The following is a 458,268-nucleotide window of genomic DNA, read 5'->3' as shown; positions in this document are numbered from 1 at the left end:
CGGGCGACCATGTCGGCAAGGTGGTGCTGACGCTCGGCTAGAACGCCGCCTGGTAGCGGAGCGCCACGCCGGTATCGTCGTGCGCGGCGGCGATGTTGCCGGGCTGATTGCGCCAGAACAGGTTGCCGTCGACCCAGCCGCTGCCCAGCCGGAAGCCCATGTTCGCCTCGACGTCGCGTTCGTGACCGCTCGGGGCGAGGTTCAGGCGGGTGAGCGCATAGCCGACCGCGCCGGTGTCGTAATCGTAGCTGTCGGGCACCGAGAGCGCGAAGCCGCCCGAGGTGACGCGCGTCGGCTCGGCATAGCGCAGGCCGAAGCGGACGCCGCCGCGGTCACGGCCCAGCTCGAACGACGATGCCGCGGTCTGCAGCCGGCCGTTGCTGAGCGCACCGCCGGCCGCCGCGACCGTCCAGCCGTGGCGATACTGGCCGTGCGCGAGCCAGCCGCCGCCGAAATCGAACGTCGCGCCGGCATCGGCCATCTGGGTCGAGGCGCCGCGGCCGCTAAGCGCCGCGCCGAAGCGCGCGCCGAGGACGCTCTCGGCCTCGTCCAGCACCGCGCCGCCGAAGGTCAGCGACAGCGGCCCGAACGCCTGCTTGGCGCGGAGCGACATCATCGTATAGGCCGCCGGCCGATCGGTCTTGCCGAGCATCGCCGGCAGCGTGCCGCGTTCGGCGCTGCCTTCGATCGAGAGCGTGCCGAGGCGGTGGCGCATCGCCATGGCCATGCCGGTCAGGCCCTGGAAGCCGGGGCCGTCGTCGGGCGCACGCGCGACGAGGAACGATCCAGCGGCGCGCGGCGCGTCGAGCAGGTCGCCGATCCGCCGCCCGCTCTGCGCAAAGCCGAAGCCGCTGCTGGTATGCGCGTCGATCGCATAGGTGACGGTGCCGGAGACGGCGCGGCTGGTGATCTGGCCGTTGGGGGTGAGGCCCTGCTGGGCGAGGCCGACCCACGGCGCATTGGCGGTATCGCGCGCGATCGTGAACGAGACGTGCGCCGCGCCGAAGCTCTGGTCGCGCACGAACAGGTTGCCGGAGAGCGCGTTGGCGAGCGGCCGCTGCTGGCTGACATGCGCGACCGTGCCGCTGAGATCCATCAGATAGGCGCGGCCATAGCTGTCGAGGATCAATGTCTTGGCGAGGCCCGCGCCGGTGGCGGTGGCGTCGCCCATCGCGGTCGAAAGGACGGCGTTGACCCCGGTCGACACCGCCTGCTTGCTGCCGGCAAGGCTGAGCGTGCCCGACGGCTGGAACGCCTTCACCAGGTTGAGCAGGCCGTGGCCGTAGACCGAGTCGACGCCGGTATCGCCGGCGTCGGTCGCGGTCGAGAAGAGCAGGCTTACCACCTGCGCCGCGGTCAGCTTCGGGAAGGCCTGCTCCAGCACCGCCACCGCCGCCGCGATCGCGGGCGCGGAGAAGGAGGTGCCGCTATAATAATAATCGACGCCCTTGTTATCGAACGAGCGCACCGACGTGCCGAGCGCGGTGAGATAATATTGGCCGAAGCTGCCGGCCTTGTCCGAGAAGGTCGAGATCACGCCCGAGGCGTCGTGCGATCCGGCGATGATGACGAGGCCGTTCGCCGACGCATCGGACGCGACCTGCGCAAGCGCGTCGGGCGAGGTGTCGCCGTCATTGCCCGCGGCGATCACGACGATGATGCCGGCCGCCGTCGCGCGGCCGATCGCCGCCTTCAGCTGGGTGGTCGCGCTGCTGCCGCCGAGCGACATGTTGATGACCTTGGCGCCGTGCTGGGTCGCATAGTCGATCGCGGTCGCCAGCGTGCCGGTGTTGAACTTGCAGCCGTCGGTGGTGCCGCACGAGCCGGTCGAATCGGCGCGCACCGCCAGGACGGTCGCGCCGAAGGCGATGCCCTCGATGTCGCTGCCATTGTGCGCTGCCGCCGCGACCGCGGCGACCGCGGTGCCGTGGCCGTCCTGATCGGCATAGCCCGCGCTGTCGCTGACGGCGGTGCTGGCCGAGGCGATGCGTCCGGCGAATTCGGTGCCGGTGGCGTCGGTCAGCCCGGTGTCGAGGATGGCGATGGTCGTGCCCGCGCCGGTCGCGCCGGCATTCCACGCGGTCGCCGCCCCGGCATAGCTGGCCGAGTTCGAGCGCTGATATTCGGCGTCGTTATAATTGATCGAGTTGGGCGTCGTCGCCGGCGTGGTCGTGCCCGAGCCGTTCGAGCCGGTGCCGCTCGACCCGGTCGTCGTGGTCGTGGTCGACGTGACCGGCGTCGGGGTGGATTGGACGCTTCCGCCGCCGCCCCCGCAGCCAGACAGCAGCAGCACGGCGGCACTCGCCAGCCAGTGTTCCTTGCCCAAGCGCATTGTTCCCAGATCCTTGCGTGTCGCGACGCCCCCACCCGCAACCAGCACTATCGGGACATGGTTAATGTTGCCCTAATCCGGGCCGTCGTCTAGCGCGGCGGCCGATGGTGCCGGCGCTCGCCCATATCGATGCCTGGATCTTCGATCTGGACAACACGCTCTATCCGGCCTCGTGCGACCTGTTCGGGCTGATCGACCAGCGCATGACCGCGTATGTGGCGCAGGTGACCGGGCTGCCGCGCCACGAGGCCTATGCGCTGCAGAAGCGCTTCTTCCGCGAGCATGGCACGACGCTCGCGGGCCTCTCGATCGAATATGACGTCGATCCGCACGAATTCCTCGCCGACGTCCACGCGATCGAGCTCGACGCGCTGAGCGAGGACCGGCGGCTGATCGACGCGCTCGCGCGGCTGCCGGGGCGCAAGCTGGTCTTCACCAATGGCGACGCGCCTTATGCCCGGCGCGTGCTCGACCGGCTGGGCCTGTCGCGCACGTTCGAGGCGATCCACGACATCCACGCCTGCGGGCTCCGGCCCAAGCCCGATCCGCACGCTTATGCCTCGATGCTCGCCTCGTTCCGGATCGAGCCGACGCGCGCCTTGTTCGCCGAGGACATGGCACGCAACTTGAAGCCGGCCAAGGCGCTCGGCATGACGACCTTGTGGGTCGATAACGGATCGGAACAAGCGGGCGATGGCGCGCGCGATCATATCGACTATGTCACCGCCGATCTTGGCGCGTGGCTGCACGCCCTAACGGAGACGACAGGCGAATGAGCGACGGACTGGAAGCGACGATCGATGCCGCATGGGATGCGCGCGACGGCCTCAACCCGCAGACCACGGGCGACGTGCGCGACGCGGTCGCGGCGGCGCTTGCCGGGCTCGACGCCGGCACGCTGCGCGTGGCCGAGAAGGGCGCCGACGGCGGCTGGACGGTCAACCAGTGGCTGAAGAAGGCGGTGCTGCTTTCCTTCCGGCTGAACGACAATCGCGTGATGGACGGGCCGGGCGATGCACCGTGGTTCGACAAGGTGCCGTCGAAGTTCGCTGGTTGGGACGAGGCACGCTTCCGCGCCGCCGGCTTCCGCGCGGTGCCGGGCTCGATCGTGCGCACCGGCGCCTTCATCGGCAAGGGTGCGGTGCTGATGCCGAGCTTCGTCAACATCGGCGCCTATGTCGGCGAGGGGACGATGGTCGATACGTGGGCGACGGTGGGAAGCTGCGCGCAGATCGGGCGCAACGTCCACCTGTCGGGCGGCACCGGCATCGGCGGCGTGCTGGAGCCGCTGCAGGCCGGCCCGGTGGTGATCGAGGACGATTGCTTCATCGGCGCGCGCTCCGAAGTGGCCGAGGGCGTGGTGGTTGAGCAGGGCGCGGTGCTGTCGATGGGCGTGTATCTCGGCGCCTCGACCCGCATCGTCGATCGCGCGACCGGCGAGATCTTCGTCGGCCGCGTGCCGGCTTATTCGGTGGTGGTGCCGGGCAGCATGCCGGGCGCGAGCGGCGGCCCGAACCTGTATTGCGCGGTGATCGTCAAGCGCGTCGACGCGCAGACTCGCGCCAAGACCGGCATCAACGAGCTGCTGCGAGACTGATCCAGGCCCCCCGTTCGTCCTGAGGAGCCACTGAGCGCAGCCGAAGTGGCGTCTCGAAGGATAAAGTCGCCGATGGTTCGAGACGAGGCTTCGACTGCGCTCTGCCTCTCTTCACCACGAACGGTGGGCGGTGACGGTCGGTCCCTGGCACGCGCGCACTTCATCCCCCGGCAAGCTCGCGCTACGTAGGTCCATCATGATGACTTACGGAGTGGCTCGGATGGGTTTCGGCAAGAGGCTGGCGGCGCTGGCGGCAGGCACGGCATTGTGCGTCACGTCGTTGGCGGCGACCCCGCGCTACGGCAGCTGGGGCGTGGACATGGCGGGCTTCGATCGCTCGGTGAAGCCCGGCGACGATTTCTGGGCCTATGCCAATGGCGCGTGGGATCGCATGACCCAGATCGCGCCCGACCGCAGCAGCGCTGGGATCTCGACCGTGCTGCGCGACCAGGCCGAGATCGACGTGCGCAAGATCGTCGAGGATCTCGCCGCCGATCCGAACGCGACCGGGACCGATCGCAAGATCGGCGACGATTATGCCGCGTGGATGGACGAGGCCGGTATCGAGGCGCGCGGCCTCGCCCCGCTCAAGCCGTGGCTGGCCCGGATCGATGCGGTGAAGACGCGGCAGGATCTGCTGCGGCTGTTCGCGGCGCAGGGCTATGCCTCGCCGGTGGAGCTCGGCATCGACGCCGATTTCGCCGATCCCACGCGCTATGCGGGCTATGCGGGGCAGGCCAGCCTCGGCCTGCCCGATCGCGATTACTACCTGCTGCCGGGCGCGAAATATGATGCCTTCCGCGCCGCTTATCGTGCCTATGTGCTGCAGATCCAGACGCTCGCCGGCTTCCCCGACGCGGCGGCGCGCACCGATCGGATCATCGCGCTGGAGACGATGCTGGCGAAGGACCAGTGGGCGCGCGCGCAAAAGCGCGACATGAAGGCGATCTACAATCCGATGAGCCGCCAGCAATTGATGGCGCTGGCGCCGCAATTCGACTGGCCGACGCTGCTCGACCAATCGGGCATGGGCAAGCTGGATACGATCATCACGATGGAGCCGAGCGCGGTCGCCGCCGCCGGCAAGGCGCTCGACACCGTGCCGCTCGCGACGTGGAAGGAGTATCTTGCCTTCCGCTTCGTCAGCGATCACGCCTCGTTCCTGCCCAAGGCGTTCGACGACGCGCATTTCGGCTTCTTCAGCAAGACGCTGAACGACGTGCCGCAGCAGCGCGCGCGCTGGAAGCGCGGCGTCCAGAACGTCAGCGACGCGCTGGGCGAGGCGATCGGCCAGGTCTATGTCGCGCGCCATTATCCGCCCGAAAGCGAGAAGCAGATGGCGGAGCTGATCGAGAATCTGCGCGCGGCCTATGCCGACAATATCCGCGCGGCGACGTGGATGGACGACGCGACCCGCCAGCAGGCGCTGGCCAAGCTCGCCGCCTTCGATCCGCGCATCGGCCATCCGCAGAAATATATCGATTATTCCAACCTGCAGGTCAGCCGCACCGATCCGCTCGCGAACGACGTCGCCAGCAGCGATTTCGAGTGGAAGCTGCAGCTGTCGCGCCTCGGCAAGCCGGTCGACCGCACCTTGTGGGATATGACCCCGCAGACGGTGAATGCTTATTACAGCCCGCTGATGAACCAGATCACGTTCCCGGCCGCGATCCTGCAGCCACCTTATTTCGATCCGGCGGCGGACCCGGCGGTCAATTACGGCGCGATCGGCGCGATCATCGGCCATGAAATGGGCCATGGCTTCGACGATCAGGGGCGGCAGTTCGACGCGACCGGCAAGTTCCGCGATTGGTGGACGCCCGCCACCTCCGACAAGTACAAGGCGAACGTCGCCCGGCTCGGCGCGCAATATGATCAGTATGAGCCGGTCGCGGGCACGCACATCAACGGCAAGCTGACGATGGGCGAGAATCTGGGCGATCTCGGCGGGATCGAGGCCGCCTATCGCGCCTATCACCGCTACATCGCGCAGCATGGTGCGCCCAAGGTGATCGACGGGCTGACCGGCGATCAGCGCTTCTTCATCGCCTACGCCGTGGCGTGGCGCGGCAAGCGCCGCGAGGGCGCGCTGCGCCAGCAATTGCTGACCGATCCGCACAGCCCCGACAAGAACCGCACCGACGGCATCGTCCGCAACGTCGACGCCTGGTACAAGGCGTTCGACGTCAAGCCGGGCGAGAAGCTGTATCTGCCGCCCGCCGAGCGCGTGCACGTGTGGTGATGGCGCCGCCGTGGTTCCGGATCATGCCGGGACCGCGGCGTTGCACCGCAAGGCCAACGGTCGCTTCGGCCACCCTATCCGACGGTGGGTGATCGGAGCGTGAGGCCCGGTCGTTGCGATCGCGTATCGCCCGGAAGCCAGCGCGGCGACCAGCGTCGCCGTCTCGCGATCAACAGGCGCAGGGCATGGTCAGGACGAAGCGCGTTTCGCCGTCGGCGCAGATTGCCTCGATCGTACCCCCATGTGCTTTCGCGATCTCGCTTGCGATGAAGAGGCCGAGCCCCAGCCCATTGCGCGAAGATCCCTCGGCGGAGCGCGTGAACGGCTGGAAAAGCGTCGGCATGATGTCCGGAGGGATCGTCGGGCCGCCGTTGACGACCATGAGACGGAACACCCCCTCCTTGCTTTCGGCGCTGACTTTTACGGGCTCATCGGGCGCGCCGTGTGTGAGCGCGTTCCCGACGAGGTTGGACAGGAGCTGGCCGATCCGCGCCACGTCACACGTAACCGGCTCGTCCAGTGCAATGTGCACGTCGATCGGACGATCGGGATGCACCAGCTGCAGTTCGGCAACGACCTGCTCGATGGGCGTTGCGAGCGTCAGCATGGGCGCTGTGTCGAGCGTCAGTCCGCTGCCGAGGCGTCCGCGTGCAAAATCCAGCAAATCCTCGATCAGCGCGCCGATGCGCCGCGTACTCTGCTTCATTTGCGCGAGGATCGAGGCACCCTTCGCATCCTGCACGATTCTGCCGAGCATGGTCGTGCCGGCATCGATCGCCGCGACCGGATTGCGGAGATCGTGCCCCAGGATCGCAATGAACCGCTCCCGGATTTCCGTGGACCGATCGGCATCCGCCAACAACGTATCCTTGCGCGCCATGTCGTCCTGAAGGTCGAGCTGGAGCCCGATCAGTCGCGCAAAATTCTCGAACGTGCCGACGATATCCGGGGCGGAAAGCTTGGCGGGAAGCGGATCCAGCGCGCACAAGGTTCCGAAGAAGCTGCCGTCGCGCCTAAGGATCGGGATCGAGATATAGCTTTCGAAGCCATAGCGGCGCGGGGTATGATGATCGCGGAAAACGGGGTCTTCCGAGACATGGTCGATGATCACGCCTCTGCGCGAGTCCCGGATCTCGTCGCAGATCGTCGTCTTGAGATCGAGCGAGCCGCCGACCTCGAGCCCGAAGTCGATCTCGTCCCGCACCGCGCAGGCGATCCAACTCGTATCGGTGACACGCGCTACGGCGGCGAAGCGAAGGCCGGTGATCCGACAGGCAATTTCGAGGATGGATGGCACGGCGTCGATGCGGGCCACCGCCGCAATATCGCTCGCAACCAAGTCTGCCATCTACGTGTCCCGTTGCTCCCGGGCGCATCGTTAGCCAGTAATCTGCGCGGCGGCCAGCGCCATACCCTGTCCGGCTGCTGAAGCTGTTTGGCGCAGCAGCGATACAGGTCGCTTTCGCTAACGCAGACTTCGATTCAGTCGTCACCCCGGACTTGATCCGGGGTCCAGCTTCTTTTTTCTTCATCGGCGAAGGCAATCGGACCCCCCGGTATCAGGCCCGGGATGACGAGAGCATGGCTGCTTTCGTCCCGGTTGCAAACATTGGCAGTTCGAGCGATCACCTCTTCATGCAGCAGCGATGCATTTCCCCCATCGCTAACCCGGGCTCGGTCGATCTGCCGGCCCTGACGCGGGCGCTGGAAGCCTCTTGGGACCATCTGACCTCGTATCAGGGCGTGACCCGCCCCGGTAATCCAGCTTTCGGCCAGTGCTACCCGACCTCTCGCGTCGTACAGTGGTTCTATCCCGAGTATGAGATCGCCAAGGGCGAAGTCTGGACCGGGAGCAGTGTCGAACAGCATTTCTGGAACGTCCGCGGTATGGCCGGGGAAGCCAAATGGCTCGATCTGAGCTGGGAGCAATTTCCTGCCGGGTCGGTGGTGCGAAACTTCTTAATACTCGACCGCAATTCGCTGGGAGACAGCGAGCGAGCCAGGGAAAGGTGCGCGCTGCTGCTCCAGCGTGTGCTGGGCCATCTCGCTGGAAATCAGGATTAGCCGCTTCGCAAGTGACGCTTCCGACCACATTCAGACGTCGATTTCCCGCGTCACCCCGGACTTGATTCGGGGTCCGGCTTACCTTTGCCGGTGAAGAAAGAAGAAGCTGGATCCCGGATCACGTCCGGGATGACGTTATTAAGCAGGGTGGCGCCCGCCGTGCGTTTGCGGCGGGTCGTAATCAGACCCCGGCTTGCGCCAGCAATTCCTTCGCCTTGGCGCCGGTCCAGTCGAGGTCGCCGCGCAGGCGCCACACTTCCTTGCCGTCGGCGCCGTAGAGGATCGTGACCGGCAGGCCTTCCTCCTTCAGCGCCAGCATCAGCGCGTTCGAGGTGTCGAGATAGGGCTTCAGCGTCTTGAAGCCGCGCTTCGCCACGAACGGCGCCACCACGCGCGCGCCCTCCAGATCCTGGCTGACCGCGACCACCTGCAGCTTGCCCGCCTGCTGCGCCGCCAGCGCGTCGAGCGTCGGCAATTCCTTCACGCACGGCACGCACCACGTCGCCCACAGGTTGACGAGCAATGGCTTGCCCTTGAGGTCGGCCAGCTTGACCGCAGTGCCGTCGAGCGTCTTGATCTCGGCCGCGGGCAAAGCCTTGCCCTTGTCGTCGGTGACCACCGCCAGCGCGGGGGCGGCGGGCTCGGGGGTCGGGGCGGCCTGCTGCTGCGCTTGCGGGGCCGGGGCCTCCTGCTTATGGCAGCCGCCCATCAGGGCCAGGGTCGTCAGAGAAAGCAGGGCAAATCGCGCCATGTCGGGTTCCAATGCGATGTGGGGCGGGCGGTTCGCCGAAGGGCCTAGCGCGATCATGCGCGAAATCAACGCTTCCATTCCGTTCGACAAAAGGTTGTGGCGGCAGGATATCGCCGGCAGCCGCGCACATGCCGCGATGCTGGCGGCGCAGGGCATCGTCGATGCGGACGCGGTGAGCGCGATCGACGGCGGCCTCGCCGAGATCGCCGCGCTGTACGAGGCGGAGGGCCCGCCCGAGGATCTGGCGCTCGAAGACATCCACATGACGGTGGAGAGCAAGCTCTCCGCGCTGATCGGCCCCGACGCCGGGCGGCTGCACACCGCGCGCTCGCGCAACGATCAGGTCGCGACCGATTTCCGCCTGTGGGTGCGCGACGCGATCGACGCGGTGCTGGCGGGGCTGGAGGCGTTCCAGCGCGCGCTGCTGGTGCGTGCGGAGGAGCATGCCGCGACGATCATGCCCGGCTTCACCCACCTGCAGGTGGCGCAGCCGGTGACGCTCGGCCACCATCTGATGGCGTGGTACGAGATGGCGGGGCGCGACCGGTCGCGCTTCGCCGATGCGCGCGTGCGGATGAATCGCAGCCCGCTGGGCAGCGCGGCGCTCGCCGGCACCGGCTTTCCGGTCGATCGCCACGCGACGGCGCAGGCGCTCGGCTTCGACGGGCCGACCGACAACAGCCTCGACAGCGTGTCCGATCGCGATTTCGCGCTCGATTACCTGATGTCCGCGACGCAATGCGCGCTGCACCTCAGCCGCATGGCGGAGGAGTTCGTGATCTGGGCGAGCCAGCCGTTCGGCTTCGTCAGCCTGCCCGACGCTTATTCGACCGGCAGCTCGATCATGCCGCAGAAGCGCAACCCCGACGCGGCCGAACTGGTGCGCGGTCATTCGGGGCGGATTGCCGGCTGCATGGTGGCGCTGACGATGACGATGAAGGGCCTGCCTTTGGCCTATTCGAAGGACATGCAGGACGACAAGCCGCCGGTGTTCGAGGCGCACGATCTGCTCGCATTGTCGATCGCGGCGATGACCGGCATGGTCGAGACGACGCGTTTCGTGCCCGAGCGGATGCGCGCGGCGGCGGAGGCGGGCTTCTCGACCGCGACCGACCTCGCCGACTGGCTGGTGCGCGAGGGCGGCATCCCGTTCCGCGAGGCGCACCACATCACCGGTCATGCGGTGAAGCTGGCGGAGCGCGAAGGCGTGGCGCTGGCGGCGCTGCCCCTCGACGCGCTTCGGCAGATCGATCCCCGCATCGACGAACGCGTTTATTCGGTGCTGACGGTCGATGCCTCGGTTGCCAGCCGCACCAGCCATGGCGGCACCGCGCCCGATCAGGTGCGCGCGCGCATCGCCGCGGCGAAGGCTGCATTGGGGGTTGCGGCGTGAGGACAGTCGCCCTGACGGTGAGCGGTCTGGCCGCATTGTTGCTCCTCGCCGGGTGCGGTGACGAGCAGGCGTTGACGCCGCGTCCCGGCCGGCATCTGCCGGTCAAGGCCGCGACCGCGCCCGGCGTGCTGAACGCTGACGAGCTGCTGCTTCCGTCGGCGCACGAGCGGCCCGGGCGAAGCGACGAGCTGCTCATCAAGTCGCAGCCGCGCCCCGACGATCGCTTCGATCTGCCGCCGCGCTGACATGGACCATTTCGATCTCAAGGACGGCGTGCTCCACGCCGAGGACGTGCCGCTGGCGGCGATCGCCGATGCGGTCGGCACGCCTGCCTACGTCTATTCGACCGCGACGATCGAGCGCCACGTTCGCGTCTTCCGCGACGCGCTGGCGGCGCTCGCCGATCCGTGGATCGCGTTCGCGGTCAAGGCCAACCCCAATGCCGCGGTGCTGGCGACGCTCGCGCGGGCGGGCCTGGGCGCCGACGTCGTGTCGGGCGGCGAGTTGCGCCGCGCGCTGGCGGCGGGCGTTCCGGCCGCGAAGATCGTCTTCTCCGGCGTCGGCAAGACCGCCGAGGAGATGGCGCTCGCGCTCGATGCGGGCATCGGCCAGTTCAACGTCGAATCGCTGGAGGAGCTGCGCACCCTTTCGGCCGTCGCTGCGGCGCGCGGCGGCAAGGCGCCGATCGCCTTCCGCATCAACCCCAATGTCGATGCGGGCACGCACAGCAAGATCTCGACCGGCCGCGCCGACGACAAGTTCGGCATCGCCTATGATCGCGCGAGCGCGGCCTATGCCGAGGCGGCGGCCTTGCCCGGCCTCGCGATCCGCGGCGTCGCGGTCCATATCGGCAGCCAGCTGACCGATCTCGCCCCCAGCCGCGCCGCGTTCGAGCGGATCGGGCGGCTGATCCAGCGGCTGCGCGCCGAAGGGCATGCGATCGCCACCGCCGATCTCGGCGGCGGCCTCGGCGTTCCCTACAATCCGGCGGTGCCGGTGCCGCCCGATCCCGCCAGCTACGGCGCGATGGTGGCGGAGGTGACGGCGGGCTGGGACGTGCGGCTGATCTTCGAGCCCGGCCGCGTCATCGTCGGCAATGCCGGCGTGCTGATCGCACGCGTGGTGCGGGTGAAGGAAGGGGTGGAATATCCCTTCGTCGTGGTCGATGCCGGCATGAACGATCTGATGCGCCCCAGCCTTTACGATGCATGGCATACCGTGCGCGCGGCGGCGCCGTCGGGCGCGCGCTTCACCGCCAACATCGTCGGCCCGATCTGCGAGACCGGCGACACCTTCGCCCGCGGTCGCGAGATGGAGCGCGTGGCGGAGGGCGATCTGGTCGCCTTCATGACCGCCGGTGCCTATGGCGCGACGATGGCCGGCACCTACAATAGCCGTGGACTGGTGCCGGAGATTATGGTCTCCGGTAACAATTGGGCGGTAGTGCGCGATCGCCAGCCGATCGAGGCATTGCTCGCCGCCGATCGATTGCCCCCCTGGATGGAGGACGAACCAGCATGACGACCAAGCCCGTGCGGAAGGCCGTGTTCCCGGTTGCCGGTTTCGGCACCCGCTTCCTGCCCGCCACCAAGGCGGTGCCGAAGGAATTGCTGCCGGTGGTCGACCAGCCCCTGATCCAATATGCGGTCGACGAGGCGCTGGCGGCGGGGATCGACCAGCTGATCTTCGTCACCGGTCGCGGCAAGGGCACGATCGAGGATTATTTCGACCGGCAGTTCGAGATCGAGACCGATCTGGAAGCCAAGGGCAAGACCGAGATCCTGAACGCGCTCGGCAAGACCCGCCTCAAGCCCGGCCAGGCCGCCTTCGTGCGCCAGCAGGAGATGGCGGGGCTCGGCCACGCCGTTTGGTGCGCGCGCCACCTGATCGGCGACGAGCCATTCGCGGTGCTGCTGCCCGACGAATTGCTGTGGAACCCGGCCGACCCGTGCCTCGCGCAAATGAACCGCACCTACGAAGCGAAGGGCGGCAACGTCATCTCGGTGCTCGAAGTGCCCGAGGAGCATGTCCACCGTTACGGCGTGATCGATCCCGGCGCGGCCGAGGGCGCGGTGACCGAGGTGAAGGGCATGGTCGAGAAGCCGAAGCGCGAGGTCGCGCCGTCGCGCCTCGCGGTCGTCGGCCGTTACATTCTCCAGCCCGAGGTGCTGAAGGTGCTCGATGCGGGCAAGAAGGGCGCGGGCGGCGAGATCCAGCTGACCGATGCGATGGCCGAGCTGATCGGCGTCCAGCCGTTCCACGCCCAGACGTTCGACGGCGCCCGGCATGATTGCGGCGAGAAGGCCGGCTTCATCATCGCCAACCTCGCGCTGGCGCTGGAGCGGCCCGACATCGCCGACACGATCCGGGCTTACGCGCGGACGATCTGACCCGCGGTCGCCCCGGCACCGACGGAGGGGACATGGCCGATCTGCCGATCTTCGTCCGCCTCGCCGGGCGCCCGGTCATCCTGATCGGGCAGGGCCCGGCGGCCGAAGCCAAGCGTCGATTGATCGAGCGCGCGGGCGGGGTGGCTGTCGGCGAAGACGCGCAGGCCGCGCTCGCGATCGTCGTCGACGACGATGCCGCAGTCGCCCGGCTGAAGGCGCGCGGCATCCTCGTCAACGCGGTCGACCGCGTCGCGCTGTGCGACTTCACCCTGCCGGCGATCGTCGATCGCGCGCCGGTGCTGGTCGCGATCGGCACCGGCGGCGTCTCTGCCGGGCTTGCGGCGGCGTTGCGCCAGCGGCTCGAGACGATCCTGCCACCCGGTCTTGGTCGGCTCGCCGAGGCGCTGCACGCTGCGCGGGCGGCGCTGCGCGCGCGCTATCCCGATGCCGGCGCGCGGCGACAGGCAATCGGCGCGCTGCTGGGGGAGGGCGGCGCGCTCGATGCGCTGGCGGAGCATGCCACGCCCGCCGTCGCGCTCGACTTCGCGCCGGTCGATCGCATCGAGCGGATCGCGATCGCGTCGCCCGATCCCGACGACCTCACGCTTCGCGCTGCGCGCCTGCTCGGCCAGGCTGACCGTATCTTCCACGATCCGCTGATATCGTCACGCATCCTCGATCGCGCTCGGGCCGATGCGGAACGGATCGCCGGCCCGGCGCCCGCGTTGGCCCCGCCGGGTCTGAACCTCGACCTGTTGTGGAAGCCGCGATGAATCACTGGGCATTGGCATTGTGCGCGGACGGTCAGGTCAGGTCGGTCGATCCGGGTGCGGCCTGCGCCCAGCCTCCGGCCGAGGCGGCATTCGTGTGGATCCATCTCGACGGCAACGCCCCCGAGACGCTGCAATGGCTGCAGGCGCACGGCGGCATGCCGCAGACGGTGGTCTACGCATTGACCGCGGTCGAGACCCGCCCGCGTTCCGAGGGCATCGCCCATGGCGCGCTCATCAATCTGCGCGGGCCCGCCGTCGAGGGCGACGACGGCGACGACCGCTTCGTTTCGATCCGCGTCTGGGTGGAACAGGGGCGGGCGGTCTCGGTCAGCCTCCATCGCATCGATGGGCTCGACGTGCTGCGCGAGCAGATGGAGCATGGCGAGATCCGCGATCCGGGCGACCTGATCTCGCACCTCGCACTGATCATCACCAAGCGGGTCGACCCGGTCATCGCCGAGCTCGGCGATCTGGTCGACGATTGCGAGGTGGTGCTCGAACCCAAGCGGGCGTTCGAGACGCGCCGGCGGATCGCGGAGGCGCGCGCCGACGCGATCGGCTATCGCCGGTTCGTCGCGCCGCAGCGCGAGGCGCTGGTCAATCTGGCCGCGCTGGGCGTGCCCTGGCTGGACGACGACGATCGCGTCCACCTGCGCGAGGCGGCCGACCGGTTCGCGCGCATGGCCGAGGAACTGGAAGCGGTGCGCGAGCGCGCGGCGCTGATTCACGAGCAATTGACCGATCTCAGGTCCGAGCAGATCGAAAATCGCGCGCTGCTGCTTTCGATCGTCGCGCTGATCTTCCTGCCGCTGACCTTCATCACCGGGCTGCTCGGCATGAACGTCGAGGGCATTCCCGGTTCGCATGCGCCATGGGCGTTCGATGCGGTCTGCGCGCTGTGCCTGATCCTGGCGCTGGCGATCGCCGCATGGTTCGCCGCTGCACGCTGGTTCAAGGGCTAGCGTGGCGGCGTGCGCGGTTCGCCGCATTAGGATGTTGCCGCGCCACCCTTCGCCCCGCTAGAGCGAACCACCAATGGCCGAACCGAGCCCCCCCATCCTGCTGCTCCCCCTCATCGTGGTCGGGCGGTTCGTCGTGAATGCGCTCGCTGCCGTCGGGCGCGTGGCGAAGTTCACCGCGCACACGCTCGTGCGCGCGGCGACGCCCCCTTATTATCCGCTGCGGCTGGCGGAGCAGCTGGCGCATATCGGCTGGTTCTCGCTGCCCGTGGTCGGGCTCACCGCGATCTTCACCGGCGCGGCGCTGGCGCAGCAGATCTTCACGGCAGGATCGCGCTTCTCGGCGCAGTCGACCGTGCCCGCGGTCGTCGTGATCGGCATGGTGCGCGAGCTCGGGCCGGTGCTGGTCGGGCTGATGGTGGCCGGGCGCGTCTCGTCCGCGATGGCGGCCGAGCTCGGCACGATGCGCGTGACCGAGCAGCTCGACGCGCTCGCGACCTTGCGCACCGACAGCTATCGCTACCTGATCGCGCCGCGCCTGTTCGCCGCCGTGATCGCGCTGCCGCTGATGGTGCTGGTCGCCAATGCGATCGGCATCATGGGCGGCTGGCTGCTGGCGGTGGAGAAATTGCACTTCAATTCGGTCAGCTATCTCGACATCACGCGCAAATATATGAGCGTCGACGATTTCGAGATGGCGATGATGAAGGCGGGCGTGTTCGGCTTCTTCATGGCGCTGATGGGTTGCTATCACGGCTATCGCGCCGAGGGCGGGGCCGCCGGCGTCGGCAATGCGACGCGCAGCGCGGTCGTCTCCGCCTTCGTGCTGATCCTCGCGTCCAATTTCCTCATCACCGCGACGGCCTTCGGCTGATGGCGGAGTGCAAGATCGTGCTGGACGACGTCGCCAAGGCGTTCGGCTCGCGGACCGTGCTCGATGGCGTCAACCTGTCGATCGAGGCGGGCGAGAGCGTCGCGATCATCGGCCAGTCGGGCAGCGGCAAGTCGGTGACGCTCAAGTGCATCCTCGGGCTGGTCCACCCGGATCGCGGTTCGATCCGCGTGGATGGCGAGGAGGTGGTGGGTCTGCGGGGTAATGCGCTCGACCGGGTGCGCGCCAAGTTCGGCATGCTGTTCCAGGGCTCGGCATTGTTCGATTCGATGCCGATCTGGCGCAACGTCACGTTCGGGCTCACCCGCGGCCAGCGCACCAGCCCCTCGCGCATGCGCGCCATCGCCGAGGAGAATCTCGAGCGGGTTGGGCTCGACAAGCGCATCCTCAACCTGCGCCCCAACGAATTGTCGGGCGGTATGCAGAAGCGCGTCGCGCTGGCCCGCGCGATCGCGCCACGGCCCGAGATCATCTTCTTCGACGAGCCGACCACCGGGCTCGATCCGATCCGCGCCGACGTCATCAACGATCTGATCGTCAGCCTGGTGGACGATCTGGGGGTCACCGCGCTCACCATCACCCACGACATGGCGTCGGCGCGCAAGATCGCGCATCGCGTCGCCATGCTGTATCAGGGCAAGATCGTGTGGAAGGGGCCGCGCGACCGCCTCTACGACAGTGGCAACCCGTATGTGGACCAGTTCGTTCAGGGACGCGCGGAAGGGCCGATCCAATAATCGGCGCAGGGCAAGCCGAGGAGAATTGATCGATGCTGGGCCGCGAAGTTCCGAACGTCACGCTCAAGACGCGCGTCCGCGACGAGAGCATCGGTGGCGACAATCCGTTCCGCTGGCAGGATGTCGAAACCGGGCCGCTGTTCGCATCCGGCCGCTCCGTGGTCTTCTCGTTGCCCGGCGCGTTCACGCCGACCTGCACGACCGAGCAATGCCCCGCTTATGAGCGCGATTATGACGCGCTGCTCGGGCACGGCGTTGGCCAGGTCTATTGCATCGCGGTCAACGACGCGTTCGTGATGTACCAATGGGGGCGCAAGCTGGGTGTGTCCAAGCTGCGGCTGCTGCCCGATGGCTCGGGCGACTTCACCCGCCGCATGGGCATGCTCATCAACAAGGACCATCTCGGCTTCGGCGTGCGATCGTGGCGCTATGCGATGGTGGTGGACGACGGCCGCATCGTCGCGTGGTTCGAGGAACCGGGCATCAACGACGACGGCGCCGACGACGACCCCTATGGCGAAAGCGCGCCCGACAAGGTGCTCGCCTGGCTGGCGGCGAACCCGCGCTGACATGCGTGGCGGGCGGATCGCGAGCGGGCTGATCGCAGCGGCGGTGCTGGTGGCGCCGGCGCATGCGCAGGAGCGCAAGCCGCCTTACTGGGCGTCGATCGCCGCGACCGAGGCGATCCTGCGCGCGGGCCCCGACCGCTCCTATCCGGCCCTGTGGGTCTATAAGCGGCGCGACCTGCCGGTGCGCGTGCTGCAGATGGTCGGGCCGTGGCGGCGCGTTCAGGAGCAGGACGGCACCAGCGGCTGGATGCTGGCGATGCTGCTGAGCGCGCGGCGCACCGCGACCGTGACGGGTGTCTATCGCCCGATCCGCGACGCGGCCAGCGATGGCGCGCGGCTGCTTTGGCAGGCCGAGCCCGGCGTCGTCGGCCGCATCACGCATTGCGACGGCCAATGGTGCCGCATCCGCATCGACGCGCGCGAGGGCTATATCGCGCAGAGCGGTATCTGGGGCACCGACACGGGCGAAACCGTCAAGTAATCCGCCCGGCCGGCACTCCGCATTCGCCGGGCGCCGGCGCAATCCGACAATAAAAACCCCGCCGCATCGCTGCGGCGGGGTTCTTCATTCAGACTGATCCGAGGATCAGAAGGCGACGTTCAGCGTGCCGCTGATCGCGCGCGGCGGGCTGATATAGGCCGTCGAGACCGAGGTCGTGTTGTTCGTGCCGCTGAACCCGGCGACGTAGAACTTGTCGAAGATGTTGGTGACGTTCAGCTGGAAGAAGGTCTTGTCGTTGAGACCCAGCCACGCCATCGAGAAACGCGCGTCCAGATCGAACACCGTGTAGCCCTTGGCGAAGGCGCCGTAGACCTGGCTCTGCGTGCCCGTGCACTGGTTGCTGTTCACGAACGCAACCGAGCACTGCACGACCGGCAGGTTCTGGTCGTTGATGTAGCGGCGGCCAGTGCGCTTGCCCTGGAAGCCGACGACCAGCGGACCGTAATTGCCCTCGATGCGGCCGCCGAGCAGGTAGACCGGGGCGCCCGATTCACGCTTACCGGCGGTCGCTGCGTAGACATAGTTCGTGGTCGACGTGCAGGGGCCGATGTTGGTCACGGTCGTGCAGCGGCCGAGCTGCGTATCTGCGTCGATCTTCGACTTCAGGTACGAGCCGAACGCCGACAGCGTGACGTACTGGATCGGCTTGTAGGCGAGGCTGCCGTCGACGCCATACTTCTCCACGGTGCCGAGGTTGCGGTAGACGCTCACGTCCAGGAACGGATCGTAGGCCGAAGCAAGCCGGTTGTGGAACTTGGTATACCAGCCCGACACGTCCGCCTGGAACTTGCTGGACCGATAGCGCGTGCCGACGACGAAGTTGTCGGTGGTTTCCGCCTTCGGCTGCGCCTGATCGGCGGTGTAGCCGAGCGACTGATACAGGTTGTCGGTGCCCGGAACCTGGACGTTCTTGTTATAGTTCGCATAGGCGCTGATCTGCGGCGTGAACTGGAAGGTCAGGCCGGCCGAAGGCAGCCACTTGTTGAAGTGGACCGTCTTGCTCGTCGGGCCGACATAGCCCGGGCTCGCCGCGAGGAACGCCGCCTGGCTCGCCGCATCGGTGAAGCAGTCGACGAAGCTGCCGCCCGTCTCAGTGACGCAGAAGTTGTTCAGCTTGCGCGTGAACGCCTTGTAGGTGACGCCGGCGTCGATCGTCAGCTTGTCTTCCAGGAAGTGACCGACATACTCGCCGAAGCCCTGGTTGAGGACGGCGTAGGACAGGCGGTTGCGCTTCTGGATCGCGAGGCCGTTATTGTCGAGCAGCGGGTTGTCGATCGGGAAGTACTGGCTGGTCGCGCCGCTCTGCTGCAGCGGAGCGATCATGCCGGTCTGGCGATGGCGTCCGTGATCGTAGGTATAGCCGACGCGGAACGTCTGCGTTTCCGTCAGATCATAGCGCAGCGACGTATTGATGATGTAGCGGTTCGTGCCGGTGTGGCTCGACGAATAGACCTCGACGCCCTGCGTGGTGTTGGTCAGCGCGCCACTCGCCGCGCGGCCCGGCGTGTCGAGGATGTCGCCGTCGCCGTTCAGATCCTTGCCGCCGAAATAGGCCTGGCCACCGATATAGCCGTAGATCGGCGCGGTGATCGCGGCCAGCCCCGACGTCGCATTGGCTGCGCGGGTGTAGAAGCCCTCATTGGCCTTCACCGCGCCGGTGCCGCCATTCGCCTTGGTGTACGAATAAGCCGGATCGATGTTCAGCGTCAGCTTGTCGGTCAGCGTGAAGCGCGAATTGGCGCGGATCGTGGCCGTGTTCGACGGGTTGAAGCTCTGGTCATAGAGCGTACCGCAGCTGTTCGGCACGTCGGCGACGCCCGCCTGCGGCGTGTCGATGCCGCCACGATTGCTGTTCGACGCGCTGGGCGCGCAGCTCGCCCGGACGGTCGAGGTGTAGTTCACCTCGTCGAAGCCGTTCGGGAAGCGGTTGCTCGAGCTCGATCCCACCGTGCGGTTCGAGTCGGAACGAAGGTACAGCGACGAGAAGTTGTTGTTGCGATTCTCGTTGTAGTTGCCCGCGACCCAGATGAAGTCGCCGTTCGAGCCGATCGGCTGATAGACCATCGCATTGGCCTGCGTCTTGCGCGCCTGGGCGAGGTCGTTGAACGGGTTGCGATACTGCGAGTTGCTGGCCGACACCCACGCCTTGGTGCCGAACGGGGTGAACTCGCCGGTATCGACCACGCCGAACACGCGGAAATAGCCATATTCGCCGGTCGAGCCCGCGAGGCGCGCGCCGAACTTATCGGTCGGGATGCGGGTGCGGTAATTGACCGTGCTGCCCGTCGCCGAAGCGGTCGGCGAGTCGATGTCGTTCGTGCCCAGGTTCACGCTGATCTGCTCGATCAGTTCGGGATCGAGCTGCTGGTTCGAATAGAGCGCGTAATTGCCGGTGTCGTTCAGCGGGAAGCCGTCGATCAGAAGGCCGATGCGGCTGGCGTCGAAACCGTGGATGTTCAGCGTGCCGCCCGACGAGCCGTACGGATCGTTGTTCTGGAAGCTGACGCCCGGGAGCTGGTTGATCGTGTCGAGAATCGACTGGCCGGGGGTCTGATGCTGGATGAACTCGCTGGTCAGTTCCGCCTTGGCCTTGGTGGTGTTCGGCGTGATCTTGCCGTCGATGCCCTTGGCGCTGGTGCCGGTGACGACGATTTCCTTGGCCTCGAGGTCCGCCGTGCCCGACGTCTGCGCATAGGCGCTCCCCGCTGCCAGCGCGCCCATCGCGCAGCCGATCAGATACTTCTTCATGTCGAAAAATGTCCCCTTGGTAATCTTGTTGGCCGGCCCTTGGCAGCGGCACATGACAAATTTGTGATGTAAGGCGCCGTCCCCGCGCCGAATGACACGGGATTATCCGAGCTGTTGCCGCGCTGCAATAATGTCGCCGCCGCATTGCACAACGCCGCCACGCTGTTGCGTCGCTGCCGCACTCGCCGCATTCGCGGGTGGGAACAGGGTGAAAAGGCATGGGTTGGAACGCGCCATGGTGCTGATCGCGAGCTACAACATCCGCAAGGCGATCGCCGCCGACCGCCGCCGGCGGCCCGAACGCATCCTCGATGTGCTCGCGGAAATTGGCGCCGATGTGGTGCTGATGCAGGAGGCCGATCGCCGCTTCGGCGAACGGCACAGCGCGATTCCCTTCCACATGCTGGCGGAGCAGGGGCGTTACCGCGCGGTGCCCTACGACATCCGGCACGGCAGCATCGGCTGGCACGGCAACGCCGTGCTGGTGAGCCACGCGGTGGAGATCGTTCGCCACCAGCCGTTCCACCTGCCCGCGCTGGAGCCGCGCGGTGCGGTGCTGGCCGATCTGCGTGTCGGCGGACGCGATCTACGCGTCGTCGGCATGCATCTCGACCTGTCAGGGCTGGTGCGCCGCCGTCAGGCCCGCGCGATCCTCGCGCAGCTCGACGAGCAGACTGAGGCGCTGCCGACCTTGCTCGCCGGCGATCTCAACGAGTGGACGTCAGGGGGATGCCTGCGCGATTTCGGTGGCCACCACGTGCCGGTTCCGCTCGGCCCCAGCTTCCACGCGCGGCGGCCGGTGGGGCGACTCGACCGCATGTTCGTCAGCCGCGGCGTCCGGGTCGAGGCGAGCGGGGTCCATTCGTCGATGCTGACGCGCACCGCATCCGATCATCTGCCGGTCTGGGCGCGGATCGCGATCGGCTGAACGATCGCGCTGGCTTTCCGCGCGCCGCCGTCCCATCCTCGGCGACGACTCACGTGGCGCGAAAGGATCGAATGAGCCGCAAGCCCGTCCCCGCCCAGGCCGGCGATCGTGCCCGCCTGGAGATTATGTTCGATCGGCCGCAACTGCTCGGCCGCCTGTTCGGAGAATATGATCAGAACCTCGTCGCGATCGAGAATCGGCTCGGCGTCTATATCGCGGCGCGCGGCAACAAGGTGCAGATCGAGGGTGAGGCCGAGAGCGCGGCGCGCGCCCGCGAGGTGCTGACCGGCCTCTACAACCGCATCGTCAAGGGTGAGGATATCGACGCGGGCAGCCTGGAGGCGGTGATCGCGATGTCGGCCGAGCCGACGCTGGCGGGCATCATCCGCACCGACGTCAGCCAGCCGCCCTCGGTGATGATTCGGACGCGCAAGAAGACGATCGTTCCGCGCTCCGCCACCCAGACGCGCTACATGCATGCGCTGGCCTCGGCCGACGTGATTTTCGCGCTCGGGCCGGCAGGCACCGGCAAGACCTATGTCGCGGTCGCGCAGGCGGTGCAGATGCTGATCCAGGGGCAGGTGCAGCGGCTGATCCTGTCGCGCCCCGCGGTCGAGGCGGGCGAGCGGCTGGGCTTCCTGCCCGGTGACATGAAGGAGAAGGTCGATCCCTATCTCCGTCCGCTGTACGACGCCCTCTACGACATGCTGCCGGCCGAGCAGGTCGAGCGGCGCATCGCGTCGGGCGAGATCGAGATCGCGCCGATCGCCTTCATGCGCGGCCGCACCCTGTCGGATGCCTTCATCATCCTCGACGAGGCGCAGAACACCACGCCCGCGCAGATGAAGATGTTTCTCACCCGCTTCGGCCAGAACAGCCGGATGGTGGTGTGCGGCGATCCGCGCCAGATCGATCTGCCCGACATCGGCAAGTCGGGCCTCGCCGACGCGGTCAACCGGCTGGAGGGCGTTGAAGGCCTCGCGACCATCCGCTTCAGCGCGGCCGACGTGGTGCGTCACCCGATCGTCGGGCGGATCGTCGAAGCCTATGAGGGCCCGGACGCGGCCTAGAGGTGAAGAAGATCTAGGCGTCGGCGCGCTGCTCGACGCCGAGCGCCGCGAGCAAGGCCGCGTTGAAGGCCGGGAGATCCTCGGGCTGGCGGCTGGTGATGAGGTTGCCGTCGACCGCCACCTCCTTGTCGATCACCGTCGCCCCGGCGTGGCGCAGGTCGGTGCGGATCGACGGCCATGCCGTGACGGTCCGCCCGTCGACCACCTCGGCCTCGGCGAGCAGCCACGGGCCGTGGCAGATCGCGGCGACCGGCTTGCCGGCGGCCATGAAGTCGCGCACCAGCCGGACGGTGGCCGCGTCGGTGCGCAGCTTGTCCGGATTGGCGACCCCGCCCGGCAGGACCAGCATGTCGAAATCGTCGACGCGCATGTCGGCGATCAGAGCGTCGGGCGTGATCGTATCGGCCTTCTCGTCGAGGATCGTCCCCTGGATGGGATCGAGCGCGAGACTGGCGAGCCTGACGTCGACGCCGGCATCGAGCAGCGCGCGGCGCGGCTCGAACAGTTCGGATTGCTCGAAGCCGTGGGTGGCGACGATCAGGGCTTTCGGCGTGGTCGGCATCGCGATTCTCTCGATTGGATGAGACGGCAGAACATAAGGCGGCGCGTGCCCGTTCCTGCGATCGGGCGCATGAAAGCGACTTCGCGCCCACGCGTGTCATTGTCGAGACATGTCGGAACCGTAATAAGGGTGCATGCGTCCGAATCGCGGTTATCCGAAGCCAGCAGGTGGCGTCGTGCCGGCGCGCCGGAATGCTATCGCCCGTATGGCGGGGCTGGCGGCCTTTGCGCTGACCGTCGGCGCGATCGGGTGTCGCCCGGCACCCTCGGTCGCGCCCGAAGGGGAAGCGCGGGCGGCGGCGCCGGCCAAGGGCCACATCCTGCTGCTGCCCGACAGCGCGATCGTGGTCGATCCCGGTTCGATCGAGGAACAGCTCGCGCAGTTCCTCGCCTCCAAGGAGCCGGCGCCACGCACCTTCCGCTTCGTCGGACGCGAGTTCGAGCCGTGGGCGAGCGAGCCGACACCGGAAACGCTGCAGACCATGTATGCGCTGGTGCAGATCCTGCGCGCCTATCCGCACGTCACGGTCACGATCACCGGCTATACCGACAATGTCGGTCCGGACGAGCGCAACCGCGCACTCGCCACCGCGCGCGCGAAGAAGCTGGCCGGGCTCCTCGAGCAAGGCGGCGTCCGCCCGGTGCGGATTTCCACGGTTGGTGCCGGGCCGATCGACTTCATCGGCGACAATGCGACCGAGGCCGGGCGCCAACTCAACCGCCGCATCGAACTGACCGTCACGCGCAAGTAGGTGAGTCGCCGCCGGGCTGCCGCGGCGGGATGATCGCCCTGCCGAAATAAGCGGCACCAACGCCTTAATCTGCATCGTTTCCGGGCAGACGGTGCATGGTTTCGGCAGGGCGCAGGCTGGCCGCTTGCGCGCCCCGTTCTGGCACGTTTATTGAACCTTTCAGACGACCGGAGGGCCGGGCGTCCGCTCGGATGGGGCAGGCCGCATGAAAAAGATCGAGGCCATCATCAAGCCGTTCAAGCTGGATGAGGTGAAGGAGGCGCTGCACGAGGTGGGGGTCTCGGGCATTACTGTCACCGAGGCGCGCGGTTTCGGCCGACAGAAGGGCCATACCGAACTCTATCGCGGCGCCGAATATGTCGTCGATTTCCTGCCGAAGGTGAAGCTGGAGGTCGTCGTCGAAGACGCCCTGGCCGAGCGCGTGGTGGAGGCGATACAGCAGGCCGCGCAAACCGGCCGCATCGGCGACGGCAAGATCTTCGTCACGACCATCGATACGGTCGTGCGCATCAGAACCGGAGAGAGGGATGCCGACGCGGTCTGACCGCGACGGACAAGGCAGCAGGCGGCCAGCGTGCCGCATTTTCAAGGCTTAGCGGGAAGGGCAAATCTATGGCGAACACGGCGTCCGACGTTCTCAAGATGATCAAGGACAAGGAGATCGAGTGGGTCGATCTCCGCTTCACCGATCCCAAGGGCAAGTGGCAGCACCTGACCATGGTCGCGGGTGTCGTCGGCGAGGACGAGCTCAACGACGGCTTCATGTTCGACGGCTCCTCGATCGAGGGCTGGAAGGCGATCAACGAGAGCGACATGATCCTGAAGCCGGATCTGGACGCGGTGTGGATCGATCCCTTCTCGGCGACGCCGATGCTGATCCTGGTGTGCGACATCGTCGAGCCCTCGACGGGCGAGCTTTACAGCCGCGATCCGCGCTCGACCGCCAAGCGCGCCGAAGCCTACGTCAAGACGCTGGGCATCGGCGACACGGTCTATGTCGGGCCGGAAGCCGAATTCTTCATGTTCGACAACGTGCAGTTCGATAACACGTATAACGAGAGCTACTACAAGATCGACGATGTCGAGCTGCCGACCAATACCGGCAAGGAATATGAGGCGGGCAACCTTGCCCACCGTCCGCGCGCCAAGGGCGGCTACTTCCCGGTCGCGCCGGTCGACAGCGCCGTCGACATCCGCGGCGAGATGGTCTCGACCATGCTCGAAATGGGCCTGCCCTGCGACAAGCATCACCACGAGGTCGCGGCCGCGCAGCACGAGCTGGGCCTGACCTTCGGCACGCTTGTGACGACCGCCGATCGCATGCAGATCTACAAGTATGTCGTGTGGCAGGTGGCGCAGGCCTACGGCAAGACCGTCACCTTCATGCCGAAGCCGATCGCCAAGGACAACGGATCGGGCATGCACACCCACATGTCGATCTGGGACGGCGGCACGCCTTTGTTCGCCGGCAACGGCTATGCGGGCCTGAGCGACACCTGCCTCTACTTCATCGGCGGCGTCATTAAGCATGCCAAGGCGCTCAACGCCTTTACCAACCCGACCACCAACAGCTACAAGCGGCTGGTGCCGGGCTATGAGGCGCCGGTGCTGCTGGCCTATTCGGCGCGCAACCGCTCGGCCTCGTGCCGCATCCCGTACGGCGCGGGCGCCAAGGCGAAGCGCGTCGAGTTCCGCTTCCCCGACGCGATGGCGAACCCCTATTATTGCTACGCGGCGATCCTGATGGCGGGCCTCGACGGGATCGAGAACAAGATCCATCCGGGCGAGGCGATGGACAAGAATCTGTACGACCTGCCGCCGGAGGAGCTGAAGGAAATCCCGACGGTGTGCGGCAGCCTGCGCGAGGCGCTCGACAGCCTCGCCGCGGATCACGCCTTCCTCACCAAGGGTGGCGTGTTCACCGAAGACCAGATCGAGAGCTACATGGAGCTCAAGTGGCCGGAGGTCGCCCGCTGGGAGATGACGCCGAGCCCGGTCGAGTTCGACATGTATTATTCGGCCTGATTTCGGGCATCACCGGAGCGAGACGACGCCCGGGAGGAAACTCCCGGGCGTTTTTCGTTGGCGAACCGTCGCCCCTGGCCTGATCTGGAGCCCCGCTGCATTCGTTCGATGTGAGAGGCGGGATGCCGGATCAAGTCCGGCATGACGGTTGAGTTTAAGGCTGTTGGGCCGGCCCCGCCGCGAGTTGCGCGCGCAGGCTGCGGAGCGTCTCCTCCGGCACCGGCGGCAGCGCCTGCGCCGGCCGGCCGCGCTGGAGCCGGCGGCGATCCGCCTCGCTCGGCTCGATCCGGCGGACACGGACCGCCGCCATCCCCTTGGCCCGCACGCCAAGCTGCTCCGCCGCGCCGCGCGACAGATCGAGGATGCGCGGGCCGCGCACGAACGGGCCGCGATCGTTGATGCGCACGATGATGCGCCGCCCGGTGTCGAGCGCCGTCACCTCGACATAGGTCGGCAGCGGCAACGTGGTGTGCGCGGCGGTGATCCAGTCGGGGCGGAAGCGCTCGCCATTCGCGGTGCGATTGCCCGATTCGCCGCCATACCAGCTCGCAAAACCGAGCATGTCGTAGCTCGGATCGGCGGCGGGCACGTAGGTCTTGCCGCGCACCGCATAGGGCCGGCCGATCCGGATCGGCGCGTCGCTCACCGGCCGGAACCCGCCGGCGCACGCGCACAGCGCCAGCAGAAGCGGCAGGGTCGCGATGTGCCGGCAGGAAATCCGCATCGCCCGGCGCTCTAGCGGGGGCGGGGCGGATGGGTAAGCGCCTGCGAATTGCCGTGGGGTGTGTCACGGCGGACCTTCTCGCAGGGCGGCGGCGCTGGCATGTGGAGCGACGATGATATCGGGGGCATGTTCATGATCGATCGGCGGCAATTGCTTGCGGGGAGCGCTGCATCGTTGGTCGGCGCGGCAGTCGCGGCGCGGGGCAGGGCGGCCTCGCCGGCAATCGTGGTGCCGCCCGCGCCGGTCGCGAAGCTGACGCCGACGCGCGACACCTATTTCGGCGAGACCCTGGTCGATCGCTATCGCTGGATGGAGAATGACAAGGATCCGGACTGGCTGCCTTATCTGAAGGCGCAGAACGATCGCACCCGTGCGGTGCTCGATCGATTGCCCGGCCGCGATGCGCTGCTCGCCCGCATCCAGCAGCTGTCGGGCGATATCGTGCTGACCAGCAAGGTGCAGCGCGCCGGCGGCCGCATCTTCTTCCAGCAGCGCCCGCTCGGCGCCGACAATTTCAAGCTGTTCGTGCGCGAGAACGGCGCGGATCGCGTGCTGGTCGATCCGACGGCGATGAGCGCGGCGGGCGTCGGACATTATTCGCTCGACTGGTGGCATGCGTCGCCGGCCGGCGACAAGGTCGTCTACGGCGTGTCGAAGGACGGCAGCGAGGATTCGGTGCTGCACATCCTGACCGTCGCCGACGGCCACGATCTGCCCGAGCGCATCGCCAACACGCAGATGGCCGATCCGCGCTGGCTGGATGATGGCACCGGCTTTTTCTACAACCAGCTCACCGGCGCGGTCGACACGCCCGAGCGCTTCCTCGACAGCCAGGCGCGCTTCCACCGCATCGGCACCGATCCGTCGACCGATCCGATCGTGATGAAGCGCGGGCTCGACCCCGCGATCGTCTTCGAGAAGATCCAGGCGCCTTATGTGCTGACCTTCCCGGGGTCGCGCTACGCGATCCTGGGTCTCGGCGATGTTCGGCCGGAGGCGCGCATGTTCGTGGCGCCGGTCGCCGACGCGCTCGCGGGCAAGGCGCGCTGGGTGCCGGTCACCGATTTTCCCGACGAGGTGACGTCGGCCGAGATCGACGGTGACGATCTCTATCTGCTCGTCAACAAGGGCAGCCCGCGCGGCCGCATCGTCCGCATGCACGCTTCGGCCCCGAGCCTCGCCACCGCCACCGTGGTCGTACCGCAGGGCGCGCAGGTGATCGAGGACATCGCCCGCGCGAAGGATGGGCTGTATCTCAAGATCATGGATGGCGGGATCAGCCGCCTGCGCCGACTCGGGCGCGACGGGCGGGTGGCCGAGGTGGCGCTGCCGTTCGACGGGACGATCGGCGCGGTCTTCGCCGAGCCCGATCTGCCGGGCGTGCTGATGCCGCTGTCGGGCTGGCTGACGCCGACCGGCATCTGGTCGGTGGATGCGGCGGGTCGGGTGGCGGATACCGGGATCACGCCGCGCCCGGCGATCGATACCTCTCCCTATGAAGCGAAACGCTTCTTCGCGACCGTGCGCGACGGCACGAAGGTGCCGTACACATTGATCTACCGGAAGGGGATGAAGCTCGACGGCAGCGCGCCGTGCTGGATATCGGCTTACGGCTCCTATGGCGCCGCCGCCTACACGCCGAGCTTCCAGCAACGGCAGCTGGCGCTGATCGATCAGGGCGCGGTGGTCGGCTATGCCAATGTGCGCGGCGGCGGCGAATATGGGCGCGAGTGGCACAAGGCCGGCCAGCTCGCCAACAAGCCGAATACGTGGCGCGACCTGATCGACGTCTGCCAGGACATCTGCGTCAAGCGCTACACGTCACCCGCGCATCTTGCGATCGGCGGTCGCTCGGCGGGCGGCATCACCGTGGGCCGCGCGCTGACCGAGCGGCCCGATCTGTTCGCGGCGGTGATCGACGGCGTCGGCTGGTCGAATCCGCTGCGCTACGTGGTCGAGCAGAACGGCTATGGCGAGGAGCCCGAATGGGGTGCGATCGCCGATCCGGACGGCTATCGCTACCTGAAGGCGATCGACAGCTATCATGCGGTCAAGGACGGCACGGCCTATCCCGCGGTCTTGCTCACGACCGGCGTCACCGATCCGCGGGTCGCGCCGTTCCACGTCGCCAAGATGACCGCACGGCTGCAGGCGGCGTCGACCTCGGGCAAGCCGATCCTGCTGCGGGTGGATTACGATGCCGGCCACGGCATCGGTTCGACCCGCGCGCAGCAGGATCGCGAGGCGGCCGATACCTACGCCTTCCTCCTCTGGCAGACGAAGCCGGGCGGTTCGCCGCACGCCTGAGCGACTTTCCGATCCGTTCATGGAGCCGAAACGAGCGCTGCTCCAAAAAAGAGTACCACACGGTACGGAAAGCGGTTGACGCACTGCGGCGCGCTTTATATACCGCTTGGTATTGAAGACCCGGGCGAGGACCCGGCAGGAGGCGGCGATGGGCTATCTGGATTTGAGCACTGCAGGTCTGACGGGCGGAGCGGCCATGCTGATGACCAGCGAGGCGGCAGCCGCAACCGGCTTTTCCGCGCTGGAATGGCTGGTGATCGCGCTGGCTGAGCGTGATCGCCCCTCCAGCCTCGGCAATCCGGGCCGGATCGCCGCCGCGCTGCATCGACTGTTCGGCAGCAACGGCGCCAAGTCGCGGCTCGCCAACCCCCGGCTGGAGGCGCTGCGTCGTTTCGCGGTCCTCGCCTGGCATCATGGCGGCGTCGTCGCGCGCTCGGATCGCAGCGCGTTCGTCGAGGCCGGCTTCTCGCTCGAGCAGGCCGAGGTCTTGCTGGAGAACATCATCCGTCGGCGCGGCGGGCGTCGGGTCGGCGCGTCGGCCTGATGCGCGTTGATCGATCCAGTCGATCAACTCAGCCGGATTAAACTGTTTTCTTTTGCTGCACCTGCTTACTAGATAGGGGACCTCCCCGATCAACGAAGCCAAGGAGCAGCGCAGTGGCCCTCATCAACACCACCATCAAGCCGTTTGAGGCGCAGGCCTTCAAGGAAGGCAAGTTCGTCACCGTCACCGACGCCGACGTGAAGGGCAAGTGGGCGATCTTCTTCTTCTACCCGGCCGACTTCACGTTCGTCTGCCCGACCGAGCTCGAAGATCTCGCCGATCATTACGAGACGCTCAAGGGCATGGACGTCGAGGTCTATTCGGTCTCGACTGACACGCACTTCAGCCACAAGGCGTGGCACGACACCTCGCCCGCGATCGGCAAGATCAACTATTACATGCTGGGCGACCAGAACCACGTCCTCGCGACCAACTTCGAGGTTCTGCGTGCCGGTCAGGGTCTGGCCGATCGCGGCACCTTCCTGGTCGATCCGGACGGCGTGATCCAGTTCATGGAAGTCACCGCCGAGGGCGTCGGCCGCAACGCGACCGAGCTGCTGCGCAAGGTTAAGGCCGCGCAGTATGTCGCCGCCCATCCGGGCGAAGTCTGCCCCGCCAAGTGGGAGCAGGGCGAAGAGACGCTCGCACCGTCGCTCGACCTCGTCGGCAAGATCTGAGCCCGACGACACGATGACGATATCCGGGGCGGCAGGCGCCGTCCCGGATATCGCCCGACCGTAACGGAGATCCAACATGCTGGACGCAAATCTCAAGGGCCAGCTGAAGGCCTATCTCGTCAACATCCGCCAGCCGATCGAGCTGGTCGCCTCGCTGGACGACAGCGCCAAGTCGCTGGAACTGGCCAAGCTGCTGGAAGACATCGCGGTCCTCGCGCCGGAGAAGATCTCCGTGCTGCGCGAAGGCGATGCCCGCACCCCGAGCTTCATGATCCGCCGCGTCGGCACCGATATCGGCGTCCGCTTCGCCGGCCTGCCGATGGGCCACGAATTCACCAGCCTCGTGCTGGCGCTGCTGCAGGTCGGCGGCCATCCGTCGAAGGAGGCGCAGGAGGTGGTCGAGCAGGTGAAGGCGCTCGATGGCGATTTCCACTTCGAAACCTATTTCTCGCTCTCGTGCCAGAACTGCCCCGACGTGGTGCAGGCGCTGAACCTAATGAGCGTGCTCAATCCGCGCGTCAGCCACGTCGCGATCGACGGCGCGTTGTTCCAGGACGAGGTGACCGACCGCAAGGTGATGGCGGTGCCGACCGTGTTCCTGAACGGCGAGCCGTTCGGCCAGGGCCGCATGGAGCTGGAGCAGATCGTCGCCAAGCTCGATACCGGTGCGCAGGCGCGCGCCGCCGAGAAGATCAAGGCGAAGGATGCGTTCGACGTGCTGGTGATCGGCGGCGGCCCCGCCGGGGCGGCGGCGGCGATCTATACCGCGCGCAAGGGCATCCGCACCGGCATCGCCGCCGAACGCTTCGGCGGGCAGGTGCTCGACACGATGGCGATCGAGAACTTCGTCTCGGTATCGCACACCGAAGGCCCGAAGCTCGCCGCGCATCTGGAGAGCCATGTCCGCGACTATGAGGTGGACATCATGAACCTCCAGCGCGCCGAGACCCTCATCCCGGCGCCGCATGTCGGCGGCCTGCACGAGGTGGTGCTGGAGAATGGCGCCGCGCTGAAGGCCAAGACCATCATCCTCTCCACCGGCGCGCGCTGGCGGCAGATGGGCGTCCCCGGCGAGGAGGAATATCGCAACAAGGGCGTGGCCTATTGCCCGCACTGCGACGGCCCGCTGTTCAAGGGCAAGCGCGTCGCGGTGATCGGTGGCGGCAATTCGGGCGTCGAGGCGGCGATCGACCTTGCCGGCATCGTCGCGCACGTCACGCTGATCGAGTTCGGCGAGGAATTGCGCGCCGACGCGGTGCTGCAGCGCAAGCTCCACAGCCTGCCGAACGTCGTCGTCATCACCTCGGCGCTGACGACCGAGGTGCATGGCGATGGCGAGAAGGTCGTCGCGCTGACCTATCGCGACCGCACCACCGACGCGACCCACCGCGTCGAGCTGGCGGGCATCTTCGTCCAGATCGGCCTCGTGCCGAACACCGAGTGGTTGCACGGCACGGTCGCGCTCAGCCCGCGCGGCGAGATCGAGGTCGATGCCCGCGGCGCCACCTCGGTGCCCGGCATCTTCGCGGCGGGCGACGCGACGACGGTGCCCTACAAGCAGATCGTGATCGCGATGGGCGAGGGCTCGAAGGCGGCGCTGTCGGCGTTCGACTATCTCATCCGGCTCACGCCCGAGCAGGAAGCCGAGATCGAGCGCGAGGCGGTCGCCGCCTGAACGGGGGCGGGGGAGCGGGCGTTCGGCCTGCTCCTCGCGTCACTCCGGCTTTAACACCGTCATGCCAGCGCAGGCTGGCATCTCGCGCTTATGGCCAGCGCCGTGCGCACCTCGCGAGATCCCAGCCTGCGCTGGGATGACGGAATGCGGATGACGGCGCGGGGGGCCGTCTATTCGTCGGCGGGCAGCGAGAAGCCGTAGTTCAGGAAGGACGGCACCGGGCCGTTCCAGCCATCGTCGGGCCCATCCTCGCGCTGCGACTCGCGCCGCCGCGGCTCGGGCTTCGGCCGGGCCTCTTCCTTGGCCGGACGCCGCTCTTCGCGCGGGGCACGTTCCTCACGGGGGGCGCGTTCCTCACGGGGTGCGCGCTCTTCGCGCGGCGCGCGTTCCTCGCGGGGTGCGCCGCGTTCCTTGTCGACCCGCGGGCCGCGCTCCTTGCCGCCACGGCTGCCGCGACGCGGTTCGCGCCGTTCGGGCAGGGGTGCCTCCTCGGCGGTTTCGGCCGGCCCGGCGGGTGCCGCCGCCTTGCCGATGCGCGGAATCTTGGTGCCGGTCAGCTTCTCGATATTCTCGATCGCCTCGGCGTCCTCGGGCGTCACCAGCGTGATCGCCTTGCCGGTCGCGCCGCCGCGTCCCGTGCGGCCGATGCGGTGGACATAATCGTCCGGATGCCATGGCACGTCGAAGTTGAAGACGTGGCTGACGCCCTTGATGTCCAGCCCGCGTGCCGCGACGTCGGATGCCACCAGGATGTTGATCTCGCCCGCTTTGAAGCGGTCGAGCTCGCGCAGGCGCTCGGGCTGCTCCATGTCGCCATGGATCTGTCCGGCGGCAAAGCCGTCGCGACGCAGCGCGTCGGTCAAATCGCGCACCATCGTCTTGCGATTGGAGAAGATGATCGCAGTGGTGACGTCGTCGGCGCGCAGCAGGCCGCGCAGCGTGTCGCGCTTGCCGCGCGTGCTGGTCTCGACCACCGCCTGCTCGATCGCGGCGTTGGCGCTGGCGGCGCGCGTCACCTCGACCTGCTTGGGATTGGACAGGAAGCGATCGGCCAGTTTCTTGATCGGCGCCGGCATCGTCGCGGAGAACAGCAAGGTCTGCCGCGTCGCCGGGAGCTTGGTGCAAATCTCCTCGATGTCGGGGATGAAGCCCATGTCGAGCATCCGATCCGCCTCGTCGATCACCAGGATCGAGCAGCCCGACAGCAGGATCTTGCCGCGCGCGAACAGGTCCATCAGCCGGCCCGGCGTCGCGATCAGGACGTCGACGCCCTTTTCGAGCGCCTTCAACTGGTCGCCCATCGAGACGCCGCCGATCAGCAGCGCCATCGAGAGCTTGTGATACTTGCCGTATTTCTCGAAATTCTCGGCGACCTGCGCGGCCAGTTCGCGCGTCGGCTCGAGGATCAGCGAGCGCGGCATCATCGCGCGGGTGCGCCCGTGCGCGAGCACGTCGATCATCGGCAGCACGAAGCTCGCCGTCTTGCCAGTGCCGGTCTGGGCGATCCCGATCAGATCGCGGTTCATCAGTACCGGCGGAATCGCGGCGGCCTGAATGGCGGTGGGTGTCACATAGCCCGCGTCGCCGAGCGAGCGGAGCAATTCGTCGGAAAGGCCGAGGTCGGCGAAGGTCATGGGCGTCCGGGCTAAAGGCCGCGAACGCACGGGACTGGGCGCCGCAAACCGCGCGGCGCTTCGCCCGAAACAGGCATGTCTGTCAAGGAAAAGCGCTTATTTGCGCAGCGTGAGCGCCCGAAAGCGATCGATCGCGCATTCGCCGCCGGCGCGATCACGCACCACGTCGCGATCCGAGCAGATCAGCGCGTCGGGCGGGGGGGCGATGTAGAAGCCGCTATAATAATCCAGGGTCGGGCATGATGCGGCGAAGCGGGCGCGAACGCGCTGGCCCCCGCGCAGCACCAGATCGACGCTGTTGGGCACCAGCACGGCCGCGCCCGCGATGTCCGCCATCGGCACGCAATGCGGCCCCTTCTTCTCGCGCCAGGCGTCGGGCGCGGGCGTGGGCGGCGGCGCGGTGCGCACGCGGATGACGACGCGCGAATGGAAGATCACCTGGGCATATTCGATGCGCGTTGCGCCTCCGGCCGGCGCGGCCGAATTGCCTGCGGCCGACACGGGGGCGGCCGCGAGGGCGAGCAGCCCGGCGATCAGCAGGAAGATCACGATTCTTGGTCCATGCGCAGGCCACGTCGTTCGTGGCCGGGGCTTTAATGGCGGATGAACTGGCGCCGTGGGGGCGTGCGGGACTATGGCGTCGCGCATGACCTGTGCCCCGGATGCAACGCTCCTCGCGCGCCTCGCGCGCCTGCTCGGCCCGAAAGGCTTCACCGTCGACCCGCAGGCGCTGGCGCCGTGGCTGACCGACTGGCGCGGCCGGGCCACCGGGGCCGCCGCCGCCTTGCTGTCGCCCGCCTCGACCGAAGAGGTCGCCGCGATTGTTCGCCTTGCCGCCGCGCACCGCGTCGCTTTGGTGCCGCAGGGGGGCAACAGCTCGATGGTGGCGGGCGCGACCCCGCCGCCCGACGGGGTGGCGCTGCTGCTGTCCTTGCGGCGGATGAACGCGATCCGCAGCGTCTCGGCGGACGACAATGTCGCGGTGGCCGAGGCGGGGGTGGTGCTGGCGGACCTGCACGCGGCGGCGGCGGGGATCGGCCGGCGCTTCCCGCTCAGCCTCGCGGCGAAGGGCTCCGCGACGATCGGCGGGCTGGTCTCGACCAATGCCGGCGGCACGCAGGTGCTGCGCTTCGGCACGATGCGGTCGCTGGTGCTGGGGATCGAGGCGGTGCTGCCTTCGGGCGACGTGTTCGACGGGCTGTCGGCACTGCGCAAGGACAATCGCGGCTACGATCTGCGCCAGCTGCTGGTGGGGGCGGAGGGTACGCTCGGCATCGTCACCGCCGCCAGCCTTCGCCTTTATCCTGCCGTCGGCGCGCGCGCGGTGGCGTGGGTCGGGCTCGCCACCCCGTCCGACGCGCTGACATTGTTGCGCCGGCTGGAGGCGACGACGGGCGAGGCGGTCGAGAGCTTCGAGATCCTGCCCGCCGAGGGGCTCGCGCTGGTGCTGCGCCATATCCCCGGCACGCGCGCGCCGCTGGCCGGCGACCACTTATGGCATGTGCTGATCGAGGCGACCGCACCCGCCGGCGCGGCCGATCCGGCGCTCGCGCTGACCGACGCGCTCGGCGCGGCGGCCGGCGACGGGCTGATCGAGGATGCGGTGATCGCCGCGAACGAGACGCAGGCCGAGGCGCTGTGGCGGCTGCGCGAGTCGATGTCGGAGGCTGAGCGGATCGACGGCATGGCCGCCAAGCACGACGTGTCGGTCACCGTATCGCAGATGCCGCGCTTCCTGGAGGAGGGGAAGGCCGCCGTCGAGGCGCGTTTCCCCGGCACGCGCGTTCTCGCCTTCGGCCATCTCGGCGACGGCAATGTCCATTTCAACGTCCGCGCGCCGGCCGGCGCCGACGATCGCGCATGGTTCGCGGCCGAGGGCAAGGCGGTCAGCAGCTTCGTCCACGACGACGTCACCGCGCGCGGCGGCTCGCTCTCGGCCGAACACGGCATCGGCCAGTTCAAGCTCGCCGACTTTGCGCGCACCGCCGCGCCCGCACGGCTGGCGGCGCTGCGCGCGATCAAGGGGGCGCTCGATCCGCTCGGCATCATGAACCCCGGCAAGCTGGTTCCCCCCGTTGCGCCCGGCGAGGCGAGCCAATAGACCGTGCCCACCCGCGGTCGGCGCATGCGCGTCGGCCGCTTTCGCATCAGGAGAGTTTTCGATCATGGCGAGCGCCGCCCCGCAGGGCCTGCCCCTTCTTTACAACGATCTCGTGCCGCTCTCGAAGAACGAGCATGCCGGCTACAGCCTGAAGCCGATGGAATCGCTCGCGTTCATCCAGAACGTGCACGCGCTGCCGGTCACGGTCGACGAGTTCCTGATGGCGCAGCGGACGATGCCGATCGTCTTCTCCTCGGGGCCCGATCCGGTGCCACTGGCGCTGATGGGCCTGAACGAGGGCATCAACACCTTCGTCGGCGAAGACGGCAAGCTGGCGGACGGTGCCTATCTGCCCGCGTTCGTGCGCCGCTATCCCTTCATGCTCGCCCGGCTGCAGCCGAACAGCGACGACATGACTTTGTGCTTCGATCCGACCGCCGGGCTGGTGGTTCCGGACGATACCGGGCTGCCGCTGTTCGCCGACGGCGAGCCCACCGAGCACGTCACTAACGCGCTGAACTTCTGCCAGGAATTCGAGATGTCGGCGCAGCGCACCGGCCAGTTCGTGCGCGACCTGCAGGAAATGGGCCTGCTCGAGGATGGCGAGATCACCATCCAGAACGAGCAATTCCCGCAGCCGTTCGTCTATCGCGGCTTCCAGATGGTGAGCGAGGCGAAGCTGCGCGAGCTGCGCGGCGACCAGCTGCGCAAGATGAACCAGAACAACATGCTGCCGCTGATTTTCGCGCACCTCTTCTCGCTCAGCCTGATGTCCGACGTGTTCGGCCGCCAGATGGTGCAGGGCAAGGTGCCGGCGCAGATCCCATCGATGACGATGTGACGCCAGCGCAACGGTCGCCGCTCAAAATCATATCGCGAGGGCCTTGCAACCTTCTGGCCTCTTGACTATTTAGATTGTGGTGCCGGCCGTGTTCCCCTTTCGCGGCTCGGCACTAACGCGCTCCGGCGCGTTTCCTCCCTGAACCTTGGCCACTCCGCGCATCGCGCGGGGTGGCTTTCTTTTATGGTTTACTCCGCCGCGAGCGCCGGCGGCACGATTGCGGAGAGCGCGCACGACGCGAGCGCCCCGATCAGCACGCGCACGCGCCCCAGCCCGGCGCCGGCCGTCCGCAGATCCGATTGAAGGTAGAGCGTCCGGTCGATCTCGATCTGGACGGCGTGGATATTCGCGGCCGGCCGGCCGTGGCGCGCAAGGCTGTACGCCCCGGCATATGGTGTGTTCAGCGCGGCGGCGGTCCCGGCCGCCTCTGCGGTGGCGGCGAGGAGGCGCGCGAGCGGGGCGGCGGCGCTGCGGCCATGAAGGTCGCCGATCACGACCCTGGCGGCGCGCGCGCCACGCAGCGGCGGCATCGAATGGCAGTCGAGCAGGATCGCGAACCCGAAACGGTCATGCGCGTCCGCCAGCGCGCGCGCGATCGCGGCATGATAGGGCGCGTGGACCGTGGCGATCCGGGTGTCGGCATCCGCCGCGCGTGGGGGCGTATGCCACAATTCGTGGCGCCCGATCCGCGTCGGGATCAGGCCAAGTCCGGATCGTGCCCGCGCGCTGGCTACGCCCCCGCCGCCGCGCGGGTCGCGCATTTCGGGGGCGATGTCGGCCTCGCCGCGATTGAGGTCGATCCACGCCCGCGCCACGCGCGCAACGATCGCGACCGCGCCGTGCGCGACGGCGTCCGTGACCAGCAGGTCGGCATGACGGTCTTCGAGCTCCTCCAGAACGCCGAGCGGGCAGGCTGCATTCTCCAGCAGCGCAGGCGGATAGTATCGGCCGGCGTGCGGCACCGCGCACACGATCGGCGAGATCGCGGCAGCAGGGCCGAGCCGCTCGAAGACAGGAACCGGAAGTGTGCCGGGCATGTCCATGCGCTAACGCGATCGGCCACTGGAAAGAAGCTTTCTGTCGTTTCGGATGAGTCGGTGCCCAGAAATGCGGCAGCCGGCTATGATTTGTTAACGGATCGGCTACTATGCCTGATCTTTGCAAGGCGGCTGGCTGCTTCGGAGAGCTTGATGATTCGCATCCTTTTGGCCGAGGACGACGCGTCCATGCGCGAATATCTCGCGCGGGCGCTGGAGCGTACCGGCTATGGTGTGACCGCGGTTGATTGCGGCACCGCGGCGTTGCGGTTGCTGGAACGCGGCACTTACGATCTGCTGTTGACCGATATCGTCATGCCCGAACTCGACGGGATCGAGCTGGCGCAGCGCGCATCGGCTCTGCACCCGTCGATGCGCGTGATGTTCATCACCGGCTTCGCCGCGGTGACGTTGCAGAACGGCTCGATGCCGCCCGATGCCAAGGTGCTGTCGAAGCCCTTCCATCTGCGCGACCTGGTGCTCGAGGTGGACCGCATGTTCGAGATCGGCACCGCCGCCGACCTGTGACGCTTGCGCGGCGCGATACCCTTCGCTAGGAGCCGCGGACCGGTTCGAGGGTCCGAACCAAGCCGCGCTTCAAAGCACGCGGCGATGATCGGATCCCGCGTGGGCGTGTAGCTCAGTGGTAGAGCACTGTGTTGACATCGCAGGGGTCGCAAGTTCAATCCTTGCCACGCCCACCAGATAAAAGCCCATCAGGTCAGCGACTTGATGGGCTTTTTCGTGTTTCGAATAAAAGCTGACGCGGATCGCGCGAGGATGGCGCTTCGATCGGCCCGAAATTAGCGACTGGAAATGATCCTGTATCCCGGCACGGCGGCGCCTATGATGGCCGCAGCAGATGGAGCGCATATGGCCAGCGAATTGAAGGCGCTTGAATCGGAGCGCAACCGGCTGTGGGCGGCGGCACGGCTCAGAGGCTTGCCGGTCGGTACGCCTGAGCGTGACCGAATCGCCGAGCTGGATAGCCTCATCCGCGAGCTCAGGGCGGCAAAAGCGCAGTAGGGGTCAGGCACGTGGCTGCGGCTCGCGCGCCGCAGCCGATGCCTACCGCTCAATCCGCCCAGTAGAGGCGCATCGGATTGTCGACGAGCAGCTTGCGCTGCAGTTCGGCGGTCGGCGCGATGCGTCGGATGATGTCGACCAGCCCGCCATCGTCGGGGATGCGGCTTTCCATATTGGGGTGGGGCCAGTCGGTGCCCCACAGGGCGCGATCGGGATAATCCTCCACCAGCGGGCGCACCGCGGCGACGAAGGCGTCATAGGGTTCGCCGGCCGGATCGAGGCGGTCGGGACAGGTCGCCTTGAACCAGATGTCGTCGCGGCTGTCGAGCAGGCGGCGGAAGGCAATCATGTCCGCGCCGTCGGGCCCCTGCGTCACGTCGGGTCGGCCCATATGGTCGATTACGAGCGGCACCGGGATCGCGGCGAGGAAGGGGCGCAACTCCTCGAGCGTGTCGGCCTCGAAATAGACGACGACGTGCCAGCCGAGCCGCGCGATGCGGCGCGCGACGTCGAGAAATTCGTCCTTGGGCGCGTCGTCGACCAGCCGCTTGAGGAAGTTGAAGCGGATGCCGCGCACGCCGCCCGCATGGAGCGTGTCCAGCTCGGCGTCGCCGATCGCCGGATCGACCACGGCGACGCCGCGCGCCATGCCGTTCGCGCGCGCGATCGCGTCGAGCGTCGCGGCATTGTCGGTGCCGTGGCAACTCGCCTGGACGACCACGTTGCGCGCGAAGCCCAGCCGGTCGCGCAGCGCGAACAGCATGTCCGGCCCGGCATCCTGCGGCAGATATTTGGCCTTGGGGCTGAACGGGAAGCGCGCCATCGGCCCGAAGACGTGGCAATGCGCGTCGACCGCGCCCACAGGCGGCACAAAGGCGGGTGTCGACGGAGCGAGCGTCCAGCTCCGGATGCGGCCGGTTTCGTCCTTGCTCATCCGAAGATCACTCCATCCATCAGCTTGCGCGCGGTGCGCAGCATCCCGGCCTCGATCGGCTGTCCCGCCGCATCGACGGTGACGACGCATTCGGTGACACCGCTCGGATGCTCGACGCCCAGCGTCTTGGTCGTGCCGTCCGGAACCCGCGCCACGACAGCGGCGGGCGATCCCTCGACCAGGCAGGCGGTGGCGACGCTGACCGCGCCGAGCACGCCGATCGAGGCGTGGACGCGGTGGGGAATCAGCGATCGCACCGCGATCGCGCCGCCGTCGCGCGGGGGCGCCACCAGCATCATCTTGGGCACCGATTTGGCGGCGACGTCGCCGAGGTTCATCAACGGCCCGGCCTTCAGCCGGATCGCCTCGACCTTGGCCTTCAGCGCCGCATCGGCGTCGAGCGTCTCGCGATCCTCATAGCCGGTGATGCCGACGTCCGCCGCGGCGAGGACGACGCACGGCATGCCATTGTCGATCAGCGTAACCCTGGTGCCGTCGATCTCGTCCACGCCATTGCCGGTCGGCAGCAACGCGCCGCACGACGATCCGGCGGTGTCGCGGAACGCGAGCGGGATCGGCGCGGCGGTGCCGGGCACGCCGCTGATCGCGGCATCGCCATCGTAGCGGACACGGCCGCCCGGCGTCTGCACCGTCGCCACTGCGACCTGGCCGGTATTCTCCATGAAGATGGCGACGCGGGTGGTGCCGTCGGCAGCGGCGACCAGCCCGCGCTCGATCGCGAACGGGCCGATCCCGGCGAGGATGTTGCCGCAATTCTGCGCGTCGGTGACGATCGCCTGATCGACGAAGACCTGCAGGAACAGATAGTCGATATCGACGCCGTCGCGCGCCGATTTGGCGACGACCGCGACCTTCGAGGTGAGCGGATCGGCGCCGCCCATGCCGTCGATCTGGCGCGGATCGGGCGAGCCCATCGCGCGCAGCAGGAAGGCGTCGCGCGCGGCCGGATCGGCGGGCAATTCCTCCTTCAGGAAATAGCCGCCTTTGGAGGTGCCGCCGCGCATCCACATCGCGCGGATGCCCTGCGCCTCAGACATAAATCAGGCCCATCCGCTCGAGCGTGCCGCGCATGTCGTAAATGTCGAGGCCGAGTTCACCGGCGGCCAGCCGCTTGCGCTTGACCTCCTCTCGCGCCTCGCGTGCGCGCGCTTCCTCCAGCACCGCAGGGGCGTCGGCGCGCTTCACCACGCACACGCCGTCATCATCGGCGACGATCACGTCGCCCGCCGCGATCGCCGCGCCGGCGCACACCACGGGCACGTTGACCGAGCCGAGCGTCGCCTTGATCGTGCCCTGCGCGAACACCGCCTTCGACCAGACGGGAAAGCCCATCTGCGTCAGGTCGCGTATGTCGCGCACGCCCGCGTCGATCACCAGCCCGCGGCAGCCGCGCGCCATCGCCGAGGTCGCGAGCAGATCGCCGAAATAGCCGTCGACGCACGGGCTGGTCGGCGCGAGGACGAGGATGTCGCCGGCCTTCAATTGCTCGATCGCGACGTGCCCCATCCAATTGTCGCCGGGCGGCGCCGAGATCGTGACCGCCGAGCCGGCGATGCGCGCACCCGGATAGATCGGGCGCATATGATGGCCGAGCAGGCCGATGCGGCCCTGCGCCTCGTGCACGGTGGCGACCCCGGCATGCGCGAGGCCGTCGATGACCTCCGGCGCGGCGCGTTCGATGTTCTGGACGACGACGGGCATGGCTTCTCCTCAGGCGAGCTCCTCATCGGGCAGAAGCTCGGTATCGATCTGCGCCTGCGCCGCCGGCGAATAGCGGGCGCCGTCGAGCGCATTGGGCGGAAACAAGGCGTCGGCGGCGGCGATCGTCGCGAGATCGAAGGCGATCGTCGCCGCCTTCAGATCCTCGTCGAGATGCGCGATGCTGCGCGTGCCGGGGATGGGGATCAGGTCGTCGCCCTGCGCCAGCAGCCAGCCGAGCGCGAGCTGCGCCGGGGTCACGCCCGCACCCTGCGCCAGCGCCGCGAAGCGGCCCGCAAGATCGAGGTTGCGCGTCAGCCGGTCGCCGACGAAGCGCGGCATCGAATAACGCAGGTCGCCCGCCTCGTAGGCGCCGTCGGTGACGCCGCCGGCCAGCAATCCGCGCGCGACCGGCGAGAAGGGGACGAAGGCGATGCCGAGCCGCCGGCACGTCGCCAGCACCGCCACCTCGGGATTGCGCACCGCCAGCGAATATTCGCTCTGCACCGCCGCAATCGGGTGGACGGCGTGCGCGCGTTCGATCGTCGCCGCCGACATCTCCGACAGGCCGATCGTGCGCACCTTGCCTGCCGCGACCAGCTCGGCCAGCGCGCCGACCGAGTCCTCGATCGGCACGTCCTTGTCGAGCCGGTGGAGGTAATAGAGGTCGATCACATCGGTGCCGAGCCGCGCCAGCGCCGCTTCGCACGTCGCCTTGATCCGCTCCGGCCGCCCGTCGAGCACGCGCTTGCCGTCGGCATAATCGAGCACGCACTTGCTCGCGAGCGTGAACTCCGCCCGGCGATGCATCACCGCACGGCCGAGCAGCCGCTCATTCTCGTTGTCGCCATATAATGCGGCGGTGTCGAGGAAGGTCACGCCCGCATCCAGCGCATGGTTGAGCAACCGCGTCGCCGCCGCTTCGTCGGGGAAGGGCGGGTAGCAATGGTTGAGGTTCATGCAGCCGAGCCCGATCGCGGAAACGGCGAACGGTCCGATCTGGCGGGTCGGCAGGGAGGCGGCGTCGGTCATGGCGGAGGATCAGCCCTTCAGTTGTTCCTCCAGCGCGCCTAGCACACGATAGCAGGGCATCACCTGCGCGACTGAACTGTTCGGCTCGCGTCCCTCACGGATGGCGGCGACGAATTCACGATCCTGCAGCTCAATGCCGTTCATCGATACCGCGACCTGCGAGACGTCGACCGGCTCCTCGCGGCCGGTTACCAGATCGTCGTAGCGCGCGATCCACGTGCCGTTGTCGCAGATGTAGCGGAAGAAGGTGCCGAGCGGCCCATCATTGTTGAACGACAGCGAGAGCGTGCAGATCGCACCGCTCTCCGCCTTCAGCTGGATCGACATGTCCATCGCGATGCCGAGCTCGGGATGGATCGGCCCCTCGATCGCATTGGCCTTGACGATCGGCCCGGCCTGATAGGCGAACAGGTCGACCGTATGCGCGGCATGGTGCCACAGCAGATGATCGGTCCACGAGCGCGGTTCGCCCTTGGCGTTGATGTTCTGCCGCCGGAAGAAATAGGTCTGCACGTCCATCTGCTGGATCGCGATCTCGCCCGCCACGATCCGGTCGTGGACAAATTGGTGGCTGGGATTGAAGCGGCGGGTGTGGCCGACCATGCAGACGAGCCCGGTCTCCCGCTGCTTGGCCAGCACCGCTTCGGCATCGGCGAGGCTGTCGGCGAGCGGGATCTCGACCTGGACATGCTTGCCCGCCGCCATGCAGGCGATCGCCTGTTCGGCGTGGATCTGCGTCGGCGTGCAGAGGATGACCGCGTCGACCTCGGGCAGCGCGAGCGCGTCGCCAAGCTCGGTCGAGACGTGGCCGATGCCATATTTGTCGGCGACCTTCAGCGTGTTCTCCAGCGTGCGGCCGATCAGGCTGACGACCTCGACGCCGTCGATATTCCTGAGGCCATCGAGATGTTTCTCGCCGAATGCGCCGGCGCCTGCGAGTGCGATCTTCATTCGTCAAACTCCTCGATCGTTGCCCGGCCGAAGCCGGGCTCTGTGCCGTATGAAGCCCCGGCTTCGGCAGGGGCGACGGCTACGAAATCAGGTCCTGCGCGGCGGGCGAATTGGCCTCGATCGTGTCGCTCGCGGGCACGTCGGGCGCGTCCCCGACAGGCTCGAGCACGACATGGCCGACCGCGGTGTTCGACGCGGGCACATGATAATGGCGGTGCAGCAGCCGCGTCTCGCGCCCCAGCGCGCCGCGCATGATGAGCCACATCACCATCTCGATGCCCTCGGAACCGGTCTCGCGCAGATATTCGATGTGCGGGATGGAGCGCAGCGCGTCGCTCGACCCGACGAGCCCGTCGATGAAGCGATTGTCCCATTCCTGATTGATGAGGCCGGCGCGCGGCCCCTGGAGCTGGTGGCTCATCCCGCCGGTGCCCCAGATCTGGACGTTCAGATCCTCCTCGAAGCTCGCCACCGCGCGCGCGATCGCCTCGCCCAGCGCCCAGCAGCGATTGCCCGAGGGCGGCGGATAGGTGACGACGTTCACCGCCAGCGGGATGACCCGGCACGGCCATTCGGCCGGCTTGCCGAACATCATCGTCAGCGGGACGGTGAGGCCGTGATCGACGTCCATCTCGTTGATGATGGTCATGTCGAATTCGTCGAGGATGCAGCTCTGCGCGATATGCCAGGCGAGGTCGGGATGGCCCTTCACCACCGGCACGGGGCGCGGGCCCCAGCCCTCGTCGGCGGGTTGGAATGCCTCTGCGCAGCCGATCGCGAAGGTCGGGATGATGCGCATGTCGAACGCGCTGGCATGGTCGTTATAGACCAGCACCACCACGTCGGGCCGCTGCTCCGCCTCCCATCTTTTGGTCCATTCGTAGCCGGCGAAGGCGGGGCGCCAATAATCCTCCTGCGTCTTGTCGAGGTCGGACGCCGCGCCCAGTGCGGGGATGTGGCTGGAGGCCACGCCGGCGGTGATGCGCGCCATCAGCGGCCCTCCTTGATCGAGCGCATGCCTTCGGGCGAGCGGCCGCCGGCGATCATCATCGCCTGATAATCCTCCAGGCTCATGCCGCTCATCGTGCTGACCGCCAGCAGGAAGCTCTTGCCGTCGGTCGAGAAGATTTTCGACAGGAAATAGATATTGCCGCCGAGATCGAGCAGCCGGTTATAGTCGCGGTCGAGCACCGCCTGCTTCTGATCGTCGGAGAGCGGCCATTGATCGAGATAGGCGCGCTCGTCAGCCCTCCAGCGTTCGCGATTGTCCGGCTTCATCAGGCTCATCGCGAACTGGTTGAGCTGATAGCCCTGGCGCGCGCGCTTGGCGGTGAAGACGCGCGTGCCGGGAATGTCGTCGAACGCGCCGAGATAGGCGTGGATGTCCCGCGGAACCGTCATAAGCCGCGCCGCCTGAGGTCCGCGTCGAGCCGGGGGAAGACGCGGCGGGCATTGCCGGCGAAGATCGCGGCGCGCGCGCTTTCCGGAATGTCGAGCGCGTCGACATAGCGCTTGGTGTCGTCGAAGTAGAAACCGGTGGTGGGATCGATCCCGCGCACCGCGCCGACCATCTCGGACCCGAACAGGATGTTCTTGGTCTCGATCACGTCGGCGAGCAGGTCGACGCCCGGCTGGTGGTAGACGCAGGTATCGAAGAAGACGTTGTCCATCAGATGCGTGGCGAGCGCGGGTTTCTTCAGCATGTCGGCCAGCCCGCGATAACGCCCCCAATGATAGGGCACCGCGCCGCCGCCGTGCGGGATGATGAAGCGCAAATTCGGGAAATCGGCGAACAGATCGCCTTCCAGCAACTGCATGAAGGCCAGCGTATCGGCGGCGATGTAATAGCCGCCGGTCGCGTGCATCGCCGGATTGCAGCTGCCCGAGACGTGGATCATCGCCGGCACGTCCAGCCGCACCATCGCCTCGTAAAATGGATACCAGTAACGATCGGTCAGCGGCGGCGCGGTGAAGTGGCCGCCGCCCGGATCGGGGTTCAGATTGCAGCCGATGAAGCCCATGCCGACGCAACGCTCCAGCTCGGCGATCGAATTGGCCATGTCGGTGCCGGGCGACTGCGGCAGCATGCATACGCCGGCGAAGGTCTCGGGATAGAGGCCGACGACGCGCGCGATCAGATCATTGCAGCGCGTCGCCCACTCCTTCGCCACCGCCGCGTCGCCGACATGCGGCGCCATCGCCGAAGCGCGCGGCGAGAAGATCGTCATGTCGGCGCCACGCTCACGGATCAGGCGCAGCTGATTGGCCTCGATCGTCGCGCGAATCTCGTCGTCGGAGATTTCGGGGTAGGGGGGCGCGGGTGTGCCGGCCTCGAACGCCGCAATCTGCGCCGCGCGCCACGCATCGTGGGCCTTGGGCAGGACGGTATAATGGCCGTGGCAGTCGATGATCATGCGGCCTGCGCCTCTCCCGTGCGCGACGCCAGCAGCGCCAGTTTCTCGTCGAGCCCGGCCGGCGGACGCACGAATCCGCCTTCGCCGATCGCGCGCTGGCGCCCGACCGTCGCGCGCGTCATCGCGCTGCCGGTGCCGAGCGCGTCGAGCGTCTTCACGACTTCTTCCATCTCGGCGGCGCGCCGCAGCCCGTGCACCATCATCCGATCGAGATTGTAATCGGAACGCGCGGCCCAGGAGGGCGGGGGTGGACTCGCGTCGAGTGAAACGAGCACCTCGTCCAGTACGCCCGCTGCATCGGCGGCGAGCACGCATTCGGCGGTCAGCGCCTCGATCCCCTTGACCATCACCGAGCGGATCATCTTGATCGAAGACGCGCGCCCGACCGGCCCCGGTACGACGCTCGCCCGCGTGAAACCGATCGCGCCGAGCATCGCCGCGCCCGCCTCGGCGTGCGGGCCGGACAGCAAGAGCGGCGCCGCGATGCGCGCGGGCAGCACGGGCGACATCACCGCCACATCGACATAGCGGCCGCCGGCCGCCTCGATCGCCTGCGCGGCAGCGCGCTTGGTATCGGGGCCGACGCTGTTCATGTCGAACCACAAGGCATCGGGCGCGATGGCCGGGGCTGCCGCACTGGCGGCGGCGACCGCCTGATCGGCGGTGACGAGCGAGAGGACGGCTCGTCCGGCGTGCAGGGCCTCGGCCATGCTGGCCGCGCCCGCAATGCCGGCGGCGCCATAGTCGGCCCACTTCGCGCCGGCGGTGGCGGGATCGTCGGTCTTGCGATCATAGGCCGAGACGGTCGCCGCCGCCGCGATCAGGCCGGCGGCGAACGCCGCGCCGGCCTCGCCGAAGCCGATCAGGACGACAGTCTCTCCCATATCGCCCGATGTGCACCCGCATGATGGCGCCGCGCCAATCACAATCGCGGTCCGCCATAAGCAGAAGCTAATCGAGTCTCGTCGCAACCTCGCTCAGTGCCCCCAGCAGCGCGGCCTGCGCCGGCACCGGCCGCCAGTGCGCGCGCGTCGTCACGCCGATCGTGCGCACGCAGGCGGCGAGCGGGCCGCCGACATGCGCCAATATGCCGGCCGCGACCTCGACGGCGACCTGCGCGGGCGAGAGCAGGGTCAGATAGTCGCCGCCGCGCAGCAGTTCGCGGATGGTCATCACCGATCCGCATTCGATCGGCGCGGGCGGCAGCGGCCGTCCGGCGAACAATTGCTCCCAATGCTGGCGGAGCGGCGCGCCGGCCGGCCCGACGATCCAGCGATGTCGCGCCAGATCCTCGAGCGGCGGCAAGGCTGCGCCGGCAAGCGCGTGATGCGCGCCGGCGACGATGACGAGACGATCCTCGAACAACGGTGTCTGCGCCAGATCCGCCACCGCCGGGCCGTCGCGCAGCGCGCCGACCATGAGGTCGATCGTCCCGTCGCGCAGCGGCTCGACCAGTTCGCGCCACGATCCCTCGATCACCGCGACATGCGCGTCGGCGATCGTCGCCAGCAGCCGCTCGATCGCGCGTGGCAGCAATTGCGCACGCGAAAGCGGCATCGCACCCACCGCCAGCGCGACGCGTTCGGGCTGCTCATGCGCGGTCTCGGTGATGGCAGCAGCCATTTCCGCCGCGACCAGCCGGGCGATACGTGCCAGCGATCGGCCGCGTTCGGTGAGCATGATGCCGCGCCCGCGACGCTCGACCAAAGGAACTGCGAGAATCTGTTCCAGATCGCGCACGCCGCGATGGATCGCCGCCTGCGACAGGCCGACGGCACGTGCGGCGGCGTGGTAGCTGCCGGCGTCCGCCACCGCACGGAAGGCGCGCAACTGCGCCGAAGTGACGAGGCGTTCCGGGGAGGCGAAGCCGCGCGCCGCGGGCAGCGCGCGCAGGTGCCATAGCGCGCGGGTGGCGCGGTCTACGGCCAGCGCGCCCGCGTCGGTCGCGCGCATCCCGTCGGCGCGGCGCGCGAACAGCGGTTGGCCGAGCTGCGCCTCCAGCCGGGCGAGGCCCTGGGTCAGCGCCGGTTGCGTCATGCTCTCCGCCTCGGCCGCCGCACCCAGCCGGCCGCGCTCGGCGATGGTGCGCAATGCAAGGAAATGGCGGAGGTTGAGGTCGAACGGGTCGCGCACCCGCCACTTATAAGCGCAGGTTGTTCGTGCTGCCAGCGCCGCGCGAGGGATTAGCGGAACGGCGGCTCGTTGAACGCGCGCAGCTTGCGGCTGTGGAGCTGTTCGCCGGCCAGCTTCAGCTCGTCGATCGCGGCGATGCCGATCTGCAGATGCTCGGCGATGGCGCGCTCGTAGAAGCGGTTGGCCTGCCCCGGCAGCTTGATCTCGCCATGGATCGGCTTGTCGGAGACGCACAGCAACGTGCCGTAGGGCACGCGGAAGCGATAGCCCTGCGCCGCCAGCGTCGCGCTCTCCATGTCGATCGCGACCGCGCGGCTCTGGCTAAAGCGCAGCGCCGAGCGGGTGTAGCGCAGTTCCCAGTTGCGATCGTCGCTGGTGACGACGGTGCCGGTGCGCAGCCGGCGCTTGAGCTGCTCGCCGCTCTCGCCCGAGACGCGCTCGGCGGCGCGGCCGAGCGCGACCTGCACCTCGGCGATCGCCGGGATCGGGATTTCGGGCGGCAGCACGTCGTCCAGCACGTGATCGTCGCGCAGATAAGCGTGCGCCAGTACATAGTCGCCGATGCGCTGGCTCGGGCGCAGCCCGCCGCAATGGCCGATCATCAGCCACGCCTCGGGCCGGGTGACGGCGAGGTGATCGGTGATCGTCTTGGCGTTCGACGGGCCGACGCCGATATTGACCAAAGTGATGCCGCCGCCGTCGGGTGCGACGAGGTGATAGGCCGGCATCTGGTGGCGCCGCCACGCACTGTCAGCGATCGCCGCCTCGACATCGGTATCGCCCGGCCGGATCTCCACCCCGCCTGCGCCGCTGAGCAGGGTGTAGCCCTTGTCGCCGTTCAGCTCGGCGCACGCCCAGCGCACGAATTCGTCGACGTAGCGGTGATAGTTGGTGAACAGGATATATTTCTGAACATGCGCCGGCGGTGTGCCGGTATAATGACGCAGCCGCGCGAGGCTGAAATCGACCCGCGCCGCATCGAACAATGCCAGCGGGCGCGGTCGGCCGGGGACTAACGGCGCGATGCCGTCGGCAATCTCGTCGCCGATATGGGCGAGGTCGGTCGATGGAAAGATCCGCGCCAGCTCCACCGCGGCGGCGCCGGTCAGATCGATCTCGGCGTCGAGCACGTAAGGGTAGGGGATTTCCTCGGCGCTGCGTCCGATCGTTACGACCGCGCCGAAATCCTCGACGAGGAAATCGAGCTGCTCGGCGATATAGGTCCGGAACAGGCCGGGCTGGGTGACGCTGACGGCATAGTCGCCGGGCTCGTTCAGGCGGGCGAAGGCCCGGCCATAGCCGACCACCGGCCGCGCGCCGTCATAGCGGACGCGCAGTTCCGGATAGCAGAAGGCGCCGCCCGCGCGCATCGCCGGATCGGGGCGCGTGCCGGTCGCGATATAGGCGGACAGGGCCGTGCGCAGGTTCGCGACCGACTCGCGATACAGCGCGTCCAGCGCATCGACATGGGCCAGGCTGGCGGCGCTCGGCATCGGCGTCAGAGCCGCGCCAGCACATATTCGGCGGCGCTCACCTCGAACTCGCCCGGCGCCTCGACGAACAATTGCTCGACGGTGCCGTCGCCGACGATCATCGCGAAGCGACGCCCGCGCATGCCGAGGCCGAAGCCGGTGCAGTCCATGTCCAACCCCAGCGCGCGTACGAATTCGCCATTGCCGTCGGCGAGCAGCGTCACGCGATCGTCGACCGCGCTGGCCTTGGCCCACGCCGCCATCACGAACGGATCGTTGACGGCGGTGCAGACGATCTCGTCCACACCTTTGTCCTTGAAGGCTTCCGCCTCGGTGATGAAGCCCGGCAGATGCTTGGCCGAACAGGTCGGCGTGAAGGCACCCGGCACGGAGAAAAGGACGATGCGGCGGCCTTTGAAATAGGCGCCGGTGGCGATCTTGTCCGGTCCGTTGGTGCAGACACGCACCAGGGTAATGTCGGGCACCTTGTCGCCGGGCTGGATCGTCATCGGGGTCTCCTCGAAGTCGGCGGCCCGGTCCGTAACAGCCGTACCACCAGATCGGAAGGGGCTGTGGCTGGACCCCCGTCGCCCCCCGTGCGTATAGACCAAGGTATGACGGACAGCGGCTCTCTTTCGCTTGCCGGCCAGCTGCTGCTGGCGCTGCCGGGCATCGGCGATCCGCGGTTCGCGCAAGCGGTGATCGCGCTGTGTATCCACTCGCCCGACGGCGCGATGGGCATCGGCATCGGCCGGATCGTGCCGCAGCTCGGTCTCCATACATTGCTGGGACAGCTCGACATCGAGATCGGCGAAGCGCCCGACGCGCCCATCTATCACGGCGGCCCGGTCGAGCCGCAGCGCGGCTTCGTCCTCCATTCGGTCGAGTGGCAGGGCGAAGATACGTTGGTGGTCTCGTCCGATCTCGCGGTGACGACCACGCTCGATGTCCTGCGCGCCATCGCCGATGGCGTCGGGCCGGATCGATGGCTGGTCGCGCTCGGCTATGCCGGTTGGGGCGACGGCCAGCTCGACGAAGAGCTTGGCCGCCACGGCTGGTTCACCGTCGCCGCGCGCGACGAACTTCTATTCGAGACACCGGTGTACGAGCGCTGGCCGCGCTCTTTCGCCGCCGCCGGCATCGACGTGCGCCTGCTCGCCCCGACGAGCGGCCACGCCTGATCCCCGATATGATGACCGACCCACGCCCCACCATCCTCATCCTCGCGCCCGTCAGCCCCCGTGTCAGGGAGGGCTGTGCCGCCTTCGCCGACGTGGTGGCGATCGATGGCCCCGATCAGCTCGATCGACCCGAGGCGCGCGACGCGCGCGCCATCGCGACCAACTGGCATTGGCGGATCGACGATGCGTTGCTCGATCGGCTGCCGAAGCTGGCGATGATCTCGAGCTTCGGCGTGGGCTACGACACGATCGACCTCGCCGCGCTCAAGGCACGCGAAATCACGTTGTCGAACACACCCGATGCGGCGATGGACGAAACCGCCGATCTCGCGCTTGGACTGCTGCTGATGACGGTGCGCCGGCTGGGCGTGGCCGAGCGCTACCTTCGCGACGGTCGCTGGGCGGAGGCGCAATTCCCGCTGTCGGCGACGACATTGCGCGACCGCACCTTCGGCATCCTCGGCATGGGGCGGATCGGCCAGGCGATCGCGCGCCGGCTGGCGGGCTTCGGTCGGCCGATCCTGTATCATCAGCGTCGCCGGAACCCCGACCTGGCCTTTGACTATGTCGACAGCGCGCAGGCGCTGGCCGAGCGGGTCGACACGTTGATCTCGGTGCTGCCGGGCGGCGATTCGACCTATCACATGGTCGATGCAGCGCTGCTCGCCGCGCTCGGCCCGCGCGGTGTGCTGATCAATGTCGGGCGCGGCAATGCGGTGGACGAAGCCGCCTTGCTCGCCGCGCTGGATGCGAAGCAGATCGCGGCCGCCGGGCTCGACGTGTTCGAGCATGAGCCGCACCCGCTGGCGGGGCTCGTTGGCCGCGACGACGTCGTGTTGCTGCCGCATGTCGGCACCGCGACGCAGTTCACCCGCGACGCGATGAGTGACATGGTGGTCGACAATCTCCGGCACTGGTTTGCGACGGGCGAGGCACTGACGCCCGTCACCTGACATCCGTCGCGCCGACGATCAGGGGGCGAGCCGGCCGTCCTTGATCGCTGCCGATTCGAACCGAAACAGGATCTTGTCGTCGGGCGCCTCGACCGTGTCCGCGATCTCCGGCGGCGCGATCGAGCGCAGCAGATGGCGGATCACCGCCAGCCGGGCCGGCTTCTTGGAATTGGCGCGCACGCAGAACCACGGTGCGATCGGCGTATCGGTGCGCTCCAGCATAGTGTTGCGCGCCGCCGAATAATCGTCCCACTTCTTCTGGGCGACCTTGTCCAGATCCGACACCTTGAGCACCTTCAGCGGATCGGCACGCCGCGCGTCGAGCCGATCCTTCTGCTCGGCGCGGTCGATGTCGAGCCACAGCTTGACCAGCGTTATGCCGCTTTCGATCAGCATCCGCTCGAACTGCGGCGCATCGTTGAGGAATTCGGCCTGCTGGTTGGGCGTCGAAAAGCCCATCACCACCTCGACCCCGGCGCGGTTATACCATGATCGGTTGAAGATCACGATCTCGCCGGCCGCCGGCAGGTGGGTGGCATAGCGTTGCAGATACCATTGCGATTGCTCGCGATCCGACGGCTTGGGCAACGCCACGACGCGTGTGGCGCGGGGGGACAGATGCTCGGTGATGCGCTTGATGTTGCCGTCCTTGCCGGCGCCGTCGCGGCCTTCGAGTACGACCACGGCGCGCGCGCCGCTCGCCATCATCGCCTGCTGCATGCGGACGAGCGCACCCTGCAGATAATCGAGCTCGTGATGATATTTGCCCATCGGCGCCTCTTTGTTGATCTGACCTGATTAGGCGGACGAGCGGCCGGTTTGTTCCGTGGGGGGCTTCAGATGAGCCCGTTCACCACTTCCATGAACCGCGCGACCGGGACGGGTTTCGACACATAGGCTTCGGCGCCGGCCTGGCGGATGCGTTCCTCGTCGCCCTTGGCGGCGTAGGCGGTCACCGCCATCACCGGGATCGCGCCGAGGGCCGGATCGGCCTTGATCGCCTCGATCAGCTCGAGACCCGTGACGTGCGGCATCTGGATATCCATCACGATCAGATCGGGGCTCACCGCGTGCGCCCGGTCGATCGCCTCGCGGCCGTCGGTCACCGGCTCCGCCCGATAGCCATGGGCGCGCAGCAGATCGCAAAACAATTTGAGGTTCAGCTCATTGTCCTCGACAACCAGCACGGTCTTGGTCACGGGGGCGGGCTCCGGCTCTTTCATCAGGTCTTAGGCCCCCTCACTCAAACTACCATGAGAAATCTTGAACACCGCCTTAGCGATCCAGTTGCGCTGGCGCTTCAAGCGCTTGCATGGATCATGTCCGATACGGACCGTGCTGAACGCATGCTGGCCGTGACCGGCATCGCGCCCGACGATCTGCGTGCGCGGGCTGCCGAACCGGCGGTGCTGGCGGCCGTGCTCGCCTTCCTGGAGGCGTACGAACCCGATCTGATCGCTTGCGCCGACGCGCTCGCCACGACGCCGACGGCGCTGGTCGCGGCCCACGAGGCGCTGGAGGCATGAGCCGCCCCTTGCTCATCACCGACTGCGACGAGGTGCTGCTGCATATGGTGCGGCATTTCGGCGCGTGGCTCGACGAGGCGCACGATATCGATTTCAATCCGGTCGGCGGCGCGTTCGGCGATGCGCTCACCCGGCGGGGCAGCGGCGGCATCGTGCCGACGCACGAAGTGTGGCCGCTGCTCGACGGCTTCTTCCGCACCGAAATGTCGCGCCAGACCTTGGTGCCGGGGGCCGCGGCCGCGCTCGAGCGGATCGGTGCGGTCGCCGACATCGTGATCCTCACCAATCTGCAGGACTGGTGCCATGCCGGCCGCGCGGCGCAGCTCGACGCCTTCGGCATCGCGCATCGCGTCGTGTGCAACCAGGGCGGCAAGGGGCCGGCGGTCGCGCGCCTGCTCGACGAGATCGGCCCCAGCGCGGCTGCGTTCGTCGATGATCTCGCGGTGCATCACCAATCGGTCGCAGCGGATGCGCCCGGCGTGTGGCGGCTGCACATGGTGGCGGAGCCGAGCATAGCCGCGACGATCCCGCCCGCGCCCGACGCCCACGTCCGCATCGACGATTGGGATGCGGCTGCGGACTGGCTGCTCGGCCGGCTCGCATTGCCGATCAGCGCTTGACGCGTCGCGGCGCAGCAACGACATCGGCAGCCATGAGCATCGACGCCCGCCTCGCCGAACTGAACATCGAACTTCCGGAAGCTGCCGCGCCCGTCGCCGCCTATGTGCCGGCGGTGGAGGTGGGTGGCCTGCTCCACATTTCGGGCCAGCTGCCGTTCAAGGACGGGCAGCTGATGCTCGGGCGGTGCGGCGAGGATGCCGAGGAGGCGTTCGCGAACGAGGCGGCGGAGCGCTGCGCGGTGATGCTGCTTGCGCAGATCAAGGCGGCGCTCGGCTCGCTCGATCGGGTCGCGCGCATCGTCAAGCTCGGCGTGTTCGTGTCCTCCACGCCCGCCTTCATCGCCCAGCCCAAGGTCGCCAACGGCGCGTCGGAATTGATGGTCAAGGTGTTCGGCGACGCCGGCAAGCATGCGCGCAGCGCGGTCGGCGTGGCGGTGCTGCCGCTCGGCGCGGTGGTCGAGGTGGACGCGATCGTCGCGATCGCCGGCTGATCCGCGCATGACGGGGGTCGTCGCGCGCCTCGCCGATGGCATCGCCGCGATTCCAGCCGACCAGTGGGACGCCTGCGCCGGCACCGCCAACCCCTTCGTCAGCCACGCCTTCCTCTCGGCGCTCGAGGATTCGGGCAGCGCGATCGCGCAGGCCGGGTGGCAGCCGATCCCGATCATCGTCGATGGCGCGGATGGCGCCCCCGCCGCGGTCATGCCGGCTTATGCCAAGAGCCACAGCCAGGGCGAATATGTGTTCGACCATGGCTGGGCGGATGCGTGGACGCAGGCCGGCGGCTCTTATTACCCCAAGCTCCAGATCGCGGTGCCCTTCTCGCCGGTGCCGGGCCCGCGTCTGCTGCTGCGCGATCCCGCGCTCGCGCCCGCGTTGATCGCCGCGGCCGAGGCGGTGGTCAAGCGGCACGATCTGTCGTCCGCCCACGCCACCTTCGTCGCTGTCGATCAGGTGCCGTTGTTCGAGGCGGCAGGCTGGCTGATCCGCGCGGATCGCCAGTTCCACTGGCATAATCGCGATTATGCGACGTTCGACGATTTCCTCGGTGCGCTCTCGTCACGCAAACGCAAGAGCATCCGCAAGGAGCGCGCCACCGCGCGCGAGGGGCTGGAATTCGTCCACCTCTCGGGCGACGAGATCCGGCGCGAGCATTGGGATGCCTTCTGGCGCTTCTATCAGGATACCGGCAGCCGCAAATGGGGCCGCCCCTACCTGACGCGTCAATTCTTCACCCTGCTGGGCGAGCGGATGGGCGATCGCATCATCCTGATGCTGGCGCTGCGCGACGGGCGGCCGATCGCGGGCGCGCTCAACCTGCTCGGCGACGACACGCTCTACGGCCGCTATTGGGGCTGCACCGAGGAGGTGCCCTGCCTCCATTTCGAGCTATGCTATTATCAGGCGATCGACGCCGCGATCGCGCGCGGCCTGTCGACGGTGGAGGCGGGCGCGCAGGGCGAGCACAAGCTGGCGCGCGGCTATCAACCGACCGAGACCTATTCGGCGCACTACATTCCGCATCCGGGCTTTCGCCGCGCGGTGGCCGATTATCTGGAACATGAGCGCCGCGCGATCGAGGCGGATATCGAGGCGCTCGACGAAGTGGGACCGTACCGCAAAGACGAATAGCGGCCGGCAGCGAGGAGGAGGGGATAATGCGCGCGGATGAACTGACCGCATCGGCTGGCGCCGGTGCGCCCGACGCGACCGCCACGGGCAAGCAGCATTTCGAGGTGCTCGACGGGCTGCGCGGCACGGCGGCTTTGCTGGTCGTATTGTTTCATATCCAGGGCATCACCGTCGGCTTCCTCGGCGACAAGGTGGTGCTGCATCATGCGCCGCTGGCGGTGGACTTCTTCTTCGCGCTGTCGGGCTTCGTCATCGGCTATGCCTATGACGATCGCTGGCCGCGCATGACGGTGCGCCACTTCCTCGCACTGCGGCTGATCCGGCTGCACCCGCTGGCGGTATTGGGCGTGACGCTGGGGCTGGCGAGCTACCTGCTCGATCCCTTCGCGGGCGGGGCGCAGGCTGCGCCGCTCAAGGCCGTGATGACGGCGTTCGCGCTCGGGCTGCTGCTACTGCCAAGCCGGCCCTTGCCCAACCGCTGGGAGGATACGCATCCGCTCGATGGACCGTGCTGGACGCTGCTGCAGGAATATATCGGCAATATCGCCTATGCGCTGGCGCTGCGGCGGCTTTCGGCGCGCGCGCTGGGGCTGGTGGCGGTGCTGGCTGCCGTGGCACTGGTGGCGAGCGGGCTGGCGCTGGGCACGCTCGATCGCGGCTGGGGCTGGGACAAGCTCTGGATGGCGCCGGTGCGGCTCGCCTATCCGTTCGTCATTGGCCTCTGGCTGTATCGCGTGCGTCATCGGCTGCCGCGCGTGCGGCTGGGCCTGTTGCCGCTCAGCCTGGTGCTGATCGTGGCCTTCGCCATGCCGACCTTGCCGGATGCGCACGGCATTCGCTGGAACGGGCTGTACGAGGCTGCCTGCGTCGTGCTGCTCTTCCCTGCGATCGTGCTGCTGGGCGCGCATTCGGATGCGGGCGCCGGTATGATCGGCCTGTGCAAGGCGAGCGGGCGGATTTCCTATCCGCTCTACATCACCCACTTTCCGTTCGCTTATGCGTGGATGAACTATGTCGCGACCGCGCACCCGTCGACCGGGGCGTCGTGGGTGATCGGAACCGCTCTGCTCGCCTTCGTGCTGCTCGTCGCGTGGGTGGCGTTCACCTTCTACGACGTGCCGATCCGCGCCCGCCTGCGCCGTCGCATCGGCGCCTGACGCGAACTACAGGAAGGAGCGGGCCCGCAGGCCCGCTCCCCGCGATCGTCAGATTGCCCGGACCGTCAGCCGGCGGCGCTGACGCAGCGCGGTGCCGGCCATGCCGAACCCACCGACCATCATCGCCCAGGTCGACGGTTCGGGCACCCCCCCCGGGTCGATCAACGTATAGGTGATCGTGCCGCTCGCGGAGATCGCGCCGACCTCGGCGCCTTCGCCCCTGAGGAACGCCATGCTGTCCGCCGCGACGCGAATAGGAGACGTTCCGGTGCCCGTCAAAACACTGATTTGAGACGAGGTCAGATCATAATGATACGATGCGGACAACGACAGGTCGCAATATATCTCGCTGACCACGCACGTAACCTTGCCGGAGATGGGATTCAGCAGGTCGAAGAAGCCTGTGCCCCCCACTTCGATCCCGAGCCAGCCAGTATAATCAAACTGACCCGTATATGGCACGGAATCGTGGAATCCGTCTTCGAGCGTACTTGTGAAGTCGATCGAAATAGCGGCGATCGGTCCGCTCACACGCGGCAAAAACGCCGCGCCGACCATCGTTCCGTGCGACTGGAACTCTGAATAGAAGCTTTGGGTTTAAATCGTTGCGTCGACTGGTGTGTAGATGCACGCAGCGCAAGCTGCCAGAGGCCATATCTTCATGACAGTCTTCCCCCATAGACGACTCAGCGTAGTATAGGGGAATTGTTAACCACGATCTACTTCAAATCGACCGGCCATGAAAAGTATCGGCCGATCAATCGGCCTCGTATGACTTCTTAAGGCGCCGATCGGCAGGCTTCACGCCGCGCGCTTCATCCCGGCCGACAGCGTCGCGCGGGCGAGCTTCTGCGCATCGGACACCTGCCGCGCGGTCATCTCGCTCGCGATTTCGCTGCGCCATGCCGCTGCCGGCTCATAGCCGCGCGCCGCCGCCACATTGAACCAGCAATGCGCCTTGACCAGGTCGACCGCCAGCCCGCCGCTGCCGCTGGCATGGCCCATCGCCAGCTCGAACGCGGCGACTTCGTCGCCCCATGAGGCACTTTCGTACAGTTCGTCCCACTGCGCCATCCGTGACATACGCCTTGACCTTTCGCTTCGTCTCTCCCTGTTAACGACGCTTGGTCACCATCCTTGAGGGCCGGCGTTGCGCCACTCGTGCGGGTTCGACTAAACGCCGGACAGCAATCCTCGACGGAAAGAATCATGGCCGCGCACCGCATCGTCTTCGCCAATGAAAAAGGGGGTTCGGGCAAGTCGACCAGCGCCGTGCATACCGCCGTGGCGCTCGCCGCGCGGGGTGCGCGCGTCGCGACGCTCGATCTCGATACGCGCCAGCGCACGCTCGGCCGCTATCTCGACAATCGCGCCGTGTTGATGAAGCGCGACGGGCTCGATCTGCCGATGCCGATCTACGCCACGTTCGATCCGGCCAAGGACAATGACATCCGTGCGCAACTCGACGCGCTCGCCGCCGATGCCGATATGCTGATCGTCGATACGCCGGGCCGTGACGACGATTATGTCCGCGCCGCGATCTCGACCGCCGACACGCTCGTCACCCCGATCAACGACAGCTTCGTCGATCTCGACCTGATCGGTCAGGTCGATTCCGACAGCTACAAGGTCAAGCGGCCGAGCTTCTATGCCGAATTGGTGTGGGATGCGCGCAAGGCCCGCGCCAAGACCGATGGCGGCACGGTCGACTGGGTGGTGCTGCGCAACCGCCTCCAGCATCTGGAGGCGCGCAACATGAAGCGCGTGGCGCTGGCGCTGGCCGAACTGTCCAAGCGGGTCGGCTTCCGCGTCATCCCCGGTTTGTCCGAGCGCGTGATCTATCGCGAGCTGTTTCCCAAGGGGCTGACGCTGCTCGATCTCGCAGCGATCGGCCAGGATGCCGGGCTGGCGCATGTCGCCGCGCGTGGCGAGCTGCGCGAACTGATCGCCGGGCTCCAGCTGCCCGAAGCGACGCCCGCGCGGCAGCCCGAGGCGGCGTGACCGGCCTGATCCTTCTGGCCGCGATGGCGGTCGGCTGGTGGGCGTGGAAGACGCGCGACGCGCAGGCGATGCGCATCGGCGACGTCGCGGCGGTGGCCGCCGCACTTGTCGGCCTGCGGCTGCTGTCGCGCGGCGAGGAACTGACGGGCCTGATCGGGCTCGGCGGCGCGGGCTGGTGGCTGTGGTTCCGGCGTGCGGGCCCGCCGCGCAGCGCCCCACAAATGACGCTCGATCGCGCGCGGCGGGTGCTCGACGTTCCCGCGGATGCGTCGCCCGAGACGATCCGCGCCGCGCATCGCCGGCTGGTCGGACGGGTCCACCCCGATCACGGCGGCTCGGCCGATCTCGCCGCCGAGGTGAATGCCGCGCGTGACGCGCTGCTGCGGGGTCGTCGCTGAACCGTAACGGTGGTCGGGCGTATAGGGGATCACCGAACAGGAGTGATCATGGCCCACCGTTTCGACCCCACCTCGCTTCGCGAGTATGACATACGCGGCATCGTCGGGAAGACGCTGGGGCCTGACGACGCTTATGCGATCGGGCGCGGCTTCGCGACGCACGTGCGCCGTGCCGGTGGTACGCGCGTCGCGGTGGGCCGCGACGGTCGCGTCTCGTCGCCGGTGCTGGAGGAAGCATTGGTGCGTGGTTTGACCGGCAGCGGTGTCGACGTGGTGCGCATCGGCCTCGGCCCGACGCCGATGCTCTATTTCGCCGAAGCCGTGATCGAGGTGGATGGCGCGATCCAGATCACCGGCAGCCACAACCCGGCCGAATATAACGGCTTCAAGATGGTGCTGCAGCACGGGCCCTTCTTCGGCGAGCAGATCCAGTCGATCGGCGCGATGGCCGAGGCGGGCGACTGGGAGGAGGGGACCGGCGAGGTTTCCGACTATGATATCGAGGATATGTACGTCGAACGGCTGCTCGCCGGCTATTCGGGCGGCGCCTTCCGCATCGGCTGGGACAATGGCAACGGTGCCGGCGGGCGTGTGCTGGAGAAACTGGTCGCACGGCTGCCTGGCGAGCATCACCTGCTCTACACCGAGATAGACGGCAGCTTCCCCAACCATCATCCCGACCCGACCGAGGAGAAGAACCTCGCCGACCTCAAGGTGCTGGTCGCCGAGAAGGGGCTCGATTTCGGCATCGCGTTCGATGGCGATGCCGACCGGATCGGCGCGATCGACGGCGCGGGCCGGGTGGTGTGGGGCGACCAGATCCTCTCGATCCTCGCCGAGCCGGTGCTCCGCGCCGAGCCGGGCGCCACGATCATCGCCGACGTGAAGGCGAGCCAGGCGCTTTACGACCGGATCGCCGAGCTGGGCGGCACGCCGCTGATGTGGAAGACCGGCCACAGCCTCATCAAGGTCAAGATGAAGGAGACCGACAGCCCGCTCGCGGGCGAGATGTCGGGCCATATCTTCTTCCGCCACGAATATTACGGCTTCGACGATGCGCTGTATGCGGCGGTTCGTCTGATGGGCGCGGTGCGCGTGCTGGGCGGCTCGCTGACCGATCTGAAGAGCGCGATGCCTGCCTTGGTCAACACGCCCGAAATGCGCTTCCAGGTCGACGAGAGCCGCAAGTTCGCAGTGGTCGACGAGGTGCTGGACCGGCTTGAGGCCAGCGGCGCCGACGTGAACCGCACCGATGGCGCGCGGGTCGATACGGTGGATGGCTGGTGGCTGCTGCGCGCATCGAACACGCAGGACGTGCTGGTCGCGCGGGCGGAGGCGAAGGACGAGGCGGGGCTCGCGCGGCTGTTGGCGCAGATCGACGAGCAGCTCGCCTTGTCAGGGCTGGAGCGCGGCCCGCAGGCGGGGCACTGACGCGGTAAGGTTATGCTCCTGCGGAAGCGGGGGTCCAGGGCCAGGTGCGCCATTTTGGCCGCCGGGCCCCCGCCTGCGCAGGAGCATGCCGATCTCGATGATCGGGGAGAGTATCCCCTCCCGCCTCGAAAGGCGGAAGGGGGCCGTTCCGTCGCCTGTCGGGGGGGTCAGGCGTTGAGCGGAACGGGCTTACGTCGGCGGGCAAGCCCGCCCAGCAGGCCGAAGCCCACCACCATCATTGCCCAGCTCGATGCCTCGGGCACCGCGCCGGTGATCGATGCCTCGGAATGGCCGAGGATGATGTCGCCCGAGAGCAGCTGGCCGTCGAACGCATAATCATTGAGCGCCAGGTGGAGTGCATTGGTGCTCATCGACAGGCCGTTGGTCAGTGTCGAGGTGATCTGCTCGTTGAGCGTCAGCGTCAGGCCCGGCAGCGTCGCCAGCACGGTACTGGCGCTGGGGTTCGAGATCAGCGACGTGTTGATGCCGAGCGCACCGAGTACCGAGCCCGACAGCGCCAGGCCGGCGATGCTCGAGCTGCCCGTGCCGTAATAGCCGTTGGCACCCAGGCCGACGGTCGTCATCGAGCTGATCGCGTTGAGCGAGATGCCGATCGACGTGAGCGGGATGGCGCTCAGCAGCTGGGTATAGAGCGCGATGTTCGCGCCGGCGACGTTGGCGGTGCCGGTGGCCGACCAGGGCGCCGAGGAAAAGGCCTCGGTCGAGACGACGCCGGTCGTGACCTTGCTGCCGGCGCTGACGATGCCGCTGACCAACGGCGTGGTCAGGTTGACGCTGGCGACGTTACCCGTGTTGTCGTAAGCCGTGCCGGCCGTGCCCGAGACGCCGGCGATGGTGGTGTTTACTTTCACGACGCCAGCCACGTTGAGGCTGGTCGAAACCGCGGAAGCGGCGCTGGTGAGAGTGGTGGTGGCCTGGGCTCCGGTGCCGCACAGCAGAAGTGCGACCGGGGCAAGATGGATAGCAAGTGAACGCTTCATTGCGGCCTCCCTGGAAGGTGAGACCGGGTTACCTCGCACCGGAGCAGGGAAGAACAACGCCGATCGGGCGTTAAGGACTAAAGCATCAACCACCCGTATTTTACGTCATCCGGTGGAGTTCGAATTGCGAACTTTGCGCGGTTGGAGCCACTTTTCGGGCGTCGTTTACAAGGCTTGACCGAGTCTTAACCCCTGCCGGGTTCCGGAATCGGCCGTCAGCCGTTAGCTCGCGCACACTTTCAACCCGAAAAGAGGTGATGACGATGATGAGTCCGATGATGATCCAGCGATGTCTTGTCCTGCTGCGTGAAGCCGACGGTATGCTGATGACCCAGCGCGAATATGCGCTGGCTGCCCACCTGTCCTTGGTGATCGAGCTGCTCGCGGCCCGCCAGGAACAGCCCGACTGCGGTGCCGCCGCGGCCTGCTGAGTCGCGCCCGGCGCTCGCCGTTTCAGGCGGCGCCGAACACCCGTTCGAAGATCGTGTCCACCTGCTTGAAATGATAGCCGAGGTCGAACCTCTCTTCGAGTTCGGCGTCGGACAGCGTGACCTCCGGATCGGCCTTCAGCAGGTCGAGCAATGACAGGGCGCCGTCCGACTCCCACACCTTCATCGCGTTACGCTGGACGAGTCGGTAGGCATCCTCCCGGCTGACGCCCGCCTGCGTCAGCGCCAGCAGCACGCGCTGCGAGTGAACGAGGCCGCCCATGCGATCGAGGTTCTTCTGCATGCGCGCCGGATAGATCAGCAGCTTGTCGACCACGCCGGTCAGCCGCGCCAGCGCGAAATCCAGCGTGATCGTCGCGTCGGGGCCGATATAGCGCTCGACCGAGGAATGGCTGATGTCGCGCTCGTGCCACAGCGCGACATTCTCCAGCGCGGGCGTGACATAGCCGCGCACCATGCGGGCGAGGCCGGTCAGATTCTCGGTCAGCACCGGGTTGCGCTTGTGCGGCATCGCCGACGAGCCCTTCTGGCCGGGCGAGAAATATTCCTCCGCCTCCAGCACCTCGGTGCGCTGCAGGTGGCGGATCTCGACCGCCAGCCGCTCGATCGACGAGGCGATCACGCCGAGCGTCGCGAAGAACATGGCGTGGCGATCGCGCGGGATCACCTGGGTCGAGACCGGCTCGACCGCGAGGCCGAGCTTCGCGGCGACATACTCCTCCACGCGCGGGTCGATATTGGCGAAGGTGCCGACCGCGCCGGAAATGGCGCAGGTGGCGATGTCGGCACGCGCCGCTTCCAGCCGCTTCCGGTTGCGCGCGAATTCGGCATAGGCCTCGGCCAGCTTGAGGCCGAAGGTGACGGGCTCGGCGTGGATGCCGTGGCTGCGGCCGATCGTGGGCGTCAGCTTATGCTCGAACGCGCGCCGTTTGAGCACGTCGAGCAGCTTGTCGATGTCGGCGAGCAATATGTCCGACGCGCGCGCGAGCTGAACCGCGAGACAGGTGTCGAGCACGTCGGACGAGGTCATGCCCTGATGGAGGAAGCGCGCCTCGGGCCCGGTCCGCTCGGAGACGTGGGTCAGGAAGGCGATGACGTCGTGCTTGGTCTCGGCCTCGATCGCGTCGATCCGGGCGATGTCGAAATCGCCGGCCGCCTTGTCCGCCTCCCAGATGCGCGCGGCGGCCTCCTTCGGCACCACGCCCAGCTCGGCCAGCGCGTCGGTGGCATAGGCCTCGATCTCGAACCAGATGCGGAATCGGGTCTGCGGCTCCCACAGGGCGACCATCTCGGGGCGGGAATAACGCGGGATCATGTCGGCGGCTTTCGACGATTAAGGGAATGCGGCGCGCCTACCAGCGGCGCGCGCAGGCATCAATGACGGGCGCCGTTCATATCAGCCCCTGCGCGCGCAGGCTCGTCTGTCCCTGCGTGCCGACGATGACGTGATCGTGGACCTGGATGCCGAGCGGCCGCAGCGCCGCCACCACTTCGCGGGTGAGGCTGATATCCTGCCGCGACGGGGTGGGATCGCCGCTGGGGTGGTTGTGGACGAGGATGATCGCGGCCGAGCCCAGCTCCAGCGCGCGGCGCGCCACCTCGCGCACATAGATCGCCGCCTGGTCGATCGAGCCTTCCGACACCAGTTCGTCGCGGATCAGGACGTTCTTGGTGTTGAGGTGGAGCACGCGGGCGCTCTCGGTCATGCGGTGCGCCATCAGTGCGCGCAGATAATCGGCCAGCGCCTGCCAGCTCGCCAGCACCGGGCGCTGCGCGACCTCGCCGCGCAGCAGCCGGATCGCGGAGGCGTGCGCGATCTTGAGCGCGGCGACGCTCGTCTCGCCCAGTCCGGCGCGGGCGAGCGATTCGGGATCGGCGGCGATCACTGCGCCATAGCTGCCGAACTCCGCCAGCAGCCGTCGCGCGATCCCTTTGGTGTCCTGCCGCCGGATCGACAGGCTGAGGAGATATTCGATCAGCTCGTGATCGAGCAGCGCATCCTCGCCGCCGTCGAGCAGCCGCCGGCGCAGCCGCTCGCGATGGCCGCTGGCGTCGGTGGCGGGATCGGCGTCGCTCATGGACACCGAGCCTAGCCATGATCGCGGAAGGCACCAAGTGGCGTCCCGAACCCGCTTTATTGACTCGGGCTTACCCCCTACTTAAAGGGACCGGGCCTGACGGGCTCGCCCGCCGGCGCGATCGCCGGCCGGCCCGATACGGGTTGGATGGAGAGAGCGTGGCGGCAAACGAGCCCGGGCAGGGTCCGATCGGTGACCGACATTCCTTTGGCGACGCCCGGCTCTCCACGCTGGATGCGCAGTTGAAGGCTGCCACGGACACCGAGCAGGCACGGACGGGCACGGCCCAGCGCAAGCCCGAGCCGGGCTATCGCCAGGGAAGCCGGGTTCTGACCGAGCTTGTCGCGGGCCCGGCCGGCGGCGCGCTGATCGGCTGGTTGCTGGACCGCTGGTTCGGCACGACGCCATGGTTCCTGTTGGCGCTGCTGGCCCTTGGGGTTGTGGTCGCTTTCAGGAACATCATACGGATTTCTAGCGAGCGTCCGGAGTGATCCGGGCGCTTTGGGCATATCAAGACGTTGATTTTGGGGGTTGAAGCGAGTGGCGGCTGAGGGGTCCGGTATCGATCCGATGCACCAGTTCCAGGTCGAGCCCGTGCTGGGCCGGCACCTGATGCTTGGCGGCTACGATATCAGCTTCACCAATTCGGCACTGTTCATGGTGCTGACGATGGCGGTGCTGTGGGTGTTCATGCTGGGCGGCATGAAGCGCTCGCTCGTGCCCGGTCGCTGGCAGGCTGCGGTCGAGGGCGTTACCTCGTTCGTCGACAATATGATGACGAGCAGCATCGGGCCGAAGGGGCGGCATTTCACGCCCTACGTCTTCTCGCTGTTCATGTTCATCCTGTTCGCGAACTTCATCGGACTGTTCCCGCTCGGCATCGTGCCCGGCTGGCACCCCTTCACCGTGACGAGCCACATCACCGTCACGGCGGTTCTGGCCTTCTTCAGCTTCTCGATCGTGCTGATCGTCGGCTTCCTGAAGCATGGCTTCCACTTCTTCTCGCTGTTCATCCCGCACGGCACGCCGAAGCTGATGATTCCGCTGATCTTCGTGATCGAGCTGGCGAGCTTCCTGGTGCGGCCATTCAGCCTCGGCCTGCGACTGTTTGTGGCGATGACTGCCGGGCACATCCTGCTCGACGTGTTCGCCAGCTTCATCGTGCAGGGCATCCACGCCGGCGGCCCGCTCGGCCCGGTCGTCGCGATCCTCAGCTTCGTGATGATCGTCGGCATTTCGGCGCTGGAGCTGCTGGTCGCCGCGATCCAGGCCTATGTGTTCGCGCTCCTGACGTCGCTCTACCTGAACGACGCCATCAACCTTCACTGATCTCAACCGAAACCAACAAGGGAAGACACATCATGGATCTCGCATCTGCCAAGGTGATCGGCGCCGGTCTCGCCGCAATCGGCGTGGGCATGGCCGCGCTGGGCGTGGGCAACGTGTTCGGCTCGTTCCTCGAGGGCGCGCTGCGCAACCCGGGTGCCGCCGACGGCCAGCAGGGCCGCCTGTTCATCGGCTTCGCCGCCGCCGAGCTGCTGGGCCTGATCGCGTTCGTCATCGCGATCCTCATCCTGTTCGTCGTCAAGTAAGCGCCGTTCGGGGACAACGGGGGGTGCATCCGCATCCCTCGACGTTCCCGATTTGTTACGGCCACAGCGCGGAAACCCGATGCCCCAGATAGACCAGATCGCCACCATCTACGCCTCCCAGCTCTTCTGGCTGGTGGTGGTGTTCGCGCTGATCTATTTCGGCATCGGCCGCGCCATGTTGCCGCGCATCGAGAAGACGATCGCCGATCGCGATGCGCGCATCAGCGGCGATCTCGCCGCCGCCAAGCAGGCACGTGCCGCGGCTGACGAGGCCGATGTCACCTACCAGACCAAGCTTTCGGAGGCGCGCGCCACGGCGCACGCCGCCGCTCTCGCCGCGAAAGCGCATGCGGGAACGGTGATCGAGTTGCGGCTCAAGTCGGCCGACGTCGATATCGCGCAGCGCATCGCTCACGCCGAGCGCGCGCTGCGTGCCGCTGAGGTCGAGGCGATCAGCCATATCGAAGCGGTCGCGATCGACGCCGCCCAGGATATCGTCACGCGGGTCGCCGGCCTTTCGGCCGATCGGGCACGCGTCGCGGCGGCGGTCGCCGACGCGATGGCGCAGGGCTGAGGAACGGTCCCATGAACAATAATCTGACCGCAAGCACCGTCGCCAATCCCGGCCAGCTGGAGCATGAGGACAGCGCGCTGGGCCTCTCGCCCGGCGGTTGGGTCGCGCTGTCGATGATCGTCGTGGTGGTCATCATGCTCGTCAAGGGCGTGCCCGGCCTGATCGCGCGCGGCCTCGACAAGAAGATCGCGACGATCCGCCAGCAGCTCGATGAGGCGACGCGGCTGCGCGCCGAAGCCGAAGCGCTGCGCGCCGAATATCAGGCCAAGGCCGCGGCGGCGGACGGCGAAGCGGCTGCGATCGTCGGTCGCGCGACCGACGAAGCCAACAGCCTGCTCGCCAAGGCCAAAGCCGACAGCGAATTGCTGGTCGAGCGCCGCACGCGCCTCGCCGAAGAAAAGATCACCGCGGCCGAACGCACCGCCGTGGCCGAGGTGCGCGCCCGCGCCGCCGCTGCCGCGACCGCCGCCGCGGCGGCCGTGATCGCCGAGCAGCTCGACGCCGGCAACGACAAGACCTTGGTCGATCGCACCATCGCCGGCCTCGGCCAGCGGCTGAACTGAGCCGCTGCTCTCACACTGCCGTCAAAAAGGGCTGAACCTTACCGGCCCTTCGTCACCCCGGACTTGTTCCGGGGTCCACCGGCAGACATGCGCTGCGGCTCAATCATTCACATTGTCGCCCGCCGCGCGGTGGATGCCGGAACAAGTCCGGCATGACATTCGCAATAAGGTAAGCGGACCCTTCAGGCCGCCGCGCGATCCTGCGCCGGCTCTTCCAACAGCACCGTCGCCGCACCGAGCAGGCCCGGCTCGGGATGCTTGATCGCGCCGATCGGCATGCGGCCCATCATCGCCTCGAACCGGCCCTTGGCCTGGAAGCGCGAGACCATCGGGGTCAGGTCGATCTTGCCCTCGAAGCGCGGCAGGATGCCGCCTGCCAGCACCACCGCCACCGCGCCGTGCGCCAGCGCCATGTCGCCGGCGAAGGCGCCGAGCAGCATCAGCCAGCGCTCGACCGCGGCGCAGGCATGCGGCTCGCCATCTTCCAACGCTGCGCGCCACAGCGGCACCGCATGCGGCGGCACGATCGCCCGGCCATCGAGCTCGGCGAGCGCGATGTAGACGTGGACCAGCCCCGGCCCGGAGATCAGTCGCTCGGCCGAGACGCGCGGATAGCGGCCCTGCACGAAGCGCAGGATGTGCTGCTCGATCTCGTCGGCGGGGGCAAAGCCGACATGGCCGCCCTCGCAGGCGATGATGTTGCTCGTGCCGCCACGGCGCAGCAGCAACCCTACGCCGAGGCCCGAGCCCGGGCCGACCACGCTGACGACGCCGTCCTGCGGCAGTGCGAACGGCGACTGCGTGATCGAATCGAACTCGTCGGGCTGGAGGCAGCCGATGCTGCGCGCGATCGCTTCGAAATCGTTGACCAGCCGCACCCGCTCCAGCCCGAGCCGCCCGGCGAGCGACGAGGGGCGCAGCACCCACGGATTGTTGGTCAGCTTGATCTCGTCGCTGTTGATCGGCGAGGCGAGCGCGAACACGCCCTCCGACGGCGGCGTCGCCAGCCCGGCGGCATAATTCTGGAAGGCGCTCTCGAAGCTCGGAAAGTCGGCGGTGCGCAGCGTCACGCGGTTTTCCAGCGTGATCTTGCCCGACGCATCCTTGGTCGCGGTGGCGAAGCGGGCATTCGTGCCGCCGATATCGGCGACCACTCCGGGCGATCCGGCCGCATCGTCGTCCCGGCCCCGCCAATTCGCCATGCTTCGTCACTCCTGTTCGCTAGGCCGCAGCCCTCGCCGGGGCGATTAGCGCGCCCGCGGTCGCGGCGCCAGCCGACGTAACCGGCCCTTAGCGGTAATTGTCGTGCGGCGAACCGAGTTTCGGCAGTTCCTGCCGGGTGATCGCGCCGTCGCCATTGGCGTCGAGCATCTTGAACCGGATCTCGATCGCCTTGGCGAATTCCAGCTTGGTCACGCCGCGATCGAAATTGGTGTCGGCATAGGTGATCGGTTCGGGCATCGGCAGATAGCTGAAACGGCCGGCGCCGAGCCGCGTCGGATAAGGCGGCTCGGTGATGTTGCCGTCCGAATCCTGCTTCGCCTTGGTGACGTCGCCATAGCTGGAGACCACCGTCACCTCGGGTGCGATATCGACCTCGTAATGCGAGATTTCCGCCGGCCCGATCACATCGTCATGATCGGTGTCGAGCGTGGTGAAGAAGCGCATCCCTTCGGTCCGGAACTCGGCGAGCGTCAGGCGGCCATTGCCGTCGGCATCGGCGTGGCGGAACCAATGTTCGGCGCCCGACAATTTGTCGTCGGAACGAAAGGGTTCGCCCATCGGGCTGATGAAATCGGTCGGGCCGGAGATCGGCACCGTGCTTGCGGGCTCGGTCTGGCCCTGCACCGTGATGTCCGGGCCGGTCGAGTGCGCGAGCGGCGGCGATGTCGGCGGGGCGGGGGCGGCCGGCGGCTGCTGGGCAGGCGCGGCGGCGGCCGCGAGCGCGAGGATGAGCGGGGCGAGCGGACGGGCCTGACGAAGCATATCGCCCGCAATAGCGCCGGCTTTGCCCCCGCGCACCCCCGCTCGGCGCGGCCGAACGGGTTTGAGACGAACCGTTGGCCTCGACAGCGACGATGCGGACGGGCATCGGCCTCGCCATGACGGATCGTCCCCGCTTCGACTTCTCGATCGCCGCGCGCGATGGCCGCGCCCGCACCGGCACGATCGCCATGCGGCGCGGCGATATCCGCACGCCCGCCTTCATGCCGGTCGGCACCGCCGGCACGGTGAAGGCGATGCGCCCGGCTGAGGTGCGTGCGCTCGGCGCGGACATCATCCTCGGCAACACCTATCACCTGATGCTCCGCCCCGGCGCGGAACGGGTGGCGCGGCTGGGCGGGCTGCACGCCTTCATGGGCTGGGACCGGCCGATCCTGACCGACAGCGGCGGCTATCAGGTGATGAGCCTGTCCGCGCTGACCAAGCAGAGCGAGGAGGGCGTGGCGTTCAAGAGCCATCTCGACGGATCGCGCCACATGATCTCGCCCGAACGCTCGATGGAGATCCAGCGGCTGCTGGGCTCGGACATCGTCATGGCGTTCGACGAATGCACCGGCTACCCGGCTACGCCCGAGCGCGCCGAGGCGTCGATGGAGCGCTCGATGCGCTGGGCGCAGCGCTCGCGCGACGGGTTCGACAGCGGGGTCGAGCATGCGGCGCGGTCGGCGTTGTTCGGTATCCAGCAGGGATCGATGGACGAGGCCTTGCGCCGCCGCTCGGCCGAGGCGCTGACCGCGATCGGTTTCGACGGCTATGCGGTCGGCGGGCTTGCGGTGGGCGAGGGGCAGGCGGAGATGTTCCGCGTGCTGGACTTCGCGGTGGACATGCTGCCGGCGGACAGGCCGCGCTACCTGATGGGCGTCGGCAAGCCCGACGATATCGTCGGCGCGGTCGAGCGCGGCATCGACATGTTCGATTGCGTGCTGCCGACGCGATCGGGCCGCAACGGACAGGCCTTCACCTGGGATGGGCCGGTCAACATCCGCAACGCGCAATGGGCGGAGAATCTGGCGCCGATCGATCCGGCCTCGCCGATCGCCGGCTGGAGCCGCGCCTATCTGCATCATCTGGTGAAGGCGGGCGAAATGCTCGGAGCGATGCTGCTGACCCAGCACAATCTGTGGTTCTACCAGCAACTGATGGCCGCGTTGCGCGACGCGATCGCGGCGGGGCGGCTGGCCGATTTCGCCGATTCATTCCGCACCCGCTATCATCGGACCGGGTAAAGCCCGCGCCCGCGCGGTGATGGCAAAATGTCCTTAACCGTAACGGCCTAGAATCGCCTGATGCAGCGAATCGACTTTGAGATGGGTGCCGTGGCCTCGCTCCGGAAACGGGTGGCCGAGATCGAGGAGATCAACGAGGATTTAGTCGCGTTCGCGCGCGGCCATGCCGGTGCCGTCTCCGCGATCCACGAAGCGGTCCTTGCCGCGCTCGCCGCCGACACCCCCGAGACGCTGATGCAGGTCGTCACCGGCGAATGGCCTTTGCTGCTGCGCGTCGATGCGGTGGCGATGGCGTGGGCCAATGCGTCGGGCGGCTTCCGCGCCGACCGCCGCGGCCTCAAGGATGTCGAACCGCGCCTGATCGAGCGGATGGCCTCCACGCTGTCGCCGGTCACGTTGCGGCTGGTCGATCGCGGCCATCCCCTGTTCGGCGCGGGGGGCGAAGTCGTCCGCAACGAAGCCCTGATCCGCCTCGACGGGCCGACCGTCACCGGACTGATCGTGCTCGGCCAGCGCGAGGGCGCCCCGGCCGAGGGACGGCACGGGGCGCGGCTGCTGCGCTTTCTCGGATCGGCCATGTCGCATATATTGGAGCGGTGCCCGCCGCGCTGACCCTCGACACGCATCCTGCCTTCGTGAATGCGGCGGCGTGGGAGGCGCATCTGCGGCAGGATCGTCGCCGCTCCGAACATACCATCCGCGCTTATGCCGCCACCGCACGGCGCCTGATCCATTTTCTCGGGCAGCATCGCGCGGCCGCTGTCGATGCGCCGTCGCTCACCGCGACCGACGCGGCCGAACTGCGCGCTTTCCTCGCGGCGCGACGCGGCGAGGGGCTCGGCAATGCCTCGGCGGCGCGCGAACTGTCGGCGCTGCGCGGCTTCCTCGCTTTCGTCGCAAAGGGTGAAGGCGCTGCGGCTCCGCCGCGTCTGCGGGGGCCGCGCGTGAAGCGCGGTGCGCCGCGTCCGGTCAGCCCCACCGACGCCATCGCCATCGCCGACGATGCGGAGGAGGAAGCGCGCGACGGCTGGATCGGCCTGCGCGACAAAGCGGTGCTGCTGCTGCTCTATGGCGGCGGCCTGCGCATCGGCGAGGCGATGGCGCTGACCGGCGCCGCGCTGCCGCTGGGCGATCGGCTGATTGTCACCGGAAAGCGCGCCAAGACGCGCGTGGTGCCGCTGCTGGCGCCGGTGCGCGCGGCGATCGAGGCCTATCTCGAGGCCTGCCCCTATGCGACGGGGCGCAACCAGCCGCTGTTCCGCGGGGCGAAGGGCGGGCCGCTCTCGGCCGACATCATCCGCCGCGCGGTGCGGGCCGCGCGCGCCCGGCTGGGCCTCGGCGAGCGCACGACCCCGCACGCGCTGCGCCACAGCTTCGCGACCCATCTGCTGGGGCGCGGCGCCGATCTGCGTTCGCTGCAGGAACTGCTCGGCCATGCCAGCCTGTCGTCGACCCAGGTCTATACCGGCGTCGATGCGGCGCATCTGCTCGACGTCTATCGCGCCGCGCACCCGCGCGCGGGCTGACTCATTCGTTGCTGAACAGACCGCCGAGCAGGCCACCGATCGTCGCGCCGGCGACGCCCGTGCCGACCGCCGCGCCAAGCCCGCCGCGCGGCCGATCGCCATCGGACGGCAGGTGACGGGCGATCTCCTCGGCGAGGTTGAGGATCGGCATCGATTGCAGCCACACCTTGCCGGGGCCGGTAAGCGTCGCGAGGAACAGGCCCTCGCCGCCGAACAGCACGTTGCGGAAGCCGCGCACCATCTGGATGTCGGTCGCGACCGTCGGCTCCTGGATACCGATATGACCGGCATGGACCAGCAGGCGCTCGCCCGGCGCGAGATTCTTCTCGACCAGCTCGCCCGACAGATCGAGGAAGACCGTGCCGGGCCCGGTCACGCGCTGGAGGATGAAGCCCTCGCCCGAGAACAGGCCGGCGCCGAGCCGCTGCTGCAGCGCGATCTCCAGCGACACCGAAAACTCGGCGCACAGGAACGTCTCCTTGCGGCAGATGAGCGATTCGCCCGCCCGCAATGTACGCGCGAGGATGGTGCCGGGGAAACGCGGCGCGAAGGCGATGTGCGCGGGCCGATCGGCGCGATATTCGGTGATGAAGAGGCTGCCCCCGCTCATCGCGCGGCGCAGGCCCGCGAACAGCCCGCCGCCGGTATGCGTGTCCATGCTGATGCCGTCCGACATCCACGCCATCGCATGCGTCTGGCTGACGAGGCTCTCGCCGGGCTGGAGGTCGATCGAGACGGTCTGCATGACCGTGCCGGAGATGTCATAGCGCATCGGCGAAGCCCTCTACAGGTGAGTTATTCGACTATAGCACTGGCCGTCGGCGCTTCCTAGCTGCGCCAGCTTAAGCACCGTCATCCCGGCGCAGGCCGGGATCCAGTCCCACGGCCCGGGCCTGGACTCCGGCCTGCGCCGGGGTGACGGGCCGTGGGAAACTAACCCGCCTTTCTCGCCGTCACGATCACGTCGATCTCGTCGGGGCGCGGGTTGAGGAAGTCGAGGCGGACGCGGTTGTCGGGCGTGCGGCTGACGGTCGCCGGGATCGAGCTGTTGGTCAGCTCCCATCCCGCCGGCAGCACGATCGCATTGTCGGCACGGCCGAAGGCGCGGTGCCAGACGAGTTCGTCGCCCACCAATGTGTAGCGCACCGGATCGGTATAGGTCTCGGCGAAGCGCAGTCGCCGGCTGCCACCCTGCGGGATCGGCGGATAATGGAACACGACCGCGGTGGTGGTCGCGTCGATATCCTTCGCGTCGGGCTCGGCACGTTTGACCGCATCGCCCTTCACGAGTTCGTAGCTGAGCGTCGCGCCGGTATCGAGATCGCGCGCCGACGGCTCGGATACGGTGCTGCCGGCGCGCACGATGTTGACGTAGGTCGCGGTGCCGGCCTTCGTCTCGGTATAATCGTGGGTCAGCGCGAAGGCGTGCGTCTCCGGCGGCTTCAGATAATAAACGATGTTGCGGTTCTGGTGCGCGCGTTCCTCGACATGCTGCGCGGATGCGGCGGTGCCGATCATCGCCTTGCGTGCGGTCAGCACGAGCGGCGCCTGCGCCGGCGTGACGTTCCAGAAGGCGATGGCGATGCGGCCGTCGGCCTGGCGGATTACCTGCGACGGATAGTTGCAGGATACGAGCACATAGCCCGCCGGCAGCACCACCGCATTCTTCTTGACGCCGAGCGGACGATCGAAGGTGATCGTGTCGCCGTCGCCATGATAGCTGGGGGCGTCCTCGTAGGTCTTGTCGATCTCGATCCGGCCGCCGCCGCCGTCGGGCGGCACGGGGCGTGCGAGCGTGACCTTGATGAAGCGCTCGTCGCTCTTGGCGCCGCGCACGCCGCCCGCCCGCGCGGTGTCGCCGTCGACCTCCTCGAAGCGGAGCGGTTTGCCGGTGGCACGGTCGAACACCGCCTCGTCGCTCGCGGCGCTGCCGGGGCGGATCGGGTTGTAATAAGCGGTCGCGCCGGGCGTGGCGGCGGTGATCTCGTAGGTGATGCGGAACTTGTGGCTTTCCGGCGCGAGCAGCTCATAGCGTGTGTAGCCGTCCGCCTCATGCTGCGGCGGCGTCTCCGCCAATGCGGGGCCGGCGAGCAGCGCGATCGTGAGCAAAGCCGTCCGCATATGTCCTCCCTTATCGGCTGCGATAGAGCGGCAGCCCCAACCCCTTGACGATCGCCGCCGCACGCAGCGCGAACCCTGCAGCGGTCGCGATCAGCGCGGCGGTGAAGGAGGGAAGGTTCCACGTCTCGAGCGTCACGTAAAGCACGGCGGCGACCGCGGCGGCGGTGACGTAGAGTTCGGGTCGCAGCAGGATCGACGGCACGCCGGCAACCACGTCGCGGATGATGCCGCCCATGCAGGCCGAGACGACGCCCATGCCCACCGCCGGCAGCGGCGGAATGTCCCACGCCAGCGCCTTGGCCGAGCCGTAGACGGTGTAGGCTGCCAGCCCGAACGCGTCGAACCAGTCGAGCGCGCGGCGTGGCCACAGCCGTTCGGGCAGCGCCCACACCAGCACGGTCATCACCAGGCAGACGAGCAGCGGCATCGATGCATGCATCCAGAAGACCGGCGCGCCGATCAGCACGTCCCGCACCGTGCCGCCGCCAAGCCCGGTGATCGCGGCGAAGAAGCCGAACGTGACGATCGTCTGCCGGTCGCGCGCCGCCGCCAGCGCACCCGATGCCGCGAACACCGCGATGCCGACGATGTCGAGCCACGGTAGCGTCGAGGCCGAGAAGGCGGCGACGTGATGCGCGAACGGGGTGAGGGCGGGGACGATTGGAGACATGATGCACCCCCATGCCCGGTCCGCCGACCCGGCGAAAGACGTCGCGACGAGCCGCGGGCAAGGTACGTTGATCCCCGCTCGCTGCCGCACCATATTGCGGTCAACGCCGCGTGTTAGTGGCCCGGAGTTTTCATGACCGATACGATTCCTGTCCTGCCGCTGCGTGACATCGTCGTGTTCCCGCAGATGATCGTCCCCCTCTTTGTTGGTCGCGATAAGTCGGTCGCCGCGCTCGAAAGCGCGATGGCGGGCGACAAGACGATCTTTCTGGTGGCGCAGCTCGATCCGGCGGAGAATGATCCCGACGCGAGCCAGCTTTACGATATCGGCGTGACCGCGTCGGTGCTGCAGCTGCTCAAGCTCCCCGACGGCACGGTGCGCGTGCTGGTCGAAGGGCGCCAGCGCGCGCGGCTGAGCGACCTCATCACGACGGGTACGCATCTCGAAGGCACAGTGGAATTGCTGGCCGAGACCGAGGGCGAGGAACTCGACACGCAGGTCAAGGCGCTGATGCGCTCGGTGGCCGAGCAGTTCGAGCGTTACGCCAAACTCAACAAGAAGCTGCCCGACGAATTGCCCGGCCAGATCGCCGAGATCGACGAGCCGGCGCGGCTGGCCGATGCCGTCGCTGCCAACGTGTCGGTCAAGGTCGCCGACAAGCAGGCGATGCTGATCGAGGACGATCCGGCCAAGCGGCTGGAGATGGCCTTTGCCTTCATGGAAGGCGAGTTGGGCGTGCTGCAGGTCGAGAAGAAGATCCGCAGCCGGGTCAAGCGCCAGATGGAGAAGACCCAGCGCGAATATTATCTGAACGAGCAATTGAAGGCGATCCAGCGCGAGCTGGGCACCGGCGAGAGCGACGAGGGCGGCGACGAGATCGCCGAGCTGACGCAGAAGATCGCGAACCTGAAGCTGTCGAAGGAAGCGCGCGCCAAGGCGACCGGCGAGGTCAAGAAGCTGCGCACCATGGCGCCGATGAGCGCCGAAGCGACGGTGGTGCGCAATTATCTCGACGTGCTGCTGGGCCTCCCGTGGGGGCGCAAGAGCAAGGTCAAGAAGGACATTCCGGCGGCCGAGGCGATCCTCAACGCCGATCATCACGGCCTCGAGAAGGTCAAGGATCGGATCATCGAATATCTGGCGGTGCAGGCGCGCACCAACAAGCTGAAGGGGCCGATCCTGTGCCTCGTCGGGCCGCCGGGCGTCGGCAAGACCAGCCTCGGCAAGTCGATCGCCAAGGCGACGGGCCGCGAATTCGTGCGCCAGTCGCTCGGCGGCGTGCGCGACGAAGCCGAGATTCGCGGCCATCGCCGCACCTATATCGGCTCGCTGCCCGGCAAGATCGTGTCGAACCTGAAGAAGGCCGGGACGTCCAATCCGCTGTTCCTGCTCGACGAGATCGACAAGCTCGGCCAGGATTTCCGCGGGGACCCCGCCTCCGCGCTGCTGGAGGTGCTGGATCCGGAACAGAACGCCAAGTTCCAGGATCATTATCTCGAGATCGACTATGATCTGTCGGACGTGATGTTCGTCTGCACGGCCAATTCGCTCAACCTGCCGCAGCCTTTGCTCGACCGGATGGAGATCATCCGGCTCGAAGGCTATACCGAGGACGAGAAGGTCGAGATCGCCAAGGCGCACCTGCTATCCAAGCAGATCGAGGCGCACGGCCTGAAGCCCGACGAATTCGTGCTGACCGACGAGGCGCTGCGCGACCTGATCCGCTATTATACCCGCGAGGCCGGCGTGCGCACGCTGGAGCGCGAGATCGCCAAGGTGGCGCGCAAGGCGCTGCGGCGTATCCTCGAGGGCAAGGACAGCCGCATCGTCGTCACGTCCGAGACGCTGGGCGAGTTTGCGGGCGTCCGCCGCCATCGCTTCGGCGTGTCGGAGGAGGAGGACCAGATCGGCGCCGTCACCGGCCTCGCCTGGACCGAGGTTGGCGGCGAGTTGCTGACGATCGAGGCGGTCACCGTCCCCGGCAAGGGCCAGGTCAAGACGACCGGCAAGCTGGGCGAGGTGATGCAGGAAAGCGTGCAGGCGGCATGGTCGTTCATGCGCGCGCGCGCACCGATCTACGGGGTCAAGCCGAGCCTGTTCGCGCGCAAGGACGTGCACATCCATCTGCCCGAAGGCGCGGTGCCGAAGGATGGCCCATCCGCCGGCATCGGCATGGTCACCGCGCTCGTCTCGACGCTGACCGGCATCGCGGTGCGCCGCGATGTCGCCATGACCGGCGAAGTGACGCTGCGCGGCCGCGTGCTGCCGATCGGCGGGCTCAAGGAGAAACTGCTCGCGGCGCTGCGCGGCGGCATCACCACCGTGCTGATCCCGAGCGAGAACGAAAAGGATCTCGCTGAGATTCCCCAGAATATTCGCGAGGGGCTGGAGATCGTGCCGGTGGCGCACATCGATCAGGTGCTGGCGCGGGCGCTGGTGCATCCGGTGGTGCCGATCGAATGGACCGATGCCGACGAGCTCGCCACCGAGCCGCCGCGCGTGGGCGCCGCGACCCAGCCGGGCGCACCTGTGCATCACTGACGAGACGGGCTCGATCTGCGACGATCGGGCCTGATTCTTATCAACCTTTCGTTTGACTCGGCCTTGTCGCCTGGGGTTACAAGGTCGTTTCAGCGCGCCTGTGCGCGCCTACCCATCAGAGGAACGAAATGAACAAGCAGGAGCTGATCGGAGTCGTGTCGGAAACGATCGGGCTTCCGCGGAGCGATACGTCACGGGCGGTGGAAGCCATGCTGGAGACGATCGGCCGTGAGCTGGAGCGTGGACATGAAGTGCGCCTGGTCGGCTTCGGCAGCTTCTCGGTCACCAAGCGCAAGGCGTCGACCGGCCGCAACCCGCGGACCGGTGAGCCGATGAGCATCAAGGCGACCGCCCAGCCCAAATTCCGCCCCGGCAAGACGCTGAAGGATCGCGTCGGCTAAGGCGATCGAATGATGGCCTTTCCGCTGGACAGGCCCGCCGGGGCGTTCTAATCGCCCGGCCTTGCGTGGGGCGCATAGCTCAGCGGTAGAGCACACCCTTCACACGGGTGGGGTCGTAGGTTCAATCCCTACTGCGCCCACCACGCATCCCCCTTCCGAACAGTCGAGGCAGAGCCGGCGCCGCGTAACGCGCGTCGGCTCGGCCTGTTCCATATTGCGCTGCAAAATATCCCGGTTGACGGACCGTTCACCGCTTTGTCACAAAGGTGAACGCCAAGTTAACCACAATGCCGTGGTGCGACGCTCGGAGGACCCCCCATGACCTTCCGTCCCTTAATGATCGTTGCCGGTTTGCTAGCAGGTGGCGCGATCGCCACTACGGCGCCGGCGTTGACCATCAATTTGATCGATGCCGGCGGTGTGACCGGCTCGCCGGCGGAGCAGGGCTTCCGCATCGCAGCAAGCTATTGGGAAAGCGTCATCTCGACCAACGCGACGATCAATTTCGACGTCGGCTATGCCCCGCTCGCGCCGCGCGTGCTCGGCCAGACGGGCAGTTCGCTCGAGCAGTTCGTGTCGATTGCGGGCTATGAAAATGCGCTGAAGGCCACCGGCACGAGCGCGCTGGACAAGGCCGCCGACGCCTATCTGCCGAAAGTCACGCCGTCGCAGGGCGTCACCGCGATCGTGTCCGAATATCTCGATCGCTCGGCACGGACCGGCATTGACACGTCGGGCACGCGCGTCAGCTCGGGCAACAACGCGATCAACGAGACGATGGCGATCAACTCGACCATCTACAAGGCACTCACCGGCACGGTCGACAACAGCATCGATGCATCGATCACCTTCTCGAGCAACTTCAATTTCGACTTCAACCCGTCCGACGGCATCACCACCGGCGCCTACGACTTCATCGGCGTGGCGATCCACGAGATGGGCCATGCGCTGGGCTTTATCAGCGCGGCCGACGATTTCGATTATTCGAACGGCTATTCGGGCGACGTGAACGGCGCGTGGTGGGCCTATGCCCTCGACCTGTTCCGCTACAGCGGGACGGATACGCTGAACTGGGCGCCGGGGCAGGACAGCTATTTCTCGATCGACGGCGGTGCGACGCAATTGTTCGGCAAGAGCGCCTTCGCGCAGGGCGAGGATTTCGGCACCGGCTATCAGGCGTCGCACTGGCTCGACAACGGCACGTGCAGCAATTTCGAGGGGATCATGAACCCCTATCTGTGCAGCGCCACCAACGCGAAGGTCTCCGCGCTCGATCTGGCGGCGATGGACGCGATCGGCTGGAACCTCAACGTCGATGTGCTGGCGGATCCGGGCTACAGCTTCTCCACCGCGCAGGCGTTCAGCCTGTTCGGCGTGCCGGAGCCGGCGACGTGGGCGATGATGCTGGGCGGCTTCGGGCTGGTCGGCGGCGCAATGCGGCGGCGCCAGCGGACGACGGTGCGCTTCGCCTGATCTTTGGAGGGCGAGGGGCGCCTTGGCGGCGCCCCTCGCTTCGTTCACGTGGCGATCAGCGGCGATGCTCGCTGAAGATGCGGCGTACCGTGCCTGAGCTTGCGCGCATGACGATGCTCTCGGTAGTGAGCGCGCCCTTCCGCTGCTTCACGCCCTGCAGCAGCGAGCCGTCGGTGACGCCGGTCGCGGCGAAGATCGCGTCGCCCTTCACCAGATCCTCGATCTGGTAGACGCGGTCGAGATCGGTGACGCCCCACTTCGCGGCGCGTGCGCGCTCGTCGTCGTTGCGGAATAGCAGCCGCCCCTGGAACTGGCCGCCGACGCAGGCCAATGCGGCCGCGGCGAGGACGCCCTCCGGCGCGCCGCCCGAACCCATGTAGATATCGATCGTAGTCTCCGGATCGGTCACGGAGATCACGCCGGCAACGTCGCCATCGGGGATCAGCACCACGCCGCAGCCGGTCGCGCGCAGTTCTGCGATCATCTTCTCGTGGCGCGGCCGATCGAGCACCAGTGCCATGATCTCATGCGGCGGAACACCCTTCGCCTTGGCGAGTGCGATAATGTTCTCGGTCGGCGTGCGGTCGAGGCTGACGAGCCCGGTCTCGTAGCCCGGCCCGATCGCCAGCTTGTCCATATAGACGTCGGGCGCGTTCAGCAGGCAGCCCTGCTCGGCGATCGCCAGAACCGCCAGCGCGTTGGGGCTGGCCTTGGCGGTCAGCGTCGTGCCCTCGAGCGGGTCGAGCGCGATATCGATCTTTGGCGCGCCGGGGCTGCACTTGCCGACCTTCTCGCCGATGTAGAGCATCGGCGCCTCGTCGCGCTCACCCTCGCCGATCACCACCGTGCCGTCGAAATCGAGCTCGTTGAACGCCTGGCGCATCGCCTCGACGGCGGCGGCATCGGCGGCCTTCTCGTCGCCGCGGCCGACCATCGAGGAGCAGGCGATCGCCGCCGCCTCGGTGACGCGCACCATCTCCAGCACGAGCACCCGGTCGAGCGCCTTTGAAGCCTTCACCGTCATGCCTTTACCTCTCGCCGATTGCTGCGGGCGGGATAGGGCGGCGCGGTGACATTGTCGAGAAAGGCTCAGCTTTCCAGGATGTGCATCAGCATCGGCCGGCCGACGACGCTCGCCGAGCCTTCCAGTTTCTCCAGCGCGTGCGCGACCGAGCGTTCGGGTCCTTCGTGCGTCACCATCACGATCAGCACGCTGCCGTCGGCGGCGGCGCCGCGCTGGATCAGGCTCTCGATCGAGACGCCGGCGTCGCGCATCGCGGCGGTCAGTTCCGCCAGCACGCCCGGCCGGTCGGCGACGGTGAAGCGCAGGTAGGACCGGCCGCGCCGCTCGCCCGCCGGCGCAGGCTCGGGCACGGCGAGGCTCGCGACCGGCATGGCGAAGGCCGGCCCGGTTTCGCCGCGCGCGACGTCGATCAGGTCGGCGACGATCGCGCTCGCGGTCGGGCCTTCGCCTGCGCCGCGCCCCTGGAACAGCAGGCGGCCGACATAATTGCCCTCCGCCATCACCGCGTTGAGCGATCCGGTGACGTGCGCCAGCGGATGGCCGAGCGGCACGAGGCAGGGATGGACGCGCTGGAACAGCCCCTTGGTGCCCGCCTCGCTCTGCCCGACCAGCCGGATGCGGAAGCCGAGCGCCGCGGCTTCGGCGATGTCGGCGGCGATGACATGGCGGATGCCGGTGATCGCCACATTATCGAAGTCGATCGCGGTGCCGAAGGCGAGGCTGGAAAGGATCGCCAGTTTGTGCGCGGCATCGACGCCGTCGATGTCGAAGCTGGGGTCGGCTTCGGCATAGCCCAGCGCCTGCGCCTCGGCGAGCACCTCGGCAAAGTCGCGCCCGGCGCTTTCCATCACCGTCAGGATGTAATTGCAGGTGCCGTTGAGGATCCCGTAGACATGGTGGATCGCATTGGCGGCCGCGCCCTCGCGCAGCCCCTTGATGACGGGAATGCCGCCCGCCACCGCCGCTTCATATTTCAGCGCGGCGCCGGTGGCCTCGGCAGCGGCGGCAAGTTCCAGCCCGTGATGCGCCAGCATCGCCTTGTTGGCGGTGACGAACGCCTTGCCGCTCGACAATGTGGCGCGCGCGAGCGTCAGGGCGGGGCCGTCCGATCCGCCGATCACCTCGACCACCGCATCGAGATCGTCGCGCTGGGCGAGCGTCGTCGCATCGTCGACCCACTCGATGCCGTCGAGCGCGATGCCGCGATCGCGCGTGCGGTCGCGGGCCGAGACCGCGACCACGCGGATGCCACGCCCCGCGCGGCGCTCGATCAGCGCGGCATTCTCCACCAGCAGCTTGACGACGCCGCCGCCGACCGTGCCGAGCCCGGCAAGCGCGATGCGCAACGGCTGGACCACCTGTTTCTCCCTCGATCCGATCGAGCGCCGCTCCTAGCCGCACCGTGCGTCGTTGCAACCCTGCGCTCTGCCGCGCCATTCGGAACGGCGCCGCCGCGCGGTCGTTCTAGGCCTGTATCCACGCGAAGGAGATGGACAATGGCCGACACTGGCACCACGATCGATCCTGTCGAGGAAAACGAGATTCGGCAGATGACCCGCGAACAGGCCGAGGAATATCTGAAGCGCCAGCAGCTTGGCCATCGGGGCGATATGATCGACTCGACGCTCGGCGGCATGGGTGGCGCGGGCGCGTCGGGCTCGGGCCCGGACATCGCCAAGATCAGCGATCCCCAGGCCGGCAATTCGAGCGACCTGCCGAAGCGCCCATGATCAAGCCTGAGGAAACCGCTCCCGACGCTGACAATCGCGGTGCTCCTGCCACCATCGCGCCTTCGGGCGCGGTGCATGGCAGCGGGGCCTCGGCCGGGGGCGGCGGCGATGCCGAGGATATCGACCCCGATTCCGCTAGCGGCGGGGGCGGCGACGAGGAGCCGCACGCCGATATGCCTGAGGGGCATGGCGGCGACGGCCCCAAGCATGGCAGTCGCTAGCCACCGATGAGCCAGGCCGACGACAAGCGCGCTGCTGCCCTTGCCGCAGCCGACGAGGTCCGCTCTGGCATGCGGATCGGGCTCGGCACGGGCAGCACCGCATTCTTCCTGATCGAGGAACTCGGGCGCAGGCGCGCGGCGGGGCTCGATTTCACCGCTGTCGCCACGTCGCGCGCCAGTGAGGAACAGGCGCGGGCGGCGGGTATCCTATTGCTCGATCCGTCGCAGACCGACGCGCTCGATCTGGCGATCGACGGCGCCGACGAGATCGATCCTCAACTTCGCGCCATCAAGGGCGCGGGCGGCGCGATGCTCCGCGAAAAAGTGGTGGGCGCTGCCGCCGCGCGCATGATCGTCATCGTCGATGGGTCCAAGCGGGTCGATCGGCTGGGCGCGGCGCCGGTGCCGATCGAGGTGCTTCCCTTCGCCGAAGCGTTCGTCGCTGCGCAGGTGCGCGCGCTCGGCGGAAGGCCGGATCTGCGTCGCGCCGCAGACGGGCCTTACCGGACTGATCAGGGCAATGCCGTGCTCGATTGCCACTTCGATATGATCGGCGATCCGGCCGCGCTGGCGGTCGCGCTCGCGACCATTCCCGGCGCGCTTGGCCACGGCCTTTTCGTTGAGGAGGTCGACGCGATCTATGTCGCTGTCGATGGCGTGGTCGAGAAAATCGAGCGCTCTGCCGCCCTTCGACCTTAAACCGCAAAATATCGCTGGAACAACCAACTGCGTCGGGCCGTTGCGCCGCCGTTCCTGAACGCGCTATCGCCTCGCGACTCGTTCCACGACCGGAAGGACCTTCATGTCGACCCAGACCGCTCCCGCTTCGTCCCTCCATGAGGACGGGTCGCCCGACCGGCTCGCCATCGACACCATCCGAACTTTAGCAATGGACGCCGTCCTGAAGGCGCATTCGGGCCATATCGGCACGCCGATGGGCATGGCGCCGGTGGGCTACACGCTCTGGTCCCAGTTTCTTCGCACCGATCCGGACAAGCCCGACTGGCCCAATCGCGACCGCTTCGTCCTGTCGGTCGGCCACGCCTCGATGCTGCTCTACGCGCTGATCCACCTGTCGGGCATTCGCGAGATCGATCGCGACGGGAAGCAGACCGGCAACCCGGCGGTCAGCCTCGACGACATCAAGAATTTCCGCCAGCTGAGTTCCAAGACGCCGGGCCACCCTGAATATCGCCACACGACCGGCGTCGAGACGACCACCGGACCGCTGGGGCAGGGTTGCGGCAATTCGGTGGGCATGGCGATCGCCGAGCGCTGGCTCGCGGCGCGCTACAATCGCGATGGCTTCCCCATCTTCGATCACGACGTCTACTGCCTGGCCGGCGACGGCTGCATGATGGAAGGCGTCGCCAGCGAGGCGGCGAGCCTTGCCGGGCATCTCCGGCTGTCCAACCTGTGCTGGATCTACGATTCGAACAGCGTGTCGATCGAGGGCGGCACCGATCTCGCGTTCGACGAGGACGTGGGCAAGCGGTTCGAGGCGTATCACTGGAACGTCATCCACGTCGATGACGCCAACGACACCGGCGCCTTCGCGAAAGCGGTCGAGGCGTTCAAGGCGACCACCGACCGGCCGACGATGATCGTCGTGCGCAGCATCATCGGCTATGGCAGTTCGATCGCCGGCACCGCCAAGGCGCATGGCGAGGCGATGACCCCCGACGACGTGCGCGGCACCAAGGAGCGTTACGGCTGGCCCGCCGACGCGCAGTTCCGCATTCCCGAGGGCGTGCCCGAGCGGCTGAACGGCGCGATCGCCGGTCGCGGCCGGCCGCTGCGCGAGGAATGGGAGCAGATGCTCGCGCGCTACAAGGAAGCCGAGCCCGAGCTGGGCAAGGAGCTCGACGCCTTGTTCGCCGATCGCCTGCCCGAGGGCTGGGATGCCGACGTGCCGAGCTTCGATGCCGACCCCAAGGGCGTCGCCTCGCGCGATGCCGGCGGCAAGGTGATGAACGCGATCGGCCCCAAGCTGCCTTGGCTGGTCGGCGGATCGGCCGACCTCGCACCCTCGACCAAGACGCTGATCAACGACGGTGGCTCGTTCCAGGCGGCGAGCTACGGCGGACGCAACCTCCACTTCGGCGTGCGCGAGCATGGCATGGGCGCCGTCGCCAACGGCATGGCGCTGTCGCATCTGCGTTCCTACACCGCCACCTTCATGGTCTTCTCCGACTATATGCGGCCTCCGATCCGGCTGGCGGCGATCATGGAGCTGGGCGTCACCTTCGTCTTCACGCACGATTCGATCGGCGTCGGCGAGGACGGCCCGACGCACCAGCCGATCGAGCAGCTGGCGGCGCTGCGCGCCATCCCCGGTCTCAACACGATCCGGCCGGGCGACGCGAACGAGGTGGCGTGGGCGTGGAAGAGCGCGCTTCGCACCGGCGACAAGCCGACCGCGCTCATCCTTTCGCGTCAGGCGCTGCCGACGCTCGACCGGGGCAAATATGCCAACGCCGAAGGCGTGATGCGCGGCGCTTACGTGCTGGCGAGCGCCGAGGATCCCGAGGTCATCCTGATCGGCACCGGCTCCGAGGTCAGCCTCGTCGTCGATGCGCATGAGAAACTGACGGCGGAGGGCGTGCGATCGCGCGTCGTGTCGATGCCGAGCTGGTACCTCTTCGAGCTGCAGGACGACGCCTACAAGGACAGCGTGCTGACCCCCGGCGTCGAGGCGCGGCTCGCGGTCGAGATGGGCGGCGAGATCGGCTGGGATCGGTATGTCGGCTCCAAGGGGCGGACGATCACGATGTCGACCTTCGGCGCGTCGGCGCCGCTCGCGAAGCTGCAGGAGAAGTTCGGCTTCACCGTCGACAATGCGGTGAAGGTGGCGAAGGACATGTTGGGCAAGGGGGCGTAAGCGATGACCAGTCTGCTGAAGCAGCTTCAGGAATCCGGCCAGGCACCCTGGCTCGATTTTGTCGACCGCTCCTTCCTCAAGGAAGGCGGCCTCAAGAAACTGGTGGAAGAGGATGGCGTCACCGGCGTCACCTCCAACCCGTCGATCTTCGAGAAGGCGATGGGCCATGGCGAGGCCTATGACGAACAGTTCCAGTCGTTCGTCCAGGCCAATGCCGGCGCCAGCATCACCGACACCTACGAAGCGCTGGCGGTGAAGGACATCCAGGATGCGGCCGACACGCTGCGCCCGGTCTACGACCGGCTGGATGCCAAGGACGGCTATGTCAGCCTTGAAGTCTCGCCCTATCTCGCCAACGGCACCGAGCCGACGATCGTCGAGGCACGGCGGCTGCATGCGATGGTCGATCGCCCGAACCTGATGATCAAGGTGCCGGGCACCAAGGCCGGCGTGCCCGCGATCCGCCAGCTGATCGAGGACGGTCTGTCGATCAACGTGACGCTGCTGTTCTCGCTCGATGCCTACAAGGCGGTGGCCGAGGCCTATGTCGCGGGGCTCGAAGCGCGCGTCGCGAAGGGCGAGCCGATCGACCGGATCGCCAGCGTCGCCAGCTTCTTCGTCAGCCGTATCGACGCGCAGATCGACAAGAAGATCGACACGCGCCTGAAGAATGGCGACGGCGAGGCCGAGGCGCTCAAGGCGGTGCGCGGCAAGGTCGCCATCGCCAACGCGAAGCTGGCCTATCAGTGGTTCCTCGAATTCGTCGCGTCCGATCGCTGGCAGGCCCTGCTCGCCAAGGGCGCGCAGCCGCAGCGGCTGCTGTGGGCGTCGACCGGCACCAAGGATCCGGCCTATCCCGACACGCTCTACGTCGACAATCTGATCGGCCCGGACACGGTCGACACGCTGCCGCCCAAGACGATGGATGCGTTCCGCGATCACGGCACGCTCGCGCAGACGCTGGCCGATGGCGTGGATGAAGCCAAGCACGTGCTGGCCGAGGCCGACCGGCTCGGTCTCGATCTGGCCGGCGTGACCGAGGCGTTGGTCGAGGATGGCGTGAAACTGTTCGCCGACGCGGCAGATTCTTTGCTTGGCGCGATCGCCGCCAAGCGTGCCAAGGCGGCCGGCGCCAAGCTCAACACGATGATCGCGCAATTGCCCGACGGTCTGCAGAAGGCGGTCGATGCGCGGTTGGAGACGGCGCGCGCGGATGCGTGGACGCGCCGGCTGTGGCACGGCGACGCGACGTTGTGGACCGGCAAGGACGAGGCCAAGTGGCTCGGCTGGCTCGCCGCAGGGCAGGGCAAGCAGGTCGATTTCGCGGCGCTGAAGGCGCTCGGCGAGGAAGCCAAGGGCTACAAGGCGTCGGTGCTGCTCGGCATGGGCGGATCGAGCCTCGGGCCGGAGGTGATCGCCGAGATCATCGGGCCGAAGGACGGCAGCCCCTATGTCCACGCGCTCGATTCGACCGATCCGGGGCAGATCGCGACGACGCTGGCCGCGGTCGATCCCGCCGACACCTTGTTCCTCGTCTCGTCCAAGTCGGGCTCGACGATGGAGCCGGAGCTGCTGCGCGCGTTCTTCTTCGACAAGGCGGGCAAGCAGGGCAGCCACTTCGTCGCGGTGACCGATCCGGGCTCGAAGCTGGAGGCGCTCGCCAAGGCGGACGGCTTCGCGCACATCTTCCCCGGCGATCCGGCGATCGGCGGGCGCTATTCGGTACTGTCGGTGTTCGGCATGGTGCCGGCCGCGATCATGGGCATCGACGTCGAGGCATTCTTCGCCACGGCGGCGCCGATGGCGCAGGCGTGCGGGCCCGATGCGCCTCCTGGCGAGAATCCGGGTGCGATCCTCGGCGCGATCCTCGGCGAGGCGGCGGTCGCCGGCCGCGACAAGGTGACGTTGCTCACCTCGCCGACGCTGAAGCCGTTCGGATCGTGGCTGGAGCAGTTGCTGGCGGAATCGACCGGCAAGCTCGGCAAGGGCATCGTCCCCGTCGATCTCGAGCCGCTGTCGCCGGTCGAGGATTACGGCACCGACCGTATCTTCGCGCTGCTGACGCTGGATGGCGATGACGCATCGGAGGTGAATGCGTTCGCCGACGCGCTGGTCGCCGCCGGCCAGCCGGTCGTGCGGATCGGCCTCGCGGGCAAGGATCTGATCGGGCAGGAATTCTTCCGCTGGGAGATCGCGACCGCGATCGCCGGGGCGGTGATCGGCATCGATCCGTTCGATCAGCCCGACGTCGAGGATGCGAAGGTCAAGACGCGCGAGCTGGTCGACGCCTATGAGCAATCGGGCAGTCTCGCGCCCGAGACGCCGTTCCACGAGGACGCCGATCTCGCCTTCTTCGCGCCCGGCGATCACAGCTTCGCCGCGACCGATCCGGCGGCGATCCTTCAGGCACATTTCGCCAGCGCCAATCCGGGCGATTATGTCGGCATCCTCGCCTACATCGAGCGCAACGAGGAGCATGCGGCGGCCGTCGCGCGCATCCGCGAGGCGGTGGTGAAGGCGCACGACGTGGCGACGGTCGCGGGCTTCGGCCCGCGCTTCCTCCACTCGACCGGCCAGGCCTATAAGGGCGGGCCCAAGTCGGGCGTGTTCCTCGAAATCACGCGGCATGCCGATCCCGATCTCGCCATCCCCGGCAAGAAGGCCAGCTTCGGCACGGTGCAGGTGGCGCAGGCGCGCGGCGACCTCGACGTGCTGGCGGAGCGTGGCCAGCGCGTGCTGCGCGTCCACCTGAAGCACGACAATCTCGCCCTGCTCGAAGAGCTGGTGACCACCGCTCTCAATTCCTGATCGGAGACCAATAATGCGGATTGCGATGATCGGCCTCGGCCGAATGGGCGGCAATATCGCCCGCCGCCTGATGCGCGCCGGGCACGAGATCGTCGCCTTCGACCGCAGCGAGGAAGCGGTTGCGGCGCTGGTGAAGGACGGGGCGGTCGCGGCCGCCTCACTCGACGAGGTCAAGGGCAAGCTGGAGAAGCCGGCGGTGTTCTGGGTGATGCTGCCCGCCGGCGGCCCGACCGAGGACACGATCGCCGAGCTCGCCGCGCATGCGGAGCCGGGCGATATCATCATCGACGGCGGCAACAGCTTCTACAAGGACGACATCCGCCGCTCCAAGGAACTGGCCGAGAAGCAGGTCGACTATGTCGATGTCGGCACGTCAGGCGGCGTCTGGGGTCTCGAGCGCGGTTATTGCATGATGATCGGCGGCCCCAAGCCGGTGGTCGACCATCTCGATCCGATCTTCGACGCGCTCGCGCCGGGGCTCGGCACGATCCCGCGCACGCAGCGCGGCGACGATGCCGATCCGCGCGCCGAGAAGGGCTATATCCATGCCGGGCCGGCCGGCGCGGGCCACTTCGTCAAGATGGTCCATAACGGCATCGAATATGGCCTGATGCAGGCCTATGCCGAGGGCTTCGACATCCTGAAGGGCAAGTCGACCGACAAATTGCCCGAGGATCAGCGCTTCGATCTCAACCTGACCGATATCGCCGAGGTCTGGCGCCGCGGCAGCGTGGTCTCGTCGTGGCTGCTCGACCTGACCGCGAGCGCGCTCGCCAAGGATCCGCAGCTCGAGGGCTTCTCCGGTGTCGTCGCCGATTCCGGCGAGGGCCACTGGACGATAGAGGCGGCGATGGAGGAGGCGGTGCCCGTCACCGTGCTGAGCCACGCCTTGTTCGCCCGCTATCGCAGCCGGGTCGAGCATGTGTTCGGCGACAAGATCCTTTCGGCCATGCGGTTCGGCTTCGGCGGGCACGTCGAGATCCCGCAATGAGCGCGCAACCGCCGCAGGCGCCCGCGGCGACGCTCGTCATCCTCGGCGGCACCGGCGATCTCACCCGCCGACTGCTGATGCCGGCGCTCGTCAACCTGTGCGGCGACGGGCTGATCGGCGATGATCTCAAGATCATCGGCGTCGGCTCGCGCGAGGGCGACGACGAGATGCTGCGCGGCCTGCTCGACGAATTCGTCGCCAAGGGGCCGTGCTGGGACAAGTTGCGCGGCTGCATCTCGTATCTGCCGGGCGATTTCACCACCGACGAGCTGTTCGAGGCGCTGAAGGGCAAGGTCGGCGACGGCAACGCCGCTTTCTACCTCGCCACGCCGGGCCAGTTCTTCGGGCCGATCGTGCAGAAGCTCGCCAAGGCCGGGTTGATGGAGGAAAGCGACGGGCGCTTCCGCCGCGTGCTGGTCGAGAAGCCATACGGCCACGATCTCGCCTCGGCGCACGAGCTCAACGAGCAGATTCTGACCTGTGTCGCCGAGAGCCAAGTCTATCGCATCGACCATTTTCTGGGCAAGGAAACCGTCCAGAACATCATGGTGATGCGCTTCGCCAACGCCTTCCTCGAGGCGGCGTGGAACAATCGCTACATCGATCATGTCCAGATCACAGCGGCGGAAACCGTCGACGTGGGCTCGCGCGGGTCGTTCTACGACGCAACCGGCGCGATGCGCGACATGGTCCCGAACCATCTGTTCCAGCTGTTGGCGATGGTCGGGATGGAAGCGCCGAACGACTTCACCGCCGACGCGATCCGCACCGAGAAGGCCAAGGTGCTGAAGGCGATCCGCACGCCGACCGCCGAGGAAGCCAAGACCGAGGCGGTGCGCGGCCAATATGGCGCGGGCCGGATCGGCGACCGCGACGTCACGGCCTATACCGCGACCGCCGACGTCGCGTCCGACAGCAAGACCGAGACCTATGTCGCGCTCAAATTGTGGGTCGACAGCTGGCGCTGGGTGGGCGTGCCCTTCTACCTGCGCACCGGCAAGGCGCTGGCGGCGCGCGATACCGAGATCGTCATCACCTTCAAGCGGGTGCCGTTGGCGCTGTTCCAGGAGACGCAGGTCGATACCCTGCCGCCCAACCGCCTGATCCTGCAGATCCAGCCCGATGAGGGCATCCATCTCTGCTTCGAGGTGAAGAAGCCGGGCGCCAAGATCGACACCGCATCGGTCAGCATGGATTTCGCCTATGCCGATTGCTTCAAGATCGGCGGGCGCACCGGCTACGAGACCTTGCTCTACGACATGTTCATGGGTGACCAGACCTTGTTCCAGCGTGCAGACCAGATCGAAGCCGGATGGGCGGCGGTACAGCCGTTCCTCGACGCATGGGCGAAAGGCGAGGGCGTGATGGAAGATTATGCTCCGGGCAGCGCCGGGCCGGCGGCGGCCGACGCGCTGATCGCGCGCGACGGCATCCAGTGGCACGCGCTCGGCGCATGAGCCTGCGTCTCGTCATCTCCGACGTCGACGGCACGCTGGTCGACAAGCAGAAGCGCGTGACCGAGGGCACGATCGCCGCGGTCGGGCGGCTGCGCGACGCCGGCATCCCGTTCACGCTGATCAGCGCGCGCCCGCAATCGGGGCTGCTGCCGCTGGCGAAGCAGCTCGGCCTCACCGTGCCGATCGCGGCGTTCAACGGCGGCACGCTCATCAGCGCCGACGGCACGGTCACCGAGCGCCACGTGGTGCCCGAAGATGTGGTGCGCGAGCTGTTCGCATTGTGCGACGGCTCGGGCGCCGATCCGTGGATCTTCGCCGACGGCCGCTGGTATGCGCGCAACATGAACGGAACGCACCTCGACAGCGAGCGCCGCGCCTCGATGCAGGAGCCGGTCGCGATCGACGACATGTCGCCTTTGTTCGCCCGCGCCGACAAGGTGACGTGGGTCAGCGACGATCATGCGATGCTGAGCCCGCTCAACGATCGCGCGCAGGCGGCGTTCGGCGCGCGCGCGACGGTCGGCATGTCGCAGACCTATTATCTCGACGTGACGCACCTCTCCGCCAACAAGGGTGACGGTATCGCCACTTTGGCGCGATCTCTCGGCGTCGGTCTGGACGAGGTGGCGGTGATCGGCGACATGCCCAACGACCTGCCGATGTTCGCGCGGGCCGGCCTCGCCATCGCGATGGGGCAGGCGCCCGACGCGGTGAAGGCGAAGGCGGCGCATGTCACCACCTCGAACGAGGAGGATGGCGTCGCCCACGCGATCGACACGATTTTGCTGCCCATGGTTGGAGACACAAACGCATGAAGAAGCTGGTCGCCTTCGATCTCGACGGAACGCTGGCGCTGAGCAAGCAGCCGCTCGATGACGAGATGGCGTCGCTGCTGGCGCAGTTGCTCGATGTCGCGATGGTCGACATCATTTCGGGCGGCGATTGGCCGCAGTTCGAGAAGCAGGTCATCAGCCGCATGCCGGCCGACGCGAAGCTGGCCAACTTCATCATCCAGCCGACCACCGGCACCAAGCTTTACCGCTTCCAGGGCGGCGCCTGGACGAGCATCTATGCCGAGCTGTTCAGCGCCGAAGAGAGCCAGCACATCCGCGACTCGCTGTTCAAGGCGGTGAAGGATGGCGGCTTCGCGCAGGACCAGACGTGGGGCGAGCAGGTCGAGGATCGCGGAAGCCAGATCACATTCTCCGCGCTCGGCCAGCAGGCACCGCTGGAGGCGAAGGACAAGTGGGATCCGGATCACGCCAAGCGCCGCAAGCTGCAGTCGCTGCTGCAGGGGATGCTGCCCGATCTGTCGATCAACATGGGCGGATCGACCTCGATCGACATCACCCGCAAGGGCGTCGACAAGGCGTACGGCCTGAAGAAGCTGGCCGAGACGGTCGGCATCGCGCTCGACGACATCATGTTCCTCGGTGACGCGATCTTCCCCGGCGGCAACGATTATCCGGCAAAGCAGCTCGGCCTCGACACGGTGCGCGTGCGCGACGTGGCCGAGACCAAGGCGGTCATCACCGGCATCGTCAGCTGGATGAAATAAGGCAGCATTGGCCGGCGGGGCGGCGCTAAGGTCGCTCCACCGGCCGCGCAAGAACGAGATCGTCATAGTCGCGGCCGCCGACGCGGAAGCGGCGCTCGGCGATCGGCTCGAAGCCCGCCTTTTCGTAGAAGGCGATAGCGCGCGCATTGCACTTGTAGACGCCGAGCAGCAGCCGTTTTGCGCCACGGCGCGCCGCTTCCTCCATCGCGCAGGCCATCAACGCGGCGCCGAGGCCCTGACCGTGGAAGCGCGACAGGCTGTAGATGCGCTTGAGCTCGATATCGCCCGTCGGGTTCATGCCCGGAATGTCGGCTGCGGCGAGAAGCGCGAAACCGATCGGTGCCCCTCCGGCCGTCGTCTCAGCCAGCCACGCGCTCGCTCCGGCGGCGAGATAGGCGGAATAGGCCGCTTCGGCATGCGCATCGCGGCAATGTGCGACGATGGCGTCGCCGTCGAGGATGTCCGCGAAGGTCTCGAGGAAGGTTGCCGCACCGATCAGCGCCAGCCGGCCGCTGTCCCCGGCACTCGCCTGCCGGATCGCCCAGTCCATCGCGCCCGGCGTCAGACGACCGGCGCGCGCGTGGCCGGCCGCATTTCGCCGGCCTGCCAGATCAGCATCGTCGGCACGCCCAGCGCCACGTCGCGCGCGCGTCGCAGCAGCGACAACGCCAGCGCCGCCGCCGGATCGATCCCGACCAGAGGCGCCAGCAGTGCATAGCCCGCCTCCTGTACGCCGAGCGCACCGGGGACGAGGAAGGCGGCGCTGCGCAATGCGAAGATCGCGCTTTCCAGTGCGGCGGCGTGGGCGAGGCTGGCATGCGCCCCGATCAGCCGCAGACCGAGCCACGCCCAGAAAGCGGTCGCGCCCCACGCCGCTAGGTTGAGCAGGAATGCGGCAAGCACACGCTGCGGCTGGCGGTAGACGTCCGCCAGACGGCTGTTCACGGCCTGCGCCATCAGCCCCGCATCGGGCAGCATGCGCGCACCCAGGAATGCGGCGAAGCGCAACGCCGGGCGCTGGCACACGAAGAATAGCAGCATCAGCCCGGTCGCGATGCCGATGCCGGTCCACAGCAGCGGCAGCAGACGCGGATCGGCGCTGCCCTCGGCAAAGGCGCTGCCGAACGCCCAGATGGCGAACAGGGTGAAGATCAATTGCGCGCCCATCTCGGTCGTCAGGTCGACGATCATCGCGGCATAGATGCGCGTCGGGGCGATGCCGGCGGTCGCGAGCGTGCGCACGCCGACGACGAGGCCGCCAAGCTGCGAGAAGGGCAGCAGATCGTTGGCGGCCTCGCGCGCCATCCGCGCCCACGTGAAGCGGGGCAGACGGCTCGCGGGCTCGCCCGGCGCCGCCGCCAGCCATGCCGCACCGAGGATGACGAAGGTCACGCCACTGATCGCGCACAGCAACGCAAAGCCGGGAAGACCGACGCGCAAGGCGCTGCCCAGCACCTCATGCCAGCCCTCGCGGCCGAGCGCCCACAAAGCCGCGGCAAGGCCGAAAACCATGGCCGCGAGCAAAGGCCAGCGAAGCTTGGCGGTCATGACGTCACAGGCTTGGGGTTACCCAGAAAGCGCAGCACGAGCCGGATCGCACCGGGCACGAAGCGCGGTCGGATCAGCCGTTGGTCATAAACCGCCAGCCGGCGGTCATTCTCGGCGAGGCAGATGCGCGCCAGCTCACCGAACGATATCTCGACGCCCAGTTCCTTCGAGCCATTGAGCGTGAAATTGTTCTCTTGCGCCTTGCTGTTGTCGCCCATGCCCTTGGCCATATCGATCCGTTCCCAGATCAGGAACAGCCACACGACGATGACCTTGGCCTCGAAATAAGGCCGGCGCCACCACGGCATGTTACGGCGCCACCACGCCACCCAGTTGACGAAGAACAGGATGTGGCGGCCTTCCTCGCGCATCACCGGCTCGAACGTGTCGATCAATTCGTCGGGGAAGAAGCCGGTATCCTTGGCGACCTTGAACAGGCCGAAGCCGAAGAAGCTGTCGATGCACTCCGAATAGCCGGATCGCATGAACGCCCATTCGGGATCCTTGGGGCGCACGTAAGGCGGTTCCTCCTCCAGCTTGATGCCGTAGGAGGTCACCATGTCGTGCAGCACGATCTTGTGACGCTGCTCCTCGAACGCATCCATCTCGACGGCGCGCTTGAGCAGGGGATCGCTGAGGGATTCGCCGAACGTCTTCACGAACAGGCCGGTACGCCCCTCGGTCTGCACCGCCATATCCCAGATTGGTAACGAGGCGATCCGCGCCTGCGTCTCGGGCTCCAGCGGAGGCCAGTCGATCAGCGCGGGCTTGTAGGCGTCGTGCGTGTCGAGCAGCATGTGGCAGAAGAGCATCTTGTGCTCCGGGCTGCCCAGCTTGATCGGGCGCGGCGCGCCATCGGGATCGGGTGCGATCCGCCTCATGTCATTCATGCGGCCCTCCGTACGTCAACGAAATCGGCGAAGCGCCCGAGGCGGACGCCCCGGTTGGCGACCTCGGCCCGCACACCCGCATCGGTGAGGGCGGCGAACTCGTCGCGATAGCGGTAGCCCGCGGCATGGCCGATGAACTGGTCGGCGGTGGCAGGATGGACGTAGAGCTCGCTCAGGCCCTCGGGCAGGCGCGCAATCAGCGCACGGACCCGCCCGGCGGTCATCGCGCCGCTCCACGCGAGGCCGAACACCTGATCGGGGACGACCAGGCCGGATCGCGCCATGCGCGCGCGCGTCGCCTTGGCCCATGGCGTCGCGACCCGCTCGGCCAGCCCGTGCGGGGTCGGCTCGATCGCGTCGATGATCGCGCGCGGCTCGACCGGCGCGCGCACCGCGGCCAGCCCGTAGCGGCGGCCGGTCTCGACGATCAGCGCCCCGATCGTGGGGTGGAGGTGGAAATGCTTGTGGGCGTTGACGTGATCGAGCGGCAGCCCGGTCGCGGCGAAGGCGGCGAACTGCGCCTCGATCTCGGCACGCAACTGCTTGCGGACGCAGGGGCTGAAGAAGAAGCGCATCCCCGCGGTCGCCATATTGTCGCGGAAGCGGCCGGCCTGGTCGACCAGATCGGGCACCTGAGCAGCCGGCAGCACCGGCGTGCCGTCGACCAGCACGAGATGCAGCCCGACGCCGAGCGACGGCAGGCGCTTCGCCCGCGCGACCGCGTCGCCGCATGCCGCGCCCGATACCATCAGGCTGGCGGCGGTCAGGATGCCGTGGCGATGCGCCTGCTCGACCGCCTCGTTGACGGCAAGGTCGGCACCGAAATCGTCGGCGGTGACGATGAGGTTACGCACTTATTCCTCCCCGGCACGGGGAGGGGAACCGCCGGCGCAGCCGGTGGTGGAGGGGTTTCGAGGGCAGTCCCCTCCACCATGCTGCGCATGGTCCCCCTCCCCGTATCGGGGAGGAGCGGGACACCTATGCCGCCTCTTTGCGGTTGCGCAGGAAGTTGAAGAACTCGACGCCCTCGCGCAGGCGGCGCTTCATCATGTCGAAGTCGCGCACCATCTCGCCGACGATCGAGCCGATCTTGCGCGGGCGGAAGTAGAAGCGCTTGTACATCTCCTCGACCTTGTCGAAGATTACGCTCGCCGGCAGATGCGGGTAGGACAATTGAGCGATCTGAGTGCCGCCGTCGGTCAGCAGATGGTCGCTGCCGTCGAACCAGTTATTCTCGATCGCCTGCTTGTAGAGGAACGTGCCGGGATAGGGCGCCGCCAGCGACACCTGGATGGTGTAGGGGTTGATCTCCTTGGCGAATTCGATCGTCTCCTCGATCGTCTCCAGCGTCTCGCCCGGCAGGCCGAGGATGAAGGTGCCGTGGATCACGATGCCGAGCTCGTGGCAGTCCTTGGTGAACTGCCGCGCGACGTCGACAAGAAGGCCCTTCTTGATGTTGTGCAGGATCTTCTGGTTGCCGCTCTCATAGCCGACAAGCAGCAGGCGCAGGCCGTTGGCCTTCAGCACCTCCAGCGTCTTCCTCGGTACGTTGGCCTTGGCGTTGCAGCTCCACGACACCTTGAAGCCCGGCTTGCCGAAGCCGAGTTCGCCCAGCGCGCGCGCCAGATCCTCGACGCGATCGTGCACGTCGGTCAGCGTGTCGTCGTCGAAGAAGATTTCCTTCACCTGCGGCATCTCGCGCAGGATGTACTGCACCTCCTCGATCACCTTGGGGATCGAGCGGAAGCGGTAATTGTGCCCGCCGATCGTCTGCGGCCACAGGCAGAAGGTGCAGCGGCTCTTGCAGCCGCGACCGGTGTAGAAGCTGACATAAGGGTGGCGCAGATAGCCGCCGAAATATTTCTCGATCGTCAGGTCGCGCTTGTAGACCGGCGAGACCATCGGGAGGACGTCCATGTCCTCGATCATCGCGCGGTTCTTGTTGGTGACGAAATTGCCGTCGGGCGCGCGCCACGTGATGCCGTCCACCTCGGCGAGCGGCTTGCCCTGCGCCACCTCGAGGATGGTGAAATCATATTCCTCGCGCGCGACGAAATCGATGTCGGGGCTGGCGGCAAGGCTCTTGTCCGGCTCGACCGCGACCTTGGCGCCGACGAAACCGACCAACGCCTTGGGATTGCGCTGCTTGATGAGCGCGGCGGTGCGGATGTCCTGCCCGAAGCTGGGCGTGGAGGTGTGGAGGACGACGAGTTCCTTGCCGTCCACCTCGTGCGCGATGTCATCCCAGCCCTGGTCGTGCGCGGGCGCGTCGATCAGGCGCGAGCCTTCCACCATCGCTGCGGGCTGGGCGAGCCAGGTCGGATACCAGAACGACTTCACCTCGCGCTTCATCTGGTAGCGCGCGCCGGCGCCGCCGTCATAGCCGTCGAACGAAGGAGCCTGGAGGAAGAGGGTACGCAGCATGGACGGTCAATTCTCCGGTTCGGGCGCGATGCGCCCTTCATTCCCTATTCTAAGCCTTAGCCCACGCCATTCAACCGATCGCGCGAAGAAGGATGCGACGAACAGGGCGAAGGAGAGGCAATCGCGCAACAAAATCAGACGTCGCGGGGCGCTGGACGTGCCGACGAGCCGATCGACGCGGGTGACGAGGGCCAGCCGCGCGGCCAGCCCGGCGATCAATGCGATCGCCCCGCCAAGCGGCGCAAACGGCAGGGCCAGCAGCGCGAACGCCAGCGGGTGAGTCGCGATCTGGCCGATATGGCCGATCGGGTCGATGCCGCGGATCGTGGCGGTCCAGCGCAATTCGTGGGCAGCCAGCGCGCGCAGGCTCGGTTCGTCGCAGCTGTGCGTCACCACCATCGGCGGCACCGCGACCCGCAGCCCGAGCGCGCGCACGCCGACGCCGATCTGGTAATCGTCGGCCAGCACGTCGCGCAGGCTCTCGAATCCACCGATCCGCGCCAACGTGTCGCGGCGCAGCGCGATGGTCGATCCCATGCACGGATCGGCGAGGCCGAAGCGCAGCCCGACCAGCACCGAGGGCAGAAACTGGTAGCTCACCGCCGCGGCACTCAGCACCGACCAGAAGCCCGCATCGCCGCGCCCGCGATAGACGCAGGTGACGGCGCCCACGCCCGGCTGCGCCAGCGTCGCGGCGAGGGTGGCGAGGTAATCGGGGCCGACGCTCATGTCGCTGTCGCTCAGCACCAGCAGGTCGGTGGTCGTGAACGGCATCATGTTGACGAGGTTCGAGACTTTGGCGTTGGCACCGTGGGCGGTGTCGTCGATCACGATCCGGACGTCGCCGTCGAGCCGACGCGCGACGGCGACCGCCGGATCGTCGAGGCGCTGGACGCCTGCCACCATCTCGACCGGCGCCGTCCAGCGCTGGCGCAGGAAGGTCGCGAGATTGTCCGCCAGCCGCGGCTCGGCGCCATAAAGCGGCTTCAGCAGCGTCACCGGCTCCGGCGCGGCAGGCGCTGCCGCGGGCAGGCGGCCGAAGCGCGCCACCGTGGCGGCAGCGACGATCGTGTAGACCGTGCCGATCGCGGACAGCAAAAGGAAGGGGAGCGCGATGAGGCTCATCGGCCACGCCCTTAGGCCGCTTTGGGCGCGCGCGAAACCGGCGGGTTCCATGGCCGCTCGCTTGGGGCTAACGCGCCCTCCGCTGGAGGGCTGATGGTCGAATCAAAGGGATTGGTGCTGGTGACCGGCGTGTCCGGCTTCGTCGGGTCGGCGGTGGCGCGCGCCTTCGTCGATGCGGGTTACGCCGTGCGCGGGATGGCGCGTGGCGGCAGCGATCGCACGAATCTGGCGGATTTCCCCGGCGAAGTCGTGACCGGGGACATGATGGACAAAGCCAGCGTCGTCGCGGCGCTGCGCGGCACCGATTATCTTGCGCACGTCGCCGCCGACTATCGCCTGTGGGCGCGCGATCCCGAGGAGATCGTGCGCCACAACCGCTTCGGCACCAAGACGGTGATGGACGCGGCGCTGACCGCCGGCACCAGGCGCATCGTCTACACCAGCAGCGTCGCCACGATAAAGCCGATGAAGGTCGCGCCGGCCGACGAGGAAAGGCCGCTGCCCGAGGATCAGGCGATCGGCGCCTACAAGCGCAGCAAGGTGGTCGCCGAGCGGCTGGTGGAGCGGATGGTCGGCGAGCAGGGGCTGCCGGCGATCATCGTCAACCCCTCGACCCCGATCGGCCCGCGCGACGTGAAGCCGACGCCGACCGGACGGATGCTGATCGAGGCGGCAAAGGGCAAGCTGCCCGCATTCGTCGATACCGGGCTCAACTTCGTCCATGTCGACGATGTCGCGCGTGGGCACGTGCTGGCGCTGGAGCGCGGGCTGGCGGGGCGACGCTACATCCTGGGCGGCGACGACGTGACGCTGGGCGCGTTCCTGGCCGAAGTGGCGCGGCAGGTCGGGCGCAAGCCGCCGCGCGTGAAGCTGCCGATCCTGCCGCTGATCCCGCTCGCCTTCGGTGCCGAGCGGGTCGCGCGGATCACCGGGCGCGAGCCGATGCTGACGCGCGACGCGCTGAAGATGGCGCGCCGCCATATGTTCTTCAGCTCCGCCCGCGCGAAGGCCGAGCTCGGCTATGCGTCGCGGCCGTGGAGCGAGGGCGTGACCGATGCGCTCGCCTGGTTCCGTTCGGCCGGGATGCTGGGATGACGATCGCGGCGGGCCTGTCGCTCGCAATCTGGCTGTATCTCGTGCTCGGCCACGCGCGTTTCTGGCGCGCCGACCAGACCGACACGGCGCCGATCGTCGCTCCGGCCGCATGGCCGGCGGTGCTCGCGGTCGTGCCGGCGCGCGACGAGGCGCCGGTGATCGGCCGCGCAGTCGCCTCGCTGCTGGCGCAGGATTATCCCGGCGCGCTGACGGTAGTGCTGGTCGATGACGGCAGCCGCGACGGCACCGCCGATTTCGCGCGCGAGGCGGCGGCGGGCGACCCGCGGCTGCAGATCGTCGCCGGCTCCGCGCCGCCCGCCGGCTGGACCGGCAAATTGTGGGCACTCGAAAACGGCCTGCGCCAGTCGAGCAAGGGTGCGCCGTGGCTGTGGTTCAGCGACGCCGATATCGCGCATGCCCCCGATACGCTGCGCATGCTGGTGGCGCGCGGCGAGAATGAGGGGCTCGCGCTTCACTCGTCGATGGCGCTGCTGGAGACGGGCGGGTTCGCCGAGCGCGCGCTGATCCCGGCCTTCGTCTTCTTCTTCCAGATGCTCTACCCGTTCGCGCGGGTGAACGATCCGGCCGACCGCATGGCGGCGGCGGCGGGCGGGTGCATGCTGATCCGGCGCAGCGCACTCAAGGGCGCGGGCGGCCTCGCCACGATCGCCAGCGCGATCATCGACGATTGCGCGATGGGCGTCGCGATGAAGGGGCAGGGGCCGGTGCGGCTGGCGCTCACCCACCGCTCGCGCAGCATCCGACCCTATGGCGGCTGGGGCGCGATCGGCGCGATGATCGCGCGTTCGGCCTATGCTCAGTTGCGTTACTCGCGCGCCTTGCTGGTCGGCACATTGCTCGGGCTGGCCTTGGTCTATCTCGTTCCTCCGGCGGCGGCGCTGTTCGGCCACGGGCTTGCGCGTGCGTTCGGCTTGGGCGCATGGGGCCTGATGACCGTCGCGTTCCAGCCGATGCTGCATTTCTATCGCCGTTCGCCGCTGTGGGGCGTGGCGCTGCCCGCGATCGCGCTGTTCTATAGCGGCGCCACCTTCGCGAGCGCGTGGGCGCATTGGCGCGGGCGCGGCGGCATGTGGAAGGGGCGCGCGCAGGCGCAGCTCGGGGCATGACGAAGGCTGCCAATCTCGCTTCGGGCAAGGGGCACAAGGACGAGAATTTCCCGGTCGCCTCGCGCCTGATCCGGCCGGCGCATCGCGCGCCGATCATGGCCTATTACCGCTTCGCACGTGCCGCCGATGACGTCTCCGACAATATGGTGGCGAGCGCGGACGAGAAGCTCGCCGGGCTGGAGGCGATGCGCGCCAGCCTGTCCGGCGAGAGCAATTCCGAGCCGACCGCGGTCGCCCTGCGCAGCGTATGTCGCGAGCGCGGGCTCGATCCGGTGCACGGCCTCGATTTGCTGGAGGCGTTCCGCCGCGACGTCACCAAGCTGCGCTACGACGATTGGGACGACCTGATCGATTATTGCCGTGTCTCGGCGATGCCGGTCGGCCGGTTCGTGCTCGACGTGCATGGCGAGGATCGCGCGCTGTGGCCGGCGAACGACGCGTTGTGCGCCGCGTTGCAGATCATCAATCACCTGCAGGATTGCGGGAAGGATTATCGCGATCTCGACCGCGTCTATTTGCCGCAGGACATGCTCGCCGCCGCGGGTGCGCGAACCGACGAACTGGTGGCGCCGCATGCCTCGCCGGCGCTGCGTTCGGTGATCGTCCAGTGCGCCGCACGCTGCCAGGATCTGCTGATGGTCTCGGCGCGCTTCGCGGGGGAAATCCGCGACGCCCGGCTCGGCATGGAGGTGGCGGTGATCCAGCGCCTCGCGATCAGCCTCGCGGCGCGGCTGCGCCGCCGCGATCCGCTGGCGGAACGCGTCGTGCACGGCAAGGCGGAGGCGCTGGGCCTCGCCGCGCAGGCGGCGCTCGGCCGCTGGATCGGCGGCCGATCGTGAACGCCAATACCGCCCGCGGCAGCTCGTTCTACGCCGGCATGCGCGTGCTGCCGCCGGCCGAGCGCGAGGCGATGTACGCCATCTATGCTTTCTGTCGCGAGGTCGACGACATCGCTGACGATCAGGCAGGCGAGCGCGCGGATCGCGCGGTCGCGCTCGACCAGTGGCGCGCCGACATTGCCGATCTCTATGACGGCGGCAGCGGCGGCAAGGCGGCCTATCTGTCGGAGGCGGTGCGCCGCTTCGGCTGCCTTCAGGTCGATTTCAACGCGGTGATCGACGGCATGGCGATGGACGTCGCGCGCGACATACGCTGGCCGCAGCATCGCGAGCTGGATCTCTATTGCGATCGCGTGGCGAGCGCGGTCGGCCGGTTGTCGGTGCGCGTGTTCGGCATGGAGGAGCAGCCGGGGCTGGCGCTGTCGCACCATCTCGGTCGCGCGCTCCAGCTCACCAACATCCTGCGCGATATCGACGAGGATGCCGCGATCGGGCGCGTCTACCTGCCGCGCGAGGCGATCGAGACGGCGGGTATCCGCGTTGGCGACATCGCCAAGGTGATCGACGATCCGCGCATCGATCAGGTCGCGCAGGGCCTTGCCGCCGAGGCGCGCGTCCACTTCGCGCAGGCACAGGCGATCCTCGACCGGCGCCCGCGCGGCCATCTGATCGCACCGCGGCTGATGGCCGGCGCCTACGCCATGCTGCTGCGGCGGATGGTGGCGAAGGGCTGGACGCCGCCGCGCAGCCGGGTGGGGCACAACAAGCTGCGGCTTGCCTGGCTGCTATTGCGCCTGAAGCTGTCGCGATGAGGCGCGCGCATGTGATCGGGGCGGGGCTGGCCGGGCTCAGCGCGGCCGTGCGCCTGGCGGAGCGCGGCTGGAAGGTGACGGTATCGGAGGCGGCGACACAGGCCGGCGGCCGCTGCCGCTCCTATCTCGATCCGCAGCTCGGCCTGACGATCGACAACGGCAATCATCTGGTGTTGAGCGGCAATCACGCCGTCCACGATTATCTGAACACGATCGACGCCGCCGATCGGCTCGACGGACCGGAGGATGCGCGCTTCCCCTTCATGGACCTGAGCGACGGGACGCGCTGGACGCTCCATCCCAATGCCGGACCGATCCCGTGGTGGGTGTTCGCGAAAAAAAGGCGCGTGCCCGGCACCAAGGTGCGCGACTATCTGCCGCTCAAGCGTCTGATCGGCGCGCCCGACGATGCCGAGGTGCGCGACCGGATGCCGGTGACGGGCACGGTATGGCGGCGGCTGTTCGAGCCGTTCCTCGTCGCCGCGCTCAACACGCAGGCCGAGATCGGGTCGGCCGCGCTCGCCGGCGCGGTGGTGGGGGAGACGCTTGCCAAGGGCGGGCGCGCCTGCCGCCCGCGCATCGCCACGCCCAGCCTCGCCGCCGCGTTCGTCGATCCGGCGCTGGCGTGGCTGGAGCGGCATGGGGCGACCATCCGCCTCGGCCGGCGCGTGCGCGCGCTGGGGATCGAGGGCGGCCGCGTGACCACGCTGACCTTCGCCGAGGGGATCGAGCCGGTCGGCGCGAACGGCGTCGTGATCCTCGCCACACCGAGCTGGGGCGCGGCCGAATTGCTGCCGAGCCTGACCGTGCCCGACCGCCACCATTCGATCGTCAACGCGCATTTCCGCGTGACGCCGCCCGCCGGCGCCGATCCGATCGTCGGCCTCGTCGGCGGCACGGCGGAATGGGTGTTCGCTTTCCCCGATCGCGTCTCGACCACGACCAGCGCTGCCGACCGCCTCGACGGCACCGATCGCGAGGAGCTCGCGCGCACGATCTGGGGCGAGGTGGCGCGGGTCCATGGCCTCAAGGGGCCGATGCCCGCGTGGCAGATCGTGCGCGAAAAGCGCGCGACCTTCTCCGCCACGCCCGAGCAGGATGCGAAGCGCCCGGCGGCCGATGCGACGGGGCTTGCCAACCTGCTGCTCGCGGGCGACTGGACACGCACCGGCCTCCCGGCGACGATCGAGGGAGCGATCCGTTCGGGAGCGACCGCAGCGAAGATGGCAGCGCAGCATGTACCGGCCTGAACCCGACACCGCTTTCCCCGATCCGCTGTCGGGGGTGGAGGCGGCGATCGGCCGCGCCTCGACCGCGCTTGGCGATGTGCAGCGCGACGACGGCCATTGGGTGTTCGAGCTGGAGGCGGATTGCACCATCCCCGCCGAATATATCCTGCTGCGCCACTATCTCGCCGAGCCCGACGATCTGGAGATGGAGGCCGGGATCGGCCGCTACCTGCGGCGGATTCAGGCCGATCATGGCGGCTGGAGCCTCTATCATGGCGGCAGCTTCGATCTCTCGGCGACGGTGAAGGCCTATTATGCGCTGAAGATGATCGGCGACGATATCGACGCGCCGCACATGGCGCGCGCGCGGGCGGCGGTGCTGGCGGCCGGCGGCGCGGGCAATGCCAACGTCTTCACCCGCATCCAGCTGGCGCTGTACGGCGCGGGGCCGTGGTCGACCGTGCCGACCATGCCGCCCGAGATCATCCTGCTCCCGCGCCGCTTCCCGATCCACCTGTCTAAAATGTCCTATTGGGCGCGCACGGTGATCGTGCCGTTGCTCGTGCTGCAGACATTGCGTCCGCTCGCGCGCAACCCGCGCGGGGTGAAGGTGGACGAGCTCTACGCGTCGGGGCCGCTCGCTTTCTCCCGCGCGAGCGAGGGCAAGTGGCTGTGGGTCAACGGCTTCAAGGCGCTCGACGTCGGTCTCAAGCGGTTCGAGCGCTTCTGGCCGAAGGGTCTGCGCAGGCGCGCGCTGAAGGCGTGCGAGGATTTCGTGCTGGAGCGGTTGAACGGCGAGGATGGGCTCGGCGCCATTTATCCCGCGATGGCCAACAGCGTGATGATGTTCGACGTGCTCGGCTATCCCGACGATCATCCGGCGCGGAAGCTCGCGCGCACCTCTGTCGAGAAATTGCTCGTCCGCCGCGCGGATGGCGAAATCTATTGCCAGCCCTGCGTCTCGCCGGTGTGGGATACCGCGCTCGCCGCGCAGGCGATGCAGGAGGTCGGCGGCCAGGCGGCCGAGGCGACCGTAACCGAGGGGCTCGGCTGGCTCAAGCCGCTGCAGGTGCTCGACGTGAAGGGCGACTGGTCCGATGTGCGGCCCGACGTGCGTCCGGGCGGCTGGGCGTTCCAGTATCGCAACGACCATTATCCCGATCTCGACGATACCGCCGTGGTCGTGATGACGATGGATCAGGCGCAGCGGCGCGGCATCGCCGGCGATCTGGACGAGGCGATCGCGCGCGGGCGCGAATGGGTGCTCGGCCTGCAGTCGACCGACGGCGGCTGGGGCGCGTTCGAGGCCGACAACGCATATTATTATCTCAACGACCTTCCCTTTGCCGATCATGGCGCGCTGCTCGATCCGCCGACCGCCGACGTCACCGCGCGCTGCGTGTCGATGCTGGCGCAGCTCGGCCGGCCCGAGGATAGCGAGGCGATCGCGCGCGGCGTCGCGTGGCTCGAGCGCGATCAGCATCCCGAGGGCAGCTGGTGGGGGCGCTGGGGCGTGAACCATGTCTATGGCACCTGGTCGGTGCTGTGTGCGCTCAACGTCGCCGGGGTCGATCCGCAGACGCCGATGGTGCGGCGCGCGGTCGACTGGCTGGTGTCGATCCAGAATGCGGATGGCGGCTGGGGCGAGAGTTGCGACAGCTACGCGCTCGACCGCAAAGGCCACGAACATGCGCCGTCCAACCCGTCGCAGACCGGCTGGGCGCTGCTCGCCTTGATGGCGGTGGGCGAGGTCGATGCCGAGGCGGTCGCGCGTGGCGTCGAGTGGCTGCAGGCCAATCAGGACGCGGACGGCCTGTGGGGGCAGGAGGATTATGTCGGCGGTGGTTTCCCGCGCGTCTTCTACCTGCGCTACCACGGCTATCCCAAATATTTCCCGCTGTGGGCGCTCGCCCGCTATCGCAACCTGAAGCGCGGCAATCTCCGCCGACCCACGGAGGGGATGTGAGCCCGATCATCGTCGCGACCGGCTTCAACCGCGAGGCGGCGATCGTCGCCGGGCCGGGCATCGTCACCGTCGCGGGTGGGGGCAATGCGGCGGGGCTCGAGCAGAAATTGCAGGCGGCGGTCGCGCGGGGTGCGGCCGGCATTGCCAGCTTCGGGCTGACTGGTGGCCTCGCCGACGGCCTCGCGATCGGCGACTGGGTGGTGGGTGACGCAATCGCCGGCGCGATCGACCTCGCCTGCGATCCGCACTGGCGCGATGCGCTGGCGGCGCGGCTGCCCGGCGCGCGCGTCGGCACCTTCTTCGCCGACGGCCGCATGATCGATACCGTGGCGGAAAAGCGCGCGCTCGGCCGCCGCCACACCGCGCTGGCGGTCGATATGGAGAGCCACATCGCCGCCAGGGTGGCGCAGGCGCATGGCCTGCCCTTCGCCATCGTCCGCATCATCTCGGACGAGGTCGATCACCTGCTGCCGCACGCCATCACCGTCAGCATGCGCCCCGATGGCGGGATCGATGCCGCGGCGATGGCGAAGAGCCTCGCCGCCCGTCCGGCGCAGATCGCCGACGTGGTGCGCACGACGCGGCTGTTCGCGCGGGGCTTTCGTGGCCTCAAGCAGGGTGCCGCGCGGATCGGGCCGAGGATGGCCTTTCCCGGCTGATCGGCCAATCGGGATTGTCGACACGAGCGCCGTTTAGTCCTACTATTGTCGACAAGGCGGATACGTCGGGAGAGGCAGATGGTTGATCGGCGGACATTCTTGGCGGGCGTGGGCGCGTTCGCCGCTGCCGGGGGCGTCGCCCGCGGCGCGGCACCCGCCGGCGTGCGGGCGAAGCCGCTCGATGAGGTCGATTATGCCGACGTCGTGCTGCTCGACGGGCGTGCGCGGCGGCAGGCGGAGGCGACGCTGAACGCGCTGATGGCGATGGACGAGGCTGCGCTGCTGCGCCCGTTCCGGCAGGGGGCCGGGCAGACGGTCGCGGCGCATCAATTCGGCGGCTGGTATGACTGGAGCCCCAGCTTCGCCCCGTCCGCCAACATGACCGGGTTCATCCCCGGTCACAGCTTCGGCCAATATGTCTCCGCACTGGCGCGTGCTTATGCGGTCACCGGCGACGCCGCCGCCAAGGCCAAGGCGGATCGGCTGGTGGCCGCGTTCGCGCCGACGATCACGCCCGATTTCTACAAGAACTACCCGATCCCGGCCTACACCTACGACAAGATCGTGATCGGCCTGCTCGACGCGCATCGCTTCGCCGGCAACGCGCAGGCGCTGCCGCTGATCGGCCGCGCGACCGATGCGGTGCTGCCCTATCTGCCCGGCCGCGCGGTCGATCGCGCCGAGAGCGAGAAGTCGCCCAAGCCCAACATGGCGTTCGGCTGGGACGAGACCTACACGTTGCCCGAGAACCTCTATCTGGTCGCGGCGGCGGGCGGGGGCGACCGCTATCGCGCGATGGCGCGGCAATATCTGCTCGACCGCACCTATTTCGAGCCGCTCGCCGCCGGCCGCAACGTGCTCGCCGGGCGCCACGCCTATAGCCACGTCAATGCGATGGCGTCGGCGATGCAATCCTATCTGGTCGACGGCGGCGTGACGCATTTCCTCGCTGCGCGCAACGGCATGGATTTCGTCGTCCAGCAGAGCTTCGCCACCGGCGGCTGGGGGCCGAACGAGGCGTTCGTCGAGGCGGATTCGCCCGGCCTCGGCCACAGCCTCGAGACGACGCATCGCAGCTTCGAGGCGCCGTGCGGCTGCTACGGCCATTTCAAGGTCGCGCGCTATCTGATGCGCGCCACCGGCGACAGCCGCCATGGCGATGCGGTCGAGCGACTGTTCTACAATGCGGCGCTGGGGCTGTTGCCGCTGCAGCCGAACGGCGCAGCTTTCTATTATGCCGATTACAACGAGCTCGGCGCCAAGACGTATTACGAATATGCCTGCCCGTGCTGCTCGGGCTCGATCGGGCAGTTGACCGCCGATTACGGCAAGACCGCTTACCTGCGCGACGACGAGGGGCTGTACGTCAACCTCTACACGCCGTCGAAGGCGACGTGGCGGCGGCGCGGCGAGCCGGCATTGGTGCTGACGCAGACCGGCAGCTACCCGCTGACCGACGACGTGGCGATGAGCGTCGCCGCGCCGCGCCCGGTGACGATGGCGCTGCGGCTGCGCATCCCCGCCTGGGCCGGGCCGGCGACGCGGGTCAGTGTCAATGGCCGCGCGGTTGCGGGCGTGACACCGGGGCGGTTCCTGACGATCGCGCGCGAGTGGCGCGCGGGCGATACGATCGCGCTCGCCATCGATCGGCCCCTCTACACCAAGGCGGTCGACGCGCATGCCGCCGATCATGTTGCGCTGATGCAGGGGCCGCTCGCTATGTTCGGCACCGGCGACCGTCACGCGCTGCTGACCCGCGCCGAGCTTGCCTCGCTGCGCCAGGATGCGCCGGGCGGCACCGACTGGAGCCTGCAGGGCGGCACGGGCCGGCAGTCCTTCAAGCCTTACTTTGCGATCCACCCCGGCGAGGTGACGCGGCTGTATCAGCGCGTCGCCGATCCGGTCCGCGCCTGAGCCATCCTCGTGCTCCTGCGTAAGCAGGAGCCCAGGGTTTCAAGCGCCGCTCTGTGCAACTCTGGGTTCCTGCCTGCGCAGGAACACGGACAGGGGAGGCGGCACTTTCCCGCGGGCGCCGGGTTTGTCGGCTGATGTCCGATACACCCACGCTCGTCTGGCTGCGCCAGGATCTCCGCCTCGCCGATCAAGCTGCGTTCGCCGCGGCTGCGCGCGAGGGGCCGGTGGTCGCCGTCTATGTGCTCGACGATGCCGCGCCGGGCCATTGGGCGATCGGCGGTGCGCAGCGCTGGTGGCTTCACCACAGCCTCGCGGCGCTGACGGCGGAGCTGGCGGATCATGGCGTGCCGCTCGTGCTGAAGCGTGGCGACGCCGCGCGCGAGGTTGCGGCGCTCGCCGAGCGGCTCGGCACGCAAAGGGTGCATGCGCTGCACCATTACGAGCCGTGGTGGCAGGCGGCCGAGCGCACGCTCGCGAAGCATGTCGATCTGGCGCTGCATGACGGCACGCGGCTGGTGCCGCCGGATCGCGTCAGGACGGGGGCGGGCGGCCGCTTCCGCATGTTCACGCCGTTCTGGAAGGCGTTGCACGAACAGATGCCGCCGCCCAAGCCCCACCCGGTGCCGCGCGGATTGCGCGGGCCGAAAGACCATGTCGCGGGAGACCGTTTGGAAAGCTGGGATCTGTTGCCGGCCAAGCCCGACTGGGCGACCGGCTTCGCCGACTGGCGGCCGGGTGAGCATGGCGCGAAGCTGCGCCTCGACAATTTCGACGCGGCGGAAATCGCCGCCTACGACCATGACCGCAACCTGCCGGCCGAGGAGGGCACGTCGCGTCTGTCGCCGCACCTGCACATGGGCGAGATCTCCCCCGCCGCGGTCTGGCATCATTGCGCGGGCAAGCGCGACGCGACCGCTTACCTGCGCGAGCTGGCGTGGCGGGACTTCACCGGCAACGTGATCGATCAGCGCGCGGATTATGGCGATGCCAATGGCCGCGCCGCGTACGACGATTTTCCGTGGCGCCACGGCACGTCCGCCGATCGCGACTTCACCGCGTGGACCAAGGGGCGCACCGGTTATCCGATCGTCGATGCGGGCATGCGTCAATTGTGGGCGACCGGCTGGATGCACAATCGGGTGCGGATGATCGCCGCCTCGTTCGTCATCAAGCATCTGCTGATCGACTGGCGCCGCGGTGCGCATTGGTATTGGGATACGCTGGTCGACGCCGATTATGGCAATAACAGCGTCAACTGGCAGTGGGTCGCCGGCACCGGCGCCGATTCCAGCCCGTTCGGGCGGATCATGGCGCCGCTCGTCCAGTCGGCCAAGTTCGACGCCGCCGATTACATCCGCGAATGGGTTCCCGAACTGGCGGGGCTCGACGATGCGTCGATCCACGATCCGCACGGCGAGGGCCGTGCGCCCGACGGCTATCCCGCGCCGCTGATCGGTCATCGCGAGGCGCGCGAGCGGGCATTGGCGGCGTCGCGCAAAGTCTGACGGTCGTGTGGCTCTCCGGCCGGCGTGGTGCTAAACCACGCGGCGGAGAGCAAAAATGAAAATGATGATCGCCCGCGCGCTGTCGCTGGCGGTGCTGCTGGCCTCGATGCAGGGGCGGGCGACAGGCGAAACACCCCCGGCTGCCGCCCGGCCGACCATCTCGCCGGCGACCCTCGACGATACGCTGAACGTCAGCGGCGACCCGATCGCCGCGCGCGGGGACAATCGCCGCCTCGCCATCGCCGTGTCGATCGGCGGGCAGGGGCCGTTCCGGTTCCTGGTCGACAGCGGCGCGGATCGCACGGTGGTGGGGGCTGCGCTCGCCCAGCGGATCGGCCTGCCGCCCGAGGGGAATGTGGTGCTCAACAGCATCGCCGGCCGCAGCGTGGTCGATACGGTGCGGATGGAGGGGTTGCGGGTGGGCGACAGCACCATCCCGCTCGTAATCGCGCCGAGCCTGCCCGAAGCGTGGCTGGGGGCGCAGGGCATCGTCGGGATCGACGCGCTGGCCGAGCAGAAACTGATGCTCGATTTCGAGCAGCGCAGCGTCACGATCGAGCCAAAGCGCCGCGAGGTGCCCGTGGGTGACGACGAGATCGTCGTGGTCGCACGGCGCCGGCATGGCCAGCTGCTGCTGACCGAGGTGGCGGTCGGCGGGATCGACCTGCTGGCGATCATCGACTCGGGTTCGGAGATCACCGTGGGCAATCAGGCGCTGCTGGAGCGCGTCAGCCGGCTGCGCCATCCGCCGACGGCGACGCCGATCCGCATCACCAGCGTCACCGGACAGTCGGTCGAGGCGAGCCTGATCGTGCTGCCGCGACTGCGCATCGGGAGGCTCGAATTGCTCGCAGTGCCGGTCGCCTTTGCCGACGTGCCGCCGTTCGCTCTGTTCGGCGTGGCCGATCGGCCGGCCTTGCTGCTCGGCACCGACACGCTGGCGGCGTTCCGGCGCGTCTCGCTCGATTTCGCGCGGCGTCGGGTCCGCTTTCAGATGCGCGGTTAGCTTATTGCAGGACGAGGCGGGCGCGGCGCTGCGCCTCGCGAATGTCGGCACGGCTCAGCGTCGCGGCGATATCGGCGCGCCATTCGGCGCCGCGCTCGTCGCCGGCCAGCGCCGCGAGGTTGAACCATTTGTGCGCCTCGATCAGGTCGAGTTCGACGCCACCGCTGCCGACGGAGCAAGCGAGGCCCCAGTCGAACAAGGCCGGGCCATCATCGAGCATGGGAAAATCGAGGGTGCAAGCGGGGTGGGACATCGACAGGCTCCATCACTTCGTGCTGAGCCTTTTTACGTCTTAACCCTTTTCCAAATTGGTTAACGCGACGGTCATCGTGTGCGTGGAGTCGTTCGACATTCGTCGCATGCGAGGGTGACGGCCTTCAGCCGAGCAGCATGCGCACCGCAAGCACCGCTGCGACGATATAAGCGAGAATGCCGAACAGCGCGTCGCCCGGAATTGCCCAGTGCCGATGCTGCCGGACGAGATCTTCGAGGCTCTCGGCGCCGTTGGGCGTTGCCGCGGCCGGTGCAGCCGGGCGGCCCAGCGCGATCGGCGTCGAGTTCGAGAAAGCGCGTGCCTCATCCTCGGCCGACAGCGGCTGGGTGAAGGCGCAGCCATATTGGCTGTCGCGCCGCCATGCGACGAACGCACGGGTCGCACCCGCGCCGGCGAGGCCGATGCTGACCTCCTGCCCGATGGCGAGATCAGCGTTGGTGACGATGCGGAGGCCGGTGGCCGACAGATCGAGGACGACCACGTCGAGCGGTGCCGCGCCTTCGGTGCGCAACGTGCTCGCGGCGTTCGCCTCGCGCCGTTCGGCCCGGCGTGCCTCGTTCTTTCCCGACGCTTTGTTCACCCGATCTGCTCCCAAGATGCCGGGCATTCTAGCTGCGGGACGTTGCGATTGGCTTAAATCCGCACGCCGAGCAAAGCAGACCCGAGCAAGGTGAGCAGCTTCACGTCCATGAACAGGCCGGCCGCGCGTTTCTCGGCGACGAAAGCCTCGATCTGCGCGAGCGGCACGCGGTGGACCGTGATGTTCTCGCCCTCCTCGCCGCCGCCGTCGCTGACCTTGGTGAGGCCGGTCGCGCGGACGAGGGTGAAGGTCTCGGAGACCATGCCGGGCGACGAGGCGAAGCGACCGAGGATCTCGATCTCGGCCGCGCGATAGCCGGTCTCCTCCTCCAGCTCGCGTGCGGCGGCGATCTCGATCGCCTCGCCTGCCTCATTGTCGCCGACCAAGCCCGCCGGCAGTTCGAGCGAGGGGCCGCCCAACGGCACGCGATATTGCTCGACCAACAGCACGTCGCCGTCGATCACCGCCAGGATCACGGCGGCGTGGATACTGCGCGCGCGGCCGACATATTCCCACGTGCCCTGCCGGCGCACGGTGATGAAGCGACCTTCCCACATGGTCTCGACGGGGGCGCTTGATGGTGAGCTCATAATTCGATCAACCGGTCGGGCAGCTCGTTGGGATCGCTGCCGGTGAAGGGGAAGTGGGTTTCCAGCACCGCGCCGATCCGCTCGATCGCGGCGGCGATGCCGTCGCCGGGTCGGCCCTCGCGCACATCTGCGATCAAAGCCGCCATCGCCTCGCCCCACTGCTCCGCAGGGGCACGGGCGTGGATCGCGGCATCGGCGACGATCTCGGCGCGGCGCTCGGCAAGGCTCAGGTACAGCAGCACGCCGGTCTTGCTGAGCGTGCGCTGCTCGGTGCCGGCGCGGAAAAGCATCAGCGCGCGGCGGCGGACGCGACGCGCCTTGGTCGCCGCGGGCACCAGCGCCATGCGGATCGCCGGCCGCCCGAAGATCCACCGCGCGATCAGGAAGACGATCGCGCATTTGATCGTCAGCAGGGTGAGCAGGAAGCGCAGCGACGGCTCCTCCCACCCGCCGTCGATCAGCGCCACGCCCCACAGCAGCAGCGAGGGGAAAGCGGCGGAGAGGGCTAGCGGGAAGAGGGCGACGACCAGCGCCCAATGCAGCACCGCGTCGGCATAATCGTCGGATGCGGGCGAGACGATCGCGGCGATCTCGCCATCGGTGCGCGCCTCGGCCGCCCTGATCGCGGCGGCGACCTTCGCCTGATCCTCCGGCGTGATCTGCATCACCATCCTCCCGACGCTCCGCCGCCACCACCGCTGCCGCCGCCGCCGCCGGTGAAGCCGCCGCCGTCCCAACTGCCGTCGCCGCCGCCGGACGATCCACTGCCGTCACCCCAGCCCGAGCCACCGCCCCAGCCCCCGCCGCCACGATGGCGGTCGCTATCCATCAGCTCGCTCGCCGCCCACAGCCAGATCGGCCAGTTGCTGCCGCCACCCCCGCCATAATAACGCTGCCCTCCCACGCGTCGCCCGATCGACGACACGAAGATGACGCCGACGATCACCAGCCAGAAGATCATGCCGAACGGAATATGGCCCTGCCGGCCGCGTTGGTGGACCTTGTCGAATTCTGCCTTGGCCGCGGCGACCTTGGCCTTCGCCTTGTCGTCGGGCAGGCGCAGCTGTTGGTCGAGCGCATCGACGCCAGCCTCGATGCCACCGGGTATGTCGCCTGCCTTGAACGCCGGCACGATGTCGCGCCGGATGATGATGCTGGACAGTGCGTCGGTCAGCACCGGTTCGAGCCCGTAGCCGATCTCAACCCGGATCCTGCGGTCGCTAGGTGCAATGATCAGGATTGCACCATTGTCGGCGCCCTTCAGCCCGACGCCCCACGCCCGCAGCAGTCGATAGCCATAATCCTCGATCGCATAGCCCTGCAGGTCGGGGATGGTGGCGACGACGAGCTGGCGCTTGGTCTGTCTCTGGAGCGCCTCGAGCTTGGCTTGCAGCGCCGCCTTGCGATCGGCGGGCAGGATGTTGGCGGCGTCGGTGACGAGGCCGGTGAATTTCGGGAAGGTCTGTGCTGACGCCGGGGCGAGTGCGAGAAACAGCGCGGCGATGGTCGCGAGCAGCCAGCCCCATCCGTCATGCCAACGCAGGCTGGCATCTCGCGAGACGACGGTAAGCGCTCGCCTCACGAGATCCCGGCTTTCGCCGGGATGACGGGAACGGGGAGGTGTCACCTCAGAAGCTCACCGTCGGCGCGGCCTGCGCGTTCGGAGCGGTCGCCTCGAAGGTCTGCATCGGCTTGGCGCCGTAGAACACCTTTGCGCCGATCGAGTTGGGGAAGGTGCGGATCAGCGTATTATATTGCTGCACCGCGCCGTTATAATCGCGCCGCGCGATCGTGATGCGGTTCTCCGTCCCCTCGAGCTGCGACTGCAGCGTGAGGAAGTTTTCGTTCGACTTCAGGTCCGGATAATTTTCGCTTACCGACAGCAGCCGGCCGAGCGCCTGGCTCAGCTCGCCCTGCGCGGCGCCGAACTGCTTGATCTTGGCGGGATCCTTCAGGTCTTCGGCAGTGACGTGGATCGAGGTCGCCTTGGCGCGCGCCTCGGTGACGCCAATCAGCACCGATTTCTCCTGCTGGGCGGCGCCCTTCACCGTCGCGACCAGATTGGGGACGAGATCGGCGCGGCGCTGATATTCGTTCTGGACGTCCGCCCAGCGCGCCTTGGCGCTCTCCTCGGCGGTGGGGATGGCGTTGAGGCCGCAGCCGCCCAGCGCGAGCGCCGCGACGGGGGCGAGCAAAGCAGGGGCGAGACGGGGCAGGCGGGACATGATCGTTCCTCCGAAAGTCGCTGGCGTCTTACTCGGGCAAGACACATGCCGCAATCGGGATCGACAACGCGGCCGTTACGAAAGCTTTCCCGCGCCCATTTGATCGTATACGATCTTAATCAAACAAGGGGATGACGACGATGCGCCGCATGTTCGATCTTGGCCTGATCGCCGCCGTGGCGATCGCGGTGGCACCGGCGTCGGCCGAGCCGATCGCGCCCGTGCTTGCTGCCTATCAGACGGTGCTGGACGAAGAGCGCGACGATCTGCCCGGCCGCTGGCCCGATCTGTCGCCGGCGGCGGTGAAGGCGCGCAACGACCGGCTCACGGCGGTCGCGCGCCGGCTCGACGCGCCCGCCCCGGCGAACGAGGGTGGCGAGGACCGGATCACACGCGATATCCTGGGCTGGCGTCTCCATGCGCGGCTGGAGGAAGCGCGCTTCGATACCGAACGGATGCCGTTCATCGGCGGCGATGGCTTCTACACCACGCCGATCTACGTCGCGAGCACCACCGTGCTGCACGACGAGGCCGAGGCGAAGGCATGGATCGCCAAGATCGGCGCGCTGCCGGCCTATTATGATCAGGCGATCGTCAACATGAAGCGCGGCCTCGCCACCGGCTTCGTCCAGCCGAAGATCGTGGTCGATGCGACGCTCGCGCAACTTCGCACCGCCGCCGGCCAGGCGGTGGCCGACAATGCGCTGCTCAAGCCCTTCGCCAAGCGTCCGCCCGCGGTCGACGCCTCGCGCTGGGAGGCGCTGAAGGCCGAGGCGACGCAGGCCGTGGCGAGCCGGGTCAAGCCCGCCGAGGCGCGCGCCGTCGCCTTCATGGCCGACGACTATCTGCCGCATGCCCGCGCCGGGCTCGGCGCGGGATCGATGCCGGGCGGTCAGGATTATTATGCCCATCTCGTCCGCGTCAGCACCACCACCGACATGACGCCGCAGCAGGTGTTCGACCTCGGCCAGAGCGAGGTCGCACGGATCGGCGCCGAGATGGAGGCGGCCAAGCACGCAGCCGGCTTCGACGGGTCGATGCACGATTTTCTCGTCATGCTGCGCTCCGACAAGCGCTTCTACGCGACCGACGTCGACGATTATGTCGCGCGCGTCAGCGCGGTGGTGAAGCGCGTCGACGAATATCTGCCGCGCTATTTCGGCACGCTGCCGCGCCTCACCTTCACCATCAAGCTCAAGCCGCCCGAGCTGGACGGCACGTCGGGCGGCTATTTCCTCGGCGATCCCGCCAAGGGCGTCGCCGGCGCGGTGATGCTGAGCAAGAGCAGCGCCACCGATCCGCTGTTCAGCATGCCGTCGTGGATCCTGCACGAAGGCGTGCCGGGCCACCACCTTCAGATCGCGCTGGCGCAGGAGCGGACCGACCTCCCGCCGTTCCGCCGCAAGGACGACGTCACCGCCTTCGTCGAGGGCTGGGCGCTCTATACCGAGCGGCTGGGCGACGAGATGGGGATGTACCGCACGCCCTACGAACAGGTCGGCCGACTCTCCTACGAGATGTGGCGCGCCTGCCGGCTGGTGATGGATGTCGGCATCCACGCCAAGGGCTGGAGCTTCGATCAGGCGGCGGCATGCCTGCGCGAGCATACGGCGTTGCCCGAACGCGTCGTGACCGGCGAGACGTTGCGCTATGTCGGCTGGCCGGCGCAGGCACTTGCCTACAAGGTGGGCGAGGTCCGCATTCGCGCGATGCGCGCGCGTGCCGAGGTGGCGCTGGGGCCGAAGTTCGACATCCGCGCCTTTCACGATGCTTTGCTGGACGACGGCCCGATGCCGATGGCGATCCTCGACCGCCAGATCGATGGCTGGATCGCCGCGCGCCGTTGAGCCGATGCGCGCTTTGCTTTAATCTCTCCGCGTCGGGCGGAGAGGGGGAGCGTCGTGGCGCCACTGCAGCACGCTAAGGCGATGACCTTCGTCGTCACGGCCGATCGGGCGCGCGCCAAAGCCTTCTACGCCGACGTGCTGGGCTTCCCCCCGGTCCATGAGGACCAGTTCGCCTGCGTGTTCGATCTCAACGGCACGGCGCTACGCCTGTCGGAAGCCGAGGCTTTCCGGCCACAGCCGCACACCGTGCTCGGTTGGCAGGTCGGCGATATCGTCGCGACGATCGAGGAGTTGCGCGCGAAGGGCGTTGTCTTCACGATCTACGACGGCTTCGGCCAGGATGTGCTGGGCATCTGGAGCCCGCCGGGCGGCGACACCAAGGTCGCATGGTTCCAGGATCCCGACGGCAACGTCCTGAGCGTGGCCCAGTTCGCGCCGGGGGCGGCGGCGTAGCGGGCTCGCCGGGAGCGGCCGTGGTCATCGAACGAGGGGGGACGTCCGTGGATTTCAGCCGCAGATCGGTTCTGGCATGTGGCGCGGCGTCTTTTCTAGCCGGCCCGATCGCCGCAGCGCCCGCGCTTCTTCAGGTGCCGACGGTCGACGGTCTCGCGCTGACCGTCCTGATCGATAGCACGACCGCTGTCTTCAGCCCCGCCGTCGACCGGCCAGACTTCAGATATGTGCCACCGCCAATCACGCGCGATTATCACAAGGCCTTTGCGGGACAGTGGGGCTATTCGCTGCTCGCCATATCCAATGTCGGCGCGGCGCGGCGCACGACGCTGGTGGACTTCGGCTATACGTCGGATGCGCTGCTGAACAACATGGCCCTGCTCGGCGTCGCGGCGGAGTCGGTGGAGGCGATGGTCCTGAGCCACGGCCACTTCGACCATTTCGGCGGGTTGGACGGGCTGCTGTCGACCGGCAGGCTACGGCGCGGCACGCCGCTCTATGTCGGTGGTGAGGAAGCATTCTGCGCGCGCGTTCGCGGCACCGATCCCGATGGCCCTGCCTTCGGAGAAATCGATCGCGCCGCGCTGAGCGCGGCCGGTATCCGCACCATCGTGTCGGGCGATCCCAGCCTCATCGGCGGCCAGGGTTTCACGACGGGCCGCATTCCGCTGGTTTCGTCCGAACGTCCGCGCGTGCCCACCGGAATGCTGCCCGGACAAGGCTGCGAACGGCGCCTGCTCGATCCGTCGAAGCAGAGCGCCAATTTCCTGGTGGACGATGCCGTTCACGAGCTCGGCACCGCCTTCGACGTCGCCGGCCGGGGGCTGGTCGTCATCGGCTCGTGCAGTCACCGCGGCATCATCAACACCGTCCGGCGCGCCCAGGCCGTCTCGGGCGTGGCCAAGATCCATGCCATCGTCGGCGGCTTTCACCTCGTGGCGCCGCAAACGCGCGAGCAGGCGCTGGAGACGGTCGCGCTGATGCGCGCGCTCGATCCGGACTATATCGTCCCCGGCCATTGTTCAGGCGAGACGTTCGTCGCCGCGGCTCAGGCGGCCATGCCGGAGAAGATGATCCGATCGGTGGTCGGAGGTCGCTACCTGTTCGGTACGTCCGCTCAATATTCGCCGTAGCGGCCGCGTATCGAGGCGATCAGCTTCGCGCTGTCATAGCCGATGCCGTCCTTGAACACCGTCACGACATTCTCGATGTCGGCGATGCTGCGCGACGGATCGCCCTTTACCACGACGAGATCGGCATTCTTGCCCGGCGCGATCGAGCCGATGCGGTCGGCAAGGCCGAGATAGGTGGCGCCGTTGAGCGTGGCGATGTGGATCGCCTGCTCGGGCGCGAAGCCCGCCTCGACCAGCAGTTCGATCTCGCGCTGATCGCCATAGCCTGGCACGACACCGCCATTGCCCGTCGGATCAGGTCCGGCGATCAGCAGGCCGCCGGCCGCCACGAACTGCTTTTCCAGCGCCAGATCGTTGGCGAAGGCCTGATTGTAGGTCGCCACCTTGTCCGCCGGCGTCATCGCGCGCCGGTTGCGCGCATAGAGATAGGCGGTGCGCGCCTCGGGCGTCATCGCGTCCATCAAGCGCGGTTGCAGCGTGGCGTGCGCCGGGATCTGCTGCTCGAACACGGGCAAGGTCGAGGTGAGCGCGACATGATGCTTCACCAGCGTCTCGATCAGCGCATTCGCCTTGGCGCTGCCGGGCGTCATCGCTGCCAGCGTCGGGATGCCGGTGCTTGCCGGGCAGATGTCGGGCACCTTGCCGGGATCGTCCTGCGTGTTGACGAAGAAGCCATGCTCCAGATCGTCGATGCCGAGCGCCGCCGCCTCGGGATAGGTGACCGAGCAGAGGTGGCCGGTCAGCTTCAGCCCGCGCCGGTGCGCCTCGGTGATGGCCGCGCCCAGTTCGGCGCGGGTGATGTTCATATAGGCCTTGAACGAGGTCGCGCCCTGTTCGGCCCAGAAGGCGACGGTGCGGCGCGCATCCTCGGCATCGCGCAGCGGGTGCATCTGGATGAACGGGCTGTTCGCGCCCTCCAGATAGGGGCCGGTCACGTCCATGTGCGGGCCGGGCAGGGTGCCGGCGTCGATCGCCGCCTTCAGGTTGAGGTCGGTATAGGGCTCGACCGAGCCGGTGGTGCGGATCGTCGTCACGCCCGCCGCCAGATAGAGGCGCGGCGAGGTGAAGGTCATCTGCGGCACCACCAAAGGCGGCTCGCTATTGCCCTGCGCGTCGAGGTCGGGCCGCCCGATATAATACATGTGGTCGTGCATGCCGACGATGCCGGGCATCACGCTGTGGCCGGTCAGGTCGATCGCGCGCGTACCGGCGGGCACCGGCGCGTCGCCGGCCTGGATCGCGACGATCTTCGCGCCGTCGAGGATGATCGTGCGATCCGCCAGCGCGGGCGCGCCGGTGCCGTCGATCAGGCGCACATGGGTGAGCGCGATGCGGCCCGCCGCAACCTGCACGTAAGGCGCGACCGCCGTACCGGGCGTGGCCGGCGGCGGCAGGATCGCGGCCTGTCCGGTCCATGCCAGCGCGAGCGCCGCACCGGCGGCGAGCAATGCCTTCATCATATCCCCCTCAGACGATCGGTGCGAGCAGCCTGCCACCCAGCTTGCGGAACACCAAGAGGATCGCCGCCGCGATCGCGATCAGGCCGGCATGCATCAGCCAGAAATTGGCCGGCGACATCGTCTCCAGCAGCCCGCCCAGCCGGCCCACCAGCATGTTCGACGCGAACAGATGGAGGTAATAGAGCGCCACCATCGTGCTGCCGATCGCGCGCGGCGCGCAGCGCGAATAGAGCGCCATGCCGACCGGATAGACGCTGGCGAAGCCGACCTCGTTGACGAGATGGAAGATCACCGCCCAGCCGAGGCTGATCTTGTGCCCGCCCGCCGCATAGAGCGAGGCGGCGGCGAGGATCAGCGGGGCGAGCATGCAGATCAGGGTGCCGATCAGCAGCTTGGTCATCTCGTCCGGCTCGCGCCAGCGCGTCGCCCACCAGCGCCAGAAGGCGATCGTGCCCGCCACGCCGAGGATCGCGAAGACCGAGGTGATCGAGATCAGCCACGTCACCGGCATCGTCCGGCCGAAGAAGACCAGCCGGTAATTGGCCTCGCCCCACAGCAGATAGGCGTTGAACATCTGTTCGTTGCCGACGCTCGCCAGCGCCAGCACCGGCAGCAACGCGACCAGCACGACGATGCGCCTGCCCTCACCGGGCAGCAAGGGCGGGCGCGGCTCGACGATGCCGCCCTTGTGGATCGGTGCGGGCTCGGGCGGCAGCCAGCGGCGGCCGGCGAGATAGGTGGCGAGGCCGACCACCATGCCGACCCCGGCGACGCCGAAGCCCCACGCCCAGCCGACCTTCTCGCCCAGCGTGCCGCAGACGAGCGGCGCCAGCATCGCGGCGGTCGAAATGCCCATGACGAAGATCTGGAAGCCGCGCGCGCGGCGCAGGTCGTTCGGCGCGTAGAGATCGCCCACCTGCCCGGTGATGTTGGTCTTGAACGCGCCGACGCCGAGGACGAGCGCGAGCAAAGCGATCAGGAAGGTCTGCTCGTACCCCATCAGGAAATGGCCGGCGGTGAGCAGCAGCGCGCCGAGCGTGATCGCGCGCGTCTTGCCGATCAGCCGGTCGGCCAGCAGGCCGCCGAGGATCGGCGTGAGATAGACGAGGCCGGCATAGAGCCCGAACACCGCCGAGGCGAGCGCCGCCGGCGACAGCGGCCCGTACATGCCCTCCATCACCGCGCGGAACGGCCCGATGCCCCAGATCGCGCCGACATGCGCCGGCTGGAACAGATAGTGGGTGGCGTAGAGCACCAGCAGCGTCTGCATGCCGGTATAGGAAAAGCGCTCCCACAGCTCCGACAGGGTAAGCACGCCGAGGCCGAACGGATGGCCGAGGAACTGGCGGCCGCGGGGCGGCTCGGTGAGCGGGGCGGCGATGGCGGCGGCGGTCGCCATGCCTAGAGAAGACGTCCGAGCGGGAAGCAAGTGATTGGCATGGGCGGAGGTTAGCGCGGTCTCCGCTACCTGCAATGGCGTAAAGTGTCGGTTGCGTGAAAAGTGGCGTATCGCGCGGGTGCGCGGTACAGACGACGCACACGATCGGGAGGCTTCATGTCCGACACCGCCGCCGCGCCGCTTCGGCTCGGCATTCTCAGCACCGCCAATATCGCCCGCCACTTCGCCGCCGGCGTGGCGGGATCGGACAAGGTGTCGCTGGTCGCCGTCGCCAGTCGCGATCGCGATCGCGCCGGGCAATTCGCCGAGGCCAACGGCATCGTCCGCGTCGTCGACAGCTACGACGCGCTGCTCGCCGATCCCGAGATCGAGGCGATCTACAATCCGCTGCCCAACAGCCTGCACGCCGAATGGAGCATCCGCGCGCTGGAAGCCGGCAAGCATGTGCTGTGCGAGAAGCCGATCGCGCTCGACGCGGACGAGGCACGCACGATGTACGATGCCGCGCGCCGTGCCGGTCGCCATCTGGTCGAGGCCTTTCCCTATCGCGCTCAGCCGCTGACGCACGCGCTGGCGGGGATCGTCGGGTCGGGCGAGATCGGGCGGCCGCGCACGATCCATGCCGCGTTCGGTTTCCCGGTCGCCAATGCCGCCAACATCCGGCTCGATCCGGCGCTGGGCGGCGGCGCGATGCTCGACGCCGGCACCTATGCGGTCAGCCTCGTGCGGATGCTGGCCGGGGCGATGCCGGTGCGCGTCACCGCCTCGGCGGTCCTGTCGGAGCGCGGCGTCGACCTGACGACCACCGCCAGTCTCGATTTCGCGGACGGGCTGCTCGCCCAGATCAGCTGCGCGTTCGGCACCGGCCTCCACCGCCGCGCGATCGTCGCGTGCGAGGGCGGTGTGGTGACGACCGACTTCCCCAACCATCTCACCGCCGAGAAGCCGGGGCTGCTGCAGGTCAGCCGCGGCGGGTGGGAGCCGAAGGACGAGCGGATCGATTTCGCGCCGCTCAACGGCTTCCGCGCCGAGGCCGACTCCTTCGCCGATCTGGTGCGCACCGGCACGGAGGCATGGAATGGCATCGGCGAGGCGGAATCGATCGAGGTGATGCGCATCCTCGACGCGATCACGCTGAGCGCGCGCGAGGGGCGGCCGGTCACGCCGTGACGAGCATGACGGCGCATTATGATGTGCTGATCGTCGGCGGCGGCCATGGCGGCGCGCAGACCGCGCTCGCGCTGCGCCAGCAGAAGTTCGCCGGCAGCATCGCCATCGTCGGCGAGGAGCCCGAGCTGCCCTACGACCGGCCGCCGCTCTCCAAGGAATATCTGGCGGGTGACCGGCCGTGGGAGCGGATGATCTTCCGCACCGCCGCGGCATGGGCGGAGCGCGACGTGGCGCTGCTGCTCGGCCGGCGCGTGATGCAGGTCGATGCCGCCGCGCACCGCGTGACGACCGACCACGGCGCGATGCTCTCTTATGGCCGGCTGGTCTGGGCGACCGGGGGCAGCCCGCGGCGGCTCACCTGCTCGGGCCACGATCTCGTCGGCGTGCACACCGTGCGTAGCCGCGCCGATACCGATCGCATGCGCGACGAGCTTGCCGACGTGCGCGAGGCGGTGGTGATCGGCGGCGGCTATATCGGGCTGGAGGCGGCGGCGGCGCTCGCCAAGTTCGGCAAGCAGGTGACGGTGGTCGAGGCGCTGGATCGCGTGCTGGCGCGCGTCGCCGGTGCGCCGCTGTCGCGCTTCTTCGAGGCCGAACATCGCGCGCACGGCGTCGAGATGCGGCTGGGCGCGCAGGTGATCTGCATCACCGAAGGCGACGGCCGCGCGACCGGCGTCGAGTTGGCCGACGGCTCGATATTGCCCGCGCAGATGGTGATCGTCGGCATCGGCATCGTGCCGGCGGTACAGCCGTTGCTGGATGCGGGCGCGGAGGGCGGCAATGGCGTGCGCGTCGACGGCCAATGTCGCACCAGCCTGCCCGACATCTTCGCGCTCGGCGACTGCGCGGAGCATCGCAACGGCTTCGCCGAGGGCGACTGGATCCGGCTGGAATCGGTGCAGAACGCGCACGATCAGGCGGCGATCGTCGCGCGGGCGATCATGGGCAATGACGATCTTTACGCAGCGGTGCCGTGGTTCTGGTCGAACCAGTACGATCTGCGTCTGCAGACGGTCGGCCTGTCGCGCGGCCACGATGCGGTGGTGGTGCGCGGCGATCCGGCGACGCGCGCTTTCAGCCTGGTCTATCTCCGCGGGGGCCGCGTGATCGCGCTCGATTGCGTCAACATGGTGCGCGATTATGCGCAGGGTCGCGCGCTGGTCACGAACGGCGTACGCGTCGATGCGGCGCTGCTCGCCGATCCCGCAATATCGCTGAAGGCGCTCGCCGCGGGCTGAAGCACGCCCTCTCGACGGCGCCGTCGCGTAATGTCATTCTCGCGCCGCTTCGCCATGGGAGGGATGGGAATGCGCCGGATAGTGATCGCATCGATGCTGACTGCGGCGACCGCCGCCGGCGCGCAGGATATCGCGCCGCAGAAGAGCAAGGACATCGTCGTCAAGGGGCAGCAGTCGGACGACGCGCAGGAGAAGCAGGTCGTCGTCGGCTCGCGCATCGCCCGCAAACCGCTATACAGCAGCGAGGGCGTGGCGAGTAACACGGGGCTCGCCGCGCTCGGCGGTGCGACCGATATGACATTCGATGCGCTCGGGCGCACGGTGACGACGCGCAGCAAGGGTTGCCGGGTCAAGGATGCGGTCGTGTCGGCGCCGGTCGCGTGCACTTTGCTGATCGCGCTTAAGGCTGATCCCGCGACGGCCAAATCGGTGCTGACCGCGGCGCTCGGTCGTCCCGGTCTCACCGACGAGGACAAGTTCGTGATCGAAAGCGAGCTCTATCGCGTGACCGACGAGGTCGGCGACAAGCCGGCCAAGCGGCAGGCGCTTACCTATCTGGTCGACAGCGGCCATATGGCACCGACCGCGCTGGTGCCGGCGACGCGGGCGCTGGCGAGCATGGCCTATTCGGCGGGCGACACGACCGAGGCGCTCAATCGCTACGTCGCGCTGGCGAAACTCGATCCCGACGACACCACCGCGCGCGCCAATGCTGCCGCGTTGATGGAAGGTGCCGGTCGTCGCGACGACGCGCGCGGCATGCTCGTCGAGGCGGTCGCCATCGCCCAACGGCGCGGCCAGCCGGTGCCCGATGCTTGGCTGGACCGGATCAAGCCGGTGTCAGCCACGCATTAGGTCGTCCGATCAGCGGACGCGCGGCGCGCCATAAGGCAGCGGCGGCGGCGGCCGGCGATCGCGGCGCGGCAGCTGCGCCTGATAGGCGACCGAGCAATGCTGCAGGCAATAGGGGAAACCCTGGTTGATCGGGTTGCCGCAGAAGTGGAAGTCCGGCTCGCCCGGATGCCCGAGCGGCCACTTGCAGATGCGGTCGTTTAGGTCGAGCAGGCTCGTCTTGCCGGCGATGTCGCTCGACGGCTTGGCGGGCACCAGCCGGCGTGGCGGCGCGGGCGGGATCGGCGGCTGCTGCTCGTGCGGGTTCTGCCGCTGGAAGCCGCCGGGCCCGATCGAGCGCACCGCGGGGGCATCCGGCACCGGCGGCGCGGGCGGCGATGCCGGCTCGGCCGGACGCGCTGCGACCGGGGCGGGCGCAGGCGAAGGTGCCGGGGCGACCGGCGTCGGCGCGACCGGGGCAGCCTCGGCAGCGACCGGCGCCGACGGCGTCTCGATCGCCGGCTCGTCGCTCTCGGCGGCCGCGGTCTCGCCCGGCTTCACCGGCGAGGGGCGCGCCTGCAGCCCGAGCCGATGCGCCTTGCCGATCACGGCGTTACGGCTGACGCCGCCCAGTGCCTCTGCGATCTGGCTGGCGGTCATGCCCGCCTGCCACATCTGCCGCAGCTGCTCGATCCGCTCGTCCGTCCATGCCATTCGGCCACATTCCCTAAGCAGTCGGAGGCTTGCCGCTGATGACCCCGGCGACTAACCGGGGGGCATGAGCGACGCCTCGATCGAAAATATTCGCCCTGCCCCCGGCGTGCCGGTGATCGCAATGATCAACTGGGAGGGCTTGCGCGCACTCTATATCAAGGAGGTGCGTCGTTTCTTCAAGGTGCATCTGCAGACGATCTGGGCACCGGCGATCACGACCCTGCTGTATCTGGTCATCTTCTCGGTGGCGCTGGGCGGTGGCGACCGCCAGGTGATGGGCACGTCGTTCGCCGACTTCGTCGCGCCGGGCCTGATCGTCGCCACCGGCATGATGCAGAGCGCGTTCGCCAATGCCAGCTTCTCGCTGCTGGTCGGCAAGATCCAGGGCACGATCGTCGATTATCTCATGCCGCCGCTGTCGGCGGGCGAGTTGCTGGCGGCGCTGGCGGGCGCGGCGATGACGCGGGCGGTGCTGGTGGGCTTCGCGGTATGGGCGGCGATGTTGCTGTGGCCCGGCGTCACCCATCTGCCGCGCGTGCCGTGGGCGGTCGTCTGGTTCGGCCTGATGGGGGCGGCGCTGATGGCGTTCGTAGGGGTGCTCGCCTCGATCTGGGCGGAGAAGTTCGACCACAATGCCGCAGTCACCAATTTCGTGGTGCAGCCGCTGTCGCTGCTGTCGGGCACCTTCTACTCGGTCGATCGGCTGCACGGCGTGTTCCGCGCGATCAGCCACTTCAATCCGTTCTTCTACGTGATCTCGGGCTTCCGCTACGGCTTCCTCGGCGTGAGCGATTCCAACGTGGTGGTCGGCGCGCTGCTGCTGCTGGCGATCAACGTCGTGCTGGGAAGCGCCTGTTACGTGGCGCTGCGGACGGGATGGAAGTTGCGCAACTGATCGAAAGCGGGCCGCCCGTCGAGACGGCCCACCGATCGTTCACAGCAAGCGCGCGAGCGTTTCCTTGATCCTCAGTTTCTGCTTCTTGAGCGTCGAGACCTGCGCGGCGTCGGGTGCCGCCCTTCGGGACTCGTTGGCGATCTGCGCATCCAGCCGCGCATGTTTCGCCATCAGGGTTGCAGAATGGGAATCCGTCATCGACTCGCTCCTTTGCTGCTGGGGTGCAGACTGAAAGATAAAACACGCGAGCCGCGGTTTGTCGTCACCCAATTGTCACGAACTCCCCCGAAATAGCACCATTTCGCCGTTGGCTGCGGCCGACCTTGAGCATGGGAGTGCAACGCCCTAACGCTCGATCGCGACGGCAGGGAGTGGGCGGTGGAGGAAGCGGAGATCATCCGGCGCGTGGGCGAGCTTCGGCAGGAGCATCGCGACCTGGATGCGGAGATCGACGCGCTCGCCTTCGACGCCACGACCGACCAGCTGCAGATGGCGCGGCTGAAAAAACGCAAGCTGAAGCTGAAGGACCAGATCACCGCGCTCGAGGATCAGCTGATCCCCGACATCATCGCCTGAACCAGACGCCAAAGGCTCCCCCCGCACATGCGGGAGGAGCGTGGCGATCATCATATCGGTCGATTATGCGGCCCGAAGGTCGTTGACCGCCTCGATGCTCTGCGACTGGCTGGTGCCGCCGATCGCGATGTTACGGGGCTTCTTATGCTCCGGAATCTCGCGCACGAGCTGGATGTCGAGCAGGCCATTGTCATAGGCGGCGCCGGTCACCTTGATCGTGTCGGCAAGCTGAAAGCGGCGCTCGAACGCGCGCTTCGCGATGCCGCGATGCAGGAACTGGCGGCTCTCGCCTTCGCTGCCCTCGTTGGCGCGGCCCGTGACGATCAGCACATTGTCCTGCGCGGTGATCTCGAGCTCGTCGCGGCTGAAGCCGGCGGTGGCCATCGAGATGCGGTAGGTGTCCTCGCCGACCTTCTCGATATTGTAGGGGGGATAGGCGTCGCCCTCGCCGCGGGTGGCGAAATCCACCAGGCGATTGAGGTTCTCGAAGCCGATCGAGGTGCGCAACAGCGGCGCGAAATCGAATGTACGCATGGGTCCAATCCTTTCAAAGCGATCAAACATGGTGGCTCGCGGGATCTCCGCCGGGCCGTGCGCCTTCGCCCCGAATGGCGACGAGGACACAGGAATGAGATAGAAAGCGGCCGCGCGGCTTCAAGTCTGCCTCCGGTCGTTCACCCTCTTTGCACATTCCGCCGCAAGCACGGTTGTGGCATGACAATCGCTTGGTTTGGTATGGAGGAGCGGCAGATATGGTCGGCGCGGATGACCTGTCCGGCAGGCTGGCCGAGACGCTCTATACCGAGGCGCTTTTGCTCGCCGACGAGATGCGCGGCTATTTCGATGGACCCGGCGCACGCGATCGCGACACGCTGGGGCCATCCGAGCGCGTGCTCTACGCATGCGAGTCGCTCAAGGCGACGACGCGGCTGATGCACGTCATCGCCTGGCTCGCCACGCGCCGCGCGGTCGAGGCCGGCGAGCTTGTCTCGGACGACGGGCTGGGCATGAGCGCGTCCAGTTCCGCCGCGGAGCTCGGCCGATTACCGACCGCGCCGCGACGGCTGATCCTCGCCGGCATCGACCTCTACGAACGGGTGGAGCGGATCGCCGCCGGCATCGACGCGCCCGTCGCCGCCGCCAGCCCCGCGCGCGTGTTGATCCAGCGGCTCGAACGGGCCTTCTGACGGCGGCGAAATCGGCTATTGCAGGGCTGCAATCGCTCGTCATTCCAGGCGGGTTATGTGGGCCCGATGGTGAACGAATGAAGAAACGGCGCCGGGCATGGCTCCTGGCAGGCGTTCTGCCGATGATGATCGCGGCCAAGGCCGGCAAGATTCCCGCCGACGCGCCTTATTGTGCGCTGTCCGGCGCCCGCCAGATCTTTGCGGCGCCGATGGGGGAGCTGTTCCGCGCCGACGCCGGCCAGCCCTATCCCTCGGCGATCTGGGCAGCGCGCGCCGATGCCAATCATGACGGCGCGATCGATCGCGCCGAATTCGTGGCCGATGCACGCCGCTTCTTCGCCACGCTCGATACCGATCATGACGGCCGGCTGACGCCGGAGGAGGTGATCGCCTATGAGCGCGACGTCGCGCCCGAGATCGCGCTCTATGGCGGCCGCTCGCTGGGCGGCGAGGGACAGCGCGGCGGACGCAGCGGGCTCGCCGAGGCGCTCGGGCTCGGCGGGGGCGGCGGCTCCGATTATGGCGGCCCGATGGGCGCGGGCCGCTTCGCGTGGCTCAACATCCCCGAGCCGGTCGCCGCTGCCGATCTCGACATCGACCGCGTCGTGAGCGAGCAGGAGTTCATGACGGCCGCCGGCCGGCGCTTCGACACGCTTGATGCGAAGCAGGCCGGCGTGCTGCGGCTCGCGGAGCTGCCGCGCACGCCGGCGCAGATCGCGATCGAGGGGCCTTGCCGCCCCCGCCCGAAACCCCGCAAAGACCGTAGACCGGACGAACAGGACAATCCGCGATGAGTGATGCCGATACCAAGCTGCTGGTGGTCGACGACGATGCCGAACTGCGCACCCTCGTCACCGATTTCCTGCGCGCGAGCGGCTTCGACGTCGACGCCGCCGCCAACGGCACCGAGATGGACCGCGCGTTGGGCGAGAAGCATTACGACCTGCTCGTGCTCGACCAGATGATGCCGGGCGAGGACGGGCTGTCGATCGTCCGCCGCCTGCGCGGCGCCGATGCACCTGCGATCATCATGCTGTCGGCGATGGGCGAGGATACCGATCGCATCATCGGCCTTGAGGTCGGCGCGGACGATTATCTGCCCAAGCCGTGCAATCCGCGCGAGTTGCTGGCGCGGATCCGTGCCGTGATGCGACGGCGCAGCGCCGAGGGCGGCAGCGTGCCACACGGCAAGGTGCGCCGCTTCGGCGGCTGGACGCTCGATATCGTCCAGCGCCAGCTGTCGCGGGCGGGCGTGCCGCCGGTGGCGCTGACCGACGCCGAGTTTCGGACGCTCTCGGCCTTCCTCGATCGCCCGCAGCGCGTGCTGACGCGCGACCAGTTGATCGAGCATGCGCGCGGCCTCGGCAGCGACGTGTTCGATCGGGCGATCGACGTGACGATCAGCCGCCTGCGCAAGAAACTGGTGCCGGAGGACCCGATCCGCACCGTGCGCAACGAAGGCTATATGTTCACGCTGAAGGTCGAGGGATGAGCTTTCGCTGGCGGCTCGGCGGGCTGCCGGTGCTGTGGCAGACGCTCGCGGTGCTGCTGGCGAGCCTCCTCGTCACGCAGGCGGTCGGCCTCGGCATCCTGTTCCTGGTGCCCCCGCCGCGGCCCGACTTCGCCCGACTGAGCGACGTCGCGGCGGTGCTGCGCGGGCAGGCGGTGGATATGGAGGGGCGCGAGGCCGCGTTGCTGGAGCATCTTCAGCCCGGCGCACCGGAACGACCGCGCGGGCTGCTGGCCGAGCCGGTGGTGACGCACGAACTGGCCGAGCGACTGAAGGCGCCCGATACCGCCGTCCGTTTCTATTTCGAGCCCGATGCCAAGCCGGGCTTCATGTTCCGCCGGCGCAGCAGCCCGAGCTGGCCGCGCCGGCACGAACCGATCTTCTTCGGCCGGGTGCGCGCGGGGCTGCTGACGCCGCAGGGCTGGCGCATCATCGACACCGCGCCGCGGCCGTTCCTGTCGCCGTGGCAGCGACGCATGATCGCGTGGTTCGCGATCGGCGCGCTGGCGCTGGTGCCGATCGCGTGGCTGTTCGCCCGCGCCATCAGCCGCCAGATCGGCCGCTTCGCCGAGGCGGCCGACCGGGTCGGCGCCGATGCGCAGGCGCCCGCCGTCGCGGAATGGGGCGCGGCCGAGCTGCGCGTCGCCGCGCGCGCGCTCAACCGCATGCAGGAGCGGCTGGCCGAACATGTCAGCGAACGCACCGCGATGATCGGCGCGATCGCGCACGATCTGCGCACGCCGCTCGCGCGCATCGCCTTTCGCGTCGAGGGCGCACCCGAGCCGACACGCGAAAAGGTTCTGGCCGATGTCGCGCAGATGCAGGCGATGATCTCCGCCACGATCGGCTTCGTGCGCAGCACGCAGGAGCGCGGGTCGCTCGTGCCCGTCGATCTGGCCGGGCTGGTCACGGCGATCGTCGAGCAGGATCGCGATCTCGGTCGTGCGGTGACGCCGGGCGAGATCGACGCCGCGACGGTCCTCGGCGATCCGCTGTCGCTCGAACGGCTCATCCAGAATCTGATCGACAATGGCCTGGCCTATGGCGGCGCGGTCGACGCCTCGCTGATCGCGGATGCGACGACCGTGACCCTGCGGATCGCCGATCGCGGGCCGGGCCTGGCGCCCGATCTGCTCGAACGCGTGTTCCAGCCGTTCGTGCGCGGCGACCCGTCGCGCAACCGCGATACCGGCGGCATCGGCCTCGGCCTGACGATCGCCCGGACGATCGCCAAGGAGCATGGCGGCAGCGTCACGCTCGCCAATCGCCCCGGCGGCGGGCTGGAGGCGCTGGTGCGGCTCCCGCGCGCCTAAGCGCGGGCGAGCCGGCGGTCGAGCATCACCATCAGATGGCCGCAGACCAGGAAGGCAACCGAGATCGCCAGCACCGTGAGCGACACTTTCTCCCACCCGATCTTCGGCCCGTCGAGGAACGGGTAGGGATAAATGCCGCCGATGGCGCCGCGCACCAGCGCATAGACCAGATAGAGAATCGGGAAGATCGCGATGATCCACGGATCGCGCGCGCGCAGCCGCCCTTTCTCCGCCAGCATGACCCACACGGCGCACGTCAGGAGGGGTACCGCATCGTGCAGCAGCGAGTTGCTCACGATCCGCCAGCCGGTGAGGTGCAGCACGCCGCGCAGCATCAGCTCGAACACCGCGCCGACCAACGCCATCGTCAAGGCGAGGCCGCCGATCAGCAGCGGATGGCGCAGCCGCACCATGCCGAGCGCGATCAGGCCGAAGACGATGCCGACCGTCAGGTTGGAGATGATCGTGAAGAAGATCGACATGCGCCACAACGCCAGCGTCGCGCTGCCGACGCGGCCCCAGACGCTGAAGAACTGGATGGTCATGCCCGTCCACGCGCACGCGGCGATTACCGCCGCCCAAACCCGCCAGCGGAGATCGTTCATCGGTGTTTTTGCAGGATGTCGTCACCCCGGACGTGTTCCGGGGTCCACCCATCCGCGCGCAAAGCGCTCCGCTTTGGGCCGCGGAGCACCCCTCCAAGTGGACCCCGGAACACGTCCGGGGTGACAGGGAAGGCACGGGATGCGTGCCGTGTCGCCATCGGCCCGCCCACCCTACAGCTTGCGCAGCCAGAGATTGTCGATGCGATGCTCCGGCCCCTTGCGGACGATCACGTCGGCGCGCGGGCGGGTGGGCAGGATGTTCTCGATCAGATTGACCTGGTTGACCTCGCGCCAGATGCGTCGCGCGATGCCGAGCGCTTCCTCTTCCGGCATCATCGCCAGCGGGTGGAAGAAAGCGTGCGGATCGGTGAATGCGGTCTCGCGCAGCAGCCGGAAGCGCTGCTCGAACCAGCTCGCCACGTCGTCGGGCGCGGCGTCGATATAGATTCCGAGATCGAAGAAATCGCTCGCGGTGAAGGCGGCGCGCGGGGCGTCGGGTCCGGCACCGATCTGGAGCACGTTGAGGCCCTCGAAGATCAGGATGTCGGGCCGGTCGATCGTCACCGTACCCGGCACGATGTCGTAGATGTGGTGCGAATAGACCGGCGCCTCGGCGCGCCCGGTCGAGCGGATGTCCGCCAGGAAGCGGATCATGCGGCGCACGTCGTAGCTTTCGGGGAAACCCTTGCGCTCCATCAGGCCGCGCTCCTCCAGCACCTTGTTGGGGTGGAGGAAGCCGTCGGTGGTGACCAGCTCGACATGGGGGTGATCGGGCCAGCGCGACAGCAATGCGCGCAGCAGGCGGGCGGTGGTGCTCTTGCCGACCGCGACCGAGCCCGCGATCGCGACCACATAGGGGCGCTTGATCGGCACGCGGCCGACGAAATCGTCGGTAACGCGCGCGAGGCCCTGCGCCGCGCGCACGTGCAGGTTGATGAGCCGGGTCAGCGGCAGGTAGATTTCCTCGACCTCGATCAGCGAGGTCGGTTCGTTCGTGCCGCGCAATTGCGCCAGCGCGGCTTCATCGAGCGTCATCGGCACTGCCGAGCGGAGCTGCGCCCACGCGCGGCGGGTGAAATGGGTGTGGCTCACCTCCACGTCGCCGACCGTCTCTGACAGGGAGGCGGATGCCGCGGGCGCGTCCGCCTGCCGCGTATCGACGAAATCGAGCGGGGCCAGCACTGCGCCGGCGACGAGGTTGCCGGGCACCTGCGCCGCCGCGAGGATCTCGGCATGATAATTGCCGTCGATATGGCCTTTGACCAGCCAGCGATGGACCGTGGACGGTGATTTTCCGATCGCCGCCGACAGGCGCGACAGGCCACCGAACTTGCCCGCCACCACGGAGGCGGGGGCGGCGCGATCGATGCGGCTGCGGCTGTCTGGTTTCGCCATCTGGGTTTCTGCTTCCGCTATAATCGGGCCGGGCTGTCAAGCCCAGTGCATTATGCGCTGTGCGAAATGCACTTGTGATTTGGCGGCTGTCGACGCAGGGGATTGCGCATTACGCAAAATCGCCGCCGATGGCGGCGCCAGAAGGGGTTCGGGATGCGTGGTTCAATGGCTGTTTATGCCGGCGTCGGCGTGCTGTCGGCCGTGCTCGGCCAAGGCGCGGTGGCGGCCCAGGCGACCGAGGAATCCGGCCTGCCCGACATCGTCGTCACCGCCGAGCGGCGTCCGGACAGCGCGCAGTCGATCGGCGTCGCGCTGTCGGTGCTGTCGGGACAGGAATTGGCGCAGCGCGGCGTGACCAGCGTCAACCAGCTCCAGTACCAGACGCCGGGCCTGGAGGCAGTGCCGGCGTTCGGTGGCGGCCAGCCCAATTTCCGGCTGCGCGGCGTCGGCTTCGACGATTACGCCTCGAACAACGCCTCGCCGGTCGGCATCTATGTCGACGAGGTCGCCAAGCCCTTCCCGATCCAGACGCAGGGGATGCTGTTCGATCTCGACCGGGTCGAGGTGCTGCGCGGGCCGCAGGGTACGCTCTACGGACGCAACACCACCGGCGGCGCGATCAGCTTCACCACCGCGCGCCCGACCCAGCAGACGTCGGCCGGCATCGACATGGATTATGGCAGCTTCGGCCTGTTTCATACCGAAGGCTTCGTCTCGGGCGGCCTCGGCAGCGGGCTGGCGGTGCGGCTGTCGGCGGCGACCGAGCAGGGCGGCGGCTTCCAGCATGATCGCGCGACCGGCCGCAGCCTGGGCGATGCCGATCGCGTCGGCGTGCGCGGCCAGATCGCCTACGATCATGACGCGCTGAGCCTGCTGGTCGAGGGGCATTATGGCCGCGACACGTCCGACGCGACCGGCCTCTACCTGTTCCAGCCGCTCGGCACGATCCCGGCCGATCCCAGCAATGGCCGCGTCACCGGCTGGGGCGGGTCGAGCCAGTTCGCGGCGGTCACGGGTATCGGCACCGACGCCAAGCCGTTCCGCGACAACACCACCGCGGGCGGCCATGTCACCGCCGCGCTCGATCTGGGGCCTGCCAAGCTGACCAGCGTCACCGCCTACGAGCAGTTCCGCCGGCGCGAATATAATGACTGGGACGCCTCGGCGCTGGCCTATGCCGGCACCTACTTCAATAGCCGCGCGCGTACTTTCTCGCAGGAGGTGCGGCTGGCATCGACCGCCGCGGGCGGCACGCGCTGGATCGTCGGCGCTTATTATGCCGACGAGCGGCTGCGCGACCATTTCGATTCGGATTTCATGCAGTCGCTCGGCTTCGTCGCTTTGACCTCGTACCGCCAGCGCGCGCGCACGATCGCCGGCTTCGGCCAGCTCGATTATGCGGTCACGTCGCGGCTGACGCTCACCGGCGGGCTGCGCGTCGAGCATGAGCGGCGGCTGCTCGACGATTTCACGACCAGCACCGCGCCCGCAACCGGGATCGGCGTGGGCAGCGGCGCATCGCGGCTCGCTTACACCCGCGTCAGCGGCAAGGCGGCGGCGGAATATCGCGTGACCGACACTTCGCTGCTGTATGCCAGCGCGAGCCGGGGCGTGAAATCGGGCGGCTTCACCGCCTACAACACGCTGACCCCCAGCCAGCTCGCGCCGTTCAGGCCCGAGACGCTGTATGCGTATGAGATCGGTTCGAAGAACCAGTTTGCCGGCAACCGGCTGCGACTCAACGGCGCGGCCTTCTATTACGATTATCGCAACCAGCAGGTGCAATCGGCGATCTACGATCCGGTCTATGGCGCGGTCGGCAAGATCGTGAACGCGCCGCGCTCGCACATCTACGGCATCGAGGGCGAGCTCGACTGGACGCCGCTGCCGGGCCTGACGATCAGCCAGGGCGTCGCATGGCGCAAGGGCAAGTTCGACCGCTTCCAGGATCTCGACATCACCGCGTCCACCACGGCTGGTGCGACACGCACCGTCAGCCGCGCCGGGCAGGACGAAGGCTTTCCGCACTGGAGCTACAACGGATCGGCGAGCTATCGCATGCCGCTCGACCGCTTCGACCTGACCGCGCAGGCCGATTACGCCTATCACGGCCCGCAGGATCCGGTGTTGCTCGGGCCGGTCTTCCGCGTCGCCGATTACTGGCTGGTCAACGGCACGCTCACGTTTGGCCCGCGCGGCGGACCGTGGAGCATCGGCGTCTATGCGCGCAACCTGCTCGACCAGCATTACGACCTCACCCGCAATTTCTTCTTGAGCGGCGTCGACATCGCCGCGCCGGGGCGTCCGCGCAGCTTCGGGGTGAGGGCAAAGTATCGGCTCTGATTGGGCGATATGGACATCGGTACGGGTCCGGCGTTAGGCGGCGCGGCCTGACGGGAGCGCGCGATGATCCGGCCTTACCTTCGATTGCTCGCCTTGCTGCTGGGCGGCCTCGCCGTGCCCGCGCTGGCCGCCGACACGCAGGTCGCCGTCGCCGCCAACTTCACCGCACCGGCCAAGGAGATTGCGGCGGCGTTCGCGCAGGCGACCGGGCATTGTGCGATCCTGTCGTTCGGTTCGTCGGGTGCGTTCGCGACGCAGATGGAGCATGGCGCGCCGTTCGAGCTGTTCCTCTCGGCCGATGCCGACCGCCCGGCGAAGCTGGAGGCGGACGGGCTGACGGCCCCCGGTAGCCGCTTCACCTATGCGGTCGGCACGCTGGTGCTCTATTCGGCCAAGCCCGGACTGGTCGACGCGCGCGGCGCGGTGCTGGCGCGCGGCACGTTCGACAAGCTCGCGATCGCCGATCCCACCGCCGCGCCTTATGGGCTCGCCGCGATCGAGACGATGCGCAAGCTTGGCCTGTACGACGCGCTCCAGCCGAAAATCGTGAAGGGCAGCTCGATCACCCAGGCCTATGATTTCGTCGCCGGCGGCGCGGCCGAACTGGGCTTCGTCGCGCTGAGCCAGGTCGTCGCGGTGCCCGGCGGCTCGCGCTGGATCGTGCCCGCGCGGCTGCACGCGCCGATCGCGCAGCAGGCGGTATTGCTCAAGGTGGGCGCGGCCAATCCGGCGGCAATGGCATTCCTGCGCTTCCTGAAGAGCCGCCCGGCGCTGGCGATCATCAAGCGCTACGGCTACGCCGCGCACTGATGGAGGCATCCCCGCTCGGCCAGGTGATCGCGACCACGGTCGAGCTGGCGCTCGTCACGACTTTCCTCCTGCTCCTGCTGGCGACGCCGCTCGCCTGGTGGCTGGCGCGGTCGCGACGGTGGTGGAAGGAGGCGATCGGCGCGGTGACGGCGCTGCCTCTGGTGCTGCCGCCGACCGTGATCGGCTTCTACGTGCTGGTGGCGGTCGCGCCCGACAGCCCGCTGATGACGCCATTGCATGCGTTCGGCGTGCGCACGCTCGCCTTCACCTTCACCGGGCTGGTGATCGGCTCGCTCTTTTACTCGCTGCCGTTCGCGGTGCAGCCGCTGCGCACCGCGTTCGAGGCGGTCGATCCGCGCCTGCTCGAGCTGGCCGCGACGATGGGCGCGGCGCCGCTCGACCGGTTCGTGACGGTTGCGGCACCGCTCGCCCGGCGCGGCTTCCTGTCGGCCGCGATCCTCGTGTTCGCGCATACGATCGGCGAGTTCGGCGTGGTGCTGATGATCGGCGGCGCGGTACCGGGGCGGACCGAGGTGCTGTCGACCCGCATCTACCAGCTGGTCGAGAGCATGAATTATGGCGCGGCACACCGCATCGCCGCCGGATTGGTCGCGTTCGGCTTCGTCGCATTGCTGGCGCTGCTGCTGGTCGAGCGGCGGCTGGGCGGCGTGAAGCCGTGAGCACTTTGTCGGCGCGGCTGGCAGGCCGGATCGGCGCGCTGGCGCTGGATGCGGCGTTCGACCTCGACGCGGGCGTCACGCGGATCGATGGCCCGTCGGGTGCCGGCAAGACGAGCCTGCTGCGCTGCCTCGCGGGGCTTGAGCGGGTCGGCGGCGACCTGACCATCGCGGGCGCGACGTGGCAGGACGCGCGAACGTTCCTGCCCCCGCACCGTCGCCGTGTCGGCTACGTCTTCCAGGGCGCAAACCTGCTGCCGCACCGGAGCGTGCGCGCCAACCTCGCTTATGCCGCGCGGCGTGCGGCGGCGTCGGCCGACCTTGCCGATCTCGTCGCGCGCACCGGAATAGACGATCTGCTGGATCGCAGTCCGGGCGCGTTGTCGGGCGGCGAGGCGCAGCGCGTGGCGCTGGCGCGCGCTCTAGTCGGGTCGCCGCGCCTGCTGCTGCTCGACGAGCCGCTGTCGGCGCTCGACGCGGTGGCGAAGGCGGAGCTGATCGATTGGCTACGCGCGATGCTGCCGATGCTCGGCATCCCCGTGCTGCTGGTGACGCACGATGCGGACGAGGGCGCTGCGCTCGCCCCGCGTCGGATCGACATGCGCGCCGGGCGGATCGGCTAGCCGGTCAGGCCTTCGTCACCGAAGGCACGAACAGATAGCCTTCGTTGCGAACGGTGCGGACCAGTTCGGCGCCCTGCCGGCCTTCGCCCAGCTTGCGGCGCAGGCGGCTGATCTGGACGTCGATCGCGCGATCATAATGCTCGCTATCCTCGCCGCGCGCATAATCGAGCAATTGGTCGCGCGTCAGCACGCGGCGCGGATGCTCGACGAAGGCGCGCAGCAGGCGGAATTCGCCGTCGGTCAGCGAGATCACCTGATCGTCGGGATCGTAGAGCATGCGCCCGTCGAAATCGATCCGCCAGCCGGCAAACGCCAGGCCGCGCCGCGCCTCGCCGCCATTGGCGGACTGCGATGGGGAGGGGCCGCCTTCCTCCTTCTGCCGGCGGCGCAGCACGGTGCGGATGCGCGCAAGGAGCTCGCGCGGGTTGCACGGCTTGGCCAGATAATCCTCGGCGCCCATCTCCAGCCCGACGATGCGGTCGATGTCGGTGCCGACCGCCGAGAGCATGATGACCGGCGGCGCGTCCTGCTGGAGCGAGCGCAGCGCCGACAGGCCGTCTTCGCGCGGCATCATCACGTCGAGCACGATCAGGTCGTACGGATCCTGCGCCAGCCGCTCGCGCATCTCGATCGGGTTGGCGGCGGTCTCGGTGGTGAAGCCGTGCTTGTCGAGGAAAGACGAGATCAGTCGGCGCAGGCCCGCGTCGTCATCGACGATCAGGATGCGCTTGGTGATGTCCATGTCGGTCATGATGGCGTTCATCCGCGCCGAATGCCAGAACCACGTACCGCGCATGTTTCACAAAGATTTCAACCGCTCGCCGATCGCGCCATTCGCGGCCGGCGATTTCGACAGCGCGGAAATCTGGTTGCAAAGCCGGGGGTCGAAACGGCGAGCATGAAGATCCTGTCGGCCCAGTCGCCCGCCCAACCCTCCAGCCCGCGCATCCGGCGCCTGCGGCTGATCGGCGAGATTGGTGCCGCTTTGGTGGGCACGCTGCTGGGGGTGGCGCTGTCGCTCGCCGCCGCACCCGCCAGCGCGCACAAGGGCGCAGCGGTCGCCGCTGCCCGCCCCGCTACGACGGACCGCGCCTGGCCATCATGAGCTGTATCGGGGGGCGCATTCGTGGCATGAACGGCGGCGTATGAAATATCTACGCCGCCTCGACTGGCGTGGGCCGCCGCTCGCGCTGCAGATCATGGCGCTGCTGCTGGCGGGGCTGGTGGTGGCGCAGCTCGTCATCCTGTTCCTGACCTTGCTGCTGCCGCCGGCGCCGACGCCGCAATATGGGCTCGACGCGATCGCCGCCGCGCTGGCGGACAATGACGATGACACCAATCGCGCGCGCGGGTTGCAGCGGGTCGTGCAGGCCGGGCCGCCCGACGTGAGCGGGCAGGGCTGGCTGGTGTCGGAACGCTCGCGCCGCGACCTTGCGCACATGATCGGCGTCGGGCCGGAGCGGGTGAGCCTCGCTTTCTTCACGCCGCTGCCGTTCGCCGGCACCGCGATCGCGCGGCCCACGCTGGCGATGGCCGACGACGGCATGGTCGCGCCGCTCGCTTTATCGGTTTCCGCGCAGATGCGGCCCGCCGCTTACCTGCAGCTCGCCCAGTTCGTGCCCAACGCCGCGGCGATGCGCCCGAACACGATGGCGGGCGAGGTCGGCCGCGCAATGCGACCGCCGGCGCGCGATGCCTTCCCGCCGGGCCTGTTCGCGGGCGGCGTGCGCGAGGGCGCGCGCATGCCCGGCGATTGGGGACGGCACGATACCGGACCGCTCGTCACGGTCGATCCGCGATCGGGCGGCGTCTATATTCCCGGCGACAATGGCGCGGCCGTGCCGGAGCTGCTGCGCGGCGCCACCACCGCCGTGCAGGCGCAAACGCAGGCGCAGGCGGCGACCGCCTCGCGCGCCGCGCAGGTCAATACCGGTGCCGAGGCTCTGGCGCGCAGCCTGCCCGGCGCGGACCGCATCGGTCCCGCGATCGGCATGGGTGGCGTGCCGCTGATGCGCCAGGCGCTGCCGGATGCCTCGACCCTGCTGCCGCCCACCCAGGCGCCGGCGATGACGCCGCGGATCGCGCCGCCGCTGCTGATGCCGCAGCCCGAAAGCGCGCCGAGCGGCGCGGTGGTCGAGCCGACGCCGCATCTCGCTCCGCCGCCGGTCGTGTCCGCGCCGGCGATCGTCGCCGCACCCGCGCCGCAGCTTGGCGCACCGTCGGTCGAGCAGGCGCCGCCGATCCCCGCCGAGCGGCTGCAGGCGCCCGCCGGGCCGCCGATCGCGGTAACGCCGTCGCAGCGCAGCCTGTTCGGCCTCGCCCCGGCGCCATTCGTCGAGGGCGATTTCGTCGCCGCCTTGCAGCTTCGGAACGGCAAGTGGGCGGTGGTGCAGCCCGCGCCCGCGCCGTTCCCGAATGCGTGGCAGCGTCGCGTGCTGCTGTGGTTCGCGGTCGCGCTGGCGGTGACCGCGCCGTTCGGCTGGCTGTTCGCGCGCCGGCTGGTCAAGCCGCTCGACCGCTTCGCCAAGGCGGCCGAGCAGCTCGGGCGCGATCCCTCGGTCGTGATCGGCCCGCTCGACGGCCCGGCGGAGATCGGCCGCGCCGCGCACGCCTTCAACCTGATGCAGGGGCGCATCCGCAGCTTCGTCGACGATCGCACCGCGATGGTCGGCGCGATCAGCCACGATCTGCGCACCCCGCTCACCCGCATGCGTTTCCGCATCGAGGACGTCGACGCGGACGACGTGCGCGACGGCCTGCTGGAGGAGGTGGACGAGATGGAGGCGATGATCGCGCAGGTGATCGACTTCATCCGCGACGCCTCCAACACCGGCGCGCGCGAGCGGCTCGACCTGCGCACGTTGGTCGACGACGTGGTCGAGGATGCGCGGCTGGTCGGCAGCGACGTGACGATCGAGCGCGCCGATGCCGCCCCGGTCGAGGTCGACGTGCTCGGCATGCGCCGGTTGCTCGACAATCTGCTCGAGAATGCGGTCAAATATGGCGACCGCGCGCGTATCCGCCTGACCACCGACATGGACACGGCGGTGGCCGAGATCATCGACGACGGCCCCGGTCTGCCCGAGGACGAGATGGAACGCGTATTCGAGCCTTTCTATCGCAGCGAGGCGGCGCGCAATTCGGATAAATCGGGCAGCGGCCTCGGCCTCGCCGTCTGCCGTTCGATCGCGCGCGCGCATGGCGGCGACGTCAAACTGCTGCAGACCGACGGCGGCTTCCGCGCGCAGATCCGCGTGCCGCTGGCTTATGATCGGCCGGTCGCCGCCTGAGCGTTGACCTCGCGCGTCGACCGTATACGAATCGGCGCCCAAGGAGAAACGCATGTCGCTGTCGCTGATCGTCGCCGCTCTTGCCCTGCAGGCGGGCGCCCCCACCGCGCCGATCGCGTCGCCCGCCGCGGCAGCGCCAGCCACGCCGAAATGGCCGATCGTCGATGCCGACTTCGTCGTGCGCGACTATCGTTTCCGTTCGGGCGAGACGCTGCCGCAGGTGCGCATCCATTACGCCACGCTCGGCCAGCCGCACCGCAACGCCGCCGGCGAGATCGACAATGCGGTGATGGTGCTGCACGGCACCGGCGGCAGCGGGCGCCAGTTCCTCGCGCCGCAATTCGCCGACGAATTGTACGGCCCCGGCCAGCCGCTCGACATCCGCAAATATTGGATCATCCTGCCCGACAATGTCGGCCACGGCCATTCGTCCAAGCCGTCGGACGGCCTGCACATGCGCTTCCCGAAATATGACTATGACGACATGGTCATCCTCCAGCACCGGCTGCTGACCGAGGGGCTGGGCATCAAGCATGCCCGGCTCATCATGGGCACGTCGATGGGCTGCATGCACGGCTTCATCTGGGGCGAGATGTATCCCGATTATGCGCGCGCGATCATGCCGATGGCGTGCGAGCCGGTGCCGATCGCCGGGCTCAACCGCATGTGGCGCCAGTTGCTGATCGACGGGATCGAGGCCGATCCGGCGTGGATGGGCGGCGAGTATAAGGTGCAGCCGGCGATGGGCCTGCGCGTCGGCTCGTCAATCTCGGTCGTGGCGGGTGCGGCACCGCTCAACTACCAGAAGCTCTATCCCACGCGCGAGGCGGCGACGGCGGCGGCGCGCGAGCGGGTCGCCAAGGACATGGCGACCCGCGACGCCAACGACATGATCTATCAGTTCGACAGCTCACGCACCTACGATCCGTGGCCGGGTCTCGAGAAGATCACCACGCCGTTCATGTGGCTCAACTCGGCCGACGACTTCATCAACCCGCGCAATTTCACCTATCCGCAGGAGGCGCTGAAGCGGATGGGGCCGAAGGCGCGCTTCCGCCTGATCCCCGAAAGCGACGAGACCCACGGCCACGGCACCCACACATGGGCGGTCAACTGGAAGACGGATCTGGTGGAGCTGTTGGCGCGCAGCGGCGGCTAGGCGCCCGGCGCGGTAACGAAGATGTGCCGCTTGGGGGAAGGTGCCCCACGGCGGCGCGTCAGTCGGGCACCGCCTCCGGAAACAGATCGTCGATGCCGCGCGCGATATTGTGGGTCGTGTACGGCTTCTGCACGACCGAAGTGGACCGATGGTCCATCGGCAGGCTGGCCTGTTCGCCATAGCCGGAGGCGAAGAAATAAGGGACGCCAAGCTCCCTCAGGCGATCCGCCACGCCGAAGCTGGTCTGGTCGCCGAGGTTGATGTCGAGGATCGCATAATCGACCCGCTGGTGGTCGAGAATGGCGTGCGCCGCCTCGGGCGTCGATGCCGTCACGACCGACGCGCCGAAGCGCTCCAGAATATCCTCGGCATCCAGCGCGATGATGAGACTGTCCTCGACCAGCAGCACCGATTTCTGCCCGAAATGTGACGGGTCGATCGGTTGCTGGCTGGACATGCTCGGGCGCGCCACGCGGATTTCGGGGCCGGCGAAACTCTTAGGTTCCGATACGTGCCGGGACGGGATGCAGAATTCGGCCCGCACCCCGTCGGGCGCATAATCGATCCGGGCCTCCCCACCGAGATCGTAGGGGACGGATCGGTTGACGATCGTGGTCCCGAAGCCCTTCCGCTTGGGCGGCGTCACCGGCGGGCCACCGACCTCCTGCCAGACGATGGTCAGATCGCCGTTGGCGTTGCGCGACCAGTCGATATGCACCTCGCCGTCGCCCGACAGGCTGCCATATTTGGTCGAGTTCGTCACAAGCTCGTGGACGACGAGCGCCATCGACGAATATGCCTGCGGGTTGAGCAGCACCGGCTCGCCGCTGGAGATGATCGCGCTTTCGCGCGTCGCCGCGAACGCCGCCGCCTCGGCGTCGATCAACGCCTGGAGCGGCGCTGGCCCCCAATGATCATCGGTGATCTGGTTGTGCGCGCGCGCGAGGGCATGGATGCGTCCGTCGACCAGCCGGACGAAATCCTTCACCTCCGGGCTGTCGGGCTGTGACTGGCGGATCAATCCGCGGATCACGCCGAGGATGTTGCGAACGCGGTGGTTGAGTTCCGCGATCAGCATCTCCTGCCGCGCCGTCGACTGCCGTCGCTCGGCCGCCGCCTCGTCCGCCAAGCGCAGCACCACCTCGATCAACGTGGCGCGCAGCGTTTCCGCGACGCGGACCTCCGAGAGGGTGAAGGGCTCGGCACGGCCGGTCACATTCTCCTGCCACTCGGCAAAGCTCTCGCGTGGGCTGAGCCGGGGGCCGTTGGGGCCATATTCCAGCGGCTTGTGCGGATCGCCCGCCCACCGCACCGATTGTTTGATCTCGGAGCGGAACAGGATCACGTAATCGCGCGGGCTGCGCGAGATCGGGATGGCGAGCATCCCCGCCGCCTTGTCGGCGAAATGGCCGGCATCCTCGACCAAACCGCCGATATGGTCGGTCGTGAAGACCCGTCCCGCCGCCAGACCGTTGAGCGCGCGCACGATCCGGCGGAAATCCTCGGTCGGCGGCGTGGTGCCCGAAAAGGCGAAGTTGCCGTTGATCCACACGCCGACGCCGGTCGCCGGGATCGCGCCCGTCAATATGTCGCCAAGCCAGTCGGGATCGTTGAGCAATGTCTCGTCCGACGCGACCGCCCCCAGCAGCTGATCGGAGATGTCGCGCGCGCGCCGCTCATAATCGACGATCAGGCGCCGTTCGCGCGATTCGAGGCGCATCGAGAACATCTCGGCGAACTGTTCGCAGACCGAGCGGCGCTCGAACGTCGGCGATCGCGGCGAATAATTGTGACAGGCGAACAGACCCCACAGCTCGTCGTCGACGATGATCGAGATCGAGAGCGACGCGGCGACGCCCATATTCTTGAGATATTCGATGTGGATCGGTGACACCGATCGCAGGATCGACAGCGACAGGTCGAGCTGGTTGCCCGCGGCGTCGATCTGCGGGACGATCGGGACGGGCTCCGACGCGACGTCGCGGATCACGCGGACGAGGTTGCGCTTGTAGAGCGCGCGGGCCTGCCGGGGGATGTCGCTGGCGGGATAATGCAGCCCCATGAAGCTGCCGATGCCGGACTTGCACGCTTCGGCAACGACCTCGCCGTCACCGCTCGCCGCGAACTTGTAAACCATGACGCGGTCGTAGCCGAGCAACGAACGCACCTGGCGCGCACCCTCGCGATAGAAAGCGGCGAGATCCTTGGTGCGGTCGAGGCGCGACATCATCGCGCGCACCGAGATCGACACCTCGTCGCCGGGCGTGCCGGCCTCGGCCTCGATGACGATCTGGCCGCCCGAATAATGGATCGCGACGTCGTATGACTGGCCCGACGCACCGATCTGCCGGCCGAACAGCCGTTCGACCATATCGGGTTCCGACAGATAGGACAGTCGGTTGCGCAGATCGTGCAGCAGCTTGGCCGGCACATAATCCGCCAGCGGCGAGCCGATCAGATCCTCGGGATCGAAGCCCAGCAGATTGCGGATGTTCTTGGAGACGCGTGCGATCAGCCAATCCCGGCTGACGGCGATCAGGAAACCGGCCGGCTGAATCGCGCCGAGAAGATGGATGGGCTCACGATCGCAGTTGGTAAGATCGACCTTATCAAACTCTGCCACGTGATTCCCTGTCGCCCATCGGCCGAAGGCCATGTCATTACGCCCACGAATGAACGCAACGGCCGGCATTGAGTTGCCGATCGCCGCGCGGGCGCTTCGGCGCCTATCGAACTATCGGGCCCGCGGGCAAGAACCTATTGGCAAGACGGCGTCTTTTCTCCTCAGACGGCGATCGCGCGCCGCTGCCCGCGAGCCCTCAGCGACGATCCGGCGACACCAAGGCCGAGGATCGTCATCATCCAGGTCGAGGCTTCGGGGACCGCGACGGAGCCGGACCCGAGCGGTGGAACCGGGTCGCCCTCCTTATAGACCGTCACATAGTGAAAGCCGAACTCGACGATCGTCAGCGCATAATCCGGTCCAACCGAAGTCGCGCCGATCCCGGTTTCCCGCTCGAGATCACCGGTATTGTAGGGCCCGAAATACCAGGAGCCTTCTTCCCTGAAATTGTCGCTCTTGGCGACGGGAGTCATGGAAATCTCGTTTCCGGTATCGAGCTCGATCGTGTCGATATGACCATCGAACGTGCCGGGAATCACCACATGATCCGACGTTGCGGCGAAGATGTCGCCGCCATAATTACTGTACGCGCTCAGGGCGTTGGTCATCGTGTAATAAGCGATGCCGTTGATCGTGAGCGTCGCCGTCACCGGCGTTATGGACGGAAGCGAGCCGGACGGCGAGGGCGCGCCGAACAGCGACGTGTCCGAGATCATCGCACCCGGAACCGCATCGTCCAGCCGAAGCGTCAATGTGACGGGATCCTTGAGCGCGATCTTTCCGATCGTCGACGTGTCGCCGATCGTCGAAATGACCCCGCCGGTAATCTGTACGATGTAGATTGTGGCGTCGGCCGGGGATGCGATCGCCAGTGCAGCTGGCCATAAGAGCGCTAACAAGTACCGTGTGATCGTCATGGCGACTCTCCCGTTACGGTCTTGCGGCCCTTATACCTGAATAGACATCCACCTCCCACGCTTGCTCCAACCTGGAGCAATTCTTTGTTCAAACAGGATCATCTGCGGCTCGACGCCAGTCGATCGAGCCGCCGGAGGTGGGGCGGGGCGGCTCTTCCATGGCGCCGCCCCGTCGCTCAGGCAGCCAGCGCCGCCTGCCGCTTGCGCGTCCGCATGCTGGAACCGGCAAGGCCGAAGCCAGCGAGCATCATCGCCCACGAGGCGGGTTCGGGCACGCTGCCGCTGCCGCCGCCCGCGCCGGGCGGGGGCGAGCCGGTGGGCACGCCGACGACGGTGAAGGCGGAATAAGCCGGATCGTCGATCGAGAAGACCGGATCGGTCTCGGCCTCGACCGAGCCGAACACGGTGGTGCCATTGCCGCTGCCGTAGGACGTGAATTCAAGCAACGTCGACGTGTTGAGCGTCACGTTGATGTCCGAATTGGAATAGACCCACACGGTCTTGTCGAACGAGGCGCCGCCGCCCCCGCAATTGCTGCAATAGGTGTAGCCGCGCGGATCGTAGATCGACTCGAACGATGCCGACGCGCCGCTGTCCGGGTAGGGCGTGAGCACCGAGGCGCTAACCTGAAGCGTCGCCGAGCCGACGATCCTGAACTGGTCGGACGGCGCCGGGCCGGGCGCGCCATCGACCAGCGTCGCCACGCCGCTGCCGTTGGTCAGGCGGATCGGGCTGACCGAGACGCTGCCGATCATGTGCAGCGGCACCAGCGTATCGGGCGCGCCCTTCACCTGGAACGAATAGGTCATGTAGCCGATCGAGCCTTCACGATAGAGGCCGTCCTCCAGCAGCGTGGGCGCGCCGGGCTCGAACCCGGACGACGCCATCGCGAAGCCGCCGCCGAACCCTCCGGCCGAGGCGAAGGCGCCGCCGATGTTCAGGCCCGCGGTCGCGGTCGTCACCGTCTGCTGCTCGCAGCCGCCGACGATGTACGGGCTGCATGACAGCGCATACACCTGATATTGTTCGTTGGTGGCGCTGGCCGCGGTCGCCGCGAAGGCGGTCGTCATGGCGAGGGCGGGCAAAGCGAGCGTCCGCAGCGAAGCACGATCAGGCGACATGGCAATTCTCCCTTTGCGATGCCCCGGAGCAGCAGACATGGCGATGCCGCGTGCGACTGGGGGGTCGTCAAGAGGATCGCTGCCGCCGGACTTTTATTCCCGGCGCGTTTACATTTTCAGGACTGGAGCAGCAGCGCGCCACCGTAGAGGCCAAGCGCGAAGACGGTATGGCCGGCGAGGTTGAGCAGGCGGATCTGCCAGCGGTTGGGGCGCTTGCCCGCCGCCCAGCCTAGGCCAAGCGCCGGCTGGAGGATGAACCAGCCCGCGCCGACCGTGACGATGCCAAACAGCCATGCCGGCAGGAAGGAGGGATGCCGGAGCCAGCCCTCGCCCGCGAGCAGTGCGAAGATCACGCCGTAGGCCAGCCCGACCGCATAATGGAACAGCCAGCCGATCATGCTTTCGTGCGCGTATGCCGACGCGGTGCCGATATTGTCGTGGGCGAAGCGGCCGTTACGCAGATGGCACACCCAGCGCCCGACCGGCGCCCAGTTGACCGCGGCCTGCCCTGGCAGCGCAGCGACGAACCACGCCCACAGGTCCATCAGGAACGTCGCGCACAGGCCCATCACAAGGCCGTCCACGATCAGGCGCTCGATCATCTCAACTCCTTGGCCGCTGCATCGTCACTTCGCGGGAACGTGCATCTCGTAGCTGGAGACATGGTTCATCGCGATCACCCAGCGGCCATCGATCTTGCGGAACAGGCGGGTGTTGACGCCTTCCTGCGGATGATCGGGCCGTTCGAGGTGATAATGGCTCACCAGCAGCGCCGCATCGGGGGCGAGCAGGTCGATCTGCAGGTCGCGGAAGTGGAGCGTGCCGCGCCGCGCGGGATCGCCGCCATAATCGCGGATATAATGGTCGAGCGTGCCCTGCCAGTCGCGCTGGATGCGGCCGTTGGAGACGAACATCACGCCCGGATTCTGGAAGCCCGCCATGTAGCCGCGAAAGTCCGCGCGGTTCCACGCCGCCTCCATGTCGGCGATCACCTGCGCGATCGCCGCTTTCTCCTGTGCCGCCGTGGGCGCGGCGAGTGCGGCGGAGACTGCGATGACGGGGACGAGGCCGATCATTGCGCGGCTCCTGCGGGCTTGCGGTAGAAGAGGGGGTGTTCGGGCAGAGCGGCGAGATCGACCGTGCGGCCCTGCGCGATCACCGCATCGACCTTCTCGATGTTGCGGATGTCGGCCAGCGGATCGGCGTCGATCAGGACGAGATCGGCGATCTTGCCCGGCTCGACCGTGCCCAGATCCTGCGAGCGATAGGCCGAGGCGGCGCCGTTCTTCGTCGCGGCGACGATCGCCTGCATCGGCGTCATGCCGAGCTCGACCAAGCCCTCGATTGCGCGGATCGTGCCCATGCCGGGCTCAGCCTCGTCGGTCTTGGGCACGCGGCGGAATTCGGGGGCGTCGCCCAGATAGCTGTCGGTGGCGGGGGTGACGCGGCAGCCGGCGGCGATCAGCTTCTTCGCGTTGCGATACTGGATGTCGTCCATCTCCTCGACCATGTCGTAGCGCCGCCATTTCTCGGCGTCGGTCTCGGGCGGCCCCATCTTCGTGATGGCGGCCTCGGCGGCGGCGCGACGCGCGAGGTGCGCCGTGCGGACGTCGCCGGTGAACAGGTTCGATCGCATCCCGCACAATGTGCCGCGATCGACGATCTCCTTCACCAGCGGATCGGGCAGGTCGCGGCTGTTGAGCTCGGGATGCTGGATCAGGTCGATCCCGGCCTCCACCGCCAGCCGCAGCCCCTCGGGGCTGGTGGCGTGGGTCTGGACGGGGACGTGGCGCTTGTGCGCCTCCTCGACAATCACCGCCTGCTGCGCGGGCGAGAAGCCGATCAGCGACGGGCGCAGGAAGTGGCTGGTGCCGCCATATTTGACGACGTCGACACCCTTGTCGAGATAATGGTCCATCGCGACGCGCAGCTCGTCGGGCGTCATGTCCATGATCTCCTCGCCCATGCCCTGCGTCATCAGGTCGTTCCATTTCTCCTGGAAGACCGACAGGTCGCTGGGCTTGGTGAGCGAGAAGGTGAGCGAGAATGTGCCGCCCCAGCCGAGGATGTTGCCCGCGAGCAGCAGGCGCGATCCGGTCAGTTCGCCGCGATTGATCTTGTCGCGCACGACGATCGACGGCGGCAGCACGCCGTAGCTGTCGATCAGGGTGGTGACGCCCGCCTTCAGCGAGCGTTGCGCCACTTCCAGCGCCAGTTCCTCGTTACGGTCGCCATATTTGGCGGAGGTGTCGCGGCGCGATGGCTGGCCGTAGACGGTCAGGTGCGCATTGCTGTCGATGAAGCCGGGCAGCAGAAAGCGCCCGGTGCCGTCGATCACGCGCGCGCTTTTGGCCGGGCGGCCGGCGGTGCGCCCGATCGAGACGATGCGGCCATTCTCGACCGTCACGCTCATGTTGGGCTGCGGCGCGGCGCCGGTGCCGTCGATCACGGTGACGTTGGCAATGGTGAGGCGTGGGGCGGGGGCAGCGGCGCGGGCGGTGCCGCACACGCTCAACAGAGCGCACGAAAACAACGTCCCGACTTGCTTGACACGCATGGTTAACGCTTGCCTCCCCCGATTCGTATTTCGTATACGACCTGCAAGAATAAGGGGGAATATATGGTCGGAAAGCTGTTGCGCTCCACGGCGGCGCTTGCGCTGACACTTGCCACGATCGTGCCGGGGGCGTTGCCCGCGGCCACGCCCGATCCCATTCCGCGCCGCACCGAAGGCGTCGGTCCTTATAATCGCGTCATCCTGCGCAACGTCACTTATGTCGACGGCACCGGCGCACCTGCGCAAGGCCCGGTCGATATCGTGTTGTCGGGCGACCGCATCGCCGAAATCCGCACGATCGGCGCGCCGCACGCGATCAACGACAAAGCGCGCGCCGCGAAGGGCGATTACGAGCTGGATCTGACCGGCTATTACGTCCTGCCGGGCTTCATCGACAGCCACGTCCACCTGCACACGCTGGACGATTCGCAGGGCGTGCCGTCCGACTACATCCTCAAGCTGTGGATGATCAACGGCATCACCTCGGTCCGCGAAGTGGGCAGCGCGCGGCCGATCGAGTGGCTCGTCGACATCAAGCAGCGCAGCGCACGCAACGAGATCGTCGCGCCGCGGATCGACGTCTATCCCTTCTTCCAGAGCATCCGCACGACCCCGGTGAACGACGTCGTGCAGGCACGGCTTGCGGTGGACGAGGCGAAGAAGCGCGGCGCCGACGGCATCAAGTTCATCGGCGCGCCCGAGGACGTGCTGTTCGCCGCGATCGAGGAGGCCAAGAAGATCGGCCTGCCGACCGCGATGCATCACGCCCAGCCGAGCGTTGCATATGCCAACGTGCTGACCACCAGCGCGCATGGCCTCACCTCGATGGAGCATTGGTACGGGCTGCCCGAGGCGATGTTCACCGACAAGACGGTTCAGGCCTGGCCGAACGACTTCATCGCCAATGACGAGGAAATGCGGTTCGGTGAATCCGGCCGGCTGTGGGCGCAGACCGCGCCGCCGGGCAGCCCGAAGTGGGAAGAGGTGATGCAGACCCTGCTCGATCGACACTTCGTGCTCGACCCGACCTTCGTCGCCTACATGACCAGCCGCGACGTGATGCGCAACATGCGCGCCTGGTGGCACGACGACTACACAATGCCGGCTCTGTGGGACTATTACCGCCCCAGCCGCTCGAACCACGGCTCCTACTGGTTCGACTGGACCACCGAGGACGAGGTGGCGTGGCGCAAGAATTACGGGCTGTGGATGCAGTTCGTGAACGAATACAAGAATAAGGGCGGCACGGTCACCGCGGGTGACGATGCCGGCTACATCTACAACCTCTATGGCTTCGGCTATGTGCAGGAGCTGGAGCTGCTGCGCGAGGCCGGTTTCTCGCCGCTCGAGGTGATCCATGCCGCGACCCAGCAGGGCGCGAAGCTGCTCGGCCACGAGGACCAGCTCGGCACCATCCGCGTCGGCCGCAAGGCGGATCTGGTGGTGGTGAAGGGCAATCCGCTCGCCAACTTGAAGCTGCTGTTCCCGACCGGCACGCTCCACCTGAACGATGCGACCGGCAAGACCGAGCGCGTCGGCGGCATCGCCTACACGATCAAGGACGGCATCATCTACGACGACGCCGTGCTGCGGAAGGAAGTGCGCGACATGGTGGCGAAGGCCAAGACCGATCGCGGCCTGCCGCAGGGACCGATGAAGATCGAAAGCGTGGACTTCACACGATGACCAAGCGTGATGTCGACCGGGGGCGTTTCACCCCCGGTCGCGTTCTCGATGCGCTCGTTCCGGTGTTGGCCGGAACGAGCGCATCGCGTCAATTGATGCTGCCGTTCGACGAGGCGGAGTTGCCGGCGATGCTGCGGCTGCGCCCGTATACCAAGTAGAAGGCCAGCCCGATCGCGTTCCACAGGACGAAACGCACCAGCGTCATCACCGGCAGGCTGATCATCAGATAGAGGCAGCCCAGCACCGTCAGCGTTCCCACGACATACGGGAACGGGCATTTGAAGATGCGCACCAGATCCGGTCGCTTCTTGCGCAGGATCATCACGCACAGGCCGACCGCGATGAACGCCATCAGTGTGCCGGCATTGGCCAGCTCGGCAATCTCGTCCAGCCGGAAGAAGCCCGCCACCGCCGCCACGAACACGCCGGTGAGGCCGGTGGTGATGACCGGAGTGCCGGTGCGCTTCGACACGCGCGCCAGCAGCGGCGGCAGCAGGCCGTCGCGGCTCATCACGAAGAAGACGCGGCTCTGCCCGTACATCATCACGAGGATGACCGAGGGCAGGGCGATCAACGCTGCGAGCGCGACGAGGTGCGAGGCCAGCGGGTGGTTCAGCGTGCGCAGCACCAAAGCCAGCGGCTCGGGCGAATTGGCGAGCTGCGTATAGTGCATCGAGCCGATCGCGGCGAAGCAGACGGCCATGTAGATGAGCGTGCACACCGCCATCGATCCGACGATGCCGATGGTGAGATCGCGTCCCGGATTCTTCGCTTCCTCGGCTGAGGTCGCGACCGCGTCGAAGCCGTAGAAGGCGAAGAACACGATCGCGGCGGCGGCCATCACACCCTTGGTGCCGCCGCCCTCGACATGGCTGCCGAAGCCGTATGGCATGAAGGGGTGGAGGTTGGCCGACTGGAAGGCCGGCGCAGCGAACAGCACGAACACCGACAGCGCCACCAGCTTGATGACGACGAGGACGATGTTGAGCGTCGCGCTCTCGCGCGTGCCCGCCATCAGCATGCCGGCGACCAGCAGGCTTACGATCACCGCCGGCAGGTTGACGATGCCGCCGCCGTGCGGCCCCGCGAGCAATTCGTGCGGCAGCGTGATGCCGGCCGACTGGACCCAGCCGACCAGATAACCGCCCCAGCCGACCGCGACGGTGGAGCAGGCAAGCGAATATTCGAGGATCAGGCTCCAGCCGACGATCCACGCCAGCCGCTCGCCGATCACCGAATAGGTGTAGGTGTAGGCGCTGCCCGCGGTGGGGATGAGCGTCGCGAGTTCGGCATAAGCGAGCGCCGCGCAGGCGCAGACCGCGCCGGCCACCGCGAAGGCGAGGATCACTGCCGGGCCGGCGCGCTCGGCGCCGACGCCGGTGAGCGTGTAGATGCCGGTGCCGACGATCGCGCCGACGCCGAGTGCGATCAGGTGGGGCCAGGAGAGCGAGGGCCGGAGACTATGGCTGGCCTCGTCGCGGGCCAGGTCGATACGTTTGATCGGTCCGAAGAAACTGCTGGCCAACGCCGTCCCCTTATCGCTGTACGAGCTGCTGGCGCAGATCGTCGAGTGTCTTCTGGTTGTGCGCGCGCGCCAGCGCGGTAACGGTCGGCCCGTCGCGCAGCAGCCAGGCCGCGATCAGGTCGCGATGCTCTTGGTTGGCGCGTTCGTCGCGGCCGAGCGGCTCAAGATGCTTGCGCACGTAGCGCTCGGACAGCACCTGCAGCCGGTCGAGGATGTTGATCGTCACCGGCTGCCGGGACGGGGCGTACAGCGCGCGATGGAAGGCGCGGTTATAGGCGCCGACGCCGTCGCCGGCCTCGCCCTGCGCTTCGTACATCGTGTCGAGCATCGCGCGGGCGTGGACGCGGTCGGCCTCGTTGGCGCGCTCGGCGGCGAGCGCCATCGTCTCGGGCTCCAGCTTGACGCGCAGCTCGTAGACCTCGGTCGCCTCGCCGGCGCTGAGCGGGCGCACGAAGAAGCCGCGATTGGCGAGGCTGTGGACCAGCCCCTCCTGCTCCAGCCGGGCGAGCGCCTCGCGCAGCGGGATCTTGCTGACGCCCAGTTCGCCGGCGAGCGCGTCCTGACGGATCGGTTGATCGGCCAGCACCTGGCCCGACAGGATGCGATCGCGAACGAGATCGACAAGCTGGTCGGACAAGGTGCGGACGATGATGGTCATTCGTTCGTCATACCACCGAAAACCCATTCCAGAAGCGGTCTTTCCGATCGATCCAGATGGTGTTGAAACCAGTGGATATTGCCGATCCCTCGATCGACGGAATGATGCCCGGACGGTCGCCCACCATCGTTTCCGCCTCGACTTTGCCGATGAAGCTCGAGCAGATGTAGCTCTGGTGGACGAAGCGCTCGCCCACCTTCAGCCGGCCCTTGGCGTGGAGGTGCGCCAGCCGCGCCGAGGTTCCGGTGCCGCACGGGCTGCGATCGATCGCGCGCTCGCCGTAGAAGACGGCGTTGCGCCCATCGGCGCCGTCGCCCTTGGGGGCGTCGGTCCACATCACGTGGCCGATGCCGCAGATGCGGTCGTCGAGCGGGTGGACCGGGGTGTAGACCTCCTGCAGCATCGCGCGGATGGTGCGCGACAGCTCCACGATGCGCGATGCGCCGAGATCGTCGAGACCCTTATAGGGGCCCTGGGGCTCGATGATCGCGTAGAAGTTGCCGCCGTAGGACACGTCGATCGTCAGCGGGCCGAAGCCGGGCACGTCGAGCTGCAGCCCCTCGGTCGCGAGGAAGGAGGGGACGTTGGTGATCTTCACCGACGTCACCGTGTCGCCCTCGGTCGTGTAGACGATGTCGATGATGCCCGCGGGCACCTCCACCTTCAGCTGGCCCGGGGTGCGCGGGGTGATGAGGCCATGCTCCAGCCCGAACGTGATCATGCCGATCGTGCCATGACCGCACATCGGCAGGCAGCCCGACGTTTCGATGAAGAGGATGCCGACGTCGGTATCCTCGCGCGTCGGCGGATAGAGGAAGCCGCCCGACATCATGTCGTGGCCGCGCGGCTCGAAGCACAGGCCGGTGCGGATCCAGTCGAACCGCTCCAGGAAATCCTGGCGCCGCTCGATCATCGATGCGCCGCGCAGCAGGGGCGCCCCGCCCGCCACGAGGCGGACGGGGTTTCCCTGCGTATGACCGTCGATGCAGAAGAAGGTGTGGCGCATCAGGCCGCCAGCTTCGCCTGCTTGCTCGGCATCGTCGCCGCGCACTTCTCGACCCACGCGATCACGTCGGCGCGACGCTGGCCGGCGAGCGGCAGGCGCGGCATGCGCACGCGCTCGGACCCGCGGCCCATGATCTGCTCGGCGAGCTTGATCGACTGGACGAGGTCATGCTCGGCATCGAGGTGGAGCAGCGGCATGAACCAGCGATAGATCGCCAGCGCTTCCTCGAACTTGCCCTCGGCGAGCGCCGCGACCAGCCGGACGGATTCGCTTGGGAAGGCGCTGGTGAGGCCCGAAACCCAACCGCTCGCGCCCAGCATCAGCCCTTCGAGCGCGATGTCGTCGAGACCGGCCATCACCGTGTAGCGATCGCCAAAGCGATTGATGACGTCGGTGAAGCGGCGCGGATCGGGCGCGCTTTCCTTGACGCAGACGATGTTCTTGACGCTCTCCAGCTTCTCCAGCGTCGCGAAATCGACGCTGACGCGATAGGCCGGCGGATTGTTGTAGAGCATGATCGGCAGGCTGGTCGCCTCGGCCACCATCGTGAAATGCGCGACCAGCTCGTCGGTGGTGGGCACGTAGACCATCGCCGGCAGCAGCATCAGCGCGTCGGCGCCCGCCGCCTCGGCATCCTTGGCATATTGGATCGCGCGGCCGGTGGTGAACTCCGACACGCCTGCGACGATCGGCACGCGGCCCGAAGATGCCTCGACCGCGCCGGCCAGCACCTTGCGCTTTTCGTCGGGCTCGAGCGAATTGTTCTCGCCGCAGGTGCCGAGAATGATAAGGCCATCCACGCCGTCGTCGATCAGCGCGCTCTGCACGTTCTGCGTGGCGGCATAGTCGATCGAGAGATCCTCGGCGAACTGGGTGGTGGCGGCTGGGTACACTCCGGTCCACAGCGTCTTCGTGCTAGTCATTCCTGCGATTTCCTTCGTTGTTTGGAAATCGTATACGATATAAGGCGGGCTTATGCCAGAGCCAATCTCACGCTTTCCAACAGCTTCGCAATCGGTGCTCGTCGTCGGGGCAGGCGTCGTCGGGCGCGCCATCGCGCTGACCCTCCAGGATGCCGGGCACCGCGTCGTGCTGGTCGACCCTGATCCGCAGCCGACCGGCGCGTCGCTTGGCAATGCCGGGCATATCGCGGTCGAGCAAGTCGAGCCGCTGGCGTCGCGCGCGAACGTGCGGTCGATGCTGAAGCGATTGTTCTGGCGCGGCGGCGCGGTCGGCTTGCCGCTGGCCGAGGTGGCGACGTGGCTGCCCTTTGCCCGCCGCCTGATCGCTGCCGCCGCACCCGCGCGCTTCGCCGCCGGCAAGCGCGCGCTCGGCGCGATGCTCGATGGATCGATGGCGGCGTGGCGGCGGCTTCTCGACAAAGCGGAAGCGCGCGACCTGCTGCGCGAGGACGGCCATTTCGTGCTGTGGGAAACCCCCGCGAGCGCCGCCGCCGGGCTGGCGAGATGGCGCGCCACGGATATTGGCGGGGCGACCATTCGCGAGGTGACCGCGGCGGAACGCGCGCAACTCGCGGCGATCACGACGACGCCGATCGCGGGCGCGATCCGCTTCGACGGCAGCGGCCAGATCGCCGACCTGCCGGCGCTCGCGCTCGCGCTGGAGGCGCGGTTCCGTGCACGCGGCGGCACGATGCGGGTGGCGCGGGTCGCGCGGCTGGCGATCGAGGGCGGCCGCGCGGCAGCGATGCTGGAGGACGGCACGCGGCTCGATGCCGATCGCATCGTTGTGGCGGCCGGCGTGCGCTCGGGCGCTTTGCTCGCCACGATCGGCGCGCGCGTGCCGATCGTGGCGGAGCGCGGCTATCATATCCAGTCGCCCATGACCGACTGGCCGGAGGACATGCCGCCGGTGGTGTTCGAGGATCGCTCGATGATCGTCACGCGCTTCCGCTCGGGGTTGCGCGCGGCGAGCTTTGTCGAGTTCGGGCGCGTCGACAGCCCGCCCGATCGCCGCAAATGGGCGCGGCTGCGCGCGCATGTCGCGAGCCTCGGCCTGCCGTTTGGCCTGCCCGGCAACGAGTGGATGGGGGCGCGGCCGACCTTGCCCGATTATCTGCCGGCGATCGGCACCAGCCGCCGCGCCGGCAACCTGATCTACGCCTTCGGTCACCAGCATCTCGGGCTGACGCTGGCGGCGACCACGGCGGAGGCGGTCGCGGCGCTCGTCGATGGCACGCCGCCGCCCTACGATCTCACCCCTTATGATCTCGACCGTTTCGGAGGACAGGCATGACGCACGGTATCGGCGGCTCGACCGCACAGGCGGAGCTGGACGCGATCGTGCCATGGGCCGATCCGGCGCCCGCAATCTCCGCGGAGGAACGGCTGGCGCGGATCGAGCGCGCGCGGCGGCTGATGGGCGAGAATGGTGCCGACGCGCTGCTGATCGGCGCGGGTGCATCGCTGCGTTATTTCGCGGGCGTGCCGTGGGGGCAGAGCGAGCGGTTGGTGGCGTTGCTGCTGCCGCGCGACGGCGCGCCGATCCTGATCGCGCCGCGCTTCGAGCGGGGCACGCTGGAGGCCGACCTCGCCTTCCCGATCGAATTGCGCCTGTGGGAGGAGGATGAGAATCCGGCCGAACTGGTGGCCCAGGCGCTGCGCGAGATCGGCGCGACCCGCCTCGCGATCGATCCGGCGATGGCCTTCCTGTTCGTCGAGCGCATTCGCCGCGCCGGGCCGACGCTCGATCTCGTCGAGGCGGGGCCGATCGTCGACGGCTGCCGCATGTACAAGTCGCCGGCCGAACTCGCCTTGATGCAGCAGGCCAAGTCGATGACGATCGAGGTGCATGCCCGCGCCGCGCGCATCCTGCGCCCCGGCATCCGCGCGAGCGAAGTCGTGCGCTTCCTCGACGAGGCGCATCGCAAGATCGGCGCGCCCGGCGGCAACGGCTTCGTCATCGTCCAGTTCGGCCGGGCGACCGCTTACCCGCACGGCCTGCCCGGCGACGCCGCGCTGGCGGAGGGCGAGGTGGTGCTGATCGACACCGGCTGCATCATCGGCGGCTATTGGTCCGACATCACGCGCACCTACGTGTTCGGCGAACCCGGCGACGAACAGCGCCGCATCTGGGATCTGGAGCATGCGGCCCAGGCCGCCGCCTTCGCCGCCGCCGAGATCGGGCGCCCGTGCGAGGATGTCGATCATGCCGCGCGCGCGGTGCTGGAGAAAGCCGGGCTGGGACCGGATTATCGCCTGCCCGGCCTGCCGCACCGCACCGGCCACGGCATCGGCCTGTCGATCCACGAGCCGGCCTATCTGGTGCGTGGCGATCGCACGCCGCTGGGCGTCGGCATGTGTTTCTCGAACGAGCCGATGATCGTGATGCCCGATCAGTTCGGCGTGCGGCTGGAAGACCATTTCTACATGACCGAGGCCGGCCCGCGCTGGTTCACCCAGCCGTCGCCGTCGATCGATCGCCCATTCGGTTAATCCATCTTAATCATTTTTTGGGCACCCCTCTGTTCGGAGGGTTTCACGCCTCTCGACGGTGCTGAATAACCCGTCCAGCCGATCCTCGTTCAGGGGAACGGTCGGGGTCATCAGCATATCGGAACCGATCGGACCTGAGGTGCGTGCGCGCCGAAGGAAGCTTCGTCGCGCGCGTGGCGCGGGGCCGGTCGTGACCGTTCGGGGGAGAGCGTGATGCGTATCGTATCGTTTGTCGGTGTCGCTGCCATGTTTACGAGCGCGACGGCGGCGCAGGCCGGCTATTCCGTGTCCACTATCGCCAACACCGGGCGCGGATATCTTCGCGGCTGCCAGGCGGGCTACAATGCGGGCGGCTTCACCGGCGCGAAATTCCAGGTCAACGACGGCAGCACTGGCCCGTGCAATCCGGCCGGGTTCCTGTCGTCGCAGGGTGCCGTCGTCACGGTGAGCGGGACGACCGACACGACCGGCACGGCCACGGCGGCGCATGACGAGTCGAGCGTTGTCGCCTTGCCGGACGCGGCCTATGCCACCGCTGCCGCCGATCTCTCGACCGGGGAGGTTCATCTTCTGGCGAGCGCGGCGAGTTTCAGCAGCGCCGACGCCTCCGCGCATCTGGCTGACACGCTCCACTTCACGATCGCGGGAGCGAGTGCTGATACGGTGACCTTGATCCCGGTGAGCTTCTCCTTCGACGGCAAGCTGGACGGGACGAGCAATCCCTCGACCGCATCGGGCGAGCTCAACTACGGCTTCTATTTCGGCAACGCCCAGGCGTATGAGTTCGGCGACTATGGCGCCGGCTATTACGGCTATAACGGCACCTATCCGACATTCACCTATGTGAGCGATCCCCGCGTGAACGGGTGGGAATCGTACAGCTTCACCTCCTACGATCCGCTCAACACCCAGTTCACCGGGCTCTACGCGATCACGGGTGCTACGGCCGACATCTCGTTCGACTTCGGTCTCGAGCTGCGCGCGACCAATGTTGCGCTCGATTACACCAACACCGGCAAGGTGAGCATCGGCAGCGTGGCGGGCGTGTCCTACACGTCGGATTCGGGGGTCTTCCTCCAGGCGGCGGGCGTGCCCGGCGCCGTGCCCGAGGCAGCGACCTGGATGATGATGATCGGCGGCTTCGGCCTTACCGGTGGAGCAATGCGCCGGCGGCGTGGGACGCCGACGCTTCGCAGCTGCTGACCCTTCGATCGGCTTAGCGCGCCGCCGGTCTGCGACCGGCGGCGTCTTCGTGTCCGCGTCCGATCGTCGTCAATCCAGCAGCGCCTGCAGGTCGTCATGGAGCGCGCGGGGAATGCGAACGCCGTTCGCCTCGCTGCGCAGGCGCGCCTCGAACCGGCGCTGTGAGGGCAGGCGCGCGCCCTGACCGGTGATGTTGGCGAACAACGCCTCGGCCCGCGCGATATGCTCGCCCGCCGCATCGCCCAGGAAGCCGGCGGGGTCGATCGCGAGCACCAGCTCGCCGCCGACCGGCGAGGAGCCAGTGCCGGCATCCACCGCGAGCGATTCGGCGCTGGTCAGGTCGCCGATCAGCGGCCCGGCGATCAGCTCGACCATCGTCGACAGCGCCGAGCCCTTGTGGCCGCCGAAGGTGAGCATCGCACCCGCCAGCGCCGCCGCCGCATCGGTGGTCGGCTGGCCTTCGGCGTCGATGCCCCAGCCCTCGGGGATCGGCTTGCCGGCGCGGCGGTGCAGCTCGATCTCGCCGCGCGCGACCGCGCTGGTGGCGAAGTCGAACACGAACGGATGCGCACCCGGACGCGGCCAGCCGAACGCGATTGGATTGGTGCCGAACACCGGCCTGATCCCGCCGGCGGGCGCGACCCAGGCATGGCTGGGCGTGCAGGCGAGCGCGACGAGGCCGTGCGCCGTCACCGCCTCGACCTCGGGCCAGAGTGCCGCGAAGTGGACGCAATGGTTGATCCCCATCGCGGCGATGCCGTTGCGCTTCGCCTTGGCGACGAGCTGCGGCAGCCCCGCCTCGAACGCCAGTTGCGCGAAGCCGCCGCGCGCGTCGACGCGCAGCAGAGCGGGCGCGCAATCTTGCACCTGCGGCACCGCGTCGGTGACGACGACGCCCTTCTTCAGCGTGTTGACGCACACGATCAGGCGATAGACGCCGTGGCTCGCGCATTCGTCGCGTTCGCCCGCGACGATCGTGCGCGTGACCGCTTCGACATGGTCGGGCGCGAGGCCGTGTTTCGTCAGGATCGCGCGCGACAATGCGGCGACCTCGTCCAGCGTCATCGCGACGCGATCGTCTTCGGTCATGTCATTCCTTATCGGGCGGGAGAAATGCGACGCGACGCGGCGCACATTTTGGACTCCGGCAAACTTGCGGGATCGTATACGATACAATAGACCGCTGCCAAGAGGAGCCGGTTCGATGGGCGAGGTGATGCTGAGGCGACGGACGTTGCTGGCGGGCGTGGGCGTAATGGCGCTGATGCCGGCCGAGCTGCGCGCCGCGCCGTCGGGGGATCGCCTGCCGTCGTCGCCCCGGCCGCTGCCGCTCGATTCGGTACGGCTGTTGCCGTCGCCATGGGCCGACGCGGTCGCCGGCAACCTGCGCTACCTGCACGCGCTGGAGCCCGACCGGCTGCTCCACAATTTCCGGACGAGCGCGGGCCTGCAGCCGAAGGGCGCAGTCTATGGCGGGTGGGAGAGCGACACGATCGCGGGCCATACGCTCGGCCATTATCTGACCGCCATCGCGCTGATGTACGCGCAGACCGGCGACGCCGAGTGCAAGCGGCGCGTCGATTATATCGTCGCCGAGCTGGCGACCTGTCAGCAGGCGCATGGCGACGGCTATGTCGCCGGCTTCACCCGCAAGCGCGGCGACGTGGTGGAGGATGGCAAGGCGATCTTCCCCGAGATCAAGCGCGGCGACATCCGCTCGATGGGGTTCGATCTCAACGGCTGCTGGGTGCCGTTCTACAACTGGCACAAATTATATGCCGGGCTGTTCGCGGCGAAGGATCTGTGCGGCAACGCGCAGGCTGTGCCGGTGGCAGTCGCACTCGGCGGCTATATCGACGGCGTGTTCGCGGCGCTGAACGACGATCAGGTGCAGGTGATGCTCGATTGCGAGCATGGCGGCATCAACGAGAGCTTCGCCGATCTCTATGCCGCGACCGGCGATGCCCGCTGGCTGCGGCTGGCCGAGCGCATCCGCCACAAGAAGGTGCTCGATCCGTTGACCGCGCGGCAGGACGATCTGCCGTGGATCCACGCCAACACCCAGATCCCAAAGATCATCGGCCTCGCCCGCATCTACGACGTGGGCGGCCGCCGCGACGCCAACATCGCGCCGGAGTTTTTCTGGCAAACGGTGACGCGCGATTACAGCTATGTCATCGGCGGCAATGCCGACCGCGAATATTTTCCCTCGGCGCGCTCGGTCTCCAATCACATCACCGAGCAGACGTGCGAGAGCTGCAACAGCTACAACATGCTCAAGCTGACGCGCGAGCTCTACCAGTGGCAGCCGCGCGCCGCTCTGTTCGATTATTACGAGCGCGCGCACCTCAACCACATCCTCGCGCAGCAGGATCCGGCGACCGGCATGTTCGCCTACATGGTGCCGCTGATGTCGGGCTCGGCGCGCAAATTCTCCAGGCCCTATGACGATTTCTGGTGCTGCGTCGGCAGCGGCATGGAAAGCCACGCCAAGCACGGCGATTCGATCTGGTGGCAGGGCGCGGATACGCTGATCGCCAACCTCTACATCCCGTCGGTCGCGCAGTGGAAGGCGAAGGGCGCGACGCTGCGGATGGAGACGGGCTATCCGTTCGACGAGCATGTCGCGATCACGCTGACCGATCTCGCGCGGCCGCAGAACTTCGCGCTGGCGCTACGCATCCCGGCCTGGTGCAAAAGCGCGTCGCTGGCGGTGAACGGCGTCAACGTGCCGATCGAGGCCGCGGACGGTTATGCCATCGTCCGCCGCCGCTGGAGCAGGGGCGACAAGGTCGCGCTGATCCTGCCGATGGCGCTGCGCAGCGAGTCGACCGTCGACGATCCGACCACGATCGCATTACTGCACGGGCCGGTGGTGCTGGCGGCCGATCTCGGCCCGGCCGACCAGCCCTATGAGGGCCCAGCGCCGGCCTTGGTGGCGGCCGACGTGATTGCGGGCTTCACCGCGGTCGATGCGGGGCAGGGGCGGTTCCGCACCGCGGGCATCGCCAAGCCCGCCGACCTTCAGTTCGCGCCGTTCTTCCAGCAGCGCGATCGGCGCACGGCGGTCTATTTCAAGAGCTTCGACGCGGCCGGCTGGCAGGTCGAGCAGGTCGCCTATCAGCGCGAGCAGGCGCGGCTCAAGGATCTGCAGGCACGCTCGGTCGACATCATGCAATTGGGCGAGATGCAGCCCGAGCGCGATCACCAACTGGCGGCCAAGAACAGCTATGCCGTCACCTATCGCGGCCGCCACGGGCGCGACGCGCGCACCTTCGGCTTCTTCGAATATAAGGCGAAGGTGCGGCCCGGCCCGCTGATCCTGCAGGCGACCTATTGGGGCGACGAGCGCAACAAGGATTTCGTCATCAAGATCGACGGCACCGTGATCGCGCGCCAGAAACTAACGGGCGAGCGTCCGGGCGACTTCTTCGAGATCGACTATCCGATCCCCGCCGAGCTGACCCAGCACAAGGATGCGGTGACGGTACGGTTCGAACCCGCCGACGACAAGAGCCGCGGCGGCCCGGTATTCGGCGTGCGCATCTTCACGCCGGCGGCATCACCCAATTCGGTCTGACACGAACAACAAGGGGCGGGCATGACGAAGATCAGGGATATCATCGCGGCGTTTGCCGTCGCCGGCCTCGCGTTGCCGGCGCCGTTGCTCGCTCAGGAGCAGGGGCCGAAGCCGGCGGTGAAGGCCGCGCACGCAATGGCGTCCTCGTCCAACCCGATCGTCACCAAGGCGATGGTCGAGGTGATGCGCAAGGGCGGCACCGCGCTCGACGCCGTGCTCACCGCGGTGCCGATGCAGAGCGTGATCGAGCCGCAGATGGTGACGCTCGCGGGCGGCGTCTCGATCCTCTATTACGAGGCCAAGAGCGGCAAATATTATTACCTCGATTCCGAGCTCGATCACACCAAGGATGCGATCGTCGCGTCGGGCTGGTCGGCCTTTACCGGCGGCGGCGACAAGATCCCCGAGACGTCGGGCAAGCGCGTCGGCGTGCCGGGCACGGTGGCGGGCATCAAGGCGGCGGCGGATCGGTTCGGCACGCTCAAATGGGCGGATTATTTCCAGCCGGCGATCGATCTCGCGACCAAGGGATACCCGATGTATTCCTTCCTCTACGCCGAGCTGGCCGATGCCGCGCAGACGCGGCTGTCGGTCTACCCGTCGGGCCGCGAGGAATATATCCCCAGTGGTTATCCGTCGCCGGTCGGCACGCTCGTCACGCATCCGCGGCTGGCGGCGGCGATGAAGCATATCCAGGCGGAGGGCCCGGCCTACATCTATTCGGGCGAGTGGGCGCACCATTTCGTCGATGCGGTGCGCGCGACCGGCGGCGGCATCACGCTGGACGATCTGGCGCAGTACAAGTCGCGCTGGGAGGAGCCGGTGCGCTCCACCTTCAACGGCTACGAGATCATCAGCGCGCCGCCGCCGTCGACCGCGGGCACGCTGATCGGCCTGACGCTCAACGTGCTCGAGAATTACGATCTCAGGGCGCATCCTTATTACGCAGATTCGGCCGCGAGCCTCGAGATGGTGCGCCGCGCCTTCGGCATCGCCGAGACCGCGACCGACGAATATGTCCGCGACCCGCTGACCTACAACGTGCCGACGGCGATCCTGCTGTCCAAGCCCTATGCCAAGATGATGTACGACGTCGCCGCCGGCAGCATGCCCAAGGCGCCCGCGACCGCCGATGCGAACCCGCATACCGGCATGGAGCTGGCGGGCTCGTTCGTCGAGCATGACCGCCACTCGACCGATACCGACCATGTCGTCGCGATCGACAAGGACGGCAACATGGCCTCGGTCACCCACTCGGTCTACGGCAGCACCTTCGCCACCGGCCTCGTCGTCGACGGCATCGCCATGAACAGCGGCAACAATTTCCCCGGCAACACCGCCGGGCCGGGCCGCCGCGCCGTCTCGCCCTTCCCGCCGACGATGATCGCCAAGGACGGCAAGCCGTGGATGACGATCGGCTCGCCCGGTCTGTCGAGCCGCGCGGTGACGATCGCGCTCATCAACCTGCTCGGCTACGGCAAGACGCTGGAGCAGTCGGTCGATGCGCCGCGCTTCCAGGGCAGCCAGGCCGGCGTGCCGTTCGTGGTCGAGGCGCGCGTGCCCGAGAAGGTGCGCGACGAGCTCAAGACGGTCTACGGCGTGATGGTGCGGCCGACGACGCCGTATATGTGGCACTTCGGCTCGGTGCAGGCGATCCAGCGCATGCCCGACGGCACCCTGCTCGGCGTCGCCGATCCGCGCCGCGCCGGCCTCGCGGCGGGCTATTGAGATGCGCGCGCTGATGATCCTCCCGCTCGCCTTGCTGGCTTCGACCGCGCTCGCCGCCGCGCCCGCACCGGGCTCGCCCGATGCGCGGCTGAAGGCGCTGTACGATGCCGAATGGACGTGGCGGATGCAGGAGCTGGGCTCCGATCCCGAGGGGCCGCGCGGCGGCGGCGCGCACATGCCGCACGTCGATCCCGCCAGCCAGGCGCGACGCTACGCTTATTGGCAGACCGCGCTGAAGCAGCTCGACGCGATCCCGCTCGCCCAGCTCTCGCCCGAGGAGCGGATCAACGCCGAGGTGTTCCGCGCCGCGCTCGAAGGCTTCGTCACCGAGCAGAAGTATAAGGAATATGAGGATCCGTTCGGTTTCTGGACGTGGATCGCGCCGCGCCAGGGCTTCGGCACGGTCGCGCAATATCGCGCCTATCTCGGCCGCGTGGCCGAGATGCCGCGCTATGTCGACGAGCAGATCGCGAACCTGAAGGCGGGCGAGAAGCGCGGCTTCACCAAGCCGCGCGTGTCGCTGGGCGATCGCTGGAAGACGGTGGTGCCGCTCGGCTCGACCGATCTCGCCAACAACCCGCTCTACGCGCCGTTCGCGCTGATGCCGTCGAGCATCCCCGCCGCCGACGCGCCCGCGCTGAAGGCCGAAGGGGGCAAGGCCGTCGCCGATGCTGCCGCCGCCTTCGCCAAGCTCGCGGCCTATCTGCGCGACGATTATATCCCGCATGCGCGCGTCGCGACGGCAGCCGAGGCCTTGCCCGACGGCAAGGCCTATTACGCCGCCAAGGTGCGCGACTATACGACCACCGAGCTGACGCCCGAGGCGATCCACGCGATCGGCGTGAAGGAGGTCGCGCGGATCGATGCCGACATGCAGGCGACGATGAAGGCCGCCGGCTGGACCGGCGATTTCAAGGGCTTCCTCCATTTCCTCAAGACCGATCCGCAATTCACCGCCAAGACGCCCTATGAGCTGATCGCCAAATCGAGCTATGTGGCGAACAAGATCAACGGGCAGCTGAAATTCACCTTCGGCCTGCTGCCGCGCTATCGCTTCACGATCGTGCCGACGCCGGCCAACATCGCGCCGTTCGCCACGGGCGGGAATGGCGGGCTCGATAGCTGCCTGATGAACACCTACGACCTGCCGGCGCGGCCGCTCTACACCATCCCGCCGCTGACCGCGCACGAATGCGTGCCGGGGCACAGCTTCCAGGCGGCGTTGGCGCTGGAGGGGCCGAACCGGCCGGCGATCCGCAAGAGCACCTATTTCTCGGGCTATGGCGAGGGCTGGGCGCTCTACATGGAGTGGCTCGGCACCAAGATGGGCATCTACGAGACGCCCTATGACGAGTTCGGCCGCGAGACCTACGAGATGTGGCGCGCCGCGCGGCTGGTGGTCGATACCGGCCTGCACCATATGGGCTGGACGCGCGACCAGGCGCTCGATTTCCTGAAGGCGCACACCGCGCTCTCCGATCACGAGATCACGATCGAGGTCGATCGCTACATCAACGATCCGGGGCAGGCGCTCGCCTACAAACTGGGCGAGATGCTGATCCGGCGCGAGCGCGCGAAGGCGGAGGCGACGCTGGGCGCGAAGTTCGACCAGCGCTGGTTCCACGACACGATTCTCGGTCTCGGCGCGGTGCCGCTGGACACGCTGGAGCGCGTGCTCGACCAATGGATTGCGGATGGCGGGCCCGAACCCGCCGCCACCAGGGATGCCCTTTCGAAAGGCGAATGACGATGCGATCGATAACGCTGCCGCTGCTCGGCATGCTCCTCGCGGCGGTGGCTGCGCCGGCATTGGCGCAAGCGGCCCCCACCGCCGCCGACCAGCAATTGAAGGCGCTCTACGACGGCGAGTGGCAGTGGCGGAAAGGCGAGTTCGGCCCCGGCCGCGGCAATGACGATGGCCCGACCGATCACTTCCCACATGTCGATCCCGCCACGCAGGCACGGCGGCTGGCTTATTGGCAAAAGACGCTCGACGCGCTGAACAAGGTGCCGGTCGACCAGCTTTCGTCCGACGAGAAGATCAACGCCGCCGTGTTCCGCACGGTGCTGGAGGCGTTCGTCGCGCAGGGCAAGTTCAAGACGTGGGAGATGCCGTTCAACGCCGACAGCCAATTCTGGTCGAGCGTCGGCGGGCGCGGCCCGCTGCGCAACGCCGACCAGTATCGCCGTTATCTGGCGCGCCTGCGTGATCTGCCGCGCTACTTCGACGAAGAAGAGGCGAACATGCGCGCCGGCCTCGCGCGCGGGTTCAGCGTACCGAAGGCGACGCTGGTCGGCCGCGATGCCTCGATCGCCGCCTATACCGGCGCCGACCCCGAGAAGAATCCGGCCTACGCCGCTTTCCGCGACATGCCCGCCACGATCCCGGCGGCCGACCAGCAGGCGCTGCGTGCCGAGGCGAAGCAGGTGGTGAGCACAATCGTGATCCCGGCCTACACCAAGCTGCTGAGCTTCTATCGCGACGTCTATCTGGCGAAGACGCGCACGGTGCTGGCGGCCGAGGCGATGCCCGACGGCAAGGCGTTCTACCAGGCGCAGATCCGCGAATATACCACCACCGACCTCACCGCCGAGCAGATCCACAAGATCGGCCTCGACGAGGTCGCGCGCATCTCCGCCGACATGGAGAAGACCAAGGCGGATGCGGGCTTCACCGGCAGCATGGCCGAGTTCGTCCACTTCCTGCGCACCGATCCGCAATTCTATGCCCGCACGCCCGACGAACTGCTGGGCGTATCGTCCTATGTCGCCAAGCGGATGGACGGGAAATTGAAGAGCACGATCGGCTTCCTGCCGCGCTATCGCTTCACGATCGTGCCGGTGCCCGATGCCATCGCGGCCTTCTACACCGCCGGGCGCGGCGGGCTGGAATCGTGCTTGATGAACACGCAGGATCTGCCGTCGCGGCCGCTCTACCAGATCCCGGCGCTGACGCTGCACGAATGCAATCCGGGCCACAGCTTCCAGGCGGCGGTGGCGCTGGAGACGCCGGGCAAGCCCGACTTCCGCAAGAACACCTATTTCTCGGGCTATGGCGAGGGCTGGGGCCTCTATTGCGAGTGGCTCGGCCATCTCGAGGGCATCTATCGCACGCCGTACGAGGAGTTCGGCCGCGAGAGCTACGAGATGTGGCGCGCGGTGCGGCTGGTGATCGACACCGGCATCCATCATTATGGCTGGAGCCGCGAGAAGGCGATCGCCTACCTCGCCGACCACACCGCGCTGTCGCAGCACGAGGTGGAGACCGAGGTCGACCGCTACATCAGCTGGCCGGGCCAGGCGCTCGCCTACAAATTGGGCGAGCTGACGATCCGGCGCGAGCGCGCCAAGGCCGAAGCGGCGCTGGGGCCGAAGTTCGACCAACGCTGGTTCCACGACAAGTTCCTGAGCCTCGGCTCGGTGCCGCTGCCGGTGCTGGAGCAGCAGCTCGACGCATGGATCGCCGCCGGCGGCCCGAACCCCTATCCGGACGTGCATTGATCCGGCACAGTCTGCTTTAATCACCCCCAACGAAAAGCTCCTCGGAGGAATCATGACCTTGAAGCCGTTCCTGCTCGCCGGTGCCGTCGCCGCGCTCGTCATCGCGCCGCTGGCCGCGCAGAATCGTTCCGCGCCCGAGGGCAAAGGCAAGGCCAAGCCCAATGCCGAGGCGCAGCACGCCCCCGACGAGCCCGGCGCGACCGACGCCGAGCCGCGCGGCCATGGCGACAAGATGGGCGATCCCGACATGGCGGTCGCGACCGCGGTCGAGCAGGCGCAGCCGAAGCGCGGCAGCGTCACGGTCAACGGCAAGCTGATCACCTACACCGTCACGCCGGGCACGCTGACGATCCGCAACGACGATGGCGAGCCAATCGCCAGCATGTTCTACGTCGCCTATGTGGCGGATCGCGCCAAGGGCGCGCCGGAACGGCCGATCACCTTCGCCTACAATGGCGGGCCGGGCTCGTCGTCGATGTGGCTGCACATGGGCTCGATGGGGCCGGTGCGGGTCGACACACCGCAGCCGGGCGCGCAGCCCAACGGGCCGTTCCCGATCGGCGAGAACCACAACACCATCCTCGACCATACCGACATCGTCTTCATGGACGCGATCGGCACCGGCCTCAGCCGGCCGATCGGCAAGTCGAAGGGGCCGGAATTCTGGGGCGTGGACCAGGATATCGACGCCTACACCCGCGCGATCATGCGCTACATGACGATCAACGATCGCTGGAACAGCCCGAAATTCCTCTTCGGCGAAAGCTATGGCACGCTGCGGTCGGCCGGTCTCGTCTATGCGCTGCAGGACAAGGGCGTGCAGATGAACGGCGTCGTGCTGCTGTCGTCGATCCTGAACTATGGCGTGCGCCAGCCGGGCTACGACCAGATCCACGTCACCTATTTGCCGAGCTACGCCGCCGACGCCTGGTATCATAACCGGCTGCAGAACCGCCCGGCGACGCTGGAGCCGTTCCTGACGCAGGTGCGCGCCTGGGCCGCCGGCCCCTACGCCTCCGCGCTGCAGAAGGGCTCCGACATCAGCCCGCAGGAGAAGCAGGCGATCGCGCAGCAGATGAGCGCCTATACCGGCCTGCCGGTCGACTATATCCTGAAGTCCGACCTGCGCGTCGACCTGTCGCGCTTCCGCAAGGAGCTGCTGCGCGGCGAGGGCAAGACGATCGGTCGCCTCGACGCCCGCTTCACCGGCTACGACGCCGACGATGCCGGCGAGGGCCCGGAATATGATCCCGCCGACACCAGCCTGAGCGGCCCCTATATCGGTGCGCTCAACAAATATCTGTTCGGCACGTTGGGCTACAAGACCAAGCTCAGCTACCGGCCGAACTATTATGTCGCGATCGGCGGCAACCACTGGGATTCGAGCCACAAGGCGCCGGGCCGCGGCGGTTTCGGCAAGATGGCGCTGGCAGATACCGCGCTGGATCTCGCCCAGGCGATGCGCCAGAATCCGAGCCTGAAGGTGATGTCGCTCAACGGCTATTATGACATGGCGACGCCCTTCTTTGGCGCCGAATTCGACCTGAAGCACATGCAGATCCCGGCCGACCTGCGGAAGAACCTGTCGTTCAAATATTACGAGTCCGGCCACATGGTCTACGTCAACAACGCCGTCCGCCCGCAGTTCAAGCAGGACATCGACGACTTCATCGACATGGCGAGCCGGCCGGGCGGCTGAGCATGGGCATCCTCCCGAACGAGCAGGCGACCCGGGTTCCGGCCCAGGGGCGCCTGCTCGGCGAGCCCGTCGGCCTGTGGTTCCTCGCCTTCACCGAGGCGTGGGAGCGCTTTTCCTATTACGGCATGACGGGCATCCTCGTGCTCTACATGCAGCAGTCGCTGCTGCTGCCGGGGCACGTGGGGCATATCGCCGGGTTCGGGGGCTTCCGCGCCACGCTGGAAGGCGTGTTCGGGCCGATGTCGACGATGGCGCTCGCGTCGCAGATTTACGGCCTCTACGCGGGCTTCATGTACTTCACGCCGATGTTCGGCGGGATGATCGCCGATCGGCTGATCGGGCGGCGCGCGGCGGTGATGACCGGCGCGCTGCTGATGAGCGCGGGCCATGTCGCGATGGCGTTCGACCAGAGCTTCCTGCTCGCGCTTGCCTTGCTGGTCGTCGGCTGCGGGCTGCTCAAGGGCAATATCTCGGCGCAGGTCGGGCAATTCTATCCGGTCGAGGATGCCGACGGGCGGACGCGCGGCTTCGCGATCTTCTCGGTCGGCATCAATGTCGGCGCGGTGGTCGGCCCGCTGGCATGCGGGCTGCTGGCGCAGGTCTATGGCTGGCATGCCGGCTTCGGCGCGGCGGGGCTGCTTATGCTGATCGGCCTCGCCACCTACATGGCCGGCTTCCGCTTCATGCCGACCCAGGCGAAGGGCGTCCGCGAGAGCCACGCGCCGCTGACGGCGGCCGACTGGCGGAAGCTCGCCTTGCTGATCCTGGTGATCGTGCTGACCTGCTTCCAGTCGGTGATCTATTATCAGAATACCGATGCGGCGCTGGTGTGGATCGACGGGCATGTCGATCTCGATTTCTTCGGCTTCCACGTGCCGGTGGCGTGGTTCAACTCGATCGATCCGTTCACCAGCATCGTGCTGGTGCCGCCCCTGCTCGCCTGGTGGAAGCGTCAGAACGAGCGCGGGCGCGAGCCGAGCGAGCTCGCCAAGATCGCCACCGGCGTGTGGATCGCGGTCGCCGCCAACATCGTGCTGCTGATCGCGGCGCTGGGCGGCGGGCGTGCGCCGGTGATTGCGCCGATCATGTACGACGTGCTGCTGGGGATCGGCTTCCTCTATTACTGGCCGACCCTGCTCGCATTGGTCAGCCGCGTGGCGCCGCCCAAGGTCAATTCGACGATGATGGGCGTGGTGTTCCTGTCGCTGTTCGTCTCGTACAACATCATCGGCTGGCTCGGCGGCTTCTACGGCCGCATGACCCCGACCGAATTCTGGGCGATGAACGTAGCGATCGGCGTGGCCGGCGCCTTGCTGCTCATGCTGCTGAGGCGGCCGATCGAGCGGGGGTTGGAGCTGGGGTGAGCGAAGCATCCCGGACGTCATCCCGACATGCATTGGGGTGACGCTTACATTTCGAAGCGTGGGCGCTTAGGCGCGGCCGCATGCGCATCCTGACCGCCGCTGTCGAGCATTGGCCGCTCGCCAAGCCGTTCCGCATCGCGCGCGGCACGCGGACGATGGCCGACGTCGTGGTCGCGACCGTCACCGCTGACGGACTATTCGGGCGCGGCGAGGGCGTGCCGCTCGCGCGTTATGGCGAGACCGCCGAGCGCGCGCGCGATCAGATCGTGTCGGTCGTCGATGCGCTGGCGGGCGGGGCGGGGCGCGAGGAATTGCGGGCCTTGCTGCCGCCGGGTGCGGCGCGCAACGCCGTCGACTGCGCCCTGTGGGATCTGGAGGCGCGACTGGCGGCTGCGGGCGGCCCACCGCTTTCGCCGATCGCCACCGCGCTGACGGTCGGGATCGACACGCCCGCGCGCATGGCCGAGGCGGCGCGCGCGCTGGCAGACGCGCGCGTCGTCAAGGTCAAGGTCGATGCCGACGACCCTGCCGCCGCGTTGCGCGCGGTGCGCGCGGAGGTGCCCGCAGCACGGCTGGTGGTGGATGCGAACGAAAGCTGGTCGCTCGATCTCCTCGCCGTCATGCAGCCGGTGCTGGCCGAATGCGGCGTCGAATTCCTCGAGCAGCCGCTGCCGGCGGCCGAGGACGCGGCGCTGGGGGGCTTCGTCCGCAGCGTACCGATCTGCGCCGACGAATCCGCGCACGTCGCCGCCGATCTCGATCGGCTGGCGACGCGCTACGACATGGTCAACATCAAGCTCGACAAGAGTGGCGGCCTCACCGAGGCGCTTTACCTGCTGGCGGGCGCGCGGGCGCGCGGGCTGGGCGTGATGGTCGGCTGCATGATCTCGACCTCGCTGTCGATCGCGGCGGCCTGGCGCGTGGCGCAGGCGGCCGACTGCGCCGATCTCGACGGCCCGCTGTGGCTGCGCGAGGATCGGCCGGGCGGGGTGCGCCTCGATGCGGGCGGCATGCTGATGCCGCCCGAGCCGGGGTTCTGGGGTCAAACGGCAGGCTTGCCGTCGCCCCGGACCTGATCCGGGGCCCCGCTTGTCTTCCGACGAAGACAGAAGAAGCGGGATCCCGGATCAAGTCCGGGATGACGGGTAGCGAGACCAGGTTTCGGTCTTAATATTACGCTCCGCGCAATCAGCCGAAGCTGACCGCCAGGTTACGCCGCCGCCGCATCGCGCCGCCGGCAATGCCGAAGCCGGCCAGCATCATCGCCCACGATGCAGGCTCCGGCACGGCGCCGCCCATCTGCGTCACGGTCAGCGATGCGAAGATGTTGCTGGTCGAGCCATGCGCACCCGGCGTCATCAGATCCGCCGCGTTGAACGTCGACGAGTCCGAAAATGGGAGCGAGCCAAACGGGCTCTGGAACAGGCTGCTCGCAGAAATCGTGGCGATGGCGCCGGAGAACGAAAAGTTGACCGAGGTGCAGGTGAAACCGAATACGGAGCAGGAGTTCGTCGCCGCGCCGCTGATGGCGGTGTTGCTGGTGATGAAATCGCTGGCCGTATAACTGAACGACGCGCCGCCCACAGGATTGCTATAGCTGTAGACAACCGATGCATCGGCGACAGCTGCCCCACCGATTGTCGCTGCAACCACCGCCGCCAAGATCGAATACCGCATTGCAAGCCCCTTTGTTTGAAGAACAAGGGTGAATTAACAGTCGCTTTACAATTCGAGAAACACCTGAATCGGCTGTTAACGATCTAAGTTGGATTTCGATGGAAGTTGCGTGGATTCGGGCGATGCTGCTTGCGTGATTTACGCAGATTATCCGACGATTTGGCGTTGGGACGGCGGCCGCACGATCAACAGCACCACCCCGCGCGCCGGCACTCGCGCCGTATAGTTCGTTCCGGGGTGCGGTGTATCGGTCCCCGTCCACACGTCGTGCACCGCGCCATCGTCCGCCAGGCCGATCTGGCGCCACACCGCCACCACGTCCTGCGCCTTGTCGGCGCGGTTGAACAAGGCGACGGCGGTGGTGCCGTCGGCAAGCATCTTGGTCCAGACCTCGGTCGCGCGGTCGATCGATGCGCGCCGGCCCTGCACGCCCAGCCGGTCCTGATCGATCACGATCACCGCGCGATTCGACAACAGCGCGAGCGTCGCCGGGGCGGCGGTCGTGAGGTCGTTGCCCAGCATCAGCGGCGCCGCCTGCATCGCCCACAAAACGAGGTGGGTGCGCTCCTCGTCGGCGGTCATGCCGCCATTGCCGATCTCCAGCATGTCGGGGTCGTTCCATCCGCCCGGTCCGGCATGGTCCGGCATGCCGTCGCTCTCGAAGCCGATGCCGGCCATGTTGCCGTAATCGTCGGTAATGTCGCGCGTCGTGCGCCAGAGGTGCCCACCGACCTTGCGGCCCCACGCGCCGACGTCGAACCGGCCATATTCGCATAGCGAGTAGACGATCGGCCGGCCGGTCGCGCGCAGTGCCGCGCCCATCTCCTGATAGGTCGCGCGCACGCTCTCCGCAGTGTTGAAGAAGCCTTCGCCCGAGCAGAGATCATATTTTAGATAGTCGATGCCCCACGCGGCGAAGGTCTTCGCATCCTGCGCGGCATGGCCGTAGCTGCCGGGAAAGCCGGCACAGGTCTTCGGGCCCGGCGAGCTGTAGATGCCGATCTTGAGCCCGCGCGCATGCACATAATCCGCCAGCGCCTTCATGTCGGGGAAGCGGGCATTGGGATGGAGAATGCCCTGCGCGTCGCGCGCGCCCTGCCAGCCGTCGTCGATGTTCACGTAATGATAGCCGGCATCGCGCAGCCCGGAGCGCACCATCGCGTCGGCAGTCGCGCGCACCGTCACGTCGTCGATCGCGGCCTCGAACTTGTTCCAGCTGCTCCACCCCATCGGTGGCGTGCGCGCGAGGCCATCGTCGGGCAGCTCGCGCAAAGGCGGCAGAGGGGCGGCGTGGAAGGTCAGCCGCGCCAGCTCCGCGCCCGTCGCGCGATGCGCCGGCGCGTCGCTCGATCCCCGCCGACCGGCCCCGGTCAGGTGCCACTGGCTGCCGACCTGCGCGAAGCGGAAGCGCATCCGGGCGATGCGCGGATTGCCGTTATAGATCGAGAAGGACAAAGCCGCGGGCTCCGTCGTCACGTCGAGCATCGGCAGCTCGCCATACCAATCCGATGTGATCGTGCCGGTTACGCCGTTCGCCGCGCGGGCGATGTGAAGCAGCCGCACGCCCGGATTGGACGGTGCGGCGGTGACCACCCAGTCGCCGGTCATGTCCGCGCCGATCGGTGGCCGCGCCTGCGCGCCGAGCGCAGCGAGCAGGCCGATCAGCGTCGCGCAGGCTCGGCGGATCATCGTCACGGCTCTCCCCCAGGAATATTGTGCGTAGATCGTATACGATCTGCGTGGGGCGTCAATCCGGCTGGAGCGGATCGATCGTCGAGGCGGACACGATCGTCGGTCGCGGCCGACCGTGGAAGAGGTGTGCCGCCGCCGTCGCGCCGAGGATCGGCGCGATCAGGTTCACGATCGGGATCAGGAACAGGCCGGTCACGATCCCGCCGAGCAGGCTCCGCTCGCCGCGCGTATTGGCGAGCCACAATTGGCGATGGGTGCGATCGTCGTGCCGCGCCGCCACCATCTCGCCGAGGTCGCGCCCGAAGGCGACGCCGTTGACCAGCACGAACAGCACCAACGTGCCGATGCCGGTCACCAGCAGCAGGATATAGAAGGGCAAAGCGACCAGATTGTAGAGGATGATGCGCAGGCTCGAGCGCAACCCGAGCAAGGCGCCGCGCCCCCAGCCGAGCGGACGGGCAGCCGCCGCGGCCTCGGGATAATGCTTCGCCTCGACGATGCCGACGATGCGGTCCATGTAGGCCGCGATCACGCCCAGCGCGACCGCGGGGAACAGGAACCAGATCCCCAGCACGGTCAGCATCAGCGCGCCGAGCCCGCTCGCCGACAGACCCAGCACGCACGTATCGTCGAACAGCCAGCCGCACGGATTGGCGCCGGTGAGCGCCCAGGCGATGACCAGCCCGAGCCCGGCAAAGACGAGCAACGTCACCAGCAGCGAGCGGACCAGCACCCCCAGGATGCGTGGATCGGCGAGGTCGGCGATGCCGAGGGAGAGCGCGCGGAGCATGGAGGAGCTACCGACGAGCAGCCCCTCCGGTTCCCTCCGGATCGATCGTCAGCGGCGGGCCCTTAAAAGGACGACCAATCGTCGTCCGCAACCGCGACGGCCGCATTGCCCCCGCTGCGCGCGGGGCGCGCACGCGCGATCTGGCGAACAGCCGCGGCGGCGCGATGCTGCAGCTCGTGCACATTGGCTTCGGCGTGCGGGCTCGGGGCGTCGTCGATGCGAAAGCGGGCGACTTCGCGAGCCAGGGCGTCGGCTTCAGTCGCGAGGCTGCGCGCCGCAGCCGTCGCCTGCTCGACCATCGCCGCATTCTGCTGGGTGACATTGTCCATCTCGCCCACCGCCGTGTTGACCTGCTGCAGGCCGGTTGCCTGCTGCTCGGCCGAGGTCGCGATCGCCGAGACGAGCGTGCTGATATGGCCGACCCGCTCGATGATGCGGCGGAGCGACTGGCCGGTCTCGGTGACGAGCTCGACGCCCGCCGCGACCTGCTCGCCCGATGCGAGGATGCGCAGCTTGACGTCCTTGGCAGCTTCGGCCGAGCGCTGAGCGAGCGCACGCACCTCGGATGCGACCACGGCAAAGCCGCGACCGGCGTCGCCCGCACGCGCCGCCTCGACGCCGGCGTTCAGCGCCAGCAGGTTGGTCTGGAAGGCGATGCCATCGATCATCGAGACGATGTCGGAAATCTCGTTGGAGGTGCGCTCGATCCCGCCCATCGCCTCGACCGCACGCCGCACGACCTCGCCGGCCTGTGCCGCATCGACGCGCGCCTGCTCGACCGCCTTGTTGGCCTCGGCCGCGCCGCCGGCCGCCTGTCGCACCGTATCGGTAATCTCGTTCATCGCCGCGGCGGTTTCTTCGAGGCTGGCCGCCTGCTGTTCGGTCCGCTGCGACAGATCGTCCGATGCCTGGCGGATCTCACTGGCGCCGGTGTTGATCGCGCCGGTGGCGTTCGAAACCTTCGACAATGTGGCGCTCACGGCATCCATCGCGCGGTTGAAATCGCGGCGCAATTCTTCGTAATGGCCGCCGAACGGCTCCTCGATCCGCAGCGTCAGGTCGCTTGCGGCAAGGCGGCTGAGGCCTTCGCCGAGCCGGCGGACGACGACTTCGGAGGTCTCGCCCGCCAGCTTGACCGCCTCGGCGTTCGAGCGGAACACCGCCATCGCGCGCGCCATCCGGCCGACGCAATCCTTGTGATCGGCGAAGCCGACCTCGCTCGTGACGTCGCCGGCCGCCAACCCTTCCATGCGGAGGACGGTGGCGACATAGGGATCGCTGATCACCTTGCCGGACCACCATGTCAGCAGCACCGGCAACAATACGATCGCGACGCCGCCGATCATCAGGGAGCCGAGCTTCTCGGGCGGCGCGTGCGCGGCGAGATAGATACCGGCGATGCTCATCGCCGCGATCGTTGCTTGCACCGCCACCAAAACTTCGAACTTTGTCCGGATTGGTGCGTCGGCCTTGAACCAGTTTAGCATCACAGTCCCCGATTGGTCCAATCCGGACTACTCTTAAGAGAATAAAAATTCGTTGAGAGTCTGTAACGGCCTGGGCGCGATTTGTTACGGCGTGTGCGTCAGCCGCTGCGCGCGAAAGGACGGCTCAGGAAGCGCGATCCTGCAGCCCCGAAGCGCCAGGGCAGATCGGCGGCGCGGGTGATGCCGATGCGCGGACCGCTGAGAATGTCCCGCGTCGCCGCGCCGGGATGGTGCAACGCGAACGGCGGGAGATCGAGGGCATTCCCATCCAGCGCGCGGGTGATGGCGAGCGCCTGCGCCAGCTTGCCCGGACCGCTGCACAGCGCACGCGGGTCGACGAGGCTGCGCCGCATCACCATCCGCTCGATCCCCAGCGTCGGTTCCAGCGCACGGATCAGCACCGCGCCGCCCGGTCGGCTGCCGCCGACGAGGTTGAGGCACCAGTGCAGCCCGTAGATGCGATAGACATAAGCGTGGCCGACCGGACCGAACATCGCTGCGTTGCGCGGGCTGGGGCCGCGAAAGCTGTGCGCGGCGGCGTCGTCGATGTCGTAGGCCTCGGTCTCGACGATCGTGCCGCCGACCCCGTCGACCAGCAATTCGACCCCGATCAGCGCGCGGGCGAGGTCGACCACATCCTGCGCGAAGAAGCCGTCGGGCAGGCTCACTTGCCCGTGAACAAAGCCTTGGCGAGCGAGACGTGGACGCCCTTGTTGCGATCGACCAGCTCGGTCACCGACACGTCGCCGGCGACGCTCAGCAGCATATAGGCATCGTCGCGCGTCATCCCCTTGTACGCCACCAGCCAGTCGATCATGTTGCGAAGCGCCTTGCGCGTCGCGTTCGACAGATCGTCGTCGAAGCCCATCGCGATATAATGGGTCGGCGTCTCGGCGCGCGGATAGGCCGGCCCGGCAAGGCCGCCCTTGTGCAGCACGAAGGTGAACGTGCCGACGAGGCTGGTCTCGAGCGCGGTGATGTCGACCTCGCCATTGCCTTGCCCGGCATGGCCGTCGCCCACCTCGAACAGGGCGCCGGGCGCGTAGACCGGCAGGTAGAGCGTCGTGCCCGCGACCAGATCCTTATTGTCCATGTTGCCGCCGATGATCGTCGGCGCGGTGCTGTCGTAACGGCCGAAGGCAGGCGGCGGCGCCACGCCCATGCTGCCAAAGAAGGGATGGAGCGGGATCGTGATGCTGGGCGCGAAATGCGCGGTCATCGACTTCGCGTCGAGCGGGATGATCTTCATCCGCGAATACGGGAAATCGTCGGTCAGGAAGCCCGCACCGTAGCGGAAGGCGTTATAGGCATAGGGGATGGCGAGATCGATCTTCTCGATCCGCACCTCCAGCGTGTCGCCCGGCTGCGCGCCCTCGATCGCGATCGGGCCGGTCAGGATGTGGCCGCCCGGCCCCTTGTCCGTCACCTGCGCATAGATGTCGCGCAGCGACTGCTCGATGTCCTGCGGCTTGACCCCGGCCTTCTCCAGTCCGGTGGGGTTGTTGGTGATGAGCGTGTGGATCTTCACCGTGTCGCCCGATCGGATCGTCAGCACCGGGCGGCCCGCCGCCTCGTAATGGCCCCATGCGACGGTCGAGGGACCGGCGGGCAACTCGAAGCGCTCGGCGAGCGCGGGCGGGGTGGCGAGCAGGAGCGGCAGCAGCGCGGCGATCGTCTTCATGGCGCGAGGATGCGGGCGGGGCGCGCCGCTGGCAAGAGGCCGGACGATCACATTGATCGGCCTTTCCGAATTGCCCGCACGGGGTGCACCCCCTACATCGCCGCCACCCCCTTCCTCCTGTACCGGACGACATGATGGCCGATTACGACTACGACCTCTTCGTGATCGGCGCCGGATCGGGCGGCACGCGCGCGGCGCGGGTCTCGGCGGCGCATGGCGCGCGGGTCGCGGTGGCGGAAGAGTTTCGCGTCGGCGGCACCTGCGTCATCCGCGGCTGCGTGCCGAAGAAGCTACTGATCTACGGCGCGCATTTCGCCGAGGATCTGGCCGATGCGCGCCGTTTCGGCTGGCAGGTGCCCGAATGCGATTTCAGCTGGCCCACGCTGCGCGACAACGTGCTGTCGGAGGTGGCGCGGCTGGAAACGATCTATTCCGCCACGCTCGCCAACAACGATGTCGAGATCATCAAGGCGCGCGCGACGTTGCTCGGCCCCAACACGCTCAAGGTGGGCGAGCGGACGGTGACGTCCAAGCTGATCCTGATCGCGACCGGCGCGACCCCCGACATTCCCGATTTTCCCGGCGCCGAGCTCGGCATCACCTCGAACGAGGCGTTCGAGCTGCCCGACGTGCCGAAGCGGATCGTGATCGGTGGTGCTGGCTACATCGCCAACGAATTCGCCGGCATCTTCCACCAGTTCGGCGCGCACGTGACATTGGTCAACCGCACCGACCAGATCCTGCGCGGCTATGACGAGCAGATCCGCGACCGACTGCTTCAGATCTCGACCGCCAAGGGCATCGACTTCAAGTTCCACGCCAATTTCCAGAAGGCGGAGAAGCAGGAAGACGGCTCGCTGCTGGTCCACATCAGCGGCAGCGACCCCTTGCATTGCGACATGCTGATGTTCGCGACCGGCCGTCGCCCGAACACCGCCGGGCTGGGGCTCGAGACCGCCGGCATCGTGCTGAACGATCGCGGCGCGATCCCGGTCGACGGCGACAGCAAGACGGTGTGCGACAGCGTCTTCGCGGTGGGCGACGTCACCGACCGCATCCAGCTCACCCCGGTCGCCATCCGCGAGGGGCAGGCCTTCGCCGACACCCAGTTCGGAGGCAAGCCGCATCGCGTCGATTATGCCTGCGTGCCGTCGGCGGTGTTCAGCAACCCGCCGCTGGCGGGCGTGGGCCTCACCGAATCTCAGGCCAAGGGCAAATTTGGTGCGGTGAAGGTCTACACCTCCGATTTCCGCCCGATGAAGAACGTGCTCGCCAACCGCAACGAGCGCGCGCTCTACAAATTGATCGTCCATGCCGAGACCGAGAAGGTACTTGGCATCCACATGATCGGCCCCGAGGCGCCCGAGATCCTGCAGGCGGCGGCGATCGCGGTGAAGGCCGGCCTCACCAAGCAGGCGTTCGACGACACGATCGCGCTCCACCCGAGCATGGCCGAGGAACTGGTGCTGATGCGGTAGGGTGCGAGGCTTGCCACTTACCGTTCGTGGTGAGGAGAGACTGAGCCAAGGCGAAGGCTCGTCTCGAACCACCTGAGCGGACCCTTCGAGATGGCAGTTCGACGTCGCTCAGTGCCTCCTCAGGGCGAACGGAGGGGAGCAGAAAGAAGCGGATATTCGCCGCGCTTGCCAGCGGCCCGCACATTCCGCATAGGGCGCGCGGGAGTCGGGCGGGCGGCGTCGTCGCCAACCTGGTCAGATCCGGAAGGAAGCAGCCACAACGATTTCTCGTCGGGTCGTCCGGCTCCTACTGTTTTCACAAAACGCCATCGTCACCCCGGACTTGTTCCGGGGTCCACCGGGCGGCGATCCCCGCCGGGTTCGGCTCTTGCGGCGGCGTGGACCCCGGAACAAGTCCGGGGTGACGGGTGGGCTTTCCCGTCCAGGCTGGTTAGATAGCCGCAATGTCCGACTCCTTCGGTTTCGATCTGGGCGTCCCCGAGACGCCGTCCCCGCCACGCGAGGCCGCGCCGGCGACCCCCTATCGCGTGCTCGCGCGCAAATATCGGCCGCAGCGTTTCTCCGAGCTGATCGGGCAGGACGCGATGGTCCAGACGCTCGGCAACGCGATCAAGCGCGACCGGCTGGCGCATGCCTTCCTGCTGACCGGCGTGCGCGGCGTCGGCAAGACCTCGACCGCGCGGCTGATCGCAAAGGCGCTCAACTGCATCGGGCCGGACGGGCAGGGCGGCCCGACGATCGATCCGTGCGGGGTGTGCGAGCCGTGCGTCGCCATCGCCGAGGGCCGCCACATCGACGTGGTCGAGATGGACGCCGCCAGCCACACCGGCATCGACGACATTCGCGAGATCATCGAGGCGGTGCGCTATGCGGCGGTCTCGGCGCGCTACAAGGTCTACATCATCGACGAGGTCCACATGCTGTCGAAGGCGGCCTTCAACGGGCTGCTGAAGACGCTGGAGGAGCCGCCGGCGCATGTGAAGTTCCTGTTCGCGACGACCGAGGTCAACAAGGTGCCGGTGACGGTGCTGTCGCGCTGCCAGCGCTTCGACCTGAAGCGCATCCCGGCCGACCTGCTCGCGCGCCACTTCGCGCACGTCGCCGAGGCCGAGCATGTCGCCGCCGAGCCCGAGGCGCTCGCGCTGGTCGCGCGCGCGGCGGAAGGGTCGGCGCGCGACGGCCTGTCGATCCTCGATCAGGCGATCGCGCATGCCGGCATGGACGGCGGCGCGGTCACGGCGGCGCAGGTGCGCGACATGCTGGGCCTGAGCGATCGCGGCGCGATCCGGCGGCTGTTCGGCTGCCTGCTCGCCGCCGACGTGCCGGGCGTGCTGGCGGCGGTGGCGCAGCAGGACGCGCTGGGGGTCGAGCCGGCGGCGCTGCTGCGCGGCCTGCTGGAGGTGGTCCACGGCGTCACCCGCGCCAAGGTGGGCGGGGCGGAGGATCCGGCGCTGTCGGTCGAGGAGCGGCAGGCTTATGCCGATTGGGCAAGCCGGCTGGGTTTCGTCGCGCTCCACCGGCTGTGGCAGCTGCTGCTCAAGGGTCATGCCGAGGTGCTCGGTGCGCCCGGACCGCGCGAGGCGGTCGAAATGGCGCTGCTGCGCGTGGTGCATGCCAGCCAGCTGCCCGATCCCGGCGATCTGGCGAAACGGCTGCAGGCGGGCGAGCCGCTCGGGACGGCGCCCGCGCCGAGCGTCAGCCAGCCCGAGCCGCCGCCGCCCGCACCGGTCGCCGCGCTGCCCGACACGCCCGAGGCGTTCCACGCTCTGCTTCAGCAGAAGGGCGCGCTGCGCCTAGCCGCCTGTTTCGAGGAGGCGCGCGTGATCCGCTTCGCGCCGCCCGAAATCGTGCTGGCGGAAAGCCGCGCGATCGGCCCCGGCTTCGTGCAGGAGGTGCTGGCCTGCATCAATCCCAAGTTCGGCGAGAGCGGCCTGCGCTGGGAAATCTCCGTCGCGCAAGGGCTTGGCAAGGCCAGCATGCGCGAGCAGGAGCGCGCGCAGGAGCAGGCGGCGCGCGACGCCATTCTCGATGCGCCGATGGTGGCGGCGGTCCGCGCCGCCTTCCCCGACGCCGAGCTGATCGAAGAGCCACGGAGTGCGATGCAATGAAGGACATGAACGAGCTGCTGCAGGCCGCGCAGGAAGCGGCGCAGAACATCCAGGCGCAGATGGCCGACGCGCAGGCGGGCCTCGACAAGATCGAGGTCGAGGGCGCTTCGGGCGGCGGGCTGGTCAAGATCCGCGCGACCGCCAAGGGCCGCATCCTCGGCGTCGCGCTCGACGATAGCCTGCTCAATCCGTCGGAGAAGCATATGCTCGAGGATCTGATCGCCGCCGCGATCAACGACGCGCGCGCCAAGGCCGATGCGGCGGGCAGCGCCGAGATGAGCAAGATGACCGCCGGCCTGCCGCTCCCGCCCGGGTTCAAGCTGCCGTTCTGAGGGGATGACGCTCCTTGACCCGTTCGTCCTGAGGAGGGACTGAGCGCAGTCGAAGGCCCGTCTCGAAGGACTCGGCCTCCGCGCATGTCCTTCGAGACGCCGTTTCGACGGGCTCAACGGCTCCTCAGGGCGAGCGGCGTCGGGAGAATCCTGCGCCCCTCGTCATTCCCGCGCAGGCGGGAATCCATTCACGCAACCGCAGCGTTTTTGGAGCGACTGCGCGGCTGATGGATCCCCGCCTGCGCGGGGATGACGATCATCTGCGAACGGGTGACGACGCGCCTGCTGCTATCCCTTCGCCATCCATGCCGGGGGCTGATCGGGCGCATCGGTCCAGCGCGCGGGGGCAGGGTGGTGATCGGCGGCGACCGGCAGCGTGCCGTGGCGGGCGACGTCGCGCAGCTCGTTGGCGATGCGCATGCGCGGCTTGCCGACCTCGATCACCGAACGCAGCGGCGAGAGCATGCGCCCGGCGAGGAACAGGGCGCTGGCGAGCGAGCCGCCGGTCGCGCCGTTCGTCAGCGTGAAGAAGCGCCGACGCGAGCGATACCAGTAAGCCGGCAGCGGCGGCCGGCGATAGGCCTCGCGTCCCGACATGTTGACCCCGGTCGCGGCACCGCCGTCGTGGATCACGCGGCTGGCGGGCTGGTGGCGGATCTCCCAGCCGGCGCGGGTAAGCCGCCACATCAGCTCGACCTCCTCGAAATAGAGGAAGAAGCCGTCGTCGAACAGGCCGCTCGCCTTCAGCGCCTCCGCGCGGATCATCACGCTGGCGCCGGTCACCCAGTCGACCGGGCCAGCGCCCTGCAGCATCGGCTCCTTGACGCGCAGCGCCCGCCGGATTGCACCGATGCGCGAGCCGCGCGCAAATTCGCCCGCCAGCGTGGGGAAGGCGAAGGCCGAGCCCGAGGGGGTGCCGTCGGGGTCGAGCAGCAGGCTGCCGACCGCCCCGCAGCGCGGATAGGCGGCAAGCTCGTCGGCAAGCGCCCGCACCGCGCCGGGCTCGACCCGCGTGTCGGGGTTGAGCAGGTGGATATAATCAGGCGGGGTGGGGCCTTGCAGCAGGCGCAGGATCGCCTGATTGTTGGCCCAGCCGAAGCCGCCATTGATCGGCAGCGCCAGCAGGCTCGCCCAGCCCTGGAAACGGGGATCGCGTAGCCCCTCGGAGAGCTTGTCGGCCGATCCGTCGCCCGAGCCGCCGTCGACCACGATCGCGCGCAGGCCGGGCAGCCCCGCGCGCTCGCCTGCCAGCGCGTCGAGCGCGCCGAGCGTCAGCTCCGGTGAGCGATAATTGACGATCACCACCGCGATCGACGGTGTGGCCGTCATATCGTTCGCCGCTCGCGGATCGCAGCGGGCACGCCGGTGGCGATCGCGCCGGGCGGAACGTCGATCAGCACCACCGCATTGGCGCCGATCACCGCGCCGTCGCCGATATGGATGCGGCCGAGCAAAACCGCGCCCGCGCCGAGCTGCACGCCCTTGCCGAGGATCGGCGCGTCATCGAGCGCGTCGAGCCGGCGCAGGCCGAGCGTGCAATTCTGCCGGATGATGCAGCCGTCCCCGATCACGCTCGCCCCATGGATGACGATGCCGCCTTGATGTTCGATCACCACGCCGCGGCCCACGCTGGCGGAATAAGGCAGTTCGATTGAATAATGGTTGCGACAGCGCCGGAACAGCATCCGATAGACCAGGCTGAGCGGCGCACGCAGCAGCTTCGGCCGCACGCCCATCCGCCACACGCCGAAGCGATGCACCGCCACCGCGCGAAAGCCCGGCCGGGTCCAGTCGCGCCCATGCGCACGCCAATCCTCGGCGATCTGCGCCCACAGGCTCATGCCGCCGTGGCGCCCTTATATTCGATCAGGCGCGGGCGGCGGCCGCTCCAGCGGTTGAGGTGGAAGCGGACGAGGCCGAGAAATTGCGGTAACTTGCCGATCATCAGCAAGGCGCCGCTGGCCGAGGCGAGCGCGGGCGCCATGCCGCGCCGCCGCTCGCCGCGCGCGATCCGCGCGCTGTTGAGGCAGAACAGGCCGATGATCGCGAAGCTCAGCGCCAGCCAGCGCAGGCTCGCGAGCGGCGCCAGCACCACGCCCAGCATTGCGAGGCCGGGCAGCACGCCGCCCCACAGGATTATGCGGCGGCAAATCCGGACATAATCGGGCGTCTTCAACTTCGGGTGGCGCTGCGCCAGCTCGGCGAAGGCGTGGCCCGAACGGCGGGTGCGGTTCCACCACTGGCCGAAGCGCGTCATCGCCGCATCGTGCAGCGTCATTTCGGGCGCGATCCGCCACAGCCGCCAGCCGCGCGCGCGCATCCGCGCCGACAGATCGGGCTCCTCGCCGGCGATCATCTCGTCGGGATAGCCGCCGGCCTCGACCAGCGCCGCGACGCGCAGCATCACGTCGCCGCCGCACGCATCGACCTCGCCGACCGGCACGTCCCACTCCCAGTCGCACAGCGCATTGTAGCGTGAGGCGTCGGGAAAGCGCTCGCGTCTCCGGCCGAACACGGCAGCGAGATCGGGCACCTGCGCGAGCGCGTCCAGCGCCGTCGCGATCCACTCGGGCTGCACCGTGCAGTCGCCGTCGACCATCTGCACGAAGGCAAGGTCCGGCGCAGCCGCGAGCAAAGCGGCGAGCCCGGCATTGCGCGCGCGCGCGGCAGTAAAGTTGGGCGGCACGGCGAGTTCGACCACCGTCATGCCCAGCGAACGCGCATAGGCCTGGCTGCCGTCGGTCGATCCGGAATCGACATAGGCCACATGCTCGATGTCGCGCACCGACTGGAGGCAATCCTTGAGCCGCTGGCCCTCGTTGCGGCCGATCACCACCACGCCGACGGGGGCCAGGGATGAAGGCGGCGAGTCAGGTTGCGTCATCGTCAATCGCTATAGAGCGCGACTGCACGCACCGGCCAGCCCGTTCGTCGCCGAATGACGACTAGACGCGGCGGTCGCTGAGGCGCCGCTCGGTCTGTTCGTCGCGCTCGACCGATGCGGGAGCGGCCGTGGCGCCGCGATCGGCGCCCTTGGTCCGGGTCTTGTCGTCCCATGTCATCGCGACGCTCGGCTGCGACGCGCCGCGCCGCTCCCATTGGCGCACGGCCAGCGCGCTGCGATTGTAGATCGCGACGTAGAGGCAGATCTGCAGCTCATCGAGCATCTCGTAGCGCTTGCGATACAGTACGCGCTTCTTGGGCGGGATCGCCGCAGCATCGCGCCGCGCCGGCGCCAGCGGCAGATCGTAGAAATCGTCCGGGCGGCGAACCGCGCCGCGCTCCTGCCAGATCGCATCATATTCGATGCCGACCGGATCGCTGGCATGCGCCGCGACATAGGCGCTACGCTGATAGCGATTCTCGTCGGAGACGGCGAGGATGCAGGTTACGCCGATGGCGCCGCACAGCATCCGGAACAGCTCGATCGTCAGGTCGCGCGGACGCATGCCGTGCGCCGCCTTGGTTAGCCCGCGATAGACGTCGAGCATGTCGTCGCCGCGCTGGCCCTGCACGCCGCCGACATAGGCGATCAACGCCCCCTTCTCGTTGTGGGCAAGGTCGAACGACAGATTGTAGAGCCGCCGCGTCTCGTCCCACAGGCTGAGGTTGAGCAGGCCGTCGCGCGTCATCCAGCGCGGTGAATCGAGCCGGAGATGATAGCCGGGGCCGATCTGCGGCAGGTCGATCAACCGCGCATAATCGTGGCTGGTGAGGGTAAAGATCGGGCCCAGCTCTTCGGCGATCCCGCAATGGTCGGCGACGCGCGCGATCCGCGTCGGTGCGTCCCACGTCGCGCACACGTAAGGCGTGAGGACCATGCCGCGTATCTCAGGCCGGTCGGCGAGGACGCGCGCCAGGAAGCTCCCCGCAGGCGCCTTGCTGAAGGCGCGGAGCGCGCGGTGGTGGATCGCCGAAAGAAGCAGAACCTTGGCCAGGCGGAGGGCGCCGGCGCGCAGAACTTGGCTTCGCGTGCCGCTCATGCCGGTGTCAACGTCCGACCATTCGCCGGGCTCCTCCAGATCTCGATCGTGCGCCGAGCGTACGACTGCGACGGATGTCGTGAAAGCCGGCACCGTGCCGGCCGGGGTTATCGGAAGCCTTAACAATTCGATCACCCCATTAGTGACGATAGCTTCTTCCCGATGCGAGATATACGTTAAGCCGGCATGTTCAAAAAGGCTTAATTGCACGCTACTTGAGGAATATGTATTCGACGTGGAACCGAAACGGCCAGATATTCGCATGATAAACATCCGAATCGGACCACGTTTGGCGCGCGCGTGGCGGGTTTTGCGCACATCGGGCGCGCGGAATTTCACAATCCGCGTGGCCAACAAGGTGCGGCTGATGCTCGGGGCCGGTTCGGCGGGGCAGCGCGCCTACGCCGCGCGCAAGGCGGCGATCGACGCGGAATTCGACCGCAAATCGGGCGTCGATACGGGCGGGGTCCAGCATCTTTACGACCTTACTGTCGTCGGTGGAAATGCAGGCCACGGGACGAGCCATATCGCGTCCGATCCTGGGGAGTTCGCCACGGCGTTGGCCATGCTCGACCGCGATCTGTCGGTCGCGACCTTCGTGGATCTGGGCTCGGGCAAGGGGCGGGCGCTGCTGATGGCCGCCGCTTATCCGTTCCGTCGACTGATCGGCGTGGAGTTCACCGCAGAGATGCACGCCGTCGCGACCGCCAATCTGGCGGGGCGGCCCGATCGCGACCGCTTCGAGCTGGTGCACGGCGACGCCGCCGCATACGAATTTCCCGACACGCCGCTGGTGCTGTTCTTGTTCAACCCGTTCGACGCGCCGGTCGTGGCCGCCGTCGCCGAGCGCGCGCTGGCATCATGGCGGCGCAACCCGCGACCGATCACCGTGCTCTACGTCAATCCGCTGCAGGCCGATGCATGGCTTGCGGCCGGTTGGAGGGAATGCGCGCGCGACGGAACCTATGCGATGTTCGAACCCGCCTGACCGACTGGAACAAAAGGCGGTCACGCCCCATATTCCACTTATGGCCATCCAGATCCGCACGAGCCTCGCCGAGCCCGACACCGGGCAGAGCTTCATCCCCCATCGTCCGGAGCGCCCCGACAAGCTGGAAGGCGGCAAGCCCTTTCGCCTCGTCTCCGATTACGAGCCGGCAGGCGACCAGCCGACCGCGATCGCCGAACTGGTCGAGCAGGCGCTGGCGGGCGAGCGTGATCAGGTGCTGCTGGGCGTCACCGGATCGGGCAAGACCTTCACGATGGCCAAGGTGGTGCAGGCGCTGCAGCGCCCCGCATTGATTCTCGCGCCCAACAAGATCCTCGCCGCGCAGCTCTATGGCGAGTTCAAGAGCTTCTTTCCCGACAATGCGGTCGAGTTCTTCGTCAGTTACTACGATTACTACCAGCCCGAGGCCTATGTGCCGCGGTCAGACACCTATATCGAGAAGGAAAGCTCGATCAACGAAGCGATCGACCGGATGCGCCATTCGGCCACGCGCTCGCTGCTCGAACGCGACGATGTGCTGATCGTCGCGTCGGTGTCGTGCCTGTACGGCATCGGTTCGGTCGAGACCTATTCGGCGATGATTTTCGACCTGAAGAAGGGCCAGACGGTCGACCAGCGCGAGATCATCCGCAAGCTCGTCGCGCTTCAGTACAAGCGCAACGACCAGGCGTTTGCGCGCGGCAATTTCCGCGTGCGCGGCGACACGCTCGAGCTGTTCCCCTCGCATTATGACGACAGCGCGTGGCGGATCAGCTTTTTCGGCGACGAGATCGAGGCGATTACCGAATTCGATCCGCTGACCGGCAAGACCTCGGCCAACCTCAACAGCGTGCGCGTCTATGCCAACAGCCATTATGTCACCCCCGGCCCGACGCTGAAGCAGGCGACCGAGGCGATCCGCTTCGAGCTGACCGAGCGGCTCAAGGAGCTGAACGCCGAGGGCAAGCTGCTGGAGGCGCAGCGGCTTGAGCAGCGCACCCATTTCGATCTCGAGATGATCGCCGCGACCGGATCGTGCGCCGGCATCGAGAATTATTCGCGCTTCCTTACCGGCCGCCTGCCGGGCGAGCCGCCGCCGACCCTGTTCGAATATCTTCCCGAAAATGCGCTGCTGTTCGTCGACGAGAGCCACCAGACGGTGCCGCAGGTCGGCGGCATGGCGCGCGGCGATCACCGGCGGAAGATCACGCTGGCGGAATATGGCTTCCGCCTGCCGTCGTGCATCGACAACCGCCCGCTGCGCTTCAACGAGTGGGACGCGATGCGCCCGCAATCGGTCTACGTCTCGGCGACGCCGGGCACGTGGGAGATGGAGCGCACCGGCGGCGTCTTCTCCGAACAGGTGATCCGTCCGACCGGGCTGATCGATCCGCCGATCGACATCCGCCCGATCGAGAGCCAGGTCGACGATCTGGTCCATGAGGCGAAGGAGACGGCGAAGCAGGGCTATCGCACGCTCGTCACCACGCTGACCAAGCGCATGGCCGAGGATCTGACCGAATATCTGCACGAGGCGGGGCTCAAGGTCCGCTACATGCATTCCGATGTCGAGACGCTGGAGCGCATCGAGCTGATCCGTGATCTGCGGCTCGGCGTCTACGACGTGTTGGTCGGCATCAACCTGCTGCGCGAGGGGCTCGACATCCCCGAATGCGGGCTGGTCGCGATCCTCGACGCGGACAAGGAGGGCTTCCTGCGCTCCGAAACCTCGCTGATCCAGACGATCGGCCGCGCCGCGCGCAACGCCGACGGCAAGGTGATCCTCTATGCGGATCGCATCACCGGATCGATGGAACGCGCGATGGCGGAGACGCAGCGCCGGCGCGAGAAGCAGCAGGCTTACAATGTCGAGCATGGCATCACGCCCGAAAGCGTGAAGCGCAACATCACCGATATCGTCGCGCACCTGTCCAGCCGCGATCAGGTGACGGTCGATACCGGCATCGAGGATCGGCCGCACATGGTCGGCCACAATCTGCGCGGCTATATCGAGGATCTCGAGAAGAAGATGCGCGCCGCCGCCGCCGACCTCGAATTCGAGGAGGCCGGCCGCCTGCGCGACGAGATCCGCAAGCTGGAGGCGGACGAACTCGGCCTGCCATCGGTCGAGCACAAGGCGCCGGTGCGCGGCAACTCGACCGTCGGCAAGCCGGGCACCCGCCAGACGCGCTACGGCAAGGCGAAGCAGGCGCGCGCGGAGAAGCGCGGAGCGCGGTAGCTATGACCCCGTTCGCCCTGAGGAGAGGCTGAGCGCAGTCGAAGCCTCGTCTCGAAGGGCCTTGAAGGTGCTTCGAGACGGCATTTCGACTGCGCTCAATGCCTCCTCAGCATGAACGGGCGTTGGATGTAAGCGCTACCGCACCACCGCGCACGCCACGCGATCGCCCGCGCCGCCAATCGGCTGGGTGGTGTAATCGTCCGGCTTGGCGTGGATCACGATCGCGGCGCCATCGGCGTCCTGCAGCGCGGGCAGCATCACCAGGGACGTGAACAGGTCCGCCTTCACCGTACCGTCGGCACCGACATAGAGGTTGGGAAGGTCGCCCTGGTCGCTGGCCTGCGGGTTGAGCAGCCCGTGGACCGCGGGCGTCGCCATGTGAACGTGCGCGCCGGCCGCCTTGAACGCGGCGTCGCTGCAATCGCCCTTCTCGTGGATGTGGATGCCGTGCCAGCCGGGGGTGAGGCCGCTCGCCTCGATCCGGATCAATATGCCCTTGGGCGCGGGGGTGAGCGTCGCGGTGCCCTGCACGCCCTTGAAGGTGGCGGTGACGGGCGTCTGCGCCGCGATCGGCGATGCGGCGAGGGCGGTGGCGGCGATCGTCAGGGAAAGGCTGCGAATCATTCTCATATCTCCGGCCATGACGGCTCTTTGTGCCTGCACTTGCGGCGTCATGCCAGCATCGTGCGTCCGATACGGGGACCGAGCGCCGCGCCGCGCGTTGACCGGCTATTGGTAAGGAGAAACGCCATGGCCCAACCGCCCAATTCCCAGCCCTCCTCAGATATCGAGGGCGTCAATCGCGACGCGCGCGCCGGCAAGGCGGCCACCACCCCGCACCCCGATCCCGGCGGCGCGATCGACAATGCCAAGAATGAGGGCAAGGCGCGGCCCGAAGAGACGCCGCCGCTGCGCTGAACCGAACGTCGCTTGCTGGCGGCTCAGGCCGCCAGCTTCGATCCCGGCGTGAAACGTGGCTTGAGCTCCACCACCACCGGCGCATCCACGATCGCGCTGCGCGGATCGGCCGAGAAGATCCCCCAGCGCGCGGCGCGATCACCGACGTCGATCCGCGAGGTGAAGCTGGCGATGAACGGCGCGCCCAGCAGGCCGAGCGCTACCGGAAGCTCCCACAGCGCGCCGCCCACCTCGGACAATGCCATCGTCCAGAAGATCAGGCCGGCCAGCATGTGCCAGCGATAATGATCGAACGTCTCTGCCAAGCTGAGCCCGTCGGCGTCGCGCCGCTGCGGCTTCCAGCCGCTCGGGCGGCCACCGAGGATCTCGGCGATCGCGATCGACTGCGAGATCATCATGATCGGCGCGGTGATGATCGACAGCGGGATTTCGGCGGCGATGCCGAGGAAAATCCGGCGCCACCCGCCCATCATCCGCACCAGCCGCGCATCGTGTGCCGCCCAGATCACCGCCAGCAGCCGCGTGCCGAACAGCAGCACCACGGTCAGCGCGATCAGCCATACCGGCGTGCCGAGATCGGCCATCGGCGTGCCCGTGCGCACCGCCTGGAACAGGCCGAGCGTGAGCGCCAGCAGCCACAAGGGCGAAGTGATGTAGGCCGATGCGCCCATCAGCAATTGCAGCCGGTTGATCCAGTGCATCCCCGGCGTGTCGAGCAGGCGGAGATGCTGGAGATTGCCCTGCGCCCAGCGGCGGTCGCGAACGCCATGATCGACCAGGGTCGGCGGGCATTCCTCGTAGCTGCCGGCATCCAGCAGCATCAGCCGCGCGCCCCAGCCACGCCGCCGCATCAACGCCGCCTCGACCATGTCGTGGCTCATGATGTGGCCGCCGAGCGGCTCGGGGCCGGCGAGCTTGGGCAGGCCGCAGCTCTGCGCGAATGCGGCGGTGCGCAGGATCGCATTATGGCCCCAGAAGGTCGCCTCGTCGCCCGACCACCAGGCGAGCCCCGCGCTGGCGATGGGCCCGTAAAATGCGGTCGCGAATTGCTGCCAGCGCGCGAACAGCGTCTTGCCGCCGGTCAGCAGTGGATTGGTCTGGATCAGGCCGAGGCTGGGCTCGGCCTCCATCCCCGCGGCCAGCCGCACCATCGTCTCGCCGGTCATCAGGCTGTCGGCGTCGAGCACGATCATCGCCGGATAGCCGCCGCCGAAGCGTCGCACCCAGTCGCCGATATTGCCGGGCTTGCGCGCCTCGTTGAACGTGCGCCGACGATAATAGACCGCGCCGAGGCCGAGGTCGCGCAGGCGGTGTGCTGCGGTGCGCTCGACCGTCTCCGCGTCGCGATGCGAATCGCTGAGGATGAAGAAATCGAACAACGTGGCGGCGCCGACCTTGTCGAGCGAGCGCATCATCCGCTCGATCCGGTCCTCCACCTGCCCCATATCCTCGTTGTAGACGGGGATCAGCACCGCGGTGGGCGACCTCGGCAGGACCAATTGGTCGCCGTCGGGCGCGCGCCGCGCGGTCAGCAACGTCACCAGTCCGGCCACCGCATTGAGAAAGCCGAACGCGATCCATGCGAACAGGGCGAGGCACAGCAAGGTCGCCGCGAGATCGATCACGTCGAACCCGTCGAGCGCGAGCGGGCGGGCGATGCCGCAGCTCGCGACCAGGCCGATGATGGCGCTGCCGAGGATCAGGAAGGCGCGCCGCCCGTCGGGCGTCTGGCGCAGCCGACCCGCGCGGGCTGCCGGGGCCTGCCCGAAATCCTGGATCGGCATTGCCAGCGGCTGTTCGGCCGGCAAGTCCGCCTCGGTTCCCCACGCCGTATAGCTCATCGCCGGTTCCGCCCTCGTCATATGATCTGGTACAGCAGCGTTTCGGTCAACGCCGTGCCCCCCGACCGAAGGCATGCCCGCATATTTGTCGGCTTGCCGTCGGTTTCACTCGCCTCAACGATCATTCGCCAGGTTTCGTTGCGCCCCACGACCGGATAAACGGAAACGCTGAGCGGCTTGCCCCGGTCGAACGTGACGTCGGCCGTCACGCCGCTCGTCCGCCCAAGCCCCTTGAGCGCCGGTCCGGCGAAGTCGATCACGATCCGCGTGGCGTGCGGAATCGGCGGCTGGCCGGGAATGCCGGCGGTGCCGCGCCACAGGTCGGTCACGCGCGCGCCGGGCAGCGGCTCGGTCGCGGTCCAGCGCAGGCGATAATCGAGCGCGAGGCGCATGCCCGGCGCGGTCTTGGTGGCGGGCGTCCAGAAGGCGACGATATTGTCGTCGGTCTCGCCGCCGGTCGCCATCTCGAACAGGGTCACCGCGCCCTTGCCCCACGCGCCCTTGGGCTCGACCCACAGGTTCGGCCTTTTCTCGTAGAAGATGCCGTCGTCCTGGTAATGATCGAAATTGCGGTCGCGCTGGAACAGCCCGAACCCCTTCGGATCGGTGTCGGCGAAGCTGTTGGTAACGCTCTGCCGCGGATTCTGCAGCGGGCGCCAGATGCGCTCGCCGGTACCGCTCAGCATGGCGAGCCCGTCGCTGTCGTGGATCTCCGGCCGCCAGTCGACCGCCTGCGGGCGATCGGCCTCGCCATACCAGAACATGCTGGTGCACGGCGCCACGCCCAGCCGCGCGACGGCGCGGCGGAACTGCATCGCGCAGCTGATATCCTGCGTCACGCCCTCGTCGGTGCGGCGCACGACGATTCGCCACGCGCCGGCCACGCTCGGCGAATCGAGCAGAGCGTAGATGGTCAGCGCGTTCGTGCCGGCGGGCTCCAGCCACAGATGGGTGAAGCGCGGAAACTCTTCAGGCGACGACAGGCCGGTGTCGATCGCCAGCGCGCGTGCCGACAGGCCATATTGGTCGAGCGCGCCGGCCGAGCGGAAATAGGAAGCGCCCTGCATCGCGAACCAGTCGCCGACATTGTTCGGGTTCATCAGGCGGAAGCCCGAAAACCCCTCGACCCCGGCCGGGATCTGGTCGGCGCCGGTGAACAGGTCGCGGCGGAATGGGAAGGGGCGGGCGCGCCCATTCTCGACCAGAGCGATCTCGACGGGCGTATGCGCATATTTGTTGAGTGGGAAGAAGCGCACGCCGGGGATGCCGTTGGTGCCCCACACCGTGCGATCGTCGCGATAGGCGATGTGGTTGAGCGTGTCGTAGGTGACCGCGCTCGAGCCCTTGGCCGGCGGCGGCGGCGCGACATAGGCGCGCGCGGCGAGCGCACCGGCGCGCGCCACCAGCCAGTTCCAGGAGAAAGCCGTGCCGGCCGGTGCGGCGGCGCGGGCGACGCCCGGCACCAGCATCGCGGCGGCGCCGGCACGAACCAGCGCCGCGCGCCGGGTGACACTTTCGTTCATCATCCCTTAAAGCCCCTGACGCCGCGCGCCTTAACCCCGCATGAGCCCGGAATGACGCGCGAGCGCCCGACGCGTTCCACGCGCAAGGTTCAGTCGCGTTCCACGCACAACGCGATGCCCATGCCGCCGCCGATGCAGAGCGTGGCGAGGCCTTTCTTCGCGTCGCGCGCCTGCATCGCGTAGAGCAGGGTGGTCAGGATGCGCGCGCCCGATGCGCCGATCGGATGGCCGATCGCGATCGCGCCGCCATTGACGTTGACCTTCTCGGCATCCCAGCCGAGCTCCTTGCCCACCGCCAGCGCCTGCGCGGCGAACGCCTCGTTCGCCTCGATCAGATCGAGGTCGCCGAATTCCCAGCCGGCCTTGGCGAGCGCCTTGCGGCTGGCGGGCACCGGGCCGATGCCCATGATCGCCGGATCGACGCCGCACGAGGCGAAGCTCTTGATCCGGGCGAGGATCGGCGTGCCGCGCCGCTCGGCCTCGTCGGACGAGGTCACCACCAGGGCCGCCGCGCCGTCATTGAGGCCCGAGGCGTTGGCGGCGGTGACGGTGCCTTCCTTCTTGAAGGCGGGGCGCAGGCCGGCGAGGCTGGCCACCACCACGCCCTCGCGGATGAATTCGTCCTTGTCGACGATCGTGTCGCCCTTGCGGCCCTTGATCGTCACCGGCGCGATCTCCGCGTCGAACCGGCCTTCGCGGCGTGCCGCCTCGGCCTTGTTCTGGCTGCGGCAGGCGAAATCGTCCTGCTGGTCGCGCGTGATCTGGTACTTCTCCGCCAGATTCTCGGCGGTGATGCCCATGTGATAGCCGTTGAAGACGTCGGTCAGCCCGTCCTTGATCATCGTGTCGATCAGCTCGAGATTGCCCATCTTCTGCCCTGCGCGCAGCGCCTGCGCGTGCGGCGAAAGCGACATATTCTCCTGCCCGCCCGCGACGATCAGCCGCGCATCGCCGGCGATGATCGCCTGCGCAGCGGTGGCGACCGCGCGCAGGCCCGAGCCGCATACCTGCTGCACGCTCCATGCGGGCACTTCCTTGGGGATGCCGGCGGCCATCGACGCCTGGCGCGCCGGATTCTGGCCCTGCGCGGCGGTGAGCACCTGGCCGAGGATCACCTCGTCAATCTCTTCGGGCGACACGCTCGCCTGCGTCAGCGCGGCCACGATCGCGATCCGGCCGAGCTCGTGCGCCGGCGTCGCCGCATAATGGCCGAGAAAGCTGCCCACCGGGGTCCGCTTGGCGGCAGTGATGACGACGTCAGTCACGGGATATTCTCCTGGCGTGGAACGGTTCGGGCGCCGCCTATCAGCTTCCCGGAAGGTCGGAAAGCCACGCGGCCAACGGTTCCCACAGATGGGAACGCGCGCGCCCACCGACAATCATGCCGACATGGCCGAGCGCGAGATCGAGGCGGGTGCCGATGCCGACCGCGCTGGCATGCGGCACGATCCGATCGGTGGTCGAGGCGATCTCCAGCACGGGCATGTCGAGCCGGTCCGCCTCGATCGTCGCGCCGCCGACGCGCCATTGCCCGCTGCCGGGAAGGTCTGTGGCATAGAAGCCCTCGAACAGGTCGCGCGCCGCGCCGCGCGTCAGCGGCGGCCCGTCATTGGCCCAATCCTCCAGCCGGACGAAGGCGCGCAACGCCTCCTCGGTGGGCGGGTCCATCCCGAGCCGCTCGAACTTGGCGACGGTGCGGCCGGGATCGAGCCGCCAGAAGGCCGCCTGCAGCAGGTCCATCGGCAACAGGCCCAGCGCATCGGTCACCGGGCCGGCCTCACGCCACAGCTCCGCCAGGGCGATGCGATCCTCCGCCGGATAATGCCCGAAATGCCACGGCGTCGCGATCAGCGCGAGCGCGCGGACGGGGGCGAGCTGAGCGGCCGCCACCGCCATCGTCCCGCCGAGGCAATAGCCCGCCAGCACCGGCGGCTCGCCGATCGCCGCGATCAGCGGCAGCAGCAGGCGCTCGACATGGCCCGATATGTCGAGGTCGGTCTCGTCGGCGGCAGGCGCGCCCCAGTCGAGCAGCAGCGGCCGCACCCCGCGCGTCGCCAGCCAGCGCAGCAGCGAGCGCTCGGCATCCAGATCGAGCACGTCGGGCGGGTTGATGAGCGACGGCACGAACAGGATCGGCCGGCCCGATCCGCCATAATCGCGCAGGCAGGCGCGACCGACGCGGGCGATTTCGGGCGGCGGTGCGGCGGCCTCGCCGCGCGGTGCCTGCTGGTAAACCCGCAAGCCGCGCAAGGCCGCCGCCAGCCGTTCGGGCGCGTCGGCCGTTTCGCTGCGCAACATCCTCAGGAACAACGGCAAAGGCCGCGGTCTGTGTTGCGCCGCACCAATGGTTGGTGCTAGGTTAACCGATACTACGGAAGAGGGTGGGCGCATGGCAAAATCGTCGGATGGCTCAGGCATGGTCATCATCAAGAAGTACGCCAATCGCCGGCTCTACAACACCGAGTCGTCGAGCTACATCACGCTTGACCATCTCGCGCAGATGACGCGCGAAGGGCGGGACTTCAAGGTCATCGACGCCAAGAGCGAAGAGGACATCACCCACAATATCCTCACCCAGATCATCGTGGAGGAGGAGAATCGCGGGCAGACGATGCTGCCGGTCAGCTTCCTGCGCCAGCTGATCTCGCTCTACGGCGATTCGATGCAATCGATGGTGCCGCAATATCTGGAAGCGTCGATGGAGGCGTTCCGCCGCAACCAGGATCAATTCCGTCAGGCAATGGAAGGCGCGTTCGCCGGCGGCCCGTTCGCCGAGATCGCCAAGCGCAACCTCGACATGTTCGAAGCTGCGGCGGCGGCCTTCAAGGCCACCGGCGTGACGCCGCCCGGCATGATGATGCCCGGCGCGATGCCCACGCCCCCCGCCGCGCCATCGTCGGACAAGGAGGATCTCGCCACGCTCAAGGAACAGCTGGCGAGCCTGCAGACCAAGCTGGACAAGCTCGCGCGCTGAGACGGCGCGGCGAAGGGCGGTAGGCCGAGGCGGCGACCGCCCCCCAGCCGGCCAGCGAGATGAACAGGCCGAGCCATTCCTGCGGCAGCCGCCCGATCTCCAGCCGGCAATCGGCAGGCGCGCGCACCAGCAGCGCGCTGTCGCGATCGCGTCGGGGCGGCGATGACGATCCGTCGTCGCAGCGCGCCTGCACCGACGGATAGCTGAACATCGCGCCCGGATGGCGTCGCGCGGTCGCGGTCGCTGCTTGAAGCAGGTGGGTGCGGGGTGCACGTCCCATGGCGACCGCACCGGCGGGCAGATATTCGATCACGTCCTGCCGGCCGGGAATCGGTAGTGGGGTCATGGCATCGCCGTGTAGCGGGTTGGCCGGCGATAGCATCGTCAGCGCGAAGGCGAGCAGCGGCAGCAGGATCGCGACTGTCGTCACCGGCGATCCGCGCCGACCGGCCGCCACGGTCGCGAGGCCGAACTCGGCCAGCGCCAGCGCCCGCCACGGAAACTGGACCGCCTTCAACACCGGCAGCGACCAGAAGCCCGGCAGCAGCCCTGCAGCGATCGCGGCGATGGCCACCGTCCATATCGTCCAGAAGCCGGGGCGGCGCCCACTCAGCAGCAGCGCCGTCGCGGCGGTCGCGAGCGCGAGGCCGTCGAACAGCAGCACGTAGCTGGTACTCGTCCAGCGCGCGGGGTGCAGCAGGCTCCAATTCGCGGGCTGCAGGAACGGCACGTCCCACAGCGAGCCGAGCGCTACATGATGTTGCAGCGTCAGTGCGGGCACGAGATAGATCGCCGCGCCGGCCAAGCCCGTCGCCAGCCCCGTCGCGACCGGCAGCAGGCGTCTTATGTCGCCCTGCGCGGACCACAAAGCGAGCGGAGCCACCAGCAGCACGCTGGCGATCACTGCCGTCGGCAAATGCGTCATGATGAGCGCGGTATAGGCAATCGCGAGCGGCCAGCTGCGCCCGCGATCCGCCGCATGGCAGATGCCGATCGCGACGAGCGGGATGATCGCGAATGCGCAGAATTCGGCGAGCGCACCGCGCCCGTAGAAGTCGATCACGTGGTACGGCAGCACCATGTAGAGCAGCGCGCCCGCCAATGGCGCCGCGGCCCGATCCTTCAGCCACGCATGCATCGCGAGGCCCGATCCGAACCACGCGCAGCCGAATGCGAGCAGCAGAGCGGGGTAGGTGGCGATCCCCGTCAGCCCGATCAGCCCCGCCAGATGGAAAGACAGCGGCGCATAATAATAGAAGACCGGCGCGCCCAGGCCGCCATAGGACCAGGGCAGCCAGCGCGGATAGGGGTTGCCGGAGCGCAGCAGCATCGTGAACTGTTCGGACCACGTCCGGTCGATCCAGAAGCTGTCATGCGTCATCGCCGGCGCGAGGAAAGCGGGCAGCAGCAGGGCGACGGTGAGCAGCAGGATCAAGGCGGCCGGCACGAGCCTCGTCGCGCGCCGTGGCGCAAGGGTCACGACCGGCGGATCCAGACGTCGAGCGTCATCCCGTCCATCACCACGCGCCCGGCGCGGCGATAGGCAGCGTCGCGTGTCGCGCGCAGCAGGCGATAGACTGCCATGTTCATGTCGCGCGGCGTGTCGTCGGTGACGAGCGCCAGCGGGCGCGCCTTCATCACGCGCCCCAGTTCCGCCACCGCGTCGGTGCCGGTCGCCCCCGCTTCCTTGGCGCCGAGCAGATGATCGGGGAAGATGTAGGGGGTGACGAAGCAGGCGTTGGTCAATTTGTAGAGGATGGGCGGGCCGGCCAGCAACTCCATGCAGCCCGTGTCGACCTGCGGCGGGATCAGCGCGACGAGTTCGGCGATCTGGTCGCGCGAATGCCGCGTCGTCGCGAAATCGGGATAGGAGAGGTGGCTGAGCGGTAGAAAGATCGCGGTGAACGCGAAGAACGGGCCGACCGGGCGCTGGCGGAAAATGGGCGAGGCGCCGACTGCGAACGGCACGAACAGCGGCAGCATGTAGTGGAAGAACAGCGCGCCCACCGAGAAGAAGCCGCACAACGCCGCCACCATCCAGCCGCCGACCAGCAGCAACCGGCTCCGGGCGTCGCGCGAGCCGGTGCGCCAGACGTAGCAGAGGCTCGCGAGGAAGCAGACGAGGAGCGGCACGACGTGCAGCAGCATCTGGACGATGCGGTGATGCAGCTCCGCCGACGATGCCGGACCGCGGTGGAAGATCGAGACGAAATTCGAATACCAGAAGATGTCGAGGTGGCCGAGCGCGGCGTAGACCGCGATCGCCGCGATGGTGGGCACCAGCGCCGTCAGCGCGAAAGCCGCCGTCAGCGGGATCGCGGTCAGCAGCCCGCCGCAGCGGCGGATGCTCCACCAGGCTAATAGAAGGCCGAAATAGAGGCCCTCGAACAAGGCGGTATATTTCACCTGGATCGCGACGCCGGTCAGGGCCATGGCTGCGAAGCCGAGCGTGCCGAAACGGCGCAGATCGCGCGTCTCGCCCGCGGCGAAGATGCAGCACGCCGCCATCGCCATGAACAGATTGTAGAAGACCGGCGACTGGCCGCCACCGCCTTCCACCGTTTCGATCCAGACGAGATAGACGAGGCCGGCGGCGACGCCCCCGAACGTGCCCGCCGTCCGGCGCGACAGCAGGAAGATGCAGGCGGCGGTCCCGCCCGCGAACAGAGCGGCGACGATCTGATATTGCAGGATCCCGTCGCCGCCGAGCAGGCGAATGGCGGCGTAGACAAGGAACAGCCCGATCGGCTTGCGATCCCAGATATCGACGTAGGGAATGGCGCCGTGCAGCATCCGGTCGCCGACGAGCAGGTAGAATTCTTCGTCGACATGGAAAGCAGGGTCGCCGAAGCTCGGCAGCCGCAGCAGGAGCGCGGCCGCGATCAGGCCGAGCGTCGCGGCAACGGCCGTGGACATGGCCGGGATGCGCGCGATGGGCTTCAGGGTTGGGGCGAGGCTGGCCATCGCTTCAACGCGCGGCGGAAATTGCCGTCGAGGAAGCGATCACAAACAGCTCTCGAGATAGGGCTGGTCGAAGCCGAACTGCTTGGCCTTGTCGAGCGTGTAGGGGCGCAGGCCCATCGACTTGTAGTCGCCCAGGATCTTCCCCTCGGCGCTCTCGTCCAGATATTCGAACTTGAAGAGCTCCTGCGTGACGATCACGCTGCCTTCCATCCCGATCACCTCGGTGATGTTGGTGACGCGGCGGCTGCCGTCGCGCAGGCGCTTGACCTGGACGATCAGGTCGACCGAGTCCGCGATCTGGCGGCTGATCGCTTCCTTCGGCACCTTGATGTCGCTCATCAGCACCATGTTCTCCATGCGGGCGAGCGCCTCGCGCGGGGAGTTGGAGTGGAGGGTGCACATCGATCCGTCGTGGCCGGTGTTCATCGCCGCGAGCATGTCGAAACATTCGGCGCCGCGAATCTCGCCGAGGATGATGCGGTCGGGTCGCATGCGCAGCGCGTTGACGACGAGGTCGCGGATCGCGATCGCGCCCTGGCCCTCGAGGTTGGCGGGGCGCGTTTCCAGCGGCAGCCAGTGCGGCTGCTGCAGCCGAAGCTCGGCCGCATCCTCGATCGTGATGACGCGCTCGCCCGGATCGATCATTTTCGACAGCGCGTTGAGCATCGTCGTCTTGCCCGAGCCGGTGCCGCCCGAGATGATGACGTTCATGCGGCACGCGCCGGCGATCTTGAGCACGGTCGCCATCTTGGTCGACATCGAGCCGCCATTGGCCATCATGTCGATCGTGATCGGCTTGGCCGAGAATTTGCGGATCGAGATGGCGGTGCCGCGCAGCGAGAGCGGCGGCACGATCACGTTGACGCGGCTGCCGTCGGCGAGGCGTGCGTCGGCGAGCGGAGTGGTCTGGTCGACGCGGCGGCCGACCTTGCTGACGATGCGCTGCGCGATCTGGAACAGATGCTCCTCGTCGCGGAACTGGATCGGCGCGATCTCCAGCTTGCCCTTGCGTTCGACGTAGGTCTGGTCGGGGCCATTGACCATGATGTCGGTGATGAGCGGATCGGACAGCAATTCCTCGAGCGGGCCGAGGCCGAGCAGCTCGTCGACCAGCATCTTCTCCAGCGCGAACTGCTCACGCCGGTTGAGCGTGATGCGCAGCTCGGCGAGCACCTCGCCGACGATCGGGCGGAATTCCTCGGCCAGCTCATCCTTGGACAAGGTCGAGGCGGCTTCGGGATCGACGCGTTCGAGCAGGCGCGGCAGCACCTGTTCCTTGATCTTGTGGACCGAGGCCTCGAACCCTTCGAGGCGGGATATGGCGTGATCGGAGGCGGAGGCCATGCGATCGGCAAGCCGCGACATCGCATCCTGCGGTGCGCCGGCGACGGCGCTCTCCAGCGTCTGCGGATCCAGCGTCGGGAATTGGGCGCCGCCTTCGAGGCCGCTATTGCTCTGCATCGGGCGCGCCACGCCGAAGGTCGCGCGCGCGCCGATCGTGCCCCCCCGTTTACCGAATGCGCTCATACTCTACGCGCCGCCCTGTCATTCTGTCGCCGCCGACGGGATAGAGTGCAAAGCTTGCCAAGGGTTTAAGCATGATGCGCAGCCTGCCGCAGATGCGAAGCGGTGATGACGCGGGCGGCACGGTTGTGTAACGGGTATGCCGATCATGCTTGCGGGGGTGGGCGATGCAGAAAGTCGGTCGTCCATATCTCTATGCGCTGATCGCGGCGCTGGTGCTGATTCTGCCGGTGCTGCTGAACGGCGCGGCCTTCTTCTATGAAGACAGCATCGGCTATGTCGGCAAGGCGGTCGGTCCGGTCCGCGCCGCCGGGCTGCATCTGAAGGCGGGCGACGACTGGCTGGCGGCGGCCAAGCACCACGATGCGGCGGCGGCTCCGGCCGTCGCGACGGTGGCGACACCCGCGCCACAGGCCGCGCCGATGGCGCCGGCGGCCGCGCCGCGCGTGTGGATTGCGGGCCGGTCGCTGGTCTACAGCGTCGCCACCTATCTGCTCTACGCCGCCGGCGGCTTCACGCTCGTTGCCTTCTGGCAGGCGCTGATGATCGCGGTGCCGCTCGCGCTCGTTTGGATGCGCTGCCTCGGGCTTTCCGGCTGGAGCCTGATCGTCGGGGCGGCGGTCCTCGCTGTCGCCAGCTCGCTCCCGCTGTTCGCCGGGCTGGTGATGCCTGATTATGCGGCGGCGCTGATCGCTTTGATCCCGGCGATGCTGCTTGCCTTCGGCGCCCGGCTGCGCTCGCTCGACCATGTCGTCCTGTTCGCGCTGCTCGCTTATGCGGCGATGCTGCACGACAGCCATGTCGTCGTGCTGGCGGGCATGCTGGCGCTGTGCGCGATCGTCGCCTTGCTGGTGCGCCGGCAGGGCGGAAGCGCGGCGTGGCCCTGGACGACGGCGTTCGCCTTGCTCGCGGCGATCTTCTACCTGCAGGCCTTCGCGCTCGTCGCGCGCAAGACGACGGGCCTGCCGCTGATGCGGCTGCCACACCTGACCGCGCATTTTGCCGAGAGCCCGATCCTCTCGGGCTATCTGGCGCGCACCTGCCCCGGCAACGGCTTCCTGCTGTGCGACTATCGTAACCGGCTGCCGGTGGTGTGGACCGATTTCCTGTTCGGCCAGCATTTCTATGGCGGCATGGACTATGCCGGTCAGCGCCGCCTGTCGGATCAGCAGGTGCCGCTGCTGATCGCGATGGCGAAGGATCGGCCGGTCGCGGTCGCGACCTTCCTGGCGGGCGACGCGCTGCGGCAGGTGGTGCTGTTCAGCTATCTCGACCTCGATCAGGCGCGCAAGCTGCCCTTTTTCGCGGCGATGCCCGCGCCGCAGGTCGCGCGCATCGAGGCGAGCGCGGTCGTCCGCCATCCCGGCTGGCTCGACGCGCAGGATCTGCTCCAGCGGGTCGTCGTCTGGCTTTCGCTCCCGGCGCTGGCATTGATCGCGTGGCGGCTGCGCGGCGATACGCACGCGCGCGGCTGGCTGCTGCTCGCGGGCATCGTCTGCGCGGGCGTGGTGCTGAACGGGCTCGCCTGCGGCCTGCTCGCTTTCCCTTATGATCGCTTTCAGGCGCGCGTGATCTGGCTGCTGCCGTTCCTCGCCCTCAGCGGCGCCGCGCTCATCAAACGTCAATCATCCGCCACTATCACGCCCCCCGGAGGCCCGTTCGATGCATGACACGCTTGCCCGTCCGCCGGTGAAGGCCGGCCTGGGCGAATATATCCGCATCGCGCGGTTCGATCACATGACGAAGCATGTCTTCATCATTCCCGGCTGCGTGCTCGCCTACATTTTGCGCGGCGTCCACACGCCGTCTTTGCTGCTGTCGGCCGTGTGCGGGTTGCTGGCGGCGGTGACGATCGCCTCGGCCAATTACGTCATCAACGAATATCTCGACCGCGATTTCGACCGCCACCATCCGACCAAGTCGCAGCGCATGGCGGTGCAGACCGAAATGTCGGGTGCGATCGTCTGGGCCGAATGGGCGCTGTTCGTGGCGATCGGACTGGGCGCGGCGTCGATCGGCGGTACGACCATGCTGGGTGCCGCGATCATCTTCGCGGCGCAGGGCATCGTCTACAACGTCCCGCCGCTGCGGTCGAAGAACAAGGCCTATCTCGACGTCATTTCGGAATCGATCAACAATCCGCTGCGGCTGGTGATCGGCTGGACGATCATCGATCCGATGACGCTGCCGCCCTCGTCGGTGATCCTCGCTTACTGGCTCGGCGGTGCGTTCCTGATGGCGGCCAAGCGCCTGTCCGAATATCACGAGATCGTCGCGTCGCACGGCAAGGAGCTGCTGATGCGCTACCGCGCCAGCTTCGCCGGCTATACCGAGCTGTCGCTGACGCTCTCCTGTTTCGTCTATGCGATGCTGAGCGGCTTCTTCCTCGCGGTGTTCCTCATCAAATATCGCGTCGAATATATCATCACGCTCCCGGCGATCACGGCCTTGTTCGCGCAATATCTTGCGCTGTCGATGCAGGTGGAATCCACTGCACAGAAGCCCGAGAAACTGTTTCGCGAGCGCGGGCTGATGCTGACCGTCGCGATCCTGAGCGGACTGTTCGTGCTGGCGACGCTGGTCGACATGAAGCCGCTCGACACGCTCACCAGCCAGCACTTCATCGCGGTCGACTGAGCGTGGCGGCCGATCCCGGCTTCGACTGGGCGGATATCCGCCTGGTCGCGTTCGATGTCGACGGCACGCTCTATCGCCAGCGGCCGCTGCGGCTGCGCATGGCGCTGGCGCTCGCATTGCGGGCCGGCGGGGCAGGGGGGCGGCGCACGCTGCGCGTCCTGAGCGCCTATCGCCGCCTGCGCGAAGACTATGGCGAGGCCGAGCGCGACGATGTCGAGGCGACACTCGTCGCCGCCACCGCCGCGGCTGCGGGCGTGAGCGCGGACGAGGTCACGCGCACCGTCGCCGAGTGGATTCACCGCCGGCCGCTGCCGCACCTTCGCGCCAGCATGTATGCCGGGTTGCCGGGCCTGTTTGCCGCGATCCGTGCCTCGGGTCGGACGATCGGCATCCTGTCGGATTATCCCGCCGCCGCGAAGCTCGCTGCGATGGGGCTGGCCGCCGATCACATGCATGGGCCCGACACGCCCGATTTCACCCGCCTCAAGCCGAGCCCGCACGGGCTGCTGGCGTTGATCGCCGCGGCGGGCGTGGCGCCGCACCAGACGGTGCTGGTCGGCGACCGGCCCGAGCGCGACGGCCTCGCCGCGCGCCGCGCGGGAGCGCACAGCCTGATCCGGAAGAGCAAGCCGGTCGCCGGTTGGACCTGCTTCGCGCGCTATGACGATCCGGTGTTCGCGCCGTTGCTGGCGGGGGCATGAGCGGGCCGCTGCTCTCCGGTCGCCTGCTGCGCTATGTCGGCACCGGCGGCACGGCGGCGGTGGTCGATATCGGGCTATTCGCCTGTCTCGTGCGGGCCGGGCTGATCGTACCGCTGGCCGCCTGCCTCAGCTTCGCGATGGCGGCGGTGGTGAATTACTGGCTGACCAGCCGCTTCGTGTTCGGCCATCGGCGCAGCGTCGCCGGCTTCGCGCAGTTCCTCGCGGCAGCATTGATCGGGCTGGCGATCAACGTGAGCGTGACGACGCTCGCCGCCGCGTTGCTGCCGATCCCGCCCGTCGTCGCCAAGCTGATCGGCGTCGGCGTGGCGTTCGGCGCGAACTTCCTGCTCAACGCGCTAATCGTGTTCCGCCCGCGCACGCGCTGAGCGGAAGGGAGTATCAGGCGGCTTCGGTGACCGCCTCGGCGAGGACGGTCAGGCCCTTCTCGTTCACTTCGGCAAAGCCACCGTCGACGGCGATGCGCGCAATGATCGTGCTGGCGCTGGAATAGACGGTCAGTTCGCCCGCACGCACCACCGACATCAGCGGCGCATGGCCCTCCAGCACGCCGAAGTCACCCTCGGTGCCGGGCACGACCACCATGTGGACATCCTCCGAGCGGACCAGCTTCTCGGGCGTGACGAGTTCGAAGTGAAGAGCCATGGGTTCCTACAATTTGATGAGCGCGATCATCAGGCCGCCGAGCGCAATCTGCGTGCTTACGAACCAGAGCAGCAGTTGATTGCGAACCTTCTCAATATCGGCCTTCAGCTCGTGCCGGAGGAGATCGAGGTCCACTTTCGTCGCCGCCGTTTCGCTGACCGATCGTCCGATCGCAGCTGCAATCGCCTCGGCCTGACCGGCGGGCAGATCGGCCGCCTTCAGTTCGCGGGCGATGGTCAGGGTGTCGACGATCATTCCGCCACCCTATCCGATCGCCCTTTGCGAGTCGATCAACCCTGCTCGGCGAGCTTCTTGGCCTTCTCGACCGCCTCGTCGATGCCGCCGACCATGTAGAAGGCGGCTTCCGGCAGATGGTCATACTCGCCGGCGACGATCGCCTTGAACGAGCGGACCGTATCCTCGAGCTGCACGAACTTGCCCGAGATGCCGGTGAACACCTCGGCGACGTGGAACGGCTGGCTCAGGAAGCGCTGGATCTTGCGTGCGCGCTGCACGGTCAGCTTATCCTCTTCCGACAATTCGTCCATGCCGAGGATGGCGATGATGTCCTGCAGCGACTTGTACTTCTGCAGGATCGACTGGACGGCGCGCGCCGTGTCGTAATGCTCCTGGCCCACGGTGCGCGGCTCCAGCACGCGGCTGGTGGAGTCGAGCGGATCGACCGCCGGGTAGATGCCCAGCTCGGAGATGGCGCGGCTCAACACGGTCGTCGCGTCCAAGTGGGCGAACGAGGTTGCCGGCGCCGGATCGGTCAGATCGTCCGCGGGCACGTAGATCGCCTGCACCGAGGTGATCGAGCCCTTGTTGGTCGAGGTGATCCGCTCCTGCAGCGCGCCCATGTCGGTCGCGAGCGTCGGTTGATAGCCCACTGCCGACGGGATGCGGCCGAGCAGAGCCGACACTTCCGAGCCGGCCTGGGTGAAGCGGAAGATGTTGTCGACGAAGAACAGCACGTCCTGGCCCTCGACGTCGCGGAAATATTCCGCATTGGCGAGGCCCGAGAGGGCGACGCGCGCACGCGCGCCCGGCGGCTCGTTCATCTGGCCGAACACCAAAGCGACCTTCGAGCCCTCGCTCGTCGGGTTGCCGTCGGCATCCTTGGCGATGACGCCCGCGTCGAGGAATTCGTGATAGAGGTCGTTGCCCTCGCGCGTACGCTCGCCGACGCCGGCGAAAACGCTGGTGCCGCCATGGCCCTTGGCGATGTTGTTGATCAGTTCCTGGATCAGCACGGTCTTGCCGACGCCGGCGCCGCCGAACAGGCCGATCTTGCCGCCCTTGGCATACGGTGCGAGCAGGTCGATCACCTTGATGCCGGTGACGAGCACCGCGGTCTCGGTCGACTGGTCGACGAAGTCGGGGGCCTTGGCGTGGATCGGCGAATAGCTGTCGGTCTCGACCGGGCCGCGCTCGTCGATCGGCTCGCCGATGACGTTGAGGATGCGGCCGAGCGTCTTCGGGCCGACCGGCACGCGGATCTGCGATCCGGTGTCGGTCACTTCCTGGCCGCGCGTCAGGCCGTCGGTCGAGTCCATCGCGATCGTGCGGACGGTGCCTTCGCCGAGATGCTGTGCGACCTCCAGCACCAAGCGATTGCCCTGGTTGCTGGTTTCGAGCGCGCTCAGGATCGACGGCAGCTCGCCGTCGAACGCGACGTCGACGACGGCGCCGATCACCTGCGCGATGCGGCCGACATTGTTCGTGCCGAATGAGATTGCGGGGGCGGTTGCCATATTATGCTCCTGGGGAACTTCGGTCAGGCGATGTCGACGGTGACGGCAACGTTGCCGTGGGTCGCACGCGAATAAGGGCAGATGCGGTGGGCGTCGTCGGCCAGCGCGCGCAGTTTCTCGGGATCGGCACCGGCCAGCGCGACCGTGATCTTGGCCGACAGCATGAAGCTGACGTCATCCTTGTCGATCGAGACGGCGACCGTCACCTTGGCGCGCTGGCCGTCGAGATCGTGCTTCTTGGCGAGCGCGAGGATCGCCTGGCCGAAGCAGGACGACCAGCCGAGCGCGAACAATTGCTCCGGATTGTGGCCCTCGCCCGATCCGCCCATGTCCTTGGGCAGCGCCATCGCCAGCGACAGCTTGCCATGTTCCAGGATCGCGCGCCCGTCACGGCCGCCAACGGTGGTTGCTTCGGTGGTGTACGCCATGGTCAGAGAGCCTCCGCGCCTGAGATGATTTCCACCAGTTCCGTCGTGATCGCGGCCTGGCGGGTTCGGTTATACTGGATGGTGAGGCGATTGATCGTGTCGCCGGCATTGCGCGTGGCATTGTCCATCGCGTTCATCTGCGCGCCGTAGAAACCGGCCTGGTTCTCCAGCAGCGCGCGATAGATCTGGATCGCGACGTTGCGTGGCAGCAGTTCGGCGAGGATCGATTCCTCGTCGGGCTCATATTCGACCGCGGCGGCGGCGGTGCCGGACTGGTCGTTCGCCGCCTCGCGCACCGCGGCGGGCACGAGCTGCGCCACCGTCGGCACCTGCACCAGCGCCGACTGGAACTTGGAATAGACCAGCGTCGCCACGTCATACTCGCCCGCCTCGAAGCGCGCGATCAGGTCGCGGCCGATGTCGAGCGCGTCGGCGAAGGCGGCGTTGCGCGCGTGGCTCATGTCGTGATCGGCGAGGATCGACGTCGGGTAGAGGCGCCGGATCACCGCGCGGCCCTTGCGGCCGACGATGTAGAACTTCACCGTCTTGCCCTGCGCGATCAGCTCGTCGGCCTTCTGCCGGGCGGCGCGCGCGATGTTGCTGTTGAAGCCGCCCGCCAGCCCGCGCTCGCTGGTGGCGACCACCAGCAGCTGCACCTGATCCTTGCCGGTGCCCGCCAGCAGGCGCGGCGAGTTGGGACCGATCGTGACGCGCGAGGCGAGGCTCGAGATCACCGCTTCCAGCCGCTCGGCATAGGGACGCGCGGCGACCGCCTGCTCGGTCGCACGGCGCAGCTTCGCCGCCGCCACCGTCTTCAGCGCGCGGGTGATCTTCTGGGTCGACTTCACCGATGTGATGCGGACCTTGAGGCTCTTGAGTGACGGCATGGCGAACCCTCAGTTCGTCATCCCGACGAAGGTCGGGATCTCGTGAGGCTGGCGCGACGTGCAAGCCTCGGGAGATCCCAGCATTCGCTGGGATGACGAGATAATGTATTTAAGCGAACGTCTTGGCGAACTGCTCCAGCGCGGCCTTCAGCTTGCTTTTGGTGTCGTCGGTGAAGTCCTTGCTGTCGCGGATCGCCTTCAGGACGTCGGCCGCGTCGGACCGCAGGTAAGCGAGCATCGCCGCCTCGTAGCGGGTGACGTCGGCCACCGGCACGGTGTCGACATAGCCGTTGGTGCCGGCGAAGATCGACGCGACCTGCTCCTCGAACGGCAGCGGGCTGAACTGCGCCTGCTTGAGCAGTTCGGTCAGGCGCGCGCCGCGGTTGAGCAGGCGCTGGGTGGAGGCGTCGAGATCCGAGCCGAACTGCGCGAACGCCGCCATCTCGCGATACTGCGCCAGCTCCAGCTTGATCGAGCCGGCGACCTTCTTCATCGCCTTGGTCTGCGCGGCCGAGCCGACGCGGCTGACCGAGAGGCCGACGTTGATGGCCGGGCGGATGCCTTGGTAGAACAGGTCGGTCTCAAGGAAGATCTGGCCGTCGGTGATCGAGATCACGTTGGTCGGGATGTAGGCCGACACGTCGCCCGCCTGCGTCTCGATGATCGGCAGCGCGGTCAGCGAACCGTTGCCGTTATCGTCGTTCATCTTCGCCGCGCGCTCCAGCAGGCGCGAGTGGAGATAGAAGACGTCGCCCGGATAGGCCTCGCGGCCCGGCGGACGGCGCAGCAGCAGCGACATCTGGCGATAGGCGACCGCCTGCTTCGACAGATCGTCATAGACGATCAGCGCGTGCATGCCGTTGTCGCGGAAATATTCGCCCATCGCGCAGCCGGTGTACGGCGCGAGGAACTGGAGTGGCGCGGGCTCCGACGCGGTGGCGGCGACGATGATGGAATATTCCATCGCGCCCTGCTCCTCCAGCGTGCGGACGAGCTGCGCGACGGTCGAGCGCTTCTGGCCGACCGCGACGTAGATGCAGTAGAGCTTCTTGCTCTCATCGTCACCGGCGTTGATCGTCTTCTGGTTGATGAAGGCGTCGATCGCGACGGCCGACTTGCCGGTCTGGCGGTCACCGATGATCAGCTCGCGCTGGCCACGGCCGACCGGCACCAGCGCGTCGAGCGCCTTGAGGCCGGTCTGCACCGGCTCGTGCACCGACTTGCGCGGGATGATGCCGGGTGCCTTCACCTCGACGCGGCTGCGCTTCTCGGCGACGATCGGGCCCTTGCCGTCGATCGGGTTGCCGAGGCCGTCCACGACGCGGCCGAGCAGGCCCTTGCCGACGGGGACGTCGACGATCGTGCCGGTGCGCTTGACGGTGTCGCCCTCGCGGATCGCCGCGTCCGAGCCGAAGATCACGACGCCGACATTGTCGGCCTCGAGGTTCAGCGCCATGCCCTGCACGCCATCGGCGAACTCGACCATCTCGCCCGCCTGGACGTTGTCGAGCCCGTGGATGCGCGCGATGCCGTCGCCGACCGACAGCACCGAGCCGACTTCCGACACCTCGGCTTCGGTGCCGAAGGTCGCAATCTGATCGCGGATGACCTTGGAGATTTCTGCCGCGCGAATTTCCATGTTCAGCCTTTCTTCGAAGCCGTGTGCGGGCTCATCAGCCCTTCATCGCCAAAGCGAGTGCGTTCAATTTGGTGCGGATCGAGCCGTCGATCTGGCGGCTGCCGAGCCGCACGACCAAGCCGCCGAGAATCGCCGGATCGACCTTCAGGTCGACCGCGACCTCGCTGCCGACCATGCTCTTCAGCCGGGTCTTCAGCGCCGCGATCTGTCCGTCGTCCAGCGGGTGGGCCGAGACGATCTCGGCGCTGGTCTCGCCGCGATGGCGAGCGACCAGGATGTTGAAATCGCGGATGATCGATTCGATCGCCTTCAGCCGCTGATTCGCCGCCAGCACGCCGAGGAAGCTGGTGGTGGCGGGATCGAGCCCCAACTCGCCCGCAACCGCCGTGATCGCCTTGCCGGCATCCTTGCGGTTGACGAGCGGGCTGGTGACGAGCCGCTTCAGGTCGGCCGATTCGATCAGCGCCTGGCGCAGCGTCGACAGGCTCTGCGACACGGCGTCGAGCTGGTTCGCGTCGCGCGCCAGCCCGAACAGAGCCGTGGCGTAACGCCCGCTGAGACTGGCCTGAATGCCGCCGGAATGCTCCACCTGGCGATGTTCCCCTGATGACGTGACGCTTCCGCCTATCGCAGAAGCAAAAGCGGGCCAAGCCGCAAGGCCGCCCGCTTTCGATCGCCGGCCGGTTAGCAGGCGGGCCCGGCTCGCGCAAGTTGGCGGTGCGGCGCCTTAGCCGTCCGGCTTGAAGTGGTCGGGGTGATCGAGCAGATCGCGCGCTGCGTCCGACTTGCCGTCGTCGATCAATCTTAGAACGGCGGTCGGATAGCCGCCGCCGGCGTGAGGGTCCATCGCGAGCGGGGTCAGCAGCAGCCGCGCCGCGCGCAGGTCGCCGTCGTCAGCACGTTGCCGGGCGACCGCGAAGCGCACTTCTTCTGCCTGCGGCACCAGCTCGAAGGCCCGTTCCAGCGCGTCCCTCGCGTTGCGCGTGACAGTGTCCGAGGTGCGATTGATGTCGTAGAAAGTGAAGAGGGGCAGCGGATCGCCCGGATCGAGCCGGTTGGCGTCGAGGACGTAGCGGCGGGCTTGGGCCATCAGCGCCGGATCGGGATGGTCCTTATCCTTGCGCGCCCGACGCAGTGCCGGCAGCCCACGATAGATCAGCGCTCGCGCCGACGGTGATGCCGCGAACGACCGTGCGGCGGCTGCGTCGGCTGCGCCGTCGTCGCCGGCATCATACTCGGCGCGGGCGAGCGTGAGCTGAGCGGCCGGATCGGCAGGATAGGATGCGGCGATCCGGCGGGCGTCGCGGACGATGGCCGCCGCGACGGCGTGCGACATGCCGCCGTCCGAGCGCAGGCGCACCGACATCATCGCATCCTCGCCATCGGACAGCTCGCGCACGGCGATCGCGCCGACCTTCAATTTTGCGGCAGGGATGCGGACACTGTCGAGCGGCACGTCCATGTAATGCTCCAGCTCCTTGTCGAGCTGCGAGAGATCGCCGAAGGCGTCCTGCGCTGCCTTCAGGCTCGGCGTACCCGCGTTGACTGCCGCGATATAGCGGAGAAGCTGGCGGCCGCGCTCGCGGCTACCCAAAATGGCATAGTGCGTCAGCAGCCACCCGCGCGCGTACATGTAATTGCCGCCGTCCCACTGCATCTGCTTGCTATCGTTCTCGAACAGCTGGGCCGCGGTCAAACGGTCGCCATGCTTCAGCCAATCGGCGCGATATGTCGCCGTATGGCCGACGGTAACGCTGCCATCGGGCTCGAAACGCGTGTTCGAGCAGAATTCGGCGAAGCCCTCCCGGAACCACGCCGGATAAGCCGCGCTGAAATTGCTCAGCATCACATGATGGGTATATTCGTGTAGCAGGGCGGTCCAGCCGTCGAGTCGGTCCGGATCAAAGGTCGGCTGCGTGATCGGCGCAAACGCGACCGAGCCGCCGGCGCTGCTATGGTAGAATCCATAGACCCAGACGTTCCGAACCGTCTGGTTCTGCGAATAGACTCGCTGCAGGGTGTTCACGTCGTGGGCCAGGTAGACCGTCACGCGGGTCGCCTTGGTCGGCGATTCGTCCGGCACGCTGAACAGGAAGCGCATTGCCGAGTCGTAACGCTCCAGCTTGGTTGCCAGTTCGCGCAGACGGTCCGGCTCGGTCTGCCCATAAAGTTGGAAATGCTCGCTTTCGGCAACGCGCCAGCGCGCGCTTGCCGGAACTGCCAATCCGATGGCGAGCGCCATCGCAAATAGCTTCGACCGCATCGTCCCCCCTCTATCCCGGCGATACTCTATCCAGGCATGCGGTTTGATCGCAAGACTCGGGATGCGAAGCCGATCGGACGGGTCCAGAAGGTGCCGATGGCAAATGTGGATGCTCCAGATTCCGAGGCGGCATGGGCGGCGGTGCTGGCGCGCGACCGCACGCAGGACGGGCGGTTCGTGACAGGCGTGCTGTCGACCGGCATCTATTGCCGGCCCTCGTGCGCGGCGCGCCACCCCCGGCGCGAGAATGTGCGCTTCTTCGCCGATGGCATGGCGGCGCGGATGGCGGGCCTGCGCCCCTGCCTGCGTTGCCGGCCCGATGAGGTCGCGCGCGACGAGGCGGCCGTGGCGCGTGCGATCGCCCTGATCGAGGCGGAGGAGGCGGCGCCCGATCTTGGCGCGCTGGCGGCGGCGGCCGGCTACAGCCCGCATCATTTCCACCGCCTGTTCAAGCGGGCGACCGGCGTGACACCCGCCGCCTACGTGCGCGCGCGCCGCGCCGGGCGGCTGCGGCACCATCTGAAGGAGGCTCCCAACGTGACCGATGCGCTCTACGAGGCCGGCTATGCCGCGCCATCGCGTTTCTATGCCGACGCGCCCGACCGGCTGGGCATGACGCCGTCCGTGTGGCGCGACGGCGGGCGCGGCGCGACGATCCGCTGGACGGTCGCGCCGACCGATCTCGGCGCGCTGCTGGTCGCGGCGACCGAGCGCGGCATCTGCCGCGTCGCGTTCGAGGAGGACGATGCGGTGTTGCGCCGTCATTTCCCCAGGGCGACGATCGTGCCGGCCGACGACGCGCTGGATGCGCTGGTGGCGGAAGCGGTCGCGATCGTGGCGGAGCCCGGCCGGCCGATGACGCTGCCGCTCGACGTGCAGGGCACCGCTTTCCAGGAGGCGGTGTGGCGCGAGCTCGCCCGCATTCCGCCGGGCGCGACGCTGAGCTATGCCGCGCTGGCGGCGCGCGCGGGCAATGCCAATGCGGTGCGCGCGGTCGGCTCGGCGTGCGGCGCCAATCCGGTGGCTTTGCTGATCCCGTGCCACCGCGCCAAGCGCAGCGACGGCACGCTCGGCGGCTATGCCTATGGTCTGCCGATCAAGCGCGAACTGCTCGATCGCGAGGCGGCTCAGGCGAAGGGTGAGACCGGCGCCTGACGGATCCAGCGCGTTGCGAGCCATTTGCGCCCGCGCGTGACCGGCAGGCCGGCATGGCGGCTGCGCTCGTCGGCGCGCCCCTCGGCGGTGACGTTCGAGAAGATCAGGGCGTCGCCGGGTTCGCCGCGCACGCGCACGCCCGGCGCGGGAAAGTCGGTCTCGCCGCCATCATAGTCGCCGCCCAGCCATAGCAAGACCGTCAGCACGCGCTGGTTGGCCGCGCCGGGCAATGCGTCGAGATGCGGGCGATATTCCTGCCCCGGCGCGTAGGCCAGCACGTGGAGCGGCTCGCCGGCCTCGATCGCGGTGCCGGTTGCGTCGGCGATGCGGCGGTCGATGAGGCGGACCACCAGATCCTCGTGCGCCGGCCCGAAATTGATGCCGAGCGAGGTGCGAAAGGGATGCGGCATCCGTCGGCGGCTGGCGGGATCGACGATCGTCGAGGGCTGGAGCCGCGGCGTGGCGCGCGCGATCAGATAATCGCATTCGGCGCGGCTCAGAAAATTGTCGATCCGCTCGACGCGCGGCGTGTCGGCGAGGTGCTGGGGCGCCTGCGGGGTCGGCGCGGGCGCGTCGGCGAGCGCCAGTTCGTCCGCGACCGCCGGATGGGTCGCGGCGAGCGGCGCGAGCAGCCGCCGCGCCTCGGCCGCATCCTCCGATACCCCGGTGCCATTGCCGATCAGTCGCGCGCGCAGCCGCAGCGCCTCGCCATGGCCGGCCGCCGCCGCCTGCGCGAGCAGCCGGTGCGTCGCCGCCAGATCCTGCGCACCGTTGAGGCCGTAGAGCCGCCAGTTGGCGAGCGCGAACAACGCTTCGCCGTCACCGCGCGCCGCCGCCTGCTCGACCAGCGCCGCGCCCTCGCGCGCGCGGCCGCTGGCGAAGAGGCGCCCGGCTTGGTCGAGGATCGTCATGGGCACGCCCTAGAGCGAGTCGTGCTCCTGCGAAAGCAGGAGTCCAGGGCCTGTGGGCGTCGCGCGTGCGGCACTGGGCTCCTGCGTCCGCAGGAGCACCGCGCCCCTCACAAAAAGCTGTACGGATCGACGTCGACCGCTACCCGCGCGCCGCGCGGCCAGTCCAGCTCGCCGAGCCACCCCCGGATCACGTCCTGCACGTCGAGCGCGCGGCGGGCGTGGACCAGCAGGCGCTGGCGGTGGCGCCCGCGCAGCATCGCCAGCGGGGCGGGGGCGGGGCCGTAGACGTGCATCCCCTCGACCTGCGGCGCGGCGCGGCCGATCGAACGCGCGGTCGCGACCGCCTCGTCCAGATTTTCCGAGCTGACGATGATCGCGGCAAAGCGGCCGAAGGGCGGCGCGTTGGCGCTGCGCCGCGCCTCGGTCTCGGCGGCGTAGAAGCTGTCGGCATCGCCCGAAACCAACGCCTGGATGACGGGCGCGCCCGGTTCGTGCGTCTGCACCAGCACGCGGCCGGGCTTGGCGCCGCGGCCGGCGCGCCCCGCCACCTGCGCGATCTGCTGGAAGCTGCGCTCGGCCGCGCGCAGATCGCCACCCGAAAGGCCGAGGTCGGCATCGACCACGCCGACCAGCGTCAGGTTGGGAAAGTGATAGCCCTTGGTAACGAGCTGCGTGCCGATCACCACGTCGATGTCGCCCGCCTCCATCCGACCGACGAACTCGGCGGTCTTGGCCGGCGACCACAATGTGTCCGACGTCACGATCGCGGTGCGCGCGGCGGGGAAGAGGGCCGCCACCTCGTCGGCGATCCGCTCGACCCCCGGTCCGCAGGCGACCAGCGAATCCTCCTCCTTGCATTCGGGGCAGGCGCGCGGCGGCGGCATCACGTGGCCGCAATGGTGGCAGGCGAGCCGCGCGGTCAGGCGATGCTCGACCATCCACGCGGTGCAGTTCGGGCATTGGAAGCGGTGGCCGCAGTGGCGACACAGAGTCAGCGGCGCATAGCCGCGCCGGTTGAGGAACAGCAAAGACTGCTCGCCGCGCTCGAACGTCTCGCCGAGCGCCGTCACCAGCGCCGGCGCGAGCCAGCGGCCGCGGTCGGGCCGGTCCTGCGTCATGTCGATCGCGGCGATGTCGGGCATGGTCGCGCCGCCGAAGCGGGCGGGCAGCTTCACCTCCTCGTAGCGGCCGAGCGCGACCTGCTGGCGCGTCTCGATCGCGGGGGTGGCCGAGGCGAGGATCACCGGGATCTCCTCGAACCGCCCGCGCATCACCGCGACATCGCGCGCATGATACATCACGCCGTCTTCCTGCTTGAAGCTCGATTCGTGCGCCTCGTCGATGACGATCAGGCCGAGATCGCGATAGGGCAGGAACAGCGCCGAGCGCGCGCCGACCGTCACCGCCGCCTCGCCGCTGGCGATGGCACGCCACGCGCGGCGGCGCTGCGACTGGCGCAGGTCCGAATGCCACGCGACCGGCGCGACCCCGAAGCGCTCGGCGAAGCGCTTGAGGAAGGGTTCGGTCAGCGCGATCTCGGGAAGCAGGACCAACGTCTGCCGCCCGCCGCGGATCGCCTGCGCGACCGCCTCGAAATAGACCTCGGTCTTGCCCGATCCGGTGACGCCGTCGAGCAGGATCGGAGCGAAGTCACGGGCGTCGACCGCCTCGGTCAGCCGCCGCGCGGCGAGCGCCTGCGCGGGCGACAGATCGGGCGCGGCATGATCGGGATCGGGAATCGGATAGGGGTCGTCGACGCGCACCTCGACCGGCTCGATCGCGCCGGCCTTCACCAGCCCGCGGATCACGGCATCGGAGACGTCGGCGATGGTGGCGAGCTCGCGTACCAGTCCCTGGCGGTCGGCGATGCGCTCCAGCGCCTGCGTGCGCTGCGGCGTCTGGCGCGGTGGGACCATCCCGGTCGGGCGATATTCGATGACGGTGCGGCCGCCGTCGAGCGCGGAGGCGGAGGCGAGCGCCATCCGCAGCACGGCTGCCGGCGGCGCGAGATAATAGGTGGCGGTCCACTCGATCAGGCGGCGGAGCGAGGCCTTGAGCGGTGGCAGATCGTAGACGCCGGCCAATGGCCGCAGGCGATTGTCGCCCACCTCCGCATCGGAGGGCATATGCTCGGGCTCCCACACGACGCCGGCGAGCTGCCGGGGGCCGAGCGGTGCCAGGACGATCGATCCGGGCGCGACATCCTGCCCCGGATCCACCCGATAATCGAGCGGGCCGAGGGCGGCATTGAGCAGAAGGACGCGGGCACGCGGGTTCATACCCCTGCAGGTAGGGGCTCGCGCGCCGAAAGGGAATCGGCGGCCGCTGGACACGGCCGCCGATCAAACGATCAGAAGGCGAGCGCGCTCGGGCTGGAGCGGCGGCGGAGCATGCCGCCGAGCAGGCCGAAGCCGAGCAGCATCGTCATCCAGGTCGCGGCTTCCGGTGCCGGCGAGGTGGTGTTGCCGCCGCTGCCGGGGTTGCCACCGTTCGACGGAGCCGAACCGCCCGCGCTGGCGAGCGTGACCGAGGCCGAGGTCAGCGGCGAATCGGTCAGCGCGTCGCCGTCCGGGTTGGTCACGCTGTTGATCTCGAACAGCTGCGAACCGTCCCAATAGACGTTGTAGTCGTCGCCACCGGCGGTCGCGTAGGACAGGCCGTAGAAATCGACATAGCTGAAGCCGGAGCTGAACAGGTTGTCGCCGCCGGCATAATCCGACAGGCCGGTCACGGCGATGCCGTTGCGCGTGCCGGTGATCGAAGCGGCGGTGCCGCCATCGACGGGCATGTCGAGCTGCAGCGCGGCGGTGAACGCACCGTCGGCGCCGGTGCCGCTGTAATCGAACTGGTAGAGGGTGGCATTGGCCGGCGCGATTGCCAGCAGTGCGGTGCCGGCAAGAACGGCAAGTGTCTTAATCATCGTCGTTCCTCAATCAGGGGTGATCAGAAGATGTTGTTCTTCTGAACCAACTTCCCTTCGATCGGGTTAACTACGAGAATTATTCTCCAAAAATACGAAAACGGACAGGTTAACTTGCGGTAACCATGATTGAAGATCATTAGTAAGTATGTTGATAAAAGATAAAGTGACAATTGCCGCGACGGCGGTCGGCAAATCGACGTGCGACACCAAGAATAGCTGGAGCCGCGCGCGAATCGCCCGGCGACGCGACCGCGCTAGCGGACCGCGCCGCGCGCGATCAGGCGGGGCAGCAGGGCGATCGCGCCGGCGATCGGCCAGCGGCGCTGCCATGGCCGGATCTCGACCGGCTGCCCCGAATGGCGCGAGATCTTCCATGCCAGATAGTCGATCCCGCCGGCATAGGTGCCGCTCGCCTTCGCCAGGCGCAGCAGGGTGAGCGCCTTGCCCTCGCGTCGCCGCCGCGCCCAGGCGCGCAGCCCGGCCCGGCGCTCTGCCTGGGACAGCGGCGCGAAGCCGATGCCCTCGCGGTCGATCGTCGCCGTGATTCCCGCGGCCGCCAGCGCGGGCGCGGTGAACGCGGTGTAGCGCGCCGGATCGGCATCCACGACCGATCCGGCCCGGCCGGCCCGCTCCGCGCGCAATTCGGCGCGATAAGTGAGTGCGAACGCCCCGCGCCACAGGTCGAGCAGCGGCAGCCGGTCGGGCAGGCAGGGTCGCGCCGCCGCCAGCAGGGTCGGCGCAGCCGATGCGACCGCCGCGATCGCGCGGGCACCCGCATCGTCGCCCGCCTGCCAGACGAGCCGAGAAGGCTGCGCGAAGCGCGCCCACACCGATACGTTGCGCGTCGCCGGCGAGGCGAGCCGCGCGAAATCAGCCTCGCTCAGCACGGCATATTTGGCGATCAGGCCGTCATGCTCGAACGGGAAGACGTTGGGCGGCAGCAGGCGGTTGGCGGCGGCGAGCCAGCCTTCGCCGAATGCGGCGGCATAATCGGCGACGATCAGGTAGAAATCGAGCATCAGCCCGTCGAGCCGCGTCTCGCGCAGGCACGAGCCGTAGAACAACACCGCCTGCGACCCCGGATGGCGTGCCGCGATCGCCGCCGCCATCGCGACGACCGCCGGATCGACCGGCTGCGCCAGCTCGGCGGCGACGAGCGCGCGGAGCGGCGCCATGCGATCGCTCATGCCGGGCGCCGCGCGTCGGTCGCGTTCAGGCGGCGAGGCGGACGAACGGCAGCGGGGCGGTCTGCCGCAGCACGATCGACCGTCCCGCGCTGGCGTGGAACAGCTCGCCGTCGAGGATCACGCTCGAGCGGTCGCCCTCGATCCGGATCTCGTCGCCGCGCCGCACGTGGATGCCGCGCATCAGCTGGCTTTCCAGCTTGCCGAACAGGCTGGCGACGAACGCGCAGACGAGCGCGATGGCGCTCTGCTCGACGATCATCAGCTGCAGGGCGCCCGCGCTCGACGGCCGGCCCGCCAGCTTGGAGCCGACCAGCAGCTTGCGCAACGTCGTGACGATCAGCAGCGAGAAGCTGCCCTGCAGCTGGCCCTGGCGGATCAGCGACACCTTCAGCGGCGCCGCGCGCTCCGGCAGGAATGCGGCGCGCATGCCGAGGACGAGGCTGAAGATCAAAGCCAGCAGGGTCACCGCATGGCTCAGCCAATTGGGCAGGCCGAGCGGATACACCTTGTTGCGGCACCACAGCATCACCTCGGCCAGGCCCGCGCCGCCAAGGAACATGCCGATGGTGGGCTTAAGCCCGTCCCACACGCCGTCATCCTCCTGGCTGAGGGCGATCAGCTCGCGGGTGACGATATGCTCCTCGAGCGACCCTTGCGCGATCTCCAGCACGCGCTGCAGCGCGCCGATCGCATCGCCGTTCGCGCCCAGGTCGAGCGCGATCAGGTTGGTCTTGCCGTTGGGCAGCACCGCCACCGGCGGCGGCGCGTCGCCGAACAGCTGGCTGTGATACAATTCGGTCAGCGTCGCCTGCACCGTGCCGTCGCCGCCGTTGATGACCAGGATGCGCGGATCGACTCGCGCGATGGTGCGCAGCGCGGCCTCGATCTGGTCGACATGCTCGACCTCGTAATGGAAGATTTCGGGATGGTTCGCGCAGAAGCTGCGGATGGCAGGGAGCTGGGCACGATTGCCGGTCGACTTCGGGTTGGAGAGTAAGGCGATCCGTACCATCAGTTCTTCACCATTCCCGCGCCGGCGATCGGGCCGACGCTCGTTCCATGGACGTAATTCATCAGCACCTGCACCGACGTGGTGCCGTTGACGTCAACCTCGACCTGGCGTGCCGCCGGCTTGCGCCGGAACACCACGTCCATCAGCGACACGTTGGGGTTGCCCGACATCCCCGCGCCGTCGCTCAGATCGGAGCTGCCGTTGCCGTTGGCGTCGTGCCGCACCGAGACGGCATAGATGCCGTTCGCCTTGACCGGCATGCACACCTCGATCGGGCCCATCGCCGGCATGCGCACGTCGACCCGCTCGATATAGCTGCCCTTGTCGAAGAAGCGCTCGGGCTCCCCGCCATAGGTCTGGATGCGCAGCGTGCCGTCGCGATGCTTCAGGCCGATCACCTTGACCAGCATCGCCGGCCGATCGCCGCCGCAATCCTGCCCATGCGGGCCGAGTGCCGCCGAGGCATGGGCCGGCAGAAGCGCGATCGCGCCCGCCAACATCCATGCCATCAGTTTCGACATGACCTTGCATCTCCCGGAAGCTATAGGCCCGGCCGGCTTGGCGCGGGCGGCTTTCGCCCCCATGCCGGCTCACATCGGTCGCGAATGCGGCCAGAACATGGTGACGGAGCGTCGGCATTTTGGAATCTCTGCCGCGGGTGGACCGCTATCTCGCCCGCCTGATCGCGCTGCCGCTGCTGGCGACGATGGTCATCGCGGCGATGCTGCTGCTTCTCGAGAAGATGCTCAACCTGTTCGACTTCGTCGCGCAGGAGGGCGGGCCGGTCAGCGTCGTGTGGCAGATGCTGGCCAATCTGATCCCGGAATATCTTTCGCTGGGGATCCCGATCGGGCTGATGCTGGGCATCCTGCTCGCCTTCCGCCGCCTCGCCGTCTCGTCGGAGCTGGACGTGATGCTGGCGGTGGGGATGAGCTACCGCCGCCTGCTGCGCGTCCCCTATTTCTACGCGATCCTGTTCGCGCTCATCAATCTCGCCATCGTCGGCTTCGTCGAGCCTTATTCGCGCTACGCCTATGAAGGCCTGCGCTTCGAGCTGCGCACCGGCGCGCTGGGCGCCTCGATCAAGGTCGGCGAGTTCACCAAGCTCGGCAAGGACATGACGCTGCGGGTCGAGCGCAGCCAGTCGGGCGGGCGCGATCTGACCGGCATCTTCGTGATGGCCAAGGGCGACGACGGCAAGCGCCTCGCCGTCACCGCCGAGCGCGGCCGCTTCCTCGCCACCGACGATCCCGACACGATCATCCTGCGGCTGCGCCACGGCACGCTGGTGCACGATGCGGCCGGGTTCGCGAGCCCGCGCGTGCTCAGCTTCGAGAGCCACGATCTGCCGATCGATCTGCCGCGCAAGGAGGCGTTCCGCCAGCGCGGCGGTCGCAATGCCGAGCTGACCATGCCCGAGCTGGTGCGGTTCGGCCGATCGCCCGACAATGACGGCAAGGAGAGCGCGCAGAAGCGGGCCGAATTCCATTTCCGCGCGGTGCAGGTGGCGACGATGCTGCTGCTGCCGCTGCTGGCGGTATCGCTGGCGGTGCCGCCGAAGCGCTCGTCCTCGGCGCTCGGCGTGTTCCTGTCGATCGTCATCATCGTCACCGACTACAAGCTGGACGAATATCTGGAGGCGCTGGCCGGGCGGGGGCATATCGATCCGCTCATCGCCCTGTGGGGGCCGTTCCTGCTGTTCGCGAGCTTCATCTGGTGGATGTACCGCACGCTGGCCGTGGTGCCGGGCGGCCAGCCGATCGGCGCGCTCGAGCGGCAGGCCGCCAAGCTGGGCAAGCTGGTGCGCGGCTGGATGACGCGCCGCCAGCGGGAGGTCGAGGCATGAAGGTCAACCTCAACTTCTTCGCCTCGCGCACCATCGCCTGGTACATGGCGCGACTGTTCGTCAGCCGCTCGGCGGCGGTGCTGGCAGCGCTGACGATCATCCTGCTGTCGCTCGATCTGCTCGGCGAATCGGGCGACATCCTCGCTTATCCGGGCAACGGCAATCCGCAGCTCTGGTATTATCTCTCGCTGCGCGCGCCCCAGATCATCGCGCGCTTCCTGCCCTTCTCGGTGCTGCTGGGGACGCTCATCACGCTCGTCACGATGAACCAGAACAGCGAGGTCATCTCGATGAAGGCGGCGGGCATTTCCGCGCACCAGATCCTCGCCCCGCTCGTATTGGCCAGCCTCGCCATCGCCGGCGTCAGCTTCGTCTTCAACGATCATGTCGTCGCGCGTGCCACCGCCGCGCTGTCGGCGTGGCAGCAGGTCGATTACGGCCCCGTGCCGAAGAGCCAGTCCTACGTGCCCAACGTGTGGGTGCGCTCGGGCGACGACCTGATCCATGCCGAACGCGTGGTCGGTCGGGGGGCGGCGGCGGTGCTGGTCGACGTCAGCTTCTACGATCGCACCGGCGATCGCCTGACAAGCGTCGCGAGCGCCAGGATCGGCCGCTATCGCGGCGGTGCCTGGCAATTGTCGGGCGTGCGCCGCTTCGATGTCGCCGCCGGGCGGATCGCCAGCCTGCCCACGCTCGTCGTCGGCCAGGGCGTGACGCCCGATCGCTTTACGCTGGCGGACGTGCAGCCGGACAGCCTGTCGTTCGCGGCGCTCCGCCGCAGCATCACCGAATTGCACGCGGCCGGCCGGCCGACCGCCAATCTCGAGACGGTGTTGTGGCACAAACTGTCCGGGCCGCTGTCGGCGGTGCTGATGCCGCTGCTGGCGGGTGTGGCGGGCTTCGGCCTTGCCCGTTCGGGCGCGCTGTTCATCCGTGCGGTGATCGGCATGGCGCTCGGCTTCACCTATTTCGTAGCCGATAACTTCGCGCTGGCGATGGGCAATATCGGCGCATACCCGCCGCTGCTCGCCGCGTGGGCACCCTTCCTGCTGTTCCTGCTGATCGGCGAAGCGGTGCTGATCCGCACCGAGGAGTGAGCGCCGGCCCGATGGTAAGCTCGCGACCGTTCCGAATCGTGGACTGATCCCGCCGGCACCTTTCAAAAATGGGCGTTTGCGCCTATATGCACACCGTGCGGCATCCAGCCGCGACAGGAGAAAGCGCTATACCGCCCCCAATGACGCCGCGCCGCCCGCTGGGCGGTCAGCCGATCCCGCTGAACGGCCCCCGTTTCAACGAGTTCATCCAGAGCCAGAAGGTGCGGGTGATCGACGAGAACGGTGAGAATCTGGGCGTGATGTATACGCGCGAAGCGATGGCGCAGGCGGCCGAGATCGGCCTCGATCTGGTCGAGGTTTCGCCCAACGCCGATCCGCCCGTCGCCAAGTTCCTCGACGTCGGCAAATTCAAGTACGAGACGCAGAAGAAGGCCAACCTCGCCCGCAAGAGCCAGAAGACGCAGGAGATCAAAGAGATCAAGATGCGTCCGAACATCGATGACCACGACTATGAGACCAAGATGAAGAAGGTCTTCGAGTTCATCGAAGAGGGCGACAAGGTGAAGTGCACCCTGCGTTTCCGCGGACGCGAGATGGCGCATGGTCAGCTCGGCATGCTGGTTCTCCAGCGCGTGCAGGCCGATACGGCCGAGGTCGCGAAGGTGGAGCAGTTCCCGCGCATGGAAGGCCGCCAGATGCTGATGGTGCTGGCGCCCAAGTAACGACGGATCGGGCGGCTCGCAGGACCAGCGTCGCGATGTCGGCTTCCGGCATGGCGACGCCGGCGTCCGGGCTGGGCTGCCCGCCCGCCACCGTGGGTGGCGATACAGGAAGAGGGTGCGGGCGTGCGGCGTATCGGCCTATGGGTGCTGCTGGTCGCGCTGGCGATGTGGGCGGTCATCCTCTCGCTGGTCTTTACCGGCCACAGCCGCATCTTCTGGGCGACCAATCACGCGGTCAAGGCGGTCAACCGGGCCGGCGTGCACGGCCGCCACGCGCTCCATCGCCTGGAGGGCGACAAGGATCTCACCCAGCAGCATTAGAGATGAGGCCGGGGCAGAGCGATCGAGAACGTAGCGAGAACATTTCGCTTGCAAAGTAGGATTTGGTCGGTCAGCTGATCAGGCTCCCCGTCGAGGAGCCTGCGCCATGACCCGACCGATCGCCTCGATCGCCGCGAACTTTCCCGCCGCCTTTGGTACGCGCGTTGCCCTTGACCCTGCCGTCACCGTGCGTGGCGGCAGGGTGGGGAGGGGCTCCACCCCTGACGTAGCGTCACCTTTGTCACCTTCCGGCGCGATCAGGCGCCGAGCAGCTTCCACTGGGCCGGCTTCGGCTCGCCATAGCCGCCGACGAACGCCGCCGACGTGATCGCGACCTGCGTGAGCGCGATGCCGAGCGGCACGCAGCCCGAGCGCTGGAGCACGGTCAGCGCGAACTCGATCGCCGAACGCGGCGTGCTGTTCCACTTGGCCAGCAGCAAGGTGCCGTCGGCCTCGGCTGCCAGCAGCCGAGCCTCGGCCACGCGCAGCAGCGGCGGCAGATCGAGCAGCACGATATCGTAGCGCGCGGCGAGCGTCTCGATCAGGCGGCTGAACGCGTCGAAATCGACCTGATGGGCGAGCGGCGTGTCGCGCCGGTTGAGCGTCAGCAATGCGGCGTCGGTCACGCGATCGCGCACCAGCGCCTCGTCGAGCGTCGCCTGGCCGTGCAGCACGTCGATCAGGTCAGCGCGCGAATCGACCCCGAAGCGCGTGGCGAAGGTCGGCCGCTGGAAGTCGCAATCGACCACCACCACCCGGCGACCGCCGAGCGCCAGCGAACGGGCGAGCGCGAGCGTGGTCGTGGTCTTGCCCTCGCCCTGCATCGCCGAGCTGATCGCGACCACCTTGGCCTCGCTGCCGCGACGGAACACGGCCGCTGCCAGGCTGCGCACGGCCTCGGCGAAGGGGGAGGCGGGATCCTCGACAATCAGGTCGACCGGGTCGCCGTGGCGGCGGCCCTGCACGCGCGGCAGTGCCGCCACGAACTCGACGCCGAACATGCCCTCGACCTCGGCCGGGGTATCGACGCCGGTGCGGCCAAGCTCGCGCGCCAGCACGGCGACGAAACCGGCGATGATGCCGAGCGCGATGCCGAGCCCGATGCTGATCGGCCAGCTCGGCGAGCTCGGCTTGTCGGGCGTGTCGGCGGCGGTGACGATGCGCGCATCGGCCTGTTCCGCGCCCGACTGGGTGGCGAGCTGCGCCTCGCGCGTCTGGTACTCGGTCAGCAGCGCCTTGGGCGCGTCGAGCTGGCCCTGCAGCTCGTGCAGCCGGACGCTCAGCCGGTCGCCGCGGGCGAGCTGGGACTGGGTCTGGCTCAGCTTGCGCTCGATCTCGGCGGCGCGGCCCGACGAGGCGGCGGCCTGCGCCTCCAGCGTCGCGATCGAGCGCTTGCTCTGCGTGTCGATCTGGCGCGTCACGTCGTCCAGTTCCTGGCGCGACTGGACGAGATCGGGATAGCGCGGGCCGTAGCGTGCCGACAGCGACGCGACCCGCGCGCTGATGTTCGCCTGTTGCTGGCGCAGCTCGCGCAGCGCGTCGTTGCTGGTGGTGTCGCCCAGTTTCTCGTCGCCCTGGGCAAGCTGGCGGCGCGCGACCGCCAGCCGCTGCGCATCTTCCGCCGATTGTGCACGTGCGCTCGAAAGTGCCTGATTATAGGCGCTGATTTCCTGATCGGTGAGCGTGCCGGCGGCGGTCGCGCCGCTCAGGTTGTTCGCGGTGCGATACGCCGAAACGGATTGATCCGCGGACTTAACTTCCGCCTGCAAGCTGTTGATCTTCTGCTGCAAATAGGCGCGCGCCTTGTCGTTCGCATCGCGCCGGCGGGCGATCTGGCCGTCGACGTAGCTCTGCGCGAGCGTGTTGACGACGCGCGCCGCATCCTGCGCGTTCTTCGACACGTAGGTGAGGTTGATGACATAGGTCAGGCCGACGCGCTTCACCGTCAGCCCGCGTTGGAGGATGTCGGTCGCGTTATGCAGCGCCTCGTCCGGCGAGTGCGCCGGCTTGGGCGCCTGGTAGAGCGGGTTGTGCACCAGATCGAGCTGGCGGACGACCTGCTCGGCGAGCGCATCGGAGCGCAGGATCTCGACCTCGGTGTCGACGATGCTCGAATCGTCGGGCGGCAAGGTCGAAAGCGCGCCCTCGACTTCGCTGATCTGCTGCTTGCGCTGGTCGAGCAGGATGGTGGCGGCGGCGGTGTAGCGCGGCTTGCGCAGCGAAGTGATCAGGATCGTCGCGCCGAATACCAGCGCGACCACCAGCAGGAACGTCTTGTAATTCTGGCGTGCCATCCGCGCGATGCGCGATCCGTCGAAGCCCTCCGGCGCGCGATGATAACCGATCGGCCCCTCGTCACCCGCCAGGCGGCTGGGTTCGATCGGACTGTGCCTGTGTTCGGCCGGTAGGTTAGTCACGCTTATGCCTCGCCCTCACCAAATGGTTTGCTGCATTGCACAACGGTTCCGTCATAGCAATTCGACTTGCCGCCCCTACGGTTCAGATCCTCGCAGACAGCGTCAGCGTGAGCTGGTTCAATGCGAAGGTCTTGCCGCCGAGCCCGAACGGCTGCGCATGCGATTCGATGTGATCGTAGCGCGCCGTCAAGCTGAAATGCCGATCGAGCGTGTAGATCGCGCGGGCAAAGAATTCCGGCCGATGCTCCTGCCGGGCCTGCAGGTTGAAATCGTTGTTCGAATATTGCGCGGAGCCCGACAGGATCAGGTTGCGCAGCAATTCGTGGTCGACCTGCAGCGCGACGAGGCTGCGGACGTAGGAGGGGGCGGTCGGCAGCCCGCTGTCCTCGATCGTGCGCGACGCCTTGAGCGAGACGGTGGTGAGCTGCGAGGGGAAGAACTGCACCTGCGCGCGCGCGCCGATGCCGCTGAACCCCTGCAGTCCTGGCTGCTTGTAGGTCAGGTGGATATAGCCCACGCCCGCCTCCGCGCGCACGAGCTGGGTCAGCTCCATGCTGATGCCGCCGAGCAGCTCCTGCCGGTCCGAATTGCGGTTGAACGCGCTCTGGTTGTTCTGCGTATAGCGCTGGAACGATGCGGTGCCCTGCACCAGCAGCGACACGTCGGGGGTCAGCGCATATTCGCCGCGCGCGGTACCGCGATAGGAATTGCGGTCGCGATAGCCCTGCGACGCGGGCGCCCCGGCAAAGGTCACATTGTCGCTGTAGCGCAATTGGTTGACGCCGCCCGACGCGACCAGCTTGAAGCGCGAGCTCTGCCATTGCGCCGTGCCGATCGCGTTCAGCGAGTTGTAGCGGATCGGCGTGACGGTGTTGTTCGGCGTGCCGACGTCCGAACGCCGCTCCGCCAGGCGGCCATAATCGACGAAACCGCGCACATAGGATTGGCTGTCGATGTCATATTGGCCGGCGCCGTTGACGTCATAGGTCTCTACATTCTCGCTGCCATGGTCGGCATAGCGGGTGATCGCAGCATCGCCCGCCAGCGTCACCCAGTTACGCGACCAATTCGAATTGAGCTTGAACGAGGGATCGACCACTCCCGCGACATCGCTCCGCCGATCGCTGTCGGTTGCGTACAGGTTGTCGGTCCCGCGCGCGGTGACATCAACCTTCGGCAGCAGCACGAAGCTGCCGAGATTGATCCCCTGCGGATCAAATTCGGGGTGCAGCCGATCCAATACGGCGATGCTGCGGTCGCGTTTGAAGTTGCCGGCGGAGGTTGTGAGCGCATCGACGGCCTGCGCATACACCGGACTCGACAGCATGAACGTGAGCGCCAGCAGCAGCGCACGGGTCAGGATCGGTCGATGTAGCCCCATGACGGGCAGGGTCATACCGGCCGCGACTCGCGAGTGCAAACGCGTTGTGCGGCGCGGCACGGCGCTTTGCCGCGCAATACCGCGCGGCGCGTCGGCAGAGCGTGGACTTTTGCAGCGCAGCGAACTAGGCAGTTGCGCGATGGCCATGCGAGGAATGCCGGTGCAGCGAGGTTGTTGGGTCGGATCGGCGATGGTGATGGCGCTGGCCTTGGCATTGCCGGCATGCGCCAAGACGCGGCTGGAAACGCCGCCTCCACCCAGCGCCGGTCTCGCCAATTATCGTTTGAGCGGGGGCGATAGCCTCAAGATCGCGGTCTATGGCGAGCCGACGCTGACCGACACCTATCAGGTGAGCAATGTCGGCATCGTCTCGCTGCCGCTGGTCGGCACGATCAAGGCCGATGGCCTGACCGTCGAGGAATTCCGGACGGCGCTGGAGCATGCGCTCGCCAATGGCTATCTGAAGGATCCGAAGGTCTCGGCCGAGATCGTCAACTATCGCCCGGTCTACGTGCTGGGCGAGGTACAGAAGGCCGGGCAATACCCGTATATTCCCGGCATGACGCTGCGCCAGGCGATCGCCGCCGCCAGCGGCTATACCTATCGCGCGCAGATGAAGGTGATCTTCGTCACCCATACCGGCGAGGGCATCGAGCATGCCTATCCGCTCCAGCCCGGCACGCCGGTGATGCCGGGCGATACGGTGCGCGTCGCCGAACGGCACTTCTAGCTTATGGCGGTGCCGCTGCGGCCCGCACCCGGCGCTGTATCGGGCGGTGCGGGGGCGCCTCCGGTCGGCAAGCTCGACGCGATCCAGCTGCTGCGTGCGCTGGCGGCCTGCGTGGTCGTCCTCGGCCACGTCATGGGAACGGCGGCCCGCCTGCAGGCGCCCGGCGGCGCCTTCGTCAGGCCGTCCATCGCGACCGGCGCCGGCGTCGATCTGTTCTTCCTGATCTCCGGTTTCATCATGGTGGTGTCCAGCCGTCGCATGTTCGGCGCACCCGATGGCCCACGCGATTTCCTGCTGCGGCGACTGGTGCGGATCGTGCCGCTCTATTGGGGCGTGACGACGCTCGCGCTGCTGCTGGCGTTCGCCGGCAACCATCAGGCGCTGCCGCGTGGCGTGGCGATCCTCGCCAGCTACGCCTTCATTCCGTTCGACACGACAGGGCGGGGTGACGGCTTCGCCTTCCCGATCGTCGATCTTGGCTGGACGCTCAATTACGAGATGCTGTTCTATGTGCTGTTCGCCGCCGGCATTCGCGCCGGTCGCGAGCGGTGCATCATGATCGTGACGGCGGCGCTGATCGCGCTGGTCGCGTTGGGAACGCTCTGGCAGCCGGCGCCGGTCGCCGTGCGCTTCTGGACGCAGCCGATCATGTTCGAATTCGCGGCCGGCATGTGGCTGGCGTTGCTGCTGGTGCGCGGCCAGTTGCGGCTGCCGCCGGCGGTGCGGATCGTGCTGCTGGTCGCGGGCCTCGCCGCGCTCGCGTGGAATCCGTTGCCGGCGCTGCACCAGCCGACCACGCTCAACGGCTTCGTCCGATTGCTGGGCTGGGGCGTGCCGGCGGCGGCACTGCTGCTCGCGGCGATCGGCGGCCCGCTGCCGGTGCGGTCGCGCGTCGGTCGCGCGGTGGTGCTGGTGGGCGATGCCTCCTACGCGCTCTATCTGGTCCATCCGTTCTGGCTGCTCGTCGTGGATCGCGCGCACGGCCATGGTGTCGCGCTACTCGGCAACGCCTATGCCGCGATCGCGATCGGGTGGGTCGGTGCGATCTTGGTCGCGATTGCGGTTCATCTCGCGCTCGAACGCCCGCTGACGCGCGGGCTGACCCGCCTGCTGCAACGCGGTGGCGCGCCGATCCACGCGGTGCCGCTGGTCGATGCACGCGAGGGCAACGCGGCGTGAACGACCGACATTCCAACCGCAGAGACGCCCACGGATGAAGCAGCTCGGACGTCTTCAGGTGCTGCGCTTCGTCGCGGCGTTCGCGGTGCTGATCGCGCATCTCGATCATGAGGTGGTGGACAAGCTGGGGGTCGAGCCTGCTTTCTCGATCCGGCGGTGGATCGACGGTGGCATCGGCGTCGACATGTTCTTCTTCATCTCGGGTTTCATCATGTACAGCATCTCGGCGCGCCAGTTCGGCACGCCGGGGGCGTCGCGCATGTTCGCGGAGCGGCGCTTCCTGCGCGTCGCACCGCTTTACTATCTGGCGACGGTGATGATGCTGCTCGCCGCGCACGCCTTCGCCGGCAATGTGCAGAGCCACCCGCAGGGGCCGGCGCAGGTGATCGCGTCGTTCCTGTTCATCCCGTGGACGAACGGCGAGGGGCAGGTCACGCCGATCCTGAAACTCGGCTGGACGCTCAATTACGAGGCGTTCTTCTACGCCTGCTTCGCGCTCGCATTGGTCTTCCCGCGCCGGCTCGGCACGGCCCTGCTGTTCGCCGGGCTCGTACTGCTGATCGGGGTGGCGCACCTGTTTCCGGGCCGGGCGGTGGCGCTGGATTTCTGGGGCAACGACATCATCCTCGAATTCCTCGGCGGCATCTGCGTCGCCATGCTGGCGCGGGCCGACATACGGCTCGGTAAGGGGCCGGCCTGGGCATTGGTGGTGCTGGGCGTCGTGCTCGCCGTCACCTTCCGTCAGGCCGGCCTGGCGGCGATGCTGCCGCGCTTCATCTTTGGCGGGCTGCCGGCGGGGCTCGTCATCGGCGCGGTCGCGCTCGCGCCAGGGCTGGAGGGCAAGGGCTGGCTCGCGCGGGCGCTGCAATTCGGCGGCGACGCATCCTATGCGCTCTACCTCTCGCATCCGTTCAGCATCCGCGCCGCGACGATGCTGTGGACGCGCAGCGGGCTGACCTCGCCCACGCTCTTCCTGCTCTTCACAGCGCTCTGTGCGCTCGCCGTCGCGGCGGGGCTCCATCTGTTCGTCGAGCGCCCGCTCAGCCGCGTGTTCAAGCGCGAGGTGCCGCCGCGCGCCGCGCCCGACGCGCGCGAAATGGCCTGACGATCAGCCGGCGGTCGGCCCGGGGCAGCCGGTAAAGTCGATCGCGACGATTTCGGGCGGCACGCCCAGCCGCAGCGGCAGCGTGCTGGTGCCGATGCCCGAGGTGACGATCATCCGCGCCGATCCGCGCCGGTAGAGCCCGCGGACGTAGCGGCCCGACGACCAGCCGAACCCGATCGCCAGCGGATGCGCCGTCCGCCCGATCCAGCGCATCAGCGGCACCGTCATCGCGGGCCAGATCTGGCCACCATGGGTGTGGCCGGTCACCATCGTCCCCTCCATCCCCCGCACGCGATCGAACAAAGTCGGGTTGTGCGCCATCCAGATTGTGACGGGCGGGGCGGCGCGGTGCGTGAGCAGCAGGTCGCTCGCCAGCCGCTCCTGCGCCAGCGGCGGATTGGCGGTGTTCGAGTAAAGCTCCTCAATGCCGAGCACTGCCGCGCGCGGGGTGACGAACGCGTCGTTGCCGATCAGCCGGACGCCCGCCAGCGTCAGCGCCGTCGCGGCGCGCGGTGCGCCGTCGTGCCAGTCGTTATTGCCCAGTACTGCCACCACGCCATCATGCGCGCGCAGTTCGGCAAGCGGCGCGAGCAATCGAGCGGCAGCGTCATCGCTGGGTGGCCCGTCGCCCCCGAAGAAGTCGCCCGCCAGCAGGATGAGATCCGGCCGAAGCGCGTTGGTTTCGGCGACGATGCGCGCCAGCCGCGCTTCGTCGCCCGCGCGCAGATGCAGGTCGGCGATCAGCGCCGCGCGCAGCGGCGACGCGGCGCACGAAAGACGCGGCTCGGCGAGGCGATAGGATATGACGATCGGATCGCGACGCGCCTCGGCGAACGCCACCGCAAGCAGGGTCGCCGCCCCGCCGACGCAAAGCATTGTTCCTGCCGCTAGCGCACGCGCACGAAAGGACTGGAGCATGGCTCAGCGGGCCGCGTGCATCGATCGCGGGTGCCGGCGCGTCGAATGGCTTGTCTGATCGCTTTCCATCCCGCCCCCGCTGCTGCGCCGCCGGCCTACGCGGGCAGCCCGAGCGGTTCAACTCGGACGGCGCCCCCTAGCGGTCGACTTGGAACAGCGGGCTCGACAGCGCCGTGAACAGCATCGCCTGCGCGCGCTTGCGGGCGAGGAGGGCGGTGGTCGAGGCGGTGGTGATCGCTTCGGCCTGCGCCTTCAGCGCCGCCTTCTGCGCGGTGGTGAGCGTGCGGTTCATCAGCACGAGGTCGATCCGGTCGAGCATGCTGTCGGTGTCGGTGCCGAACGCTTCCCATGCCGACCAGTCGATCGTGGTGCCGGTCGAATTCTGCACCGCGGGGTTGGCGGCGAACTCGGCGGTGTTCGCGTCCGCGTCGATCGTCCAGCTATAGACGAGGTTGTCTCGGGCGACCGCCGTCCCGGTCGTCATCAGCTTCGATGCGGGGCTGACGAGCATCTGGTTCTGCGGCAGCGGGAAATCGGGCGGGTAGAAGCTGAACACCGATCCCGGCTGGAACACCGGCTGGCTGAGCTGCGCGTCGCGCACCGTGAACGCATAGCCGTCGCTGGTCATGCCGGCGGCGCGCGCGATCGAGGTGAGCAGCAGCACCGGCTCCTTGACCTTCCCGGCGGTGGTGGCCTGCGTCGTGGCGCGCGCCTCGCTGTCGGTCAGGATCGCGCGGACGACCGCCTTCATGTTGCCGCGGACATTGTTGCCGTCGTTGACGAACACCGCCGCGACGCGACCGATATAAGCGGGTGTGGGGTTCGCCACGACGAGCTGCTGGATCAGGGTGTGCGCGACGAAGGGCGGCGTCGAGGCGTTGTTGAACGCGGCGTCGATCACCGACGCGACGTCGGCGTCGGGCGTGGTGTTGGCCGGAACCGTCGCGCCGAGGAAGGTCTTGGCGGCCACGTCGTGCCGGCTCGCGACCGCCGCCATCGGCTTGGTCATGTCGTAGGACGAGGTGGCGGTGGTCGGATCGAGCTGGGTGCACAGCCAGCCGGTCAGCGCGCGCGCCACGCCCTTGACGTCGTCGGGCGTGTAGTTGGGCACGGTCGCGCCGGTGACGTCGGTGACGAGGCTGCCGTCCATGTTGAGCTTGTTCACGCCCATCGTGAACAATTGCAGGAATTCGCGGGCGTAATTTTCCGATGGCGCCAGCTTGTGGCTGGCATGCATGTTGAGGAAATAGCCCATGTAGCAGTTGAGCGTGACCTTCATCAGCAGGTCGCGATAATTGCCGAACGCGCCGTCGAGCAGGATCTGCTGGTAGGCGGCAAGGCCGGCCGTCTCATTGTTGGTGCTGGTGTTGGCGGCGACCAGCCGCTGCGACAGCGCGAAGGCGACGCGCTGGCGAAGCTGATCGGGCTGCCCCAGCGCATCGGCATAGAAGCGCATCGCCACCTGCTCGCGGCCATAGTTCCGGCGCAGGCAGGTATCGCTGTGATAGCAGTCGGTAAGCTCGACCACGGGCGTTGTGAGATCGCTGTAGCTGCTGGAGCTGGCGGCGAACTGCTCGTCCAGCCAGCCGCTTATGCCGAGCGTCTGGATGCGGTCGACCACCGCCGGGGTTGGGCCGAACGTCGCCTGCTTGGCGAGCCGGGCGGCATCGGCCTGCGTCACGGCCGCATCGACCGTCGGTGCCGTGGTGGTGGTCGTCCCCGTTCCTGATCCGGTGACCGCCGAGGTCATGTCGCTGACGGCACCGGTGACGGCGGAGACCGCGCCCGAGACGGCATTGCCGACCGCGCTTGCCACGTTCGTCACCGTGCTGCCGACCGCGCTGGCGGCATTGGACACCATGTTGCCAACCGCGGTCGCCGCGTTGGAGACCATGTCGCCGACGGCGCTGGCGACATTGGTAACGGTCGTCGCGACGTTGCCGACCACGCCGCTGACGGCATCGACGATGCCGCTGGCGGTGCTGCTCGTGCTCGGGCTTGTCGTGGTGGTCGTCGTTGTCGTCGTCGTGGGTGCGGTTGTCGCGGACGAGTTGCCCGACGACGTGCCGGAGGCGCCGCCGATCACGACGGTCGAGCTGGTGGCGCCCGCATTGCCGGTGCTGGCGGCCGTGCTGGCGGTGCTGCCGCCGCCCCCGCCGCAGCCACCAAGCGTCGAGCACGCCGCGACGATCGCGCCTGCGATGATGACCCGACGGAAACGCAAACGCACGACCTATACCCCCGAAACCCGATCGCGCGGTCCTGCGGCCATTCGGGGCGGCGGTGCGCGAGCAAGGCGGGCTATGGCCGATGCGGCGTAAAATTGAGGTTAAATGGCTGCGATCATTCGCATCATTTCTCACTTTTGGCTGCTGCGACAGCCGCTTGCCACGTCGGCCCGCCGCTTTAAGCTCGGCATGAACGACAAGGGGGAAAGATATGCTCGGAAAGCTGGCTGCATCGGCGGCGATGATCGTTGCCGCAAGCCTGTCGGCCACTGCCGAGGGGCAGACGCCGTCGCCGGGCCACGCCGAGTTCCGCGCGCTCTACAAGGAATTGGTCGAGACCAATACGACGCTCTCCGCCGGCAGCTGCACGCTCGCGGCGGAGCGCATGGCCGCCCACCTCAAGGCGGCGGGCTTCCCCGATGCGGATCTCCATCCCTTCAGCGTACCCGATCACCCCAAGGAGGGCGGTCTCGTCGCGATCCTGCCCGGCCGCGATGCCAAGGCGAAGGCAGTATTGATGCTCGCCCATCTCGACACGGTCGAGGCCAAGCGCGCCGACTGGACCCGCGACCCATTCACCTTGGTCGAGGAGGATGGCTATTTCTCGGCGCGCGGTGTGTTCGACGACAAGGCGATGGCGGCGGTGTGGGTCGACACGATGGCCCGCTTCAAGCGCGAGGGCTTCCACCCGCGGCGCACGCTCAAGCTGGCGCTGACCTGCGGCGAGGAGACCAACGGTGCGTTCAACGGCGCCGAATATCTGGCGAAGAACAAGCGCGACCTGATCGATGCCGCCTTTGCGGTGAACGAGGGCGGCGGCGGCATGCTCGACAAGGCCGGCAAGCCGGTATTCCTCGGTATCCAGGTCGGCGAGAAACTGTCGCAGAATTATACGCTGGAGGTGACCAATCCCGGCGGCCACAGCTCGCGCCCCGTCCCCGACAACGCCATCTACCACTTGGCCAACGCGCTGGTGCGGATCGAGGGCTATCATTTTCCGGTGACGCTGAACGCGACCACCCGCGACTTCTTCACGCGCATCGCGCCGACGCGGCCGGCGTCCGATCAGGCAGCGATCAAGGCGCTGCTGGCGAATCCGGAGGATGCGGCGGCGCGCGCGACCGCCGAGCGCGATCCGGACGCCAACGCGATCCTGCACACCAATTGCGTCGCGACGATGCTCGACGCCGGCCACGCCACCAATGCGCTGCCGCAACGGGCGCGGGCGAACATCAATTGCCGCATCTTCCCCGGCACCTCGGCGGAGGATGTGCGCCACACGCTGGAGCAGGTGATCGCCGATCCCAAGGTGTCGGTCGCGATCCGCGAGGTGCGCAACGCACCCGCGCCGCCGCCGCCGCTCGACCCCAAGGTGCTGGGGCCGGCCGAGACGCTGGCGGCACAGATGTGGCCCGGCCTGCCGATGGTGCGCGAGATGTCGGCCGGCGCCACGGACGGCGCCTTCCTCACGCCGGTCGGCATCCCGACCTACGGCATTTCGGGCGACTTCATCGATCCCGACGGTGACGGCGTGCACGGCCTGAACGAGCGCATCCGCGTGAAGGTGCTCTACGACGGCCGCGATTACCTGTTCCGCCTGATGAAGATTTACGGCGACCTGCCCGGCTGATGCTCGGCGCGCGCGACGAGGCGGGCATAACCATCGACGAGGATTGCAGTTCGTTCGCTCCGACATTATTAGGAGGCGAATGAATCACGGTCGACTCGCTGCCGAGCTGGACTTCGTGCGCCTGCTGTTGCCGCTCGCCCGCCGCTGGCGGCGCGAGGCGGATCGTGCGGTCGAGCGCTTCGGGCTCTCGCACGCCAGCGGCTGGGTATTGCTGCACGTCGGCCGGCAGGGCGGGGGCGCGGAGGGCATCCGTCAGGGCGATCTTGCCGCCGCGGTCGACATGCGTGGATCGTCGCTGGTGCCGCTGCTCGACCGGCTGGAATCCGCAGGGCTGGTCGTGCGCAATGGGCAGGATGGCGATCGCCGGGTCAACCGGATCACGCTCACGCCCGAGGGCAAGCAGCTTGTCGGCGGGATCGAGGATGCGCTGCGCCGCATCCGCACCACATTGTTCGACGGGATTGGCGACGAGATGCTCGCCACGTCGACGGCGGTGCTCGGCCGACTCGATCGGGCGTTGGGCGCCCTGAGCCAGGTCGCGCCATGAAGCTCGACTTCGAGGAGGCGCTGTTCTCCGTCAAATGCTTCGTCGCGGCGATGCTCGCTTTCTACATCGCGCTCCGCATCGGCCTGACCCGGCCGTACTGGGCGGTCACCACCTCCTACATCGTCGCCCAGCCGCTGGCGGGCGCGGTGCTGTCGAAGGCCGTGTTCCGGCTGCTCGGCACCGCGCTGGGCGCGACGGCGGCGGTCGTGCTGGTGCCGACGTTCGTCAACGAGCCGATGGCGCTATCGGCGGCGCTGGCGCTGTGGCTTGGCGTCTGCCTTTACATCTCGCTGCTCGACCGGACGCCGCGCGCCTATGTCTTCTTGTTGGCCGGCTACACCGCCAGCATCATCGGCTTTCCCAGCGTCGGCGCGCCCGGCGCGGTCTTCACCACCGCGATCTTGCGCGTGCAGGAGATCGTGATCGGCATCTTCGCCGGCAGTCTCGTGCATGGCTTCATATTTCCGCGCACCGTTACGGCGCGGCTGTTCGCGCGGGTCGACGCGATTCTGGCCGATGCGGAGCGCTGGTCGTGCGAGGCGCTGGCGCGCGACGTGCATGCCAAGAGTTCGCAGGAGCAGCGCCGGATCGCGATCGACCTGAACGAGCTCGATCAGCTCTCGGTCCACTTGCCGTTCGACACTGCGCGCATCCTGCCGCGCACGCGTACCGTGCGTGCGCTTCAGGACCGGCTGCTGGAGATCGTGCCGCTGGGCGGCACGGTCGAGGATCGCCTGATCGAGCTGACGACGAAGGGTGGTGTGCCCGCCGAAATCGCGGCGATCGTCGCCGATACGCGCGTTTGGCTGGCCGAAATGGTGCGCGCCGATCGCGACGGCAGCGCCGCCGCCCTGATCGTGCGGCTCGATGCACTCGTCGCGGCGCAGCCGACGCGGACGTGGCGCGACATGCTCGTGCTCAACCTCTGTTCGCGGCTGGGCGAGCTGATCGCGGCGCATCGCGACGCGCGCGACCTGCGCGATCAGATCCGCTCGCCCAGCATCCGCGCCGTGTCGCCGCGCGTGGCGGAATTGCTCGGCCGCACCCAGGGGCGCGCGCTCCACAACGATCCCGGACTGGCGCTGCGTGCGGCGTTCGGCACCTTCACCTGTATCGCGCTCGGCTGCGCGTTCTGGATCGGGACGGCGTGGCCCGACGGTGCCGGCGCGGTGCTGATCGCCGGCGTGTGTTGCGCGCTGTTCGGCAATGTCGACCGGCCGGGGCCAGTGATCTTCCTGTTCCTGCTCGGTAGCCTAGCCGGCCTCGTGCTGGCGGCGATCTACGCTTATGCGATCCTGCCGCGCGTGACCGCGCTCGAGACGTTCATCGCGGTCATGGCGCCGCCGTTGCTGATCATCGGATCGTTCATGGCGCGGCCCCGCTGGACGTTGATCGCGCTGGGTGCCTTGTTGGGCTTCGGCAATACCGTCGGTTTCAACGCCACTTACACCGCCGACTTCGCAGGCTTCGTCAACGGCGCGCTGGCGCAGCTCGCCGGCACCGGCTTCGCCGTGGTCACCGTCGGGCTGTTCCAGACGATCGGCACCGACCATAGCATCGCCCGGCTGTTCCGGGCCGGCTGGCGCGATGTCGCTCGCCGCGCAGCCGGTCGCAGCGGCGACGAGCGGCGCTGGGGCAGTCGCATGCTCGATCGCGTCGGCCTGCTCCTGCCACGGCTGGCGGCCCGTCCCGCGGAGCAGCCGGCGGGGGTGATGGACGCGCTGCTCGACATGCGGACCGGCCTCATCTCGGGGCGGCTTCGCCAATTCGGGGAGGCGGCGCCCGCGCCCGAGCGCGCGGCGATCGTCACGATGCTAAGCGGGATCGCGCGCTATTTCGGTGCGCTCGATCCGGCGCGTCCGGTGCCGCCGCCGCCCGCCTTGCTCGAGGAGATCGACGCGACCGTTGCCGCGATCGCGCGCGATCCCGAGCAGGGCCGCCGCCGCGACGGCCTGATCCTGCTCATCAGCCTGCGCCGCAACCTCTATCCCGGCGTGCCCGGCTATGGAGAACCGGCATGATCGGGGAGATTTCGCTGTTCGGCGTCTACGTGCCGGCGCTGCTGCTGCTGGCGGTGGCGGCATTGGCGATGGCCGGCCTGCTGAGCCGCATCCTGCAGCTTGCCGGTTTCTATCGCCTGATCGCCTATCGACCCTTGGTCGATCTGTGCCTGTTCATGTTCATCCTGGGGCTGCTCGTGCACCTCACCATTCCATATGGGCAGAAATGAAGACTGCGTTGCTTGCCTCGCTCGGCCGCTGGCTGCTGACCATCCTCCTGGTTGCGGGCGCGATCCTCGTCGCCCTGTGGCTGTGGCGCCGCTACGAGAACGACCCGTGGACGCGCGACGGCCACGTCCGCGCCGACGTGGTGCGGATCACCACCGACGTCGGCGGGCTGGTGACCGAGGTGCACGTGCGCGACAATCAGTTCGTCCATCGCGGCGATCTCCTTGTCGTGGTCGATCGCCCGCGCTTCGCCGCCGCGCTGGCGCAGGCGGATGCGAACATCGCGGCGGCGCGCGCGACGCTCGACCTTGCGCGGAAGGAGGCGCGGCGCGACATCGCGCTCGGCGACCTCGTCGCGACCGAGACGCACGAACAGAATGTCGCCAAGGTCGAGACCGCGCTGGCGCAGCTGGCGCAGGCGTCGGCGGCGCGCGACACGGCCCGGCTCAACCTGACGCGCACCGCCGTGCATGCCTCGGTCGACGGGAAGGTGACCAATCTCGATCTCCATCCCGGCGACTTCCTCGCCGCCGGCGCGCAGGCGATGGCGCTGGTCGATGCGCGCAGTATCCGCATCGAGGGCTATTTCGAGGAAACCAAGCTCGGCCACATTCATGTCGGCGATCGGGCGCTGATCCGCCTGATGGGCGATCCGCACCCGCTTTACGGCCATGTCGACAGCATCGCCGGCGGCATCGCCGACGATCAGGCACGTACCACGGGCAATCTGCTGCCGGCGGTGCAACCGACCTTCGAATGGGTGCGGCTGGCGCAGCGTATCCCGGTACGCGTGCAGGTCGATCGGTTGCCGGTCGGCACGCGCCTCATTCCGGGCCGCACCGCGACGGTCACCATTCTCCAGCAGGGCGCACCCCAGCGGTGAAGCGCGCGCTCTTGTCCTGGCTGCCGGCGCTGGCACTGGCCGGCTGCGTCGCCGGCCCGAATTATCACGTGCCCGATCACGCGATGGTGCGCGCGCCCGCCGCCAATGCGCCGTTTCACAGCGGTGCCGAGCCTGCCTTCGCGCAGGCCGATCTGCCACCGCACTGGTGGCGCCTGTATGACGATCCGCGCCTCGACGCTTATGTCGGTGAGGCGCTGGCCGCGAACACCGATCTGCGTGCGGCCGACGCCAATCTCCGGCGCGCGGGCGACGTCGTCCGCCAGGTCCAGGCGGGGCGGACCGTTCAGACGAGCGTCGGCGCCGCCGCCTTCGCTGCGCGCGTCGGCGGCTACACGCTGACCGTGCCACTCGATCTTCCCTATAGCGGGATCCTGAACGCGACCGTCGAATATCCGCTCGATCTCGCGGGCGGGATCAAGCGCGGGATCGAGGCGGCGAGCGATCAGGCCGAGGCGGCGCAGGCGGCGCGCGACCGCGTGCGCGTGGCGGTCGCCGCAGCGGTGACGCGCGCTTATGCCGATACCTGCTCCGCCAACGTGACGCTGGCGGCGACGCGGCACGTGCTCGACGTACAGGACCGGACGCTCAACTCGATGTCGCGACTGTTCAAAGGCGGCCGCAGCACCGCCTTCGACGTGACGCGCGCACGCGCCGCGCGCGACCAGAGCGCGGCGCGGCTGCCCGAGATCATCGCCGTGCGGCAGGCGTCGCTCTATCAGATCGCAGCCTTGATGGGCCGCGCGCCATCCGACTATCCGCGCGAACTGGAGGCATGCGCGACGCCGCCCATGCTCCGCCAGCCGCTGCCGATCGGTGATGGCGCCGCGTTGCTGAAGCGCCGGCCGGACATTCGCGCGGCGGAGCGGCAGCTCGCCGCCGCGACCGCCGGGATCGGGGTGGAAACCGCTGCACTGTATCCGAACGTGACGCTGACGGGCTCCGCCGGTCTCGCCAACACGATCGGCTCGTTCCTGACGGGGCCGAGCTTCGGCGGCTATGCCGGCCCGCTCATCTCGTGGGCCTTCCCCAATCGCAAGGCGATCCACGCGCGCATCGCCGGGGCCGGCGCCGCCGCGGATGCCGCCTCCGCGCAATTCGACGGCACGGTGATCGAGGCGCTGCGCCAGACCGAGACGTCGCTGTCATCCTATGCGCGCGAGATCGACCACGACCGCGCGTTGGAGTCCGCCAGCAGCGACGCCGATCGCGCCGCCGCGCAGGCCGATCGGCTGTTCCGCTATGGCCGCACGAGCGTGCTCGAGGTGCTGACCGCGCAATCCAATCTCGCCACCGCCGAGGCGACCCTGGCCCAGTCGAAGGCCACGCTGATCGATCGGCAGGTCGACGTGTTCCTCGCGCTGGGCGGAGGTTGGGAGAATTAGGCGATCGGCCGTTCGAACAGGCCGGCCTGATAATCGCGATAGGCGGCGACGATCTCCTCGCGGCTGTTCATGACGAACGGCCCGTGCGACACCACCGGCTCGCCGATCGGATCGGCATGGCCGAACAGCAACGTGGCGGCCGTATCGGCCTCGACCTGCACGTCCTCGCGGTCGCTCAGCTCGGCCAGATGCCATTGCGCGACCGCCGTGCCCGAGATGCGGACGGTGCCGGCGACGACGTAGAGGAAGACCGCGCGGCCCGCTGGTGCCGGCAACATGGCCTTGCCGCCGGCGACAATCGTCACCACCGACATGAACAGCCCGGTGAGCGACGGCACTGGCCCGTCATGCCCATCGAAATGGCCGGCGACCAGCGTGAGCGAGGCGCGCCCATCGTCGAGCTGCACGACCGGTAGTTGATCGCGCTGCACGCCGGTATAGCGCGGCGCGACCATCTTCAGCCGACCGGGCAGGTTCACCCAGAGCTGCAGGATCTCCATCGCGCCGCCGTCGCGCTTGAAAGCAGCCGGCGACAGTTCGGCATGGATCAGGCCCGATCCCGCCGTCATCCACTGGACGCCGCCCGCCTCGATGATGCTCTCATGCCCGCCGGTGTCGGAATGGGCGAGGCTGCCGTCGAGGATGAACGTGACCGTCTCGAACCCGCGATGGGGATGCGGGCCGAACGGAAGACCGTGATTGGCGGGCCTGTAGGTCTGCGGCCCGTGGTGATTGAGGAATAGGAACGGGTCGAGTTGCGGGAGGCGTGGGTTCGGGAGCGGCCGGCGCGTCACCAGATCGGCGATGTCGTCGCGCAGCGCGGGATGGAGGCGCAGAACGGTACGGATCGGCATAGGCAACTCCGGGCAAGATACGGTCGTGACGACGGAGCCCTTATCGACCCTTTCGCCCGCTCGCCATTGTCATGCCGGCCGTGCCGCGCCGATCGATGGTGCGCAGCAGCAAAAGCAATTTGTTCCGCCTGATGCGCTTGAGTACGACGAATCGGCCGGAAGTTCAGCCAGGCGACCATGCATCCATCAAGTATTTGTGTTAACTACGTCATTGAGGCAGCACTTGTTCCCCTGAGTGATCTGGCCTCGTTGTCTTGCCGTCGCTCCCCTCGACGGCGAGGCGTGTAGCTTAGGCTCCGCCCGTGGTAGTCATACCCGTCTGCGGTGAGTCGTAGGCGGCGCTCCGCCGGGGATACTGGACACATTGCCGGCGGAGCGCTCCTCAGAGAAGAATGGCACGGGTGCGGGATGCGCACATCGTTGCCCAGGGGAGAGAATCTTGATCGGATACCTACGGTTTATCGGTGCGGCGATGGCGATGCTGCCCTGCGCCGCGACGTTGGCGGCCGATCCGACGGGCTTTGCCGCCGCTGCCGACGCAAAGGCGACGATCGCTTTATTGGATCAGTCGATGAAGCCGGGGCAGGGCTTTGCCTGGAGACCGCTGGTGCGCGGCGGCGAGGCGGTCGCCGCGATCGAGATCTGGAAGGCGCCGGGTCACCCCGCCATCCATCCCGCCGAGGCGGAATATTCCACCGTGCTGGATGGGGAGGGCACGCTCGTTTCGGGCGGCACGCTCGCCGATGCGCACTTGGTCAAGCCCGGCCTCGTCGAGGGTAGCCGCATCGAGGGCGGCACCACCCGGATGCTGAAGCCCGGCGACGTCTTCCTGATTCCCGCCGGCACGCCGCACTGGTTCGGCATCACCGGCCCGCGGCTGGTGCTGCTGGGCACCAAGCTGCCCCAGCAGCCGACCGGGGACGCAGCCGCGCCACGGTGAAGCCGGCTGCTGGCGCGACGCGCGGGCTGCACCATAACGACGCCATGCATGCTCATGCAGCGGGAACAGCGCGATGATCGTCTCCTTCGTGCCACCTCTGCTGCTCGCGCTCACGTTGGTGAGCGTCTTCTTCATCCGATCGCGCTCGATCGCGACCAAGCTGGTGTGCGAATTGCTGCTGCTGGCGGTGATCGAGGGCTGCCTGCTGGCCTTCGGGACCAGCGCCCTGCCGACGGGCACGCAGCTCGCGACGTCCCCTGGTGGGGCGTGGTTGCGCATGCTGGCGGTCGTCTGGTGGCTGATCGGCGCTCGCGTGCTCGCGACCATGACCGTCCTCGCGCTGGGTCACGATGCGCGCTCGCGGCAGGCGCGGCTGTTCTCCGATCTGGTGGCGGGCGCAATCTATCTGACCGCGGCGCTCTTCATCCTGAACTCGATCCTCGATCTGCCGATCAAGGGACTGGTCGCCACGTCGGGGGTGATCGCGATCGTGCTCGGCCTTGCGCTGCAGAATACGCTGGCCGATCTGTTCGCGGGCATCGCGGTCGGGCTGGAGCAGCCGTTCCATATCGGTGACCGCATCTCGATCGGCAGCGAGGTCGAGGGTGTGGTCGTCGAGATGAACTGGCGGTCGATCCGCGTCCAGACCGACGGCGAGGATGTCGCCACGATGCCCAACAGCGTCGTCGCGCGCAGCCAGATCGTGAACCGCAGCGTGCCGACGCAGCGCCGCGCCGCCTCGGCCGAGATACCCACCATCTCGACCGCCCCGTCGGAACGGCTGATGGAGCTTATCCGGCAGGCGCTGATGCTGAGCCCCGCGGTACTCGCTACGCCTGCGCCGAGTATCGTCATCAAGCATGTCGGCGCACGCACCACGACCTTCGCCGTCAACTATTTCGTGGCGACCACGCCCGGACTGAGTTCGGCGCGGAGCCAGTTGCTGCGGCAGGTCCGGCGCTTCTTCCGCCACGCCGGCGTGCTGGGCGAGGACATGCCGCGCGAAGGCCTGCTCGGCAGCCTCGTCCTGTTCGAATCGCTCAGCCCGGCGCAGCTTGGCGAACTGGCGGGCCATCTGACCAGCCACAGCCTCCTTCCCGGCGATACCTTGTTCGAGCAAGGCAGCATTGGGCGATCGCTCTACGTCGTTCGCGCCGGCATCTTCGAGCTCGGGGGCGATGCCGATGGCGGTCATGTCGCTTTCGGTCGCATAGGGCCGGGCGAATATCTCGGCGAGATCAGCATGATGAGCGGCGAGCCCCGTGCCGTCTCGGCAATCGCGCTCACCTCCGGTGAGGTGCTCGAATTGCCGCGCAGCGCGCTGGAGAAGCTGCTGGCCGAGGATCGCCGGCTGAGCGCGGCGATCGAGCGCTCGGTGCAGCGTGGCCTCGCTTTGATCGATCGCGACACCGCTGCGCGGATGTGCGAGCCGCTGGACCAGACCGGCACGGTGCTGGGACGCATCCGCGACTTCCTGCGCGGGCCGCGCAAGGCGTAAGACGAACCAGAACGAGAAACGGGGAGAGGATCGGCCATGCGCCTTGGACTGACTGCTATCGTGCTGGCCACCGCATTGGCCGGAGGCGCTGCAGCAGCGCCGCCAGCAGCTCGGGGCGCGTCCAATGATGGCCTCGGTGCTTACCGCACCGGCCGCTATCGCGATCTCTTCGCCGAACAACTCGGACGGAGCCCGGCCGAGAGCCGCGCCAGGATCGACGCCGCCTTCCGCCAGCTGTTCCACGGCGACGGCCAGGAACAGCGTGTCTATTTCGAAACCGGCGCCAACCAGAACGGACCGCTCGCCTACGTCACCGACTGGGCCAACAACGACGCGCGCACCGAAGGCATGAGCTACGGGATGATGATCGCCGTCCAGCTCGGCCACAAGCGCGAGTTCGACGCACTGTGGAACTGGGCGAAGACCTACATGCTGGTGACCGATCCGGCCGATCCGTCGGTCGGCTATTTTGCATGGTCGATGAATACCGACGGCACGCCGCGCTCGACCAGCGCCGCCCCCGACGGCGAGGAATATTTCGTGATGGCGCTGTATTTTGCCGGGCGCCGCTGGGGCAACGGCCAGGGCATCTACGATTATCGGGCGGAGGCGGACCGCATCCTGCGCGGGATGCGCCATCATCCGCTGCGCACCGGCACGCCACCGTTCCGCATCCATCCCGGCGATGCGCCGTTCGTCGAGCCCGCCACGCCGTGGCCGAGCTTGAACAACCGCGCGGCGGAGGCCGAAGCGGTCAAGGGCGGTATGCCGTGGCCGTCCCGGCGGCCGGCAGGCGCGCCGCGGGCGGTGACGGTCGGCCCGATGGTCGACGAGGCGCATGCGATGATCCGCTTCGTGCCGGAAACGGCGCTCACCGGCACCGACGCCTCCTACCATCTGCCCGCTTTCTACGAATTATGGGCGCGGTGGGGGCCGATCGAGGACCGCGCCTTCTGGGCGCGCGCGGCGGAGGTAAGCCGCGATCTGTTCGCGCGCGTGACCGGGCCGGAGACCGGGCTCGCGCCCGATCGCAGCAATTTCGACCTGACGCCCGCAACCGACTGGAGCGGCGGCCCGAGCCAGTTCGGCTATGACAGCTGGCGCACCGTCAGCAACTGGTCGGTCGATTATGGCTGGTGGGGCAAGGATGCGCGGGAGCCGATGCTGAGCGGTCGCGTCCAGTCCTTCCTCTACGGGCAGGGCATTCACGGCTTTGCCGACCGCTACACGCTGGACGGCAAGCCGCTGTCGCGGCGCCATTCGACCGGAATGGTCGCGGCGGCGGCGGTGGGCGGGCTCGCGGCCACGCCGGGCAATGTCTCGAAAGCGTTTCTGCAGGAATTGTGGGACACGCCGGTGCCGTCGGGCGAGCAGCGTTACTTCGACGGCATGCTGTACCTGATGAGCATGATGCATTGCGCCGGCGCATTCCGCATCATCGACGGCCCCGCCGCCTAGCGCTGCAGCCGCGCCGAAACCTGCGCCCGCAGCCGGCGCGCTATGGCGGGATCGAGCGGCGCCAGCGGCCCGCGCGCATGATCGGGAAGGTGCGCCGCGGCTGCCTCGGCCGGGCCGAACAGGTAATAATCGAACAGCGCCCGCCACGCCTGCTTCTCGGCCAACGGTCGATCGCGCAGCGACAGGAAGCCGTGGAGGATCGTCACCATCGGCGAATCCATGAAGTCGCCCGCTGCGTTCCACCAATAATTGACGAGCATGTTGACGGGATCGAGCGCCTCGACCTGATGCCACCACAAAGCCGGGTAGACGAGCACGTCGCCCGGCTCCAGTTCGGCCACCTGTGCGGCGGCCAACGCGATGCGGAAGCCAGGGTGGCGCGTGAAATCGGGCGCGTCGAAATCGACCATGCTGACCACCTGGCCTGCCGGCGTCGGCTCGAGCGGGCCGGGATAGAGGTTTGCCGCCTGATCGGGCGGGAACAGCGTGAAGCGCCGTCGCCCGACTGCGCAGACCGCGATGTTGTTCGACATGTCCCAATGTGCCGGCGCGATCGAGCGGTTGCCGATCCAGATGCTGGCCAGCGGCGGGTGCGCGTCGAGCAGCGGGCTGGTCAGGGGAAGCGGGTTTTCGGGGGCGAAGCCGGGCAGGTGGCTGTCGATGTCGGTCGAGCCGATATAAAGGTGTTGGGCGGTGGGATCGTCGCCCGCCTCGCGCAAACGGTCGAGACAGTCGGCGAGCACCGCCCGCTCGCGTTTGAAGCCCATCGCGGTCAGGTCGGCATTGTAGGTGAAACGGCCCCCGGTTGCCGGATCGGCGATATAAGCGGTGACCGGCCGTCCGGCGTCGAACTGCTGAACATAATCGAGCGCTGCGCCGGCGGACTCCAGCCCGCGCCGCACAAGCGGCCAATCGCGCGCGAGCCCCTTTACCACCAGCGGCTCGGATGCGGTGAGCAAGGCGTCGTCGCCGATCGCGGCATGCTCGGCCGCATCCAGCGTACGGACGGCGCGCGGCATCGTCAGGCGCCCGCGCGCTGCTGATTCTTAAGCGCGATCAGCCGTTCGAAATTGCCGAGCGAGGATGCGACGTGAATCGCGGCGGCGAGGAAGCCGCGTTCGTGCAGGCGGTCCAGAGCCGCTCCGCGCAGTCCGTGTAGCGCATCCAGCCCGATCGTCTGAAAATCGGCGAGGTCGTAACGCAGCGTATCGTTGAGCGTCAGCTCGATCCGCGCGGGCTCCAGCAGTCCCGCTTCCGCGAAGGCGGCGAACATCGGCGCCTGCGCCGCGTGGCCAGCATGGAGCGCGCGCAGCACCTCCGCGACCTGATCGAGATAGAAGCTGTTGCCGCCATGCTCGCGGAAAAGGCGCTCGCCAACTTGGGTGCCGACGCGGGGATCGTCGCGGTCGACATGGATCATCGGCTCGCGCGTCCCGTCATCCCGCTGTTGCAATCCGATCGAGAAGGGGCCGCGCGCGAGCAGGGCTGGGATGTAGCGCGAGGTCCAGCGGTCACCGTCGAGGAACAGGTTTTCGTCGCGGTCCAGCCCGAGGATCGCCAGCGCCACGAATTGTCCGTCGGCACCCCGGCGGAACAGGATCGGGAAATCGCGCTGCGCCGACGCGAATTCGGTCGGCATGACCGGCACCTGGTTGATCGCGTCACCCCAGCGCGCGCCGCGGGTCGTCACCACCCGCAGATCGGCGTGGTCAACATTGTTGAGCAGATGGATGTCGGCCATGGTCCGAATGTCTCTGGAGGGGCGAAAAGCCGGAGGGCGAGCATGCCTGTCCGCTTTCTTCGACGCAACGCTCGGCCGGGCACGCGCCGTGTGCCCGGCGTCGCCGTCCCTTACCAGCGATAGCGCGCGCCGAACAGGAAGCGCCGCTGACCCTCCTGCGCCAGCCAGATCTCGTTGGTCGAGCGGGCGTATGTGACCACGCTTTCCTTGTTGAGGTTGATCGCTTCGACCGACAGCGCGAGATGCGGTGTGACGTCGTAGCTGATGTTCAGATCGACCTGGCCATAGGCCTTGGTGAATTCCGGATTGTGGAACGCATCCTTGTTGACCGCGGACAGGAACTTGCCGCGCCAATTGTAGCTGAGCCGTGCGGAGATGCCGTATTTGTCGTAGATCAGCGTCGCATTGGCGGTATCGCTGAGACCGATCAGCGCGAACTGGTCGACGTTCGGGTCGGCCGCCACATCGATGCCGATGTCGCCGCGGACCAGCGTGTAGGCCGCCGACACGCCGATGCCCGAATTGCCGAAGAAATACTGGCCTGCAATCTCCAGGCCGTAGATCTCGGCATCCTTGTTGTTGATCGGCGTGTTGACGTTGAAGTTGAACAGCGGATCGTTGTTGTCGGCGATGATGTCGACTGCCGCCAGGGTGGTGTCGACGAACGCCTGATTGAGAGCGCGAGCCGTACTGTTGTAGTTGGCAAGGAAGGTCGCGTTCGCGGCCGCAAGATTGCCGCCATTCTGCTGGAGCAGTGCGGTGTAGGTGAACAGATTGACGTCGGTGATGTCGGCGCCGATCGTCTGCAACTGCGCCTTCGCCGTCCCCGAACGGCTGCCCGCCGCGCCCGAGCTCGGGTCGCGCAGGCCGAACAGGTTGCGCTTCACCACCGTATTGCCGATGAAATTGTGCACACGCTTATCGAAGAAGCCGGCGGATACGTAGCTGTCCGGCTTGAAATACCATTCCAGCGACAGATCGAAATTGTCGGAGACGAGCGGCTTCAAGTTCGTATCATTGGCGGCGCCGCCGGCGGTGCCGCCAACGGCGGTGGCATCGCTCGGCGGGCTTGCGCTGACCGATGCGAAGAGGTTGCCATAGCTAGGGCGCGAGATGGTGCGGCTGAACGAGAAGCGGCCGATCAGATCCTTCCGGATGTTCACCTGGAAATCCATCGACGGCAGCAAATTGTCGTAATTGCCCTTGCCGGTCACTGGCTGGTAACTGCTCGACACGATTGTGGTGAAGTCATTGTCGGACTGCCAGACGATGTTGAGCGGGATCGCCTGCAGCGAATTGGCGTGGGTGATCGTCTTCTCGTAGCGCGCGCCGGCGACGAGACTGGCGGCGTGCCCGGCAATCTCGCCTTTCCATGTCACCTGCGTGTAGGCGGCGTAGATATCCTCCTTCACCCGATCGTCCGAAAAGCCGGTGATCTTGTTGGCGTTGTTGGGGTTGCCCGTCGCGGTGTAGGCGGCCGAGAGCAGATTGTAGAGCTTGGTCGGATCCTGCGCGCGGAAGGCGATCAGGCCATCGCCGGTCGCCTTGGGATCGAACTGGCTGAAGCGACAGACCAGGCAGAATTGCTGGACGACGCCGGGCGCATATTGCTGGACGTCGCGCGGATTGGCGTTGCCCCAGTCGCCCAGCGTCTGGGTATATTGGGTCTGGGTCGAGCGCGTGTTGGTGGTGCGGAAGTCGCCGCCGAAGTCGAACCGGCTGCCGCCGCCCAGATCCCAGCCAGCGTCCAGCCGTGCCTCCTTGATCCGTTGACGGAACGTCGTCGCCACCTGCCGCCCGACCTGGCTGCCGAGATCGCCCACGTCGAGCTGGCCGTTGCCGTTGCCCTTGATTGTGGGGTGGAGCGTGGTCGGCGTCGACGGATCGCTGAACACGACCGTCTGCGTCGGGAAGCCGCCGGCATAGCTGGTCGCGTGCGAGGACAGGATCGGCGCGCTGATCGCCACCAGCGTGGACGACATGCCATTGGGATTGTCCGGCGTGCTCTTGGATTCACCGATATGGCCGTCGAAGGCGACGCGGAAATTGTCGGTCAGATCCCATTTGGCGTTGAGGCCGGCATCGTACAGCTGCGACTTTTGCCCGCGATATTGCTGTTCGAAGCCCGAATCCTTGGTCTCGCCGGCAATCATCTCGTGCAGATAGCTGGTCGTCGCGACCGAGTGACCGCCGTCGAACGTCACGACGTCGAACGGGCGATTGAACCAGTTCGACTGGTCGGACCGACGCTCCGACTGACGGTTCTGCGCGAACAGGCCGTCGACGCTGATGTCGAGCCGGTCGGTCGGCTTGAACTGGAGGATCGCCTGGCCGTTGATCCGCTCGCGCTTCGCTTCGCCGAAATGATAGCGGAAGTCGTTGGGGCGGGCGACGAGCGCGTTGGGATCGGTCGGCGCGTTGTTGATCTTGGTGTTGGCGTTGACGTTGCCGTTGTTCGGATCGAGGAATTGCGCCAGCGTGGTGATGTTCCAGCCCTGCACCGTGGCGCTGATGTTCGAGAAATCGCGCTTCTGATAGCTGCCGAAGACCGACACGCCGAACGTCTGCTCGGCATTGCTCCAGCTTGCCAGGCCCGAGACCTCCGGCGTGACATGCGAGCCGCAACTCACGCAATCGTCCGAGCTGCTGTCATAGACGGCCTTGGCGCCGATCGAGCCGTTGAGCCCACTCTCGCGTGAATCGAGCGGGCGACGCGTGACGACGTTGATCGTGGCGCCGATGCCGCCGGACGGGATGGCGGCGCGCCCGGTCTTGTAGACTTCGAGCGTCTTCACGCCCTCCGATGCGAGGTTCGAGAAGTCGAACGATCGGCTGGTGCTGCGCGAGAAATCGGTGTCCTCGCCCCCGCCGGTATTCTGCTGGTCGGACGCGGCAAGCTGGCGGCCGTTGAGGGTCACGAGGTTATATTGCGCGCTGAAACCGCGCACCGTCACGTCCGAGCCTTCGCCGTTGCGGCGGTTAATCGACACGCCGGTGATGCGCTGGAGCGATTCCGCCAGGTTGGTATCCGGAAATTTCCCGATATCCTCGGCGGAGATCGCATCGACCACGCCGACCGAATCCCGCTTGATCGCGATCGAGCGTTCGAGCGAGGCGCGGATGCCGGTGACGATGATGTCCTCGGCGCGCTGGGCGCCTTCGGCCTGCGATATGGCCGGCGCCGGCCCCGGCTGGGCGTTGGTCGCCTCGGCGCCCTGCTGCGGACCGCCGCCATTCTGGGCGTCCGAGCGGCCAGGAAATGCCAAGCAGATTGCGATCGCGATCACCGATGTCGAGCGCGCAAGCGTAGTCGTTGGTGCAGAAGCCCCCACGTCACCCTCTCCTGTCTTGTCCGACTCTCCGGTCGGGACAACAAAACCGCCAGATTGTTCATCTGGCAGCAATATAACGGTACGCTACCGCATCGGTCTGTCAACTGGCATGTGTCGATATGTTGCTGTTTCCATCGTTGCGTTTCAAAGATGTCACGTCAGGATATCTCGGCATCAGGGCGTTGCAGGCAGACAAAAGTGGGAGCTCTTGAGGAAGATCAAGGCCTTACTGTTTTAGTATACAATATCTTGATCTTCGCCGATTTGGACCGGCTTTGCGTCGATGGTTCGATCGTCTACGAGATCGCCTCGATCAGCAGCTTATGTCGGACTGTTGGCGCGCATCGGGAGAGGCGGGATGGAAGCCGGGGCGGTCAAGCGGGTCGTCATTGCGGGCGGCGGCACGGCCGGGTGGGTCGCGGCGGCGGCGCTCGTAAGGCATCTCGGCCCCTTGCTCTCGATCACGCTCGTCGAGTCCGACGAGATCGGCACGGTGGGCGTCGGTGAATCCACCATCCCGACCGCGCGCAGCTTCCATAATCTGTTGGGCATCAACGAGCCGGTCTTCGTCCGCGAGACCCATGCCACCTTCAAGCTCGGCATCGCGTTCGAGAATTGGCGGGCCGAGGGGGATCGCTATTTCCACCCGTTCGGCTCGGTCGGGCGATCGGTGTGGATGGGCGACTTCCAGCATTTCTGGCTGGAGGCGGCGGCGCGCGGTTTCGCCGCACCTTATGGAGCCTATTCGCCCGAACAACTGGCGGCGGAGGCCGGGCGCTTCAGCAACGATCCCGAGGCGGGCCTCGCTTATGCCTATCATCTCGACGCGACGGCTTATGCGCGCTTCCTGCGCGGCCTCGCCGAGCCGGCAGGCGTCCGTCGGGTCGAGGGGCGGATCGAGCGCGTGACGCGCGACGGCGAGAGCGGCTTCATCACCGGCCTCGAGCTCGCCTCGGGCGAACGGGTCGAGGGCGATTTTTTCATCGATTGCACCGGCTTTCGCGCGCTGCTGATCGGCGAGACCTTGGGGGTGTCGTTCGAGGATTGGGGCCAGTGGATCGCCACCGACCGCGCGTTGGCGGTGCAGACCGAGTCCGTCGGGCCGCCCGTGCCTTACACGCGCGCGATCGCATATGGAGCGGGCTGGCGGTGGCAGATCCCGCTACAGACGCGCGTCGGCAACGGCCTCGTTTATGCCAGCGCCGATTTGTCCGACGACGAGGCGCGCCAGCGTCTGCTCGACGCGCTCGACGGTCGGCCATTGTTCGATCCGCGAGCAATCCGATTCCGGACGGGCATGCGGAGCAGCGCATGGTCGCACAATTGCGTCGCGTTGGGGTTGGCGGGCGGCTTCATCGAGCCGCTGGAGTCGACCAGCATCCATCTGATCCACGTGGCGGTGACGCGGCTGCTGCAATTGTTTCCATTCCACGGCATCGACGACGCGATCGTGTCCCGCTTCAACGCGCAGGCGACGCGCGAAGGGGAGGGCATCCGCGATTTCATCATCCTGCACTACAAATTGACCGAGCGCGCCGACACGGCCTTCTGGCGGCGTTGTCGCGACATGGCGATCCCGGACACGCTGACGCAGCGCATCGCGCTCTTCGCCGAGAGCGCGATGGCCTATCAGGCCGGGGAAGACCTGTTCCGGGTCGATTCATGGGTGGCGGTGATGCTGGGGCAGGGGATCCGCCCCGCGCACTGGCACGCGCTGGCGCAACTCATGCCCGACGCCGAATTGCGCAAGGCGTTCACCGACCTCGAGGCCGGCGTCCGCGCGCGGGTGGCGAAGCTGCCGCCGCATGAGGCGGCATTCGCGAACTGATCGAGGTGCGCGCCTTAGAACTTCATGCCCATCTTCAAGCCGAAATATTGCGGCTTGATCGGGTAGAGGCGGGCATATTGGCCGCACAGGGTCGGCGCGCACTGGCCGTTCTTGCTGAGGATGCCGCGCTTGTCGAAGGCGTTCTGGATGAACGCCGAGAGCGTGTAATTGCCGAACGCCGTACCGCCCGAGAAATCGAAGGTGGTGAAGCCGCTGGTCGGTCCCAGCACCGCCTCGCCCGCCGTCGTCAGGTATGAGGTGGTGCCGCTCTGGTGGCTGACGCTCGCCTGCACGAAGTCGCGCAACTCGCCCGTCTTGAACTCGTAGCGGGCATTGCCGTTGATCTTGAAGCGCGGATTGACCGGCAGGCGCGTGCCGGACGGCGCGAGGATAGTGCCGTCGCTGCCGGCGAAGTTCGACGTCAGCTTGGCGTCGGCATAGGTGCCCGACGTCGACAGCGTCAGGTGGCGGAACAACGTCCAGCTGATGTCGCCTTCCACGCCGCGCGATCGCGCGCTGCCGGCGTTGACCGTGTAGAAGATGCCGAGCAGGCCCGGCTCGCTATACTGCACCTTGCTCCAGTCTTCCCAGAACAGCGCGCCGTTGAAGCGCAGCGTGTGGTTGAACCAGCTCGTCTTCCAGCCGACCTCGTAATTGGTGAGCGTATCGGCCTGATAAGGCGGCAGGCTCTGCAGCTTGCCCAGCGCGAACGCATCGCGATTATTGCCACCGGGCCGGAAACCGGTGGAATAGGTGAAATAGACCATCCGATTATGGTCGATCTTCCAGCTCAGATTGACCTTGTGGGTCTCACCCGACTGGACATATTTCTTGTCGACGTTCGGGCAGCCCTGCACCGTCAGCGGCTGGCAGCCGTTCGTCGCATTCTGGTTGGTGATGCTGCCGCTCGTTCCGGAAAAGCCGGAGAGGGTGTTGTTCGCCATGAAACCGCGGATGCCGGCATTCAGCGTGAGGTTCGGCAGGATGTCGTAGGCGGCCTCGGCGAACATCGCATAGTCGCGGTCGACGCGGTGGATCGAGGTGTAGAAGACGTCGTCCTGCGGTGCGCCGGGGATGGGCGAGTTGAACGCGACCGATGCGGTGCTGAGCCCCGGCAGGATATAGTCGGCGGTGCGCTGGTCGGTCTGGCGCTGCATGAACGCCCCGGCGGTCAGCCGCAGGCGATAGTCGGCGGGCGAACTGATGCGCAGTTCGTGGCTCTGCTTGGTGTAGCGATCGTGGCCATGGATGATCTGGGTCGGATCGAGATCGTTGCCGGCCGCGTCCTTGTAGTAATTGTAATCGGTGTAGCTGTCATAGGCGACCGAGAAGTAGGAATAATCCTGAACCTGGTCGACCGTGCGCTGGAAGTATGATCCGGAATAAGTGACGTCCCAGTCACTCACCTTGCCCTGCAGCGTCATCGACGCGAGATACCAGTGGTCCTTGTCGTAATCGGGCGTGAAATCGTGCACGGCGAGATCGCCGACGCGCGGATCGTAGAGGAAGGTGCCGTTGGTCTTCAGATGCTGGTAGATGATGCCCGGCGTCATCGTCCAATTATCGTTCAGGTCGACCTTCAGCGCGGCGCGGCCGCCATAGGTGGTGGCGGTGTTGAAGTTGTTCTTCGCGAAGTGCGAATTGTTGGGATAATAAGGCGAGTTGACGACGCTGCCGTCGTCCAGCGTGTGCGGTCGCTGATAGGGCTGGTTGTAGAGATAAGTGCCGGTGGTCGGATCCTGCACGATGCGGCCGGTCACCGCGAGATTGTCGATATAGCCGCCCTGACGCTCGTAGAAGCCAACGACGCGCAGCGCGATATTCTCGTTCAGCGGGATGTTGATGAAGCCTTCGGCGGTGCCACCATAGCCGCCGGGCCCATATTTATCGCCCTGCACGTCGATCGCGCCGTAGAGGCGCGACGTATCGGGCTTGTTGGTGATCAGGCGCAACGTGCCCGACAGCGACGATGCGCCGTACAGCGTGCCCTGCGGACCCGACAGCGCCTCGACGCGCGCCATGTCGTAGGCGTGGATGTCGACCGATCCGGCGATCGTCGTGACAGGCGTTTCGTCGATATAGAGGCCCGTAGTCGGCAACGGGCCCGAGGCGAGGCCGTCGCCGCCGGTGACGATGCCGCGGAAATAGATTTGCGATTGGCCCGGGCCGAACGATTGGTAGCTGACGCTGGGCAGCAGCTTCACATAATCGTCGAGGTTGGCCACCTGATGCTGCGCCAGCGTCTCGGTGCCGAGCGCCTGGATGCTGATGGGCACGTTCTGCAGGCTTTCCGACCGCTTGGTCGCGGTGACGATGATGTCGCCGCCCGACGTTGGATCGGCAGGCGCCGCGGATGCCGTGGCGGGCGAACTGACCGCGGTGTCCGGCGGCCCGGCCTGCTGCGCCTGCGCGGTAGCTGTGAGCATCGTCGTCGCCAGCAGCATCGTCGTCGCGTTGCGCATGCCTTACCCCCTTGGCGTCTGCGGTCGCAGTCGCTTCGGTCACGAAACTTTCATGTTGGGCAGGGCGGCGTCAATGGCGGCTTGTTGCGGCGCAGCAACAGTAAGTTGCAAACCCGACTTCGATGGCTTCAGGGATAGCCCAACGCGTCGCCCAAAGCGGTTTCGAGCGGGCCGAGCCAGGGTGCGAAATGGCGCCATTGGTCGAGCCCGTCGCTGAAGATCGGGCGGCGCACCTGTTCCGAACTCGCCGTCTGCACCGCGCGTTCGGTTTGCCAGAAGCGCAAGGTCGCGGGCTCGAACGGCAGGCCGCATGCGTCGAGCAGCGCGCGTACCTGCCCCTCGGTGTCGCGCACCATGTCCTCGTGGAAAATGCGGTGGATGCGGCCGGGCTGTAGGTCGTCGAAATGCTGCATCATCGCGACATAGTCGGCATAATAATGCCCGAGATCGTCGAGTGCGTAGGTGAATGCCTGCCCGCGCGCGAAATGCTGCTTGAAGTTGGAGAAGCAGCAGGCGAGCGGATGGCGGCGGGTATCGATGATCGTCGCATTGGGCAGGATCAGCCGGATCAGGCCGATATGTGCCCAGTTGTTCGGCATCTTGTCGATGAAGAAGGGCCGGTCGGTCTTGCGGTGGATGCGCGTGCGGGCGAGATAGTCCTCGCCGAGCGTGCGCAGTTGTTCGGGCGACAGGTCCGCCAGCGCTTCGGGGTAAAGCGACGGATCGCTGCGCAGCGTCCGCCCCGACAGGCGATGCGCGATCGCCTGGATGTCGGGCAATTCGCGCGTGCCCTCGACCATCGAATGGCTCGCGAGGATCTGCTCGACCAGCGTCGAGCCCGAGCGCGGCATGCCGAGGATGAAGATCGGCGCGGGATCGGATGCGCCTTGTCCTTCGCGTGCGGCGAGGAAATCCGGGGTGAACAAGACACGGCTGCGCTCGACCAATGCGTGCGTCTCGTTCGGATCATAATCGAGCCGCTGGCGGCGCAGGCGGTTGCCATCCGCATAATGGCCGAACGACGCTCCCCAATCGGCGGCGTCCTCATAGGCCTTGCCCAACGCGAAATGGAGGTGGAAGCGATCGTCGGGCGACAGGCCGTCGCCCGCCAGCGCCGCCTCCATCGCGGCGATGTCGGCCGCTTCCAGTTTCACCGTCTTAAGATTGGCGAGGCTCCACCATGCCTCGCCCAAAGCGGGGCGGAGCGCGATGCTGCGGCGATAGGCGGCAATGCTGTCGTCGCGCCGGCCGAGCGTCTTGAGCGTGTGGCCGTAGCTCATCCACATCGTCGGATTGTCGGGCCGCCCGTCGAGCGCCTGCCGGAAGGCGCCGAGCGCCGCATCATAGGCGCCGATCCCGCCCAGCACCGCGCCCATCAGATTGCGATAGGCGGGATTGTCGGGCTCGGCCTCCAGCAGCCGGTCGAGCTCGATCAGCGCGTCGGGTGCGCGATGCTGGCGGTGGAGCACGATCGCCAGATTGTAGCGGGCGGGCGCGAAGCCGGGTGCCAGTTCCAGCGCGCGGCGCAACAGATTTTCGGCGTCCGCATTGCGACCGAGCCGCCCGGCGAGTTCCGCCAGCATCCGCATTGCCGCGACGTCGGTCGGATGCTCGGCAAGGTGCGGTTTCAGCAGCCGTTCGGCCACCGGCAAATCATGCCTCGCGAGCGCATTGGCGGCGTGGCGGAGCAGCGGATCGTACACCGCCTCGACGATGGCGCGGGCGTGAGCGCGGTCGGCGGCACCGGTGTCGTCGCGTGCGTGGTGAAGGTCGCCGAGCGCGCGCCACGCCTCGGCCAGATGCGGATGGTCGGTGGTCGCGCGCTCCAGCAGAGGCAAGGCATCGTCGCCGCGCGCGTGCGCCGCGGCCGCACGCGACAGCAAATCATGGGCATGGGCAAGGTTGCCACGCGGATCGGGATGCGCTGCCATCGCCCAATCAGGGCCGGCCGTCGGCCCCAAGTCAAGCGCCGAGGGTCAGAAGGTGGGCGGCAGCTCGGCGCTCGGCAGCTTTGCGCCGAGGATGCGCGCCAGCGACGGGGCGATGCTGCGCATGTCGATCACGCCGAGGTCGCCATGGCGCGCGAGCGCAGGGCCGGCGACGATCAAGGTCGAGCGCATCTCCGGCAGATCGGGCAAATAACCGTGCATGCCGTGGTAGGATGAGGGCGTGACCATCGCCGCGGCGGGATCGTGCCCCGTCTCGAAGCCCGGCTTCATCGCGATCATGAAGCTCGCCTCGGCCGGGCCGCCGCGCCGGCGCACCTCGGCCTCGTCGAGGATCGCGGCGATGCCGTTGGCGGGATCGGCGGCGATCGCGGCAAGCACGCCCGCCACCTTCGCCCGCAGCGCCGCATCTTGCGGCCGCGCGAGCACGATCGCGGCGGTGCCGCCAGCAATCCACGGCTCCGCTTCCCAGCCGCTCACCTTGCCGTCGGCGCCGAGCGTGATGAGGCCCGCGCCGATGAACGGCCGAAACAGGTTCACGTCGTGCGCGACCGGCAGGAAGCCGTGATCGGACACGACCGCGATCGTGATGTCGGGCATCGCCTTGCGCGCCGCCGCGACCAGCTCGCCGACCAGCGCGTCGGTGCGCTCGATGACGGCATTGGCCTCTGGCGAGCCGGGGCCGTCATGATGCTCCTGATGGTCGATGCCGGCGAGATAGATGGTGGTGAAGGCCGGATGGTCGCGCGCGAGGATCGCCGCGGCATAGCGCACGCGCACCGCATCGCCCTCGGCCGTTTCATCGATGCCTTGCGCATAGGGGCCGAGTTGCGCCTCCAGCGGTGGCAGCAGACCGGGCGTGGCGAGCGCGGCCATCAGCTTGCGGTCGTCGGCGGTGCCGGTGCGCCAGATCTGCGGCAGATTCTCGTCGACGCCGCGCGCGGCGACGCTCACCGGCCAGTGGATGTTGGCCGTCTTGAGGCCGGCGGCATGCGCGGCCTCCCACAGGGTCGGAACCTTGATGTCGCTCGCATACCAGAACCAGCCGATCTGGTTCTGCACCAGCGGATCGTAGGTCAAATTGTTGCCGATGCCATGCCGGCCCGGTGATACGCCGGTAATGAGCGTGGTGTGGCTGGGATAGGTGAGGGTCGGCAGCACTCCCGTCACGCCGCTGGCATAGGCGCCCTGCCGCGCCAGCGCGGTGAGGTTGGGGAGCTTGAGGCCGCGCGCCTGCGCGTCGATCACCTCGCCGGGCCGGAGCCCGTCGAGCGAGATCAGCAGCACCGGCGAGGCCGGGGCCGCCGCGGCCGTCGCGATCGCGACGACGGCGGCGGCCAGGCGCGCGGCCAGCCTCATCAGAAGCTCTTCTTGAGCGTGACGAACCACTGGCGCGGCGCGCCGACCATGAAGTTGGGATTGTCGGCGTCGAAGCCCGCGCCGTTTACCAGGCCCGAATTGGCGGTGTTGGTGTAGCCGCGCACCTGGACGTTGTTGGTGTTGACCGTGCTGATATACTTCTTGTCGGTGAGGTTGGTGACGCTCGCCTCGATCGAGAAGCCCTTCAGGAAGCCGCCCTCGGTGAAGCGATAGCCCAGGCTGGCGTCAGCGACGAAGCGGCCGCTGGCGACCAGATCATTTTCGTAGGAGAAGTAACGCTTCGACATGTAGTCGCCGCCGATCCGGCCGAAGATGTTTCCATCGTCATAGGCGATCTCGCCCTTGACCATGTTCTCGGGCGCATCGACGACATATTTGCCCTTGGTGAAGGCATAGACGCTGCCATCGGTGTTGACGACGTTATCCTGATACTTGGAGTGGTTGTACGAATAGCTGCCGAACAGCGAGACGGTGCGCATCAGGCGGTAATTGGCGGTGAGTTCCGCACCATAGGCATGGACGCTGCCGACATTGTTCAGGATCGCCGGGTTGCCGGCGATGCCCGAGCCGTTGGCGAAGGCAGCGAGGCGGTTGCTGAAGTCGATGTAATAACCGACCGCCGACGCCTGGAACGGCCCACTGTGGAAGCGCGCGCCGCCTTCGTAAGTCTTCGACGTCTCGGGCTTGAGCTTGCCCGACAGCGCGTTGAAGCCGGCTTGCGTGGTCGAGAACGGACCGGTGGTCAGCGCCGAGACGAAGGCACGCATATTCTCGGTATAGTCGGCGAACAATTCGGTCGAGGATGCGACGTGCAGCACCGCGCCGACCTGTGGCTGGAACCAGTCCTTCGCATCGATCTTGCCGCTGGCGAGCGAACCGACCGTCACATTCGCCTTGTTGTTGACCTTCACGCCCTTCCAGCCGCCGTTCAGGACGAGCATATCGTCGAACAGCTTGAGCGTGTCGGAGACGTGATACTGCATCGTCTCCGTGTCGAAATAGCCCTCATATTGCGTGAAGAAGGGGTTGCTCTGGAAGTCCAGCGCGGCGCGGTTGGGCGAACCGGCGGTCAGGCCGTAATAACGGCGTGCCTGATGGAAGCTGTTGCTTTCGTACCAGCCGCCGACCTCGAGCGTGTTCGGCCCGGTCACGTAGCTCGCCGACGTCACCACGCCGCCGCGATTGATCGCATATTCGGTCGTGCGGAAGGAGAGCGGCGAGGGATTGGTGATCGGGTTGCCGTTCTGGTCGGGCGCGCCGACGGGCGTGGCCGTGTAGGGCGTGAACCACGATCCCTGGCCCTTGTTGTGGTGGAAATAACCCGTGGTCTTCAACGAAAGATCCGGCGTCAGGTGCGCGTCGAAGGTGGTGCCCGCCAGATAATCGTCGCGCAGGCCGCCCGCGTCATAATAAGCGTCGTCGACATTCTGATAGGGCGCCGGGAAAGCGGTGCCGTTCTGGTAGGCACGCGCCAGCTGCTCGGCCAGCGCGTAGTTCGGCTTGGTGTTGTCGATGCGATAGGCGGCGTTCTTGCCCAGCCGGTTGAACAGGTCGAGCGTCAGATCCTGATAATCGGTCTCGCGTCGCGACGAATAGTTGAAGAAGGCCGATAGGCTGCCGAGCGTGCCGAGATCCTGGACCACCTTGGCGTTCGCCTGATGCTGCCGCTGCGGGCCGTCGCCGCGCCACTTGTCGGTCTTGAGGAAGGCGTAGCTGATATAGGCCTTCAGCCCGTTGCCGGTGATGTCGCCGGTGTCGTAGCGCAGATAGGCGCGGTAGGTGCTGTCGGCGCCGTAGGTGCCCGAGGCGGTGATGCCCATCCGCTCGTGCGGCTTGTCGCTGTAGAACTGGATCGTGCCGCCAAGGTTGCTGGTCGAGGGAGTGCCGAGCGCGCCTGCGCCCTGCGCCACGTCGGTGCGGCCGAGATTTTCGGAGATGATCGCGCGGCTGATGTGCAGGCCGTTGACGTTGCCGTAGCTCATGTCGCCCAGCGGCACGTCGTCCAGCGTGAAGCCGAGCTGGTTCTGGTTGAAGCCGCGCAGCGAGATGCGCACCGCCCATTCGTAGGCACCGAACGCGTCGGCTGCCTGGAACTGCACGCCCGGCAGCTTCTCGATCGCCTTCAGCGGGCTGGTGCCGGGGGGCAGCATCGCGATGTCGGCGGACGTGATCGACTGGACCTGGCGGCTGCGGCCGAAGCCGAGCACGACGATGTCGTCGGCCGGCGTCGCAGCGGCGGCGTCGTCGATGGTCGCAGGCGCGGCTGCGGCCGGGGTCTCGGCGGCGTTCGGGCCCTGCGCGAAGGCCGGCGTCGCGGCGAGCAGCGCGGCCAGCGCCACGCCTCCGGCGAGCCTGGAAAGGTTGGTGTCGGCCATGTTGAAGTCCCCGTTTTGATTGCTTGGGGGTGTCCGTGCCGCCGGAGCGTTACGCCTGCGTGACGAGCCCGCGACGGTTCGATGACCGCCTGGCGAATGGCAGAGGAGCGTGGCCGAAGGACCGCAGCGATGCAGCAAAGGAGCGCGGCGGCCTGTCCAGATGGACCGCCGCGCTCCTCCCCTGTTGAGCGCCGGAAGCGAGCTTCCGACGTGTCGGCCCTTAGCGGGTTAGGCTTTTCAACCCTTTAAGGAGAACGGTTATCGCCGCTTAATCCCTGATGGGATTGACGCAGTTAGTGGCCGTCAGCACCTCTCGGGCGCAGACTATAAAAGGTTGGCCCGTTCAACAGAGTCGCCGAACGGTCACATCCGATGTGGATAACGCCCGTTAACGGAGAAGGACCGATCATGGCGACGACGGCTAACCTGCAGGGCGAGCGTCAGAAGACGCACGTGCCCCTCGATCACAAGGTGCATCCCGGCGCCACGATCGGCTTCTTTCTCGTGCTGCTGGGTGGGCTGATCTATGCCGGCACCAGCATCTTCCTCGATACGCAGAAGGTGGGCGAGCCGCTGGCGATCGGCGCCTTCGCGTTTCTCGGCGTAGCCCTGCTGATCGCGCTCGGCTTCGAGTTCGTGAACGGCTTCCACGATACCGCTAACGCCGTCGCGACCGTCATCTACACCCATTCGCTGAAGCCGGTGTTCGCGGTGATCTGGTCGGGCACGTGGAACTTCATCGGCGTGCTCGTGTCGACCGGGGCGGTCGCCTACAGCATCATCACGCTGCTGCCGGTCGAGCTGATCCTCAACGTCGGCAGCGCCGGCGGCTATGCCATGATCTTCGCGCTGCTGATCGCGGCGGTGACGTGGAACCTCGGTACTTGGTATTTCGGCCTGCCGAACTCATCGAGCCACGCGCTGATCGGTTCGATCCTCGGCGTCGGCCTCGCCAACCAATTGCTGTCGAGCGGCCCCGGCGGTACGTCGGGCGTCGAGTGGAGCCAGGCGGAGAGCGTGCTGCTGACCCTGCTGGTCAGCCCGATCATCGGCTTCGTCGGCGCGATGCTGCTGATCTGGGCGATGAAGCGCGTCATTCCCGATCCCCAGCTCTATCGCGAGCCGCAGGGAGAGGCGCCGCCGCCCTTCTACATTCGCGCGCTGCTGGTGTTCACCTGCACGGCGGTGTCGTTCGCGCACGGCGGCAATGACGGGCAGAAGGGCATGGGCCTCATCATGCTGATCCTGATCGGCGTCGCACCGACCGCTTACGCGCTCAATCGCACGATGCCCGACAGTTCGACCCCGGCCTTCATCCAGTCGGCCGCCGCCGCGCAAGGCGTATTCCACGCCAAGGCCAATGGCGCGCATGTCGATCCGCAACAGGCGCGCGCCGTGCTGGAACAGGCGCTGCGTACCCACCAGCCGGACCGGCCGGAAGTGTATGCCGCGCTCGACAGCGTGTCGGGTCAGATCACCGACGATCTCAAGAATTACGGCTCGATCCGCCAGGTGCCGGCCGCGCAGACCAAGAACCTGCGCAACGAAATGTATGTCGTGTTCGATACGCTGCGCCTGCTCAACAAGGATCCGGAGAAGGCGAAGGCCGACTTCCCCAACGGTGACGCGAAGAAGCTCAAGGATTATCAGAGCCTGCTCGAAAAGGGCACGCGCTTCATCCCGCGCTGGGTAAAGGTTGCGGTGGCGCTGGCGCTCGGCCTCGGCACGATGATTGGCTGGAAGCGGATCGTGGTCACGGTTGGCGAGAAGATCGGCAAGACCCACCTGACGTACGGCATGGGCGCCGCGGCCGAGCTGATGGCGGCCTCCACCATCCTGCTCGCCCAGTTCAAGGGCATGCCGGTATCGACCACCCACATCCTGTCGAGCGGCATCGCCGGCACGATGGTGGGTAACGGGGCCGGGCTACAGGCAAGCACGGTGCGCAATATCGCGCTTGCGTGGGTGCTGACCCTGCCTGCCGCGATGGCGATTGCGGGTGTACTCTACGCGCTGTTCATCGGCGTGGTCCACGCGACCGGGCACGGCTGACCTGCCCGGCGGCCCGCTGGACCGGCGTCGCTAGCTTCTGCCGCTCCGCTGCGCGGCAAGGCTGGCGAACGCATCCCAGCGTCGCCGCTCCGAATGGGGCGGATTTACGCGGTACGTGAATGGCTCGATACGCCGATCCTTCGCCGGCAACGTCCGTGCCAGCCACTCGAAGTGCGTTTCGTCTGGATCGCCGTCCGATGGCGGTGGGCCGCCGCGCGGTGGAAAGGAAGCCATCAGCCTAACAACCCGCTGCGCGTGGCTATCGTTCCGCTGGCGATCCGCTGTTCCATGTCTCGCCCGGTTCCGATCTGTCGCATTAGCCTGATGTACATCAAGATTGGCGATGTCTCAGGAAGTTCGCGTCATTGCAAATGCTTCTCTCGCTTCGCGCCCTCGACAAGGGACTGCGGCAGGCCGCCGGAAAGCGGTGCCCGCCGGGTCGCGACGGGCAGAGTGAGGCCGATCTCGGGCTCAGCCCAGCCGCATCGCCCGCGCGCTGGCCAGATGGTGCGCGTGGGTGATCGCCACCGCCAGCGCATCCGCGGCATCGGCACCGGCGATACGCGCGCCCGGCAACAGGCGACCGACCATCGCATGAACCTGCGCCTTGTCGGCCGCGCCGGTGCCGACCACCGCTTTCTTGACCAGCCGGGCGGCATATTCGCCGACGACGAACCCGGCCTGCGCCACGCACAGCAGGATCACGCCGCGCGCCTGCCCAAGCTTCAGGGTCGATTGCGGATTGGCGTTGACGAATACCTCTTCCACCGCCGCGCCATCGGGACGGTGGGTGGCGATGATATCGGTCAATGCGTCGTGCAACGCGACCAGCCGGCGGGGCAGGGGCTCGCCCGCATCGGTGCGGATCTGTCCGTTGGCGATGTGGGAAAGGCGATTGCCGTCCGCGGCGATCAGGCCCCAGCCGGTCGTGCCGAGCCCTGGATCGAGGCCGAGCAGGATCAGCCGAGCTTCTCCATCACGGCGTCGGGCACGTCGTAATTGCCCCACACCGTCTGGACGTCGTCATCCTCTTCCAGCGCATCGATCAACTTCATCAGCAGCGTGGCGTCGGCCTCGCCGACCTCGACGTGCGTCTGCGGACGCCAGGCGAGCTTGATGCCCTCGGGCTCGCCCAGCACCGGCTCCAGCGCCTTGGAGACTTCGTGGAGCGCGTCCGAGCCGGTCCAGATCGAGTGGCCGTCCTCATTGCTCTCGACGTCCTCGGCGCCTGCCTCCAGCGCGGCCTCGAACACGCGCTCGGCATCGCCCGCCTTTGCCGGATAGCTGATGAGGCCGAGCCGATCGAAGCCGTGGCTCACCGAATTGGGCGCGCCGAGATTGCCGCCATTCTTGGAGAAGCCCAGCCGCACGTTGGTGGCGGTGCGGTTGCGATTGTCGGTCAGCGTCTCGACGATCAGCGCGACGCCGCCCGGGCCGAAGCCCTCGTAGCGGATTTCTTCGTAATTATCGCTGTCGCTGCCCGATGCCTTGTCGATCGCGCGCTTGATATTGTCGTTGGGCATCGACTGGGCGCGAGCGGCGATCACCGCCGAGCGCAGGCGCGCGTTCATTGCCGGGTCGGGCAGGCCCGCTTTGGCGGCCACGGTGATCTCGCGGCTGAGCTTGGAGAAGAGGGTGGAGCGCTTCTTATCCTGCGCGCCCTTGCGGTACATGATGTTCTTGAATTTGGAATGGCCGGCCATGGTTCACTTGCTCGTTCGGCGGAAAATGAGCGGCGTCTAGCCGCCCGGGCCTAAAGCTTCAACCAAGCCTGTCGTGAACCTTTCCCTAACCACATTCGTGCGACTCGCGTCCACGAGGCAATCCCGCCTCGAAGGGCAATGATATGACCTCCATTTCTGGAAGCATGTCCGCCATGTCGATGATGTCGCCGAGCGACCGGATGCAGCAGGCGCTGCAGCAGGCCGTCTCGTCCGGCTCGGTCAAGTCTGCCGACCAGACCGCGCTCACCAGCGCGCTCAGCACCATCGACACGGCGTTGAAGAACGGCACCTCCGCCGCCTCGACCAGCAGCAGCACGAGCGGCACTACCTCGACCAGCGCCACCGACCCCACCTCGATGAAGAGCAAGGTCGATTCGCTGATCGATCAGCAGACGGCGGACGGCAAGCTGACCACCGATCAGGCGACCGAACTGAAGCAGGTGTTCGTCGACGCGGCCAAGTCGATGCACGGGGCGCACCACGCCCATGGCGGCCCGCCGCCCCCGCCGCCGAGCGACGATTCGTCGGACAGCACCGATTCGTCGGACGACAGCCTCGCCAGCCTGCTGGGCACCAGCGCGAGCACCGGCACCAGCTCGACCTCGTCGACGTCATCGACCACGACCGACAGCACGACCAAGGCGATCGATACGCTGATGGCGTTCCTGCAGCAGCTCGAGAAAACCATGACGAGCAGCTCGACCTATGGCGCAAGCGGCACGTCGAACGCGTCGGCCAGCACGACCTCGTCGCTGCTGATCGACAGCAACGCCTGACGCCCCCTATGGCCCGAAGGGCCGGTGCGGGGACTGGGTGGGGGCCCAGTATCCGACGGGAACCTCCCCGTCATGTGCGTCCGGCTAACGCGCAGCATCCGCACCCGCGTTAAGCGGGCTGATGCTCTTTTCCCGCGATGTTTTGCCGCCGCATTTCACATCATTGCAGACGCGAATGCGGCGCCCGTGCGATCAGCCGAGCCCGAGCGCGGCCTTGTAGGTGTCGAGCAACGCTTCCGCTTCGTCGCGGGCATGTTTCTCCATCTTTCGCAGACGGATGATCGCGCGCATCGTCTTGGTATCGTAGCCTTGGCTCTTGGCTTCGTTGTAAACATCGCGAACATCGTCCGCCATGCCCTTCTTCTCTTCCTCCAGCCGTTCGATACGCTCGATGAAGAGGCGCAGCTGCTCGGCTGCCACCGTGTCCGACATTTGATGTCCCCATGATTCTGATGAGCCGCGCGGACTAGCGGCAGACGCCCCGCCTGAAAAGATGCGCGGCGTCGATCCGTCCGATCGGTCGTCGACGGCGCGATGGGGGTGACGTGGGCCGCCGACGCCACTAGGAGCGACCCTGCACGCGGGAGACTAAGATGGCAGAGGGCAGCAACATCCAATTTTCGGAGCGCGAGGCGCTGCTGTTCCATTCGCAGGGTCGTCCGGGCAAGATCGAGATCATCGCCTCCAAACCGGTGGCGACCCAGCGCGACCTCAGCCTCGCTTACTCGCCGGGCGTTGCCGTGCCGGTGCGCGCGATCGCCGCCGATCCGAACGCGGCCTACGATTATACCGCCAAGGGCAATCTGGTCGCGGTCATCTCCAACGGCACCGCGATCCTGGGTCTCGGCAATCTCGGCGCGCTCGCGTCGAAGCCGGTGATGGAAGGCAAGGCTGTGCTGTTCAAGCGCTTCGCCGACGTCGATTCGATCGATCTCGAGCTCGATACCGAGGATGTCGATGCGTTCATCAACGCGGTCGCGCTGCTGGAGCCGTCGTTCGGCGGCATCAACCTCGAGGATATCAAGGCGCCCGAATGCTTCGTGATCGAGCAGACGCTGCGCGAGCGCATGAACATTCCGGTGATGCACGACGATCAGCACGGTACCGCGATCATCAGCGCTGCCGGCCTCATTAACGCATGCTATCTCACCGGACGCGAATTGCATGACGTCAAGGTGGTGGTGAACGGCGCCGGCGCCGCTGCGATCGCCTGCACTGAGCTTATCAAGGCGATGGGCGTGCGGCACGACAACGTGCTGATGTGCGACCGCACCGGCGTGATCTATCAGGGTCGCGACGACGTGAACCAGTGGCAGTCGGCGCACGCCGCCGTCACCGATCGCCGCACGCTGCTGGAGGCGTGCAAGGGTGCAGACGTGTTCCTCGGCCTCTCTGCGGCCGGCGCGCTCAAGCCCGAGATGGTCAAGGAGATGGCGCCGCGGCCGATCATCTTCGCGATGGCCAATCCCGATCCGGAGATCACGCCGCCGGAAGCGAAGGCCGCGCGCCCCGATTGCATCATCGCCACCGGCCGCTCGGATTATCCGAACCAGGTCAACAACGTGCTGGGCTTCCCCTTCATCTTCCGCGGGGCGCTCGACGTGCGTGCCACCGCGATCAACGAGGATATGAAGATCGCCGCCGCACAGGCGCTCGCCAGCCTCGCGCGCCAGCAGGTGCCCGAGGAGGTGGCGGCGGCCTATGGCGGTCATGCGCCGCGCTTCGGCCAGGATTATATCATCCCCGCGCCGTTCGATCCGCGCCTGATGGAGATCGTGCCTGCCGCCGTCGCCGAGGCGGCTATGAAGAGCGGCGTGGCGCGCAAGCCGATCGAGGATCTCGCTGCTTATCGCGAGAGCCTGCGCGCGCGTCTCAATCCGACCACGTCGGTGCTGGCGATGGCGCATCAGACCGCCAAGGCCAATCCAAAGCGCATCGTGTTCGCCGAGGCGGAGGAAGAGGTGGTGCTGCGCGCGGCAATCGCGTTCCGCGACGGCGGCTACGGCACGCCGGTGCTGGTCGGTCGCGACGAGGTGCCCGAGAAACTGCGCGCGCTCGGCATCGAGAATCCGGAAAGCTTCGAGCTGCACAATAGCCGCCATTCGCCGCTGATCGGCGAGATGGTCGACTATTTGTACGGCCGCCTGCAGCGGCGCGGTTACCTCCGCCGCGAGGTCGAGGCGATGGTCAATCAGGATCGCAACATCTTCGGCGCGCTGTTGCTCGCGCTCGGCCATGCCGATGCGATGATCACCGGCGTCACGCGCACCTATAGCCAGACGCTGCGCCAGGTGCTGCGCGTCATCAACCCGAGCGAGGGACGCCGCCCGTGCGGCATCCACGTCATCGTCGGCGATCACCAGACGGTGTTCATGGCCGACACGATGGTGACCGAGCGGCCCGAGCCGAAGGAACTCGCCGCGATCGCCGAGCATACCGCCAACGTCGCGCGCAGCATGGGGCATGAGCCGCGCGTCGCCTTCCTGTCCTTCTCGACCTTCGGCAATCCGGCGGGGACGTGGATCGATAACGTCCGCGACGCGATCCGCCTGCTCGACGAGCGCGAGGTCGGGTTCGAATATGAAGGCGAGATGGCACCCGACGTCGCGCTCGATCCCGAGGTGATGAAGAATTATCCGTTCAGCCGCCTGTCGGGGCCGGCCAACGTGCTGATCATGCCGGGGCTGCAATCCGCTAACATCTCGGCCAAGCTGCTGCGCGAACTGGGCGGCGACACCGTGATCGGGCCGATGCTGGTGGGCATGGAGAAGCCGGTGCAGATCGCCACGATGTCGGCCACGGCGAGCGAGTTGCTGACGCTGGCGGTGCTGGCAGGCGCGGGGATCGCGAAGTAGGCGGCTCGATCCGGCGCGTCATGCCAGCGCAGGCTGGCATCTCCCTGGAGTGAGCGGTGACGCCTGCCGCGGGAGATCCCGGCTTCGCTGGGATGACGATCGTGGTTGGCGGGCGACCAGGCTAACGCGCCGGGCGTATGCCCGCTCTCCTGCGCCGCGTCAGCTCCGCCTTCAGCGCCTCCGGCTTCGGGGCGACGAGGAAGCCGAAGCTGACCGTGCCCTCCTTGGTTTCGACCACGTGATGGAGGCGGTGCGCCTGCACGATCCGCTTCATATAGGCCGAGCGCGGGACGAAGCGGCCGGGCAGGCGGTTGTGCACGATCCAGTCGTGGAAGCCGAAATAGATCGCCCCATAAGCGGCGATGCCCGCGCCGATCCATGTGCAGCCCGGCCACCAGCCGAGCTGCACCCCGCCCAGCAGCAGCACGAACGATGGCACCGCGAAGATCGCGGCATAGAGGTCGTTGAGCTCCCAGTTTCCGGCGCGCGGGCGGTGATGGCTCATGTGCAGGAACCAGCCCGGCCCGTGCATGATCCAGCGATGCGCGGCGTAGGCGAAGCCCTCCATTCCGATAACGGTGAGCAGGAACAGCGCGATTCCGATCGTCCAGGGCATGGCGCCCTATACGTGGGTTCCAATGCCCGCGCGACTATGCTTTAGGGCGGCATCTTTTCCGCACCGCACAAGGAGCGTGTCCCCATGAACATCCACGAATATCAGGCGAAGGAACTGCTCGCGAAATTCGGCGTGGCGGTGCCCGCAGGCTATGCCGCGATGACGGTGGACGAGGCGGTCGAGGCCGCCGGCAAGCTGCCCGGACCGCTCTACGTCGTGAAGGCGCAGATCCACGCCGGCGGCCGCGGCAAGGGCAAGTTCAAGGAGCTGGCGCCCGAGGCGAAGGGCGGCGTGCGCCTGTCCAAGACGCTCGACGAGGTGCGCGCCAACGCCACCGACATGCTCGGCAACACGCTCGTCACAATCCAGACGGGCGAGGCCGGGAAGCAGGTCAACCGCCTGTACGTCACCGACGGCGCCGACATCGCCAAGGAATATTACCTCTCGATGCTGGTCGATCGCGCGACCGGCCGCATCGCCATGGTCGTCTCGACCGAGGGCGGCATGGACATCGAGGAGGTCGCCCATTCGACCCCCGAGAAGATCCGCACGATCACGATCGATCCGGCCGAGGGTTTCCAGCCGCATCACGGCCGCGCCGTCGCCTTCGCGCTCAAGCTGACGGGCGATCTCAACAAGCAGGCGGTGAAGCTCGCCGGCCAGCTTTACGACGCCTTTGTCGGCACCGACATGAGCATGCTCGAGGTCAACCCGCTGGTCGAGACGACCGACGGCCAGCTGCTGGTGCTGGATGCCAAGGTCAGCTTCGACTCGAACGCGCTGTATCGCCACAAGGACGTGTTCGCGCTGCGCGACGAGACCGAGGAGGATCCGGCCGAGGTCGAGGCGTCGAAGTACGACCTCGCCTACATCAAGCTGGACGGCAATATCGGCTGCATGGTCAACGGCGCCGGCCTCGCCATGGCGACGATGGACATCATCAAGCTCAACGGCGCCTTCCCGGCCAACTTCCTCGACGTCGGCGGCGGCGCTTCGAAGGAGAAGGTCACGGCGGCGTTCAAGCTGATCCTGTCCGATCCAGCGGTTGAGGGCATCCTCGTCAACATCTTCGGCGGCATCATGAAGTGCGACATCATCGCCGAGGGCGTCGTCGCGGCGGCCAAGGAAGTGAACCTCCAGGTTCCGCTGGTCGTGCGCCTCGAGGGCACCAACGTGCAGCAGGGCAAGGATATCCTCGCCAATTCGGGCCTGCCGATCGTGCCGGCCGACGATCTGGGCGACGCCGCCCGCAAGATCGTGGCGCAGGTCAAGAAGGCCGCCTGACGCGCGGCTTTACGTATACGTCAATCGACTGCTAAAGGCCGGCGCGCGACGATGGACGCGCGCCGGCCGCCTCGTTTCTGCGGGGCGGGCGGGACGAGGAGAGTGGCATGAAGATCCTGGTGCCCGTGAAGCGGGTGATCGATTATAACGTGAAGCCGCGGGTGAAGCTGGACGGCAGCGGCGTCGACCTTGCCAACGTCAAGATGTCGATGAACCCATTCGACGAAATTGCGGTCGAAGAAGCGGTGCGCCTGAAGGAAAAGGGCGTCGCTACCGAGGTGGTGGCGGTCTCGGTCGGCCCGCAGAAGGCGACCGACACGCTGCGCACCGCGCTGGCGATGGGCGCGGATCGCGCGATCCTGATCCTGACCGACGAGGCGGTCGAGCCGCTCGGCGTCGCCAAACTGCTGAAGGCGGTGGTCGATGAGGAGCAGCCCGGTCTCGTCATCCTCGGCAAGCAGGCGATCGACGACGATGCCAACCAGACCGGCCAGATGCTGGCGGCGCTGACCGGCCGGCCGCAGGGCACGTTCGCGAGCAAGGTCTCGATCGAGGGCGATGCGGTCGAGGTGACGCGCGAAGTCGATGGCGGCCTGGAAACGGTCAGCCTGACGCTGCCGGCGATCGTCACCACCGATCTGCGCCTCAACGAGCCGCGCTATGCCAGCCTGCCCAACATCATGAAGGCGAAGTCGAAGCCGCTCGCGCAGAAGACGCCCGCCGATTACGGCGTCGACATCGCGCCGCGCCTGACCACGCTCAAGGTGGCCGAGCCGCCGAAGCGCCAGGCGGGCATCAAACTCGACTCGGTCGACGCGCTGATCGCCAAGCTCAAGGACATGGGAGTGCCGGCATGAGCGTGCTGCTGCTGATCGAGCATGAAGCGGGCGTCGTGAAGGATGCGAGCCTTTCCGCCGTCACCGCCGCCGCTGCGCTGGGCGAGGTCCACGCGCTGGTGGCGGGCGAAGGCGTCGGCGCGGTCGCCGAGGCTGCCGCGAAGATCGCCGGCGTCGCCAAGGTGCTGGTGGCGGACGATGCGGCTTATGCCCATCATCTTGCCGAGAATGCCGCGCCGCTGATCGTCGGGCTGATGGCGGGTTATGACGCATTCGTCGCGCCGGCCACGTCCAACGGCAAGAATGTCGCACCGCGCGTCGCCGCTTTGCTCGACGTGATGCAGGTGTCGGACGTGCTCTCGATCGAGGGCGCGGACACATTCACCCGGCCGATCTATGCCGGCAATGCGATCGCGACCGTCCAGTCGAAGGATGCGAAGAAGGTGCTCACCGTGCGCGGCACGGCGTTCGCCAAGGCTGCAGTCGAGGGCGGCAACGCCGCGATCGAGCCGGTCGCGGGCACGGGCGACAGCGGCACGTCGCGCTTCGTCGGCCAGGAAATCGCCGCATCCGAGCGGCCCGAACTGACCAGCGCCAAGATCGTGGTGTCGGGCGGCCGGGCGCTGGGCTCGGCCGAGCAGTTCCACGCGCTGATCGATCCGCTGGCCGACAAATTGCACGCCGCGATCGGCGCCAGCCGCGCGGCGGTGGATGCCGGCTATGCACCGAACGACTATCAGGTCGGCCAGACCGGCAAGATCGTCGCGCCCGACGTCTATGTCGCGGTCGGCATCTCCGGCGCGATCCAGCATCTCGCCGGCATGAAGGACGCCAAGACGATCGTCGCGATCAACAAGGACGAGGATGCGCCGATCTTCCAGGTCGCCGATCTCGGGCTGGTGGGCGACCTGTTCACGATCGTGCCGGAGCTGACCGAAAAGCTCTGAGGCGGTACGCGCGCGCGTGAGCGAACATGTGATCGTCGCGGTCGAGGGGCGGGTGGGGCGCCTGCGGCTCGACCGGCCCGAGGCGCTGCACGCGCATACCGAGGCGATGTGCCGCACGATGATCGACGCGCTGCTGGCGTGGCGCACCGATAATCGCGTCGAGGCGGTGCTGATCGATCATGCCGCCGGTCGCGGCTTCTGCGCGGGCGGCGACGTGCGCACGGCGGCGGAGAGCGGCCGGGGCGACGGCGCGGTCGCACACGCTTTCTTCGCCACCGAATATCAGCTCAACCACCTGCTCTACGTCTATGCCAAGCCGATCCTCGCGGTGATGGACGGCGTGACGATGGGCGGTGGGGTCGGATTGGCGCTGCCCGCGCGTTATCGGATCGCGACCGAGCGGACGATGTTCGCGATGCCGGAGACGACGATCGGGCTGTTCCCCGATGCTGGCGCGGGCCGCTATCTCTCGCGCTTGCCCGGACGGATGGGCGAATATCTCGCGCTCACCTCGGCCCGGCTCGACGGCGCGGAGTGCCTGGCGCTCGGGCTCGCGACCCACTTCGTGCCGAGCGCGCGGATCGAGGAGGCCAAGCAAGCGCTGATCGCCGATCCGCGCGCCGCCGACGCGATCCTCGCCGCCTTCGCCGAAGCACCGCCCGCGGCGGCCATCCTCGATCGCATTGCCGATATCGATCGATTGTTCGCCGCCGATCGGCTGGAAGACATGATCGACGCGCTGGCGGCCGATAGCGGCGCCTGGGCGGCCGCGACGCTCGCCAATCTGCGCATCAAATCGCCAACCAGCTGCAAGGTCGCGCTCCGCGAACTGCGCGCGGCGCGCCACCTCACCGATTTCGCCGACGAGATGCGAATGGAATATGGCCTCGCCTGGCATCTCTGCCAGCGCCACGATTTCATCGAGGGCGTGCGTGCATTGCTGGTCGACAAGGACAATGCGCCGCGCTGGGATCCGTCGACGCCCGAGGGCGTCACCGATACGATGCTCGATACGATCTTTGCCCCGCTGCCGCCCGAGGCCGCATGGGAGCCGCTCCGCCTTTAGGGAGATTCGATCATGGCCGAATATGAGACATTGCTGGTCGAACGCCACGATGCCGTCACCCTTGTCCGGCTCAACCGTCCGCAGGCGCTGAACGCGCTCAATGCGCGCATCCTCGCCGAACTGCTGGAGGTCGCGCGCGCCTATGACGCCCATCCCGGTCAGCTTTGCCTGATCGTCACCGGCAGCGAGAAGGCGTTCGCCGCCGGCGCCGACATCAGGGAGATGGAGGCGGCCGGTTTCGCCGATATGTATGGCGAGGACCGCTTTGCCGGCTGGGACGTCTTCGCCCGCACGCGCAAGCCGGTGATCGCGGCGGTGGCGGGCTTCGCGCTCGGCGGCGGGTGCGAGCTGGCGATGATGTGCGACTTCATCATCGCCGCCGACACCGCGAAATTCGGCCAGCCGGAGATCAAGCTTGGCATCACTCCCGGCATGGGCGGATCGCAGCGGCTTGCGCGCGCGGTGGGGAAGGCCAAGGCGATGGAAATGTGCCTGACCGGGCGGATGATGGACGCGGTCGAGGCCGAACGCGCCGGCTTGGTCGCGCGCATCGTTCCCGCCGCCGAACTGATCGACGAGGCGCTGAAGACCGCCGCCGCCATCGCCGCGATGCCGCCGCTCGCCGCGATCGCCGCCAAGGAGATGGTCGACGCCGCGTTCGAGACCCCGCTCGCGCAGGGCATCGCGTTCGAGCGGCGCCTGTTCAACGGCCTGTTCGGCACCGAGGATCAGAAGGAAGGCATGCGCGCCTTCGTGGAGAAACGGCCAGGCAGCTTTACGGGGCGCTGATGGTTGATTCTGCGTCATTCCGTTCGCCCTGAGGAGGCACTGAGCCTGTCGAAGTGCCGTCTCGAAGGGTGGCCTGGCGGTTCGAGACGAGGCTTCGACTTCGCTCAGCCTCTCCTCACCACGAACGGTTAGCTGGTTGAGCGGATCATCCGCCTATTGGGGCGCCGCCGCGCGCGCCAACCGGTCGTTGATCGCGAGGCCCAGCCCGCTGCGCGGCACCGGGGCGACGGCGATCCGCTCGGCCGGCGCGGCGTCGGCGGCGTGGAGCAGATCGAACAGGCGCGCCGCCGCCTCGATCAGGTCGCCCGCCGGTGACAGCGAGGCGTCGCCGGCGATGGCGCCGAAGCCGATCAGCCATTCGTCCGGCGCGGCGCTCGTCGCATCCAGCCGGAGCGGCTTCGACGGAGCGTAATGATGCGCGAGCTGGCCGGGCGCCTCGATCGCGTCGCTGCCGGCACCGGCGATCGGCAGCCCGGCGGCTTCGGCCAGCGCATCGGGCGCGATCGGTCCGGGCCGCAACAGGCGCAACCCGTTCGCGCCCACCGCGACAATGGCCGATTCGAGCCCGACCGCGCAGGCGCCGCCATCGACCACCAGCGGAATGCGCCCGCCGAGCGAGCGCAGCACGTGCGCGGCGCGCGTCGGGCTGATCGTGCCGCTGGCATTGGCGGAGGGGGCGGCGAGCGGCAGCCCGGTCACGCGCAGCAGCGCCTGCATGGCAGGGTGTGCCGGCACGCGCAGCGCGATCGTGGCGAGCCCCGCCGTCGTCAGCCGCGCGATCGGCGTGCCGTCGCGCAGCGGAGCGACAATCGTCAACGGCCCCGGCCAGAATCGCTCGGCCAGCCGCAAGGCCGGCGCGGGCAGATCGGCCAGCGCCTGCGCGGCAGAGAGATCGGGAACGTGGACGATCAGCGGATTGAAGCTCGGCCGCCCCTTGGCCGCATAGATGGCGGCAACGGCCGCGGCATCGGTTGCGTCGGCCGCGAGGCCGTAGACCGTCTCGGTCGGAATCGCGACCGGCTGGCCTGCGCGGATGAGCGCGGCCGCGCGCGCGATGCCCGCATCGTCGAACGGCAGGATCGACGTCTCGCTCATCGACGGCTCAGACCGGCACGCGCTCCAGCAGGTCGGCCGGGTCGATCGCGAGGCGGCGGATGCGGCTGGCGATTTCTGGCCATTCCTCGCTTAGGAAATGCGCGCGCGCGGCGGTGCGCAGCCGGCCCGCCGCGCCGGGGCCGACGAACATGCCGACGCCGCGGCGGACGGTGACGAGGCCGTCATCCTGAAAGCTTTGATAGGCCTTGGCGACGGTCAGCGGGTTCGCCCCCTGCTCGGCGGCGAAGGCGCGGACCGAGGGAAGTGCCTCGCCCTCCTGAATGCGCCCGTCGAGGATCATCGCCACGATCTCGTCGCGGAGGCGGAGATAGACGGGGCGGTCGGATGCAACCATGCGTGGTGCTGTCCTAACACAGCGCAGCGCAGGAAACAACCAATGCACAATGGCCGCATCGGCCGCAATATCGTTACGCGGGCGACCAGGTTGAGATAACGCTGTTGCGCTCGGGACGGGGTCGTTCGTCGAGCGGACGAGTCGGCGAACCGATGAACATGAAGCCGGCAATACGCTCGCCGGGCTGGCCGAAGGCGTCGCGCACCGCGTCCGAATAGGCAGCCCAACCGGTCAGCCAGCCGCCGACAAAGCCTTCGGCATGCGTTGCGACCAGCATCGCCATGCAGGCGGCGCCAACCGACAATTCCTGCTCCCAGATCGGGATCTGGCTGGCATGGGCGGGGGCGGACAATGCGACCACCAAGGTCGGCGCCTGGAAGGCGAACTGGCGGACCGTCTCCATCTCGGCGGCGCCGGTCGCGGGCCGGTCGAGGCGATAGGCTTGTTCCAGCAATGTCGCGAAATCCTCGCGCCGCGTGTCGGGCACGATCACGAAGCGCCATGGGGCGAGCTTGCCGTGATCGGGCACGCGGATCGCCGCGCCCAGGATACGGTCGAGCTGATCGGACGACGGGCCGGGCGCGGCCATGTCGCGCGGCTTGCCGGAGCGCCGGGTCTGCATGAGGGCGGCCGGCGAGGAGAGATCGTTGAACATCGCGGGCGGCGTTACCAGCCGCCATGCATCACAACAATCGGGTTCGGATGCACCCGACGCAAAGCCGCTTTACGGCCGTATCGATCCTCGCCATGGTCGGCGCCAATCCCCGTTCAGAAAGTGGAAGCCGCTTGATCCGCACGCTGACCGCCCTTGGCGCCGTCCTGTCCCTCGCCGCATGCGCGCAGGCGCCCGCCGCCAAGCCGAAGAGCGCGAGCGCGTCGCCGTCTTCGCCCAAGCTGGCCGCGCCGTGGACGACCGATCCCTATCCCTCGACTTACCATGCCTATCCGGGCGTGCCGACGCTGGTGACCAACGTCACCATCTATGACGGCGAGGGCGGCCGGATCGACAATGGCGCGGTGCTGTTCGCCGACGGCAAGGTGGTGCAGGTCGGCCAATCGATCGCGCCGCCCGCCGGCGCGACCGTGATCGACGGCCATGGCAAGTGGGTGACTCCCGGCATCATCGACGTGCACAGCCACATGGGCGACTATCCCGCGCCAGGCGTGCAGGCAAATAGCGACGGCAACGAAGCGACCGCGCCGACCACGCCCGAAGTGTGGGCCGAACATAGCGTGTGGCCGCAGGATCCGCAGTTCAGCCGCGCGCTGATGAATGGCGGCGTCACCACGCTGCAGATCCTGCCCGGCTCGGCCAATCTTATGGGCGGCCGCTCGGTGATCGTGAAGAACGTCTATGCGCGCACCGAGCAGGGGATGAAGTTCCCCGGCGCGCCCTATGGCCTCAAGATGGCGTGCGGCGAGAACCCGAAGCGCGTCTACGGCTCGAAGGGGCGCGAGCCCTCGACCCGGATGGGCAATATCGCCGTCGATCGCATGACGTGGGCCAAGGCGACCGAATATAAGCGGCGCTGGGAAAAGTATGAGAAAGACGGCGGCGAGCCGCCGACGCGCGATATTGCGATGGATACGCTCGCCGGCGTGCTCGACGGCAAGATCCTCGTCCAGAACCATTGCTACCGCGCCGACGAGATGGCCATCGTGATGGATATGTCGAAGGAGTTCGGCTATCACGTCTCGGCCTTCCACCACGGCGTGGAGAGCTACAAGATCGCCGATTTGCTGAAGGCGAACAACGTCTGCGCCGCCGTCTGGGCCGATTGGTACGGCTTCAAGATGGAAGCCTATGACGGCATCCCCGAGAACCTCGCGCTGCTGCAGAAGGCCGGCACCTGCGCGATGATCCACTCGGACGATCCCAACGGCGTCCAGCATCTCAACCAGGAAGTGGCGAAGGCACAGGCCGCGGGCCGACGCGCCGGCATCGCCATTCCGGACGAGGTGGCGTGGGAATGGCTCGCGATCAATCCGGCCAAGGCGATCGGCCTTTCCGACCGGATCGGCAGCCTCAAGCCGGGCAAGATGGCCGACGTGGTGCTGTGGAACGGCAATCCGCTGTCGGTCTACAGCCGGCCCGACATGGTGTGGATCGACGGCGCGCTGATGTACGATGCCAAGGATCCAAAGCGGCGACCCGTGTCCGATTTCGAGCTGGGCCAGCCGGGCGAAGGAGACGTGAAGTGAAGCGCCTCCTCCTCTCCGCCGCCGCGCTGATCGCGGCGCCCGCCTTCGCCGAGACGGTCGCCTTCACTGGCGGCACGGTCGCGGTGGGCGACGGCTCGGCACCGATCCCCGGCGGCACGGTCGTGATCCGCGACGGGCGCGTCGTCGCCGCCGGCGCGGGCGTCGCGGTGCCAGCGGGCGCGCGCGTGGTCGATGCCACCGGCAAGTGGGTGTCGGCCGGCATCGTCGCCAGCTTCAACACCGAAGGCCTCTACAATGGCGAGGATATCGGCGAGGGCAACGACACCTCGGCGCGCACTTCGCCTTTCCACGCCGCGATCGACGTGTCGGTGGCGATCAACCCGATGACGCAGGCGATCCCGGTCGATCGCGCGAGCGGTGTCACGCGCGCGATCGTCGCGCCCGATGCGACCGGCTCGATCTTCGCCGGGCAGGGCGCGGTGATCGATCTCGGTGCCGATCCGATGCCGGTCACCCGTGCGCGCGCCTTCCAGTTCGTCGAACTGGGCGAGGCGGAGGAACGCCGTGGCGAGACCCGGCCAGGCCGCTATGCGCAGCTCCACGATGCGCTGGCCGAGGCGCGTGACTTTCAGCACAGCCCGGCGACGTTCGACGGACGCGGCAAGGACGCACTGCTCACCCGCGCCGACGCCGCGGCATTGCTGCCGGTGATCGACGGGCGGATGCCGCTGGTGGTGCATGTCGAGCGTGCGAGCGACATTCTGCAGGTGCTCGACCTGAAGCGGCAATATCCCGCGCTCAAGCTCGTCCTGTTTGGCGTGAGCGAGGGCTGGATGGTCGCGCCGCAGATCGCCGCCGCGCACGTTCCGGTCGTCACCGCCGCGCTGGCCAACCTGCCCGCCTCGTTCGAGGCGCTGGCCGCGACCGAGTCCAATGCCGGCCGGCTGGAGCAGGCGGGCGTGCCCGTCAGCATTTCGACCGTCGACGTGGCGAGCGAGGGCGGCCAGCGACTGCTCAAGCAATATGCCGGCAATCTGGTGGCGATCACCAAGGTGCCGGGGATGACCGGGCTCGACTGGGGCCATGCCTTCGCCACGATCACTTCGGGCCCGGCGGCGGCGCTCGGCATGGATGGCGAGATCGGCTCGCTCCGCGCCGGCCGTCGCGCCGACGTGGTGGTGTGGGACGGCGATCCGCTGGAGCTGTCGTCGGCGCCGGTGGCGGTGTTCATTGACGGCGTGCAGCAGCCGCTCACCAGCCGCCAGACGCGCCTGCGCGACCGCTACCTCAACCCGACCGAGGGCGCCCTTCCCAAGGCGTATGATCGGTAGGGGCGTAGGCTTGCGTTAACGCGCACGTGCTAAGGCTGCGGGAAGATTGGATTTACCCCCGTTCGTCCTGAGGAGCCACTGAGCGAAGTCGAAGTGGCGTCTCGAAGGGAATGTGGTTCGAGACGAGGCTTCGACTTCGATGCATGGCATCGAAGCTTGTCCTGACCGGCTGGCCTGCCAGCCAGCCGAAGGGCTCAGCCTCTCCTCACCACGAACGGGACGTAATCGCGCAAGGGGGAGATGGAAGATGCATATCGCCTATCTCACCAACCAATATCCCGCGGTCAGCCATAGCTTCATCCGGCGCGAGATTGCGGCGATGGAGGCGCTCGGCCACCGCATCGATCGCTATTCGGTGCGCGGCCCCGGCGGCGGTCTCGGTGCGGAAGACCAGGCCGAGGTCGCGCGCACCACGCCCATCCTCGCGCAGGGCGCCGCGGCGCTGCTGCGCGCGATGCTGGCCGAACTGGTAACCCGACCGGCGACATGGTTCGCGGCGCTGCGCCTGACGCTCGGGATGCACAAGGCGGCGGGGCGGGGGCTGGTGCCGCATCTGGCCTATCTCGCCGAGGCATGCTGGCTGGCCCGCGCGCTGCGGGCGAGCGGGGCCGAGCATGTTCATGTTCATTTCGGCACGAACCCTGCGGCGGTCGCGCGCATCGCGCGCCGGCTGGGTGCGCCGCCCTATAGCTTCACCGTGCACGGGCCCGACGAGTTCGATCGCCCGCAGGAGTTGGATCTCGCCGGCAAGGTGGCCGACGCCAAGGCGGCGGTGGCGATCAGCAGCTACGGGCGTGGCCAGCTGATGCGCTGGAGCGCGCTGGCCGACTGGCCCAAGATCGGCGTGGCGCGCTGCGGGATCGACGCCTCGTTCCGCGAGGTGGACGACGTTCCGTCGGCGCCCGGCATTCCCGGCTTCGTCGCGGTCGCGCGACTCGCGCCGCAGAAGGGCCTGCCGCTCCTGATCGAGGCGGCCGGGCGGCTCGCCCGCGACGGACGCGACTTCACGCTTACGTTGGTCGGCGACGGCCCGCTCCGCGCCGAACTGACGGCGCAGGCCGCGCGGCTCGGTTTGTCGGATCGGGTGGTGTTCGCCGGGATCTGCGATGGGGCAGGGGTGCGCCGTCACTTGCTCGCCGCGCGTGCGTTCGTGCTGCCGAGCTTTGCCGAGGGATTGCCGGTGGTCATCATGGAAGCGCTCGCGCTGCGCCGCCCGGTGGTGGTGAGCGCCATCGCCGGCACGCCCGAACTGGTCGACCATGAGTGCGGCTGGCTGGTGCCGGCCGGCTCGGTCGAGGCGCTGGCGGATGCGATGGCCGCGGTGCTCGATGCCGATCCGGCGCAACTCGCAGCGATGGGCGAAGAGGGGCGCGCCCGCGTGCTGGCCCAGCACGACGCCGCCGCCAATGCGCGCGCGCTGACCGCGCTGATCGCGGCATGATGCTGCTGGCATTCCTCGCCTGGGTGATCGCGCTGGTTCAGCTCGCCAGCGCACTGCCTTTCCTGATCGAGACCGGCATGGGGCTGCTGCCTGGCCGGCGGCGATCGACAAGCCCCGCGTCGCTCGCAACCGCGATCCTCGTGCCGGCGCATGACGAGGCGGCGCACATCGCCGCCATTCTGGCAGGCATCCAGGCGGCGATACCGTCGGGCACGCGCCTGCTGGTCGTGGCCGACAATTGCACCGACGCGACCGCGGCCGTCGCCCGTACCACCGGCGCCGAGGTGATCGAGCGCAACGATCCGGCGCGGCGCGGCAAGGGCTATGCGCTCGCCTTCGGCCGCGATCATCTCGCGGAGGACCCGCCGCAGGCGGTGGTGGTGATCGATGCCGACTGTGTGCCCGAGCCGGACGCGGTGGCGGCGATCGCAGCCGAAGCCGTCGCGCGGACGCGGCCGATCCAGTCACGCTACCTGCTGCGGCCGGTGCCGGGCGCGTTGGCGATGGTGCAGGTCTCGAACTTTGCCTTCGTCGTGAAGAATCTGGTGCGGCAGCGCGGCCTCGCTCGGCTCGGCCTGCCCGCGCCGCTGACCGGCACCGGTATGGCCTTTCCGTGGAGCCTGTTCCGCGATGCGCCGCTCGCCACCGCCGATCGGGTCGAGGATCTGGCGCTGGGCATCCATTTCGCGCGCATCGGCCATCCACCGCTGTTCGCCGCCGACGCGCTCGTATGGAGCGATCCCGCCGCGCGCGCCGCGACGCTCGGCCAGCGCAGCCGCTGGGAAGGGGGCTTCCTGGCGACGGCCCGCGCGCTCGGCCCGACCTTGCTGGGCGAGGGCCTGCGCCGAGGACGGATGGGTCTCTTCTGGCTGGGTCTCCACGTGATGACGCCGCCGCTGGCGCTGCTGGTGATGGCGAACCTCGCATTGCTCGTCCTCGTGCTGATCCTCGCGGTACTCGGTGCCGGCGCGGGTGCGCTGGTCCTGTCCGCCGCGATCCTCGTCGCGCTCGGGCTGGTCGTGCTGCTCGCCTGGGCGATCGAGGGGCGGCCGTGGCTGAAGGCGCGCAGCCTCGCGCTGCTGCCTTTCTACCTGCTGTGGAAGATCCCGATGTATGCACGGCTGCTGCTCGGCCGTGGCCCGTCGGGCTGGAATCGCACCGAACGCACCGGCTGACGCGCCCCGCTTGCTTTTACGTCCCCGCGCGCCGATTCTGTGCGGGACAAGGAGACGCCTGCGCATGGCACGCAAATATTTCGGCACCGATGGCATTCGCGGCCGCACCAACGAACGGCCGATGACCGCCGAGATCGCGATGAAGGTCGGTCAGGCGGCCGGCGCGCATTTCCATCGCGGCAAGCATCGCCATCGCGCGCTGATCGGCAAGGATACGCGCCTGTCGGGCTATATGATGGAAAGCGCGCTGACCGCGGGCTTCACCTCGGTCGGCATGGATGTTGTGCTGGTCGGGCCGATGCCGACGCCGGCGGTGGCAATGCTCACCCGCTCGATGCGCGCCGATCTCGGCGTGATGATCTCCGCCAGCCACAATCCCTTCGCCGACAACGGCATCAAATTGTTCGGGCCGGACGGCTACAAATTGTCCGACGACGACGAATTGAAGATCGAGGCAGCGATCGAGGGCACGCCGCAGCTCGCCACCTCCGAATGCATCGGCCGCGCGCGGCGCGTGGCGGATGCGCAGGGGCGCTACGTCCACGCGGTCAAGTCGAGCTTTCCCGAGCATCTGCGGCTGGCCGGCTTGCGCGTCGTGGTCGATTGCGCGAACGGCGCGGCCTATCAGGTCGCGCCCGCGGCCTTGTGGGAATTGGGTGCCGAGGTGATCCCGCTCGGCGTCGCGCCCAACGGCACCAACATCAACGAACGCTGCGGCTCGACCGACCCCAGCGCACTGCAAGCTAAGGTGGTCGAGACGCGCGCCGACATCGGCATCGCGCTCGACGGCGACGCCGATCGGCTGATCGTGGTCGACGACAAGGGCCAGATCGTCGACGGGGACCAGTTGATGGCGTTGATCGCCTCGGCGGCCGCGCGCGACGGCACGCTGAAGGGCGACGGCGTGGTCGCGACGATCATGTCGAACCTCGGGCTCGAGCGGTTCCTGTGGGGGCAGGGGATCGCGCTCCATCGCACGCCCGTGGGCGACCGCCACGTGGTCGAGGCGATGCGCGCCGGCGGCTACAATGTCGGCGGCGAGCAATCGGGCCATATCGTGCTGGCCGATCACGCCACCACCGGCGACGGGCTGATCGCCGCGCTGCAGGTGCTGGCCGAACTGGTGCAGAGCGGGCAGCCTGCGCATCGTCTGCTCAAGCAGTTCGATCCGCTGCCGCAATTGCTCAAGAATGTGCGCTTCGCCGGCGGCCAGCCGCTCGACGACGACAAGGTCAAGGCGACGATCGCAGCCGCCGAGCAGGAACTTGGCGGCACCGGTCGCCTCGTCATCCGCAAATCGGGTACCGAGCCGCTGATCCGCGTGATGGCCGAGGGCGAGGATGAGGCGCTCGTCGGCCAGGTGGTCGACCGCATCTGCGAGGCGGTCAGGAAGGCGGCATGATCGCGCGCGGCCGGCTCCACGCCGCGGTCCGCGTCGGCGGCTTTGCGGCTTTGGGTTCGTTGCTCACCACCGTCCTGCGCGGCCGTGCGACCGATCGGGTCGACATGCTGATTGGCGCGGTCACCGTGTGGGCGATCGTCACGGTGCTGTGGCTGCTGGTCGAGATGCTGTCGGCCCGACGGGGATGATCCCGCGCATCCTGGCGATCGCCGGATCGGATTCGGGCGGTGGCGCCGGCATCCAGGCCGACATCAAGACGATCACGATGCTGGGTGGCCACGCCATGACGGCGGTGACCGCGCTGACCGCGCAGAATACGCTGGGCGTCGACGCGATCATGCCGGTGCCGGCGGCGATGGTGACCGCGCAGATCGACGCGGTTGTACGCGACATCGGCGTCGATGCGATCAAGATCGGCATGATCGGCTCGGCCGAGATCGCCGAGGCGGTGGCGGGGGCGTTGCCCGACGTCGCGATCGTGCTCGATCCGGTGATGGTCGCCTCCAGCGGCGCCATGCTCGCCGACGGCGCAACGATCGCGATGCTCGAACGGTTGATGGTGCGTGCGACGTTGCTCACGCCGAACCTGCCCGAGCTTGCCGCGCTGACCGGCCGCGACATCGACGGCGTGGGCGCAGTCGAGGCAGCGGCGCATGCACTGGCGGATCGATTGGGCGTCGCGGTCTTGGCGAAGGGTGGGCATGGCGATGGACCCGAACTGGTCGACCTGCTCGTCGCGCCGGACGGCGTCACGCGCTGGCGGTCCGAGCGGATCGACACGCGCCACAGTCACGGCACCGGCTGCACGCTCTCCAGCGCGATCGCGACCGGGCTGGGAGGGGGGATGCCGCTGGTCGAGGCGATTGGACGCGCGCGCGATTACGTCCGCGCGGCGCTGCGGGCCGCGCCGGGGCTCGGCGGCGGTCACGGCCCGCTCGGCCATGGGCTGGGCCGGGCTCACTTCTCCTAGTTTCGGTCAGCCCGGTTGGCATTCGTCATCCCAGCGGAAGCTGGGATCCCCGGAAATTTGCGCGGCCGACCCGATCGGGAGATGCCAGCCTGCGCTGGCATGACGGATGGGGGTTAAGTGAGGGTGTCTCAGTCGAGCTTGCGGCAAGCGGGCCATTTGACCGAGACGAGATAGGCGCAGCTTGATACCTGCACCGTGCCGTCGGGGCCGATGAAGGCGCCGAAATCGGTGGTGCCGCAGCGTGCGACCCACATCTCCATATTCTTGTACGGGCCCTGATAGGCCGCCTTGCTGACGCTCTGGCACTTCTCGCCCGAATCGAGGATCGCGCGGCGCAGGCTGCCGCGCCGCTGCAGATCGGTCAGCGCGGCGAGGCGGTCGCTATAATTCTTCGCCAGGTTGCTCTGCACCTGCGCGGGCAGCGGCGTGGCCGCGAGCGTCAGGCTGGCGGCGGCGAGCAAGGTGAGGGTGCGTGTCATCGGCTCATTCTCCCGCAATCAGGCTGAACCGGGCCTTAGAGCGTGCGCGCCATCGGCGGAAGCGGCCGGCCGGCGCAAATGCGCGCGATACGCTCGTCGCAGCCGGAAGAAGCGCGGTCGGCAGCCGCTCAGGCATCGTCGCTGCTGCGCTGCGGCCCGCTGGGCTGGCGCGGTTGACCGTTCCGCCTGCCAACGCCATAGCGGCGCCACGGCAATGGATTTCTGCCGGGCGCTCGCGCCGAACCGCCCTCGCAAGGGCCGATGATTCCTACCAGGCACCGCAAGGCAGCAAGGAGGAATGGTGCGCGCGACATTTCACAATCTGTTCGATACGCTCGATGTGGTCGGCTTTCTTAAGAAGCGGCACGATCACGCGATCTCCGTTCTTCGCTGGGCGTTGCTGCTCGTGCCGATGGCGTCGGCAGTGGGGACGCTCTGCGCGGCCTTTCTGTGGAGCCTGGATTTCGCGACCAGGGCTCGGTTCGATCATCCGTGGCTGCTTTTCCTGCTGCCCGTCGGCGGCGCCGCGGTGGGATTGCTCTATCGGGCGTTCGGTACGTCGGTGGAGGGCGGCAATAACCTCATCGTCGAGCAGATTCATGAGCCGGGCGGCGGCGTTCCGCTCCGCATGGCGCCGCTGATCTTTTTGGGAACCGTCGTCACCCACCTTTTCGGCGGATCGGCTGGCCGCGAGGGGACCGCCGTCCAGCTTGGCGGAAGCCTTGCCAGCGCAGTTGCGATCCGCTTCCGGCTCGATGCCCAAAGCGCGCGGGCGCTGCTGATGGCGGGGATCGCCGCAGGGTTTGGTGGCGTATTCGGAACGCCGCTGGCGGGTGCCATCTTCGCGCTCGAAGTGATCGCGGTCGGGCGGGTCGAATATCGCGCGTTGCTGCCATGCCTCGTCGCCGGCGTCGTCGGCGACTGGACCTGCCACGCCTGGGGCATTCATCACACGATTTATCGCATCGGCTTCGTGCCCGATCCGGCGGCGGGCCTGATCATGGCGCCGCTACTGCTCGGCAAGGCCGCGATTGCTGGCGTGCTGTTCGGTCTCGTCGGTCTCGCCTTCGCGGAAGCCAATCATGCGCTCGGCGGATGGCTGAAGCGCATGGTTCCGTACGGCCCCGCAAGGCCGGTCATCGGCGGCCTTGCGGTCATCGCGATGGTGTATCTGTTCGGGACGCGCGCTTATCTCGGCCTTGGTGTCTGGTCGGCGATCCCCGGCGATCCGACGATCGCCGGCTTCTTTGCCGGCCCGATCGACCCGTGGAGCTGGCTGCTCAAGATTCTCTTCACCGTCGTCACGCTGTCGGCTGGCTTCAAGGGGGGCGAAGTGACGCCGCTCTTCTTCATCGGCGCGGCGCTTGGAAACGCGCTGAGCGGACTGCTCCACGCTCCCGTCGATCTGTTCGCCGGGCTCGGCTTCGTTGCCGTCTTTGCGGGTGCCGCCAACACGCCGCTGGCCTGTACGATGATGGGTATCGAACTGTTCGGAGCGGCCGACGCGGTGCCGATCGCGGTGGCCTGCTTCACCGCCTACATCTGCTCGGGCCATAACGGCATCTATCTGTCGCAGCGCATCGCGATCCCGAAAAGTGGGCATGGATCGGTGCCGTCGGACGTGACGCTTCGCGATGTACGCGCAGCGAGGCTGGCCGATCGTTGATGCGTTCTTCTCTCGTCCCTCCATCTCAGCCGGGAACGCTGCTCATGACCTACGCCCACACTATCGCGCTGCCGGAAACCGGCATGATCATGCCCCCCAGGCTTGCGGGGCATTGCCGGATCGAACCGATCGGCCGGCGCTGCAACAAGCTAGTGCCGGACGGATCGGCGGGGGAGATGGGATGAGCAGGCGGCGGACCGGTCCGATGGCCCTCATCCCCTCCGCGCCGTGGCTCGCTTGGGCTCTGCTGTCCGCGACGTTCGCCGCCATGACCGCGATCTTCGCCAAGGTCGGGGTGGAAGGGATCGATTCCGATCTCGCCACCTTCTTTCGCACGATCGTCATCATCGCCGTTCTCGGCGTGCTGCTGGCAGCGACCGGAAAGTTTCGGCCCGTCGGCAATATCAGCCCGCGATCCTGGTTGTTCCTGGCCCTGTCGGGGCTTGCCACCGGCGCGTCCTGGCTCTGCTATTTCCGCGCCCTCAAGGTCGGCGATGCCGCTCGCGTCGCGCCGATCGACAAGCTCAGCGTCGTGATCGTCGCAATCATTGCGGTCACGGTGCTGGGCGAGCATCTGTCGCTGCGTGGCTGGCTGGGGATCGTCCTGATCGGCGGCGGCGCCGTGCTGGTGGCCATGGCCTGATCCCCTCCCTCGATCAGCTCGCCGTGCGGGACTTCATTCGCGCGATCGCCGCATCGATCGAATTGAGCATGCGCTGATAGGCATCGCCCTCGGCGTCGTGCTGCCGTCCGATCTGATCGCGTGCAGCCTGCATCGCGTGGATGATCCGAATGTTGATCGCCACAGGATCGCCGCACAAAGCGATCCGGCTCCAATCGCGCTCACCGGCCGAGATGGGCGTGCCGCGCGCCGCACAACTCGACGCCATCTGCGCGCGGGTCCGGGTCAGCGAAGCGCTGACCATCTGACGAATTTCGCTATCCGCGGGCGCATAAATCACGGTCCGGCGGGACGCCGCCGACGCGGCCGCCTGTCGCTCGGCTGCACGTGCCTGCCGCTCGGCGATGCGCGACTGTGCTCGGGCATAGCGCTCGGCGTCACGCGATTGCGTTCGCGCATATCGTTCGGCGATCCGGCTTTTCGCGCGGGCGACGCGCTCGGCAGTCCGTGCCTGCATTTCCGCGGCGCGCACGGCGCGGTCGGTTATGGCGACCGGTGGCATGATCGGCCTTGGCGGCGGGGTAAAACGAGCAATGGGATTTGGAAGAGCGGGTGCTGCCGGTGGTGCCGGTCGCTCGACGGGGGCGACATTGTCTGCCGGGATCGGCGCGAGCGGCACCGCGTCCGCCGTGTCCGGCGGCGCGACCGCGCGGGCTGCCTGTGGCTCGACTGCGGCGCTGCTGCCGGTGGCCGTCAACACCAGGCCGCTGCCGATCGCGGTCAACGCCAATGCACCTCCGAACAAGCGGCGTTGCCAGGACAGGCGACCTTGCTTGATCATCTTCAGCCTCCTCTTGATCCCTTGCGCGCGGTTGAAGGCGCAGGCGGCGGCAGGCGCTCTGCCGATAGTCGATTTCACGAGCGCTGCACCGTAATCATAGGCATCGCCGGGTTCGGACGAGCCGAGCACGGTGGCGTCGCAGGCCATCTCCTGATCGGCGCGGAAGGCGCGATGGGCGATGTGGGCGAGGGGGTTCCACCAGTGGACCGCGACGGTCGCGATCGCCAAGACGTTGGCGACCAGATCGTGCCGGTCGTGGTGCGCGGCCTCGTGCAGCAGCGCCTGGCGGCGCTCGGCCGAACTGTAGCGATCGAGGAAGTCGCGCGGCAGGAAGATCCGGCGGTGCAGCAGCCCTGACGCGATCGGCCCCTCGACATTGTCGCTCGAATAGACGTCGACGCCCGAGATGGTCGACAAGTGGGTCGCGCGCGCAAGCGCCTTCCTCACGAACAGTCCGTAGCGAAGGATCTGGAAGGCGAACCACAACACCGCCACGGCCGCCCACAATGCGATCAGCAGGCTCGGCCAGTCGATGCTCGGCGGGGCCTGTCGGATCGCATCGGCCAGATCGGGCGGGAGCACGAAGGGATCGGCGACCGCGCCGGGCGGTGCGATACCGACGCGGATCGCCTGCACCGGCGCCGCCACCAATACCGGCTGGTAGAGCGTGCGCAGGCCCGGGATCGGCGGCAAGACGATGCGCAGCGCCGGCAGCAGCCAAAGCGCATAAGCGACGTGCGCCCCGAACAGGCTGGCGACGAGGCGGCGGCTGCCCAGCACCAGCAGCATGAGCAGGCTCGAGGAAACGAGCATGTCGACGATCCAGGCATTCATTGGCGCAGCTCCCTCAACAGGGCTTCCAACTCGGATATGTCTTTCTCACTCAGCGCCTGCCGCTCGGCGAGATGGGCGACCAGCGGCGCAGCGCGACCCCCGAACAGCCGGTCGACCAGCCGCCGCGATTCACTCTCGACATAATCGGCGCGGGCGACAGCCGGCCGGTAAAGGTAGCGGCGGCCGTCTTCTTCGTGCGACAGCGCGCCCTTGGCGAGCAGGCGGCCGAGCATCGTCTTGACGGTGCGGTCGCTCCAGCCGCGCGCCGGATCGATCCGCCCGGCCACGTCCGCGGCCGTCAGCGGAGCATCGGCCCACAAGACTTCCATGACGACATGCTCGCCATCGCTGATCCGCTCGGCCAAATCCCGACTCCGATTACAGCCGTAGTCATATCGACCACAAATGTAGTCGTCAATAGGGCGACGGTCGGAGAAGGGCGGGTGGCGTCAAGGCCTGCCCCGGAGTGGCGCCGATGCCGACGCAGGCCCAATTCGCCGCGTGCAGACATTGAAACCTGCTTGGCGCAGGGGCTCGTGGTCAACGCCGCAGGACGATCCGGTCGGCCTCGGGTTGGGCATGGATGCCAAAGTCGACCCGCAACGCCTTCAGGAACTCGGAGGGATCGTTGGCGAGGAAGCGGCCGCCGAGCCGCACCGTCGCGATATCGGCGCTGCCCAGCTCCAGCGGTGTGGGCAGGTAACGGTTGAATTCCGCCACGGCGACGTCGAGCGGTTCGCCGGCGAACAGCAATTCGCCGTTCTGCCAGGCCGCCAGCGCTTCCAGTTCGCTGTCGGAAACGGGACGCATCTGCTCGCCCTGCGCGGACAGGCGCACCTTCTGGCGCTGGCGGATCATCTGATGGCGTGGCTCCAGCATGTCCGCCTCGCCGGCAATGGTCACGAGATCGAGCGCCTGCGCCCCGTGCAGGCGCACGTTGAAGCGCCCCCCGCTTAGTCGAAATTGCGACGCATCGGCGTGCAGCAGGCAAGGCGGGGCGCCGGCGTCGCACAAGACGGAGACCTCGCCGCGCTCCAGTTCCACCTCGATGCCGCCGTCCTTGTTCCACCAGCGCAACTGGCTGGCGGTGTTGAGATCGAGCGCGATGCGCGGATGCACGTAGAAACGGCGTCGTTCGCCGACCGCTGTCTCGACGGTGTTCGCGGCCGCCTGGGTGGCGACGAACACGCCCCCGCCGGCCGCGAGAGTGGCAGCCGTGGCCGCCGCAGCCAGTGCGCCGCGGCGAGAGGGACGCCGGTCCTCGGTGGGCGCCGACGGCTCAGCATCAGCCTGGAGGCGTCCAAGCTTGTCGAGATCGCGCCAGACCCGATCGACGCGGATGAACGCCAGCGCATGCGCCGTATCGACGGCGCGCCAGCGTTCGAAGGCCGCGCGATCGGCCCGGCCGGAATCGAGCGCGGTGAGCCAGGCCGCGGCCTGCTCCTCGATCTCGTCCTGCTGCTTGGTCGAACTATCCAACACCGCGTGCTCGCACCAAAATTGCCAGGCCAATGTATCTGATGATTAGACCAGCGAAGACCGCCATGTCATGGCGCGATTTATCGTCGATCACGCCTCGCGGCGGTCGGCTTCATCCCTGGGAATATCGGGCAGCGCCGCCGTCGCCACCGGTTCGCGCAGCGCACGCACCAGCAGGAACATGCCGCGCGACAGATGCTTCTCTACCGTCGACAGGCTCAACCCAAGTCGCTTGGCGATTTCGCGCGGCGGCAATTCCTCGAACTTGCGCAGCAGGACGACGCGGCGACTGGCGGGGGGCAGGCGATTGATCGCCGCCATCACGCGCCGCATCTCGTCGCGCCCGGCGCAGACCGCGAAACTGTCGGGCGCGAGATCGGGGTGATCGAGTTCTTCAAGGGCCGCGAACTGGCGAATGGGCACGATCTGCGCGCGCCGCATGCGCTGCAGCGCCAGGTTGCGGATCATGCGTGCAGCGTAGGCGGCGGGTGTGCCGATATGATCCCATGCCGAAAGCTGGAGCAACTGCGTATAGGCTTCGTGGACGAGATCGCGGGCCTCGTCGTCGTTGCCCGACCAGCGGCGCGCCTGGCGCAGGAGATCCGCTTCGTGCGGGAGGATGGACGATGCGAACCATGCATCGATCGGTCGGAGCCAGGACATGGTAAAGGGCGGGCCTGCTTCAGGGTCTTGCCCGTGCCTATGAGCGGTTTGATACGCGGCGATGACAGATGCGCGACAGTATGACCATTTTCGCGGATGATCTCCCCCGCACGGATCGGTGTGCGGGGGAGAGAAAGCTCAGCCGCGCGTGTTCGGCCTGAAGACGAGACCGAACCACACCGTCCGGCCGACCGGATAGCGCGTCTGCAACAGCCCGCGATGCGGCCCGAGATGTGCTTCGAACGACGTGTTGGTCAGGTTCTGTACTTCGCTGGTGACCTCCAGCCACGGCTTGATGCGATAGCTTGCCTGCAGGTCGATCTGATCGCGCTCGTCCGCCCAGATGTCGCGCCAGCTATAGTTCGAGTCGACCGAGACCGGCGACGCGCCGATCCGGTTGAAGGCGATCCGCGCGCTGATCGGGCCACCGACATAGAAGAGCGAGGCGTTGTAGATGTGGTCCGGCTGGTTGATGAGCGCGCCGACCCGCCGCGTCACCAGCGTTCCCGCCGAATTGAGCGACGAGAAGTCGAAATGGCCGTCGAGCCATGTCGCGTTGATCGAAACGCCCAGGTTGCGGAGCGGACCGGGCAGGAAATCCAGTTTGTCCTTGATCAGCTGGATTTCGGCGCCCTTCACGCCGGCCTTCGATCCGTTGACGGGCTGGGTGATCATCGCGGCATAGGTCACGCCGTTATAGACGCCGGATCCGATCGTCGACTTGGTGAAGATCTCGTCGCGTATGTTCTTGAGGAACAGCCCGGCCGAAAACAGGCTGCCCGGCGCGAAATACCATTCGTAGGAAACGTCGTAATTCCACGACTGGCGCGGCTTGAGATCGGGATTGCCCTGGCTGATCGTGAGCGGGGTCGCCGAATTGGACGTATCCAGCGTCATGGTCGTGGTCGCGCCATATTGGCCATAATCCGGACGTCCGATCGTCTTGCTGACGCTGCCGCGCAGCTTCATCCGCTCGGTGACGTTCCAGATCGCCAGCGCCGAGGGCAGCGGGTAGGCGTAATTCTTGTTCCGCTGGGTCAGCGGATAGGTGGTGACGCCGCTGGCCGTCGTCCGCGTATAATTGTCGACCGAGACGTCGGTGGTGTCGTAGCGCAGGCCGGCCTGCACGTAGACGGCGTCGCTGCGCCAGTTGACCTGGCCGTAGCCCGCCGTGATCGATTCCCGCAGGCGATAATAAGCCGCGTAGATATCGGCAGTATGATCGACCGAGCGGAACCACTCGGGGTGGTTCATCAGCACCGCATTGGCCTTGCCGGCGTCGATCAGGTAGAAGGGGAGGCCCGGTGCGGTCAGCGGATTCAATACCGTCGCCTGCGAATATTGATCGAGATTGCCGATCAGCAGCGCCGATGCCGGGTTTGCCGCATACCATTCATGATTGTCGGCTCGGCTCAGGACGTTGGTGAGCGTCCGGCTGAAGCCGATATCGGCGCCGAAGCCGCGATCCTCCGCGCCATTGTTCCAGGCAAGTTCGCCGTGGGCCGCGCGGACCTTGTTATCGATGTTGTAGACGATGTGGCGCCAGTAACGCGGCTGGTAATTGTTGGCGATGCTGGCGGCCGCCTGATCGTTGAGCGTGATCGTCGGCTGGCCGCCGGTCACCGAATAGCTGTAGCCATATTGCGGCAGGTTGGTGGTGCTGCCGGTGACCTCGTTCATGCCGGTGTTCCATTTGTACATCCAGCGGTCTTGATTGTAGTGCGCGTTGGAGTCCGAGAGACCGGCGGAAAGCTTCAGCCTGTCGGTGAGATCGTAATGCGCATTGCCGTTGATCAGCCAGGTGCGGCGCGATTCCGGCTGGGTGACCAGCCCGAACTGATAGTTGGCGGTCTTTAGGGCGCCGGTGTCGGGGGTGGCGCCGGGGGTGTAGGCTGCGGCCGGCAGTCCCAGCGCCTCGTAGCGATCCTCGGCCGACGTTTCGTGATAATAGCCGCCGAACAGCGAGATGCCGAAGCGGTCGCTCGGACGATATTCGAGCTTGGCGTTGACGCTGTAGCGTTCGCGCCGCTCGACGAACGCGTAATCCTGCACGCGAACCGGCACGGCGACGCCGGTCGAGTTCGGAATGTCGCCGGTCTGGGCGCCGGCGGCCGTGTAATAGGTCCAGCCCGCGCCGCCAGTGTCGCCCGGCAGCGTCGCGCGCGCCGAATTGTCGAGCCGCTGATATTCGCCCGACAGCACGAAGCCGAACTGCTTGTCCGCGCCGAACAGCACGGCGCCGGTCCCGCTGGCGCGGATATTGGCGCGCGCATCGGGCACGACCTTGCCGGTCTGCGAGGTCCAGCCGCCCAACGCCTGTGCCGTGAAGTAATTGCCGGTATCGAAGGCACTCTTGGTGACGAGGTTGAGCTGGCCGCCGAGTGCGTGCGGATCATATTGCGCGGTCACCGTCTTGATGACCTGGATCTCGCTGACCAGCGATGCCGGAAGCACGGCGAGCTGCGCGCCGCGGTAGCTGCTGTCGGCGCTGGCGATCTGCGCACCGTCGACGGTGACGAGGTTGTAGCGGCTGTCGAGGCCGCGGATGGTGACATATTGGTAATTGTCGTGGCCGCGGCTGGAATCGCGATCGGACACGACCGAGATGCCGGGAATGCGCCGCGCCGCCTCGACGATGTTGACGTCGGGCAACTGGGCCACGTCGTCCTGGCTGACGGCGTCGATGATCTGGTTGGTGTTGCGCTTCGACTCAAGTGCTCGCCGGTTGGCGAGGCGCAGGCCGGTGACGAGGATGTCGTTTCCCGCTTCTGCCGGCTCCGTGCCCGTCGCGGCTCCCTGGATCAGCAGGATATGCTCGTCGGTCAGTTCGCCGATTGTCAGCGCGGTGCCCGCGATCAGGCGCCGGACGGCGTCGGCCGCCGGCATCGTGCCCTTCAGCGGCGCGACGCGATGCCCGGCCACGCGATCGAAGGGGAACGAGATCTGCATCCCGCTCTGGCGGCCGACTTCGTTGAGCGCGCCGGCAAGATCCGCGGATTGAATATCGAAGGCCACCGCGCGCGTCGCGGCACGCGCCGGTTCCGCCGAAACGACGGCCGTCGGCAGAGCGGACGCGCTCGCAAGCAAGAGAATTAAGGCTGAACGATAGCGCATGAACGTGCCCCCACATTGCGTGCTGCGGTATTCCGCATCGTCCGTCCGATGTTCGGCGCGCCGAAAACCGCCATGTCGCGGCCGCTCTTTTGCGTCGGGCGGCAGCACCGCGGTCAGGGCTCGGTTATGAAGGTGTGTTGATGATACAATACACGCGTGCTAGCGCGAGATCGTGTTGGCCAAGACCCGATCCGTATGCGTGCCGCGCCGCCGCGCCGGGCGTTTCATTCCTGCCTGCGCGACCGGATTTCTGCTGCTGGCGTCCAGTCTCGCCGCCGCGCAGGATTACCGCCCGTCATTTCGCCCCGAGACATTGAAGGGGCCGGTCGCCGGCATGCCCAACGAGGTGCTCGTGCTTGGCACGGCGCACCTGTCCAGCCTGCCCGAGCGCCCGTCGTCGGCGATGCTGGCGCCTTTGCTCGATCGTCTCGCGTCGTGGCGCCCGGCGGCGATCGCCACCGAGGACGTCTCCGGCCTGCAATGCGACAGCATGCGGCGCTATCCGTCGCGTTACGCCGATACGGTGCAGGTCTATTGCCCCGATCCCACGCCGGCATCGCGCGCCACCGGGCTCGACGTGCCCACCGCCAATGCCAAGGCCGAGCGGTTACTCGCCGCGTGGCCGACCGCGCCGACACCGGCGCAGCGGCGGCATCTCGCGGCGATCTTGCTTGCGGCAGGCGAGCGCGGTTCCGCGCTGGTCCAGTGGCTCCGGCTGCCGCTCTCCGAACGACGCGCGGGCGATGGCCTGGACGACGCGCTCGTTGCTGCGCTCGACCGGTTCAAGGACCGGCCGAACGAGACGAGCCTCGTCGCGGCGGTGGTCGCCGCGCGACTGGGACTGGAGCGGCTGTGGAGCGTGGACGATCATTCGGCCGACACCGCCGACGATTCCGATCCCGCCCAGCGGCAGGCGGCGGCCGATGCGATGAAGCGCGCGTGGGACAATCCCGCGACGCACGCCCGTACGTCGGAGCAGGCGCAACTGGAAAAGCGCATGACGCTGCCCGGCGGCATTCTCGCGCTCTATCGGGCGGACAATGCGCCCGATGCGCCCTTGCTGGCCTATCGGTCGGATTTCGGCGCGGCAATGGCGGACGCTTCGCCGCAGCGTTTCGGCCGGCAATATCTGGGCTATTGGGAGACGCGCAACCTGCGGATGGTGGCGAACATCCGCGACGTGCTCGGGCGCTATCCCGGCACGCGCCTGCTGGCGATCGTCGGCGCGTCGCACAAGGGCTATTACGAGGCCTATCTCGACCAGATGCACGACGTCCGGCTGGTCGATGCCAACGCCGTGCTGGCCGACGCGCCCGTGCCTACCCGACCAGCAGCGGCTCGGAAATGACGGCCAACCGCTCGGCCAACGCCGGAACCTCCGACAGATATCGCTGATAATGCGGCGAACTCCGATGCGCCGCGACGGCATCGTCATCAGCGTAAAGCTCGTCCAGCACGTAGCGGCACGGATCGCTCCGATCGCGCCAGACATTCCAGCCCATATTGCCCGGCTCGGCGCGACAATGCGGCGCCATATCCTCGAGCAATCGGTACAGATGGTCGGTCGTAGCGGCCCGAGCGGTCAGGATCGCGGTGATTTTGACGTGCGGCACGCGCAAGCCCCCTTTTGATCGGCGAAAGATGCGGCCCGACCAGGAGGGGACCCGTGCGCGCGCTCGTGGCGTTCAGACGGCGGCCGTCACATGGTCGAGCGCCGCGACCAGCTTGGCGCCGATTTCGTGATCCGATCGCGGATTCTGGCCGGTGATCACTTCGCGATCCTCGACGACATAGGGCTGGAAATCGGGGCCGGTAGTGACCTCCGCACCGGCCGTCTCCAACGCCTCGGGCATATGGAAATAGAGCTTGCCGTGGAGGATATTGTCCTCGATCGGCTTCTCCTCGCTCGCCGAATAGACCGTCATCCGGTAGCCGGCATATTGCCAGCCGCGCGCAAGTTCGGCTGCGCGGCTATTGTCGCCGTCGATCAGCGCCGCGCGGAACGCCTTCGCGTTCGGCATGGCGGAGACCGACGCCATCGGGCCGTGGCAGAGGAAGGCGGTCGGCTTGTTCCGGTCGTGAAAATGGCGAAGGATCTCGCCCAGCTCGGCATCCTGCATCAGATCGACGACCGGGGCCTGGCCACCCGGCGTGAAAAAGCCTGCATATTGGTCGAGCCCGCCATCGATCACCGCGCGCAGGGTCAGCACCTCGTTCATGGCCGGATCGTTATCGAAAAAGTCCCGGCCGTGCCGATGCGCCGTTTCGTCATTGTCGAAATGCATGGTCTGGTCCGAAACCGGATCGATGAACGGCTTGTGGCCATTGGGGGTCGCGAACACGATGTCGTAGCCGGCATCGATCACCGCCATGATCGGGACGACCAGCTCGTTCAGATATTGCCCGGTCGGGCCGGTTCCGCCTCCCTGGATTTCGATCCGGGTGGCGTTGGAGCCGACGACAAGCACTTGTGCCTTGGACATATGCTTTCTCCCTGCGGTTCGAGGAGCCGGGGCGAGGCATTGTAAGTCAGCAGTTCGATGAGCGACGATCTGTGCGGTTGAGTCGTGACGCGACCTCGATCCGGCGCGAGGCGATTACCACGCTTGCCACGAAATTGCCAGAAAAGGCGCGATGAGATCTTCGTGCAGCGCGTATATGTCGCGATTTATAGTGGTGTGTTCACGCAGAGTCGAAGGCTTCCGCCGCAAACGCATGGCATCGCGGGCCTACCCGCGCCCGCGATAGGAGGCCACGCCCTGATCGGGCAGCCACAGCCCCTCGGGCGGCGTGCCGGATTGCCAGAAGACGTCGATCGGCATGCCGCCGCGCGGATACCAATAGCCGCCGATGCGCAGCCACAGCGGCGTCATTTCCGCCACCAGCCGCTCGGCGATGCCGACCGTGCAATCCTCGTGGAAGGCGGTATGGTTGCGAAAGCCGCCAAGGAACAGCTTCAACGACTTCGACTCGACGATCGTCGCGGCAGGGGCATAGTCGATCACGAGATGCGCGAAATCGGGCTGGCCGGTGACCGGGCACAAAGAAGTGAACTCCGGCGCGGTAAAGCGGACGAGATACGGCCGGCCGGGGCGCGGATTGGGCACGTAATCCAGCGTCGCCGCGTCGGGCGAGGCGGGCAGCGCGGAGGTCTGGCCGAGATGGGTGATGCTCATGCGGCGGCCATGTAGGCGCTGGCGCGGGATTCGTCACCTCTAGGGGTGGCTCACCCGTCCTTCAATTCTCCGGCGATGGTCGGGATCAATTCCGACACGGTCGGGTGGATGTGCATCGTGCGGCGGAGTGTCGTCGCGGTCGCGTGGTTCGCCATCATGTCGAGGATGGTGTGGATCGCCTCGTCGCCGCCGGTGCCGAAAATCGTACCGCCCAGGATCAGGTCGCTGTCGGCATCGACCACGATCTCCATGAAGCCGGCCTGTTCGTCCTTCTCGACCGCACGCCCGACCCGCGTCATCGCGCGCCGCCCGACGCGGATGCGGTGGCCAGCGGCGCGCGCCTGCGCCGCGCTGAGGCCGACGCGGCCGAGCGGCGGATCGGTGTAGAGCGCGTAGCAGGGGATACGGTCGCCCAGCTTGCGATCGGCACCGTCGAGCAGATTTTCGGCGGTGATCTCGAAATCGTTGTAGCTCGTATGGGTGAAGGCGCCGCGTCCGTTGCAGTCGCCCAGCGCCCAGATACCGGGCACGTTGGTGGCGAGCCGCTCGTCGACGATGATGTAGCCGCGCGCATCGGTCGCGATGCCGGCTCGGTCGAGGCCGAGATCGTCGGTGTTGGGCACTCGGCCCACCGCCAGCAAAACGTGGCTCGCGACGATCTCCGGATCGCCATCGGTGCAATCGACGCCGACGCGAACGCCGTGCGCGTGCGGCGCGAAGTGGATGCATTCCGCGCCGGTGCGGATCGCGATCCCCTCGCTGTCCAGCACGTCGCGCACCGCCGCCGAGACGTCCTCGTCCTCGCGGCCGATCAGGCGCGGGCCCTTCTCGACGATCGTCACGCGCGATCCGAAGCGGCGGTAGATCTGGCCGAACTCCAGCCCGATATAGCTGCCGCCGATGATGACGAGATGCTCGGGCAGGGTCGCCATGCGCAGCAGCGAGCTGTTGGTGAGCAAGGGCACGTCGTCGACGCCCGGCATGTCGGGGATCAGGGCACGGCCGCCGACATTGATGAAAATGCGCGGCGCCTCCAGCACGTCGTCGCCCACCGCCACGCGATGCGTGTCGAGAAAGCGCGCCTGGCCGAAGATCAGCTCGACGCCCGCCAGGCCGCCCAACCATGTCTCGTTGCTCGCGCGGCTGTCGGCTGAGATCTTGGTCGAGCGGGCATGGACCTTGGTCATGTCGATCTGGATCGGGCCGGTGACCACCCCGAAATCGGCGCCGCGCCGCGCCATGTGCGCGGCATAGGCCGAGGCGACGAGCGTCTTGGTCGGCTTGCAGCCCGTATTGACGCAGGTGCCCCCGACCAGATGGCGCTCGACGATCGCGACCGTCATGCCGGCGGCGGAGAGCCGCCCTGCCAGCGGCGGCCCGGCCTGCCCGGTGCCGATGATGATCGCGTCGAAGCGTCGGTTCACGCCACCAGCCTCACGATCGCATAGGCGCCGGCGATCGCCACCGCATCCTCGATGAATGCCGCCGGCCGGTCGCTGCCGAAGGCACGGGCGAGCGCGCCGCGTGCCGCTGCCCCACCCAGCGTACCGATCACCGCGCCGACCAGCCCCAGCACCAGCCCGGCAATCCATTGTCCGGCGGGAATGCCCAGCGCCGCGCCGCATAGCCCGCCCGAGACGAGGCGCGCGCCGAATTGCGGGGGCACCTTGCGGCTGGGGGTCGAGGGCAATTGGTCGGTCACCAACTCGCCCAACGCGGCGATGGTCAGAACCCATGGCGTGAAGCGGTAACCGAGGAAAGCGAGCCAGCTTCCGCCCAACGGCAGCAGCGCGCAGCACGCTGCCCAGCTGATCGCCGCGGGCGCCATCATCGCGCGCAGTCCGGCAATCACACCGATCGACAAAGCGAGAATATAGATCATGGCCGGCTCCCCCAAGGGCTGGACGGGGCGGGCGCTGGCCCGGCACGCGCATCGGACGCCCAGAGGGCGCCGACGCCCCGTTTCGCGTGCGTTTCGATCATAGGCGCGATCGCCCGGTGGCGATAGCCCACGCTCAGCCGGGGAAGCAGCCGTCGATCCGGTTGGGGCCGCCATAGGTGGTCGGCAATGGCAGGCTCAGCGTCTGTGCCATGGCGAGATCCGCATTGCAGTAGCGCTTGCCGGTGCGGCGGGTCGCGATCAGCCGAAATTCGAGCGGTGACTCGCCGGGTGCGCCGCCGGTCGCCTCCAGCCGGAAGATGCGGATCGTGGCGGTGGCATGATCGGCGGGGATGTGGCTGGGCGGGTCGTCGAGGCGGCTCTCGACCATCAGGCTGGCGGGGCGGCCATTTGCCTGCCCGTGCGCGAACCGCACCGCATCCAGCACGCGCTCGCCGTCGAACGGCGCGTCGGAGATCACGCCGCCGCGCCGGTCGCCCTCGGGATCGACCAGCGTCACCTCGCCCGCGCCATGGCCTTCGGCGGTGGCGGCCAGCACCAGCCAGTCATGATGCCCATGCGCATTGCCGTTGGCGCGCCACGCCTGCACGATCGTCGCCGGAGCACCGTCGGGGAGGAACGCCGGCACGACGTTCACGCCATCGTGCAGCCCGATCGGCTTGATGGCCGTCACCGTTGCATCAGGCGCGGCGGCACCGAACAGCAGGATCGATAGCCCGATACCGGCGAAGCGGGAGCGGCGCCCGGCCGCCCCCGGACATTCGTCAGGCGGGATATTCGATCCCGTAATAGCCGTGGACGCGCTCGCCATAGGCGCGATCGTAGCTGGGCTCGTCGGATGCGGCATAGCGCGGCGCCTGTTCCAGCGTCTCCTGGTCGAGATCGACGACGTAACCGCCCAGGGCCTCGTCATAGTCCAGCATGTCCCACGGCAGGGGATAATAGTCGCTGCCGAGGCCGAACAGGCCACCGAACGACAATACGGCATAGTCGACCTGCCCGGTGCGCTTGTCGACCATGAAGTTGTGGATCGTGCCCAGCTTTTCGCCGTCGCGGTCGTAGACCGTGGTTCCTTCCACTTTGTTGGAGGCGATCAGTTCGTTCGTCTCGTCATGCGCGATCGTGTCGTCGGACATCTGGAGTCTCCCGTGCGTTCGAGTCGTTCCCGCACCACCCTGCGTGCCCGTAATCAGGGTCAGCGCCATTACAGATGTATGACCCGCCGCTCGGTTCGTCGCAGCCGGCACGCGGCGAACCGTGCGCGGCCTGCCGTTGACGTTCGCGAACGGCCCGATCACAAGCCGATCGCACCGTGAGCATGCCGCCCAAACCCGACCCAAACCAGCCTTTCTGGCGTGATTCCCGGATGATCCGCGGTCTGGCGGTGGTGCTGCTGATCATCCTGGTGGCGGAGATCGGGATGATCGCGCGCCACTGGGTGGCCGATGCGCCGGTGCGGCAGGGCATCCGCGTCGCTGCGCGCGCCGAGCGCCATCTCGGCGCCGGACCGCTCAGCCCGCGCCGCTACCGTCTCGATTACGAACGCGTCGATGCGCGACTGCGCGCCATCGCCGCGCGCAAGGACATGGTCGGCCTCGGCATCGCCGTGATCGAGGACGGCCAGCTCGCCTTCATCAAGACCTATGGCGAGACGCGCGCCGGATCGGGCGAGAAGGCCACGCCGCAGACGGTGTGGCGCTGGGCCTCGGTCTCGAAGGGCGTCGCCGCGACGATGGAGGCGGTGCTCGATGCACAGGGCAGGCTGAAGCTGGACGATCCGATCTCGAAATGGTCGCCCTCGCTCAAGCTGCCCAAGGACAATCAGAACGTCGCGACGCTCGCCGATGCGCTGTCGCACCGGCTGGGGGTGGTGAAGAATGCCTATGACGACCGGCTCGAGGCGAACGAGGATCCCGCCGCGATCCGCTCGATGTATGGCGGCCTCTTTCCGATGTGCCCGCCCGGCACCTGCTGGGCCTATCAGAATGTCGGCTTCGACGTGGCGCGCGAGGCGGTGGAGAAAGCGAGCGGCCTTTCCTACGATCAGGCGGCGCGCAAGCTGATCTTCGGTCCGCTCGGCATGACCAGCGCCAGCACCACGCGCGAGGGGCTGGTCAACGCCGCGAGCTGGGCGCGCCCGCATCTCGGCCGGCACGAAATCCCGGTGCAGGATGCTTATTATCGCGTGGCATCGGCGGGCGGCGTTAACAGCTCGATCGTCGATCTGGGCATCTGGATGCGCGCGCAGATGGGGGGCGCGCCCAATCTGCTGCCACCGGGCCTGTTGTGGGAATTGCACGTGCCGCGCGTACTCACGCCGCGCCACGGCCTGCCGCCTTATGATCTGGCGTTGAGCAACAATGCCTACGGCCTCGCTTTCCGCACCGCCGATTATGCCGGGCACCATTTGGTCTGGCATCGCGGTGCGGTTCGTGGCACCCGATCGGAGATGATGTTCGATCCGGTCAGCCGCTTCGGCGTGGCGATGCTGTGGAACTCCTCGTCGGTGAAGCCCACCGGATTTCCCATCGAGCTGCTAGACCAGTTTTACGGACGGCCCTTCCATGATTGGGTCGAGGTCGGCCGGCCATGACATCTCCCTCCGCCGCGGTGGATCGCCTCGCGGCCGAGGTGCCGGATGCCTTTGCCGGACTGCCGGGCGAGCGCGTGCGCTATGCCGTCGCGCGCATGCTCGGGCTTCGGTTGATCAGCGACATTTACGAACGCGCGTGCGATCTGAACATCACGCTGCCGGCCGGGGCCAAGCGGCGCCGGCGGCTGGTAGCGCTGCGCCATGCGGGCGCGCTGTTCATCCACATCCCCAAGAATGCCGGGCAATCGGTCAGCCACGCGCTCTACGGCATGCAGGTCAAGCATGCCTCGATCCGTTATTACCGTCGGGCGGCGCCCGATCTGGCGCGCCTGCCGAGCTTCGCGATCCTGCGCGATCCAGTCGAGCGCTTCGCCTCGGCCTATCATTATGCGCGCCAGGGCGGCCATCCCGACAACCGGATCACGCCGGGATTCTTCCGGATCTACAGCCGGTTCGGCGGGGTCGACGACGCGCTCGACCATGTCGAGGCGGCCCGGTCGGTCTATGATGTCGACCACGTCTTCCGCCCGCAAAGCTGGTACGTCACCGATCGCCACGGCGCGGTCGCGGTCGACCGCCTGCTCGATTTCTCGGAGCTGGCGGAGATCGAGCGGCTGGTGCCCGGCTGTTCGATCGGGCCGGTCGGCCACCTGAACCGGCTCGCGCGGCCGGATCATGCGCTGACGCCCGCGCAGGCGGAACGGGTCCGTCGTCTCTATGCTGCCGACGTGGCGCTGATCGCGGGAGCCCGCGCCGCGCGCGGCTGACGCTGGCGCATCGCCTCGGCCGGTCCTATGTGGCCGGCATCATGTCGACCAATCCTCGCACCTTGTACCAGAAGATCTGGGACGCCCACGTCGTCTCGCGCCGCGATGACGGCACCTGCCTCATCTATATCGACCGCCACCTCGTCCACGAAGTGACGAGCCCGCAGGCGTTCGAGGGGCTTCGCGTCGCCGGTCGGCCGGTGCGCCGGCCCGACCTTACGCTTGCGGTGCCCGATCATAATCTGCCGACGACGCCGCGGGTCGATGCCGCGGGCCATCGCCTGCCGATCCTCGATGCCGAAAGCGCGACCCAGCTGGCGGCGCTGCGCCGCAACGCGCCCGAATTCGGCATCCGCATGTTCGACGAGATCGCGCCCGAGCAGGGCATCGTCCACGTCGTCGGGCCGGAGCAGGGCTTCTCGCTGCCCGGCACCACGCTCGTCTGCGGCGACAGCCATACGGCGGCGCATGGCGGCATGGGTGCGCTCGCTTTCGGCATCGGCACGAGCGAGGTCGAGCATGTGCTCGCGACGCAGACCCTGCTGCTGAAGCAGTCGAAGGCGATGGAGATCCGCGTCGAGGGCACGCTCGGCTTCGGCGTTACGCCCAAGGATGTGATCCTCGCGATCGTCGGCAAGGTCGGCGCGGCGGGGGGCACCGGGTATGTCGCCGAATATACCGGCTCGGTGATCCGCGCGATGTCGGTCGAGGGGCGGCTGACCGTTTCCAACATGGCGATCGAGCATGGCGCGCGCTCCGGCCTGATCGCGCCCGACGAGACGACCTTCGCTTATCTGAAGGGCCGCCCGATGGCGCCGACCGGCGCGGCGTGGGACGAGGCGGTCGCATGGTGGCGCACGCTCGCGACCGACCCCGGCGCGGTCTACGACAAGGTCGTGCTGCTGGACGCCGCCGATATCGCGCCGAGCCTTACCTGGGGCACGAGCCCCGAGGATGTCGTGTCGATCACCGATGCCGTGCCCGATCCGATGAGCTTCGCCGATCCCGCCAAGCAGGAGGCGGCACGCAAGTCGCTCGCTTATATGGGCCTCGAACCCGGCACGCGGCTGCAGGACGTCGGCGTCGAGAACATCTTCATCGGTTCGTGCACCAACAGCCGGATCGAGGATCTGCGCGCCGCCGCCGCCGTCGCCAAGGGGCGTCACGTGGCGGGCAACATCCGGCAGGCTCTGGTCGTGCCCGGCTCGGGACTGGTCAAGCGCCAGGCGGAGGAAGAGGGGCTCGACCGCATCTTCACCGAAGCGGGCTTCGAGTGGCGCGAGCCCGGCTGCTCGATGTGCCTCGCGATGAACCCCGACAAGGTGCCGCCGGGCGAGCGCTGCGCATCCACCTCGAACCGTAACTTCGTCGGGCGGCAGGGGCCGGGATCGCGCACCCATTTGCTGTCGCCGGCGATGGCGGCGGCGGCGGCCGTCACCGGCCGCCTCACCGACGTGCGCGAGTTGATGGCATGAGCGAGCCGCTGACCCGCGTCGAGGGCGGCGCCTATCCGCTCGGCCGCAAGAATGTCGATACGGACGTCATCATCCCGGCGCACTGGCTGAAGACGATCAGCCGCTCCGGCCTCGGCCGGGGCGCGTTCGAGACGATCCGTGCCGAACCCGGCAACGTCTTCGACGATCCCGCCTATGCCGGTGCGCCGGTGCTGATCGCTGGTGACAATTTCGGCTGCGGTTCCAGCCGCGAACATGCCGCGTGGGCGCTGATCGACATGGGGGTGAAGGCGGTGATCGCGCCATCCTTCTCCGACATCTTCTCGGGCAACGCCTTCAAGAACGGCATCGCCACGATCGTGCTGCCGCAGGAGGCGGTCGATCGCCTGCTGGACGTGGCGAAGACCGACCCGATCACGGTCGATCTCGAGACGCAGACGGTGACGACGCCGTTCCAGGATCGCTTCGCATTCCAGATGGACCCGTTCCGCCGCGACTGCCTGATGAAGGGCCAGGACGAGATCGGCCTGACGCTGGCGCTTGGGAATGAAATTGCCGGCTTCGAGACGCGGATGGCGGCGGAGCGGCCCTGGCTTTAGGCGCGTCCCGTCACCCCGGGCTCGTTCCGGGGTCCACGGCGCGTCTGGTCCGCCGCGTTCGGCTCGTGCCTCCCGGTGGACCCCGGAACGGGTCCGGGGTGACGCGGTAGCCGCCAAGCGTCCGCCGTCCATTCCGTCGGGCGGTTGCGCCGTTACGCCCCCAACCCTATCTTCGCACCAGACCAAAGGAGCCGAATGGGAATGACCGCCTTCGACGAACGCGAAGCCGCCTTCGAGCGCAAATTCGCGCGGGACGAGGAGATGGCGTTCCGCATCACCGCCCGCCGCAACCGGCTGGTCGGTGCGTGGGCTGCGAAGCTGATGGGCCTGACGCCCGAAGAGGCCGACGCCTACGCCAAGGCGGTGGTCCAGGCCGATTTCGAGGAAGCGGGCGACGAAGATGTCGTACGCAAGCTGCTCGGCGATCTCGTCTCGGCCAACGTCGACACGAACGAGGCGAGCATCCGCACCGCGCTCCACGACGCGACCGTCGAGGCGCGTCGTCAGTTGATCGAATAACCGATGCCGATGGCCGCCGACGATATTGCGGAGATGATCCGCACCGCCATCCCCGATGCCGAGGTCGAGATCACCGATCTTGCCGGCGATGGCGACCATTATGCCGCACGCGTCGTCTCCGAGACGTTCCGCGGGCAGAGCCGCGTGATCCAGCAACGGCGCGTCTATGACGCGCTCGGCGGCCGCATGGGCGGCGTGCTGCACGCGCTCCAGCTCACCACCGCCATTCCTCAAGGATGATCGCCATGACCGAAGACGCTCAAGCCCGTATCGATGCCGCCGTGAAGGGCAGCGACGTGTTGCTGTTCATGAAGGGCTCGCCGCTTTTTCCGCAGTGCGGTTTTTCCAGCCGTGCGATCGCGATCCTCGACCATCTGAACGTCGAATATGCCAGCATCGACGTACTGCAGGATCAGGCGGTGCGTCAGGGCATCAAGCAATATTCCGACTGGCCGACCATTCCCCAGCTCTATGTGAAGGGTGAATTCGTCGGCGGCTCCGACATCATGATGGAGATGTACGAGAGCGGCGAACTGGCCCAGCTGATGCAGGATCAGGGCGTCAAGGTCGCCGCTGCCTGATCTGAGATCCGGGGCGGATCAGCGGCGGCCCTGCTGATCCAACCCATCTTCGCTCACCGCCGGTGCGGTGATCGCGTCCAGCGTGTTCGCCGACGCTTTGTCGTCGGTGATGGCGAGCGTGTCGTCCATCTTGCCCACCAGCCGCTGGAAGAAGGCCTGCGCCGTCGCGCGGCCGGTCGGGTCGAGCGGCGTGACGCGAAAGCCCGGTTCGCCCGATGCGGTTTCGACGCGGTAGCGGATCGGCGCGCTCGGCTGGTCGGTCACGCCGTAAGCGGGCGAGGCGATTGCGAACATAGCGGTGCAGTCGACCCGCTTGGGCTTGGCCGCCACGACATGGGCCTCGTCGATCTGGTAGGTGATGCCGCCGGCCAGCGTGTCGACATTGTCCGCCCGCAATGTGTGCCCGCCGTCGTGCAGCCGCGCCTTCAGCGATGCCGTGTCGGGCGCGTAGGCGGCAATGAGCCGCGTGGTCACGTCGGGCGCGCCGCACGCCTCGCCCGAGCCGGCGGCGACCATCCCGCCGACCGTCGTCGGCGTACCGCCGCATGCCGTCAGTGCACCGCACAGCAGGGTGGCGACGATGGAGCGAGATCGGATCGTCAATTCTGCTCTCCCGCCTGCGTCCATGCTGCATCGCAAAATAGCGGGGGGTTCACAACGGACATTCGGGAGGCCACATGGATCGCATGGACGAGCGCCCCCCCGCCAATGAGAGCATGGAGCCGCTGGTGCGGCGCATCCTCGCGCCCAATCCCTCGCCGTTCACCTATACGGGCACGCAGACCTATGTCGTCGGGCGCGGCGAGGTGGCGGTGATCGATCCCGGCCCCGATCTGCCCGAGCATCTGGCGACGATCCTCGATCAGACCGCGGGCGAGCGGATCGTCGCGATCCTGTGCACTCACACCCATCGCGATCACAGCCCCGCGTCGCGGCCGCTGAAGGCGGCGACCGGCGCACCGATCGTCGGCTGCGCGCCGCTGGCGATGGAGGATGGCGGCCCGCGCGCCGATGCCGCATTCGACCTGGAGTATGTGCCCGATCGCGTGCTGGCGGACGGCGAGACGGTGAGCGGCCCCGGCTGGACGCTGCGCGCGGTGGCGACGCCCGGCCATACCTCCAACCACCTCTGCTTCGCGCTGGAGGAGACCGGCGCATTGTTCAGCGGAGATCATGTGATGGGCTGGTCGACCACCGTCGTCTCGCCGCCCGATGGCGACATGGCGGCCTATATGGCCAGCCTCGACAAGCTGCTCACGCGCACCGACCGCGTCTATTATCCGGCGCATGGGCCGGCGATCGAGCAGCCGCGCCGGTTGGTCGGCCGCCTCGCCGGGCATCGCCGCCTGCGCGAGCGCCAGATCCTCGACATGCTGGGCGAAGCGCCGCAGCCGATACCGTCGATGGTCGCGCGCATGTATCCGGGCCTCGATCCGCGCCTGATCGGTGGGGCGGGGCGGTCGGTGCTGGCGCATCTGATCGAGTTGGAAGGCCGCGCCGCCGTCGTGCGCGATGGCGAGAGCTGGGCGCTGGCGGCATGATCCGGCCTGTCGCGAAATTCCTTGGCGCGCTGGTGCTGGTCGTGGCGGTCGCCGCCGGCATCGTCGCGGCGATGGGCTGGCGGTTGCACCGCGAGCTCAATCCCGATCCCGTGACGGTCGCCACCGCCAGCCTGCGCGCGGTCCGCGAGCAGGCGGTGCTGACGCCGTTCGCGGCGCGCTTCGTCGCGGTCGTCACCTCGGAGCAGCATCGCTTCGGTTTCTCGGCCAAGAAGACGCTGATCATGCCCGGTATGGTCCGCTACGAGCTGGACCTCGCCGCGATGCGCCAGAGCGATCTGGCGTGGGATGCCGCCACGCACACGCTGACGGTTGCGCTGCCGCCGCTACGCGTCTCCGCGCCCGAGATCGATCTGCTGCGCACGCAGGCCTATGGCGAGGGCGGGGTGCTGATGGCTCTGACCGATGCCGCGGCGCAGCTCGACACCGCCAACAAGGTCGCCGGTCAGGCCGAACTGGTGCGGCAGGCGCGCGACCCGGTGCTGATGCGCCTCGCGACCGATGCGGCGCGGCGGGCGATCGAGCGGAGCTTCGCCATGCCGCTGCGCGCGGCGGGAATCGACGCGACGGTGGTCGCGCGGCCGCGCGGCGAAGGTTGAGTGCAACCGTTTCGCGGCTCGTGCTTTTACATTGCGGGGAGGATCGTGAGGTTTCGTGCAGGGGTCGCGCAGGGCGATACCAGCACTATTCTGGGGTGCGCACATGCTTGAGGCAACGTCTGCCGCTTCGTCGATCAGCGACACCGCGGTCGACATGCCGGCACTGACCCGATCGGTGGCGACCGAGATGTCGGCGATCATCGGCCCGATGGTGGCTGCCCCGGCCAAGCGATCCACCCGTCCGGCGATGCACACCGTCTTGCGGCGGCGCAGCCACTGGCGACCATGGGCGCGGACCATCCTGTTGTCGCTGGCCGGCGCCGCAGCGGTCGGGCTCGCCGGCGCGGCCTATGTGACCCAGCCCGTATCGCATGCCCAGCCGGCTCGGCCGACCCAGGTCGCGGCCGCTACCCCCGTCGCACATGCGGCACCGCCGCCGAGCCGCCCGGTGGCGACACCCGCGCCGGCGCAGATTGTCACGCCCGATCCGGTCCGCACGACCGAGCCGGCGCCAGTCGTTCGCCCGGCGTCGGCTACGCACTGGGCACCGCGTCACACCCGTTCGCTGGCCCGCGACGAGCGGTTCGTGCCTACCTGCGATCGTGCCTGCTTGCGCCGTTCCGAACTGGACGCGCATGAGCGGCTGCGCAGCGCCTATCTGGCGGCTGCCGATGCCGGCGTCTCCAACCGCGATCTGGCGGGGTATCGGCGCGCCTGGATCCGCATGACCCGGACATGGTCGCACGAGCCAGCCCGACTGATCGAAGGCTATGGGCAGTTGGCCGACGAGCTCGATGGCGTCGCGCAGGAGGTGCGATCTGGCGAGCCCGACTGACGGCGTCGCCGTACCGCTCGCCCGGCCGGAGCGGGCCGACGGGCAATTGCTGTACGCCATCGGCGACATTCATGGCCGCTACGATCTGTTGCGGCAGCTCCTCGCGCTGATCGTCGCGGATTGCGCCGCACGCGCGGGCGACCGGCGGCCGATCCTGGTGCTGGCCGGCGACTATATCGATCGCGGCCCCGATTCATCGCGCGTCCTCGCCGGCCTCATCTGGCTGGGGCGCCACGGCGCGTTCGAGCTGCATTGCCTGAAGGGCAATCACGAGGAGGCGTTCCTCGCCTTTCTCGACAATCCGGTGGGCAATGCCGCGTGGCTGGGCTTCGGTGGCGACGAGACCCTGCTCTCCTACGGGGTACGTCCGCCCGCGCCGCTGGATGGCGAGGGCGACCTCATCCGCGCGCGCGACGATCTGCTCGACGTGCTGCCGGTCGCGCATCTCCAGTTCCTGCGCGGACTGGAGCTGATTCTGACGATCGGCGATTATGCCTTCGTCCACGCCGGCATCCGCCCCGGCGTGCCGTTGCTCGATCAGCGGCCGCAGGACCTGCTATGGATGCGCGAGCCGTTCCTTGGCAGCACCGCGCGGCACGAAAAGACAATCGTCCACGGCCATAGCTGGCGTTCGGCCGATCCGCAGGTCTCGCCCGTCCGGATCGGCATCGACACCGGCGCCTACGAAACCGACGTGCTCACCGCCGTCCGGATCGAGGACAATGCCATCGCCTTTCTTCAGGCAGGCGTACCCGACTGAACCGAGCCGGCCCGCGCCGGCGCGTCGTGGTGGGTCTTGCACGCCGGGCAATAGCGGTCGCGGATCGCGCTTTCGCTATAGCTGCGCCGCGCGCATTTCGGGCACACGATCGACTGCGGCTCGCCCTGGCCGCGCAGGGTGTAGCGCGTCAGCCGCGCCCGCTCGCGGTGGTGATGGCGAATGATCGCCCCAACGCCGACCAGCGCGCAGCACGCGCCCGCAATCAGGATAACGAGGACATATTGGTTCATCCGGGGCTCCTGTCGCCTGTCCCGATGCCGCTTTCATGCTGATCCTGCAATGAATGCGAACCGGGTGGCGCATCTCTTCCTTCGACAAATCGCATCGGGCTCCCTATCTCGCGCGCGCATCGAGGAGACGGACGTGAACGCACCGACCACCAGCCTCGCCGGGCTCGACCTCCATGTCGAGATCGACCGGCTGCGCCGCGAGCGCAACGCGGTCATCCTGGCGCATTATTATCAAGAGCCCGCAATCCAGGATCTGGCGGACTTTGTCGGCGACAGCCTCGACCTGTCGCGCAAGGCGGCGAACACCGATGCCGACGTGATCGCATTCTGCGGCGTGCGCTTCATGGCCGAGGTCGCCAAAATCCTGTCGCCCGAAAAGACGGTGATCCTGCCCGACATGGCCGCCGGCTGCAGCCTCGAAGACAGCTGCCCGCCCGAGCAGTTCGCCCGTTTCCGTGCGGCGCATCCCGATCATATCGCAATCACCTACATCAACTGCTCGGCGGCGGTGAAGGCGCATTCGGACATCATCGTGACGTCGTCTTCGGCGGAGGCGATCCTCGCGCAGTTGCCGATGGACCAGAAGATCATCTTCGCGCCCGACAAGAATCTCGGCGCGTGGTTCAACCGCAAGACCGGGCGCGACATGCTGCTGTGGCCGGGCGCGTGCATCGTCCACGAGGCGTTCAGCGAGACCGAGCTGCTCAAGCTGAAGGCGCAATATCCCGATGCCCCGGTCGCCGCGCATCCCGAATGCCCGGCCTACATCCTCGACCATGCCGACCAGATCGGCTCGACTCGCGCCATCCTCGATTTCGCGCTGGCGAGCCCCGCCGAGACGATCATCGTCGCGACCGAGCCGCACATCATCCACCAGATGGAGAAGGCCGCGCCGCACAAGCATTTCATCGGTGCGCCCGGCGCGGACGGGAACTGCAATTGCAACATGTGCCCATACATGGCGCTGAACTCGGTCGAGAAGCTCTACCTGGCGTTGCGCGACATGACGCCGCGGATCGAGCTGGACGAGGAACTGCGCCTCGCCGCCAAGCGCCCGCTCGATCGCATGCTGGAGATGGCGTCGGGTTTGGTCGGGCGCGGCGACGTCGGCCGGCCGACGCTGGCCGGCGCATGACGCGCACTCTCCTCGACGTCCTCAACTTTGACGCACGCGCGGCATGATCGCGGGCTTCGATCTCGACGCCTTCGTGCGCGCCACGCTGGCCGAGGATCTGGGGGAGGGGGGCGACATCACCGCCGCCGCCGTGATCCCGGCCGAGGCGATGTTCGACGGCGTTATGGCAAGCCGCGACGCGATCGCCGTCGCCGGTCTGCTGATCGCCGAAGCCTTCTTCCGCGCGCTCGATCCGGAGGTCGTGCTCGAGCGGCTGGTGGAGGACGGCGCCCGTGTCGCCGCCGGCACGGCGCTGTTGCGCGTGCGGGGCCGCGCGCGTGCGTTGCTGACCGCCGAGCGGTCGGCGCTCAACACCGTCCAGCATCTGTCGGGCATCGCCACGCTGACGGCGGCCTATGTCGATGCCATTGCCGGCACCGGCGCGACGCTGCTCGACACGCGCAAGACCATCCCCGGTCTGCGCCTGCTCGAGAAGTATGCCGTGCGGATGGGCGGCGGCACCAATCACCGCATGGGCCTGTGGGATGCGGCGATGATCAAGGACAACCACGTCGCCGTTGCCGGCGATGTCGGCGAAGCGGTGGCGCGTGCGGTCGACGCCGGCATCGCGCGCATCATCGTCGAGGTCGACCGGCGCGACCAGATTGCTCCGGCACTGGCGGCAGGCGCGACCTGGCTGCTGCTCGACAATATGGACCCGACGGCTTTGCGCGCGGCAGTGGCCGAGGTCGCCGGACGGGTGCCGACCGAGGCGTCGGGCGGCGTGCGCCTCGACACGATCCGCGCCATTGCCGAGACGGGCGTGACCTACATTTCGGTCGGCCGGCTCACCCAGTCGGCGCCCGCTGCCGATATCGGCCTCGATCTGGCGCTCGGCTGACGCGATGCGGCCGCGGTCGATCCGATTGTTCGAGCTCAGCCTCTGGCTGGCGCTGGCGATCGATCTGGCGAACAATCTCGCGGCGTGGAACGCGATGGTCGCGACGCTCCACGCCCATGGCTTCGCGCCCAATCCGCTGCTGTTGTTCCTCGCGTGCATCGCCTCGCCGGTGGTCGGCCTGATCCTGTGGTATGCGGTCGCGCGGCTGCGGAGCAGCGCCGCCAAGTGGATCATGATGATCCTCGTCGTGGCCGGCGCGGCAGGCTTCGTCTGGAAGCTGCTGACCCCGCCCGATGCGCATCGCGTCACGCTGATCGCGGCGGCGGTGGCGGAGGCGATCAAGGTGTTCGCGGTGACGCGACTATTCACGCGCGACAGCGTCGCATGGCTGAAAGGTGCCCGAGGATGATCCGATCGCTGCTCGCATTCCTGGCGCTGACGATGCCGGCGGCGGCACTGGCTGCCCCGGCCTGCCCGATGCCGTCGACACTGGACGTACCGACGATCGAAGGGGCGAGCCAACGCCAGCCGGCGCGGACGGTGCCGATCACGAATTACACGCTCGCCTTGATCTGGACGCCCGAGCATTGCCGCACGGCGGTGCCCGGCGCGGAATCGTTCGCCTGCCACGGCGTCGGCGAGGATCGCTTCACCCTCCACGGCCTCTGGCCCGACGGCGACCACGGCACGTGGCCGCAATGGTGCGCGCCGGCCGCGGCGCTACCCGCCGCAACGCTTCGTGCGCATTATTGCGCCACGCCGTCAGCCCAACTGATGCAGCATGAATGGGCGAAGCACGGCACCTGCATGTCCGGCTATACGCCCGATCGCTTCTTCGCTTTGTCCAACCGCCTGTTCGAGCATGTCGCCTCGCCCGACATGACCTCGCTCGCCCGGCGCGACGATCTGACGGTCGGGCAGTTCGTCGCGGCGTTCGCGCTGGCCAACCCGGCTATCGGGGCCGACGCCGTCCAGCCGCGCACCAACGCGAGCGGTTGGCTGCAGGAGGTGTGGATCTGCCTCGACACGCGCTTCAAGCCGCGTCGCTGCGCCGTGTCGGTGCGCGAGGATGCACCTTTGCACATCCTGGCGCCGCGCCTCTGAGGTCAGCGCTCGATCGTTACCGTCTTCGGGAAGTGGCGGTCGAGGTGGCGCAGGATGATCTTCAGGTTGCGCGTGTTCGAGCGGAAGAAGAAATCGGGCACCGCGCCGATCCACGGGATCGCGCCGAGCAAGGCGTCGAAGCCGACATTGCCGAGCATCCGCGTCATCTGCCATTTCGACATGCCGAGGTTGCGCGCTTCCCACACCATCCACGCGCCGAGGGCGGCGCCGATCAGGTCGCCCGCGATCGGGATCGCATCCAGCATCACATCCAGCCCGACCGGGCGGTTGATACCGGGAATGATGAACATCCGCTCGAGCAGATGCTCCATCGTCTCCACCCGGCGGCGCACCGACAATGCGTCGCGGCCGAAACCGGGCAAGCGATCAGCCAGCGTGTCGAAGCGGGAAGGGTTCGTCGCCATGTGCCATGATCGCACGAGACCGCGCGATGTTCCGTATCAGTCGGCGCGGCGGAGCTGGTCGAGCGGGTGCGCCGCCAGCGCATTCTCGGCGAAGCCGTCGAGCGAGCGATCGACCAGCGACCACCGCACCGGCGTGGCGATCGGGATATAAGGCGGGTCGAGCAGAGCGAGCCGGTCGGCGGGATCGCAGCCGGCGGCCGCCGCGCAGGCGATCGCGGCGAGGCTGCCGGTCGGTGCGACCATGTCGATCAGCGCGAAGTCGGCGTCGGCCTTGGCATCGACGACAACCGCTGCCACGCCGATCCGTGCCCAATCCCGTGCAAGCAGTGCGAACATCAGCCGCGCGCCCGGCCCCGCGGGCATCGCTATGCGCAGGGCGGGGATGGGAGCGTGGCCGGCAAGGAGGCCCTGCGCCATCCCGATCCGCTCGGGCAAGGATGGCTCGATGATCGATCCGGCGAGCGTGGTCGCCTTGACGAGGCGCGGCGCGTCGATCGCGGCGACGATGCGATCGCGGTCGATCGCGAGCGAAAGCGCGCGCCGCAACGCGCCGTCGGTCGCGACGGCGCTGCCGGGGCGGGGCACGAGCCCGAACAGGCCGGTGGCGAAGTCGAACACCAGCGCGCCGCGCGGCCAGGCCGCCGCGCGCGCGACCGGCAGATCGGCGAAGGTGCCGCCGCTCACGAACCGGGCATGCCCGGCGGCGAAGCGCGCGACGGCGCGGCCGACCCGCTCCACCCGCAACAGCACCGGCGATGCAAGCGGTTCGTCGCCGCCGGTGGGGCGCAGCAGCACCGCATCGGCATCCCGGCCGCCGATGCGCAGCGGGCCGCCCATCTCCAGCCCGAATTCCGGCCGTGCGAGCAGGACCAACAGATCGGGCTGCGGCATCGACAGCCGAATCTCGACCACGGTGGCGGTCACCGCAGCGACGCTATCGATCGGGGCCAGCACCGCTTTCAGCGGGTCGGGCGCGCGGTGGAGCGCCGTGCGCAGGCGGCGCGCGATCGTCTCGGCCGATGCGCCGCTCGGATCGATGCGAAAAATATAATCGCGGCCATTGTCGACGATCGCCCAACGCAAGGCGACGCCCGCGACGATCTGTCCGTCGCGATCGAGCCGGACCAGTCCCTGATCGGTCGCGGCTCGCAGCGGTCCGGTGATCGCGGCGTGGAGCGGGCGCGGCTCGGGCGTCGTGATCAGGCTGGCCACGATCGGGCCAGTCGCCGCGGGGCGGCAACCGCCTGCCAGCGCCGCCAGCATCGCCAAGGAAAGAAGGGCACGGGGCAACACGGCGCCTCTCATCGGAGCCGATGGCCCCGGGATCAAGGGGCGGCATGGTGCGGACGGCGGGACTCGAACCCGCACTCCATAGGAAAACGATTTTAAGTCGTCTGCGTCTACCGGTTTCGCCACGTCCGCATGCGATGTGCGTCTAGCGCCGGATCGTTCCGGGGCGCCAGTGTCATCGCACGATTGCGACGTGTTTCGGCGTCGGGCTGCCCGGTGCCTCAGACGTTGAGGCGGTGGCGCATTTCCTTGCCCGGCTTGAAATAGGGCACCCGCTTGGCATCGACGTCGACCGCCGCGCCGGTGCGCGGATTGCGGCCGGTACGGCCATCCCGCGCGCGCGTGGAGAACGTCCCGAAGCCGCGCAGCTCGACGCGGCCGCCGCTCGCCAACCGTTCGGAGATGCAATCGAAGACCATGGCGACGATCTGCTCCACTTCACGCGGCGCAAGATCGGGCTGGTCGCTTTGGACCAGCGTAATCAGTTCAGAGCGAATCACGCTACACCTCTTAAAGTGCGTGTAAAAAGCGCCCTGGTCTGCCCCCGCAAGCCCCGCGCGATGCCAGACCTTAATCGTAAACGATGGCCGGATCAATCGGTCCGGACCTCAAACGAAAAAGGGGGCAGGTCTTGCGACCCGCCCCCGCTTTTTCCGAAGCTGATCGTGCGATCAGCCCTCGTCGCGTGCCTTCAGCGCCGCGCCGAGAATGTCGCCCAGCGACGCGCCCGAGTCGGACGAGCCATATTGCGCAACTGCCTGCTTTTCCTCGGCAAGCTGCATCGCCTTGACCGAGAAGGTCGGCTTCTTCGAGCGATCGAAGCCGATCACCATCGCGTCGAGCTTCTGGCCGACCTGGAAGCGCTCGGTGCGCTGCTCGTCGCGGTCGCGGCCGAGATCACCACGCTTGATGAAGCCGGTCGCGCCGTCGTCGCCGACCTGAACGTCAAGGCCGCCGTCGTTCGAGCCGAGGACCGTAACGGTGACGATCGCGCCACGCCCGACGCCGCCGGTCGCCGCACCGCCAGCTGCTGCGCCGCCGGCTGCAACGCCGCCACGCTCGAGCTGCTTGATGCCGAGGCTGATACGCTCCTTCTCGGGATCGATATCGAGCACCTGCGCCTGGACGGTCTCGCCCTTGTGGTGCAGCGCCAGCGCTTCCTCGCCGGTCACGCCCCACGCGATATCGGACATGTGGACCATGCCGTCGATGTCGCCGTCGAGGCCGATGAACAGGCCGAACTCGGTCGCGTTCTTGACTTCGCCCTCGACCATCGAACCGACCGGATGCGCCTCGGAGAAGCGCTCCCACGGATTGGCCTGCGCCTGCTTGAGGCCGAGGCTGATGCGGCGCTTGTCCTCGTCGACCTCGAGGATGAGCACCTCGACCTCCTGGGAGGTGGAGACGATCTTGCCCGGGTGGACGTTCTTCTTGGTCCAGCTCATCTCGGAGACGTGGACGAGGCCTTCGATGCCCGGCTCCAGCTCGACGAACGCACCATATTCGGTGATGTTGGTGACGCGGCCCGAGAACTTGCCGCCGATCGGATACTTGGCCTGCGCCCCCTCCCACGGATCGCTCTCGAGCTGCTTCATGCCGAGGCTGATGCGCTGGGTGTCGCGGTTGATGCGGATGATCTGCACCTTGACGGTGTCACCGATGTTGATGACTTCCGACGGATGGTTGACGCGCTTGTAGCTGATGTCGGTGACATGCAGCAGGCCGTCGATGCCGCCGAGATCGACGAACGCACCGTAATCGGTGATGTTCTTGACCACGCCGTCGACGATCTGACCCTCGGCGAGGCTCTGGATGAGGCCGGTGCGCTGCTCGGCGCGGGTCTCTTCCAACACTGCGCGGCGCGAGACGACGATGTTGCCGCGGCGGCGATCCATCTTCAGCACCTGGAAGGGCTGCGGGATGTCCATCAGCGGGGTGACGTCGCGCACGGGGCGGATGTCGACCTGGCTGCCCGGCAGGAACGCCACGGCGCCGTTCAGGTCGACGGTGAAGCCACCCTTGACGCGGCCGAAGATCACGCCGTCCACGCGGTTGCCGGCGGCGAACTCGTGCTCCAGCTTGTCCCAGGCGGCCTCGCGACGGGCGCGGTCGCGCGACAGCATCGCCTCGCCCATGCTGTTCTCGACGCGATCGACATAGACCTCGACCTCGTCGCCAACCTTCAGGTCGGCCTTCTGGCCGGGGGCGGGGGCGAATTCGCGGAGCGGCACGCGGCCTTCGGACTTCAGCCCGACGTCGATCACGACCAGGTCATTCTCGATGCCGGTGACGGTGCCCTTGACGACCCGTCCTTCGAAGCCCTGGCTCTCGCCGCCGAGCGTATCGTTGAGGAGTGCCGCGAAATCGTCGCGCGTGGGAAATGCCGCAGTGGCCATAAACAGGGAGGATCCTTCGATATGTTTCCGGCCGTCCGGTTGTCTCCGGAGGTCTTCAGCCGAACCGCCCGGCGGGCCGAATGCCCGTCGAACATCGGCGAGCCAAAACGATGCGGAGGAGGCTTAGCGCGTAATGCGAAAAGGGCGCGTGAGACGTGCGACCCCGTCGCCCGCTCCGCGCCTTCCTCCGCAGGCCTTGGCCCGCAGACACTTGCTTATAGCATCGCCCACCCCGCCCGGCAAGGCGCGGCGAGCCCTTATCAGGCCATCAACGCAGTGGCGCAGGCGCCGAGGCCGACCGCCGACCACAAGGCGACGCTCATCACCAAAAGCTTGGCGCGATCCGAGGTCTTCACGTTGCGCGGGCGGTGGGTCATGTTCAATCCTCCTGCCTGCTGAGATAGCTTCGCAATAGCATTGGGTCCAACGCGGATGCCGATTATCCGTGATCGACGCGTCCGATCAGTTGGTACGGCGTGCGGAGATGATCGTCACGCGCCGCTTGATCGTCTGGCCGAACGTCTCGATCGACAGGCCGCCGGGATAGGTCGGCTCGGCAAGAATGCGGCGGGCGACGTCCATCCCGCGCGCGACATGGCCGAATGCGGCGTAGCCGGGATAGCCCGGCGCGGCATCGAGGGTTCGCGCCGGCCCGACGCAGATGAAGAAGTCCCCCATCGCGGTGCCCACGTCGTTGCGCGCCATCGATATCGTGCCGTCTTCGTGGTGCAGCCCGGTCTTGCTGGTCGGCTCGTGCGCGATCGGGAAGAAGCTGTTGCGGATATTATGATCGATCCCGCCCTGGATCAGCCCGCGTTTCGGATCGCTCTTGGCGCGCGCGGCGCGGTAGAAGGTGGTCCCGTCCAGCTTGTGGGCATCGACATAGCGCAGGAAGTTGGCGGTGGTGATCGGCGCGCGCTGCGGTTCCAGCGCCACCACGATCGTCCCCGCACTCGTCACCAGCGCGACCTTCGGCGCCGGATCGGCACGCGGCGGCGCGGCCGGCGCGGCCACCGGCGCGAGCGCGAGCAGGAGCGCGACGGCGGCCCGGTTCATGCGTCGCCGTCGTTGGCAGCCTTGTGGACGGCGCGCTCCACGAGTCGGCAGGCGGCGGCGATCGCCGCCTCCACGTCCAACGCGGTCGTATCGAGCAGCACCGCATCGTCCGCCATGCGCAGAGGCGCCGCCGAGCGGCCCGAGTCGCGCGCGTCGCGCGAGCGGATGTCGCCCAGCACCGCATCGTAATGAACCGCGAGGCCCATCCGGGTCAGCTCGTCGAAGCGACGTTGCGCGCGCACCTCGGCGCTCGCGGTCACAAACAATTTGGCGTCGGCGTCGGGCGCGATCACCGTGCCGATATCGCGGCCGTCGAGCACCGCGCCGCCGCGCCGGGCGGCAAAGTCGCGCTGCCGCTGGAGCAGCGCCGCGCGCACCTCGGGATGCGCCGACACCATCGACGCGGTCTTGCCTGCCGCCTCCGATTTCAGTTGGGGGTCGTGCAGCGCGGCATCGCTGAAGTCGCACGCCGCCAATGCCTGCGCGGCGTCCGCCGGATCGCCGCCCGCGCGCAGCACGCTCAGGCCGACCGCGCGATAGAGCAGTCCCGTGTCGAGGTGCGGCAGCATGTAGCGCGCCGCCAGCGCCCGCGCGATCGTGCCCTTGCCCGAGGCGGCCGGGCCATCGACGGCAACGATCATGCCGCCTTCCGCCCCGTCAGCGCCTTGACCAGCCCGGCGAGCGCGATCGCCGCCCACACGATCTCCAGCGACATCGACGCGAGGTTGAAGCTGACCGTCAGCGAGGCGATCAGCAGCAGCGACCCGACCAGGTTGAGCGCGTTGAACAGCAGGAAATTCAGCTGGAGCGCGAGATTGCTATAGGCATAGGCGACCACCATCAGCGCGCTGCCGACCAGGCCGACGATATTCGCCACCAGCACGCTCACGCGGCAAGGCTCGCCAGCATGTCGGCAAAGCCGGGGCAGCTGGTGGCGACCGGGCTTATATCGTCGATCGCGATGCCCGCGCTCGAAACGAGGCCGGCGATGGCGAAGCTCATCGCGATGCGGTGATCGAGCTCGGCGGCGATCGCCGTCACCTCGTTGCCGCCAAGCGGCGCGCCATCGCGACCCTCGATCGTGAGGCTGTCCGCAGTCTCCTCGACCGACACGCCGAGCCGCGCGAGGCCGTGCGCCATCAGTGCGAGCCGGTCGCTTTCCTTGACGCGCAACTCCTCCAGCCCGCGCGCGACGGTGCGGCCCTTCGCCATCGAGGCCGCCACGAACAGGATCGGGAATTCGTCGATCATACGCGGCGCGATGTCGGGGGGCACCTCGATCCCGGTCAGGCGCGAATGGCGCACGCGGATGTCGGCGACCGGCTCGCCGCCGACCGTCCGCTCGTTTTGAAGGGTGAGATCGGCGCCCATCGCGCGCAGCACTTCGTACAGGCCGGCACGCGTGGGATTGAGGCCGACATTCTCGACCACGATGTCCGATCCCGGCACGATCAACCCCGCGACGACCGGGAAACCGGCGGAGGAGGGGTCGCCCGGCACCTCGATCGCCTGCGGCTTGAGCTCGGCCTCCCCGCGGATCGAGATGATGCGCGCGCCGTCGGCATCCTGCTCGACCGTCAGTTCGGCGCCGAAGCCCTGCAGCATCCGCTCGCTGTGATCGCGGGTCGGCACCGGCTCGATCACGCGGGTGATTCCCGGCGTATTGAGCCCGGCGAGCAGCACCGCGGATTTCACCTGCGCCGAGGCGACCGGCAGGCGATATTCGATCGGCACCGCCGGGCTGAGCCCGCGCATCGTCAGCGGCAGCCGCCCGCCCGGGCTGGGGGTGAATTCGGCGCCCATCCGCGCCAGCGGCTCGATCACGCGGTTCATCGGCCGCTTCGACAGGGAAGCGTCGCCGGTGAAGGTGGCGGTCAGCCCGTGGCTGGCGAGCAGACCCATCAGCAGCCGCGTCGAGGTGCCCGAATTGCCCATCTCCAGCGCGACCTCGGGCTGGAGGAGCCCGCCGACGCCGACTCCGTCGACCGTCCACACGCCATCGGCATCGCGTGCGATCCGCGCGCCCATCGCGCGCAGTGCGGCGGCGGTGGCGTGGACGTCCTCGCCCTCTAGCAGCCCGACGATGCGGCTGCTGCCGACGGCGAGCGCCGAGAACATCAGCGCGCGATGCGAGATCGACTTGTCTCCCGGCACGCGAACGCGCCCGGTAAGCGGCCCTGTGGCCTTGAACAGGGCGGGAAGCGGCGCCATTTCGTGCATGACGGCGGTCCTTGCCAGCGGCGTCCGCGCGTGGCAAGGCGCGCCGCCACAAGGGGCCGGCCGCAGCATGCGTGCCGTCGCCCGGCCGTTTTCTGATCGGAGCTAGAACATCGTGGTGAAACCGGAATGGGGCACCAAGCGCACCTGCCCCAAGTGCGGCACGCGCTTTTACGACCTCGGTAAGGACAATCCCGTCTCGTGCGTCGAGTGCGGGACGGTGTGGGAGCCGGAGGTGGTGCTGAAGTCCAAGCAGCCGCTGCCGTTCGACGCGCCCAAGCCGGCCAAGGTGAAGGAGACGCAGGACAGCGACCTCGCCGAGGATCTGGACGTCGACGAGGACGAGGAGCCCAGCGCAGATGATGACGTCGATCTGGGCGGTGACGACGATATCGGCGTCGACACCGGCGAGAAAGACGAAGAGCATTGATCGCACGGGTGACGATGTTTCGTCACCCGCTTGCATGGCGCGCGCCACTACACTAAGGCGCGCTTCCACGTCGCCGGCCCCCCAGGCCGGCGCTTACGCTGCCGGATCCCGAAGGGTCCAAAAAGCGCGGGGCCGTAGCTCAGCTGGGAGAGCGTCGCAATGGCATTGCGAAGGTCAGGGGTTCGATCCCCCTCGGCTCCACCACTTTCCTAAATCATTGATCCTGTTGCGAAACGCAGGACGTTGACGCGGCCGGCGTTCCAGCCGGCCGCGTCGCCGTCACATCATTGCTGATGAATGCCAGCAGATCGGCGTTGATGACGTCGGCGTGCGTGACCGGCATGCCGTGCGGATAGCCGGGATAGGATTTGAGCGTCGCGCCCGCGACGATCGCGGCCGACATCCTGCCGGTGGTCGGGAAGGGAACGACCTGATCGTCCTCGCCGTGCATCACCAAAGTCGGGACGGCGATCGCCTTCAGGTCGTCGGTGAAGTCGGTCTGGGCGAAGGCGGCGATGCCGAGATAGTGGGCGAGCGCGCCGCCCATCATGCCCTGGCGCCACCAGTTGAGGCGGATCGCCTCCTTCACCTCGGCGCCTTCGCGATTGTAGCCGAAGAAGGGCAGGGTGAAATCGTAGAAGAATTGCGAGCGGTTGGTCGCCGTCTGCTCGCGGACCATGTCGAACACCTCCATCGGCACGCCATCGGGGTTGCTCTCGGTCTTGACCATGATCGGCGCGACCGCGCTGACCAGCACCGCCTTGGCCACCCGGCCGGGCTTGGCGCGGGCGACGTAGCGCGCGACTTCGCCGCCGCCGGTCGAGTGGCCGACGTGGATGGCGCCCTTGAGGTCGAGCGCGTCGGTGAGCGCGACCACGTCGGCGACATAGGTGTCCATGTCGTGCCCGGTCGCGGACTGGGTCGAGCGGCCATGGCCGCGGCGGTCGTGGGCGATCACGCGGAAGCCCTTCTGCGCGAAGAACATCATCTGCGCGTCCCAATCGTCCGAGCTCAGCGGCCAGCCGTGGTGGAACATGATGGCTTGCGCATCGCGCGCGCCCCAATCCTTGTAGAAGATTTCGGTGCCGTCGGCGGTGGTGATGAAGGGCATGGTCGAACTCCTTGCTGGGCGGCGGCAAGCGGAGCGTTGCTCGCAGAGCCGGTCTAGCCAGCCGGGCCGTTCAGGATCAGGCGGATAAAACTCATCAAACTGTTCGATGAAACCGAAAAGACGCCGAGCGAAATCATCACCGCAGCGCGTGCCAAAACGCGACCGGGGCGATATCGCGGTCCGCACGTTGGGACGGCGAAATTGAAGGATGGATGATGGCCAAGCAGTCGGTAGCCGATCAGATCGCTGACACTCTCTACGCCGTCGGCGTGCGCCGCATCTTCGGGCTGGTGGGGGATTCGCTCAACGGGCTGACCGATGCCTTGCGCCGCAAGGGGCAGATCGAGTGGGTGCATGTCCGCCATGAAGAGGCCGCCGCCTTCGCCGCGGGCGCAGAGGCGCATCTGACCGGCGATCTCGCAGTCTGCGCGGGCAGTTGCGGGCCGGGCAACCTCCACCTCATCAACGGGCTGTACGATTGCCACCGCAGCCGCGTGCCGGTGCTGGCGATCGCGGCGCACATCCCGACCGCCGAACTCGGCAGCGGCTATTTCCAGGAAACCGATCCCGGCAAGCTGTTCGCCGAGTGCAGCCATTATGTCGGGCCGGTGGCGACCGTGTCGCAGGTCGGCCGGACGCTCGACATCGCGATCCGCGCGGCGATCGGGCAACGCGGCGTCGCCGTGGTCGTGATCCCCGGCGACGTCGCGCTGGAGGAGGCGCCGCCGCTCGCGCCGACGCGCTGGCTCAAGCCGGTCGCGCCGGTCGTCTGCCCGGCGGAGCCGGAGCTGGACGCGCTTGCCGGGATGCTGAACGGCGCCGAGCGGGTGGCGATCCTGTGCGGAGCAGGCTGCGCGGGGGCGCATGACGAGGTGGTTGCGCTCGCCGATCGCCTCAAGGCGCCGGTCATCCATGCCATGCGCGGCAAGGAGCATGTCGAATATGATAATCCGTTCGACGTGGGCATGACCGGGCTGATCGGATTCTCGTCGGGCTATCATGCGATGATGAACTGCCAGACATTGCTGATGCTCGGCACCGACTTTCCCTACCGCCAATTCTATCCGACCGATGCGCGCGTGGTGCAGGTCGACATCCGGCCGGAGAATCTCGGGCGCAGGACCAAGCTCGACCTCGGTATCGTCGGGGACGTGAAGACGACCGTCGCGGCGTTGCTGCCGCGGCTCGAGGCGGCGGCGAGCCGCTCCTATCTCGATCAGGCGCTGGTGCATTACCGGCGCGCGCGCGAGGAACTGGACGAACTCGCGGTCGGCCGGCCGGGGCGCAAGCCGATCCACCCGCAATATCTCGCGCGCGTGCTGGACGAGGTCGCCGCCGACGATGCGATCTTCACCGTCGATGTCGGGACGCCGGTGGTGTGGGCGGCACGCTACCTGCGCATGAACGGCCGCCGGCGGCTGATCGGTTCGTTCACCCACGGATCGATGGCGAATGCCATGCCGCAGGCGATCGGCGCGCAGGCGACCTTTCCGGGCCGGCAGGTCATCTCCTTCTCGGGCGACGGCGGCTTCGCGATGATGATGGGCGATTTCCTGACGCTGACGCAGGAGAATCTGCCGGTGAAGGTTGTCGTGCTCAACAACGGCACTTTGGGCTTCGTCGAGCTGGAGATGAAGGCCGGCGGCTTCCTCGATGCGGGCACCGAGCTCAGGAACCCCAATTTCGCCGAGATGGCGAAGGCCGCGGGCGTGTTCGCGATCCGCGTCGAGGATCCGGCCGACCTGAAGGATGCGCTGGCGGCGGCGCTGGCGCATGACGGGCCGGCTTTGGTCGACGTGGTCACCAATCGCATGGAACTGGCGATGCCGCCCAAGACCACGCTGGAGCAGGCGAAGGGCTTCGGCATCTATCTCGCCAAGGCGATCATGAGCCATCGCGGCGACGAGATCGTCGAGCTGGCGCAGACCAACGTCTGGCGCTGACCGAACCGCGCGCCGCTATCGGCGCGCCGGTCCCGCGCCGTCGAAGGCGTAGCATCCGCCGGGCTGCGCCGCGACGAAGCGGTGGGGTGCGATGCCGGCACGCGCCAGCGCCGCGTCGAGTGCGACGAGCGGCGCGTCGCGGCTTTCGTCGGTGAGCCGGAACGTGCCCCAGTGGATGCCGAGCGCGTGGACCGCGCCGAGATCCTGCATGATGCGCACCGCCTCATCGGGATCGACATGCTGGGCGGCCATGAACCAGCGCGGTTCGTAGGCGCCGATCGGGATCAGTGCGACGTCGGGGGCGCCATAGCGGGCGCGCATGTCGCGGAAGATCGCGCCGTCGCCATAGCCGGTGTCGCCCGCGAACCAGATGCTGCCGGCCGGCGTGTCGATCCAGAAACCGGCCCACAGCGCCATGCGGCGATCGCCGATCCCGCGCGCCGACCAGTGATTGGCGCGGGTCAGCGCGGTGGACGCGCCGTGGCCGAGCTTGATCCGGTCGTGCCAGTCGCCGGTCGCCATCCGCGCGGTAGGCAGATGCTTGCGGAGGATCGCGTCGTTGCCGAGCGGCACGACCATCAACGGGTCGTGCGCCGCATGCAGCCGCCGCAGCGTCGGCACGTCCATATGGTCGTAATGGTTGTGGCTGACGAGCACCGCGTCGATCGGCGGCAGGTCCGCGAAGTCGATGCCCGGCGGCGTCACCCGGCCGGGGCCGGCGAAGGAGAGCGGGCTGGCGCGGCGCGACCAGAGCGGATCGGTGAGGATGTTGAGCCCCGCCGCCTGGATCAGCACGGTGGCGTGGCCGACCATCGTGACCCGCAGCCCCGCCACCCGCGCATCGGGCTTGGCCGTCGTGACCGGCATCGCGTGCGGCCAGCGCTCGGCCGCGCCAGCCAGCTTCCAGCGCACCACCTGGCCGAGCGAGCGATCGGTTTCCGCCTCGCCGGGGTTGAAGAAACGGAGCCCATCGAAATGATCGCTGACCGGACCGGCATAATAGGGATTCTCGGCCATCTCCATCACGATAGCGGCAGAGTCGCCCCCTGTGCAGGGCCGCCGTCAGGGAAAGACGAGATGGCCGTCGAGCCTTTCTTCCGAGGTGAAGGTTGAGGCGGGCAGGCCGGCGGCATTGTACAGGCTGCCCGGCACGACGTTGCTCCAATTGTAGCGGACGTAACGCGGCGCGGCGACGCTGCCCGAGACGATCACGCCGTCGCCGTCGATCCGCGCGGTCGCGGGCACGAAACGGTGGTCGGCCCCGGCGATCTCGAAGCCGCTCACCGGCGCGCCGCGGCTCGTCAGCCCGGCGGCATTGTCGAACCACACGCGCATGCCGTCGCCGGTGCCGGTCGCCTGGCGGAACAAGGGCGGCAAATAGGCGACGCGCTCGCCATAGGCGACGCCGCGCGCGGCGAGCGCCAGCCGCGCGGCGACCGTCTGCTTGTCGCTCGGGTGGACGTTCGCCGGATCGCCGACGTCGGTCGTCACCGCCATCGCCGTATCCACCAGCGCGAGCGTGCGGCGCTGCGCGTCGCGGACGATGCCCCATTCCTCCTTGGGTGAATCGAACGACGAGATCTGCGCGAACAGGAAGGGGAAATTGCCCTGCGCCCAGGCGTGGCGCCAGTCGACGATCAGCCCGCGGAACAGATCGGCGTAGAAGGGCGCGCGCGCGACATTGCTGTTCGTCTCGCCCTGATACCAGATCACGCCCTTGATGCCGTAGCCGGTGAACGGCGCGACCATCGCGTTGTAGAGCGCCGACGGGCGATAGGCCTCCTCGGGCGGGTGCCAGTCGTGCGGCGGCGGGGTGCCGCCCTGCGCCTTGATCGCGGCATCCTCGCGCGCCTCGGCGGCAAGCGCGAGATCGGCGTCGGTCTGGTCCCGCTGGAAGCGCGCGCGCGCGTTGAGCGAGGGGGCGAGCGCCGCATCGGACGCGAAGGCATCGGCCGACACCCAGCTATCGGCGGGCGTGCCACCCCAGGTCGAATCGATCACGCCGACCGTGACATGCTCGCGCGCGGCGATCTCGCGCGCGAAGAAATAGCCGATCGCCGAGAATTTCGCGGCGGTGGCGGGCGTGGTGGTGGTCCACGTCGCATCATTGTCGCGCAGCGGCACCGCGCTGCCCTTATGCTCGATCCGGAGCAGGCGGATATGCGGGTTGGTCGCCGCGGCGATCTCCGCATCGGCATTCTTGACGTGCGCCGTCGGCGGGAAGCCGGCGAGCGGCATCTCCATGTTCGACTGGCCCGACGCGAACCACACGTCGCCCAGCATCACGTCGCTGGCGCTGGCCTTGCCCTCGGCCGCGCCGCCGTCGACTGTCAGCACATAAGGGCCGCCCGCCGGCTCGGGTGCGAGCCACGCCTCGAAGCGGCCGAGCCGATCGGCTACCGTCGCGACATGCTGGCCGTGGAGCGCGATCGTGACCGGCGTGCCGGCGACGGCCCAGCCCCATATGTGGAGCGGCCGGTCGCGCTGGAGCACGGCATGATCGCTGAACAGGTGCGGCAGTTTGATCTCGGCGGCGGCAGGCGATGCGGCACAGGCGAGCAGGAGCGCGGCGATCGATAGCTTGGACATAGGTTCCTCTCCCGTCCGGCGGCGATGTCGTGGGCGGCTGCGGCGCGCCCTTGCCGCGGACCTGCTATGTTTCGGCACCGCGTGCAACTTTGTTGTCGAGCGCGGGCGTGTGGTCGGTCAGCCAGACCGGCGGAAGGTGACGAAGGTGACACTACGTCAGGGGTGGGTGCGCTTCCCGGCGTGTCAGCCGACCCCGTCCGCACCGCCATTCCCGGATCGCCGGACCGGCCCGCGATGGAGCGATGCCGGCCGGGGCGAAGCGGGCGACTGTTCGGTCATGCGCATGGAAAGCGACTCCTCGGCAAGGGCAGCAGCCCGACCATCTGACTCGCCAAATCCTACTTTGCAAGCCAAATGTTCACTATACGTTCCAAGGCCGGGCAGGCACGGTCTTAACCTTTGTCAGTCGTCGGTCACCTTCTGTTAACCATCAAAGTTTAGAGAGGCCGCCGTCGCCAGGATGGCAAATGCCCCGGCGACAGACCCGACACCACGAACAAGCAGGGCAGCATGGCAGGCTTCGCAGCACGCGGCGCTTACGCGCGTCACCACGTCTTTTTTCGCGCCATCGGCAAGTTGCGGCCGGAGGCCGGCAAGGCGCTCGCATTGGCGGCGTCGGGCGGCCTCGTCGCCCTGCTGCAGGTTGTCGAGCCGGTCCTGTTCGGCCGCGCGATCAACGGCCTCACCTCGGGCGCGAACCCCTTGCCGTTCGTGGCGATGTGGTGCGGCATCAGCATCGCCGCCTTCCTCGGCGGGATGGTGATCTCGCTCGGCGCCGATCGCCTTGCACACCGCCGCCGGCTGGCGGCGATGGCGCGCTTCGTCGAGCATCTGCTGGCGCTGCCGCCGGCCTTCCATTTCCAGGCGCGCGCCGGACGGCTGATGCGGATCATGATTTCCGGCTGCGAGAATCTGTTCGCGCTGTGGCTGCCGCTGCTGCGCGAGCAGATCGTCAACGGCGTGATCCTGCTCGCGCTGCTGCCGATCGCGGTCGTCACCAACTGGCGGCTCGCGCTCGTGCTGGTGGCGCTGCTCGTGGCCTATACCGGGGTCAATCTGGTGGTGCTGCGCCGCACGTCGCACGGGCAGGCGCATGTCGAGAACCAGTTCACCGATCTTTCGGGCCAGCTCGGCGACCTGTTCGGCAACGTGACCGTGCTGCAGAGCTTCCTCGCCGTGCCGGGCGAATTGCGCTCGATCCGCACCTCGCTCCACGAATTGCTGCACGCCCAATATCCGGTGCTGAACTGGTGGGCAGTGTCGGCGGTGCTGACGCGCGGCGCATCGTCGATCGCGATCGTCTCGATCTTCGCGATCGGCGCGTCGCTGGCGGCGCATCATCTCGCCACGGTCGGCGACGTCGTCACCTTCGTCGGCTTCGCGACCCTGATGATCGCGCGGCTGGAGCAGCTGACCAGCTTCATCGTCGGCCTCGCCCAGCGCTTCCCCGCGCTCGAGCAATTCTTCGATGTGCTCGACGAGGAATCGCACATCAAGGAGCTTCCGGGCGCCGCACCGCTGCAGGTGACGCGCGGGCACATCCGTTTCGACGAGGTGTCGTTCCGCTATCCGGGCGGCAACGGCCGGGTGCAGAACCTGTCGTTCGAGGTGCAGCCGGGCGAGACGATCGCGATCGTCGGGCCGACCGGATCGGGCAAGTCGACCGCGCTCGGCCTGTTCCAGCGCGCCTTCGATCCCGATGCGGGCCGCATCCTGATCGACGGGCAGGACATCAAAAGCGTCACGCTCGCCTCGCTGCGCGCCTCGACCGGGGTCGTGTTTCAGGAGGCCGGGCTGTTCAACCGCTCGATCGCCGAGAATATCGCGATGGGCGATCCGCACGCGACGATGGAGCGGATCGAGGCGGCGGCGCGGCTCGCCGGCTGCCACGACTTCATCATACGCAAGGAGGGCGGCTATGCCGCGCCGGTCGGCGATCGCGGGCAGGGCCTGTCGGGCGGCGAGCGCCAGCGCATCGCCATCGCCCGCGCTTTGCTCAAGAATGCGCCGATCCTGCTGCTCGACGAGGCGACCAGCGCGCTCGACGTCGCGACCGAGGCGCGGCTGCAGGCGAGCCTCGACCTGCTGCGCGAGGGGCGCACCACCTTCGTGATCGCGCACCGCCTGTCGACCATCCGCTCGGCCGACCGCATCATCGTGCTGGATCATGGCCGCATGATCGAGACCGGCACGTTCGACGAGCTGGTCGCGCGCGGCGGCACCTTCGCCGGGCTCGCGCGCGACGCGGGGCTGGCGGAGGGTCGGCCGGCGGTGGCGCTCGCCGCCTGAGCGGCTAACGCACGCGCAGCGCGATCGGCGCCTCGCCGAGCAGATCCGCAACGTCGAGGCGTTCATCGTTGAACGCCACCGCCGTGTCGCCGAGCCAGTCGGGCGCCAGCGCGAGGCTGTCCGCGCGCGCGCCGGAGAGGCACAGCAATGGCGCCACGACCAGCAGCGCCTCGCCCTCCGCCTCGCGCGCGAACGCGACGATCCGGTCGGCGCGCGCCCCCGTCACCGCCAGCGGGCGGAGCGGGGCCGCGAACAAAGCGGGCTTGTCGCGGCGCAAGGCCAGTGCGGCGGCGATCAGCGCCTGCTTGACCCGGCCGGTGCGCCAGTCGTGCAGCAGGGTCGGCGCGTCGGCCCAGTCCGCGACCGGGAACCGCGCCGCATAATCGACCGGACGGCGATTGTCGGGATCGACCAGGCTCAGATCCCACAGATCGGTGCCCTGGTAGCAATCGGGCACGCCGGGAAGCGTGTAACGCAGCAATGTCTGGACGAGGCCGTTGATCGCGCCGGCCGGGGCGATGCGATCGACGAAGGCGGCGATGGCGGCGCGGCTGGTCGCATCGTCCAGCGCCGCGCGGATGAAGCCGGCGCACGCTTCCTCATAGGCCTCGTCGGGCGCGGTCCACGACGAGCGTAGCTTCGCCTCGCGCACCGCCTTGCGCGACCAGTCGGCCACCCGCCCGGCGAAGCCGTCGAGCCCGTCATAAGGCAAGGCGCCGACGATCGTCTGGAGGATCATCGCGCGGTCGCCGGGGTCCACCCCGTCGCCCACCGCATCGAAGCGGGCGAGCAAGGCGGCCCATTCGTCGGGCGCCTCGCTCAGCACCGCCAGCCGCGCGCGCACATCCTCGCCGCGCTTGTGATCGTGCGTCGCGGTGGCGAGCATCGCATGCGGATAGTCGCGCGCGCGCTCCGCGATCCGCTGCAAAAACGTCGCAGGCGATTGCGCGAAGCGGGCGGGATCGAAGCCGACATCGTTGCGCGAGAGCAGCCGGCCGTAGCGGTAGAAGGCGGTATCCTCGACCGCCTTGGCCGCCAGTGGCGCGCTCAACTGCTCGAAGCGCCGCGCCGCGTCGCGCGCCGCGCCTTTGCTTTCGCCCGCATGCATGATCCAGCCGACCAGCCGGTCGATGATGTCGGCCTCGCCCGGTGCCGCCGATGCGCGCGCGGCGTCGGCGGCGCGGCGCAGCCGCTCGCCGCCATCCTCGGCGGTGCCGGCATAGGTGCGGTAGGCGGAGAAATTGACCAGCAGCCCGGTAAGCGCGCGGCGGATCATGCCGGCGGTGACGTCGCGCGTGGCGGCGTCGGCGCGCGCGAGGCGGTGGAAGGCACAGGCGACCGCGCCGAGCTGGCCGGGGAAGGTGCGCTCGATTATCTCGATCCGCGCTTCATGCTCCTCGTCTGCGAAGCGTGGCGAGCGGCCGCTCGTCTGCGCCCACAGCGCGTTCAGGGGCGCCTCGCCCGCGGGATCGTGCAGCAGGGCCGCGACCTCGTTCATGAAGTCGTAGCCGCTGGTGCCGTCGGTCCGCCAGTCGCGCGGCAGGCGCTCGTCGGCGGCGAGGATCTTCTCGACCACCAGATAGCCGGGCTCGGCGCGGACGGTATCCATCGCACCACGCAGGCGCTGCAGGTAGGTGGTCGGGTCGCTGAGGCCGTCGACATGGTCGATGCGCAGCCCGTCGATCAGCCCCTCGCCATAGAGACGCAGCGGCAAAGCGTGGACGGTGTCGAAGACGTGCGCATCCTCGATCCGCAGCCCGGCCAGCTCGGTGATGTCGAAGAAGCGACGCCAGTTGATCTCGTCGGCTGCGGTGCGCCACCAGGCGAGGCGGTAATGCTGGCGTTCGAGCAATGCGTGCAGCCGCTCGGCGCCGGCGGGGTCGCGCCCGTCGTGCAGCGCGGGCAGATCGGCGTCGGCGGGGAAGGCGGCGCGATCCTCGGCGCGGATCGGGAAACGGTGCGTGCGGTGCGCGACGATCGCGCTGCCGTCCGCCTCCAGCACCAAGGCGCCCGAAGTCAACGCCTCCCAGTAAGGCATGCCGAGGAAGGGCGCGTGGAGCTTGCCGTGCAGCGCCGGATCGGCCGGATACCAGTCGATGTCGAAGAAGCAGGCGTGCGGGCTCGCCGGCCCCTGCGCCAGCACGTCGAGCCACCACGGATTGTCGGCGCCGCCGACCGCCATATGGTTGGGCACGATATCGACGATGATGCCGATACCGCGCGCGCGCAGGGCGGCGGCCATTGCGCGGAAGCCGTCCTCGCCGCCCAGCTCGGGGTTGATCCGCGTCGGATCGATCGCGTCATAGCCGTGGGTCGAGCCGGCGCGCGCGGTGCCGATCGGCGAGGCATAGAGGTGGCTGATGCCGAGATCGGCGAGATAGTCGGCCAGCCCGGCCGCGCGATCGAAGCCGAAGCCGGAATGGAACTGGATGCGGTAGGTCGCGCGCGGGATCATGCGGGCCTTTCGGTGCGGAACGTGCGGGTGTGGCGGGCGACGTCGGGCCGGGCGAACAACGCCTCGGCCTTGTCGGGCAGGCGGCGGCGCCAGTTGGGATGCTCGTCGATCGTGCCGGGCAGGTTGGGCGCCTCGTCGAGCCCGAGCAGATCCTCGACCGGCACGATGGCGAGTGTCGAGGGCGTCCCGGCGACGAATGCCAGCGCGGCATCGACGACGGGGGCGGGGACGTCGGCGGCGGGCGCCGGATCGGTGGCGGCCCCGGCATCGGTGAAGGCGCGCCACAGCAATGCGCGATCATCCGCACGCTCCGCCCGTTCCTTCGCCCGGTCGCCGGCGGCGCCCAGCGTCTCGCGCCAGTCGATATCCTTGGCCTGCCACCAGCCGGCGACGGGGGGCAGATCGTGCGTGCTGGTCATCGCCACCGCATCGCGATCCCACGCAGCGGGCGGGCGGAAGCTGCGGTCGGGCATGCGCTCGAACGGCAGCACGCGCATGCCGAGCAGGCCGCGCGCGGCGAGCGTGTCGCGCAGCCCTTCCGGCACCACGCCGAGATCCTCGCCGATCACGATCGCGTTGGCGCGGGTCGATTCCAAGGCGATCAGGCGGAGCAGATCCGCTTCGGGCTGGCGCAGATAGGCGCCGTCGAGCGGCGAGGCGCCGCTCGGCACCACCCACAACCGGCGCAGGCCGAGCGCATGATCGAACCGCACCCCGCCGGAATGGCGCATCGCGCTGCGCAGCAGGTCGATGAACGGCTGGTAGGCCCTGGTGCGCAGCGCGAACGGCGAGAAACTGGTGATGCCCCAATTCTGCCCCTCGGCCTGGAAGGCGTCGGGCGGCGCGCCGATGCCGATGCCGAGCATCAGCTCGTCGCCGCGCGCCCACGCATGGCTGCCGCCGGCGTCGATCCCGACCGCGATGTCGGCGACCAGCCCGATCCGCATCGCGGAGGCCACCGCTGCCGCGTCGCCGAGGTCGGTCTCGGCGCGCCACTGGAGAAAGAGATGGAAGTCGATCGCGTCGCCATGCGCCTGCGCGAAGGCGGCGACAGCGGGGGAGGCGGGGGTGCGATACGGCTCGGGCCAGCCCTGCCAGCCGCGCGCCCCGGTCGCCGCGAAGAAGTGCGCGTATAGGGCCTCGAACAGAGCATGCTGGCGCAGGCCGGCATCGGCGGTGGCCCGGAACGTCGCAAAGCCCGGATCGTCGCGCATCGCCGCATAATCGCGCTGGAAGGCGGCGAGTTTGGCATGGACCGCGGAGGGCCAGTCGATCAGGTCGCCATCGGCGGCCGGCGCGTCGCTGGTCGTGGCATACCAGGGGTTGAGGTAGATGCGGCTCGACGGCGAATAGGGGCTGTAGCGGCTGGGATCGGCGGTGAAGAGCGCGTGGACCGGGCTCAGCATCACCGCATCGGCCCCGGCGCGCGCGGCGTGGCCGGCAAAGTCGCCGAGCGCGCGGAAATCGCCGAACGCGCCGTCGCCGCGCAGCGAATAGACCTGCACGGCGAGACCCCAGGCACGCGCATCGGCGGGCAGCACCGCGCAGCGCGGCGGCGCGACGATCAGCGGCAGCACGCCGCCGGCATGTTCGAGCCGATGATAGCCGGCCGTGGCGATCGCAGGCGCGGCGGCGAGATCGAGATCGCGCGTCGTGCCGTCTTCCAGATGGAGCAGGCCGCGCCCGGACAGGCCGGTGAGCGGCGCGCCGGCGTCCACGATCCGGGAGGTGTCGGCGGTATCGGCACGCAGCCGCGCGGCGCTCTCGGCGCATTGCGCGGCGCTGCCGCAGGCGAGGCCGAGCCCCGACAGCACGGCGCGCAGGCTTTCGATCGAGACGCGGCGCGGCTTGCTGTCGGCATCCTCCCAATCGATCAGGATGCCGGCGGCCTCGGCCAGCGCGGTGACGGCGGCGTCGCTCATCAGGCGATCCAGGCGGCGAAGCTGGCGGACGGCAACGTACCGTCGATGGTCTCGGCACCGATCGCCACCAGCAGCGTGGCTTCGGGCGCCGCGAACGGCACGGCATCGTCGCCGAGGTTGATCGCGAGCGTGAGCTGCTCCGCGCCGATCCGCCAGCGCGCGACCACCGCCTTGGCGCCGATCGCCTCGGCACCGAGCGCCGCGGCATCGTCGAGCCGGGGCATGATCCGTTCGCGGCGCAGCACCAGCAGCTGCGTGTAGAGCGCGCGCCACGCATCGGCATCCGGGCCGGGCAATGCGCGCGAGCGATCGAAGGTCGTCCGCGCATTCGGATCGGGAATATGGTCTCGCGCGCTCTCGTCGGCAAAGCCGGGATGGCCGGCAAATTCGCCGCGCCGCCCCTCGCGCACCGCGTCGGCCAGCTCGTCGTGGAAATCGGTGAAGAACAGGAACGGGCTCTCCGATCCGGTCTCGTCGCCCATGAAGGTCAGCGGGATCTGCGGGCAGAGCAGGAGCAGGCCGGTGGCGGCGCGGAGCCGTTCGCGGCTGGTGAGCAGGGTCAGCCGCTCGCCCAGTGCGCGATTTCCGATCTGGTCGTGATTCTGCAGGAAGCTGACGAAGCGCGTCGGCGGCAGATGCCCGCTCGGGCTGCCGCGCGGTTTGCCCTTCTGGTTGGGCGAGCCTTGGCCCTGATAGATGAAGCCCTCGGCGAGGCAGCGCGCGAGCCGTTCGGCCGGCGCTTCTGCGAAATCCTTGTAATAACCGTGCGTTTCGTACGTCAGCAGCACGTGGAGGACGTTGTGGAAATCGTCGTTCCACTGCGCGTCGTAGCTGGTTTCCAGCCGCGCGGCGTCGTTATGCTCGTTCTCCAGCACCAGATGGATATGACGATCGGGCACGCCGGCGCGGATCTCCGCCGCCATCCGGTCGAGGAAGGCGTTGTCGGCGATCGCGTGGACCGCGTCGAAGCGCAGCCCGTCGAAACGGAAGTCGCGCAGCCAGTAGAGCGCATTGTCGATGAAGAACTGCGCCACCGGCGCACGCCCGAAATCGATCGCGCCGCCCCATGGCGTGTGGACGTCGGCCTTGAAGAAATCGGGCGCATAGGCCGACAGGTAATTCCCGTCCGGGCCGAAATGATTGTAGACCACGTCGAGCAGGACCATCAGCCCTTGGCCATGCGCGGCATCGATCAGCGCCCTGAGATCGTCGGGCGTGCCGTAGCTGGCGGCAGGCGCGTAAGGCAGCACGCCGTCATAGCCCCAGTTGCGCGTGCCGCCGAACGCGGCGAGCGGCATCAGCTCGATCGCGGTGAAGCCGATCGCGGCGAGCCCCGGCAGCATTTCGGCCAGCCCCGCATAGCCGCCAGCCGCGCCGACATGCACTTCGTGGATCACCGCTTCGCGCCACGGCCGACCGCGCCATTCTTGCGCCTGCCAGCGATAGCCGGCGGGATCGGTGACGATGCTCCAGCCGTGCACGCCGCCATCCTGCGCGCGCGACGCCGGATCGGGCACAATAGCGCCGTCGGGCAGGCGGAAGCGATAGCGCGCGCCCGCGCCGCACGCGGCCTCGACCGCGAACCAGCCGTCGCCGGCCGGCGCCATCGCGAGCGGCGGCGGGCCGTCGATCTCCAGCGTCAGCGCGTCGAGCGCGGGTGCCCACAATGCGAAGCGCGTGCGATCGGGGGCGAGCAGCAGCGGACCCCAGCTCATTCGTCGATCGGCCCGTTGGAGTAGATCAGGATGGCGGTGCGGTCGGCCACCGCGATCGTCTGCTCGGTCAGGTCGCGCTCGCCGATATTCGTGTCCGAACTGTCGACCAGCAGGCGCCGATAACGGTGCGGCTCCGGCAGGTCGAAGTCGATCGTCGCCTGCGATCCGTTCATCAGCAAGGTGATCGCCTCGAACCCGCCATCCCCGGTCAGGCTCGCGCGGCGCATCGTCAGCGCCTTGCCCTCGGGATTCTGCCAATCCTCGGGCGACAGGCACTGGCCGCGCTCGTCGAACCAGTCGATATTCTTGATGCCGGGCGCGATCTCCTCGCCGTAGAGGAAGGCGTTCGACCGCACGAGCGGGTAATGCTTGCGGATCAGGATCAGCCGACGGACGAAGTGGATCAGGCTCTCGCCCGCCTCGCTGCGTGCCAGCTTCCAGTCGAGCCAGCTGATCTCGTTATCCTGCGCATAGGCATTGTTGTTGCCATGCTGGGTGCGGCCGAACTCGTCGCCGGCAAGCAGCATCGGCGTGCCGAGCGAGGTGAGCACGGTGATGAGCATCGAGCGGCGGACGCGCTCGCGCACCGCGTCGATCGCCGCATCGTCGGTCGGTCCCTCGGCGCCCCAGTTGCACGACAGATTGTCGCTGTGGCCGTCGCGATTATCCTCGCCATTGGCTTCGTTGTGGCGCTGCTCGTACTGGACGATGTCGGCGAGCGGCTGGCCGTCGTGGCTGGCGACATAATTGACGCTGGCCCACGGCCGGCGCGCGCGGCGATCGAACAGGTCGCCCGATCCGGCGATGCGCGCGGCGAAATCGGGGCGGACGCCGGGGTCACCACGCCAGAAGCGGCGCGTGTCGTCGCGGAACTTGTCGTTCCATTCGGCGAAGCCGGGGGGATGATTGCCGAGCTGGTAGCCGCCCGGCCCGATGTCCCACGGCTCGGAGATGAGCTTGACCCGGCCCAGCACCGGATCCTGGCGCAGCACGTCGAAGAAGGAGGCGCCGGGATCGAACGCGCCGTCGCCGGTGCGGCCGAGCGTCGCGCCGAGATCGAAGCGGAAGCCGTCGATGCGATAGCTTTCGGCCCAATGGCGCAGCGAATCGGTCACCATCTGCAGCACGCGCGGCTGATCGAGGTTGAAGGTGTTGCCGGTGCCGGTATCGTTCACGCAGTAGCGCGGATTATCCTTCTGCAGCCGGTAATAGGTCGCATTGTCGAGCCCGCGGAAGCTCATCGTCTGGCCGAGCTCGCTGCCCTCGGCGGTGTGGTTGTAGACGACGTCGAGGATCACCTCGATCCCCGCCGCATGGAAGCGGCGCACCGCCAGCCGCAGATCGTCGGCGTCGCCGCGCCCGAGATAGCGCCCCTCCGGCGCGAAGAAAGCGAGCGTGTTGTAGCCCCAGTAATTGGTCAGCCCCTTCTGCTGCAGGAAGCGATCCTGCACGAAGCCGTGAATCGGCATCAGCTCGATCGCGGTGATGCCGATCCGCTGGAGATGTGCGATCACGTCGGGATGGCTGAGCGCGCGATAGGTGCCGCGCTCGGCCGACGGCACGCTCTCCATCAGCTTGGTCAGGCCCTTGACGTGCGCCTCGTAGATGATCGTTTCCGACCACGGCACGTTCGGCCGCCGATCGTCGCCCCAGTCGAACGCATCGGTGACGACCACCGACTTCGGCATCGCCGCGGCACTGTCGCGCCGGTCGAAGCTGAGGTCGGCCTTGGGCGAGTTGACGCGATAGCCGTGGAGCGCGTCGGTCCAGCGCACGCGCCCGAACGTCTTGCGCGTATAGGGATCGAGCAGCAACTTGTTCGGATTGAAGCGGTGCCCTTCCTCGGGCGCATAGCGGCCGTGCGCGCGGAAGCCGTAGAGCAGGCCGGGCCGCGCATCGGGCAGGTAGCCGTGCCAGATCTCGTCGGTCCATTCGGGCAGTTCGAGCCGGGCGAGTTCCTGCCGGCCATGCTCGTCGAACAGGCACAGTTCGATCTTTTCGGCATGTGCCGAGAAGACCGCGAAATTGACGCCGAGCCCGTCGAACGTGGCACCGAGTGGATAGGGGATGCCACTTTCGAGGCGGGTAGGAATACGGCTCAAACGTGAGGCCCTTCGTGACGGAGGATGATGGTGGCGAGCGGCGGCAGCGTCAGCTCCAGCGACTGCTTCTGGCCGTGGCTCGGGACGGCGGCGGTCTGCGGATCGGCGGCGTGGCCGAGCCCGCTGCCGGCATAGCGGACGGCATCGGAGTTGAAGACCTCGCTCCAGCGCCCGGCGCCAGCGACACCGACGCGATAATGGTGGCGCGGCACCGGCGTCATGTTGACCGCGCACAGCAGGGCGGCACCGCCATAGGGCGAGGTGCGGCGGAACACGAACACGCCATTCTCCGCATCGTCACCGACGATCCATGCGAAACCGCGCGGATCGGCGTCGCTCTGGTGGAGCGCGGGCTCGGCGCGATAGACCGCGTTGAGATCGCGCACGAGCGCCTGGATGCCGGCATGATCGGCCTCGCGCAGCAAGGCCCAGTCGAGCTGGCCGTCATGATGCCATTCGGCCCATTGCGCGATCTCGCCGCCCATGAAGAGCAGTTTCTTGCCGGGATGCGCCCACATGAAGGCGAGATAGGCGCGCAATGTCGCGAACTTCTGCCAGCGGTCGCCCGGCGTCTTCTCGATCAGCGACCCCTTGCCGTGGACGACCTCGTCGTGGCTGAGCGGCAGGATGAAGCGCTCTGAGAAAGCGTAGACCAGCCCGAAGGTCATGTCGCCATGATGCCAGCGGCGGTGGATCGGCTCATACTCCACATAGCGGAGCGTGTCGTTCATCCAGCCCATGTTCCACTTGTAGGTGAAGCCGAGCCCGCCATGCTTCGGCGGGGCGGTGACGCCCGGAAAGGCGGTCGATTCCTCGGCGATGGTGATCGCGCCGGGGCAGCGCTCGGCGACGACCTCGTTCATGCGGCGCAGGAAGGCGATCGCCTCGAGGTTCTCGCGGCCGCCATATTGGTTCGGCACCCATTCGCCGGCCGGGCGACTGTAATCGCGGTAGAGCATCGATGCGACCGCATCGACGCGCAGCCCGTCGACGTGGAACTGCTCCAACCACCACAGCGCCGAGGCGATCAGCATCCCCGTCACCTCCTGCCGGCCGAGGTTGAAGATCAACGTGTTCCAGTCGGGGTGATAGCCTTCCTTGGGATCGACATGCTCGTAGAGCGCGGTGCCGTCGAACCAGGCGAAGCCGTGCGCGTCGGAGGGGAAGTGCGCGGGCACCCAGTCGAGGATCACGCCGATGCCGGCGGCGTGGCAGCGATCGACGAAGCGCGCAAACTGCTCGGCGGTGCCGTAGCGCGCGGACGGCGCGAATTGCGAGAGCGGCTGATAGCCCCACGATCCGCCGAACGGATGCTCCATGATCGGCATCAGCTCGACATGGGTGAAGCCCATCTCGACCAGATAGGGGATCAATTGGTCGCCGAACTGCTCCCAATCATGCTCGCCGCCGTCCCACGGCCGGCGCCACGACGCGGCATGGACCTCGTAGACCGAGATCGGCGCACCGGGATGCTGGCGCTCGGCGCGGTCGGCCATCCACGCATCGTCGCTCCAGCCGAAATCGGGCGCGGGGGCGACGATCGAGGCGGTGGCCGGCGGAAGCTCGGTCGCGCGCGCCAGTGGATCGGCCTTCTCGCGCCACACGCCGTCGGCACCCAGCACCGCATATTTGTAATGCGCGCCCGCGCCGACGCGCGGCACGAACAATTCCCACACGCCGGCATCGTGGCGCAGCCGCATCGGCAGGCGCGTTCTGTCCCAGCCGGCGAAATCGCCGATCACGCTCACCGCGCGCGCATTCGGCGCCCACACGGCGAAGGCGGTGCCGTCGATGCCGTCATGCTCCACCGGGTTGGCGCCGAGCCGCAGCGGCAGATCCCAGTGCCGGCCCTCGCGCAGCAGGTGCAGGTCGAGGTCGCCGAGTACCGGTCCGAAGGCGTACGGATCCTCGCTCTCGCTGGTCGCGCCGTCGGGCCATGTGACGCGCAGCACGTAAGGGCCTTCGCCGGAAAACGGACCCGCGAACACGCCTTCGGGCGAGCCCGCGGCAAGCGCGGTTTCGCGCCCGCCCGCGACGAGCGTCACCGCGGTCGCGCCCGGCTGAAACGTGCGCGCCAACCCGTCATGCGGGCCCAGGAAGGAAAACGGGTCGTGCAGCCAATCGATCGACGTGAGTTGCGCCTGCTGCACCCTTTGCCCCTTCATTCGCTGGCTTCCGAACGTCGCAACCGCCGGGAAGTGCCCGGCGATCTTTATTGCTATGATGTCATGGAACCCGAAGCGTCAAAACGGCTTCATGGTGGACAAGAGAAGGATGCCCAATGCCGCCAAGTGCAACGTTGCGAGGCCTCGTCACCCGGCAGGCCATGGCCATCGTGCTGGCGGGTGGGCGCGGCAGCCGATTGATGGAGCTGACCGACAGCCGCGCCAAGCCCGCAGTCTATTTCGGGGGCAAGACGCGGATCGTCGATTTCGCGCTGTCGAACGCGCTCAATTCGGGCATTCCGCGGATCGGCGTCGCCACGCAATACAAGTCGCACAGCCTGATCCGCCACCTGCAGCACGGCTGGAGCTTCTTCCGCCCCGAGCGGAACGAGAGCTTCGACATCCTGCCCGCGAGCCAGCGCATCTCGGAAGAGAGCTGGTATCTCGGCACCGCCGACGCGGTTCACCAGAACCTCGACATCATCGAGAGCTATCGCCCGAAGTACATCGTCGTCCTCGCCGGCGATCATATCTACAAACAGGATTATGGCGTGATGCTGGAGGAGCATTGCGAGTTCGGCTCCAGCGTGACGGTCGGCTGCGTCGAGGTGCCGCGCGCGGAGGCGACGGCGTTCGGCGTGATGCACGTCGACGAGCAGGACCGCATCCTCCATTTCCTCGAGAAACCGGCCGATCCGCCGGCGATGCCGGGCCATCCCGATCTCGCGCTCGCCAGCATGGGCATCTACGTGTTCGAGACGTCGTTCCTCGCCGACATATTGCGCGAGGATGCGGCCGATCCGAACTCGTCGCACGATTTCGGCAAGGATATCGTGCCGAAGCTGGTGCGCGACGGTAATGCGCGCGCGCATCATCTCAGCAAGTCGGCGCTGCGCTCGGGGCCGACCGGCGAGCCCTACTGGCGCGACGTCGGCACGCTCGATGCCTTCTTCACCGCGAACCTCGACCTGACCAACACCGTTCCTGAACTCGACCTCTACGATCGCGAGTGGCCGATCTGGACCTATGCCGAGATGACGGCGCCGGCCAAGTTCGTCCATGACGAGGATGGCCGGCGCGGCGAGGCGGTGTCGTCCTTGGTGTCGGGCGACTGCATCGTCTCGGGCGCCGGCCTGCGCCACTCGCTGCTGTTCACCGGCGTGCGCGTCAACAGCTTCTCGACGATCGAGAATGCGGTGCTGATGCCGCGCGTGCAGGTCGGCCGCTCGGTGCAGTTGCGCAACGTGATCGTCGACAGCCGCGTCATCATTCCCGAAGGGCTTGTCGTGGGCGAGGATCCCGAAGAGGATGCGCGACGCTTCCGTCGCACCGAGAATGGGGTCTGCCTGATTACCCAGAAGATGATCGACGCGCTGGACCTCTGATGCCGCTGTCGCTCCTGTCGGTCACGCCCGAAGTCTATCCGCTCGTGAAGACGGGCGGGCTGGCCGACGTCGCCGGCGCGCTGCCCGCGGCGCTGGCGGCGGAGGACGTGGCGGTGACCACCTTCGTCCCCGGCTATCCGGCCGTGCTGGGCGCAATCGGCGATGCGGCCGTCGTCCACGCCTACGATGCGTTGATGGGCGGCCCGGCGACGTTGCGGCGGGCGACAGTGGCGGGGCTCGATCTGCTGGTGCTCGACGCGCCGCATCTGTTCGCGCGCGACGGCAATCCGTATCTCGGGCCGGACGGGCGCGACTGGCCGGACAATCCGCTGCGCTTCGGCGCGTTCGCGCGCGCGGCGGCGGACGTCGCATCGGGGCTGCTGCCCGATCTGCTGCCCGACGTCGTCCAGCTGCACGACTGGCAGGCGGCGCTGACGGCGGTCTATCTGCACTACGATCCGCCCACGCGGCGGCCGGGCGTGGTGATGACGATCCACAATCTGGCGTTCCAGGGCATCTTTCCCGCCTATCTGCTCGGCGCGCTGGGGCTGCCGGCCGAGGCGTTCGCGCTCGATGCGCTCGAATATTACGGGTCGATCGGCTTCCTCAAGGGCGGCCTGATCTTCGCCGACCGCATCACGACCGTCTCGCCGACTTATGCAACCGAGATCACGACGCCCGAGGGCGGAATGGGGCTCGGCGGCCTCCTCGCCGGGCGCGGACAGGTGCTGTCGGGCATCCTCAACGGGATCGACACCGACGTGTGGGATCCGGCCGCCGATCCGCGCATCGCGGCGCGTTATTCCGCAGCCGATCTTGGGGGACGCGCGGCCGACAAGAGCACGCTGCAGCGTGCATTCGCCCTGCCCGAGGCACCCGAGGCCTTCGTGATCGGCTCGGTGGGGCGGATGACCGAGCAGAAGGGCATGGACCTTCTGCTCGCCCTGCTGCCCGAACTCGGCGAGGTGCAGATCGTGTTGCTCGGGAGCGGCGATGCGGGGATGGAAGCGGCCTTCGTCGCGGCGGCGGCGGCAAGCCCCGATCGCGTCGCCTGTCGCATCGGCTATGACGAGGCGCTGTCGCACCAGATCCAGGCGGGGTCGGATGCCTTTCTGATGCCGTCGCGGTTCGAGCCGTGCGGCCTCACCCAGATGTATGCGCTGCGCTATGGCGCGGTGCCGATCGTCGCGCGGGTCGGCGGGCTGGCCGATACGGTGATTGACGCGAGCCCCTATGCGCTGGCGCAGGGGGTCGCGACCGGTTTCCAGTTCGCGCCCGGATCGGTGCCGGCGATGCGCGCCGCAATCCGCCGCGCGGCCGAGCTTTACCGCGACGACGAAGCGGCGTGGGCGCAGCTCCAGCAAAACGGCATGGCGACCGACTGTTCGTGGAACAGCGCGGCAAAGCAATATGCCGCGCTGTTCCGGTCGATCCGCGCTTAGGGCTTCTTCGGCTTGACCGTGCGCGGTGCGCGCGTGGCCTTCACCGGCGGCTTGGCGGCAGCGGTGGGCGTTTCGCTGACGGCAGGCGCCTTTGCGCTCGCCGCCGGGGCGGGCTTGGCGCTTGCGGCCGGAGCCGGAGCCGGTGCCGGCTCGGCGGCGGGCGCAGGCGCGGCCACGGCGCTTGCCTTCTTGGTATATTTGCGCGGGGCGGCCTTCGCCTTGGGCGCCGGCGTCTCGACCGTGCTCGCATCGACATCGCGCGCGGCATCGTGCCAATGCTGGTCGTGGCGACCGCCGGGACGGCCTTCTTCTTCCCAGATGGCGTAGGCGCGTTCGCTTACCTTGCGATGCCGCTCTTCATGCTTGTCCGTCATATCGGTGCCTTTGATTTGGGGGACATATGTCCCGTCCGCCTGAGCATTGGCGCCGATACGATAATGCCGGGCACCGGCGCATCAACCCAGATGTGGCATAATCGTTCGCTTTGCAAAGCAGCGCCGCGCGATTTTATTCAGTCATTCCAGTCGGTCGTTCGAACAGGGGCGCTCGCATCGACGCGATGGGCGCGCTACCGACACCGCGAAACGAGGAGAGGCACGACGATGCGCAGGTTCGCGATGGGATGCGTGTTGCTGTTTGCCGCGAGTGCTTCGGCCGCCGCCCGGCTCGCGCCGGCGCCGGGCGATGCCGCCGGGCTGACGGCGCTGCCGACGCGCGTCGGCGGTCGCGCGGTCGCGGACGGAGCGGCCGGTTTTCGCCGGCAATGGCCGGGCACATATTTCGAGACAGGGTTTCGTGGCACGGCGGCGTTCTTCCGCGTCGGCGCCGGTGACGTCATCCTCCACGTGATGGTCGACGACGCGCCGATCGGCACTTTGGTGAAGCCCGCGCCCGGCCTCTATCGCCTCGACGATCTCGCGCCCGGCGCGCATCGGCTGCGCGTCGAGGTGACATCCGAAAGCCAGGCGGCGCCGACCGCGTTCGGCGGTTTTCTCGCCGCCACGGGCACGATGCCCGTCGCGCTCGCGGCGAAGGCGCGACGGATCGAGTTCGTCGGGGATTCGCATACGGTCGGTTACGCCAACACCTCGCATAAGCAGGAGTGCACCACCGACGAGGTGTGGGCGACGACCGACAGCAGCGCGGGCCTCGGCCCACGTCTCGCGCGGCATTACGATGCCGATTACCGGATCGACGCGATCTCCGGGCGCGGCGTGGTGCGCAATTATAACGGCTTCGCCGCCGACACGCTGCCGCGCGCTTACCCGTTCGCATTGTTCGACCACAGCGCCCGCGCCGACGATGCGGGCTGGCGTCCGCAGGTGATCGTCATCGCGCTCGGCACCAACGATTTCAGCACCGCCTTGCACGACGGTGAGCTGTGGAAGACGCGCGACGCGCTCCATGCCGATTTCGAGGCGACCTATGTGCGGCTGGTGCAGATGCTGCGCGCGCGCGATCCGCACGCCTTCATCATCCTGTGGGCGACCGAGAAGGCTGATGGCGAGATCGAGGCGGAGGTATCGCGCGTCGTCGCGGCGCTGCGCGCGAAGGGGGAGACGCGGCTCGCTTACGTGCCGATCGACGGCCTCGCTTTCTCGGCCTGCCACTCGCACCCGTCGCTGGCCGACGATGCCGCGATCGCCGACCGGCTTGCCGCCGTCATCGACGCGCGGCACGACGTGTGGCGCGATTAGACGACGGTCCGCTTTCGCCGGGAAGGAATAGTTCATGCCGATATCGCGCCGCACGATGCTCGAGGCTGCTGCACTGTCGCTGGCCGGGACGGCGCCGGTGCGCGCCGCGTCCCCTGCCTGTCGCGACGGCGCTGCGCCGGCCACCGGCTGGAGGCCCGGCATCGAGGGGCAACGGCGCGCCGATCTTGGCGACGGCCGCTACCTCAACCCGATCGTGTCGGGCGACCGCGCCGACCCCAACGTGCTGAAGGATGGCGCGGATTATTACGCGACCTTCTCCAGCTTCGATCATTATCCCGGCATCATCATCTGGCATTCGCGCGATCTGGTGAACTGGCAGCCGATCGGGCCGGCGCTGCGCACACCGATCGGATCGGTCTGGGCGCTCGACATCGCCAAGCATGACGGCCGTTATTTCATCTACATCCCGGTCTTCGTACCGCCCACGCCCGAAGCGCCGTCGCGATCGCCGTTCCGCGTCTACGTCATCCACGCGGACAGCATGCACGGGCCGTGGAGCGAGCCGCACGACATGGCGATCGAGGGCTATATCGATCCCGGCCATGCGGTCGGCGAGGATGGTCGGCGCTATCTGTTCCTCGGCGATGGGCATCGCGTGCGGCTGAGCGACGACGGCCTGTCCAAGGCCGGGCCGATCGAGAAGGTCTATGACGGCTGGCCGATCCCGCCCGACTGGGTGGTCGAGGGCTTCGCGCTGGAGGGGCCCAAGGTGCTCCGCCGCGGCGGCTATTTCTATCTGTTCTCGGGCGAGGGCGGGACTGCAGGGCCGCCGACCAGCCATATGGTGATCGTCGCGCGCGCGCGTTCAATCCTCGGGCCGTGGGAGAATTGCCCGCACAATCCGATCGTCCACACCGCCAGCCGCACCGAGCCGTGGTGGTCACGCGGCCACGCGACGCCGCTCGAGGCACCCGACGGCAGCTGGTGGCTGATCTATCATGGCTATGAGAATGGCCTACGCACGCTCGGCAGGCAGGTGCTGCTCGAGCCGTTCACGTGGACCGCCGACGGCTGGCCCAAGGCGACAGGCGGCATCCTGCCAGGCCCGCTGCCGAAGCCGCGTGGTGCGGTCGCGGGAGCGCACGGCTTCGCGCTCTCGACCGATTTCGCACACGACACGCTCGGCACCGCGCTGACCTTCTTCAAGCCGCAGCCGGGCTATCTCGAACGCGCGCGGTTCGGGGCCGGCGGGCTGCGGCTCAAGGGGCAGGGCAGCGGGCCGGCGGACGCCTCGCCGCTCGCGATGATCGTCGGCGAGCCGGTCTATCGCGTCACGGTCGATCTGGAGGTGCATGACGGCGGCGAGGGCGGGCTGCTGCTGTTCTACGACGACAAACTGTTCTGCGGCGTCGGCGTGACCGAGGGCAAGCTGCACAGCTTCCAGGGTGGCACGCGCCAGATGTGGCCGGCGCGCCCGACCATCGCCGGGCGCCGGGTGCATCTGCGCGTGGTCAATGATCGCGAGATCGTCACTTTCTCCTATAGCGAGGACGGCACGCATTGGGCGCAGGTCGTGTCGTTCGAGGTGTCGGGCTACAACCACAATATGGGCGGCGGCTTCCTCAGCCTGCGGCCGGCGATCTACGCCGCCGGGCCGGGCGAGGTGCAGTACCGCTCGCTCGCCTTCGCCGCCGGCGCCTGACCAGGGCGAGGATTGGCAAAAGGCGGCGGCGACCCTAACGGGGCGCATGGGAACGCGCAGCCTGTTCGCGACGATGTTCAGCGAGACCGCGCTCGACGATGCGGCCTTGCTCGACGAACTGGCGGAAAGCTGCCGGATGCTGGCGCAGGAGGATCGCGCCGGGCGCCGCTGGTCGCGCGAGCATGGCTTTCGCGGCTACACGTCCTACGCCTCGCTCAACGATCTGCCGCAGCGCGATCCGGTGATCGGCGCGCTGGTCAAGCGGCTCAACCGCCACGTCGCTGCCTTCGCGCAGGATTGCGCGTTCGATCTCGCGCGGCCGCTGCGGCTCGACAGCCTGTGGGTCAACGTGATGAAGCGCGGGGGCACGCACTCGGGGCACATCCACCCGCACAGCGTCGTGTCGGGCACGCTCTACGTCGCGGTGCCGCCCGGATCGGGTGCGCTGAAGCTCGAGGATCCGCGGCTGGCGATGCTGATGGCGGCGCCGCTGCGACGGCCCGATGCGGTCGAGGCGCTGCAACCGTTCGTCTATTGCCCGCCGCAGGCCGGCACGATCTTCCTGTGGGAAAGCTGGCTGCGGCACGAGGTGATGCCGAGCGACGCGAACGACGAGCGCATCTCGATCAGCTTCAACTATCGCTGAGATTATCCGCGACGCATCTACGGTCTCGCCGCATGACGAGGGTGCGTGGATGAGAATTCGGCGCGGTCGCCTTGCCGTGCGCCATATTATAGTTAATATTCGATCTGCGGGGGCGGAGTCGGATTAGTTAACGATCGTCCCAAGCCTATGAACAACCGCGATTCTTCGTGGGTGGGGGAGGGGCGTTCGGCATGCTGCAGTTTCGGCAACCCGGGGTTTATCTTCAGGAAGTGTCGAGCGGGGTCCATGCGATAACGGGCGCGACGACCTCGGTCGCGCTCTTCGTCGGGCCGACCCTGTCGGGCATCGACGGGCGCGCGATCCAGCTCCAGAATTATGGCGACTTCGCCCGCTTCTTCGGCGGTCTCTCGCCGACGTCGAACCTGTCTTATTCGGTGCTGCATTTCTTCGCGAATGGCGGCGGCGAGGCGTTCGTCGTGCGCGTGCCCGCCAGCGGCGCGACCGAGGCGGCGATCACGCTCAATTCGCTCGGCACCACCGCGCTGGGACTGACCGTCACCGCGCTCGGCTCGGGCGCGGCCGGCGCCAACCTGTATGTCGAGATCGACCCGTTCGAGATCGGCGCCGATCCGTTCGGGGCGGCCGCCGACACGACCCGCTTCAACCTGACCGTCGCCGACGTGACGAGCGGTGCGGTCGAGACGTGGACCAAGCTCTCCACCTCCGGCACGGACGTGCGCAAGGTCGATACGGTCGTAAACGATATCGGCTCGGGTTCGCGCTTCGTCGCGGCCGATGCGGGGCCGGCGCTGGCCGGTCCGCCGGCCACGCCCGCTGTGGCGCCGCGCCCGACCGGGACGGTGATCGAGCTTGGCGCGCTGCCGGCGGGCCCCAAGTTCGCGAAGGACGAGTGGCTGACGCTCTCGATCACGCCGATCAAGGCCGACGGCACCGCCGGCACGGCGATCCAGGTCGACGGCCTGATCGTGTTCGCCAAAGACGATCTGGTGCCGCGCACGCCGCAGGAGTTTCGCGGCCGGCTGGCGAGCGCGCTCAACGGCGCGCTGCGTGCCGATCCCGCGATCAAGACCGCGCTGCAGGGGCTGGAGCTGGACATCGGCCTGTTCGAGACGGGGCGGCTGCTGCGGCTGCGGCTGGGCACGGTGCCGGTGGCGGGGCTCACGACGAAGCTCAACGACGCCAAGGTCGAGCTGGTCGCCAAGGCGGCGGACGCGACCCATGCGTCGCTGCTCGCCGACTTCAACCTGACCGTCCGCTCGACCAACGTGTCGCGCTACCAGCTCGGGCTGATCTATGACGAGCAGCATGCCGCGCCGACGGCGGGTGTGGACGGCGATCCGAACGGCCAGCCGAGCGATGCCGATTTCCTCGCGGCGATCTCCGCGCTCGAGACGCCCGATCCCTATTTCAACACATTGTGCCTGCCCGATCTGGTGCGCGGCAGCGCCGCCGACGCGACCGTGCCGCTCCACGCCAACATGATGGCCTGCTATGCCGAGGCGGCGCGCATCTGCGGGCTGAAGCATGCCTTGCTGCTGGTCGATCCCGCACCCAACGTGCTTGACGTCGATGCCGCCGAGAATTGGAAGTCGACCCAGTTCACCTTCAGCTCCACCTTCGCCGCCGCCTTCTGGCCGACGATCCGGGTGGACGACCCGCTGGTGCCGGGCGCGATCCGGTCGCATCCACCCTCGGGCGCGATCGCCGGCGTGATCGCGCGCACCGACGGCAATGTCGGCGTGTGGCAGGCGCCCGCGGGCACCGACGCGTTCATCGCCAGCGCTTATGGCCCGTCGGTGGTGGCGTCGGATGCCGATCAGGGGCGGCTCAACCCGATCGCTCTCAATGTGATCCGGCAGTTCCCGATCTTCGGCACGGTCAATTTCGGATCGCGCACGCTGGACGGCGAGGATGCGCGCGCGAGCGACTGGAAATATCTGCCGGTGCGGCGCACCGCCAACTACATCCTGCAGAGCCTCGGCCAGGGGCTGCGCTGGGCGGTGCACCAGCCCAATGGCGAGGCGCTGTGGGCGCAGCTGCGCATGAACGTGAACGCCTTCATGCAGACGCTCTTCCGCCAGGGCGCGTTCAAGGGCACGTCCGCCGCCGACGCCTATTTCGTCCAGTGCGACGGGTCGACCACCACCGCCGACGACATCAACAAGGGCATCGTCAACATCCAGGTCGGTTTCGCGCCGCTGAAGCCGGCCGAGTTCGTCGTCGTGACGCTCCGCCAGATCGTCCAGGCCAATCAATAAGACATAGGGGGGCAAGATGGGGGATTTTGCGACCAATGCGCGTCGGCTCGACCCGTACAAGAACTTCAAGTTCCGGGTGAAGTGGGACGGGCGTTACGTCCTCGGCGTCTCCAAGGTGTCGGTGCTGAAGCGGACGACCGAGATGGTGAAGCACCGCTCCGGCGGCGATCCGTCGGGCAGCTTCAAGTCGCCCGGCCGTACCGAATATGACGCGATCACGCTGGAACGCGGCGTCACCCACGATCGCGGCTTCGAAAGCTGGGCCAACAAGGTGTGGGATTATGGCAGCCAGCCCGGCGGCGAGATGAGCCTCGCCGATTTCCGCAAGGACATCATCATCGAATTGCTCAACGAGGCCGGGCAGGTCGTGGTGGTCTACAACGTCTATCGTTGCTGGGTGTCCGAATATCAGGCGCTGCCCGATCTCGACGCCAATGCCAACGCGATCGCGATCAGCAAGATCAAGCTGGAGAATGAGGGCTGGCAGCGCGACATCGCCGTCGCCGAGCCGAAGGAACCCGTGCTGGCGAACGCGTGAGGCCGCCATGCAGGCGCTTGGGCCGAACGACCTTATCGCCGCATGGGATGGCGGTGCCCTCGACGAAGCGGCGCATGCCCGGCTCGGCCGCGTGCTGGCGCGGGCGCTGCCGGGCGCCGCGATCGAGCGGGATACGCTTGGCCGGCGCAACCAGCGGCTGATCGCGCTGCACGGGCTGCTGCTCGGCGGCGCGATCGAGGCGGTCGCGGCGTGCCCCGTCTGCGGCGCCGCCAACGAACTGAACGTGCCGACCGACGCGATCGCGGCGCTGGGGTCGCCGGCTGCGGATGCGCGCGTGCCGGTGGCGAGCGGGCCGGCCGCGTTGAGCGCGCGCCTGCCGTGCATGGCGGATCTGGCGGCGATCGCATCGGTCTCGCCCGAGGACGCCCCGGTCGCACTGGCTGCCGCCTGCCTCGGCTCCGGGGCGGAGGTCACGCCCGAACTGGTCGCTGCGCTGGAGGCAGCGTTCGAGATGGCCGATCCGGCGGCGGTGGTCCGCCTCGCCACCGCCTGCGCCGAATGCGGACAGCCGATGGCGGTCGAGGTCGACCTCGCCGCGTTCGTCGCGACGGCGATCGAGCGGCTGGTCGAGCGGCATCTGCGCGAGATCGACCTGATCGCGCGCGCTTATGGCTGGACCGAGGCCGAGATATTGAGCCTGTCGCCGGCGCGGCGCGCACGTTACGTTGCGTTGCTGTCGGGCGAAGCGCCCCGGCGGACGGCATGAGCGGCTATTGGACGGCGCTCGTCCGCGCGGCGACGGGACGCGCGCCGGTAGCGGCTGCGCCCGAGGCGATCGACGATCCGTTCGCCGAGGTGGATGCGCCGCTGGAGCCGGCACCGACTGCCCCGGCGACCGCTGCCGCCCCTGTCGCCGGGCCGCCGCGGCAAGAGACCGAGCCACCGCCCGAACGACCGCAGCCGGCCGACGAGCCGGCGTCGCCCGCGCGGGCGCCGGGCACGCCGACGGCGCCGGTCGCGGCACAGCCCGCCCCTCCGGTGATCGCCCCTGCGCCGGCGGAAACTGCCATCGTCCTGCCAAGGCAAGAGCCCGCGCAGGTAATCGAGCGCGTTGTGATCGGGCCGCCGGCCGTGGCAGCCGCCCCACCGCTCGTGATCGCTGCGGATGAGCCGCCGCCGCCGATCATGCCCGACGTTCGCCCCGTGGCGGCGGTGGCGGATCCGGTCGTGCACATTGCGCCTGCCCAGCCAACTCCCCCGCCCGCGATCGTCGAGGCGCGTCCGCAGCCTGCATGGCAGCCGCCGGCGCCTCCGCCTGCCGGCCCGCTGCGACCCGCTGATGCGTCGCCGCCAGCACCGGTAACGCTGAGCATCGGGCGGATCGAGGTGCGCGTCGTTCCGCCTGCCACGCCCGCGCCGCGTGCGCCGCGCCGGCGCGATCCGGTTGGGCCCGCGCTCGCCGATTATCTCGCGGGCCGCCCGCGATGAGCGCGCATTACGCCATCCCCGCCACCACGCTCGTCATCCAGACCTTGATCGAGCGCGCGCTGAAGGCGGTCTATGGCGCCGCCGCCACCGCGCCAATCGTGTCGATCGCGCCGCCGCCGCGCAGCGATCCGCTCCGGCCCGATCCGAGCGGCCGCGGCGAGACGCCGAGCGTACTGCTGTTCCTCTATCACGTTGCGCCCAATGCGGCGTGGCGCAACACCTATATCGATCCCGAATTCGATCCCGATTCGTACAGCCCGCCGCTCGATTATCTGCCGCCGCGCGATCGCGCGACGCCGGTGGACGGGCAGGGGCAGCGCGTCGCCAAGGCGCCGCTCGCGCTCGATTTGCATTACCTGATTGCCGCGACCGGCGACACGCTGGAGCGCGAGATGGTGTTCGGCGTGGCGCTGCACGCGATCACGCGGCTCGGGATCATCCCGCGCGCGACGATCAAGCAGATCCTGGCCGGCATCGCGGTGCCGCCGACGCCCAGCCTGCTGCAGGCGCTGCCGACCGAGCAATTGTGGCGCCAGTACGAGCAGATCACGCTCAGCCAGCAGGCGCTCGACGCCGATATGCTGTCGCGGCTGTGGACCGCATTCCAGTCGCCGTTCCGCCCGAGCGCGGGCATCACCGCCAGCACCGTCACGCTCGACATCGATGAGGTGTTCGCGCCGGCGCCGCTGGTCGCGACGGTCGACATCACCGCGCGGCCGGCGGTGGATGCCGACGCCACGCTGGCGATCGACACGGTGACGGTGTCGTGAGGACGGCGGTGCTGCCCGATCGTGCGGTCGATCCGCTGGCCGAGTGGCTGGCGGCGGTCGGCCCGCGCTGGCGCGACGCGCTCGAGCAGGGCCGCGCGCCGGCGATGGCATCGCTCCACCCGGCATTGCCGCTCGCGCGACTGGGTGCGGCGCTGGCACTCGAGCCGGCGGCGCTCACTTTGGTCGAGCTTTTGTTCGCGGCGGAAACGGATGAGGCGCTCGCGCTGCGGCTGGAGGCGGCGGGCGGCGTGACGGTCGCGCTGGCGCAGCGGCTGCTGCCGGCGCTAACCCCGGATGATCTGGCGCTGGCGGGCGCGCTGCGCAGCCACGACGTGCTGCATGTCGGCGAGGGGCCGCGCGTGCGGGCGCGGTTGCGTCTCGACCCGGCGATGCTCGACCGGCTGGGCGGCGGCGGATTGATCGAGCCGTGGCTCGGCGCGGCGGTGCGACGGATCGAGCCCACCGAACCCGCGCCGGCGAGCGCGATCCGGGCGCTCGCGCTGGCGCTGGCCGAGCGCGGACCGGATGGCCTGTCGCCGATCGTCGCGATCGACGGTGCGCGGGCGGATCAGGTCGCGGCATCGGCGGCGGGGCTGGGGCTCGCCGCCTTCCGCCTGCTGCCCGACGCCTTGCCTGTCGATCCGGTCGATCGCCGCCGCTGGCAACGCCGCTGGGCGTTGCATGCGGCGTTGGAGGAGGCCGTGCTGGTGGTGACGGCCCGCGCGGAGGCGGCGCTGCCGGCCGACCTGCTCGACGATCTCACCGGCCATGTCGTGCTGCTCGGCAATCCGCCCGCGCACGGCCTCGCGCGACCGATCCGAATCGTGGCGTCGAGCGAGGCGCATGACGATGTCGCGGCGCGCTGGCTGCGCGCGTTCGGCGCGCCCACGGCACGGCGGCTCGGCCCGGCAATCGCCGGTGCGGCGCGGCGCTTTGCGCTCGATGCGGCGCAGCTCGCGCGCGTCGCGGCCGAGGCGGGGCCGCGCATCGCCGCCGAGCCCGATGCGACCGCGGCGGCGCGATTGCTGTGGCGGGCGGCGGCGCGCGCGGTGTCGCCTGTCGCGGTGACGGGCTGCGTCCGGCGCGAGCCGCAGGGCGGGTGGGACGATCTGGTCGTGCCGCAGGCGCTCGCGGCGACGCTCCGCCGGATCGAGAGCCATCTCCGCCATGCCGAGCAGGTGATGCACGGCTGGGGCTTCGCCGCGCGGATGGGGGGACGCGGCACCGGGGTCGCGGCGCTGTTCGCGGGGCCGAGCGGCACCGGCAAGACGATGGCGGCCGAGGTGATCGCCGCCGCGCTCGACCTGCCGATCCTCGAGGTCGATCTCGCGCAGCTCACCAGCAAATATATCGGCGAGACGTCGAAGAACATTGCCGCCATCTTCGCCGAGGCCGAGCGCACCGGCGCGGCGATGGTGTGGAACGAGGGCGACGCGATCTTCGGCGCGCGCGGGCAGGTGGTCCAGGCGTCGGATCGCCACGTCAATGCCGAGGTTGGCGACCTGCTCCAGCGGATCGAGGCGTTCACCGGGCTGACGATCGTCACGACCAATCTGAAGGCGTCGATCGACGCGGCCTTCCTGCGGCGCTTCCGCTTCGTCGCCGATTTCCCGCTGCCGTCGGAGGTCGAGCGGCGCGCGATCTGGCGGCGCGCCTTTCCGCCGGGCACGCCGCTCGCGCTGGACGAGGCGACGTGGGGGGCGCTGGCGACGGTGGGCCTCTCGGGCGGCGCGATCCGCAACGCGGCGCTCGGCGCGGCGTTTGCGGCCGCCGCCGCCGGTACGGAGGTGCGCGCGGCGATGGTGGTCGAGGCATTGGCGGACGAGCTCGCCAAGAGCGGCCAGCCGATGCCGGTGCTCGCGATCGGAGGCGCGGCATGACCGCCGCCCCTGCCCGTGTCGAGATCGGCACCCTGGTGGTCAGCGCCGCGTCGCACGGCGAGGGGCAAAGGCTGGCCGACGCGCTGCCGGCGGCGATCGAACGGGCGCTGGCGGCCGGCACCGACATGCCGCGCGCGGCGCTGCGGCTCGACGCGGGCGAGGTGCGTGGCGGCGCGACCGTTGCGGGGATCGCGGACCAGGTGGCGCAGCGGATCGTCGCGGCGATGGCGGGGGGGCGGCCATGATCCTCCTTGCCGAACGGCCGAAGCCTGTGCGCGCGCAGCGCAAGGCGCCGGGGGGCGGCGGGCCGGTCACCGTGCCGCGCCCGGAAGGCGGCCGTGCGCTCGACGGGCCGGTGCGCGCGCAGATGGAGGCGGGCTTCGGGCGCGATCTCGGCCATGTCCGCATCCATGACGGGCCGGACGCGGCGCAGTCGGCGCACGAGGCGGGCGCGCTGGCTTATACCGCCGGATCGGACGTGGTGTTTGGCGCCGGCCAATATGCGCCGGGCACCGATGCCGGCACCGCGTTGCTGGCGCACGAACTGGCGCACACCGTCCAGCAGGCCGGGGTGCAGCACAAGGCGGACGGCCCGATCGCCGACGGCGCCGATCGCGCGCTGGAGGCGGAGGCCGATGGCGCGGCGGCGGCCTTGCTGGCGGGCGAGCGCGTCGGCCCGCTCACCCGCGTCGGCGCGCCGGCGCTGATGCGCGCGACGCCGCCTGCCGCCGGGCGCTCGGCCAAGACGGCAGCGGGACCGACCACCGGCCTGCCACCCGGTTTCGCTTTGGTGAAGGAGACACCCACTGGCGCGGGCGCGACCGAAGTGGTGGTCAACAAAGCGAGCTTCACTTTGCCGCTGCCCAAGGGGGCGGGGCCGTGGGTGAAGCAGGCTTATGCCAATGCCGGCGGGGCCGAGGGGCGGCTGGTCTTCACCACCGACAATGCCGACCAGACCAGTGCTGCGTGGAAGGAGGAAGGCTCGAGCGGCGAATATCAGCGCATCTGGCTCGGCAATCTCGGCTTCACCAGCATGAAGGATCTGGGCAGCGCGATAAAGACCTCGACCAAGGCGCCGGTGGTCAAGGCGCTGCAGGATGCCGGCGTGAAGGCGGCGGTCGACGGCATGGAGAAAGACGGGCTCGCCGGCTCGGGCTTCGATATCGACCATATCGTGGAAAAGCAGATTGGCGGCACCAGCATCCCCACCAACCTGCAATTGCTGCCGGCCAAGAAGAACCAGGATTCGGGCACGCAGACCTATGCCCGGATCGTCGAACTGGTGCAGCTGATCCGCGACCAGCGCTATCGCCCGAATGCCAAGCGCGTGCAGATCCGCTTCCAGCAGGTCGCCGTGCCGAACGATCCCGAGCAGGACGCGGGCTTCAAGATCGAGACATTGCTGCGCGCGGGCCACGTCAAGGGCTCGGCCGAGGTCAAGGCCGACGCGCAGGCGGTGCCGATCACGCTCACCGCCGGCGGCTTCGGCGAGACGGTGCGGATCGGGCCGGACGAGACGCGTATCGACGCCGCCGCGCGCCGCGTGATCCCCGGCATGCGGCTGAAGACGTACAAGAGGGGCAAGGGGGCGAAGAAGAGCGCCGTCGCGATCGATCATGTCGCGGCGCGGCTCGACAGCGGCGCGGTCAAGGAGCTGCCGAACGACAAGGACGTGTCGCTCACCGCCGAGGTGGATACGGCACCCGCCCAGCCGACCTCGGTCGGCGGCCTCGCCAAGAGCGAAGGCGCGGCGGCGGCCGCGAGCGGCGAAACGCGCAGGATCGCCTTCGCCAAGCCGAAGCCCAAGCAGCTCGGTTTCTATTATCCCTATCTCAGCCCCGGCGCGCTGACCTCGTTCGAGATCGCGTCGGACGGGTCGATCTCGGGCGAGGGGGTGATCCACCCGACGCTCAAGTTCCTGCCCGACGTGCAGATCCGCTTCGGCAAGGATCTGCTGGAGGCCAAGGCGCCGCTCGACGCGAAGAAGTTCAGGTCGCCGGTGCCAGGCATCAATTTCGTCGAGGGCAATCTCGCGCTGACGCTCGCCGATGCGTCGGGGCCGAAATTCCAGCCGTCGGGGCACCTCAAGTTCACGATCGGGCCGGCAGCCAAGCCGATCATCAACGGCGAGTTCAACGCCGGCGCCAAGGATAACAAGCTCTACGCCAACGGCACGCTGACCCCGGCGCAGGCGCTGCCCGGGATCAAGGATGCGAAGGGCGAGTTCGCCTACGATCAGGACAATGGCTGGTCGGGCAAGCTCACCGCCAGCAGCAGCAAGATCCCCAATGCCACGGTCGATGTCGCGCTGGGCTTCCGGCAAGAGGGCGACAAGTTCGTCACCTATGCCGAGGGCGGGATCAAGGCCGGCATCCGCGACAAGGTGATCGACCTGCGCGCATCGTGGGCGCAGGCGGGGCTGGTCTATACCGGCAGCCTCGACTGGCCGAAGCCGTTCCCGATCGTCGACAATGTCACATTGAAGGGGCGCTATGCCGACGACCAGCTCGACCTGCAGGGCGCGACGACGATCCATTATCGCCAGTGGGACGGCAACGTCACCGTCTTCTACCGCCAGAAGAGCGGCGAGCCCGGCAAGATGTGGGGCAAGGGCGCGGTCAATGTCGAGACGAAGAACAAGAAGGCCAAGGGCAAGGTCAATGTCGAGATCGACGATGCCGGCGAACTGACCGGGCAGGGCAATCTCAGCTACGCGCTGACCGACAAGATCACGCCCGAGCTGGGGGTGAAGCTCACCAAGGGCGGCCATTTGACGATCAGCGGATCGGTCAAGGTCGCGGATTTCGAGCTGTTCAAGAAATGGCCCGAGAAAGGCGGCGAGCGCGACCTCATCAAGGCGAGCCCGAGCTTCAAGATCCCGACCCCGATCCCGGCGGTGAACGCCGCGATCAACATCGAGGCGGGGGTGGGCATCGCCTATGGCGTCGGGCCGGGACGCGTGACCGGCGTCGAGCTGAGCGGCCAGTTCGATCCGCTGGAGGAAAATCCCAACGTCACCGCCAGCCTGAAGGGCAAGTTCGTCGTGCCGACATCTTTCTCGCTGACCGGGCGCATCAGCGCGCGGATCGGCGCGGAGGTGGCGGGAGGCGCGGTCGGCATCGACGGCGGCGTGACGGTGCGGCCGAGCCTCGGCATCAGCGCCGATGCGACGGTCGACATCGCCGCCAATTACGAGAAAGGCGGCTTCGCCTTCAGCGGCAAGGCGTTCATCGACGTGGTGCCCAAGGCGAAGCTGGGCGTCGACCTGACGGCAACGGTCTACGCCGCGTGGCATGCGCTCGAATATCAATGGAATTACCCGGTCGCGGCGTTCGAATACACGCTGCCGGGCAACATCCGCGTCAATGTCGGCGAGATCGGCTATTCGTCGGCCGAGGGCATGCGCTGGCCCAAATTGTCGGACATCTCGATCGAGCCCAAGGACATCAGCCCGCTCAAGCTGATGCAGGACGTGATGGCCGGTCGCAAGACCAGCGAGAAGGGCAAGGGATGAGCGCCTCGCCCCGCTCACCGCGCACCCTCAAGGGCGGCTTCGTGCTGATGGACGGCGACGGCCGCGCGGTGCTGCGCAGCGTCGCCTTCCAGTATAATCCCGACACGCTCACCCGCACGCTGACGCCGCGCCAGGCGGCGAGCGAGACCGGCGACCGGCTGGAGGCGCTGCGGCTGCGCGGCGCGCCGGTCGAGACGCTGCGGCTGGAGATCGAGCTCGACGCGACCGACCGGCTGGAGCAGCCGGCAAGCAACCCCGAGACGGTCGCCAACGGCATCCTGCCCGAACTGGCCGATCTGGAGACGATCATCGCGCCAGCGGTGGCCGACCTGATCGCCGCCGACACGCTCGCCGACACCGGCACGCTGGAGATATTGCCGCTGCCGTCGCCATTGGTGCTGGTGGTGCTGGGGCCGCGCCGCGTGCTGCCGGTGCGCGTCACCGAATTCGGCGTGGTCGAGGAGGCGTTCGACACCCAGCTCAACCCGATCCGCGCCAAGATCACGCTCGGCCTGCGCATCCTGTCGAATGACGATCTGACCTACGGATCGAAGGGTGCGGCCCTGTTCTTCGCGCAGGCGCAGCGGCGCGAGAGCTTCGCGCGGCGCACCGCACCCGCGCTCTCCACCCTCGGCCTGACGGGTGCGCCATGACGCCGGGCCCGAGCAGCCGCTACGCCCGGCAGACGATCCAGACCTATGTCGCGCCCGACGGCGAGATGGTGCCCTATATCGGCCGGCGGGTGATCCCCGACATGGATCGCTACCAGCCGCTCGACCGCCATCGCACCGTCGCCGCCGAGCGGATCGATCAGGTGGCGGACGGCTTCTACGGCGATCCGCTGCAATATTGGCGCGTCTGCGACGCAAATGGGGTCGAGCGGCCGGCGGAGGCCTGCATGCCCGCCGCGCGGTTGCTGGTGATCCCGCTGCCGCTGGAGCTGTCCGGTGGCTAATCTCAAGGGCATAACGCTGACGTTGCTGATCGGGCCGGTCGCGGTGGCGCCCGCGCCGGCGGCGGTGATCGATGCGCTGGAAAGCGCGACCGTGACGACCGCGGTCGGCCAGCGATCGGGCTGGCAGATCAGCTTCGTCTATTCCAAGACCTCGCCGATCGCGACGACGTTGCTGGCTGCCGGCTATTTCGATCCTCTGATCCGCGTCATCCTGATCGCGACGATCAACGGCCTGCCGACCGTGCTGTGCGACGGCCCGATCGGGCGGCAGGACGTCACCGCGTCGGCCAAGCCCGGCCAGTCGAAGCTGGTGCTGAGCGGGCACGACGTGACCGCCTACATGGATCTCGTGCCGCTGGATGGCATGCCCTATCCGATGATGCCGAGCTTCGCGCGGGTGGCGCTGATGCTCGCCAAATATGCGATGTTCGGCGTGATCCCGGTGCCGATCCCGGCGCCGTTCGAGGCGGTGACCGATCCCACCGACAAGACGCCCGCGCAGAAGGGCACCGATTTCCAGTATATCGACAAACTGGCGAAGGATGCCGGTTACGAATTCTACGTCGATCCGGGGCCGGCGCCGGGCACCAACACCGCTTATTTCGGGCCGCAGGTGCGTATCGGCGTGCCGCAGCCGGCCTTGTCGGTCGACATGGATCACGCCTCCAACGTCGAGCAGCTGGCGTTTTCGGCCGACGGCGCGGGGGCGGAGATGACGATCGGCTTCGTCAAGGTCGGGCCGATCTCGATCCCCGTGCCGGTGCCCGACGTCGGCATCCTCAACCCGCCGCTGAGCGCGCGGCCGTTGATCCCGACCAAGTTCAAGACCATCCCGACCGAGCGGCTGAAGCTGCCCGACGTGCTGGGCGCCTTGCTGGCGGGGCGGACGCGCGCCGACCCGATCACCGGCTCGGGCGCGCTCGACGTCGCGCGTTATGGCCAGCCGCTCGCGGCGCGACGGCTGGTGGGGGTGCGCGGGGCGGGCCTCGCTTATGACGGGCTGTGGTACGTCCGCGCGGTCACCGACACGGTCAGCCGGGGGAGCTGGAAGCAGAATTTCCAGCTCGCGCGCGACGGCCTCGTCTCCAACCTGCCCGCGCTGCCGGTATGAGCGAGGGTCCGCGCTTTTATGGCAAGTATCGCGCGACGGTGCTCAACAACCTCGATCCCCGCAACCAGGGGCGGGTGATGGTGCAGCTCGCCGACATTTACGGCCTGTTCCCGTCGAGCTGGGCGCTGCCCGCCTTCATGTCGGCCGGGCTCAATTCGGGCGCGGTGGCGCTGCCGGCGGTCGGCTCGCAGGTGTGGGTGGAGTTCGAAGCGGGCGACGCCGATTACCCGATCTGGACCGGCGGCTTCTGGGGCGACAGCGGCGGCACCTTCCCGCCGCTCGCGCTAGCAGGTGCCACGCCGGCGACGCCGAACATCCATTTCCAGACCACGACCGGGGTGACCGTCACCCTGTCGGACAATCCGGCGCAGCAGGTGCTGGTGATGACGCCCGCCGGGCAGATGCTGACGATGGGCGCGGCGGGTATCGTCATCACCAACGGGGTCGCGACGATCGCGCTGGTGGGCCCGTCGGTCGTCATCAACAGCGGCGCGCTGACGGTGACCTGATGGCCGGGCCGGTGCTCCACATGGGTGCGACCCTCACCTGTCCGCATGGCGGCATGCTGACGATCGTCGCCGCGTCGCCGCGCGTGATGCTGGGCGGCATGCCGGCGGCGGTGGTGACCGATCAGGGACTGATCGCCGGCTGCGTCTTCACCGTGCCGCCGGCCAAGCCGCAGCCCTGCACCACCACGCAATGGATCATGGGCGCGACGCGCGTGCTCGCGGGCGGCCAGCCGCTGCTGACCGCGCCGCCGGTGGCGCTGACCCTGTCGGCCGACATGATACCCGCCGGGCCGCCATTGGTGGTGCAGGTGCAGGCGCGGGTGATCGCGACATGAGCCGGCTCGCTTTCCCATTCGCCGCCGCCGCCAGCGGGCGTGCCGCCGCCGTCTCCTATGGCGACGACGCGCATGTGCGGCAGATGCTCGAGCTGCTGGTGCTGACCATGCCCGGCGAGCGCGTGATGCGGCCCGATTTCGGCAGCCCGGTCGCGCAGATGCTGTTCGCGCCGTCGGGCGGCGCGGTGGCGCATGCGCTGGAGGCGGCGCTGCACGCGGCGATCGACCAGCAGCTCGCCGCCTTGCTCACGCTGCGCGACCTGACCGTCGCGTGGGATGAGACGGATGCCGCGCTGACGATCGAGGTGGTCTACGAGGTCATCCGCTCCAAGACGATGGCCAAGGCCGTGCTGCGGAAGGATCGGCTGTGACGGGCGTGGTCTATCGCTGCGGCGACGCGCGGCGGCGGATGCTGGTCGCAACCACCGGGCCGGCCGGGCTGACGGGGATCGACTGGCTGGAGGTGCGGGTCGGGCCGCCGCTGCAGCTGATCGTCTATCTGGTGAAGCCGGTGGCGCTGACCTCGGGCACCGTCACCGACGCCACCGTCGCACTGACCGGCGGCGAGCGGATCGCGGCGCCGAAGGGCAGCGTCGCCGCCAAGCCGACCCTCGCTGCCTGCACGCGGCTGGAAATCACCTTCCCGGCCGGCACCGACGTCGATTTCTCCACCTATACGCTTACCCTCGTGCGCGGGCCCGACTACCAGCGGCCGCCGGCGTTCATCGATCCGCGGCTCGCCTCGGTGGATTTCTCGTTCAAGGTCGATTGTCCGTCGGATTTCGACTGCGCGCCCGATTGCCCGCCGGGCGCCGACGCGGTCGCCGGGCCGCCGCTCGATTATACCGCGCGCGACTATGAGCAACTGCGCCAGCTCATGTTGGATCGCATGGCGGCGTTGGTGCCCGGTTTCGGGCTCAATCAGGCGGCGGACTTCACGACCACATTGATCGAGGCGCTCGCCTACGACGCCGATCAGGCGAGCTATCGGCTCGACTGGGTCGGCACCGAGGCGTTCATCGGCACGGCGCGCGCGCGATCGTCGCTGCGCCGGCATGCACGGCTGGTCGATTATGCGATCGGCGAGGGCGCGAGCGCGCGCACCTTCGCGTCGCTGCGGTTCGATGGCGGCGTGGTGGACGGGATGGTGCTGGCGCAGGGCACGCCGCTCCTGCCCTATGACGCGATGTTGCCCGCCGTGGTCGACATCGCCGCCTATCGCCGGCTGCTGAGCGGTGCCCCGATCGTGTTCGAGACGCTGGCCGATATGCCGTTGTGGCAGTGGCGCGGCGAGATTGCGATCTACACGTGGGGCGACGACCAATGCCTGCTCTGCGCGGGGGCGACCGCCGCGACCCTGGTCGACGCGAGCGGCGGCACGGGCGGCCTCGCGGTCGGCGACCTGCTGCTGCTTGAGGAGACGCGCTCGCCCGTGACCGGCCTCGTCGCCGATGCGCGCCGCGAGCGGCGGCAGATCGTCCGCCTGATCGCGGTGACGCCGACCGCCGATCCGCTCGCCACGAGCGTGGCGCTGGTCGACGTGCGCTGGGCGGCCGAGGACGCGCTTGGCTTCGATCTGGCGGTGCAGGTGAAGGATCCGGACGGCACGCTGGCGGATGCCTTCATCACCGGCGCGGTCGCGCGCGCCAATATCGCGGTGGCGGAACATGGCGTGTCGCTGCCGCCGGTCGCCACGCTCGGCTATAATGCGTTCGAGGCAGCGGCGCTGCGGCCGGCGCTCGATCCGCCGGTGCCGCCCGACGACGGCGCGTGGGCGCCCGAGGTGCGGCTGCCGGGGGCATTGTCCTTGCCGCTCGCGCGGGTAGGCGGTGCGCCGGGGAACGGTGCTGCCGCGACCCTGCTCGCGGTCGATGTCGGCGACGTGCTGCCGGCGCTGGCGCTCGATGACGATTTCGAGAGCTGGACGGCGCGGGCCGACCTGCTCGCGAGCGATCCGTTCGCGCGCGACGTGGTGGTCGAGACCGCGATCGACGGCAATCCGGTGCTGCGCTTCGGCGACAACATCAACGGTCTCGCGCCGGTCGCCGGGGCGTCATTGGGCGTGCATGGCCGCTTCGGCACCGGCATCGCCGCCAATCTCGGGCCAGACGCGCTCGCCCATGTCGTGCTGCCCGACGCGCAGAAAGCGGCGAGGCTCGCGGTCACCAATCCTTTGCCCGCGGTGGGCGGCGCCGACCCCGAAAGCGCCGCCAGCATCCGATCGCGCGCGCCGGAAGCGTTCTGGCGGCAGGAGCGCGCGATCACGGCGGCGGATTACGCTACCTTCGCGCGGCGCCTGCCCGGCGTGGCCGATGCGCTGGCGATCCCGGTGTGGACCGGCGCGTGGTGGACGATGCTGGTCTATGTCGACCGGGTCGGCGGCGCGACGATCGACGCCGCGTTCGAGGGGGGCGTCGCCGCCGGGCTCGAACGCTATCGCATGATGGGCTTCGACGTCGCGGTTACGGCCGCGCGGCCGGCGCCGCTCGATATCGCGATCGAGGTGTGCGCCATGGCCGATGCCGTCGCCGCCGACGTGGCGCTGCGCGTGCGGCGCGCGCTCAGCCCCTCGTTCGGCGGCAAGGGTGCCTTCTTCGATCCGGACCGCTTCGGTTTCGCGACCGCGCTCCAGCTCAGCCAGTTGATCGCGGCGGTGATGGCGGTGCCGGGCGTGTCGGCGGCGCGGGTGACGCGCTTCCAGCGCTGGGCGCGGGTCGCGGCGGGCGAGCTGGCGGCGGGCGTGATCCAGCCGAACGGGCCCGAAATCCTCAAGCTGGCCGACGATGCGAGCCGGCCCGAATTGGGTCGGCTGACGATCGTCATGGGCGGCGGGCTGTGACCGCGCCGGGCCTTTGCGGCTGCGGCACCACGGCGTGCGACGGCGATTGCGGCGACGCGCCCGAGCCGATCGGCGCGCTCGACCGCTTCGGCCAGCCGGTGCTGCTCGCCGCGATGGACGCCGCGATCGGCGGGCAGAGCGCGCTCGACCGGCTGACGACGCGCGATCCGGCCGATCCGGCGATGGCGGTGGCCGATGCCTATGCCTCCGCGCTCGCCGTGCTCGGCTTCGCCGCCGCGCGGATCGCCGACGACGGCACGCTCGCGACCAGCAACGACACCGGCTCGCTGATCGATCTGACGCGGCTGATCGGCTACGTCCCGCGCCCGGCGATCGCGGCCGCGACGACTTTGGCGTTCGAGATGGACGCGACGCCGGGTGCCGTGGCGAGGGCGCTGGTGCCGGCGGGCACGCGCGTCTCGACCTTGCCCAAGGATGGCAAGCCGCCCGTGCCGTTCGAGACGGGCGCCGATCTCGACGCGCGCGCCGAGTGGAACCGACTGGTGGCGCGGCGCGGGGTCGCTGTGCCGCCGGTGTTCGTCACCGTGACCGGCGTCAAGAAGGCGTTTGCGAAGACCGAAACGCTGGATTTCGAGATGCCGGTCGGTCGGCGCGGCTTCAAGCGTCTGCCGCCGACCAAACCGGTGGTGACGGTCGCGGCGACGACCCAGCTCGTCGTCAAGGGGGTCGACGTGCTCGCGGCGGTGGGCGACGCGCTGATCGTCGCCTGCGATGCCGGTGGCTGGCTGTTCGCGCGCGTCGCCGGCATCGTCCGCACGCCCGCGCCGCCGGCCTCGGCGACGGGCGACGTGGTCGATCCCGCCGCCCCGCAGGCGATGACGACGATCGCGCTGACCGGCCAGCTTCCCGTCGCCGACGGCACCGGGCCGACCGCGGGCACGGTGGTGATCCTCGGCGTGCGGACGGGTGCGTTCGGCGGCAACGCGCCCGATTTCAAGACGGTCAACCCGACCTCGACCGACACCGACTGGACGGGCTTCACCCTGCCGTCCGACGGCACCGTCGATCTGGAAAGCGCGGTCAAGGAGGCGATCCCCGGCAGCTTCGCCCTGTTCGCTGCGGGCAGCCTGCGACAGATCGGCCGGATCAAGACGGCGAACGACGCGCATCGTGCCGCATTCAACCTCAGCGGGCCGGTGACGCGCATTACCCTCGACGGGATCGAAACCGAGAAGGGCGCGACCGACGGCGGCTTCAACGACCAGCTGCGCGCGCTCGCAATCTATGTCGAGACGCAGCGGTTGGAGCTGCTCGCGCTGCCCGACCCGGAAGAGACGCTGCCCGACGACTCCACGCCCGATCGCCTGCCTGTGCTCGGCACGGCGGCGCGATCGCTGGCGCCGGGGCGGCGGCTGGTGGTGCAGGGTGTGGACGGCGCGAGTGTGGCGCAGGTCGAGCTGGCGACGCTCGCGAGCGTGCAGGCCGATGGCGGCGAGACGCTGCTGATCCTCGCCGCACCGCTCGCGACCCGATTCAAGGCGGACGGGCTGACCGTCGCCGCCAATGCAGTCGATGCGACGCAGGGGGCGACGATCGCCAACCCGCCCGAATTGCTCGGCTCGTCGAGCGCGACGCGCGATGCGCCCACTTACGTCCTGGCGTCCAAGCCGGTCGCCTATGTTCCCGCGCCGGGTGCGCTGGGCTATGCGCCGGCGGCGCAGGTGGCGGTGGTCGGCCGCCGCTACATGATGGCGGAGCGCTTCCTCGACCTCGCCGACAATCGCGCGTGGCGACTGCGCCCGCGCCGCGACGGCACGTTCGAGGTCCAGTTCGCCGGCCGCCTGCCGACCGCGATCAACAGCGTCACCGCGACCTATCGCGTGGGCGGCGGCGCGATCGGCAACATCGACACAAGCGCGGCGTCGATGATGACCACGCCGGTGCTGGGCGTGTCGAAGGTCGCCAACGTCGTGCGTGGCGAGGGCGGATCGGACGCGGCGACCGCCGCGGACATGCGCAATGCCGGCGATACGATCGCGGTGCTCGATCGCGTGGTGGCGCTGGATGATTATGCGCGCTTCGCCCGCGCCTATCGCGGCGTCGCCCATGCGACCGCAGTCGAGCTGCGCATCCGGATGCGGCGCGAGATCGTGCTGACGATCGCCGCCAGCGATCCGGCCCAGCCGCAGCCGAGCGCCACGCTGATCGACGCGCTCGCCACCGCCATCGCCGGCGCGAGCGCGCCCGGCCGGCCGCCGCGCATCCTGGGCTTCACCGATCGGCTGATCGCCGCCGCGATCGGCTTCGACAGCGATCCGGCGCTCGACCGCGCGGCGGTGGAGGCGGCGGTGCGCGCGGCTTTGCTCGCCGGCTTCGGCGCCGATGCGCGGCCGTTCGGCGCATCCCTGTGGGCGAGCCAGGTGATGGCGGCGGTGCAGGGCGTCGCGGGCGTGGTCGCGTCGCGCGTGACGCTCGATGGCGGCGCGAGCGATCCGATCGTGGCGAACGGACCTACTGTGACCGGCGATGATGTCGTGCCCGCAATCCGCGTCGCGCTCGATCCCGGTGCGCTCACCCTGACGGGGCTGACGACATGACCGACGCGCTGGAAGCCGCCGCGCAGCGCCTCTACGGCCTGCTGCCGGCGCATGTCCGCGTCGTGGATCAGGCAGGCGGCGGTGCGCTGCTCGCCTTCCTGTCGGCGCTGGCGACGGGGGCGGTCGCGCTCGACCGCGAAACCGACCGCCTGCTCGCCAACATGTTCGTCGAGACGGCCGACGCGATCGGGCTCGACAATCTCGCGCGGCTGGTCGGGGCCGAGCATCTGGTGCCGCTGCCGGCCGAGGCGAGGTTCAGCCCGCGCGCCTTCATCGCCAACACGGTGCGCTATCGCCGCCGCAAGGGCACGCCCGGCGCGCTGGAGGGGCTCGCCGCCGATCTCGGTCTGCCGGGTGCGGTGGTGGTCGAATATTATCAGCGGCTGGCGCGCACCGCCGCGCTGATCGATCCACGCCCGGAGCGGCCGGGCACCGCGTCGCTGGTCGACGGCGACGTCGGTGCGCGCGCCGGCACGGCGTTCGACCTGACCGCACGGGTGGCCGACGTCCGCTCGATCGCGCGCGCCGGTGGGCGTTACGGCGTGCCCAATGTCGGTGTTCACGACGTGCGGCTGACCGCACCGGGCTTTCCGGCCCCGGCGGGCGACAGCGCGACGCGGGCCCAGCTGGCCGGCGTTCCCGTCCTGCTGCCGTGGCGGGTCGGCAGCGTGGCGCCGGCGGGCTATTTCCAGCTCTCGCCCTTCGCCGAAGCGCGGTTGCCGCTGGTCAATCCCGATCGGCGCGACACGCTCGGCGGTGGGCGCATGACCGGCCCGGCGCGGATCGACCGGCTGCGCCGGCTGCCGCTGGCGCGCGAGACCGAGGCGCTGCGGCTCGCCGCGCTGCAAGGCCTGCCCGCGCCCTCGACATCGTGGTTCGCCGCCGGCCAGCCCTTCACCTTGTTCGTGCGACGGCAAGGCGGCGGGGCGGCGTTCGTGCGCGTGCCGCCCGAGCAATTGCTGATCGCGAACCTGGAGGCGGTGCCCACCGGCGCCCCGCGCCCCGATCCGACGCGCCATTACGAATGGTCGGCCGCCAGCGCGACCGGGCTCAAGATCAAGAAGGGCGATGCGCCGATCGTCGCGGCATTCGATCCTGCGACCGGGCGCGCGGTGTTCGCCAAGCCCAAGAAGGCCGCCGACGAGGTGGTCGAGGCGCGGCTTGCCTATGGCTACGGCCAGGGCGACGCGATCGGCGCGGGCGCGCACGACCGTAGCGCCGCCGACGTGCCCGCCGACGTGCGCCCGGATGATTTCCTGCGGATCGTCGATGTCGACGGGATCGGGCCGGCTTACGTGGCGACCCTGGCCGATGCGCTGGCGGCGTGGGCGGCGGAGGCGCATGCCGCGCGCGGCTTCATCCTGCTGGCGCGCTGCGATGCCGAGACGCTGCAGCCCAATTACACCGTCACGATGCGCGGCGGCACCGAGCTGCACGTCGTCGCCGCGCAATGGCGACCGAAGCGGGCGGTGCCGGGCGTGGTCGATGCGGCGGATCGCGTGGGCTATATCGTGCGCAGCGGTCGCAGCTTCGCGGTGCGCGCGCACGTCCATGTCGTCGCCGGCACGATGCCGGCAGGCAGCCGGCCGGGGGCGCTGGTGCTCGACGGGCTGGCGCTGGCGGGCGCGGTCTCGGTCGGGGATGGGGCGCTGAGCACGCTGTGGCTGCGCCACGTCACCAGCCGGCCGGCCGCCGCCAATTCGGTCGAGCTTGCCGCAGCGGCGGCGGGACTGGCGATCAAGGTCGAGCGCTCGATCCTCGGCCGGATCGCGCTGGGCATGGGGGGCACCGGGCAACTGGCCGTCACCCGCTCGATCCTGCTCGATACCGACGGCGATTATGCCATTCAGGGCGGCGGCTTCGACGTCGACCTGAGCGACGTGACGTTGCTCGCGCGCGCGACCGTCAGGACGCTCAACGCGACCGGGACGATCTTCGCGCAGTCGGTCACGGTCGCGCGCCGGCAGACGGGGTGCGTGCGCTACAGCGCGATCGCCGCCGGATCGACCACGCCGCGCCGCTACCGCTGCCAGCCCGATCTCGCGATCGCGGCGCGGGCGAAGGCGCTCGGGCTCGAAATGCTGGCGCCCGACGATGCGGCGGCGGTGGCGCTGGGCCTCGTCCCGGTCTTCCTCGACACCGACGGCGACGAGCCGACGCTCGGCCTGCTGTCGCCGCTCTGCGCGCCCGCAATCCGGGCGGGCGGGGAGGGTGGCAAGGAGATGGGCGCCTTCGCCGCGACCGGCGAGCCGATGCGCGTCGCCAACGTGACCGCCTTGTTCGCCGATTATCTTCCCGCCGCGCTGGAGGGCGCGATCCTCGACGACACGCGCAGCAGGGCAAGCTGCCAACGGAGAATAGTGCCGTGACCATCCGCAACGATTCATCGCGTCCCGCCGCGCGCCTGTCGGGGGGCCGGCGCCCCCGATCGGTGGTCGCGCGGCAGGGGCAGGTGCTGCTCGACGTCGATCTGAACGAGGAAGCGGCCTCGGCTGCCGAGCGGATCGAGATTGAGGCGCTCGACATGCTCGGCAGCCCGGCCGTGCCGTTCCACGCCGCCGGCTTCAAGATCGGTGCGGGCGGGACGATCTCGGTCGGCCGGCTGTATCTCGACGGGCTGCTGGTCGAGAATCTCGCGCCGTGCACGCTCGATACCCAGCCGCATCCGGCCGATCCGATCCCGACCGCCGGGGGGCTGGTCACGCTCAAGGCGGTGGTGCGGTTGGTCGATCCGGTCGAGGATCGCGCGCTGGCCGACAAGGCGCTGGCCGATGCCGCTGCATCGGGGCGCGGCTATGTCGACTGGCAGGTGTTCGCAATGCCGCTGACGCTTTCGGCGAGCGGCGCGCCGCCGGCGTGCGGCGACGATCTGCCCGACTGGGACAAACTGGTCGCGCCCTCCAGCGGCCGGCTGGCGGCGCGGGTCGATCCCGGCACGGCCGCCACCAACTTCTGCTCACCGGCCGCAGCAGGCGGCTATATGCGGTTGGAAAACCTGCATTATCGGGTCGAGGTGGACGGCGGCACGGCCGTCGCCGGCTATCCGACGGTCGATGGTGCGCGTTACGGGCTCGATGGGCTGCGCCTCAAATTCTCGCGCCGCAACGCCAGCGTGATGGTGCGCATCACCGGCTATACCGGCCGCGCGCTCACGGTCGATCCGCCGGTGCTGGATGCGGGCAACTGGTTCGCGCCGGGATCGGGCGCCGAGATCGTGTCGATCGACGACGATGTCGATCCGACGCAGGCCGAGGCGCAGACGCGCCTGTTCAAGGTGGCGCAGGTTTCGAGCGACACGATCACGCTCGACGGCGACCCGACCGCGCTGCCCCCCACGGCAACGCTCGGCACCGACTGGTATCTGCGGCTGTGGGAGCCGCTGCCCGATTTCAGCGTGGTCGCGGCCGCCGTGCCGGATGGGGCATCCGCCTCCAAGGAGATCGACCTCGGCGACGGTGTCCGCGTCACGCTGCGCACCGCCGTGGCGGGCGATACATTGTACAGGCGGGGCGATTACTGGAGCTTTACCGCGCGGGTCGACGGCACGATCGACTGGCCGGAGGACAGCCCCGGCGTGCCGACCCCGCGCATGCCCGACGGGCCGGCGATCCATTATGCGCGGCTCGCCATCGCCCCCTCGGCCAGCGCCGACCCGACCGATTGCCGCCCGATCATCCTGCCGCTGACCGAGCAGATCGAACTGCTCTATGCCGGCGGCGACGGCCAGTCGGCCTTCCTCGGCGACACGCCCACCGCGAGCGGCTTCATCCCGTTGCGCGCGCCGCTGCGCGTGCTGGTGCTGCGCGGCGGGCTGCCGCTGCCGGGCGTGACGGTGACCTGGGCGAACGACGCGTCGGTGACGCTCGACGGCAGCGGCGCGGCGACCGACGCGCAGGGACTTGTGGCGGTGATGGCCGCGCTCGATCCGGCCAAGGCGGCCGACCTGTTCAGCGTCACCGCGAGCCTGACGCCACCGGCGGGCGTCCCTCCGGTCGCGCCGATCATGTTCAGCGCGGGCTTCGCTACCGCCGCGCGCACCTCCTACGATCCGGGCTGCGACCTGCTGGCCGATACGAGCACGGTGCAGGACGCGCTCGACACGCTCTGCGCCAACATCAACGGCGTGCCCGACGCGCTGCAGCTCACGCGGATCGCGATGAGCGGCGCCAGCGGCGTCACCGAGTTGCTGGCGGACGGGGTGATCGCCAACGGTATAGAACTCGATCCCGAGGCGTTTTTGCGCGGGCTGATCTTCACGGTCGATCGCGGGCCGCTGCGCGTCCAGCCGCAGCCGTTCGACCCGATCGTCGATATCGAGCTGGAGCTGCCTTATCCGACCACGCGCACCGAGCTGACCGACTGGCAGAACATGATGGACGCCAATCCGGCGCCGTTCGGCACGCAGCGGCTGCGGCTGCTCGGCACGGTCACGGTCAAGGAGCACGAGATCGTCTGGACGCCGTCGCAGCAGGCCGAGGCCTTCCTCCATCTGTGGCAGCGGCACATGTTCGGCGCGGGCGAGAAGACGCTGATGGAGCTGGAGAAGCGGGCGATGCGCGTGCTCGGCCGCATCCGGCTGCGCAGCCAGTTCGTCTGGATCGAGGTGGCGGATACGCCGCTGTCCCCGATCGAAACGAAGCTTACCAAGCGCGAGCAGGCGGCGCTGGTGCTGAAGCGGCGCAAGCGCATCTACCTCAATGCCGAATATCTCGGCGGGGTCACCAGCGGGAACGGCCGCGCGTTGCTGATCGGCGAAAGCGATCCGCAGCGGGCGGGCGATCTCGACATGTTCTTCTACTTCGTGCCGCCGCCGGAGAAGCCCGTGACGGCCGAGCCGATCAAGGTCGCCGATCCGACGGGCGGCAAGCCCTGAGCCCAAGCCTCACGGCGTCGCTTCGCCGGCGCGGGCGAGCGCCAGCTTCACGCATTCGCGCTGGAGCGCGATGTAGCGCTGGTAAACCGGCCCGCCGATCACGAACGGGTTCGGCGCGCCGGCGGCGCGATATTTCAGCACCTCCAGCCGTGCCGGCCCGTCGAAATGGAGCGGGTGGTTGCCGATCTGCGCGTCGACCCGCGCGATGCGCGTGATGTCCATCCAGCGCGTGAGCGATGCGATCTGCTGGTGGCGCGCATCGGCCGCCGCGGGCAGGCCGATCCCGCCATAGAAACCGGCGACGTGGCGCACGCCATTGTCGTGGACGTCGAACATGCTTGAGAGCGTGCCCGGCGTATGGCCCGGCGTCAGCGCGAAGCGGACGACCGCCTCGCCCAGCTTCAGCGTGTCCCCGTCCTTGACGACGATATCGCCGGGGCCGGGCTGCGGCGCGGGATCGAACAGCCTGATCGCGCTGATGCGCGACGGTTTGGCCATGAACGCCCAATCCTCGGCCGAGGCGACCAGCCGGCTGCCATAGGTGTCGCGGAAATATCGGGCGCCGCCATAATGATCGCCGTGGCCATGGGTGATGACGACATATTTCACGTCCTCGGGCCGCAGCCCCATCTGGTGCAGCCCGGCGACGACGATCTCGCGCGCCTCGTCCTTGTTGTTGAGCGCGTCGAACAGGATGATGCCGTCGCGCGTCTTGAGCGCCCACGCGCCGACCATCATCTGCCCGACATAATAAAGCTCGTCGAACACGCGCTGCGCCGGGATGAGGCCGAGATATTGGGCGTTGTTGGTCCGCTCCTTGTAGATCTGGTCCTGGATGCAGAGCGTATCGAAATAGACGTAGAGATCATCTTTCGCGATCGCCCGCGCGCGGTTGAAGTGCAGCCGCACCTGCGCCTCGTCGGCATGCGGATAGGCGATCGGTTTGGCATAGTCCGCCACCGATGCCGGCCGTTCGCCCACGCCTTGCGCGCCGGCGGCCGCGCAGATGCAGGCCGCCAGGGTCAGCCCACCGAATATCCTCCGCATCCCGTCTCTCCCATGCGCCGGGCCTTGATCGGCCCGGTCAATGTGTCGCGATCGTCGTCGGCGCGACGTTGAAGCCGCGCACGCGGACGACCGGCGCCGCGCCCGCCAGCGTCATCGCCGCGCGGATCGTCACGCGGCGCCGCTCGCCCGGCAGCAGCGAGACGTAATTGTCGCTGAAAAAAGCAGGCAGCACCTGCTTGCCGGCGGCATCGAACAGGCCGAGCTTGGTGGTGATCGCAGCGGTCTTGCCCGGATTGGCGAGATCGACCGTCACCACGCTGTCGGCGCCGTCCGCTGCGAGGGCCGCTTGGCCGGTCAGCATCACCTGCGGCATCGCCGTCAGCGCGCGCAGCGCCTCCGGATCGCGCGCCTGCCAGTAGAAATTGTCCGACAGCATCGCATGGCTCGCGTCGGTCGCGGTGAGCCGCACCAGCACCGGTCCGTTCGCCATCAGCGGCTCCAGATCGAGCGTGAAGGCCGGCGCGACCGCGCCCGCGGCCGGCGACAGCGCGGCGCTCTTCTCCGCCAGCACGCGCCCGTCCAGCCCCTCGACCCGTGCCGTCACCGTCACGCGGGCGAGCGGCGTCTGGCCGTTATTGACGAGGATCACCTTGTGATCGGGCAGGTTCATCTGGACGTGGACCTGCTCCGACGCCTTCTTGACGCCGTAGAAGGCGCCGTGCGTGTCATAGTCGGACGAGAAGATCTGCCACGCCGACGAGGGCCATGCCGGCTGCGTCATCCACAGCATGCGGCCGCTATTGGTGGTCCACAGGCCGGCATTCATCCCCTCGAAGATCGCGCGATAGCTCTCATATTCCAGCAATTGCGCCTTGCGCTCGAAATCGGGCAGGCTGGTCGCCGGGCCGAATTCGCGTGCCATCGCGTCGGTGAAGCTGGCGACCGCGCCATTGCCGGTCTGGTGCCAGTCGTGATGTGCCCATGTATCGCTAATCGGCCATTGCTCGGATGGCGGGATTACGCGCTGCCACGCCTCCAGTGTGGGAAAGGACGGCGTGCCGACCTCGACCGCGAAGCCGTTGGAATATTCGGTGAAGTATTTCTCGGGCGAGCGCCAATTATAGGGGCCGCTGTCGTGCAGGCTGATGCGGTTGGACGACGACATGTAGAGGCGCGTGCCGTCCTCATGCTCGATCAGGTCGGCAAGGCCTTCGTTGACGATCGGCTGCGGCACGCCCTCGTTGCGGCCGAACCAGACGATGATCGACGGATGATTGCGGAAACGCTTCACCACTTCGCGCGCATTGGCGAGGAACAAGGGCACGTCCTGCGCCTCGATATTGTAATCCTGCGTCGATTCCCAGAAATCGTTCAGCACCATCATGCCGTATTCGTCGGCGAGCGCGAAGAAATTCTCCTCGGTATCCTGGCCGATCCAGTTGCGGATGATGTTGACGTGGGCGTCGCGGTGCAGCGCGAAATCGGGCTCCAGCCGCGCGCGACCGACGCGCTTCATGAAGTCGTCCATGCCGATGCTGCCGCCGCGCGCGGCGATGCGCACGCCGTTGACGCGCAGCACGAGGAACGGCGACAGCCCGGCATCGCCCTTGATCGGGGTGACGGCGGGCGAGGTCTCGGCGCCCGGCATGAACGAATAGGCCCAGCCGCCCGGCACCTGCCGGATCGCTTCGTGCCGCACATCGACGATCGGCGTGCCGAGCTGGCGCGCCTTGGGCAGGTCGACCGCGACGCGTTCGAGCGCGCCGTCATGATCCAGCAGCGACAATTCATAGGTCACCTGCCGCATGCCGAAGCGGATCGCCTTGCTGTCCGACACGCGGCCGTCGACCGCCGCCGACAGGTGCAGATCGTGCAGCGCCGGCGCGCCATAGCCGTTCGGCCACCACAATTTCGGGTTGTGTACGCGCAGCGCCGGATCGGTGTCGGGCGAGAGGCGCACGGTCTGGCTCGCGCCCGCCGCCAGCGTGACCGTACGCGTCACCTTGACGTCGTCGAATGCGGCGGTGAGCGTCAGGCTGACCGGGTGTGCCGCCGCATTGTGGAGCGGCACGTCGATCTCGACATCGGCGAGGCTGTTGTCGGGCTTGGGCAGGGTCGTCACCACCTGCGCATCGCCGATCGTGACGGCGTCGGTCGCGCGCAACTCGACGCCCTGCCACAGGCCGGTATTGCGGTCACGGATCGTCGGGATCCAGTCCCATCCCTCGGTCGCGGCGAAGGTCGGGCCGTCGAGCATCATCTCGCCGCCATTCTCGCCTACGCCCGATGTGAGCGATTCCTCGTGCGCGAGGCCGACATGCGGCGGCGGCGACACCCTGATCGCGATCGCGTTGGTGCCCGCGCGAAGCAATGCGCCGACGTCGAACGACCCGCGCGCGAATGCGCCGACGACCTTTCCGGCCTGCTGGCCGTTGACCCACACGGTCGCGCGATAATTCACGCCCTGCAACAGCAGTTCGAGATGGCGTCCGGCCGCTTCGGGCGGCAGCGTGAATTCGGTGCGATACCAATAATCCTGGTGCGCGAGGCTTTCGGGGATCGCCAGATTGTTGAGGCCATAGGCCGGATCCGGATAGACGCCGCGATCGACCAAAGTCGTCAGCACGGTGCCGGGCACGGTCGCGGCATACCAATGGCTGGTGTCGGTGCCGGGTCGCGACAGCGTCGCGCCGTCGCCGGACACGGTCGGCGCGGCGGCCAGCCGCCAGCCGTTCAGCGCCCAGCGCGCATCGCCAAGTGCCTCGACCACCGGCGCCTGCGGCAGCGGCTGCGCGACCGGCGCGGCGGGCGGGGTGGCGCTGTGGGGGAGGGTGGCCGGATCCTGCGGGGCCACCTGACCCTGCATCTGCTTCACCTGCAGCGGCCAGTGCGGGCTGGCATCGGCGAACTGGATCAGGCTCGCATCGGGCGCGCGGCCGGCATCGGTCTTCAGCGCGGCCGGCGTCGCCGCGACGCGGTCGAGCGTCAGCCCGGCGATCCGGCCGGCGAAGCCCGGCTGGCCGGCGGCGCGCGGGCCGATCTGCAGCATCGTCTCGGTGCCGGCGGGCGCGGCCTTGGCCTGCGCCGCCTGCGCACCGTCGACATAGAGGCGCAGCATCGTGCCGTCGCTCGTCAGCGCGAGCGCGTGCCAGCCCGACGCCATGCGCCGCGATCCAGCCGTCACCACCGCCCCGTCGATCAGGACGGGCACGCCGTCGCGCAGGCCGATATAGCGACCGGCAGTGCCGTCCCCCAGCCCGGCGATGCGGACGAGGCCGGCCGCGGGGCGATCGGCCGCGACCCACAGCCGCAATGTCCACGTGCTGCCCGCGCCGCCAGCGACCGGCTTGGCCATGCCCACGCCGCCCGCGATCAGCGCGACATTATAGGGTCCGACCGCCGTCTGCGCCTGCGCCGCTCCCGCCGCCAGCGCCAGCGCAGCCGCGCCGATCCACATCGCCTTCATGTTCGTCATTCCCCTCAAGAGCCGGCCGGCGTCAGGATCAGCGCCGCCCCGCCGCCCGATGCGAGATCGAGCGACAGCGCGGTCGAGCCGACCGTCGTCGTGTCGGTGCGTACCGTGTCAGGCGCCCCGCCGTCCGTCCAGCGCGCGACCTGCCAGCGGCCCTTGCCGAGGACGTCGAGCGGCAGGTCGACATGGCGCGCAGTCTCGTCGTTCATCGCGCCGACGAACCATTGCCGCCCCTTGCGGCGCGCGACGACGATGTAGTGGCCGAACTCGCCGGCGATCGCCCTGGTCTCGTCCCAGCTGGTCGGCACGACCTTCAGGAAGTCGGCGCCGGGCGCGAGCGCGCTGTTGGCGGTCTCATACGCCGCCGGGCTGTCGGCGAGGCAGGCGAACGGGCTGGTATAGACCACGTACATCGCCAGCTGCTGCGGGCGGCTGGTCATCACCTGCGGCGCCTCATTGTGCATCCCGAACGCGGCGGGCGTGACGTTGCGGAAGCCGCCCGGCGTATAGTCCATCGGCCCGAGCAGCCCGCGCGTATAAGCGAGGCTGACATTGTGGGTCGCGGTGACGCGCGCGCTCCATTTGTTATATTCCGCGCCCATCACGCCTTCCTGCGTCATGAAGTTCGGATAGGTGCGCTCCAGCCCACGCGGCACGTAGGCGCCGTGCAGATCGACCATCAAATGGTGCGCCGCCGCCTTGGCGAGCAGGCGGTGGTAGAAGTCGACCATCGCCTGGTCCTCGCGGTCCATGAAGTCGATCTTGATGCCCTTGATCCCCAATTTCTCGTAAAGGGGGAGGGCGGCATCCATCTGCGCGTCGAGCGCCTGCCAGTTTGCCCACAGCCACAGGCCGACGCCGCGCTGGTGGGCATAAGCGACAAGACCGGGCAGATCGACGCCGGGCGCCGTCTTGGTCACGTCCGAATCCGGCCGGACGAAGCCCGCGCCGCCCGCGCCCTTGGCCCAGCCCTCGTCGATCAGCATGTAGGGCAGGCCCATCCGGCCGGCGAAATCGATGAAGGTACGGTAGGTCGCGTCGTTGTGGCCGACATTGGTCGCCCCCGGCAGGTATGGCCCCGACCACCAGTCCCACGCCGCCTTGCCCGGCTTGATCCACGTCGTGTCGGCGATCCGTGATGGGGCGGCGAGCGCATCGACGAGGTTCGATTCGACAAGCTTTTCGGCGCGGTCGGCGATCAGCACCACGCGCCACGGCGTCGCGACGCCGGCCTGGGTCATCGGCGTGTCGACCGCGATATTTTCATCCTGCGGCTGCGGGGTCAGGTTGATCTCGACGCCCAGCCCGCCCTCGCCGCGCCCGGACAGATATGCACCGGCATAATGGTCGAGATCGCTTTCGGTCAGCGCGAAGGTCGTGTCGCCGGCGCCGGTGCGGCACACCAAAGGCAGATCGTAGCGATCGTGCGCGCGGATCAGGTGCGCCGCGATCGGGTCGAACTCGCCCTCGTGGCTGTTGTGATAGGCGCCGAGATTGAGCCCGGTGCAGGCATAATCGCCGGCGAAGGCGAAGCGGGTCAGCTCGTGCATGATCCGAACCGTCGCGAGACCGGGCTGTTGCGGCAAGACGAGGCGGAACGCCACGCCGCCATCGTAGGCGCGCGCGATCAGGTCGATGCGCCGGCCCGCACCGGCCTGTTCGTGGGCGTGGACGGTCACCTCGGCATAAGGCTCGCGCACCGACGAGGTCTTGCCGTGCACCGGCGCATAGGCATCGACACCCTGGCGCCGCTCGACCCGATCGATCGTCAGGCCGTCGCGCAGGCGGCCCGCCTCGGACAGATCGGGGCGATCGGTCATCAGCGTCAGCCCGACCGGCGAGGGGGCGATGACGTCGCGCCCGTCATGCTTCACCGTGTAGACGAGCGCGCCCTGCGCATCGCGGTCGATGGCGATGATCGTATGTCGATCGGGCGAGGTCGCCACGACCGGCATTTGCGCCGCGGCGGCCTGTGCCCCGGCTGCCAGCAGGGTCGCCGCGATGACGGCCCCTTTGCGATTGCGCATTCTCGTCCTCCCTCGGTGGCGGCGGCATTTGCCGTCCGCTTTGGCGTCGTTGTTATCGTCAGCCTGTGACGGGTTGCAGTCCCGCGCCGAACCGGCGGCCATTGGCGACATAGGAGTCCGCCGAACGGCGGATGCCGGCAATCTCGTCCTCGCTCAGCGGACGACGCACCTGCGCCGGCGCGCCGACGATCAGCGATCCGGGCGGGAAGATCTTGCCCTCGGTGACGAGCGCGTTGGCGCCGACCAGCGAATTGGCGCCGATCATCGCGCCGTTGAGGATCGTCGCGCCCATCCCGATCAGGCAATCGTCGCCGATCGTCGCGCCATGCACGATCGCGCGATGGCCGATCGTGCAGCCCGCGCCGATGCGCGTCGGCACGTCCGGATCGGCGTGGACGATCGCGCCGTCCTGCACGTTGGTGCGGTCGCCAATCTCGATCAAGTCATTGTCCGCGCGCACCACCACGCCGAACCAGAAGGATGTGTCGCGCCCGGCGACGACCCGGCCGATCAGCGCAGCGCCAGGCGCGACGAAGCACGCCTTCGGATCGGCAAGCTGCGGCGCGATGCCGTCCAGCACGTAAAGCGTCATCGCCCGATCCTGCCCGTCGCGGAAATTGGTCCGGCGATACGCGTAGGAAGGCGCCGCCACGCTGTAAACCGCATCGCGGTCCGCTGCTTCATCGCTCGCCCCTCGATCCCCTCGCTGCTATTGTATGCACACTGCAAGCGATGTACGCAACACGCGACAGCCGGCGAAGACGCCGTTGGGGAGGGGAAGCCATGCAGCCATTGGCTGGATTGCGTGTGTTGGACGTGTCGCAGGTGATGGCTGGACCGTTTGCGTGCATGTTGCTGGGCGACATGGGTGCGGACGTGATCAAGGTCGAGCCGCCTGTGGTAGGCGACAGTTCGCGGCGGTCGATGGGGTTCCGGCTGAAGGGCGACGACAGTCCGGGGTTCCTCGCGCTCAACCGCAACAAGCGCTCGATCGTGCTCGATTTGAAGGATCCGGCCGACCGCGACACGTTCGACGCGCTGGCGAAGACCGCCGACATCCTCGTCGAGAATGGCCGGCCCGGCGTCGCCGACCGGCTCGGCATCGGCTATGAGCGGCTGCGCGCGCTCAACCCGCGGCTGATCTATGCGAGCATTTCGGGGTTCGGGCCGGGCGGGCCGTGGGCGGCGCGGCCGGGCTACGACCTGATCGCGCAGGCGATGTCGGGGATCATGAGCGCGGTCGGGCTGCCGGGGCACGAGCCGGTCAAGAACGGCACGCCGGTCGCCGATCTCGGCTCGGCCCTGTTCGCGGTCTACGGCATCCTCTCGGCGGTGATCGGCCGCGAGAAGACCGGCGAGGGCCAGCTCGTCACCGCGTCGTTGTTCGAGGCCGCACTCGGTCTGTCGATCTGGGAGACCGCCGAATATTGGGGCACCGGCCAGAGCCCCAAGCCGCTGGGCTCGGCCAACCGCATGTCGGCGCCCTATCAGGCGGTGGCGGCGTCCGACGGCTGGTTCGTGTTCGCCGCCGCCAACCAGAAGCTCTGGCTGGCGCTGCTCCAGGTGATGAGCCTGCCCGAACTGAACGACGATCCGCGCTTCGGCGACAACAGCGTCCGCGTCGCCAACGCCGCCGTGCTGATCGACACGCTCAGGCCCACCTTCGCCACGCGCACGGTCGAGCAATGGGTGAGCGGCCTGCTCGCCGCCGGCGTGCCCGCCGGCCCGATCCTCGATTACGCCCAGTCGCTGGCCTCCGACCACGCCGCCGCACGCCAGATGGTGCAGGACATCCCCCACCCGGTCGAAGGCAGCTTCAAGGCGCTCGGCTTCCCGGTCAAACTCTCCGCCACCCCCCAGCAACTCCGCATGCCTCCACCCCTCCTCGACCAGCATGGCGCGGAGATTAAGGCCGAGCTGGAGGCCTTTGTCAGCACCGACGGCTGAGCCGCCTCACTTGGCCGGTTCGCTCGGATAATTGCGCGCGAGATAATTGACGATCGCATCATATTGATCGTCGTGCACCTGCGCGCCGAAGCCGATCATCTTCTCGACCAACGTCGCCCATTCCTGCTTGGTGTGGCGCTGGTTGGTGACCTGCGAGGCGACATGGCAGACGGTGCAGGCCTTCTGCACCAAAGCGCGTTCGGGGCCGTCGCGGAAGTCGGTTGTCGGTGCGCCGGCGGCGGCCATGGCGGCCGGCGGGGGCACCTCGGGTGCGGCCGGCGCGGCGGCGGGCGCGACGCCGGTCGCTGCGGCTTCGGGCACGGGGGCCTCGCCTTCCTTCGGCAAGGCGAACACCACCAGCCGGCTCGCGGTCGCCGGGCTGCCGAGGAACGAGCCGCCGGCGGAGACGATCGCGACATATTGGCGTCCGCTGCGGCCGGCATAGCTGATCGGCGTGGCATGCGCCGATGCATCCAGCCGCACGGTCCACATCTCCCGGCCGGTGTGCTCGTCGAACGCGCGGAAGCGGCTGTCGTCGGTCGCGCCGATGAAGATCAGGCCGCTCGCGGTCAGCAATGGGCCCCCGACATTGGGCCGCCCGGTCCCGCGCAGCGCAAGCGGCAGGCTGTCGGTGACGCCGAGCGGCACCTGCCACGCGATCGTGCCCTTGTTGAGGTCGACGGCAGTGAGGCTCCCCCATGGCGGCTTCTGGCAAAGCAGTTTGAGCCCGCCCATGCCGAACCATGACGGACGCGGCGCGACATTGTACCAATTGCCGTGCGCATCCTTGCCCATCTGCTCGATGCTCGGCAGGTCGTTGGTGTTGACGATGTAGAGGCCGTTTTTCTGATCGAGCGCGCCGCCGCCCCAGTTCGGGCCGCCGCCGCTGCCGGGAAAGCGCACCACCGGATGATCGGCGCGCAGCGGCTCGAACGGCACCGCGAAACTGGCATGTTCGGTCGCGACACGGTTGCGGCAGAAGGCCTGCAACTCGGGCGTCAGGTCGGTGATGTCGGCCGCGGTCATCGACTGGCGGATCAAGGGCGGCGGCGAGGACGGGATCGGCTGGGTCGGCCAGGCATGTTCGCCGGGGATCGTGCTGGCCGGCATCGGCGTCTCGGTCACCGGGAAGATCGGCGTGCCGGTCACGCGATCGAGGATGAAGAGATAGCCCGCCTTGGTCATCGCGACGACCGCCGGGATCGTGCGGCCGTCGTGGCGCACGTCCATCAATGTCGGCTGGGCCGGCATGTCGAGATCCCAGACGTCGTGATGGACCGCCTGGAACTGCCACAGGAACCGGCCGGTGCGCGCGTCGAGCGCGACCAGCGCGTTCGCGTACAAATTGGCGCCGGGCCGGTCGATGCCGACGCGGTCATAGGCCGGCGCGCCGAACGGCAGATAGACGATGCCGCGCTTGCTATCGACCGTCATCGAGGTCCAGACGTTGACGCCCGAGCGGTTGCGCCAGCTGTCGCCCCCCCACGTCTCGTTGAAGCGCTCGCCGGCGTGCGGCACCGCGTGGAAGGTCCAGAGCAGGCGTCCGGTGCGCGCATCCCAGCCGCGCACGTCGCCGCTGGTGCCGAGCGCGGGCGATTCCTGCACCTTGGCGCCGGTGATGAGCACATTGTCGTAAAGGATCGGCGAGCTGTTGATCTGATAGCCGCCGTCGGCGACCCCGTTCATCACGTCGGGCGTGCGCAGCTCGATCGGCATGAACTCAGCCGGCGGGCGGCCGGTGCGCAGCTCGACCGCGAGCATCTTGCCCGATCGCGTGCCGAAGAAGATGCGCGCGCCATGGTCGCGGTCGCCGGGCCAATATTCCAGCGCGCGACCGGCGATGCGGTCGTCGTCGGGCAGCACGTAGCTCCAGCGCACCGCGCCGGTGTCGCCGTCGAGCGCGACCAGCCGACCATAAGGCGTCGCGACATAGACGATCCCGCCGATCGCGACCGGGATCATATTGCTGACCAGCAGACGGCCGCCCTTCGCATCGGACGGGCGGAAGTCGAACGACCATGCGCGCGCCAGCCGCGCGACATTGGCGGGGTTGATCTGGCGCAGCGGCGAGAATCGCGTGCCGGCGACGTCGCGGCCGAAGCTCCACCAATCACCCGCCGGCGGCGGCCCTGCCGCGGTCGGCATCGCGCCGGACAGCAGGATCGTCAGCGCCATTACCGTCTGCGCGGCCTTCCGCATCTTAAGCCTCTCCTTGGCCTTTCTTTTGGCATACAAACTGATAACACTGCATACAAGCGACCATGGTCGCAGGTGCGCCGGCCGACACGGCGAACTATGCAGGTAGCGCCGGAACGGCGGCATCGGGAGAGGTGGATGACCAGAACGATTCGAACGGCCTCGACAGGCTCGCGCCAGCTCAAGATCGCGGCGCGGCTGCTCGCGGCCGCCACGCTGGCACTGGGCGGCGGCGCGGCCCTGGCGGCGCCGATGCTCTATAGCGGCTTCACCCTGATCGACGGCAGCGGCGCCAAGCCGGTCGCCAACGCCGCGATGCTGGTCGACGGCGATCATATCAAATGGGTCGGCCCGGCGGCGCGCGCGCCGAAGACGGCGGGTGCGACCCGCGTCGACCTGACCGGCAAATATGTCATGCCCGGCCTGATCGATCTGCACATCCATATCGGCACGGTGCAGGGGCTGAAGCAGGATGAGAGCTTCTTCACGCCGGCGAGCGTCGAGAAGGATCTGCGCACCTATGCCGCATTCGGCGTGACGAGCGTGCAGTCGATGGGCACCGACAAGGACAGCGTCCTGCCGATCCGCGACGCCACCCGCTCGGGCCCGCAGAGCATGGCGCGCATCTTCACCGCCGGCCAGGGGCTCGTCTACAAGACCGGCTATGGCGGCGTGCCCGGCATCAACCATCCGGTCTCCACGCCCGCCGAGGCGGTGAAGGAGGTCGACGCGCAGGCTGACAAGGGCGTCGACTATATCAAGCTGTGGATGGACGACGAGCTCGGCGGGATGCCGAAGATGCCGTACGACATCAGCAAGGCGATCATCGAGGAGGCGCATCGCAAGGGCAAGCGCGCGCTGGCGCACGTCTTCTACCTCGCCGACGCCAAGATGCTGGTGGCGCAGGGCATTGACGGCTTCGTCCATACCGTGCGCGACAAGCCGGTCGACGCCGAGCTGATCGCCGCGATGAAGGCGAAGGGCACGTGGCAAGTCGCTGGCACGCTCAGCCGCGAGGCGGCGGTCTATGCCTTCGCCGCGGACAATCCGCGCACCAAGGATCCGTTCTTCCGCAAGGCCGCGAACCCCGAGACGATCGCCGGGCTGGAGAGCAAGGAACGCGAGCAGTCGGTCGCGACGTCGCGCATCTATCCGGCGCTGCCGCAGATCGACAAGCAGGCGATGGCGAACTTCCTGACGATCGTGCGCAGCGGCATCCCCTACGGCTTCGGCACCGATGCCGGGCCGCCGGGGCGCCTGCCGGGCTATTCGGAGCATTGGGAGCTGGAGGAGCTGGTCAAGGCCGGCCTCACCCCGCTGCAGGCGATCAACGCCGCCACCGGGCGCGCCGGCCAGTGGCTGCGCACCAACGACCGCGGCACGATCCAGCCGGGCAAGCTCGCCGACTTCGTCGTGCTGAACGCCGATCCGACCGCGAACATCCTCAACACGCGCAAGATCGCCGCCGTCTATGTCGGCGGCAATCAGGTGCCCTCGGTCAAGTGATCGTGGACGACAGCGCGCCCGCGACCCGCCAGCGGCCGACCCGCGTCCGCCACGTCGTGCTGTGGCTGACCGTGCTGGCCTATATGATCACCTATATGGATCGGGTGGTGATCTCGGTCACCGGGCCGCTGATCCAGAAGGAGTTCGGCCTGTCCAACCCGACATGGGGCTGGGTGCTCGGCATCTTCCAGTTCGGCTATGCCCTGTTCCAGATCCCCGGCGGCTGGCTGGGCGACAAGTTCGGGCCGCGCCGCGTGCTGACCGGGGTCGTGGTGTGGTGGTCGGCCTTCACCGCGCTGACCACCGCGACGTGGAGCGCGTCGTCGCTGCTGGTCTGCCGCTTCCTGTTCGGCAGCGGCGAGGCGGGGGCATTCCCCAACGCCACGCGCTCGCTCAGCCGCTGGATGCTGCCGTCCGAGCGCGGTTTTGCGCAGGGCGTGACGCATGCCGGCGCGCGGCTCGGCGCGGCGGCGACGCCGGTGCTGGTGGTATGGCTGATGCTGTCGTTCGGCTGGCGCGCGCCCTTCCTGATCTTCGCGCTGCTCGGGCTCGTCTGGGCGGCGTTGTGGTTCTGGTATTATCGCGACAGCCCGAGCGAACATGCCGGCACCAACGAAGCCGAGCGGGAAATGATCGCCGGTGCGCTGGGGCCGCAGGCGGCGGTGCGCGACCATGGCAAGGTGCCGTGGCGGCAGATATTGTCGAGCCCGCAGCTCTGGCTGATCTCGTGCATGTATTTCTGCTATGCTTATTCGATCAACATCTTCCTCACCTGGTTTCCGAAATATCTGCACGAGGTGCGCGACTTCGATCTGGCGCGGATGGGGCTGTTCGCCAGCCTGCCGCTGATGGCGGGCGTGGTGGGCGACGTTGCCGGCGGCTGGATCTCGGATCGGCTGCTCCACCGCACCGGGCGCGTCACGCTCGCGCGGCGCGCAGTGGCGGTGACCGGCTTCGTGCTGGCGGCGATCGCGATCCCCGCGGGCGTGCTGTCCGCCGCGCCGCTGGCCAGCGTCGCGTGGTTCGCGCTGGCGGTGTTCGGGCTGGAGCTGACGGTGGGCGTGTCGTGGGCGCTGACGCTGGATGTCGGCGGGGTGTTCGCCGGCTCGGTCTCGGCGGTGATGAACACGTTCGGCAATATCGGCGGCGCGCTCGCCGCCGTGATCACCGGCTACATCCTCAAATATAGCGGATGGGATGCGGCGATGTACGTGCTCGCCGCGCTGTCGGCGATCGGCGCGGTGCTGTTCCTGCGGGTCGATGCCGGGCGGCTGGTCTATCGGCCGGCGGTGGCGTGAAGGCGGCGGGGCGGCGCGGCTCAATCGGTCGCGGCGTCGTCCTGCTTGTCCAGCACCGCCTGATAGGCGCGCGAGCGCTCCTCGCGGCGCGCGCGCTTGTGCGCGTCCTTGATGCTGACCGCGCCATTGTCGAAATGGTCTTCCATCAGCTTGGTGACGGTGCGCCCGTCGCGCGCCAGCAAGGCGCGGTGGATATGCTTATGCTCCTCGAACGCGGCTTCCCAGCGCGCATGATCGAGCGTGCTGACATGGCGCGCGCGCTCGGCGCGCGGCAGCAGCAGCCGCCACGCGAGGATCAGCGCGGCATTGGCCGAGGATTCGACGATCAGTTCGTGGATCAGGCGGTTCGCCTCGAGGTAGCGCGGCCGATCCTTGGAAGCATAATAATCCTCCAGATCGTCCTGCAGTTCGGACAGAATTTCCATCTGCTCGGGCGTCATCCGCTCGCACGCCAGCCGCGCCGCGAGCGATTCGAGCGCGCCGAGAACGGTGAACACCTCCGACGCGGCCTGCTCGTCGAGGTGGCTGACCTGGACCGTGCGGTTGGGCAGCAACGTCACCAGCCCCTCCGCCGCCAGCGTGCGCAGCGCTTCGCGCACCGGCGTGCGCGACGTCCCGAACTGTTCGCTCAGCGCCACCTCGCGCAGCGGCTCGCCCGGCGCGAGTTCGCCCGCCAGGATCATGCGTCGCAGCAGGTTCGCGGTTTCCTGATGCCGGTCGCCCTTGCGCACGCCGGCCTGTTCGGTCTTGGGTCTGACGACGCCGATCGCTCTGGCCATCGCCCGAATCTAGCCGCTGTGCGCGCCGGGGGCAACGTCGGCGGATGATGCATCGGACGCATCTTCGGAAAGGCGGCGTCGGAACGGCTATCATGCTGGCGCTATTGCTTGGCGCGACCGCCGCCAAAGCCGGCGCGATGCTGCATGCCTATGTCGGCACCTACACGCCGCGCGATTTCGCGCCCGGCCAGCCGCCCCTGACGACGCTGCCCGGCCCGACCGACTTCAATCATGGCCGCGGCATCTACCTTGTCGAGATCGACGCCACGACCGGCGCGATGGCGCCGCCGCGGCTGGTCGCCGAGACGCCCGCACCGTCGTGGCTGCTGGCCGATCCGCGCCACGATATCCTTTATGCGGCCAATGAATCGGGTGCGGCCAAAGGCGGCATGGTCTCCGCTTTCCGCATCGACCCGGCGACGCACGCGCTGATCGCACTGGGCACGCAGCCGACCGGCGGCGCGCCGGTCTCGCTCGCGCTCGATCCGTCGGGGCGTTACCTGCTCGCGGCCAATTATGGCGGCGGGTCGGTCGCGGTCTTCCCGATCCGCGCGGACGGCAGCCTCGATCCGGCGAGCGACGTCCACCCGACACTCGATCCCGCCGCACCGCCGCAGCCGCGCTCGCCGACATTGCGCACGGGTGACGGGCCGGCCTTGGTGCATATGGTCGGCACCGATCATCGCGGCCGCTTCGTCGTCGCCAACGATGCGGCACAGGACCGCGTCTATGTCTGGCGGCTCGAGCGGGGCCGGCTGGTCGCCAACGATCCACCCTTCTTTCCGACGCCGCGCGGCACTTTCCCGCGCCACTTCGTCTTCTCGCCCGACGATCGCCATTTCTACAATCTGGGCGAGCGCGACGCGAGCCTCAGCCTGTCCGATGTCGCCGTCGCGGCCGGCCAGCTGCGGCTCACGCCACGCCAGCGCGTCTCGACATTGCCCGCCGATTTCCAGGGCGCCAACCAGACGTCGGAGCTGCTGATCGCGCGCGACGGGCGCCACCTCTACGCCGCCAACCGCAGCCACGACACGATCGCGATGTTCGCCGCCGACGCCACCGGCCACCTGACCCCGCTGGGCGAGATCGCAACCGGCAACGATCATCCGCGCAGCCTCGCCTTCGACCCGACCGAGCGCTTTCTCTATTCGCTCAATCAGCGCGGCGATTCGATCACCCAGTTCCGCGTCGATCCGAAGAGCGGCCAGCTGACCGCTTCGGGCCGCTCGCTGTTCATCGAGAGCCCGGCGGCGATGGCGTTCGCGCGTTAGCGCGACGGCAGCAGGATATCCGGCTCCAGCGCGCGCACGTCGGTCTGGCCGGTCAATGCCATCGCCACTTCCAGTTCGTGCTTGAGCAGGCCCAGCATGCGCGTGACGCCCGCGCCGCGCTGCGCCGCCAGCGCGAACGCCCAGGCGCGGCCGAGCAGCACGCCCTTCGCCCCCAGCGCCATCGCGCGCAATATGTCGATGCCCGAGCGGATGCCGCCATCCATCAGCACGTCGGCGCGGCCGTCCACCGCCGCGACGATGCCGGGCAGCGCGGCGATCGTCGAGGGCGCACCGTCGAGCTGGCGGCCGCCATGGTTGGACACCACGATCGCCTCCATCCCCGCATCGCACGCCGCGACCGCATTTTCGGCGTCCATCACGCCCTTCACCACGATCGGGCCGTGCCAATGCTGGCGCAGCCACTCGATATCCTTCCACGTGATCGACGGATCGAAATTGCGCCCGACCCACGCCGTGAACTGGGCGAGGCCGGCACCGTTCGGCATCATCGGCGCGAAATTGCCGAGCGTGTGCGGCCGGCCGCGCACGCCCACGTCCCACGCCCAATCGGGGTGGCGCGCAATCTCCCACGCGCGCTGGGTCCGCGCGGCGAAGCCCTGCGTGCCGGTGAGGCTCGAGCGCACGTCGCGGCGACGCGGGCTATGGACGATCAGGTCGACCGTCAGCATCAATGTCTCGACGCCGAGCGCGGCGGTGCGCGCGAGCAGGTCCGCCATGAAGCCGCGGTCGCGGATCATGTAGAGCTGCAGGCAGACCGGACGGCCGGTGCCCTGCACCACCTCCTCGATCGAGCAGCAGGCCGAGGAGGAGAGGATGAACGGCACGCCCGCCGCCTGCGCCGCGCGCGCCGCCTGCACCTCGCCGCGCCGCGCATAGAGGCCGGCCAGCCCGACCGGCGCAAGCGCGACCGGAAAACTCGCCGGCTGGCGCAGCAACGTCGTCGCGACATTGATGTTCGAGACGTCGCGCATCACTTGCTGGCGCAGCTTCAGCCGCTGCAGATCGTCGACGTTCGCGCGCAGCGTCGTCTCGGCATAGGAGCCGCCGTCGATATAATCGAACAGGAAGCGCGGCAGGCGGCGGCGCGCCAGTTCGCGGAAATCGTCGATCGAGGCCGGCGTCACGTCAGCGCCCCCGCCACACGGGCTTTTCCTTGGCGAGGAAGCTGCGCACCCCCTCGGCAAAGTCGGCGCTGCCGTAGATGGTGGCGACCAGATCGTCGATGTCGGGCTGGTTGAGCGTCGACAGGCGGCGGATCGCCTCCTTGCTCACGCGCTGGGTGAGCGGCGCGTTGGCGGCGAGGCGGTCGACCAGTTCGGCGACGGTCGCGTCGATCGCATCGGGCTCGACCAGCGCATTGACGAGGCCGAGCGCGTGCAGCTCGGCCGCCGGCACGATCTCGGCGGCGAGCAGCATCCGCTTGGCGATGGGAATGCCGGCATGCTGCACCAGCCGCGCATAGCCGCGCGCCGACAGGCAATTGCCGATCGTGCGCGCGAGCGGCGAACCGAAGCGTGCGCCGGTCGCGGCGATGCGGAAGTCGCAGGCGAACGATAGAGCGAGCCCGCCGCCCACCGCCCAGCCGTCGACGATCGCGATCGTCGGCTGCGGCAACGCCTCGACCGCACCGACATAGGAATCCATCTCGGCCTCGTAGGCGACGCCTTCGGCGCCGCTCGTGAAGCTCTGGAAGCCGGCGATGTCGGTGCCCGACACGAACGCCTTGCCGCCCGCCCCGCGCAAGGTCACCACGCGAATCTCGGGATCGGCGGCGATCGCGGCGCAGGCGGTGCCGAGCCCACGCCACATGTCCCACGTCAGGGCATTATAGGCTTCGGGGCGATCGAACAGGATGCGTGCGACGACGCCGTCCTTGGTCCAGCGGGTCTCGCCGCTCATGCCTGCGCGCCCTCGAGTTCCGCGCGGATGTCGGGTCCATGCTGGTCGAGGAGGGGTGGAGGCATGCGGAGTTGCTGGGGGGTGGCGGAGAGTTTGACCGGGAAGCCGAGCGCCTTGAAGCTGCCTTCGACCGGGTGGGGGATGTCCTGCACCATCTGGCGTGCGGCGGCGTGGTCGGAGGCCAGCGACTGGGCGTAATCGAGGATCGGGCCGGCGGGCACGCCGGCGGCGAGCAGGCCGCTCACCCATTGCTCGACCGTGCGCGTGGCGAAGGTGGGCCTGAGCGTGTCGATCAGCACGGCGGCGTTGGCGACGCGGACGCTGTTGTCGCCGAAGCGCGGATCGTCGTTCAGTTCGGGCAGGCTCATCACCTGGAGCAGCGCCAGCCAGAGCTTCTGGTTGGCGGCGGCGAACACGAACCAGCCGTCGGACGCCGCCACCGCCTGATAGGGCGCCGACATGCGGTTGGCCGAGCCCAGCGGCTTGGGGCTCTGGCCCGTCCCCCAATATTCGGCGGTCTCCCAGATCGACAGACCGAGTGCGGCTTCGAACAACGACGCGGTGACGAGCTGGCCCTCGCCGGTCTTCTCGCGGCCGATCACGGCGGAGAGGATGCCGTAGACCGCGAACAGGGCCGAGCCGAGATCGGCGACCGGCGTGCCGTTCTTGACCGGCTCGTGCCCCGGCAGCCCGACCGCGCTCATGATCCCCGACATCGCCTGCGCGATCAGGTCGTAGCCCGGCCGCGCCGCCCACGGGCCGCCCGGCCCGAACCCCGAAATGCTCGCATAGATCAGCCGCGGGTTGAGCGCGCGCAGCCGCTCGTAACCGATGCCGAGCCGGTCGGCGACGCCGGGCCGGCCATTTTCGACGAGGATGTCGGCGGTCTTCGCCAGCGCGTCGAAGGTCTCGCGGTCGGCCGGATCCTTCAAATCGAGCACGATCGAGCGCTTGTTGCGGTTGAGCGCGAGGAACCCCGGACTGTCGTCGCCCTTCAGCCGGAACCCCATCGACCGCCGCGAACTGTCCCCCACCACAGGCGGCTCGACCTTGATCACGTCCGCACCCATGTCGCCCAGCAACATGCACGCAAACGGTCCAGCCATCACCTGCGACACGTCCAACACACGCAATCCAGCCAATGGCTGCATGGCGCGTTCCGGCGTCTCGGGCGTCGTCACGAAGCGGGCTTTTCGGCGAGGATGCGCGTCTGGCCGAGCACGCCGGCATCGTGCGTCAGCTCGGCCGCGCCGGCGGGATAGCCGTTGCGCGACAGGATGAAGGCCTCGATGTCGGCGACGGTCGCGCTGCCGAGGCTGCCCGGCGCGTCGAACGGCATCGTCGTCTTGATGCGGGTGAACAGGTCGCCCGCGCTCTGATTGTTCCAGTTGGCGAGGAAGGCGCCGCCCGCGAGCGGCGGGGCCGAATCGCCGCCATTGAGCGCGTCGCCATGGCAGGCCGCGCAGCTGGTGGCGTAGGCCGCCTGGCCGCGCGTGGCCTGCGCATCGGTATAGGCGCCGGCCCAGACGGTGCCGGTCGCGCCGGCGGCGAGCGCGATCGCGGGCAAGGCCAGCGCGGCGGCGCCGATCAGGGCAAGGCGGCAGGAACGATTGGTCATGCGGAAACTCCTCGTCATGCGGACGACAGGCGATAGGCGATCAGCTCGCCGCTATAATTGCCGCCGCCGACCGCGATCACGATGTGCTGGCGGCCGTTGAGCATGTAGGTCATCGGGCAGCCGCTCTGGCCGGCCGGCATGTAGACCGCGCCCTTCTGCTCGCCGGTCGCCTTGTCGTAGGCGCACAGCATCGCGCCGCGGCGGCCGTCGGGGAGGGTGAAGATCCCGGCCTCGCCGGCGATCACCAACGTCTTGGTGACGAGCGCGCCGATATTGCCGGGACGGCCGGTCTTGGGGATCTTGAGCCCTTTGAGCTTGGGGTGGTTGCGGATCTGGTCGGGCGTCTCGCCGTGCGGCACCTGCCACACGAAATCGCCGGTCTTGAGATCGATCGCGGTGATCCGCTCGTAGGGCGGCTTGAGCAAAGGCAGGCCCTCGACCGTCAGATAGCCGTAAGTGTGGGTGCCGCGCTTGGGCGCCTTGGCCATGCCGCGCACGTTGATCCACGCGAAGTCGGACAATTTGGGATTGTCGTTCTTCAGCTCGGTCATCACGTCGGCCTGCGTCTTCGAGCAGACGTAGATGATGCCGGTCTCGGGATCGGCGGCGCCGCCGGGCCAGTTGCTGCCGCCGGTGAGCGACGGCGCGGTCAGCGTGCCCCACGTGCCTTCGGGATCGAACACCGAGGCGGGGGTGAAGAGCGGGCCGGTGCGGTAATTCTTGATGACCTCCAGCGCCTGTGCGTGCAGTTCGGGGGTGAAGTCGATCAGCACGTCGGGCGTGATGCCCTGCACGTCATACGCCTTGGGCTTGGTCGGAATGGGCTGGGTCGGCGAATACCATTCGCCCGGCACGTCGCCCTTCGGCACCTTGCGCTCGGGGATCGGCCAGACCGGCTTGCCCGTCACGCGATCGAGCACGTAGAGGAAGGATTGCTTGGTCGGCGCGGCGAGCAACTTGACCACGCCCTTGCCCTTGACCGGCACGTCGAGCAGCACCGGGGCGGCGGGAATGTCATAGTCCCACAGGCCGTGATGGACGGTCTGGTAATGCCATTTGCGCACGCCCGTATCGATGTCGAGCGCGACGATGCTCTCGCCGAACAGGCCGTTGCCGCGGCGATACTGGCCGCCGACGTCGCCGGTCGGCAGCTCGACGCCGATATAGACGAGGTTGAGCTCGGGATCGGCCGACATCTGCGACCAGACGCCGGCATTGCCGATCTTTTCGGTGCCGTCGAGCCACGTGTCGTAGCCGAACTCGCCCTTCCGCGGGATGGTGTGGAAGATCCACTTGCGCTTGCCGGTGCGCACGTCGAAGCCGCGGACGTAGCCGCGTACATTGTCGCGCGTCAGCGGCACATTGCCGGCGGTGTGCGCCGCGCCGACGATCACCGTATCCTTGACCACGCACGGCGTGGCATTGAGACCGACATCGGCGGTGACCGGATCAATCTGCTGGTCGTCGTCCTGCCGCAGGTCGATCACGCCGTCGGTGCCGAAACCGGCGATGCGCTGGCCGGTGCGGATGTCGAGCGCGATCAGGCGATAGCCGATCGTGACGTAGAGCAATCGCTCCTCGGTGCCGTCGGTCCAGTAGGACAGGCCGCGTCCCGAAAGCTGGCGCGGCGCGCGGCGGGCGCGCTCGCCCTCATCCTCGCGGTGGATCCACAGCAACTCGCCGGTGGCGGCATCGAGCGCGATCACGTCGCGGCGGCTGCCCGCCGTCGAATAGAGCACGCCGTTGACGACGAGCGGGGTCGATTCGAACTGATATTCGGGGCGCACGCCCAGAATGTCGGTCTTGAACCGCCATGCGATCTCGAGCTCGTTGAAATTCTTGCCGTTGACCTGATCGAGCGGCGAGTAGCGCGTGTTCGCGGCGCTACCCGCATAGCTCGTCCAGTCGGTATCGCCGGGCGCCCGCTTGCGCGGGCTGATCTGCGCCAGCGCGGGAAAGCGAGCGCCCAGCCATCCGAGCAGTGGGAGCGCCAGCGCTGCCCGTCGCGTCCAGTTCATGCGCTCGTCTTCTCCGGGGATCGTCGGTTGGTCGCGACGACGACGATCAATGCGCCGGCTCGAAATTGTGGAGGATGACGGGGCGCGGATTGAACGGGATGCGCGTCGACATCGGCGCGTTCGGGCTGTTCGACGGGCGATGCCAGCGGCCCTTGACCGCCGCGACCACGTCGCCCTGCTGCGCCTCGAACAGGGGATAGCCCTCGATCTTGTAATTCACCTTGCCCTCCATGACGAACCAGAACTCGGTCCAGTCGACGTGGAAGTGGCCGACATTGCTCTCCGGCGGCACCGGCTGCGCCTTGCCGCGCAGGATGTTCGAGGTGAAGTGATCGTCCCACACGAACTTGCCGTTATAGGGCTTGTCGCCATTGGCGATCTGCTTCCAGAAATCGAGATAGATCGGGTTGCTGTCGCCGATCTGCGCCGGGCCCGGATTGCCGGTGACCTTCACATAGGTCCGGCCGGGATAGGGGTCGGGCGTCTCAGACAAGGGATAGAGCGGCGGCGAGCCGGCATGGCGCACCTCGAAGCGGAGCGACGGCTTGTCGCCGACCGTCTCGATCGAATAGAAATGACGGAAGGGGACGTTGACCATGAAGCCCTTGGTCGCCTCGAACGGCTCGACGCCGTCGATCGAGACCTTCATCGTGCCGTCCTGCACGATCCAGACGACGCGATCGTCGGCATACATCCTGCGCTTGGTCTTCTTGCCGACGCCGAGCGAGATGTAATCGGCATCCTGCTGCGGGTTGCGCACGATCGGCTGGACCCAATCGGTCTGGCCGCGATGCGCGGCGAGGATTTCGGAGAGCTTCCAGTGCACCTTGTTGGGCGCGACATAGGGCGTCGGGGTGCTCGGCTTGGCCGACCAATATTCCTCGGGCATCTTCTGCGCGGTGACGGGCATCGGCTCGTCCTTGGGCATCATTTGCGCGGACGCGGCCAGTGCGACGGCCACGGTGGCGAACGCGGCGCCGAGATAACGGAAGCCCTTCATCATTCTCTCCTGATTGCAGCGCGTGTTCGCGATCTGCGCCGGTGATCCGGCATGGTGGGCGGAACGGTCAAGACCGAAAAGATTGTATGTACGATCCGGATTTTGTATGCGAACGCTCGATACGTCAAGGGGATCAAATCCCCGTCGGTAGGAAAGGGGAGGGGATGCGGCTGGCGATCTTGTCAGGTTTGCGCGCGGGGCGGTCGACCCCGACCAAGGGCCGCGTCCGTGCGCGCCGCGCCATCATGCGCCCGATCGCCGGCCTTATGCTCGCGATCGGTGCCGTTCCCGCCGTGGCGGCCGATTATGCCGCCAATCTCGGCCCGATGCCGCTCGACGACGAAACCAAGGCGGTGATCGCCGGCCGGGGCGAGGCGCAGGCGACGCTCGACGGCACCAAACTTACCGTCACTGGCCATTTCGGCAGCCTGCCGTCGGCGGCGACCGTCGCGGGGCTGTTCGAGAGCCCGGCGATCGGCGTGCCCGGCAAGCGGGTGCTGGCGCTGATGATCGCGACCGCCACCAGCGGCGAGATCAGCGGATCTTTCCGGCTGACGCCCGCGCAGGCGCAGGCGCTGCGCACCGGGCGGCTCTACGTCCAGATCGACAGCGAGAAGGCGCCGCCGGGCTATGGATGGGGCCCCAAGGGCACGTTGTGGGGCTGGCTGCTGCCCGCGCACGCAAAGGCCGTGCAGGGCGTGCCGCAGCAGGGCCCCTGGTTCATCCCGCAGCTCGACACGCCGTCGCGCTGACCACGGCTTCCGGAGAGTGAAAATGCGCAATACCTCCTGGCTGCTGCTCGGTGCCGCAACGCTGACGCTGACGCTCGGCGGCCTGGCGCTGGCCGAGGGCAATGCCGGGCCGTTCACGACGGCGCAGGTCGAGGCGGGGCGGCAGGCCTATGGCGAGCAGTGCGCGGTCTGCCACCAGCCCGATCTCGCCGGCGCGACCGACGCGCCGCCGCTCGCCGGATCGGCCTTCATGGGTGCGTGGGGCAAGCGGCCGGTGGCGGCGCTCTACAGCAAGATTCACGCCTCGATGCCGCTCGGGCGCGGCGGCAGCCTCGACGATACGACCTATGCCAGCATCGTCGCCTTCATCCTGCACGCCAATGGCGCGACGGCCGGCACCGCGCCGCTGACCGCCGCCGCCGAAGTGGCCATCGGCAGCATCGTCACGGGCAAGGCGCCTGCCGATTTGACCGCGGCCGCGCCCGCCGCGGCGGCGGCGCAGGTGAGCGGCGCGAAGGAAGCCGCGCCGGCCGATGCCTCGGGCGGCGAGAAAGCCAGCATTGCCACCTCTGCCGGCTTCGCCGCGCCCGGCCAGACGGTGCGCTATTCGGATCCCGGCCGCTTCGTCATCCCCAGCAAGCTCGGGCTGAGCCTGAAGGGCGACATCGAGGATTACCAGCCGGTCACCGACGCGATGTTGCTCAGCCCGCCCGACGGCGACTGGCTGATGCTGCGGCGGAATTATGCCGGCTGGAGCTACAGCCCGCTCGCGCAGATCGACGCCAGCAATGTCGCGAAGCTGCAGCTCAAGTGGATGTGGTCGATGCCGGAGAACGGCACGATGGAGGACACGCCGATCGTCCATGCCGGCGTGATGTTCATGTGGGGCGTCGGCAACGTCGTCCAGGCGCTGGATGCGAAGACCGGTGAATTGCTGTGGGAGAATCGGCTCGGGCCGCTGCCCAAGACCGCCGGGCCCGGCCCATCGTCCGAAGAGACGCGCAGCATGGGGGTGTACGGCACCAACCTCTACGTCAACACGCCGCAAGGCATGGTCTATGCGCTCGATGCGCGGACGGGCGAAGAGGTGTGGAAGACCCACATCACCGACAACAAGCCCGGCGTCGGCTATTCAACCGGCGGCCTGATGATCGTGCACGGCAAGGTGATCGTCGGCATGACCAATTGCGGCCGCAAGGGCACGCCCGACCATTGCTATATCAGCGCCTACGACGCGGCGACCGGCAAGCGCGACTGGAAGTTCGTGACGGTCGCGCTGACCGGCCAGCCCGGCGGCGACACGTGGAACGGCATGCCCGACGACGATCGCAAGGGCGGCGAGGCGTGGATCGCCGGCACCTACGATCCCGCGCTCAACACCACCTACTGGGGCACGGCGCAGGCCAAGCCGTGGCGGCGCGACGAGCGCGGTTCGGGCAATGGCGCGACCGATTATGCCAATTCGACGCTCGCGCTCGATCCCGACACCGGTAAACTCAAATGGGCGTTCAACCATTCGCCGGGCGAGACCTTCGACCTCGACGAAGTGTTCGAGCGCGTGCTGATCGATCATGGCGCGCAGAAGACGCTGATGACGATCGGCAAGGCCGGCATCCTGTGGAAGCTCGACCGCGTCACCGGCAAATATCTCGGCTCCACCCAGACGGTGTTCCAGAACGTCTTCACCAGCATCGATCCGAAGACCGGGCGGCCGACCTATCGCAAGGACGTGATCGACCAGAAATCGGATCAGTGGCTCGCCTCGTGTCCGGGGCCGGAAGGTGGGCATAACTGGCAGGCGACCAGTTATCACCAGCCGAGCGACACGATCATCCTGCCGCTCAGCCAGAGCTGCGTGCTGATGCTCGGCAACGGATCGCAGGTCTATTACGAAATGCCGGGCAGCGACGGCAATCTCGGCCGGCTGTCAGCCTATCGCACCGCCGACATGAAGCCGCTGTGGACGATGCAGCAGCGCGCGCCGTTCCTGACCGGGGTGGTGTCGACCGCGGGCAACCTCGCCTTCGTCGGCGATTTCGATCGCGTCTTCCGCGCGGTCGACGTGCGCGACGGGCGGACCTTGTGGAAGGTGCGGCTCGGCACGACCGTGCAGGGCTTCCCGGTGACCTTCACGGTCGACGGCCGGCAATATGTCGCGGTGACGACCGCGCTCGGCGGCGGCAGCCCGCAGCTGAAACCCAGCACGATGCTGGGCGAGGTGCATCGCCCCGTCACCGGCTATGCCGTCTACGTGTTCGGCCTGCCCGACACGCCCTGAGCACCACGCGAAAAGTTGTCGACAATCCATATAAATGAGTCGACAAACGGTCAAATTGTCGACAAAATATCATCCGGGAAATCAAGGCACCGCCAACAGGGGCCAAAGGGAGACGGTATACGGCGCGTGAAGCGCCCAACATCAGAATGATGCGCATGGCGATCGCTGCGGAATGTCCGCCGCGCCGGCGACGAACAACAATCAAAAATGAGGGGATGTTCATGGAACGGGATACGGGGAAGGCGCCGTCTGCGCGCGATATGCGGAGCCTGCGGCGCGCATTGCTCACCACCAGCACCGGAGCGCTGATCGCCGCGATGGCGGCGATGCCGAGCTTTGCGCAAACGGCCGCGCCGGTGCAGACGCTTGCGCCGCCGGCCGCCGATCCTGCCGCGCCGGCGAACGAGGCGGCCCCGCAGGCCGCTTCGGTCGGCGACATCGTCGTCACCGGATCGCGCATCACCGCCAGCGGCTTCACCGCCCCGACGCCGACCACCGTGATCGGCGCCGCGGACATCGCGAAGAACGCCGAGCCCAACATCTTCAACACCATCGCGCAATTGCCGTCGCTGATGGGCAGCACCGGCCGCACGACCGGCGTCGCCACCACCTCCAGCGGCACGCAGGGCCTGAGCTCGTTCAGCTTGCGCGGCCTGGGTGCGATCCGCACGCTGACCCTGCTCGACGGCCAGCGCTTCATCGGCGCGAACGTCACCGGCGTGCCGGACATCAGCCAGTTCCCGCAGCTGCTGATCAGTCGCGTCGACGTGGTGACGGGCGGCGCATCGGCGTCCTACGGCTCGGACGCGGTCGGCGGCGTCGTCAACTTCATCACCGAGAAGCATTTCGAGGGCGTGAAGATGAACGCCGAGGGTGGCGCCACCACCTATGGCGACGACGTCAACTACACCGCCCAGATCGCATGGGGCCATGCGTTCATGGACAATCGCCTCCATGTCGAGGTGAGCGGCGAATATGGCCATGAGGGCGGCGTGCCCAATCCGGGCTTCGGCCTGACCGGCGCGAACGGCCGCCACTGGTACGCGTCGCCGGCATTGCAGGTGAAGGCGATCGCGGCGACGCCCGCCGGCCAGCCGCAATATACCTACATCACCAACGCCCAGCAGTTCCAATATGCGAAGTACGGCCTGATCACGGCCGGCCCGCTGCAGGGCATCGCATTCGGCGCGAACGGTCAGCCCTTCAACTTCGTCTATGGCTCGAACGGCGTTCCCAGCAAGACGGCGAGCGGCTCGGTCGCCGGCTGTATCACGCCGTTCTGCTCGGGCGGCGACCTGAGCGGCCTCGTCGGCGCGGGCACCAGCCTGGCATCGCGTCTGTCGCGCGCGGTCGGCTATGGCCGTGTCGGCTTCGACATCGCGCCGAGCAGCGAGATCTATGCGACCGTCAACGTCGCGCAGGTCCGCTCGTCCAACTCGCCGAATCCGGGTGCGGCGAAGAACGCCAACCTGACGATCCAGTGTTCCAACCCGTACGTGCCCGCCTCGATCCAGGCGGCATGCGCGACGAACAACATCACCAGCTTCCAGTTCGGCACCAGCCTCGCCAACTTCCCCGACAACATCAACGTCCATACCCAGCGCCGCAATTATCGCGGCGTGCTGGGGACGGACGGCAAGTTCGCGGCGCTCGGCACGACGTGGAGCTACGACGCTTATTACGAGCATGGCGAGAACGTGACGGACATCCACGTCCGCAACATCTCGCTGACGCCGCGCTTCAACGCCGCGATCCAGGCGGTGGCCGGGCCGAACGGCACGATCACCTGCGCCTCGGCGGTCGCCGTGGCGGCGGGATGCCAGCCGTTCGACATCATCGGCAACGTCGCGCCGAGCGGGGCTGCGCTCAACTATGTCGAGCCGACGACCGGCCCGTTCCAGCACACGCTACAGAAGCAGGATGCCGCGAGCGCCAGCATCAACGGCCAGCCGGTTTCGCTGTGGGCCGGCCCGGTCTCGGTCGCGTTCGGCTACGAGTTCCGCAGGGAATGGTATCGCGTCCGCGGCGACCCGTACGGCAACGGCCTCGACCAGTATACGCAGTTCGATTCCGCTTATCCGGCCGATCCGCTGCTCAATACCACTGCGGGCAACAACTGGTATGCCGGCAACTATCATAACGGCCAGGGCAAGTATCACGTCAACGAGGGCTTCCTCGAGCTGAACATCCCGCTGCTGGATTCGGAGAGCATCGGCAAGGCGAACCTCAACGTCGCCGGGCGCGAGACCAAGTACAGCACGAATACTAAGTGGATCGGCAGCTGGAAGATCGGCGGCACCTACGAGACGCCGATTTCGGGCCTGCGGCTGCGCGCCGTGACGTCGCGCGACGTTCGCGCGCCGAACCTGTCGGAGCTGTTCGCGGCGCCGATCTTCGCCAACAACGTCGTCAACGATCCGCGCGTCGCCGCGGGCCGTTCGGTGACGGTGGCGCAGTCGACGCTCGGCAACCCCGCCCTCAAGCCGGAAATCGCACGCAACACCGAAGCGGGCATCGCGCTGTCGCGCCCGAACTGGCTGCCGGGCTTCAGCGCCTCGTTCGATTATTACCACATCAAGGTGGATGGGGTGGTGTCGACACTGTCGGCGCAGCAGCAGGTCGATCTCTGCTACATCGCCGGCAATCAGGATCTGTGTAAGAGCATCTTCCTCGACAGCACGCAGCCGAACGGCAATTTCGTCAACGTCCAGGCGTTCAACGTCGCCTCGATCAAGACGAAGGGCTTCGACATCGAGACGAGCTACGTCTTCCCGCTGCGTCGGGTCGGCCTGCCCGGCACGTTCACGGTGCGTGGTCTCGCGACGCACGTCATCAGCTTCCTGACGGACTCGGGCGTGCTCGGCACCATCCCGACCGAAAGCGCCGGCGTGAACCTCGGCAACACGCCGCACTGGAAATATTTCGTCACGCAGAGCTGGGACACGCCCAAGGCGAGCCTGACGGTGACCGAGCGCTGGTTCAGCGACGGCGTCTACAGCAACGAATATATCCAGTGCACGTCCAACTGCCCGGTCTCGACCGCGCAGCATCCGACGATCGACAACAACCGCATGCCCGGTGCCTTCTACGTCGATCTTGGCGGATCTTATAAGGTGTACAAGAACATCACCGCTTATTTCAAGATCGACAACCTGCTCAACAAGTCGCCGGTGCCGGCACCGGCGACCAACGTCAGCTACGGTGCCAATCCGTTCCTGTACGACGTCCTCGGCCGTCAGTATCGCGTCGGCCTGCGCTACAACTTCTGACCTGACCCCACCCCTCCGCCGCCGGTGTCCCTCGGGATGCCGGCGGTTTTTTTATGGGCGCGGCCGACCCGTCGGTCGGCAGGCGGCGACCGCGCTCGTGCCGCTCTGGACGCGCGGGCTCCATTGATGCGCAACGCCGATGCCTCCATTAAGGCGTCGGCGCATTCCCGCCGCCGACGGAGGTTCGAATGGGGGTCGCAACCACTCGCCAGCACCAGATGTGGCCCGTGCTGGAGCGCACGCAGATCGAAACGGCGCGGCGCTTCGCCAGCGGTCCGGAACAGCATTTCGAGCCGGGCGACACGCTTTATGCGGTCGGCGCGAGCGACGTCCCGTCATGGCTGGTGCTGGCGGGCGAGATCCAGGTCTATCGCCGCGACGGGCTCAGCCAGGAGGCGGCGGTGACCACTCACGGCGCCGGGCAATTTTCGGGCGAGGTCAATCAGCTCGCCGGGCGGCCGTCGATCGCGGGCGGCCGGGCCGGGCCGGAGGGATGCACCGCGCTGCCGTTCGATGCGCCGCATCTGCGCGCGCTGATGGTCGGTTCGGCCGACGTGGGCGAACTGGTGATGCGCGCGCTGATCCTCCGCCGTGTCGGGCTGATCGAGGAGGGCGGGGCCGGGCCGATCCTGATCGGCGTGCCGGGCAGCCCCGAGGTGGTGCGGCTGCAGGGCTTCCTCACGCGCAGCGGCTATCCCAACCTGATGCTCGACGTGCGCGTGGACGACGAGGGCCATGCGCTGGTCGAGCGGATCGGCGTGCTGCCCGACGAGCTGCCGCTGGTGGTCTGCCCCGGTGGCGAGATCCTCAAGCGGCCGAGCGACGGGGAGGTGGCGGCCTGCCTCGGCATCACGCCCGATATCCCGCCCGGCGCCTGCTACGACGTCGCCGTCGTCGGCGGCGGTCCGGCCGGGCTCGCGACCGCCGTCTATGCCGCGTCCGAGGGCCTGTCGGTGATCGTGCTGGACGGGCGCGCCATGGGCGGTCAGGCGGGCGCGTCGGCGCGGATCGAGAATTATCTCGGCTTTCCGACCGGCATCTCCGGACAGGCGTTGACCGGGCGAGCCTTCAACCAGGCGCTCAAGTTCGGCGCCGAGATCGCGATCCCGGTCGCGGTCGAGCGGCTCGATTGCTCGGGCGAGCGGCTGGCGCTGGAGCTGACCGGCGACCGCCGCATCGAGGCGCGCGCGATCGTGATCGCGTCGGGCGCGCGTTATCGCCGGCCCGACGTGCCCGAACTCGCGACGTTCGAGGGGGCGGGCGTGTCCTATTGGGCCTCGCCGATCGAGGCGCGGCTGTGCGCGGGCGAGGAGGTCGCGCTGGTCGGCGGGGGCAATTCGGCGGGGCAGGCGGTGGTATTCCTCGCGCCGCAGGTGAAGCGCCTGCACCTGATCGTCCGCCGCGATTTGTCCGAGACGATGTCGCGCTATCTGATCGACCGCATCGCGGCGCTGCCCAATGTCGAAATCCGTGTCGATACCGAGATCGTATCGCTGGAGGGCGACCGGGACGGCGGCCTGACCGGTGCCGTGTTTCGCCAACGGCGCGACGGCGCGACGCATCATTGCCCGCTCCGGCATCTGTTCCTGTTCATCGGCGCCGATCCCAATGCCGAGTGGACACGCGGCTGTGTCGAGACCGATGCGAAGGGCTTCGTCGTCACCGGGCAGGGCGCGCTGCCGCTGGAGACCAACGTACCGGGGATCTTCGCGATCGGCGACGTGCGCGCGGGATCGACCAAGCGCGTCGCCGCGGCGGTGGGCGAGGGCGCGGCCGTGGTCGCGCAGATCCACGCATTGCTGGCGGCGCGCGAGGACGCATAAGCGGCGCGCGCGGCGCTGATCGGGGCCTCCGCGCTCAAGCGATCCTTAACGCGCCTGCGCTAAGGGGATCGCATGAGTAGCGGAGGTGTATCGTGACGGCTGTGGATGCGCTGTTCCCGCCCGACGTGGTGGGGGTCTACTTCGGTATCGCGATCATGCTGGGGACGTCGCTGGTGTTGCGACGCTCGCTGGGCGCGATGCCGGTCTGGCTGAGCGTGATTCTGGCGACGATGGCGCTCGACGCGATGCTGGTGCTGCGCGACGGCACCGCTGTCGATCGGGCGCTGCCGCTGCTCGCCAACGTCATGCCGCTGCCGACCATATTCATGCTGCTGGCCCGTTCGCAGGCGATTCCCGGGCTGCGGCGGGGATCGGTCGAGGGGGCCCACAAGCGGCAGGCGAACCTGCTGAATCAGGCGCTTGCCGGGCGCCCCGATCTGCAGCGCGCGGCCCCGCCGGCACGTCCGCGACGCTCCGCCGCCGGGATGCGAAATTAAGTTGTAAACGTTTGCAAGCGAAGGATACTCCGGACCGGACCGATCGGCGCGACAAAAGGTTAAAATGGATTAACGCGCTCTGGTTCGCCGCGTCTTCCCCGCTATCTAGGGGTTCGTGACGCCGATCCGCAGCATCCAGCCATCGCGCCCAATCTTCCTCAACGGCAAATTTTATCTGGGTGTTTTGAACGGGGTACATCGGGTCGCCGATTGCCTTGTCCGCGCGCTGGACGAACGGATTTCCGCGCGCCCGCCCGAGCAGCGGCCGGCGATCACATTGCTGCTGCCGCGCGATTGTCCGCGTCCCGAGGGGCTGCAGACCATCGAAATCGTGTCGCCGCCGGGCGGCCGGACCCAGCTTTGGGAGCAGACCGCGCTGGCGTGGACCGCGCGCAGCGGCGTGCTCGTCAGCCTGTGCAATCTCGGGCCGCTCGCCCACCCGCGTCAGATCACCCTGATCCACGACGCGCAGTTCTGGTTGCCCGAACAATCCTATCCGCTCAAGCAACGGTGGGGCTATCGACTGCTCATCCCGCTGGTGGGGCATACCAGCCGGCGGGTGCTGACCGTCTCGCGCGCCTCGCGCCAGCAGCTCGAGCTGACGCGCATCGTGCGGCCCGGGCGGACGGGCGTGATCTACAATGGCGGCGATCATGTCGTGCAGGTGCCCGCCGCCCCAGACGCGCTGGCACGGTTCGGTCTGAAACCGGGCGGCTACGCTTTGCTGTTCGGCTCGACCAAGACCTACAAGAACCTCGAGGTGATCCGCGCTGCGATGGAAGACGGCATGCTTGGCGGCGTGCCGCTGGTCATCGTCGGCCACGACATCAACTTCGGGGGATTCGACGGGGCGATCTGCACGGGGGCGATCGACGACGGCATCCTGCGCGGGCTGTATGAGGGCGCGACCTGCCTTCTCTTTCCGTCGCGGACCGAGGGGTTCGGCCTGCCGCCGGTCGAGGCGATGCTGCTGGGTTGCCCGGTGGTGGCGGCGCCTGCGGGTGCGCTGCCGGAGATTTGCCGTGACGCGGTGCTGTACGCCGATGTCGACGATCCCACCGCGTGGGGGAAAGCGGTGCGTGCGCTCGCGTCGGATCCCGAACTTCGCGCAGCCAAGATCGCCGCCGGTCGGGAGCGGGCGGCGCATTTTACCTGGGGGCAGGCGGCCGATCGGCTGCTGGACGAGGCGGAGACGATGGCCTTATCCTAGCGCGCAATTGCTTTTCGACGCCGCTTGTGGTTGAGCGGCGCTGATTGTTGCAGTGCAGCGAAGAGGCCGATGCTCAAGAACCTCGCGTCGATGTCCTCGCTCAACCTGTTCAAGGCGGGCGTCCAGTTCGGCATCAGCACGCTGGTCGCGCTGTTCGTGTTGCCGGCCCAATATGGCCTCATCACCTTCTCGCTGCCGATCATCCAGTTCATCGCCCTGTTCACCGACATGGGGCTGGCGAGCGCGATCGTGCGCCAGACCGGGCTGACCGCCGAGCAGGCGGGCGGCGCTTTCTCCTTCTCGCTGGTGGTCGGCCTGATTGCCGCCTTGCTGCTCGCGGCGAGCGGTTTCCCGCTGGAGCATGGCACGAAGCTGGCCGGGCTCGGTTGGGTGCTGACCGGGCTGTCGCTCGCGGTGTTCTTCTCGATCGCGGCCGGCGTGCCGCGCGCGATGCTGGAGCGCGGGTTGCGTTATCAGGAGGTCGCCAAGATCGAGGGGATCGGCGTGATCGTCGCTGCGCTCGCCTGCGCGGTGGCCTTGCCGTTCGGCGCGGGCGTATTCGCCGTGGTCGCCTTCCACATCGTGCTGCAGGCCTTCCGTGCGATCCGCTTCACGCTGAGCACGTATCGCGATTTCTCGATCAGCCTGCAGTGGCGTCGGATCGGTGCGTTGCTGTCGTTCGGCGGATGGGTGCTGGCGACCAACCTCGTCAATTTCGGCGCGCGCAATGCGCAGAACCTGCTGATCGGCGCCGTGCTGGGCGCGACCGCCGTCGGGCTCTACGGCATGGCCTATCAGTTCATGATCCTGCCGCTGATGGCGCTGGCGTGGCCGGCATCAGGCGTGCTTCTGGCGACGCTGACCAAGCTCAACGACGTGTCGCCCGAGCGGTTCCAGGCGCCGATCGCGGCGGTCAGCATGATCACGGCCATGCTCGCCTTCCCGCTGATGATGTGGATGACGTTCGGGCTCGCGCTGCCGATCACCAAGCTGCTGTCGCCGCACTGGCATGACATCCTGCCGCTGATGGCGCTGTTGACGCCGCTGGGCGCGGTGCAGGCGCTGGCTGCCTATAACGGCTCGGTGCTGCTGGCGCGCGGCTATGCGCGGCTGCAATTCTACGTCAACGTCGTGAGCAGCATCGCCCTGCTTGTCGGTTTCGTCGCGGCGCTGCCGTTCGGGCTGAAGACGTTCGCGGTGGTCTATCTCGTGGTCGGCACGATCGTCGCCGTCGGGCAGATCTGGGCCAAGATCTGGGCGGCCGGCATGCCGCCACTCCACTATCTGCGCGCGCTCGCGCCAGCGGTGATCGCGACTGCGGGCGGCTATGCCGTGGCGGCCTTGCTGGGCCTGTCGCCGCAAAGCTGGGCGCAATGGGCGGCGGTGACCGCTGCTTATGGCGCGGTGGTGCTGCTGGTCTATGCGATCATCCGCCACCGCATCATCGCGGCGTTGAAGGCGCTGCTGCGCTCGCCGATCGATCAGCAGACCGCCGACGAGGCGGCGCATCTTGAACTCGACCCGCCGGCCGAGATCGTCAGGCCCGCGGCGACGTGATCGCCTGAGCGAGATCGCGCGCGGCCGACGCCCAGGTGAAGCGCGCCGCCCGCGCATGACCGGCCTCGGCCGCCGCTGAGCGTCGTTCGGGCTGGTCGAGTATCTGCGCCATGCGGCCTGCCAGCGCATCGGCATCGTCGAGCGGGAAGTAGGTCGCGGCGTCGCCGCACACTTCGCGCAGCACCGGAATGTCGGCGGCAAGCACCGGGCAGCCGTTCACCATCGCCTCCAGCGGCGGGATGCCGAAGCCTTCGTAGCGGCTGGGGAAGACCAGCGCCGCGGCATGGGCGTAGAGACCGGCGATGCCGCCGTCCGGCAGCCCCGGCACGACCATCACGCCGGGCACATCCGCCGGCATCACGTCGCCGAACACCGCCTTGGCGAGCGAGCCGGCGATGACGAAGCGTATGTCGGGCCGGCCGAGTTGCGCGAAGGCGGTGAGCGCCTGGGCGAGGTTCTTGTTGCGCGTCGGCGATCCGACGAACAGGAAATACCCTCCCTCGGTCAACCCGAGCCGCCTCAGCACCTCGTCGGGCGTCACGCGCCGCAGGTGATCGCAACCGTTGCGCGCCACGAAGATGTCGCGCTCGGGCACGCGCAGAACGTCGGCGATCTCGCCGCGCGAGAATTCGGACACCGTGCCGATCTGCGCGCGCCGCGCCAGCACGCGGCCGAGGATGCGGTGGGCGCGGGCATAGCGCGCACCGAAATTCTCGGGCGTGCGAAACACCGCCACGTCGTGGATCACCACGGCCATGTCCGGATGCAGCACCGGGCCCGAATTGCCGAGGTTGACCAGCCGTGCGCCGCGCGCTGCGCGCAGCAATTCCCATTGTTCCCACACATGCCCGGTGCGCGTGCCGACCTTCTCGACCTCGATCGCGGTCAGCGGCAGATCGCACGTGGCGTCGATCGGGGCGGCGAGCCGCCAGCGGTTGCGGCCGAGCCCCTGCGGATCGGCGGCGATCAGCGCATCGAGCGCCTGGGTGATCTCGCGCGCATAACGCTGCACGCCGCTCAGCCGCTGCGAGAGGAAACGTCCGTTGATGACGATGTTCTGCGGGCCGGTCGCTGGATCGGGCATGGGTGACCTTGCTCGAGGGAGGATGGACGCGGCGGGGCTATCGCATGCGCGTGCGAACTTGCCTAGCCGGGCCGGTGCATTGCCATTTTTGATCGTATCGGAGTATTTGCCGCGCCGAAACGGAGCAATCCCGGATGCGCATCCTCCACCTGAGTTCGCTTTATCCCCCGGCGTCGGTCGGGGGCGCCGAGAGGGTGGCGGCGTCGCTGGCGGAGGAACAGGTCGCCGCCGGACACGAGGTGTTCGCTGCCTCGCTCACGCGCGAGCCGGAGCCGGAAGGCATACGCAACGGCGTCGTCACCGTCCCGCTCGCGTCGCGTAACCCGTTGTGGATCCAGGAGAGTGCGAAATATCCGCAGTCGGTGCGGCTGCTGAACAAGGCGGCGACGGTCTACAACATCCGAACCGTGCGCGCGTTCGGCGCGGTGTTGGACCGGGTGCGCCCCGACGTGGTCCACACGCATTCGATGGTTGAGCTGCCGCCGGGCGTGTGGGCCGCCGCTGCGTCGCGTGGGATCGCGGTGGTGCACACGCTGCATGATTACGATCTGCTGTGCATCCGCGCGGCTATGTTCAAGGACGGGCGCAAGTGCGTGCCCCGTCACAATGTTTGCCGGGTGCTGTCGGCGCCCAAGCAGGCGCGGATCGGCGCGATCGACGTCGTCGCGGCGGTGTCGCGGCCGGTGCTCGACATCCACGTCGCACACGGCCTGTTCGCCGATTACGGCGACCGCAGCACGGTGGTGTGGAACCCGGCGACGCTGGCAGTGACGGCGACGTCGCCGAAGACGGGCTGGGCGCCGTTCCGGTTCGGTTTCCTCGGCCGCGTGGTGGGCGAGAAGGGCGTGGCGGTCATGATCGAGGCATGCCGTCACCTTCCGGAGCAGGGGTGGATCCTCGATATCGCCGGAGCGCCGGGCCCCGATCAGGCGCATTTCGAGGCCGCGGCGGCGGGGCTTCCCATCCGCTTCGTCGGCCATGTCGATGCCGCCGCCTTCCTCGCCGGGATCGACGCACTGGTCGTGCCGCCGATCTGGGACGAGCCGTTCGGGCTTACGGTGGTCGAGGCCTATGCCGCGCACCGCCGCGTCGTCGGCGTCGAGAGCGGCGCGATCGGCGAGATGGTCGCGGCGGTCGATCCGGGCTGGACGGTGCCGCCCAACGATCCGATCGCGCTCGGCGCCAGGATGGCGCAGGCGATGACCGCGCAGGACCGGCCTTCGCCCGAGCGCATCGCCGCGCTGATCGAGCGGCTCCGGCCAGCCAATGTTGCAGCGCAATATGTTCGCCTCTATGAGCAGGCAATCAAGCATCGGCGGGGCTGACAACGCCGGACGAACGGGAGCGACCATGCGAATCGTCCATCTGAGCATGCTCTATCCGCCGCACATCCTCGGCGGCGCGGAGCGTTCGGTCGCCTTCCTCGCCGAGACGCAGGCGAAGCTCGGCCATCAGGTCGCGGCGGCGTGCACCACGCCCGGCGCGTTCGTGAAGGAGGAGCGCAACGGCGTGACCGTCTATCGCATGCCGCACGAAACCAGCTTCTGGGCGGAGGAATGGCCGAAGCATTCCAAGCTTCGCCGCGGCATCCGCAAGTTCATGCAGCAGTTCAACTACAAGCTGGAAGACCATTTCGGCCACGTGCTGGACGAGTTTAAGCCGGACGTCGTCCACACCCACTCGCTGGTCGATGTCTCCACCCGCGTGTGGCTGGCGGCAGCGAAGCGCGGCATCCCGATCGTGCATACGCTGCGCGATTATGACCTGATGTGCGCCGACGCCTCGCTCTATCACGACGGCAAGCCGTGCGGGCTGAAGTGCAAGGTGATGACCTACACCAAGCACGCCAACCACCGGAACGTGGCTGGCGTCGCAGCGGTGGGGTCGGAGACGCTGCGCCTCCACACCAGCCGCGGTTATTTCGACCATATCCCGAAGGACCGGCAGCGCGTGATCTGGAACGCCGCCGCCGTCGAGGGCTCCGACGGCACGCGGCCGCCGCGCAGCGGGCCGTTCACCTTCGGCTATCTCGGCCGCATCAATTACGAGAAGGGCGTCGGCACGATGATCGACGCCGCGCGGCGCCTGCCTGCGGGCGACTGGCGCATCCTCGTCGCCGGCAAGGCGAATGACAGCCTCGATCCGTTCATCGAGCAGTCGAAGGGGCTGCCGATCGAGTTTGCCGGTTTCATGCCCGCCAAGGACTTCTTCGACGCGATCGACGTGCTGATCGTGCCGTCGATCTGGGCCGAACCGCTGCCGCGCACGATCCTCGAAAGCTATGCGGTCGGCGTCCCCTCGATCGGCGCGCGCTCGGGCGGCATTCCCGATCTGATCGGGCACGACAATGATGGCTGGCTGTATCCGCCGGGTGACGATGCGGCGCTGGCCGAACGGATGGGGCGGATCATGGCGGCCGGGCGCGATGCGTTGCCGAGCAAGGCCGACTTCGTCCACGTGCTCAAGGAGACGAGCCCGGAGATGGTGGCGACGCGCTATCTCGATTTCTATCACGACGTACTTGCGGCGACCCCGGCGCTCGCGGCCTGAGCGCGTGCGCGTCCTCCACGTCGCCGAATCGATCAAGGGCGGGGTCGGCACCTATCTGAACGAGATCGTGCCGGTGCTGGCCGCGCGTTCGGCGGTCGATGCGCAGCGCGTGCTGGTGCCCTCGTCGCAGATCGGCCAGCTTCCGGCGATCGCGCCCGACATGATCGTGCCCTTCGCCTGCGACGGGCGGTCACGCGAGGCGCTGGTGACGTTGGCGCGCGAGTTGCGGCGTACGGTGAAGGCGTTCCGGCCGGACGTGATCCACGCCCATTCCAGCTTCGCAGGCGTGGTCGTGCGCGGGCTGCTCGGCTGGCGACCGGGGCGGCCGCGCATCGTCTACTGCCCGCACGGCTGGGCGTTCGACATGGAGGGCTCGGCGCGGCGGCGGCAGATCGTCGCGACGATCGAGCGGCTGCTCGCGCCGTTGTGCGACCGGATCGTCACCATCTCGGACTATGAGCGGCGCAGCGCGGTCGCCGTCGGCATCGCCGATCGCCGCATGACGACCGTGTTCAACGGCATCGCCGATCTCGGGCCGCCCACGCCGCTGCGCGCGGACGATGGCGGCCCGCGCCGGCTGCTGTTCGTCGGCCGGCTCGACCGGCAGAAGGGCTTCGACGTGCTGCTGCGCGCGATCGCGACGCTGGGCGACCGCGTCAGCCTGCGCGTGGCGGGTACGGCGGTGGTGGGCGATGGCGGGGCGGCGGACCTGCCCGCCAACGTCACCCTGCTCGGCTGGCTGGGCGGCCCGGCGATCGCGGCCGAGGTCGCGGCGGCCGAGCTGGTGGTCGTGCCGTCGCGCTGGGAAGGGTTCGGGCTGGTCGCGGTCGAGGCGATGCGCGGCGGGCGGGCGGTCGTCGCGAGCGCGGTCGGTGGCCTGCCGGAAGTTGTCGAAGACGGCACGACCGGCCGGCTCGTGCCGGTGGAGGATGCCGCCGCGCTCGCCGCCGCGCTCGTCGCCGACGACGCCGCGACGCTCGCCGCGATGGGCGAGGCGGGGCGCCGCCGCTTCGAGCGGCTGTTCACCGTCGACCGCACCGTCGACGGCGTGCTGGACGTCTATGCCGGGGTGCGCCGGCGGGCCTGAGCGTCAGGCGAACATCGGCACCGGGCCACGGCCGTTGGCGTTCCACGTCGCCCAGTTCGGGAAGACGTAGGACATGTCGGTGGCGGCGACGCCGTGCCAGCGCATGATCGCGCCGAGATATTCCTCCTGCGCGATCGTCGGGATGAAGCGGCCGACCGTATCGGCATCGTCCGCGCCGCCGAGCGTGGTGTCGGGATATTTGCCGTGGATCAGCTGCGGCTTGAGCGCGCCGCCGACGACGAGGTGGTTGCCGCCCCACGCATGATCCGACCCGCCCGAGGCATTGCCGCGGAAGGTGCGGCCGAAGTCGCTCATCGTGAACGCGGTCACGTTCTGCTGCAGGCCGAGCGAACCCATCGCATTGTAGAAGCCCGCCATCGCCAGCGCGAGATCCTTGAGCAGGTTCGCCTGCGTGCCGCTCGCGGCACCCTGCGCCGAGTGGGTATCGTAGCTGCCCTGCGTCGCGAAATAGGCCTGGCGGGCGTGGCCGAGCGTGTCGCGCGACGCGATCATGCGCGCGATCCGCATCAGCTGCTTGGCGATGTTGGACGACAGCGCCGTCCCGGTCGCGGGATCGACGAAGTAGGCGTCGGTCCCCGGCGGCGACGTGACGAGCGCGCTGTTGAGCTGGTCGACGAGGCCGTAGGCGCCGGTGATCGTGCCCGACGTCTGGCTGAAGATCAGGCTGGCATCGCTCGGCTGGGCGAAGGCGACCAATGCCGCCTCGCGCGCGCCGGGTGCGCCGTTGGGGCTGCCGGTGTTGGCGCCGTTGCGGGTCACGCCGCCGGCGATCGGCAACACGAGCGCCTGCTTCTGCTGGCCGAGCAGGATCAGGTCGGATCCGGCGAACGACATCACCGGCGAGATCGCATTCTGCGCCAGCTTGTCGTTGAGGCGGCCGAGGAAGCCGTCGGTGGCATTGTCGCGCGCGAGCAGGCCCTGCCAGTGCGCCTGCTCGTCGGCATGGCTCATCAGGTTGGTCGGGCGCAAGTCGGGCCGGCTGTTGTAGAGCGTCTTGTCGATCGGCGCGTAAAGCGTGCCGGTGTTGAGCACGACGTTGAGGCCGCCGGCATTCCATACCGGCTGCAGCGCGGCCATGGCGGGATGCAGGCCGTAGGCGCTGCCGGTGAGCGGCACGAGCGATGCCTGCGGCAACGCCAGCGCGGTCCCGCGCGATGCCGCATAGCCGGCATAGCGCGCGTCGGTCGGCACGATCATGTTCCAGCTGTCATTGCCGCCGTAGAGGAAGATGCCGACGGTGGCGCGGAAATCGGTGGAGGTGGCAGCCAGCGCCGAGGAGCGACCGATCTGCGAGAGGGCGGCGAGGGCGCCGGTACCGGCGGCTAGCTTGCCGAAACTGCGGCGGGAAAGCGTGGTCATTGCGGGCGGTCCTTAGCGATCGATCTGGAACATGGGCGAGGAGGCGACGATGTAGATGCCGGTCTGGGCGCGGCGGCGCGCCTGGAGCGCGTCCGACGTGGTGTCGGTCACCAGCGACATCGCCTTCTTCAGCGCGGCGCGCTGGGCGGTGGTCATCTGGTTGGCGAGCATGGTCAGGTTGATGCGATCGATCATGCCGTCGACGTCGCTGCCGAACGCCTCCCACGACGACCAATCTTCGGCCGTGGTGCCGGCATTGGGGATCCAGGTCGGCGTGGCATATTCGGCGCGCGCGCTGTCGCCGCTCATCGTCCACTGCCACACGAAATTGTGCCGCTCGAGCACGAGGTTGGCGGTCATCAGCTTCGACGAGGGGCTGATGACGTTCTTGACGCCGGGCAGCGGGAAATCGGCCGGATAGTCGCCGAACACCGATGGCGTGCGCAGATATTGCTGGCCCATCTGCACGTCGCGCACGGTGAAGGCGTAGCCGTCGCTCTTCATGCCGATCGCACGGGCCAGCGCGAGCTGGAGCAGGATCGGATCCTTGAGCTTGCCGCCCTTGGCGGCCGTATCGGGCGTGCGCGCCTCGGGATCGGTCAGGATCGCGCGGACCAGCGCCTGCAGGTCGCCGGTCACGCCCTTGCCGTTGGTGCGGAAGTAATGCGACGCGCGGTTGATATATTCGGGCGTCGGGTTGGACTTGACCAGCGCCTCGATCAGGATGCGCGTGATGCGTGGCGACATCGACGGATCGATCATCAGCCGCCGGACGACGGCGTCGATATTCGCCTGCTGGCTGGCGCCGGCGGGGATGGTCGTGCCGAGGAAGGTCTTGGCGCCGTTGTCGAACGCGGTGGGATTGGGGATCATCGGCGGCACCAGATCCCAGCTCTCGCTCTGGGTGACGTTGACGCCGGGCCAGCGGGCATAGGTCCAGCCGGTCAGCGCGCGCGCAATCTCGGTGACGTCCTTGGTGGTGTAGTTCATCTGCGCCGCGCCGGTCGCGTCCTTGCGGCCGACGCCGTCGGCGTTGATCGCGTCCGGCCCGATGCTGAACAGCTGGAGCATCTCGCGCGCCAGATTCTCGTTCGGTGCAGTCTTGTCGCTGTTCGCCATGTCGAGATAGTTCGCCATGGCGCCGCTCATCATCACGGCCTTGAGGAGATCGGAGAAGTTGCCGAACGCGCCGTCGAGGAAGATCTGCTGATAGCGTGCGAGCGCCGCGGTATTCGCGGTCTTGTTCGCCGAGACCGGCATCATGTTGAACAGAGCGAGCGCGACGCGCTGGCGAAGCTGGTCGTCGTTGCCGAGCGCGTTCGAATAGAAGCGCATCGCCGGCAGCACCGAGTCCGAATAGATCCGGAAGCAGTTGGTGATCGCCTTGCCGTCGGTGTCGCAATAGCTCTTGCGCTGGTCCAGCGCGACCAGATCGGTGAAGCTCGACGATTTGGTCGCGAACTGCTCGTCCAGCCAGCCGTCGATGCCCAGCGTCTTGATCCGCGCGATCACCGCGGGCGTCGCGCCGAACGTCGCCTGGCGGGCGAGGCGGGCGGCATCCGCATCCGCCACCGGCGCGACCGCGGCCACCGTCGTCGCCGGGGTGGTGGTGCTGGTCGACGGGGTCAGCGTCACCGCTGCTGCGGTCACCGCAAGCACGCTCGCGGAACCAGCCGCGAGCATCGTATTGTTTGCCACTGTTTACGCCACGCTACATGAGAACACCCGCACGACAGGTGCGGGAGGAGCAGCGGAAACCGGCTGTTACGCGGCCGATTTTCCTCCGCTCGTCATGGTCTGTTCTACGGGTGGCGCGTGAATGGTTGTAAAAGCGGGTTGGTAAACCCGCTGGAAGGGGAGACCGTTTTTCCCAGTTCTGCCCGCGAAAAACGCACTATACCGTGCGCCTGACGCAATCGTCAGGCGGGTTCGTAACTGATCGTCGAGACGATCCGCTTGCCGTTGACGCGCGAAAGCTGGACGATGATCTCCACCGTCGAGCGCACATAATCCAGCACGTCGGCGCGCGCGAGCGTGGTGCCCGACTGCAGCACCATCAGCGCAAGCTGCTCGGCCGCGCCGCGAGGGCTGTCGGCATGGACGGTGGTGATCGAGCCGGGATGGCCGGTATTGACCGCGCGCAGGAAGCTGTAGGCCTCGGCCCCGCGCAGCTCGCCCATGATGATCCGGCTGGGGCGCATGCGCAGCGAGGCCTGCAACAGATCCTCGATCGTCACCTGCGCCTCGCCGAGGTCGCTGCGGCTTGCAATCAGGCCGATCGCGTTGGGGTGCGACAGGCGCACCTCGGGCGTGTCCTCGATCGCGATGATGCGCTCGTCCTGCGGGATCTGCTGGAGCAATGCGTTGAGGAAGGTGGTCTTGCCGGTCGAGGTGCCGCCCGAGACGATGATGTTCTTGCGCGCGACGATCGCCGCCTTGAGGAAGCCGGCGAAGTCGCCTGCGTCGAGCAGCCCCTTCAGCCGGTCGGTCTCGGTCGGCAGTTCCACCGTGTTGCCGACGCGGGTCTGGTCGAACAGGCCCGCGGCGATGCAATCGTCGAGCGCCATCTCGCGGATCGCCTGCCGGCGGATCGCGATCGCGACATGGTCGCGCGTCGCGGGCGGCGCGATGATCTGCACGCGCGCGCCGTCGGGCAGCGACGCCGCCAGCAACGGGTGGTGGCGGCTGATCCCCTGCGACGACCGGCTGGCGATCTGCCGCGCGAGGCGGTCGAGCGTCTTGGCGTCGAGCCCCGGCACGTCGTGCCGCTCGGGCGCGGCGCCGAGCGCCTCGATCCACACCTCGCCGGGGCGATTGATGTAGATGTCGGTGACATCGGGCCGGTCGAGGAAGGCGTCGAGGTGCGACAGATAGGCGCGCAGGTACGATCCACCCGCATGCGCGCCCTCGAAGCTCACTTGCCCTGCTCCATGCCGGTGAAGTCGAGATCGCGCGCCACGAAGATCTTGATCGAGGAGCCTTGCGGCACCTTGATCGTCGGCGCGATGTTGGTCGATCCGGTCTGCGAGATGCCGCTGGTCCCGGTCTGCGCGACCTGGTTGACGTAGACCGGCAGGTTGCCGCTCGCCACAGACGCCACGCCCGCCTCGATCGCGCCGCTGAGCAACGTGGTCAGGACCGCGCCACCGTAGCGCTGAAGGAAGTGGCGATCGACCTTGCCGCCGACGCCGCCGCGGCCGAGATCGTCGCCGCCGGGCGAGATAAGCTGGATCGAGACGCCGTCGGGGCGGATCAGGCGCGTCCAGATCACGAACACGCGCGACGCGCCCATCTGCACGCCCGATTTGTACTGGCCGATCACCCGGCTGCCGCGCGGGATGAGCATGGTGGTGCCGTCGAAGCTCATCACGTCGCGCGAGATGACCGCGCGGGCGAGGCCGGGCAGATCCGAATTGACCGCGGTTTCCAGCGCGGCGCTGATGATCGTGCCCTCGGAGATGATCGAGTCGAGCTTGCCCATGCGGGTGGCGCGCGCCTGATCGGGCTTGGCACCGGCGCTCTTGATGAAGCTGTCGTCGTCGCCGATCGTCGCGTCCATCTTGCCGGCATTCGCGCCGGCAAGCGCCGGATTGGCGAGCGTCGCACCCTTGTCGGCGAGCTTCGTGGGCGCGGCGGCGGTCGCTTCGCCGAGATCGACGACCACGGCGGGCGCGGCGAGGCGCGAGGCGGCGTTGATCGCGCCGACGGCGGTGCCGGGCGTCGCGGTCATCGTCACCGCCGGCATCGGCGGCATCGGCATGGTCACGGCGGCGTTCGGATCGACGCTGGTCGAGACCTGCGAAGCGGCGACCACCGGCGCGCCGGCGGCCGTCACCGCCGGGGCCGCGACCGCGTCGGTCGGCAGCGGATCGGGCTTGGTGAAGCGGATCGTCGCGGCGCTGGCGGGGCTCGACAGGTCGGCCGCGGCATGGTGGCGGCTGGCCGACATGCCGATCAGCACGCCGATGCCCATCACGCCGACGACGCCATAGCCGAACATGCCGCCGCGGCGCTTGACGCCGACGACGCTCGGCTGCGCGACCAGCGCGTCGCCGAACTCGGGAACCGGGGGGGCGGCCTCAGCCGTCATGGCGCTTCTCTTCCTTGGTCTTGGCGGGCAGCCTCTTCTCGGTGCCCGGCGTGCTGGTGACGGTCGCGAGGCTGCCGCCGAGGCGCAGCATGAAGCGGCCGGCGGTCTGCTGGACGACCGAATAGCCGTCGCGCATGGTGAAGTTCACCACCGCCTCGCTGCCATCGGCGTTGACCGCGAAGATGGCGGGCACCGGCGCCTGATCGGCCCACGCGAAATAGGTGCGGATACCGTCGTCGAACACGCGCGTCGGCAGGATCGCGGCCGGGCCGCTCGACGTGTAGAACACGTTCTTGCCCTCGGGCGTCACCGGCGGCGGGGGTGGGGTCGGCGCCACCTCGTAGACCAATTTCGGCTCGGGCAGGCGGAAGCGCAGCACCCAAGCCGCCTTGGCGGGGGAGGCGTTGGCCGGCGCCACCGTCAGCATGAACGTATAGGTGCGGCGATCGGTGATGATCGTCATGTTCGTCGCCGGGCCGCGGCCGATCGGCTTCACGAACAGCACGTCCGCGCGCTTGTTGGGGGTCAGCTGCCAGCCGGTCGCGTCGCCGATCGCCACATTCTCGATCCGCTCGCCGGGATCGAACTGGATCGTCGTCTGGAAGCCAAGATAGCCCTGCAGCGCGATGACGCCGCTCTCGTCATATTTGGCGATCTGGATGTGCGGATCGGACGCGATCGCCACCGGCCGCTGCGCGGTGCTGGCGGGCGAGGCCGCCGCGGTCGCGGCAGCGGCGAGGAGAGCGAGGATCATCGCGCGCCGCCCAGCAGGCCGTTGCTCGCGGGCACGGTCACTGCCGCCACCGCCTCGGCATCACGGCGATAATGCGTCACCTGGAAGCCGAGCGGATTCACGAAGCGATCCTCCATCCGCATCGGCTCGCCCGAGAAGCGGAAGCCGATCGTGGCCGAATAGGATTGCAGCTGCGACGAGGTCGAGGCCGGGTCGACCCGCTCCGCATCGTAGCGGACCAGCGCGCTCGTCGGCGACAGCATCGTCACGCCCTTGACCGTGATCTTCAGCGTGGTGCTCGCCGGATACAGGTTGAGCGGGCTCTCCGGATTGGCCTTCGAGATCCAGCGGACATATTGCGCGCGGCTCGGCTCGTCGGACCAGAGCTGGACGCGACGATACTGCTCCTTCAGGTCGGCCGCGTCGAAGCCTTCGCGCGCCAGCACATACTGGACGAGCGCGGACTGGATCACCGCCTGCTGCTGGGTCAGCGCACCGCCGGGGGCGAGCTTCTGCGCGAGCTCGACATAGCCGGTCTGGCGATCGACCGAGACGACGTAGGGCACGGTCGTCTTGATCGGCACCAGGAAAGCGAGCGCGGCCGCTTCGAGCGCCGCGATCGTGCCGGCAGCACCCGCGACGATCCAGGCGACGCGACGCGACGCTTCGAGCAGTCGGTTGCGATCATCCGACCAGCTCTCCGCCTGGTCGTAATAAGCATTGCGCGCGGGAGGCGTCAGAAACTCGGGACGGCTCACCTTTTCCTCCGGGAAACGAGTAGCTCGCGCCGGGGACGGGCGGAGCGATGGGTGGGGATGCCGGCGCCATCGGGCGTCGGGGCGTGGTTGTTGTTGGCGGGGCGATGACGATCGCCGGCAGCGAGCGACGCCTGGATCGAGGCGGCCGGTGCGGCGCGGACGTTCGTGGCGTTGCGCCGCGCCGCCTGCTCGGCCGCCGCCGCCACCTGCGCGGCGCGCGGCAGGATGGCGTCGGCTGCACGTGGCGCCGGCTGGGCGATCGGTGCGGCCTGCTGCGCGGACTGGGCGGCGCTGCCGCCGAAGCTCGGCAGGCGCAGGCCGCGCGACACGAGGAAGGCGCTCAGGATCGAGCCGGTGGTGGCAAGCGCGAACACCGCGATCACGAAGGTCGCCTTCATGCCGGTCTCGACCGTCAGTGCATCCTTGGCGCGCTCGGTCGCGAGTTGGATCAGGATCGGCTCGAGCATCGACAGTTCGACCTGGAGCAGCACCACCGAGGTGAGCGAGACAAGGGCCAGCGCGATCATTGCGCGCAGCCAGCCCTCGACCAGCCCGCGGGTGGCCTCGAACAGCAGGAAGCCGGCGACCACCGGCCCGAGGGCAAGCAGCAAGGCCAGGCCGACGCGGGTGGCGATCAGCAGGCCCGCGCTGGTGAAGACGATGATATAGCTGTCGGCGTTCAGCATCATGGTGGCGAAGGACAGGCCGCCCAGCAGCGGCGACTTGTCGCCGGCATGGCTGGCAAGCGAGCGGACGTCGCGGGTCAGCTCGTCGAACGTCTGCTGCAGCGCCTCGAACGGGTTGGAGCTCAGCGCCGAGCCGGCATGCTGCAGGCTGCCGACCAACAATTGCGCGAGCGCCGCCGGCGCCTCGAACAGCACGCGGCAGACCACCGCCTGATAGACCGCCCAATTGCCGGCCAGCACGAAGACGAGGCCGATCTTGATCGCGATCATCGCGACCTCGCCGACGTTGAGCGAGCCGCGGCCCAGCATCAGCCGATAGCCGAGGAAGCCGATATAAAGAGTCAGGATGCCGGTGATCGCCGCCGCGACCGGCCCGGTGGGGGCCGCCAGCACACCATAGCCGCCCGCGAGCAGGTTCTGGGTCGTGCAGTCGACCGACCCCATCAGGTCGCGGACGAGCGGCGAGTCGGCCGCCGATGTGCAGGCGTCGATCATGCGGCCTCCAGCAGGCGCGGCAGCCACGCCGAGGGGGCGTCGCCCACCTCGTCGCGGATCGCGTCGAGCAGGCGCACCGTCCGCTCGCGGCCCGACAGGACCGTCAGCAGCTCGGGATGATCGCTCAGGTCGAGCCGCGCGACCACGCTCTCGCGGCCATGCTTGATGAGAAAGGCGTGGCTCGATTCGGGCAGCGAGCGGATCAGGTCATATTCGTGCCGCGTGAGACCGAAGCCGGTGATATATTCCTCGGCCTGCGCCTTGGGGTTGACCATGAAGATCTGGGTCGCGGCCTGCTCGATGATCGCCGACGAAATGCGGCTGGAGAGCGCGTCCGACGCCGACTGGGTGGCAAAGCCGACCACGCCGTTGCGCTTGCGGATCGTCTTCTCCCAATCGCGGATGCGCGCGACGAACACGTCGTCGTCCAGCGCCTTCCAGCCCTCGTCGACCACGATCAGCGTGGGCGTACCGTCCAGCCGCTCCTCGACGCGGTGGAACAGGTACATCATCGATGCGGTGCGCACCGCCGGATCGTCGAGCACGGCGGTCAGGTCGAAGCCGATCGTCGGATCGGCGAGGTCGAGCCCGTCCTCGGCATTGTCGAACAGCCAGGCATGCTGGCCTTCGCCGACCCACGGCGCGAGCCGCGCGGCGAGATCCTCGGCATGCGCCGTGCGCGCGCCGCGGAACAGCTCGATCAGGTAGCGCAGCCGGCGCATCTCGGGCGCCTGCGCGTAGGAGGCGTCGATCGCCATCTCGATCTCGGCCAGATCCTCGGTCGTCAGCGGCAGGTTCGGCGTCGCCATCAGGCGGCCGAGCCATTCGGCGAGGAAGCGGCGGTTGACGGCGGTGTCGGGCAGCAGCAGCGGGTTGAGCCGCGTGCGCTGGCCGGGCTTGAGCGCCTCGTAGCGGCCGTCCATCGCGCGCACGAAGATCTCGGCACCGCGATCCTTGTCGAAATAGACGATCCGCGGCGCGAAGCGGCGAGCCTGCGCCAGCAGGAAGCTCAGCACCACCGTCTTGCCCGAACCCGACGGGCCGATGATCGTGAAGTTGCCGAGGTCGCCCTTGTGGAAGTTGAAATGGTACGGGCCGGCGGCGGTCGTCTCCAAGAGGGTGACGGCCTGGCCCCAGTGATTGCCCTGCGCGCGGCCGAGCGGGAAATTGTGGCCGCTGGCAAAGCCCGCAAAATTGCCGGTCGAGATCAAGGCGCGGCGTGCAATATCCTTGAAGTTGCCGGGGAACTGCGCCCAGTAAGCGGCCTCGAGGTTGATATCCTCGCGCACGGCGATGATGCCGGTGTCGGTCAGCACCGACTGCGCCTCGCCGACGGCGGCGTCCAGCTCGGCCAGCGTGGCGGCCCAGACGGCGACGGTCAGGTGATGCTCGCCGAACAAGGCACGGCCGGCGGCGACGTCGTCCTTGGCGGCGGCGAGGCCGGCGCGCAGCGACAGCGCCTCGTCGTCGGCGGCGCGCATCCGGCGCAGCACGAGGTTCATCCGTTCCAGCGACGGCTGGCGATCGACCAAGGCGAAGCTCTGGCTGACGGTCAGCTCGAACGGCAGGCGGTAGAGATCGTCGAGCAGCCCGGCCATCGTCTCGGCCGGGTAATCCTTGATCGACAGGATCGCGCAGAAGCGGTTCGGCTCCTTGTCGGCGCGGCCGAGTTCGATCGCCTCGGGGCCGAAGCTGATGCGGCGGGTCGGCAAATGGCGGCCGAGGTCGCCGTGCGGCAGCAGCATCGGCCGCATGCGGCCGTCATAGAGTGCAGAGAGGAACTCCAGCACTTCGGAGCAGGGGCCGCGCGGCGATTCGTACACCGTCAGCAGGCGGGCATTGTAGGCCGTCAGGCTGGACAGCAGCGACTCGCGGGCGGCATCCAGCTCGCGGCGATCGCGCGCGCGGGCGATGTCGGCCTGCGGATTGCTCGCGCGGCCGCGCAGCTTGCGGCCGAGCCGCTCGACCATCCCGATCCGGCCGGAAAGCGGGCGCCGCATCAGCGTGATGAAGATGTCGTTGGCGAACAGCCGGCGCGTGCCGAGCCGCGCGGTCCATGCCTCGTCGAGCGAGCGGCTGAATTCGTCGGGGAAGGTGCCGCCCAGTTCCGACACCACTTCGCGCCGGACGACGTGGTGGTAGACCGCGAAGCGCGACGAGCCGAGCGCGCGCACCACCGACTCGCGCACCGTCTTGCGATAGTCGAGCTCGTCGCTCTCCAGCGTCTCGAACGGCAGGCCCTGGATGTGGATGACCTGCATCAGCATGCCGTCGCGCGTCTCGACCGTCATGTCGTCGACGTGGCGGAGATAGGGCAGGCGGTTGCCCGCCAGCTTCTCGCGCGCGGCCAGCGCCGCGCGATCGGTCGTGGCGGATTTACGCGCCATAGCTGTTGCAACCCCAGTGACGATGATTGGGCACGCGCGGGCAACGGGTCACCTTCGCCAGCCACAGGTCGAAGATGCGCGGCTCCTCGATGCAGGCGACATAGCCCACGCCGTGGAGCACGACCGCCGCCAGCAGCGCCCACGCGCTGTGCAGGATCAGGAAGAGCTCGATGGTCGCGATCCCGTTCACCACGAAATAGGTGAAGGTCACGCCCGCGAACATCTGGGGACGCGTGAGGGCGGTGAAGACGGGATCGCGGCTGAGCTCGGCCATGGTTCAGACGCCGGCGGCGGAGCGGATGCCGGCGACGATGCTGGTCGCGCCGAACAGCACGAACAGGCCGAGCACGACGGTCGCGCCATGGCGCCAGTTGATCCGGCCGGTCAGCATCGAAAAGCCGATCGCGCCGACCGCGATCACCGCGATCGCGGTGGCGACGTTGCCGAACATCGTGCCGCGCAGCCAGTCGACCGCGCCGATGATCGGGCCCGAACCGGCAGGATCGAGCGCGACCGACTGGGCCAGCGCGGGCGAGGCAGCCATGACACCGAGGAGGAGGGGAAGGAGCCGTTTCACGCGATTTCTCCGATGAAGGGTCTGGTGGGTCGTTGGATCTTGGGGATCAGTCGCCGGGCGCCATCGCGGCGAGCCGCTGCATGATGTCGGCGACGTAGCTCTGCGTTTCCGGATAGGGGGGCACGCCGCCGTAGCGGTGAACCGAATTGGCGCCGGCATTGTAGGCGGCGAGCGTCAGCTGGACGTTGCCGCCGAACTCGCGCAGCAGTCGCGCCAGCAGCGCCGCGCCGCCGCGGATGTTCTGCACCACGTCGAACGGGTTGACGCCCAACGTCCGCGCTGTGCCCGGCATCAGCTGCATCACGCCGACCGCGCCCTTCGACGAGACCGCCTCTTGGCGGAAGCGCGATTCGTGCCACGCAACCGCATGGAGCAGGCGCGGATCGAGCCCGAACTCGCTCGCCGTGGTCCGGAATACGCCTTCGAGCGCGCCAGCGGAAACCGCCGGTGCCGTCGAAATGATCCGGATCGGAGCGGGATCGACGATCGGCTTGACGTCGTCGACGGTGGTCACCGCCGCACCGTCGTGGACGACATAATGGCCGTCATCCTCGATCTGCAGCACCTGCGCGGCAGCCGGCGCGGCGCACAGCGACAGCGCGCTTGCCAACACGATCGCGATCGTGCGCAAATCATGGAGGTTCTTGGTGAAAATCATGTTCACTCTTCTCGCCGAAGAGCCTCAAGATTCAGTTAACGGGGCGGTAGAACCGGTATCCGCGCGTCAAGATTTCGCCGCGCGGGAAGCACCGTTCGACGGCGCGGTGCTCGCCGCAACCCCTTGGCGATAGGCCCGAAATGGCTTAGCAAGTGGTTAACGAACAGGAAAGTTCGGTAACGAGGAGGGTGCTGTGGCGGATCGTTCGATCGGTTTATGCGCGGTTGCGACCGCAGTGATCAGTGCTTGTGCCAGCCCGGCATCGGCGGCGACCTACACCTATGTCATCACCGGCGCGGTCGACGCCGACAACAGTTTCGATCTGCAGAACCTGTTCGGCCCCGATCTGACCGGCGCCAGCTTCACCGCCACCTTCGTTCTCGACGATTCGTTGCCGACTGCGAGCTATCAGTACGACGTGAGCGGATCGCGCGCCGACGGCGGCGGCGCCTTCCTCGCCGGCACCACGCCGCCGATGACGGGCGTGATCGCGATCAACGGCCACAGCTTCACCATTCCGCAGGGCGACCTGACCCAGGTGCCGGTTATCGATCCCATATCGGGCGACGGATCGGGGCCGACCGAGACCGAGCAGGACGAGGCCAACGCGATCAAGGACGGCGCCTCGAAGAACCTGCAGCTGGATGCGACCTTCAGCGACGATTACAGCTGCTGCGCGCCGGTGACATCCGAGGGCAGCAAGGTCGGCAGCGGCATCTCGCTCAGTCTCGACAGCCTCGGCTTCACCAGCCCCGATTTCCGCGAGGTCGGCACGTTCGCGCTGTCGCCGTCGAGCAACGGCTTTTTCTACGATTTCTACGATTACATCAGCCGGGAGGGTGAGAACGGCAATTCCAGCGACATCGCATTGCTACCGCAATCGCTGACCGTTTCGGTTTCCGGCGTGCCCGAGCCGGCGGCGTGGACGATGATGGTCGCAGGCTTCGCCGCGGCCGGCATCGCGGCGCGGCGCCGGCGCGGGGCCCTTCGCGCCTGAGCCGCCCGCCGGTCAGGCGAGGCCGTGATAGGTGCGATACCAGTCGACGAAATTCGGCACGCCGACCTCGACCGTCGTCGTCGGCGCATAACCGAGATCGTCGTGGATCGCGCTGATGTCGGCATAGGTGGCGGTCACGTCGCCGGGCTGGATCGGCTGATAGTCGCGGATCGCCTTGATGCCGCACGCCGCCTCCAGCACATCGATGACGTGGCCGAGCTGCTCGGAGCGTGAATTGCCGATATTGTAGAGCCGGTGCGGCGCGACGCTGCCGCCGGCCTTCGCCGCGCCGTCGTCCGGCGGCGGATTGTCGAGCGCTGCGATCACGCCCGCGACGATATCGTCGATATAGGTGAAGTCGCGCTTCATCTCGCCATGGTTGAACACCGGGATCGGCTTGCCGGCGAGGATCTTGCTAGTGAAGATCCACATCGCCATGTCCGGCCGCCCCCACGGCCCGTATACGGTGAAGAAGCGCAGGCCCGTCTGCGGCAGGCGGTAGAGGTGCGAATAGGTCTCGCTCATCAGCTCGTCCGCGCGCTTGGTCGCGGCGTAGAGCGATACCGGATGGTCGACCCGATCCTCGACCCGGAACGGCAGCGAGACGTTGCCGCCATAGACCGACGAGGACGAGGCGTAGACCAGATGGCCCACCTGCCGCTGGCGCCCCAGCTCGAGCATGTTCAGGTGCCCGACGAGGTTGCTGTGCGCATAAGCGCGCGGATTGGTGAGCGAGTAGCGCACGCCCGCCTGCGCGCCGAGGTGGATGATCGCGTCGATCGTCTCGCCCGCAACCGCCGCATCCAGCGCGGCATGATCGCCGAAGTCGGTCTCGACGAAGCGGAACCGCTCGCCGAACGGTGCCAGCGCGGCGATGCGATCCTGCTTCAGTTGGACGACGTAATAATCGTTGAGATTGTCCAGCCCGAGGACGCTGTCGCCCCGTTCGAGCAGGGTGCGCGCCACGTGATAGCCGATGAAGCCTGCCGCCCCGGTGACGAGTATGCGCATGCTTCGGCTCCGCTTGGCTGTTAACGATCGGGTCGCGGCTCGCCGACCATTCATGTTGCATCGCAACAGAAAGGTCGCCTGACTTGCCCCGCCTCGAAGCGTTTATGCAGCTTTGACGCGCAATTCAATCCGAGACCGGCTATAATGCGAGTGCTAACGGGTTGGGCGATCATGATACGCAACGGCTTGAGGCCGTAACGTTTGCCCACTATCAGGCTTCGGTGACAGCCACGCCAGCGGACGGCGCGGCCAGTGAAAGGAAGATTGCATGCGCATCACGATGATCGGTACCGGTTATGTCGGGCTCGTCAGCGGCGCCTGCTTTTCCGACTTCGGCCATACGGTGACGTGCGTCGACAAGGATGCGCGCAAGATCGAGCTGCTCGAGAACAACGTCATGCCGATCTTCGAGCCGGGGCTCGACGTGCTGGTGTCGAGCAACGTCAAGGCCGGCCGCCTGTTCTTCACGACCGATCTGGCCCCGGCGGTCAAGAATGCCGATGCGGTGTTCATCGCGGTCGGCACGCCGTCGCGGCGCGGCGACGGCCATGCCGACCTGAGCTATGTCTACGCCGCCGCGGAAGAGATCGCCAAGGCGATCGACGGCCCCACCGTGATCGTCACCAAGTCGACCGTGCCGGTCGGCACCGGAGACGAGGTCGAGCGCATCATCCGCGCGCATGCTCCCGATGCCAAGGCGCAGGTGGTCTCCAACCCCGAATTCCTGCGCGAGGGCGCCGCGATCGACGACTTCAAGCGGCCCGACCGCGTCGTCGTCGGCACCGAGGATGCGTGGGCGCGCGAGGTGATGACCGAAATCTATCGCCCGCTCTACCTCAACCACAATCCGCTGCTGTTCACCTCGCGCCGGACGAGCGAGCTGATCAAATATGCCGCCAACGCCTTCCTCGCGACCAAGATCACCTTCATCAACGAGATTGCCAGCCTGTGCGAAGCGGTCGGCGCCGACGTGAAGGACGTGTCGCGGGGTATCGGCCTCGACAATCGCATCGGCTCCAAATTCTTGCATGCGGGGCCGGGCTATGGCGGCTCGTGCTTCCCGAAAGACACGCTGGCGCTGCTCAAGACCGCCGACGACCATGACTCGCCGATCCACGTGGTCGAGGCGGTGGTGAAGGCCAATGACAGCCGCAAGCGCGCGATGGGCCGCAAGGTGCTGAAGGCGATGGGCGGCGACGCGCGCGGCCGCACCGTCGCCATCCTCGGCCTCACCTTCAAGCCCAATACCGACGACATGCGCGACGCGCCGTCGATCGCGATCATCCAGGCGCTGCAGGATGCCGGCGCGATCGTCCGCGCGCACGATCCCGAAGGCGTCGAGCAGGCCAAGCTGATGCTGAAGAACGTCGATTATGTCGATGATCCCTACGAGGCGGTGAAGGGGGCCGACGCGCTGGTGATCGTCACCGAGTGGGACGAATATCGCGCGCTCGACCTGAAGCGCATCACCTCGCTGCTCAACCAGCCGGTGCTGGTCGACCTGCGCAACATCTATCCGGACGCGGAAGTGACCCGCGCCGGGCTGACCTATTATGGCGTCGGCCGGGGCCAGGTGGCCGCGGACGCAAAGGCCGGCTGACCGGGCGCGAACCGCCGCCGCCATCGGGAGAGGCGGCGGTTCGACGCGCGCGCATCTGCGCGGAAGGTAACAAAGGTGACGCTACGTCGGGGGGTGATCGCCTTCCCCCGACGGGGCCGCTATCGCCGACGCGATGCCGCCGATCGTGAGACAAACGCCAGGGCGGAAAATCTGGCTGACCGACGCATAAGGCTGCTCCTCGATAGCGATGGAGCCTCACCAGCTGACGCACGAAATCCTACTTTGCAAGCGATATGTTCGTTATATGTTCTTTCCTTGATGCGCTGGGCCCAGCTATGGACGGTGGGGCGTCCCCTTCCGACGTCATCCCGGACTTGATCCGGGATCCAGCTTATTCTTGGATCTGGCGATGATAAGCGCATCCCGGATCAAGTCCGCGATGACAATTAAGCTGAACGTCCGCGAGTGGTGGTTAGCGGTCCGGCGCCTTTCGGACTAACGCTCAGCTAAGCGGTCGTTCAACGCTCGCCAGAAAGTGCCGACGCCTTCCCAAACGACGCCAAAATAGTAGACGGCAAGAGTGCCAAATAAGACTAAAACATGGGGAATCAGAGCAAATCCGATCCCTGGCGGACCCTCACCATCATCATGCGCGGCAAAGAACAGGAGCCTTACAAGGCACGATTCTGCCAAAAGTATTAGGGGGCCGAATAGGAGATGCGCCAACCATCGGCTGACATAATGTGGAACTTTGTTCCAAGACCACGCAGCCAGCAGAGGTGGCAGGGCAAGAGCACAAACGTAGACGCTTAGTTCAAGGATAAAGAACCCAAGCCCTGCCACGGTGCGATCTTACCGAACGGCGGCTCTCAGGCAAGCTGACCGAGTTCGTCGCGACCGTTTGCGGCGAAAGCGGCCAGTTTTACGGCTGGGGCGATGGCTCGTGCAGGTCTCCTTGATCGCCCTCGTCGGCGTGACCGACATCCTTGCGCATCTCGATGGTTTGCAGCGCCCGCGCTTTGGCCGGATCGAAGACGGCGAAGCCTGCGTCGATGCCGCTCCCGATGCCGCGCAGGCGGCCTTTCCGACGGGAGAAGGGCTTCATCCAGCTAATCAATAGCGGGAGCAGAACGAGCAAGGCCAGCCCTGTTGCCGCCGCGACGATACCATGCACAGCCAAACCCCCGTCGATGGAACGTCCGTTTCTAGGTGGATGCTGCCGACCCCGCCAAGGCCAAAATCGGGGGATGTGGCCACCTTTTCGTCATCCCGGACTTGATCCGGGATCCCGTTTCTTCCCTTATCTCGAAGGGGGAGCTGGACCCCGGATCAGGTCCGGGGTGACGGCTGAGCGGAGGGCGCTTTCGATCGCGATTGCCACGATTGAGCGGTGGCAGCTCAAACAAGAACGGCCGACCGCGCAGCACGCGATCGGCCGATACATTGGCTGGTCCGCGCGCCGGCTTGCGGCGGGCGGATCGCGGTTCGCCTCTTAGTAGGAGCCGCGCGAGAGCAGAACGCTGGGGATGGTGCGCGCCATGATCGAGATGTTGAAGCCGAGCGTCTGGTTGCGGACGTAGGCGACGTCCATCGCCACGCGGCGGCGGTAGGAGACGTCGTTGCGGCCGCTGACCTGCCACAGGCCGGTGATGCCCGGGCGGACCATGCAGTAGCGACCGAAGTAGCGGCCGTAGCGCACCTTCTCCGCCTCGACGATCGGGCGGGGGCCGACCAGGCTCATCTCGCCACGCAGCACGTTGAAGAGCTGCGGCAGCTCGTCGAGGCTGCTGCGGCGCAGAAAATTGCCGATCGAGGTGATGCGCGGATCGGTGCGGAGCTTGTGATCAAGCTCCCACTCGCGGCGTGCTTCGGCGTTGTTGGCGAGCAGATCGGCCAGACGCTTTTCAGCGTCGACGACCATGCTGCGGAACTTGAAGCAGCGGAAGGTCTTGCCATCCTTGCCCAGGCGGCGATGGCCGAACAGGATCGGCCCGCGATCCGAGCTGTAGACCAGGAAGGTCAGCGCCAGCAGCAAGGGGGCCAGAACGATGAGCAAAGCGAGGCTGACGACGACGTCGAGCGTGCGCCGGCCAAACTGATCGATCACGCTAGGCGGCGCGACCAAAAAACCATTCTCGTTCATACCGTCCGGACCCGAGGCCCGCGCATCCCACGCCATGGTAGCCATCGTTTGTCTCCTGGTGACGATTCGGTCTTAACATTGTTGCACTGCAGAATAAAGCGGAGTTTCACGAATTGTCCGTTAACCGCTGCGCATCGCCGCGCTCTGGTTGCGGCAGGCGTAATCGTTGCAGCGATCGGTTAAATCCTTGTTAACGTAAAATCCGGATTTCGGCAAAGCTGAGAAGATTACGTGCCCAGATGAACCGATCTTAATGCTGCCTTGTCGATGCGACCGACGGTTTTGGAACCAAAGTGCTCGCAATGGTGTTTAGTCGCGCGCCGGATGGCATCAGCCCACGCGCATGTCGTCTGGATGAACTTACGCAACCGATTGTTACTGGGCCGACGCGCGCGGGCTCCGGCCGGAACATGGTGCATCGCATCAGCACTCTCGCGCCATAAGTCGAGGCGATTGCGTCGAGCCGTCCGCTGGCGACGACGACCTGCAAAGTTGCGATAGAAGCGGCTCGCTCATGCGAATGTCTCGAGCAGCGGCGTGTATTCCGCCAGATTTCGCCCCTCGGCGTGCCAGCCGCGTCTCAACAGGAAGGCGTGGCGCACGATCTCTGCCTGCTGCTCGATGCCATAGGCGACGAACGACTGGCCCGGTACGATGCGATAGTCGTAGCGACAGAAAGGGTGGCGGCGCAGCGGCAGGAACAGGCCCTGCTGATGCTGCCACACATGGCAGAGTTCGTGGACGAACAGACCCTGCAGGCCGAGCGGCGCGTGGGCGAAATCGTCGTGATAAGCGGGGCTGTGCGGATGGAAATGGATATGGCCCGACGGCGCCATCACGATGTTGCGCGGCTGCAGCGGCCACCATTTGCGCCGCCGCATCTCGACCCGCGAAAGATCGATCGCATCGCAATATATTGACCGCGCGAGCGCGCACTCGCCCGCGGTGAGCGAGCGAACGTCGGGGGCGGGCGCCGCGCTCGTCACGCCGCGCCGCGCCGCCAGCGCCACGCGGCGACGCCCGCGCTGACCACGATCACCGCCGCCATCACTCCCAGCACGACGCCGCGCAGATCGTGCAGCCACGGATCGAGCATCTTGCCGAAGACGAAGCCCAGCCCCGCGATGAGCGGTGCCCAGAGCGCCGCCGCCAGGATGTTGAGCGGGATGAAGCGACGCGCCGGCACGGTCGAGACGCCGATCGCGATCGGGCTGACGGTGCGCAGCCCGTAGATGAAGCGGAACGCGAAGATGAACCCGGTCGGGCGGCGTTCCAATTCGCGCAGCGCACGGGCGAAGGCGGGTCGCTTGGTCATCGCCTGGATCCAGGGGTGATCGCGAAAGCGACGGCCGAGGAAGAACCAGATCTGATCGACGCAGCAGGAGCCGGCCGCCGCCGCGAGCGCTACCCCAGGCAGCGACAGCAGGCCTTGATGCGCGAGAACGCCGCCCGTGATGACCACCGCCTCGCCTTCGATCCCCGCGCCGGCGAAGATCGCCAGCAATCCGTAGTGGGCAATGATCGTGTCGATCGCCAAAGCAGATATTCCCCATCACACCGTCTCTCGGTGTGCGGGGCGGCAACCCATGGTGCCGGGCTAGGTTGCGTTGCGGTACGATAAAGTCTTCTCACCCGTCCCTGCTCGTGTCGCTGCCCAGCGCACGATCGGCATCGTCGATCGCGCTCAGCAGCGCGTCGAAGTCATGCGTCCCCTTGAGGCGGTAGAGCCGGCGGAAGCCCTGGCCCAGCACGGCCAGATCCTGCTCGGTGAGCAGGCCGACCGCGACGATACGATGCTCTTCGGCCATTGCCTGTTCCTCATCCTTATCGGCGTGAACGGCCGTCGGACGATCTCGTGCCATCGGCGATCGATTGGTGGGCCCGTTCTTTTCGACGGCTCCTGCGGCGGCAGCCTGCGTTCGGGCGTGCAGGAGCGAAGGAGACGATGATGGCCGATGTACCCGATCCTGCCGAACTACCCCCGCTGCCACCGATGGAGCGCATGATCGAATTGCTGTTCGATGCCGCGCGGCAGGGGCGCGACGACGTCATTCCGGCTTTGCTGCGCGCGGGCGTGGATATCGAGGCGTGCGATGCGCGCGGCTACACGCCGCTCGTGATCGCGAGCTATAACGGCCAGGAAAGCACCACCGAGCTTTTGCTGCAGGAGGGGGCGAGCCCGGACGGCGCGGTCGACGCGCAGGGCAACAGCGCGCTGATGGGGGTGGCGTTCAAGGGCCATGTTGCGATCGCACGCCGGCTGATCGCGGCGGGCGCGCAGGTCGATCGGCGCAACGGCGTCGGCCAGACCGCATTGATGACCGCGGCCCTGTTCGGACGGACCGACATCGTCGAACTGCTGCTTGCGGCGGGCGCGGACGCCAGCCTGATCGACGCGGCCGGGAACAGCGCGGCCTCGCTCGCGCGCATGCAGGGCAACGATGCGATGGCCCAATTGGTCTCGGCCGAGCGCGGCTGATGCCGGCATAGTCTGTTATTGCAAATCACTATCAGCAAAGGCAGAGGCGTCCGGGCCGATCGACGGCGAGGCAGGGCGAGCGGGTGACGCAGCGGACGATCAAGGCTTGGTATCTCGTCCACAAGTGGACCAGCCTCGCTTGCACCTTGTTCCTGCTGATGCTGTGCGTCACCGGGCTGCCGCTGATCTTTCGCGAGGAGATCGATACCTGGCTCCAGCCGCCGCCTCCGCTGGCGGCAGCGTCGGGCGTGCCGGCGCTGTCGGCCGACGCACTGCTCGCGCGGGCGTTAGCGCGGCACCCGGGCGAGACGCCGCTCTACCTGAGCTTCGACGACGAACGGCCGATCAGCTACATCACCACGGCGCCGACGATCGACGCAGCCGTGGCGAAGATGCATTTCGAGGCGTTCGACCAGCGCAGCGGTGCGACGCTGCCGACGCGGACGAGCGGGGTGATGGATTTCATCCTCCAACTCCACGTCGACATGTTCCTGGGCCTGAAGGGCGAGCTGTTCCTCGGCGCGATGGGGCTGCTGTTCGCGGCGGCGATCGTCTCGGGCGTGGTGCTCTACGCGCCGTTCATGGCCAAGCTGGCGTTCGGCACGGTGCGCCGGACGCGCACGGCCCGCCTGCGCTGGCTCGACCGGCATAACCTTCTCGGCGTCATGACCCTGGTCTGGGCGCTGGTGGTGGGGGTGACGGGCACGATCAACACGCTCGTTCTGCCGATCACCGCGATGTGGAAGGCCGATCAGCTTGCGGCGATGGCGGCGGGTGACGGCACAGGCGCGCCGGTGCGCGGCACAGCATCGGTGCAGGCGGCGCTCGACGCCGCCGCTCGGCTGGTGCCCGACGCGAAGCCGCAATTCGTCGCCTTTCCCGGCACGCCCTATAGCAGCCACCGCCATTACGGCCTGTTCCTGAAGGGGGCGACGCCGCTCACCGCGCGCCTGCTCACGCCGGTATTCGTCGATGCGCTCAGCGGCCGGGTCGCGCCGCTGCGCCCGGTGCCGTGGTATATGAAGGTGATGCTGCTCGCCCAGCCGCTGCACTTCGGCGATTATGGCGGGCTCGCGATGAAGCTGCTTTGGGCATTGCTCGACCTGCTGACGATCGTCGTGCTGGGCAGCGGGCTCTATCTGTGGCTCGGCCGGCGGGCGGCACCCGCCGCGGTGCGGGTGCGCGAGATCACCGCGGGCTCGGACGTGCCTGCGCTGGCGGACCTGTGAACGCGCCGCTGTTCCAGCGCGATCGACCGAAGGCGCGACGCCGGTCGGTCGCTGCGATCTTCGCCGTTCCCGCGCTGATCGGCACCGGCACCGCGCTCGGGCTGACCGTCGGCCTGCTCGGGCAGGGGGGCTGGGATGTGATCGCCTGCCTGTGCCTCGCGCCGCCGGTCATTCTCGCGCTCGTCCTCGCGCGCGGCCGCTGATCGGGAGCTTGGCGGAGGCCCGTCCGTTCTCTCCCCACGAGCGGCACGACAGGGCCGCCGCGGAGACAGCGCATGGACGACGAGATTGTGGGTTATGACGGTCCGGCCGGCGGCTGGGGATCGGTCAGCGGCATGGCCAAGATCCTCAAGGCCGAGCGCCCGGCGCCGTCCGTGCTCAAGGAGCTTGCGCGGCAGAACAAGCCCGAGGGCTTCGCCTGCGTCTCCTGCGCGTGGGGCAAGCCGGCCGAGCCGCACCCCTTCGAATTCTGCGAGAACGGCGCCAAGGCGACCTTCTGGGAGCTGACGTCGCGCCGCTGCACGCCCGATTTCTTCGCCGCGCATACGCTGACCGAGCTGCGCACGTGGCGCGACTACGATCTGGAGCAGCAGGGGCGGCTGACCCACCCGATGCGCTACGACGCCGCGACCGACCATTATGTGCCGTGCACGTGGGAAGAGGCCTATGCCGCGATCGGCGCGGAGCTGAAGGCGCTGGAGCCGAAGAGCACCGTCTTCTACGCCTCGGGCCGGGCGAGCCTCGAAACCTCGTACCTCTATGCCCTGTTCGCGCGCGTCTATGGGCACAACAACCTGCCCGACAGCTCGAACATGTGCCACGAGACGACGTCGGTCACGCTCAAGAAACTGATCGGCGCGCCGGTGGGCACCTGCACCTTCGACGATTTCGAGAAGTGCGACGCGATGTTCTTCTTCGGGCAGAATACCGGCTCGAACAGCCCGCGCTTCCTCCATCCGCTGCAGGAGGCGGTGAAGCGCGGCTGCAAGATCGTGACCTTCAACCCCGTCAAGGAGCCGGGGCTGGAGAAGTTCGTCAACCCGCAGAGCCCGTTCGAGATGGCGACGCAGAAGGCCACGCCGATCTCCTGCCAATATCACCAGGTGAAGGCCGGCGGCGACATCGCCGCTTTGGTCGGCATCGCCAAGCGCGTGCTGGAGGCCGACGACGAACAATGGGCCGCGAACAAGACCCACGTGATCGACCCCGACTTCATCAAGCAGCACACCGACGGCTTCGAGGAATATGCGGCCAAGGTGCGTACCACGCCGTGGGAGGAGATCGAGGCGCAGTGCGGCCTGCCGCGGCAGGCGCTGATCGACGCGGCGCAGGTCTATATCGAGGCGGAGAAGACGATCGCGGTCTACGGCATGGGCCTGACCCAGCACGTCCATGGCTTCGACAATATCGCCATGTTTCTCAACCTGATGCTGCTGAAAGGTAATATCGGGCGCGAAGGCGCGGGCATCTCGCCGGTGCGCGGCCATTCCAACGTGCAGGGCCAGCGCACCGTCGGCATCACCGAGAAGCCCGAGTTGGTGCCGAACGATCGCCTTCGCGAGATCTACGCCTTCGATCCGCCGATGGAGGAGGGCATGACCACGGTGAAGGCGTGCGAGGGCATCATCGCCGGTACGGTCAAGGCGTTCGTCGGCCTCGGCGGCAACTTCATCCGCGCGGTGCCCGAGCAGGTGAAGATGGAGGCGGCTTGGCCGAAGATGCGGCTGACCGTCCAGATCGCGACCAAGCTGAACCGCAACCACCTCGTCAACGGCCAAGTCGCCTATCTGCTGCCCTGCCTCGGCCGTACCGAGCTCGACCTGCAGGACGGCAAGGAGCAGATCGTCACGGTGGAGGATTCGCTCAGCTGCATCCACGGCTCGATCGGCAAGCACAAGCCGGCGAGCGAGCATCTCCGGTCCGAGCTGGCGATCGTGTGCGGCATCGCCGCGGCGACCCTGCCCGGCACCAACCTGAACCTGCACTGGGCGGAATGGACCAAGGACTATGCCAGGGTCCGCGCGCTGATCGAGCGGACCTACCCCGAGATGTTCCACGATTTCGAGGCGCGGATGTTCACCTCCGGCGGCTTCTACAAGGGCAACAGCGCGCGCCAGCGCATCTGGAAGACCGAGAGCGGCAAGGCCATGTTCACGACGCCGACGCGGCTCGCCGCCACCGGCTTTGCCGAAAAAGAGGGGCGGCTGCGGCTGATGACGCTGCGCTCCAACGACCAGTTCAACACCACCATCTACGGCTATGACGATCGCTTCCGCGGCATCCATGGCACGCGCGACGTGCTGCTCATCAATCCGGACGAGATGGCGCGGCAGGGGGTCGCGGCGGGCGACGTGGTGACCTTGCTGGGCGACGCCGACGATGGCGAGCATCGCGAGGTGAAGGGTCTGACTGTCACCCCCTTCGCCATTCCCGACGGCTGCCTGGGCGGCTATTATCCCGAGATGAACCCGCTCGTCCCGCTCTGGTATCACGATCAGCAATCGAAGACGCCGGCGGGCAAGGCGGTGCCGGTGCGCATCGTCAGGCAGCAGGCCGCTTGACCCGGTGAGCCTGTCCGGCGCCGCGCGCCCGCTCGACCTGCTCCGCATCGGCGCCGACGGATCGCGCGCGACGATCGCACGCGACATTGCGCGCGAGGTGCCGGTCGCGCTGGAGTTCGACGGCATCGGCTATGCGGTGCTGATGGCGACGCCGGAGGATCTGGTCGACCTCGCTTACGGCTTTGCCTTGGCCGAGCGGCTGATCGACCGCCCGGCGGACATCGTCGCGGTCGACGAGCATGCGGCGGAGCAGGGGCTGCTGCTCCGCGTGACGCTGGCGCCGGGCATTGGCGCGCGCGTCGTGGATCGGGTGCGCCATCGCGTATCGGATTCGTCGTGCGGCCTGTGCGGGATCGAGAATCTGGAACAGGCACTGCGACCGCTGCCCACGCTCGACGCATTGTGCCGCGCCGACGATGCGGCGGTCTTCCGCGCCTATGCCGCGTTGCGCGATCACCAGCCGCTCAACGCCGCCACGGGCGCGGTCCATGCCGCTGCATTGTGTTCAGCCGACGGGCAAATCCGCCTCGCACGCGAGGATGTCGGCCGCCACAACGCCTTCGACAAACTGATCGGCGCGATGCTGCGCGCAGGGCTGGGCTGGGATGGCGGTTTCGCGCTGCTGTCGTCGCGCTGCTCCTACGAACTGGTCGAGAAAGCGGTGCTGTCGGGCTGCCCCCTGCTCGCTACCATCTCGGCGCCCACCGAGCTGGCGGTGCGGCGCGCGGCCGAGGCGGGGTTGCCGCTGCGCGTGCTGGTGCGTGCCGACGCGCAGCTGGCGGTGCCCGAATGACCGGCATGCTGGGTGCGGTGCTGGCGGGCGGGGCGTCGCGGCGCTTCGGTTCGGACAAGGCGCTGGCCGAGGTCGGCGGCAAACGCCTGATCGATCATGCCATCGCGGCGCTCGCTGCGCGATGCGACGCGATCGTGATTTGTGGCCGGACGCTTGAGGGTTTCGCGACCGTCGCCGATCGCCCGGCGCCGGGGCTCGGCCCGCTTGGCGGGCTCGCCGGCGCGCTGGGTGCAGCGGTTTCGGGCGGCTACCAATGGGTGCTGAGCGTGCCCTGCGACGTGCCCGATCTGCCCGGCGATCTGTTCGAGCGGCTCGTGGGAGAGGGTGGGGGAGCTGCCGCTTATGCGCGCGAATGCCCGGTCGTCGGGCTATGGCCCGCCGGGCTCGGCACGCTGCTCGAGGCGCATCTTGGGTCGGGCGAACGTTCGATGCGCAGCTGGATCGCGCGGATCGAGGCGGTCGGCGTCGACTGGCCTGCGCCTTTGTCCAACATCAACACGCCGGACGATCTGCGCCGCATCGCGGGGTGATGGAAACGGCGCGCCGCCGCCCCATATGCGCGTCCGCAACGGAGGATTTCATGACCCAATATCGCAAGACGGACGAGGCGGTCGCCGCGCTCAGCCCCGAGCAATTCCGGGTTACCCAGCAGAGCGGCACCGAGCGCCCCGGCACCGGCCATTACCTCTACAACAAGGAGGCCGGCATCTATGTCGACATCGTCTCGGGCGAGCCGTTGTTCGCATCGGCCGACAAATTTGAATCGGGCTGCGGCTGGCCGAGCTTCACCAAGCCGATCGCGCCGGCCAACGTCGCCGAATTGCGCGACGGCAGCCACGGCATGATCCGCACCGAGGTGCGCTCGGCGCATGGCGACAGCCATCTCGGCCATGTGTTCGACGACGGTCCGCGCGATCGCGGCGGCCTGCGCTACTGCATCAATTCGGCCTCGCTGCGCTTCGTGCCGCGCGCCGAGATGGAGGCGCAGGGCTATGGCGCCTATCTCGACCAGGTCGAGGACGTCGCCTGAGCGGCGGCCGGCAGCGCGTGCCGGCCGCCTTGCGTCCTACATCGGCAGCGGCACCGATCGCGCGATGGCGAACTGCGCCGACTGGCCGGGGACGTTGGTTCCCGGCTGGCCGGATCCGACGCTGACCGAGTAACGCCCGGCCATCACCTGCCGCGCGCCGTCGACCGCGACCGCGCTCAGATCGCGCGGCGTCAGATCGAACGTGACGGTGCGATGCTCGCCCGGCTTCAGCGTCAGCCGCTGGAAGCCGCGCAACGCGATGCGCGGCGCGCCGGGCGTATCGGGGAAGTTGAGGTAGAGCTGCGCCACCTCGTCGCCCGCGCGCTTGCCGGTATTGGCGATCTCGGTCGTGACGCGCAGCCCGGTCTCGGCGCCCGCCGCCGCCGGCGTGACCGTCAGCGGGCCGTAGCTGAAGCTGGTGAAGCTCAGGCCGTAGCCGAAGGGATAGACCGGCGTGCCGGTGAAGTAGCGATAGGTGCGCCCGTCCATCGCATAATTGGTGAAGGCCGGCAGATCGTCGACGCTGCGATAAAACGTGAGCGGCAGCCGTCCCGCCGGATTGGTGCGCCCGGTCAGCACGTTCGCCACCGCGGTGCCGCCCGACTGGCCCGGATACCATGCCTCGACGATCGCGGCGGCATTGTCCTTCGCCCAGGCGAGGTTGATCGGGCTGCCGTTCATCGCGATCACGATCAGCGGCTTGCCGGTCGCCTTGGCGCGTTCCAGCAGCGCCACCTGCTCGGGCGGCAGATCGAGGCTGGTCTTGTCGCCGCCTTCGAAGCCCGGCACCTTCACGCCGGTCTCCTCCGCCTCCAGATCGGAGGTGAGCCCGACCACCGCGACCAGCACGTCGGCCTTGCGCGCGGCCGCGGCGAGTTCGGCATCGGCGTCGACCGCGACGCGCTTCCAGACGAGATCGGTGCCGCCGAAGCCGCGCGGCGACGAGACGACGCGCAGGCGATAGCGATGCCCCTGCTGCAGCGTGATCGTCTTGAAGGTCGGCAGCGGGCTCGGCCGATCCGCGCTCACGTCGAGGAAGGTCTTCCCGTCGAGCTCGAGCAGGCCGTTGCCGCTGAGGCCCAGCCGGTAGCTGCCGGTCGCAGGCGGCACGAGATAGCCGGTCCATTCGGTGCGGTGATAATCGTTCACCTGCGCCATGGTGAGGTTGCGGCTGCCGACGTCCGGCTCGCGCACGGTGACGACTGGCGCATCCTGGAACGCGATCGGCGTATTCTCGGCCCCCGGCGCGAACGGCAGGGTCGGCGGCGTCACCGGGTTGAAGTAGCGCGCGGTCAGGCCCGGCTTGCCGTCGGCGGTCCGTAGCGCGCTGGTCGGCACGCGGTCGCCGTCGGTGATCGACGGGCTGAACGGCACCAACGTCACGCGGCCCGCTCCTGCCGCCCGGCGCAGCCCCTCGACCACCGACACCGGTGGCGCCGACAGGGTCGACGAGTAATTGCCGCGCAGGACGCGGGTGGCGTCGCCGAGCGGGCCGATCACCGCGATGCGCGCGCCGCTGCGCAGCGGCAGCACGCCGTCATTCTTCAGCAGGACGAGGCTTTCCTCGGCGGCGCGCACCGCCAGGTTGCCGTGCGCGGGCGTGCCGATCGCCGAGACCGGGACGGTGCGCCCGGCATCCATCGGCAGGCCGGGCAGGTCGCCGTTGCGGATGCGTGCCGAGAACAGGCGCACGAGGCTGCGGTCGATATCGGCTTCGGCGAGGAAGTGACGGTCGAGCGCGGCGCCGAACCGCTCGGGCAGGCCGCCAATGTCCATCACCGTTCGCACGTTGCACTCATTGTCGACGCCGGCCTTCACCGACGCGGCGACGGCGGTCGCCTGATCGGGCGCATAATGGTGGTTGTCGGCGACGTCCTTCACCGCGTCGCAGTCCGACACGACATAGCCCTGGAAGCCCCACGCGCCGCGCAGATGCTCCTTCAGCAGCAGGTCGTTGGCGCAGGCGGGCTGGCCGTCGATGCGGTTATAGGCGCACATGATCGACCCGGCCTGCCCCTGCACGATCGCGGCGCGGAAGGCGGGGAGGTAGGTATCCTCGAGATCGTGCGACGAGACGTAGACATTCGCCTCGTGCCGGGTCGATTCGGGGCCGCTGTGCACCGCGAAATGTTTGGGCGTGGCGATGACGAGCGGGCGATCCGGATCGGGGCCCTGCATGCCGGTGACGAACGCCACGCCCATGCCGGCGGTCAGGAACGGATCCTCGCCATAGGTCTCCTGGCCGCGACCCCAGCGCGGATCGCGGAAGATGTTGATGTTGGGCGACCATGTGTCGAGCCCGGTGCCGATCCGGCCGAGCTTGCCGGTCTGCCGGCCGAGCGTATGGAGCGCGCGCACCTCGACGCTGATCGTGCCGGCGACGTCGTGCACCAGCGGCGCGTCGAAGCTGGCGGCGAGCCCGATCGGCTCGGGGAAGTTCGTCGTCGCCACCGTGCCGATCGCACCGTGGAGCGACTCGGTCCACCAATTATAGGCGGGGATGTCGAGCCGGGGGATGGCCGGCGCGACGTTGAGCAATTGGGGCAGCTTCTCGGCGGTGGTCATCCGCGCCACGATCGCCGCCGCCAGCCGGTCGGCCGTGGCACGCTCGGCGGATGGCGGCGCGGTCGGCTGCGCCTGCAGCGGCGCGGTTGCGATCCCAGCCAGCGCCGCGCCTGCCGTGCCGATCAACAAGGCGAAGCGGCGCGCGGCCCGCGCGGAAAAACGTCCATCCGGAAACTGAGTCATGACCTCTCCCATCGTTATGGGCCGCCCTTCGTGGGGCGGCGTGGCGGTCAGGTTAGCGCTAACCGCGGCAGAGATCGACGGGATTTTGATGCGGCGCGCGTCGCCGGCCGATGCGTCAGCGCGGCCTGGGCGGTCCGGCGGATTCGCGGCGGATCAGCTCATAGTCGAGCAGCATGTGCGGCAGCTCGCCGCCCGGTCGCGGCGGCTTGCCGATCGAGGCGATCAGCAAATCCACCGCGATGTGGGTGATCTCGTCGGTCGGCCGCCGGATCGTCGTCAGCTCCGGGAATATGGTGGTGGCGATGACGGTATCGTCGAAGCCGCAGACCGACACGTCGTCGGGCACGCCCAGCCCGCGCCGATGCGCCACGGCGACCGTCGCCGCCGCCATTTCGTCGTTGCTGGCAAAGATCGCGGTGGGCGGATCGCGGTGCGACAGCAGCCGCTCGGCCGCCTTGGCCCCCGAACGATAGTCATATTCGCCCGATGTCACGAGATCCTCGTCGACCTCCAGCCCCGCTGCCGCCAGCGCCGCGACATAGCCGGCGAAGCGGACTTCGGCGGACGCGAACCCCGGCACGCCCTTGATGAACCCGATCCGGCGGTGGCCGAGCGACAGCAGATGCTCGGTCATCGCGCTGGCAGCGTGGCGGTCGTCGATGCCCACCCACGGCAGGCGCCGCTCGGCACGCATCGCTCCTGTTGCGACGACCGCGATGTTCGCCGTCTTGAGCTGCAGCACCAGCGCGGCGTCGTCCGCCAACGGCGGCGTCAGGATCACGCCGCGTACCTTGCCGATCGCAAGCTCCTTCATCACGCCCTGCACGTCGGACGGATCCGAGACACGGTGGAAGGCGATGTCGACATGCGCGCGCGCGACCACTTCCAGCAGGCTGATCGCGAATTCGCCGAGATGGATCGGGCTCGGGAAGCGGTGGAGCAGGGCGACCTTGGCCGGGACCCTGCCGCTCAGCGCGCGCGCATTGGGATTGGGCCGATAGCCGAGGACGCGGATCGACGCCTCGACGCGCTTGCGTGTCTGCGGACGAACCGCGGCGTCGTTGTTGATGACGCGCGAGACCGTCATCGGCGAGACGCCGGCATGCTGCGCCACGTCGTGGACCGTGACCGCGCCTGCGGTCCGCCTCGGTTGCCTCGTCACCATAAGCCCTTTGGTCGAAGCAAGCCGCCGCCCTGTCAACGGCGCGAAGGTCGCAATGTCATCCCTTATGCTGCTCCGCCCGATACGTTCGCGGCGAGCGGCCGATATGGCGGGTGAAGAAGCGCGAGAAATAGGCCGGATCCTCGAAGCCGAGCGCGAGCGCGAGTTGTCCGATCGGCTGATCGGAGAAGATCAGCGCGCGTCGCGCCTCCAGCAGCGCGCGCTCGTCGATCATCGCCGCCGGCGAACTGCCGGCGACGCTGGCGCAGGCGGCGCGAAGCGCGGTTTCGCTCGCGCCGAGCGCGCTCGCATAAGCCGAAACCGGCTCGCGCAGGCGGAAGCGTGCCTCGATCCGCGCACGCAGCCGTGCCACCAGCAACCGCTGGCGCGTATCGTCGCGCGTCGGGGGCGCCTCGCGCAGCCGCAGTGCGGTGACGAGCAAAGCCAGCAGCAGCGACTGGATCGCCGCGTCATGGCCGATCTTCGACCAGCCGAGCTCGCGCATCAGATCGGCGGCGCATGTTTCGACGCGCGCCGCGTCGTTGGCGGCGAGCGGTATCACCTCGAACCGCGCCAGCAGATCGGCGATTTCGGGCGCCAGCGCGGCCAAGGCGGCGAGGCGGCGTGCGGCCACCGTGACGACCGCGCCGCTCGTCTCCTCGATCCAGTCGAAGCCGTGGATCACCGTCGCCGGCACCAGCATCAGGCACGGCGCCGTGCAGCGATGGGTCTCGTCGTTGACCCGGACGGTCGCGCCGCCGGTGGCGAGGAAGAAGATATGGGCGAGCCGCATATGAGTGTGCGGACGGATCGTCCACGCGCTCGGCCGCGAACGATCGTCGATCGCCTCGGCGTGGACGAAGCCATCCTCCACCGCGCGATGCGGCTCTCCGTAGAGGTAGAAGGTTGGCACCGTCCCGATGGTCACGCGCGTCTCTCCGGCCGGATCGTCCAAGTAAAATGCGGGTGCGGCCATGTCCATCCCGGCGACGCTGCGGTTAGCTTGACCCCAAGAAGCCGGATACCCGGCCGGAGAGGAGCAGGCGCACGTGCGCACCCAGATCGCGATCATCGGCGCCGGGCCGGCCGGCATGTTCCTGGCCCATCTGCTGCATGCGGCCGGCATCGACGCGCGCGTGATCGAACGCCGCGACCGCTCCTATGTCGAGGGCCGGGTGCGCGCGGGCGTGCTGGAGCAGGTGACGGTCGATCTGATGCGGCGGCTCGGACTGGCCGACCGGCTGAATGCATGCGGCCTCGTCCACGGCGGGACCAACCTGTCGATCGACGGGCGGATCATCCATATCGATATGGCGGGGCTCACGGGTGGGCGCACCGTCACCGTCTATGGCCAGCAGGAGGTGATGCGCGATCTGTTCGACGCCGCTGAGACGCGCGGGGTGACGGTCGCATGGAATGCAGCTGACGTCGCGCTGCATGATCTAAACGGGGTGCATCCTCACGTGACCTGGCGCGACGCGAGCGGCGAGCATCGGCTCGACTGCGATTTCGTGGTCGGTTGCGACGGCTATCACGGCGTCAGCCGCGGCGCGATCCCCGCCGAGGTGTTGCGCACGTTCGAGCGCGTCTACCCGTTTGGCTGGCTCGGCATCCTTGCCGACGTGCCCCCGGTCGAGCACGAACTGATCTATGCGAACCACGAACGCGGCTTCGCGCTCGCCTCGATGCGGTCGGCGACGCGCAGCCGCTATTATATCCAGTGCAGCCTCGACGAGGATGTGGCGGATTGGCCGGACGAGCGGTTCTGGGCCGAGCTGGCGGTGCGTCTCGGGCCGAATGTGGCGGAACGGCTGGTGCGCGGCCCGAGCTTCGAGAAGTCGATCGCGCCGCTCCGCTCGTTCGTCAGCGAGCCGATGCGGTGGGGGCGGCTGTTCCTTGCCGGCGATGCCGCACACATCGTCCCGCCGACCGGGGCCAAGGGCATGAACCTCGCCGTATCCGACGTCACCATGCTGGGCGAGGCGTTGACCGAACATTATCGGGAGCGATCGGACGCCGGCATCGATCATTATTCGGCGCGTGCGCTCGCGCGGGTGTGGAAGGCTGAGCGATTCTCGTGGTGGTTCACGTCGCTCACGCACCGTTTTCCCGCGATGGACGGGTTCGATCGCCGGCTGCAGATGGCGGAGATCGATTATATCAGCGGCTCGGAAGCCGCGCAGCGCACCCTCGCCGAGAATTACGTCGGCCTGCCGCTCTAGCCTTCGATATATCCCACCGGCATTCGTTCGCCGCGCGTGGTCACGCCAGCGACGACGACGACCTGCGCCGGACCCGCGCGCTGCGGCCGAGCATGCCGAAGCCCGCCGCCATCGCCATCCACGTGCCGAGTTCGGGAACGGCGGCGGGGGCGAATGCGGTGCGGGTCAGCGTCGACCCGTCGATCACCGATGCGGTGCCGGCGCCGTAGCTGGTGGCATCGGTACGGAAGATATAGGTCGACGATGTCTCCGCCAGTGCGACCTTGTTGGTGACATCGTAGTTGATGCCGATGACCCCGTCGGATCGGTCCGCCGTCGCCGCTGTGCCGGGATTGTTCGCTACGGTGAAGATCCCGGCGCCGTCGAGATCGGCATCACTATATTCGGCGTCGATCGTGAAACCATCGAACTGATAGAAGGACATCCGCGAGATCGCGTTGCTGACCCCGTCGGTTCCCGGCCCCCAATTGTAGAATTGGTACAGAAAATCGAGCGTTCCGCTCGCCTCGCGGTAGACGGCGGCGCGGATCGTGCCGGAGAATGTCTGCGCCGACCCGCTGAGCTCTGCGCCGTCGACATATGTTCCCAGCGAGCCGGAGAAAAGGCTGAGGGGCACGCCCGAACTGGGCGAAAGCAGCAGGGTCGCCGACGCATGCGTCCCGCACAGCGTGGCGACGAGCGCCGCGAGGACTTTTGGCGTTCGTCTCATGGAATTCCCCTTTCCCGAGCGTCGAAGGATCATCGTGACCCGCAACGGAGGTTTTGAGGCTTCCAGCGTCCGTCCACACTAACACAAGTCACGGAAGCGGCCGATTTTATTTATAACTTAGGTTGATCGTCGTTGCTCGTCTGTCGCGGGGACAGGAGGTAGGCGTCGTTGAACATGGCGATTTCGCGAAGACCGCCGATGTTCAGGATCTCCAGTTCACGGTGCGACAGCCGAATGAACGAGCGGGTGCGCAAATCCTGGAGGATGCGGTTGACGTGGACCGGCGTCAGGCCGGTCGCCTCCGCCAGATCGGCCTGGGTAAGTGGCAATGGCATCGGCATGCTCACGCCGTCGGCTTGCCCGATCACCCGCATCCGGGCGTGCAATTCGCAGAAGAAATGCGCCACGCGCTCGACGGCGGTGCGCAGCCCCATGCTCATCGCCCGCTCCCTCGAAACGGCGGTCGCCATCAGCGTGTGATGCCACAGCGCGCGCGACAGCGCCGCCGACTGCTCGACCAGCAGGCGCAGGCGCTCGCACCGGAACTCGACGATCGTCACGCGGCTCAGCGTCGTGATCGAGCAGTCGGCGACGCCGCGCGAGAATATGTTCAGGTCGTAAAGGTCACCGGGAATCAGCACTTCGTGCAGGTGCGTTCGCCCGTCGGGCAGCGTTTGCGACTGGCGTGCCCACCCGTCGACGACCAGCAGCCCACGCGCCGGGCCCATGCCCTCGGTCATCACGCTCGATCGCGCATCGAACCTGCGGATGCCCGCGCCCAAGCCTGAGCGGATCAGCCGATGATCGGCGTTGCTCAGCGTCCCGAGCCTGCCGAGCGCACCGAGCACGGCATCCGATGCCACGTCTCCTTCGCTTTGCCCCTCGACCAACACGCTGTTGCGCCCCCCCGGGGGTTGAACATGAAGGCCCGGAATTTATCGCCCCCCAATCGAATGCCATGTGCAGTCCGATTGAACCGGGCGATTGATCTATTTGGCGAGATCGACTCACCGCGACGGATGAACCGAGCAACACTCGGCGTTGGCTGCGGATGATCTCGCGATATCCATAAAGCTGAGTTCTCATGACTTAACCTGGATTAAAATGCAGGGCCGGACCAAATTGTATGAGGCATGAACAAAGATGCGTCACGCGCAAACCGGGGGGGGATATTGCGATGGCAGCTGCCGTCCACGACATTGTCTCTGGGCGGCATCGGTGCGCCTCTCTTCGGGAGCGTGCCGAATCGGAGGAAGGCCTCATCAGGGCGATATTGTGCGAAATCGCCACCGCCGCGCATTCCGCGGGCGCGTTGCTCGCACATCTCGATCGACTCTCCAGCAGCCCGGTCCTGATCGGTGCCGTCGGACTGGAGCAACGCGCGATCGACCAGATCCTGCCCTGCGGTTTCGCAATGCCCGATCCGCAGCCGCCGGACGGATGCCGGCGCGTCGTTCTGGATGGCTGCGGGGAGATGCTGCTCTTCGATCTTTCGGACCATGGTGCCGGGCCGTTGCTGATCGCACTCAGCCGGGCAAGCTGGCCCGCCGCGGCCCGCATCGCGGCGCTTTCGATCGTGTCGGCGCGCCGCGGGGTCATCGTGGGGATCGCGCGGTTGTGGTGGGCGCATCGCCACAGGATCGATCGGTTCACCGCGCTCCAGCATGCGGTCGACGCGTGGGAGGCCGGGCTGCTGCTGGTGGATGATTTCGGAACCATCATCCACGCCAACCAGTCGGCCGAGGTTTTGCTCGCGACCGGCAATGGATTGTGCCGGATCAATGGCAGCGTGCGCGCCACCAACCTTTCGGATGCGGTGTCGCTGCAGGCCGCGCTCGCCCATGCGAGCCTTGGCGCCGACGGCGACGTTCGTTCGCCGTCGCTGGCGCCGATGCTGACCGTCCGCCGGCAGGGCCTGCCGTCGCTCGTGGCGACGGTGTTGCCGATAAGCGGCCTTGGGCCGGGGGCGGCCGCCGCCGCGATCTACCTGATCGATCCGCGCGTCGATGCCCAGCGGCTGCTACCTCCGCTCTGCGCGCTTTACCGCCTCACGCCGGTGGAGACACGCCTTGTCGGGCATCTGGTGCAGGGCGCCACCTTGATGGCGGCGGCCAAGGCGATGCGCATCAAGTTGCTGACCGCGCGCGGATATCTGAAGCAGATCTTCGTCAAGACCGATACCGGACGCCAGCCCGAGCTGATCGCGCTGATGCTGTCCAGCCTGTTCCGGGTCGCGCCGCGGGTACAGGGCGTCGGCCTGCCGACCCACGACGACCGGTCGATCTTCTATTGGGGCGAGACGCGGTAGGGCGGCCGCGCGCGCAGATGGCCGTTGCGGGTCCGGACGATCTGCGTTAGCCGGCGCCACTCGCTCTGGACCCGGTGAAATTCCGGGTGGCTATTCCGGCCGCCGATCCGCCGGACAACGCACACCGCCCACCAGCTGATCGTCTCGTCGAAACCGAGCGCATGGGCGGCCCATGCGGAATGCTTCATGACCTCCCAAAACATGCTCTCGCACTATCGCGCCGAATGGTTTTCCGGCGCAGCCGCCGCGCGGCGCGACGTGCTGGCCGGCATGGTCGGCACCTTCGCGCTCATCCCGGAGGTGATCGCCTTCTCCTTCGTCGCCGGTGTCTCGCCCGAGGTCGGGCTGTTCGCCTCGTTCGTGATCGGCATCGTCATTGCCTTTCTCGGCGGTCGCCCGGCGATGATCTCCGGTGCGGCCGGATCGGTCGCGCTGGTCGCAGCGGCTTTGGTCCACGGCTACGGCATCCAATATCTTCTTGCCGCGACCTTGCTCGCCGGGCTGTTTCAGATCGTGTTCGGGCTGTTGAAGCTCGATGTGCTGATGCGCTTCGTCTCGCGATCGGTCCGCACCGGCTTCGTCAACGCGCTCGCGATCCTGATCTTCTCGGCGCAGGTGCCGCAGATGCTGGGCGTGACCTGGCACACTTATGCGATGATCGCGCTCGGCCTTGCGATCATCTACCTGCTGCCGCGCCTGACCACCGCGATCCCGTCGCCGCTCATCTGCATCGTCGTGCTGACCGCGATCAGCATCGCCTTTCCGATGCCGATCCACACCGTCATCGACCTCGGCCGGTTGGCCACCGCATTGCCCACGCTGGCGATCCCGCATCCGCCGATGACGTGGAAGACGCTGCGGATCGTCGCGCCGTTCGCGCTGGCGATGGCGGCGGTCGGGCTGCTGGAGTCGATGATGACGGCGAGCGTGGTCGATGATCTGACCGAGACGACCAGCTCCAAGGCGCGCGAATGCACCGGCCTCGGCGTGGCCAACATGGCGGCGGGCCTGTTCGGAGGGATCGCCGGCTGCGGGATGATCGGCCAGACCGTCGGCAACGTGCGCTATGGCGGGCGCGGACGGCTCTCGACGCTGGTCGCCGGCGTGTTCCTGCTCGCGGTGATCGTGCCGCTGCGCCCGATTGTCGCGCAGGTGCCGGTGGCGGCTTTGGTCGCGATCATGATCATGGTCGCGATCAGCACCTTTTCGTGGGGATCGCTGCGCGATCTCGGGCGCCATCCGCGAATGTCGGGCGTCGTCATGCTCGCGACCGTGGTGGTGACGGTCGCCACGCACGATCTCGCGGCGGGGGTCGCGGTCGGCGTGCTGCTCAGCGGCGTCTTCTTCGCGTTCAAGGTGACGCGGCTGATGGCGGTGGACAGCCGCTACGATCCGGCCGCCGATCGCCGGACCTATGTCGTCTCGGGCCAAATCTTCTTCGCGAGCGCGGACATCTTCGCGGACCGGTTCGATCTGCGCGACACCGCGGCGAACGTAACGATCGATCTAACCACGGCGCATCTGTGGGATATCACAGCAGTCGGTGCTCTCGACGATGTCGTCGCGAAGTTGCGCCGTCACGGGATCGCAGTCGAGATCGTCGGTCTCAACGAAGCGAGCGCGATCCTGGTCGATCAAAACGCTCGACTAATGCAGGTTAGCGGCGCCAATGCGCCCACGATCGCTCTGTAGGTAAGTTCCACTCTGACGGAAAAATATAAGACTGGCCACGTCGCGCGGGGATACTAATTAACCATGCCGACTGGAGATTCCATGATGGCGAAGAGCATGAAGACCGCGGGCAAGGTCAAGGGTGAGAGTCCGGCGAAGGCGCCGCCGCTTCCGGCAGGGGCGGACCTGCCGACCAGCTATGCCGAGGCGCAGGGCAATGGCGGCGAGACGCATCAGACCACAGCCGATGCGGCGCTGACCATGACGACCCAGCAGGGCGTGCCGGTCGCGGATGACCAGAATAGCCTGAGGGCCGGCCCGCGCGGCCCGACCCTGCTCGAGGACTTCATCCTGCGGGAGAAGATCTTCCACTTCGATCACGAGCGCATTCCCGAGCGCGTCGTCCATGCGCGCGGCTATGGCGCGCACGGCGTGTTCGAGTTGACCAATAGCCTGGCCGAGTATAGCCGCGCCGACGTGCTGGGCACGGTCGGTCAGCAGACCGAGGCGTTCGTCCGCTTCTCGACCGTGGCGGGCAACAAGGGATCGATGGACCTCGCGCGCGACGTGCGCGGGTTCGCGGTCAAGCTCTACACCAAGCAGGGCAATTGGGACATTGTCGGCAACAACATCCCGGTCTTTTTCATCCAGGATGCGATGAAGTTTCCGGACCTGGTCCACGCGGTGAAGCAGGAACCCGACCGGGCCTTCCCGCAGGCGCAGTCGGCGCACGACAATTTCTGGGACTTCGCCAGCCTGACCCCCGAAGCGTGGCACATGGTGATGTGGCAGATGTCCGATCGGACAATCCCGCGCTCGTTCCGCACGATCGAAGGGTTCGGCGTCCATACCTTCCGTCTGGTCAATGCCGAGGGCAAGTCGACCTTCGTCAAATTCCACTGGAAGCCGCGCCAGGGCCTGCAGTCGGTGATGTGGAACGAGGCGGTGAAGATCAACGGCGCCGATCCCGATTTCCATCGCCGCGACCTGTGGCAGGCGATCGAGAGCGGCGACTTTCCGCAATGGGATCTCGGCGTGCAATTGTTCGATCAGGCGACGGCGGACAGCCTGCCGTTCGACCATCTCGACGCGACCAAGCTGATCCCGGAGGAGCATATTCCGGTCCGCATCGTCGGCACGCTGACGCTCAACCGCAACGTCGACAACTTCTTCGCGAATACAGAGCAGGTCGCCTTCTGCACGCAGAACATCGTGCCGGGCATCGACTTCTCCGACGATCCGCTGCTGCACGGGCGCAATTTCTCGTATCTCGATACGCAGCTGAAGCGGCTCGGCAGCCCGAATTTCACGCATCTGCCGATCAACGCGCCGCGCTGCCCGGTGGCCAATTTCCAGCAGGATGGCCACATGGCGATGCGCAACCCCAAGGGGCGCGCCAATTACGAGCCCAATAGCTGGGGGCCGGAGGGTGGCCCGCGCGAAAATCCCGAGATCGGGTTCCAGAGCTTCCCGGCGGACGTGCAGTCCACCAAGCAGCGCATCCGATCGGAGACGTTTGCCGATCACTACAGCCAGGCACGGCAATTCTTCGTGAGCCAGCAGCCGGTCGAGCAGAAGCATATCGGCGACGCGCTCGTGTTCGAACTGTCGAAGGTCGAGCGCGTGGACATCCGTGCGCGGGCGGTTTCGCACTTGCGCAACATCGACGAGGGGCTCGCCGCGACGGTAGCCGATGGCCTTGGACTGGCGTTGCCGGATGCGGCCAAGGCCGCCAAGCCGACGCTGGACCTGCCGCCATCGCCCGCGCTCAGCATCCTCGGCAACGGCCCGAAAAGCTTCAAGGGTCGCAAGATGGGCATCTTCCTCACCGATGGATCGGATGCAGCGTTGTTCACGGCGCTGACCGGCGCGCTCGATGCCGAGGGCGCGGTGTGGGAGGTGGTCGCGCCCAAGATCGGCGGGGTGACGCTGGATGACGGCACGGCGGTCGCCGCCAAGCAGAAGATCGACGGCGGCCCATCGGTGCTGTTTGACGCGGTGGCGGTGCTGCCCTCGGCGGCTGGCGTGCAATTGCTGGCGCGGGATGCGCCATCGAAGGATTTCGTCTCGGATGCCTTCGCCCACTGCAAGTTCATCGGCGTGGGGGCGAATGCGAAGCCGCTGTTCGACGAAGCGCGCGTTCCGCTCGAACTGGATGACGGCTTCGTGCCGCTCGCCAAGCCGAAGGATGCGAAGGCGTTCGTCGAGGCCTGTCGCACGCTGCGCTATTGGCCGCGCGAACTGAAGGTCGATCTCGACGCAGCATCCAGCCACGCGGGCTGATGCTGGCGCGGAACCTGGCATTGTCGCTTGGGGAGCCGGACGGCGCGTCGGTCGCCATCGGCGTGCCGGTGCGCAACGAAGCTGTCCGGCTCCCGCGCCTGCTCGGGGCGCTGGCGGCGCAGCGGGGCAATCCGCGCTTCACACTCTGCCTGTTCTTCGACAATTGCGACGATGGCAGCAGCGCGCTGGTCGAACGCATGGCGGCCGATCTTCCGTTCCCTGTCATCGGCGAGTGCTGTCACGCCGGTGGGCCACCCAATGCGGGCGCGGCGCGTCGCCGCGCCATGACGCTCGCATCGGCGGCGTGCCGCGATGGCATCCTGCTGACGACCGACGCCGACAGCGAGCCGGCACCGGATTGGGTCGCCGCCAATGTCGCCGCGCTTACGCATGGCGACGTCGTCGCCGGCCGGATCGTCCGGCCGGATGCGCGGACGCGGGATATGCTCGACCGGATCGGCACCTATCTCGACCGGCTGCACGAGGTTCGCCGCATGATCGATCCGGTGCCATGGGAGGCCGACCGGACGCACCACTGGACGAGCGGGGCGAGCCTTGCATTCAGCGCTGAGGTCTATCGTGCGCTCGATGGCTTCCGGCCGCTCGCGAACGGCGAGGATGCGGCGGTCGCGGATGCCGCCGCGCGGGCAGGCTATCGCATCCGCCGCGACGCCGACGTGGTCGTGCGCACCTCCAGCCGGCGGATCGGTCGGGCCGATCGCGGCTTTGCCACGGCGCTGGCGGCATTCGATCAGGCCATCGGCCTGCCCGAGGTCGCGCATCCCGACGACGAAGCGTGGCGCTTCCGGATGCAGGCGGCGGCGCGCGCGGCTTATGCGGCAGGGGAGGTGCGGTCGCTCGGTATCGCGCTCGGCCTGCCGATCGCCGAGGTCGAGCAGGTCGCGGCCGAGTGCGTCAATGACGAGGCGTTTGCGGCCCGGATCGTCGGTGCGCCACCGGGCGGCCTTCGCACCGTCAGTCTCGCCCATGCCGAGGCGCTGCTCGCGGGGTTCGAGCAATTCGACTTGGTCGGCGCGGCGTGAACCCGCCGCTCGAACGCGCCGATATCGCGGCGCTCACCGCGCGACTGGACGACCTGGCCGACCCCAAGGACGCCGCTGCCCTGCTGGAGCTGTTGCGCCTGCTCCATTGGGTCGGGCGACGCGATCTGCCGCTGGGGCGCGTGTTCGAGGGGCATGTCGACGCGCTCCAGATCATCGCGCGCTATGGCACGCCGGGGCAGGCGCGCGATGCGCAGGACGCGGCCCGTCGCGGTGCCGCATTTGGCGTGTGGAATGCCGATCAGCCCGGCGATCCGCTGCTTTTATGCGACGGCCGGCTGGACGGTGCCAAGGCGTTCGCGTCGGGCGCGGGCGTTCTTTCCCACGCGATCGTGTCCGTCGACGTCGAGGGACAGCGTCAGCTGATCCTGATCGATCTCGATCGTGTCGCGCCGATCATCGACCGGACCTGGTGGCGCGTGACCGGCATGCAGCGGTCCGAGACGCATATCGTCCGCTGGACGGATCAGACGGTCGATGCCGACGCGCTGATCGGCGTACCGGGCGATTATGTTCGCGAGCCGTGGTTCGGTGGCGGCGCGATCCGGTTCGCGGCGGTGCAGGCCGGCGGCATCGCCGCGATCGTCGATCAGGTGCGCGATCATCTGGTCGCGCAGGATCGTGTGGCCGACCCGCACCAGTCCGCGCGGCTTGCGCAGCTTTACCTTGCGGCTCAATCGGCCGCCGATGCGGTCGCGGCGGCCGCGCGATCCTGGCGCGCGGACGATATCGTCGGCACGCTCGCCCGCGTGGCCGCGGCTCGCGTCGCGGTTTATGAAGCGGGCGAACGTGCTCTGACGATCGCGCAGGCGGCGGTCGGGGTGCAGGCGATGTTCGTCGACCATCCACTGGCGGCGACGCTTGCCGATCTCGCGGTCTATCTCCGCCAGCCGGGGCCGGACGCGCAGCGCGCGCGCGTCGGCGGCGCGGTCGCCGCGAACATCCTGACGCCCACGCTGTGAGGAACGATCCGCTTTCGGCGCGACGCGTGCTGGTCGTCGCCCCGCATCCCGATGACGAGGCGATCGGCGCATGGGGCCTGATGTCGCGATTGCGGCGCGCAGGCGCTGTGGTCGAGGTGATCGTCGTGAGTGACGGCGGCGCATCGCATCCCGGCAGCATCACATGGCCGCGCCAGCGGCTGGTGCGCGCGCGCCGGCGCGAAACGCTGCAGGCGATGCGCGGGCTGGGTCTGTCCGGGCGATCTGTCCGCTTTCTCGATCTGCCCGACGGCCAGCTCTCGGACGATCCCCGGCGACTGCGAGCGACGATCCTGCGCGCATTGCACCGCCGCCGGCCGCCCGACCTGATCGCCGGCCCGGACGTGGCCGATGCGCATGCGGATCATGCTGCGGTGGCCGCGGCGTTGGCGGCCATTCGGCGTCGGGGCGAGTGGCGGCTTGGCTATCACGTCTGGCCCGAGGGCGCCGCGCGCGGCCCGCGCCGCTGCCGGGTGCCACTGGACGGCCGAGCGCTGGCCGCGAAGCGCCGTATCGTGCGCGGCTATCGTACGCAGACCGGGATCATCGCCGATGCCCAGGCCGGCTTCGCGATGACGCACCGTCATCTGCGCGCTTTCGTCCGCCCGCAGGAATGCTTTGCGGTGCGCGCATGAATCCGATCGCGCTGGCGGGTTTCGCCGACAAGTTTGCGGGCGATCACGATCCGTGGTCGACGTGGACCGATCCGGATGAGGCGCTCAAGCGACGCGCGATCCTGCACGGCCTGCCGCCCGGCCCCGTGGGCCGCCTGCTCGAGCTCGGCGCCGGAAACGGATCGAATAGCCGCTCTCTGGCCCGCCATGCGCTGCGGCTCGACGCGACCGAGGCCACGGGCGAGGGCACGGCCTTGGTCGAACGGGCGATCGTCGGCGCTCGCGGCGCACGTGCGATGCGATTGGTCGTGCCCGCACGGCCGCCGCGGGCCGCCTATGACGCGATCGTGATCGCCGAGCTGCTCTACTATCTCGATGCGCGCGCCATGCAGCGGCTGGCCGAGCAGGTCGCCGCGGTTCTGCGGGTCGGCGGCACGCTGGTCCTCGCGCACCACCGCATCACCTTCTACGATTTCGCGCAGCATGCCGATGGAATCCACGATCGGTTTTTGCGCCAGACCGGCGTGCGCTGGCAGTGTGGCCCGGTCTTGAAGACGGGGCGATGGGCGGTCGCGACATGTCGCCGCCAGAATGGCGCGCGGACCCAATCATGATCTCAAGCGCTTGAACAAGGTCGAGAATTTCGACCCGTTCAAAGGAGACCATGATGAGCATCAAAGGTGAGATCAAGGAAGCTGCCGGGTTCGTGAAGGAAGAAGCCTTCGAGCATGGCAAGTCGCCGGCCAGCCAGGAAAAGGCCCGGGAAGGACGCGATCTCCGCAACGAAGGTCGCATCGAAGACGGCAAGGCGCCGAAGGTCACCGTGCCCGGCACCGGCCATTCCGATAGCTGATTCGAATATTAGCCCCCGCTCGGCGGGGGCTAATCACCTTCTGGCGCAATGAAGCGCGCCGGCGTTCTGCCCGATGCAGGCGCCTGAACAGTATTGATATCGCGCGCGAACATGACGCGCCCCGGCCGGCTGAAGATCGATCCCAGCCCAGCATCGACAATCCCCGCCGCCGTTTCCCCGCATTTTCGATTTCGGATACGATTTGACGTCCGGCGGGAAGAGCCCGAATACAGGGCAGCCCCGCAGGCCCGCGCCCGATCATAACGAATGACGGGCGTGCGGATCGAATGGGTGCGTCGCATACCAAAAGGGGTATCAATGAAAGCACTTACGAAGCTGGCGTGCGCGGTCGCGCCGGCGGCCCTGGCCTTTACGCCGGCCCTGGCGGAGGAGCCGGTCCGTACGATCGTCGTGACCGGGGTGACGACGACGCCGCTGGACGAGGCGCCGACCTTGGACAAGACCGGCACGCCGCTCGCCGATCTGCCGCGCAGCATCCAGGTGATCCCGCACGAGCTGATCGAGCAGCAGGGCGGCGTCCTGCTCAAGGACGTGATCCGCAACGTCAGCGGGCTGAGCGAGGGCGGCAACATGGCGTTCGGCTTCTACGATCGCTTCTCGGTGCGCGGCCTGCCCGTATCCTTCCTGACCGACGGCCTGCCCGACACGACCTCCGACGTCGGCGGGTATATCCACTCGCTGACCGGCGTTGAGCGGGTCGAGGTGCTGAAGGGGCCGGGCTCGGCATTGCTCGGCGCGGCGCAGACGGGTGGCTCGATCAACCTCGTCCGCTACCAGCCGAACGGCACGTTGTCGGGCTCGGTCAGCGAGCAATATGGCTCGTTCGACACCACCACCTCGAGCGTGTCGCTCAACGTGCCGCTGTCCTCGACCGTCTCCGCGCGGATCGACGGCGAATATATGAACACCGACGGCTATCGCGGGCAGCGCAACTCGACCGCCGAAGTCTATGGCAGCCTCGCCTTCCGGCCGACCAACCACACTATCATCCTGCGGCTGGAATATCACGATCTGGCCGCGACGCCGGATGCGGTGGGCGTGCCATTCACGCCGCCCACGGGCACCGGCCTGCCCGCGCCGGTGAACCCGGAAAACCGCTATTATTCGCCGTTCGCCTTCGCCAACCAATCGATCAAGCGCGTGGCGCTGAGCGATGCGTGGGCGGTGAACGATACGCTGACGGTGAACGTGCGCACCGCTTATACCGATCGCGACGTCGATCTCGCGCGCAACGTCGGCGGCACTTTGACGCGCAACGGCAGCACCTATTCGCTCACGGCGCGGCAGCTTCGCGCGCAGACCGACAACATCCACGATTTCGTCTTCCAGGCCGAGCCCACCTGGCATTTCGATGCGGGCTCGATGCCGGTGATGCTGCTGGTGGGCGCCGAGGCGCGCAAGATCGACGCGACGTCGGTGCGCAGCACCGCCGATCTGCCCAACATCGCCAACATCTATGCGCCGGTGACGCCCGAGACGAGCCTGTCGTCGCTCAGCTTCCTGTGCAACGCCACGCACGGCTGCAACAATGCGAAGCTGGAGGGGCGCTTCTACGGCGTCTACGGCGTCGGCCAGATCGACCTGACCCACCGGCTGAAGCTGCGTCTTTCGGTGCGCCAGAACTGGTTCGAGACCTCGGCCGAGGGGCGGACGATCATCCCGCTCAATCCCAGCTCGCAGCATGTCTGCTCGCCGCCCGCCGCCACCGCCTGTGCGTTCGTGCCGGGCGTTCCGGTCGATCGCAAGGATCATCCGGTGTCGTGGGACGTCGGCGCGGTCTATCAATTGGTCGACGCGCTCTCGGTCTTCGGCGGCTATTCCAGCTCGACCAACCCGTTGTTCAACACCGAGGAGACGCAGAGCATCGGCCAGACGCCCGACAAGGGCACCCAGCTGGAGGCGGGGCTGCGCTTCACGCCCGCCACCTGGCTGACCGTGACGTCGTCGATCTTCAAGACCAAGCGCGACAACGTGTTCGTCATCCTCGCCGTGCCGGACCCGAACGGCACCGGCAACCTCAGCACCGCGCAGGTCTATTCGTATCGCACCAAGGGTTGGGAAAGCGATATCAACCTGCGCCCGTTGCGGTCGTGGACGATCACCGGCAACTTCACGCTGCAGAATGCGCGGATCACCGACTATCCGCAGTCGCCCGCTCTGGTCGGCAATCACGTGCAGAACGTGCCGAAGCGGATCGGCAACGTCTGGACCAACTATGACATCGGCTTGCCCGAGGACCTCGGCACGCTCCAGCTGTCGGCGGGTGCGCGCTACAAGAGCGCCTATTTTGCCGACGCCGCGCAGACCCGCACGCTGCCGAGCGCGACCCTGGTCGATGCGTCGGGCGCGCTGATCCACGGCCGCTGGACCTTCCGCGGCGGCGTCCAGAACATCCTCGACAAGGTGAACTGGACCCAGGCGGCGGGCGTCGGCGCCGGTGCCCTTCCCGGGCCGGGCCGCACCTTCTACGTCAGCGGCGCCGTCAAACTGTTCTGACGGCACACCGGCGGATGATGCGACCAGGCGGGGCCAGCGCCGGCCCCGCCTCGGACGCTCATGTCAGGCAGCGACGCGCTTGGGACGCTTGAACCAGAAGGTCCATGTCGTCAGGCTGCCCAGCAGCATCAGCGAGACACCCGACAGCGTCATCAGCAGCCGATAGGCGAGGCCGCCCACGCCGGCGGTGTGGAGCGGGAACAGCATGTTCTCGGCGCGCACCTGCGCGGGCAGGATGCGCGAATCCTGCGTGCCGATCATCCGCCCGTCGGCGGGATCGAACCATGCCAAGGTGCGGCCGTCGGGCAGCCATTCCTCGGGCTGGCGCATGCGCAGGATGATGACGCCCTTCTTGCCCATCGGCATCTGCAGCTTGCGGACCTCGGCTTCGGGGAAGCGCGCGCGCGCCTGGCGGACCATCGCCGCCCAATCGAGCGCCGGCAGGGCCTGCTTGGCGGGGACATAACGCGGGGGCGTCATCTTGCGCGCCGCGGCGATCGCGGCCGGCGCGCCGGGGCCGAACATGATCGCCGAGAAGGGGCGGAAGGCCATCAGCGTGCCGGTGACGAACGACAGCAGCAGCAACGGCGCGAGCACGATGCCGAAATCGCGATGCCAGCGGACGATCGCCGGGCGGCTCATTCGCTTGGGCAACAGGCGGAAGGCGAAGGTCTTGCGCGTTTGCCACCACAGCAAGGCGCCCGTGACGACGAACGCGATCGCGAGCAACCCGACGACGCCGACGACCCGCTCGCCGGCGTCACCGATCAGCAAATGATGATGCAGATCGAACAGCCAGAGCTCGGGACGCTGCCACTGGCTCGTCCAGTGCGTGACGATCGCGCCCGACTGATCGGCATAAGCGCCGCCCGCGCCCTTGAAGGCGAGCAGGTCGAGACCGAAATCCTTGGTCGCGAAGATGATCGAGTTCGGGCGGGTGGCACCGTCCTGCATCAGGCGCTGCGCGGTGGCGGCGAGCAAGGCGGTCGACTGGTCCTGCGCGTCGTGCGCGTGCGGCAGCATCACCCAGAAGCGGCGATGGACGAGGATCGCCCCGGTCAGCCCCATCATGGTGAGCAGGACGCCGATGAACCCGCCGGTCCAGCGGTGGAGAATGTCGACCATTCGCATTTTCGGATCAGCTCCCAGCCTTCGTCACGATCGTTCGCGGCTAGAAACCGACCGCGACGCCGCCATAGATTTTGCGCGTGCGTGCCGGCTCGATCCCGTTCTGGAACACGCGCACATAATATTTGCGGTTGCCGACGTTCGAGATGCCGCCGAGCAGGCGCAGGTTCTTCGTCAGATAATAGTCGCCTGAAATGTCGACCACCGTGTAGCCGGGCACCTTCGCGGGGATGAAGCTCGCGCCGGTGCCGATCGGCAGGTCCGAATCCTGCCAATATTGCGAGCTGACCGTCTGGCCCGACACGCTCAGGTCGTAACGCCGGTCGCGCATGATGCTGATACCGTATTTGGCGATGACGTGCGGGGCGTAGGCCGGGGTGTCGCCCGCGCGATCCACCAGCAGGCTCTTGGTGAAGGTCGCGTCCAGCAGGCTGAGGTTGCCGAAGGCGGTCAGGTGGCGCCCGCTCTTGTTGCCCGCGAGGAAATCGTAGGACAATTCGCCCTCGAAGCCGCGATGGCGGGTGTTGCCGCTGTTGCGATTGACCGAATCCGTGGCCGACAGCGTGATCGTCTCGATCCGGTTGCGGAAATCGATCCAGAACAGGCCGGCATCGTAGAACAGGCCCTTGATCGGCGTGCCGTGGACGCCTGCCTCGAACGACAGCGACTTCGACGGATCGGCGACGTTGCCGGGGCCGACATTGGCGAAGGGCGAGGCGACGTCGAAGAAGCGCAGCGGGCGATAGCCCTGCGTGACGCTGAAATAGGTCTCGTTCTGGTTGCCGAAGTCGAAGCCCGCGCCGAGGCCGCCGAGCGGCACCCAGCGCACGACCTTCTCGTCGATCAGCGACCGCGTGAGGAATGGCGGGCGCACGGTCTCGTTGATGTCGATCGATTCGCGCTCGACCCGGACGGAGGGCACGATGTGCCAGCTGTGCGGCAGGCGGAACACGTTCTCGGCGAAGATCGCGGCATAGGTGCTGTCGCGATCCTGGTTGAGGCGAGGCGTGCCCGAATGGTCGTCGCGCGCCTGCACCAGGTTCGTGCTGGTCCATTGCAGATAGGGTGCGCTGTCATGATAGCCGACCGCGCCCACCGTGAGCGCGTTGCCATGGCCCCAGCGCTTGACCAGCCGGGCATCGATCCCCTGGCTGCGGAACTCCTCGTCGGTGATCGTGGTCGTCGTCGGCGCCGCGGCACCGGGTGCCTGATTGGCAGCCGCCCGGCTCGACAAATTCTGCCACGCGAACCACGCCTTCGCGTCGAGCTTCCAGCCATTGCCGAGATTGCTCTGGTTGCCGAGCGTGACGGCGGTGCGGCGCACCCAGTCGCGATTGTACGGGGTTGGCGCGTAATTCGGGTCGCTCTGGAACTGCGAATAGCCGATGCGGCCTGGGTCGCCCGCGCTGACGTCGTAATGATTGACGTCGACATACCAGAGCTGATCCTTGCTCGCGCGATAGGCGAGATAGACGTCGCCCTGCAGCAGCCGCGAGCCCGCATTCTGGCGCTGGCCGTCGCTGCGTGTCGCGCCGAAGGCGGCGCGGAACTCGAACTTGCCCGACGTGCCCTCGATCGCATTGTAGGTGGAGAAGAGCCCGTCGCTCCCGCCGACATTCTCGCTATAGCCGCCGATCGGCTCGCCCGGCGTCGGCCGCTTCGACACGAAGTTCAGTGCCGGGGCCGGATTGGGGCCGTAGAGCAGGCTCGATCCGCCGCGGATCAGCTCCACCCTGGCGATGCCCTGCGGCAGCGGCTGGTAATAGAGCGTCGGGAAGCCGATCCAGTCGGTCGAGATCGGCAGGCCGTCCTGCAGCGCCAGTACGAATTCGGATTCCTGCGGATTGCCGAGGCCGCGGTAATTGAGGTTGAACTGCGACGGCGTCTGCTGATCGGTCACGAGCAGGCCGGGCAGGCGTGCGAACAGCTGGCGCTGATTATTGTCGATGACCGTCGGGACGAGATTGAGCTTGGTGACCGAGGTCTTCTTGGTGACGGTGATCTTGGTGCCGTCCACCTCGGGCGAGATATGATCGAGCTTCGCTGGCGTGTCGTCATTGTGCGCGCCGACGACCACGATGGTGCTCTGCTCCGGCGGGGGCTCGTGATACGGCGCGCGCTGCGCGGCGAGCGGGAAGATCGGGAGCGCGCAGGTCGCCAGGACGAGCGCGCGACGGCGTGTTGCAGTGCGAATGGCCAAACCCCTCTTTTGTCGACCGCTAGCGGCGTCCGCCCTCTGCGCAGCATTGTGCCGTCGCAGCGTTTTAAGCCTATTCATTCGTATACGAATCTGCTCTTTCGGCGCAACAGTTTGACATAGGGACGTGCGACAGATGCCGATCAAGGCGATGAAAACCCTTCCGATCCTTCTTTCGTTCGTCGCGACCGGCCCGATCGTCGCCGCAACCTCGAACATGGCCTACGATCCGTCGCAATGGGCCGGGCTACATTATCGCGACGCCGGCCCGTGGCGCGGCGGGCGCGTGACGACGGTCACCGGCGTGCCGTCGCAGCCGCAGACCTTCTACATGGGCACGGTCGGCGGCGGCGTGTGGAAGACCACCGACGGCGGCCATAACTGGCACAATATGACCGACGGCCAGTTCGCGGTCGGCTCGATGGGCGCAGTGGCGGTGGCGGAGAGCAATCCCGACATCATCTATGCCGGGACCGGATCGTCCAAGATCCGCAGCAACGTCTCGATCGGGCGCGGCATCTACAAGTCGGTCGATGCCGGCAAGACGTGGACCTTCACCGGGCTGCGCGACGTGGGGCAGATCGCGACGATCCGCATCAACCCGACCAACCCCGACGAATTGTTCGTCGCGGCGGGCGGCGATCCGTTCAAGCCGACGCCCGACCGCGGCATCTATCGCTCGCGCGACGGCGGCAAGACGTGGACGAAGGTGCTGTACGTTTCCGACGAGCTCGGCGCGGCCGATGTCGAGATCCAGCCGGGGCATCCCAACGTGCTGTTCGCCTCGATCTGGCACGGCCGCCGCAAGCCGTGGACGATCGTCTCCGGCAGCAAGGACGGCGGCATCTACAAGTCGGTCGACGGCGGCGATCATTGGACCAAGCTGGGCGGCGGCCTGCCGACCGGCGGCGAGTTCGGCCGCTCCAACGTCGGCGTGACGCCCGCCGCGCCCGACCGCATTTACGCGCTGATCGAGGCGAAGCCCGGCTCGGGCCTCTACCGTTCGGACGATGCCGGCGCGACCTGGAGCCACGTCGACGACGAGGGCCGGATCATCGCGCGGCCATTCTACTATACCACGCTCGGCGTCGACCCGATGAACCCGGACGTGGTCTATGTTGGTGACGAGGACTGGTTCAAGTCGACCGACGGCGGCAAGACCTTCGCCACCCAGCGCGTGCCGCACGGCGACAATCACGACATCTGGATGAACCCGCACGACAGCCGGATCATGATCCAGTCGAACGATGGCGGCGCCAACATCTCCTACGATGGCGGTGCGAGCTGGAGCCCGCAATCGAACCAGCCGACCGCCGAAATCTACCAGGTCGCGGTCGACGATCAGTTTCCGTACCGGCTCTATGGGGCGCAGCAGGACAATACGACGGTGATCGTCACCTCGCTGCCCACCGGCACCGGGCAGGCCTTCCGCGAGGGGCCGGGCTGCGAGACCGGGCCGAGCATTCCGAAGCTGCACGATCCCAACATCGTCTGGGGCGGCTGCAAGGGGCAGTTCACGCGCCTGAACATCAGCAGCAACAATAACGAGCAGCGTTACTGGATCGGTGGCGAGAGCCTGTACGGCAGCGAGCCGACCAACCTGACCTATCGCTTCCAGCGGGTCGCGCCGATGGAGATCTCGCCGGTCGATCCGGAGACGGTCTATTACGGCTCGCAATATCTGCACCGCTCGCGCGACGGCGGCGTACATTGGGAGCGGATCAGCCCCGATCTCACGGCGAAGCCCAAGGGCACGCAATATGGATCGGGCGAGCCGATCACGCGCGATGCGACGGGCGAGGAGATGTATTCGACCGTCTATGCGATCCGCGAATCCGCGGTGAAGCCGGGCGTGATCTGGACCGGATCGAACGACGGCCTCGTCTACGTGACGCAGGATGCGGGCAAGACGTGGACCAACGTGACGCCGAAGGGGCTGCTGCCCGGCGGCCGCGTGCAGAATATCGAGCCCGGCGTGCGCGAACCCGGCACCGCCTATATCGCCATCTATCGCTATCTGCTCGGCGACTTCCAGCCCTACATCTATCTCACCGACGATTACGGCAAGAGCTGGACGCGGTTGACCGACGGCACCAACGGCATCGCCAGGGACGAGCCCACGCGCGTGGTGCGCGAGGATCCCGAGCGTCCCGGCCTTCTTTATGCCGGCACCGAGTTCGGCCTGTACGCCTCGTTCGATCGCGGCGCGCATTGGCAGAGCCTGCAGCTCAACCTGCCGGCCGTGCCGGTGACCGACATCCGGCTGACGCATGGCGACCTGCAATTGTCGACGCAGGGGCGCGGCTTCTGGATCCTCGGCAATCTCTCGCCGCTGCGCCAGCTCCCGGCTCCCTCGGCGGCGGCCGCGACGCGGCTGTACAAGCCGGCGACCGCGATCCGTATTCCGGCGGCGGGCGATCATGGCCCCGCACCGGGCACCGGCCCGGAATATCCGCTCGACGGCGCGCAGATCGACTATTTCGTGGGCGCCGACGCGCAGGCGGCACCGGTCACGCTCACGATCCTCGATGCCAATGGGCAGCCGGTCCGCTCGTTCAGCAGCGCTGCGACGGCGGGTCGCGCGGCCGGCGGGGGCGGGGAGGATGACGGGCTGCATTTCCGGCCGTCTTATTCGACCCGGCTCGACGCCAAGCCGGGCATGCACCGCTTCACCTGGGATCTGCGCTATGCGGGCATGCCGGCGTCGCCCGCCGGCGCCCCCACGCCCGGTGCCAACGCGCCGCGCGCGCCGGCCGGTCCGGTCGCGGCGCCCGGCCATTATACGGTGGTGTTCACCGAAGGTAGCGTCACCGCGCGCCAGCCGCTCGACATCGTCGAGGATCCGCGCGTCGTCGCCGACGGGGTGAGCGATGCCGATCTGCAGGCGCAGCTGCAGCACAATCTGCGCGCGCTGAAGCTGGTGCAGGATACCAACTTCACCGTGGCGCGCATCCAGGATGCCGAGGCACAGCTCAAGGCGCATCCCGACCGTGCCAAGGAAAAGGCGCTCGACGTACTGGCGGCGGAGCTGATCACGCCGCGCATCCGCTACAGCCAGCCGGCGCTGCAGTCGCAGGTGACCTACCTGTACAGCGAGAACACCATGACCGACCAGAAGGTCGGACAGGATGCGATCGATCGCTACGCCGTACTGCGCCAGAAGATCGACACCGCCACCGCCACGCTCGACAAGATCATCGGCCCGGCCACGCCGGACGATTATGCGCGCTATGTCAGCGGCGGGATGACGGGTGCCTCGCCGGACGACGACGATGATGACAATGACGACAATTGATCCGGCGCCGGGGCGCTGACACGACTTTGCGGGGACGAGACATGGTAGGGCTAAGGCTTGCGCGCATCTTCCTGTGCGGTCTGCTGGCGGGGAGTTCGATCGCGCACGCGCAGTCGGACGTCTCGTTCGGGCCGCTCAAGTGGCGCAACATCGGGCCGAACCGCGGCGGTCGCTCGATCACCGCGGCCGGCAGCCCCGGCCGTCCGCTCGAATATTATTTCGGCGCGGTCGGCGGCGGCCTGTGGAAGACCACCGACGGCGGCACGAGCTGGGCGGCGGTGACCGATCAGAAGATCGGAAGCTCCTCGGTCGGCGCGGTCGCGGTCGCGCCGTCCAACCCCGACATCGTCTATGTCGGCATGGGCGAGACCGAGCTGCGCGGCAACGTCATGCAGGGCGACGGCGTCTACAAGTCGACCGACGGCGGCAAGACGTGGAAGAATATCGGGCTGCGCGACACGCAGTCGATCGCGCGTATCCGCGTCGACCCCAAGGATCCCAACCTCGTCTACGTCGCGGCGCTCGGCCACCCCTATGACAAGAGCAGCGCGCGCGGCGTCTATCGTTCGCGCGACGGCGGCGCGACGTGGCAGAAGATCCTCTACAAGAACGACGTCGCCGGCGCGGTCGACCTGTCGATCGATCCGAACGATCCCAAGACGATGTTCGCCGCGATCTGGGACGTCTACCGCACGCCATGGTCGCTCTCCAGCGGCGGCCCGGCGAGCGGGCTCTACAAGTCGACCGACGGCGGCGACACGTGGACGGACATCACCCGCAATCCGGGCCTGCCGTCGGGCATCGTCGGCAAGATCGGCGTCGCGGTCTCGGGTGCGGATTCGAAGCGCATCTTCGCGATGGTCGAGAATGAGAATGGCGGCGTCTTCCGTTCGGACGACGGCGGCGCGACCTGGGCCAAGGTCAACGACGACCGCAAGGTCCGCCAGCGCAATTTCTATTATACGCGGGTCTATACCGATCCGAAGAACAAGGACGTCGTCTATGCGATGAACACCTCGTTCTTCCGCTCGACCGACGGCGGCAAGACGTTCAAGAGTATCCCGCAGCTCCACGGCGACAATCACGATCTGTGGATCGATCCCAATGATCCCGATCGCATGGTGCAGGCGAATGACGGCGGCGCCAGCGTCTCGGTCAATGGCGGCAAGAGCTGGACGCAGGAGAATTACCCGACCGCGCAACTCTATCACGTCGCCACCACCGCCGACATTCCGTACCAAGTGTGCGGCGCGCAGCAGGACAACAGCACGTTATGCGTGCCGAGCGACGACGGCGAGAATTTCCGCGATCCCACCAAGAAAGCGGGCGACTGGCTGTATGCGGTGGGCGGCGGCGAGAGCGGCTATATCGCGCCCGATCCCACCGATCCCGACATCTTCTACGCCGGCAGCCAGGGCGCTTTGCTGACCCGCTATAATCGCCACACCGGCATTTCGCGCGACGTGCAGGTCTATCCGTTATTCTTCTCGGGCATGCCCGCCAAGGAGCTCAAGGAGCGCTGGCAGTGGACCTTCCCGATCGTGTTCGATCCGCTCGATCCGAACACGATTTACACCTCGTCGCAGCACCTGTTCCGCACCACCGACAAGGGGCAGAGCTGGGCGACGATCAGCCCCGATCTGACGCGCGCCGATCCCAAGACGCTGGGTGACAGCGGCGGCCCGATCACGCACGATCAGAACGGGCCGGAAATCTACGGCACGATCTTCGCCGTCGCGCCCTCGCGCACGGTGAAGGGCGAGATTTGGACCGGATCGGACGACGGGCTCGCTTATCTCACGCGCGACGCGGGCAAGACGTGGGCGAAGATCACGCCGGCGGGGCTGCCCAACTTTTCGCGCATCAGCATCATCGATGCGTCGTGGCATGATGCGGCGACCGCCTATCTCGCCGCAAATCGCTATCAGCTCGGCGATCGCGCGCCCTACATCTTCCGCACGCACGATTATGGGCGGACGTGGACGAAGATCGTGGCAGGCATTCCCGCCGACGATTTCCCGCGCGTCGTGCGCGAGGATCCGGTGCGCGAGGGCATGCTCTATGCCGGCACCGAGCATGGCATCTATCTGTCCTACGACGATGGCGATCACTGGCAGTCGCTGCGGCTGAACCTGCCCGATACGCAGGTCTCCGACATCACGATCCATGGCGCGGACGTGGTGATCGCGACGCATGGCCGATCCTTCTACATCCTCGACGACGTGGCGGCGCTGCGCCAGTACGCGCCCGGCATCGCCGCCGAGCCGCTCCACCTCTATGCGCCGCGGCCGATGACAAGCGGCGTCGACAAGGCGGTGATCGACTACAGCCTCGCCAAGCCCGCGACGCACATCACGATCGAAGTGCTCAAGGACGGCCAGGTCGTCCACACCGCCAGCGGCGACGCGGCGGCGGACAAGGAAGCTGAGAAGGCCGAGGAGAATACCGGCGGCGACGATCGGCCCAAGCCCAAGCCGCCGACGCGGCTGGCCGGGCTCAACCGCACCGAATGGAACGGCTATTGGCCGGGCGCGGTCAAGTTTTCGGGCATGATCCTGTGGGGCGCGAGCGCCGATCGCGGCCCGATGGCGCTCCCCGGCGACTATCAGCTGCGCGTCACCGCGGACGGCGTCGTGCAGACGCAGACGTTGACCATCCTGCCCGATCCGCGCACGCCCACCGTCACCGCCGCCGATCTCGACAAGCAATATAAGCTGGCGATGCGGCTGCGCGACGAGGTGTCGCAGGCCAATACGATGGTCATCCATATCCGCGATCTGCGCGCGAAGCTCGCCGACGACGCCAAGGCGGCGCCCGGCCTCGATCGGGCTGCGGCACCATTGCTCGCCAAGCTGACCACGATCGAGGAGGCGCTCTATCAGGTGCGCAATCGCAGCGGGCAGGATCCGCTCAACTTCCCGATCAAGCTCAACAACCAGATCGCCGCGCTGATGCGGGTGGCGATGGACGGGCCGGGCGCGCCGACCGACCAGAGCTATGTCGTGGCGGACGTGCTGACGGCGCGGCTCGCCGCCCAGCAGACGGCCTACGATCAGGCGATGGCGGCGACGCGCGCGAAGCTGAACCCGATCCTGGCCAAGGCCGGCCGGCCGGCGATCGCCGGCTGACGCCGATGCAAGCGACAACGCGGCGAACAGGCATGCATTTCTATACGGAGAACAAAATGCGCGGGTTGCGGATGGCCGTTGCGGTCCTGCTGGCAGGAACGTCGTTCGCGCTGCAGGCGGCGCCCGCCAGCCCGGCGGCGGACCTGCCGCTCAAGGGGATGAAATACCGGCTCGTCGGCCCGTTCCGCGGCGGCCGGGCGAGCGGCGTCGCGGGCGTGCCGAACGATCCGAACACCTATTATTTCGGCGCGGCCGCCGGCGGCGTGTGGAAGACCACCGATGCGGGCCGGACGTGGAAGCCGCTGTGGGACGATCTGCACGATGCGTCGCCCTCGATCGGCGCGATCGTCGTGGCGCCGTCCAATCCGAACATCCTCTATGTCGGCACGGGCGAGGGCGCGATCCGCGGCAACGTCGTCGCGGGCAACGGCGTCTGGAAATCGGTCGACGCGGGCAAGAGCTGGACGTTCAGCGGGCTCAAGGAGTCGCAATATATCGGCCGCATGGCGATCAGCGCCACCGATCCGAACACCGTGTTCGTGGCTGCGCTGGGGCCGATCTTCGGCACCGCCGGCGAGCGCGGCATCTATCGCACGCGCGACGGCGGCAAGACGTGGCAGCGCGTGCTCCATGTCGACGACCGCACCGGCGGGGTCGACGTGCAGATCGATCCGGGCGATCCGAACGTAATCTATGCCGGCATGTGGGAGGTCTTCCGCAAGCCGTGGGATTTCGAGAGTGGCGGCCCCGGCAGCGGGCTCTATCGTTCGCGCGACGGCGGCACGACGTGGGAGAAACTCGCCGGACATGGCCTGCCCGACGGCATCATGGGCCGCATCGGCGTGGCGCCGACCTCCGATCCCAAGCGCGTCTATGCGCTGATCGAGGCGGACAAAGGCGGCCTCTATCGCACCGACGATGGCGGCGCGAACTGGAACCTCGTCAACGGCGACAATGCCTACAAGCAGCGCGCCTGGTATTATAACAATGTGTTCGCCGATCCGAAGGATCCGAACAAACTGTTCGTGATGAACACCAGTGCCTACAAGTCGACCGACGGCGGCAAGACCTTCAAGAAGATGCCGACCTTTCACGGCGACAATCATCAATTGTGGGTCAATCCGGTCAACCCGCAGCTCATGATCAACAGCAACGATGGCGGCGCCAACATCTCGGTCAATGGCGGCGAGACGTGGACGGACGAGATGAACCAGCCGACCGCGCAATTCTACCACATCGCGACCGACGCGCTGACGCCCTACAATCTCTACGGCTCGCAGCAGGACAACAGCTCGGTCGTGCACGCCAGCAGCAACGTGCGCGGGCCGATGGCGGTCGAAAGCTGGCATTCGGTGGGCGGCGGCGAGAGCGGCTATGTCGTGCCCGATCCGAAGGATCCGTCGGTGGTGATCGCTAACAGCTACGGCGGCAAGGTCACGCGCTACGATCACAAGACCGGCCAGCTGACCGAAATCGGGCCGTGGCCGCGTGAATCGATCGGGCAGGCGCCGAAGATCCTGCTTCATCGCGCGCAATGGACCGAGCCGCTCGCTTTCTCGCCGCACGATCCAAACGTGCTGTACAATGCCAACGAGGTGCTGTGGCGCTCGACCGACAGCGGCAAATCGTGGACGGCGATCTCGCCCGATCTGACGCGCAACGACAAGGACAAGCAGATCGCCTCGGGCGGCCCGCTCACCAAGGACGTGACGGGCGTCGAAACCTACGACACGATCTTCTCGGTCAATGAATCGCCGGTC

The 458,268-nt window shown here is 68.0% G+C and carries 411 protein-coding genes, 4 tRNA genes, 1 other RNA gene, 1 pseudogene, 1 riboswitch and 1 other annotated feature (2 of these 419 cut by a window edge); of the genes and pseudogenes, 230 read left to right on the top strand and 187 right to left on the bottom strand.

From position 1 onward, the window contains the following. Window positions 1–41 carry the final stretch of an NAD(P)H-quinone oxidoreductase gene (locus K8P63_RS14645; RefSeq protein WP_223796758.1) on the top strand. The gene continues 940 nt to the left of window position 1, outside the view, so the window shows 41 of its 981 coding nt (coding positions 941–981); the start codon falls outside the window, past its left edge; it ends in the stop codon at window positions 39–41. Here the strand turns inward: K8P63_RS14645 and K8P63_RS14640 are convergent. Then, window positions 38–2,332, bottom strand: coding sequence for a S8 family peptidase (locus K8P63_RS14640; protein WP_223796757.1), 2,295 nt, complete (start codon window positions 2,330–2,332; stop codon window positions 38–40). The two genes, K8P63_RS14645 and K8P63_RS14640, sit on opposite strands and share 4 nt — an antisense overlap. 104 nt (window positions 2,333–2,436) lie before the next feature. On the opposite strand from K8P63_RS14640, the gene K8P63_RS14635 reads away from it, so the two are divergent. From K8P63_RS14635 to K8P63_RS14625, 3 genes are all read left to right on the top strand, one after another. Continuing rightward, window positions 2,437–3,108 carry a pyrimidine 5'-nucleotidase gene (locus tag K8P63_RS14635; protein WP_223796756.1) on the top strand — a complete coding sequence of 224 codons (672 nt, stop codon included), beginning with the start codon at window positions 2,437–2,439 and terminating at the stop codon, window positions 3,106–3,108. Beyond that, window positions 3,105–3,929 carry a 2,3,4,5-tetrahydropyridine-2,6-dicarboxylate N-succinyltransferase gene (dapD, locus tag K8P63_RS14630; protein WP_223796755.1) on the top strand — a complete coding sequence of 275 codons (825 nt, stop codon included), beginning with the start codon at window positions 3,105–3,107 and terminating at the stop codon, window positions 3,927–3,929. Before K8P63_RS14635 ends, dapD begins: the two co-directional genes overlap by 4 nt. 220 nt (window positions 3,930–4,149) lie before the next feature. Further along, window positions 4,150–6,171: a M13 family metallopeptidase gene (locus tag K8P63_RS14625; protein ID WP_223796754.1), complete on the top strand. Its 2,022-nt coding sequence runs from the start codon at window positions 4,150–4,152 to the stop codon at window positions 6,169–6,171. Between the two features lie 169 nt (window positions 6,172–6,340). On the opposite strand, the gene K8P63_RS14620 is transcribed toward K8P63_RS14625, so the two are convergent. Beyond that, a complete protein-coding gene (locus K8P63_RS14620; RefSeq protein ID WP_223796753.1) occupies window positions 6,341–7,486 on the bottom strand; it encodes a GAF domain-containing sensor histidine kinase in 1,146 nt (381 codons plus the stop codon). 266 nt (window positions 7,487–7,752) lie between these two features. Here K8P63_RS14620 and K8P63_RS14615 point away from each other — a divergent pair, with 266 nt between their 5' ends. After that, a complete protein-coding gene (locus K8P63_RS14615; RefSeq protein ID WP_223796752.1) occupies window positions 7,753–8,235 on the top strand; it encodes a YunG family protein in 483 nt (160 codons plus the stop codon). 181 nt (window positions 8,236–8,416) lie between these two features. On the opposite strand, the gene K8P63_RS14610 is transcribed toward K8P63_RS14615, so the two are convergent. Beyond that, the gene (locus tag K8P63_RS14610; RefSeq protein ID WP_223796751.1) at window positions 8,417–8,986 is read right to left on the bottom strand and encodes a TlpA family protein disulfide reductase; all 570 of its coding nucleotides are present in this window, start codon (window positions 8,984–8,986) and stop codon (window positions 8,417–8,419) included. A 16-nt stretch (window positions 8,987–9,002) separates the two neighbouring features. Here K8P63_RS14610 and argH point away from each other — a divergent pair, with 16 nt between their 5' ends. From argH to K8P63_RS14560, 10 genes are all read left to right on the top strand, one after another. Continuing rightward, window positions 9,003–10,379, top strand: coding sequence for an argininosuccinate lyase (gene argH / locus K8P63_RS14605; protein WP_223799837.1), 1,377 nt, complete (start codon window positions 9,003–9,005; stop codon window positions 10,377–10,379). Further along, complete coding sequence (locus K8P63_RS14600) at window positions 10,376–10,624, top strand: hypothetical protein (protein WP_223796750.1); 249 nt, start codon at window positions 10,376–10,378, stop codon at window positions 10,622–10,624. Before argH ends, K8P63_RS14600 begins: the two co-directional genes overlap by 4 nt. A 1-nt stretch (window position 10,625) precedes the next feature. Then, window positions 10,626–11,900, top strand: a complete 1,275-nt coding sequence (lysA, locus tag K8P63_RS14595; RefSeq protein WP_223796749.1) for a diaminopimelate decarboxylase — start codon at window positions 10,626–10,628, stop codon at window positions 11,898–11,900. Then, window positions 11,897–12,769, top strand: a complete 873-nt coding sequence (gene galU / locus K8P63_RS14590) for a UTP--glucose-1-phosphate uridylyltransferase GalU (RefSeq protein ID WP_223796748.1) — start codon at window positions 11,897–11,899, stop codon at window positions 12,767–12,769. The genes lysA and galU overlap by 4 nt, the downstream gene beginning before the upstream one ends. 32 nt (window positions 12,770–12,801) lie before the next feature. Continuing rightward, window positions 12,802–13,542 carry a precorrin-2 dehydrogenase/sirohydrochlorin ferrochelatase family protein gene (locus tag K8P63_RS14585; protein ID WP_223796747.1) on the top strand — a complete coding sequence of 247 codons (741 nt, stop codon included), beginning with the start codon at window positions 12,802–12,804 and terminating at the stop codon, window positions 13,540–13,542. After that, window positions 13,539–14,504: a zinc transporter ZntB gene (locus K8P63_RS14580; protein ID WP_223796746.1), complete on the top strand. Its 966-nt coding sequence runs from the start codon at window positions 13,539–13,541 to the stop codon at window positions 14,502–14,504. Before K8P63_RS14585 ends, K8P63_RS14580 begins: the two co-directional genes overlap by 4 nt. A gap of 73 nt (window positions 14,505–14,577) precedes the next feature. Beyond that, entirely contained in the window at window positions 14,578–15,375 is a 798-nt protein-coding gene (locus K8P63_RS14575; protein ID WP_223796745.1) for an MlaE family ABC transporter permease, read from the top strand. After that, entirely contained in the window at window positions 15,375–16,130 is a 756-nt protein-coding gene (locus tag K8P63_RS14570; RefSeq protein ID WP_223796744.1) for an ABC transporter ATP-binding protein, read from the top strand. Before K8P63_RS14575 ends, K8P63_RS14570 begins: the two co-directional genes overlap by 1 nt. A gap of 32 nt (window positions 16,131–16,162) precedes the next feature. After that, window positions 16,163–16,699 carry a peroxiredoxin gene (locus K8P63_RS14565; protein ID WP_223796743.1) on the top strand — a complete coding sequence of 179 codons (537 nt, stop codon included), beginning with the start codon at window positions 16,163–16,165 and terminating at the stop codon, window positions 16,697–16,699. 1 nt (window position 16,700) lies between these two features. Continuing rightward, window positions 16,701–17,180, top strand: a complete 480-nt coding sequence (locus K8P63_RS14560; RefSeq protein WP_223796742.1) for an SH3 domain-containing protein — start codon at window positions 16,701–16,703, stop codon at window positions 17,178–17,180. 105 nt (window positions 17,181–17,285) lie between these two features. On the opposite strand, the gene K8P63_RS14555 is transcribed toward K8P63_RS14560, so the two are convergent. After that, entirely contained in the window at window positions 17,286–19,949 is a 2,664-nt protein-coding gene (locus K8P63_RS14555; protein ID WP_223796741.1) for a TonB-dependent receptor, read from the bottom strand. A gap of 235 nt (window positions 19,950–20,184) precedes the next feature. On the opposite strand from K8P63_RS14555, the gene K8P63_RS14550 reads away from it, so the two are divergent. Further along, on the top strand, window positions 20,185–20,877 hold the full coding sequence (locus tag K8P63_RS14550; protein ID WP_223796740.1) for an endonuclease/exonuclease/phosphatase family protein: 693 nt from the start codon (window positions 20,185–20,187) through the stop codon (window positions 20,875–20,877). Window positions 20,878–20,948: 71 nt separating this feature from the next. Beyond that, the gene (locus K8P63_RS14545; protein WP_223796739.1) at window positions 20,949–21,947 is read left to right on the top strand and encodes a PhoH family protein; all 999 of its coding nucleotides are present in this window, start codon (window positions 20,949–20,951) and stop codon (window positions 21,945–21,947) included. Between the two features lie 13 nt (window positions 21,948–21,960). Here the strand turns inward: K8P63_RS14545 and K8P63_RS14540 are convergent, their stop codons facing one another. Beyond that, window positions 21,961–22,509, bottom strand: a complete 549-nt coding sequence (locus tag K8P63_RS14540; protein WP_223796738.1) for a type 1 glutamine amidotransferase domain-containing protein — start codon at window positions 22,507–22,509, stop codon at window positions 21,961–21,963. A 175-nt stretch (window positions 22,510–22,684) separates the two neighbouring features. Between K8P63_RS14540 and K8P63_RS14535 the strand changes: the two genes are divergently transcribed. From K8P63_RS14535 to glnA, 3 genes are all read left to right on the top strand, one after another. Beyond that, window positions 22,685–23,260 carry an OmpA family protein gene (locus K8P63_RS14535; RefSeq protein ID WP_223796737.1) on the top strand — a complete coding sequence of 192 codons (576 nt, stop codon included), beginning with the start codon at window positions 22,685–22,687 and terminating at the stop codon, window positions 23,258–23,260. A 205-nt stretch (window positions 23,261–23,465) separates the two neighbouring features. Next, a complete protein-coding gene (locus K8P63_RS14530) occupies window positions 23,466–23,804 on the top strand; it encodes a P-II family nitrogen regulator (RefSeq protein WP_223796736.1) in 339 nt (112 codons plus the stop codon). A gap of 68 nt (window positions 23,805–23,872) precedes the next feature. Next, window positions 23,873–25,285: a type I glutamate--ammonia ligase gene (gene glnA, locus K8P63_RS14525; RefSeq protein WP_223796735.1), complete on the top strand. Its 1,413-nt coding sequence runs from the start codon at window positions 23,873–23,875 to the stop codon at window positions 25,283–25,285. 154 nt (window positions 25,286–25,439) lie between these two features. On the opposite strand, the gene K8P63_RS14520 is transcribed toward glnA, so the two are convergent. Next, window positions 25,440–26,009: a septal ring lytic transglycosylase RlpA family protein gene (locus K8P63_RS14520; RefSeq protein WP_223796734.1), complete on the bottom strand. Its 570-nt coding sequence runs from the start codon at window positions 26,007–26,009 to the stop codon at window positions 25,440–25,442. A gap of 99 nt (window positions 26,010–26,108) precedes the next feature. Here K8P63_RS14520 and K8P63_RS14515 point away from each other — a divergent pair, with 99 nt between their 5' ends. From K8P63_RS14515 to ahpF, 4 genes are all read left to right on the top strand, one after another. Continuing rightward, window positions 26,109–28,316, top strand: coding sequence for a prolyl oligopeptidase family serine peptidase (locus K8P63_RS14515; protein ID WP_223796733.1), 2,208 nt, complete (start codon window positions 26,109–26,111; stop codon window positions 28,314–28,316). A gap of 196 nt (window positions 28,317–28,512) precedes the next feature. Next, on the top strand, window positions 28,513–28,860 hold the full coding sequence (locus K8P63_RS14510) for a hypothetical protein (RefSeq protein ID WP_223796732.1): 348 nt from the start codon (window positions 28,513–28,515) through the stop codon (window positions 28,858–28,860). A 113-nt stretch (window positions 28,861–28,973) separates the two neighbouring features. Then, the gene (ahpC, locus tag K8P63_RS14505; protein ID WP_223796731.1) at window positions 28,974–29,537 is read left to right on the top strand and encodes an alkyl hydroperoxide reductase subunit C; all 564 of its coding nucleotides are present in this window, start codon (window positions 28,974–28,976) and stop codon (window positions 29,535–29,537) included. A gap of 76 nt (window positions 29,538–29,613) precedes the next feature. Then, complete coding sequence (ahpF, locus tag K8P63_RS14500) at window positions 29,614–31,212, top strand: alkyl hydroperoxide reductase subunit F (protein WP_223796730.1); 1,599 nt, start codon at window positions 29,614–29,616, stop codon at window positions 31,210–31,212. A 170-nt stretch (window positions 31,213–31,382) separates the two neighbouring features. On the opposite strand, the gene K8P63_RS14495 is transcribed toward ahpF, so the two are convergent. Together K8P63_RS14495 and K8P63_RS14490 are read right to left on the bottom strand one after the other, a co-directional pair. Further along, a complete protein-coding gene (locus K8P63_RS14495) occupies window positions 31,383–32,846 on the bottom strand; it encodes a DEAD/DEAH box helicase (protein ID WP_223796729.1) in 1,464 nt (487 codons plus the stop codon). 96 nt (window positions 32,847–32,942) lie between these two features. After that, complete coding sequence (locus K8P63_RS14490; protein ID WP_223796728.1) at window positions 32,943–33,395, bottom strand: hypothetical protein; 453 nt, start codon at window positions 33,393–33,395, stop codon at window positions 32,943–32,945. Window positions 33,396–33,492: 97 nt separating this feature from the next. Here K8P63_RS14490 and K8P63_RS14485 point away from each other — a divergent pair, with 97 nt between their 5' ends. Then, window positions 33,493–34,947: an FAD-binding oxidoreductase gene (locus tag K8P63_RS14485; protein WP_223796727.1), complete on the top strand. Its 1,455-nt coding sequence runs from the start codon at window positions 33,493–33,495 to the stop codon at window positions 34,945–34,947. Between the two features lie 64 nt (window positions 34,948–35,011). Beyond that, window positions 35,012–35,788, top strand: coding sequence for a SapC family protein (locus K8P63_RS14480; RefSeq protein WP_223796726.1), 777 nt, complete (start codon window positions 35,012–35,014; stop codon window positions 35,786–35,788). Between the two features lie 188 nt (window positions 35,789–35,976). On the opposite strand, the gene K8P63_RS14475 is transcribed toward K8P63_RS14480, so the two are convergent. Further along, entirely contained in the window at window positions 35,977–36,825 is an 849-nt protein-coding gene (locus K8P63_RS14475; RefSeq protein ID WP_223796725.1) for an N-formylglutamate amidohydrolase, read from the bottom strand. Between the two features lie 153 nt (window positions 36,826–36,978). On the opposite strand from K8P63_RS14475, the gene cpdR reads away from it, so the two are divergent. The 3 genes from cpdR (at window position 36,979) to K8P63_RS14460 (ending at window position 37,851) form a co-directional block, all read left to right on the top strand. Further along, window positions 36,979–37,353 carry a cell cycle two-component system response regulator CpdR gene (gene cpdR, locus K8P63_RS14470; protein ID WP_223796724.1) on the top strand — a complete coding sequence of 125 codons (375 nt, stop codon included), beginning with the start codon at window positions 36,979–36,981 and terminating at the stop codon, window positions 37,351–37,353. Between the two features lie 101 nt (window positions 37,354–37,454). Continuing rightward, window positions 37,455–37,529: transfer RNA gene (locus tag K8P63_RS14465), tRNA-Val, on the top strand. Between the two features lie 169 nt (window positions 37,530–37,698). Continuing rightward, window positions 37,699–37,851, top strand: a complete 153-nt coding sequence (locus K8P63_RS14460) for a hypothetical protein (protein ID WP_223796723.1) — start codon at window positions 37,699–37,701, stop codon at window positions 37,849–37,851. Between the two features lie 49 nt (window positions 37,852–37,900). Here K8P63_RS14460 and K8P63_RS14455 read toward each other — a convergent pair whose 3' ends face one another. From K8P63_RS14455 to K8P63_RS14400, 12 genes are all read right to left on the bottom strand, one after another. After that, window positions 37,901–38,785 carry an amidohydrolase family protein gene (locus tag K8P63_RS14455; protein ID WP_223796722.1) on the bottom strand — a complete coding sequence of 295 codons (885 nt, stop codon included), beginning with the start codon at window positions 38,783–38,785 and terminating at the stop codon, window positions 37,901–37,903. After that, complete coding sequence (locus tag K8P63_RS14450) at window positions 38,782–39,843, bottom strand: 4-oxalomesaconate tautomerase (protein WP_223796721.1); 1,062 nt, start codon at window positions 39,841–39,843, stop codon at window positions 38,782–38,784. The genes K8P63_RS14455 and K8P63_RS14450 overlap by 4 nt, the downstream gene beginning before the upstream one ends. After that, a complete protein-coding gene (gene ligK / locus K8P63_RS14445) occupies window positions 39,836–40,507 on the bottom strand; it encodes a 4-carboxy-4-hydroxy-2-oxoadipate aldolase/oxaloacetate decarboxylase (protein WP_223796720.1) in 672 nt (223 codons plus the stop codon). The genes K8P63_RS14450 and ligK overlap by 8 nt, the downstream gene beginning before the upstream one ends. A 9-nt stretch (window positions 40,508–40,516) precedes the next feature. Next, complete coding sequence (locus K8P63_RS14440) at window positions 40,517–41,536, bottom strand: aldo/keto reductase (RefSeq protein WP_223796719.1); 1,020 nt, start codon at window positions 41,534–41,536, stop codon at window positions 40,517–40,519. Between the two features lie 9 nt (window positions 41,537–41,545). Next, complete coding sequence (locus tag K8P63_RS14435) at window positions 41,546–42,487, bottom strand: Gfo/Idh/MocA family oxidoreductase (RefSeq protein WP_223796718.1); 942 nt, start codon at window positions 42,485–42,487, stop codon at window positions 41,546–41,548. Window positions 42,488–42,566: 79 nt separating this feature from the next. Then, window positions 42,567–43,478: a class III extradiol dioxygenase subunit beta gene (locus K8P63_RS14430; protein ID WP_223796717.1), complete on the bottom strand. Its 912-nt coding sequence runs from the start codon at window positions 43,476–43,478 to the stop codon at window positions 42,567–42,569. Continuing rightward, a complete protein-coding gene (gene ligA, locus K8P63_RS14425) occupies window positions 43,478–43,888 on the bottom strand; it encodes a protocatechuate 4,5-dioxygenase subunit alpha (RefSeq protein ID WP_223796716.1) in 411 nt (136 codons plus the stop codon). The genes K8P63_RS14430 and ligA overlap by 1 nt, the downstream gene beginning before the upstream one ends. Continuing rightward, entirely contained in the window at window positions 43,885–44,901 is a 1,017-nt protein-coding gene (locus K8P63_RS14420; protein ID WP_223796715.1) for an amidohydrolase family protein, read from the bottom strand. The genes ligA and K8P63_RS14420 overlap by 4 nt, the downstream gene beginning before the upstream one ends. Continuing rightward, window positions 44,898–45,785, bottom strand: coding sequence for a DUF1932 domain-containing protein (locus K8P63_RS14415; RefSeq protein ID WP_223796714.1), 888 nt, complete (start codon window positions 45,783–45,785; stop codon window positions 44,898–44,900). The genes K8P63_RS14420 and K8P63_RS14415 overlap by 4 nt, the downstream gene beginning before the upstream one ends. 67 nt (window positions 45,786–45,852) lie before the next feature. Beyond that, complete coding sequence (locus K8P63_RS14410; RefSeq protein WP_223796713.1) at window positions 45,853–47,034, bottom strand: LysR family transcriptional regulator; 1,182 nt, start codon at window positions 47,032–47,034, stop codon at window positions 45,853–45,855. Window positions 47,035–47,084: 50 nt separating this feature from the next. After that, window positions 47,085–48,527, bottom strand: a complete 1,443-nt coding sequence (locus tag K8P63_RS14405; protein ID WP_223796712.1) for an AMP nucleosidase — start codon at window positions 48,525–48,527, stop codon at window positions 47,085–47,087. 5 nt (window positions 48,528–48,532) lie between these two features. Next, a complete protein-coding gene (locus tag K8P63_RS14400) occupies window positions 48,533–49,015 on the bottom strand; it encodes a peroxiredoxin (protein WP_223796711.1) in 483 nt (160 codons plus the stop codon). A 105-nt stretch (window positions 49,016–49,120) separates the two neighbouring features. On the opposite strand from K8P63_RS14400, the gene K8P63_RS14395 reads away from it, so the two are divergent. Further along, on the top strand, window positions 49,121–49,687 hold the full coding sequence (locus K8P63_RS14395) for a YqgE/AlgH family protein (protein WP_223796710.1): 567 nt from the start codon (window positions 49,121–49,123) through the stop codon (window positions 49,685–49,687). Window positions 49,688–49,698: 11 nt separating this feature from the next. Further along, a complete protein-coding gene (locus K8P63_RS14390; protein WP_223796709.1) occupies window positions 49,699–50,640 on the top strand; it encodes a 2-hydroxyacid dehydrogenase in 942 nt (313 codons plus the stop codon). An 18-nt stretch (window positions 50,641–50,658) separates the two neighbouring features. Here K8P63_RS14390 and ppk2 read toward each other — a convergent pair whose 3' ends face one another. Together ppk2 and K8P63_RS14380 are read right to left on the bottom strand one after the other, a co-directional pair. Then, entirely contained in the window at window positions 50,659–51,411 is a 753-nt protein-coding gene (gene ppk2 / locus K8P63_RS14385) for a polyphosphate kinase 2 (protein WP_223796708.1), read from the bottom strand. 65 nt (window positions 51,412–51,476) lie between these two features. After that, window positions 51,477–51,839 (bottom strand): response regulator, encoded by a 363-nt coding sequence (locus K8P63_RS14380; RefSeq protein ID WP_223796707.1) that lies wholly within the window; start codon window positions 51,837–51,839, stop codon window positions 51,477–51,479. Window positions 51,840–51,959: 120 nt separating this feature from the next. On the opposite strand from K8P63_RS14380, the gene K8P63_RS14375 reads away from it, so the two are divergent. From K8P63_RS14375 to K8P63_RS14355, 5 genes are read left to right on the top strand one after another with little or no spacing between them, the layout of a single operon-like run. Next, window positions 51,960–52,166, top strand: a complete 207-nt coding sequence (locus K8P63_RS14375) for a DUF3572 family protein (RefSeq protein WP_398287688.1) — start codon at window positions 51,960–51,962, stop codon at window positions 52,164–52,166. Then, window positions 52,163–52,786, top strand: coding sequence for an HAD family hydrolase (locus tag K8P63_RS14370; RefSeq protein ID WP_223796705.1), 624 nt, complete (start codon window positions 52,163–52,165; stop codon window positions 52,784–52,786). Before K8P63_RS14375 ends, K8P63_RS14370 begins: the two co-directional genes overlap by 4 nt. Window positions 52,787–52,818: 32 nt before the next feature. After that, the gene (locus K8P63_RS14365; protein WP_223796704.1) at window positions 52,819–53,277 is read left to right on the top strand and encodes a RidA family protein; all 459 of its coding nucleotides are present in this window, start codon (window positions 52,819–52,821) and stop codon (window positions 53,275–53,277) included. 7 nt (window positions 53,278–53,284) lie between these two features. Next, window positions 53,285–54,418, top strand: a complete 1,134-nt coding sequence (locus tag K8P63_RS14360; RefSeq protein WP_223796703.1) for a GNAT family N-acetyltransferase — start codon at window positions 53,285–53,287, stop codon at window positions 54,416–54,418. 26 nt (window positions 54,419–54,444) lie between these two features. Next, window positions 54,445–55,575 carry an acyltransferase family protein gene (locus K8P63_RS14355; protein ID WP_223796702.1) on the top strand — a complete coding sequence of 377 codons (1,131 nt, stop codon included), beginning with the start codon at window positions 54,445–54,447 and terminating at the stop codon, window positions 55,573–55,575. A gap of 48 nt (window positions 55,576–55,623) precedes the next feature. Here K8P63_RS14355 and K8P63_RS14350 read toward each other — a convergent pair whose 3' ends face one another. Then, complete coding sequence (locus K8P63_RS14350; RefSeq protein ID WP_223796701.1) at window positions 55,624–56,133, bottom strand: PEPxxWA-CTERM sorting domain-containing protein; 510 nt, start codon at window positions 56,131–56,133, stop codon at window positions 55,624–55,626. 243 nt (window positions 56,134–56,376) lie between these two features. Further along, window positions 56,377–56,649, bottom strand: a complete 273-nt coding sequence (locus tag K8P63_RS14345; protein WP_223796700.1) for a hypothetical protein — start codon at window positions 56,647–56,649, stop codon at window positions 56,377–56,379. A gap of 135 nt (window positions 56,650–56,784) precedes the next feature. On the opposite strand from K8P63_RS14345, the gene K8P63_RS14340 reads away from it, so the two are divergent. The 3 genes from K8P63_RS14340 to pgmG are packed head-to-tail and all read left to right on the top strand — an operon-like array spanning window position 56,785 to window position 59,405. Continuing rightward, a complete protein-coding gene (locus K8P63_RS14340) occupies window positions 56,785–57,576 on the top strand; it encodes a division plane positioning ATPase MipZ (protein WP_223796699.1) in 792 nt (263 codons plus the stop codon). Continuing rightward, window positions 57,573–57,974: a J domain-containing protein gene (locus tag K8P63_RS14335; protein ID WP_223796698.1), complete on the top strand. Its 402-nt coding sequence runs from the start codon at window positions 57,573–57,575 to the stop codon at window positions 57,972–57,974. The genes K8P63_RS14340 and K8P63_RS14335 overlap by 4 nt, the downstream gene beginning before the upstream one ends. A 48-nt stretch (window positions 57,975–58,022) precedes the next feature. Next, window positions 58,023–59,405 carry a phosphoglucomutase/phosphomannomutase PgmG gene (pgmG, locus tag K8P63_RS14330; protein ID WP_223796697.1) on the top strand — a complete coding sequence of 461 codons (1,383 nt, stop codon included), beginning with the start codon at window positions 58,023–58,025 and terminating at the stop codon, window positions 59,403–59,405. Between the two features lie 167 nt (window positions 59,406–59,572). Here the strand turns inward: pgmG and K8P63_RS14325 are convergent, their stop codons facing one another. Beyond that, window positions 59,573–60,406 carry a choice-of-anchor P family protein gene (locus K8P63_RS14325; RefSeq protein WP_223796696.1) on the bottom strand — a complete coding sequence of 278 codons (834 nt, stop codon included), beginning with the start codon at window positions 60,404–60,406 and terminating at the stop codon, window positions 59,573–59,575. Window positions 60,407–60,663: 257 nt separating this feature from the next. Here K8P63_RS14325 and K8P63_RS14320 point away from each other — a divergent pair, with 257 nt between their 5' ends. Next, window positions 60,664–60,837, top strand: coding sequence for a hypothetical protein (locus K8P63_RS14320; protein WP_223796695.1), 174 nt, complete (start codon window positions 60,664–60,666; stop codon window positions 60,835–60,837). Window positions 60,838–60,859: 22 nt separating this feature from the next. Here K8P63_RS14320 and purB read toward each other — a convergent pair whose 3' ends face one another. Both purB and radC read right to left on the bottom strand, forming a co-directional pair. Then, window positions 60,860–62,170 (bottom strand): adenylosuccinate lyase, encoded by a 1,311-nt coding sequence (gene purB, locus K8P63_RS14315; protein WP_223796694.1) that lies wholly within the window; start codon window positions 62,168–62,170, stop codon window positions 60,860–60,862. A gap of 76 nt (window positions 62,171–62,246) precedes the next feature. Further along, on the bottom strand, window positions 62,247–62,933 hold the full coding sequence (gene radC / locus K8P63_RS14310) for a RadC family protein (protein ID WP_223796693.1): 687 nt from the start codon (window positions 62,931–62,933) through the stop codon (window positions 62,247–62,249). Window positions 62,934–63,091: 158 nt separating this feature from the next. Here radC and K8P63_RS14305 point away from each other — a divergent pair, with 158 nt between their 5' ends. The 5 genes from K8P63_RS14305 to K8P63_RS14285 all read left to right on the top strand — a co-directional run bounded on the left by K8P63_RS14305 (window position 63,092) and on the right by K8P63_RS14285 (window position 65,662). Next, entirely contained in the window at window positions 63,092–63,424 is a 333-nt protein-coding gene (locus K8P63_RS14305; RefSeq protein WP_223796692.1) for an AtpZ/AtpI family protein, read from the top strand. A 49-nt stretch (window positions 63,425–63,473) separates the two neighbouring features. Next, window positions 63,474–64,262 carry a F0F1 ATP synthase subunit A gene (locus K8P63_RS14300; RefSeq protein ID WP_223796691.1) on the top strand — a complete coding sequence of 263 codons (789 nt, stop codon included), beginning with the start codon at window positions 63,474–63,476 and terminating at the stop codon, window positions 64,260–64,262. Window positions 64,263–64,294: 32 nt separating this feature from the next. After that, window positions 64,295–64,525, top strand: coding sequence for a F0F1 ATP synthase subunit C (locus K8P63_RS14295; protein WP_171745022.1), 231 nt, complete (start codon window positions 64,295–64,297; stop codon window positions 64,523–64,525). Between the two features lie 79 nt (window positions 64,526–64,604). Then, window positions 64,605–65,099 carry a F0F1 ATP synthase subunit B family protein gene (locus K8P63_RS14290; protein ID WP_223796690.1) on the top strand — a complete coding sequence of 165 codons (495 nt, stop codon included), beginning with the start codon at window positions 64,605–64,607 and terminating at the stop codon, window positions 65,097–65,099. A gap of 11 nt (window positions 65,100–65,110) precedes the next feature. Then, a complete protein-coding gene (locus K8P63_RS14285) occupies window positions 65,111–65,662 on the top strand; it encodes a F0F1 ATP synthase subunit B family protein (RefSeq protein ID WP_223796689.1) in 552 nt (183 codons plus the stop codon). A gap of 182 nt (window positions 65,663–65,844) precedes the next feature. Here the strand turns inward: K8P63_RS14285 and K8P63_RS14280 are convergent, their stop codons facing one another. After that, window positions 65,845–66,864 carry a glucokinase gene (locus tag K8P63_RS14280; RefSeq protein WP_223796688.1) on the bottom strand — a complete coding sequence of 340 codons (1,020 nt, stop codon included), beginning with the start codon at window positions 66,862–66,864 and terminating at the stop codon, window positions 65,845–65,847. 88 nt (window positions 66,865–66,952) lie between these two features. Further along, a complete protein-coding gene (locus tag K8P63_RS14275; protein WP_223796687.1) occupies window positions 66,953–67,648 on the bottom strand; it encodes an EF-hand domain-containing protein in 696 nt (231 codons plus the stop codon). A 116-nt stretch (window positions 67,649–67,764) separates the two neighbouring features. Between K8P63_RS14275 and tgt the strand changes: the two genes are divergently transcribed. The 3 genes from tgt (at window position 67,765) to K8P63_RS14260 (ending at window position 70,418) form a co-directional block, all read left to right on the top strand. Continuing rightward, a complete protein-coding gene (tgt, locus tag K8P63_RS14270) occupies window positions 67,765–68,892 on the top strand; it encodes a tRNA guanosine(34) transglycosylase Tgt (protein WP_223796686.1) in 1,128 nt (375 codons plus the stop codon). 81 nt (window positions 68,893–68,973) lie between these two features. Further along, window positions 68,974–69,504 (top strand): DUF484 domain-containing protein, encoded by a 531-nt coding sequence (locus K8P63_RS14265; RefSeq protein WP_223799836.1) that lies wholly within the window; start codon window positions 68,974–68,976, stop codon window positions 69,502–69,504. Continuing rightward, window positions 69,489–70,418: a tyrosine-type recombinase/integrase gene (locus K8P63_RS14260; RefSeq protein WP_398287678.1), complete on the top strand. Its 930-nt coding sequence runs from the start codon at window positions 69,489–69,491 to the stop codon at window positions 70,416–70,418. Before K8P63_RS14265 ends, K8P63_RS14260 begins: the two co-directional genes overlap by 16 nt. A gap of 1 nt (window position 70,419) precedes the next feature. Here K8P63_RS14260 and K8P63_RS14255 read toward each other — a convergent pair whose 3' ends face one another. The 3 genes from K8P63_RS14255 to K8P63_RS14245 form a co-directional block, all read right to left on the bottom strand. Then, on the bottom strand, window positions 70,420–71,190 hold the full coding sequence (locus K8P63_RS14255) for a TIGR00266 family protein (protein WP_223796685.1): 771 nt from the start codon (window positions 71,188–71,190) through the stop codon (window positions 70,420–70,422). 161 nt (window positions 71,191–71,351) lie between these two features. Continuing rightward, window positions 71,352–72,539 carry a hypothetical protein gene (locus tag K8P63_RS14250; RefSeq protein WP_223796684.1) on the bottom strand — a complete coding sequence of 396 codons (1,188 nt, stop codon included), beginning with the start codon at window positions 72,537–72,539 and terminating at the stop codon, window positions 71,352–71,354. Between the two features lie 10 nt (window positions 72,540–72,549). Beyond that, a complete protein-coding gene (locus K8P63_RS14245) occupies window positions 72,550–73,209 on the bottom strand; it encodes a trimeric intracellular cation channel family protein (protein WP_223796683.1) in 660 nt (219 codons plus the stop codon). 132 nt (window positions 73,210–73,341) lie between these two features. Here K8P63_RS14245 and lon point away from each other — a divergent pair, with 132 nt between their 5' ends. The 4 genes from lon to K8P63_RS14225 all read left to right on the top strand — a co-directional run bounded on the left by lon (window position 73,342) and on the right by K8P63_RS14225 (window position 77,624). After that, window positions 73,342–75,750 (top strand): endopeptidase La, encoded by a 2,409-nt coding sequence (gene lon / locus K8P63_RS14240; RefSeq protein ID WP_223796682.1) that lies wholly within the window; start codon window positions 73,342–73,344, stop codon window positions 75,748–75,750. A 128-nt stretch (window positions 75,751–75,878) separates the two neighbouring features. Next, window positions 75,879–76,151: an HU family DNA-binding protein gene (locus tag K8P63_RS14235; protein WP_263282640.1), complete on the top strand. Its 273-nt coding sequence runs from the start codon at window positions 75,879–75,881 to the stop codon at window positions 76,149–76,151. A 68-nt stretch (window positions 76,152–76,219) separates the two neighbouring features. Further along, window positions 76,220–76,294 (top strand) — tRNA-Val (locus K8P63_RS14230). 247 nt (window positions 76,295–76,541) lie between these two features. Further along, entirely contained in the window at window positions 76,542–77,624 is a 1,083-nt protein-coding gene (locus K8P63_RS14225; RefSeq protein ID WP_223796681.1) for an NF038122 family metalloprotease, read from the top strand. Window positions 77,625–77,679: 55 nt separating this feature from the next. On the opposite strand, the gene glpX is transcribed toward K8P63_RS14225, so the two are convergent. Further along, window positions 77,680–78,648 (bottom strand): class II fructose-bisphosphatase, encoded by a 969-nt coding sequence (gene glpX / locus K8P63_RS14220; RefSeq protein ID WP_223796680.1) that lies wholly within the window; start codon window positions 78,646–78,648, stop codon window positions 77,680–77,682. A 65-nt stretch (window positions 78,649–78,713) separates the two neighbouring features. Beyond that, the gene (locus tag K8P63_RS14215) at window positions 78,714–80,006 is read right to left on the bottom strand and encodes a homoserine dehydrogenase (RefSeq protein WP_223796679.1); all 1,293 of its coding nucleotides are present in this window, start codon (window positions 80,004–80,006) and stop codon (window positions 78,714–78,716) included. A 138-nt stretch (window positions 80,007–80,144) separates the two neighbouring features. On the opposite strand from K8P63_RS14215, the gene K8P63_RS14210 reads away from it, so the two are divergent. From K8P63_RS14210 to K8P63_RS14170, 9 genes are all read left to right on the top strand, one after another. Continuing rightward, on the top strand, window positions 80,145–80,378 hold the full coding sequence (locus K8P63_RS14210; RefSeq protein ID WP_223796678.1) for a hypothetical protein: 234 nt from the start codon (window positions 80,145–80,147) through the stop codon (window positions 80,376–80,378). Beyond that, a complete protein-coding gene (locus tag K8P63_RS14205) occupies window positions 80,375–80,599 on the top strand; it encodes a hypothetical protein (protein ID WP_223796677.1) in 225 nt (74 codons plus the stop codon). Before K8P63_RS14210 ends, K8P63_RS14205 begins: the two co-directional genes overlap by 4 nt. Window positions 80,600–80,605: 6 nt before the next feature. Next, on the top strand, window positions 80,606–81,298 hold the full coding sequence (rpiA, locus tag K8P63_RS14200; protein ID WP_223796676.1) for a ribose-5-phosphate isomerase RpiA: 693 nt from the start codon (window positions 80,606–80,608) through the stop codon (window positions 81,296–81,298). A 103-nt stretch (window positions 81,299–81,401) separates the two neighbouring features. Further along, window positions 81,402–83,480, top strand: a complete 2,079-nt coding sequence (gene tkt / locus K8P63_RS14195) for a transketolase (protein WP_223796675.1) — start codon at window positions 81,402–81,404, stop codon at window positions 83,478–83,480. A 3-nt stretch (window positions 83,481–83,483) separates the two neighbouring features. Continuing rightward, window positions 83,484–86,288, top strand: coding sequence for a bifunctional transaldolase/phosoglucose isomerase (locus K8P63_RS14190; RefSeq protein WP_223796674.1), 2,805 nt, complete (start codon window positions 83,484–83,486; stop codon window positions 86,286–86,288). 13 nt (window positions 86,289–86,301) lie between these two features. Beyond that, the gene (gene gnd / locus K8P63_RS14185; RefSeq protein WP_223796673.1) at window positions 86,302–87,279 is read left to right on the top strand and encodes a phosphogluconate dehydrogenase (NAD(+)-dependent, decarboxylating); all 978 of its coding nucleotides are present in this window, start codon (window positions 86,302–86,304) and stop codon (window positions 87,277–87,279) included. Then, entirely contained in the window at window positions 87,276–88,736 is a 1,461-nt protein-coding gene (gene zwf, locus K8P63_RS14180; protein WP_223796672.1) for a glucose-6-phosphate dehydrogenase, read from the top strand. The genes gnd and zwf overlap by 4 nt, the downstream gene beginning before the upstream one ends. Further along, window positions 88,733–89,551, top strand: coding sequence for a Cof-type HAD-IIB family hydrolase (locus K8P63_RS14175; RefSeq protein ID WP_223796671.1), 819 nt, complete (start codon window positions 88,733–88,735; stop codon window positions 89,549–89,551). Before zwf ends, K8P63_RS14175 begins: the two co-directional genes overlap by 4 nt. Beyond that, window positions 89,548–90,294: an HAD-IIB family hydrolase gene (locus tag K8P63_RS14170; protein ID WP_223796670.1), complete on the top strand. Its 747-nt coding sequence runs from the start codon at window positions 89,548–89,550 to the stop codon at window positions 90,292–90,294. Before K8P63_RS14175 ends, K8P63_RS14170 begins: the two co-directional genes overlap by 4 nt. Window positions 90,295–90,319: 25 nt before the next feature. On the opposite strand, the gene K8P63_RS14165 is transcribed toward K8P63_RS14170, so the two are convergent. From K8P63_RS14165 to hpnI, 6 genes are all read right to left on the bottom strand, one after another. Then, a complete protein-coding gene (locus K8P63_RS14165; RefSeq protein WP_223796669.1) occupies window positions 90,320–90,844 on the bottom strand; it encodes a GNAT family N-acetyltransferase in 525 nt (174 codons plus the stop codon). Window positions 90,845–90,855: 11 nt separating this feature from the next. Then, window positions 90,856–91,842: a lysylphosphatidylglycerol synthase domain-containing protein gene (locus K8P63_RS14160; RefSeq protein ID WP_223796668.1), complete on the bottom strand. Its 987-nt coding sequence runs from the start codon at window positions 91,840–91,842 to the stop codon at window positions 90,856–90,858. Continuing rightward, complete coding sequence (locus tag K8P63_RS14155) at window positions 91,839–92,732, bottom strand: ferritin-like domain-containing protein (RefSeq protein WP_223796667.1); 894 nt, start codon at window positions 92,730–92,732, stop codon at window positions 91,839–91,841. The genes K8P63_RS14160 and K8P63_RS14155 overlap by 4 nt, the downstream gene beginning before the upstream one ends. Continuing rightward, window positions 92,729–93,586 (bottom strand): hopanoid biosynthesis-associated protein HpnK, encoded by an 858-nt coding sequence (gene hpnK, locus K8P63_RS14150; RefSeq protein ID WP_223796666.1) that lies wholly within the window; start codon window positions 93,584–93,586, stop codon window positions 92,729–92,731. Before hpnK ends, K8P63_RS14155 begins: the two co-directional genes overlap by 4 nt. 124 nt (window positions 93,587–93,710) lie before the next feature. Continuing rightward, window positions 93,711–95,156, bottom strand: coding sequence for a hopanoid biosynthesis associated radical SAM protein HpnJ (gene hpnJ / locus K8P63_RS14145; protein WP_223796665.1), 1,446 nt, complete (start codon window positions 95,154–95,156; stop codon window positions 93,711–93,713). A gap of 6 nt (window positions 95,157–95,162) precedes the next feature. Then, window positions 95,163–96,281 carry a bacteriohopanetetrol glucosamine biosynthesis glycosyltransferase HpnI gene (gene hpnI / locus K8P63_RS14140; protein WP_223796664.1) on the bottom strand — a complete coding sequence of 373 codons (1,119 nt, stop codon included), beginning with the start codon at window positions 96,279–96,281 and terminating at the stop codon, window positions 95,163–95,165. Between the two features lie 93 nt (window positions 96,282–96,374). Between hpnI and hpnA the strand changes: the two genes are divergently transcribed. From hpnA to K8P63_RS14090, 10 genes are all read left to right on the top strand, one after another. Next, entirely contained in the window at window positions 96,375–97,376 is a 1,002-nt protein-coding gene (hpnA, locus tag K8P63_RS14135) for a hopanoid-associated sugar epimerase (protein WP_223796663.1), read from the top strand. Continuing rightward, on the top strand, window positions 97,373–98,503 hold the full coding sequence (locus tag K8P63_RS14130) for a glycosyltransferase (protein ID WP_223796662.1): 1,131 nt from the start codon (window positions 97,373–97,375) through the stop codon (window positions 98,501–98,503). Before hpnA ends, K8P63_RS14130 begins: the two co-directional genes overlap by 4 nt. Further along, the gene (hpnC, locus tag K8P63_RS14125; RefSeq protein ID WP_223796661.1) at window positions 98,500–99,342 is read left to right on the top strand and encodes a squalene synthase HpnC; all 843 of its coding nucleotides are present in this window, start codon (window positions 98,500–98,502) and stop codon (window positions 99,340–99,342) included. The genes K8P63_RS14130 and hpnC overlap by 4 nt, the downstream gene beginning before the upstream one ends. A 38-nt stretch (window positions 99,343–99,380) precedes the next feature. Further along, complete coding sequence (gene hpnD, locus K8P63_RS14120) at window positions 99,381–100,154, top strand: presqualene diphosphate synthase HpnD (protein ID WP_263282731.1); 774 nt, start codon at window positions 99,381–99,383, stop codon at window positions 100,152–100,154. After that, window positions 100,151–101,404, top strand: coding sequence for a hydroxysqualene dehydroxylase HpnE (gene hpnE, locus K8P63_RS14115; protein ID WP_223796659.1), 1,254 nt, complete (start codon window positions 100,151–100,153; stop codon window positions 101,402–101,404). The genes hpnD and hpnE overlap by 4 nt, the downstream gene beginning before the upstream one ends. Continuing rightward, window positions 101,391–103,349 carry a squalene--hopene cyclase gene (shc, locus tag K8P63_RS14110; protein ID WP_223796658.1) on the top strand — a complete coding sequence of 653 codons (1,959 nt, stop codon included), beginning with the start codon at window positions 101,391–101,393 and terminating at the stop codon, window positions 103,347–103,349. The genes hpnE and shc overlap by 14 nt, the downstream gene beginning before the upstream one ends. Continuing rightward, entirely contained in the window at window positions 103,346–104,008 is a 663-nt protein-coding gene (locus tag K8P63_RS14105) for a phosphorylase family protein (protein WP_223796657.1), read from the top strand. Before shc ends, K8P63_RS14105 begins: the two co-directional genes overlap by 4 nt. 78 nt (window positions 104,009–104,086) lie before the next feature. After that, window positions 104,087–105,922 carry a beta-L-arabinofuranosidase domain-containing protein gene (locus tag K8P63_RS14100; protein WP_223796656.1) on the top strand — a complete coding sequence of 612 codons (1,836 nt, stop codon included), beginning with the start codon at window positions 104,087–104,089 and terminating at the stop codon, window positions 105,920–105,922. Between the two features lie 134 nt (window positions 105,923–106,056). Continuing rightward, on the top strand, window positions 106,057–107,427 hold the full coding sequence (locus K8P63_RS14095) for a cryptochrome/photolyase family protein (RefSeq protein ID WP_223796655.1): 1,371 nt from the start codon (window positions 106,057–106,059) through the stop codon (window positions 107,425–107,427). A gap of 55 nt (window positions 107,428–107,482) precedes the next feature. Beyond that, the gene (locus tag K8P63_RS14090) at window positions 107,483–108,433 is read left to right on the top strand and encodes a retroviral-like aspartic protease family protein (RefSeq protein WP_223796654.1); all 951 of its coding nucleotides are present in this window, start codon (window positions 107,483–107,485) and stop codon (window positions 108,431–108,433) included. Window position 108,434: 1 nt separating this feature from the next. Here K8P63_RS14090 and K8P63_RS14085 read toward each other — a convergent pair whose 3' ends face one another. The 6 genes from K8P63_RS14085 to K8P63_RS14060 all read right to left on the bottom strand — a co-directional run bounded on the left by K8P63_RS14085 (window position 108,435) and on the right by K8P63_RS14060 (window position 112,102). After that, window positions 108,435–108,686, bottom strand: a complete 252-nt coding sequence (locus K8P63_RS14085) for a hypothetical protein (RefSeq protein ID WP_223796653.1) — start codon at window positions 108,684–108,686, stop codon at window positions 108,435–108,437. A 124-nt stretch (window positions 108,687–108,810) separates the two neighbouring features. Beyond that, the gene (locus K8P63_RS14080; RefSeq protein WP_223796652.1) at window positions 108,811–109,287 is read right to left on the bottom strand and encodes a PilZ domain-containing protein; all 477 of its coding nucleotides are present in this window, start codon (window positions 109,285–109,287) and stop codon (window positions 108,811–108,813) included. Window positions 109,288–109,340: 53 nt separating this feature from the next. After that, window positions 109,341–109,877, bottom strand: a complete 537-nt coding sequence (locus K8P63_RS14075) for an NUDIX hydrolase (protein WP_223796651.1) — start codon at window positions 109,875–109,877, stop codon at window positions 109,341–109,343. Continuing rightward, complete coding sequence (locus K8P63_RS14070) at window positions 109,874–110,542, bottom strand: TPM domain-containing protein (RefSeq protein WP_223796650.1); 669 nt, start codon at window positions 110,540–110,542, stop codon at window positions 109,874–109,876. Before K8P63_RS14070 ends, K8P63_RS14075 begins: the two co-directional genes overlap by 4 nt. Next, the gene (locus K8P63_RS14065) at window positions 110,542–111,420 is read right to left on the bottom strand and encodes a TPM domain-containing protein (protein ID WP_398288906.1); all 879 of its coding nucleotides are present in this window, start codon (window positions 111,418–111,420) and stop codon (window positions 110,542–110,544) included. The genes K8P63_RS14070 and K8P63_RS14065 overlap by 1 nt, the downstream gene beginning before the upstream one ends. Before the next feature lie 85 nt (window positions 111,421–111,505). Continuing rightward, entirely contained in the window at window positions 111,506–112,102 is a 597-nt protein-coding gene (locus K8P63_RS14060) for a LemA family protein (RefSeq protein WP_223796649.1), read from the bottom strand. Window positions 112,103–112,242: 140 nt separating this feature from the next. Here K8P63_RS14060 and K8P63_RS14055 point away from each other — a divergent pair, with 140 nt between their 5' ends. The 3 genes from K8P63_RS14055 to K8P63_RS14045 are packed head-to-tail and all read left to right on the top strand — an operon-like array spanning window position 112,243 to window position 115,535. Then, window positions 112,243–113,949: a DUF885 domain-containing protein gene (locus K8P63_RS14055; protein WP_223796648.1), complete on the top strand. Its 1,707-nt coding sequence runs from the start codon at window positions 112,243–112,245 to the stop codon at window positions 113,947–113,949. 54 nt (window positions 113,950–114,003) lie between these two features. Next, entirely contained in the window at window positions 114,004–114,402 is a 399-nt protein-coding gene (locus K8P63_RS14050; protein WP_223796647.1) for a VOC family protein, read from the top strand. Window positions 114,403–114,449: 47 nt separating this feature from the next. Continuing rightward, on the top strand, window positions 114,450–115,535 hold the full coding sequence (locus K8P63_RS14045) for an MBL fold metallo-hydrolase (RefSeq protein WP_223796646.1): 1,086 nt from the start codon (window positions 114,450–114,452) through the stop codon (window positions 115,533–115,535). Here the strand turns inward: K8P63_RS14045 and K8P63_RS14040 are convergent. After that, window positions 115,520–116,992, bottom strand: a complete 1,473-nt coding sequence (locus K8P63_RS14040; RefSeq protein ID WP_223796645.1) for an amidohydrolase family protein — start codon at window positions 116,990–116,992, stop codon at window positions 115,520–115,522. The genes K8P63_RS14045 and K8P63_RS14040 overlap by 16 nt on opposite strands. Window positions 116,993–117,002: 10 nt before the next feature. Further along, complete coding sequence (locus K8P63_RS14035) at window positions 117,003–118,394, bottom strand: peptide MFS transporter (protein ID WP_223796644.1); 1,392 nt, start codon at window positions 118,392–118,394, stop codon at window positions 117,003–117,005. Window positions 118,395–118,550: 156 nt separating this feature from the next. Between K8P63_RS14035 and K8P63_RS14030 the strand changes: the two genes are divergently transcribed. From K8P63_RS14030 to K8P63_RS14020, 3 genes are all read left to right on the top strand, one after another. Next, window positions 118,551–119,564 carry a Gfo/Idh/MocA family protein gene (locus K8P63_RS14030; protein ID WP_223796643.1) on the top strand — a complete coding sequence of 338 codons (1,014 nt, stop codon included), beginning with the start codon at window positions 118,551–118,553 and terminating at the stop codon, window positions 119,562–119,564. Between the two features lie 5 nt (window positions 119,565–119,569). After that, the gene (locus K8P63_RS14025; RefSeq protein ID WP_223796642.1) at window positions 119,570–120,802 is read left to right on the top strand and encodes an NAD(P)/FAD-dependent oxidoreductase; all 1,233 of its coding nucleotides are present in this window, start codon (window positions 119,570–119,572) and stop codon (window positions 120,800–120,802) included. Between the two features lie 93 nt (window positions 120,803–120,895). Next, window positions 120,896–121,657, top strand: coding sequence for a tetratricopeptide repeat protein (locus K8P63_RS14020; RefSeq protein WP_223796641.1), 762 nt, complete (start codon window positions 120,896–120,898; stop codon window positions 121,655–121,657). Between the two features lie 9 nt (window positions 121,658–121,666). Here the strand turns inward: K8P63_RS14020 and K8P63_RS14015 are convergent, their stop codons facing one another. Beyond that, window positions 121,667–122,347, bottom strand: a complete 681-nt coding sequence (locus K8P63_RS14015) for a GcrA family cell cycle regulator (RefSeq protein WP_223796640.1) — start codon at window positions 122,345–122,347, stop codon at window positions 121,667–121,669. Between the two features lie 64 nt (window positions 122,348–122,411). Here K8P63_RS14015 and K8P63_RS14010 point away from each other — a divergent pair, with 64 nt between their 5' ends. Beyond that, window positions 122,412–123,242 (top strand): ABC transporter permease, encoded by an 831-nt coding sequence (locus K8P63_RS14010; protein ID WP_223796639.1) that lies wholly within the window; start codon window positions 122,412–122,414, stop codon window positions 123,240–123,242. A 39-nt stretch (window positions 123,243–123,281) separates the two neighbouring features. Here the strand turns inward: K8P63_RS14010 and K8P63_RS14005 are convergent, their stop codons facing one another. Next, on the bottom strand, window positions 123,282–123,440 hold the full coding sequence (locus tag K8P63_RS14005; protein WP_223796638.1) for a YdcH family protein: 159 nt from the start codon (window positions 123,438–123,440) through the stop codon (window positions 123,282–123,284). Window positions 123,441–123,620: 180 nt separating this feature from the next. Here K8P63_RS14005 and K8P63_RS14000 point away from each other — a divergent pair, with 180 nt between their 5' ends. After that, complete coding sequence (locus K8P63_RS14000; RefSeq protein ID WP_223796637.1) at window positions 123,621–123,818, top strand: YdcH family protein; 198 nt, start codon at window positions 123,621–123,623, stop codon at window positions 123,816–123,818. 63 nt (window positions 123,819–123,881) lie between these two features. Here K8P63_RS14000 and K8P63_RS13995 read toward each other — a convergent pair whose 3' ends face one another. Further along, a complete protein-coding gene (locus tag K8P63_RS13995) occupies window positions 123,882–124,352 on the bottom strand; it encodes an Hsp20 family protein (protein WP_223796636.1) in 471 nt (156 codons plus the stop codon). Between the two features lie 218 nt (window positions 124,353–124,570). On the opposite strand from K8P63_RS13995, the gene K8P63_RS13990 reads away from it, so the two are divergent. From K8P63_RS13990 to K8P63_RS13975, 4 genes are all read left to right on the top strand, one after another. Continuing rightward, complete coding sequence (locus K8P63_RS13990; RefSeq protein WP_223796635.1) at window positions 124,571–125,005, top strand: DUF1465 family protein; 435 nt, start codon at window positions 124,571–124,573, stop codon at window positions 125,003–125,005. A 77-nt stretch (window positions 125,006–125,082) separates the two neighbouring features. Beyond that, a complete protein-coding gene (locus K8P63_RS13985; protein ID WP_223796634.1) occupies window positions 125,083–125,799 on the top strand; it encodes an EF-hand domain-containing protein in 717 nt (238 codons plus the stop codon). After that, complete coding sequence (locus tag K8P63_RS13980) at window positions 125,796–126,497, top strand: response regulator (protein ID WP_223796633.1); 702 nt, start codon at window positions 125,796–125,798, stop codon at window positions 126,495–126,497. Before K8P63_RS13985 ends, K8P63_RS13980 begins: the two co-directional genes overlap by 4 nt. Beyond that, window positions 126,494–127,828 carry an ATP-binding protein gene (locus K8P63_RS13975; protein ID WP_223796632.1) on the top strand — a complete coding sequence of 445 codons (1,335 nt, stop codon included), beginning with the start codon at window positions 126,494–126,496 and terminating at the stop codon, window positions 127,826–127,828. Before K8P63_RS13980 ends, K8P63_RS13975 begins: the two co-directional genes overlap by 4 nt. Here K8P63_RS13975 and K8P63_RS13970 read toward each other — a convergent pair. Together K8P63_RS13970 and coaA are read right to left on the bottom strand one after the other, a co-directional pair. Next, on the bottom strand, window positions 127,825–128,433 hold the full coding sequence (locus tag K8P63_RS13970; protein ID WP_223796631.1) for a Pr6Pr family membrane protein: 609 nt from the start codon (window positions 128,431–128,433) through the stop codon (window positions 127,825–127,827). The two genes, K8P63_RS13975 and K8P63_RS13970, sit on opposite strands and share 4 nt — an antisense overlap. 171 nt (window positions 128,434–128,604) lie before the next feature. Further along, a complete protein-coding gene (gene coaA, locus K8P63_RS13965; protein WP_223796630.1) occupies window positions 128,605–129,828 on the bottom strand; it encodes a type I pantothenate kinase in 1,224 nt (407 codons plus the stop codon). Window positions 129,829–129,993: 165 nt separating this feature from the next. Here coaA and K8P63_RS13960 point away from each other — a divergent pair, with 165 nt between their 5' ends. The 4 genes from K8P63_RS13960 (at window position 129,994) to K8P63_RS13945 (ending at window position 134,281) form a co-directional block, all read left to right on the top strand. After that, window positions 129,994–132,171, top strand: coding sequence for a TonB-dependent receptor (locus K8P63_RS13960; RefSeq protein ID WP_223796629.1), 2,178 nt, complete (start codon window positions 129,994–129,996; stop codon window positions 132,169–132,171). Window positions 132,172–132,234: 63 nt separating this feature from the next. Continuing rightward, window positions 132,235–132,981, top strand: a complete 747-nt coding sequence (modA, locus tag K8P63_RS13955) for a molybdate ABC transporter substrate-binding protein (protein ID WP_223796628.1) — start codon at window positions 132,235–132,237, stop codon at window positions 132,979–132,981. Further along, window positions 132,981–133,661, top strand: a complete 681-nt coding sequence (gene modB / locus K8P63_RS13950; RefSeq protein ID WP_223796627.1) for a molybdate ABC transporter permease subunit — start codon at window positions 132,981–132,983, stop codon at window positions 133,659–133,661. Before modA ends, modB begins: the two co-directional genes overlap by 1 nt. Then, window positions 133,658–134,281, top strand: coding sequence for an ATP-binding cassette domain-containing protein (locus tag K8P63_RS13945; RefSeq protein ID WP_223796626.1), 624 nt, complete (start codon window positions 133,658–133,660; stop codon window positions 134,279–134,281). The genes modB and K8P63_RS13945 overlap by 4 nt, the downstream gene beginning before the upstream one ends. Before the next feature lie 4 nt (window positions 134,282–134,285). On the opposite strand, the gene K8P63_RS13940 is transcribed toward K8P63_RS13945, so the two are convergent. Continuing rightward, on the bottom strand, window positions 134,286–135,023 hold the full coding sequence (locus tag K8P63_RS13940) for a response regulator (RefSeq protein ID WP_223799832.1): 738 nt from the start codon (window positions 135,021–135,023) through the stop codon (window positions 134,286–134,288). Here K8P63_RS13940 and K8P63_RS13935 point away from each other — a divergent pair. From K8P63_RS13935 to K8P63_RS13920, 4 genes are read left to right on the top strand one after another with little or no spacing between them, the layout of a single operon-like run. Next, window positions 135,016–135,183, top strand: coding sequence for a hypothetical protein (locus K8P63_RS13935; protein WP_223796625.1), 168 nt, complete (start codon window positions 135,016–135,018; stop codon window positions 135,181–135,183). The two genes, K8P63_RS13940 and K8P63_RS13935, sit on opposite strands and share 8 nt — an antisense overlap. Then, window positions 135,180–135,386 carry a hypothetical protein gene (locus tag K8P63_RS13930; protein ID WP_223796624.1) on the top strand — a complete coding sequence of 69 codons (207 nt, stop codon included), beginning with the start codon at window positions 135,180–135,182 and terminating at the stop codon, window positions 135,384–135,386. The genes K8P63_RS13935 and K8P63_RS13930 overlap by 4 nt, the downstream gene beginning before the upstream one ends. A gap of 40 nt (window positions 135,387–135,426) precedes the next feature. Next, window positions 135,427–137,571: an ATP-binding protein gene (locus K8P63_RS13925; protein WP_223796623.1), complete on the top strand. Its 2,145-nt coding sequence runs from the start codon at window positions 135,427–135,429 to the stop codon at window positions 137,569–137,571. A gap of 52 nt (window positions 137,572–137,623) precedes the next feature. Further along, a complete protein-coding gene (locus tag K8P63_RS13920; RefSeq protein ID WP_223796622.1) occupies window positions 137,624–138,730 on the top strand; it encodes an alpha/beta fold hydrolase in 1,107 nt (368 codons plus the stop codon). A 58-nt stretch (window positions 138,731–138,788) separates the two neighbouring features. On the opposite strand, the gene K8P63_RS13915 is transcribed toward K8P63_RS13920, so the two are convergent. The 6 genes from K8P63_RS13915 to K8P63_RS13890 form a co-directional block, all read right to left on the bottom strand. Then, window positions 138,789–141,386 carry an HWE histidine kinase domain-containing protein gene (locus tag K8P63_RS13915; RefSeq protein WP_223796621.1) on the bottom strand — a complete coding sequence of 866 codons (2,598 nt, stop codon included), beginning with the start codon at window positions 141,384–141,386 and terminating at the stop codon, window positions 138,789–138,791. A gap of 128 nt (window positions 141,387–141,514) precedes the next feature. Beyond that, window positions 141,515–142,270 carry a PEP-CTERM sorting domain-containing protein gene (locus K8P63_RS13910; protein ID WP_223796620.1) on the bottom strand — a complete coding sequence of 252 codons (756 nt, stop codon included), beginning with the start codon at window positions 142,268–142,270 and terminating at the stop codon, window positions 141,515–141,517. 176 nt (window positions 142,271–142,446) lie between these two features. After that, window positions 142,447–143,391 (bottom strand): PEPxxWA-CTERM sorting domain-containing protein, encoded by a 945-nt coding sequence (locus K8P63_RS13905; RefSeq protein ID WP_223796619.1) that lies wholly within the window; start codon window positions 143,389–143,391, stop codon window positions 142,447–142,449. 116 nt (window positions 143,392–143,507) lie between these two features. Further along, window positions 143,508–143,993, bottom strand: coding sequence for a DUF2938 domain-containing protein (locus K8P63_RS13900; RefSeq protein WP_223796618.1), 486 nt, complete (start codon window positions 143,991–143,993; stop codon window positions 143,508–143,510). A gap of 24 nt (window positions 143,994–144,017) precedes the next feature. Beyond that, window positions 144,018–144,467 (bottom strand): YybH family protein, encoded by a 450-nt coding sequence (locus K8P63_RS13895; RefSeq protein ID WP_223796617.1) that lies wholly within the window; start codon window positions 144,465–144,467, stop codon window positions 144,018–144,020. Then, on the bottom strand, window positions 144,464–145,948 hold the full coding sequence (locus K8P63_RS13890; protein WP_223796616.1) for an amidohydrolase family protein: 1,485 nt from the start codon (window positions 145,946–145,948) through the stop codon (window positions 144,464–144,466). Before K8P63_RS13890 ends, K8P63_RS13895 begins: the two co-directional genes overlap by 4 nt. 63 nt (window positions 145,949–146,011) lie before the next feature. On the opposite strand from K8P63_RS13890, the gene K8P63_RS13885 reads away from it, so the two are divergent. Next, complete coding sequence (locus tag K8P63_RS13885; RefSeq protein WP_223796615.1) at window positions 146,012–147,634, top strand: amidohydrolase family protein; 1,623 nt, start codon at window positions 146,012–146,014, stop codon at window positions 147,632–147,634. An 88-nt stretch (window positions 147,635–147,722) separates the two neighbouring features. Here the strand turns inward: K8P63_RS13885 and K8P63_RS13880 are convergent, their stop codons facing one another. Genes K8P63_RS13880 through K8P63_RS13865 form a run of 4 tightly spaced genes read right to left on the bottom strand, consistent with a single transcriptional unit; the run spans window position 147,723 to window position 151,746 of the window. Continuing rightward, on the bottom strand, window positions 147,723–149,159 hold the full coding sequence (locus K8P63_RS13880; protein WP_398287652.1) for an amino acid permease: 1,437 nt from the start codon (window positions 149,157–149,159) through the stop codon (window positions 147,723–147,725). A 10-nt stretch (window positions 149,160–149,169) separates the two neighbouring features. Beyond that, window positions 149,170–149,817, bottom strand: coding sequence for a GntR family transcriptional regulator (locus K8P63_RS13875; protein ID WP_223796614.1), 648 nt, complete (start codon window positions 149,815–149,817; stop codon window positions 149,170–149,172). Window positions 149,818–149,824: 7 nt separating this feature from the next. Continuing rightward, window positions 149,825–150,823 (bottom strand): 4-hydroxyproline epimerase, encoded by a 999-nt coding sequence (locus K8P63_RS13870; protein WP_223799830.1) that lies wholly within the window; start codon window positions 150,821–150,823, stop codon window positions 149,825–149,827. After that, entirely contained in the window at window positions 150,823–151,746 is a 924-nt protein-coding gene (locus K8P63_RS13865; RefSeq protein WP_223796613.1) for a dihydrodipicolinate synthase family protein, read from the bottom strand. The genes K8P63_RS13870 and K8P63_RS13865 overlap by 1 nt, the downstream gene beginning before the upstream one ends. A 52-nt stretch (window positions 151,747–151,798) precedes the next feature. On the opposite strand from K8P63_RS13865, the gene K8P63_RS13860 reads away from it, so the two are divergent. The 3 genes from K8P63_RS13860 (at window position 151,799) to K8P63_RS13850 (ending at window position 155,481) form a co-directional block, all read left to right on the top strand. Next, window positions 151,799–153,079 carry an NAD(P)/FAD-dependent oxidoreductase gene (locus K8P63_RS13860; RefSeq protein ID WP_223796612.1) on the top strand — a complete coding sequence of 427 codons (1,281 nt, stop codon included), beginning with the start codon at window positions 151,799–151,801 and terminating at the stop codon, window positions 153,077–153,079. Then, on the top strand, window positions 153,076–154,278 hold the full coding sequence (locus K8P63_RS13855) for a M24 family metallopeptidase (RefSeq protein WP_223796611.1): 1,203 nt from the start codon (window positions 153,076–153,078) through the stop codon (window positions 154,276–154,278). Before K8P63_RS13860 ends, K8P63_RS13855 begins: the two co-directional genes overlap by 4 nt. Window positions 154,279–154,491: 213 nt before the next feature. After that, window positions 154,492–155,481 (top strand): PEPxxWA-CTERM sorting domain-containing protein, encoded by a 990-nt coding sequence (locus K8P63_RS13850; RefSeq protein WP_223796610.1) that lies wholly within the window; start codon window positions 154,492–154,494, stop codon window positions 155,479–155,481. Between the two features lie 69 nt (window positions 155,482–155,550). On the opposite strand, the gene K8P63_RS13845 is transcribed toward K8P63_RS13850, so the two are convergent. Next, window positions 155,551–156,570: an Ldh family oxidoreductase gene (locus tag K8P63_RS13845; protein ID WP_223796609.1), complete on the bottom strand. Its 1,020-nt coding sequence runs from the start codon at window positions 156,568–156,570 to the stop codon at window positions 155,551–155,553. A gap of 115 nt (window positions 156,571–156,685) precedes the next feature. On the opposite strand from K8P63_RS13845, the gene K8P63_RS13840 reads away from it, so the two are divergent. The 7 genes from K8P63_RS13840 to dgcA all read left to right on the top strand — a co-directional run bounded on the left by K8P63_RS13840 (window position 156,686) and on the right by dgcA (window position 168,429). Continuing rightward, window positions 156,686–159,061, top strand: a complete 2,376-nt coding sequence (locus K8P63_RS13840; protein WP_317629314.1) for a glycoside hydrolase family 127 protein — start codon at window positions 156,686–156,688, stop codon at window positions 159,059–159,061. A 21-nt stretch (window positions 159,062–159,082) separates the two neighbouring features. Continuing rightward, complete coding sequence (locus K8P63_RS13835) at window positions 159,083–160,789, top strand: gamma-glutamyltransferase family protein (RefSeq protein WP_223796608.1); 1,707 nt, start codon at window positions 159,083–159,085, stop codon at window positions 160,787–160,789. A 1-nt stretch (window position 160,790) separates the two neighbouring features. Continuing rightward, window positions 160,791–162,536, top strand: a complete 1,746-nt coding sequence (locus K8P63_RS13830; protein ID WP_223796607.1) for a DUF885 domain-containing protein — start codon at window positions 160,791–160,793, stop codon at window positions 162,534–162,536. Further along, window positions 162,533–164,290, top strand: a complete 1,758-nt coding sequence (locus tag K8P63_RS13825; protein ID WP_449618968.1) for a DUF885 domain-containing protein — start codon at window positions 162,533–162,535, stop codon at window positions 164,288–164,290. Before K8P63_RS13830 ends, K8P63_RS13825 begins: the two co-directional genes overlap by 4 nt. 52 nt (window positions 164,291–164,342) lie before the next feature. Next, a complete protein-coding gene (locus tag K8P63_RS13820) occupies window positions 164,343–165,989 on the top strand; it encodes a S10 family peptidase (RefSeq protein WP_223796606.1) in 1,647 nt (548 codons plus the stop codon). A gap of 2 nt (window positions 165,990–165,991) precedes the next feature. Then, window positions 165,992–167,353: a peptide MFS transporter gene (locus tag K8P63_RS13815; protein WP_223796605.1), complete on the top strand. Its 1,362-nt coding sequence runs from the start codon at window positions 165,992–165,994 to the stop codon at window positions 167,351–167,353. Between the two features lie 80 nt (window positions 167,354–167,433). Continuing rightward, window positions 167,434–168,429 (top strand): N-acetyl-D-Glu racemase DgcA, encoded by a 996-nt coding sequence (gene dgcA / locus K8P63_RS13810; protein WP_223796604.1) that lies wholly within the window; start codon window positions 167,434–167,436, stop codon window positions 168,427–168,429. A 112-nt stretch (window positions 168,430–168,541) separates the two neighbouring features. Here dgcA and K8P63_RS21095 read toward each other — a convergent pair. The 6 genes and pseudogenes from K8P63_RS21095 to K8P63_RS13780 form a co-directional block, all read right to left on the bottom strand. Next, window positions 168,542–168,646, bottom strand: a pseudogene (locus tag K8P63_RS21095) (PEPxxWA-CTERM sorting domain-containing protein); the annotation flags it as partial. 531 nt (window positions 168,647–169,177) lie between these two features. Continuing rightward, complete coding sequence (locus K8P63_RS13800; protein ID WP_223796602.1) at window positions 169,178–170,719, bottom strand: glycoside hydrolase family 27 protein; 1,542 nt, start codon at window positions 170,717–170,719, stop codon at window positions 169,178–169,180. 58 nt (window positions 170,720–170,777) lie between these two features. Further along, complete coding sequence (locus K8P63_RS13795; protein WP_223796601.1) at window positions 170,778–171,512, bottom strand: EI24 domain-containing protein; 735 nt, start codon at window positions 171,510–171,512, stop codon at window positions 170,778–170,780. A 62-nt stretch (window positions 171,513–171,574) separates the two neighbouring features. Continuing rightward, window positions 171,575–172,918, bottom strand: a complete 1,344-nt coding sequence (locus tag K8P63_RS13790) for a methyl-accepting chemotaxis protein (RefSeq protein ID WP_317629313.1) — start codon at window positions 172,916–172,918, stop codon at window positions 171,575–171,577. Between the two features lie 179 nt (window positions 172,919–173,097). Beyond that, window positions 173,098–173,667, bottom strand: a complete 570-nt coding sequence (locus K8P63_RS13785; RefSeq protein ID WP_223796599.1) for a DNA-3-methyladenine glycosylase — start codon at window positions 173,665–173,667, stop codon at window positions 173,098–173,100. Next, window positions 173,664–174,680, bottom strand: a complete 1,017-nt coding sequence (locus K8P63_RS13780; RefSeq protein ID WP_223796598.1) for an acetamidase/formamidase family protein — start codon at window positions 174,678–174,680, stop codon at window positions 173,664–173,666. Before K8P63_RS13780 ends, K8P63_RS13785 begins: the two co-directional genes overlap by 4 nt. A 134-nt stretch (window positions 174,681–174,814) precedes the next feature. Between K8P63_RS13780 and gorA the strand changes: the two genes are divergently transcribed. From gorA to K8P63_RS13760, 4 genes are all read left to right on the top strand, one after another. Beyond that, entirely contained in the window at window positions 174,815–176,158 is a 1,344-nt protein-coding gene (gorA, locus tag K8P63_RS13775) for a glutathione-disulfide reductase (RefSeq protein ID WP_223796597.1), read from the top strand. 198 nt (window positions 176,159–176,356) lie between these two features. Beyond that, window positions 176,357–176,451, top strand: an RNA gene (gene ffs / locus K8P63_RS13770) — signal recognition particle sRNA small type. A 150-nt stretch (window positions 176,452–176,601) separates the two neighbouring features. Next, window positions 176,602–178,266: a DNA polymerase III subunit gamma/tau gene (locus tag K8P63_RS13765; protein ID WP_223796596.1), complete on the top strand. Its 1,665-nt coding sequence runs from the start codon at window positions 176,602–176,604 to the stop codon at window positions 178,264–178,266. Continuing rightward, window positions 178,263–178,598, top strand: a complete 336-nt coding sequence (locus tag K8P63_RS13760; RefSeq protein WP_223796595.1) for a YbaB/EbfC family nucleoid-associated protein — start codon at window positions 178,263–178,265, stop codon at window positions 178,596–178,598. Before K8P63_RS13765 ends, K8P63_RS13760 begins: the two co-directional genes overlap by 4 nt. A 288-nt stretch (window positions 178,599–178,886) precedes the next feature. On the opposite strand, the gene K8P63_RS13755 is transcribed toward K8P63_RS13760, so the two are convergent. The 4 genes from K8P63_RS13755 to K8P63_RS13740 form a co-directional block, all read right to left on the bottom strand. Beyond that, window positions 178,887–179,927, bottom strand: a complete 1,041-nt coding sequence (locus tag K8P63_RS13755) for a glycosyltransferase family 2 protein (RefSeq protein ID WP_223796594.1) — start codon at window positions 179,925–179,927, stop codon at window positions 178,887–178,889. Next, window positions 179,924–180,439: a serine O-acetyltransferase gene (locus K8P63_RS13750; RefSeq protein WP_223796593.1), complete on the bottom strand. Its 516-nt coding sequence runs from the start codon at window positions 180,437–180,439 to the stop codon at window positions 179,924–179,926. Before K8P63_RS13750 ends, K8P63_RS13755 begins: the two co-directional genes overlap by 4 nt. After that, entirely contained in the window at window positions 180,436–181,482 is a 1,047-nt protein-coding gene (locus K8P63_RS13745) for a glycosyltransferase (protein ID WP_223796592.1), read from the bottom strand. The genes K8P63_RS13750 and K8P63_RS13745 overlap by 4 nt, the downstream gene beginning before the upstream one ends. A gap of 61 nt (window positions 181,483–181,543) precedes the next feature. Continuing rightward, entirely contained in the window at window positions 181,544–182,581 is a 1,038-nt protein-coding gene (locus tag K8P63_RS13740; protein WP_223796591.1) for a VirK/YbjX family protein, read from the bottom strand. On the opposite strand from K8P63_RS13740, the gene K8P63_RS13735 reads away from it, so the two are divergent. Further along, a complete protein-coding gene (locus K8P63_RS13735; protein ID WP_223799827.1) occupies window positions 182,580–183,569 on the top strand; it encodes a class I SAM-dependent methyltransferase in 990 nt (329 codons plus the stop codon). The genes K8P63_RS13740 and K8P63_RS13735 overlap by 2 nt on opposite strands. 40 nt (window positions 183,570–183,609) lie before the next feature. Continuing rightward, window positions 183,610–185,808 (top strand): excinuclease ABC subunit UvrB, encoded by a 2,199-nt coding sequence (uvrB, locus tag K8P63_RS13730; protein ID WP_223796590.1) that lies wholly within the window; start codon window positions 183,610–183,612, stop codon window positions 185,806–185,808. Between the two features lie 135 nt (window positions 185,809–185,943). Here the strand turns inward: uvrB and K8P63_RS13725 are convergent, their stop codons facing one another. Beyond that, window positions 185,944–186,432, bottom strand: a complete 489-nt coding sequence (locus K8P63_RS13725) for a superoxide dismutase family protein (RefSeq protein ID WP_223796589.1) — start codon at window positions 186,430–186,432, stop codon at window positions 185,944–185,946. A 126-nt stretch (window positions 186,433–186,558) separates the two neighbouring features. Between K8P63_RS13725 and K8P63_RS13720 the strand changes: the two genes are divergently transcribed. Further along, window positions 186,559–186,726: a hypothetical protein gene (locus K8P63_RS13720; protein WP_223796588.1), complete on the top strand. Its 168-nt coding sequence runs from the start codon at window positions 186,559–186,561 to the stop codon at window positions 186,724–186,726. A 23-nt stretch (window positions 186,727–186,749) separates the two neighbouring features. Here K8P63_RS13720 and mdoH read toward each other — a convergent pair whose 3' ends face one another. The 4 genes from mdoH to K8P63_RS13700 form a co-directional block, all read right to left on the bottom strand. Beyond that, window positions 186,750–188,567 (bottom strand): glucans biosynthesis glucosyltransferase MdoH, encoded by a 1,818-nt coding sequence (mdoH, locus tag K8P63_RS13715; RefSeq protein WP_223796587.1) that lies wholly within the window; start codon window positions 188,565–188,567, stop codon window positions 186,750–186,752. A gap of 17 nt (window positions 188,568–188,584) precedes the next feature. After that, entirely contained in the window at window positions 188,585–190,090 is a 1,506-nt protein-coding gene (locus tag K8P63_RS13710) for a glucan biosynthesis protein (RefSeq protein WP_223796586.1), read from the bottom strand. Between the two features lie 89 nt (window positions 190,091–190,179). Beyond that, entirely contained in the window at window positions 190,180–191,355 is a 1,176-nt protein-coding gene (locus K8P63_RS13705) for an acetyl-CoA C-acetyltransferase (protein WP_223796585.1), read from the bottom strand. A gap of 40 nt (window positions 191,356–191,395) precedes the next feature. Continuing rightward, the gene (locus K8P63_RS13700; protein ID WP_223796584.1) at window positions 191,396–192,388 is read right to left on the bottom strand and encodes an alpha/beta hydrolase; all 993 of its coding nucleotides are present in this window, start codon (window positions 192,386–192,388) and stop codon (window positions 191,396–191,398) included. Between the two features lie 91 nt (window positions 192,389–192,479). Between K8P63_RS13700 and phaR the strand changes: the two genes are divergently transcribed. Beyond that, window positions 192,480–193,064, top strand: coding sequence for a polyhydroxyalkanoate synthesis repressor PhaR (phaR, locus tag K8P63_RS13695; protein WP_223796583.1), 585 nt, complete (start codon window positions 192,480–192,482; stop codon window positions 193,062–193,064). Here phaR and K8P63_RS13690 read toward each other — a convergent pair. The 3 genes from K8P63_RS13690 to K8P63_RS13680 all read right to left on the bottom strand — a co-directional run bounded on the left by K8P63_RS13690 (window position 193,012) and on the right by K8P63_RS13680 (window position 197,555). Beyond that, window positions 193,012–194,544: a glycosyltransferase family protein gene (locus K8P63_RS13690; protein WP_223796582.1), complete on the bottom strand. Its 1,533-nt coding sequence runs from the start codon at window positions 194,542–194,544 to the stop codon at window positions 193,012–193,014. The genes phaR and K8P63_RS13690 overlap by 53 nt on opposite strands. Then, window positions 194,541–195,980 carry an ArnT family glycosyltransferase gene (locus K8P63_RS13685; protein WP_223796581.1) on the bottom strand — a complete coding sequence of 480 codons (1,440 nt, stop codon included), beginning with the start codon at window positions 195,978–195,980 and terminating at the stop codon, window positions 194,541–194,543. Before K8P63_RS13685 ends, K8P63_RS13690 begins: the two co-directional genes overlap by 4 nt. 87 nt (window positions 195,981–196,067) lie before the next feature. Then, on the bottom strand, window positions 196,068–197,555 hold the full coding sequence (locus tag K8P63_RS13680) for a CpaF family protein (RefSeq protein ID WP_223796580.1): 1,488 nt from the start codon (window positions 197,553–197,555) through the stop codon (window positions 196,068–196,070). A gap of 164 nt (window positions 197,556–197,719) precedes the next feature. Between K8P63_RS13680 and K8P63_RS13675 the strand changes: the two genes are divergently transcribed. The 4 genes from K8P63_RS13675 to K8P63_RS13660 are packed head-to-tail and all read left to right on the top strand — an operon-like array spanning window position 197,720 to window position 201,276. Then, a complete protein-coding gene (locus tag K8P63_RS13675; protein WP_223796579.1) occupies window positions 197,720–199,222 on the top strand; it encodes a hypothetical protein in 1,503 nt (500 codons plus the stop codon). Then, complete coding sequence (locus tag K8P63_RS13670) at window positions 199,215–200,189, top strand: UbiA family prenyltransferase (protein ID WP_223796578.1); 975 nt, start codon at window positions 199,215–199,217, stop codon at window positions 200,187–200,189. The genes K8P63_RS13675 and K8P63_RS13670 overlap by 8 nt, the downstream gene beginning before the upstream one ends. A 2-nt stretch (window positions 200,190–200,191) precedes the next feature. Further along, window positions 200,192–200,890: an HAD family hydrolase gene (locus K8P63_RS13665; RefSeq protein WP_223796577.1), complete on the top strand. Its 699-nt coding sequence runs from the start codon at window positions 200,192–200,194 to the stop codon at window positions 200,888–200,890. Further along, the gene (locus K8P63_RS13660) at window positions 200,887–201,276 is read left to right on the top strand and encodes a GtrA family protein (protein ID WP_223796576.1); all 390 of its coding nucleotides are present in this window, start codon (window positions 200,887–200,889) and stop codon (window positions 201,274–201,276) included. Before K8P63_RS13665 ends, K8P63_RS13660 begins: the two co-directional genes overlap by 4 nt. Window positions 201,277–201,289: 13 nt before the next feature. Here the strand turns inward: K8P63_RS13660 and K8P63_RS13655 are convergent, their stop codons facing one another. From K8P63_RS13655 to K8P63_RS13620, 8 genes are all read right to left on the bottom strand, one after another. Further along, window positions 201,290–201,553, bottom strand: a complete 264-nt coding sequence (locus tag K8P63_RS13655; protein ID WP_223796575.1) for an ATP synthase F1 subunit epsilon — start codon at window positions 201,551–201,553, stop codon at window positions 201,290–201,292. Window positions 201,554–201,559: 6 nt separating this feature from the next. Continuing rightward, the gene (locus K8P63_RS13650; protein ID WP_223796574.1) at window positions 201,560–201,808 is read right to left on the bottom strand and encodes a hypothetical protein; all 249 of its coding nucleotides are present in this window, start codon (window positions 201,806–201,808) and stop codon (window positions 201,560–201,562) included. Window positions 201,809–201,843: 35 nt separating this feature from the next. Then, window positions 201,844–203,307, bottom strand: coding sequence for a F0F1 ATP synthase subunit beta (gene atpD, locus K8P63_RS13645; protein ID WP_223796573.1), 1,464 nt, complete (start codon window positions 203,305–203,307; stop codon window positions 201,844–201,846). A 23-nt stretch (window positions 203,308–203,330) separates the two neighbouring features. After that, a complete protein-coding gene (locus K8P63_RS13640; RefSeq protein ID WP_223796572.1) occupies window positions 203,331–203,735 on the bottom strand; it encodes an organic hydroperoxide resistance protein in 405 nt (134 codons plus the stop codon). Between the two features lie 2 nt (window positions 203,736–203,737). Continuing rightward, on the bottom strand, window positions 203,738–204,622 hold the full coding sequence (locus K8P63_RS13635; protein WP_223796571.1) for a F0F1 ATP synthase subunit gamma: 885 nt from the start codon (window positions 204,620–204,622) through the stop codon (window positions 203,738–203,740). A 109-nt stretch (window positions 204,623–204,731) separates the two neighbouring features. Further along, window positions 204,732–206,261, bottom strand: a complete 1,530-nt coding sequence (atpA, locus tag K8P63_RS13630; protein WP_223796570.1) for a F0F1 ATP synthase subunit alpha — start codon at window positions 206,259–206,261, stop codon at window positions 204,732–204,734. A gap of 34 nt (window positions 206,262–206,295) precedes the next feature. After that, a complete protein-coding gene (locus K8P63_RS13625; RefSeq protein WP_223796569.1) occupies window positions 206,296–206,850 on the bottom strand; it encodes a F0F1 ATP synthase subunit delta in 555 nt (184 codons plus the stop codon). A 138-nt stretch (window positions 206,851–206,988) separates the two neighbouring features. Continuing rightward, window positions 206,989–208,503, bottom strand: coding sequence for a hypothetical protein (locus K8P63_RS13620; RefSeq protein WP_223796568.1), 1,515 nt, complete (start codon window positions 208,501–208,503; stop codon window positions 206,989–206,991). 117 nt (window positions 208,504–208,620) lie between these two features. Here K8P63_RS13620 and ada point away from each other — a divergent pair, with 117 nt between their 5' ends. Then, window positions 208,621–209,679 carry a bifunctional DNA-binding transcriptional regulator/O6-methylguanine-DNA methyltransferase Ada gene (gene ada / locus K8P63_RS13615; protein ID WP_223796567.1) on the top strand — a complete coding sequence of 353 codons (1,059 nt, stop codon included), beginning with the start codon at window positions 208,621–208,623 and terminating at the stop codon, window positions 209,677–209,679. Here the strand turns inward: ada and K8P63_RS13610 are convergent. The 6 genes from K8P63_RS13610 to K8P63_RS13585 form a co-directional block, all read right to left on the bottom strand. Beyond that, a complete protein-coding gene (locus K8P63_RS13610; RefSeq protein WP_223796566.1) occupies window positions 209,652–210,590 on the bottom strand; it encodes a 2OG-Fe(II) oxygenase in 939 nt (312 codons plus the stop codon). The two genes, ada and K8P63_RS13610, sit on opposite strands and share 28 nt — an antisense overlap. A 107-nt stretch (window positions 210,591–210,697) precedes the next feature. Continuing rightward, a complete protein-coding gene (locus K8P63_RS13605; RefSeq protein WP_223796565.1) occupies window positions 210,698–212,869 on the bottom strand; it encodes a primosomal protein N' in 2,172 nt (723 codons plus the stop codon). 71 nt (window positions 212,870–212,940) lie between these two features. Then, the gene (locus K8P63_RS13600; RefSeq protein WP_223796564.1) at window positions 212,941–213,510 is read right to left on the bottom strand and encodes a PEP-CTERM sorting domain-containing protein; all 570 of its coding nucleotides are present in this window, start codon (window positions 213,508–213,510) and stop codon (window positions 212,941–212,943) included. A gap of 257 nt (window positions 213,511–213,767) precedes the next feature. Continuing rightward, on the bottom strand, window positions 213,768–214,700 hold the full coding sequence (locus tag K8P63_RS13595) for a hypothetical protein (RefSeq protein WP_223796563.1): 933 nt from the start codon (window positions 214,698–214,700) through the stop codon (window positions 213,768–213,770). A gap of 25 nt (window positions 214,701–214,725) precedes the next feature. Next, window positions 214,726–215,712 carry a diacylglycerol/lipid kinase family protein gene (locus K8P63_RS13590; protein WP_223796562.1) on the bottom strand — a complete coding sequence of 329 codons (987 nt, stop codon included), beginning with the start codon at window positions 215,710–215,712 and terminating at the stop codon, window positions 214,726–214,728. Further along, complete coding sequence (locus K8P63_RS13585; RefSeq protein ID WP_223796561.1) at window positions 215,712–216,233, bottom strand: DUF2141 domain-containing protein; 522 nt, start codon at window positions 216,231–216,233, stop codon at window positions 215,712–215,714. The genes K8P63_RS13590 and K8P63_RS13585 overlap by 1 nt, the downstream gene beginning before the upstream one ends. A 185-nt stretch (window positions 216,234–216,418) precedes the next feature. Here K8P63_RS13585 and K8P63_RS13580 point away from each other — a divergent pair, with 185 nt between their 5' ends. The 4 genes from K8P63_RS13580 to K8P63_RS13565 all read left to right on the top strand — a co-directional run bounded on the left by K8P63_RS13580 (window position 216,419) and on the right by K8P63_RS13565 (window position 219,659). Beyond that, the gene (locus tag K8P63_RS13580) at window positions 216,419–217,558 is read left to right on the top strand and encodes an LptF/LptG family permease (protein WP_263282730.1); all 1,140 of its coding nucleotides are present in this window, start codon (window positions 216,419–216,421) and stop codon (window positions 217,556–217,558) included. Continuing rightward, window positions 217,555–218,655, top strand: a complete 1,101-nt coding sequence (gene lptG, locus K8P63_RS13575; protein ID WP_223796559.1) for an LPS export ABC transporter permease LptG — start codon at window positions 217,555–217,557, stop codon at window positions 218,653–218,655. Before K8P63_RS13580 ends, lptG begins: the two co-directional genes overlap by 4 nt. A gap of 140 nt (window positions 218,656–218,795) precedes the next feature. Next, on the top strand, window positions 218,796–219,338 hold the full coding sequence (gene infC, locus K8P63_RS13570; protein ID WP_223796558.1) for a translation initiation factor IF-3: 543 nt from the start codon (window positions 218,796–218,798) through the stop codon (window positions 219,336–219,338). Between the two features lie 123 nt (window positions 219,339–219,461). Next, window positions 219,462–219,659, top strand: coding sequence for a hypothetical protein (locus tag K8P63_RS13565; protein ID WP_223796557.1), 198 nt, complete (start codon window positions 219,462–219,464; stop codon window positions 219,657–219,659). 257 nt (window positions 219,660–219,916) lie between these two features. On the opposite strand, the gene K8P63_RS13560 is transcribed toward K8P63_RS13565, so the two are convergent. Both K8P63_RS13560 and K8P63_RS13555 read right to left on the bottom strand, forming a co-directional pair. Continuing rightward, complete coding sequence (locus K8P63_RS13560) at window positions 219,917–222,076, bottom strand: GumC family protein (protein WP_223796556.1); 2,160 nt, start codon at window positions 222,074–222,076, stop codon at window positions 219,917–219,919. An 82-nt stretch (window positions 222,077–222,158) separates the two neighbouring features. Next, window positions 222,159–223,472: an outer membrane beta-barrel protein gene (locus K8P63_RS13555; protein ID WP_223796555.1), complete on the bottom strand. Its 1,314-nt coding sequence runs from the start codon at window positions 223,470–223,472 to the stop codon at window positions 222,159–222,161. A gap of 145 nt (window positions 223,473–223,617) precedes the next feature. Between K8P63_RS13555 and K8P63_RS13550 the strand changes: the two genes are divergently transcribed. The 3 genes from K8P63_RS13550 to K8P63_RS13540 are packed head-to-tail and all read left to right on the top strand — an operon-like array spanning window position 223,618 to window position 226,471. Further along, window positions 223,618–224,187: a polysaccharide biosynthesis/export family protein gene (locus tag K8P63_RS13550; RefSeq protein ID WP_223796554.1), complete on the top strand. Its 570-nt coding sequence runs from the start codon at window positions 223,618–223,620 to the stop codon at window positions 224,185–224,187. A gap of 3 nt (window positions 224,188–224,190) precedes the next feature. Continuing rightward, window positions 224,191–225,366 (top strand): acyltransferase family protein, encoded by a 1,176-nt coding sequence (locus K8P63_RS13545; protein WP_223796553.1) that lies wholly within the window; start codon window positions 224,191–224,193, stop codon window positions 225,364–225,366. Window positions 225,367–225,400: 34 nt separating this feature from the next. Beyond that, window positions 225,401–226,471, top strand: coding sequence for an acyltransferase family protein (locus K8P63_RS13540; protein ID WP_223796552.1), 1,071 nt, complete (start codon window positions 225,401–225,403; stop codon window positions 226,469–226,471). A gap of 3 nt (window positions 226,472–226,474) precedes the next feature. On the opposite strand, the gene K8P63_RS13535 is transcribed toward K8P63_RS13540, so the two are convergent. Together K8P63_RS13535 and K8P63_RS13530 are read right to left on the bottom strand one after the other, a co-directional pair. Further along, the gene (locus K8P63_RS13535; protein WP_223796551.1) at window positions 226,475–227,347 is read right to left on the bottom strand and encodes a metallophosphoesterase; all 873 of its coding nucleotides are present in this window, start codon (window positions 227,345–227,347) and stop codon (window positions 226,475–226,477) included. Between the two features lie 178 nt (window positions 227,348–227,525). Next, window positions 227,526–229,205: a DUF1800 domain-containing protein gene (locus tag K8P63_RS13530; RefSeq protein ID WP_223796550.1), complete on the bottom strand. Its 1,680-nt coding sequence runs from the start codon at window positions 229,203–229,205 to the stop codon at window positions 227,526–227,528. Between K8P63_RS13530 and K8P63_RS13525 the strand changes: the two genes are divergently transcribed. The 7 genes from K8P63_RS13525 (at window position 229,186) to K8P63_RS13495 (ending at window position 236,308) form a co-directional block, all read left to right on the top strand. Beyond that, the gene (locus K8P63_RS13525) at window positions 229,186–229,710 is read left to right on the top strand and encodes a hypothetical protein (RefSeq protein ID WP_223796549.1); all 525 of its coding nucleotides are present in this window, start codon (window positions 229,186–229,188) and stop codon (window positions 229,708–229,710) included. The genes K8P63_RS13530 and K8P63_RS13525 overlap by 20 nt on opposite strands. 118 nt (window positions 229,711–229,828) lie before the next feature. Beyond that, complete coding sequence (locus K8P63_RS13520; RefSeq protein ID WP_223796548.1) at window positions 229,829–231,247, top strand: M20/M25/M40 family metallo-hydrolase; 1,419 nt, start codon at window positions 229,829–229,831, stop codon at window positions 231,245–231,247. Window positions 231,248–231,326: 79 nt separating this feature from the next. Beyond that, window positions 231,327–231,794: a MarR family winged helix-turn-helix transcriptional regulator gene (locus K8P63_RS13515; RefSeq protein ID WP_223796547.1), complete on the top strand. Its 468-nt coding sequence runs from the start codon at window positions 231,327–231,329 to the stop codon at window positions 231,792–231,794. After that, window positions 231,791–233,815, top strand: a complete 2,025-nt coding sequence (locus K8P63_RS13510; protein ID WP_223796546.1) for an FUSC family protein — start codon at window positions 231,791–231,793, stop codon at window positions 233,813–233,815. Before K8P63_RS13515 ends, K8P63_RS13510 begins: the two co-directional genes overlap by 4 nt. Further along, window positions 233,812–234,024 (top strand): DUF1656 domain-containing protein, encoded by a 213-nt coding sequence (locus K8P63_RS13505; RefSeq protein ID WP_223796545.1) that lies wholly within the window; start codon window positions 233,812–233,814, stop codon window positions 234,022–234,024. The genes K8P63_RS13510 and K8P63_RS13505 overlap by 4 nt, the downstream gene beginning before the upstream one ends. After that, complete coding sequence (locus K8P63_RS13500) at window positions 234,021–234,905, top strand: HlyD family efflux transporter periplasmic adaptor subunit (RefSeq protein ID WP_223796544.1); 885 nt, start codon at window positions 234,021–234,023, stop codon at window positions 234,903–234,905. Before K8P63_RS13505 ends, K8P63_RS13500 begins: the two co-directional genes overlap by 4 nt. Next, window positions 234,902–236,308 carry an efflux transporter outer membrane subunit gene (locus K8P63_RS13495; RefSeq protein ID WP_223796543.1) on the top strand — a complete coding sequence of 469 codons (1,407 nt, stop codon included), beginning with the start codon at window positions 234,902–234,904 and terminating at the stop codon, window positions 236,306–236,308. The genes K8P63_RS13500 and K8P63_RS13495 overlap by 4 nt, the downstream gene beginning before the upstream one ends. On the opposite strand, the gene K8P63_RS13490 is transcribed toward K8P63_RS13495, so the two are convergent. Next, a complete protein-coding gene (locus K8P63_RS13490; RefSeq protein ID WP_223796542.1) occupies window positions 236,305–237,162 on the bottom strand; it encodes a pirin family protein in 858 nt (285 codons plus the stop codon). The two genes, K8P63_RS13495 and K8P63_RS13490, sit on opposite strands and share 4 nt — an antisense overlap. Window positions 237,163–237,601: 439 nt before the next feature. On the opposite strand from K8P63_RS13490, the gene K8P63_RS13485 reads away from it, so the two are divergent. From K8P63_RS13485 to K8P63_RS13475, 3 genes are all read left to right on the top strand, one after another. Further along, entirely contained in the window at window positions 237,602–238,102 is a 501-nt protein-coding gene (locus K8P63_RS13485; protein WP_223796541.1) for a cupin domain-containing protein, read from the top strand. Between the two features lie 73 nt (window positions 238,103–238,175). Continuing rightward, window positions 238,176–239,600: a mechanosensitive ion channel family protein gene (locus K8P63_RS13480; RefSeq protein WP_223796540.1), complete on the top strand. Its 1,425-nt coding sequence runs from the start codon at window positions 238,176–238,178 to the stop codon at window positions 239,598–239,600. 36 nt (window positions 239,601–239,636) lie between these two features. Further along, complete coding sequence (locus K8P63_RS13475; RefSeq protein WP_223796539.1) at window positions 239,637–241,058, top strand: glycosyl hydrolase family 8; 1,422 nt, start codon at window positions 239,637–239,639, stop codon at window positions 241,056–241,058. Here the strand turns inward: K8P63_RS13475 and K8P63_RS13470 are convergent. The 3 genes from K8P63_RS13470 to K8P63_RS13460 form a co-directional block, all read right to left on the bottom strand. After that, complete coding sequence (locus K8P63_RS13470; protein ID WP_223796538.1) at window positions 241,055–242,077, bottom strand: cupin-like domain-containing protein; 1,023 nt, start codon at window positions 242,075–242,077, stop codon at window positions 241,055–241,057. The genes K8P63_RS13475 and K8P63_RS13470 overlap by 4 nt on opposite strands. A gap of 2 nt (window positions 242,078–242,079) precedes the next feature. Then, window positions 242,080–242,799: a SapC family protein gene (locus tag K8P63_RS13465; RefSeq protein ID WP_223796537.1), complete on the bottom strand. Its 720-nt coding sequence runs from the start codon at window positions 242,797–242,799 to the stop codon at window positions 242,080–242,082. Window positions 242,800–242,909: 110 nt separating this feature from the next. Next, a complete protein-coding gene (locus K8P63_RS13460) occupies window positions 242,910–246,065 on the bottom strand; it encodes a TonB-dependent receptor (RefSeq protein ID WP_223796536.1) in 3,156 nt (1,051 codons plus the stop codon). 424 nt (window positions 246,066–246,489) lie between these two features. On the opposite strand from K8P63_RS13460, the gene K8P63_RS13455 reads away from it, so the two are divergent. Beyond that, a complete protein-coding gene (locus K8P63_RS13455) occupies window positions 246,490–247,959 on the top strand; it encodes a tryptophan halogenase family protein (RefSeq protein WP_223796535.1) in 1,470 nt (489 codons plus the stop codon). Between the two features lie 14 nt (window positions 247,960–247,973). Here the strand turns inward: K8P63_RS13455 and K8P63_RS13450 are convergent, their stop codons facing one another. The 4 genes from K8P63_RS13450 to K8P63_RS13435 all read right to left on the bottom strand — a co-directional run bounded on the left by K8P63_RS13450 (window position 247,974) and on the right by K8P63_RS13435 (window position 256,122). Further along, complete coding sequence (locus tag K8P63_RS13450) at window positions 247,974–250,421, bottom strand: TonB-dependent receptor (protein ID WP_223796534.1); 2,448 nt, start codon at window positions 250,419–250,421, stop codon at window positions 247,974–247,976. A gap of 128 nt (window positions 250,422–250,549) precedes the next feature. Then, the gene (locus tag K8P63_RS13445) at window positions 250,550–252,352 is read right to left on the bottom strand and encodes a tetratricopeptide repeat-containing sulfotransferase family protein (RefSeq protein WP_223796533.1); all 1,803 of its coding nucleotides are present in this window, start codon (window positions 252,350–252,352) and stop codon (window positions 250,550–250,552) included. A 45-nt stretch (window positions 252,353–252,397) separates the two neighbouring features. After that, window positions 252,398–253,726, bottom strand: a complete 1,329-nt coding sequence (locus K8P63_RS13440) for an alkaline phosphatase family protein (protein ID WP_223796532.1) — start codon at window positions 253,724–253,726, stop codon at window positions 252,398–252,400. Further along, window positions 253,726–256,122, bottom strand: coding sequence for a TonB-dependent receptor domain-containing protein (locus tag K8P63_RS13435; protein ID WP_223796531.1), 2,397 nt, complete (start codon window positions 256,120–256,122; stop codon window positions 253,726–253,728). The genes K8P63_RS13440 and K8P63_RS13435 overlap by 1 nt, the downstream gene beginning before the upstream one ends. A gap of 408 nt (window positions 256,123–256,530) precedes the next feature. On the opposite strand from K8P63_RS13435, the gene K8P63_RS13430 reads away from it, so the two are divergent. Further along, entirely contained in the window at window positions 256,531–258,174 is a 1,644-nt protein-coding gene (locus tag K8P63_RS13430) for an inorganic phosphate transporter (protein WP_223796530.1), read from the top strand. Between the two features lie 471 nt (window positions 258,175–258,645). On the opposite strand, the gene ruvC is transcribed toward K8P63_RS13430, so the two are convergent. Further along, window positions 258,646–259,137 carry a crossover junction endodeoxyribonuclease RuvC gene (gene ruvC / locus K8P63_RS13425; protein WP_223799826.1) on the bottom strand — a complete coding sequence of 164 codons (492 nt, stop codon included), beginning with the start codon at window positions 259,135–259,137 and terminating at the stop codon, window positions 258,646–258,648. Beyond that, complete coding sequence (locus tag K8P63_RS13420) at window positions 259,134–259,877, bottom strand: YebC/PmpR family DNA-binding transcriptional regulator (protein WP_223796529.1); 744 nt, start codon at window positions 259,875–259,877, stop codon at window positions 259,134–259,136. Before K8P63_RS13420 ends, ruvC begins: the two co-directional genes overlap by 4 nt. Window positions 259,878–260,050: 173 nt before the next feature. On the opposite strand from K8P63_RS13420, the gene K8P63_RS13415 reads away from it, so the two are divergent. After that, a complete protein-coding gene (locus tag K8P63_RS13415) occupies window positions 260,051–260,674 on the top strand; it encodes a hypothetical protein (protein ID WP_223796528.1) in 624 nt (207 codons plus the stop codon). 192 nt (window positions 260,675–260,866) lie between these two features. Here the strand turns inward: K8P63_RS13415 and K8P63_RS13410 are convergent, their stop codons facing one another. Continuing rightward, a complete protein-coding gene (locus tag K8P63_RS13410; RefSeq protein WP_223796527.1) occupies window positions 260,867–261,106 on the bottom strand; it encodes a DUF2312 domain-containing protein in 240 nt (79 codons plus the stop codon). Window positions 261,107–261,267: 161 nt separating this feature from the next. On the opposite strand from K8P63_RS13410, the gene K8P63_RS13405 reads away from it, so the two are divergent. Next, window positions 261,268–263,529: an NADP-dependent malic enzyme gene (locus tag K8P63_RS13405; protein ID WP_223796526.1), complete on the top strand. Its 2,262-nt coding sequence runs from the start codon at window positions 261,268–261,270 to the stop codon at window positions 263,527–263,529. A 121-nt stretch (window positions 263,530–263,650) separates the two neighbouring features. Here the strand turns inward: K8P63_RS13405 and K8P63_RS13400 are convergent, their stop codons facing one another. Further along, window positions 263,651–264,145, bottom strand: coding sequence for a sterol desaturase family protein (locus K8P63_RS13400; protein ID WP_223796525.1), 495 nt, complete (start codon window positions 264,143–264,145; stop codon window positions 263,651–263,653). 84 nt (window positions 264,146–264,229) lie between these two features. On the opposite strand from K8P63_RS13400, the gene sucC reads away from it, so the two are divergent. From sucC to K8P63_RS13375, 5 genes are all read left to right on the top strand, one after another. Continuing rightward, window positions 264,230–265,429 carry an ADP-forming succinate--CoA ligase subunit beta gene (gene sucC / locus K8P63_RS13395; protein WP_223796524.1) on the top strand — a complete coding sequence of 400 codons (1,200 nt, stop codon included), beginning with the start codon at window positions 264,230–264,232 and terminating at the stop codon, window positions 265,427–265,429. A gap of 107 nt (window positions 265,430–265,536) precedes the next feature. Next, a complete protein-coding gene (locus K8P63_RS13390; protein WP_223796523.1) occupies window positions 265,537–266,286 on the top strand; it encodes an electron transfer flavoprotein subunit beta/FixA family protein in 750 nt (249 codons plus the stop codon). Then, on the top strand, window positions 266,283–267,212 hold the full coding sequence (locus K8P63_RS13385) for an electron transfer flavoprotein subunit alpha/FixB family protein (protein ID WP_223796522.1): 930 nt from the start codon (window positions 266,283–266,285) through the stop codon (window positions 267,210–267,212). Before K8P63_RS13390 ends, K8P63_RS13385 begins: the two co-directional genes overlap by 4 nt. A gap of 16 nt (window positions 267,213–267,228) precedes the next feature. Further along, complete coding sequence (locus K8P63_RS13380) at window positions 267,229–268,278, top strand: enoyl-CoA hydratase/isomerase family protein (protein ID WP_223796521.1); 1,050 nt, start codon at window positions 267,229–267,231, stop codon at window positions 268,276–268,278. 12 nt (window positions 268,279–268,290) lie between these two features. After that, window positions 268,291–269,067: an enoyl-CoA hydratase gene (locus K8P63_RS13375; protein ID WP_223796520.1), complete on the top strand. Its 777-nt coding sequence runs from the start codon at window positions 268,291–268,293 to the stop codon at window positions 269,065–269,067. A gap of 153 nt (window positions 269,068–269,220) precedes the next feature. Here the strand turns inward: K8P63_RS13375 and K8P63_RS13370 are convergent, their stop codons facing one another. The 3 genes from K8P63_RS13370 to K8P63_RS13360 all read right to left on the bottom strand — a co-directional run bounded on the left by K8P63_RS13370 (window position 269,221) and on the right by K8P63_RS13360 (window position 271,172). Continuing rightward, a complete protein-coding gene (locus tag K8P63_RS13370; RefSeq protein WP_223796519.1) occupies window positions 269,221–270,162 on the bottom strand; it encodes an L-threonylcarbamoyladenylate synthase in 942 nt (313 codons plus the stop codon). Window positions 270,163–270,169: 7 nt separating this feature from the next. Further along, the gene (locus K8P63_RS13365) at window positions 270,170–270,517 is read right to left on the bottom strand and encodes a GntR family transcriptional regulator (protein ID WP_223796518.1); all 348 of its coding nucleotides are present in this window, start codon (window positions 270,515–270,517) and stop codon (window positions 270,170–270,172) included. 73 nt (window positions 270,518–270,590) lie between these two features. Continuing rightward, on the bottom strand, window positions 270,591–271,172 hold the full coding sequence (locus K8P63_RS13360; RefSeq protein WP_223796517.1) for a nitroreductase family protein: 582 nt from the start codon (window positions 271,170–271,172) through the stop codon (window positions 270,591–270,593). Window positions 271,173–271,336: 164 nt separating this feature from the next. On the opposite strand from K8P63_RS13360, the gene K8P63_RS13355 reads away from it, so the two are divergent. The 7 genes from K8P63_RS13355 to thiD all read left to right on the top strand — a co-directional run bounded on the left by K8P63_RS13355 (window position 271,337) and on the right by thiD (window position 278,999). Continuing rightward, window positions 271,337–272,719, top strand: a complete 1,383-nt coding sequence (locus K8P63_RS13355; RefSeq protein WP_398288903.1) for an amidohydrolase — start codon at window positions 271,337–271,339, stop codon at window positions 272,717–272,719. Then, entirely contained in the window at window positions 272,716–274,011 is a 1,296-nt protein-coding gene (locus K8P63_RS13350; protein ID WP_223796516.1) for an amidohydrolase family protein, read from the top strand. Before K8P63_RS13355 ends, K8P63_RS13350 begins: the two co-directional genes overlap by 4 nt. Window positions 274,012–274,258: 247 nt before the next feature. Next, entirely contained in the window at window positions 274,259–275,452 is a 1,194-nt protein-coding gene (locus K8P63_RS13345; RefSeq protein WP_223796515.1) for a glycosyltransferase family 4 protein, read from the top strand. Further along, a complete protein-coding gene (locus K8P63_RS13340; RefSeq protein WP_223796514.1) occupies window positions 275,452–276,627 on the top strand; it encodes a glycosyltransferase family 2 protein in 1,176 nt (391 codons plus the stop codon). The genes K8P63_RS13345 and K8P63_RS13340 overlap by 1 nt, the downstream gene beginning before the upstream one ends. A 64-nt stretch (window positions 276,628–276,691) precedes the next feature. Next, the gene (glmM, locus tag K8P63_RS13335; protein WP_223796513.1) at window positions 276,692–278,029 is read left to right on the top strand and encodes a phosphoglucosamine mutase; all 1,338 of its coding nucleotides are present in this window, start codon (window positions 276,692–276,694) and stop codon (window positions 278,027–278,029) included. Further along, on the top strand, window positions 278,026–278,217 hold the full coding sequence (locus K8P63_RS13330) for a hypothetical protein (protein ID WP_223796512.1): 192 nt from the start codon (window positions 278,026–278,028) through the stop codon (window positions 278,215–278,217). Before glmM ends, K8P63_RS13330 begins: the two co-directional genes overlap by 4 nt. Then, window positions 278,214–278,999 carry a bifunctional hydroxymethylpyrimidine kinase/phosphomethylpyrimidine kinase gene (thiD, locus tag K8P63_RS13325; protein WP_223796511.1) on the top strand — a complete coding sequence of 262 codons (786 nt, stop codon included), beginning with the start codon at window positions 278,214–278,216 and terminating at the stop codon, window positions 278,997–278,999. The genes K8P63_RS13330 and thiD overlap by 4 nt, the downstream gene beginning before the upstream one ends. 128 nt (window positions 279,000–279,127) lie before the next feature. Here the strand turns inward: thiD and K8P63_RS13320 are convergent, their stop codons facing one another. Beyond that, the gene (locus K8P63_RS13320; protein WP_223796510.1) at window positions 279,128–279,478 is read right to left on the bottom strand and encodes a hypothetical protein; all 351 of its coding nucleotides are present in this window, start codon (window positions 279,476–279,478) and stop codon (window positions 279,128–279,130) included. Between the two features lie 201 nt (window positions 279,479–279,679). Further along, window positions 279,680–279,756, top strand: a riboswitch (Fluoride riboswitch). A gap of 23 nt (window positions 279,757–279,779) precedes the next feature. Here K8P63_RS13320 and K8P63_RS13315 point away from each other — a divergent pair. The 3 genes from K8P63_RS13315 to K8P63_RS13305 all read left to right on the top strand — a co-directional run bounded on the left by K8P63_RS13315 (window position 279,780) and on the right by K8P63_RS13305 (window position 281,787). Continuing rightward, window positions 279,780–281,144 carry a voltage-gated chloride channel family protein gene (locus K8P63_RS13315; protein ID WP_223796509.1) on the top strand — a complete coding sequence of 455 codons (1,365 nt, stop codon included), beginning with the start codon at window positions 279,780–279,782 and terminating at the stop codon, window positions 281,142–281,144. A gap of 44 nt (window positions 281,145–281,188) precedes the next feature. Beyond that, window positions 281,189–281,329, top strand: coding sequence for a hypothetical protein (locus K8P63_RS13310; protein ID WP_223799930.1), 141 nt, complete (start codon window positions 281,189–281,191; stop codon window positions 281,327–281,329). An 83-nt stretch (window positions 281,330–281,412) separates the two neighbouring features. Continuing rightward, the gene (locus K8P63_RS13305; RefSeq protein ID WP_317629312.1) at window positions 281,413–281,787 is read left to right on the top strand and encodes an EamA family transporter; all 375 of its coding nucleotides are present in this window, start codon (window positions 281,413–281,415) and stop codon (window positions 281,785–281,787) included. 13 nt (window positions 281,788–281,800) lie between these two features. Here K8P63_RS13305 and K8P63_RS13300 read toward each other — a convergent pair whose 3' ends face one another. The 5 genes from K8P63_RS13300 to K8P63_RS13280 form a co-directional block, all read right to left on the bottom strand. Next, window positions 281,801–283,441 carry a M56 family metallopeptidase gene (locus K8P63_RS13300; protein ID WP_223796508.1) on the bottom strand — a complete coding sequence of 547 codons (1,641 nt, stop codon included), beginning with the start codon at window positions 283,439–283,441 and terminating at the stop codon, window positions 281,801–281,803. Next, window positions 283,438–283,806: a BlaI/MecI/CopY family transcriptional regulator gene (locus tag K8P63_RS13295; RefSeq protein WP_223796507.1), complete on the bottom strand. Its 369-nt coding sequence runs from the start codon at window positions 283,804–283,806 to the stop codon at window positions 283,438–283,440. Before K8P63_RS13295 ends, K8P63_RS13300 begins: the two co-directional genes overlap by 4 nt. 175 nt (window positions 283,807–283,981) lie before the next feature. Next, window positions 283,982–284,920: a FecR family protein gene (locus K8P63_RS13290; protein WP_223796506.1), complete on the bottom strand. Its 939-nt coding sequence runs from the start codon at window positions 284,918–284,920 to the stop codon at window positions 283,982–283,984. 90 nt (window positions 284,921–285,010) lie between these two features. Next, window positions 285,011–285,583, bottom strand: coding sequence for an RNA polymerase sigma factor (locus tag K8P63_RS13285; RefSeq protein ID WP_223796505.1), 573 nt, complete (start codon window positions 285,581–285,583; stop codon window positions 285,011–285,013). 138 nt (window positions 285,584–285,721) lie between these two features. Then, entirely contained in the window at window positions 285,722–288,598 is a 2,877-nt protein-coding gene (locus tag K8P63_RS13280; protein WP_223796504.1) for a TonB-dependent receptor, read from the bottom strand. A 274-nt stretch (window positions 288,599–288,872) separates the two neighbouring features. Here K8P63_RS13280 and K8P63_RS13275 point away from each other — a divergent pair, with 274 nt between their 5' ends. Next, window positions 288,873–290,045: a DUF5694 domain-containing protein gene (locus tag K8P63_RS13275; protein WP_317629311.1), complete on the top strand. Its 1,173-nt coding sequence runs from the start codon at window positions 288,873–288,875 to the stop codon at window positions 290,043–290,045. Here K8P63_RS13275 and K8P63_RS13270 read toward each other — a convergent pair. From K8P63_RS13270 to K8P63_RS13240, 7 genes are all read right to left on the bottom strand, one after another. After that, window positions 290,017–290,310 (bottom strand): putative quinol monooxygenase, encoded by a 294-nt coding sequence (locus tag K8P63_RS13270; RefSeq protein ID WP_223796503.1) that lies wholly within the window; start codon window positions 290,308–290,310, stop codon window positions 290,017–290,019. The two genes, K8P63_RS13275 and K8P63_RS13270, sit on opposite strands and share 29 nt — an antisense overlap. Before the next feature lie 72 nt (window positions 290,311–290,382). Then, the gene (locus K8P63_RS13265; protein ID WP_223796502.1) at window positions 290,383–291,180 is read right to left on the bottom strand and encodes a type 1 glutamine amidotransferase domain-containing protein; all 798 of its coding nucleotides are present in this window, start codon (window positions 291,178–291,180) and stop codon (window positions 290,383–290,385) included. Window positions 291,181–291,426: 246 nt separating this feature from the next. Continuing rightward, entirely contained in the window at window positions 291,427–291,873 is a 447-nt protein-coding gene (gene queF / locus K8P63_RS13260) for a preQ(1) synthase (protein WP_223796501.1), read from the bottom strand. A 50-nt stretch (window positions 291,874–291,923) separates the two neighbouring features. Then, on the bottom strand, window positions 291,924–293,297 hold the full coding sequence (locus K8P63_RS13255; RefSeq protein WP_223796500.1) for an FAD-containing oxidoreductase: 1,374 nt from the start codon (window positions 293,295–293,297) through the stop codon (window positions 291,924–291,926). Then, a complete protein-coding gene (locus K8P63_RS13250) occupies window positions 293,294–293,755 on the bottom strand; it encodes a DUF4126 domain-containing protein (RefSeq protein ID WP_223796499.1) in 462 nt (153 codons plus the stop codon). Before K8P63_RS13250 ends, K8P63_RS13255 begins: the two co-directional genes overlap by 4 nt. A gap of 133 nt (window positions 293,756–293,888) precedes the next feature. After that, window positions 293,889–294,446: a hypothetical protein gene (locus tag K8P63_RS13245; RefSeq protein ID WP_223796498.1), complete on the bottom strand. Its 558-nt coding sequence runs from the start codon at window positions 294,444–294,446 to the stop codon at window positions 293,889–293,891. Window positions 294,447–294,537: 91 nt separating this feature from the next. Next, complete coding sequence (locus K8P63_RS13240) at window positions 294,538–294,909, bottom strand: PRC-barrel domain-containing protein (RefSeq protein ID WP_223796497.1); 372 nt, start codon at window positions 294,907–294,909, stop codon at window positions 294,538–294,540. 230 nt (window positions 294,910–295,139) lie between these two features. Between K8P63_RS13240 and K8P63_RS13235 the strand changes: the two genes are divergently transcribed. The 7 genes from K8P63_RS13235 to grxD all read left to right on the top strand — a co-directional run bounded on the left by K8P63_RS13235 (window position 295,140) and on the right by grxD (window position 300,286). Further along, window positions 295,140–296,366, top strand: a complete 1,227-nt coding sequence (locus K8P63_RS13235) for a serine hydrolase domain-containing protein (RefSeq protein WP_223796496.1) — start codon at window positions 295,140–295,142, stop codon at window positions 296,364–296,366. Further along, window positions 296,363–297,133, top strand: a complete 771-nt coding sequence (locus tag K8P63_RS13230) for a sulfotransferase family protein (RefSeq protein WP_223796495.1) — start codon at window positions 296,363–296,365, stop codon at window positions 297,131–297,133. The genes K8P63_RS13235 and K8P63_RS13230 overlap by 4 nt, the downstream gene beginning before the upstream one ends. A gap of 41 nt (window positions 297,134–297,174) precedes the next feature. After that, window positions 297,175–298,608: a 3-isopropylmalate dehydratase large subunit gene (gene leuC, locus K8P63_RS13225; protein WP_223796494.1), complete on the top strand. Its 1,434-nt coding sequence runs from the start codon at window positions 297,175–297,177 to the stop codon at window positions 298,606–298,608. Continuing rightward, the gene (gene leuD, locus K8P63_RS13220; protein WP_223796493.1) at window positions 298,605–299,186 is read left to right on the top strand and encodes a 3-isopropylmalate dehydratase small subunit; all 582 of its coding nucleotides are present in this window, start codon (window positions 298,605–298,607) and stop codon (window positions 299,184–299,186) included. The genes leuC and leuD overlap by 4 nt, the downstream gene beginning before the upstream one ends. 201 nt (window positions 299,187–299,387) lie before the next feature. Beyond that, window positions 299,388–299,705: a DUF1476 domain-containing protein gene (locus tag K8P63_RS13215; RefSeq protein WP_223799822.1), complete on the top strand. Its 318-nt coding sequence runs from the start codon at window positions 299,388–299,390 to the stop codon at window positions 299,703–299,705. A 3-nt stretch (window positions 299,706–299,708) separates the two neighbouring features. Further along, the gene (locus tag K8P63_RS13210) at window positions 299,709–299,945 is read left to right on the top strand and encodes a BolA/IbaG family iron-sulfur metabolism protein (RefSeq protein ID WP_223796492.1); all 237 of its coding nucleotides are present in this window, start codon (window positions 299,709–299,711) and stop codon (window positions 299,943–299,945) included. 5 nt (window positions 299,946–299,950) lie between these two features. Further along, a complete protein-coding gene (gene grxD / locus K8P63_RS13205; RefSeq protein WP_223796491.1) occupies window positions 299,951–300,286 on the top strand; it encodes a Grx4 family monothiol glutaredoxin in 336 nt (111 codons plus the stop codon). An 18-nt stretch (window positions 300,287–300,304) separates the two neighbouring features. Here the strand turns inward: grxD and K8P63_RS13200 are convergent, their stop codons facing one another. Beyond that, window positions 300,305–300,889 (bottom strand): hypothetical protein, encoded by a 585-nt coding sequence (locus K8P63_RS13200; protein ID WP_223796490.1) that lies wholly within the window; start codon window positions 300,887–300,889, stop codon window positions 300,305–300,307. Between the two features lie 83 nt (window positions 300,890–300,972). Between K8P63_RS13200 and K8P63_RS13195 the strand changes: the two genes are divergently transcribed. From K8P63_RS13195 to K8P63_RS13180, 4 genes are all read left to right on the top strand, one after another. After that, on the top strand, window positions 300,973–301,827 hold the full coding sequence (locus K8P63_RS13195) for an MBL fold metallo-hydrolase (protein ID WP_398287597.1): 855 nt from the start codon (window positions 300,973–300,975) through the stop codon (window positions 301,825–301,827). Beyond that, window positions 301,824–302,444 (top strand): DUF4230 domain-containing protein, encoded by a 621-nt coding sequence (locus K8P63_RS13190; RefSeq protein WP_223796488.1) that lies wholly within the window; start codon window positions 301,824–301,826, stop codon window positions 302,442–302,444. The genes K8P63_RS13195 and K8P63_RS13190 overlap by 4 nt, the downstream gene beginning before the upstream one ends. Window positions 302,445–302,547: 103 nt before the next feature. Continuing rightward, on the top strand, window positions 302,548–303,279 hold the full coding sequence (locus tag K8P63_RS13185) for a hypothetical protein (RefSeq protein WP_223796487.1): 732 nt from the start codon (window positions 302,548–302,550) through the stop codon (window positions 303,277–303,279). Continuing rightward, entirely contained in the window at window positions 303,239–304,039 is an 801-nt protein-coding gene (locus K8P63_RS13180; RefSeq protein WP_223796486.1) for a metallophosphoesterase family protein, read from the top strand. The genes K8P63_RS13185 and K8P63_RS13180 overlap by 41 nt, the downstream gene beginning before the upstream one ends. On the opposite strand, the gene K8P63_RS13175 is transcribed toward K8P63_RS13180, so the two are convergent. Next, window positions 304,018–304,290, bottom strand: a complete 273-nt coding sequence (locus K8P63_RS13175) for a hypothetical protein (protein WP_223796485.1) — start codon at window positions 304,288–304,290, stop codon at window positions 304,018–304,020. The two genes, K8P63_RS13180 and K8P63_RS13175, sit on opposite strands and share 22 nt — an antisense overlap. Window positions 304,291–304,423: 133 nt before the next feature. On the opposite strand from K8P63_RS13175, the gene nadA reads away from it, so the two are divergent. The 4 genes from nadA to K8P63_RS13155 are packed head-to-tail and all read left to right on the top strand — an operon-like array spanning window position 304,424 to window position 307,409. Next, on the top strand, window positions 304,424–305,425 hold the full coding sequence (nadA, locus tag K8P63_RS13170; protein ID WP_223796484.1) for a quinolinate synthase NadA: 1,002 nt from the start codon (window positions 304,424–304,426) through the stop codon (window positions 305,423–305,425). Window positions 305,426–305,468: 43 nt separating this feature from the next. Next, window positions 305,469–306,305 carry a carboxylating nicotinate-nucleotide diphosphorylase gene (nadC, locus tag K8P63_RS13165; RefSeq protein WP_223796483.1) on the top strand — a complete coding sequence of 279 codons (837 nt, stop codon included), beginning with the start codon at window positions 305,469–305,471 and terminating at the stop codon, window positions 306,303–306,305. 4 nt (window positions 306,306–306,309) lie between these two features. Beyond that, entirely contained in the window at window positions 306,310–306,714 is a 405-nt protein-coding gene (locus K8P63_RS13160) for a hypothetical protein (RefSeq protein ID WP_223796482.1), read from the top strand. Next, window positions 306,711–307,409 carry a ribonuclease T2 family protein gene (locus K8P63_RS13155; RefSeq protein WP_223796481.1) on the top strand — a complete coding sequence of 233 codons (699 nt, stop codon included), beginning with the start codon at window positions 306,711–306,713 and terminating at the stop codon, window positions 307,407–307,409. The genes K8P63_RS13160 and K8P63_RS13155 overlap by 4 nt, the downstream gene beginning before the upstream one ends. A gap of 2 nt (window positions 307,410–307,411) precedes the next feature. Here the strand turns inward: K8P63_RS13155 and K8P63_RS13150 are convergent, their stop codons facing one another. From K8P63_RS13150 to aroA, 9 genes are all read right to left on the bottom strand, one after another. Further along, window positions 307,412–307,834, bottom strand: coding sequence for a DUF4112 domain-containing protein (locus K8P63_RS13150; RefSeq protein WP_223796480.1), 423 nt, complete (start codon window positions 307,832–307,834; stop codon window positions 307,412–307,414). 36 nt (window positions 307,835–307,870) lie between these two features. Further along, window positions 307,871–309,124 (bottom strand): ABC transporter substrate-binding protein, encoded by a 1,254-nt coding sequence (locus K8P63_RS13145; protein ID WP_223796479.1) that lies wholly within the window; start codon window positions 309,122–309,124, stop codon window positions 307,871–307,873. 48 nt (window positions 309,125–309,172) lie between these two features. Continuing rightward, a tRNA-Leu gene (locus K8P63_RS13140) sits at window positions 309,173–309,256 on the bottom strand. An 89-nt stretch (window positions 309,257–309,345) separates the two neighbouring features. After that, complete coding sequence (locus K8P63_RS13135) at window positions 309,346–309,624, bottom strand: integration host factor subunit beta (protein ID WP_223796478.1); 279 nt, start codon at window positions 309,622–309,624, stop codon at window positions 309,346–309,348. Between the two features lie 171 nt (window positions 309,625–309,795). Next, entirely contained in the window at window positions 309,796–311,520 is a 1,725-nt protein-coding gene (gene rpsA, locus K8P63_RS13130; protein ID WP_223796477.1) for a 30S ribosomal protein S1, read from the bottom strand. A gap of 462 nt (window positions 311,521–311,982) precedes the next feature. Further along, the gene (locus tag K8P63_RS13125) at window positions 311,983–312,576 is read right to left on the bottom strand and encodes a peptidylprolyl isomerase (RefSeq protein ID WP_223796476.1); all 594 of its coding nucleotides are present in this window, start codon (window positions 312,574–312,576) and stop codon (window positions 311,983–311,985) included. Further along, window positions 312,573–313,217, bottom strand: a complete 645-nt coding sequence (cmk, locus tag K8P63_RS13120) for a (d)CMP kinase (protein WP_223796475.1) — start codon at window positions 313,215–313,217, stop codon at window positions 312,573–312,575. The genes K8P63_RS13125 and cmk overlap by 4 nt, the downstream gene beginning before the upstream one ends. Continuing rightward, window positions 313,214–313,417, bottom strand: coding sequence for a CBU_0592 family membrane protein (locus K8P63_RS13115; protein WP_398288901.1), 204 nt, complete (start codon window positions 313,415–313,417; stop codon window positions 313,214–313,216). The genes cmk and K8P63_RS13115 overlap by 4 nt, the downstream gene beginning before the upstream one ends. Before the next feature lie 44 nt (window positions 313,418–313,461). After that, window positions 313,462–314,796: a 3-phosphoshikimate 1-carboxyvinyltransferase gene (aroA, locus tag K8P63_RS13110; protein ID WP_223796473.1), complete on the bottom strand. Its 1,335-nt coding sequence runs from the start codon at window positions 314,794–314,796 to the stop codon at window positions 313,462–313,464. Window positions 314,797–314,908: 112 nt separating this feature from the next. Between aroA and K8P63_RS13105 the strand changes: the two genes are divergently transcribed. Both K8P63_RS13105 and K8P63_RS13100 read left to right on the top strand, forming a co-directional pair. Beyond that, entirely contained in the window at window positions 314,909–315,223 is a 315-nt protein-coding gene (locus K8P63_RS13105) for a TIGR02300 family protein (protein WP_223796472.1), read from the top strand. Window positions 315,224–315,351: 128 nt separating this feature from the next. Then, a tRNA-Ala gene (locus tag K8P63_RS13100) sits at window positions 315,352–315,427 on the top strand. A gap of 10 nt (window positions 315,428–315,437) precedes the next feature. Here the strand turns inward: K8P63_RS13100 and K8P63_RS13095 are convergent. After that, window positions 315,438–316,334, bottom strand: a complete 897-nt coding sequence (locus tag K8P63_RS13095; protein WP_223796471.1) for an alpha/beta fold hydrolase — start codon at window positions 316,332–316,334, stop codon at window positions 315,438–315,440. A gap of 215 nt (window positions 316,335–316,549) precedes the next feature. Between K8P63_RS13095 and poxB the strand changes: the two genes are divergently transcribed. Then, complete coding sequence (gene poxB / locus K8P63_RS13090; protein WP_223796470.1) at window positions 316,550–318,277, top strand: ubiquinone-dependent pyruvate dehydrogenase; 1,728 nt, start codon at window positions 316,550–316,552, stop codon at window positions 318,275–318,277. 15 nt (window positions 318,278–318,292) lie between these two features. Here the strand turns inward: poxB and K8P63_RS13085 are convergent, their stop codons facing one another. Together K8P63_RS13085 and K8P63_RS13080 are read right to left on the bottom strand one after the other, a co-directional pair. Continuing rightward, the gene (locus K8P63_RS13085; protein ID WP_223796469.1) at window positions 318,293–319,294 is read right to left on the bottom strand and encodes an MBL fold metallo-hydrolase; all 1,002 of its coding nucleotides are present in this window, start codon (window positions 319,292–319,294) and stop codon (window positions 318,293–318,295) included. Between the two features lie 45 nt (window positions 319,295–319,339). After that, entirely contained in the window at window positions 319,340–320,866 is a 1,527-nt protein-coding gene (locus tag K8P63_RS13080) for a sialate O-acetylesterase (protein ID WP_223796468.1), read from the bottom strand. Between the two features lie 510 nt (window positions 320,867–321,376). On the opposite strand from K8P63_RS13080, the gene K8P63_RS13075 reads away from it, so the two are divergent. Next, complete coding sequence (locus K8P63_RS13075) at window positions 321,377–323,155, top strand: ATP-binding cassette domain-containing protein (protein WP_223796467.1); 1,779 nt, start codon at window positions 321,377–321,379, stop codon at window positions 323,153–323,155. Between the two features lie 4 nt (window positions 323,156–323,159). Here the strand turns inward: K8P63_RS13075 and treY are convergent, their stop codons facing one another. The 5 genes from treY to glgB are packed head-to-tail and all read right to left on the bottom strand — an operon-like array spanning window position 323,160 to window position 333,499. Further along, window positions 323,160–325,610 (bottom strand): malto-oligosyltrehalose synthase, encoded by a 2,451-nt coding sequence (gene treY / locus K8P63_RS13070; protein ID WP_223796466.1) that lies wholly within the window; start codon window positions 325,608–325,610, stop codon window positions 323,160–323,162. Next, window positions 325,607–327,532: a 4-alpha-glucanotransferase gene (gene malQ / locus K8P63_RS13065; RefSeq protein ID WP_223796465.1), complete on the bottom strand. Its 1,926-nt coding sequence runs from the start codon at window positions 327,530–327,532 to the stop codon at window positions 325,607–325,609. The genes treY and malQ overlap by 4 nt, the downstream gene beginning before the upstream one ends. Then, window positions 327,532–329,247: a malto-oligosyltrehalose trehalohydrolase gene (gene treZ, locus K8P63_RS13060; RefSeq protein WP_223796464.1), complete on the bottom strand. Its 1,716-nt coding sequence runs from the start codon at window positions 329,245–329,247 to the stop codon at window positions 327,532–327,534. The genes malQ and treZ overlap by 1 nt, the downstream gene beginning before the upstream one ends. Continuing rightward, entirely contained in the window at window positions 329,244–331,349 is a 2,106-nt protein-coding gene (glgX, locus tag K8P63_RS13055) for a glycogen debranching protein GlgX (RefSeq protein WP_223796463.1), read from the bottom strand. The genes treZ and glgX overlap by 4 nt, the downstream gene beginning before the upstream one ends. Beyond that, window positions 331,346–333,499 (bottom strand): 1,4-alpha-glucan branching protein GlgB, encoded by a 2,154-nt coding sequence (gene glgB, locus K8P63_RS13050; protein ID WP_223796462.1) that lies wholly within the window; start codon window positions 333,497–333,499, stop codon window positions 331,346–331,348. Before glgB ends, glgX begins: the two co-directional genes overlap by 4 nt. 131 nt (window positions 333,500–333,630) lie before the next feature. On the opposite strand from glgB, the gene glgC reads away from it, so the two are divergent. Together glgC and glgA are read left to right on the top strand one after the other, a co-directional pair. Beyond that, entirely contained in the window at window positions 333,631–334,899 is a 1,269-nt protein-coding gene (gene glgC, locus K8P63_RS13045; protein ID WP_223796461.1) for a glucose-1-phosphate adenylyltransferase, read from the top strand. Beyond that, a complete protein-coding gene (gene glgA, locus K8P63_RS13040; RefSeq protein ID WP_223796460.1) occupies window positions 334,899–336,341 on the top strand; it encodes a glycogen synthase GlgA in 1,443 nt (480 codons plus the stop codon). Before glgC ends, glgA begins: the two co-directional genes overlap by 1 nt. Here the strand turns inward: glgA and K8P63_RS13035 are convergent. Continuing rightward, window positions 336,338–336,715 (bottom strand): DUF2934 domain-containing protein, encoded by a 378-nt coding sequence (locus tag K8P63_RS13035; RefSeq protein WP_223796459.1) that lies wholly within the window; start codon window positions 336,713–336,715, stop codon window positions 336,338–336,340. The genes glgA and K8P63_RS13035 overlap by 4 nt on opposite strands. A gap of 228 nt (window positions 336,716–336,943) precedes the next feature. On the opposite strand from K8P63_RS13035, the gene K8P63_RS13030 reads away from it, so the two are divergent. The 21 genes from K8P63_RS13030 (at window position 336,944) to K8P63_RS12930 (ending at window position 363,918) form a co-directional block, all read left to right on the top strand. After that, the gene (locus K8P63_RS13030) at window positions 336,944–338,038 is read left to right on the top strand and encodes an SGNH/GDSL hydrolase family protein (RefSeq protein WP_223796458.1); all 1,095 of its coding nucleotides are present in this window, start codon (window positions 336,944–336,946) and stop codon (window positions 338,036–338,038) included. Between the two features lie 34 nt (window positions 338,039–338,072). Further along, entirely contained in the window at window positions 338,073–339,701 is a 1,629-nt protein-coding gene (locus tag K8P63_RS13025) for a family 43 glycosylhydrolase (protein ID WP_223796457.1), read from the top strand. A gap of 46 nt (window positions 339,702–339,747) precedes the next feature. Then, entirely contained in the window at window positions 339,748–340,347 is a 600-nt protein-coding gene (locus K8P63_RS13020; RefSeq protein ID WP_223796456.1) for a TIGR02466 family protein, read from the top strand. Window positions 340,348–340,538: 191 nt separating this feature from the next. Continuing rightward, window positions 340,539–342,587 (top strand): phage tail sheath family protein, encoded by a 2,049-nt coding sequence (locus tag K8P63_RS13015; RefSeq protein ID WP_223796455.1) that lies wholly within the window; start codon window positions 340,539–340,541, stop codon window positions 342,585–342,587. A 16-nt stretch (window positions 342,588–342,603) separates the two neighbouring features. Beyond that, a complete protein-coding gene (locus K8P63_RS13010) occupies window positions 342,604–343,125 on the top strand; it encodes a phage tail protein (protein ID WP_223796454.1) in 522 nt (173 codons plus the stop codon). 7 nt (window positions 343,126–343,132) lie between these two features. Further along, complete coding sequence (locus tag K8P63_RS13005) at window positions 343,133–343,852, top strand: hypothetical protein (protein ID WP_223796453.1); 720 nt, start codon at window positions 343,133–343,135, stop codon at window positions 343,850–343,852. Continuing rightward, window positions 343,849–344,574 carry a hypothetical protein gene (locus K8P63_RS13000; RefSeq protein WP_223796452.1) on the top strand — a complete coding sequence of 242 codons (726 nt, stop codon included), beginning with the start codon at window positions 343,849–343,851 and terminating at the stop codon, window positions 344,572–344,574. Before K8P63_RS13005 ends, K8P63_RS13000 begins: the two co-directional genes overlap by 4 nt. Beyond that, window positions 344,571–345,344, top strand: coding sequence for a Pvc16 family protein (locus K8P63_RS12995; protein WP_223796451.1), 774 nt, complete (start codon window positions 344,571–344,573; stop codon window positions 345,342–345,344). Before K8P63_RS13000 ends, K8P63_RS12995 begins: the two co-directional genes overlap by 4 nt. Beyond that, window positions 345,341–347,224 carry an ATP-binding protein gene (locus tag K8P63_RS12990; RefSeq protein WP_223796450.1) on the top strand — a complete coding sequence of 628 codons (1,884 nt, stop codon included), beginning with the start codon at window positions 345,341–345,343 and terminating at the stop codon, window positions 347,222–347,224. The genes K8P63_RS12995 and K8P63_RS12990 overlap by 4 nt, the downstream gene beginning before the upstream one ends. Continuing rightward, entirely contained in the window at window positions 347,221–347,469 is a 249-nt protein-coding gene (locus K8P63_RS12985; RefSeq protein WP_223796449.1) for a hypothetical protein, read from the top strand. Before K8P63_RS12990 ends, K8P63_RS12985 begins: the two co-directional genes overlap by 4 nt. After that, window positions 347,466–350,738, top strand: coding sequence for an eCIS core domain-containing protein (locus K8P63_RS12980; protein ID WP_223796448.1), 3,273 nt, complete (start codon window positions 347,466–347,468; stop codon window positions 350,736–350,738). The genes K8P63_RS12985 and K8P63_RS12980 overlap by 4 nt, the downstream gene beginning before the upstream one ends. Continuing rightward, on the top strand, window positions 350,735–351,391 hold the full coding sequence (locus tag K8P63_RS12975) for a hypothetical protein (RefSeq protein WP_223796447.1): 657 nt from the start codon (window positions 350,735–350,737) through the stop codon (window positions 351,389–351,391). Before K8P63_RS12980 ends, K8P63_RS12975 begins: the two co-directional genes overlap by 4 nt. Beyond that, window positions 351,388–351,693 (top strand): hypothetical protein, encoded by a 306-nt coding sequence (locus K8P63_RS12970; protein WP_223796446.1) that lies wholly within the window; start codon window positions 351,388–351,390, stop codon window positions 351,691–351,693. The genes K8P63_RS12975 and K8P63_RS12970 overlap by 4 nt, the downstream gene beginning before the upstream one ends. Continuing rightward, window positions 351,686–352,804 (top strand): hypothetical protein, encoded by a 1,119-nt coding sequence (locus tag K8P63_RS12965; protein WP_223796445.1) that lies wholly within the window; start codon window positions 351,686–351,688, stop codon window positions 352,802–352,804. Before K8P63_RS12970 ends, K8P63_RS12965 begins: the two co-directional genes overlap by 8 nt. After that, on the top strand, window positions 352,801–353,313 hold the full coding sequence (locus K8P63_RS12960; protein ID WP_223796444.1) for a phage baseplate assembly protein V: 513 nt from the start codon (window positions 352,801–352,803) through the stop codon (window positions 353,311–353,313). The genes K8P63_RS12965 and K8P63_RS12960 overlap by 4 nt, the downstream gene beginning before the upstream one ends. Further along, window positions 353,313–353,648 carry a DUF4280 domain-containing protein gene (locus K8P63_RS12955; protein ID WP_223796443.1) on the top strand — a complete coding sequence of 112 codons (336 nt, stop codon included), beginning with the start codon at window positions 353,313–353,315 and terminating at the stop codon, window positions 353,646–353,648. Before K8P63_RS12960 ends, K8P63_RS12955 begins: the two co-directional genes overlap by 1 nt. After that, window positions 353,645–354,019, top strand: coding sequence for a GPW/gp25 family protein (locus K8P63_RS12950; RefSeq protein ID WP_223796442.1), 375 nt, complete (start codon window positions 353,645–353,647; stop codon window positions 354,017–354,019). Before K8P63_RS12955 ends, K8P63_RS12950 begins: the two co-directional genes overlap by 4 nt. Next, window positions 354,016–356,487: a baseplate J/gp47 family protein gene (locus K8P63_RS12945; RefSeq protein WP_223796441.1), complete on the top strand. Its 2,472-nt coding sequence runs from the start codon at window positions 354,016–354,018 to the stop codon at window positions 356,485–356,487. Before K8P63_RS12950 ends, K8P63_RS12945 begins: the two co-directional genes overlap by 4 nt. Further along, window positions 356,484–359,045, top strand: a complete 2,562-nt coding sequence (locus K8P63_RS12940; RefSeq protein WP_223796440.1) for a baseplate J/gp47 family protein — start codon at window positions 356,484–356,486, stop codon at window positions 359,043–359,045. The genes K8P63_RS12945 and K8P63_RS12940 overlap by 4 nt, the downstream gene beginning before the upstream one ends. Then, on the top strand, window positions 359,042–361,414 hold the full coding sequence (locus tag K8P63_RS12935; protein ID WP_223796439.1) for a hypothetical protein: 2,373 nt from the start codon (window positions 359,042–359,044) through the stop codon (window positions 361,412–361,414). Before K8P63_RS12940 ends, K8P63_RS12935 begins: the two co-directional genes overlap by 4 nt. Then, window positions 361,411–363,918 (top strand): DUF6519 domain-containing protein, encoded by a 2,508-nt coding sequence (locus K8P63_RS12930; protein WP_223796438.1) that lies wholly within the window; start codon window positions 361,411–361,413, stop codon window positions 363,916–363,918. The genes K8P63_RS12935 and K8P63_RS12930 overlap by 4 nt, the downstream gene beginning before the upstream one ends. 9 nt (window positions 363,919–363,927) lie before the next feature. Here the strand turns inward: K8P63_RS12930 and K8P63_RS12925 are convergent, their stop codons facing one another. From K8P63_RS12925 to K8P63_RS12910, 4 genes are read right to left on the bottom strand one after another with little or no spacing between them, the layout of a single operon-like run. Continuing rightward, entirely contained in the window at window positions 363,928–364,965 is a 1,038-nt protein-coding gene (locus K8P63_RS12925; protein ID WP_223796437.1) for an MBL fold metallo-hydrolase, read from the bottom strand. Between the two features lie 37 nt (window positions 364,966–365,002). After that, complete coding sequence (locus K8P63_RS12920) at window positions 365,003–368,392, bottom strand: glycosyl hydrolase 2 galactose-binding domain-containing protein (RefSeq protein ID WP_223796436.1); 3,390 nt, start codon at window positions 368,390–368,392, stop codon at window positions 365,003–365,005. Between the two features lie 14 nt (window positions 368,393–368,406). Then, the gene (locus tag K8P63_RS12915) at window positions 368,407–370,425 is read right to left on the bottom strand and encodes a glycoside hydrolase family 97 protein (protein WP_223796435.1); all 2,019 of its coding nucleotides are present in this window, start codon (window positions 370,423–370,425) and stop codon (window positions 368,407–368,409) included. A 58-nt stretch (window positions 370,426–370,483) separates the two neighbouring features. Next, complete coding sequence (locus K8P63_RS12910; protein ID WP_398287575.1) at window positions 370,484–371,077, bottom strand: gamma carbonic anhydrase family protein; 594 nt, start codon at window positions 371,075–371,077, stop codon at window positions 370,484–370,486. Between the two features lie 131 nt (window positions 371,078–371,208). Here K8P63_RS12910 and K8P63_RS12905 point away from each other — a divergent pair, with 131 nt between their 5' ends. Next, entirely contained in the window at window positions 371,209–372,372 is a 1,164-nt protein-coding gene (locus K8P63_RS12905; RefSeq protein WP_223796434.1) for a CaiB/BaiF CoA transferase family protein, read from the top strand. 6 nt (window positions 372,373–372,378) lie between these two features. On the opposite strand, the gene K8P63_RS12900 is transcribed toward K8P63_RS12905, so the two are convergent. Next, window positions 372,379–374,571 (bottom strand): outer membrane protein assembly factor BamB family protein, encoded by a 2,193-nt coding sequence (locus K8P63_RS12900; RefSeq protein WP_223796433.1) that lies wholly within the window; start codon window positions 374,569–374,571, stop codon window positions 372,379–372,381. A gap of 135 nt (window positions 374,572–374,706) precedes the next feature. Here K8P63_RS12900 and K8P63_RS12895 point away from each other — a divergent pair, with 135 nt between their 5' ends. Together K8P63_RS12895 and K8P63_RS12890 are read left to right on the top strand one after the other, a co-directional pair. Next, window positions 374,707–376,074 carry an amidohydrolase family protein gene (locus K8P63_RS12895; RefSeq protein ID WP_223796432.1) on the top strand — a complete coding sequence of 456 codons (1,368 nt, stop codon included), beginning with the start codon at window positions 374,707–374,709 and terminating at the stop codon, window positions 376,072–376,074. Window positions 376,075–376,076: 2 nt separating this feature from the next. Beyond that, window positions 376,077–377,372: an MFS transporter gene (locus K8P63_RS12890; RefSeq protein ID WP_223796431.1), complete on the top strand. Its 1,296-nt coding sequence runs from the start codon at window positions 376,077–376,079 to the stop codon at window positions 377,370–377,372. A gap of 20 nt (window positions 377,373–377,392) precedes the next feature. On the opposite strand, the gene K8P63_RS12885 is transcribed toward K8P63_RS12890, so the two are convergent. Next, a complete protein-coding gene (locus K8P63_RS12885; RefSeq protein ID WP_223796430.1) occupies window positions 377,393–378,151 on the bottom strand; it encodes a GntR family transcriptional regulator in 759 nt (252 codons plus the stop codon). A gap of 92 nt (window positions 378,152–378,243) precedes the next feature. On the opposite strand from K8P63_RS12885, the gene K8P63_RS12880 reads away from it, so the two are divergent. Then, window positions 378,244–379,422, top strand: a complete 1,179-nt coding sequence (locus K8P63_RS12880) for a lactonase family protein (protein ID WP_223796429.1) — start codon at window positions 378,244–378,246, stop codon at window positions 379,420–379,422. On the opposite strand, the gene K8P63_RS12875 is transcribed toward K8P63_RS12880, so the two are convergent. Genes K8P63_RS12875 through K8P63_RS12850 form a run of 6 tightly spaced genes read right to left on the bottom strand, consistent with a single transcriptional unit; the run spans window position 379,419 to window position 385,978 of the window. Then, window positions 379,419–380,567, bottom strand: a complete 1,149-nt coding sequence (locus tag K8P63_RS12875; protein ID WP_223796428.1) for an L-lactate dehydrogenase — start codon at window positions 380,565–380,567, stop codon at window positions 379,419–379,421. The genes K8P63_RS12880 and K8P63_RS12875 overlap by 4 nt on opposite strands. A 1-nt stretch (window position 380,568) precedes the next feature. Continuing rightward, window positions 380,569–381,342 carry an enoyl-CoA hydratase gene (locus tag K8P63_RS12870; protein ID WP_223796427.1) on the bottom strand — a complete coding sequence of 258 codons (774 nt, stop codon included), beginning with the start codon at window positions 381,340–381,342 and terminating at the stop codon, window positions 380,569–380,571. Then, window positions 381,339–382,523: a CaiB/BaiF CoA transferase family protein gene (locus K8P63_RS12865; protein WP_223796426.1), complete on the bottom strand. Its 1,185-nt coding sequence runs from the start codon at window positions 382,521–382,523 to the stop codon at window positions 381,339–381,341. The genes K8P63_RS12870 and K8P63_RS12865 overlap by 4 nt, the downstream gene beginning before the upstream one ends. Beyond that, a complete protein-coding gene (locus K8P63_RS12860) occupies window positions 382,520–382,960 on the bottom strand; it encodes a c-type cytochrome (RefSeq protein ID WP_223796425.1) in 441 nt (146 codons plus the stop codon). Before K8P63_RS12860 ends, K8P63_RS12865 begins: the two co-directional genes overlap by 4 nt. 14 nt (window positions 382,961–382,974) lie before the next feature. Continuing rightward, window positions 382,975–384,978 (bottom strand): outer membrane protein assembly factor BamB family protein, encoded by a 2,004-nt coding sequence (locus K8P63_RS12855; protein WP_223796424.1) that lies wholly within the window; start codon window positions 384,976–384,978, stop codon window positions 382,975–382,977. A 46-nt stretch (window positions 384,979–385,024) separates the two neighbouring features. Next, window positions 385,025–385,978, bottom strand: a complete 954-nt coding sequence (locus K8P63_RS12850; RefSeq protein WP_223796423.1) for a cupin domain-containing protein — start codon at window positions 385,976–385,978, stop codon at window positions 385,025–385,027. 164 nt (window positions 385,979–386,142) lie between these two features. Between K8P63_RS12850 and K8P63_RS12845 the strand changes: the two genes are divergently transcribed. The 7 genes from K8P63_RS12845 to K8P63_RS12815 all read left to right on the top strand — a co-directional run bounded on the left by K8P63_RS12845 (window position 386,143) and on the right by K8P63_RS12815 (window position 397,343). Then, window positions 386,143–386,730: a hypothetical protein gene (locus K8P63_RS12845; RefSeq protein WP_223796422.1), complete on the top strand. Its 588-nt coding sequence runs from the start codon at window positions 386,143–386,145 to the stop codon at window positions 386,728–386,730. 22 nt (window positions 386,731–386,752) lie between these two features. Further along, on the top strand, window positions 386,753–388,987 hold the full coding sequence (locus tag K8P63_RS12840; RefSeq protein WP_223796421.1) for an outer membrane protein assembly factor BamB family protein: 2,235 nt from the start codon (window positions 386,753–386,755) through the stop codon (window positions 388,985–388,987). Between the two features lie 260 nt (window positions 388,988–389,247). After that, a complete protein-coding gene (locus tag K8P63_RS12835) occupies window positions 389,248–392,256 on the top strand; it encodes a TonB-dependent receptor domain-containing protein (protein ID WP_223799820.1) in 3,009 nt (1,002 codons plus the stop codon). 188 nt (window positions 392,257–392,444) lie between these two features. Beyond that, entirely contained in the window at window positions 392,445–394,079 is a 1,635-nt protein-coding gene (locus K8P63_RS12830) for an FAD-dependent oxidoreductase (RefSeq protein ID WP_223796420.1), read from the top strand. 101 nt (window positions 394,080–394,180) lie between these two features. Further along, the gene (locus K8P63_RS12825) at window positions 394,181–394,576 is read left to right on the top strand and encodes a hypothetical protein (protein ID WP_223796419.1); all 396 of its coding nucleotides are present in this window, start codon (window positions 394,181–394,183) and stop codon (window positions 394,574–394,576) included. Window positions 394,577–394,691: 115 nt separating this feature from the next. Beyond that, window positions 394,692–395,786 (top strand): glycosyltransferase family 4 protein, encoded by a 1,095-nt coding sequence (locus tag K8P63_RS12820; protein ID WP_223796418.1) that lies wholly within the window; start codon window positions 394,692–394,694, stop codon window positions 395,784–395,786. A gap of 69 nt (window positions 395,787–395,855) precedes the next feature. Next, window positions 395,856–397,343: an oligosaccharide flippase family protein gene (locus K8P63_RS12815; protein ID WP_223796417.1), complete on the top strand. Its 1,488-nt coding sequence runs from the start codon at window positions 395,856–395,858 to the stop codon at window positions 397,341–397,343. Here K8P63_RS12815 and K8P63_RS12810 read toward each other — a convergent pair. Next, on the bottom strand, window positions 397,324–398,427 hold the full coding sequence (locus K8P63_RS12810; protein WP_223796416.1) for a glycosyltransferase family 4 protein: 1,104 nt from the start codon (window positions 398,425–398,427) through the stop codon (window positions 397,324–397,326). The genes K8P63_RS12815 and K8P63_RS12810 overlap by 20 nt on opposite strands. 134 nt (window positions 398,428–398,561) lie before the next feature. Here K8P63_RS12810 and K8P63_RS12805 point away from each other — a divergent pair, with 134 nt between their 5' ends. From K8P63_RS12805 to K8P63_RS12795, 3 genes are read left to right on the top strand one after another with little or no spacing between them, the layout of a single operon-like run. Continuing rightward, window positions 398,562–399,752: a glycosyltransferase family 4 protein gene (locus K8P63_RS12805; protein WP_223796415.1), complete on the top strand. Its 1,191-nt coding sequence runs from the start codon at window positions 398,562–398,564 to the stop codon at window positions 399,750–399,752. A 25-nt stretch (window positions 399,753–399,777) separates the two neighbouring features. Beyond that, complete coding sequence (locus K8P63_RS12800; RefSeq protein ID WP_223796414.1) at window positions 399,778–400,977, top strand: glycosyltransferase family 4 protein; 1,200 nt, start codon at window positions 399,778–399,780, stop codon at window positions 400,975–400,977. Between the two features lie 4 nt (window positions 400,978–400,981). Beyond that, window positions 400,982–402,064 carry a glycosyltransferase gene (locus K8P63_RS12795; RefSeq protein WP_223796413.1) on the top strand — a complete coding sequence of 361 codons (1,083 nt, stop codon included), beginning with the start codon at window positions 400,982–400,984 and terminating at the stop codon, window positions 402,062–402,064. A 3-nt stretch (window positions 402,065–402,067) separates the two neighbouring features. Here the strand turns inward: K8P63_RS12795 and K8P63_RS12790 are convergent, their stop codons facing one another. The 11 genes from K8P63_RS12790 to K8P63_RS12740 form a co-directional block, all read right to left on the bottom strand. Next, window positions 402,068–403,444 carry a DUF1501 domain-containing protein gene (locus K8P63_RS12790; protein ID WP_223796412.1) on the bottom strand — a complete coding sequence of 459 codons (1,377 nt, stop codon included), beginning with the start codon at window positions 403,442–403,444 and terminating at the stop codon, window positions 402,068–402,070. Between the two features lie 12 nt (window positions 403,445–403,456). Then, complete coding sequence (locus K8P63_RS12785; RefSeq protein WP_223796411.1) at window positions 403,457–405,142, bottom strand: DUF1800 family protein; 1,686 nt, start codon at window positions 405,140–405,142, stop codon at window positions 403,457–403,459. A 221-nt stretch (window positions 405,143–405,363) separates the two neighbouring features. Beyond that, complete coding sequence (gene virB11, locus K8P63_RS12780) at window positions 405,364–406,362, bottom strand: P-type DNA transfer ATPase VirB11 (RefSeq protein ID WP_223796410.1); 999 nt, start codon at window positions 406,360–406,362, stop codon at window positions 405,364–405,366. Then, window positions 406,359–407,534, bottom strand: coding sequence for a TrbI/VirB10 family protein (locus K8P63_RS12775; protein WP_223796409.1), 1,176 nt, complete (start codon window positions 407,532–407,534; stop codon window positions 406,359–406,361). The genes virB11 and K8P63_RS12775 overlap by 4 nt, the downstream gene beginning before the upstream one ends. Further along, window positions 407,524–408,288, bottom strand: coding sequence for a TrbG/VirB9 family P-type conjugative transfer protein (locus tag K8P63_RS12770; protein ID WP_223796408.1), 765 nt, complete (start codon window positions 408,286–408,288; stop codon window positions 407,524–407,526). Before K8P63_RS12770 ends, K8P63_RS12775 begins: the two co-directional genes overlap by 11 nt. Then, window positions 408,285–409,025, bottom strand: a complete 741-nt coding sequence (locus K8P63_RS12765; RefSeq protein ID WP_223796407.1) for a virB8 family protein — start codon at window positions 409,023–409,025, stop codon at window positions 408,285–408,287. The genes K8P63_RS12770 and K8P63_RS12765 overlap by 4 nt, the downstream gene beginning before the upstream one ends. Then, window positions 409,022–410,206, bottom strand: coding sequence for a type IV secretion system protein (locus K8P63_RS12760; protein WP_223796406.1), 1,185 nt, complete (start codon window positions 410,204–410,206; stop codon window positions 409,022–409,024). Before K8P63_RS12760 ends, K8P63_RS12765 begins: the two co-directional genes overlap by 4 nt. Further along, the gene (locus tag K8P63_RS12755) at window positions 410,203–412,593 is read right to left on the bottom strand and encodes a VirB4 family type IV secretion/conjugal transfer ATPase (RefSeq protein ID WP_223796405.1); all 2,391 of its coding nucleotides are present in this window, start codon (window positions 412,591–412,593) and stop codon (window positions 410,203–410,205) included. The genes K8P63_RS12760 and K8P63_RS12755 overlap by 4 nt, the downstream gene beginning before the upstream one ends. Continuing rightward, window positions 412,583–412,867: a type IV secretion system protein VirB3 gene (locus K8P63_RS12750; RefSeq protein ID WP_223796404.1), complete on the bottom strand. Its 285-nt coding sequence runs from the start codon at window positions 412,865–412,867 to the stop codon at window positions 412,583–412,585. Before K8P63_RS12750 ends, K8P63_RS12755 begins: the two co-directional genes overlap by 11 nt. Window positions 412,868–412,870: 3 nt before the next feature. Beyond that, a complete protein-coding gene (locus tag K8P63_RS12745) occupies window positions 412,871–413,137 on the bottom strand; it encodes a TrbC/VirB2 family protein (RefSeq protein ID WP_263282728.1) in 267 nt (88 codons plus the stop codon). Between the two features lie 79 nt (window positions 413,138–413,216). Then, window positions 413,217–413,828, bottom strand: coding sequence for a lytic transglycosylase domain-containing protein (locus K8P63_RS12740; RefSeq protein WP_223796402.1), 612 nt, complete (start codon window positions 413,826–413,828; stop codon window positions 413,217–413,219). Window positions 413,829–414,063: 235 nt separating this feature from the next. Here K8P63_RS12740 and K8P63_RS12735 point away from each other — a divergent pair, with 235 nt between their 5' ends. Then, on the top strand, window positions 414,064–414,825 hold the full coding sequence (locus K8P63_RS12735) for a PEPxxWA-CTERM sorting domain-containing protein (protein ID WP_223796401.1): 762 nt from the start codon (window positions 414,064–414,066) through the stop codon (window positions 414,823–414,825). Between the two features lie 12 nt (window positions 414,826–414,837). Here K8P63_RS12735 and K8P63_RS12730 read toward each other — a convergent pair whose 3' ends face one another. Continuing rightward, a complete protein-coding gene (locus tag K8P63_RS12730; protein ID WP_223796400.1) occupies window positions 414,838–415,836 on the bottom strand; it encodes an NAD-dependent epimerase/dehydratase family protein in 999 nt (332 codons plus the stop codon). 268 nt (window positions 415,837–416,104) lie between these two features. Between K8P63_RS12730 and K8P63_RS12725 the strand changes: the two genes are divergently transcribed. After that, window positions 416,105–417,436, top strand: a complete 1,332-nt coding sequence (locus tag K8P63_RS12725; protein WP_223796399.1) for a UDP-glucose dehydrogenase family protein — start codon at window positions 416,105–416,107, stop codon at window positions 417,434–417,436. Window positions 417,437–418,319: 883 nt separating this feature from the next. Here the strand turns inward: K8P63_RS12725 and K8P63_RS12720 are convergent. The 5 genes from K8P63_RS12720 to K8P63_RS12700 all read right to left on the bottom strand — a co-directional run bounded on the left by K8P63_RS12720 (window position 418,320) and on the right by K8P63_RS12700 (window position 421,348). Beyond that, the gene (locus K8P63_RS12720) at window positions 418,320–418,571 is read right to left on the bottom strand and encodes a hypothetical protein (protein ID WP_223796398.1); all 252 of its coding nucleotides are present in this window, start codon (window positions 418,569–418,571) and stop codon (window positions 418,320–418,322) included. Between the two features lie 318 nt (window positions 418,572–418,889). Then, window positions 418,890–419,585, bottom strand: coding sequence for a sugar transferase (locus K8P63_RS12715; RefSeq protein WP_223796397.1), 696 nt, complete (start codon window positions 419,583–419,585; stop codon window positions 418,890–418,892). 467 nt (window positions 419,586–420,052) lie between these two features. Next, window positions 420,053–420,550 (bottom strand): vgr related protein, encoded by a 498-nt coding sequence (locus tag K8P63_RS12710; protein WP_223796396.1) that lies wholly within the window; start codon window positions 420,548–420,550, stop codon window positions 420,053–420,055. Continuing rightward, on the bottom strand, window positions 420,523–421,077 hold the full coding sequence (locus K8P63_RS12705; RefSeq protein ID WP_223796395.1) for a DedA family protein: 555 nt from the start codon (window positions 421,075–421,077) through the stop codon (window positions 420,523–420,525). Before K8P63_RS12705 ends, K8P63_RS12710 begins: the two co-directional genes overlap by 28 nt. Before the next feature lie 91 nt (window positions 421,078–421,168). Continuing rightward, window positions 421,169–421,348 carry a hypothetical protein gene (locus K8P63_RS12700; protein WP_223796394.1) on the bottom strand — a complete coding sequence of 60 codons (180 nt, stop codon included), beginning with the start codon at window positions 421,346–421,348 and terminating at the stop codon, window positions 421,169–421,171. A gap of 140 nt (window positions 421,349–421,488) precedes the next feature. Between K8P63_RS12700 and K8P63_RS12695 the strand changes: the two genes are divergently transcribed. The 7 genes from K8P63_RS12695 to msrB all read left to right on the top strand — a co-directional run bounded on the left by K8P63_RS12695 (window position 421,489) and on the right by msrB (window position 427,632). Then, window positions 421,489–422,019: an ankyrin repeat domain-containing protein gene (locus K8P63_RS12695; protein WP_223796393.1), complete on the top strand. Its 531-nt coding sequence runs from the start codon at window positions 421,489–421,491 to the stop codon at window positions 422,017–422,019. A gap of 83 nt (window positions 422,020–422,102) precedes the next feature. Continuing rightward, complete coding sequence (locus tag K8P63_RS12690) at window positions 422,103–423,248, top strand: PepSY-associated TM helix domain-containing protein (RefSeq protein ID WP_223796392.1); 1,146 nt, start codon at window positions 422,103–422,105, stop codon at window positions 423,246–423,248. Further along, entirely contained in the window at window positions 423,245–423,451 is a 207-nt protein-coding gene (locus K8P63_RS12685; RefSeq protein WP_223796391.1) for a hypothetical protein, read from the top strand. Before K8P63_RS12690 ends, K8P63_RS12685 begins: the two co-directional genes overlap by 4 nt. A 72-nt stretch (window positions 423,452–423,523) precedes the next feature. Then, window positions 423,524–425,809: an FdhF/YdeP family oxidoreductase gene (locus tag K8P63_RS12680; RefSeq protein WP_223796390.1), complete on the top strand. Its 2,286-nt coding sequence runs from the start codon at window positions 423,524–423,526 to the stop codon at window positions 425,807–425,809. Window positions 425,810–425,819: 10 nt separating this feature from the next. Further along, window positions 425,820–426,602, top strand: a complete 783-nt coding sequence (gene fdhD / locus K8P63_RS12675; RefSeq protein WP_223799819.1) for a formate dehydrogenase accessory sulfurtransferase FdhD — start codon at window positions 425,820–425,822, stop codon at window positions 426,600–426,602. Further along, window positions 426,599–427,132 (top strand): molybdenum cofactor guanylyltransferase, encoded by a 534-nt coding sequence (mobA, locus tag K8P63_RS12670; protein WP_223796389.1) that lies wholly within the window; start codon window positions 426,599–426,601, stop codon window positions 427,130–427,132. The genes fdhD and mobA overlap by 4 nt, the downstream gene beginning before the upstream one ends. Window positions 427,133–427,182: 50 nt before the next feature. After that, window positions 427,183–427,632, top strand: coding sequence for a peptide-methionine (R)-S-oxide reductase MsrB (msrB, locus tag K8P63_RS12665; RefSeq protein ID WP_223796388.1), 450 nt, complete (start codon window positions 427,183–427,185; stop codon window positions 427,630–427,632). 36 nt (window positions 427,633–427,668) lie between these two features. Here the strand turns inward: msrB and K8P63_RS12660 are convergent, their stop codons facing one another. The 3 genes from K8P63_RS12660 to K8P63_RS12650 all read right to left on the bottom strand — a co-directional run bounded on the left by K8P63_RS12660 (window position 427,669) and on the right by K8P63_RS12650 (window position 432,470). Beyond that, window positions 427,669–430,380, bottom strand: coding sequence for a glycoside hydrolase family 3 C-terminal domain-containing protein (locus K8P63_RS12660; RefSeq protein ID WP_223796387.1), 2,712 nt, complete (start codon window positions 430,378–430,380; stop codon window positions 427,669–427,671). A gap of 115 nt (window positions 430,381–430,495) precedes the next feature. Then, on the bottom strand, window positions 430,496–431,545 hold the full coding sequence (locus K8P63_RS12655) for a LacI family DNA-binding transcriptional regulator (RefSeq protein WP_398287557.1): 1,050 nt from the start codon (window positions 431,543–431,545) through the stop codon (window positions 430,496–430,498). Between the two features lie 55 nt (window positions 431,546–431,600). Continuing rightward, complete coding sequence (locus K8P63_RS12650; RefSeq protein ID WP_223796385.1) at window positions 431,601–432,470, bottom strand: helix-turn-helix domain-containing protein; 870 nt, start codon at window positions 432,468–432,470, stop codon at window positions 431,601–431,603. Between the two features lie 121 nt (window positions 432,471–432,591). Between K8P63_RS12650 and pobA the strand changes: the two genes are divergently transcribed. Continuing rightward, window positions 432,592–433,764 (top strand): 4-hydroxybenzoate 3-monooxygenase, encoded by a 1,173-nt coding sequence (gene pobA / locus K8P63_RS12645; RefSeq protein WP_223796384.1) that lies wholly within the window; start codon window positions 432,592–432,594, stop codon window positions 433,762–433,764. 40 nt (window positions 433,765–433,804) lie between these two features. Here the strand turns inward: pobA and K8P63_RS12640 are convergent, their stop codons facing one another. Together K8P63_RS12640 and K8P63_RS12635 are read right to left on the bottom strand one after the other, a co-directional pair. Next, window positions 433,805–434,473, bottom strand: a complete 669-nt coding sequence (locus tag K8P63_RS12640; RefSeq protein ID WP_223796383.1) for a hypothetical protein — start codon at window positions 434,471–434,473, stop codon at window positions 433,805–433,807. 110 nt (window positions 434,474–434,583) lie between these two features. Beyond that, window positions 434,584–435,213: a Crp/Fnr family transcriptional regulator gene (locus K8P63_RS12635; RefSeq protein ID WP_223799818.1), complete on the bottom strand. Its 630-nt coding sequence runs from the start codon at window positions 435,211–435,213 to the stop codon at window positions 434,584–434,586. Between the two features lie 437 nt (window positions 435,214–435,650). Here K8P63_RS12635 and K8P63_RS12630 point away from each other — a divergent pair, with 437 nt between their 5' ends. From K8P63_RS12630 to K8P63_RS12590, 9 genes are all read left to right on the top strand, one after another. Then, window positions 435,651–436,781 carry a helix-turn-helix transcriptional regulator gene (locus tag K8P63_RS12630; RefSeq protein WP_223796382.1) on the top strand — a complete coding sequence of 377 codons (1,131 nt, stop codon included), beginning with the start codon at window positions 435,651–435,653 and terminating at the stop codon, window positions 436,779–436,781. A gap of 64 nt (window positions 436,782–436,845) precedes the next feature. Next, window positions 436,846–436,901, top strand: a sequence feature (sul1 is cis-regulatory element that is thought to sense ions involved in sulfur or methionine metabolism; They are found in Alphaproteobacteria). Between the two features lie 66 nt (window positions 436,902–436,967). Further along, complete coding sequence (locus K8P63_RS12625; RefSeq protein ID WP_223796381.1) at window positions 436,968–438,473, top strand: SulP family inorganic anion transporter; 1,506 nt, start codon at window positions 436,968–436,970, stop codon at window positions 438,471–438,473. 81 nt (window positions 438,474–438,554) lie between these two features. Then, window positions 438,555–440,735, top strand: coding sequence for a catalase (locus K8P63_RS12620; RefSeq protein WP_223796380.1), 2,181 nt, complete (start codon window positions 438,555–438,557; stop codon window positions 440,733–440,735). Next, entirely contained in the window at window positions 440,735–441,778 is a 1,044-nt protein-coding gene (locus tag K8P63_RS12615) for a glycosyltransferase (protein ID WP_223796379.1), read from the top strand. The genes K8P63_RS12620 and K8P63_RS12615 overlap by 1 nt, the downstream gene beginning before the upstream one ends. Further along, a complete protein-coding gene (locus K8P63_RS12610; protein WP_223796378.1) occupies window positions 441,775–442,758 on the top strand; it encodes an acyl-CoA dehydrogenase in 984 nt (327 codons plus the stop codon). Before K8P63_RS12615 ends, K8P63_RS12610 begins: the two co-directional genes overlap by 4 nt. A 26-nt stretch (window positions 442,759–442,784) precedes the next feature. Beyond that, a complete protein-coding gene (locus K8P63_RS12605; RefSeq protein ID WP_223796377.1) occupies window positions 442,785–443,411 on the top strand; it encodes a PIG-L family deacetylase in 627 nt (208 codons plus the stop codon). After that, window positions 443,408–444,004: an SAM-dependent methyltransferase gene (locus tag K8P63_RS12600; protein ID WP_223796376.1), complete on the top strand. Its 597-nt coding sequence runs from the start codon at window positions 443,408–443,410 to the stop codon at window positions 444,002–444,004. Before K8P63_RS12605 ends, K8P63_RS12600 begins: the two co-directional genes overlap by 4 nt. 53 nt (window positions 444,005–444,057) lie before the next feature. Next, a complete protein-coding gene (locus K8P63_RS12595) occupies window positions 444,058–444,243 on the top strand; it encodes a hypothetical protein (protein ID WP_223796375.1) in 186 nt (61 codons plus the stop codon). Window positions 444,244–444,561: 318 nt separating this feature from the next. After that, on the top strand, window positions 444,562–446,760 hold the full coding sequence (locus tag K8P63_RS12590; protein WP_223796374.1) for a TonB-dependent receptor: 2,199 nt from the start codon (window positions 444,562–444,564) through the stop codon (window positions 446,758–446,760). A 63-nt stretch (window positions 446,761–446,823) separates the two neighbouring features. Here the strand turns inward: K8P63_RS12590 and K8P63_RS12585 are convergent, their stop codons facing one another. Beyond that, window positions 446,824–447,885, bottom strand: coding sequence for a PepSY-associated TM helix domain-containing protein (locus K8P63_RS12585; RefSeq protein ID WP_317629310.1), 1,062 nt, complete (start codon window positions 447,883–447,885; stop codon window positions 446,824–446,826). Between the two features lie 46 nt (window positions 447,886–447,931). Then, complete coding sequence (locus tag K8P63_RS12580; protein ID WP_223796372.1) at window positions 447,932–450,088, bottom strand: TonB-dependent receptor family protein; 2,157 nt, start codon at window positions 450,086–450,088, stop codon at window positions 447,932–447,934. 148 nt (window positions 450,089–450,236) lie between these two features. Here K8P63_RS12580 and K8P63_RS12575 point away from each other — a divergent pair, with 148 nt between their 5' ends. The 3 genes in view from K8P63_RS12575 to K8P63_RS12565 are tightly spaced (at most 41 nt apart) and all read left to right on the top strand, a layout consistent with a single transcriptional unit that may run on beyond the window. Further along, window positions 450,237–453,380 carry a sialidase family protein gene (locus K8P63_RS12575; RefSeq protein WP_223796371.1) on the top strand — a complete coding sequence of 1,048 codons (3,144 nt, stop codon included), beginning with the start codon at window positions 450,237–450,239 and terminating at the stop codon, window positions 453,378–453,380. Window positions 453,381–453,421: 41 nt separating this feature from the next. After that, window positions 453,422–456,508 carry a WD40/YVTN/BNR-like repeat-containing protein gene (locus K8P63_RS12570; protein ID WP_223796370.1) on the top strand — a complete coding sequence of 1,029 codons (3,087 nt, stop codon included), beginning with the start codon at window positions 453,422–453,424 and terminating at the stop codon, window positions 456,506–456,508. A gap of 32 nt (window positions 456,509–456,540) precedes the next feature. After that, window positions 456,541–458,268, top strand: partial view of a WD40/YVTN/BNR-like repeat-containing protein gene (locus K8P63_RS12565; RefSeq protein WP_223796369.1) — the 5' portion only. 1,512 nt of this gene lie beyond the right edge of the window; only the first 1,728 of its 3,240 coding nucleotides appear in the window; the start codon lies at window positions 456,541–456,543; its stop codon lies off the right edge, out of view.

It is taken from the genome of Sphingomonas nostoxanthinifaciens, assembly GCF_019930585.1.
GTDB lineage: Bacteria > Pseudomonadota > Alphaproteobacteria > Sphingomonadales > Sphingomonadaceae > Sphingomonas_I > Sphingomonas_I nostoxanthinifaciens.
The sequence above is the reverse complement of the archived record's forward strand: the minus strand, read 5'-3'. Positions and strand labels throughout refer to the sequence as shown.

Excerpts from the sequence above, each read along its gene's own strand:
- K8P63_RS14585 (WP_223796747.1), top strand. The coding sequence starts at position 12,802 with ATGGCCGATCTGCCGATCTTCGTCCGCCTCGCCGGGCGCCCGGTCATC.
- lptG (WP_223796559.1), top strand. The coding sequence starts at position 217,555 with ATGAAGGTCAACCTCAACTTCTTCGCCTCGCGCACCATCGCCTGGTAC.
- K8P63_RS13500 (WP_223796544.1), top strand. The coding sequence starts at position 234,021 with ATGAAGACTGCGTTGCTTGCCTCGCTCGGCCGCTGGCTGCTGACCATC.
- K8P63_RS14075 (WP_223796651.1), bottom strand. The coding sequence starts at position 109,877 with ATGAGCTCACCATCAAGCGCCCCCGTCGAGACCATGTGGGAAGGTCGC.
- K8P63_RS14435 (WP_223796718.1), bottom strand. The coding sequence starts at position 42,487 with ATGAAGATCGCACTCGCAGGCGCCGGCGCATTCGGCGAGAAACATCTC.
- K8P63_RS13155 (WP_223796481.1), top strand. The coding sequence starts at position 306,711 with ATGATCCGATCGCTGCTCGCATTCCTGGCGCTGACGATGCCGGCGGCG.
- K8P63_RS13515 (WP_223796547.1), top strand. The coding sequence starts at position 231,327 with ATGAATCACGGTCGACTCGCTGCCGAGCTGGACTTCGTGCGCCTGCTG.
- K8P63_RS13320 (WP_223796510.1), bottom strand. The coding sequence starts at position 279,478 with ATGACACGCACCCTCACCTTGCTCGCCGCCGCCAGCCTGACGCTCGCG.
- K8P63_RS13830 (WP_223796607.1), top strand. The coding sequence starts at position 160,791 with ATGCGCGCGCTGATGATCCTCCCGCTCGCCTTGCTGGCTTCGACCGCG.
- K8P63_RS14415 (WP_223796714.1), bottom strand. The coding sequence starts at position 45,785 with ATGGGAGAGACTGTCGTCCTGATCGGCTTCGGCGAGGCCGGCGCGGCG.
- K8P63_RS13125 (WP_223796476.1), bottom strand. The coding sequence starts at position 312,576 with ATGAACCGGGCCGCCGTCGCGCTCCTGCTCGCGCTCGCGCCGGTGGCC.
- K8P63_RS13195 (WP_398287597.1), top strand. The coding sequence starts at position 300,973 with ATGGACGAGCGCCCCCCCGCCAATGAGAGCATGGAGCCGCTGGTGCGG.
- K8P63_RS14235 (WP_263282640.1), top strand. The coding sequence starts at position 75,879 with ATGAACAAGCAGGAGCTGATCGGAGTCGTGTCGGAAACGATCGGGCTT.
- K8P63_RS14390 (WP_223796709.1), top strand. The coding sequence starts at position 49,699 with ATGACCGACCCACGCCCCACCATCCTCATCCTCGCGCCCGTCAGCCCC.
- K8P63_RS13935 (WP_223796625.1), top strand. The coding sequence starts at position 135,016 with ATGTCCATGTCGGTCATGATGGCGTTCATCCGCGCCGAATGCCAGAAC.
- leuD (WP_223796493.1), top strand. The coding sequence starts at position 298,605 with ATGAGCGAGCCGCTGACCCGCGTCGAGGGCGGCGCCTATCCGCTCGGC.
- shc (WP_223796658.1), top strand. The coding sequence starts at position 101,391 with ATGTACCGGCCTGAACCCGACACCGCTTTCCCCGATCCGCTGTCGGGG.
- K8P63_RS14565 (WP_223796743.1), top strand. The coding sequence starts at position 16,163 with ATGCTGGGCCGCGAAGTTCCGAACGTCACGCTCAAGACGCGCGTCCGC.
- K8P63_RS13720 (WP_223796588.1), top strand. The coding sequence starts at position 186,559 with ATGGCCCAACCGCCCAATTCCCAGCCCTCCTCAGATATCGAGGGCGTC.
- K8P63_RS13510 (WP_223796546.1), top strand. The coding sequence starts at position 231,791 with ATGAAGCTCGACTTCGAGGAGGCGCTGTTCTCCGTCAAATGCTTCGTC.
- K8P63_RS13215 (WP_223799822.1), top strand. The coding sequence starts at position 299,388 with ATGACCGCCTTCGACGAACGCGAAGCCGCCTTCGAGCGCAAATTCGCG.
- K8P63_RS13635 (WP_223796571.1), bottom strand. The coding sequence starts at position 204,622 with ATGCCGTCACTCAAGAGCCTCAAGGTCCGCATCACATCGGTGAAGTCG.
- K8P63_RS14340 (WP_223796699.1), top strand. The coding sequence starts at position 56,785 with ATGGCCGCGCACCGCATCGTCTTCGCCAATGAAAAAGGGGGTTCGGGC.
- K8P63_RS13415 (WP_223796528.1), top strand. The coding sequence starts at position 260,051 with ATGTCGATGATGTCGCCGAGCGACCGGATGCAGCAGGCGCTGCAGCAG.
- K8P63_RS13585 (WP_223796561.1), bottom strand. The coding sequence starts at position 216,233 with ATGTCGAAACTGATGGCATGGATGTTGGCGGGCGCGATCGCGCTTCTG.
- K8P63_RS13800 (WP_223796602.1), bottom strand. The coding sequence starts at position 170,719 with ATGATCCGCCGAGCCTGCGCGACGCTGATCGGCCTGCTCGCTGCGCTC.
- K8P63_RS13700 (WP_223796584.1), bottom strand. The coding sequence starts at position 192,388 with ATGTTGCGCAGCGAAACGGCCGACGCGCCCGAACGGCTGGCGGCGGCC.
- K8P63_RS13960 (WP_223796629.1), top strand. The coding sequence starts at position 129,994 with ATGGCTGTTTATGCCGGCGTCGGCGTGCTGTCGGCCGTGCTCGGCCAA.
- K8P63_RS13405 (WP_223796526.1), top strand. The coding sequence starts at position 261,268 with ATGGCAGAGGGCAGCAACATCCAATTTTCGGAGCGCGAGGCGCTGCTG.
- K8P63_RS12585 (WP_317629310.1), bottom strand. The coding sequence starts at position 447,885 with ATGGTCGACATTCTCCACCGCTGGACCGGCGGGTTCATCGGCGTCCTG.
- K8P63_RS12860 (WP_223796425.1), bottom strand. The coding sequence starts at position 382,960 with ATGACCAATCGTTCCTGCCGCCTTGCCCTGATCGGCGCCGCCGCGCTG.
- K8P63_RS13410 (WP_223796527.1), bottom strand. The coding sequence starts at position 261,106 with ATGTCGGACACGGTGGCAGCCGAGCAGCTGCGCCTCTTCATCGAGCGT.
- K8P63_RS13010 (WP_223796454.1), top strand. The coding sequence starts at position 342,604 with ATGGGGGATTTTGCGACCAATGCGCGTCGGCTCGACCCGTACAAGAAC.
- K8P63_RS13600 (WP_223796564.1), bottom strand. The coding sequence starts at position 213,510 with ATGATTAAGACACTTGCCGTTCTTGCCGGCACCGCACTGCTGGCAATC.
- K8P63_RS14495 (WP_223796729.1), bottom strand. The coding sequence starts at position 32,846 with ATGACCTTCGCCGACCTCGGCCTTTCCGACGAATTGCTCCGCTCGCTC.
- K8P63_RS13235 (WP_223796496.1), top strand. The coding sequence starts at position 295,140 with ATGATCCGCGGTCTGGCGGTGGTGCTGCTGATCATCCTGGTGGCGGAG.
- K8P63_RS14430 (WP_223796717.1), bottom strand. The coding sequence starts at position 43,478 with ATGGCGCGCATCACCGCCGGCGTGGCCTCCAGCCACATCCCCGCACTG.
- K8P63_RS14025 (WP_223796642.1), top strand. The coding sequence starts at position 119,570 with ATGACGGCGCATTATGATGTGCTGATCGTCGGCGGCGGCCATGGCGGC.
- K8P63_RS13545 (WP_223796553.1), top strand. The coding sequence starts at position 224,191 with ATGGCGGTGCCGCTGCGGCCCGCACCCGGCGCTGTATCGGGCGGTGCG.
- K8P63_RS14395 (WP_223796710.1), top strand. The coding sequence starts at position 49,121 with ATGACGGACAGCGGCTCTCTTTCGCTTGCCGGCCAGCTGCTGCTGGCG.
- K8P63_RS12725 (WP_223796399.1), top strand. The coding sequence starts at position 416,105 with ATGCGCATCACGATGATCGGTACCGGTTATGTCGGGCTCGTCAGCGGC.
- hpnA (WP_223796663.1), top strand. The coding sequence starts at position 96,375 with ATGGTCGAATCAAAGGGATTGGTGCTGGTGACCGGCGTGTCCGGCTTC.
- K8P63_RS14325 (WP_223796696.1), bottom strand. The coding sequence starts at position 60,406 with ATGAAGCGTTCACTTGCTATCCATCTTGCCCCGGTCGCACTTCTGCTG.
- K8P63_RS12745 (WP_263282728.1), bottom strand. The coding sequence starts at position 413,137 with ATGGCTGCCTCGCCCGCGCTGGCCCAGTCGGTCGCGCTCGATCCTGCC.
- K8P63_RS12635 (WP_223799818.1), bottom strand. The coding sequence starts at position 435,213 with ATGACCGAGGGCATGGGCCCGGCGCGTGGGCTGCTGGTCGTCGACGGG.
- K8P63_RS12885 (WP_223796430.1), bottom strand. The coding sequence starts at position 378,151 with ATGGCCAGAGCGATCGGCGTCGTCAGACCCAAGACCGAACAGGCCGGC.
- cmk (WP_223796475.1), bottom strand. The coding sequence starts at position 313,217 with ATGATCGTTGCCGTCGATGGCCCGGCCGCCTCGGGCAAGGGCACGATC.
- K8P63_RS14575 (WP_223796745.1), top strand. The coding sequence starts at position 14,578 with ATGGCCGAACCGAGCCCCCCCATCCTGCTGCTCCCCCTCATCGTGGTC.
- K8P63_RS13175 (WP_223796485.1), bottom strand. The coding sequence starts at position 304,290 with ATGAACCAATATGTCCTCGTTATCCTGATTGCGGGCGCGTGCTGCGCG.
- K8P63_RS13790 (WP_317629313.1), bottom strand. The coding sequence starts at position 172,918 with ATGAGCATCGCCGGTATCTATCTCGCCGCGCACGCGCCGCCCGAGAAG.
- K8P63_RS13085 (WP_223796469.1), bottom strand. The coding sequence starts at position 319,294 with ATGGCCGAGAATCCCTATTATGCCGGTCCGGTCAGCGATCATTTCGAT.
- tkt (WP_223796675.1), top strand. The coding sequence starts at position 81,402 with ATGTCGACCCAGACCGCTCCCGCTTCGTCCCTCCATGAGGACGGGTCG.
- K8P63_RS14400 (WP_223796711.1), bottom strand. The coding sequence starts at position 49,015 with ATGACGATCCAGCCCGGCGACAAGGTGCCCGACATTACCCTGGTGCGT.
- K8P63_RS13115 (WP_398288901.1), bottom strand. The coding sequence starts at position 313,417 with ATGGTGGTCGCCTATGCCTATAGCAATCTCGCGCTCCAGCTGAATTTC.
- K8P63_RS13370 (WP_223796519.1), bottom strand. The coding sequence starts at position 270,162 with ATGAGCGAGACGTCGATCCTGCCGTTCGACGATGCGGGCATCGCGCGC.
- K8P63_RS13180 (WP_223796486.1), top strand. The coding sequence starts at position 303,239 with ATGGCGTCGCGCAGGAGGTGCGATCTGGCGAGCCCGACTGACGGCGTC.
- K8P63_RS13920 (WP_223796622.1), top strand. The coding sequence starts at position 137,624 with ATGTCGCTGTCGCTGATCGTCGCCGCTCTTGCCCTGCAGGCGGGCGCC.
- K8P63_RS14510 (WP_223796732.1), top strand. The coding sequence starts at position 28,513 with ATGCTGATGACCAGCGAGGCGGCAGCCGCAACCGGCTTTTCCGCGCTG.
- K8P63_RS12980 (WP_223796448.1), top strand. The coding sequence starts at position 347,466 with ATGATCCTCCTTGCCGAACGGCCGAAGCCTGTGCGCGCGCAGCGCAAG.
- K8P63_RS14530 (WP_223796736.1), top strand. The coding sequence starts at position 23,466 with ATGAAAAAGATCGAGGCCATCATCAAGCCGTTCAAGCTGGATGAGGTG.
- K8P63_RS13000 (WP_223796452.1), top strand. The coding sequence starts at position 343,849 with ATGAGCGGCTATTGGACGGCGCTCGTCCGCGCGGCGACGGGACGCGCG.
- K8P63_RS13595 (WP_223796563.1), bottom strand. The coding sequence starts at position 214,700 with ATGAGCGATCGCATGGCGCCGCTCCGCGCGCTCGTCGCCGCCGAGCTG.
- infC (WP_223796558.1), top strand. The coding sequence starts at position 218,796 with ATGACGCCGCGCCGCCCGCTGGGCGGTCAGCCGATCCCGCTGAACGGC.
- K8P63_RS12960 (WP_223796444.1), top strand. The coding sequence starts at position 352,801 with ATGAGCGAGGGTCCGCGCTTTTATGGCAAGTATCGCGCGACGGTGCTC.
- K8P63_RS12770 (WP_223796408.1), bottom strand. The coding sequence starts at position 408,288 with ATGATCCTCGCTCTCCTCGCCGCTGCCGCGACCGCGGCGGCCTCGCCC.
- uvrB (WP_223796590.1), top strand. The coding sequence starts at position 183,610 with ATGGCCATCCAGATCCGCACGAGCCTCGCCGAGCCCGACACCGGGCAG.
- coaA (WP_223796630.1), bottom strand. The coding sequence starts at position 129,828 with ATGGCGAAACCAGACAGCCGCAGCCGCATCGATCGCGCCGCCCCCGCC.
- K8P63_RS14640 (WP_223796757.1), bottom strand. The coding sequence starts at position 2,332 with ATGCGCTTGGGCAAGGAACACTGGCTGGCGAGTGCCGCCGTGCTGCTG.
- K8P63_RS13815 (WP_223796605.1), top strand. The coding sequence starts at position 165,992 with ATGGGCATCCTCCCGAACGAGCAGGCGACCCGGGTTCCGGCCCAGGGG.
- K8P63_RS13765 (WP_223796596.1), top strand. The coding sequence starts at position 176,602 with ATGTCCGACTCCTTCGGTTTCGATCTGGGCGTCCCCGAGACGCCGTCC.
- K8P63_RS13420 (WP_223796529.1), bottom strand. The coding sequence starts at position 259,877 with ATGGCCGGCCATTCCAAATTCAAGAACATCATGTACCGCAAGGGCGCG.
- K8P63_RS13685 (WP_223796581.1), bottom strand. The coding sequence starts at position 195,980 with ATGTCCACGGCCGTTGCCGCGACGCTCGGCCTGATCGCGGCCGCGCTC.
- K8P63_RS14635 (WP_223796756.1), top strand. The coding sequence starts at position 2,437 with ATGGTGCCGGCGCTCGCCCATATCGATGCCTGGATCTTCGATCTGGAC.
- K8P63_RS14405 (WP_223796712.1), bottom strand. The coding sequence starts at position 48,527 with ATGCCGAGCGCCGCCAGCCTGGCCCATGTCGATGCGCTGGACGCGCTG.
- K8P63_RS14475 (WP_223796725.1), bottom strand. The coding sequence starts at position 36,825 with ATGCCCGGCACACTTCCGGTTCCTGTCTTCGAGCGGCTCGGCCCTGCT.
- K8P63_RS13285 (WP_223796505.1), bottom strand. The coding sequence starts at position 285,583 with ATGTCCTGGCTCCGACCGATCGATGCATGGTTCGCATCGTCCATCCTC.
- nadC (WP_223796483.1), top strand. The coding sequence starts at position 305,469 with ATGATCGCGGGCTTCGATCTCGACGCCTTCGTGCGCGCCACGCTGGCC.
- K8P63_RS12775 (WP_223796409.1), bottom strand. The coding sequence starts at position 407,534 with ATGACGGCTGAGGCCGCCCCCCCGGTTCCCGAGTTCGGCGACGCGCTG.
- K8P63_RS13095 (WP_223796471.1), bottom strand. The coding sequence starts at position 316,334 with ATGCCCTTCATCACCACCGCCGACGGCACCGAAATCTTCTACAAGGAT.
- K8P63_RS12995 (WP_223796451.1), top strand. The coding sequence starts at position 344,571 with ATGAGCGCGCATTACGCCATCCCCGCCACCACGCTCGTCATCCAGACC.
- K8P63_RS13660 (WP_223796576.1), top strand. The coding sequence starts at position 200,887 with ATGAGCGGGCCGCTGCTCTCCGGTCGCCTGCTGCGCTATGTCGGCACC.
- K8P63_RS12595 (WP_223796375.1), top strand. The coding sequence starts at position 444,058 with ATGAGCATCAAAGGTGAGATCAAGGAAGCTGCCGGGTTCGTGAAGGAA.
- dapD (WP_223796755.1), top strand. The coding sequence starts at position 3,105 with ATGAGCGACGGACTGGAAGCGACGATCGATGCCGCATGGGATGCGCGC.
- K8P63_RS12655 (WP_398287557.1), bottom strand. The coding sequence starts at position 431,545 with ATGGTGACGAGGCAACCGAGGCGGACCGCAGGCGCGGTCACGGTCCAC.
- K8P63_RS12790 (WP_223796412.1), bottom strand. The coding sequence starts at position 403,444 with ATGACCACGCTTTCCCGCCGCAGTTTCGGCAAGCTAGCCGCCGGTACC.
- K8P63_RS13015 (WP_223796455.1), top strand. The coding sequence starts at position 340,539 with ATGCTGCAGTTTCGGCAACCCGGGGTTTATCTTCAGGAAGTGTCGAGC.
- K8P63_RS14360 (WP_223796703.1), top strand. The coding sequence starts at position 53,285 with ATGACGGGGGTCGTCGCGCGCCTCGCCGATGGCATCGCCGCGATTCCA.
- K8P63_RS13885 (WP_223796615.1), top strand. The coding sequence starts at position 146,012 with ATGGTCGGAAAGCTGTTGCGCTCCACGGCGGCGCTTGCGCTGACACTT.
- dgcA (WP_223796604.1), top strand. The coding sequence starts at position 167,434 with ATGCGCATCCTGACCGCCGCTGTCGAGCATTGGCCGCTCGCCAAGCCG.
- K8P63_RS13825 (WP_449618968.1), top strand. The coding sequence starts at position 162,533 with ATGACGATGCGATCGATAACGCTGCCGCTGCTCGGCATGCTCCTCGCG.
- K8P63_RS12850 (WP_223796423.1), bottom strand. The coding sequence starts at position 385,978 with ATGAAGGGCTTCCGTTATCTCGGCGCCGCGTTCGCCACCGTGGCCGTC.
- K8P63_RS12800 (WP_223796414.1), top strand. The coding sequence starts at position 399,778 with ATGCGAATCGTCCATCTGAGCATGCTCTATCCGCCGCACATCCTCGGC.
- K8P63_RS14060 (WP_223796649.1), bottom strand. The coding sequence starts at position 112,102 with ATGTCCCGCCTGCCCCGTCTCGCCCCTGCTTTGCTCGCCCCCGTCGCG.
- K8P63_RS13850 (WP_223796610.1), top strand. The coding sequence starts at position 154,492 with ATGCGTATCGTATCGTTTGTCGGTGTCGCTGCCATGTTTACGAGCGCG.
- K8P63_RS14350 (WP_223796701.1), bottom strand. The coding sequence starts at position 56,133 with ATGGTCGGCGCGGCGTTTTTGCCGCGTGTGAGCGGACCGATCGCCGCT.
- K8P63_RS13980 (WP_223796633.1), top strand. The coding sequence starts at position 125,796 with ATGAGTGATGCCGATACCAAGCTGCTGGTGGTCGACGACGATGCCGAA.
- K8P63_RS13150 (WP_223796480.1), bottom strand. The coding sequence starts at position 307,834 with ATGGCGACGAACCCTTCCCGCTTCGACACGCTGGCTGATCGCTTGCCC.
- queF (WP_223796501.1), bottom strand. The coding sequence starts at position 291,873 with ATGAGCATCACCCATCTCGGCCAGACCTCCGCGCTGCCCGCCTCGCCC.
- K8P63_RS13865 (WP_223796613.1), bottom strand. The coding sequence starts at position 151,746 with ATGACTAGCACGAAGACGCTGTGGACCGGAGTGTACCCAGCCGCCACC.
- K8P63_RS13900 (WP_223796618.1), bottom strand. The coding sequence starts at position 143,993 with ATGATCGAGCGCCTGATCGTGGACGGCCTTGTGATGGGCCTGTGCGCG.
- rpiA (WP_223796676.1), top strand. The coding sequence starts at position 80,606 with ATGAGCCAGGCCGACGACAAGCGCGCTGCTGCCCTTGCCGCAGCCGAC.
- K8P63_RS13675 (WP_223796579.1), top strand. The coding sequence starts at position 197,720 with ATGCAGAAAGTCGGTCGTCCATATCTCTATGCGCTGATCGCGGCGCTG.
- K8P63_RS14170 (WP_223796670.1), top strand. The coding sequence starts at position 89,548 with ATGAAGAAGCTGGTCGCCTTCGATCTCGACGGAACGCTGGCGCTGAGC.
- K8P63_RS12590 (WP_223796374.1), top strand. The coding sequence starts at position 444,562 with ATGAAAGCACTTACGAAGCTGGCGTGCGCGGTCGCGCCGGCGGCCCTG.
- K8P63_RS13340 (WP_223796514.1), top strand. The coding sequence starts at position 275,452 with ATGCTGCTGGCATTCCTCGCCTGGGTGATCGCGCTGGTTCAGCTCGCC.
- lysA (WP_223796749.1), top strand. The coding sequence starts at position 10,626 with ATGGACCATTTCGATCTCAAGGACGGCGTGCTCCACGCCGAGGACGTG.
- K8P63_RS13440 (WP_223796532.1), bottom strand. The coding sequence starts at position 253,726 with ATGAGGCTGGCCGCGCGCCTGGCCGCCGCCGTCGTCGCGATCGCGACG.
- mdoH (WP_223796587.1), bottom strand. The coding sequence starts at position 188,567 with ATGAGCTATACGGCGTGGGGAACCGAGGCGGACTTGCCGGCCGAACAG.
- pgmG (WP_223796697.1), top strand. The coding sequence starts at position 58,023 with ATGGCCCACCGTTTCGACCCCACCTCGCTTCGCGAGTATGACATACGC.
- K8P63_RS14005 (WP_223796638.1), bottom strand. The coding sequence starts at position 123,440 with ATGACGGATTCCCATTCTGCAACCCTGATGGCGAAACATGCGCGGCTG.
- argH (WP_223799837.1), top strand. The coding sequence starts at position 9,003 with ATGTGGGGCGGGCGGTTCGCCGAAGGGCCTAGCGCGATCATGCGCGAA.
- ada (WP_223796567.1), top strand. The coding sequence starts at position 208,621 with ATGGCAAATGTGGATGCTCCAGATTCCGAGGCGGCATGGGCGGCGGTG.
- K8P63_RS12810 (WP_223796416.1), bottom strand. The coding sequence starts at position 398,427 with ATGCCCGATCCAGCGACCGGCCCGCAGAACATCGTCATCAACGGACGT.
- K8P63_RS12915 (WP_223796435.1), bottom strand. The coding sequence starts at position 370,425 with ATGCGCAATCGCAAAGGGGCCGTCATCGCGGCGACCCTGCTGGCAGCC.
- K8P63_RS14460 (WP_223796723.1), top strand. The coding sequence starts at position 37,699 with ATGGCCAGCGAATTGAAGGCGCTTGAATCGGAGCGCAACCGGCTGTGG.
- K8P63_RS14570 (WP_223796744.1), top strand. The coding sequence starts at position 15,375 with ATGGCGGAGTGCAAGATCGTGCTGGACGACGTCGCCAAGGCGTTCGGC.
- K8P63_RS12630 (WP_223796382.1), top strand. The coding sequence starts at position 435,651 with ATGGCAGCTGCCGTCCACGACATTGTCTCTGGGCGGCATCGGTGCGCC.
- K8P63_RS13755 (WP_223796594.1), bottom strand. The coding sequence starts at position 179,927 with ATGACGGCCACACCGTCGATCGCGGTGGTGATCGTCAATTATCGCTCA.
- K8P63_RS14625 (WP_223796754.1), top strand. The coding sequence starts at position 4,150 with ATGGGTTTCGGCAAGAGGCTGGCGGCGCTGGCGGCAGGCACGGCATTG.
- K8P63_RS12695 (WP_223796393.1), top strand. The coding sequence starts at position 421,489 with ATGGCCGATGTACCCGATCCTGCCGAACTACCCCCGCTGCCACCGATG.
- aroA (WP_223796473.1), bottom strand. The coding sequence starts at position 314,796 with ATGCACGAAATGGCGCCGCTTCCCGCCCTGTTCAAGGCCACAGGGCCG.
- K8P63_RS13360 (WP_223796517.1), bottom strand. The coding sequence starts at position 271,172 with ATGTTCAACGATCTCTCCTCGCCGGCCGCCCTCATGCAGACCCGGCGC.
- K8P63_RS13160 (WP_223796482.1), top strand. The coding sequence starts at position 306,310 with ATGCGGCCGCGGTCGATCCGATTGTTCGAGCTCAGCCTCTGGCTGGCG.
- K8P63_RS13780 (WP_223796598.1), bottom strand. The coding sequence starts at position 174,680 with ATGAAGACGATCGCCGCGCTGCTGCCGCTCCTGCTCGCCACCCCGCCC.
- K8P63_RS12845 (WP_223796422.1), top strand. The coding sequence starts at position 386,143 with ATGCGGCTGGCGATCTTGTCAGGTTTGCGCGCGGGGCGGTCGACCCCG.
- K8P63_RS13870 (WP_223799830.1), bottom strand. The coding sequence starts at position 150,823 with ATGCGCCACACCTTCTTCTGCATCGACGGTCATACGCAGGGAAACCCC.
- hpnD (WP_263282731.1), top strand. The coding sequence starts at position 99,381 with ATGCGCGTGCTGCCGCCGGCCGAGCGCGAGGCGATGTACGCCATCTAT.
- treY (WP_223796466.1), bottom strand. The coding sequence starts at position 325,610 with ATGATCCCGCGCGCGACCTACCGCATCCAGTTCCATTCCGGCTTCGGC.
- ligA (WP_223796716.1), bottom strand. The coding sequence starts at position 43,888 with ATGACGGTTCCGCGGGACATCCACGCCTATCTCGGCGCGTTCGACGAC.
- K8P63_RS12905 (WP_223796434.1), top strand. The coding sequence starts at position 371,209 with ATGCAGCCATTGGCTGGATTGCGTGTGTTGGACGTGTCGCAGGTGATG.
- K8P63_RS12855 (WP_223796424.1), bottom strand. The coding sequence starts at position 384,978 with ATGAACTGGACGCGACGGGCAGCGCTGGCGCTCCCACTGCTCGGATGG.
- modA (WP_223796628.1), top strand. The coding sequence starts at position 132,235 with ATGATCCGGCCTTACCTTCGATTGCTCGCCTTGCTGCTGGGCGGCCTC.
- K8P63_RS13930 (WP_223796624.1), top strand. The coding sequence starts at position 135,180 with ATGAAGATCCTGTCGGCCCAGTCGCCCGCCCAACCCTCCAGCCCGCGC.
- K8P63_RS14320 (WP_223796695.1), top strand. The coding sequence starts at position 60,664 with ATGACGATGATGAGTCCGATGATGATCCAGCGATGTCTTGTCCTGCTG.
- K8P63_RS12895 (WP_223796432.1), top strand. The coding sequence starts at position 374,707 with ATGACCAGAACGATTCGAACGGCCTCGACAGGCTCGCGCCAGCTCAAG.
- ppk2 (WP_223796708.1), bottom strand. The coding sequence starts at position 51,411 with ATGGGCAAATATCATCACGAGCTCGATTATCTGCAGGGTGCGCTCGTC.
- K8P63_RS13995 (WP_223796636.1), bottom strand. The coding sequence starts at position 124,352 with ATGCGTACATTCGATTTCGCGCCGCTGTTGCGCACCTCGATCGGCTTC.
- K8P63_RS14175 (WP_223796671.1), top strand. The coding sequence starts at position 88,733 with ATGAGCCTGCGTCTCGTCATCTCCGACGTCGACGGCACGCTGGTCGAC.
- grxD (WP_223796491.1), top strand. The coding sequence starts at position 299,951 with ATGACCGAAGACGCTCAAGCCCGTATCGATGCCGCCGTGAAGGGCAGC.
- K8P63_RS12660 (WP_223796387.1), bottom strand. The coding sequence starts at position 430,380 with ATGACTCAGTTTCCGGATGGACGTTTTTCCGCGCGGGCCGCGCGCCGC.
- zwf (WP_223796672.1), top strand. The coding sequence starts at position 87,276 with ATGAGCGCGCAACCGCCGCAGGCGCCCGCGGCGACGCTCGTCATCCTC.
- hpnJ (WP_223796665.1), bottom strand. The coding sequence starts at position 95,156 with ATGCTGCGTACCCTCTTCCTCCAGGCTCCTTCGTTCGACGGCTATGAC.
- rpsA (WP_223796477.1), bottom strand. The coding sequence starts at position 311,520 with ATGGCCACTGCGGCATTTCCCACGCGCGACGATTTCGCGGCACTCCTC.
- K8P63_RS14375 (WP_398287688.1), top strand. The coding sequence starts at position 51,960 with ATGTCCGATACGGACCGTGCTGAACGCATGCTGGCCGTGACCGGCATC.
- K8P63_RS13590 (WP_223796562.1), bottom strand. The coding sequence starts at position 215,712 with ATGGTACGGATCGCCTTACTCTCCAACCCGAAGTCGACCGGCAATCGT.
- K8P63_RS14100 (WP_223796656.1), top strand. The coding sequence starts at position 104,087 with ATGGTTGATCGGCGGACATTCTTGGCGGGCGTGGGCGCGTTCGCCGCT.
- K8P63_RS13890 (WP_223796616.1), bottom strand. The coding sequence starts at position 145,948 with ATGCGTGTCAAGCAAGTCGGGACGTTGTTTTCGTGCGCTCTGTTGAGC.
- treZ (WP_223796464.1), bottom strand. The coding sequence starts at position 329,247 with ATGAGCTGGGGTCCGCTGCTGCTCGCCCCCGATCGCACGCGCTTCGCA.
- K8P63_RS13345 (WP_223796515.1), top strand. The coding sequence starts at position 274,259 with ATGCATATCGCCTATCTCACCAACCAATATCCCGCGGTCAGCCATAGC.
- K8P63_RS13620 (WP_223796568.1), bottom strand. The coding sequence starts at position 208,503 with ATGGCGCTCGCCATCGGATTGGCAGTTCCGGCAAGCGCGCGCTGGCGC.
- K8P63_RS14055 (WP_223796648.1), top strand. The coding sequence starts at position 112,243 with ATGCGCCGCATGTTCGATCTTGGCCTGATCGCCGCCGTGGCGATCGCG.
- K8P63_RS13610 (WP_223796566.1), bottom strand. The coding sequence starts at position 210,590 with ATGACGATCCTCGACCAAGCCGGGCGCCTCTTCGCCAGCGGCCGCGCG.
- K8P63_RS14555 (WP_223796741.1), bottom strand. The coding sequence starts at position 19,949 with ATGAAGAAGTATCTGATCGGCTGCGCGATGGGCGCGCTGGCAGCGGGG.
- K8P63_RS13985 (WP_223796634.1), top strand. The coding sequence starts at position 125,083 with ATGAAGAAACGGCGCCGGGCATGGCTCCTGGCAGGCGTTCTGCCGATG.
- K8P63_RS14085 (WP_223796653.1), bottom strand. The coding sequence starts at position 108,686 with ATGTCCCACCCCGCTTGCACCCTCGATTTTCCCATGCTCGATGATGGC.
- K8P63_RS13840 (WP_317629314.1), top strand. The coding sequence starts at position 156,686 with ATGGGCGAGGTGATGCTGAGGCGACGGACGTTGCTGGCGGGCGTGGGC.
- K8P63_RS13975 (WP_223796632.1), top strand. The coding sequence starts at position 126,494 with ATGAGCTTTCGCTGGCGGCTCGGCGGGCTGCCGGTGCTGTGGCAGACG.
- K8P63_RS13750 (WP_223796593.1), bottom strand. The coding sequence starts at position 180,439 with ATGAGCCTGTGGGCGCAGATCGCCGAGGATTGGCGTGCGCATGGGCGC.
- K8P63_RS12950 (WP_223796442.1), top strand. The coding sequence starts at position 353,645 with ATGAGCCGGCTCGCTTTCCCATTCGCCGCCGCCGCCAGCGGGCGTGCC.
- glmM (WP_223796513.1), top strand. The coding sequence starts at position 276,692 with ATGGCACGCAAATATTTCGGCACCGATGGCATTCGCGGCCGCACCAAC.
- K8P63_RS13470 (WP_223796538.1), bottom strand. The coding sequence starts at position 242,077 with ATGCCGCGCGCCGTCCGTACGCTGGATGCGGCCGAGCATGCCGCGATC.
- K8P63_RS14285 (WP_223796689.1), top strand. The coding sequence starts at position 65,111 with ATGAACAATAATCTGACCGCAAGCACCGTCGCCAATCCCGGCCAGCTG.
- K8P63_RS12870 (WP_223796427.1), bottom strand. The coding sequence starts at position 381,342 with ATGAGCGGCGAGACCCGCTGGACCAAGGACGGCGTCGTCGCACGCATC.
- K8P63_RS14205 (WP_223796677.1), top strand. The coding sequence starts at position 80,375 with ATGATCAAGCCTGAGGAAACCGCTCCCGACGCTGACAATCGCGGTGCT.
- K8P63_RS12700 (WP_223796394.1), bottom strand. The coding sequence starts at position 421,348 with ATGGCCGAAGAGCATCGTATCGTCGCGGTCGGCCTGCTCACCGAGCAG.
- K8P63_RS13445 (WP_223796533.1), bottom strand. The coding sequence starts at position 252,352 with ATGGCAGCGCATCCCGATCCGCGTGGCAACCTTGCCCATGCCCATGAT.
- K8P63_RS12925 (WP_223796437.1), bottom strand. The coding sequence starts at position 364,965 with ATGCGGAGGATATTCGGTGGGCTGACCCTGGCGGCCTGCATCTGCGCG.
- K8P63_RS13210 (WP_223796492.1), top strand. The coding sequence starts at position 299,709 with ATGCCGATGGCCGCCGACGATATTGCGGAGATGATCCGCACCGCCATC.
- radC (WP_223796693.1), bottom strand. The coding sequence starts at position 62,933 with ATGAGCGACGCCGATCCCGCCACCGACGCCAGCGGCCATCGCGAGCGG.
- K8P63_RS13680 (WP_223796580.1), bottom strand. The coding sequence starts at position 197,555 with ATGAGCGCATTCGGTAAACGGGGGGGCACGATCGGCGCGCGCGCGACC.
- K8P63_RS13390 (WP_223796523.1), top strand. The coding sequence starts at position 265,537 with ATGAAGATCCTGGTGCCCGTGAAGCGGGTGATCGATTATAACGTGAAG.
- K8P63_RS13250 (WP_223796499.1), bottom strand. The coding sequence starts at position 293,755 with ATGATCTATATTCTCGCTTTGTCGATCGGTGTGATTGCCGGACTGCGC.
- K8P63_RS13860 (WP_223796612.1), top strand. The coding sequence starts at position 151,799 with ATGCCAGAGCCAATCTCACGCTTTCCAACAGCTTCGCAATCGGTGCTC.
- glgC (WP_223796461.1), top strand. The coding sequence starts at position 333,631 with ATGCCGCCAAGTGCAACGTTGCGAGGCCTCGTCACCCGGCAGGCCATG.
- leuC (WP_223796494.1), top strand. The coding sequence starts at position 297,175 with ATGTCGACCAATCCTCGCACCTTGTACCAGAAGATCTGGGACGCCCAC.
- K8P63_RS14245 (WP_223796683.1), bottom strand. The coding sequence starts at position 73,209 with ATGTCTCCAATCGTCCCCGCCCTCACCCCGTTCGCGCATCACGTCGCC.
- poxB (WP_223796470.1), top strand. The coding sequence starts at position 316,550 with ATGGCCAAGCAGTCGGTAGCCGATCAGATCGCTGACACTCTCTACGCC.
- K8P63_RS12570 (WP_223796370.1), top strand. The coding sequence starts at position 453,422 with ATGGTAGGGCTAAGGCTTGCGCGCATCTTCCTGTGCGGTCTGCTGGCG.
- K8P63_RS14190 (WP_223796674.1), top strand. The coding sequence starts at position 83,484 with ATGACCAGTCTGCTGAAGCAGCTTCAGGAATCCGGCCAGGCACCCTGG.
- K8P63_RS13475 (WP_223796539.1), top strand. The coding sequence starts at position 239,637 with ATGCGCCTTGGACTGACTGCTATCGTGCTGGCCACCGCATTGGCCGGA.
- cpdR (WP_223796724.1), top strand. The coding sequence starts at position 36,979 with ATGATTCGCATCCTTTTGGCCGAGGACGACGCGTCCATGCGCGAATAT.
- hpnC (WP_223796661.1), top strand. The coding sequence starts at position 98,500 with ATGACGAAGGCTGCCAATCTCGCTTCGGGCAAGGGGCACAAGGACGAG.
- K8P63_RS13005 (WP_223796453.1), top strand. The coding sequence starts at position 343,133 with ATGCAGGCGCTTGGGCCGAACGACCTTATCGCCGCATGGGATGGCGGT.
- K8P63_RS13540 (WP_223796552.1), top strand. The coding sequence starts at position 225,401 with ATGAAGCAGCTCGGACGTCTTCAGGTGCTGCGCTTCGTCGCGGCGTTC.
- K8P63_RS13080 (WP_223796468.1), bottom strand. The coding sequence starts at position 320,866 with ATGTCCAAGCTATCGATCGCCGCGCTCCTGCTCGCCTGTGCCGCATCG.
- K8P63_RS12715 (WP_223796397.1), bottom strand. The coding sequence starts at position 419,585 with ATGGCTACCATGGCGTGGGATGCGCGGGCCTCGGGTCCGGACGGTATG.
- K8P63_RS14275 (WP_223796687.1), bottom strand. The coding sequence starts at position 67,648 with ATGCTTCGTCAGGCCCGTCCGCTCGCCCCGCTCATCCTCGCGCTCGCG.
- K8P63_RS14440 (WP_223796719.1), bottom strand. The coding sequence starts at position 41,536 with ATGACCGACGCCGCCTCCCTGCCGACCCGCCAGATCGGACCGTTCGCC.
- K8P63_RS14030 (WP_223796643.1), top strand. The coding sequence starts at position 118,551 with ATGTCCGACACCGCCGCCGCGCCGCTTCGGCTCGGCATTCTCAGCACC.
- K8P63_RS13505 (WP_223796545.1), top strand. The coding sequence starts at position 233,812 with ATGATCGGGGAGATTTCGCTGTTCGGCGTCTACGTGCCGGCGCTGCTG.
- K8P63_RS13465 (WP_223796537.1), bottom strand. The coding sequence starts at position 242,799 with ATGGCCGACATCCATCTGCTCAACAATGTTGACCACGCCGATCTGCGG.
- purB (WP_223796694.1), bottom strand. The coding sequence starts at position 62,170 with ATGATCCCGCGTTATTCCCGCCCCGAGATGGTCGCCCTGTGGGAGCCG.
- K8P63_RS13030 (WP_223796458.1), top strand. The coding sequence starts at position 336,944 with ATGCGCAGGTTCGCGATGGGATGCGTGTTGCTGTTTGCCGCGAGTGCT.
- hpnI (WP_223796664.1), bottom strand. The coding sequence starts at position 96,281 with ATGAGCCTCATCGCGCTCCCCTTCCTTTTGCTGTCCGCGATCGGCACG.
- K8P63_RS13905 (WP_223796619.1), bottom strand. The coding sequence starts at position 143,391 with ATGTCGCCTGATCGTGCTTCGCTGCGGACGCTCGCTTTGCCCGCCCTC.
- K8P63_RS14010 (WP_223796639.1), top strand. The coding sequence starts at position 122,412 with ATGAGCGACGCCTCGATCGAAAATATTCGCCCTGCCCCCGGCGTGCCG.
- K8P63_RS12830 (WP_223796420.1), top strand. The coding sequence starts at position 392,445 with ATGGGGGTCGCAACCACTCGCCAGCACCAGATGTGGCCCGTGCTGGAG.
- gorA (WP_223796597.1), top strand. The coding sequence starts at position 174,815 with ATGGCCGATTACGACTACGACCTCTTCGTGATCGGCGCCGGATCGGGC.
- K8P63_RS12600 (WP_223796376.1), top strand. The coding sequence starts at position 443,408 with ATGAATCCGATCGCGCTGGCGGGTTTCGCCGACAAGTTTGCGGGCGAT.
- K8P63_RS12920 (WP_223796436.1), bottom strand. The coding sequence starts at position 368,392 with ATGAAGGCGATGTGGATCGGCGCGGCTGCGCTGGCGCTGGCGGCGGGA.
- K8P63_RS13075 (WP_223796467.1), top strand. The coding sequence starts at position 321,377 with ATGGCAGGCTTCGCAGCACGCGGCGCTTACGCGCGTCACCACGTCTTT.
- K8P63_RS13820 (WP_223796606.1), top strand. The coding sequence starts at position 164,343 with ATGACCTTGAAGCCGTTCCTGCTCGCCGGTGCCGTCGCCGCGCTCGTC.
- K8P63_RS13795 (WP_223796601.1), bottom strand. The coding sequence starts at position 171,512 with ATGCTCCGCGCGCTCTCCCTCGGCATCGCCGACCTCGCCGATCCACGC.
- atpA (WP_223796570.1), bottom strand. The coding sequence starts at position 206,261 with ATGGAAATTCGCGCGGCAGAAATCTCCAAGGTCATCCGCGATCAGATT.
- K8P63_RS14255 (WP_223796685.1), bottom strand. The coding sequence starts at position 71,190 with ATGCGCTATGACATCTCCGGCACGGTCATGCAGACCGTCTCGATCGAC.
- K8P63_RS13305 (WP_317629312.1), top strand. The coding sequence starts at position 281,413 with ATGACCGCGATCTTCGCCAAGGTCGGGGTGGAAGGGATCGATTCCGAT.
- K8P63_RS14420 (WP_223796715.1), bottom strand. The coding sequence starts at position 44,901 with ATGATCATCGACTGCCACGGCCATTATACCGTCCTGCCCAAGGCCCAC.
- K8P63_RS13925 (WP_223796623.1), top strand. The coding sequence starts at position 135,427 with ATGAAATATCTACGCCGCCTCGACTGGCGTGGGCCGCCGCTCGCGCTG.
- K8P63_RS12740 (WP_223796402.1), bottom strand. The coding sequence starts at position 413,828 with ATGATTTTCACCAAGAACCTCCATGATTTGCGCACGATCGCGATCGTG.
- hpnE (WP_223796659.1), top strand. The coding sequence starts at position 100,151 with ATGAGGCGCGCGCATGTGATCGGGGCGGGGCTGGCCGGGCTCAGCGCG.
- K8P63_RS13735 (WP_223799827.1), top strand. The coding sequence starts at position 182,580 with ATGCCGGTGTCAACGTCCGACCATTCGCCGGGCTCCTCCAGATCTCGA.
- K8P63_RS13025 (WP_223796457.1), top strand. The coding sequence starts at position 338,073 with ATGCCGATATCGCGCCGCACGATGCTCGAGGCTGCTGCACTGTCGCTG.
- K8P63_RS13450 (WP_223796534.1), bottom strand. The coding sequence starts at position 250,421 with ATGCGCAACGCGACGACGATGCTGCTGGCGACGACGATGCTCACAGCT.
- atpD (WP_223796573.1), bottom strand. The coding sequence starts at position 203,307 with ATGGCAACCGCCCCCGCAATCTCATTCGGCACGAACAATGTCGGCCGC.
- K8P63_RS14450 (WP_223796721.1), bottom strand. The coding sequence starts at position 39,843 with ATGTCTGAGGCGCAGGGCATCCGCGCGATGTGGATGCGCGGCGGCACC.
- K8P63_RS12840 (WP_223796421.1), top strand. The coding sequence starts at position 386,753 with ATGCGCAATACCTCCTGGCTGCTGCTCGGTGCCGCAACGCTGACGCTG.
- K8P63_RS14015 (WP_223796640.1), bottom strand. The coding sequence starts at position 122,347 with ATGGCATGGACGGACGAGCGGATCGAGCAGCTGCGGCAGATGTGGCAG.
- K8P63_RS13385 (WP_223796522.1), top strand. The coding sequence starts at position 266,283 with ATGAGCGTGCTGCTGCTGATCGAGCATGAAGCGGGCGTCGTGAAGGAT.
- K8P63_RS13365 (WP_223796518.1), bottom strand. The coding sequence starts at position 270,517 with ATGGTTGCATCCGACCGCCCCGTCTATCTCCGCCTCCGCGACGAGATC.
- K8P63_RS12750 (WP_223796404.1), bottom strand. The coding sequence starts at position 412,867 with ATGGCCGAGCTCAGCCGCGATCCCGTCTTCACCGCCCTCACGCGTCCC.
- K8P63_RS12880 (WP_223796429.1), top strand. The coding sequence starts at position 378,244 with ATGCTGGCGCTATTGCTTGGCGCGACCGCCGCCAAAGCCGGCGCGATG.
- glpX (WP_223796680.1), bottom strand. The coding sequence starts at position 78,648 with ATGACGGTGAAGGCTTCAAAGGCGCTCGACCGGGTGCTCGTGCTGGAG.
- lon (WP_223796682.1), top strand. The coding sequence starts at position 73,342 with ATGACCGATACGATTCCTGTCCTGCCGCTGCGTGACATCGTCGTGTTC.
- K8P63_RS14365 (WP_223796704.1), top strand. The coding sequence starts at position 52,819 with ATGAGCATCGACGCCCGCCTCGCCGAACTGAACATCGAACTTCCGGAA.
- K8P63_RS13940 (WP_223799832.1), bottom strand. The coding sequence starts at position 135,023 with ATGGACATCACCAAGCGCATCCTGATCGTCGATGACGACGCGGGCCTG.
- K8P63_RS13670 (WP_223796578.1), top strand. The coding sequence starts at position 199,215 with ATGCATGACACGCTTGCCCGTCCGCCGGTGAAGGCCGGCCTGGGCGAA.
- K8P63_RS12815 (WP_223796417.1), top strand. The coding sequence starts at position 395,856 with ATGCTCAAGAACCTCGCGTCGATGTCCTCGCTCAACCTGTTCAAGGCG.
- K8P63_RS14265 (WP_223799836.1), top strand. The coding sequence starts at position 68,974 with ATGGGTGCCGTGGCCTCGCTCCGGAAACGGGTGGCCGAGATCGAGGAG.
- K8P63_RS13430 (WP_223796530.1), top strand. The coding sequence starts at position 256,531 with ATGGCGACGACGGCTAACCTGCAGGGCGAGCGTCAGAAGACGCACGTG.
- K8P63_RS14355 (WP_223796702.1), top strand. The coding sequence starts at position 54,445 with ATGCGCGCGGATGAACTGACCGCATCGGCTGGCGCCGGTGCGCCCGAC.
- K8P63_RS13400 (WP_223796525.1), bottom strand. The coding sequence starts at position 264,145 with ATGCCCTGGACGATCGGAATCGCGCTGTTCCTGCTCACCGTTATCGGA.
- K8P63_RS14485 (WP_223796727.1), top strand. The coding sequence starts at position 33,493 with ATGACCTGTGCCCCGGATGCAACGCTCCTCGCGCGCCTCGCGCGCCTG.
- mobA (WP_223796389.1), top strand. The coding sequence starts at position 426,599 with ATGACCGGCATGCTGGGTGCGGTGCTGGCGGGCGGGGCGTCGCGGCGC.
- K8P63_RS14155 (WP_223796667.1), bottom strand. The coding sequence starts at position 92,732 with ATGAATGACATGAGGCGGATCGCACCCGATCCCGATGGCGCGCCGCGC.
- K8P63_RS12760 (WP_223796406.1), bottom strand. The coding sequence starts at position 410,206 with ATGATCGACGCCTGCACATCGGCGGCCGACTCGCCGCTCGTCCGCGAC.
- K8P63_RS13915 (WP_223796621.1), bottom strand. The coding sequence starts at position 141,386 with ATGGCCTTCGGCCGATGGGCGACAGGGAATCACGTGGCAGAGTTTGAT.
- K8P63_RS12730 (WP_223796400.1), bottom strand. The coding sequence starts at position 415,836 with ATGCGCATACTCGTCACCGGGGCGGCAGGCTTCATCGGCTATCACGTG.
- K8P63_RS13655 (WP_223796575.1), bottom strand. The coding sequence starts at position 201,553 with ATGGCTCTTCACTTCGAACTCGTCACGCCCGAGAAGCTGGTCCGCTCG.
- K8P63_RS12835 (WP_223799820.1), top strand. The coding sequence starts at position 389,248 with ATGCGGAGCCTGCGGCGCGCATTGCTCACCACCAGCACCGGAGCGCTG.
- K8P63_RS14020 (WP_223796641.1), top strand. The coding sequence starts at position 120,896 with ATGCTGACTGCGGCGACCGCCGCCGGCGCGCAGGATATCGCGCCGCAG.
- ahpF (WP_223796730.1), top strand. The coding sequence starts at position 29,614 with ATGCTGGACGCAAATCTCAAGGGCCAGCTGAAGGCCTATCTCGTCAAC.
- K8P63_RS12970 (WP_223796446.1), top strand. The coding sequence starts at position 351,388 with ATGACGCCGGGCCCGAGCAGCCGCTACGCCCGGCAGACGATCCAGACC.
- K8P63_RS13185 (WP_223796487.1), top strand. The coding sequence starts at position 302,548 with ATGCTTGAGGCAACGTCTGCCGCTTCGTCGATCAGCGACACCGCGGTC.
- K8P63_RS13375 (WP_223796520.1), top strand. The coding sequence starts at position 268,291 with ATGGCCGAATATGAGACATTGCTGGTCGAACGCCACGATGCCGTCACC.
- K8P63_RS13760 (WP_223796595.1), top strand. The coding sequence starts at position 178,263 with ATGAAGGACATGAACGAGCTGCTGCAGGCCGCGCAGGAAGCGGCGCAG.
- K8P63_RS13710 (WP_223796586.1), bottom strand. The coding sequence starts at position 190,090 with ATGAACGAAAGTGTCACCCGGCGCGCGGCGCTGGTTCGTGCCGGCGCC.
- K8P63_RS14580 (WP_223796746.1), top strand. The coding sequence starts at position 13,539 with ATGAATCACTGGGCATTGGCATTGTGCGCGGACGGTCAGGTCAGGTCG.
- K8P63_RS13895 (WP_223796617.1), bottom strand. The coding sequence starts at position 144,467 with ATGATCGGCCTCGTCCCCGTCATCGCAGTCTCCGCCGCACTCGCCGCG.
- K8P63_RS12575 (WP_223796371.1), top strand. The coding sequence starts at position 450,237 with ATGAAAACCCTTCCGATCCTTCTTTCGTTCGTCGCGACCGGCCCGATC.
- K8P63_RS12640 (WP_223796383.1), bottom strand. The coding sequence starts at position 434,473 with ATGAGACGAACGCCAAAAGTCCTCGCGGCGCTCGTCGCCACGCTGTGC.
- K8P63_RS13605 (WP_223796565.1), bottom strand. The coding sequence starts at position 212,869 with ATGAACCCGCGTGCCCGCGTCCTTCTGCTCAATGCCGCCCTCGGCCCG.
- K8P63_RS13455 (WP_223796535.1), top strand. The coding sequence starts at position 246,490 with ATGGAAGCCGGGGCGGTCAAGCGGGTCGTCATTGCGGGCGGCGGCACG.
- tgt (WP_223796686.1), top strand. The coding sequence starts at position 67,765 with ATGACGGATCGTCCCCGCTTCGACTTCTCGATCGCCGCGCGCGATGGC.
- K8P63_RS13910 (WP_223796620.1), bottom strand. The coding sequence starts at position 142,270 with ATGACGATCACACGGTACTTGTTAGCGCTCTTATGGCCAGCTGCACTG.
- phaR (WP_223796583.1), top strand. The coding sequence starts at position 192,480 with ATGGCAAAATCGTCGGATGGCTCAGGCATGGTCATCATCAAGAAGTAC.
- K8P63_RS13190 (WP_223796488.1), top strand. The coding sequence starts at position 301,824 with ATGATCCGGCCTGTCGCGAAATTCCTTGGCGCGCTGGTGCTGGTCGTG.
- sucC (WP_223796524.1), top strand. The coding sequence starts at position 264,230 with ATGAACATCCACGAATATCAGGCGAAGGAACTGCTCGCGAAATTCGGC.
- K8P63_RS12625 (WP_223796381.1), top strand. The coding sequence starts at position 436,968 with ATGACCTCCCAAAACATGCTCTCGCACTATCGCGCCGAATGGTTTTCC.
- K8P63_RS12900 (WP_223796433.1), bottom strand. The coding sequence starts at position 374,571 with ATGCGGAAGGCCGCGCAGACGGTAATGGCGCTGACGATCCTGCTGTCC.
- K8P63_RS14290 (WP_223796690.1), top strand. The coding sequence starts at position 64,605 with ATGCCCCAGATAGACCAGATCGCCACCATCTACGCCTCCCAGCTCTTC.
- K8P63_RS14160 (WP_223796668.1), bottom strand. The coding sequence starts at position 91,842 with ATGACCGCCAAGCTTCGCTGGCCTTTGCTCGCGGCCATGGTTTTCGGC.
- K8P63_RS13970 (WP_223796631.1), bottom strand. The coding sequence starts at position 128,433 with ATGAACGATCTCCGCTGGCGGGTTTGGGCGGCGGTAATCGCCGCGTGC.
- K8P63_RS13740 (WP_223796591.1), bottom strand. The coding sequence starts at position 182,581 with ATGAGCGGCACGCGAAGCCAAGTTCTGCGCGCCGGCGCCCTCCGCCTG.
- K8P63_RS13435 (WP_223796531.1), bottom strand. The coding sequence starts at position 256,122 with ATGGCCGACACCAACCTTTCCAGGCTCGCCGGAGGCGTGGCGCTGGCC.
- K8P63_RS13020 (WP_223796456.1), top strand. The coding sequence starts at position 339,748 with ATGGGAACGCGCAGCCTGTTCGCGACGATGTTCAGCGAGACCGCGCTC.
- gnd (WP_223796673.1), top strand. The coding sequence starts at position 86,302 with ATGCGGATTGCGATGATCGGCCTCGGCCGAATGGGCGGCAATATCGCC.
- K8P63_RS13650 (WP_223796574.1), bottom strand. The coding sequence starts at position 201,808 with ATGATCGTCGACACCCTGACCATCGCCCGCGAACTGAAGGCGGCCGAT.
- K8P63_RS14250 (WP_223796684.1), bottom strand. The coding sequence starts at position 72,539 with ATGCGGACGGCTTTGCTCACGATCGCGCTGCTCGCCGGCCCCGCATTG.
- K8P63_RS12805 (WP_223796415.1), top strand. The coding sequence starts at position 398,562 with ATGCGCATCCTCCACCTGAGTTCGCTTTATCCCCCGGCGTCGGTCGGG.
- K8P63_RS12755 (WP_223796405.1), bottom strand. The coding sequence starts at position 412,593 with ATGGCGCGTAAATCCGCCACGACCGATCGCGCGGCGCTGGCCGCGCGC.
- K8P63_RS14130 (WP_223796662.1), top strand. The coding sequence starts at position 97,373 with ATGACGATCGCGGCGGGCCTGTCGCTCGCAATCTGGCTGTATCTCGTG.
- K8P63_RS14610 (WP_223796751.1), bottom strand. The coding sequence starts at position 8,986 with ATGGCGCGATTTGCCCTGCTTTCTCTGACGACCCTGGCCCTGATGGGC.
- K8P63_RS12955 (WP_223796443.1), top strand. The coding sequence starts at position 353,313 with ATGGCCGGGCCGGTGCTCCACATGGGTGCGACCCTCACCTGTCCGCAT.
- glnA (WP_223796735.1), top strand. The coding sequence starts at position 23,873 with ATGGCGAACACGGCGTCCGACGTTCTCAAGATGATCAAGGACAAGGAG.
- K8P63_RS14165 (WP_223796669.1), bottom strand. The coding sequence starts at position 90,844 with ATGGACTGGGCGATCCGGCAGGCGAGTGCCGGGGACAGCGGCCGGCTG.
- K8P63_RS14515 (WP_223796733.1), top strand. The coding sequence starts at position 26,109 with ATGTGGAGCGACGATGATATCGGGGGCATGTTCATGATCGATCGGCGG.
- K8P63_RS14540 (WP_223796738.1), bottom strand. The coding sequence starts at position 22,509 with ATGCCGACCACGCCGAAAGCCCTGATCGTCGCCACCCACGGCTTCGAG.
- K8P63_RS13725 (WP_223796589.1), bottom strand. The coding sequence starts at position 186,432 with ATGATTCGCAGCCTTTCCCTGACGATCGCCGCCACCGCCCTCGCCGCA.
- K8P63_RS13265 (WP_223796502.1), bottom strand. The coding sequence starts at position 291,180 with ATGTCCAAGGCACAAGTGCTTGTCGTCGGCTCCAACGCCACCCGGATC.
- K8P63_RS14520 (WP_223796734.1), bottom strand. The coding sequence starts at position 26,009 with ATGCGGATTTCCTGCCGGCACATCGCGACCCTGCCGCTTCTGCTGGCG.
- K8P63_RS13875 (WP_223796614.1), bottom strand. The coding sequence starts at position 149,817 with ATGACCATCATCGTCCGCACCTTGTCCGACCAGCTTGTCGATCTCGTT.
- K8P63_RS14095 (WP_223796655.1), top strand. The coding sequence starts at position 106,057 with ATGTCCGATACACCCACGCTCGTCTGGCTGCGCCAGGATCTCCGCCTC.
- modB (WP_223796627.1), top strand. The coding sequence starts at position 132,981 with ATGGAGGCATCCCCGCTCGGCCAGGTGATCGCGACCACGGTCGAGCTG.
- K8P63_RS14480 (WP_223796726.1), top strand. The coding sequence starts at position 35,012 with ATGGCGAGCGCCGCCCCGCAGGGCCTGCCCCTTCTTTACAACGATCTC.
- K8P63_RS13520 (WP_223796548.1), top strand. The coding sequence starts at position 229,829 with ATGCTCGGAAAGCTGGCTGCATCGGCGGCGATGATCGTTGCCGCAAGC.
- K8P63_RS14280 (WP_223796688.1), bottom strand. The coding sequence starts at position 66,864 with ATGGCGAATTGGCGGGGCCGGGACGACGATGCGGCCGGATCGCCCGGA.
- K8P63_RS14040 (WP_223796645.1), bottom strand. The coding sequence starts at position 116,992 with ATGAAGGCATTGCTCGCCGCCGGTGCGGCGCTCGCGCTGGCATGGACC.
- K8P63_RS14370 (WP_223796705.1), top strand. The coding sequence starts at position 52,163 with ATGAGCCGCCCCTTGCTCATCACCGACTGCGACGAGGTGCTGCTGCAT.
- K8P63_RS13310 (WP_223799930.1), top strand. The coding sequence starts at position 281,189 with ATGACCTACGCCCACACTATCGCGCTGCCGGAAACCGGCATGATCATG.
- K8P63_RS13845 (WP_223796609.1), bottom strand. The coding sequence starts at position 156,570 with ATGACCGAAGACGATCGCGTCGCGATGACGCTGGACGAGGTCGCCGCA.
- K8P63_RS14550 (WP_223796740.1), top strand. The coding sequence starts at position 20,185 with ATGGTGCTGATCGCGAGCTACAACATCCGCAAGGCGATCGCCGCCGAC.
- K8P63_RS13035 (WP_223796459.1), bottom strand. The coding sequence starts at position 336,715 with ATGACGGACAAGCATGAAGAGCGGCATCGCAAGGTAAGCGAACGCGCC.
- K8P63_RS13640 (WP_223796572.1), bottom strand. The coding sequence starts at position 203,735 with ATGGCGTACACCACCGAAGCAACCACCGTTGGCGGCCGTGACGGGCGC.
- msrB (WP_223796388.1), top strand. The coding sequence starts at position 427,183 with ATGACCCAATATCGCAAGACGGACGAGGCGGTCGCCGCGCTCAGCCCC.
- K8P63_RS14295 (WP_171745022.1), top strand. The coding sequence starts at position 64,295 with ATGGATCTCGCATCTGCCAAGGTGATCGGCGCCGGTCTCGCCGCAATC.
- K8P63_RS13330 (WP_223796512.1), top strand. The coding sequence starts at position 278,026 with ATGATCGCGCGCGGCCGGCTCCACGCCGCGGTCCGCGTCGGCGGCTTT.
- K8P63_RS13240 (WP_223796497.1), bottom strand. The coding sequence starts at position 294,909 with ATGTCCGACGACACGATCGCGCATGACGAGACGAACGAACTGATCGCC.
- K8P63_RS13230 (WP_223796495.1), top strand. The coding sequence starts at position 296,363 with ATGACATCTCCCTCCGCCGCGGTGGATCGCCTCGCGGCCGAGGTGCCG.
- K8P63_RS13555 (WP_223796555.1), bottom strand. The coding sequence starts at position 223,472 with ATGACCCTGCCCGTCATGGGGCTACATCGACCGATCCTGACCCGTGCG.
- K8P63_RS14090 (WP_223796654.1), top strand. The coding sequence starts at position 107,483 with ATGAAAATGATGATCGCCCGCGCGCTGTCGCTGGCGGTGCTGCTGGCC.
- galU (WP_223796748.1), top strand. The coding sequence starts at position 11,897 with ATGACGACCAAGCCCGTGCGGAAGGCCGTGTTCCCGGTTGCCGGTTTC.
- K8P63_RS13490 (WP_223796542.1), bottom strand. The coding sequence starts at position 237,162 with ATGCCGATCCGTACCGTTCTGCGCCTCCATCCCGCGCTGCGCGACGAC.
- K8P63_RS13990 (WP_223796635.1), top strand. The coding sequence starts at position 124,571 with ATGGTCGGCGCGGATGACCTGTCCGGCAGGCTGGCCGAGACGCTCTAT.
- K8P63_RS12680 (WP_223796390.1), top strand. The coding sequence starts at position 423,524 with ATGGACGACGAGATTGTGGGTTATGACGGTCCGGCCGGCGGCTGGGGA.
- K8P63_RS13835 (WP_223796608.1), top strand. The coding sequence starts at position 159,083 with ATGACGAAGATCAGGGATATCATCGCGGCGTTTGCCGTCGCCGGCCTC.
- K8P63_RS14345 (WP_223796700.1), bottom strand. The coding sequence starts at position 56,649 with ATGGCGCAGTGGGACGAACTGTACGAAAGTGCCTCATGGGGCGACGAA.
- K8P63_RS14615 (WP_223796752.1), top strand. The coding sequence starts at position 7,753 with ATGGCTGCTTTCGTCCCGGTTGCAAACATTGGCAGTTCGAGCGATCAC.
- K8P63_RS14455 (WP_223796722.1), bottom strand. The coding sequence starts at position 38,785 with ATGAGCAAGGACGAAACCGGCCGCATCCGGAGCTGGACGCTCGCTCCG.
- K8P63_RS12985 (WP_223796449.1), top strand. The coding sequence starts at position 347,221 with ATGACCGCCGCCCCTGCCCGTGTCGAGATCGGCACCCTGGTGGTCAGC.
- K8P63_RS14210 (WP_223796678.1), top strand. The coding sequence starts at position 80,145 with ATGGCCGACACTGGCACCACGATCGATCCTGTCGAGGAAAACGAGATT.
- K8P63_RS14070 (WP_223796650.1), bottom strand. The coding sequence starts at position 110,542 with ATGCAGATCACGCCGGAGGATCAGGCGAAGGTCGCCGCCGCGATCAGG.
- K8P63_RS12935 (WP_223796439.1), top strand. The coding sequence starts at position 359,042 with ATGACCGACGCGCTGGAAGCCGCCGCGCAGCGCCTCTACGGCCTGCTG.
- K8P63_RS12615 (WP_223796379.1), top strand. The coding sequence starts at position 440,735 with ATGCTGGCGCGGAACCTGGCATTGTCGCTTGGGGAGCCGGACGGCGCG.
- K8P63_RS13855 (WP_223796611.1), top strand. The coding sequence starts at position 153,076 with ATGACGCACGGTATCGGCGGCTCGACCGCACAGGCGGAGCTGGACGCG.
- K8P63_RS13480 (WP_223796540.1), top strand. The coding sequence starts at position 238,176 with ATGATCGTCTCCTTCGTGCCACCTCTGCTGCTCGCGCTCACGTTGGTG.
- thiD (WP_223796511.1), top strand. The coding sequence starts at position 278,214 with ATGATCCCGCGCATCCTGGCGATCGCCGGATCGGATTCGGGCGGTGGC.
- glgA (WP_223796460.1), top strand. The coding sequence starts at position 334,899 with ATGCCGCTGTCGCTCCTGTCGGTCACGCCCGAAGTCTATCCGCTCGTG.
- K8P63_RS13300 (WP_223796508.1), bottom strand. The coding sequence starts at position 283,441 with ATGAATGCCTGGATCGTCGACATGCTCGTTTCCTCGAGCCTGCTCATG.
- K8P63_RS14560 (WP_223796742.1), top strand. The coding sequence starts at position 16,701 with ATGCGTGGCGGGCGGATCGCGAGCGGGCTGATCGCAGCGGCGGTGCTG.
- K8P63_RS13745 (WP_223796592.1), bottom strand. The coding sequence starts at position 181,482 with ATGACGCAACCTGACTCGCCGCCTTCATCCCTGGCCCCCGTCGGCGTG.
- ligK (WP_223796720.1), bottom strand. The coding sequence starts at position 40,507 with ATGCCCGTCGTCGTCCAGAACATCGAACGCGCCGCGCCGGAGGTCATC.
- K8P63_RS14545 (WP_223796739.1), top strand. The coding sequence starts at position 20,949 with ATGAGCCGCAAGCCCGTCCCCGCCCAGGCCGGCGATCGTGCCCGCCTG.
- K8P63_RS13535 (WP_223796551.1), bottom strand. The coding sequence starts at position 227,347 with ATGCTTTGCGTCGGCGGGGCGGCGACCCTGCTTGCGGTGGCGTTCGCC.
- K8P63_RS12620 (WP_223796380.1), top strand. The coding sequence starts at position 438,555 with ATGATGGCGAAGAGCATGAAGACCGCGGGCAAGGTCAAGGGTGAGAGT.
- K8P63_RS13580 (WP_263282730.1), top strand. The coding sequence starts at position 216,419 with ATGGTCATCGCGGCGATGCTGCTGCTTCTCGAGAAGATGCTCAACCTG.
- malQ (WP_223796465.1), bottom strand. The coding sequence starts at position 327,532 with ATGAGCGACGCCGCCGTCACCGCGCTGGCCGAGGCCGCCGGCATCCTG.
- K8P63_RS14035 (WP_223796644.1), bottom strand. The coding sequence starts at position 118,394 with ATGGCGACCGCCGCCGCCATCGCCGCCCCGCTCACCGAGCCGCCCCGC.
- K8P63_RS12975 (WP_223796447.1), top strand. The coding sequence starts at position 350,735 with ATGAGCGCCTCGCCCCGCTCACCGCGCACCCTCAAGGGCGGCTTCGTG.